The sequence below is a fragment of the Enterocloster bolteae genome (genome assembly GCF_002234575.2).
Taxonomy (GTDB): Bacteria; Bacillota; Clostridia; order Lachnospirales; family Lachnospiraceae; genus Enterocloster; species Enterocloster bolteae.
The window spans coordinates 2,191,517-2,652,889 of sequence record NZ_CP022464.2 but is presented as its reverse complement, the minus strand read 5'-3'; the positions used below and the strand labels follow the sequence as shown (position 1 = coordinate 2,652,889).

The following is a 461,373-nucleotide window of genomic DNA, read 5'->3' as shown; positions in this document are numbered from 1 at the left end:
AATTGCCGCCTGAATTTTATTTTTACTGCACCCCGGCTCAAAGAACACATCCAGATGTTCCTCTTCCATCCTTGGCGTACAGAGGGAGACCAGTACCATAAGCAGGAACGACACCGCCGTACCCGGGACAAAGGAATGCACCACGCTGGTAAGTCCTGCAAAATACCAGATAATAGAGACAGCAGACCCTCCGATAATACCCGCCATGCATCCCTGTCTTGTTGCCCTTTTCCAGTAGAGCCCCAAAACCAGCGGAGCCGTAAAGGCGGCTCCCATAACGCCTGCAGACATGGTTGACAGTGACCAGATAAAATCAGGCGGATAAATGGAGCCGATTACCACCACCACAAGAATGATGCCCGTGGCAATCCTGGATATTCTGACGGATTTACCGGAATCCTGCTTTGCATTGCTCCTGGCGCAGTAATAATCTTCGTAAATATCCTTGGTCACTGCGCCGGAAGATGTCAGTACCAGGGCCACTGTGGTGGAAAGACCGGCGGCCAGTATCCCGCAGAGAAATATCCCTGACACAACTGCATTGGTATGTTCTGCCACCAGGGTGGGAACAATGGCGTCCACATTGTCAAAGGGCACTGCCCTAAAAAGCTTAAATGCCGCGGCGCCAATCATGGCAATGGAAACCATGAATATAATTTCCCATACAACCGCAACCCTTATCACGGTTCCCACGGTTCTGGAATCCCTCAGCCCCATGAACTTTGTCACAAGCTGGGGCTGTCCAAACGCAATCAGCGCCCAAACTCCTGCCCAGCTGAACAGCTGCGCGAATGTCAGTCCTGAAGACGGCTGTATATGCGAGGGGGATACCGAACCCATGTACGTCACAGCCGCTGTCACCCCGCCGCTTTTTGTGATGACGATTACCGCCACCAGAAGGCAGGATACTGCAATGGTGATTCCCTGAATGATATCCGTGGTGGAAACACCCCAGTATCCGGCGGTTACCAGGTAGCAGAAGGATACCACGGCAATAACCACCACTCCCATGGCATAAGGAATCCCCACAATGGCATGCATGGCATCTGCAATGCCCTTCATGGCTGAGATTGCATACGGCACCATCATAACCGACACAAGGGTTCCGCACAGCAGCCTGAACTGGTTGGACTTATACCGGATAGCCAGGAAACCTGAGAGGGACACGACATTTAATCTCTCTGAAAGCGCCCGCATCTTCGGTGCAAACACAATAAAGATCAGGATACAGCAGAAAAAAACGCTTATCATAATCTCAAACGCAGCATATCCAAGGCCGTAGTTATAATACATGGGCGGGTCCCCGATGATTGCGACCGTGCTGACATAGGCAGCCCCGTAAGAAAGAGCTGTCGCCACAGGCCCTACCTGTCTTCCCCCAATCCAGAAATCATCTGATGATTTTACTTTCCGGCTCATATAAAGACCGACGCCAATTAATATCCCCATATATATGACGGCCATGATAATCTGAAGCCAACCTATTTTCATGAAATCCTCCTCTCCAAAAACAATGTCATGTTCTCTTTTTGGTCATTCCTCCTCATCATCTGTCTGGTTAAATGACCAGTAGTAATCCGATTTCTTCTTCCACCATTTAGAGCGGAGAATCAATTCAGTTATGAGAGGACATCCGATTACAGCAGATGCAAACATAAGAAACGTCCCCCAGGGCAGTCCCAACGGTCCCATAGTCAACCTCCTTTCCATGAAAAAAAATATCTATAGACAAATTGTGCTATCGAATTTATCTATAGATATTTTACAATTATTATGTTTTTGTATATATGGAAAAAAATACATTTAAAAAGCCCAAAAAAAGTCTTTTTTACATCCACTTCAGGAAGTCGTTTGAATCATATATGGGCATCTGTTCGAGGATGACCAGGGAGACGTATAATTTAACATAGGCATACAAATCGTTGACATCCACGTGGAAAAATTCCTTTAATTTTTCAATCTTCTGGTAAACCGTATTCTTATGCATAAAGAGCGCCTCTGCCGTTCTTTTCACACTTCCGCCGGAATAGATATAGATTCGCAGGAAGTTCATGTAATCACTCCCATACTTCTTATCATACTCAAAAATCTTATACACGCTGGGATGGCACAGGCTTTCCATGGTAAATTCTCCGCAGTTCACACTGGTTTTCACAAGATACGTCACAATGCTGTCCGCAAACGCGTAATAATGTACTCCGTTTAACGTGTTAAACAGCACCCTGATTGCCTCCACCGACTGCTTATATCCAATGGAAATATTCACAATATTAAAAAATCCGTAGCTCAACCCCGCATAAAAATTCCGTTCCACCAGGAAATCCTCTATTCCCAGCTGGGTCCTGGAATCATACTCCTCCGCACAAGTGCCTGTCAGCAGACACACGTAGTAATTTTCGTGGCTGAACACCCTGGCGTTCAGTCTCTTTGACAGTTCCCCCACGTCGTTGACCTTTGTCTTGCCCAGGCTCACATCAATCAGCAGCACATAATATTTTTCCTTTTCCACCCATCCTGCTTTTAACAGCTCATTGAGCATCAGTTCCGGCTGGGCGGGAATTCTTCGGATCATTCCCTCCAACAGCTCGTCCAGCCGTGAGATTGGCTGTACGATGCCATTGTTGGTAAATGTATAGCACTGCAGGATATTACAGATTTTCTTTAGAAAAATGGGATCCGTCACCCGGTCAAACCTGGTATTCCTTTCGGCCAGCACACAATACCGCTTTTTCCCTCTGGGATTGGTATAATGGACAATCATCAATGGATACGGGATTTCATCGGAACACTCCTGATAACATATATTCAAATGCTGTCCCTTTTTAGACACTGCCTTAAAATCAATGCTGGCAATCCACAAAAATTCATCTTCCCCATCAAACCCATTCCATACCAGCGGTTTATAATCCTCCCGCAGCAGGATACACGGATTATCCATGACCCCCGAAATCATGTCTGTCTCCGATGAGCGGAATGCGGTTAACTTGTCCTGCATCTTAATGAGCAGGGACTCCTTGCGGTTATAATTCAGAAGTATCTTCTGCAGCACCTCATAAAGATCTGTTTCCCCCGCAATGACACAGGTATTTTTAGGCGGGCGGGGATGGGTAAGGGACGGCTGAACATACAGCATCCCCTCCAAATAAGAATAAGAGCCGTTCTGTACCTGGACCCCGTATACCTGCCCTTCCATGGGGCCGGTATATTTGTACTGATTTTGTCTGGTATCCAACACTTCCAATAGAATTCTGATGTCCATAAATCCCCTCTCCTGTTCGTAACCCAATCGTTGTGCAGCTAAATAAGATTTATTTTCATTCCTATAATCCCTAATATAAAAGCCACAGAAAATGCGATTGAATGAATAACCAACGTTGAACTGTTTTTAGAAAATACTGGAATATTACTTAAGATGGCATAGCCTGCAATCCATTGCCCGTATGCTGTATTGAGGTTAAACCCAGGCAAATCTTTCCTCACCACTTGAAGAACTGCCATTAAAGCAATTAAACTAAAAACCACCGGTGAACCTCCTATACTCTGGCTATTTGGATAAAGCATTGAAAAAATCATATTTGTTAAGGAACCTGTCACCAATGAAAAAATCATTAATTTGATTTCATTTACTTCTGTGCTAAAGGCAGCCCAGGGCAGCGTCTAATTTACTCCATTATATAATATTTCAAAACAAAAATATAGCAATGCATATGAGAATAAATATGCATTGCTATATTATTAAATAACCGGTTCTTTTCCTTTCTTTTTCGCCGTGGCATAGGCAAAGGCCATGGTTCCCAATATCGGCACAAGCATGACAATAATACTTCCTCCGTCCGCCGGGATGGCGCTTAAAAAGCCTTTTTTATAAAGAAGCAGTACTCCAAGTGCTGTCAGGATGGAAAAGGCGCCGCTTTTTTCATTTCCAGACAAAAATTGGGCAAAGATACACCCGAACAGCGCCGGGAGCAGAAGGCTCAATCCATTGGATACAGACGCCGGAAGCCGGCTTAATGCAGCCTGCCCCGCAAAGACCGCTACAGCCAGTATACCAATGCTGACAAAGCATGTTATGGAGATGGCAATGGTGGAAATCAGCGAACCTTTTTGGGTCCCCGGGTCCACCCCGGCTGCTTTCTGGGCTGTTATGGCGCAGGGCATACGCATATTGGATGCATTTCCCGCCAGTGAGCAGAGAAGCATGCCTGTGACGCCCTGTACCGGGAAATAAGCCACCGGCTCCGATATCCACCACGGAAGGTTAATCAGCAGCCAGGCAAAAGTGCCCTTTACGATAGCCGGCCAATCCGGCATGACCCCCCATCCAATCCAGGTATATAAAAATGGAGCAAAGAAAAATAATGTGCTTGCCAATAATACAAACCGTCCAACCCTCACAATTGAGGGCAGATATTCTTTATTATATACATCCTCCATCTTTTGGTTTTCCGCCTTTTCGTTTTTCATCCTTCCATCCTCCGCTCTATACGAATAATCCCAAACACATACCGGCAGCCATGGAAATTAACAGTCCCCATTCCAGAAGCCATTTTTTCCTTGTCCTTTTCTGTATGGCCTGCAGCAGAAGCATTACCGCGAATCCCCCCGCCAGCGCCACTGTGGACGCATCCATTTTCAGTATGTAAGGGGCGTCCACATATGCGTAGCAGCCCAGAATCGCTGCCGTTGAAATAATAGTTGCCACGGTTGCGTCCTTACCGCTGATTTTCCGGATCACCTTATCCATCTTAGTACAGAGAAGGGCCGGGATAACAAGATATCCGATACAGCCGAATGCCATCAGGAATACGGTTGTCTGAAATATACCTGGCGTCAATGTGGCTGCGCTTGCAGTTGTCCCAAACGCATCTGCCGCAATTCCCACAGACTGCAGTTCATACCCCACATTTCCCACAACCGAAAGCCGCAGCAGGGCAGTGGGCGCCCCAACCATAACCAGCAGGGATATCATGCCCACTGCAATGACTACGGAAGGAGCCACCGCAGATATGCCTGCCGTCTTAACCGTTATGCTGATTTGTTCCTTTGTAACCCCAATACTTTTAGCCACCTTGATGCTTTTAACCAGAAAATAGGCAGCCATACCTAATACCAGTGCAATGGACATAAGTGTAATCATCCATAATATAGGGCTGTTGACAAGTTGCTGAATTTCCCTTGGCATGTGAAAACCCTCCTCCAGAAGTAATAAAAAATCTATAAATATAGGAATATTATAGTTTTTTTGAATGAATACAACAATGTAAAAAAGTCCATTATTTTCTCTTATATTTGTGAAACAGTTCACGTTGACATAATTTTTTTCACATGCAATACTTATTGTAGCAATTTAGTTCCATAGACCCTTTAAATCCATATGGCAACTTAAATCCATATAGCAATTGAAATACATATATCACGCAATATATTATAAGCAAAGAGAGGATAATCATATGAAAAACCAATTATTGTGGGAACAGCTTCGTGCGCCGGAGCTGAAAAAGCTTGCTGAAAAGAATGCTGTGGTGATGATACCAATGGGGGCTGTTGAACAGCACGGCCCCCATCTTCCCGTGGCTACAGACACCATACTGGCCCAGTGGATTGCTGAGCGCGCGGCAAAAGAGATGTGGGATAAAGGGATTCCTGTTGTGATTGCTCCTGCCTTTGTCATTGCCAATTCCATGCACCACATGCATTTTTCCGGAAGCCTCAGTCTTACACCGGGAACCTTTATACAGGTTCTAAAGGAGCAGTGCAGGGCAATCGCGGTCCAGGGGTTCCGGAAAATTGCCATTATAAACGGACACGGCGGAAATACCGCGCCTATTGATGTGGCATTAATTGATATTAACCAGGAGCTGGGATTCCCTGTATACAACGTTCCATATACGGCCGGGGTTGATGAATCGCCTTTCCTGGACAAACAGAACTATATGATTCATTCCGGAGAGGTTGAGACTTCCCTGATACTGGCCTATGATGAATCATTGGTGGATCCCAGCTACACTAACCTGAGCGGGAATCCTGGTGGATGCAGCGATTACGAGGACTGCGGCGCCCTCTCCACCTTCCATTACATGGAAAGCCACACTGAAAACGGAATTATGGGAGAAAGCTGTGCTGCCTCCAAAGAAAAGGGGATTGCCCTGGCGGACGCTTACTGCAAACGCCTTGTGGAAGTACTCTCCGACGAAAGACTGTGGAGTGTCCCTGTATAATGGGTTCTGATTTCAGATAAGCAGAAAATAAGAATATTTCGGCTCCTGGGCCGGGCAGCCTCCGGCTGCCGGCCTTTTCCGGTGACAGGAACCGGATTGGCCGTGATAAGGCACAGGCAGCCATTGACCAGGCAATGCTCTGCGGCATCAATAAAATCACCGGCAAAATTCAATATCCAGCACATCGTCAAAGCTGATTTTCGTATTTACCACCTGAAGGACCCGGCTGCTGATATTGAACCGGGCAACCATCCCGGTCACCTTCAGGTATTCGTCTTTATGAAAATAAACCACACCGATTATCATTCCCGGCTCAATCTGCTGCATTTTCCGGTTCAGTTCTTCAGACATGTCCTCTGTCAGAATGATTTTGGGCACCACTACCCGCTCTTTTTCCGCCAGTGCTTCCGGCAGTCCCTTAAGGGCTGCAAACGGAAGGAATTGTTTTGCCCTGTCCTGAACAGACATCTTTGCCCTTGGTCTACCTGCCATCTCTGTTCCCTCCGGCTTTGTGTTCTGCGCCTTCACGCTCTTTGCCGCGCTCTTTGCTTTTGTTCCCGCCATCCTTATAAATCCCGCTTTTATGGCCTCCAATCTGCTGGTTCCGTTCCTGCATGGTGGACGCCTCCTGCAGATTTATCCCTTTAAGGATTGCATTCTTCCCAAACTTCTTCTTTATATCCAGCATGGCTGTCTGCAGTTTACGGTTCCGTTCCAGCTCCTGCACATCGGTAAACATGCTGTATTGCCTGTACTCCTCCTCAATCACGTGGTTTACTGAAATGTTAAGCCGGTGTATGGCCAGATCAGGATTGGCAATACGCTCAAACAGGGCGGACACTGCGGGAACCAGGATGATATCTGCATTTGTCTCCGCGTCCAGGGACGCTGTTCCTCTGGAGGATTCAACTGCCAGCTGCCTGGAATAGCCCACCTGTAAGGTCACTGAATCCGACACCAGGTTCTTTTCCACCATCTCCAGACACAGCAAATCCATCATTTCCTTCACAATCAGCTTTGCATCTTCAAAGCTGTAATCGCATCCCAGGACCTGTCCGCTGGTGAGGCAGTTTGTTCTGGCCTTATAGGACTTGATAGCCGCAATGGTGGCGGTCTCCCTCCCCCATGCATGGTCGATCAGCAGCTCCGCATCCACGCCAAACAGTTTATACAAAAAGTCTTCATCAGTCCTGGCAATGTCCCCCGCCGTATGAATCCCATACTTTTCCAGCTTTGCGGCAATACCCCTTCCAATGCGCCAGAAATCTGTCAGCGGCTTGTGGTCCCAGAGAGTTCTTTGAAAGGTTTCCTCGTCCAGCTCTCCGATAAAATCCGGGGAATGCTTGGCCGTTATATCCAGGGCAATCTTGGCCAGGTAGAGGTTGGTGCCAACCCCGCAGGTGGCCCGAATACCATATTCCCGAAAAATATCAGCCATAATGGTCTGCCCCAGCTCCCTGGCCGTCATATGGTAAAGGGGCAGGTAATTGGTTACATCCATAAAACACTCATCAATGGAATACACATGAATATCTTCCTTTGAGATATATTTCAGATATATGCCGTAAATTCCGGCTGCATAATCAATATAAAGCTGCATACGGGGCTGTGCCATGATGTAATCCACACTCTTTGGAATCTCAAAGACGCGGCATCGGTTATGGATTCCCAGTCTCTTCATGGCAGGGGAAATAGACAGGCAGATGGTCTTTTCCGTCCGCTCCGGGTCCGCCACCACCAATCTGGCTGTCATGGAGTCCAGCCCCCGTTCCACACATTCCACAGAGGCGTAAAAGGACTTTAAATCTATGACGATATAGATCCGCTGTTCCACGATTATACTCCCTTTCCCCAGGATGTCCATTCCTGTTTTTTGTTTCTTTTCTTAAATTTGTTATTCTGTTTATTCTATTATTGCAATCCACTCTCCTTTATTATACTGCCTTCATCTGTAAACCGCAACATTTTATTCGAACATTTGTTCTTTTTGCTTTTGTCTTTTTTCTCTGATATTTTTTTTTGTATTATCTATATCTGCACCATGTATCTCCTTCCCCCTTCGAAAGGAGATTCTTCTTCCACACATCTGCGGATGTAAACTCAGTAAGTATCATCCGATAATCCTATTGCTTCATCCAGATTGCTGTGCATATAAAAAACGGGCTTCTGCTTATTGGCAGAAGCCCCGGCTATCCGTACCCTTTGCAGATCTCCCTGAAACACATCTCATCTGCTTTTCAAATATTTAATGCAGCATGCTATAATTAAAACCAGAGCAATAAACCTCAAAATATGAAATGTGCTGGCGAAAAAAGTAACTAAATACATCTTATACATATGTCCTCCCGGATAATCAATGAAAGCTTTCTTCTGTTTTCAGTTTCGACGACCTTACATCTATATTATACCGCTGAATGAACCATTCCCCCAGCAATGCCTCCACCAGGTGAAACCAGATATGACCGAACACGGATAGCACTGCAGGAACCAGTAAGAATGCTTCAATTTCTCCCCAAATTATCTCCCACCTCATTTCGTTGCAAAATGCGTCTTAAAGAATTCAGTAAAAGCAGCCAGTTCTTCATCCTGCGACACATACACATAGAGTTTTTCATCCTCCAGCCAATCGTAGGCATTGATGCCAATATAACTCTTTCTGTCGGGATAAATGATAAAGGCATCCGTGGGGTACTTATTCCGGTATGCTTTCAGGATTTCCGACCGGCGGTAATAGGTTGGATCACCACATCCGGAAAGATCAGGGACTGTTGGAACAACTACAATCGTCTGGTTTACCTCATTCCAGCCAACAAGAAGATTTCCTATTTTCGATTTGCTGCCATGAACAAACCCATAATTAAAACGGCTTACATCTTCGGTAAAGCCAAAGATCAATCGGTAATCGTCCCCATTTTCTACAGCCTGATTAAACAAAGCACGCATTTTTTTTGCATTTGCATTGCTTTTTACCATATCAATTTCAGGTCCTTTAAAAAGCTTACCAAAAATTCCCATTATTGTTTCCTCCTGTAATTAAATATTTATTATATTAAGCTGAAACCAATTATGGCCACAGCCATTTATTATGTGAATTCCCCTATTTATCCACGGGAAATAGCGGATGTGTCATACCAAATGCGAGGAAATAAGCAGATGCAGGTGCCTTATCTTTTTATAAGATTGGTTTACATTTTAGCTTTTCAAGGTAATCCACAAGCGCCTCCATTTGAAACTCCGCAGTCCCATCAGAAGCCTCGGAAACCAGTAATGGTAAATTTTCTGGGAGAGCCCGGCATGTAATCACGATTAATAACGTCAGATTGAGCACTAATTTAAGCTGTTCTGTGTCGGCTTCAATCTCAAAACTATTTAATATTGCATGTAAAAGGCTTAATTGCTTATCTCTGAACACCTTATAACTATCCCTGGATAAACGCTTGAAGATAAGGCGCTGCTCATCCATCGTCAAGACAGCGATCCCATATTTTTCACCATAACATAGAGAGTGGAGAAACGTTTTCACCTTATCCCTCCAGCTTATGGCTGGATCGTTCATCAGTTTCCGGGCATATTCAATGAGTTGGGGCTGCTGCAGATAAAGGGCCTCCACAATCAGCTCCTCTTTATTCGGAAAAAAAGAGTAAAAGAAAGTGCGTGATATACCCACCTTCTTATAGATCTGCTCCACCGTGGTGTGCTGTATCCCCTGCTTTGTCATCAAATCCAGCCCCACAGCAATTAATGCCTCTCTGATTTGTACCCGTTCTTTTTCAGAATAACCGACTTTAGGCATCGTTTCCCCTCTTTTAAATAAAAACATTTTTTATTTTTGTCTTTATTTTATCACAGGGAATCGGATCCTACAAGAGTGAATATATTAAAACAGCGTTCAAACCTGATACTGAAAATCTTCCGTCTTGTTATCACCGCTATCATCTTTTTCTGCATAAAAATATTGCCATAATAAAATATTTTTGCATTTGACAGATACATCCCCAAATATTAGAATTAGGTATATAAGTCACAGGCTCCATATAAAAGGTAAGACAATTCCATTACGGGAGACAGAACGACCGTAAAAATTCATCTAAGAAACTATGCACCAGCGCCGGCGATGACATATATGAAATGTTACAGGAATTTCCTGAAAAATAAAATGGATTCATCAATTCGGCTTTAGGAGTAAAAAAAATGAAATATTTTGGCCGCGGATTAAGTGAACAGCACAAAGAATTAAGCAGCATCATCCGAAAGACTTCGGAGACCGAACGCTCAAAAGACCTGTTTCTGCAAATACATGCAAAGCTGCATTCTTCTGTGGTATCCGGTACAGACAAAAACGAGGTGGATAATCTTTTATGTGATTTGAAACAGAACGAATATGCCATCATGCCGACAGGAAAAGATGAAACCATTGCGTGGGGTTTGTGGCATATCGCCAGAATCGAAGATTTGACCATGAACATCCTGGTCGCCCGGAAAGAACAGGTGTTCAACCAGGACTGGAAAGAACGGCTGAATGCCCGGATTACAGATACCGGAAATGCACTCTCTGACGATGAGATTATAGACTTTAGCAGAAATGTCAATACAGAGCAATTGATTTGTTACAGAAATGCCGTGGCGCAAACGACAAGGGACATAATCCGCAGCTTAAGTGCCGCTGATTTAAAGCGCCAGATCCGGCAGGATGATATAGAGAAAATCCTGTCCGTTGGCGGAGTTACACAACAGGAAACCTCCATATGGCTGCTTGATTTCTGGGAAAAAAAGGATGTGGCGGGCATACTGCTTATGCCGCCTACCCGCCATGTAATGCTCCACCTGAATGATTGTTGTAAATGGAAAGAAGCTATCCGGACTAAGAAAAAGTTTTTCAGAAGCTGACGGGTACGGCTCTGTACTGCTTCCTTAACGGTCATAGCTCATCACCGCCGTCTCCCCGGCAGTACCTGTCCATGTGCTCAATCACGATTTCCAGGATGCAGTCTTTCTGAGCGGCTGTGAGTACGGGACATTTCCCATTCCGGCGGTTACCCCTGCCCGGGCAATCTTCCCCGCTTCTGGCGTTCTCCCCGCTCCAGGTGTTCTCCCCACTCCTGGCAATCTGCCCGCTCCAGATATAAGCCAGCACTGTTTCCGGCCTGCACACCGGGACATCCGAGACTTCCCTTCTCAGTACCTCCAGCTTTGGATAATCTGAATCTTTCTGTCCTTCCAGGAAAATAATGTCTGCCTCCGGGAAGAAACCAAAGAAATCCTCTGCCTTCATGGAAGGCTGCTCCTTTGTCATGGAAAATTTGGTGCCGGAGTACACCACTGTGCCGTATGCCCCTGCTTCCTTTATCCTCCGGCTGTCGGTTCCCGGCACATCAGCCTCAAACTCATGGCCGTCATGCTTGATTACCGCAGACCGGATTCCCACCCTGTCCAGCGCTCCAACCAGCATTTCCAAAAGGGCTGTCTTACCGGTGTTCTTTCTGCCGCTTACAGCCAGGACAGGCGTGCGCAGCCCTTCCAGGCTCCTGTAGGCGGAGGGTGAATTCACATTGGCAAACCAGATATCCGGTATATGGGCCTCTGACGTATCCACCACAATACAGCGCACAGCGTTCAGGAACTTCATCAGCCGGTAATTTCCCTGACGGATCGTGTCTCCCAGCGCCTCCAGACAGGTGGCCGCGTAAAAGCCGCATAATGGCTGTATACGGCCGTCCCTGGTTCTCCACAGCACCGCATCCGCCCCCGGCTCCCAGCGCTCCATCAGAATAGCCGCCATCTCTTTCCTGAATAAAGGCATATCACAGGACACAAAGAACAGCCCATCAAGTCCTGTGCGCTGAAAGCAGGACCATATACCGCCCATGGGGCCAATCCACTCTCCTTCTGCCCCCTTTACAGTATCTTCAATCACTTCCAGTCCGCCTTCCCTGCCACCGCTGCCTGCATAACAGGCCCGGGACAGGTAGCACGGGATGTCCAGGGCCTGAAGCTGCTTCTGTATATGCCCGCAAAAAGACTCTCCCTTATAGTCCAGTCCTCCTTTGTCAATACCGCCCATACGGCGTCCCTGTCCGCCTGACAGAATTACACTTCCCCATCCGTGCTTCATGTCCTGTTCCTCCTGCTGTGTCATGATATTGTCCTGTCCTGTTTTTCCTCTCCTGCCTCCCTGCTTTCATTCCGGTTTTTGGACTGCTCCTTGTCCAGATACATAGCCTCGTCCGCAGCCTTAAATAAGGTCTCGTAATCCATCCCGTCCTCCGGGCACAGGGCGGCGCCAATACTGGCCCTGATTCCCCTGATTCCCCAGGTGGTTATCATGACTGTCCTGAGACTGTCCTGTATTTCCCCTATCTTGCGTTTTCCTGTCTGCCAGTCAAATGCCCCCGGAAGGAACATGACAAATTCATCCCCGCCAATGCGGGCCACTATATCATTTTCCCTGCAGGCTCCCTTAAGGACTCTTCCCATCTCAGTGAGTATGGCATCCCCTGCCGCATGGCCCATGGTATCGTTGATGCTCTTAAAATCATTTAAATCCAGCATCAGAAACAGTCCCTGTCCTTTTTCCTTAACCATGCGGTCAATCAGCTTTTCACCTGCCTTGTTGTAGATTCCCGTAAGCACGTCCCGCATAGCCTGTTCCCGAAGCTCCTGCTCCCTGCTTCTCTGCCGCGAAATGTCCGCCAGCTTGCCCACCACCTTGGCCACTGTCCCTGCATCAGAGGTAATGGCCTTATAATGACATCCGAACCAGTGATACTCGCCGGATATACTCTTAAGCCGCAGTTCTGCATACTGGATTTTGTCCTCCCCGCTGCCGGTTCTGCCTCTCAGCATATCCTCCATAACCTTCCTGTCCTCCTGGACAAACAAGTCTGTCCTGGTCTTTTTTCCCATGACATGGCTGATTTTAAGCTCATCCAGCATCAGGATGCGCCTGGCATTGTTGGTAAATTCCAGGGTGTCCTTTCTCCTGTCGTATTCAAAAAGGGCCGTATCAGAAAACTCCGCCAGAAGTCCGTACTTCTTAGTCTCAAAGTCCAGGCTTCTCCGGTAATGCAGGAACAAAACCACGATTCCGCCGCCCAGAGCAGCCGTAAGGCCAATCAGAAACAGGCTGGCATAGATAAGCTCCTTCAAAATATTGTCATAATGAATGGCCACATCAGGCGAGCGTACAAAATTTACGATATACCACTCATTATACCCCAGATAATCCCAGGAAAAATAGTAGGAATCCCCCTTCCCCTCAAACATGAAGCTGTCTGACCCGTCTCCATAGAAGCGCTCTTCCATCTGCTCCACTACTTCATCCGTAATGCCGGCTACCTTTACCGAATCAAACAGGTTCCCTGTGGATATATCACCACGGTTGTGATTCTCACTGGCAAGAATTGTTCCATCACGTCTCACAATGAGTGTGCTGCTGCGTGTAAATGCGCTTGCCTCAGGAACCTGTTCCGTGATGGCCAGGGGCTCCAGTCTGGTCTGCAGCACTCCAATCACCTCTCCATTCTTCCAGACCGGTTCCGCTACCGTGAAAACAGACTTGTTTCCCGCCTTCTTCCAGTCCCATATATCGGACACCACACCTGTTCCCTGCTCAATCTCACCAAACAGGCTCCAGTCACGTTCCGACGCCTGCTGAACCCTCAGCCTTCTCTCCAGCTCCTGCAGGGTCACATATTCTATCATATAGTCCCTGTTCTGCAAATTAAGCTGATCCAGATATCCGTTCAGGGAATCCTCCGTATATTCCGGTATAATCTGTTCCACCAGACCAGAAATCCCTTTCAGGGTATTCCAGGCATCCGTGATGGAGCTGTTCAGGTAACGCTTTTGGGCCTGGGTATAAGAAGTCAGGTTCGCTGCCACCATGTTTCCGAATTCCCCGGCCAGCTTCCCGCGCTGATTGTAAAAAACACCGCTGGCTGTCAGTGCGAACACAAAGCAGAACACCAAAAAAGCGGCAACATGCCATTTTCCAATTAACTTACGTTTCATAGATTCCTCTTGTCATAACTCAATGCCTCTGCATCCTTTTACCGGGATACATTTTCATCACATCTTTTTATATGATACCATTTATAACAGTCCTTGTAAACAGAAGGCCGTCCGCCAAATACACCCAATAAGCCCAATACCCAGCCCTATGTTTCCAGATCGCAAAAAGGCTCCGCAGCAATAGCGGAGCCTCCCTGTCTCAGGTTATGGATGCATCGTAAATCTCCTTAATGGACTGGGCCAGCATACGGTCAAACTCGCCCTGGGTCTGATTGGCATTAAGGCCTTCGGACAATGCCCTGGAAAAGCTGGCAATCAGTCCCGGACTGCGGCTTAAGCGCTCATTGGCCTCCTGGCGGGAATATCCGCCGGACAGCGCCACCACACGCACTACATGGGAATCTTCCATGAGGTCGCTGTAGAATCCGTGCTTATCCGGAATGGACAGTTTAAACATCAGCCTGGTATCCTCCGGAAGCGCTGCCAGATGTTTCTTGATTTCATCCTTCATGATTTGCTCAGATTCAGCCTTATCCGGACTGTAAATATCAATCTCCGGCTCCAGTATGGGAACCAGTCCCGCAGCCGCAATGCGAAGCCCGATTTCAAACTGCTGGTCCACAATCTTTTTGATGCCCACAGGGTTAGCCTGCTTAATCACGGAACGCATCTTAGTTCCGAAAATATGCCGCTCCACCGCACGTACAAGGAGTTCATCCAGCCCCGGAACAGGCTTCATCAGCCGGACTCCGTCCGCTTCCTCTGCCAGACCCTTATCCACCTTCAGGATAGGGATGATACCCTTCTCCTCCCACAGGTAATCCGCAGTCAGCTTATCCCCAATCTTCCGCTCCATGGTATTCTCAAAAAGGATGGCTGCCAGGATATGGTCTGAGGTAAAGGAGGGACTGGTTATAATCCTGGTACGCATCTCATGGACCAGATTGAACATCTCCTCATCATTGCTGTACTGGTCCTCTCTGATTCCGTAATTCTTAAGCGCCTTTGGCGTACTGCCGCCGCTCTGGTCTAACGCTGCGATAAACCCTTTTTTCCCGCTCATGATTCTTAGCTGTTCCTGGTTCATATAACTACCTCTCTTTCTTGATGGAATATATGGTATAAGACCGGAGGCACCTCAAGAAAACACGACACCTCCATACTATAAGTTCTGCTGAAACCGGACGCGGGGACAGATATCAAAGACTTGAAACATGTTTTATAACTTACCTTTATTATAGTAAAATCTGTTCCCCATTGTCAATAGAGGGTTCTGAGGATTTACAAATTGTGGGGCCAAAATAGGACAGAGAACCAAATAGCCGGGGACCAAATGGCCGGAAACCATCCAAAAGCAAAAGGCCGGAATCCTGTATAGAAACAAGATTCCGGCTCTGAACATTCTTCCTAAATCTTCAGCAGGCTGCAAGCCAGCTGAAAATATATAATCAGGCTCACCGCATCCACAATGGTGGTGATAAGCGGGGCAGCCATAATGGCCGGGTCCAGATGGAGAACCTGGGCCGCAATGGGCAGGACACATCCAATGGTTTTGGCCAGCATGACGGTGGCTAAAAGGCTCAGTACCACTGTAAGGCAGAGCATTTCCTGTCCTGGAAAACGGATTACCAGCTGTATATAATTGACCAGTCCCAGCAGGACGCCCACAATGACTCCCACCCGCAGTTCCTTCCAGAGTACCCGCAGGATATCACCGGCTTCAATCTCTCCCACTGCCATGCCGCGGATAATCATGGTGCTGCTCTGGCTGCCCGCGTTGCCGCCAGTATCTGTCAGCATGGGAATGAAGGTCACCAGCAGCGGTATCACCGCAAAGGCGGCCTCGTACTTTGCCAGGATGCTGCCTGTAATCATACTGCTGATCATGAGAATCAGAAGCCAGGCCAGACGGTTCTTTGCCAGGGCAAACACGCCTGTCTTAAGATAAGGCTTCTCGCTGGGGAGCATGGCTGCCATCTTCTCAAAGTCCTCTGTGGCCTCCTGCTCCATAACATCCACCACGTCGTCCACGGTAACGATGCCCACCAGACGGTTCTCATGGTCCACCACAGGAAGGCTCAGGAGGTCGTACTTACGGAAGCTCTCCGCCACCTCCTCCTGGTCGTCTGTGGTCACGGCCTTGATCACATGTGAATCCATGATGTTGCCGATGACTTCCTCATAGGGATGCATCAGCAGATCCTTGACCGTCACCACACCCTCCAGGGCCCTCTTTGCGTCCATGACATAACAGGTGTAAATGGTCTCCTTATCCACGCCGTGCCTGCGGATGTAGGCAAATGCCTCCTCCACGGTCATGCGCTTCTTCAGGCCCACATACTCTGCCGTCATTATGCTTCCGGCGCTGCCTTCCGGATATTTTAAAAACTGGTTGATCAGCTTCCTGGTGTCCGGCGTGGAGTTCTTAAGCACACGCTTGACCACATTGGCCGGCAGTTCTTCCAGCATATCCACGGCATCGTCCACAAACAGGTCGTTTACAATGGCGCTGAGCTCATAATCCGTGATGCTGTTGATAATATGCTCCTGCTTCTCCACAGGCAGGCAGGCGAACACATCGCTTGCCAGCTCCTTGGGAAGCATGCGGTAGACCACTACGGTCTTCTCGGAATCCAGCTCCTCGATGAACGCAGCAATATCCACCTCGTTCATCTCAATCAGCTTTTCCTTCAGTAACCTGAGCTGCATTGTGTCTAACAGCTCCATCAGCTCTTTTAAATCAAAATTCTCCTGCATCTTATTCCTTCCATGAATGGTGACATCATGAAAGCAGCACGCAAAATGCCGCAGTCCTGCCCTGGATGGCCGGACCGCAACAACAAAACAGCCATAATTACAGACTCCTCCTGTAATAATGGCTATCATCATAAACGCATATGAATCCTATAATTAACGGCAGTGAAAGCAAAGCGGGATCAAAGCCGCCGACGCAGCTCCCACTACCAAACGCTTATGATAATTGTCTGCTTCCAACTTATGACTTCGACCTTCCACTCCGGTTCACTTCCTTTCATTTTAAAATTTAATCCTTATCTAGCATACCAGCACCTGGCCATAAAATCAACCCCTAATTTCCTGATTTCCTTTTCACGGAGGAGAGCATTTCCCCATATCATAGATTATATTCCATAAATACAGGAGTGACTTATTATGATAGAATCCGCAGTAGTGCTGACTCCGCTCCACTACGCTTATCTCATAGGCGTCATTGTTATCCTGGCAGTGATGGTCCTCAAAAAGGATACGCCTGCCGTCTGCATCGCCTTCCTGTTTATCCTGGGCCTCATCGGCCTTAAATCTGTTACCGGCGGCATCATAACCGTATTTTCCGCTGTTCTCTACGCAGGCAGGGAATTCATGGAGGTGCTGGCAACCATTGCCCTGGTCACCTCCCTTTCCAAATGCCTGAAGGACCTGGGAAGCGACTATCTGATGATGGTTCCCATGGCCGGCATTATGAAAACACCTTCCCTGACCTGGTGGATCCTGGGGCTTACCATGTTCCTGTTTTCCCTGTTCCTGTGGCCCAGTCCCTCTGTTGCACTGGTGGGTGCCATCATGCTGCCCTTTGCTGTAAAGGCAGGCCTGAATCCCTTAGCCGCAGCCATGGCCATGAACCTGTTCGGACACGGCTTTGCGCTGAGCTACGATGTGGTAATTCAGGGCGCTCCCGCTATCTCAGCAGGCGCAGCAGGCCTTGACACATCCTCTATTCTCCGGCAGGCATGGCCTTTATTCTGGATGATGGGCATTGTCACCGTCCTCAGCGCATATGTGTTAAACAGGAGCCAGCTGGATGCCAGGGGCCCCAGGCTCTCCATACAGGCAGAACCCTCCAGGCCCCAGGGACATAAGAAGGCCGCCCTGTTCCTGGCTGTCTTTACCCCGATTGCCTTTGCAGGAGATATTATTCTCATGCTCCTGTGCGGCCTGAAGGGCGGGGATGCCACCAGCATGGTCTCCGGCACCGCTCTCCTTATCACCTGCCTGGGCGCTTTGCTGGGCTTTGGAAAACAGTCCCTGGAAAAGGTCACGGGCTATGTCACTGAAGGTTTTCTCTTTGCCATCCGCATCTTTGCTCCGGTTATTATAATCGGTGCCTTTTTCTTTTTAGGAGGGGATGGAATCACCTCCATCATGGGGGAACGGTTTAACCGTGGCATCATGAATGACTGGGCCCTGTGGCTGGCGCAGAATGCCCCCCTTAATAAATATATGGCGGCCTTTATACAGATGGTGGTCGGCGGACTGACAGGTCTGGACGGTTCCGGTTTTTCAGGCCTTCCCCTGACCGGCGCCCTGGCCAGAACCTTTGGAACCGCCACCGGCTCGTCTGTTCCGGTCATGGCGGCCCTGGGCCAGATTGCGGCTATCTTCGTGGGCGGCGGCACCATCGTGCCGTGGGGACTCATCCCGGTTGCCGCCATCTGCAATGTAAGCCCGCTGGAACTGGCCAGGAAAAACCTGATACCGGTCTGTATCGGCTTTGCCTGTACCTTTGCCCTGGCATGCTTTATGCTTTAACACCAAACACATTTCCACATCATGACAGGAGGAATAAATTATGTGCGGAATTGCCGGTTTTTATAACCCTCATGACCATTACCTGAAAGAGAAAGAACACTATGAATCTGTCCTGCAGGCCATGGCAGAACGCTTACGCCACCGTGGCCCCGATGACGCCGGACGGTGGCTCTCGGAACACGGCGGCCTGTCCCATGCCCGCCTGTCCATCATAGATCTGGCCGGAGGCCACCAGCCCATGGTGAAATCAGGCTCCGGACAGACCTTTGCCATTGTCTACAACGGGGAACTGTACAATACCGATGAACTGCGCCAGGAGCTTATGGCCGCGGGATATTCCTTCCAGACCTCCAGCGACACGGAGGTCATACTGGCAGGCTATATGGAATACGGCCCTGACTTTGTAAAACGCCTGAACGGTATCTTTGCCTTTGCCATCATGGACACGGCCTTAAACCGTCTGTGCCTGTTCCGGGACCGGGCCGGGGTAAAACCTCTGTTCTATACAATAAGAGGCGAGGAACTCATTTTTTCTTCCGAGCTCAAAGGAATCCTGGCCTATCCCGGCGTCAAGGCGCAGTTAGACCTCAGGGGACTGAATGAAGTGTTCTCCGTCGGGCCTGCCAGGACCTATGGCTGCGGCGTCCTAAAGGACATGGAGGAACTGCTTCCGGGCCATTACCTCATATGTACCCCTGATGGAATCCGCCAGCAGAGTTATTGGAAGCTGGTCAGCCGTCCCCATGAGGACAGCTATGAACGAACCATTGAGAAAACATCATTTCTGGTGGAGGATTCCGTGCGCAGGCAGATGGTTTCAGATGTGCCCATCTGTACCTTCCTCTCGGGGGGCGTGGATTCCAGCCTGGTGTCTGCCATCTGCGCAAAGGAACTGAAAAAGCAGGGAAAGCGCCTGACCACCTTCTCCTTTGACTTTGTGGACAACGATAAGTTCTTCCGGGCCAACTCCTTCCAGCCCTCCCAGGACCGCCCCTATGTGGACCAGATGGTAAAATTCCTGGATTCCGACCATCATTACCTGGAGTGCGGAAACCTGACCCAGGCTGACCGTCTGTTTGATTCTGTCCTGGCCCATGATCTGCCGGCCATGGGGGATATCGACTCCTCCATGCTCCAGTTCTGCTCCATGGTCAAGGAACACAACAAGGTGGCCCTGACCGGGGAATGCGCCGACGAAATATTCGGCGGCTACCCATGGTTCCATAAAAAGGAATGTTTTGAAGCCCATACCTTCCCGTGGACCATGGACCTGGCCCCCAGAAAGGCCCTGTTGGATGACAGCTTCTTAGAGTATCTGGACATGGACCGGTATGTGCTGGACACCTATGAGCGCTCCGTGGCAGAGACCCCTGTCCTGGAAGAGGATTCCCCGGAGGAAGCAAGGCGCCGGGAAATCGCCTGGTTAAACCTGCGCTGGTTCATGCAGACCCTTCTCAACCGCATGGACCGCACCAGCATGTACTCCGGGCTGGAGGCAAGGGTTCCCTTTGCGGACCACCGAATCATGGAATACGTCTGGAACGTGCCCTGGGACATGAAAACAAGGGACGGACTGGTAAAGAACCTGCTCCGCCAGTCAGGAAAAGGACTTCTCCCGGATGAAATACTGTTCCGGAAAAAGTCCCCCTATCCTAAAACCTATGATACCGCCTATGAAAAACTGCTTGTGGACCGTGTAAGGGAAATGATGGACGACAGCCACTCCCCGGTAATGGACTTCCTGGACCGGAAAAAACTGGCCCGCTTCCTCACCAGCCCCTCTGACTACGGAAAACCATGGTACGGCCAGCTCATGGCCGGCCCTCAGATGCTGGCCTATCTCCTCCAGGTCAACTTCTGGCTGAAAACCTATCACATTGAGGTGGTGGGCTAGACACGCCCGCACAGGTCAGGGCTCGGAATGAGGCCTCATTCCGGGCTCGTAAAAGGCGAACTGATTCTTTCCCCGGCGCTTGGCTTCATAGACAGCTATATCCGCTTTCATGAGAAGAGAATCGTAATCCCTTCCGTCCCTTGGGCACACAGCCCCTCCGATGCTGCAGGACAGCCCGCAGCCTTTCAGGTCTAAATCCGGTATGCGGCTCACCGCCTGGCACAGACGTCCGGCGCACTCCCTTGCCTCATCAAGTGATGTGACTCCTGAGAGAAAAGCCACGAACTCGTCGCCTCCCACCCTTCCGATTATGTCGGAAGTACGGAGGACCTGGCGGAAGCACTCTGCCACAGAGCACAGCACCTTATCCCCATACCGGTGGCCAAGAGTATCGTTCACTGTCTTAAAATTATCCAAATCAATAAAAAGCAGCACAGAAGGGGGCATCACTGCGGCCCCCCTAAGGATTCCATTGATCTTGGCATTTACTGCCTGGCGGTTATACAAACCTGTAAGGGAATCAATCCTTGCATGAAGGAGGGCGTCGCTGAGGCGCTTCTTCTGCCTGCGCTGCTCCAGGTACTCTGCCGTAATATCCTGGCGCATAAGGAGAATTTTTTGCTCCTGTCTGTCAAAGTATACATAGCGAAGCAATTTACGGGCATACCGGCCGTCCGTCCCCTTCTCACCATAGGATACCATCAGCTCGCCTTCACGCTCCAACACATCCAGGACATTGTTCATAGATGCCTTCTCCAGAAGCAGGTCCCTGTCCTCAGACACCACATACTTCCTGATACATTCCTCCAGCTCCTGCTCATAATTCCCCGAATGAGGCATCTGTCCCTGAATACGGCTGTCATTTTTCTGCAGGATTTCATAGTAACCCGTGTCTCCATCCAAACACAGGAAGAAATCGCATTTTTTATACACATATTGATCAATAATCTGCTCCTGTATATACCGCTTCTGTTCTTCCTTTCCCATATCGCGGACATAACACAGCATTGTACCTCCGCCGCCGGCTGTTATGGCCACCACCTCCACCCACACATAGCCTCCCTCTGCCGTCCTTTGGCGGTAAACCAGCTTCTCAGGATGTTTGCTCCCGTAAAGTTCTTTCATGTGCACGGCGCTGAAAAACGCCTGGAACTGCCTGCACTCCCGGGGATGTACATGGCTCCAGGCAAATGCCTGAAATTCCTGCTCTGTCCGGTTCTCCCGCAGACGGCTCCTGCCCTCTGTGTAAAATATAATGCGGCTGTCCCCTGATGCCAGGTCCCAGGCCAGCAGTTCGTCAAATAATGTCAGAAGCGGCTGTGCATACTCCATTTCAAGCCCCGGTTCCAGTACCACATGTTTTATGTACACCTGCATTCTGTCTTCTGTCCCTTCACCCATGCAAAACTTCCTTTCCCCCTCCCGGCATTCCATCCAGGAGTTTAGTGTATCTCAATTCATATTTTATATGTATTGCATAGTGATTCATAATATAAGAAGTGTAGTGTACACTAGTATTGAGGTGAATCACAATGCATGACTACGTTAAAACTTTAGGTACGGTCATCCGAAAAGCCCGCGAAGAACAGGGAATGTCCCAGGCTTCCCTGGCAGAGAAGCTGGGTATAGATGTCCGTACCATTATTAATATAGAAAATTTCCGCGGAAACCCCAAATTCGAGGTGCTTTATCCTCTGGTAACCACTTTGAGAATTCCCGCCGACCGTATCTTTTACCCTGAAACCGAGTCCATGGGCGACAGTAAACAGCAGCTGTTCTGGGAGCTCCACAGCCTGAGCGAAAAGGAAGCCCTGGAACTTCTCCCCGTCATACGCTGTCTGGCCGAGATGATGCGCAAGCATGGGTCTGAAAACCCATAATCAAATATTATTTTACTACAGTGATTTTAAAAATACAACATATTATTCATTATACTACAGTTTTTCCATGTATTAAAATACATGTTTCAGTCAAAAATACAGAGCTGTCTGCCAGAAACCAGATTCAAACAATCCTTCCAAAGCAGACAGCCCCGTCCAATGTCCCGGGCAAAATCTCTCCTCCGGCATCTCTTATGCCGGAACATTGATAATAAGGGCAATGATTTCCATGGTTTCATCCCCGTAACAGCCAATGCCGTGGCTGTCCCCGTCCTTGCACATGTGGTAATCTCCGGGATTCAGCACGGTTTCCACACCGTTATCTGTTACCAGGGCCTGCCCTTTCAGAATATAATACCCTTCAAACTCCCCATGATGCTCATGTATCCCAATGGATGTACCCGGCTCAAACACAACACGAGCAAAGGTCCTGCCCGAACCATAGGCCTCCTCCTTTGTCATGAAGGTGTGGAAGGTCACATCCCCCATCCCCTTCTGCAGCTCATGCCTGGTCACGGGCTCCATCTCGTCTTTTCTTCTAATCATGATTCCTGTCCTCCTGTCATTCCTTATAGCTATCCATATTGTACCATCCTGTCCCTGGTCCGTCAACGGCCGGCCCCCTTTGCAGGCGCGTCCCTGAAATGCGTCCTGCACCTCCTGGCAGGCATGCCGTACGGTTGCCGTCAGGAGTAATACAGATCCCGCTTCCTTCCTATAACAGGGCCGGGGCAGTCTGAAGCAAGGGAAACCGCCAGTATCTCCTGGTCCAGCTCCACCTGCGGCTTCACACTGCATTTCGCCTTTAAGAGCTGGCACAGGCTCTTGGCCCGCTTCATGCTGTCAGTTGCCTCCCGCATCAGATGTTCCAGCTCCTGCTCCACAAAGCTGTCCTTTGCATATTCACGGCAGATGACATCGTAGTTGCGCTGGCGGCCCGTATCTTTTCTGCATATATCCTCCAGAAAGCTTCTGGCCACTTCGCCGGATGGAAACTGTTCACTTAAATGAAGCATTATGAGACGGGCATACGCTTCCACAAACGGCCCTTCTCCTGTCCTGGAGCGGCGCCCGTCCATACGGCAGAACTGTTCCATGTCAAAAGCCCGGGCCGGCACATGGAGGTGGCCCCAGGCCCCGGTCATATAGCATACATATGCCTGCTCCCGTATCTCTCCTTCATCAAACTCCTCCCGCCCGTATTTTGCCGCACCTTCCTGTATCTTATATATCAGATTGTGAGTAATATACCGGTTCACCCTCAGGTTCACTTCCTGTTCAAGGACAGCCATATCATAGATATGTTCAGAGGACATGGGAAACAGTGCCTCCAGAAGACCCCCGGTAAAATCCAGAAACCGGTTGGTTCTGCTGTCGAAAAATAAAAAGGGACCATTACCCGGCCCGGTTCGGTCAGAGACTGCCTCCGGCCTGCATCTGACGCTAATTTCCCAAAAACCATCCGGACAGGCAGGGCCCGGTTTACCGGCAGAAAATAAATATTCCTGGTTTCCGGAAAACACACTGACTGCCTTCCCCGCCCTTATCCCCTCAATCAGTCTCATAATCCCCATGTCATCATATCCTCTCGCATCATTTGTATTTTCCTGAGCATCCCATATTTCAATGCTCTAAATTACGGGATGTATGTTCTATACTACTAAATTTCACAAAAAAATGCAATATTCACAACCAAAAATACACAAAAAGTACAATAAATCACAATAAAACACCGGATGGCTCAAACAAAGCCATCCGGCAAACCGTTATAAATCACGATTGTCCCTGATTGGGTACTGCTATTTCATGGAGTTTACAATGGCATCGGCCATGGCATCCAGTTCTTCCATCTGGGATTCCTTAAGGGAGGATTTTACAGTCACCATCTGTTCCAGAACCGTCATATTCTTCATGGTGCCGATGATTTCCTTCATCTGCTTGCCTGACAGCACGCCCCAGGATCCGTTTTCCATCAGGGCCACCGTCCTGTTCTGCAGGTTATGGGCCTTCAAATCCATAAGCACATGCTCCATGCTGCTAAAGATGCCTCCGTTATAGGTGGCAGATGCAAACACCAGGTGGCTGCAGCGGAATGCCTCCGAGATAATGGTGGAAGGATGGGTGGAGGAAGCGTCATACATCGCAATGTTCCTGATTCCCCTCTCCGCCAGCTTGCAGGCCAGGATATTGGCTGCATTCTCTGTATTTCCATAAATGGAGCCGTAGGCAATCATAACCGCCTTTTCCTCCGGTTCATAGCTGCTCCAGGTCAGATACTTGTCCACGTACCAGCTAATATCTTTACGCCATACCGGGCCGTGAAGCGGGCACAGGGTACGGATATCCAGGCCGGACGCCTTCTTTAACAGGGTCTGCACAGATGGTCCGTACTTGCCCACGATATTGGTATAATAACGTCTGGCATCATCCAGCCAGTCTCTCTCAAAGTTGACCTCATCCGCAAACAGGTTGCCGTTCATGGCCCCGAAGGTGCCGAAGGCATCTGCGGAGAACAGGGTCTTGTCCGTGGTATCATAGGTCACCATAACCTCCGGCCAGTGCACCATGGGTGCCATGAGGAAGGTAAATGTATGACGTCCGGTGCAAAGGGTATCATTTTCCTTGACCACAATGGCCCTGGAATCAATATCAAAATTATAAAACTGTTTGATAATCGGAATCGTTTTAGGGTTGCACACAACCTGTACTCCCGGATACCGCAGCACAATCTCCCCAAGGGTGGCGCAGTGGTCCGGCTCCATGTGGTTCACCACCACGTAATCTAAGGCACGTCCCTTTAACAGCGCGTCTATGTTCTCAAAAAACTGCTCCGTGATTGCCCTGTCCACCGTGTCAAACAACACAGTCTTCTCATCCAGCAGCAGGTAAGCATTATAGGAAACCCCCCGCGGAATAGGATAGGCGTTTTCGAATAAGGCCAGCCTCCGGTCTGTACCGCCAACCCAGAACAAATCATCATTGATGCGCTTTACACAGTACATATTCATTCTTCCTTTCGTCCATAATATGTTAAATATCCGTCAATTTATTTCGCTTAGAAGTATACTACATTTTCCCCAAAATGTCACTGTATAAATTAGTGTACACTAATAATTTCCGGCTGTCCGCATATTCTTCCGCGCTGTCTGTACTTACTTTGTATAGTATCCCTTTCTATCCCTAAAATATCACGGAGCCGCCAATCTTTGCGCAAAAACGGCAGAAAAACAGCAGGGCATGTATTCACACCCCCCGCTGTTTGAATTTCCTCGTTGCTGTTGATAATCCCAAATCCCCTATGCCTTCTTTTTCGCCGGTTCCTGGGGGCCTGCGTGCTTATGCTCAGACAGCGGCATCACATGCATGTTCCCCCGCTGCTCATTCTCGGCCCAGAATATATCATCCGCCATCTTTGCCTCAGGATTGAACTCCACCCCTTCAAAGATATGTTTTACGAATTCCTTATATCCCACACGGTCAATAAGGTGGCCGCCGTGGAGATACTCCGGCTTGTAATCCAGGGCCCAGGCGGAAAATTTCTGCCAGTTGGCAAACATACCCAGAATCACATCCTCCGTAACCCAGTTAAGGAACAGCTTGCCTGCCCTTGGATTCTGCTTGCCCGTACGCCCTCCCAGGGTTACGCGGTACAGCTTCTTATCGCCCCTGGTCCATGCTCCGGTGGGACAAATCAGGGAACACTCGCCGCAGCCGACGCAGCAGCAGGCGTCCTTGTCAATCTTGCCGTTCTGGTTCAGGCTCAGCACGCCTGTTGCATGGTGCTTGCAGGCGTCCACGCAGGAACCGCAGCCAATACAGCGGTCAATGTCATAAACCTGCTTGTTGATGCCCATGATGCCGAAGTCGTTGAAATTGGCCTTAACGCAGTCATTGGGACATCCGGCCACAGCCACTTTAATATGGTAATGGGATGGGAATATCAGGCGCTCAATCTTTCTGGCCAGCTCGTATGTATTGGCATTGCCCTTGATGCAGTGGGCGTTTCCGATACAGGACATGATATTCCTGGCGCCGATGGTAGGGTAGCCGTAATCCGTCACATCCATGTCCACGCCGCACATCTCCACATCCACATCATGGATATATGACTTGATGTACTTATTTACTTCCTCTATGTTCTCATACTTTACACCGGGTATGTCAAAGGTCTGCCTGGTGCCCAGATGGAAGGTGCCGTTTCCGAAGCGCTCGCAGAGGTCCTGCACCAGCTTTAAGTGTTTTGCCTCAATCATAGCTCCCGGCACACGCATCTGCAGCATGAATTCCCCTGCCACCTTGGACTGTCTGAAACAGTTGATTCTTACCTTTTTTATATCAATATCATGATTCATTCCTTCGCCACCCCTCTCTTAATCAACCAGATACTTGGCCTGGGTATAATTGAACACAGGCCCGTCCAGACAGACATACACCTCATCAATGCGGCAGTGTCCGCATTTTCCCACGGCACATGACATCTTGCGCTCAAAGGACATCCATATCTTTTCTTCCGGCACCCCCTGCTTAAGCACTTCCAGGCCGGTAAACTTCATCATAGGCGGCGGTCCAACCACCACGACGCTGTAGTCTTCTCCAAAATCCTTAAAAGGTATCCGTGACACGAACTCTGTGACAAAACCCGTCTCCCAGCCATCCTTGCGGTCTGTATCCAGGGCATAGATGGTGGTAAACTTCTCCTTCCAGCGGTCCAGGTCATGTTTGAAAATGATTCCGTCCTCATTCTTAAATCCGCTGATCAGGTGCACGCTCTTCACAAAATCCTCCTGCTCCCAGAACATGTTCAGCATGCTCTTCACCGGCGCAAGCCCGGTGCCTCCGGTAATGACCACCATGTGTTTGCCCTGAAACTGCTCCACCGGCCATCCCTTGCCGTAGGCTCCCCTTAAGAAAAGAATGTCACCCGGCTGCTTCTCAAATATCTCGTCCGTCACCTTTCCCACGGAACGGATGGTGAAATCCATCCAGCCATCCCCGAAGGAGCTGACGGATATGGGCGCTTCCCCTACCTTTGGAATGGAAAGCTGCAGGAACTGTCCGTGGGACGGACGGATGTCTGTCTCCACCCTGAATGTATATTCATGAAGGCTCTCCCGCCTTACCTCGCGTATCTTACATGCCACTGGCTTCACTATATTATTCATGACTGCATCCCCTCTCCTATGCCTGCTTACCGGCTTTTATTTCCTCGATAGCGTCTGCCATCTTGTTCACTGTAGCCACAATGGATATGTACTCAGGACACCGGTCCATGCAACGTCCGCAGCCCACACACATATGGTAGTCCTTAAACCTGGCTTTGTAATCGTGGAATTTGTGGAGCACCTTGTAGCGCATCCTGTCCCCGGCCCTGTTTCTGAAGCTCATGCCGCCTGCCATGTCGGTGAAGTCCTTTACCTGGCAGGAGGCGGAAGTCCTCTTGCGCTCTCCTACATTGCGGTTCTCATTGTATATGATATCCGTTGTGGTAAAACAGGTACAGGTGCTGCACGCCACGGTACAGGCGCCGCAGGAGATGCACCGGCCGTCAAACTGCCTCCACATGGGATGTTCTTTAAGCTTTGTCAGAACCTCCTTATCCGGAATCTCCGGCACGGTAAGGGTCAGCTCATTTTTTTCCACAAACTGCGGTTCAAAGGGACATTCCTCCATGCCCTCGAAATAGGAGGCAAATGCATGGTCCTTTACCTGGAACTCCAGCCCGTCTTCCCCGAAACGGACTGCCATGGAATAATCATCGGTTTTGTTGGTTCCCATGCTGGCACAGAAACAGGTATCCCAGCCCTCGCCGCACTCCATCATCACGATCTTTACCTTCTCGTTCATGCGTTTATAATATATATCCTCATAGCCGCCGTTGGTCAGGTAGATCTTTTCCTGGTGATGCTGTGCGTGGATATCGCAGGGCCGCATGAATATAAGCAGCTTCTTGGAACCGGCCTTGCTTTCAATGAATTCATCCTCTGTGAAATAGAACAGAGACTGGGTAATGGGACTTAATACCTCCTTGGCCGGAAAATCCGATTTTTCCCTGTACTCGATTTCCTCCGCCCGGTCCACCCTGGCGTACTTAATCAGGTCTGTGTCGGAATACCTGCCCTTACCCACAAAACGTTTTGGCGCCCATATCTCATACTCTTCCTGAAGCTTTGCAAACATCCTGTCGGCATCCTTCAAATCCATTCTGTATCCCATGAAATGCCTCCTCCTTTATTCTTTTATCCTTTATATATACTCTATATTAAAAGGCTTATGTTATTATTATAACAACCCCAAAAAATAAAGTATAATTATATATTGTGATGGTCTGATAATAAATTTTTATCATTAAGGATTGTCTGGGCCGGTGAAGGCGCGTACGGCCAGGGCAGCACACAAAAGGCAGCAGCCGCGGGAATATCCCGGATAGCTGCTGCCTTTATGGTCTGTTAATTCTATTATACCTAATTACAAATATACTTAACTACAAATATATTAATTACAAATCAAAAATCTCAAAATCATCATCCTGTCCGTCCGGTTTTGCAGGCACCTGCTCTGCTTCTCTTCTGGCAGACAGCTGTTCCTGCGTCACAGGAGGCTTCTGCCTGGATGCCGGGGCCTGGGCCGGTGTACGCTCCGGATTCTGAACCGGCGCATGAGCTGGTGTCCGGGCCGGCGCATGAGCCGGGGCCTGGACCGGCCTTGCAGGCTTCACCGGCTTCTTTACCGGAGTCTCCACCTGAGGCTCTTCCTCCTGCTCATAGACATCTTCTTCCTCATCATAGATGTCCCCGTCCTCTTCGCCCACCGGATAATCCTCCTCCGGAAGGTCTCTGTAGTCCTCATCGTCATCGTAGACAGAATCATCCTCATACTCCCGGGATTCATCGTATTCATCAGAGTCCTGGTATTCATCCTCACCGGCATATTCCTGATAATCCTCTGAATTCTCCAAAAGCTCAGGCTCCTCTGCCTTTTCCTTCCTGCTGTTTCTGCCCCGGCTGCCCCGCGGACCGTCCTTCTTGTCACCCAGTTCATCCCGGCTGCCGCCCTTTTTCCCGGATCCCCTGGTAAATACCACCACCAGAAGGATGACCAGCAGAATGATTGCAATGACAATGGTCACAATCAGCAGTATCTTAAGGAGACTGTAATCATCGTAAATCTTGTCGTATGTAAGGGCCAGCTCATCGTACACTTCCTTTGTCACGGAACCGCTGATGGCCGGATCCTCAAAGTAACGCTGGATGGTCCTCTCATCGTCCTTCATGTCATACCGGTAGAAGCCCTTTTCTCCGGCCTCATTCATACCGTACACAACACAGTACTGATGCTCTGCCTCAGAGCCCCATACCCAGCCCTGTACCTTGTGGCCGTCGATATTAATGGTGCTCTCCTTGAATCCCTCCGGAACTTTGACCTCAGGATCAGGCGGAAGAATGGTGATAACGCGCTCGGCAATCCGCATCCTTACCTGGGAAGAAGCATCGGCATCCGCCGCACTGGCGCCGCCCTCTGCCTTGGTCACCACGATAACATATTCCTTGATGGTCTCGCCATCCTGGGCTGTCACACGGCATGTCACACGGTTTTCGCCCATCTGGAGGCCTTCGTTTCCGCTGACCACCTTGGTGGCATTCTCATCCGTGCAATCCGCGCTGACAATCACCTTATCCACATCTGTACCAACCGTCACCGCATAGGTGTCCACATCCGGTGAAAAGGCCGGCGTCAGGCTTCCTGGTGAAATCTGGAGGGATTTAAGGGTCGCATCCTTGGAAGCTGACTGGAGGGCGCTGACCGTTACAGTGGAATTTCCCTGCTGGTTAACCGTCACAATCTGTGAGTTGGAATCATAAATCTCCTGGCTGGTGACCTCAATCTTGCTGGTCCCGGCTGCTATGGCATTGAAATTAAGGGTAAATACAAGGGTACCCGTATTGGGCGTGCCCGCATCCCCATGGACCCGGACAGCTCCTGCCCCTCCGTCCGCATTGGTACCGTCCACAAATTCCAATATGTTGGAATCATAGGACAGCATCACATCCGCGTTGGCCAGGTTATCGCTGCTGGTTATCTTCATATTCACCTTGATCTTGCCGCCCACAGTTGCCGATGGATCGGAAAAGGCGATTCTTGCATTTGCTGCAAAGGCTGTTATCATCTGAGCCGGCATCATGACTGTCATCATACACGCCATTGCCAGAACTGCAGCCGCATGTCTCATACGTCTAATCATTATCATTTCCCACTTTCTGATTATAATGTCTTCCCTTTATCAGGACTGCACCTCTACAATGGTCACATTGCTTCCGCCTGGTCCGCTGCCGCTTCCGGAAGGACTGCCCGGTCCGCCTGAACCGCCCGGACCGCTGCTGCCGGAACTGCCTCCCGAACTGCCACCGGAACTGCCGTCCGGACTGACTATACCGCCGGAACTGCTGCCGCCTCCGTATACAGGCGATCCTCCGCTGCCCTGGGTGGGTCCGCCGTCCTGCTTCACCACATGGATGGTATAGGTCCTGACGCTTCCGTTCTTGGCCGTCACAGCAATGGAGATATCATTTCCGCCGTTCTGCAGTGAGACATTGCCCGCGCCGTCCACACGCGCATTGGAATCCGATGCATATGCGCTGACTGTAATATTTGACACGGAAGAATCCACAATCAGATTATATTCCTGGGTATCCCTGTTAAAGCTTGGCGTCAGATTAAATCCGTCCACCCCGAGACCGGACAGCTTGTTGTTGGGGCTTCCGTCTCCGGTAGGCGCCACGCAGGGCTGCTCAGGCATGTTGTTAAATACAGGGATATGGAATTCCAGGGCTGTCTTTTTCAAATCAGCCGTGTAAGCCTGGGACAGCTTGGCCGCCTCTGAGGCAGCTCCCTGGATATTGCTCATATATTGGTGCTTGTAAAGGTTGGAACCCTGGACATTGAATTTCTTCAGATAAAATGTATTCTGCCCGGCTTTCACATAATTATCCCCATAATTCTGGGCTCCGCCACGGATTGCCTTCTCCACCGTGTTCCAGGGACGTCCGTAGGAACCGGACTGGGACGCAAACCTGAGCCCCATCTCAATGGCAGACATTGCGCCGGACTGGTATGCCTCCACGTTAAAGAAGTTATAGTATCCCTCATACCCGGAATAGGAACCGGAAATAAGAGGGCTTGTACCATTATTGCCCTGCTCCTGGAGAATCATGGCTGCCAGCACATAAGGGCTTACCCCTGACTGGCTGGCCGCGGCCATAATAATATCCGCATAAGGAGCAGCTGCACCTGTGGAGCCGCCTCCCGGCGACGTGCCGGTCTGGTCCACCACCTGATCCGATCCGGGTGAAGCCACCGGGCCCGAGGAACTGCCGCTCTGTCCCGAAGACACAGGGCCATTGCTGCTGCCGGATCCGTCCTGTCCCGGAGCCACCAGGCTTACACTGGTAGACACCACATTGCGCTCCCTGGGCTCAATGGATGCATGGGGGGACTCCAGGCTCACTTCCCCGCTGCCTGAAGGGCTGCTGCCCCCGGAGGACCCGCCGGAGGAACTGCCTCCCGGAGAGACCGCTGCTGCCCCGGAGCCGTTAGAACTGCCGGAAACCCCCGGTCCATGCTGTGTATCTTCATAGGTGCTGCTGCGCCCGGGCCCCCTGGAGGAACCGGAAGAAGAACCGGAGGAGCTGCCTGAGGAGCCGGGACCGCCTGAACCGGAACCTCCTGTCGAAGATCCTGGTCCGCTGGAGAAATCGCTTCCCCCTGTCCCTGTGGAATTCGTTGTCCCAGACAGGAAGGAGCCGGATATGAGGCTGTTTAATCCCTCCTTTGTCTGGGTATTCGCATCATATTCATGGTTGAGGAACTGGAACACATACGTCTCATCCAAAAAGTTTCTGGGGTCCATGTAATACCGTATAATATCCTCGGAAGCAGCCACCCAGTTACTGCCGTCGAATCCGGTCCATGTGCTGTTGTCCCAGTTGTAAGCCCCGTTGGCAACGGACTTCCAGGAGGAAACACTGCCTGTGGCCACAAGGTTGCGCCCCAGCACAGACTCATTTTCAATGACCGTATTCCAGTCCAGGCCTGTGTTCTTGGCTTTGAATACCCAATTCGGATATTGGGCATGAAGCTGCCTGAGCCCGTTCTTGTAGCTCTCCGGAAATCCCTGTGAGGTAAGATATGCTTCAAAATCAGAATCCTTGGTATAGGCCACCGGAAGCCTGATATAGACGGATGAGACATAGCCGGTATTCACGGCTCCGCCCGTTCCTGTGTATTGAATCTGATACCATGTATTGCCGTCTGTTCCGCGCTGTTCCCCGATAACGGTAACTGCCGCTCCCGCCGCCAGCCTGCCCACTGATGAATAGCCGGTTCCGGCTCCGCTTCGTACATTCAAAGAGGTGGCCTTAACCGTGGCCGCCCCTGTATATGCATAGGAATCAAACATTTGAAAAGGCGTTGCCACAGATGCCGGAACCTCAGCGGCCAGCATCAGTCCCAGCACAAGCGCCAGGCCCCTTTTTAACTTTTTTCCCTTCATTATGTAAAAATCTCCTGTATCTTCATTCATATCCATAATTCGTATGAATTTCTATTTTATGACATTAATCCTATTATAATGACAAAAGCGTTCATATGTCAACAAGAACGGCGGAAACTTCACATAATACAAAGATTTGTAAGAAAAGATTAAATAATGTGGCAAATCCTGGCATATTCCGGCCAAAGCCCTCTAAAATCCCCTTCCCGGCGCCCTAACCAAAGGGCCGGCTCCCCCTTCTCACCTCACCAGAAACAGATCCAGCACACGGTCCGCAGCCCGCCTCAGATTCATCTTCTCCACTCCCTGCATGGCATAAACAGGGAACCTTTTTACCAGCACCTCACCCAGGTAATAGTCCACGGTCCCCACCTGCTGTCCTTCCCTGACCGGAGCCATTAATATAGAAGGAACCTTCTTTACCACCCGCGCTTCCTCCCCCTCTCCCATCAGCAGTGTCAGGTGCATATCATCCGGATTCAGCATCATGGACAGCTCCACCTGGTCAATGGCTCCTTCCCCTTCCTTCCAGCACAGTCCCCCTGAAACAGGAACCCTGGCAAAGGTTTCCTCCTGAAATACATCCTTCATCTTAAAATGCTCCAGCCCATAGGTGTAGAGCTTTCTCGCATCCGACCATTTATACGTCTTGTGAGGCGGCCAGCCGCAGCCCAGAAGGGCAATCACATAGGTCCTTCCCTGATTCTCCATGGCTCCCACATAAGAATACCCGGCGCCCCCTGTAAATCCCGTTTTCCCGGACAGTACTCCTTCCATCATAGTCAAAAATGCATTGTGATTATAACAGTTAAAGGAGCGTTTCCCTGCCATATCCGTAAAGTAGTGGTTCTGTGTCTGTGTTATCTTTAAAAATTCATCCTTTGCAGGGGACTCTGTCACACAGTACCGCATAATCCTGGCCAAATCAGAGGCTGTGGTGGAATGGATATGTTCCTTTCCCTGTTCATCCGTCTTGACCCCATCCAGCCCATTGGGCGTAATAAAATAGGTATCCCCGCAGCCCAGTCCGGCAGCCTTTTCATTCATCATTGCCGCGAACCCTTCCACGCTGCCTCCTATATGCTCTGCTATCATCACAGCCGCGTCATTATAGGATTCCAGCATCAGGGCATACAGCAGGTCCTCCAGCCTGTACTCCTCTCCTTCCCGCACCCCCAGGTGCACCTTGGGCTGGGAAGCGGCATTGGAAGACGCCTTCACCGCATCCTCCCCCCTTCCGTTCTCCAAAGCCAGGATGCAGGTCATAATTTTCGTGGTACTGGCCATGGGCCGGATAATATCCTGTCCCTTCCCATACAATATTCTGCCTGTATCCCCATCCATAAGGACAGCAGACTGGGCATACAGCTTCAGGAAATCCCCATCTTCCCGTACCTCTTTTGTCGCAGGTACCGAAGTCCAACTGTCTGCCGCCGCATTCATCTGTGTGCAGACCAGTGATATTGTCAGTGTTATCAAAAAAATCCATTGCTTCATAAGCGACGCCGCCTGGTTGGCTTTATTTTAATAGTATTCCTGGAGGAAAATGATTATTACTGGGAATGTGGGATGGGGGATTTGTGCGAGGGGGGAGGGGTCGCGTCCGTGGGAGAGCGGGGGAGGGGAAGGGGAATACGGCTGCGGGGTTAAGAAGGTCTAAGACCCCGGCAATCTGCTAAATACAAGGGAAAAGCCGCCCAAACTCGCTGCGCTCAAACAACTGTGTGGCTTTCCCCTTAACGCAGATTCCCAGGGCCTAAGTCCTTCTAAACCCCTGTAGATGCATTCCCCTTCCCCTCCCCCGCTCTCCCACCCACTACGTATTTTTCTCCCACCTGCCCATATCCCCAACGCCGGGATAAGAAGTGCACGGTGAAATGCCAGATAAACATGACAGTTAGACATACCAGATAAACAAGCCAGTTAGAAATGTCAGATGAGAATGTCAGCTTGGAATATCAGGTGTATGGAATGGTAAAATCTGAGCAATGGGGCGGAAAAGTGAAGGGCAGCGTCCTCAATCTATCAGCTGGGGAAAGACAGCGGATGAGAAAACGCAGTGGGTGGGAGGAAGGGAGGAGGCAGGTGGGGATGCATCTACAGGGGCTTAGTCGGTCTTAGGGGGTGTGAATGGGCGTTAAGAGTAAGACTGCACAGCTGTTTGAGCGGAGCGAGTTTGGGCAGTCTTACTCTTGTATTTAGCCGATTCGCAGCCCCTTAGACCGGACTTGCCCCGCAGCCGTATCCCCACCTGCCTCCTCCCTTTCTCCCACGGACGCCAATACCTCCCCCATCCGCGTTCCTCTCCCCATATACCTCTTGCCCCCGAACACATATTCTGCTATGATATCTGTAAACAGACAACAACACAGAAAGGCCGGTGTTTTATCATGGGACATGGGGAGCGTCTTATTTTTCATATTGATGTTAATTCAGCATTTTTAAGCTGGGAATGTGTGTACCGGCTTTCTAAAGACCCGCAGGCCCTGGATTTGAGAATGGTTGCTTCTGCGGTTGGAGGGGACGCCAAGTCCCGCCACGGAATCGTGCTGGCCAAGTCTCCTTTGGCCAAGAAGTATGGAGTCACCACAGGTGAGCCCCTGGTTCAGGCCTTGCGTAAGTGCCCGGATCTGGTGGTTGTCCCGTCCCGGTTTGATTTTTACATTAAATGCTCCCGCCGCATGATGGATCTTTTGGAGGAATATACGCCGGACCATGAGAAATTCAGTATCGACGAGATTTTCCTGGACATGACCAGCACTATCCACCTCTTTGGCAGTCCCATGGAGGTGGCCAATGAAATCCGGGAACGAATCCGGAAGGAACTGGGATTTACTGTAAATATCGGAATCTCCACCAATAAACTTCTGGCGAAGATGGCCTCTGACTTTGAGAAACCGGATAAATGCCATACCCTGTTTCCTCAGGAGGTGCCCGATAAGATGTGGCCCCTGCCTATACGGGAGCTGTTTTTTGTGGGAGGCGCTGCCCAGAGGAAGATGGAAAACCTGGGGTTACATACCATCGGGCAGCTGGCATGCTGCAACCTGGAAGTGCTCAAATCCCACCTGGGCGAAAAGTATGCGGTCCTCATCCGCCAGTATGCCAACGGCATTGATGATGACCCTGTGGCTGAAAAGGAACCTGTAAATAAGGCATATGGCAACAGTATCACCCTTTCCAGGGATATATCTGACTACGAAAGCGCCTGTCAGGTCCTGCTCTCCCTCTGTGAAACCGTAGGCGCCAGGCTGAGGGCGGACCATGTGCTGTGCAATAATGTCTGTGTGGAGCTGCGTGACTGGGAGTTCAGGAACCAGTCTCACCAGATGGTCATACCCGAACCAACGGATTCCACCTCCGTGATTTATGAGTATTCCTGCCGCCTGCTGAGGGAATCCTGGAATATGACACCCCTGCGGCTCATGGGTGTGCGGGCCGGTAAGATATCTGATGACGGTTTCTCACAGATGAGCCTTTTTGACGACCCCGGACTTCAGAAGAAAAAGGATTTTGAAAAGGCAGTGGATGCCATCCGCAGCAAATACGGAATCGACAGCGTAAAACGGGCCAGCTTCCTGCGTAAGGACGCCATCGTGGACCACGCTGCCAGCAAGAAAAAACATTTGAATTAACACCTTATCCAGACAGTTAACAGGATTCTATACAGAAAACAGAGTTGAGGAACAGACATGAGACGGAGCGCTATATGTTATACCATTGGAGACATGGAGGACGGAATTGTCCTAGGTCAGTTTTTAAAGGCAAAGGGATTTTCACACCGGCTGGCAGTGCGCATTAAGGCCGCGCAGGGACTTGCAGTGGACGGAATTGCGGCATACGCAGGTTACCGGCTTAAGACCGGGCAGACAGTGGAGGTAACCCTGCCTGAGGAGGAGGATTCCGGGAATATTGTACCGGTAAAGCTTCCTCTTTCTATTGTATATGAGGACGAGGATATACTGGTAATCAATAAGGATGCAGGCGTGCCCATCCACCCCTCCCAGGGCCACTATGACAATACCCTGGCCAACGCCGTCTCCTGGTATTTCCATGAAAAGGGGGAGGCTTTTACTTACCGGGTCATTAACCGGTTGGACAGGGATACCACCGGTCTGCTGGTCCTGGCCAGGCATATGCTCAGCGCCTGTATCTTATCGGAACAAATGACCGGGCGCAGAATCAGGAGGGAATACAGGGCCATTGTACTTGGACATACACCTGAGGAAGGCACGGTTGACAGCCCCATTGCCAGGGCTGAGGGCTCCACCATCGAGCGCCGGGTGGACCATGAAACAGGAGAAAGGGCAGTCACCCATTTCCGTACTCTGCTCTACAATGAAGAAAAGGACCTGTCTCTGGTGAGTCTCAGCCTGGAAACAGGCAGGACACATCAGATACGGGTCCACATGAGGTCTATAGGGCATCCGCTTCCCGGAGACTTCTTATACTGTCCGGATTACCGGTATATCGACCGCCAGCCGCTCCACTCCTATCTTCTCAGGTTTGAGCATCCCATTACAGGAAAGGAGATGGAATTCACGGCCGGGCTGCCTGAAGATATGAAACAGCTTCTGCCGTCCGGCATCTGACTGTTTTTAATTCCACCGCAGACCCTTGGGATAATGGTTTTTGAGTATGCCCTTCGCATACTTGGCCCAGCCCAGGCTGAAACCGCCGGTACATACCAGCACCCAGCCTTTCAGGCATCCCTCAGGTGTTCCTGCGTCCTCGCTGAGAGCTTCTCCTTTCAGGTACCGGATTATGCTGTCTCCGGAGGGGGACAGTTCCCAGAAGCACTGCGCCTCCTCTTTCCTGAGCGCCAGTGCCAGGGCATGGGATGGCTCAAAACGGTTCTTTTTAAGGGTGCCCATATGAAGACCCGGCCGGAGAATCTTAAGCCCCTTCATATCCGGCATATCGGCCGGCATCAGATACAGCTGGTCCCCGAACAGCACGTATTCCTTCCTTTCCAGAAAGGTATCCGGTTCTGACAGGGTGTCCCGGATAAAGGGTTCATAATCCCTGAACACTTCTTTTCTCTTTCTGCCGTCCAGATACAGCTGGTCCCGGTTTCCGGCTTTTACCGCAGTTTCCGGCTCTCCTTCTTTTCTTAAGACAGCCATGAAATGGCCTTCTCCCTCCAGGATGTGGGGCATAATGCGAAAGGTCCGCTCCAGGCCCCAGCCTTCCGCCTCCGGCCCGGCCCACTGAGGCTTTCCTTTCGTAAAACCAGAATAGGCAGGCACCTGTTCCGTACAAAATTCCGGATGGCGTCTCAGGAAGGCCAGAACCGTACCCTCATTCTCCTCCGGGGCAAAGGTACAGGTGGAATATACCATTCTGCCTCCGGGCGCCAGCATAGACGCCGCGTGATCCAGTATCTCGCCCTGACGGGCGGCGCACATCTTCACATGCTCCTCACTCCACTGGCTTCTGGCGTCCTCATCCTTGCGGAACATCCCTTCTCCTGAACAGGGTGCGTCCACCACAATCTTATGAAAAAAATGGTCAAATGTCCCTGCCAGGCTTTGGGCATCCTCGTTGGACACCACTGCGTTTCGCACCCCCATCCGCTCCATGTTCTGGGAAAGGATTCTTGCCCTGGCCGGATGAATCTCATTGGACAGGAGAAAGCCGCTTCCCTTCATCCTGCTGGCGATGTGGCTGGATTTTCCTCCCGGCGCTGCGCACAAATCCAGCACACGCTCTCCCGGCCTGGGGTCTAATAATTCCACCACGGCCATGGCGCTTGGCTCCTGGATATAGTAAAGCCCCGCCTCATGATAGGGATGCTTACCTGGTCTGCTGCCGGAATAATAATACCCTTCCTTCACCCACGGAATCCGCTCAAGTGTAAATCCGGTCTCCTGCCCGATCTGTTTGGCTGCCTCGGCGGCACCGGCCTCTTCCCAGGTTACTTCGACCTCACAGTCTGCTTTTGCCTCACAGTCTGCCTTGGCCTCACAGACCGCCTTGGCCTCACAGATTTCTTTGCCCTCTCCGTTTTTCCCCGCTTCCCTGTTTTCCCCGCTTCCAACGGCATCCTGTATCCGTATCCTGTCCGGGAATTTGAGGCTGTTAAACCGTAATCCCTGGACCCTCTCCTTATCATAGCTGGCCGCAAAAGCCGGATATTCTTCTCCTAATAATGCTTTCATCCGCTCTTCAAATCGTACCGGTAAATCTGCCATACTGTCCTTTTTCCTATCCTTATTGATATTATATCTTTATTGATTTTATGTCCTTATTGACATGATGCCTGTCCGCTGCGCATAAAGTAAATGAGCTGCTGCATCCATGATACAGCAACCCACTTCATCCTTCAATCCTTTATTCTGAATTACAGTATTATCTTGTAATCATCTCCGCCTTCACCGTTCACCACATAGTAGGCTGCGCCTTCGTTTGCGACAATGTACAGATCAATGGTCTTAATCTCAACGCCTCTGTGTGATTTCTTAAATGCCTTCACAGCCCTGTCCAGCACATCCTTTGCCACAAGGTCCTTGCCGTCAAACTGGAAATGTACGGCTGCCTTTGGCTCTGCTGCCTTCTTGGCAGGTGCCTTCTTCGCGGTTTCTTTCTTAGCTGCTGCTTTGGTAGCTGCCTCTTTCTTCGCTTCCGCCTTTGGAGCTGCCTCCTTCTTAGCTGCTTCCTTTGGAGCTGTCTCCTTCTTGGATGTTGTCTTAGCCGCTGTTTTCCTGGCTGTTGTCTTTTTAGCCGGAGCTGCCTTTGCTTCCTTCTCAACAGGAGCTGCTTCTGCCTTCACCGGAACTGCCGCCTCTGCCTTTGCTTCTACTTTTTCCGGAGCTGCTGGTTTTGCTTCTGTCTTAGCCTCTGCAGGCTTAGCTGCCTCCGCTGCTGCCTTTACAGTTGCCTTAACATCTTTCTTTTCTACCATAGTCCATATCCTCCCTAGTTTTGAATAATGGCTTTACGAGTAATCCCTAGATGCATTAAAGGCATTATAAAATGGTTTTTTCCATTTGTCAATAAATTCACTTGAAAAATCCACAGCCTTCTGCAAAATTCCTTGTGGTTCAGCCCCTCCTGGGCAGGTTCCGTCAGCTGACGCCCGGCCCGGCTGCTGAGCCGGACTGGGGTGTCTGGAAGGCCGGACCATACCCTTCTTCGGTATTGGGGGACGGCTGTGTCTGGGCAGGCGCTGCCGTAGTCTGGTCCGCGGGCTGTATGATTACCTGGGGCTGTGACGGCTGCGGTGATGTTTCAGGCGGCGCTGCCTCTGACGGCAGTGTTTCTGACGGCACAGTCTCCGGCAAAACGGACGGTGGGACCGCCGGTGGGGCCTGTGTGGGTACAGGCGCCGGCTGCGCAGGTGCCGTTGTCTCCCGGGGCGCCCTGCCGGAGGACTGGCTGGATTTCTTGCTCTCTGTTCCCGGAAGGTCATAACAGATAACAGGCATGCCCGCATATACATTTTCAAATAGCTCTTTTGCCTTGTCATAGGGCATATTTACGCAGCCATGGGACCCTCCGTTTTTATAGATGGAACCGCCGAAGCTGGACCGCCAGCTGGCATCGTGAAAACCAATTCCTCCGTTAAAAGGCATCCAGAACTTCACCGGGCTGGCATATCCCTCCCCCTTCAGCACCGCGTCTCTCTGCTTGTATGTAATAGAAAAAATTCCCGGCGGCGTAGTATGCCCCCTGGAAACATTGCCGGACACAAAATCAGATTCCAGCACCTTCTGCCCGTCCTTGTAAAAAATCAGGTGCTGGGCCGTCAGATTAACCTCTGCATATGTACTGCCGTAATCCGGCCCGTCATGGCTTGCTGCTGTCTGCAAATATACAGGTTCCCTGGAGACACTCTCTCCTGCCTCCAGAATGCCCAGAAGCTCTCTTGTCTCCTCTGACTGATTGATCCTCCAGCCGTAAAAACCGGATACCTCCACATTCTGACCGTAGCTGGTGGCAAAAGAGCGCTTCCTGTATGCCGTATTATATTTGGAGGCCAGGCTCTTTACGTAGGCTGCGGCCTGGTCCGGGTCAATGGAAACCTGTTCCCCGTCAGACACAAGCCACTCATGTATCTCATCCCCGTCCAGCACCTCCGTCTTGCTGCCGAAGGTATAGGTCACAGTCATATTCACATAGCGGTTCCTGGCATCCCTGGCCGCTGCCAGAGAGGTATTGCCCCTGCGGATGGACGGAGACTTATAACATCCCAGGGCGTCCAGGTCCAATTCCGGGGCAAGGCTGGATATAGCCTCATCCACCTGGGCCCTGACCTTATCCATGTCAAGTGTGGTGCCCTCTGTCTCAGGCACAATGGAATATCCCTGGCCGCTCACATAGTCTGACAGGTAAGCGTCTGAGGGCAGGACGGCCCGGCTGCTGTCAAAGCAGGACAGACCGCCAAGGGTCTGAGCCAGAGCATCAGCATCATAGGCAATCATGGTCTTTATATCGTAAGATGGTCCCTTAAGCAGATATCTGGGCCAGCGGAAAGGATTCTGCTGGCGAATGATTTCCTCCAGGCTTCCGTCAAACACCGTATGAAGACCGATTTTTTCACCGGTGATTGTCTCCTGCTCCTCGTCCCGCAGCTTAAGTACAAGCCCGTACCCGTTTACGCCGGAAGCTATGAGTTCCTTTACCTCCCCTACGGTTTTCCCTGATACGTCCATCCCATTAATAACTGTATGGGGGAAATATGTATTCCGGTAACCCAGGGCTTTGTATGCATAGATTCCAGCCAGAACAGCGACGGCCAGAATCAGAACCAGAACAGCGGTTTTCCAGCTCAGGAATTTATCAAAAGGACCTTTTCCCTGTGTATTAAACGTTCCCTGGCCGTCATTTTCCGGCTGGCCTCCGTGCGTTTTGTCTTCGCCCGTCCCCGGGGTGTCCTGTACCCGATTCTCCTGTACCCGCTTCTCCTGTACCCGCTTCTCCTGTACCCGCTTCTCCTGCCCCCCATTCTCCTGTACCCGCTTCTCCTGCCCCCTGCTTTCTGCCAGCTCCTTCTGACGCTGTCTGAAAGCCTCCCTGCTGCGGCTTCGGCGGGGACGCCTTTCCTCGCTCCGGGCTGGTACGGATTCTGCCTTGTTTCTTTCTTCCCTCATGCACCTTTACCTTTCTATGTCTTCCAACAGTCTCCCCACCTGGCTCTCCCCATATACTCTAATCCCGTGTTCCTTCAGACATGCGGCACAGACACCGTCCCCTTTTGTAAGGGTGCCGGTAAATGTGCCGTCATAGACCTGCCCGCTTCCGCAGGAAGGGCTTCTCTCCTTTAGTATGGCTGCCTGGCAGCCGTAAAGCTGTGCCAGCTTAAGCACTTCCCCGGCTCCTTTTTCATACGCTGCCGTGACATCCTCGCCATCCCTTGTAACGACTCCCGAACCCGTTCGTTCCGCCGGTGTCCTGGGGGTGGCCAGACCGCCCATGATTTCCGGGCATACCGGAATCAGGTGATGTCTGCTTAGAAGTTCCTCTGCCTGGGACATAAGCACGCCGCGGCCGTCATATCTGCATTCCACACCCAGCAAACAGGCGCTTACCAGTATATTCATATTCCTCTTCCTTCCATTTATGTATGTTTCTGTCCGACTGTCCGCAAACCGCCCCATCAGAACAGCCTGCGATTGTCCTTCAGCACCTTTCCGCTCAACATAATAAATGTTGTGGACGCAGCCGCGCAGGCCATAATATCCGAAATAGGCTCGGCATAGAACACAGCCTCCACCCCGAAATAACGGGGCAGCAGAATCATTCCCAGGAAATAGACCGATTTTCTGAACATGGACAGGCTGATAGCCACCTTTGCGATACCCATGCCTGTAAATCCGTCCACCACCGTATATTCCACAGCCAGTGGGATAATACACAGGGTAAATATGCGGATTGCCCACTCCGTAACCCGTACATAGGACATTTCCCTTGTAAATATCCTGACAAAATACCCCGGTCCTGCCTGGGCAATTATGAACATGACAGTTGTAAAGGCAACTGATAAAAGCAGTATATGTTTTTCCGCCTTCCGTATCCTGTCAGGACGGCCCGCACCATAATTATACCCCATGACGGTCTGTGTTCCACCGGTAATTCCTCCCAGCGGCATAGTGATAATCAGCATAAAGCTCTGTACAATGGTATTGCAGGTAAGAAGCATATCGCTTCTCTCAGGTCCGCCATAGCTGCTTATAACCATGTTCATAACAATAATGAGCAGGCTGTCCGAGGCAATGATTAAAAAGGGGGACAAGCCCACCAAAAGCACCTGTTTCATGGTCTTCCACCTGTAACCGCCAAAGGTAATCCGCACCAGAGGACGTTTCCCGAACAGAAACAGCAGCACGTAGATGCAGGACGCCATCTGTGACAGCACGGTTGCAATGGCAGCACCCCTGACTCCCATATTCATAACAAAAATGAACACCGGATCCAGCACAATATTGCTGACAGCCCCCAGCACCACTGATTTCATGCCCACCGTGGCAAATCCCTGGCATATGATAAACTGGTTCATGCCGGCTGAAATCAAAGCAAAGGCAGTACCTGTCAGATACCAGCTCATATACTGGTTGGCATAGGGAAATATGGCCGGGCCCGCGCCAAAGAACACCAGGAGCTGATCCTTAAACAGATAGGACACTATCATGATAATAAGGGCCATTCCTGTCAGAAGGGCAAAGCAGTTGGCCACCATCTGGGCGGCGGCCCTCTCATTTTTCTGTCCCAGACGGATACTCATAAGAGGCGCCCCTCCCACTCCAATCCAGCTGGCAAACGATGATATAAGGGTGACCACGGGACCGCATATTCCCACGCCGGCCAGGGCCAGGGCGCCAATCTCCGGAATATTCCCAATGTACATACGGTCCACGATGCTGTACATCACATTCACAAATTGAGCCAGCATGGAAGGAAATGCCAGCCTCCACACCAGCCCTCTGACTTTATCTGTATCCAGATTATTCTCTACTTTCAACTCCGTCTTCTCCTGATTCGATTTTATTCCTTTTGCCTCAATGGCAGGGACCTTATTCCTCTTTACGGCGGAACCGGTCTATATCCCTCACAAGGACAGACAAACTGTCCGTAATGTCTTTAAACGCTCCGTAATGATACAGATTCACAAACAGCAGACCAATGGGTACGGCCAGAATCATTCCCGCAATCCCGTCCGCCTTAAATCCCAGATACAGCAAAAACAGCGTGAGAAGCGGCGGCAGGCCCATACTGTCTCCCACCAGCTTTGGCTGCACAATCTGCCTTGTCACCTGGGTCAGTACATAAATCAGCAGCAGGCCGGCCGCAAAAGCGTACTCGCCCCCCAAAAGCTTAATAAGCCCCCATGGAAGAAGGGCTGTACCCGTTCCAAAGACCGGCAGAAAATCCAGAAAGGCGATGAGAAACGCCCACAGCGGACCGTAACCCACGCCCAGCACGATAAACCCCACCGTAAGAATAAGCCACACCACTGCCATAATCTTAAACTGGGCCATGAAATAACCGCCTATGAGATGGCGCACCTCCCCCTTCAGATACAGCCCGTAACGGCCCGCCCATTGGGGCATATGGGCTTTTATGGCTGCCAGAATCCGGTCCCTGTCCACAATAAAGAAATAGGCGGACAGGATAGTGACCACGGTGTAGACCAGCATGGCCGGAAGGCTTTTGGCCACGGTTCCCGCCGCCTCCACAGTCGGAGATGCAATCTTCTCCACAACAGTTCCCATATAGCTTCCCAGATTGTTTCCAAACTGGGCCCAGCTCTGCTGTATGCTGTCGGGCATAAAATCAAACAAATGCTCCAGCTGCTCCATGCTGCGGGCCACATCTCCCTCAATGCCGGCATAGAGGCCGGGCAGGTCTATGATGAACTGGCGCAGCAGGACAAAGGTCCTTGACACCAGCAGATATAAGAGTCCGATAACAAGGGCCAGGGCTGCCGCCACAATGACAATGGAGCTGTGCCTGCGCACCAGCTTCACCCGCCGCTCCAGAAAGCGCACCAGGGGATTAGCAATCATTGCAATCACCCAGCCGATGACAAAGGGCATGAAAAATTTCAAAAGCTTAGGTCCCAGCAGGCAGATTAACAGCCAGCCCGTCAATGGGATTACAATATTAAGTATAAGGCGAAGATAATGCTTCCAGCCTGTTTCTTCCATCATATCCATCTCTCCTGACTGCTTTTTCCGTTCTCCGGAGCATTTTCCCTTTCCTTTACCCCGGATCCGTTCTCCTTTTCATTTCCCATACGTCTGATTCATTTCCCGCGCGTCTGATTCATTTCCCATACGTCTGATTCATTTCCCATACGTCTGACCGCGATTCATCTTACCGGCACCCGGCTGTCCGGCCCCTCCCTACTGTCCTTACTCAGAATCCCCGGCCGGCTTCCACTCTTTCAGATACTCTTCCAGGAACCGGAACAAAACATCCATCTCCTCATCCGTGCCAATGCTGACCCGAAGGCTGTTGTCAAGCCTGGGCGCATTGAAATAGCGCACATAAATCTGCTCTTTCTTCAGCGCGTCGAATATGGCCCTGGCCGGAACGCGCTCATGGGTCACCAGAATAAAATTCGTCATGGAATCCGGGAATGTAAACCCAAGTTCTGCAAACCGTTTCTTGGAGCGCTCCCTGGTGGTCATGATTTTCGCCCTGGTCTCCTCAAAATACGCCCTGTCCTTCACGGCCTGGGTGCCCGCGATCTGGGACGGCAGGTTCATTGTATAGGAATTATAAGAATATTTAACATCATTCAGGGCTTTAATCAGTGCAGGGCTTCCCAGCGCAAAGCCAATGCGCACACCTGCCATGGAACGGGACTTGCTGAAGGTCTGGACCACCAGCAGGTTGTCATACCCGGGCAGCAGCTCCCTGGCGGAGGGGCCTGCAAAGTCAATGTATGCCTCATCCACGATTACAATAACATCCTGGTTGGCCTTTACAATTTCCTCTACCTGGTCCAGGGGCATATAGAGGCCTGTGGGCGCATTGGGGTTTGGGAATATAATTCCCCCATTTTCCCTTTTATAATCCAGAGACCGGATAGCCATATTTCCGTCCAGTGCCGGCGTCTCATAGGGAATCCGGTACAGATCTGCCCAAACCTTGTAAAAGGAATAGGTGATGTCCGGAAACAGCACCGGCCTTTGGGAGTTAAAAAAGGTCAGGAAGGACATGGCTATAACATCGTCAGAACCAACGCCCACAAACACCTGGTCCTCCCCCACCCCGTAATATTCTGCCAGAGCCGTTACAAGCTCTGCGGAAGACGGGTCTGGATACTTGCGCAGACGGTCCGCGTCCATTTCCCTTAAGGCCCGTTCCACGCCCGGCGCAGGCGGATAGGGGTTTTCGTTGGTATTCAGTTTAATCAGCTTATCGCCTGCCGGCTGGTCCCCCGGTACATAGGGGACTACACGGCGTATATTCATTTCCCATGGTCTCATGTCTGCTCTCCTCCAGAATTTTTCCTTCTTACCTGCTGTATTCCGCCCGGCGCGGCTGCTTATTTTGTAAGGCCGTAGTCAGCCGCCACCTTTGCGAAGGCAGGAAGGGAACGTTCAATCTGCTCATAGGACACGCAGTAAGATATCCGCACATAGCCAGGGCATGCAAAGGAGGTTCCCGGAACCACCAGGATATTGTATTTCTTGCAGTTCTCACAGAATTTCTTTTCATCGGCCTCCGGTGACTTTACGAAAAGATAAAATGCTCCCTGGGGCTTGATACACTCAAAACCCAGATCCTTAAGGCCGTTGTAAAGCAGGTTCCTGTTTCTGTCATATGCCTCCAGATTTACCTTGGCATCCAGGCAGCGCAGGATGACTCTCTGCATCAGGGACGGAGCATTGACACAGCCCAGCACACGGTTCGCAATGGTCGCTGCATTGAACACTTCACCGCTGTCCTTTAATGCATCGGGAATCACAAGATAGCCAATCCGCTCTCCCGGCAGGGACAAAGACTTGCTGTAAGAGTAGCAGATAACGGTGTTGTCATAAACATTCGTCACATAGGGCACATCCACGCCGTCATAAGCCAGTTCCCTGTAAGGTTCGTCTGACAGCAGCACAATGGTTGTCCCCAGTTCCTTTTCTTTAGCCCTCATGATGTCAGCCATTTTTGTAAGGGTTTCCAGGGAGTATACCACTCCGGTAGGGTTATTGGGGGTATTGATGATAACCGCCTTGGTCTTTTCATTAATCTTCTGCTCAAACTCTGCCAGATTAGGCTCAAAATCCGTTGTGTCCGGTGAAATGACCACCAGATTTCCGTCGTAATTACGGACATAGTTGCCGTACTCCACAAAATAGGGAGCAAATGCAATTACCTCATCCCCCGGGTTCAGCAATGTCTTTAAAATCACATTCAGGCCGCTGGCAGCCCCCACTGTCATCAGAATGTTATTCTGGTGAAGCTGCGTGCCGAAGCGCTTATTTAAGGATTCAGCCACGGCCTGCCTTACATCCTCATAGCCTGCGTTGCTCATATAACCATGGACATAGGTGGACTCTTCTTCCTTCAGGATATCACAGACTGCCTGGTTCACCTCCGCCGGAGCCGGCACATTGGGGTTGCCCAGACTGAAATCATACACATTCTCCGCACCGTGGATGGCGGCCAGACGCTTACCCTCCTCAAACATGGCGCGGATGGCGGAATTGTTATTGACCAATGGTTTCATTTTCTCTGATATCATACTTATGTCCTCTCTTTCTCCCTGACGGCGTACCTTACTTTATTTTACATATACTAGTTGGTCCATCTGTTGATATGATTGTAGCTTTATGGGGAAAGATTGTCAATAGGGGGATTTGGTTGTTAAGGGGCGGACGCTTAGGGGGTCCTCCCCTTCCTCTCACCCGCTGCGTTTCTCTGCGTCTGCACCGTTTATAACCAATCCGGAAAAAAGAAAAATGGCATGCCGGGACTACTGGCATACCCATAAAAAGACGCATCCAAAGCAATACCGCGCCTTGCCTGAATGCTGTTATAAGTTAATTTTAGCAGGCCCTCCCTATCCCATTTTCCATATCTTCAGGCAGAGACTTTTTCTTACCTGTGCGGAGAAAGGACAGCGGACGCCCTGATATGCAGTGGGTGAGAGGCGGGAACGCGGACGCCTATCCACGTCCGCCTGCCTCTCTCCCAAAATACTCCTTGGTAGCCTTCCTCACCTGCGGGGCCAGCGCCACCATGGCGATTAGGTTTGGTATGGTGAGAAGTCCCAGGGCTACATCCTGGATGACCCACACCAGTTCGATCTCCGCCAATGCTCCGATGATGCAGAAGCATGGGAACACGTATTTGAATTTATCGGCCACCTTTGTGCCGAATATGTAGTTCAGACCCACAAACCCGAAGTACCACTGGCTCATCAGAGTGGTGGACGAGAACATCAGGAGACAGACAGCCACCACATAGCGCAGGGGTTCCCACACGCTGGCAAAGGCATTGATGGCCAGTACGTTTCCCGGTGCGCCTGAATCCAGCACTCCGGTGACTCCCAGCACAAGACCTGTGATGGTACAGATGACAAAGGTGTCTAAGAATACCTCAGCCACACCTGTTATGCCCTGTTCCACCGGATGGTTTACCTGGGCCGCAGAGTGGATAACCGGCGCGGATCCCTCGCCTGCTTCATTGGAGTACAGCCCTCTTGCAACACCCTTCTGCATGGCAATCAGCATGGATCCCATGGCGCCGCCAGCCATGGCCCTGAGGCCGAAGGCTCCGGCAAATATGTCCGCGAACACGCCTGGTACCTTGGTGATGTTGGCCAGGATGATGAGAAGCCCGCCCACCACATAGATAAGCGCCATGGTGGGAACCAGCCTCTGGGCCACATGGGCCAGACGTTTAAGCCCGCCCAGGGTAATCACAAAGATGATAAGTACAAGGGCGATTCCTGTTGTGAGATAGGGAACGCCAAAATTCTCCTTCATGACGCCGCTTATGGTGTTGGACTGGATGAAGTTGCCTCCGATAATCTGGGTTACCATGAAGAAGGCGCACAGCACAGCCAGCCAGGGCGCATGCAGTCCCTTTTTGATATAGTACATGGGACCGCCCACGTAATTTCCCTCTTCATTCTTTTCACGGTACAGCATACCCAGTATGATCTCGCCGTATTTGGTAGCCATTCCCACAAAGGCAGCCACCCACATCCAGAAGATAGCTCCCATACCGCCTGCCAGCACGGCTGTGGACACGCCCACAATATTGCCGCTTCCCACACAGGATGCCACTGCCGTACACAAGGCCTGGAAGGAAGAAATGGTTCCTGCTTCTTTGGATTCCTTGCTTTTTGAGAGAATGGGCTCCCAGATTGTCTTTCTTATGATGTATCCAAAACGCCGTATCTGTATGCCTCCTGTTATGATTGTATACAAAAGACCCACTCCAAGAAGCACAAACAACAGCCAGTTGCCCCACAGCCAGTCGTCAAAGGTCGTAAGAATCTGCTGAAGCTCTTTCATTCTTCCATTCCTCCTTTAGTACCTGATTACCATTCCAAATAAATGGGATTTGTCCATGCGGTGCGGCCGTATTTGTCCACTGCCTCCACACGTATATAGGTCTCATGGCCCTTCAAGGCATATTCCGCATGGTTCAGAGTATCCTTAAACCGCTCACCCAGAACCGTGGTCCCGTCATTGATGATATTTCCGCATACAAAGTTTACATGATTCACATTGGATGTGTCAATCCATACCTTGCCGTCCCGTACGCCCCAGTCATATATCTCAGGGCCGGATGATGAATAATAATTACCGTCAATAAAATTCTGTACAATGCCGTCATGGCTTAATTCAGGAGACTGCACGCAGATCCAGCCGCCGCAGGAATCCTCAAACAGCCCTTCATTGTGGTTGTCGTCGCTGGCAAATGCATTGATTTTCTTTCCCATGCGCAGCATCCTGTCCCAGTATGTCACATCGTAGCCGGTATTGGATTCCTGCACTGTATTGAAGTTAAATATCTCCAGGGAGCTGATGCCCTCTGTGTGGATAAACTCCTCTTCTGTCACGCGGCTCCAGATGGGATGATTATAGGTGGTCACACAGCCGTGGTCCCTCAGCATGTCAGCCACTTTCTGGGCAGCCTCAGGGCCGGTCCACTCCCCGAAAAATTTCATAGGGGGAATGAACTGCATGTGTCCGTAGGTCCCCAGAGGGGCCGCATCCTGCATGGCCTGCGTTCCCAGTATTCCGTGGAGGTGATGTATCTTATAGCGCTCGCTTGTGCCCTTTGCCCGGTACAGCACCACACTGCTCTCCACGGCCGGCACTATGATAAATTGTTCTGTGTTGAACTGCTCCCGATAGTCTGTAAATATGTCATGCTCCGAAAAACACAGGAAATGATATCCGTTGTCCTTGTAAAGCTTAACAGACTGCTCCGGGGTGAGCATGCCGTCCGACACCGTGGTATGACTGTGGATATTGCCCTTATACCAGTTTCCGCAATTTTTAAAACCATGATATTCCTTCATATATTCATACCGTCCTTCTGTCAAAATCAGTCCGCAGACCTACTCTGCCTTAGCTGCTGCCTGGCACTTCTTGATGCGGTGAATCAGGAATGTAGACACGCCCACGCCGATAACCGCCCATCCAATCATGACGCTGAATACAATCCTGAATCCTGCCATGCCCGGATACCTGTCAAGGAAACTTCCGTACATTACATATGCAAATGCATTGGGAAGGTAGATGACCAGGGATGCAAGGCTCATAGCTGCTCCCGTAATCTCCTTTGGAACCCTGACTTCATCCATTGGAGCAAAGAACACGGCTCTCATGGTAAATACAATGGCTCCGAAAGCCAGTGTGCACGCCGCGCCAATTATCCAGTTGCCGCCCTGTCCCAGGGACTCATGAGGCACCATCAGGAAAAGAGCCATGGCGATGATACATACCACAAAGCCTGCGCGGATATGCTTTGCAGAGGATTTGTGCACCTTATCGGACATAAAGCCGCCGATTGGTCCGCCTACCATCTTAAGGCCGTACTGGTTGATGATTCCGTACATACCTACGGCTGTTGCCGGAAGGAAGTAAATCTGGTTCAGGAAAGGAATAAAATATGTAAGTCCGCAATAAATACAGTATACCGTAAAACCATTCAAAGAAACAGCCCAAATATCAACACTCTTGATAGCCTGCATCATACCGCCAAAGGCTGCCTGTGCCTTATTGACTTCCTTGCCGGTTTCGTCCACGCGTTTTTCATCATTGGGAACAAAAATCAGACAGAGAACGCCGGCTGCTGCCGTAACTGCTGATAAGAATAAGAGACCGCCCCTCAGCGCCGCTGCACCTTCTCCCATGGCCTTGAAGATGGCCAGTGCAGAGGATGCGATGATGACGTCCACAACGCCGCGTCCCATTTCCAGGAACCCGAACATACGTCCCTGTGTTTTCTCATCTCCCAGAAGACGGATGGCCTTTAACAGTACGGGCCAGTATGTAACCTCACCCAAAATAGCCATTACGCCGAAGGCTGCCAAAAATCCCCAGTATCCGGGGAAGGTGGAAAGATATACACCCACGATTCCAAGTCCAATCAGGGAGCCGCCAATCATATATTTCTTACTGAACATATCGCAGATGTAAATACCTGCAATGAGGCCGATGGTCTGCACGATGCCGTAAGCACTTAGGGCGCCGCCGATTTGGGTATTGGTGAGTCCCATAAACTGCTGCATGGGTACATAGAACATGTCCTTCATGGACGAAAGCTTGAATGCAATACCTCCTGATAATGTGAGGATACAGAACACCAGCCAGCGGTTGGGTGCTGCTTTTACGATTTTCGCTCTTGTTTCATTATTCATATCTATTAAATCTCCTTTCGTTGTGTGTATCTGGTACCCACTCCATAAACGGTACCTCTCATTCCCTGCAAGACATTTCCATCTTGCTACAGACTTAGTATATCTGCTTTTGGTTGGGTTTTCAAGCTAATTCGCAATAATATCAAATTTTTTCGCAATTATACCAAATTATTTGTTGGCTTTTTGTGCATTTCGCATCTATAAAATTGCGAATATGTTGGTTATAATGAAATCGGTCGTATTAAACCCAAGTTTTTCGCAATCTTTTTTCTCCGCCGCAGTGAAGCGTTATTGGGATTAGCTTGGGAATTATTGCACTTTTCACTTTTCCATTTTGGGATTTTGGGATATAATAAATTGTGAATGACTTATGTTAAGAAAAGCATCAGAAGGGAGGGCTAAAACATATGCTGGCAAAACAGCGATATACAAAGATTCTGGAGCTTTTAGATAAAGACGGAATTGTACATACAGCCGAACTGGTAAAGCTGATGGGCGTTTCCTCAGAAACCATCCGCAAGGACCTGGAGTATCTGGACAGCCAGGGACGCCTGTCCAGGGTACACGGAGGGGCTGTCCCTGCGGATTCCGGAAAACCAGCGGATATTCCGGGGGGATACATTTCCCTTCAGATCCGCAACTCCCAGAACCTGGAGCAAAAAGCTGCCATCACATCAAAGGCAGCCGGCCTGGTAAGCGAAGGACAGGTGATTGCCCTGGATTACGGAAGCACCAGCCAGATGATGGCGCTTGTATTAAAGGAACGGTTCCGCAACCTTACCGTTGTGACCAACTCCATCCAGAACGCCCTGATGCTGGCTGAGAATCCCGGCATTACCATCATTCTCACAGGCGGTATTCTGAACCGGGATGAGTATACCCTGGTCAATGAATTCTCCTCCACGCTGGAAAGCATTCATATCGACATCATGTTCATGACCGTGACAGGCATTGACCCTGTCATCGGATGTACGGACCAGAGGCTGAGCGAGATACGGATACAGAACCAGATGCACCGTTCTGCCACCCGTACCATTGTCCTGGCTGACTCCACCAAGTTCGGAAAGGCCAGCCTGCTCAAAATTTGTCCCTTTGAGGAGGTAGATACCATCGTGACAGACTCCGGCATCTCCCCTCAGATGGAAAGCCGGATCCGGGGCGCCGGGGCAAAGCTTATCATAGCCTGACAAATAATACTGATAAAGAATAACAGAAAGGCGGAATATCATGAATGTATTTGATATCCTGGGGCCGGTGATGATAGGCCCTTCCAGTTCCCACACGGCAGGGGCTGCCAGAATCGGCAGGATAACCCTGGCTCTGTTGGGAGCGCCGGCCGTGAAGGCAGACATTTTCCTTCACGGCTCTTTTGCAAAGACCTATAAGGGCCACGGCACGGACAAGGCCCTGATTGCCGGTATCATGGGCATGGCCACAGACGACAGCCGTATACGCAGGGCGCCGGAGTTAGCACGGGAACAGGGTCTGGAAGTAAGCATTACCACAGGCGAAATCGACGGGGCCCATCCCAATACGGCCAGGGTCACCCTGACCGACGTTACAGGCAACACAGTCTCTCTTTTGGGAAGCAGCATCGGCGGCGGCAATATACTTGTCAAGGAAGTCAACGGCATGGAGGTATCCATCACCGGCCAGCACACAACCCTGATTGTGCTCCACCGCGACGCGCCCGGCACCATTGCGGCTGTCACGGAAGTCATGGCAGACGCCGGGGTAAATATCTGCAACTTCCGCCTGTCCAGGCAGAGCCGGGGCGGCGAAGCCGTGATGACCATTGAAATTGACGGCAGTTTCGGACCGGAACTGAACGAGAAAATCAAAGTGCTGCCCAACATTTTCTCCAGCACCATGCTTCAGCCCATATAGCTGATGAAACCCATAATTACAGGAGGAATTATATTTATGGAACCTGAATTCAATTACTCTTCCGTGGCATCCATCGTAGCTGCCGCCGAAAAAAGCGGTCTTCCCATCTCTGCCATCGTACTGAGGCAGCAGGCGGAACAGATGGAGCAGACAGAGGAATCAGTATATGAACATATGCGGAAAAATTACCAGGTCATGACAGAGTGCATTGATCCCGGCTGCAATAAAGACCTAAAAAGTACCAGCGGGCTGACCGGCGGCAGCGCCTATAAGATGCGCCGGATATCTGAAAACGGAAAGAGCCTGACCGGCTCCTTTCTCTCCGGTGCCCTGTACCGCGCCCTGGCTGTCTCGGAACTCAACGCTGCCATGGGACGGATTGTAGCTGCCCCCACAGCTGGAAGCTGCGGCATCCTGCCCGCCGCCCTGCTGACCATGCAGGCAGAAAAACAGATTCCGGAAAGAGACTGTGTCATGTCCCTGTTCACCGCGTCTGCCGTAGGCATGGTCATTGCCAACAATGCCTCCCTGGCAGGCGCCCAGGGCGGATGTCAGGCTGAATGCGGCTCTGCCGCCGCCATGGCTGCCGCTGCCATCGTGGAGCTGGCAGGCGGTACCCCGAAAATGGCGGAACATGCCATCGCCATTGCCATCAAGAATATACTGGGACTTGTATGCGATCCGGTAGCCGGGCTGGTGGAGATTCCCTGTATCAAGCGCAATGCTTCCGGCGTGGCAGGTGCTTTTGTGGCGGCGGAGCTGGCTCTGGCCGGCATCGAAAGCGCCATACCTGCGGATGAAGTCATCTGGACCATGAAGAAGGTGGGCGACGCCATGTCTTCCACCTTAAAGGAGACGGCCGAGGGCGGCCTGGCTGCCACCCCTACGGGAAGGCGTCTTCATGAACAGGTTTTCGGCACTGTTCGGGAACCAAAAAGCGGATGCAGCGGATGCGGGGGATGTTCCTCCTAAAGCGATGTGTTTAAACGGGATGCAGCGGTGCCGGACAGATAGTGCCGCAATAACAAAAACAGGGAACCAATCACCATAACGTGGTTGATTCCCTGTTTTTGTGTTCAGTCCTCTTCTGACCGTCTACTTCCCGTTATTCATGGGAATACCGGTAAAGAGTTCCGCTATCTCAGGAGTGATTCTGTTCTTTATAAGCAAGCCTCCCACTCCTGCTTCTTTCTCTGTCCTTATGGTACAGTGGGGGCCTCCCTCCACTGTCTCGCAAAGGTAATTCATGCCGCTGCTTTCATCTTCTGCAATGGCTTCCAGCAGCAGACCGATGGTATGGGAATCCTCAAATATCAGGGAACCGTCCTCCTGGTAGTTGGGATTGATTTTCTGAAGTTCTGCCAGGGTCTCTCCCTCCGGCAGTTCTCCCTGCTGTTCATAAAAATAATTCTGCACGTCAATGGCGATGCGCTCCACCTTCTCAGGCGCCAGACATGTGCCGGGTTCTATTCCCTGCTCCTTCAAAAGCGTAATGGTCCGCTCAAAGGATGGGTACACCGGCCAGTACTGGCTCACATCCTCCACCTGATACCGCGCTATACCGCCAAATGACGACCTGGCTGCCTGGCGCTGCTGCTGGAGATAGGTATTCTCCTGGTCTGTCATGAACATAAGGCTGCCCACAGGCATCTCCACCAGCCGCTCCTCCACGGTCAGCTCCCTCATATCCTGCTGATACGCCTTTAGCACGGCCTCCTGGACACGGCTGTCCTGGCTCACATCCGTGACCTGGTCCGCCTCCCTGTACATAATCTGTTTTACCTGTCCCGGTTCCTGGCTTAAAATCCTGTACATGCCTTCCTTATAAGCATCCTGTCTGTACAATGCCTCATAGGAATCCATCACGGCAGACAGAGGCAGGGAATAGGAACGTCTCACCTCACGGCCGTTTACCAGGCGGTAGCATACCGTCATATTGGTCTCAAATTTCTCCTGGTCCGAATCCTCCCCTCCGCCTGACTTCATTGCCAAAAAGATGGAGGTGGGGCCGTCCGCCCCGCCGATATAGCTGATGGAACTGGCTGCATTGGTATGATAGCCGTCAACCCGGGCCACTGCCTTGCGTATGCCCAGCCGCTCATCCCTTCTCTCGAGGGCGCGCTTCCTTCCCTCTTCCACCATGGACATAACAGCCTCTTTATCGGTGAGCACCATGTTTTCTTCTATATATTCATATGGGTCTGCATATCGTATCTGCAGCTTTCCGTCACTGCCTGTCTCAAAGGTCTTATCCGAGAGCCATCTGCTGTCCACACTGATATCCAGGCTGGCGGATACGACCTTTTCCTTGGACGGAATATAGGAATCGTAGCCGTACCAGTCATACCGGAAGCTTAAGAATACCAGGATTCCAGCTGCAAGGCACAGTCCCAGCTGCAGTCTGTGACTGAACATCTTCTTAAAATCAAAATGATAGATAATTTCCACGATGCAGTGGGTCAGCACCACTGATACTATGGTTCCGAACAGTCCCCAGCGCAGCCTGCTCTGCAGCGACCAGAAGAACATGCCTCCGGCCAGACCAATTCCCAGCACCAGCAGTATACGGATAGGCGGCATGGATTTCTTAAATGCCATAGCTTTCCCAGCTGCTTCTGACGGACGTTTGCGGTACAGCCCCAAATCCAGTGTGGTAACTGCCAAAAATGCCAGTACCGTACAGATGAGCTCCGGAACATGTTTTGACAGTTCGTTCATCTTCCAGCCAAAGGAATTGATGTATACGCTGAATGGAGACAGGTACCTGACCCCCCACATAAAAGGCGACTGATCCGAACTCCACAGATATCTGGCCGTAGTGACGAAAAAGGTTCCGCAATACCAACACAGAAGCAGCATAATCCCGGGCAGCAGGAAAAAGAAAACGCCTGTTCCCAAAACGCCTACCACAATATTTCCCGTCATCATCATGGCTGCCACAGCAGTTGAATACATGAGGGCGTAATACAGCATGTTAAGAGCCCAGCCACCGGCCATGGCGCCCAGTATCCTGCCCGCAGGCACGCCGTAGGACATGGCCACCCCGGTAAGCAGCAGCAGGTTCAGACCATAGGCAGCGCCGACAATAAATATGCCTCCTGAGAACTGGACCCCAAACAGTGCCTCCCGCCTCACCGGAATACTGTGGTAAAAATCCACTTTTTTCTTATTATGCAGATAGGCAAAGCTGGATACGCCGATGACCACTGCCGCGGTTATCATCAAAAAGGCAATCATGCCGTTCCCGTATTCCACACCATTTAATACCACCTCTGTCTTCAGTTCCAGAAGCCTTGTCTTGTACTGAAGGTCGGTCATGGCGGCGTCCTGGATAAAAGGTTCATAATCATTGTACCTGTAGTAATTGGTGTTGGCTGCGTTCTCCATGTTCAGGGCCAGCCCAATGGGAAGAGTGAAGAAAAATGCCAGAAAAACCAGGGCAATGGCCCACAGCCTTCTCCTGAAATCCTCCTTTAGCAGCTTAAAGTATAAGCTTCCTGATGTCATAACCAGCCACCTCCGTTTCACTGATGAATATTTCCTCCAGGGACAGTGGGATGCACTCAAAGAATACCGGCTCATAGGAAGCCATAACGGCCTCTACCTCGCTCCGGCTTCCCCGCACCGTAATGGTGCAGAGACTTCCCCTCTGTTCCACATTTACCTTATCAAGGGACGTCAGGTCCTCCGGCTTCATATCCGGTTTAAGGACGCACTGTATTTTGTGGATGTTAAGCTTCATGTCGTCCAGGTCCTTTGACAGGAGAATGCCGCCCTTGTGAAGCAGTCCCACATGATCGCATATGTCCTCCAGCTCCCTCAGGTTATGGGAAGCAATAATGGGAGTCAGGTTCCTGTCCTCCATATCCGCTGCAAATATGCTCTTTACCGCCTGGCGCATCACCGGATCCAGCCCGTCAAAGGTCTCATCGCAGAATAGGTAATCCGTACCCGCGCAAACACCGCAGATAACAGATACCTGTTTCTTCATTCCCTTTGAAAAGGTGTGTATCTTCCGCTTCTCGTCCAGGCCGAAATTTCCCATCAGCTTGTGGAAACGCGCCTCGTCAAATCCCTGGTACACCTTACTGTAATAACGCATCATCTCCACAGGAGTGGTATTATTAAAGAAGTACTGTTCATCCGATATATAGAAAAAGCGCTTCTTTGCCGGGATATTCTCAAAAACTTCATGCCCGTCAATGGTTATGCATCCCTGGTCAGGCTTCAGCACACCGCTGGCCAGCCTTAAAAATGTGGACTTTCCGGCTCCGTTGGTACCGATTAGCCCGAACACGCTGCCATCCCGAATGGTGGCGCTTATATGGTCCACTGCCACGATATCGTCAAACCGCTTTGTCAGGTTCACTGCTTCAATCATTACTCTCTCCCCTTTCCATGGCATGATTCCGGCAGGCCGTATCAATCATTTCCTTCATCTCTCCTGCTGTGACGCCTACCTTTATGCCTTCCTCCACAGCAGAGTTAAAATGCCCCTTCCACTCCTGAAGGATTCCCGCCTTCATCCGGCTGTTATCCGCGACAAAGCTGCCCTTGCCTTTGATGGAATAAATATATCCCTGGCGTTCCAGCTCCGTATACGCCCTCTGGATGGTATTGGGATTGATGGACAGCTCCGTGGCAAGGCTGCGCACAGACGGCAGCTGCGCATCCTGCGGTAGGGCACCCTTAAACATCAGCTCCCTAAGCCGCTCCGCCACCTGCTCATACAGCGGCCTGCTGTCCCTGTAATCCAGTACAATCATCCCGTCCTTCCCCCTCTCTGTTCTCGCTGCCGGGATGCCTGACAGCGGCCTCAGCAATGCCCCCGCCATGTCATGGACCAGGTATATCCCGATCCTCCCGGTGTCCCATCTGTATTAAGTATATTAATACAGTTATCTTCCCCATTAGATTACCATAGTCTTCCAAGATTTACAATTAAAGATTTTCTTAAGATTGATTTTTTGGTATACTGGTGTGAGAACGATTAAGGGAGGTCATCATGTCCAATACCATGTTTTTTAACCTGCTTTTAAATATTGGTCTTCTGGTACTCATTGCCACCATGCTCACCAAGCTCCCCATGGTTCGCTCCATGCTGCTGGAGGACAGCCATGCCATGGGAAGCAGGGCCGCCCTGGCAGTCATATTCGGACTGGTCAGCATTTTCTCCACCTACACAGGGGTGCGTGCCCAGGGCGCTATCGTGAACACCAGGGTTATCGGCGTGCTGGCAGCAGGTCTGTTAGGCGGCCCCTATGTGGGAATCGGAGCCGCCGTCATAGGAGGACTTCACCGGTATCTCTTTGATATCGGAGGATTTACCGCCGTAAGCTGCGCTGTCTCCACCTTTGTGGAGGGCCTGATCGGTTCCGCCTTTTCCAAGCGGTTTAAGGCCGGCAAGATTGACGGTGCCGGGGTATTTCTCATCACGGCTCTGGCTGAGATTGGGCAGATGGCCATTATCCTTCTCATCTCCCGGCCCTTCCCTGCTGCCCTGGACCTGGTACGCCTCATTGCCTTTCCCATGATAATCATGAATGCCCTGGGCATGGTTGTATTTCTGGGCACCTTTAATATGGTATTCATGGAGGAGGACAGCCAGTTCGCGGAGAAGATGCGTCTGGCCATGGGAATTGTGGACCAGAGTCTGCCTCACCTGAGAAAGGGACTCTACAGCACCGCGGATATGGAGGCCACCGCAGACATCATTTACCAGTCCACTTCCTGTGCGGCTGTGATGATCACGGATGCCCAGAAAATCCTGGCCATGAAGGGTGAGAACTGGTACGATGTCCTCCGGGATGAAGCTGTGCTGAAGCCCATTCTAAGCTCTATCCACGACAGGAAGCCCACCACCTTTTCCTATGCGGAAAAGACAGACCCCCTGTACCATATCCTGAAGAACCACATCATTGTTGCCGCCCCTCTCATCGAGATGGACAAACCAGTGGGGAGTCTGACCATGATGGTAAAGAAACACTGGCATACCTCCCAGTCAAATCTGGACTTTGCCTCGGAGCTGGCCCGTCTTTTCTCCACCCAGTTAGAGCTGTCCGACCTGGATTATCAGAAACAGCTCCGCCGCAAAGCGGAGTTCAAGGCCCTTCAGTCCCAGGTGAATCCCCACTTCCTTTACAATGCGCTGAACACCATTTCATGCGTTTGCCGGGAGAATCCGGACCGGGCCAGGGAACTGATTCTAACCCTCTCCTCCTACTACCGCCAGGCCCTGGAAAACGACCAGTACATGCTGAGCCTTCACACAGAACTGTACCATGTGGCCAGTTACCTGGAACTGGAGCAGGCGCGGTTTGAGGAAAAACTGGTTGTGGAGCTGGATGTGGAGGACGACCTCAACTGCAAGGTTCCCTCCTTCATCCTCCAGCCCCTGGTAGAAAACGCGGTCCGCCACGGCGGGGACAGGACCGGCGCCCGCCATGTTTCCATCAGCGTCCACAGTGTGGAAGGCATGGCGGAAATCTCAGTGGCTGACCGCGGTCAGGGTATCCCCAGGGAAGTGGTGCTGGGACTTTACACTGGCCAGGGAAAGGGAGTTGGCCTGTCCAATGTGCACAAACGCCTGAAAAGCATATATGGAGAAGATAACGGTCTGAAAATCGAGACTTCAGAAGCCGGTTCCAGAGTCTGGTTCCGAATCCCTTTGGAACCGGAAGAAATTCCTGTCCCATCCCATGAAATCAAACAGGAGGAATCATACAATGAAGATAGCTGTGATTGACGATGAACGTCCGGCCAGAAAGGAACTGGTCCACCAGATTATGGACGCCATGCCGGGCAGCCAGATTGAGGAGGCTGACAGCGGCGCCTCTGCCATTGAACTTATCAGCCGCCGGACCTTTGACCTGCTGTTCGTGGATATCAGCCTGGGGGATATGGATGGCACCACTCTGGCGGCAGCCGCCAGGCGGATTCTCCCCGATGCCCAGATTGTGTTTGCCACCGCCTACTCCCAGTATGGAGTCAAGGCCTTTGAGCTGGGCGTAAACAACTACATACTGAAACCCTTTGACCCGGACCGGGTGCGCCGTGTCCTGGAAAAATGTCAAAAGGACCTGCAGAAAAACCAGGCCCTTACCGCTTCTGCTGTCTGCTCCTGCGACGATCACCAGCCCTGGGGCGAGTCCTGCAGGCCGGCTTCATCCTCTTTATACGCCTCCCAGCAGGAGGCGGGAGATCCGGTCACAGCCGCCTTTCCAGCCAGCCGTATGCCCATCAATATGAACCGGACCATTATACTGGTGGATATACAGCAGATTGTATACATAGAAACTTCAGGGAGAAGCTGCATCATCCATACCCCCACCCGGGACTACACGGAAAACCTTCTTTTAGGGGAGTACGAGAAACGCCTGGCTCCCCATGGTTTCTGCCGCATACACAAAAGCTATCTGGTGAATCTCAGCTTCATCACCGAACTCTTTCCCTGGGCCAACAACAGTCTGGCTGTAAAAATGCAGGGATTTGAGAAGAATATCCTTCCTGTGAGCAGGGAAAAGTCAAAAATGCTGCGCCAGATCATCGGGGTATAATCCCCCCATACATGATTTATGGGCCATTTTGCCTTCCGTTTATGAACTTTATTTTACTGTTTGTTCACTCCTTCATACAGTTGATACAAAAAACATTCACTTTCACTCCTATTATTGTATAATTATTACAAATACAAGAAATACATAGGAGGTAGGTATATGATTAGTTTTTTTGTATGTCTGGCAATTTTGATTATCGGATTTATGCTCTACAGTAAGGTTGCCGAGAAAGTATTTGGCCCTGATGACAGAAAGCCGCCGGCACTGTCCATGACAGACGGAAGTGACTATGTGCCCATGGGCACTCCCCGTATATTCCTGATTCAGCTGTTAAACATTGCCGGTCTGGGACCTATTTTCGGAGCGCTGGCCGGTGCCTGCTGGGGCCCCAGCGTATTCCTGTGGATTACCTTCGGTACCTTGTTAGGCGGAGGTGTCCATGACTACATGGTGGGCATGATGTCCATGCGCCACAAGGGCGCCAGCGTATCCGAGCTCACAGGTACATATCTGGGCAATGCCATGAAACAGGTCATGCGTGTATTCTCCGTAGTCCTTCTGGTACTGGTAGGCGTAAGCTTCTCCACAGGACCGGCCAACCTGCTTGCCATGCTGACCCCTAATGTATTGGATGCCAAATTCTGGCTGGCAGTGGTCTTGATTTATTATTTCATCGCAACCTTTGTTCCCATCGACAAGGTAATCGGCAAGATTTATCCGATATTCGGTATCTGCCTCATCGTCATGGCCCTGGGCGTAGGAGGAGCCATTATCCTGGGCGGTTATCACATTCCTGAAATCACCCTGTCCAACCTGCATCCTTCAGGCACTCCTATATGGCCCACCATGTTTATCTCCGTTGCCTGCGGCGCCATCTCCGGCTTCCATGCAACACAGTCTCCTCTGATGGCACGGTGTCTTACCAATGAAAAGGACGGCCGCAAGGTATTCTACGGAGCCATGGTGGCAGAAGGCGTCATCGCCCTTATCTGGGCTGCCGCAGGCGTGGCGTTCTACAACGGCACAGGCGGTCTGTTAGAGGCCCTTGGCAACGGACAGTCCAGCGTTGTGTATGAAATCTGCTTCAAGCTTCTGGGACCGGTAGGTGCTGTCATCGCCATGATTGGTGTTATCGCCTGCCCCATTTCCTCAGCAGATACTGCTTACCGCAGTGCAAGACTGACCCTGGCAGACTGGTTCAAGATTGACCAGAAACCCATCAAAAACCGTCTTGCCTTAACTGTTCCGCTGCTGGCCGTGGGCGCTGTTCTGACCCAGGTGGATGTACAGGTGGTATGGAGATATTTCTCCTGGAGCAACCAGACACTGGCTATGATCGCCCTGTGGGCCGCAAGCGTATATCTGTTCCGCAGAAAACGCTTCTACTGGCTCACCGCCCTTCCGGCCACCTTCATGTCGGCTGTATCCTGTACCTATATCCTGATGGCAAAGGAAGGCTTCCAGCTCTCCACCGCCATCGCCTATCCTGCCGGCATCATCTTTGCAGCAGTGTGCCTGGGAACCTTTGTGTTCACCTGCGTGATGGGCAAGGGAAAGAACGCAGACAGTCCTGCGGTTGAAGAACCTTATGGGGTTTAAGGGAACGTTTGAATCGCTCTTCATATAAGAAAGCGATAAAAGGGCGCTGCCCCGGCCAGACTTATCCGGCCATGGGCAGCGCCCCTTTTTCTGTTATATCCTCTTTCTGTTATGTCCTTTTTACATCATACTCTTCTCTGCCTGCCTTTCATCCTCAGGTCTTTTCCTGCTGTCAAAATAGACAAACCGGTCAATGGCATCCAGTATATCCTTAAAATCCTCCTTGGGCGCCAGGTCGATGTAGGCCCTCAGAATCTCTTTTTCCCTGTCCCTGAACGGGCCGTAAAATATATCATATAAATTATGGCCTCTGAGAAAGGTGCGCACCTCTTCCATGTGCTCCTTCATATCTTCCGGGGATGAGAAATCCCGTCCCAGGACTTCCATCAGCTGCTGCCCGCTGCGAATCCGGTACAGATATTCCCTCCATTTGCCATAGAGGGTCCGGTAAAAAACATCCTCGCTTTCCACGATTCCCAGGCGGGCCATAACTGCCGGGTTAAAGAAATAGTTCTCAAACGAATAATACTTTAAAATAAGCACGTTCTTCCTTGTCACCTTCGGCAGGCGGTCCACGTCCTCCAGATTCCTCTCATCGTAATACCTGCACAGCTGCGATGCCAGCTCCTCCGGATCCTTGCCGTCTCCATCGCGTATCATAAGGAACTGATCCCGCAGATAGACCTGGTTCATATACTTTAAGTTGGCATATGTCTTGATGTTTGTGCAGCTGTTTGTGGTGATGATGGATATGCGGTACAGATTTCCTTCCTCATCATAAATCTCAGAATAATACTTTTCCAGAAGCAAAGGCAGGCGGCTCTTGTCCTGTTTCCCCTCCACAATAAACACGAAGCTGACATTCAGCAGATCATTGGCCCCATACCCCAGGTCATCCAATATTTCGCTCATGTTGGTCCGCGGGCGTACAACCGAGTACCGCTCATCATCCAACACCACCTGCCGTATCTGGCGTATGCTGAAATTAAACAAAAGGTCCGGGCTGTGAGTCTTGAAAATGACCTGATTTTTCTTGGACAGCCGGTACAGTATCTCACTGCATGTTTTCTGAAGCTGGGGATGGAGGAATATCTCCGGATCCTCCACCACAATAATGCTGGGAATCCGGCCCTGTTCGCTGATATAGGTCTCTAGCAGGGAAAGCATATAAATACTCCGCATGCCCTTTCCCATCAGCTCCACCGGCTTCACGGTACCTCTCTGGCGGTTATGGGCCGTTACCTCCACGTTAAAAAGCTGGTCCGCATCGCAGCTTAACGTGTACTGTATCTCCTCGTATCCTCCATTTTTAAAGAAATTTTCATTGACCTTTCCGGAAAATCCGCTCAGGTTCATCTGGTATATCTTAAACTCCAGGAGTCTGGCCGTCTCAAAGGCGGAAAGTTCTTCCGGTTTCTTCTTATTAATCAGGCCGATGCACTGGAAACAATGGTTGCATTTCTTAGCCCGCTCAAAAATACAGCTGCCGGATCGCAGCCTTCGAAGCTCCTCGTCCTCCTGGAACATCAGAAGGTCGTTCTGCAGCTGGTTCAGCTCCCGCTCCGCATTGATGCGGTAGATGCGGGGCATCACCATATGGATATAGGGGTTATTCTTCCTATAAAGATCCTCGTACCGCACCTTGCCGTCCTGGTTCACGTGAAAGGTAAAGGACAGCTCTCCGTTTTGGAACGACGGAAGCCGCTCAGAAAATACCCTGCGCCACACATCGTAACGTCTGTACTGGCTGACAATACCCATATGGTGAAACAGGTGCAGATCCTCCTCCTCTATGGAAAAGCAGGCATCAATCCGGATGGCCTGACGGTTCTCATTAAAATCCCTGTCCTGAATCTCATAACAGCCGCACACCGCGCAGATTGCATCCAGCACCGAGGTTTTTCCTGTATTATTTTTCCCAACTAAAATCAGCGCCCGCTCTATATCCCGGATTTCCATGCTTCGTATAGACTTAAAATTGTGGATGCGCAGATAGGTAAGCTGCATGAGGTTCTCCTTTCCCTGGGTATATATGGTGTTGACAGGCAACGGGAAATCTGCCGGATTTCCTGAATCCGGCGGGAACACGGTTTCAGGCATCCTCAGATTATTGCTGTGGATTATTACTATGAGTATACGCCATAAAAAGGCAGGACACAAGCCTGTTTTTGCCGGCTGTGTGTCCTGCCCTCCATATTGGTTTTTATCTTAATTCTGTTCTTTCTCCGCCTGTTCCCTCTCCGGCGGTTCTTTCTCCGGCGGTTCTTTCTCCGGCTGTCCTTTCTCCGCCTGCTCCTTCTGGTCCTTTGCGCCCTTCTTTCCTCCCATGGGCTTGCCGCGGAATGGAGAGAAACGCCTTGGGGATCGGTTCCCGCCCCGCAGCTTTCGGCTCAGTCTTCTGACAATAAGGACAACCGCCCCAATGATAACAGCCAGTACGAACAGGATGGGACTGTTGACGGCAAGCCATACAATCAGGTCAGTTACGGCCTCCCCAAGGTTATTCAGACTGCGGTTAAAGCCCTTCTGAATCCTGGTTCCAATGCTGTCCGGCGCAGTGGGGGTAAGGTCCTTTACCTCCCTCATATAGATGGATACAGTGCTGTAATGCACCTGATTGTCATAGAGGCGCAGCTGGGATGTGTAGGACTCCAGCTCATAGCGGATCTCTGAGAGCCGGGCCTCCAGAGCCACCACCGCATCCAGGGACTCCGCTTTTTCCAGCAAGGCCCAAAGCCGTTCCTGCTCTATCTCCAGCGATTTCTTGCGGCTCTCCGTATCCGAATACTGCAGGGTCACATCCGTCACCTGCTCCTGCTTGCTGGTCACATTTCCCGCGCTCTCCACCGTCTCTACAAAGCGGTCCAGCCGGTCGGCCGGAATCCTGGCCCTGATGTCCGCATGGCGCTGCTGGCTGCCGCCATAGGAATCGACGCTGACTCCCGACACATCAGAGGATTCCACATAACCGCCCAGCTCCCCTACCTGATCTGTAATCTGGGAGAGGACACCGTCAAAGTCCCTGGCCTCCACGTTCATACTCACATCCCGTATCAGCTTCCTGCCTGCTTCCCCCGGACTTCCGATGTCCGGCGAGGGTGACAGACCGCTTCCGCTCTCAGCCTTTAACCCATTCAGGTCTTCTCCCGCAGGGGCCATGGTTATCGCTGCTTCCCTCACATCCATAGCATATCCTGCAGCCATGGTCTCAGCCGTGGCTGCCGTATTGGACAGCTTGCTGCCGCAGGCAGACAGAGAGAGCAGTGCCAGAAGAACCAGCGTCATTGCCAGCGTCCATGTACGCTTCTTTTTCCATTTTTTCATAACCCATCCTCCTTTATGGTTTCATGGTATCATGAAAAAAACAGCCTTTCAATGGACGTAAATGAGACTTAAGAAACAGTATAAAATATTAAGAAATGTCAGCTCCAGGGAAAGTCATTGGGCACCTGGACTGTATGAAAAGGAGAACCGGACATCCGGTTCTCCCTCTATCATGCTGTCCTCCTGCCGCGGGGCAGAAAGATGATTTTTATGATTATAACTGAGGACCAGCGGAAACCAGTGCCTTTCCAGCCTCGTTGCCCTCATATTTTGCAAAGTTCTTGACAAAACGCTGTGCCAGATCTTTTGCCTTTTCCTCCCACTGTGATACCTCTGCGTATGTATCGCGGGGATCCAGAATCTTAGGATCTACGCCTGGAAGCTCGGTAGGAATCTCAAAGTTGAAGAATGGAAGCTGCTTGGTTGGAGCCTTTGCAATGGAGCCGTCAAGAATCGCATCAATGATACCGCGGGTATCGCGGATAGAGATACGCTTGCCTGTTCCATTCCAGCCGGTGTTAACCAGGTATGCCTTTGCGCCGCTCTTCTCCATTCTCTTAACAAGCTCCTCTGCATACTTGGTTGGATGCAGTTCCAGGAATGCCTGTCCGAAGCAGGCTGAGAATGTAGGTGTGGGCTCTGTGATGCCACGCTCTGTACCGGCAAGCTTTGCTGTAAATCCGGACAGGAAATAGTACTGTGTCTGCTCCGGAGTCAGAACGGATACTGGAGGCAGTACGCCGAACGCATCTGCTGACAGGAAAATAACATCCTTTGCAGCAGGAGCAGCTGATACCGGACGAACAATCTTCTCAATATGATCAATCGGATAAGATACACGTGTATTCTCAGTTACGCTCTTGTCATCAAAATCAATCTTGCCGTCAGCATCAAGTGTAACATTCTCCAAAAGAGCATTGCGTCTGATTGCATTGTAGATGTCCGGCTCAGAATCCTTATCCAGGTTAATGACCTTTGCATAGCATCCGCCCTCGAAGTTAAATACGCCGTTGTCATCCCAGCCGTGCTCGTCATCACCGATAAGAAGACGCTTGGGGTCTGTTGAAAGAGTGGTTTTTCCTGTTCCGGAAAGTCCGAAGAAGATTGCGGTGTTCTCACCGTTCATATCTGTGTTGGCAGAACAATGCATGGATGCAATGCCCTTCAGAGGCAGATAATAGTTCATCATTGAGAACATGCCTTTTTTCATCTCTCCGCCGTACCATGTGTTCACGATTACCTGCTCGCGGCTGGTAATATTGAACATAGCGGCTGTCTCGGAGTTCAGGCCTAACTCCTTGTAATTTTCCACCTTTGCCTTGGAAGCATTATATACAACGAAATCCGGCTTAAAGTTCTCCAGTTCCTCTGCGCTTGGCTGGATAAACATGTTTTTTACGAAATGAGCCTGCCACGCAACCTCAACAATGAAGCGGATTGCCATGCGGGTATCCTTGTTTGCTCCACAGAATGCGTCTACAACAAACAGTCTCTTGTTAGAAAGTTCTTCCAGGGCAATCTTCTTTACTGTATCCCATGCTTCCTGGCTGGCCGGATGATTGTCATTCTTGTACTCGTCCGTTGTCCACCATACAGTGTCCTTTGAGTTCTCATCCATGACAATGAACTTGTCCTTAGGGGAACGACCTGTGTAAATACCAGTCATGACATTCACTGCACCAAGTTCGCTTACCTGGCCTTTTTCATACCCCTCCAGAGTTGGTTTAGTCTCTTCTTCAAATAACATCTCATAGGAAGGATTATAAACAATTTCTGTGGTTCCGGTAATACCATACTGACTCAAATCTACATTTGCCATCATTCATTTACCTCTCTTTCATTTTATCGAAATCCTTTTCATTATCTCATTTTGTGAATTAAAAGTCAATATTTCAATTAACAAAATATTAGCAATGAAATATCAGCAAACATGAGGTAGTCTCCAGGGGCATAAAAAAGGACCGGCCCGCTGATACCGGATACAGCGGGCCGGCCTTTTTTCCTGCGCTTTCTTAAAATCACGCTTCAATCACGTTTTATTACGCATTTAATATATTTTTTAATCCTCTTTGATTTTTACAATCACCTTTTTAATCGGTGCCGGCTCTCCGTTGGCAGCCTTTGGCTTATGGGCATCCCATGGGTTAAAAATCAGATACTGTCCGGCTCCGGTCACAACCCTAAGTCCGGGGGTGGTGTTCTCAAAGAATACCACATCCTTATCCGGATTATATGGAACCTTTACAGTCATCTCATGTACCGGCGCGTAGCTCATAATCTCGCTGCCCTCAATCACGTACTGGATATCGGTGTAATGCTCATGTGCCTCATATTTAGCCTCCTCCCACGGGATGGTGGTGTAGGCTGTTACATTGGCATACACGTTTTTGCCGTCAATCTCATACTTTCCCGGCTCCAATGCCTCAAGGTCCGTATTCTGAAGGAAATCCACGGCCTTGGCATATCTGCCTTCAATCCCTAAATTCCTGTAAAAGTCCAGGTTCTTCTTCTCATCAAAAATCATATTCCATTCTCCTTTGTGGCATTTCGATTTTCCAATTCCTAGTATACACCTAAAGCCGCAGGAAACTCAATCCTTTTTTATCTGATTATCGGAAGAACTCATGTCCGTCATGGGCAAAAAGGTAGGTCAGCCGCCTGTCGAACCAGGAGGCAGCACTGCCGGATGCCCTTCTGTTCATAAAATACAGGGCTCCGTTGGAATAATCTTCACCGGCCAGGGCACGGTCCACGCATTCAATGGTTTCCGCTGTGACCTTTACCGTGTTGATGGTGCCGTTGGATACCGGCTGAAACTGGGATGGCTGGTATACAACTGCCTTTACGCTGTCCGGGAATTTTCCCGACAGGACACGGTTAATGATCACATCCGCAACCAGTATCTTTCCCTTGGGGTCGCAGATTCCCGCCTCCGCCTGGACAATGCGCAGGAGTACCTGGTAATCTTCATCCGTATATTTAATCCTTCTGGCTGCCCGGCGCTCTTCCTCCGCCTTTTTCCTGGCCTCCTCTTCCTGTCTCTCCTTTAATATCTGTTTCTGAAGTGTCTCAATCTGGGTCTGTGCAGCTGCCTGCTTTCTCTGTTTCTCTCGGACGTCCGCTTCCAGCAGCGCACCGGCCAGATGCTGGCCTTCACTGTCTGTGTTTAAATGTCCGAATTGTACTTTTGCTTCAGTAACCAGACCGCTTCCTTCGTTTTCCTCCTCCGCCATGTCAATGGCGTCACTTTCCTCCGTCATGGGCGCTGCCAGGGCGTTTCTTCCCCCGCCGCCAAACCCATTGGCTGAAAATGCTATGATGGCCACTACCATCATACCCGCCATCACCACCGATGAGGAACGGTACATCTGCTTTGTCACTTTCACAGTCAGTGACTTAACAAAGAGAACTACCGAACGAAGGAATGAATGTAATGTAAGCATACATACTCCTCTTTCCTGGCCCCGCACAACTCTGTACAGGTACCATTCTCAAAATTTTATGCAGTGGGTATCTCCCACTTTGTGCATGTTTTTCCGGGATGTATGGCTAATTATATGGGATTTGACTTTTCGCGTCAATGGAGATTTAATAATTTTGTTACATTTTTTCTTACTTTTGAAACATTTGTAATATTTTTTATATATTTACTATGGTTTTCCAGGTGTCTGCACCTTTATTTTGTGCATTTCGCCAGCCATATCTTTACATTTATGTTACAGTATTATTAATTTTTAAACATGTTACATGATTTCCTATTTTTGTAATTTATATTATGTAAATCTTTTTATACCTTAATTATTCATTTTTTACATTTTATATCCATCTTTGGATTTTACATTTATTGTCGAAATTTGACAGTCATCCCCCACTTTAACAAAAAAATGGCATTTTGCACCTCATTCTCTTTCACGAAGTTCCGTCAAAATAGCCAAAGTAGGCAAAAATAAGAAATACCCTTTGACAATCCCCTTGTACTTTGATACATTAAAGTTCAGAAGTTTTAATTATTAAAGTGTATGCGGAGGATATTCAAATGACTGTTAAACTGCTGATGCTGGTTATCTTTTTTGCCATCATGCTGGGAGTGGGATTCTATTCCCGTCGCCATGCCACCAATGTCAATGACTTTGTTCTGGGAGGAAGGGGCGTGGGGCCCTGGCTCACCGCCTTTGCCTATGGCACCTCCTACTTTTCCGCTGTGGTATTTATCGGTTATGCCGGTCAGTTCGGATGGAAATACGGCCTGGCCTCCACCTGGATTGGCATTGGCAATGCCCTGATCGGCAGCCTGCTGGCCTGGGTCATCCTGGGGCGGCGGACCAGGGTCATGAGCAAGCATCTCTCCTCGGCCACCATGCCGGAATTCTTCGGCAGCCGGTTCCACAGCCAGGGCATGAAGATTGTTGCCTCCCTGATTATATTTGTCTTTCTCATACCCTACACAGCCTCTGTCTACAATGGTCTGTCCCGGTTATTCGGCATGGCCTTTGATATTCCCTACAGTGTCTGTGTCATGGGCATGGCTATCCTGACAGCGGTCTATGTCATCCTGGGCGGTTATATGGCCACGGCCATCAATGATTTCATCCAGGGCATCATCATGCTGGCCGGCATCGCCGCCATCATCCTCAGCGTTTTAAGCGGCCAGGGAGGATTTACGGCTGCTGTGGGCAGACTGGCGCAGATTCCCAGCGAGGTCCCGGTTACCCTGGGCCAGCCCGGAGCCTACACCTCCTTCTTCGGACCGGATCCCCTGAACCTGCTGGGCGTGGTGATTCTCACCTCCCTTGGAACCTGGGGCCTGCCCCAGATGATTCACAAATTCTATACCATCCGAAGCGAAAAAGCCATTGCCACAGGCACCGTGATTTCCACCCTGTTTGCCATTGTCATCTCCGGGGGCAGCTATTTCCTGGGCGGCTTCGGCCGGCTCTTTGACAGCCCTGCCATTTATAATGGAAATGGATCCGTGGCTTATGATACCATCATACCGGCCATGCTGTCCGGACTTCCGGACCTGCTGATTGGAATTGTTGTCATGCTGGTGCTGTCCGCATCCATGTCCACCCTTTCCTCCCTGGTGCTCACCTCCAGCTCCACCCTGACCCTGGATTTTATCAAAGGCAGTCTTGTGAAGAACATGAAGGATAAAACCCAGCTGGTGCTGATGCAGTGCCTGATTGTGGCCTTTATCGTCATAAGCGTTGTCCTGGCCCTGGATCCGCCTGACTTCATTGCCCAGCTCATGGGTATCTCCTGGGGCGCGCTGGCCGGAGCCTTTCTGGCTCCCTTCCTCTACGGCCTGTACTGGAAAAGAACCACGCCCGCGGCTGTGTGGGCCAGCTTTGCCACCGGCATCGGTATCACGGTTTCAAATATGTTCCTGCACTATATTGCGTCCCCCATCAATGCAGGTGCTGTCTCCATGATTGTGGGACTCATTATCGTTCCTCTGGTATCCCTCCTGACGCCAAGGATGGACTCCAGGGACATAAACGCCATCTTTTCCTGCTACGATAATCTGGTGGAGGCCACCACTAAGAAGGTCCTGCCCGACGACCAGTCCTTTGATTCACCGGCTTTTAAAAAGAGAAAGAAAAAATAACATACAAATGCAGCAAAAAAGCTGTTCCTTCCGCGGTTCATCACCCGGAAGGGACAGCTTTTTATTTCATTCCGATATTTTTATCTCGCCTAAACAATAACCTTGACAGGACATTTTTCTGCGCACTTGCCGCAGTTGGTACACTTCTCGTAGTCAATGACAGCCAGATTGTTCTCCATATGGATGGCATCAAACTCACACTGCTTTGTACACAGGGTACATCCGATACAGCCGGCCGCACAGACAGCTTTTACATCTTTGCCTTTGTCGTGGGAGCTGCACTGTACCAGATGCTCTGCCTTATACGGCACCAGCTCAATCAGGTGGTTCGGACAGGATGCCACACACTTGCCGCAGGCAACACATTTTTCCTTATCTACCACTGCCACGCCGTCCACTACATGGATGGCGTCAAAGGCACATGCCCTGACACAGGAGCCGTAGCCCATACATCCGTATGCGCAGGCCTTCTCGCCGGCGCCCGGGACAACAGATACCTTCTTACAGTCATCCACACCGTAATAGTTGTACTGTACGGCGGTTTTGTCACATGAACCTTTACATTTCACGAAGGCCACCTTCTTCTCGGCAGCTCCGCCTGCAACGCCCATGATGGCTCCGATTTTCTCCGCGGTGGAAGCGCCGCCCACAGGACATGCGCCTACATCCGCCTGGCCGGCTGCGATTGCCTTTGCCAGTGCGTCACAGCCCGCATATCCGCAGCCGCCGCAGTTGTTGCCGGGCAGCTCGTTGCGGACCAGGATTTCCTTTTCATCTACTTCAACTTTAAACTTCTCGCTGGCTATGCCTAAGAAGACACCTATCAGAATACCAAGGATACCTACCACGGCTGCCGCTATTATAATACCTGTAACCATTTTCCTTCTCCTCCTTCTAAATTAATCCGGAAAATCCGAAAAATGCGATTGCCATAAGACCCGAGGTAATAAGGACTATCGGTGACCCCTGGAATGAATATGGGACGTCATTATGCTCAATCTTCTCGCGGACACCAGCTAACATGACAATAGCAATGGTAAAACCAACGGAGATACCGATACCGTTTACAACGCTCTGCACGAAGTTATAGGACTTCGTCACATTGGTAAGGGCAACGCCCAGAACCGCACAGTTGGTGGTAATCAGAGGCAGGTATACGCCCAGAGCCTCATACAGTGACGGCATGGATTTCTTTAAGAACATCTCCACGAACTGAACCAGGGCTGCGATAACCAGGATGAATACAATAGTCTGGAGATATTCCAGATGCAGATTCACAAGAATCCCTGTATACACCAGGCTGGTCACAGCGGACGCAATGGTAATAACGAAAATAACCGCTGCACCCATACCGGCTGAAGTCTCAACCTTTTTTGAAACACCGAGGAATGGACAAAGTCCTAAGAACTGGCTCAAAACAACGTTATTAACCAGAGCGGAACCAATGGCAATTAACAATAACTCTTTCATTTATCCACCCTCCTAATTTTCTTTCTTGGAAGTAGCTGCTTTTAACTCTGCTTCCTTCTTTGCTACGGCTTCCTTCTTTGCAGCAAGGGCCTTCTCTTCCGCCTGGCGCTTCCTGGTCTCCAGCACTTCATGGTTGGACATGCAGGAGGAACCCGTGCACTCCATACAGTTGCCGCCGCATGCCAGTCTGGACTGGGGAACGGAACCGTTGGTCGCTGACGGCGCCTTGAACTTGTTCTGAAGGGCGGTCAGCACTGCAAGGACAAAGAACGCGCCGGGAGCCAGAACAAAGATGGCGATGTGGTAATCCTCAGGAATCACTACATTGCCGAAGATTGCGCCGGAACCAAGGATCTCGCGGACAAGGCCGATACATGTAAGGGCAAGGGTAAAGCCCAGGCCCATGCCGATACCGTCAAAGGTGGATACAAGCGGGCCGTTCTTGGATGCGTAGGACTCTGCGCGGCCAAGAATGATACAGTTAACTACAATCAGCGGAATATAGATACCAAGGGCAGAATACAGGCTCGGCACATAGGCCTGAAGCAGCAGCTGCACAACGGTAACCAGGGAAGCCACGATAACGATGTATGCCGGGATACGCACGCGGTCCGGTATAATCTTACGGAGTGCTGATATAATCATATTGGAAAACAGTAAAACCACGGTTGTGGAAAGTCCCATACCAAGGCCGTTGACAGCTGATGTGGTTACGGCCAGGGTCGGACACATACCAAGCATCAGGACGAAGGTAGGGTTTTCTTTCACAATACCGTTATATAAACGTTCAGAACAGTTATTCATATTCCCACCTCCTAATTATTTGATGCAGTTATGCAGGTAATATAAAGCTGCATTCACTGCGTTGGTTGTTGCACTGGAAGTAATGGTGGCACCGCTGATTGCGTTAATCTGGGTGTCGTCCGCATTCCCCATCTTGGTTACACTTAAGGATTCGGCATTCTTGCCTATGAACTGGTCTTTGAATTTAGGCTCCTTGGCCTTAAGTCCCAGACCCGGCGTATCATTGATTTCCAGGAACTCGATTCCTGTAATGGTGCCGTCCTCCTTAATGCCCACGGATACCTTCACAGCGCCGCCATAACTGTCATTGGAAAGGGAAGTGATGACATAGCCCAGCTGGCTGCCGCTGCCGTCTACTGCCTTAAGCACATTCTCCACCTTGACGCCGCCAAAATCCATGCCGGCCAGGTCTGCGTTGCATCCCTCGACCGCGGCTGTAAGGGCATCATCCGGTTCAAATGACTCAGCCTCGTTAAATACTGCCTTGTAAGCCTTGTTGTTGGCAGCAATGGTAGCCTTCTCAATGGGTTCCTTAGTTACCTGGTACACACCGCCAAGCAGGCAGCCCGATACCAGTGTGATGACAAAAAGGATCAGCGCGTCTTTCATAAATCCTGCTTTATTCATAATTACTTGCCCTCCTTTCCAAATGCTTTGGGAAGGGTTACTTTCTCAATCAGCGGAACAAGGATGTTGCTGATGATAATTGCGTAGGACACGCCCTCTGCGGAGCCGCCGAAAATCCTGAACAGTCCTGTGAGCACGCCCAGCAGGATACCAAACACAATCTGGCCCTTTGGCGTGATGGGGCTGGTCACATAGTCGGTTGCCATAAAGAAGGCACCGAAAATCAGGCCGCCGCCGCACAGATGGGCTGCAATGTAATTTAAATCAAATCCATGGCCTCCGAACAGGATGGCAAATACCACAACCGTCAGTATGTAGGTGCCTGGAATCCGGATGGAGATTACCTTCTTTGCCAGAAGATAGGCTGCGCCGATTAAAAGGGCAATCACGGAAACCTCTCCGATGGTGCCCGGGATATTTCCCACAAACATGGCCGGAACATCCACGGTCCCGCCGCTTTTAAGCACTGCCAGGGGGGTCGCGCCGGACACGCCGTCAAACCCGCTGTAGCTGAAATTTGTCATTTTTCCCGCAAAGGAAATCAGCAGGAAGCATCTGGCTGCCAGAGCCGGGTTCATAAAGTTCTGTCCCAGGCCGCCGTAGAGCTGCTTCACCACGATAATGGCAAAGATTCCACCCAGAGCAGGAATCCACACCGGAATCTCCGGAGGCATGTTCAGTGCCAGAATCAGGCCCGTGACCAGGGCACTGCAGTCGCTGATGGTGCTTGGCTTCTTCATCAGCTTCTCATATACATACTCACTTAAAACACAGGCTGCAACCGTAACTATAAGCACCAGCAGCGCATGCATGCCGAAATGATACACACCGAAAGCAGTTGCAGGCAACATGGCAATGGCCACGTCCAGCATGATGCTGTGGGTGGTCTCATGGCTTCTCACATGCGGGGATGATGATACGTTTAATAATTTACTCATGACTTATGTCCCCTCCTACCCTTTCTTCCTGCGGTTAGCCGCAACTGTCTTGCGCATTTCCTTAAATGCCTGAGTCAGAGGCCTCTTGGCCGGACATATGTAGGTGCAGCTTCCGCACTCCATACATTCCATACCGTTCAGCTTCTCGAATGTCTCGCAGTCGTCCCTGAGAGCGGCCTGCATCATCATCACAGGGATGATGTGGCTTGGACATACACTGACGCATTTTCCGCACCGTATGCATGCGGAAGGCTCCATCTCAGCCACCTGGTCCTTTGTGAAGCAGGTCAGGGCGGACGAAGTCTTGCTTACCGGGATATTCAGGTCAAATATGGCCTGGCCCATCATGGGGCCGCCTGACAGAACCTTTTCCGGCTCCGTCTTAAAACCGCCGGCTGCGTCCAACAGCTCCTGGTAATTGGTTCCAAGCTTTACGCTGAAATTTCTGGGGTCTGCCACCGCGTCTCCGGTGACCGTGATGATCTTCCTCATCAGGGGCGTGCTCTTGCACACTGCCATGTAAATGGAAATCACGGTGTCAACATTGTCCACGATGCATCCTGCGTCCGCGGGAAGCATGGACGAGTTGACCTTCCTGCCTGTAACGGCATAAATCAGGGAACGCTCTCCTCCCTGCGGATACTTTGTCATAAGGGGACAGACCGTGATGCGCGGCTCGTCCTTTACCATCTCGGTAAGTTTCTTGATGGCCTCCGGCTTATTGTTCTCAATGCCGATAACACCCTTTGCATTGTCAAACAGCTGAAGGATGACCTTTAAGCCGCCTACAATTTTCTCCGGCTCTTCCAGCATCATCCGGTAGTCGCTGGTGAGGTACGGCTCACACTCTGCGCCGTTGACCAGTATGTACTCGATGGCGTTCTCATCCTTCGGAGTCAGCTTTACATGAGTGGGGAATCCTGCTCCGCCGAGACCCACGATACCGGCTTCCTTCACAATGTTGCGGATTTCCTCTTTAGACAGGCCTGATGGGTCCCTGTCCTCTCCTACGCCCTCAACCGTCTTATATTCTCCATCATTTTCAACCACAATGGAGGGCACCATTGCTCCGTTAGCCATACGCCTTGGTTCAATGGCCTTCACCGTTCCTGAAACAGAAGCAATTACATTTGCAGAGATGAAACCGCCTGCTTCTCCAATCTTCTGGCCTGCCAGTACATGATCGCCCTTTGCTACCAGAGGCTTCGCGGGTGCACCAATGTGCTGTGACATCGGATACACCAGGTCGCCCTTTGGCATCAGGACCTGTACCGGTTTGTTCTCTGACAGCTCTTTCCCCTCATATGGATGGATGCCGCCTATAAAAGTCGCCAAACCCATGGATTCTCTCCCTCTTTTCTTTGTTTTATTCCTTTGTGCGGCCGGACCAGTACCAGCGCCCGGTATGACCGGCAGGGCTGCCTGCCCCCGCCGGAATACACCAATTTAGTATAGCATAAATAAAGATTGTATACAATACAGATTATATATGTTATTTTTTTAATTATATGTTAAATACATGTTAATTTCATGGCAATCATTCCAGTTCTTTCATGCCTGTATACAGTTCGTAGTACCGTCCTTTCATCTCCAGAAGCTCCTCATGGGTTCCCCGCTCAATGATTTCCCCCTGCTCCAGAACCATAATGGCGTTGGCGCTCCGCACCGTAGACAGCCTGTGGGCAATGATGAAGGTGGTTCGGTCCGCCATCAGCCGGTCCATACCGTGCTCAATGTGTTTTTCAGTCCTGGTATCCACGGAGCTGGTGGCCTCGTCCAGTATCAGCACAGGAGCCTTGGATATGGATGCCCTGGCAATATTGAGAAGCTGTCTCTGGCCCTGGCTTAAATTGGCCCCGTCCCCCTCCAGCATGGTGTCATATCCGTGGGGAAGACGCATGATAAAGGAGTGGGCGGATGCTGTTTTTGCCGCCTGAATAACCTCGTCGTCCGTGGCGTCCAGCCTGCCGTAGCGGATATTCTCCCGCACCGTGCCTGTAAAAAGGTGGGTGTCCTGAAGGACCATGGCAATGTTGCTTCGCAGGGCATCCCTTGAAATAGTTCGTATATCCGCCCCGTCAATGGTGATGGAGCCTGACTGGATGTCATAAAACCGGTTCAGCAGATTTGTTATGGTGGTCTTTCCCGCGCCGGTAGATCCTACAAAGGCAATCTTCTGCCCCGGTTTGGCATAGAGGTTTATGTCCCTTAGAATGGTTTTATCCGGATCGTAGCCAAAGGTAACATGATGAAACACCACATGGCCAATCATAGGACTTGGCACTATGCAGTCCCTGGTGTTGGCCGGCTCCGGCTCCTCATCCATCACCGCAAATACACGCTCTGCTCCGGCCAGGGCTGAGAATACATTGCTGACCTGCATGGATATCTCGTTGATGGGACGGCTGAACTGTCTGGAAAAGTTTAAGAACACGGTCAGCCCGCCCACATCAAAGCCCCTGAGCACACAGAGCAGGCCGCCCACACAAGCTGTAAGGGAATAGTTGATCTGGCTCAGGCTGTTCATCACAGGCCCCATGATACCGCCGAAAAACTGGGCCCGAATCTGGTTGTGCCTCAGATCATGGTTTAGTATGCCGAATTCCTCTCTGGCCATATCCTCATGGCAGAATACCTTAACCACCTTCTGTCCGGTAATGGTCTCCTCTATATATCCGTTCACGGCTCCCAGGGATGTCTGCTGGGCGGTAAAGTATTTCTGGCTCCACCCGGCCACAGCTCCTCCCGCCTTCATCATAATGGGAATCATCACCAGGGTGACAAGAGTCAGAATCAGGTTGGTGTACACCATGAGGAACAGGGTGCCGATAATGCTTAATGCTCCGGAAAACAGCTGTACCAGCGTGGAGCTGAGCATCTGCCCGATGGTATCCACATCATTTGTAAAACGGCTCATCAAATCACCGTTGGAGTTGGTATCATAAAACCGGACCGGCAGCTTCTGCATTCTGCCAAACAGGTCATTGCGGATTTTCTGCAGGGCATTTTGGGCCACGGTCAGCATAACCTTTGCCTGGGCATAATTGGCAAGCACCCCCACGGCAAACACAGCCGCCAGCACAGCCAGGGCCCTTGCAAGTCCTGCCGGATCCCCGGGACCTCCTGTTAGCGGGGCAATGAATGTATTGATGATAGGCCGCAGCATATAGGAGCCTGCCAGCGTTGACGCTGTGTTGAGGACAACACAGAAAAATGCCAGCATCATCTTGGATTTATCCTCATTTAAATAATGCAGAAGACGCCTGATGGTGGTGCCTGCGTTCCTGGGCAGCCTTTTGGGGCCCATCGCCATATTCCGCCCCGGCCCATGTCTTCTCCCTCCCATGGGACCCCTGGCCTCAGGAGCACCATGTCTTCCATAGCGCCGTTTCAGGCTTTCCGCTTTCTGTTGTCTCGTCATGATACAGCCGTCTCCTTTCGGTCCCTCTGGGAATAATAAATCTCCTGGTATGCCTTACATTCCTCCATAAGCTGTTCATGGGTCCCCTGGCCGATGAGCCTGCCTTCATCCAGCACTAAAATCCGGTCAGCCTCCTCCACGGATCCGATGCGCTGCGCTATTATGATTTTGGTGGTGTCCTTAAGGCTGGTGTTAAAACACTGCCGTATCCTGGCCTCCGTGGCCGTATCCACAGCACTGGTGCTGTCATCCAGTATCAGGATTTTGGGCCTCTTAAGCAGGGCCCTGGCAATACAGAGTCTCTGCTTCTGGCCCCCCGATACATTGACCCCGCCCTGTCCCATGTCCGTATCATAGCCGTTGGTAAAGGATGTGACAAAGCTGTCTGCCTGGGCGCTCTGTGCCATTTCCCTGATTTCATCCATGGAGGCGTCCTCCTTGCCCCAGCGCAGGTTCTCCTCTATGGTGCCTGAGAAGAGCACATTTTTCTGGAGCACCATGCCCACGCCTTCCCGCAGGTTTTTGAGGGAATATTCCCTGACATCCACCCCGTCCACAAGCACCTGGCCCTTTGTGGCATCGTAGAGCCGCGGTATCATCTGCACCAGGGTGGTCTTGCCGCTTCCCGTGGAGCCGATAATGCCTATTATCTGACCTGGCTCTGCCGTAAAATTTATATCCTCCAGTACCATCTCATCCCGGTTGTCCGTATAGCTGAAGCTCACATGTTTAAACTCCACCTTTCCCTTCAATACAGCCAGGTCCTTCCTGGATGCATCCCGGTCTGTCAGGTCGATCTCCGTGTCCATGACCTCACCCACCCTGCGGATGGATGCCACTGCCCTGGAAAGCTGCAGGAACACCATGGAAAGCATCATAAGCGACATGAGTATCTGCACAATATAAGTGGTAAATGCAGTTAAATCCCCCACCGGCATATCCCCTGCAATTATGATATTGCCCCCGTACCACACCACTGCCAGTGTGGTTATGTTCATGGCAAGGGTCATCACCGGCATGGTGACAATCACGATTTTCATGGCGTCCAGACTGCTGTTCTTTAAATCCTGGTTCATATCCCTGAATTTTTCTTCCTCAAACTCTTCCCGCACAAAAGATTTGATAACCCGTACATTGGTCAGCGCCTCCTGAATGCCGGAGTTTAGCTGGTCCAGCTTTTTCTGCATGGCGGTAAATCTGGGGAATGCTGTCTTTAGTATGACGGCTATGGCGGCTGTCAGCAGGGGGATTACCACCAGGATGACCACGGCCAGTCTGGCATTCATCATGAAGGCCATAATCAGGGCTCCTATGAACATGCCCGGAGCGCGCATGGCCATCCGCAGTCCCATCATAAGCACATTCTGGATCTGCTGAATATCATTGGTCAGACGGGTGACCAGCGAACCTGTGCTGTATGAGTCTATGTTCTTAAATGAAAATTCCTGCACCTTGGAAAAAAGGTCGTCCCTCAGGTCGCTGGTAAAGCTGACTGCTGCTTTCACGGAAAAATAGGCACCACCGATTCCTCCTATAGCCATTATAAGGGTAGCCAGTATCATCAGCCCTCCCACGGACAGGATGTACTGCACGTTTCTCTGAACCACCCCGTTGTTGATAATCATGGACATCAGTTTGGGAAGCATGATTTCCCCCGCCACCTCTGTCAGCATCAGAAGAGGACCAAGGATAAAGGCTCCAAGATATGGTTTTATATACTTTCTGTATCGTTTCACCTATGATTCCTCCCTTTGTGCCCTGTCCGTAAACTCCCGGTCCAGGTTCCCGTATATCCGGTCCAGCAGTTGTCCCAGCACCTTCATATCATTCTCGGAAAATCCTTCAAACATGCGGCTCTCCATTTGCCTGAAAATCTTTACGCTGTCCTCCACCACTTTCCTTCCCTTATCCGTTATGCAAATCTGGTTGCACCGGTTGTCCTCCTGGTCCACCAGGCGCCTGATATAGCCCCCTCTTTCCAGTTTCTTAAGGGAAACAGCGATGGTAGCCCCGGACACGCCATACATCCTCGCCAGTTCTTTCTGGGATACGTTGGGGTTATCCGACACAAACATCAGTATCTGATGCTGGCTTCGGTACACCCCTGTGCCGTCCAGGCGGCGCTCCATCATACTCCGGTGCAGCCTGGCCACCCGGATGTACTTCTCTACGAGACAGTGCTCCGGGGATTGAACAAAACAGCTGCGTGATGCTTTGTCCATGTAGATTGCCTCCTTTCCGTATATCTGACTGATTAACCATTAGCCTGCATATAATTAGCTAGTTAATTATACCAAAGTATAACAGAATGGGGGATTTGTGACAAGCATTATTTTTTCTGAAAACCAGCGGGGAAATCCGGTGAAAATCATTACAAAAAATGCTAAAATCAGCCTGGATTTACATGTTCCGATCTGCTATACTTAATTACACCCTGTTTCCAGACGAAACACAAACCGCGATTCGGCACACTGACACAGCACACTGTTTTTAGGAGGTGACAGCTTGACTGATTCTGATAAACTTGATGTCATATTGACTGAAATAATTGATATGAAAACTGATATTCGGGATATGAAAACCGATATACAAGGCGTAAAGACCGAAATGCAGGGCATGAAATCCGACATCCTAGGCGTAAAAACCGAAATGCAGGGCATGAAATCCGACATCTTAGGCGTAAAAGCCGAAATGCAGGGCATGAAATCTGATATACAAAATATACAGTCTGACATAAAATCCCTGAACACCCGCATGGACAGTCTGGAATTCCAGATTAAATCCACTGAGCGTGTATTAAGAAACCAAATCACGAAGTCCGAAACCCTGATTCTCGGTGAAGTGGAACGGGTTCATTTAATACTGGACCAGCACATTCATAATCAGACCATGCATACCGCATTGGCATAGCCGTACATAAAGCCATACTCAAAAAGCCCGGCACACCATAGTGCCGGGCGGGCCCCAGTCTTAAGTCAGTCCATCCTGATTTCATGTATTAATTCCATGTATTGATTTCATGCACTAACCTTCACGTATCAGCCATTTTCCTACCGTATAAAATTCGTTCGTTTCTTTTCCTCTGTCTCAGGCAGCGTAATTCCGGCAGCTTTTCCGGCCTCAATGGATTTGAGCATCCAGGCCATGTTCCTGCCCAATACACGCATAATCTGCATGCCTTCTTCATCCTTTTTTACATCCTCTGGACATTGCCCGTGCACCATATTCCAGTACTGGGAGGACACTACCGGCATCTGCGTAATCATAAAATATTTGTTCAGCTGGTCCAGGGTGGCAGTTGTTCCGGCCCTTCTGGCAGAAGCAACGGCTGCTCCCGGCTTATGGGCAGCAGCACTGCTTCCGGAATAGAAGAAACGGTCCAGGAAGGAGGTGATAGCCCCGCCGGCCGAAGCATAGTGTACCGGTGAACCCACAATCAGCCCATCGCTCTGCCTCATCTTCTCCACTGCTTCGTTGACCTTGTCGTCACTGTAAATGCATTTTCCAAGCTTACCGCATGCGCCGCAGCCCATGCATCCATGGACAGTCCCGCCGCCCACATGCATAATCTCTGTTTCAATGCCGGCCTGGTTGAGCTCTCCTGCCACCTCTGCAAGGGCTGTGTAGGTACACCCCTTCTCATGGGGACTTCCGTTTAACATTAATACTTTCATTTCCTATTCCTCCTTTATGATATTCAGTATATCATCTCTTGTCAGGCTGCCAAAGGATATCGTGCCCTCAGGCACCACTGCATCCGCCAGATGGCTCTTGGCTTCCTGAAGCTTTAAGATGTTCTCTTCTATGGTATTTCTGGTAATCAGTTTATAGACCGTTACCTGCTTATCCTGGCCTATCCGGTGGGTTCTGTCCGTGGCCTGATTCTGGGCAGCCACGTTCCACCACGGGTCATAATGGATGACGATATCCGCCGCAGTCAGGTTGAGGCCGGTTCCCCCTGCTTTCAGGCTAATCAGGAATACAGGCACCTCATCCTTTCCAAAATCTCCCACCAGCCGGATTCGTTCTTCCTTGGAGGTGGCCCCTGTCAGCATGTGGCTCATGATTCCCTCCTTCTCGAACCTTGTATGAATAATATCCAGCATGGAGGTAAACTGGGAAAACAATAATATCTTATGTCCTCCCGCCACGCCCCTTCGCACCAGGTCCATACAGGTCTCCAGCTTGGCGGAGCTGCCCCTGTAATTGTCGTAACATAACCGCGGGTCGCAGCAAATCTGCCTCAGGCGCATGAGCTCCGCTAAAATCTGGAGCTTTCCTTCCCCAGCCTGGCCAAAACCGCCTGTGCTGAGCTTCTCCTTAAACTTGGCCGCATTGGCCGCATATAATTTTTTCTGCTCCGTTTCAAAGTTGGAATATACCACCTCCTCCATCTTATCCGGAAGCTCCTTTAATACATCCTTTTTTACCCGCCTCAGCACAAAGGGACCTATGAGCCGCTTCAGCCGTTTGAGGGCAGCCCCGTCACCCTCTCTTACGATAGGGATTTCATATTCCCTCTTAAAGAACTGGCTTCCAAAGAGAAAGCCCGGCATGAGATAATCGAAAATGCTCCACAGCTCCCCCAGCCGGTTTTCAACAGGCGTCCCTGTGAGGGCAAACCTGGTCTGCACATCCAGAGACTTCACTGCCCTTGCGCTCTGTGTGGATGCGTTTTTGATATACTGCGCCTCGTCTATGACCTGATACCGGAAGTGGATGGCTTCATATAAGCCTACATCTCTTCTCAGCAAATCGTAGGATGTCACAATAACCTGATAGTCCTGCGGATTTCTTCCCACCTCATTTAAAAGGACCTCCCGCTCCGAACTGCTTCCCACCACGGATAACACCTTAAGGTCCGGCGCAAAACGCCGGATCTCATGCTCCCAGTTGTAGACCAGGGAAGCCGGGCATATAATCAGGGACGGAGACTGTTCGCCTGAGCCATAGGCGTCCTCCAACAGGGCAATAATCTGTATGGTTTTCCCCAATCCCATGTCATCGGCCAGGATACCCCCGAATCCGTAACTGTCCAGGGTCCGCAGCCAGACATACCCGATTCGCTGATACTCCCGCAGAACGCCCCTGAGTCTTTCCGGCGCAGTAAAATCACTGTCCTCCACAGACTTGACCGACCTTACCATGGCCTTTAGCATCTGGTCCCTGTAATAGGTTACGCCGGTACTCTCCTTAAGCAGATAATCCAGATAGAAGGCACGGTAAGCCGGCAGACGGACCTTGCCGCTCTGAAGCTCCTTTCTGGTCACTCCCAATTCCGATGCCATACGGCTGATGACCGTGAGACCGCCTTCATCCAGTCCCAGAAATTGTCCGTTTTTCAGCCTGTAGTACTTCTTTTTCTGGCTGTAGGCCGCCAGTATCCGGTTCAGTTCCTGGCTATTCATGTCACCCATATCCACATCCAGTTCCAGCCAGCCGCCGGCAGCAGAAGCACCCACAGTAACCCTGGGAGGCGCCAGAACCTTCCACTGACGCAGGTTCTCAGACACATATACATCTCCCATGGAACGGAATTCGTCCATTCCCTCTGTCATAAGACGGTAAATCTCATCCTCGTCATTCCTTATGACCAGCCGTATTCCCTCCGGGTCCTTGTACTTGAAATATTTATGGATCAGCTGGCTTACCCTAAACTCCCCCGGCACATCGCGGCATATTGTCCTGGGAAGATTCTCGTCCTCCAGGGGATGGAATTCATAGCCGCCGTAGGCAAGGGTTGGTTCCATCACCAGAGCCCCATCCTCCCCTGTGTCGAACCGGAAGGATACCTTTAACGGCTCCGGCTCATAATCCTTAAAATCCACATCCTCCAGCATAAGACGGCAATACGGAAGAATATGCTTGATAACACGCTCATAGAACAGCGGAATATCTCTCTGCCCCACCATCACGCTTTCATCCCGCTCCATGCACATCTGCTCCATGAACAGCCCCATGACCTGGGTACATGACTCGCTGCACCGGTAAAGCCTCTGGCCGGACACCACATACAGAAACCGCTCCCCGCGAAAGCACCCCGCCACCTGCCTTGGCCCTTCGCTTCCTTTCATTGGCGCCACTCCCATAAGGCTGGCTTTCAGGCCGTCCCTTCCCGTCTTCTCCACTTTAAGCGAGACCACAGGATCAGAATCCTCCATATCCATCATGACCCGGTTCCCGCCGGGAAGCTGGACCTTTGCGGTCCGGCCAGACATTATTTCAAAAAACTGATCCCGGTTCATACGGTTAAGGGTCAGGCTGCGGACCGCTTTCTGGTTTTGAACCCCTCCCATAAGCAGGGCCAGCAATTCCCTGCTGCTGTCTGTAAAAGCCGATTTGTGGTGATGAAAGGACAGGTCCTTTCCATAGGCCACATGGGCACCATTTTCAACGGCCTCCTTAAAGGCCCTCAAATCGCGCACAGCATAAAAACGGGTAATTCCCACCTCAAACTCCAGACGCGTGTCCTTACCGTCCAGAATCAGCACCGGCTCCAGCCTTACCTGAGCGTCCACCTCCTCTGCCAGAATCAGGGCCACCTCCCGGTTGGTGTATTCCCGAATCATGGTGTGAACCTGGGAGGATGTATGAACCGTTGGTTTGGACGCTTCCTCCCTCTGCTGATTATAATACGCAAAAAGGGCCTCCCCATGGGCGCACATTCCCCTGTAAGAATTCCCTTTGCTGCAGGAACAGGAGTAATCCCTTACTCTTCCGCTTCCCAGATATATGTTTACCTCAAATGTTTCCCCCTGGTCTTCAACCAGGCCTTTCACACCAGCCTCCCCCTTCCAGAAGCTGCTGGTGTTCATCCTGACAATCTTCATCTGCTTCATGCATCCTTTCAGCGGGATTCCTGATACCCCTGCCCCAAGGCAGGACCTATCAGCATCCCAGGACATCCCCGCGGTTACATGCGCTCCGGAGCCTCGATTCCCAACAGTCCGATGCAGGCCTCCAGCACCCGTCTGGTAAGGGAAATCAGCCCGATATAGCTCTCTTTCCTGGCCTCATCCTCCTCTGCCAGAATCTTGGTGTCGTGATAAAAGCTGTTAAAAGCATTGGCCAGCTCATAAATATACTGGCATATCTTATGAGGCGCTGTCTCCGCAAAGCTGTTTTCCAGAACCTCATTATATCTGGCCAGCATAAGCATCAGGGCCTTCTCCGAACTTCCGGCGCAGGCAAGAATCTTCTTTTCAACGGCATCCTGGCTTACCTGGCCTCCATTCTCCCTGTATTTGGCGATAATGGACTTGATTCTCACAATGGTATAGAGGATATATGGACCTGTATTACCCTCAAAGGAGGTAAAACGTTCAATATCAAAGACATAATCCTTGGCAGCCTGGTTGGACAGATCACCGTACTTCAGGGCAGCCAGACCTACCACAGCTGCCGTACTCCTGGCCTCATCCTCTGATACGGTCCTGTTCTCCATAATTCTCTGGTATACCGCCTCATTGATCTCCTCAATCAGCTTTTCCAGACGCATGACTCCGCCCTCACGTGTCTTAAATGGCTTTCCGTCCTTTCCGTTCATGGTGCCGAAGCCCAGGAAAATCATGGGGGTATCTTCCTTCACAATACCTGCCTTCTTAGCCACCCTGAATACCTGCTCAAAGTGCATTCCCTGGCGTTTATCCACCACGTAAATATAGCGGTCCGGCTTAAAATCCTGTTCCCGTTCCACAATGGTTGCCAAATCGGATGTGGCATAAAGAGAAGCTCCGTCTGACTTACGGACCAGGCAGGGCGGAATCTCTTTGGTGTCCGTATCCTGAGCCACATCCACCACCAGAGCGCCCTGGCTCTCATGGGCCAGCCCCTTATCCACCAGCATCTGAATCATGTCCCCGATGTAGGGTTCCGCGTCGCTTTCGCCCTTCCACAAATCGAATTCCACGTTCAGATTTGCATAATTCTTCTTAAGATCAGCCACAGAGACAGCCATGATATGCTGCCAGATTGCCCGGTATGGGGCATATCCTCTCTGGAGCTTCAGGGTCGCCTGATGAGCCCTCTCCTTAAACACCTCATCTGCCTTGGACTTGGCGCTGGCCGCAGGATATATCTCCTCCAGTTCGCTGATGGTAAAGGGCGCCTCCTGTGGAAATGGTCCCTCAAAGGATTCGTCAAAATACACCAGCTCCGGCTTCCTGTCCCTGAGTTCCTCAATGATAAGGCCCATCTGCAGTCCCCAGTCCCCCAGGTGCACATCACCAATCATATGGTGGCCCAGGAAACGGCCCATACGCTTTATGCTCTCCCCGATAATAGCTGCCCGCAGATGGCCCACATGGAGAGGCTTTGCCACATTGGCCCCGCCGTAATCCACAATAACAGTCTCCGGCTTCTCAGGTGCTTCCAGCCCCAGCTTATCTGACTGAGCCATAAAACCCGTATACTCTGCCAAGAACGCCTCTGACAGCTTCAGGTTGATGAATCCCGGCATTACAGCCTCCGCCTCGGAAAAAACAGGGTGGGAGCCGCCTGAGACCAGATGTTCCACCACCTGGTTCGCTATATCAATGGGCTTCTTCTTATATACCTTAGCCGCTGCCATGGCACCGTTGCACTGGTACTCACACAGGTCGGGACGGTTTGACAAAACCACCTTTGCGAATGAATCCTCATATCCGCTGGCTGTAAATGCCTGCTTTAATTCCCGCTCCATCATATCCAGAATCTTATTCACAATGTATACTCTCCTTTACTGTGACAATAGGTCTTTCCTTTTCCCGGAAAGTTAAAAACTGCCCCGGCAAATACCGGAGCAATTCTTACAAACCGCCTCCCAGGGCGTATCTGACAGTTGTATTATACACGTGACAGATATTCGCCGGTTCTGGTGTCAATCTTAATCTTATCGCCGATTTCAACAAATAACGGTACGTATACGGTTGCACCTGTCTCTACGGTTGCCGGCTTGTTGGCACCGGTTGCGGTATCACCCTTGAAACCTGGCTCTGTCTCTGTAATCTCCAGCTCAACAAACAGCGGAGGCTCTACGGAGAATACATTGCCATTGTAAGAGCAGACCTTACATACTTCGTTCTCCTTCACAAACTTCAGGGCATCGCCGATGATGTCCTGGTTCAGGGCTACCTGATCATAGGTCTCCTGGTTCATAAAGTTATATAATTCGCCGTCAGCATACAGATACTGCATGTCCACTCTGTCAATCCTGGCCTGAGGGAACTTCTCTGTAGGACGGAAAGTGCGCTCTACCACGCCGCCGTTGATTACATTTTTTAATTTTGTACGCACGAAAGCTGCGCCCTTGCCTGGCTTAACATGCTGGAATTCCATAATCTGGACAACCTGTCCGTCAATCTCCAGTGTAATGCCATTCCTAAAATCACCTGCTGATATCATAAAGATATTCCTCCTTGAGTTCGTTCATGACGCTTGCCTAAGCGCCCCATAAGTCATTAATCTTTTATATTCTATACTATGTAGGGAGCATTTTCAAGTTCTTTTTTAACGGCAGTATAAATTTCTCCCTTTTTAGCAAGTTTTATCCGCTGCCCTGCGGTAAATCTCTTCCACGATATCATCCACGTCCCGTCCGTTCACATCCACAATGATATGAGAAGCTTCCAGGTAATGGGGTTTTCTCGACTCCAGAAGGCTGACGATACGTCCCATCACATCACCGCCGTGAAGCATGGGGCGGTCCGACACATCGGATCCGATTCGTTCCATGACGGTTTCCGGCAGGACATCCAGATATACCACGGTTCCCAGCTGTTTGAGAAGCGCCCTGTTTTCCTCCCTGAGAGGCAGTCCGCCGCCCACGGAAATCACTGATCTGCCTCCCTGCTCCAGCAGCTTCTCCAGTACGCCTGTCTCCAGGCGCCGGAAGGCTTCCTCTCCCTGGGTGGCAAATATGTCGGATATGGCCATACCGGCGGCCGCTTCAATCTCCTTGTCCGTATCAATTATGGGCATCTGGTAGCGTGCTGCGAAATGCTCTCCCACACGGGACTTTCCAGCACCCATGAAGCCAATGAGAATCAGGTTATCTCCCCTGCCCTCCCCTGCCTGTTTCTTTTGCAGGTAATTTTCAATCATCTGCTTTGCCAGCTCTATGGTCCCACTGTCCACCCTGACCTGTGGATTCCAAAGTTCATAGGCAATCACACCCTGATATAAAAGCATGTCCAGGCCGTTCACCGCCCTTCCCCCTGCTTCCTGCACCATTTTCATAAACCTGGTCCTGGCGGGAGTATAGACAATGTCCACACCCGTATGAATCATCTCATAAAACCGGGGATTATCAATAATAACATCCTCCACATGGGGATGCATGCCCACGCTGGTGGACTGTACAGCCAGATAACCGCCCTTTCTGGCAGGAAGATTCCTGTATCCCTCCAGGGGCAGGGCCTCCGCCAGACCTCTGCCGGTCAGTATGTTGATATAGCCGGCCAGCTCCCTGGCCCTGGCTTCATTCCGGTTGAGGATGTGGATTTTTGCAGCCCCGCCCTTTGCCAGCACATAGGCTGCTGCCTTGGCCGCGCCTCCGGCCCCAATGAGTAAACAGTGTTCTCCTTCTGTCCGGATACCGGCTTCCGCAAAAGCCCGCTTAAGGCCTGCGCCGTCCGTATTATAGCCCTTATACCCCGCTTCTGTCCTGACCAGTGTATTGACCGCCCCGATGGCCCTGGCATCCTCATCCAGTTCAGACAGAAATTCCATTACCCGCTGTTTATGGGGAACCGTTACGTTCATCCCCAGTATATTCAGGGCATAAGCCCCTTTTACTGCGTCCCCCACCCGGTCCTCCTCCACCTTAAAAGGAACGTAGGCTAAATTCACCCCTGTTCTCTGCGCAAAGAAATTATGCATCATGGGTGACATGGAATGTTCCACCGGATTTGCAATCAGCCCGCATACTCTTGTCTTTCCGTCCATTGTCTCACTTTACTCCCTGTATTGGTTTATATCTCTGGCGTGTTTTTTATAAAAATACAGCACCGGCTTTTCCAGGTAACGCTTCATCACAATCTGTATTTCCTCCCTGGGATTCATGGGCCTTACCAGGATACTGTAGAGGCCGGCCCTGTTGGCACCGTACACATCTGTAAACAGCTGGTCCCCCACAAAGAGAGTATGTTCCCTGTCAGTCCCCATAAGCTCCATGGCCTTCTCATATCCTTTGACTCCCGGCTTGCCTGCCTTATGGATATAGCAGGAACCCACAAAATCCGCAAAGGGCTTTACCCTGGGTTCCTTATTGTTGGATAAAAGGCATGTCTTCATTCCCATGGCGCGAAGCCGCTCAAAGAGTTCCACTGCCTGTCCGTCTGCCGGCGCGTCATGGGGCACCAGGGTATTATCAATGTCAAAAATCACGCCCTGCATTCCCTGTGCATGATAATAGTCAAAAGGTATCACATAAGTTGAAACCTCGTAACGGCGGGGATAAAACATTTCCAGCATGTTTATAAGTATTCCTTCCAATCTATTTTAGCAATTCTATTTTTTCAGTAATTTTCCAATCTCGTCTATAAACGTATTCATATCCTTAAATTCCCGGTAAACAGAAGCGAAACGCACATACGCCACCTCGTCCAGGTCCTTAAGCTTTCCCATCACCAGCTCTCCGATGGCGGAGGTGGGCACTTCCTTTTCCTCCATGTTAAAAATCTGGTTTTCAATCTCATCAATCATGGAATTAATCTGCTGGGGTGATACCGGCCGTTTATGGCAGGAGTGAATGATTCCTGCTTCAATCTTGGAACGGTCATATGTCTCCCGGGAATTATCCTTCTTTATTACCATTAACGGCATGGTTTCCAGCTTCTCGTAGGTGGTAAAGCGCTTACCGCAGCGCTCGCACTGGCGGCGCCTGCGTATGGAGCTGTTGTCATCTGCCGGGCGGGAATCTATGACCTTGGTGTCTGCTTCATTACAATAGGGGCATTTCATCTGGGTTACCCATCCTTTCTTTTTTCACGTATCGCCTTAAACGCTTCATATATTTTAACCGAAGAAAGTATGGATAGCAAGGACTTTGTTCTTTTTTCATTACAGTATGGACGAAATCCCCTCCCCGCTTTATAATGAATCCAGACAAATCCAAAAAGATTACAGGAAAGGTGCTCCTTATCATGAAAAATGTCATCATAAAACAAACAATACTTGGGCGGGGAATGCCGAAAATATGCGCCCCGCTGGTGGAAAAGGATTATGAATCCCTGATTCACCAGGCTGCCTCCTTCACGGAGCAGCCAGTGGATATAGCTGAATGGAGAGCGGACTGGTTTGATTCCATACTGGAGCCAGACACCCTGGACCAGGTCCTTCCCGGCCTGGAGTCTGCCCTGAAAGACATTCCCCTGCTCTTTACCTTCCGTACCCAACGGGAGGGCGGTCATCTGTCCGCTCCCCTGCCGGCGTACCGCTCCCTGGCAGAACACGCCATCTGCTCCGGCCATGTACATCTGGTGGATTTGGAGCTTTTCTCGGGGGACGATATGATACGTGAGACAATAGACCTGGCCCACAGACACCAGGTAAGCGTCATACTGTCCAACCATGATTTCGCAGCCACCCCCAAAGAGGAGGAGATTCTCCGCCGCCTGCATCATATGGAGGACCTGGGGGCAGACATAGCCAAGATTGCGGTGATGCCCCAGTCAGCCGGCGATGTGCTGACCCTCCTGTCCGCCACCCACAAGGCCAGCCAGTCCCTGTCCTGTCCGCTCATCACCATGTCCATGAAAGGCACCGGGCTCATAAGCCGTCTGTCAGGGGAGGTGTTCGGCTCCTGCCTGACCTTTGGCTCTGTAAAGGAAGCCTCTGCACCGGGCCAGATTGAAGTGGGGAAGCTGAAGGAGTTCCTGACAGCCATCCACCAAAACCTGTGACTATTTTATGGTACCCCTTCACAGATTTTTCACATTTCCACCATAAAACCTTCACAATTCGTTTGTATAGTTAGATTTGTAAAAAGCAAATGCTTTTCATACAACTTTTTCTCACAAACCGGCCGGCAGGGGAAGCCCTGGCGGCCACTCCTCTGCCCTGAGGGGCTGAAAAAAGCGCGAATCCCCCTGGAATCCGCGCTGCATGTTTCCTTTCGGCCGCTGTATGTTTCCATTCAGCATTTAATGCTTTCCGTCACATCTTTTTCTTTAATGTCCACCAATATGATATCATTTCCCACCTGGCAGATATCGCAGAATGGTATCACATATTCCTTCTCCCGGCCCAAAAAACCGCATATACAGCCCGGCCCAGGCACAATCAGGGCCAGCAGACAGCCCGTTTCCATGTCGAAATCCACATCTCCCACAAATCCAAGGCGCTTGCAGGTCTTTACATTAATCACTTCTTTTTGTTTCAGGTCGTAAATCCTCACGTCCACAGCCTCCCGGCCTCTCTTGCTACTTACTATATGCCGGATACTGTCCGATTAAAACCTGATTTTTGAAAATACCGGCTGTCCGCGGTTACGCGGATAGCAGCCATTCTGCAGGGCGGTACCCGGCAGATGTTACTGATAGCCGCTGTTTCAGTTCAGTTCCGGTATGACAGCCAACACCTCAATCACAACAAAAAAGATGATAATAAGCACAGTGACAGCAACACCGATAATAGAGAGTATCAGTCCGGCCTTTGCCTGGCTGTCCATTCTGTCTCCTCTTTTTGACATAATGGCAAATATGATGCCCAGCACGCCGAACACGACACCGAACAGCATGCAGCAGCAGATACTGCACAGGGAAAGAATTCCCATAACCAGAGAAGCCGTAGCCATATTGTTCTTTTCCTGATACGCAGGCTGGTAAGACTGGTATTGGGTCTGATACTGGGTCTGGTATTGGGGCTGACATTGGCCGTTTCCGCCCGGCTGACTGCCTCCTCTTTCCCGGCGGCTGTCATTTTGGCTGAAATCGCCGCCCTGGCCGGTCCCCGGCTGACCCTGATTTATTCCGGGCTGACCCTGATTTGCCCCCGGCTGGCCCTGACCATAAGAAGCCGGAGCTGGCTTATATACCGGCTGGCTGTCATTTCCGCTGACGCCATTTTCCTTTCCTGCGTCATACGATGCCCCGGATGGGGTTGGTTCCCAGGGACTTCCCAGATAGGGTTTATCCCCGGTTTCGCTCCACCTGTCCTCCTGTAAGGGTGCGTCCACAGGACTGCTCCATCCATCGGAACCGTCCTGTCCGGCAGATGTCTGTCCGGAGTCCTCCTCTGTCACCTCTCTGGCCGGCTGTTCCGCCACAATCACTGGTTCCCTGTTACCTGTATGATAATCCGTCCCCTGGCCTTCCCCGGTACCGTATCTGTTTCCGTTTTCATTTTCCATGGATTATCTCCTCTCTCAAGCCCATACGGCCGCGTTCATGTGCCCAGATACAGGGCACACGTTTGGAAAAGTATAACATATTTTGTAAAATAAAACAATCCGCCAGGGTATATCCCCGGCGGACAGCCTCTTACAATTTTATGAATAACTGCATTCTCTCCTTAGGAGTATGCTTGAAAACGCCTTAAAATATGCTTTAGAACAGCGGCACCACTGCGCCTTCATAAGTTTCCTCCATGAACTGCTTTACCTCAGGGCTGGTCAATGCTTCCACCAGGGCCTTGGTTGCATCGCTGGACTCCTCTCCCTCTCTCACTGCCACCACGTTGCCGTAGGTGGTTGCTGCCAGTGACTGGGAATCCTCAGTAGCCAGGGCATCGCTGACTTTAAGCCCTGCTTCAATTGCATAGTTGCCGTTGATAACCGCAATATCGCCGTCAGAAATGGAACGCGGAAGCTGAGCTGCCTCTAACTCTACGATATCCAGGTTCTTGGTATTCTCCACGATATCATTCTTAGTAGCCTCCAGGCCAACGCCGTCTTTCAGCTTAATCAGCCCCTGCGCTTCCAGCAGAAGAAGAGCTCTTGCCTCATTGCTCACATCGTTTGGCACCAGTACGGTTGCCTTGTCAGGAAGCTCTTCCAGGGATGCTGTCTTGCCTGCATAAATGCCGAATGGCTCATAGTGGATGGCGCCTGCGCTGACCAGCTTTGTTCCGTTCTGCGCATTAAAGGAATCCAGATATGGCTTGTGCTGAAAATAGTTTGCATCCAGATCTCCTGAATCCAGTGCATTGTTGGGCTGCACATAATCCGTATATTCCACAATCTTCAGCTCATAGCCCTTGGATGCCAGAACCTCTTTCGCTGCATTGAGGATTTCCGCATGCGGCGCCGGGCTTGCTCCTACCACGATTTCCTTCAGTTCTGCACTGGCCTGGGTGGTCTCCGCCTCTGCCGCCGTGGTCTCCTCTTCCTTGGAATCAGCAGCCTGAGTCCCGGCAGTTGCTGCCGTTGTATCTGCCGCCGCAGTCTCCTTTGGGCTGCCGGAGCATGCGCTGAGCGCTCCTGATACCAATACTGCAGCCAGTACGGCTGTGCCTAAGATGTTTTTCTTCATAATTGTGTCCTCCTCGCGTTGGGGCTCTGCCCCTGTTATTTTGCGCCATGATACGGCATTTATCATCAGCCCAGGCTGCACGTCCTTCCTCATATGCAGGTCATATACGTTATCCGTTCCTTGTCAGGAAACCGGACAGCCTCGGCAGATTCACATACAACTTTGTATCACGGGACTCTCTTCCTGGATTCTGTTACTGGATTCCCTGGATTCTGTTCCCGCACTCTCTTCCCGGATTGTGTTCCGGAATCTTTCTACCGGATTCTCTTATCACTCTTTCTGGACATGCGCATGGCGACCTCCTGGATCAGCTGCACAATAATGACCAGAAGCACTACGGTCACCATCATCATATCGGTCTGGTAACGGTGGTATCCGTAACGGATGGCGATATCTCCCAGTCCGCCTCCTCCTGTAAATCCTGCCATGGCAGAGTACCCGAGAATTGTGGTCACGGATATGGCCGCTCCCACCAACAGAGACGGCTTGGCCTCCGGCAGCAGTACCTTGACTATAATCTGCCAGGTGGATGCACCCATGGATTTGGCTGCTTCAATGACACCTGCGTCCACTTCCTTCAGGGAAGACTCCACCATACGCCCTATGTAAGGGGCTGCGGCAATAATCAGAGGCACCACCGTGGCATTGGATCCTATGGTCTTTCCCACAATGAACTTGGTAATGGGAAGAACCATGATTAACAGGATGATAAACGGCACGGAACGCAGCAGATTGATGATGAGACCCAGGACCTTGTTAAACAGAGGCACCGGGCTGATGCCCTCCCTGTCCGTCACCACCAGGGCGATTCCCAGGGGAATACCAATTACATAGGATAAGGCAGAGGAAAGGAATACCATGTATATCGTCTCCCAGATTCCTTTTACAAGCATATTTATGGTCGTAGCATCAAATTGCATATCACCGCACCTCCTCGAACTTTACATTGGCTGTTTTCAGATAGTTACAAATCCTGCCGGCATCCGTATCGTCCTCCGGAAGCTGTATGATCATCTGTCCCATGGCCTTGCCTTCAATATCCCTGGTGTCCGCATGCATGATATTCACCGGAACCTTACAGGCCAGCACCATGTTGGCGATTACGGGCTCAGAAGACTCTCTTCCGTCAAAAATAATGCGGATCTGGCGGGAATTGCCAAAGCTTAAGTTCTGCTCAGCCACATCCCCCAGAATCAGCTGACGGCCGATATCGGATTTGGGGCCGGAAAAGATATCGGACACATTTCCCACTTCTGCAATATGGCTGTGGTCTATGATAGCCACTCTGTCGCATATGGCCTCAATAACCGCCATCTCATGGGTAATGACAATGACAGTAATTCCCATCTCCCGGTTTATCTTCTTAAGCAGTTCCAAAATAGATTTGGTCGTGTTGGGGTCCAGCGCGCTGGTGGCCTCGTCACACAGAAGGACCTTTGGGTTCGTTGCCATGGCCCTGGCAATGGCTACCCTCTGTTTCTGTCCGCCTGAAAGCTGCGCCGGATATGCCTTCATCCGGACCTCCAGACCCACCAGTGTTAAAAGCTCCTCTGCCCGCTTTTTGGCCTCGGCCTTGGATACCCCTGCAATTTCCAGTGGAAAGCATACATTCTGAAGCACATTTCTCTGGGACAGCAGGTTAAACTGCTGGAAAATCATGCCCATGGACTGCCTGGCCAGACGCTTTTCCCTGTCCTTCATCACAGACAGGTTTTTTCCTTCAAATACGACCTTTCCCGAAGTGGGCACTTCCAGATAATTGATGCACCGCACCAGGGTACTCTTACCCGCACCGGACAGGCCGATGATACCGAACACCTCTCCATACCGGATTTCCAAATTGATATCCTCCAGGGCAGTAACCGGACCATTCATGGTCTGGAACTGTTTCCCCAGCCCCACCAGCTGAATGATGGGATTTTCGTTATTTGCTTCCATAGGTTTAATTCCTTTCTTTTGTTCCTGAAACACATATTCGGGGTCCCGCACATGCCCGCGCCCTGGCCACATCGTGGCAGCCTACAGCGTTCAGGCAAAATCACAGCAAAAAGGCCGCATGTCCTGCACGGACTTGCGGCCCTGAATCTTTCCCTGCTACCGGGATATCTCCTGATTAATCACAATCCATACAGATGAAACTTACATTCAGTTTTTTGCCCATGCGGATACACAGCACATCATCATGTACATGCTGTTCATCATATCCATATTCATCTGCATGGCTCTAAACTGATTCATACGTTCCTCCTGTATTGATTCCTATTAAATCGCTGGGATTTATCTTAGTTAAGAAAATACATCACATGAACCTATTTGTCAAGCACTTTTTCCTGAAACACCCTTCTAAAATGTTCGTTATGATTTAAAGGGTGTCTCCTGAGACAATCACATCAGCTGCCGTAAATCCGGCCTCCGCCGTGCCGGCCATTCCACTGCCTCCTGATGGAACGGCGTCAAAAAGGCCTGCCATGGTGCCCGCTGGCATCTGGTGCTCCCATTTATAAGCGGTTCCTGAAAACCGCCTGTACGCCTGAATATAAAAGTCATCTCCATGGCCTTCCTTCACAAGACCGGCATCTGATCCCAGTCTGGCCGAGCGCATGCGCCTTTTCTCCTGCTTAAGCCGGAAGGCCCGCTTGTCTTGGTGTTCCTTTTCCGCCTTTTTCTGTTCCTGCGCCTTAAGCCGCTCCCGCTCCAGCTTCCGCATCTTCCTGCCGCTGCGGCCCAGCAGCTTCTGGAGGGAACGCAGGGCTCTGGATGCCTTTACACGCTGTTGGTCATCACCACAGGCTGCCGCCCTCTTCAGATTGGAAATGGACCTGTATATGTCCCACACAGCCTCCTGCACCTGACCCTTGGTGCGGGCCCTGGCCACCCGGGAAAAATGGCTGGAGACATTAAGTGAAACAGAAACTCGCACCCTGGGGTCGCTGCCTGCAGAAGGTGTCTCTTTTGCGCCTGTGTGTGAGACCACAGGCACAGCCTCCTTTTCCGTTTTATCCTGCACAGACCAGTAGGAAGTCCCTTCCTCCCCTAAAAATGCTCCCACGGCCCTGGTCTGTCCCTGTTTTGCCAGCAGAGTTCCGGCCGCAGATACCAGCTCAGACCAGCACTGGCTAAAGTCCTCCCGGCTGCTGCCCATGCGCCCCACAAATTCCCGGGACAGATACAGATGTACGCCGGTCCCTGCCCGGACAGCCAGGGCAGCCAAATCACCGGCGTCCTTCTCCTGCGCCAAATGGAACACAATGCCCGGATACTGCTTTTTCAGCTGTTCCAGCATTCGGACAGCCTGCTCTCTCCAATCGTCCGCGCCCTCTGTCCAGCTCCACACAGCCTGATCCCGGCAGGCACTGTCATTGCTTTTGACGGCCGTTGTTTCGGGACCATTTTTACCCAAATCATCTGTTTGCTCCTGGCGCCCCGGCGGCGCCGTCCGGGCCGCCTTGGCATTTTCCATATAAGCGGATGGTCCGCCCTGTTCCGGTACACATCCCAGTCTCACCATTCCATCATCCCCTCATTCACAATCAGGTCACAGAAAAACAGGGTATATTTCCGCTATCAGCTGCACAGCTCCACAATGACCTGTGCAAATATTTTTGCGCTTAAGACAAGCTCATCCACCACAGCAAACTCATCGGCTCCATGCATACGGTTATCTGTTCCCGGCAGGGCCGCGCCATAGGCAACACCATTCTTCAGAGAATGGACATAGGTGCCCCCTCCTGTAGCCTGGCAGCTGCCCTCAAGGCCTGTGTAGTCCTCGTATACGGACAGCAGCGTCCTTACGAAATGAGAATTTCCGTCCACATGGTGAGGCGGTATCATGGAATCATTTTCCAGTGTAAGCCCCTGGTCCGCCATGGCCTGCTTTACCACTCCCAGCACAGATTCTTCTGTGGCACAGATTGGACACCGGCTGTCAAATACGCCTTCCAGTCCATCAGCGCCTACAGTCAGCATACTGAAAGCAAGGGTCAGAGCACCGGACAGCTCGTCTTCCATGCTGATTCCGGCTGCCTTTCCGCAGGTATCGCCGTGCGGGAAAAGCTTCAGCAGGTTCTTCACCATATCCATCTGGGGGCACTCTGCAAAAGGCAGGCGTGTCAGGTACACCAGCAGGCCTGTAAGGGCATTTTTTCCCTCCTGGGGTGTGGATGCATGGGCGCCCTCCCCCTGGGCAGTAACTGTCATAACCGGTAAATCACCCTCCAGTACAAAAGAAATTCCTGTCTCCTTCTCCACAGCCTCTGCCGCGGCCTCCAATGTCTTAAGGTCAATGCCTTCCACAACAGCCCTGGCCTTGCCCGGTACCACATTCGCCTTTATTCCGGCTTCCACCTTCACCAGTCTTGGCATTGCCTCAGAAGCCTGGAAGGATGCATGGAAATGACCTTCCAGACGCCCCTTTTCAATGTTGATGACCGGGAATTCCGCATCCGGAGAAAAGGTCATGGGCGCCTCATCCTCCTTGTCGTAATAATTTACAATATCAGAGCTTCCGCACTCTTCGTCCGTACCCAGAATCAGCCTGACGTTCTTATTTAACGGGATCCCCAGCTCCTTCACTGCCCTCATTGCATAAAGCGCAGCCACGGCCGGTCCCTTGTCATCCGCGGTACCGCGTCCAAAGAGCTTTCCGTCCTTTACCACCGGCTCAAAGGGCTTTGTCTCCGTCCATCCCTCACCGGCAGGAACCACGTCCAGATGGGCCAGGATGTCCAGCTGTCTCTCCTTGTCATTGAGGTCGGCTGTTCCCACATAATTGTCATAATTACGGATGGAAAAACCATAACCCTCTGCCATACCAAGAGCTGCCTGAAGGGCCTGGAACGGGCCTTCCCCGTAAGGCTTGCCCTCCACATAAGGCATCTTCTCACTGTTAATCCTGCACAGTGTACAGATATCCTCTATCATTTCTTCCCTGTGGGAATCAATAAAACCTTCAATTTCATTCCTATACATCGTAACCGTCTCCTTTTCCTGCGAAGCTTAAGCCCCGCATCCTTTTATTATGCTGCTCTGTCCGGCCTTCTGCTCTGTCCGGCCTGCTGCTCAGCGCACCAAGCCGGGGGGACCGGGACCTGCAAAAGCCCCGGGGCGTCCTTAACGGAACATGGAAGCCAGCGTCTCATTGACCAGCCTACCGTCTGCCTTTCCCTTGACCCTGGGCATCAGGACCTTCATAATGGCTCCCTTATCCTTAGCCGTAGGGTTTTCGATTCCCAGCTCAGACAGGACCGCACTTATAACTTCCCGAATCTGCTCCGCACTCATGTCTTCCGGCGCAAACTCCTTGTAAACAGCCATCCTGGCGGCTGCCTCTGAACGGATGTCCTCACGGTCCGCCGGCGCCATCTCGTACGTTTCCTGGGTCTGCTTGATTTCCTTCTTAACGACCGCGTTCTCCTCTTCTTCCGTCAAAGGCTCCCTCTTGTTGATTTCCGCATTTTTGAGGGCGGACAGCAGCATGGAAAGAGAATCCTTCCTGGCCTTGTCCTTAGCCTTCATGGCTTCCACCATGGCAGCCCTTACAGCATCAATCTTACTCATGAATTTTACCTCCTCGTTATGAGCACTTAGGGACCGTAGTTTGGTCCCTTACGTGCGATACATTCCGCTGGCACTTAGCGAGGTCCTCTCGAGCTTAGTGCAGCGGCTCGTTATGAGCACTCAGGGACCGTAGTCTGGTCCCTTACGTGCGATACATTCCGCTGGCACTTAGCGAGGTCCCTTCGAGCTTAGTGCAGCGGCTCGTTATGAGCACTCAGGGACCGCATTCCGGTCCCATGGTCCTGTTTCCTGCATGGGATCAGGCTCTTCCGAATTCTGAGAGCTTCAGCGCCGGATTGCGGTCCAATACCATGCCCACGCTCCAGCTGTTGATAAACAGCAGCAGCGGATTATCCTTTAAGTCCTTAATTCGTTTCATATCAGATGTACCCTGAATCCTGGCCACATCCACCTCGCCCGGATTCTCCACCCAGCGTATGTGCTCAAAGGGCAGCTTCTCCAGGATGACCTCCACATTATATTCGTTTCGCAGACGGTAGGTCAGCACTTCAAACTGCAGCACGCCCACCACTCCCACTATGATTTCCTCCATACCGGAATTAAACTCCTGGAATATCTGGATTGCACCTTCCTGGGCAATCTGGTTCACACCCTTTATAAACTGTTTGCGCTTCATGGTATCCACCTGGCGCACCCTGGCAAAATGCTCCGGCGCAAAGGTGGGTATGCCCTCAAACTGAAACTTCTCATTGGAAGCGCACAGGGTATCGCCTATGGCGAAAATTCCCGGGTCGAATACGCCGATAATATCGCCGGCATATGCCTCCTCCACGATTTTCCGGTCCTGGGCCATGAGCTGCTGGGGCTGGGTCAGACGGATCTTCTTTCCTCCCTGCACATGGTTTACCTCCATCCCTGCCTCGAACTTGCCGGAGCAGATGCGCATAAAAGCAATTCTGTCCCTGTGGGCTTTGTTCATGTTGGCCTGGATTTTAAATACAAAGGCGGAAAAGTCAGGGCGGAACGGGTCTATCACCCCGTCCAGGGTCTTCCTGGAAAGAGGCGGCGTAGTCATTTTAAGGAAATGCTCCAGAAAGGTCTCCACTCCAAAATTGGTCAGGGCCGATCCGAAGAACACAGGGGACAAATCCCCTATCCTGACCCGCTCCATATCTAACTCGTCGCTGGCCCCGTCAAGGAGCTCGATGTCGTCCCTCAGCTGCTGGTGATAGTCCTGCCCGATGATGGAATCCACATCCGCGCTGTCCACGGCAAATTCCTGGCTGTCCACTTCCCTGGCACCGCCCATGGCAGCCGTGAAGGTGGTTATCTTCTTTGAGAACCGGTCGTATACGCCCTTAAAGCTCTTGCCGCATCCAATGGGCCAGTTCACAGGGCATGTGCGGATTCCCAGCACTTCTTCAATCTCGTCCAGAAGCTCATAAGGGTCCCTGGCCTCCCGGTCAAACTTATTGATAAACGTAAAGATGGGGATATGACGCATGACACATACCTTAAACAGCTTGATGGTCTGCGCCTCCACGCCCTTTGAACCGTCGATGACCATGACCGCGGAGTCTGCCGCCATCAGGGTACGGTAAGTATCCTCTGAGAAATCCTGGTGTCCCGGTGTATCCAGGATATTGATGCAGAACCCGTCATAATTAAACTGCATGGCAGAGGAGGTCACTGAGATACCTCTCTCCTTCTCAATCTCCATCCAGTCGGACACAGCATGTTTGGCAGCCTTGCGCCCCTTGACGGTTCCTGCCAGATTAATGGCGCCGCCGTACAGCAGGAATTTCTCTGTCAGCGTGGTCTTTCCGGCATCGGGGTGGGATATGATTGCAAATGTCCTCCGCTTTTTTATCTCTTCTGTCATCTGGTTATCTATCTGTGACAAGTTATTCGTCCTCCGTTTTCCATTGAGTAAAAGATGGACGTACTTTGGAAGTACGCCCAAAATCATCCAATTTTTATTCTATTATGATTGGAAACATAAGTCAAGGCCTTTGGCTTTTGATTTTCCCTCTGTTTTTGGTTCTGTTTTTAGTTCTGCCCGTCAGCCTCCCTTCTATGGAAATCTCTGTAAATTGCCGTTGCCGGCAGGGATGATTCTATAGTATACTGTACTCATAAGATCCACCCCCCTTCTGTTACTATAAACGGACCCGTAAGGCCCACAAAGAGAGGAAAAAAGCATGAAATGCACAAAACCAAAGAAACTGGCCCTGTTATTCTGCCTCACGGCTGCCCTGGCATCCGCAGCCCTGCAGGGCTGCGGGGCCAAAACCCCGGAGGATATGCTGGCCCAGATGCAGGAATTCTCCACACCGGATGACACTGCGTCCATTTATCTGGACAAGTCCTGGAAAACCCAGGAGGCACCCATGGACGGATGGCTGATTGCCGCCAGCAGCAGAGAAGACAACGCCGTGTTCCTGCTCCAGTTCATCAAAAACGGCCCCTCCAGCCAGGCCGGCAGCATGGAGGATGTGAAGGATATTATTAAGACCAGCTACAATCTGTCCGGCGAGACCAAAGCCGAGGCACCGGAGGTACCGGGCATGACCAATGTAACCGCCATAACCGGAAGGATGTCCGTGGACAGCACCAAGGTGGATGCCTATATTGTATATGGGGAGACAGACTATGCCTACTACTCCATGGCCTATGCGGCGGACAAGATGAATGACAGCAAGATTGCATCCTTCAAGGTCTCCTGTTCTAAATTCCGCGAAAGTGCTCCTGAGGTGGAAGACAGAACCACCGCAAAGCTGACGGATACCATTCGCTGGTTCAATGCTTCCTACGCGGTCCTCACGGACTTAAACGGCTGGGACTACAACCGTTTTGCCGGCCTGGCAGCCAATGATGATGTCATGGCCATGGAGCAGAAATCCCTGGAAGAATGGTGGAGCGTTACAGACCGCGCCACAGCAGACAGCACCCTGGACTGGATTCTGACCGAGGGCCACCGCGATACCTTTGCTGAGGACATGGCATACCTGGAAGAAGCAGGCATCCGGGACATAGCCCCGAATGAGAGAAGCGCTTTCCTGCTGGACCAGTTTCAGATGACTGCGGATGAGGCCCAAAATTATGCGGATATGTTCGGCTTCTATGAGCAGTACGGCCCTGACGCCATTGCAGGCTGGGACTACTGCCGCGCCATGAACCTGATGAGCTTTTACTATCTGGCCGGCTACTACACAGAACAGGAGGCACTGGATAAATCCCTGGAAATCGCCCGGACCATGCAGCCCTTATTTGAATCCTGGGATGATTTGATGTCAAGCTATATGCGGGGCTATGAGTACTGGGCCGAGGAAAGCGCCGACGAGCGCAGGGCGCTCTATGAGGATTTAAAGACCAGGGAGGACAATCCTTACTCAGTAGACTTTAAGACGGAACTTGAAAAGACATGGTAAGCCCCGGAGCATGACAGGGATAAAAAACAGGCATTAAAAAAATAGTAATATACAGGCGAAAATGGACCCGTTCCAGCCCGGAAATTCCGGTTCTGAAGGGTCCATTTCTCATGTGTCAATCTGTTGAAACTATTTAATCAGCTCCACTTCCACGGGTATGGATTTCTCCACTGTCTCCCCTGCCATGATTTTGACAGCTGTCCCGATGGCTGTCTCGCCCATCTTATCTGGCTTCTGGGCTACCGTGGCCGCCATTTTGCCGTCCTTCACCGCCTTCTGGGCGTCGTCCGTGGCGTCAAATCCCACAATCTTTATGTCCTTTCCGGAGGCAGCAACTGCTTCCACTGCCCCAAGGGCCATCTCGTCATTGTGGGCAAACACACCTTTGATGGTTCCGTCGGACTGAAGTATGTTCTCCATAACCGTCATACCCTCGGCACGGTTGAAATTAGCGGTCTGGCTGGCAGCCACCTGGAGGGATTGGTCTGCCACCTGGTGGAAGCCCGCTCCCCTGTCAATGGTGGCCGAAGCCCCAGGCACTCCCTGTAATTCAGCTACCTTGGCGCCTTCTCCCACAAGATCCATGAGATACTCTGTTGCCATCCTGGCTCCTGCCACATTATCTGAGGCAATCTGGCAGTCCACATCTACCCCGTTGACCCCGCGGTCCACTGCAATCACCTTGATCCCCTGGGACATGGCGCTCTTTACCGCCGGTGCAACCGCATCTGAATCCACCGGGTTGACAATCAGCACGCCCACATTTCTGGACACCAAATCCTCGATGTCGCTGGTCTGTTTGGCAGCGTCGTCTCCGGCGTCCACAACCACCAGCTCCACGTTATTCTCTGTCGCGGCTTTTCTGGCTCCTTCTGTCAGGGTCACGAAAAACGGGTTGTTCAGGGTGGAGACAGAGAAACCAATCACGTTTCCGCTGCTTCCCTCCCTGACATTTTCTTCCCCGTCAATGGTGATGGCGTTGCAGCCTCCCATTGTCATAAGCATTGTGCCTGCTGCCATAAGTGCCAGTATTTTCTTAATCTTCACGGTCTTTCCCTCCCAAAATTCATATTCTTAATTTCATATCAGATTTCTGTGTGCTGTGTACTGTTTTCCTATCTCTTGCGGTCTGAGAGTACGGCAATCAGGATGACCAGACCCTTGATTACGTCCTGATAGTAGGAAGATACGCCAAGGATGTTAAGGCCGTTGTTCAGCACCGCGATAATCAGTACGCCAATCAGGGTTCCGTAGATTTTTCCCCTGCCGCCGCTCATGCTGGTGCCTCCCAGGGCCACTGCGGCAATGGCGTCCAGCTCATAGCCGTTTCCAAGGGTAGGCTGTGCGGAGCCCAGTCTGGATAGCAGAATCAGTCCGGATAATGCCGCCATGGTGCCGGATATGGCATAGGCGATGATCTTTGTCCTGTGTATGTTTACGCCAGCCAGCTTGGCGGATTTCCAGTTGCTTCCGGTGGCGTAAATCCTGCGTCCGAAGGTGGTCTTATTTAACAGGAAATAAAAGAGCAGGAACAGGAGTATCAAAAGGATGACCGGAATCGGAACGCCGTAGAACTTCCCCTTTCCAACCACCTTCAGGATGAAGCTGTCTCCCAGGTTGGAGATTGGCTTTCCGTTGGTGTATATCATGGTCAGGCCGCGGTATACCGTCATGGTAATGAGGGTTGCGATAAATGGCTGCAGACGTCCCTTGGTGACCATGACGCCGCTGATAACGCCCATGGCGCAGCCCAGGACCAGTGCCAGAATCATGGCCAGCCCAGCCGGAACCCCTGCCGAAATCATTCCGGCGCACAGAGCCGTGCTGAGGGCCAGCACCGAGCCCACGGACAAGTCAATGGCGTCCGTCAGTATGACAAAGGTCATGCCGAAGGCAATGAGTCCGTTAATGGAAGACTGGCGCAGCAGGGACAGGAAATTGGCCCCGGTGCGGAAACTTGGGCTGGCAATGCTGATGCCTGCCACCAGCAGGATAAGGGCGATGAGCGCTCCAAAATCCTGGGCGTAATTGATGACTTTATTCTTATTTTCATTCATGATAAGGTACCTCCCGTAGCCAATGTCATTATCTTCTCCTGGTCAGCCTCAGCCTGGCCGATGATTCCCCTGACCAAACCTTCCCGCACCACCATAATCCGGTCGCTCATTCCCAATACCTCCGGCAGTTCAGAGGACACCATGATGATAGCAACCCCCTTTTTTGCCAGCTGGTTTATAATGCTGTATATTTCCTTCTTGGCGCCTATGTCCACGCCTCTTGTGGGCTCATCCAGAATCAGTATTCTGGGTTCTGTGTAAATCCATTTTGCGAATACCACCTTCTGCTGGTTGCCGCCGCTTAAGTTCACACACTCATGTCCTGGCCCGAAGCACCTGATATGAAGCTCCTCTATGGCCTTTGTGACCAGCCCTTTTTCCTTCTCCCTGCTGATTACCACCTTGCTCTTGCCAGAGATACGCCCCAGATTGGTCAGGGATACATTTTTCTCAATGCTCTCCTCCAGCAGAAGTCCCTCTGTCTTGCGGTCCTCTGTTATGAAGCCGATTCCATGTTCAATGGCCTGCAGGGGATTCTTAATCACCTCCTGCTTTCCGTTGATAAAAATGCTGCCTCTGTCGTAGGGCAGGTTTCCGAAAATAGCCTGCATGATTTCCGTGCGCCCCGCTCCCATCAGCCCGGATACCCCCAGCACCTCGCCAGCCTTTACCGAGAAATCCACATCGCGGAACACCCCCTCCTTTGTGAGGCCCTCCACCCGGAATACCTCGTCTCCAATGGCGCAGTCACGTTTGGGATACCGCTCGCCGATTTCACGGCCAATCATCATTTTGACGATTTCATTCATATTGGTTTCCGGAATCTTCTTTGTGCCTATGTATGTGCCGTCCCTGAGAACGGAAATGCGGTCGCAAAGCTCAAAGATTTCCTCCATGCGGTGGGATATATAGACGATGGACACTCCCTTTTTTCGCAGGGACTGCATGACCTCAAACAGCACCTCTGTCTCGCTCTGGGTAAGGGCTGCCGTGGGTTCATCCATGATGATGACTTTTGCGTCCACCATCAGGGCCTTACAAATTTCTATCATCTGCTGCTGTCCCACGGAGAGCTCAGACATCACCTTGTCCGTGGGAATGCTGACTCCCAGACGTTTTAAGGTTTCCTCGGCCTTTGCCCTCATGGCCTTCCGGTCGCATATTCCAAATCCCTTTTTGATTTCCTTTCCCAGGAAAAGGTTTTCTTCCACCGTCAGGTCAAACAGCACGTTCAGCTCCTGCTGGATAAAGACAATACCTGCCCGTTCCGCTTCCTGGGGACTTTTGTAGGTCACTTCTTTTCCGTCCACTATGACGGTGCCCCTGTCGCGGGTGTAGACGCCGGTCAGAATTTTCATCAGCGTGGACTTGCCTGCGCCGTTTTCTCCCATCAGGGCGTGTACTTCCCCGTCGTCCAGCACAAAGCCGGCGTCCTTTAGGACCTGGTTCTGCCCAAAGGATTTGTTGATTCCTTTCATTTCAATTTTCATGTTGTTTCCCTCCAGATAAATTCTGCTTTAAAAGATACAGCCGGACTGCAGGATGATGTTGGCATAGGGCGTTGTCTCTCCTGTCCTGATAACGGCCCTGCATTCCTTTGTCATCTCCTTAAAGCGTGTATGCGGGACAAATTCCACCTTTTCCGGTTTGAAACCGGTTTCAAAGCTGGCAAAAAGCTCCTGGATTTCTTCCAGGATTTGTGGATTCTGTTCTTTGATTTCCTCTGCCAGAACCACTGCTTCTATTTTCATATCACTTGAAACCGCTTTCAAGACGTCCATAAACCGGGGATTTCCAAATGTCACAGCCAAATCAATGCGCTCTGTCCCCTCCGGTACAGGCAGTCCGCAGTCAGCGATTGCAATTCTGTCCGTATGCCCCATGGATGACAGTACCCTGGAAATATTGCTGTTGAGTATGCCGTGTCTCTTCATGTTTTTGTTCCTCCGTCTTCTTTACGCCGAAAGCGTATTTGTCAATGCTTTACATGTTCTCCTGATTCATGGCTTCCAGTACCTGGCTGCGCATAGGCATTCCGCCCTGGGCTCCGAACCGCTCAGTGGACAGGCTGGCTGCCGTGTTGGCAAACCGGAGCGCTTCCTCCATGGTGCTGCCCCCCGCAATCTCTACGGTAAATGCACCGTTTAGTGTATCCCCTGCTCCTGTGGTATCCACCACATTGGCTTTCCTGGCTGGTACGGTAAGTATTTCTCCCGTTGGAAGGCATGTGGATACGCCTCTGGAACCCTGGGTAATCACTAGCTTGCCGGGATGTGCCCTCAGCATCTCCTCCACGGGCATATCCCCGAACAGGATGGCTGCCTCATGTTCATTTGGCGTAAGGTAATCCACCTTTGCCAGGACTTCCGGCTTCACCGGTCTGGCCGGTCCTGGATTCAGCACTACCTTGACCCCATTTTCATGGCAGATATCAATTACATACTCGATGGTATCCTGGGGTATCTCATGCTGCAGCAATACGATATCACATGCCAGCAGAGCATCCCTTATGCTGTCCACATATTCCCGGTCCACCTTGTCATTGGCTCCTGCCACCACCACGATAGTGTTGTCATGATCCCCCACAGTGATGACCGCCAATCCTGTGTTCACTCCGGGAGCCACTTTGATGTGGGTGGTTCCCACTCCCATGTCTTCCATGTTCTTTATGAGGCTTCTTCCCGCCTCATCACCGCCCACACAGCCGAACATCTCCACATCTGCTCCCAGCTTTGCCATGGCAACGGCCTGGTTGGCGCCCTTTCCTCCGGGTATGTAGCGGATGTCCTCTCCCTTCAGTGTTTCCCCCTTTAAGGGAATCCTCTCTGCTGTCACTGTCATGTCCATGTTGATGCTGCCTACCACTGCTGTCTTCATAATTCCTCCTTTTCTGCTTTACATTTTATTTTATGGTTACAGTTTATCCCTTTGATGCCCGGAAATGGCCTGGTACTGCGCTGCGGCCATTCCCTAAAGAGTTGTGTCCCTTTTTATCAGCTTGACATCGAATACCTTATTCCGGCTAATCTGCGCTCCGGCAACATATTCGGTCAGCATTCGAACTGCCTCCTGCCCCATCCTTTTGATGGGCTGGGCAATGGTGGTAATCTCCGGCGTAAACAGGCTGCTGAGGGAAATGTTGTCAAACCCGATTAACTGCATATCCTCCGGCACCCTTATACCTTTCCTGTGAAGCTCCTTGTAAACCGATATGGCCACCATATCGTTGGCCGCAATGATTCCGTCCGTATCCGGGTACTGCTCCAGCAGCCGCGCCGCCATCTCGGTTCCCGACTCAAAGCTGTAATCTCCCTCTATCCAGGCAGGCTCGATTCCACGTTCCCTGCACACATCCAGGTACCCCTGGTGGCGCTTTCTGGCGCTGGAAAGATGAAGGGGACCGCTCATCTGTACGATGTGCCTGCACCCGCATTCCAGCAGATGCTCCACGGACATCCGCCCGCCCTGGTAATGGTTGGACTGGATACAGGCAATTTCCTTGCCCCCCTCAATCTGCCGGTCAATCATCACTACCGGAATCCGGCAGTTTCCCACTTCCTTATGTATCTCATCCATGTTGGTCATCAGGATAACTCCGTCTGCATTCATCCGTTCCAACAGACTCAGGTTCCGCTTCTCCTTTTCCAAATCATCATTGGAGTTGCAGAGCGTCAGGCGGTATCCCCTGCGGTCACATTCCTCCTCCACAGCTCCTGCCAGCTCATTAAAAAACGGATTGATGATGTTCGGCACCAGTATGCCGATGATTTTGGACGAACGCTTGTAAAGGGACCTGGCCACCTCATTTGGTTTGAAACCGGTTTCTAATATGGCCCGTTCCACCTTCTGTCTCTTCTCATCATCCACCCTGGCCGTACCGTTCATTACCCTGGATACGGTTGAGGGGGATACTCCCGCCAGTTTTGCCACATCGCGTATGCCCGTCATAAGCCCATCATCCTGCCTGTCTGCGGATTATATGCCTTCCGGCTCTTCCGCTCTTTGTATGTTTTATACTTGAAACCCGTTTCAAATATAATTTAATTATATATTCTGCTGGTTCCAAAGTCAATATTCAAATTTTTGTTTCGCCATTTTAGTCTAAACTCACAATATGAGCAGGTCATATGCCGTGAATTCCGCGTTTTTTTAGATACATTTCACAACAACTTTGTTAAGACATTATCAGTATGTTTTCCGGCATCGTATGGGGACAAACTGGAAACAGAAAAAGGACTGACCCCCGTGTCATACGGGATTCAATCCTCATTATCTGTCTGTACCGCCTATTCTGCTATTTGAATACTATGGTTTTTATAGATATCTGCCGGCCCGTCTGCGGCTTTATCCCTGAATTCCGTCCTGTTCTTTTGTCCTTTTTAAAATCTCAGTCAGCAGGCAGTCAGCTACCTCTTCCTTGGTCATGATGGGAAGTTCTGTCTCGCTGTCCCTTGTGATAAGCGTCACCACATTGGTATCCGTACCGAATCCAGCGCCTTCCACCTTCAGGTTGTTGGCTACAATCATGTCAATATGCTTTTTTGCCAGCTTGGCCCTGGAATTCTCCAGCATATTCTGGGTCTCCATGGAAAATCCGCAGAGGAACTGTCCGTCCCTCCGGTTCTGCCCCAGCCATCCCAGGATGTCGTTGGTCCGCTCCAGGGCAATGGATAAATCACCGTCGGATTTCTTGATTTTTTCTGTTCCCACCGTGGCAGGCCGGTAATCCGCCACCGCCGCTGCCTTGACAATGATGTCCTGCTCCCCGCTCCTTGCGGTAACCGCCTCGAACATCTCCCTGGCGCTCTCCACCGGAACAGTCTCCACGAACAGGGGACGTGGCAGGTCCACAGGGCCGCTTACCAGGGTAACATCAGCTCCCCTGTAGGCTGCCACCCTGGCAATGGCATACCCCATCTTGCCGGTGGAGTGGTTTGTGATGTAGCGCACCGGGTCAATGGACTCCCTGGTGGGGCCGGCTGTCACAAGAATCCGCCTGCCTGCCAGGTCTCCTGGATAACCAGCCTCCCGCAATATATATTCGTAGAGTACCTCCGGCTCCGGCATCTTTCCGGCTCCGGTGTCACCGCAGGCCAGATATCCCCAGGCCGGTGTAATAACTTCCATGCCATAACGCCTGCAGATATCAAGATTGTCCTGTAAAATCGGATTCTCGTACATATTGGTGTTCATAGCCGGGGCCAGTATTTTTTTACACCTGCACGCCATGACCGTGGTGGTCAGCATGTCATCTGCAATGCCGTGGGCAATCTTTCCGATGACATTTGCCGACGCGGGAGCAATCATCACCACGTCCGCCTGCTTTGCCAGGGCCACATGCTCCACGCTGAATTCAAAATTCCTGTCAAATGTATCCACCAGGCATTTGTTGCCTGTCAGGCTCTCAAAAGTTATGGGATTAATGAAGTGAGCGGCGTTCTTTGTCATCAGTACATGGACCTTCACGCCCTTTTTAACCAGCATGCTGGCCAGGCTGGCTGTCTTATAAGCTGCAATGCTTCCTGTCACTCCAAGAAGGACTGTCTTTCCTTTTAACATATGATTCCTCCGGTTGTCTTTCCTCTTTTTCTATGTTACAATCCATGTTAAAGTATAACATACATCCTATATGATTGAAAGGAGTTCCCCCAATGATTTTAGCAATCGACATGGGCAATACCAACACCGTCATCGGCGGCATAGACGAGACAAAAACATATTTCATAGAGCGGGTCACAACGGACCAGGGACGCACGGATACAGAGTACGCGGTGAGCTTTAAGAACATCCTGGAGATGCATCAGATTGATATAGCAAGCATAGAAGGAGCCATTCTCTCTTCCGTGGTTCCCCCTGTTAATTCCACCATCCTGAACGCAGTGGAAAAGGTGACCGGTATCCGTCCCCTGCTGGTGGGGTCCGGCATGAAAACCGGCATGAATATCATTATGGACAACCCCAAGACGGTCGGAAGCGACCAGATTGTGGACGCGGTGGCAGCCAGCCATGAACATCCCCTTCCCCTGGTGGTCATAGATATGGGCACGGCCACTACTCTGTGTACCGTGGACAAAAAAGGAAATTATATCGGCGGCGTCATCCTTCCCGGCCTCAAGGTCTCCCTTAACTCACTCAGCAGCAAGACGGCCCAGCTGCCCTACATCAGCCTGGAGGTTCCCAGCCATGTCATTGGAAAAAATACCATTGACTGTATGCGCTCCGGCATCATTTACGGCAACGTGGACATGATCGACGGGATTCTGGACCGCATGGAAAAGGAGCTGGGAGAGCCTCCCACCATCATCGCCACGGGCGGGCTGGCCAAGTTCATCACTCCCCTGTGCCGCCATAAGATAGTGGTGGACGATGCGCTGCTCCTGAAAGGACTGCTGATTTTATATCGGAAAAATACGGAAGTTCATTAGAACAGATTCCGGCACCCGTCAGCGCCCTCCCTTGGCGGGCGAACTGAACCAGGGCTGTCTAACGCGGACAGCCCTGGTTTTTATTTTATTTCCACATACTCATAATCGCAATACCCATCAGACTCCCGGTTTTCCCGTGAGCAGGACCACAGGCAGAGTTTTGCACCGGTCCATGTGGCACGTTTCAGGGGAAATGAATATTCTATCCGGGTAAAGTTCCTGCCGTCAAACGAATAGGAAAAACCATATGTCTTATCTTCCTCCAGCACCAGTCTGAACCAGGCCTGTTCTCTATCTGCTTCCTGTGAAAAGACCAGCTTCTCACCGGCTTCCCCCTCAAACATGGGTTGTGTGACCGTTCCCCGGTAACATCTTATCTGGATTCCCTTTCCCATGCGGTACAGGCCTGCATATCCGTAATCATGGCCCACCATGCCGATTCCTCCAAAATCACCGTCCTCCCTTCCGGAAAGAGACAGCTTCACGGTCATGGACAGCTTCTGTTTCTGCGGAATCTGGGTCAGCACATTGGGCGCATACCAGAGCAGGTTTTCCCTGCCCGGATTCCGGTAGCAATACAGCCGCAGGTGTCCCGGATTTTCCCTCAGGGAATAAAATCCCGCATCGGGATTGGCCTGCCACTGCCACTGTAGTCCCAGTGTCTTTTCCTCAAAATCATCAGACTGGCGGATGGCATATTCCGGCACATCTCCTGCGGGGTCTTCTCGCGCCGCACGTTCTCCCTCTGTATGATCTCCCGCAGTATGTTTTCCCGTAGTACGTTCTCCTGTAGTATGTTCTCCCGTAGCACGTTCTCCCGTAGCACGTTCTCCCGTAGTACGTTCTCCTGCCGGAACGGACCACTCCCTAACCGGCTCTCCAATACCGTCCCCATTCTGGTCCTGGCCAATGAACGGCCAGTCATCCAGAAAACACATGGGCTGCAGGTGGATGATTCTCCCCAGCTCCACCACATCCTGGAAATGGACGAACCAGTCCCTTCCATCGGGCGAAGTTACCCATCCTCCCTGGTGGGGGCCGTTTACCCGGGAATTCCCCTGGTGCATCACCACCCTATAGTCGTAGGGCCCATAGACAGACCTGGATCTGAGGCAGGACTGCCATCCGGTCTCCACGCCTCCTGAGGGCATCAGAATGTAGTAATACCCATTCCTTTTGTACATCTTGGGGCCTTCTGATGTGGGCGCAATCTGTTCACCGTCAAATATAAGCCTGGGCTCTGTCAGCAGGGAGCGGCACTGGGGATCTATTTCCACCAGCGACAGCCGGTGTTTTATACCGGAGCGGCTCTTTGCATAGGCAAAAACCATGTAAGCCCTGCCGTCATCATCCCAGAAAGGGCAGGGGTCAATCCATCCCTTTGATTCACACAGCATATTCCATTCAAATTCCCCGTAGGGATCCTTGGATCTGGCCACCAGGATTCCCTCGTCCACCAGAGGGATAAACACAAAGAACGTTCCCTCATGATAGCGGATGGATGGGGCCCATGTGCCGGAACCGTGGCATGGAAGGGCGTATTTCTCAAAGGGGAGCTTCTTCACGCAGTGGTTAATCAGCTCCCAGTGAACCAGATCTCTGGAATGTAAAAGCGGAACCCCCGGAATATAGGTAAAAGAGGAGGATACCATATAATAATCCTCCCCCACCCGCACCACATCCGGGTCGGAATAATCCGCATACAGAATCGGGTTTTTGTACGTTCTCATATTTTCAATTAACCTCCTTTTTTTCTGCCATATATCCGGCCAGCCTTTCTGCTATCATCCCATGCCCCAGGTCCGATGGATGTAGGCCGTCCGACGACAGCCCCTGGGGAGTATCCATGGCCTCAAGCCCGTTTATATAATGAAGCCTGCCCCCATACTGCCCGGAAAGAACTGCCGCGCAGCGCTGTATGGCGCCGCGAAACCGTGCCGCCCTTTTGTCCCCTTCAAAATCATAGCGGTTATAATACATGTCTGTCACAAATACCTGTTTATCCGGCCTGGCTTCCAGCACAGCGGCCAGGAATGCAAGGGCTTTGCCATAGAGCCGGTCCCCATCCCATGTTTCGATCACATTGATCCCCAGCTCAAAAAGCGCCATGTCCCAGTCGTCCCTGGACCCTATATATGAGGCCATGGCCTCATCCATTTGGCAGCTTCCCGCACACCCCAGATTAATCAAATCATATCCCAATTTCCGGGCCAGTCTGAACGCGTATGTACCGGAGGGCACCGACGCGTTCCCACCGTGGGTAATGGAAGAACCGTAAACCAGCAGGCGCTTTCCGGGCATCTCCTGTTTCTTTGGAGGACGGATATCCCCCTTTATGTTCCCGAGACAACATCCCCAGTCATAAGGAAGCAGAATTCTGGTCACTGAAGGATGAAAGGAATAACCGTTACCGGCAAACCTTTGGATGGCAGACCAGTCCTGCCTGCGGATTGTAATTTCAGTTCTGTCTGCCGTTACGGACCAGGGGCTTATTTCGTAGCTTCCCTGGTAATCCCCCTGAAACACCTCCAGAACCCCCTGGGAACGGATGTCGCCTTTAGCCGGCATACGCCTGAGTCCCAAGACGGCACTGTCTCCCTTCATCACGAACCGGATCTCACTGTTGCTGGCAAAAAGTATATTTTTCTGCGCTTTCATATTAAGCCCCAGCCTGGTGGGTTCCGGCACCCGGCAGAGCAGGTAATCTCCTGCCTCTTCATCCCGAATCAGGCTTTCCACATTGTGGAGTATGGTGCTGCCAAATTCCATGTTCCCCTCGTCTCCCCTCAATACATGTTATTACACCTTCACCCAATCATCCCTTCAGGCCGGAAGTTGCAATGCCCTCCACAAAATATTTCTGGGCTGCAAAGAACAGCAGAATCAGCGGAATCACGGACACCAGCGCCATGGACATAACCTGGTTCCACTGTATATTGGATGTCACGTCAATACTCACCCTGAGGGCCAGCGACAGCGGGAATTTTGAAACCGTGTTAATGTAAATGTTGGTGTTGAAAAAGTCATTCCAGGTCCATAAAAACTGGAACAGGCCCGCGGAAAACAGAGCCGGCTTAAGTAAGGGCAGCAGAATCTGTATAAAACACTGGAACGGGCCGCAGCCGTCAATGCAGGCTGATTCATCCAAATCCCTTGGAAGTCCCCTTAAGAACTGCACCATCATGAACACAAAGAAGGGGTAGCATCCCACGGCAGCCGGCGCGTAAAAGGTCATATAGGAGTCCAGCCAGCCCAGCTTGTTGAACAGCGCGTATCTGGGGATGATGATGATGGCATTGGGAAGCATCAGCGTGGCTATTAGCACCATAAAAAGAAACTGGTTGCCGGGGAAATCAAACCTGGCAAAACCGTAAGCCACGATGGAGCAGGACACCAGGGTAAGCAGCGTGGTGGGAACCACCAGCGCAAAGGTGTTTATGAAATACTGGGCATATGTGTAGGTTCCCGTGGTCTTCCATCCCTTGATGAATGCCTCAGGGCTCCATCCCTGGGGAAGAAGGCTCAGGCTGCCGAATATCTCGTTATTGGTTTTAAAGCAGGCAAAGAACATCCATATGACAGGAAACAGCATCACCACACCCACGATTCCGAGAATAACATAGGTAATACCGTTTTTAATCTTTTTCTCTTTCATGCCGTCCTCCTAATTATCGTAATAAACCCATTTCTTCGAGGTCACAAACAGGATAATGGTCATGACCAGGATAACCATGAACAGAATCCATGAGGTAGCGCAGGCATATCCCATCTTAAAGTATTTAAATGCATCCGTATACAGCTTCATACCCAGCACATAGGTAGCCTTATTGGGACCGCCGTTCGTTACCACAAATGCGGATGTAAAGTTTTGAAGGGCTGTGATAAGCTGCATAATGATGTTGAAAAACGCAATGGATGTAATCATGGGCAGTGTTATCTTGAAAAACATCCTGGGTTTTGATGCCCCGTCAATCCTGGCCGCTTCATACAGGGACTGGGGCACCTGCTTAAGGGCGGATAAAAACAGCACCATGGAGGAACCGAACTGCCATATTTCCAACATACAGATGGTGATTACTGCCATATCCGGGGTTCCCAGCCATTTGACCGGGCCGATGTGGACCAGACCCAGAAGACTGTTGATGAAACCATCATTCATAAACAGTACCTTCCACAGGATTGCCACTGCAACAGAGCCGCTGAGCAGGGACGGTATGTAGTATACGGTTCGTATAAAGTTGATTCCTTTCAGGTTCCGGTTCAGAATCACAGCAATAATAAGGGCCAGCACCACCTTGCCCGGCACTGTGATGAAGGTATACTTCAGTGTAACTGCCATTGAATTCCAAAATTCCCTGTCCTTTGTAAACAGCCTCACATAATTATCAAGGCCCACAAATTCCGGCGCATGGAATATATCATAGTTTGTAAATGAATACAGCAGCGAACTGATAAAGGGGTACAGCTGGAACACCAGAAAACCGAATATCCAGATACACACATACATGAATCCAATCCTGTTGCGTTTGGTCCAGCCGCCGTGCCTTGGCTTTGCCTTTTCCATCCTATTTCCTCCTATCCTCCAAGCGGCCCGGGAAAGGATGTCCGGGCCGCCTGCTAATCTCTTTTATGTTTGTTTTGGAGCCTGTTTGCTGAGAAGCCTTTTAGTTCAGGCCGCTCAGATAGTCATTAATCAGTTCAATGGCATTGTCGGCCGCCTCTTCAGGAGTGCTCTGTCCATAGGCAATACTCTCTATCATGTCTTCCTGAATTGCATAAACCTCTGCGCTGGTGGTATATCCCTTATCACTCTTGCCGTTAAGCCCTGCTGCCAAATCCACTGCATCCACCACGGTCTGGTTTAAGAGTCCCTTATCCGCACACAGCTGTCTTGCCGTGGATGTGGGAGGAATGGATCGTACGTCCTTAAGCGTCTCCTGGGCCTCTGCATTGTTGTAGAAATAGTTCAGGAAATCCACTGCTTCCTCCACATGTTCAGAGTTCTTATTTACTGTCATATACTGTGGGGTATCCGCAAAGAAACCGTCATTGACCCTGTCTTCTGCCATCGGCATCTGTACAACGGTACACTCTGCTTCCGGAACAGCGTCCATCAGCAGGTTGATGCTGGAGGAAGGGCCGTAGGCAAATACAAATTTTCCATCCATCCACTTTGGATTGGTGTGAATCTGTCCCTTAAAGGTGGCGCTGTCCTCCGCCGGTTCAAAGACGCCTCCGTCATAGCAGTCCTTGATATATGTAAGCACTTCTACCAGCTGTTCCCTGGTAAAGCTCATCTTCTTTTCACTGTCAATAATAAAGGATTCTCCTGTCATCTGACGCAGATACGGCCTGAGCACATACTCGCAGAGTATCTTGGTGTCAGTATTCAGGTAATAATAATCCGGATTCTCCGCGTGAAGCTTCTTTCCGTCCTCCAGCATGGAATCCCATGTGATCTGCTTTGTCAGGTCCACGCCGCAGGTTTCAGCCGCATTTCTATTGGCCACGGTTGCCAGACATGACATACCGGTAGGCAGGGCCAGAAGCTTTCCGTCAAAGGTGCCGAACTGGCTGATGAATGTCTCGTCAAAGCCGGAGGTGTCAAACGTATCCTTGTACTCGTAGAAATCTACAAAAAAGTCTCCTCTGGACACAAAGTCAGGCAGAGAGTCCACGTTCTGCTGAAGGATGTCCGGAGCCGTGCCGTTGGCCAGCATGGTGGATACCTTGTCAATATATCCCTGGTCAGAATTCATTTCCGCCTCAATCCGTACCTCAGGATGCAGCTTCTGATACTGGTCGATGACAGCCAGAGTTGCCTCATTTCTCTCATCTCCGCCCCACCACATAAAGCGGAGCGTAATCTGGTCGCCTGAGGCGGCCGGTGCGCCGCTGCCTGCTGCACTGTCCTTCCCGGCTTCAGCCTGGGATGTGGATGAAGGAGCCGGTTCATTGGTACATCCGGCCAATACGGCGGAAGCCATAATACCAGCCATCAAAAGGCCTGTTATTTGTCTTGCTTTTCTCATTACTAATTACCTCCCATTTTTCAACTGTCCCTATTGTACTGTACTTTTGCCGTCTTGTTAAGAAACCATACTTACGAAAATGGTATCTTTCCTTAATCAAATACCGGAGAAAGTATCATTTTTTACAATATTTATTCATTATTGGGAATCCTTTGTCCCGGATCCAGTTTTCAGATGATTTTTTTCTCTCTTTTATATATAATAAAGGCAGTATTTTTCAAGAAAGGGGCCCACCTATGTACCAAGTAATCATTGCAGACGACGAAGCCAAGATACGGAGCGGACTGGCCAATCTCTTTCCATGGAACCAGCTGGGTTTTGAGATTACCGGCTCATTTTCCAACGGCAGGGATGCCTATGACTTTGCCCTGTCAAGCCCGGTAGACCTGATTCTCTCCGACATCCGTATGCCTCTCATGGACGGACTGGAGCTGTCGGAACGCCTGCTGTCCCGTAAAAAAATAAAAATCATATTTTTCAGCGGTTACCAGGATTTTGATTATGTGCGGAAAGCCCTGCGCAACGGCGTCTTTGATTACCTGTTAAAACCAGTAAAATATGAGGACCTGGCAGACTGCCTGACCCGGGTAAAGGAACTGCTGGACAGTGAACAGGGCCAGGACATGCCGGAGGTCTGTGAAAGCCTGAGCTACTATGAAAAAATTATCAGTACGGTAAAAAACTATCTGGACACCAGCTACCAGGACGCTACCCTGGAACAGGCTGCCAGGCTGGTGTCCTTAAGCCCTAATTACCTGTCCAAAATCATGAAGGAGCACTCGGATACCAGCTTCTCCGATTATCTGTTAAAGACCCGGATGGAAAATGCGGCCCGCATGCTGAGGGATATCGGTTACAAGCAATATGAGATTGCCTACCGGGTAGGCTATGACAATCCCAAAAATTTTTCCCGGGCATTCCACCAGTATTTCAATATGACGCCAACCCAGTACCGCAATTGCGGCGGCCGTCCTGAACCGCAGCTATGATGTGGTCTGGCTTTCCCTACCCGGAACACCCCAAGAAGGAACTGAAAACCATGAGAAAACGCAATTTCATAAAAAGCTTTTTATATTATTCAGCCATCATAGCCATACCCATCCTCACCGTATTCCTGGTATTCCTGGCCTTTGTCTTTCAGGGTAAACAGCGTGAAATCCGTGAGGACGCCGAGACAGCAGCCCAGGCCGTAAGGGATAACTACTCCCTGGTCCTGGACAGCGCCGCCACCCAGTACGATATCCTGGCCAGGAATCCCAGGCTGTCCATCTCCCTGCGGGGATTTATCTCCCATAAGCAGATTGGCTATCTGGACGTGATTCTGACCAACACCATCCTTTCCAACTTTAATTCACTGACCAACAACGCCCCCTATATTGCCTCTGTGTACTATTACCTGGATGGGTATGATTCCATTCTCACCTCTGACACAGGAGGGACTACACGGCTGTCACAGTTTTCAGACCTGAGCTGGAAGGATTCCTATGACCACTCTGATGAGGACGAATGGCTGGAACGCAGGGAAATGCACCAGTACTCCTACACGCAGCCAGTCCCTGTCCTTACCTACTTTAAAAAGCTGAGCATGTTTAAGGGCGTGGTTATGGTAAACATATATGAGGAACAGTTAAAACAGCTTATCAATACCAGTTCCCAGCTGGACCGTTTCTTTATTCTGGATAAGGACGGGAATTTCCTGCTCCAGGGAGGCGCCCAAACCGCCCAGCTGTCCCCGGAGGATAAGGATTTATTGGTCAGCCGCTTGGAACAGTCACCGGACGACGCCTACCGCGGGTGGGTAGACTTAAGCCGTGGAAAATACTATGTGAGAATCATTCCGGCTGACTGCGGGACTTATATCGCAGCCTGCATCAGCCACTCCAACTACTATCAGGCCCTTTACACCCTGCTGCTGCAGTTTCTGATGGTCCTGGCAGCAGTGATTTCCACCTCCCTGTGGATTGCTTATACCATTACCAAAAAGAATTTTCAACAGATTGATTATTTCGTTGAAGTGTTCTCGGATGCGGAGCGTGGTGTATTTAACCCTAAAAAGCCCGCGTTCATCAAAGATGAATACGATATAATCCTTAACAACCTGGTTCAGCTCTTTCTGAACCAGACCTTCCTTCGCAGCCAGCTGGCTCTGAAGGAGCAGGAACAGAAGCTGGCAGAGATGACAGCCCTTCAGCTGCAGATTAATCCCCATTTTCTGTTCAACACCCTGCAGACCCTGGATTTCAAGGCAATGGAATATACACATAAGCCCACTGCGGTAAACCAGATGATTGAGGCACTGTCCGATATCCTTAAATATTCCCTCCAGAATCCTCATTCCATGGTGACCCTAAAGGATGAAATTGATTATCTGAAAAAATACGACAGTATTCAGCGGTACCGCTATGAGGATAAATACATCCTCTATTATGAATACGAAAAGGAGCTGGAGAGCATCCCCATCATGCGCCTGATTCTCCAGCCTCTGATTGAAAACAGCCTGTACCACGGCATCAAGCCCCTGGAAGGCTCAGGCTTTATCAAGCTGCGCATTGTGAGAAGGGGCGGACACCTGATTTTTTCTGTCATTGACTCCGGGGTGGGCATGGAAAAAGCAGATATCCAAAAACTGTATGAAAAGATAGCCAATCCGGGCAGCGAGAATATCGGCCTTACCAACGTAAACAGCCGCCTCATCATGCGCTATGGGGAATGCGCCGGACTTAAGATACTCAGCAAAAAGGGAATGGGCACATGTATTTCATTTCGTATATCAATAGAAGAAATAGCGTGTTCCGTCCCGCATAAAGACACCAAGACGCACCAGCCCTCCAAATCAGCAGTCATATTTCAGGACATGCCGAATAAAATATAATATCACCCTTGAAAGGAGCACTTACATAATATGACGATCTATCCAATCTGTACCACCATAATGAAATACAGGATTATCCAGACACTGGCGGAAGCCTATTACAGATACCGAGTAAATAAACCATGTTTCATCATGCGTCAGAATAACCGCTGGACCCTTGTGACCATGGATAGATGACATCATATGACCTGCACGGGAACTTCATATCCATAAACAGCAAAGGACGCTGTCCTATGATGTGTGATTCAGGCATGAAATCTGAGCCTGAAACTCCATCATAAGACAGCGTCCTTATATAATTTTCTCAATTTTCCGTTGCAATTTTAGGATTCCTTCTTTTTCTTTCCAAGGACCAAATATACGGCCATCAGCATCCCCGAAAGAATGAACGATAACTCATGGGCACTGCTTCCCCTGTCACCTGTCTTCGGTATGGCAGCTAACGGTATCTCCCCATCGTCTATGATGGCCATTGACTGGCTGAATGCTGCCGATGCATCCGCTGGAAGGGATGCAAGGGGAACCTGTGAGGATTCAATCACATTCTGCTGCGCGCCTGGACCGCTCTGGGCATCAGTCCCCTGATATCTGCCTGTGCCGCCGGACGTTGTGGTGGTTCCTCCGCCTGAACTGCCGGAACCCTCAGAGCCTTGGGACGTATTCGTTGTGCCGCCGGCGGATGAACCTGGGGTATCTGTATCCGCTGTGTCGTTCCCGGACACTCCGCCCGATTCATTTCCATTACCGTTGTTTGAATCGTTATCTGGTTTTTCTGAGGAATCATTTCCTGAGGAATCATTGTCTGTGGAACCAGTGTCTGTGGAGCCGTCACCTGCGGAAGTACTATTATAGTAATAATTTTTAAATGTATACTCTATTTGATATGCGGTGCCAAATTTGGAAATGACACCGTCCACAGCCGGCTGCATAATCGGATCTCCTATATCCGGTACTTCTCCCGGGCACATTGCATGCCAGTTGCCGCTGTCTTCTTCCATCAGCATATGCATGGTTTTAGGGGTATTCACATTCCCTCCTGCATGCAGACTGGAAATCATATAGGTTGTGCTAACTGGATATGCTTTTAAATACTGGTACCACATACCCTCCTGGCTGTCAAAGGCCGCGTACGCATTCCAGTCCTTCAAAGCGTCACTTCCCGTTAAATATGGTATGATTTCCATATTTTCTGTGCTGTCTACTGTTCTGAAGTATATATGCAGGTATAAATTCTTTGGCCGCTTGTTATTTGGGACATTGTCTTTTTCCAGTCTTTCACTTACGATGCCGGCCAAATCGCCAAATCCTTCTTCCGATGCCAAAGGCCACTTAGAAGTACCATAATGGTCTTCTAACAGCTTCGCTATAATGCTATCATTGGTTACGTTATTATTCGAAATTCCCAATAAAGCCCGCCGTTGCTCAAACCGGTCTTTTCTCCCCGGAGTCTCATCGTATTCCCTGCACTTTGTATATGCTCTCATTAATACGGCGGCCCGCTCCATCAGCGAACCATATTGATTGTTAGAACCATAACCATAGGGGAAGCTTTCTCCCTCTCCCTCCGTGCCGAGGTCAATGTCTGTTTCAATCCAATCAATTTTTGTTCTAGCTGTTTCCGTTACCCCTCTAAACTCGTTATAAGTATCCTCTATCGTCTGGACTACCCTGTATTCAGCTGACGGCCCTACATTCCCTATCTTCATCTTTCCGTTGGGTTTTAGATTGAAGGTATAGGTATTGGTGTCGCCTTCTGTTACAGCGGTTGTATTATATTCCTCAGCCCCACCATCTCCTGTCAGCAGATAGAGCTTCTCATTCTTATTCTTCCTGCTGTCTGTGATGCTGACTTTATAGGTGTATTCGACTTTTTCAGCACCTTCACTGCCTTCCTGCAATTCATTGGCAATCACCAGATAAGGTGAGGTCTTAAATATAGCCGTAAATGCCGAGAAATGGTCAGTCTGGAAATGAATCTGTCCAACGGACGCGCTTCCGCTCACATCCAGTTCCTGGCGTCCCTCGCTGTCAACCGCAATATCGTCTGCTGAAATGCCATCCAGCACAGGCACCTGGGCTACGGCTTCTGTTTCCCCGCTGCCTTCCAGCTCCGCCTTTGCAGATACGGCCTGGACCTCCTGGGTAGGCGTCTCCAGATGGAGAATTTCAATCTGGTCCGCCTCCATGCTGGCCTTCTCAATCCGCTCTCCGCTAAAGGATACCGTAACAAGATTGCTGCCGTCCTCGGCCCAGCTGTTATCTAATTTCACGCCGTCATACATAAGGTTGATGTCATATGCAATGATGGTGCTGACCACTGTTCCGTCATCAGACTCAGCATCCACTTTTTCCGTCAGCGCTGATTCCACCTGCTCTGTTATCTCCTCTGCCTGTATCTGCGTGTCGGCAGGCAGCACTCCTTCGGGAGCAGTTATCCTGATTGTAACCCCATTGACCTCCACTGACTTGTCAAAAGCAGGATGTTCCAATGTCTCCAGGGTGTATACCTGTATGTTCTGCTCCTCATAAACCTCGGATATGGTATACCATGCTGTCTGTGATCCGTCCAGCTCATCCGTAACCGAGTCTGCTTCCAAATCCTCATCATTGGCAGTCACATTGTCAATTGTATATCCCAACTGGGTCTTGACGCCAAAGGTCAGGCTTTCGCCTTCCTTCACGCCTCTTGTCCCCTCCATAATCCGGGCACTGGCCTCAGGGAAACTGGTGTATGTCACCTTATAACCGTCAAAATCCTCCAATGCCTTTAACTGGTTCAGGCTTGTGGTGTAAACCTTGGCTGTGGAACAATACCCCATGCCAGCCAAATCAGAGGTGCTGGCCTTCTTAGTATCATCCTCCGGCACAGGTTCCGGAGCGGTCTCCTGCTCTGACTCTGAAGGAAGTGAGGCATCTGCGGACGGTGCTGTTGATGTTTCCGCTGAATCGAAAGATGGCTCGCTGCTTCCGGCCGTGCTGTCCGCTGCCTGCGTACTCTCAGGTGCGCTTCCCTCATCATCCGCTTTTGTAGTCTGCACTTCGTCTGTATCCGGCACATTCACTTCCGTTGTTGGGGCAGCCGGTTCCCTGGTCTCTTCCGCAGAAGGCTTCTCTGTTTCTTTTACCGTCTCTGTCTCTTTTTCTTTCCCTGTCTCAGCTGCTTCTTCTGTCTCCTTTACTTCCTTATGCTCCTCTTTCTCCCTGGGCTCAGTCTCCTTCTCATTGGAGGCTTCTTCCTTCTCCGGCACGTTTTCCTTTACATCGGCGGAATCTGCCGGACTGCCCTCCTCTTTCTCAGATACAACCGGGGCATCATGACGGGAAATGGCAGCTGCCGGCACAGCGCCCTCTTCTTTCTTATCCTCATCCTTATTTGACTTTTCTTCCCTGTCCTCCTGCTTCTGGGTGTCCTTATCCTGGTCCGCAATATCCTTTTCCGGCTTCTCATCAGAACCAGACCCGCTGTTCTTTTCCGGTACCTCTGCCTTTGTATCGGCAGCATTGTCTTTCTCAGTATCTGTTCCCTGAGCATCGTCCGGCGGCACGGCTTCTGTATCAGCTGTACTGTGATCTGCATTGCCGTCTGAACCGTGGTCTGTATTGCCGGCCGAACCAAGAGACCCGTCCTCAGGCCGTGATATTTCTTCCTGGTTTTCGCCGCTGCTTTCACTGCTGTTTTCGCTGGCATCTTGGCCGCTGTTTCCACTGTTTTCGCCGCTTCCGCTGCCATCTGCGCTTTCCTCCGGCAGAGTTGACTCCCCGGTGCCGTCGGCGCCGCTTTCAACCGATGTCTCAGATTCGGAGGCTTCTGTCTCCTCCTGGGCTGGCTTTGATATGATATCTACTTCCTCATCGCCAAATGCATCCTCATAACTCCTGATGGTGACGCGCTTTGTCTTTTTGACCTTTTCTACACCGTCATCCATCCGTGTGATTTCCGTGGTGCAGCTGATGGTCTCCTCCCCGTTATTCACATAAAGCAGGATGATTTCCTCGTCCCCGGTTACCATATACATATCGCCGGCATCCTCCGGAAGGCGCACAAATACACGCAGCTCCGCTTCCATGCTGCTTCCTTCCATCTCCGGATATACCTCATACACGGCACCCTTCGTACCGAAAAATACCTTTTCAAATTCTGCCGTCCTGCCATTGGTAAAGCCTAAATCATCTGCCGTTATCTCATGGCCGCTTTCAATGGCCTCCTCCACGGCAGCTACCAAATCCGCGCCTTTCATCTGGAACGTAACCTGGTCCGCCGTACCGGCATAGGATACATTCAGACCGGTGCCCAAATTCGTGAAAACCATGGCTGCTGTCAGCAAAAATGCCAGAATCCTTTTCTGGCTGTAATACATGGATTTCGTTATTGTACCGGAACTTCTCCGTCTTTCCATAATAGTTCTCCTTTTTCATAAACTCCCCTGCCAATCAGGTGCAGCTGCTTCACGATTCATCTTAACAATATCATATCATAAATGATTACACTTTGGTTACATTTTCATGTTTTTTATAAATTATTTATGTATTTTGAATTGTAACCAGAAGCCATTTTCCTTCACTATAGTTACATAATAGCATACAAAGCGTTACGTAAAGCGTTATTTCAAGCTGTAATTGGTCACTTTTTTTATTTTTACGTTATTTTATTCATTTTTTTATAATATGTGTGTCCGCATTTCCCTGCATTCCACACAAACCAGAAAAAAATGGAAATCTTTTTCTCCCCCCAAACCGTATAAAACAGCTGGAATCCGTACATCATTTCGTTATAGCAGATTCATCCAGTACAGCCCTGAATTTTTTCATGTCAGGGCGTATGGCATTATAACGGAGGTAAGGATTATGTCGGGCTACAAAGTTGAGATATGCGGAGTCAATACCGCCAAACTGCCTTTACTGAGCAATGAAGAGAAAGAGGAACTGTTTCAAAGAATACTGGACGGTGACAAGGAGGCCAGGGAGCAGTATATCAAAGGGAACCTGCGCCTGGTACTCAGCGTAATCCAGCGCTTTTCAAACAGCCAGGAAAACATCGACGACCTGTTCCAGATTGGATGCATCGGCCTAATCAAGGCCATCGACAATTTTGACATCACTCAGAATGTCAAATTTTCCACTTATGCAGTGCCTATGATACTGGGAGAAGTGCGCAGATATCTGAGGGACAATAATTCCATCCGGGTCAGCCGTTCCCTGAGGGATACTGCCTATAAGGCCCTCTATGCCAGGGAGCAGCTTACCAGAACCAATTCCAAGGAACCCACTCTCATGGAAATCGCACAGGAAATAGGTGTTTCAAAGGAAGACATCACCTATGCACTGGATGCCATACAGACTCCTGTCAGCCTGTATGAGCCGGTTTATACGGATGGCGGGGACCCTCTTTTTGTGATGGACCAAATTAGTGACAAAAAGAACCTGGAGGAAAACTGGGTGGAGGATTTATCTCTGGTGGAGGCCATGAAGCGGCTGCCGGAGCGGGAGCGCCATATCATTGACATGCGTTTCTTTGAAGGAAAAACCCAGACCGAGGTTGCCCAGGAAATCCATATCAGCCAGGCCCAGGTGAGCCGCCTTGAAAAAAATGCGCTGAAAAGTATGAAGTCCTATTTAAGCTGACCCTTGAAGCCTTTCAGCAGATGTGTTAAACTATTCATGTTAGTGCTTGTTTGAAACATATGCCAACAGAAAGTGAACATATCTATGGAACAAAATGAACGCAGATTTGCAGTATTGATTGATGCAGACAATGTCTCCCCCAAGTATATCAAATACATTTTGGACGAAGTTTCGGATGTGGGAATCGCCACCTACAAACGCATTTACGGCGACTGGACAGATAACGAAAAGCGCAGCTGGAAGAATGTGCTTCTGGACTGGTCCGTAAATCCCATCCAGCAGTACAGCTACACCACCGGAAAGAACGCCACTGATTCAGCCATGATTATTGATGCAATGGACATCCTATATTCCGGAAATGTAGATGGTTTCTGCCTGGTTTCCAGCGATTCGGATTTTACCAAGCTGGCCCAGCGCCTGAGGGAGGCAGGGATGTTTGTCATGGGAATTGGGGAGCAGAAAACCCCCAAGCCCTTCCGTGCAGCCTGCGATACGTTTAAATTGCTGGAGATCATATCCTCTGACGATGCACCGGAGACATCGGTCATCGAAAACCAGAAGACCATTACCAACATAGATGAAATCCAGAAGGCCATCACCAAGCTCCTCATTGAAAATAACAGCCAGAACCAGCCCATTATCCTTGCAAAGGTGGGTAACTTCCTTACAAAGCGCTTTTCAGATTTTGATGTCAGGAACTACGGCTACTCCAAGCTCTCCACCTTTTTGGAAAGCCTGAACAACAACGACTTTCAGGTGGTCAAGCTCCACGGCGGTTATTTTGTCCAGGAAAAGAGCGCCAGCATCTCCAAGACTGAGATTGAAAAGGAAATCATCCGCATCATCAAGGGATATAACGGACATGTGGATAATCTGAGCATCATACACGATGAGCTGAAAAAGACATACCCTTCCTTTGACGTGAAGCAGTATGGTTTCAGCCGCATTTCCAGCTTTATCCGCAGCTTCGGTACATTCCGCATCAGGGATAACATGGTTCAGCTCAAATAACAACAACAGAAACGCCCGGAAAGGGACATCCAGCCTGTGGATGCGGCCTTTTCCGGGCATTCCTGTTTTACTCTCTTTTCTGCCTCTCCTGTTATCTGCGGATGATTTCAAAGCCATCCTTAAACTCTTTATAGTCCCTTATGCCGATGAATTCTTCCGGAACAGGCATCTTCGTCATATGGCTGGTGATTTCATACCATTTGTCCATTTGGAATACAGCGTCCGGGTCTGTCCATATGGCCTCCGCCTCTTCTCTGGTCAGGTCCGTATATTTAAGTATGTCCTCAGGAAACTCCTGCTCTTTTCCGTAACATCCAAACTCTGATTCCAGGATTTCCTTATTAAATGATGTCGCCCTCTGGTACACATGCTTTTGATGTTTGTCGCTGTAGGCAACCATCAGCAGATCTCCGTCAAATTCGTCATAGAGAATGACATCCGACTTGAATATTTTTGACACCTTCCTGGCATTCTCCATGGTGCAGTTTTCCTGGAGACTCTGGCTGTCTATGCCCAGCCAGGGGCTGTCCTTTGTCCGGGCCGCCAGCGCATCCCCGCTTTTTACCCCAAAAAAGCCTGTGTCAATCTTCTTCACCAACTCCAGGCAGTCACCGATTTCCTCCGGGCTTAAGTCCTCCTCCAGAAGGACCAGACAGTTTGTCATAACATAGTTTTTGCCGTAATAGCCGTGAAATACCTCGTCCTCCATCTTTTTGCAGATACCCGCAGACGTATCCAAAATCCGGAAGGAATCAAGAGCCCGCCTGGCTTCTCCTATGGATTCCGGCGTTTCTTCCCTGAGACGTACCGTTACCGTGTAAAAATACTCCGGTCCCAGCACACTGAGCTCTACGCTATATCGGTATGCCCCTTCCCCGTATTCACCCCCACCGTATATCTGTCCTGTATTCTCCTCGGCCTTATACCGTATCTCCTTTTGGACAATCTCGTCTCCCTTCACCCTTCTGTATGTATACTCCAGCACCTCCGGCATGGAATCGTCCTTAACAGCTGCTCCGCTCTCCATCCTTCGGATGTAATCCGCCTTTGTCCTGGGGGTATCTATTCCCGCTATTGCAAAAAACTGCGGCTGCTCCCTGTATCCCCGGACCAGAATACTCCCCCATTCCGAGACCAGGACGTCCCCGAAATCACGGTTTCCCTGCTGGGTCCACTCCTCCTGCGGAAGCCGGATTTTATAATAAAGGGAGGATGATACATAGGTTCCGTCTGACCCCACCTGGTCAAAAACCGTATCATCGGGAACAGTAATCATAATACCGTCCTGTATTTTGTCTGCTGCTTTATTTCCATGTTCCGCTGTCTGACTTGCGTTTTCCCCCGAATCCGCCGTTCCCTCTTCAGACACCTCTGCCATTGCCATCCGGGCCTGTACGCTGCCCTCCGCTGTCTCTGTGCTTCCCGTTGTTCCTGTGCCTCCCGTTGTTCCTGTACTTCCCGCTGTTCCTGTGCTTCCCGTTGTTCCTGTGCTTTCACCACTCCCTGCTCCCCACGCCGCCAGTCCCAATGCCGCCGCCGCTGCGGCCGCTGCCAGTAACCTTCTGCCTGTCCCCCATTTTCCTGCCGGCACATGTACCTTTTTTTGCTTCAGGCTCAGAGGCTTCCCGCTTCCTCTCTCATTGCATATCTGAAACAGCATCTTAATGCCGCCTATTTGTGCTAACGGCTCCACGGGAATCATGACCGCCCCGCCCCGTCCTTTCATCAGATAAACATATTCCGGCGTATAAACCGCCTTCTCAAAATCCCCATAGGCATGTCTGACCACGGACCGTTCTCCATATTCACAGATACCGTCCTCTTCCAGTGCCAGCAGCTGCAAACCCACATACCGGTACGGGAACAATGCCGCCTTCCTCAGCTTCTGCACATTTCTCCAAGGCAGGCCCAATGCCCTGCATGCATCTGCTATCTGGTCCACGCTCCTGGTGTAACAGCAGAATGGGACGGTTCTTCTGCGGCAGGCTTCCTCCACATCCCCCATGGGAATTCGGCCATCCCTGTTCTCCAAACATTTTGTGTTCAGGCATCTGAACCATTCCTGCGCCTCCAGATCCCCTCCCAGGACCCGCTCCGGTATGGCCCAGAATTCCTTCTGCCCGAAAAACAGAATCAGGCCTTCCTTCCTATGAACCTCTGTCAGCGCAGAATACAGCAGCCATATATCCGTATTCCCGGTCTGTATGCGGATCACCTCATTCTCCATGGTGATACAGCAGTCTTCCTTCAGATTCATAAAATCCGGCCGGACCCTTCCCAGGTCCTTTTCCTTCAGAAAGTCTTTCTTATACCATCTGAGGAATCCTTTATACTCCTGTTCACTCAGCCTGAAACAGAGCCTTTCTCCCACCTGTGCTGCGGACATGCCTCTCCTACCCCCTTGGCCGGCTCTCCCCATACGCATCTTTAAGATATGGAAAGCCTTGTATATCAAATCATATTCCTGATAACAATGTACCGCATTTTCCTCTGTTAGACAAGCCTTAAGACAGCAAAAAAGCCAGCTCTTTCTGCTGACTTTCCATGCCTATTCAAATCTGACAATTTCTTTTTTTAGCCGTTTCATGATTTTCTTTTCCAGTCTGGATATATAGGACTGGGAGATTCCCAGCAGGTCGGCCACTTCCTTCTGGGTCATTTCCTCCCCGTCCTCGTTTGTAAGGCCGTACCGCAGCTCCACGATTTTGCGTTCCCTGGGGTTTAGGCGGCTGATTGCGTTGTTGAGAAGGCTTTTTTCTATCTCATCCTCGATATCGTGATAAATCACATCCTCATCCGTTCCAAGAATATCCGACAGCAGAAGTTCATTTCCATCCCAATCCACATTCAGAGGTTCATCTATGGACACTTCCAGACGTGTCTTATTATTCCTTCTGAGATACATGAGAATCTCATTCTCAATGCATCTGGAAGCATAGGTGGCCAGCTTGATGTTCTTATCCGGCTTAAAGGTATTGATGGCTTTGATGAGTCCGATGGTTCCGATGGAAATTAAATCCTCCACCCCCACGCTGGTGTTGTCGAATTTCTTCGCTATGTAGACTACCAGCCTCAGGTTGTGCTCAATCAGGGCCGCCCTGGCCTCCTTGTCATCCTCGCTTCCCAAAAGACTTATCATCCGGCCCTCTTCCTCTGTTTCCAGAGGGGCAGGCAGTATATCGGCGCCTCCTATATAATGCACCTCCCCCTGCCTGGGCATCAGTACGGTCCTGAAGCTGGGGATGGTCTTTAACTGGAAACGGTTTGGTATGGATACTTTTATAATCATGGAAATGTCCTCCTGTACGTTGTGTGTTATTCAAGTTCCTTAGTCGCTTTTCTGTATCAGGATTTGATACTCCCCTGAGGGAGAAAGCTCCTGCTTCGTAATGGCAATGAGGGGCTTCTCAAGGCTGTACCTGCCGCCCTCCTGCTCTATCTCCATCCGGTCTATGTACACGGCCGGCAGAATTCCGCGGCTGGTTCCCACGGACTGGTACGGCACATAGACCACACCCTTTACCGACGGACACAGCTGCTTCATGATACCGGCCGCCGCCACATGGACCGGCTGGCTGCTCACAGGCTCCCTCAGCCTGTTGCCCGTGTCTATAAGCCCTGTAACTGTCTCTTTCTTTTCGCCGTAAATCATGGTAACCCTGCATAAATCCTTCCTGTGGGCCATGGTACGGATTAATTCCTTTATCCCCCCTGAAAATCCATAGCAGGCTGCGGCTGCCCCTGCAATCATTAAAATCCAGCCCATGACGGGAATCCTTCTTCCATGTCCGGACTCCACCAAAAGCCATGCGTAATACCCAGCCCTGGTGTGTTCATAGAGCACCAGCATCACACCTCCAAGAACAACCGATACAAGGTAGATACCTGCCACGGATTTAATTACCTCTCTAGGGCTTTTCAGGTGATAGGCAGCTACGGCCATCAGGCTGCTCACCGCTACATACGTTCCCAATATCTCCACTGCGGCCGGAAGACCGGGAACCAGGCTCACCACACAGGACCATATACCGCCGATGACAGCTCCGGCCAGAATACGCCGCTTTGTGGTCCTGTAGGATAAAACTCTGTTTAAGATGGTCAGAACCATCATGTCCATTATGGTATTGACCGCGAATACCACATCTATGTATACTGTATAAACCACTCAGTCCGGCCTCACCTCCCTGGCAAACTTTCTGAAAGCCATTATAGCGGTTTCAAAGCGCGGATGTTGTCGAAATAACCGATAACAGGTACAATATTTATCGACAAAATTCGAGTTTCATACTAAATATGGTGTTTTTACAAAAAGCCGGAACGCCGCCGCCACATCCATACACGGTGTGGCGGCAGCGTTCCGGCTGTACGCGTCTCTATTTGATTGTGCTGTTCTTATAATAGCCTGTGTTTACAACAGCCTCTATTCACATAACCTGTTTCATGGTTCATTCACCACATTCTGAGGCGTGCCTGACATAAACCGGCTCAGGTTTTCCACTGCTATATCCATGAGCCTTTGTCTGGATTCCCTGGGCGCCCAGGCGATATGAGGCGTAATCAGTATATTTTCCGCGCCCAAAAGAGGATTATCCTCCTGTATGGGTTCTGCGGAAACCACATCCACCGCAGCGCCTCCTATCTTACCGCTGTCAAGTCCCTCCCTCAGGTCGGCTTCCTCCACCAGCTGTCCTCTGGAGGTGTTGATAATCAGAACCCCATCCTTCATCTTTTCAATGGTGCGGCGGTTGATGATTTTCTCTGTTTCAGGAAACAGAGGGCAGTGCAGGCTGATTACATCAGAGCCGGACAGCAGCTCTTCCAGGTCTGCGTATCGGCAGCTGTCCGTCTCCAGACCTTTATCCTGATACCGGTCAAAGGCCAGCACCTTCATTCCCAGAGCCTGGGCAATGACAGCAGTGCGCCTTCCTATGCGCCCGAATCCGATGATTCCCATGGTCTTTCCCGCAAGCTCTGTCAGCGGGTACTTCCAGAAACACCAGTCCCTGGAGCGGGTCCATTCGCCTGCCCTTACACAGTCAGAATGGAAGCCCACATGGTGGCACAGCTCCAGAAGCAGGGCAATGGCATACTGGGCCACTGCATCTGTGCCGTAGGAAGGAATGTTGGAAACAATGATCCCTGCATCTCCGGCTGCGCGTATGTCCACAATATTATAGCCTGTGGCCAATACCCCGATAAACCGCAGGTTGGGGCAGCTCTCTATTGTCCGGGCACTTATGGGCGTCTTATTTGTATACACCGCCTCTGCCTGGCCAATGCGTTCCACCACCCGGTCCTTGGGCGTCCTGTCATAAACCGTCAGATCCCCCAGGTCCTCCAGGCCCTTCCAGCTCAGATCCCCCGGATTTTCCGTATATCCGTCTAATACCACAATCCTCATATATGATTCATCCTTTCCATTTTCCCAGCGTACCATTTGGCGCTAATCCTCTCCATCAGTCCTCCACCATCGCCCATGCCCGGTTAATCACACGCTTCGTGTCAGCCAGTATAATTTCCCCGTCCTCGTCCCCCCAGGGTTTGACCTCAAGAGATAACACATAAGGCTCTTTTTCATTGAAAAAGCCTTCCTCCTTCAGTACCCTGAAAAATTCTGTCAGCTGCTCCGTATCGTTGGCGCTCTCCGGGAATCCGAATCTGGGGTGCTGATCCCCGTACGCCTCGCAGCCCTCCTTAACCACTGCGTTTCCTATGTGGAAATGTGTGATATAAGGGCGCAGGGTCCTCACCACATAACGGGAGGTCTCATAGGTGGTGGGAAAATGGGACAAGTCCGCCAGCAGGCCAAAATTATGATGGGTCATGCCCATATCGGCTGCAAACCGGGCCGCCAGAGGCGCCGGACCAATCAGCGCCGCCTTATCCATATCATAGTCAAATACCTCTAACTCCACCATCATGCCCTTTTTTGCGGCATGGGTGCACACTGCCCTGGTTGTCTTTAAAAGCTGGGAATATGCCTGTTCCCTGGAATCAGGTTCCCACTTTCCTGCCAAAAATGCGATACCCCCGGCCCCCATATACGCCGCCTCGTCCACAGCCCGGGTCAGCTCTTCTTCCGCCGTCCTCCGCTCCGTCTCCTCCAGATGGTTGGGATTCAGCCCCTTCCCCAGCAGGTTCGGCTGGGCGCCGTAGCACACCCGCAGATGGGATTGGTCCAGCATTTTCTTCACCCTTTCCCTGGTCTCGCTGTCCGGGATATGGGTAATCTCCAAAGCCCCAAAATACGGATCGCAGCAGATGGTTCTGACTGAATCGCACACCGGATAACTGACCGGCGGGTGGGTCATCCACTGGATGGTGCCTACCTGGAAATATTTCTGGATTGGTTCTTTCATTCTCTTATTCCTCCTGTTCAAATGGGCCTCAGGGCATATCAAAGGGCCGCAGTGTCCTTTCAGGCAGCCTGCCCGTCCCATTATCCTGCTTACGCCGCATCACGGCCCTACATCTTTGCGCAATGGATTCCGGGCCATATCCGTACTTTTCCATGAGCTGGCCGTAATCCCCTGACTCGGCGAAATCCACTGCGCCGATCCGCTCCATGGGAACCGGACAGTGCTCTGCAAGCACCTCTGCCACTGCGCTGCCCAGGCCGCCGTATATGCTGTGTTCCTCCGCTGTCACGATGGCTCCTGTCTGTTCTGCACATTCCAGAATCAGATTTTGGTCAATGGGCTTTACCGTATGCATGTCCACCACCGCTGCCTGGATGCCCTCCTGCTCCAGGAGCAGGGCTGCCCGGATTGCGTTGTGCAGAAGCGTTCCCGTGGTGATAATGGACACGTCATTCCCCTCCCTGACGCGGATACCCTTTCCAATCTCAAACCTCATATTGTCCCCGTAAAACACCGGAGCCGGCGCACGGCTCAGGCGCAGATAAACCGGTCCCTGATGCTCTGCAATGGCAAACACAGCCTTTCTTGTCTCCGTCCCGTCTGCCGTGGCTATGACTGTCATGTTCGGTATGGATCTTACAAATGCCATATCCGTTATGGCCTGATGACTGGCTCCGTCATAGGAGTCAGACAGGCCGCAGTAAGCGCCGCACAGCTTTACATTCAGGCTGTCATAGGCAATGAGGCTCTGGACCGGGTCAGCACCTCTGGTGGTCAGGAACACGGCAAAGGTATTAACAAAGGGAATGAAACCGGTCCTGGCAAGTCCGGCCGCCATGGACACCATATTTAACTCGCTGATTCCCACATTAAAATACCGCTCAGGAAACGCACTTCCAAATATACCGCTTTTTGTGGAGGAAGCCACATCAGCCTCCAGTCCCACGATCCTTACATCCTGTTCCCCCAATTCTTTAAGCGCCGCTCCGTAGGCATCGCGGATTGCTGTCATCTCTCCCATTACCGGTCACCTCCCAGTTCTGCTTTTGCCTGTACGTATTCCTGGTCTCCAATGGCTTTTCCATGCCAGGTATTTTTGCCCTCCATGAAGGAAACGCCCTTTCCCTTCACTGTCTTTGCCAGTATCAGGGATGGCTTGTCTGCCGTCATTTTAGCCTCCTCCACGGCCCTGCATATGTCCTCCACATCATGGCCGTCGCAGGGAATCACATTCCATCCGAACGCCTCCCATTTGGCCTTTATATCACCCATGGGCATGATATCCTCCAGGGTGCCGTCCAACTGTACCCCGTTGTTGTCCAGAATACCTATCAGATGGTCCGCCTTGAATTTGGACGCTGACAAGGCTGCCTCCCATACGCATCCTTCCTGTATTTCCCCATCCCCCATGATTACATATGTGTAGGAATCATACCCTTTAAGCCTGGATCCCAGGGCCATTCCCAGTCCTGCGGATAATCCCAGTCCCAGCGGTCCGGTGGAAAGCTCCACCCCAGGCGTCTTATGTACGCAGGGATGGCCCTGGAGCATGCTTCCCGTCTGGCGCAGGTTCTTTAACTCCGCCAGGGGAAAGAATCCCTTGTGGGCCAGGACAAGATAAAGCATGGGCGCCCCGTGACCCTTTGACAGTATCAGATGGTCCCGGTCCTCCTTTTCCGGGTTCATGGGGTCCACATCCATCAGCTCATAGTAAAGTGCTGTCAATATCTCCGTGCAGGACAGCGATCCCCCGGGATGGCCTGTCTGGACACTGTGCAGCAGATCAATCAGCTTGTTGCGGAATACAAGGCACAGCTTTTGAAGTGTTTCCTTTCGTTCCTCTCTCATATCTGCATCCCCTCCTTACGGCTGCGTCCTCTGCCATCCTTGTTCCGGCCTGCTTCATTGCAGTGTGTGTTTCCGCCGTAAACCCGGTCGGCAATGGGCCTCAGATACCGGATGGATTCCCTGGCAGCTTCCTCCATGGACGGAAGCTGGAATATCTCGGTACAGTAATTGCCGTCATAACCGCACTCCCGAAAGACCGTCAGAATCTTCTCAAAATCCAGGCCGCATTGGCCCGGATAGCGCCGGTTATTGTCAGCCAGATGTACGTGAATGTTGTAACTGCTGTATGTACGGATGGCCTCATACAAATCCTTTTCCTCCAGATTCAGGTGAAAAATATCCATCATGAGCCGGAAATTAGGCCGTCCCACCCGGTCTGCCATGGCAGCTCCCTCCGCCAGGGTATTGATAAAGTTGGTCTGCATGATGGTCACTGTCTCCAGGGCAATGTCCACATTTTTAGGGGCTGCATAGTCAGCCAGCTCGGTAAACGCGTTCTGAGCCAGTTCAATGGTTTCCTCCCTGTCCAGTTCCCTGCAGTACTGCCCGCGTATCCTCCCTATATTGACATTGGCCCCCAGGTAACCGGCAAAATCAATGATTTCCTTTGTCCTCTCCACGGCCTCCCGGCGTAGGGACCGGTGGGGGTGTGTATAGCTCAATCCCAGCTGTCCGAAGATCTCGCCTGTGCACACCAGCACCACGGACAGATTGTTTTCCTCAGCAGTTTCCTTCACTTCCCTCCAGTCCAGCTTTCCCGGATTCAGGGTCATCAGCTCTACCCCGTCGTATCCCAGGGCGCCCAGGTCCCCAAAGGTTTTTGCCAGAGGCCCCTGGTACGCTGTCACTGAATCCGCTATGGCCACGTCGGGCGTGGCTGCCTGATAACATAATTTCATTGCTCTCCTCCTCCCGCGAATACAGGCTTTAACGCCTGGTACAGTTCCCGGTAAACCCGGTACTGTCTGTCATATACACAAGCCCGGACATCATCGGGCCAAAACACCTCGCCGTCCGCTGCCAGCACCTTTCCAAAGTCCGGCGCAATCTCATGGATTCCCATAGCCTGGGCAGCGATGATGATATCGCCCAGGGTCTCTGTCTCATTGGACCGGAGCCGGGCCACAGGAATTCCCAGCACATCGGCAAATATCCGGCACCACAGAGGGCTGTTGGCCGCGCCGCCGCCAAGGGGTATGATATCCGGTCTGGCAGCCCGGTCCAGGACCACTTCCAGACAGTGGCGCTGTGAAAATGCCACTCCCTCCAGGACAGCCCTTATAAAGGATGGGTAATCTGTCTCCAGCCCGGCCCCATAAAACACGCCCCTGGCCCGTGTATCCCAGACAGGGCTCTGCTCCCCGGCCAGATAAGGAAGCCATATAAGGCCTCCGGCCCCGGCCGGGGCAGTGTCCGCCAGACGGTCCAGATATGGGTATATACCGCACCCGGCTGCCTGGGCCTGCCTGGCTGCCTCCCTTCCGAATGTGTCCCTGAACCAGCGCAGGGACACACAGGCATTGTTGGTGGACTGGACAATGATGTACTGTCCGTCATAGGCCCCGTACAGGTTCAGCAGCCTTGGATCCTCCATAGGCTGTCCCGCAATGCTGCAAAGCCTTCCGCTGCTGCCTATGGTCAGGGCGAAATCCCCCTCATCCACAGCGCCTGCCCCTATGGTGGCCGCTACCGTGTCAATGGTGCCGCCTGTAACCGGCGTTCCCGCAGCCAGTCCTGTCATGGAGGCCGCCCATTGGGTCACAGTGCCCACGATTTCAGCGGAACCGCAGGGACTCGGCAGCAGCCGGGCCGGCAGGCCTGTCTGTTCTGCAATCTCTGTATCCCATTGGCCGGTGCGGATATCCGCCATAAGGGTCAGGCTCATGCGCGGCCGGTTCATGGTAAACTCCCCTGTGAACTTTTGAATCACATAACCGCAGGGCACCATCAGCTTATGTGCTCCCTTTATCAAATCCGGCCGGTTCTCAACCAGCCACCGCAGGGCCGGAAGGCTGAAGGAGCCGTTGGCAATGCGGTTTGCGGCCAGAGCGCGGATCCGCTCCTCTCCGATATTCTCCTTCAGCCATTCCACCTGGGGACCGCTTCTCTGGTCATGGAGGCTGATGGCATTGCACAAAGGCTGCCCCTGCCGGTCCGCCAGAAACACTGCGTTGGTGCTGCTGGTCCCCACCGCCGCAATCCTGTTTTTATCTATGTCCTGGCTTTGAAATATGGTCTGCAGGTTGCAGCACACTGCGTCCCACCACCGGGAAGGGTCCTGTTCGGTCCATCCGGGCCGGGGATGGAGCATAGGATATTCCCGGTAAGCAGAGGCCACCCGTTTTCCGTTAAAATCATATACCGAACATTTTGTTCCGGTGGTGCCTACGTCTATTCCCAATAACAGGTCCTTATGCATCATACAGTTCCTCCTGCCCGAAACAGCGCCTCTGTCTGTTCTTCATCAAGGGGAATTCCCCGGTCTCCCAAAAGTATGGTAAGATGCGCGTTCTCCTCAATCTCCTCCGCAGTGGCCAGCACTGCCTCCGGGCTTTTTCCCGCAGCCACCATGCCGTGATTTGCCAGCAGAAGGCTGTCCCGGCTGCAAATCACGTCAGACACAGCCTCGGCCAGTTCCCGGCTTCCGGGAAGGTAATAGGGAACCACAGGAATCCTTCCCACACGCATGGCATATCCCGGAGTGTAGGCAGGCATGCCCGTGGCCGGACTCCCGTTTCCCTGCCTGCGGCAGGCAGCTGCAATGGAATAGGGGGAATGCAGATGAAACAGGCACAGGATGTCCGGGCGGCTCCTGTAGCACGCCAGATGCATTCCGGCCTCCTTGGAGGGACGCCGCCTGCCGGGATCCGACATATCTGCGGGAGGCGCAACACCATCTGCCTCCAGCATTATCATGTCCTCCTGCGTCAAATCACCCAGGCAGATTCCGCTTGGAGATATATACACCTGCCCCTGAATCCGTATGCTCACATTGCCGCCGCTGCCCGCGGCAAATCCTTTCATATACGCTTTGCGGGCAGCTTTTACCACACGTTCCAGCATATTCTTTCTGTCCATATCCATATGGTTCTCCTTACTTTAAGATGGCCGGCAGAAACTCCGTGATTCCCGGCACCGCAAAGGTGAGCAGGGCGCAGGCCGTCACAGTCAGAATAACCCACAGGGTATCCGGAAACGCCTCGTCATACTTTACATTCAGCACCCTGCAGGATGTAAACAGGTTAACGGAAAGAGGCGGGGTCAGGGAGCCTACCATCAGCGCCATCAGCATGGAAACTCCATAGTGGACCACTCCCATTCCAAGAGTCTGGGCAATGGGCAGAAGGATAGGCGTCACCAGAATAATGATGCACATGGTCTCCATGAAGGTTCCCAGCAGCAAAAGAAGCAGGAATATGAATGCCATGATTAAAAACTTACTGGATGTAATGGACAGCAGCCAGCCCGCAAACAGGGTGGGCACATTCTGTATGGACATAATCCACCCGAAAGGCGTGGCAACCGAGATAATCAGCATGATAACGCCTGTGGTGACAACGCTTTCCGCCGCCACCTTATAAAACTCCCGCAGCGTCAGTTCCCGGTACACAAACACTGCCAGGATAAAGGAATAGATGACAGCCACCACCGATGCCTCTGTGGCGGTACAGATACCTGAAAACACACCGCCCAGCACGAAAATAGGCATTAAAAGCGGAAGCAGGGCATCTCCTGTAATCCTGAGCCTTTCCCTTGCCGTATAATCTGTTTTCTCAACATTCTCCTTGTTTCCCCTTTTTACGGCAAAAAAGGTATTGAGCCCGATAAGGGCAAGGATACAGATAAATCCCGGCACAAAGCCGGCCAGGAACATATCTCCCACCGACGCTCCGGAGGAGGATGCATAGACCACCATTACAATGCTTGGAGGAATGATGCATGCCATGGTTCCTCCGGCCGCAATCAGTCCCACGGTCAGTCCCCTTGGGTATTTCTGCTCCAGCATCTCAGGTCCTATGATCTTGCCGATAGCCGCAGCGCTTGCCACACCGGACCCTGAGACCGCGCCGAAGAATCCGCAGGCTGCAAGTGCCGTGGCCCCCAGTCCGCCCGGCATTTTCCGCAGCATCATGTTGGCAAACCGCATGAGGCGGGGCGTACTGCCGTATACCATCAGGGAACCGGCAAAAATAAACATAGGCATTGCCATCATATTAAAGGATTTGGCGCCGCTGGCCATGCGCTGGACAACGATATCCAGAGGCGGATAACCATTGACGGTCAGCAGGGCCATACAGCTGATGCCGATGGAAAAAGCCACAGGCAGTCCAATCAGCAGACAGATTCCCAACACAACAAACAAAACAATTAATCCAGTATTCATTATCGACTCAGCTCCTCCTCCACATAATCCATGTTTCTTCCCCTTAACTTCTCCACATCAATCCAGAGACGCAGCACATAAAAAATAATCATCAGTACACAGCCGCTCAGTACACCCACATAATTGACGGAAAGAGGTACCTTCATAGCTGCTGAAAGGGCATTGAGATTGGTGCCCACCAGCTTTGCCGCATAGCGGCAGATTACCAGGAGAAACGCAATACAGATACAGTCATCCAGAATCTCAAAACCGCGGTACACAGGTCCGGGGAGCTTGCGGATAAAAAAGTCTATCCGCGTGTTGCTGTTATTGATGGTGGCCATGGCTGCGCCGAAATATGTAATGTAAACCATGGCCATGCCTGCCAGCTCCTCCACCCATGTAAATGAAGTTCCAAACACATACCGGTTCACCACCTGTATTCCTATGATGATGGTCAGGGTACACACCGTGACGCAGCTTAAAATGCGCAGAAGGAATTTTACCTTGTCTATTAATTTCAGGACCATTTTTTACCTCCTTTTTCATATTGTTCTGTGGCAAATCCGGGGCACGGCCGGGCCGTCCCCCGGTACTTGCGGATACCTACTTATTAAAGGAAGTAGCAAGGTCTATCCAATACTGTCCGTCCTCGTACTGGGAAGCAAACTCTTCCCAGATGCCTGACATTGCCTCCTGGAACGCTTCCTTATCCACCTCATTGATTTCCATACCTGCCTCTTTTAATAATTCCAGGTATTTTGACTCATCATTTTCCTGCAGGTCCACTTCCCTTGCCTTGTCAGCCTCCTCAAACAGTATGGTCTGGTACTCTTCCGGAAGGGTTTCAAACCATGCGGTATTGACTGCCAGAGGAGCAGCGTCATACATATGGCCGGTCAGGGACAAATAAGTCTGTACATCCTGGAGGGATGAGGTGTAGATGTTTGCCAGAGGATTTTCCTGGCCGTCAATGGTCTTGTTCTGAAGGCCTGTATACACATCGGAAAATGCCATAATAACAGCCGATCCTCCAACCGCCTCATACATCTTGACCTTCATGCTGTTTTCATTGGTGCGGAACTTGATGCCCGCAATATCCGCAGGAGCCAGAATAGGCCTGGTGTTGTTGGTCATATGGCGGTAGCCGGACTCCCACACAGACAGAATGGTCACGCCTGTTGGCTCCAGAAGCTTTTCGCAGAACTGCTGGCCGAACTCACCGGCCCAGGCTTGCCTGGCATTGTCCAGGGATGTAAACAGGAACGGCAGAAGGGCCACGTTTACTTCCGAATTATAGGGCTCCCAGTTGGCTGCTCCCATCTGCATCATTCCCTCTACCGTACCGGATGTAACCTGTTCCAAAAGGTCAGCTTCACCGCCCAGGGCCGAATCCGTATATATGTTTACAGCCAGGTCCCCGCCGGTCCTCTCCTCCACCGCCTTTTTAAAGCTCTGCAGGGCAATGCTGGACGGGTTGGTGGAGCTCATGGCTGATCCGATATTCAGCGTATAGCTGGCCTTGGCATCCGTACCTGTGTTATCCGTCTTGGAACCCTCTACCTCCCCCTGGGCCGAAGCCGCATCGGCTGATGCTGCCGGGTCAGCGGCTGATGCCGGGGCTGCTGCTGATGCCGGGGCAGAAGAACCGCCTGCGCAGGCAGTAAGCCCCCATGTCATGGCCAATGCCAGAAACAGTGATACAAGTCTTTTTTTCATACGTTTATCTCTCCTTTTTCATTATATAGTTTTATGATTCATGCAGAATGCTCGTCCGGCGGCATACGCGGCTGGTCCGCAGCATTCTGCCGCATCATACAGTTACGCGTAAATACCATTCCCCTGGCAAGTATAAGCAGCAGGTTCTGGCTTTCCACCGGAAGTTCCTTTGCGTTGTCAATGATTTCCATTAATACCCTGTTCTGCCGTTCTTCTTCCTTTTGCATTGTCAATGTTATCCCTCCTTTCTTTTTGCTCTATTAATGAATTATAGCAGATAAGGAATTCACTGTCAATGAAACATACTATATTTTTCCTGCACTTAAGCGGCCAAAAAATCATTGACAATGAATTTTGCTCATTGTATACTGATTGCGGGGGTGATAAAAATGAATACATTGGGAGAACGACTCAACTATGCGCGGAAACAAAAGGGATATACCCAGGATTCTCTTGCCCAGACCATCGGCGTATCCAGAGGTGTCATCTTCAACCTGGAAAAAAACAAGACAGAACCGCAGGCCATTGTCATCAATGCAGTCTGCCAGATACTGAACATTAATAAAGAATGGCTCACCGACGGCACAGGAGACATGGAATCCGGAAACCAGGCCTTTCAAAGCGCAAAACTGCTGGAGGAACTCTATGATATTGCCAAGGAACTCTCAGAGGATGAACAGCTATTCCTTTTGGACACGGTCAAAGCGCTGAAACTGCGTCTGGGCAAGCGGCAGTAGACTGCCATCCTGTGGCGTATTGTTATATATTGGCGTATTGCCAATATATATATTTATAATATCAGCGAATTGCCAGTATGTCAATGTATTTTATCAACAAATTGACAATACGCCAACCAGAGGTTGGCCCGGAAATGAGGTGTGATAATGGGATTTTCCGAACAACTGAAAAAAGCCAGGGTTTCCATGGGGTATACGCAGCAGCAGGTAGCGGACGCCTTAGGCCTGACAGCCAGCACCTACTGCGGATACGAAACAGGCAAACGACAGCCGGATGTGGCTAAACTGAAGCAGCTGGCCCGGATTCTGAACACTACCGGCAGCTTCCTTCTGGAGACAGAGCCTGTTCAGAACACATGCCGGCCGGACCCTGGGTCTGGCAATGACCTCATGGTCTCCTATGGCAGGCTCAATGAACGGTCAAAAAAAGCAGTGGATGATTTGGTGGCCCTGCTGCTGGATTTGCAGGAAAAGAGCAAAGAATAACAAAGAAATAAATCTATGATGAATGTTGGAACGTACTTTAGCAGATACCGTCCCGGCATTCTTTTTTATTAGGGATAACTAAAAGCAAAAAACCGGCTGCCTCATGGCAGCCGGAACATATACAAATCTGGTTGAAACTTATCTCTTATTCTTCAGGAAATCCGGAATATTAATCTGCATCTCCTTATTGGTAGCCGGTCTGAAAGGCTGGCTTGGAGCAGGGGTAGGATTCTGGCCGGCATTCTGGCTGCCGCCTGCGGAATATCCCTGGTTCGGGTTATACTTGGGCGCTGTGTATCCCTGGCTACCTCCGGCCGGATTATAGCCGTGGGTCGAATATCCCTGGGATGCCGGTCTGCTGGTATAAGGTGCAGACGCTGTTGCTGCTGCCTCAGGTGCTGCCGCATGTGCCTGCTGTCCGGCGGGCGCTCCTGCTGCCGGTACCTTTGTCTTAAAACTGGTAAAACCAGTCATGGCCTTTGCCACGGAAGCATTGGCTCCATGCTCGTCCAAACCAGTGGCAATAACAGTGATGGTAGCCTCATCCTGAGCGTTCTCATCAAACATGGCGCCGAAGATAATGTTAGCTTCATCACCGGCCAGTTCCTGAACATAGCTGGCAGCCTCATTGGCCTCAATCAGGCTGATATCGCCGGAAATATTGATGATGACATGGCTGGCGCCTTCAATGGTAGTCTCTAACAGAGGACTGGATACAGCCTGCTTAACCGCCTCAATGGCCTTATCATCTCCCTTGGCCTTGCCGATACCGATATGCGCAATGCCCTTGTCAATCATGACGGTCTGGACATCAGCAAAATCCAGGTTAATGAGACCCGGAACATTAATCAGATCCGTAATGCCCTGAACAGCCTGCTGAAGCACCTCATCTGCTTTCTTAAGTGCATCCGGCATGGTGGTACGCCTGTCCACAATCTCAAGAAGCCTGTCATTGGGAATCACAATTAAGGTATCGACACTGTTCTTCAGCTGTTCGATACCTGACAGGGCATTGCTCATACGCGTCTTGGCCTCGAAACGGAAGGGCTTGGTCACCACACCTACGGTAAGAATCCCCATATCTTTTGCAATCTTGGCTACCACTGGAGCTGCTCCGGTTCCGGTTCCGCCGCCCATGCCGCAGGTGACAAACACCATATCAGCACCCTTTAAGGCCTGTGAAATCTCTTCTGAACTCTCCTCAGCAGCTTTCTCTCCCACCTCAGGCCTGGCACCTGCTCCCAGTCCCTTGGTCAGCTTCTCTCCAATCTGCATGGCAGTGGGGGCTTTACAAAACTGAAGGGCCTGTTTATCAGTGTTAATGCCAATAAACTCCACCCCTGCAATGTTTTCGTCAATCATGCGGTTAACTGCATTATTTCCTGCGCCGCCCACACCTACGACTATAATCCTGGCGGCATTCTCTGACTCATTTATCTTAATCTCTAACAAGATCCATATCCTCCTTTTATTCCCTTACTACCATTTCAAGCCATGCTTTCATTCTATCATCAATGTCAATTTCTCATCAATTTCTGGTCTAACTAATACTATATTTGATTTCACAAAAAATATCAACACCTTTTTTTACATTTCCTAATATTTTTAGAAACACTCATTGACATTGTACCAAATTCCAGCTTACTTTACAACACCTGATTCATGCCACTATTTTCTAAGATGCAGATAACCGCCCTAAAAAGGAAAAACCTGACTGGCGGAGGACTATTTTTTGACTTTCTTCCTTAATTAATAGCAGCCCTCTGTCTGCCAATATATGTTTCATGCGTAAAAAAGCAAATACAGGGGATGGACAGCTCCTAAACAGACAGCCGTCCATCCCCTGTTTTAAACTTAACATACGTTATCCTGTGAATTTAAACCTGAAGCCTTCAGCATATCCTCAACTCACCACATTGACTGGATTTCCTTCCATAAATGCCTTTAAATTGGAGACAGCAATATCCATAAGCCGCTGTCTGGACTCCCTGGGAGCCCATGCAATATGGGGAGTGATAATACTGTTTTTGGCTCCCAGCAGAGGATTATCCTCTCTGATGGGTTCCTCTGACACCACATCCACAGCTGCCCCGCTAACCTTTCCGCTGTCCAGGGCCTGCCGCAAATCCTGCTCCACAATCAAGGGACCTCTGGAGGTATTGATGATTTTCACTCCATCCTTCATTTTGGCAATGGTATCTTTATTGATAATGCCTTCTGTTGACGGAAACAGCGGACAGTGGAGGCTTATGACATCCGACATGGATAAAAGCTCATCCAGGGAAACGTATCTGAAATTTTCCCCTTCCAGCTCTTTCACAGGCCGTTCATCATAAGCTACTATCTTCATTCCTAATGCCTCTGCTATTTTTGCGGTCCTCTGACCGATACGTCCAAAGCCGATGACCCCAAATGTCTTGCCTGCAAGCTCCACCAGGGGATGCTTCCAAAAGCACCAGTCCCTGCTGCGGCTCCACCCGCCGGCCTTCACGCAATCCGAATGTTCTCCGATATGATGGCAAAGCTCCAGCAAAAGCGCCACAGCATACTGGGCAACTGCATCCGTTCCGTAGGAAGGTATATTGGAAACCACTACGTTTGCAGAACGGGCCGCCTTAATATCAATCACATTATAACCGGTTGCCAGCACTCCGATAAACTTCATGTTGGCGCACTTCTCAATGGTTTCACCGGTGATGGGCGTCTTATTGGTATATACGGCCTGTGCATCTGCGATCCTCTCTATCACCTTGTCGCCGGGAGTCCTGTCATACACAGTCAATGTTCCCAGCGCCTCAAGACCCTCCCAGCTTAAATCTCCCGGATTCTCTGTATAACCATCCAATACCACAATCTTCATCCTGTCTCCCCTGTCTTAAAAATCCTCATAGTTCTTATCATGCTCCAGCTGGGCCAGCAATTCCTTTGCCTGCTTTACCGTATACCCCTTATGAATCATATACCGCAGGGCAATAACCAGGGCTGTCACGTCTTCATATTCCCAGACAAATCTTCCCATTGTCACGCCTCCTACCCCGCAGTCCATGGCTTCCCTTGTCATGGTCAGGTAATCATCCAATGTCCTGCATTTGTCGCCTCCCTGAATCACAATCCGGAAAGAGGACGGAACACACGACACCACCCTGGCCATGGAATCCGGGTCACCTGTATACGTTGTTTTCACAATATCCATGCCCAGCTCGCAGGCACTTCTCACACAGTATGCTATATTCTCCCAGGAGGTCTGCTTGTCCGCCGGAACCGATTCTCCCTTGGGATACACATGACCGATAAGCGGCATTCCCTTTGCCATACACTCCTCGGAAAATCTACCGATGGCAGCAAACTGTTCTCCCTGGAAATCCCCCAGGGTCATGGCTCCCATGGAAACCGCATCCGCTCCCATCCGCACCGCCTCATCCACTGACCCGAATATAGTGTCCCTGGTAGGCGATACCGGGGAATAGTTTGATACCTTCATCAAAAGGGCCACCTTTCCGGCAAAGGGCCACATGCAGTGTTCCGCGATTCCCTTTGTCATGGTCATGGCATCCGGCCTTCCCATAACGATTTTTTCAATGGTTTCCTGAATGGGCTGTAAGCCCTTCATAGGCGCTATGCCTCTCGAAATTGCATGGTCAACAGTAATTGCCATCATCTTTTTGCTTTCAGGATTGACCAGCCGGCTCATCCTTACCTCTTTTCCTAACATTGCCATAATTATATACTCCTCTCAATTTCTATCATACTAAGATGTCATACCATCGGCAGTACGGTTGCTCCCACCAATGAAAGTATAAATGCCATGCCTGCAAGGGTTATGGTATTCCATGTATATGTTTTTAAGCCGCCTGTGACACTGGCCCCTGATAGGTTTGTCACCACCCAGAATCCGGAATCATTGACATGACCTATGAAGTTGCCTCCGGCCAGGGCCGCCAGGGCAATATATACCGGATGACAGCCTGCGGACGGAGCCACGGAAGCCATGATGGTCATCGCGGTTATGGAAGCAACGGTTCCTGACCCCTGCGCCACTCTGAACAAGACTCCGATTCCAAATGTCAGGCATAATATAAGCATTGTGGAGGACTGTCCTTCCGTCAGTCCTGCGATGAGAACCTCACCGATATTTGTTGCCTGTATCACGGCCCCAAAAGCCCCGCCTGCTCCTGTTATCAGCAGCACCACGCCTGCCTGCTTCAGGGACTTACTCACTGATTCATTGAGTCCGCTCCATCCCATTCTTTTCAGCAATATGATATAGGCAGCCAACAGGCCCAGAAGGATTGCTATGGTTTTCTGGGAAATAAACTGTATAACCACCGGTGCGTCGCTTCCGGTTACCACTGGCCAGAAGGATCCGATGAGAATCGCCAGTACCGGAAGGCAGATAGGTATGACTGCCGCCCATGGAGACGGCAGATCCACCCGGTGCACAACAGCCGCGTCCATATCCAAAAGACCGGTTTCATCCTTATTGGGATCCCAGAATCCCGGGCGGTCCAGCATCCTGAACCAGACAAACATGGAGAATACAGCTGCGGCCAGGCCCACAATGGTTCCTGCAATAATAATATAAGACAAATCAAAATCAAGTATGGTGGCAGCCGCCAGGGGATTTGGGGTGGGCGGCACAAATGTCTGGGAGCTGACTCCTCCTATGGCAATTGCCCCTGCAAAATATGCCAAAGGCCGTTTCGTTTCCTTCGCCACCGCAATGCCCAGGGGAATCAGAATAACAAACGTTACATCAAAAAAGACGGGGATGGATAACAGAAACGCCGTAAGCCCCAAAGCCCAGGGCGCCTTCTTACCGGGGAATGCCTTTAATATGGATTTTGCCAGGGATTCCGCAGCACCGGAATCCTCCAGTATCTGGCCCATCATGATTCCAAATCCTATGGGAAAGCCGATTCCCGTCATCAGAGATCCAAATCCGCTGTTGATTGATGTAATGGTGTCCATGAAGCCCAGGCTGCAGGATATCCCCATATACAGACTGGCCAGTATCATAGATATAACAGGGTTGATTTTAAACTTCAGGACTAAAAATAATATGATCGCAATTGATATGGCCAAATTCACAGCTAATGTAATCCCACTCATATGATAACCTCCTATTTTGGGCGTACTTTAATAGAAGTACCACCCGTTTCAACTGATACCTTAATTCTCACATTTCAAGTTATTTTAAGCGCTGTATTCGGAATACAAAAATGGAATTGACAAATCCAGGAAACAGAATTAGTATATAGATGTACGGCTGGATATCCTGTGACTGATATCCTTTAATCCCGGATATATTCTTTTATATTCCTCAAATCTTGTTTCATACTCCTTTACCATTGCAGGATTGGGGATATATGTTTCTTTCGGATGGACCATATGTTGGATGGCTTGTCCGAAATCTTCAAAATAACCGGTCCCTACAGCGCCTGTTATGGCTGCTCCCAGGGATGCTGCCTCCTGGGTTTCTAACACAGTGATGCTGCGGTTGAATATATCTGCCTTTATCTGTAACCATTTAGGCGACTTGGCACCGCCGCCAATCATGCGTATCTCTTCGATTGACTGTCCTGTGCTCTGTTCAATGGCTGAGAGGTTTAATTTCATCTCATAGCCCAGGGAATCTAAAACAGCACGGGTTATATCTTTTTTTGTATGAGTGACTCTTAAGCCGATTACGGCTCCAAGAGATAGCGGATCATTTACCGGTGTACCCGCGCCTTCCAAATGAGGTAATACATATATGTCTGCCGGAGTGTTGGCGCACTCTTTAATAATATATGTATAAATATCACAGTTCTGTTCACCGCATAACTGTGATTCCTCATGACAGAAGGTATTCTTGTACCATTTCAAAAATAATCCCCCGTTTGTATTGATTGCCATGGTAATATAATTGGTTCCGTCCACATGCCTGTAGCAGGGCAGTTTGTTATCCAGCATGGCCCTGTCTATGATAAAGCCAGGCAGAACCGAAACCATTGCGTCCACGGTGCCGCAGGCATCCATCACCATGCCCGGCGTAATCACGCCGCTTCCAACTGCGCCGCAGGCCTGATCGTGTCCTCCCAGGACCACCTGGCAGGTCCGGCTCAGGCCAAATCCGGCTCTTATGTCCTCCCTCACCCTTCCTATAGTGGCAGTGGAGCTGACTGGTTCCGACAATTTTTCCTTTGATATGCCCGCAATATCTAATACACCGCTGTCCCACTCCGGACGCTCTGAGGACAGCATCATGGTCCTTCCGGCCATGGAATAGTCTATAAACGGGCCTTCTCCTGTCAGCTTAAATACCACATAATCCTGGACGCAGCAGAATTTCCATGCCTTTTCATAGATATCCGGCCTGTTTTCAATAAACCACATGATCTTGTTTACCGTATAAATGGAAGCAAATCCATTGCCGGTGCGCTTGTATATCTCCCACTCATCATGGTGTTCCTTCCAGAATCTGTATTGCCGCAGCGTTCTGTTATCCATTGTAACGATGATGTTATACAGAGGGTTCCCCATACGGTCTATGGGTACCACTGCCTGTGCCTGGGATGAAACCGCGATTGATGCAATATTCCCATGGCATTGTGCCGACACATCCCGTAATGTCTCGTATACCTTTACCAGATAATTCTCTGGATCCAACTCCGCCAACCCTGTCTGTGGAAGTACCAGATCAATCTCTCTTCTGGAAAAGGCCAGCTGTCTCCCATGTTCGTCAAAAACAGAGGCCTTTACACTGGAAGTCCCCAAATCAATTCCACAAAACATACACTATCCTCCTTAATCTCAGATATTTAACTTTGGTTGTCTTATCACCTCTCTCCATACGTTGACTTCATGTTCCTTTTTTATTCACCTCCTTTATATTTTAGTGGAATCCAATGCCTTCCTCGTCTTAAGTATATTGGCATATGATTCATCGTATCTCTTATAAGATACTCCTATATACAGCATATCAATGATTGTCAGCTCCGCTATTCTGGATGACAATGCATCGCTGTTAAAGGCAGTCTCATTGGAAGATGTATACAGAACAACATCCGCCTTTTCCACAATGGGCGACTTCCCATAATTGGTAATAGCGATTGTCTTTGCCCCGGATTGTTTTGCAATGTCCATGGCCATGAGAATGTCCTTGGATGCCCCGGAATGGGAAACAGCCACCAAGACGTCCCGGGATGTAAGTACAGACGCAGCCATGGCCTGCAGATTACTGTCCGTAAATGCCATGGCCATATAACCAATCTTTAAAAACTTATGCTGCCCGTCCATGGCAACACAGCCGGAACCGCCCACTCCAAAAAACAAAAGGCGCCTGCATCCCAATATCAGATTAACCGCCTCATCTATATTCTCCCTGCTGAGCACGTCGCTTGTATCCCTTAATGACTGGATATTTGAATCAAATATCTTATCCACAATCGTAGGAATGGTATCTCCCTTTGACAATTGGCCGTAAATCTGCTGTCCCGGCTCAATTACGTCCTGGGCAATGCTGATTTTCATGGCCTGGTATCCCTTGTACCCTAATTTCTGTGCATATCTGACTATGGCTGCCTCACTGACCCCGCAAGCCTCCGCCGCATCCGCCACAGACATATGTATGATTTCCTTCCTGTTTATCTCTATGAATTCATAAATCTTCATTTCATTCTTTTTGTTGATGGAAGGCAATATTGATTGCACTCTCAGCTGATAACTCGTATTTGGATTGTCCATTTTCTACCTCCTGGATATTATTATATCGTATTTGAAATATAATTTCAATATATTATATTATTTTTTGAATTTTTATTTTATTTTCACCCCCTGCACCCCCTTGAACCTCTTATATTTTGTACCTTACAGAAAAAAGCACTATTCAGATTATGAATAATGCTTTTTTATAAGCGGATTGAACCGAAGCAAATCACTTCTTTATTACTTCTTTTTAAATGTAATCCCGGCCCCGCTGTTGGACTCCGAATAGTTGTCCAGCTTCATGGTCCCGCTAATTTCCGTAAGCTGGGGCTGGGCCTTAAGAATATCGTTGAGCGTGGAAATCTTTCCGTCAATATCCGTGTGATCTCCCATGGTAACCTCCATCTTTCCGATGAACAGGGTAGCCTGTCCGTGGGAATCATACTGGATGCGGTCCACGGCAATATCATAGACTGACAGCTGCTGTGTCAGGTTCAGTATCTCCTCAAAAATGTTCTTATCATCCACGGGAAGGGGGCGGTGCAGCACGATTCTGCCGAATTCCATGCCTGTAATCCACGGGACGCCGGGCAGCTGGCTTCCCGAACTCTCCACCACAATGCCGTCCTTGTCAAAATACATGAAGCTGCTCATGTAGGACACATATCCCACAATGCTCTTCTCATATATAATCACTTCTACGTCAAGCGGATTGTGGAAAACCACTTTATAATCCTCCACAAAGGGAATCTGGATGTGGGGACGGAACTTGTCCGAAAAATAAGCGTGGGCTGAATTCTTCCCCCATCTGCCGGTGAACAGAAGCTCTTCCACCTGTTTGGCGGAATACCTGTCACTTCCCGTCACCGTCACATGCTGAATCTGTACAGACAAAAGCAGGATTGCCAGCAGCAGTACCACTGCCACGGCAATACCTGCCCCTATATGATGTTTACTGCCATAATTTCTCATACTGTACCTCACCTGGTAAAATCATTCTTCCCTGCCATAAATCCGCTCCCGTCTGCGGGAACTTTTTCCGGCCGTCAGGAGTCCTTCCCCACCCAGCGGATATGGGCGCCCAAAGCTGCCATGTCCCTGCATATGTCCTCGTACCCCCGCTCAATGTGATGGCATTCCCCGATGAATGTATCCCCCTCCGCGGCCAGGGCCGCCACCATCAGGGCTGCCCCGCCTCTTAAGTCGCAGGCATTGACAGCAGCTCCCTTCAGGGGATAATGCCCCTCAATCACAGCTCTCTGGTCCTCCGTGCGTATGACGGCACCCATCTGCTCCAGGATCTTTGCCGTTGCAAATCTTCCCTCGAATACCTGTTCCTCGATATAACTGGTTCCCTGGGCAGTGGCCAGAAATGCCATGAAGGGCGACTGCAAATCCGTGGGAAAACCGGGATACGGCTCTGTTTTAATAAGAAGGGGAAGGGGACGTTTTCCCATGCATATCCGAATCTGGCGGTTTTTTTCATCGGCATCCACCGCCGCGCCGGCCTTTTGGAATTCCTCCAAAGGCACCTTAAGGTCAGACGGGCAAATGCCACGCAAAAGGGCCTCTCCTCCAGCCGCCACAACGGCAGCCCCGTAGGTACCGGCCACTATCCGGTCTCCCTCCACCCGGAAGCTGCTGTCATGAAGCCCGGCCACTCCCTGTACCATCAGATGGTCGGTTCCCATGCCGCAGATAACAGCCCCCATATTATTAAGGAAGCGGCACATCTGGCTGATTTCCGGTTCCCTGGCAGCCTGGTGGATGATGGTCACCCCGTCTGCCAGGACAGATGCCAGTATGGCCTGTTCCGTTGCCCCCACGCTTGGATAGGACAGATGGATTTCCGTGCCCTTAAGTCCGCCGTTCTTCCTGCAGCTGGCCTCTATGGTCCCATCCCGTTCCCTGATATCGGCTCCCAGGGCCCTCAGCGCCATCAGGTGCAGGTCAATGGGCCTGGCTCCTATGAGACATCCGCCCGGATAACAGCAGCTGCCCTCTCCCATGCGGCCCAGCAGGGCGCTTAACACCACGATGGAGGAACGCATGGCCGTGACATACTCCTCAGGGATGGATGTCCCTGTGACGCTGCGGGCATCCATCACAAGACAGTCCCCCTTGTGGCAGCACCGGCAGCCCAGGCTTTCCAGTATGTCCAGCATACAGGCCACGTCCCGTATGACCGGGACATTGGTCAGCACCGTAACCCCTCTGTGAAGTAAAGCCGCAGCCATCATGGGCAGTACGGCGTTTTTAGAACCTTGTATGGATATCTCTCCCTTTAAGGGAGTAAGACCACAAACCTGAATGACAGACAATGGGGCACCTCCTGGTATCTATGCCTTCCGTAGAAAACACCTTCTACTTAAAGCATATGCCGGGACGTGCCCGCTTGTGCGGTATTCCTGCTGTTACTTTTCAAGTTTTATCTGATTGGACACGCTTAGGACGATTCCCATTTCCATCAAGAGGAACAGCACCGACGTTCCCCCGTAACTGATAAAGGGAAGGGTGATTCCCGTGTTAGGAATGGTATTGGTCACAACCGCTATGTTCAGGATAACCTGAATGGCAATGTGTCCCATGACGCCCACCACCAGCAGGGCCCCGAACAAATCAGGGGCATTATTGGCTATAATCATGAACCTGTATATCATGAACAGAAATATGAGGATAATGGACACGGCCCCAAACAGCCCCAGCTCCTCACATATTATAGCAAATATCATATCGTTCTGGGACTCGGGCAAAAAGCCCAGCTTCTGTATGCTCTCTCCCAGCCCCTGGCCCACCAGTCCGCCGGAACCAATGGCGTAGAGTCCCTGGAGAACCTGGAATCCCTTGTCCGTAGGGTCGGACTCCGGATTCAGCCATGCCTCGATTCGCCGGTACTGATAAGGCTGGAGCAGTCCCACCGTTGTCAGGAACTTGCCTATGGGCCCGGCAAAGGCCAGGGTGGTAAGTCCCAGGGCCCCGATGGAGAAAAAGGGCCACTTCACCTTACATGACACGAACAGCATGACAAACGCGATTCCGCAGACAATGATGCCGGAGCTTAAGTTGTTCATGGCCACCAATCCCGCTATGGGAAGGGTCAGGGCCACAACATATCCCATATTTTTCCATTTATTAATTTTCATGCCCATGGTGGTTATCACCGCGGCCAGAAGCACAATCAGGGCTATCTTGACGAACTCCGTGGGCTGGAAGCTCAAAGGCCCCACTCCCAGCCAGCGCTTCTTGCCGTTGACCTCGCGGCCAACCAGGCTCACCGCAATCATAAGTATGTATGACATGAGATAGGCAAACACGGAGAACCGGGTAAATATGTGATAATCTATCTTGGAAATGATGAGCATGGCCACCAGTCCCACTGCCGCGATTCCCGCCTGCCTCTGCATAAAATATGCACCGTTTCCGTTATATGCCTTGCTCAGCTGCGCTGAATAGGAGCTGGCGCTGTAAATCATTACCAGCCCGAAAGCTGTCAGGAAAATGATGCAGAACAAAAGGCTGTAATCATAAAAACGCTTGGCCTTCTTCTTTTTCTTTGGCATCTGCTGCTCCATACGCTCCCCGCTCCCGGCCGGACGTCTCATCTGGCCGGAGGGTCCGGCTGCCGTCTGCACCTTTCCCGCCATACGCATTTACCTCCTACAAAGCCATGACGCACTCCTTAAAGACGCGTCCCCGCTCTTCATAATTTTTAAACATACCCCAGCTGGCACAGGCGGGGCTTAACAGCACATAATCTCCGATGTCCGCATATACGGCGCATACCTGCACTGCCTCCTGCATATCTTCTGCGTACATGATTTCAGTAAAACCATGCTTCTTTGCGCACTCCGCAATCTTATCCCTGGTCTGTCCTATGAGCACCAGATATCTCACCTTGCCCTCAAACTCGGATACCCACTCATCGTATTCGCTGTTTTTATCATAGCCGCCCGCAATGAGAAGGGTGGGGCCCGGCATGGCTCTGAGAGCCTGGATGGCTGCATCCGGATTAGTACCCTTGGAATCGTTATAATATCTGACTCCGGTGCGTTCCCTTACGAACTCGATTCTGTGCTCCACCGGATGGAACCCCTCAATGACCCTTGTAATATCAGACATGGGAACTCCCATCTCCAGGGCAATGGCTGCTGCCGCCATGGCGTTCTCATAATTATGCCGACCCAGAAGCTGCATGTCATGAACATTGACCACAACGGTCTGACGGCCGTTCTGGCAGTACACGATGTTATCCCCGTCCATGCAGAAACCGTCCTTTAACATTTCCCTGCTGGAGAACCAGATAACCCTGGGCTTAAGCTCCGGATTCTGGCCAAACTCCCTGAGGACAGGATCGTCGTAGTTGAGCACCACCGCATCCTCCTTTGTCTGGTTCAGGGTAACGCACTCCTTGATGCGGATATAGTTTTCCATGGTACCGTGGCGGTTCAGATGGTCCGGGGTTATGTTTAAAATAGCGCTGACATTGGGCCTGAAATCCATGATGGTCTCCAGCTGGAAGCTGGATACCTCTGCAACGGTCACGGAATCCTCAGTCATCTCCAGAACCTTGGAGGTATAGGGATCCCCAATATTTCCCACCACAAACGTCTCCTCATAGCGGGCCTTTAATATCTCCCCTGTGAGGGCTGTGGTAGTAGTCTTTCCATTGGTTCCCGTGATGGCGGCCAGCTTCCCCAGGCCGCACTGGTAGGCCAGCTCAATCTCTCCCAAAATAGGAATCTTGGCATCATCCACAACGGCCACAAAAGGACTGTCAAGGGGTATACCGGGACTGATAATGCACAGCTCCACTCCCAGCAGGTCGGAACGCTTGATTTCCCCCAGCACCACGGTCACCTTTGCATCCCTGTCAAATTTCTCTTTGATATCTTCTTCCTTTAAGGCGGCATTGCCGTCATAAAGCACCACATCTCCGCCCCGTTCCAGAACCAGCTTTGCAGCAGCAATACCGCTGATTCCCGTTCCAGCCACTAAAACTCTCTGACTTTGGTTCATTTGTCAACTAACCTCCTCGTTATGAGCATTTAGAGACCGTATTTTGGTCTCTTACGTGCGATACATTCCGCTGCACTTAGCGAGGTCTTTTCGAGCTTAGTGCAGCGGTTCGTTATGAGCACTTAGAGACCGTCCTTTGGTCTCTTACGTGCGATACTGATATCTACAGCCCCAGATAAGCCACCATGCAGAGGATGGCGGTCACGATGGCGAATACAGCCACCACCCTTGTCTCCGACCATCCGCACAGCTCAAAATGGTGGTGGATGGGCGCCATTTTAAAAATACGCTTGCCGCCGGTGCGCTTAAAATAGGTTACCTGGATAATGACGGACAGTACCTCAACTAAATAGATAAGCCCTATGACAGGAATAAACAGGGGCATGCGCATCATATAACAGGAGGCTGCCACAAAACCGCCCAGGGCCAGGGAGCCTGTATCCCCCATGAACACCTTGGCCGGATATACATTGAACAGCAAAAATCCCAGCAGGCTTCCCACCACTGCTCCGGTTATGGGGCTGATGCCCATGTCCTCACCGATGGCCACAATGGTAAGAAAGGTGGCAACCAGTATGGTAACGCTTGTACAGAGACCGTCCAAACCATCGGTAAAATTCACCCCGTTATCCGTTCCCAGCATAATGAAGAACAGCGCGGGTACAAAGAAGATTCCCAGGGACAGGAAACTGCCTCCGTCAAAACCTCCCGTAAAAGGAATCAGCATATCCGTTCCCACCTCCCCGCTGTTAAGCAGGTACCAGGCGAAGATGCCTGTGATGATGAACTGGCCCACTAACTTCTGCATGGGCTTCAGCCCCTCGGAACGCTTCATCACAATCTTGATATAATCATCCAAAAACCCAATAATGCCAAATCCTACCGTGACAAACAGCACGGGAATGATTTTAGGATAGCTGGGAATATAAAAGACAGATGTAATGATGATGCTGCTGAGTATAATCAGGCCGCCCATGGTAGGCGTTCCCTGCTTTTTCAGATGGCTCTCCGGTCCGTCGTCCCTGACCTGCTGCCCGAATTTAAGCTTGTGCAGGAAAGGGATGATAATGGGGCAAAGCAATGCGCTGATGGCAAATGCAATGATAATAGCTAGTATGGTTTCATGAATCATAAAGGCACCTCAATCTCATATGTATGTCTTATTTGGTAATTAGTATACGTCTTTTTCCGGGAATAATCAACTATGGATTGGAAAGGTGTACAGCAGTTTCTTCCTGTACTGCCTCAATTCCCAGATAAGGAAGTATATTCTTAAATAAATCTCCGACCACCGGGGCAGCTATGGTTCCGCCGTAATAAATCCCCTCCGGCTCATCAATGGTAATGAGGGCCATAACCTGCGGATTGTCAGCCGGTGCAAAGCCGATAAACGATGAAATATATTTTTTAAGGCTTCGCGGAAGCTTCTCCGACGTGGCTGTCTTGCCGCCGATGCGGTATCCCTCTAACTTTGCCTTTTTGCCGCTTCCCTCCGATACCACCTGCTCCAGCACGTACCGCATGGTGGCGCTGGTCTCCTCCGACAGAATTCTTCCCCCGGAAGGATAATCCAGCTTGTGGACCGATGTACCGTCGGCGCTGACGGTCTCCACGCCAAAATGAGGGGTCACCCGGTTTCCTCCGTTGACAATGGACGCTGCCGTGGTGATAAGCTGAACCGGTGTAATCTGGAAGGACTGGCCAAAGGAAACCGTGGCCAGCTCCACCAGTCCCATGTTCTCTTTTTTGTGCATGATGGTGGCTGCCTCGCCGGGCAGGTCGATCCCCGTCTTTCCCTTCAGTCCGAACTGGGTAAAATACTTGTAATAGCCATCCACGCCCAGGCGCTGCCCCACGTCAATGAACACCGGGTTGCAGGAATTCATGGCGCCCTGCAGAAAGGTTTCGGCCCCGTGTCCCCCCACTTTATGGCACCTTATCTTCCGGTCCTCCACCACCCTGAATCCGGGACAGGAAAACTGGTCTGTCAGCTTCACCACACCTGACTCCAGGCCGGCTGCCGCTGTGATGATTTTGAAGGTGGAACCAGGCTCATAGGTATCATTGATGCAGGTATTCCTCCACATCTGGTTTAACAGCTCCTGTTTGCCCGCCCCTGTGGCCCCCTGGTTGGCGGCAGCCATCTCCTGGAGACTCTGGCTTCGCAGGTTCTGGTTCAGGGTGAAAGGGTCGTTCAGATTAAATTCAGGAACATTGACCATGGCCATCAGCTCCCCGTTCTGGGGATTCATGACGATGATGGATACCTTCTTGGCATTTTTCTTCTCCAGCACCTGGTAAGCCAGCTGCTCCGCATATTTCTGTATATTCACATCCAGGCTGATGTGAAGATCATTGCCCGGTATGGGTTCAATCCTGTCCTCTGCGGCATTCTCTATCTCCACGCCCTTTGCATCGGACATGGTGAGTATCTTTCCGTTCATTCCTTTCAGATATTTCTCGTATTTTACTTCCAGGCCGATGATGCCCTGGTTGTCTCCCCCGGTAAATCCCAGGACCTTGGATGCCAGGCTGTCGTAGGGATAATACCGTTTGTAGTCCTCATCCACCTTGACCCCTGCCAGCCGGTAGGAACGTATCTGGTCCCCCAGCTCTTTGTCCACATTGGTCTTGATGATTTCCCTGGAACTGCGCTTCTCCACCCGTTTTCTCACCAGCTCCTCATCCAGATCCAGTTCATCGCACAGTACCCGTATGACCTGCTCCCGGTCCTTTACCTGATTGTATATGACGGAAATGGTACAAACTGTCCTGTTATCAGCGATGACGACCCCGTTGGCGTCAATGATACGCCCCCTGGCCGCCTTAATGGTACGCTCCCTCTGGTGCAGGTCCTCGGCCATGGCGCTGTAATGCTCTGAACAGAACAGCATGAGATAACCAAGCCGCCCTGACAGGCTCACCATGACGATGGCTATGAGCAGTGCCAGGACGGCTATATTCTTTCTGTGTTTCGTTAAATTAGAATACATGAGCAGCTCCGGTGTCCATCATTGTTAATAATATATTGGAGCCCGTCACATTTTATGAATCTTTCTCCTGATTACTCAGATGGCTTGGCCGTCTCCCCTGCTGAGGAGGGTTCTGTTGCCTGGGTGCTTTCCCCGGCAGGACCTGCCTGAGTGCTGCTTTCATTGGATTGGCGGGGCGGCGCCTTCACCGGAAGGGACGAGGGGCCTGTCCCTTCTCCGTTTCCGTCCCCAGCCACAGTGGGAACTGCGTCCGGCACACCGCTGCCCGCGCCTTCTCCTTCCTCTCCGCCCGGCATGTATTCATCTGTCTCATACTGCTTCTCTGTCTCAGCCGGAGTCTCCTCTGTTCCCTCTGCGCCCTCTGTCTCAGATACCGGCTCATTAATGCCCTCTGAGGATGGCAGGCTTTCCTGGATTGCCTCATTTTCAGGAAGGTCCTTGGTGGGGAATATATTCAGATAAGGAAGTATTTCTGTCATGATTTTGGAGAAAACAGCGCTTGCATAGGAGCTGTGGGCCTGCTGCTCTCCCGGCGGATAATTGGGCGTGTCAATGACCACGTACACAAATACCTGCGGATCCTCAATGGGCGCAAATCCGGCAAAGGACACCAGATAATTCTTGGCGCTTCGGGGCTGCTTCTCAGCCGTACCCGTCTTGCCGCCCACATCATAGCCAATGACCTGGGCTGCCTTTCCCGTACCTGTCTCAACGGTCTGGAACATGGCCTCCTTCAGGAAATCAGAGGTGGACTGGGATACAGTCTCCCGCACCAGCACAGGCTCCTTTTTCTCCACCACGGACCCCTGCTCATTGAGAATCTGCTTCACCACATGGGGTTCATAGTAGGAACCCCCATTCAGAACAGAGCAGAACGCCGCGGACAGCTGCACCATGGTACAGTTGTAGTTCTGTCCAAAGGCATTGGTGGCCAGGTCCGTAGGCCCGATGTCGTCCGCGCTGTAAACCAGACCGCTGGTGTCTGCCTCCCCGGGAAGGTCAATCCCCGTCTTGTCGCCAAACCCAAAGATGCCCTGATATTTGGTAAATCGCTCTCTTCCTATCATGGCTCCAATGCGCATCATGGCCACATTGCAGGACTGCATCAGTGATTCCTGGAGGTTCAGCCACCCGTGGCCGCCCCTGCGCCAGGCCGTACATTTGATGTTATAATCTCCCACATGGAGGTAACCGGTACACTCAAAGCTTTCATTTCCTTTAAGCACCCCTTCCTCCAGTCCGGTGGCCACGGTAAAAATCTTGGAAGGCGATCCCGGTTCATAGGTATCGCTGACGCAGAAATTCCTCCATATCTGGTTCCACGCCACCTGCTGTCCGTAGGAGATCACATCTTCCCTGGAAAAATGCTCCGTCACCTGGTCCTCGGTAATGACTGCACCGTCATTTTCCCGCCGGTACACAGCCGCTGCCTCCTTTTTCCCCAGGTCAAACAGCTCCTGCTCCGTATAGCCGGATACATCCCTGGGATTATTCAGGTCGAATTTATTGCTGGTTCCCATAGCCAGGATTTCCCCGTTGTTGGGATTCATGACAATGGCCGCCGTCACCTTGCTTCCCACATTGGTCTGCCACTCGTCAATATATTTCTGTACAATGTTCTGGATGTTCACATCAATGGTTGAAACCACCGTATTGCCGTTGGAAGCCGGTTTCACCACGCCCTCCAAATTGGAATCCTGGTCCAGGTATCCATATTCGCGTCCGTTGACCCCGATCAGGCTGCTGTTGTAATACTGCTCAATGCCGCCGGTGCCCACGCTTCCGTCACTGCTGGTAAAGCCTATGACATTGCAGGCCAGGGAATTGTAGGGATAAATACGCTTGTACTCATCCTCAAACCAGATGCCCTTAACCCGCTTCTTGGCCTCTGCGTCATTATCGCTCTTGCGGTAGGCTTCATTTGTCTCTTTGGCCATCTGTTCAAATGCCACCCTCTGGTCATAGGTGAGCTGGCGTCCCTTATTATATCTGAGATAGGCTGACTCCTTCCGCTCCTCAATCAGGGTCCGAAGCTCCCCGGCATCAAAACCAAAATTGGTCACCAGGGCCTGAATGGTTGGCTCCAGATAATTTTCCGGATCCGACATGATCTGTCCCGGATCAATAATCAGGTTATACACCTTCTCGCTGGTAGCCAGATAGGTGCCGTTCCTGTCCACAATATCTCCCCTCCGGTATGGGATGACACGGCTGTCATACTCCTGCTGGCGCTGGGAGAGCACGATTTTATTGTACTGCTCGTTGTTGTCCTTTATGATCCGGTACAAAATCATGACTAATGCAAATAAAGCCAGCGTAATCACCAGGACGGTGATTGCCAGCTTCTCTTGTATATACTTGGGATAATAATACTTTCCCCGTTGATTGTTCCGTTGTTCATTTCTGTATTGTTCCTGATCCCTGGGGCCGTTCCCGCTGCCGCTGCTGCCTTTCCCCATACGGCCCCCGGATTTAGTGTTCCGGGATGTCTTCATACTGTCTTACATACTCACTTTCTGTCTTGTCATATAACAGCACCTGGTCCTTTTTGGCATACACCATTCCCAACTCCTTGGTGGCAATCTCATATATCTTGTTGAGGTCGATGCTGGTATTGATGCTGGTCTCCAGAGCGTCGTTCTCCGCCCTGAGCTGTTCCAGCTCTGCCTCCATCTGCTCAATATGGTGCATCCTGGCCGTGATGGAGGACTGCACATGGAGGTAGTTGATACAGAGGTATAAGGTAAACACAGACGCAATGGTAAGCATGATGACATATGGAAGGTCCATATACATGGCACGCTCCTGATTGCGGCGGATCCGGTGATTACTCCGGACCGACTGGCTGCCTGATGGTTTCCCCGGCCTGGTCTCCTGCTTTGGAGCAGTCTGGGGCCTTAGCTTTGGTGCGGCAGAACCCTGTACATAATCATTGCCGTACACGGGTCTGGTATTTCTATGTGTATTCCTGCGTCCTGACGACGCCTGCGCCCTTGCAGCCATAACCTTATCCTCCCTTCTATCTGAATCCGGCAGCGGACACCGGCATGGGCCGGTCTTTTCTGCTGCCTGCTGTCTTTCGTATTTTCATAACCGGAAAAAGGTCTTGTCCTCTTACTAAGACTGTCCCCGCTCAAAGACGCGCAGCTTTGCGCTTTTAGAACGGCTGTTTTCCTCCAGTTCTTCTTCTGACGGCAATATGGGTTTTCTGGATACCACCTTCCCCTTGCTTTTCCGGCCGCACACGCAGACAGGAAAATCATGAGGACAGATGCAGGGATTCTCATTTAACCGGAAACGGCTCTTTACAATCCTGTCTTCCAGTGAATGGAAGGTAATGATACTGAGGCGGCCTCCCGGATTCAGAAGGTCTATCATGGTATCAATGGACTGTTCCAAAACCTCCAGCTCATGGTTGCATTCAATGCGGATAGCCTGAAAGGTCCGTTTGGCCGGATGGCCTCCCGTTGCCCTTACCCTGGCCGGAATGGCCCCCTTTATGATCTCCGCCAGCTCCCCGGTGGTCTCTATGGGGTGTTCCCCTCTTGCCCTTACAATGTGCTTTGCTATATTCTTTGCAAAATTATCCTCCCCGTAATCCCGGATAATCCTGTACAGCTCCATCTCGCTGTAGGTATTAATGATATGGGCGGCCGTGACATCGTTCCTCTGGTCCATTCTCATGTCAAGAGGCGCGTCCTCACGGTAGGTAAATCCTCTGGAAGCCGTATCCAGCTGATAGGAGGATACTCCCAGGTCCAGATAAATCCCGTCCACTCCCTCAATTTCCAACTCCTTCAGTACTTCCTTAATATTGGCATAATTGCTTCTGACAATGGTCACCTTGTCCTGAAACGGCAGAAGCCTTTTCCCGGCCGCCTCGATGGCGTCCGCATCCTGGTCTATGCCAATCAGTTTTCCGCTGCCCAAACGCTTACACACCTCATAGGCATGTCCGCCGCCGCCCAGGGTGCCGTCCACATACAAGCCTCCAGGCTTGATATTCAGACTTCCCACTGTCTCATATAAAAGTACGGACTTATGTACAAATGTTGATTCCTCCATTAAATTCCCAAACCTTCCATATGTTCTGCAATCTCTTCCATATCATCAAAGGTGTTTGCATCCAGCCATTTATCCTTACTCCATATTTCAATGCGGCTGCCCACACCTACCAGTACTGCATCCTTCTCGATTCCGGCAAACTCACGAAGCACGGCCGGAAGGAGAATCCTTCCCTGCTTGTCTACTTCACAGGTGGTAGCTCCTGCTAAGAGGAAACGTGAAAACTTACGTCCGGCCGCATTGGTCAGAGGCAGTGTGCGAAGCTTTTCTTCCAGGGCGGCCCATTCTGAATTCTCATACACAAAAAGGCAGTTATCAAGGCCCTTCGTAACAACGAATTCATCGCCTAACTGCTCTCTGAATTTGGAAGGTACGATAAGCCGTCCCTTCGCATCGACTGTATGATTGTACTCACCCATGAACATAACTTATCACCTGCCGTACACCGGAGCGGTAGTGGACTATTGTGGGAGACATCCGAAATCCCCCACTTCATCCACTTAACAACCATCTTCTACCACTTTGCACCACTTTCTACCACTTGTATGTCCATCATAGTACAGATTTTGGGAAATGGCAAGAAGTTTTTACGGAAATCTTATAAAAAAATTGCGAAAAAATAAGGCAGCTGCGGGCTTTTCCGCAACTGCCTCTATATGTGGGACGAGTCCCGCAACAGACACAAAATATTGATTTTTTCAGTCTTTAATGCCCCTGGTGGGGGACAATCCCATGATTTCTCCCACCACTTTCCTGCCGTTTACCCAAAAGTGGGGGCAGGCAGATGCCGGGAATGATTTTCAGGCACACTCTAGGCGGATTCCTCCACTTTGTCCCCCTTTTTCGGGTGACGATGGCGGTAAATAATCACTGCCGCCGACACGCCCACCAGCGCAGCCGATAAAAGCTGGGACACGGCGAACCCCGTTCCCGGAATCTTTAGCTGATCCGTCCTCAGTCCTTCAATCCAAACCCTTCCCAGTCCGTATCCAAGGAAATACACCCACAGCATCTCTCCTTCAAACTTCTTGCGCTTCCTGTACCACAGCATGAACACCAGCACGCCCAGGTTCCAAAGTGATTCATACAGGAAGGTGGGATGCACCTGGATATAGGCAATGCCATTTTCCACAATCTCATTGTCCACAAGCTGCTGGGATATCATGGCAGGATTCACCAGGCTTTTCCGGATTCGCATGGCAAACAGGTTGTCCGTATACCCGCCAAAGGCTTCGCAGTTGAAGAAATTCCCCCACCTGCCGATCATCTGTCCTGTAATCAGACCCAGGACACCGCTGTCAGCCATGGAGAAAAAGGACAGCTTTCTTTTCTTCGTAAATACGATGAGAGTCAGGGCCGCCGCAATGACACCCCCGTAAATAGCCAGTCCACCTGCCCTGAGGTTAAATATCTGCAGCAAATCATCCTTATAATTTGCCCAGTCGAAAATAACATAGTAGGCCCTGGCCCCCATAATGGAAAATATAATGGCGTAAAGCGCAAAATCCAAATAAATATCCGGGTCCTGCCCTCTTCTCTTAGCGTCTGAACACGCGATGGCCATGCCGGCCAGCATCCCAAGCCCTATAATGATACCGTAAAAGGCAATCCTGAATCCAAACACAGTGATGCTGTTAGGCAGATGCTCTATGGTAATACCCAGATTCACAAAACTCAAATCCGCTCCCGTAACTGCTTCCATAAAGAAAATCTCCTTCCTAAGTGATATACTTTCCCATTTTACCCCGAAGCAGTATAAAAAGCAAGAAGGTATTTACCAGCATTAATCCTACTCAGCCCCCAGCGCAGCCATGGTCACATAGTTATAGGGCTTGTTAAAATGAGGGAGGAAGAACAGATCAAACAGCTTCAGCTTATCTATGGTCACCTGTTCCTCCACTGCCATGGAGAACATGTGGATACCCATGGATACGTCATAATCCGAGCACATCTGGGCTCCCAGTATGATTCTGGATTTCCTGTCATATACAATACGTATCTTCACCTTATGGTTTCCGTTCTCCATAAACTCTGCCTTCTGCCAGTCCTCATAATCCGCTGCCGCAGCGTCGTATCCCATCCGCTTTGCCCTGGCCAGGCTGATTCCCGTGCTGAGCATGTGAAGTCCCCATATACTGATTCCGTTGGATCCCTGAACGCCCACGGATTCCAGAACCTTGCCGCACGCGTTATGGGCCGCGATGATTCCGGAGCGCACCGCGTTGGTAGCCAGGGCAATGTAATCCGCAGCCTGTATGGCATTGTTATAAACCGTAGCGCAGTCCCCCACCGCATACACCCCGGGCACGCTTGTCTCCTGCCTGCGGTCCACCAGAAAGGCCCCATTTCCAAAGGTCCTGAGTCTCCCCTGTCCAAGGGATGTGTTGGGCCTAAATCCAATGCCGAATACCACCATATCCGCCTCATAACATCCCTGGTCCGTCACCACACGTTCCACCCGTCTTTTGCCCTCCAGTCTCACCACCTTCTCCCCAAAAGCCAGCTTCACCCCGTGCTCCTGCAGATTGTGCGCCATCCTGTCAGAAAACTCCCTGTCATAATATCCGGACAGGCATGTATCCGCCAGGTCAATCAAAACCACCTCCCGGCCATTCCTCTTAAACGCCTCAGCCAGCTCCACCCCGATATATCCGGCGCCCACCACAGCCACCTTCTTAACAGAAGTATCCTTAAGCTTCTCAATCACATCCCTGGCATTCTGATACAGCTTCACAAACTGCACATTATCCAGCTCCATCCCCTCAATCTCAGGGCGCAGCGGAACAGACCCGGTGGCCAGAATCAGTTTATCATACTCCTGCACATAACTCTTTCCGTCCTTTCCCCTGGCATACACAGCCTTGCCGTCAAAATCAATTCTTTCAACCTCTGTCTCCATATGAATGACAGCGCCCTTTTCCTCAAAAGCCTCCTTACTGGAATAGAACAGCCCCTCTGGCCCGGAAATCTGTCCGCCAATCCAAAGCGCCATACCGCACCCCAGAAAGCTGATATCAGAGTTCCTGTCAAAAGCCACCACCCGATTTCCCGGAAACTGGTCCAAAATAGTATTCAAAACCGCCGTCCCCCCATGATTCGCCCCGATAACGACAATTGTTTCTTTCATATTCAATAACCTCCTGCTATCCTGAAATTTAAAATCCTGCCTGATTACTAACATACCCAAACACCATACGGTCAATATTACAGAATACACTCATAACTATTATTGCCAAAAAAGCCTATATTATCAATCCCCCCGCATCCCATCCCCCGCCAAACCCAAATGTGTTATATAAAATATATTATATAATAAGAAGGAATCCCACATAGGATTATTAAAACCCCGCAGCCAGCCATTATATCTATCCACATTCCACCTCATCCCCTATTGGCCGAGCAAAAATCTCACCTTCAAAGCTCTGCTCATCTCCAAACAACCCATAAGTCCGCCCTCATCCAAAAATGAGGAATTTTCTCCTCATCCTTTTTTACATCTCCGCCAAACGCCCTCGACGCTTCACGCGAGAAAATTCCTCACACCCGCAATTATCCTCACATCCATCGGCCATCACTCCTCTCCTTATGGGAGGATGAGACAGCGGACGAGCAAAAGAGCAGCCGGAAAATGAGCGGGCGGGGGCGGGGAGATTCGGCGATTTTTACCGAGGGGTGCTGTCACTTAGGCGGAACCGGGGGCAAAGCAGGGGGCGGCTGAGGGCCTACACGGCCCGAAGCCGGTGGCACATGGAGGAGAAATCATCCAGATTTCTCCGGAATTTGCCGCGGTCCCCCTGCTTTGTCCCCGGTTCCGGCTTAGAGACAGCCACCGAGGGAACCATGAGCCAAATCTCCCCGCCCCCGCCCGTTCATTTTCCCGATCCCCTTCCCCGTCCGCGTACCATCCCTCCCATCTCCCCCCACGCACATTTTCCCCTTTAATTTCCCCTCTTTTTATGATATGATAATAAAGCTTTAATTGAATCAGAACGCCCCCGCCAGGAGCCAGGGCGTATTTGAACCATCATATATCACATACAGATAGGAAGGTAATCATATGAAATTAGGTATCGTAGGACTCCCCAACGTCGGCAAGAGTACCCTCTTCAATTCTTTGACAAAGGCAGGCGCGGAATCAGCCAACTACCCGTTCTGTACCATTGACCCCAACGTAGGCGTGGTTCCGGTTCCCGATGTCCGCCTGGACAAACTTACCGCCATGTACAATTCAGAAAAAACCACCCCTGCCGTCATCGAGTTCGTGGACATTGCAGGTCTGGTAAAGGGAGCCTCCAAAGGTGAAGGTCTGGGCAACCAGTTCCTGTCCAACATCCGTGAAGTGGACGCCATTGTTCATGTAGTACGCTGTTTTGACGACCCCAATGTCATTCACGTGGACGGCAGCATTGACCCTATCCGCGACATTGAGACCATTAATCTGGAGCTGATTTTCTCCGACATTGAAATCTTGGAGCGCCGCATTGCCAAGCAGTCCAAGGGTGCGTTCAACAACAAGGAACTGGCAAAGGAAGTGGAGCTGTTAAAAGCCATCAAAGCCCACCTGGAAGACGGAAAGCTGGCCCGCAGCTTTGAGCCGGACGACGATGATGCCATGGAGTTCATCAATACCCTGAACCTTCTTACATGGAAACCCGTCATCTTTGCCGCCAATGTAGCTGAGGATGACCTTGCAAACGACGGTGCGGACAACCAGTATGTCCAGGCAGTCCGCGGCTTTGCCGGCGAGAACAACTGTGAGGTATTCGTTATCTGCGCTGAGATTGAACAGGAAATCGCTGAGCTGGATGACGACGAGAAAAAGATGTTCTTAGACGACCTTGGCCTTACAGAGTCCGGTCTGGAGAAACTGATTGCAGCCAGCTACCGCATCCTGGGCCTTATGAGCTACCTGACAGCAGGCCCCCAGGAGAGCCGTGCATGGACTATCAAGGTGGGCACCAAGGCACCCCAGGCAGCCGGAAAGATTCACAGCGACTTTGAACGTGGATTCATCCGCGCCGAAGTAGTCAACTACGACGACCTGATGGCCTGCGGCAGCATGAATGCAGCCAAGGAAAAAGGCCTGGTACGTTCCGAGGGCAAGGAATATGTCATGAGGGACGGGGATGTTGTGCTCTTCCGCTTTAATGTATAGGCGTGTATAAACAGCCGTTGCTTTGCAACTGTAATTAAAATCATTTACACAAGTTTTATATATCTTAAGCTTTCTATTCATATGACAATGAAAAACCGGCGTCGTCCGTCACACTGCAGCCATGGATGATGCCGGTTTCTTCTTTTTTCTTTTTTTCTTTTTCTCCTTATTCTTCCTCCTTATTCTTCCTCCTTCACCTTCTTTCGCCCTCATTTTCCTTCTTTCTCCCTCGTTCTCCTTCTCACCATCTTCCATCACCTCCTTTCCTTCAACCGGGCATTCCATCCTCCCCTCTTCAGTATCCCCGGCTCCGCTGCCTCCACGGACTCCACGGAGCGTTTGTTGTATTTATCCCCCATATGGGCTATGATAGACAAGGAGGTGAAGAAACATGGATTGCAGCAAAGTAGGAAATCTGATTTATACCCTGAGAACAGAAAAAGGAATGACCCAGAAGGCCCTGGCCAATGCCATGAACATCAGCGACAGGACTATTTCCAAATGGGAACGCGGCGCCGGATGCCCCGACGTATCCCTTCTGCGGGAGCTTTCTGATATTTTAGGAGTTAATATTGAAAAAATACTGTTGGGCGATTTGGAGCCCAATAAAAAAGATGGAGGAAATATGAAACGAATCAAATTCTATGTATGCCCTGTCTGCGGAAATGTAATATCCAGCACAGGCATGGCGGAAATCTCCTGCTGCGGCAGGAAATTGAATGCCCTGAAAGCCAGGCCCGCGGACCTTTCCCACAGCGTGTCTGCAAAAGCAGTGGAGGGCGATTATTACATCACTCTGGAACATGATATGGAAAAGCAGCACTATATCACATTCATGGCATATGCCGTCTATGACAGAGTGCTTTTGATGAAACTATATCCGGAACAGGCAGCCCAGGTACGTTTCCCCAGGTCTGGTCACGGAGTGCTGTATATCTGCTGTAACAGCCACGGGCTTTTCTCGGTCAGTCTGTAGATACACCAGACACCTCCCTGTTGCCGTTAATTTATTGAAGCAACCCAGCTGCCATTAAAATTCGTATGGGCAGCCGGTAACGGAGTAAATAAACAAGACGCCTTTCAACACAAGGTTTTCAGCCGTACTTCCAATTCCACATTTCTCCCGGAGCAGCTCTTTCTCTCAAATCCCATTGACATTGCCCTTCATATCATGTATGATATCTTATAGACCGACGGTCGGTCTATAAGATAGGAGGGCAAACCATGACACGTATTATTAAGGAAGCTGACGAACGGAGAAATGAAATTCTGGACGCCGCTGAGACGCTTATTACAGAAAAAGGGTACTCAAAAACCACCATTATTGATATCTTGAATCAGGTAGGTATTGCAAAGGGTACTTTTTATTATTATTTTAAATCCAAGGAAGAGGTGATGGATGCCATCATAGAACGTTTCATTGAACAGGACGTACAAAAGGCCCGGCTGATAGCCATGGATAAGAGTATATCACCGGTCCGGAAAATATGCCGGATCATAGCTGCCGGACAGCCCCGGACAGATGGCCCTAAAGACAGGATGATTGAGGAGTTCCATCTGCCGGCCAATGCCCTGATGCACGAAAAAAGCATTGTGCGCTCGATTCTGGCCCTCTCCCCCATCCTGGGCGAGATCGCTTCCCAGGGAGTGAAGGAGCGCCTGTTCTCCACAGAGCATCCACTGGAAGCCATGCAGATACTGTTGGTTTCCGGGCAGATATTGTTTGATTCCTCTATGTTTACATGGACACCTTGTGAGATGGAACAAAAGATAAACGGATTCATAGAAGCCATGGAAGCTGTACTGGGCGCTGAAAAAGGAACCTTTGAACCCATGAAACAGATTTTGGCCGCGGGAAGCGGATGTATTTTACAGGAATCAGAATCACGGAGGGATGAATGATGGCAAATAGTCCCATATCGGGAAACAGGGATTTCCGCCTCATGGTAATCGGGCAGATTATATCCATACTGGGATCTGCCCTGCTGCGGTTTGCCCTGTCCCTCTATGTACTGGACATTACGGGAAGGGCGGACATCTACGCCGCCCTGTATGCATTCTCCAATATTCCTCTTCTGATTTCCCCTGTAGGCGGAGCTGTTGCCGACCGTTTTAACAGGCGCAATCTGATGGTGCTCTTCGACTTTACCAGCGGTATAATCATATCTCTGTACTATGTAAGCCTCCGTCTGGGGGGGACTTCCATCTTTCTTACAGGCGCTGTCCTGATACTGCTCTCTGTCATCAGTTCCATGTATGGACCGGCGGTGACGGCCAGCATTCCCCTTTTGGTGAAGGAGGAACATCTGGAGGGAGCAAACGGCCTTGTAAACGGGGTCCAGGCCCTCTCCAATGTGGCGGCCCCGCTGATTGGCGGAATGTTCTACGGCATATTCGGGGTCAAAGCCCTGGTGTGCGTCAGCGGAACCGCATTTATCTGTTCCGCTGTACTGGAGCTGTTCATCCATATTCCTTTCCGCAAACGCGAATTCACCATGCCCGTTATTCCCACCATTGCGGCCGACTTAAAGGAAGGCTTTTCCTATGTCGGCCGAAATCCTCTCATACTGCGCTCCATGATTCTGGCTTCCCTGCTGAATCTGGTTCTGACCCCGTTTTTTGTGGTGGGAGGGCCTGTCATTTTAAGGACAGCCATGAAAAGCACGGACGCCATGTACGGAATCGGCATGGGAACCATCAATCTGGCTACTATATTAGGCGCCCTGTCCATGGGCGCTGCCGCTAAAAAGATGCGCATGGAAAACCTGCACCGCCTTCTGGCAGCCATCGCCCTTCTGTTCCTTCCCATGGCACTGTCCGTAACCCCTGCATGGATCAGCCGCGGTTTTTATCCGTCCTATCTGATGTTCCTGGCCTGCGCTGTCCCCATTGCCATGATTATGACCATCATTTCCATCTTCGTTATCACAAAGGTCCAGAAGGAGACTCCCAACGAAAATCTTGGAAAGGTGATGGCCATTATCACGGCAGTGTCACAGTGCGCGGCTCCCCTGGGCCAATTGGTCTGCGGATTTATCTTCCAGACCTTCCCGGCAAGGATTTACCTTCCTGCCCTTTTCACCTGCATTGCCATGGCGGTGATTTCCCTGGCCGCCAGGAAGTTGTGGTCAGAAACCGCCGTATCTTAATTTGAGCGTTCCCTTGATGCGAGCGTTCCCTTAATGTGAGTGTTCCCCTAATGCGAGCGTTCCCTTAATACATGGGTTCCAAATACACGGGTTCCCTCTTCCTGGCAGTCATCATATAGCGGTGGATGGTCCCCTCAATGGAGCCCCCGGACTCCAAAAGGCCCTGGGCGGCAGCCAGTCTGTCCAGACAGCCATCCACACAGAAGCCGGGGAATTCCCACTCAATGATTTTGGCAAACCATACAAGCGCCCCTACGTCAAAAAAGCGTATGGGACAGAAGGCTTCACCTTGCTCCAGAATATCAAACCCGGACTCCTTAAGCTTTTTGGACTGCTCCTTCAGATTCATTCCCGGGAAAGGTTTTGGCGTACCGGGCAAAAGCAGCTCCACCAATTCCCTGTCATTGTCCTCCCCCACCTGCTGGGTTATGAAAATGCCGCCCGGTTTCAGGATACGGTTCACTTCCCCCGCATCATAATTTCCATGACGATTTATTACCATGTCAAAACAGCTGTCCGCAAAGGGCAGCGTCTGATTCCCCGGCGCCTCCCTGAAATCAATTCCCAGGGGCGCCAGAAGCCTCCGGCACAGCTCTGCATTGGGAGGATATGCCTCTGTGGCGCTGGTTCTGGAGTATGGATGGCCCAGTGAGAGCAGGAATTCGCCTCCCCCTGTGTCCATGTCCAAAAGATAATCCCTGTCCCCAAGATGGGACAGGATAATTTTCCTGTAATCCCAGGGCAGGCTTCCTTCCTCCCTGTACCTGCTGTCAATGTGTGAAAAATCCCACCCGTGGATGTGTGCCAAAGCCTCCTCGGCTTTCCATATCTTTCTTAATTCCTCTGTCTTCATATCGGCTGCTCCTTCCATCTTCATCACTTGTTCCATGGATACGCTGCAGCCCTAAAAACGACAGCCGGTATTTCCAGTCCCGACACAATGGCTGTCTGCCTTAAGGCTGCGCCGGGTAGTTATCTGACATGCTTTTTCTCATATACCCTTGTATGATGTTGTTAGAAGCAAACACAACATACTTCCTTTCTTTTTCTGTTTCGTGGTTTAATACATTCAGATACTGTGACTTTTGATGTTTTTTTGTAGCCTCGACTACTCGACAGGAGTGTATTGCCATCTCTTTTATCTGAATTGTTTATTAGCTGGATGTTGCCGGAGCGTTTGCTCTGAGTACTTATTTCAATCAAGTCTACGATGATAACTGCTGGTGGATATCACGGTATCAGACTTTATGAAAGGGAGGTACAACCTCATGATTTACGTAGGCATTGATATTGCCAAACTCAACCATTTCGCCGCCGCGATTTCTTCCGACGGCGAAATACTCATCGAGCCGTTCAAATTTTCTAATAACTATGATGGCTTCTATCTACTGCTTTCTCATCTGGCACCACTTGACCAGAACAGTATCATCATAGGTCTTGAATCAACGGCACACTACGGTGACAACCTTGTTCGTTTTCTCATCAGCAAGGGCTTTAAAGTGTGTGTTCTCAACCCTATCCAGACTTCGTTCATGCGTAAAAATAATGTACGCAAAACGAAGACTGATAAAGTCGACACGTTTGTGATTGCTAAAACCCTTATGATGCAGGATTCCCTTCGGTTTATGGCCTTAGAGGATCTGGATTACATTGAGCTCAAAGAGCTCGGTAGATTCCGCCAGAAACTTGTGAAGCAGCGTACACGCTTAAAAATTCAGCTGACTTCCTATGTAGACCAGGCATTCCCGGAACTACAATACTTCTTTAAGTCTGGCTTGCATCAAAACTCTGTCTATGCCGTCCTTAAGGAGGCTCCGACACCCAACGCTATTGCTTCTATGCATTTGACCCATCTTGCTCACACCCTCGAAGTTGCTTCCCACGGCCATTTCGGTAAGGATAAAGCCAGAGAATTAAGAGTTCTCGCACAGAAGTCTGTCGGTGTCAATGACAGTTCTCTATCTATTCAAATAACTCATACCATTGAACAGATCGAGTTACTGGATAGCCAACTTTTTTCTACAGAGCTTGAAATGGCAAATCTTGTCACCTGCCTGCACTCTGTAATTATGACCATTCCCGGAATTGGTGTCGTGAATGGCGGAATGATTCTTGGTGAGATTGGTGATATACACCGATTCTCTAATCCAAAGAAACTGCTTGCATTTGCTGGACTGGATCCGACCGTTTATCAGTCTGGAAACTTCCAGGCTCACAGAACCAGGATGTCCAAAAGAGGATCTAAAGTGCTACGCTATGCCCTCATGAATGCAGCTCACAATGTCGTAAAAAACAATGCTACTTTCAAAGCTTATTATGATGCCAAGAGAGCGGAAGGCCGGACTCATTACAATGCCCTTGGGCACTGTGCTGGCAAACTTGTCAGAGTCATCTGGAAGATGCTCACTGACGAAGTAGCATTCAACCTCGAATAAGAGGTCTGTATACCATAATCGATAGATTTTGAAAAAGGGCTTTTAGGGAGCTTTGTTAAAGTTACCCTTCTTTCTGCGAAACACGGAATTGAAATTTCCACCTAATTTATACTTGACTTTTCATAGCTGGTCTCCTTGCCGGATATGTATGCAGGCATGTTTCCACTCTGAATTTTCGTACTGCATATTCCGAACCTGTCTGCACACATCAGTAATGTAATTATTATACTTCTTTTTTTCCACCGCAGTAAATGCGTACAGCCTGTTTATGATTTTTCAATATATTTTTTAGTGTTATCAATTAAAACCGTATTTTTTAGTATTTAATACCTATTTCAACACATAAAACCGTATTTTCTTTCTTTTTTCATTTTTTGTGGCAGATTAATTGATATTATTAACACAAAAGCCGTATCCCTAACAAAAAACTGCGGCTGCGGAGAAACGAGGTATCATTATACAATTGGTAAGCAGCATTGTGGAAGGCATCAACAACTGCATCTGGGGCCTTCCCATGATCGGCCCTCTCTTCGGAACCCATCTCTTTCTCACCTTCCGGACCGGATTCATCCAGCGCAGGACCTTCACAGGCATCCGTCTGTCCGTCACAGGGCCCCGGATTCCCCTAATTGGGGACCAGGAAGTTCTTCCACTACTAACAACTAAACAGGAAGGGGAGCACGCTTTACACCAGCCGTACTCCCCTTCCTGTTTATTCTCATCTCATGGACTCCTATTCTTTACCGTCCTTATGGTCCTTACGGTCCTTCGTAATACGGCCCAATATCATTACCGCAGCCATGATGATGATAATAGCCGCAAAGATTCCGCCCATACCTTTTCCCATAATTTCCAGGGCAATCCCTACGTGTTCCATATTCATACGCTTCCTCCTTTGCTGCTGACTCCAGAGCCTGTCTGAAACTTCGATTCTTCCGCCCTACAGATACTGGGACACGATGCTGATAACCAGTCCTCCGGCAATAACCGATGCCACCTGGCCCGATACATTGGTGCCGGCAGCCTGCATCAGTATGATATTACCCGGCTCCTCCCTGGCAGCCATCCTCTGCACCACCCTGGAGGACATGGGGAATGCGGATATGCCGCAGCCCCCAATCATGGGGTTCACCGGTTTCTTACCCGCCATCTTGAGGAATACATTAATCAGCTTGGCAAAAAGCACGCCGCCGATGGTGTCGAATACAAAGGCCACCAGTCCCAGAACCATAATCATCAATGTAGCCGGGTTCACAAACTGCTCTGCTCTCATGCTGAACGAGATGGTGATGCCCAGGAGCAGTGTGATTATATTGGCAAACTCGTTCTGGGCCGTCTGGCTCAGGCTTCCCAGGACGCCGCATTCCCGAAGCAGGTTTCCGAACATAAGAAAGCCCACCAGGGCCACGGACTGCGGTGATATCAGGCCCACTATGATGGTCACGGCAATGGGAAACGCGATTCGCAGCTGTTTATTCACACTCTTGGGATTGTACTCCATATGAATACAGCGCTCCTTTCTGGTGGTCACCAGACGTATGGCAAAGGGCTGGATAATGGGAACCAGGGCCATATAGGAATAGGCGGCCACCGCAATGGGGCCGATGTACCTGGACCCCAGAACCTGGGATACCAGGATGGAGGTAGGTCCGTCCGCAGCTCCAATGATGCCGATGGAGGCGGCATCCCTCAGATCAAAGCCCATAAGACACGCAATGAGGATAGCTGCAAAGATTCCAAACTGGGCCGCTGCCCCGAACAGGAACAGTACCGGCTGGCTCAGCAATGGTCCAAAATCAATCATAGCGCCAATTCCGATAAAAAGCAGGATTGGCATGGCCTCCGAAGCCTCGATTCCGGTTTTGAACAGCCATTCTATGATTCCGGCCGCAGGTACCTTTCCCTGTACCATCTGGTCCACCACACCGGAATACGGCAGGTTGACCAGTATGGCGCCAAAACCCAGGGGCAGAAGAAGGGATGGTTCATATTCCTTCTTAACCGCCAGCCAAATCAGGATAATTCCCACCACATACATGACTGCCTGCTGCCAGGTTACCGCCGTAATGCCTTCCAACAGAAAACTCATTTACTTTCCCTCCTTTGTACCATGCCCTGTACGTCATTCTTCCTGTTCTTTCTTTGTCTCCTTAAGGGTCAGCTTCACCCATTCTATCACTCTGTCTTCCACTTCCAATATCTCATAATCAGCTTCCGGTGTAACCACTGTCAGGGGCAGCTGTTCCCGGGACGGTATATACCCCAGCTGTTCCATTAAGTATCCGGACAGGGTATCACAGGAGCTGTCCATATGCAGGTGCATCTCCTCCTTCAAATCAAACAGGGTAATGCCGCCCGACACCCGGTAGACCTTATGGGGCTCCAGCTCTGTAAGCTCCGGCTCCTCCTCCTCGTATTCCTCATGAATATCACCAACGATTTCCTCGATAAGATCCTCCAGAGTCACCATACCGGACACGCCGCCGTATTCGTCGATCAGAATGGCCAGTTTGATTTTATTTGCCTGCATCTCCCGGAACAGGGCGTCGGTCCTGCGGTTCTCCGGCACAAAATAGGCCGGCTTTAAAAGGGTGCGGACATCCAGCTTGTCAAAGGAAGTCCTTCTGGCCTCAATGGTCAGTGCCTTTGTGGACAGAACGCCTATGATGTTGTCAATCTCCCCTTCGTATACAGGAATCTTGGAGTGCATGGATTCCAGAATCTCATCCAGAAATTCTTCCAGCGGCTCATTGATATCCAGCGCCACCATATCCTGTCTGGGCACCATCACTTCCTTGGCCTTCTTGTCGTCAAAGGAAAATATGGACGTTATCATCTCCTTCTCAATGTCATTAAACACACCTGCCTCGCTTCCGGTTTCCAGCATGGACTTGATTTCTTCCTCGGACACATCTGTCTCCAGGTTTTCATTGTGCATGCCGATCAGCTTCAGAAAGCCGCTGGTGGACAGAGAGAGCAGTTTTATAAAGGGATTCATGATACGTGATATATAATAAATGGGACGTACGCAGAACAGGCTGAAGGCCTCCGCTTTCTGCAGGGCAATCCGCTTGGGCACCAGCTCACCAAACACCAGGTTAAAATAAGCCAGGATGATGGTCACCACAACGCCTGCCAGGGTCTGGCTGTAGGGCAGGTTCCACTGCGCCATCCGTACCGCCAGCACCTGGGCGATACCGGTAGCCGCCGATGCACTGGAGAAAAAGCCTGCCAGAGTGATGGCCACCTGGATGGTGGACAGGAACACCGTTGAGTCCTTCATCAGGCGCTCTATGAGCGCTGCGTTTTTGTTTCCCTGCTCGGACAGGCGGTGTATCTTGTTCTTGTTAACAGATACCACTGCCATCTCGGAGCCTGCAAAGAATGCATTGATTAATGTCAGAATAACTAAGATTGTGATTTGGAATAAAATATTGGCCGCTTCAGGGTCAGATTCCATGGTAAATGATTCCTCCTTCATATTACATAGATTGATTTGTTTCAAAGACTATTATACATAAAGATTGGGGAAATGTCAGCTAAAGATTCCATTAAGATGCAGACCCGCCCAAAAGGGCGGATCACTCCAGGGGCTGTATGTAAAAATTCCCCACCACATCGCTGGAATTGATAACGTTTACAAATGTATCCGGGTACTGTTCCCGTATCCGCTTCTTCATTTTTCTCACATCACTGTCCGAGAGCACGGTATAAATCAGGTATTTTTTATTGGCTGAGTAGGAGCCGAAGCCCTTTAAAATCGTGCTGCTGTGGTTGGTCAGCTCCAGCAGGTCCGCGGACACGGCCGCCGGGTTATCTGTCACAATAAGAAGCGTCTTTTTCTTATATTTCTTATAAAAGGTATTGATAACCTGGGTATTGCAGAACTGGAAAATAATGGAGTACAGCGCCTTATCCATTCCGAAAATAGTTCCCGATATCAGTATGATGACCGCACTGAACAAAAGCATGTAGTTGAAGGTGGATACCTTGTATTTTGCCGACAGAGACATGGCGATAAAGTCCGTTCCGCCGCCGCAGGCCCTGCTGTTGAGAACCAGGCTCATCCCCAGGCCGTTTATGATGCCTCCGAAGACTGATATCAGCAGGATATCCCCGGTGATGGGAACCACAGGCAGCTCATCCACCAGGATTGACACGGTCAGCAGGCAGATACAGGACAGGATTGTAAATTTCTTACCCACCAGCCGGTATGCGAACACGGCCGGAACTGCATTAAAAAGTACATTCAGTAATGTAAATGATATCTGGACATCATAAAAACTGAGTCCGATTCTCTGGATCAGCTTGGCCAGTCCGGTAAAGCCTCCCGGCACCAGCTCTCCCTGCTCCACAAAGGTATTCATGTTGACAGCTACAATCAGGCTTCCCAGCAGGATGCAGAGAAAGGCCGCCACATCCTTCCTCCTCCTGTTTTTGTTCTGCCGCTTCATATTCTCCTGATACAATTCAGACATCATCTGTCCGTCTCCCATATGCCCGCCCCCTTCTCTTACATAATTACCTGCGTCCTATCCTCTGGCAAACTGCGCATTGTAAATATCCGCGTAAAAACCATGCATCCCCAGAAGCTCCTCATGCTTACCCTTTTCCACAATTTTACCGTCCCGCATGACCAGAATCACGTCTGCCTCCCGGATGGTGGACAATCTGTGGGCCACTATGAAGCTGGTTCTGCCCTCCATCATCTGCGCAAAGGCCTTCTGCACCTTAATCTCTGTCCTGGTGTCAATGGAAGATGTGGCCTCGTCCAGTATGAGCATGGGAGGAAGGCACAGCATAACCCTGGCAATACAGAGAAGCTGTTTCTGTCCCTGGGACAGGTTCCCTCCGTCCTCACTGATAACAGTGGCGTATCCATCCGGCATCCGCATGATAAATCCATGGGCATGGGCCTGTTTTGCTGCCTGGATAATCTCTTCCTCAGTGGCATTTGGATGGCCGTAGGCTATATTGTCCCGGATGGTGCCTGATTTAAGCCATGTGTCCTGCAGCACCATGCCGTAGCTGGTCCGCAGGCTCTCCCTGGTCACATCGCGGATGTCGGTTCCCTCCACCTTGATAGCTCCGGAATCCACGTCGTAAAAACGCATCAGCAGGTTGATGATGGTAGTCTTGCCGCAGCCGGTAGGTCCCACGATGGCAACCCTCTGTCCGGGCTGTACCGACAGGTTAAAATCCTCAATCAGCTTTTTCTCAGGCGTGTAGGAGAAGCAGACCTGCTCCAGATCCACACTGCCCTTTGCTCCGCGCAGTACCGTTGCGTCCTCCCTGTCCTCTATCATAGTTTTCTCATCAATCAGCTCAAACACCCGGGCAGCGGACGCCAGAGCATTCTGCAGCTCTGTCACCACCCCTGATATCTCATTAAAGGGCTTTGTGTACTGGTTGGCGTAGCTGAGGAAACTGGTCAGCTGTCCCACGGTGATGAGCCCCCGGATAGCCCCATAGGCTCCCGTGATGCCCACGGCAGCATAGACCAGGCTGTTAACAAAGCGGGTGGCCGGATTGGTAATGGATGAGAAAAAGGTCGCCCTCAGGCTGTATCCGGCCAGACGTTCATTAATCTCCTCAAACTGCTTCTGTGCCTCTTCCTGGTGTCCGAAGGCCTGGACCACCTTCATATTGCCCAGCATCTCATCGGTCAGGGAGGTCAGCTCTCCCCTGGTCTCTGACTGCTTCCGGAACATGACAAACGTCTTTTTAGCGATAAAGCTGGCCACAAACAGGGATATGGGCGTCAGCACCACCACCACAGCCGTGATGGCGGGCTGGATGGAAAGCATGAACAGCAGCGTTCCCGCTATGGTCAGAACGCCTGTAAACAGCTGGGTAAATCCCATGAGTAGGCCTTCTGAAAACTGGTCTATGTCCGCGATAATCCGGCTTATGATATCTCCGGATGGGTGCACATCTATATAGCTTAGGGGCATCACCTCCAGCTGGTTGAAGGCCCTGGTCCGGATATCCTTCACAACCCGGTAGGTGATGATATTGTTGATATGGTTCATAAGCCATTGGGATACGGACGTAACAGCCACTGCTCCCAATATTGTTATAAGGATTCCCTTTAACCCTGCAAAATCCACATGTCCGGCCGAGACAATGCGGTCCACGGCACGGCCTGTCAGAATCGGCACATACAGAGTAAGGGCCACTGTGATAAGGGCCAGAAACAGAGACAGGATGACGCTCCACTTGTATTGGCTGATATATTTAAGGATCCGTTTCAGGGTCTCCCTGCTCCTGTTCTTGTCCAATGCATTCTTCTTACTGCTCATCCCGTTCCACCTCCTCCTTTGAAAGCTGTGACAGACAAATCTCCCTGTATACCTGGCAGTCCTTAAGAAGCTCCTTATGGGTGCCCATGCCTGCCAGACGACCCTCGTCCAGCACCAGGATGGTGTCAGCGCTCTTAATGGTAGTGGCCCGCTGTGATACAATGAATACGGTCATATCCCCGGTGTTCTCCCGGATAGCCTTTCTCAGCCTGGCATCCGTGGCAAAGTCCAGGGCCGAAGCGCTGTCGTCCATAATCAGGATTTCCGGCCTCCTCACCAGGGCCCTGGCTATGGTCAGCCTTTGGCGCTGTCCTCCTGAGAGGTTATGGCCTCCCTGGTCAATGTATAGATCCAGTCCCTCTCCCTTGGAATCCACAAACTCCCGGGCCTGGGCCGTATCCAGAGCCCGGTAGATTTCCTCATCCGACGCGTCCTGTTTTCCCCAGCGCATATTGTCCCGCAGCGTTCCCTTAAACAGTACGGATTTCTGCGGCACCACTCCGGTTTTGTCCCGCAGCTCATCCAGAGAATATTCCTTTACATCTGTCCCGTCCACCAGGACCTGCCCTGAGGCGGCATCGTAAAATCGGGGAATCAGGTTCACCAGGGTGGATTTACCGGATCCGGTTCCGCCTATGACGCCTATGGTCTGTCCTGCCATGGCACAAAAGGAAATATCCTTTAAGGCCGGCTCCTTTGCCCCCGCATACACGAATTCCATATCTTTAAACTCTACCTTGGGAATCCGTAATGCGGGATTCTGCGGGCCGGAATTCTGCGGGCCGGGATTCTGAGAACCGGAATTCTGAGAACCGGAATTCTGAGAACCGGGTTTCCGGGAGCCGTGCCTCCCCTTGTCCTCAATGCTGCTCTCCACCTTAAATATGCTGTCCACCCGGTTCATGCAGGCAACTGCCTTGGATATAATGATAATCAGGTTTGCCATCTTTATGAGCTCTACCAGAATCTGGGACATGTAATTTACCAGGGCAATCACCTTTCCCTGGGTAATGATACCGCTGTCCGCCTGTTCCGCTCCCACCCATATGACGGCCACCACGGCTATGTTTATAATGACATAGGTCACAGGGTTTAACAGGGCGGATATCTTTCCCACAAACACCTGCATCCTGACCAGGTTTCCGTTTTCCCGGTCAAATTTCTCCGTCTCACTTTTCTGTCTGTTAAAGGCGCGGATGACACGGACCCCCAGCAGGTTTTCCCTGGTGGTTAACAGCACCTTGTCCAGCTGTCTCTGCACGGATTTATAGAGCGGCATGCTGACTGCCATGATGCCGAACACCACCACGCAGAGCACCGGTATGGTGACCACGAAAACAAAGGCCGAGCGCACATCCACGGTAAAGGCCATAACCATGGCGCCAAATACTACAAAGGGTGAGCGGAGCAGAAGGCGCAGCGTCATGTTGATGCCGCTCTGCACCTGGTTGATGTCGCTGGTCATCCTTGTTATCAGTGTGGACGTGCCCACTGTGTCTATCTCTGTGTAGGACAATCTTCCTATATGGGAAAACAAATCATTGCGCAGGGAGGTGGCTGCCCCCGTGGCTGCCTTGGCGGCAAAATACTGGGCTGTCAGGGAGCATGCCAGGCCAATCAGGGCCAGCAGCACCAGAACGCCTCCCATTTTAAGAATATATCCGCTGTCCCTGCCCCGTATGCCCACGTCCACCATACGGGCCACCACCAGGGGCACAAACAGCTCAAAGCTGGCCTCCAGCATCTTAAACAGCGGTCCCAGTATGCTTTCTAGCTTGTAATCCTTCATATAGCTGAACAATCGTTTCATAATTGTCTTTCACTCCTCTGCCGGAATCCATTGTATTTTTTCACACTGCCTGGTATTATAACATAGAATCAACCATATATAAAATATTGTTTTTATATATATGATATACGTTTAACGAATAGGAGGATTCCGATCTTGAATCTGAAACAGATGGAATATTTTACTGCCATTGTCAATGAGGGGAGCATATCGGCGGCAGCCAAGGCGCTCCACATTTCCCAGCCTCCCCTCAGCACCCAGATGAAGCTTTTGGAGGAGGAACTGGGGCTGACCCTGTTCCAGCGCGGCTCACGAAGCATCCTGCTGACAGATGCGGGCAAGGTCCTCTACGAACGGGCCCAGGGCATCCTGGACATGACAGGGGCTGTGCTGGAGGAACTGGAACAGATGGGGCAGGGACTTCTGGGCTCCCTGCGCCTGGGTATGATTTCTTCCGTGGAAACCGAACCCATCATAGGAAAGATTGCCGCCTTCCGCCAGGAGCATCCCGGGGTGAAATTCCGCATCTACGAGGGTAATACATATCAGCTCCTGGACAAGCTGAATACCGGAATCATCGAGGCTGCCATTGTGCGCAGCCCTTTTCCCGAGGAACCCTATGACTGCTTTTATCTGTCCGGGGACATCATGATAGCTGTGGGTGAACGCTGCTTCTTTCCCCGTCCCGGGGCGGATACTATTTCCCTTAAGGAACTGTGCTCCTGTCCCCTGGTTGTGTACCGCAGATGGGAAGGGGTGTTAAACCGCCTGTTTGCACCGGACTGCCCGGATTATCTGTGCATCAACGACGATGCCCGGACCAGCCTTACATGGGCGGAGACAGGCAGCGGCGTTGCGGTGGTGCCGGCCTCTATCGCCAGGTGCGTCCGGCCGGACATTCTCATGAAGCCTCTGGATACCCGTGACTTCACCAGCCGGATTACGCTGGTCTGCCGGAAAAACGGACCCCTGTCGGCTGTGATGAAGGAGTTTCTGGATTACTTTACAGGCCAGCCTCCCCTTTCCTGACAGAACCGCCTCACTGTTCCACCAAAAAAACAAAAACAGCCCGCCCCTTATCCAAGAGCAGGCATAATCCGGTTATTCCTTCGTTTCCCCGGGAAACAGTTCCTTCCAGAAATAGTTGATTTCCGCGCCGAAGAACAGGATGCACATGCAGAAATAAAGCCACAGAAGCAGCAGCACAATGGCGGTAAGGCTTCCGTACATATAGGAGTAATTCTTCCCCCCTATATGGCTGAAATACAGGGAAAAGGCAAAGGAGAAGGCCATCCATCCAACGGTGGAGAACACGGCTCCCGGAAGCTGGTCCCTGAGCTTCAGACTCTTATCCGGCACAAAGGTATAGATTCCCAGGAAAAATATAATCAGTATCATTAACGCCCACAGAGCCCTGAAATTGATGATGTGGGTGGTCACGTCTGCTATGATGGGAAACCGGCTCACCATAAACGCCTGAATCATATTGCCGAACACCAGCAGGCCCAGGGACAGAATGCACACCAGGATAAACACAATGGTGTATCCTGAACAAATCAGCCTGTTAATCACATACCAGCGCTTTTCCCCGTGGCCGTTCACACGGTTTAATCCCCTGGCCACGCTGAACATGCCGCGGCCCGCGGACCACAGGGCTGTGACGGCTGTGACGGAAATCATGGTTGCCGGGGATTTTAAGGACAGGTCATTGACCACCCGGAAGGCCAGGGACTTGTAATCCACCGGCACCAGGCCCACAATCAGTTCCATGAACCTGGCGTTGCTGATGCTGGGAATCATCTGGACCGCTGTCAGCAGCAGCATGATAAAGGGCACCACGGAGAGTATGATAAAAAATGAGACCTGGGCCGCGTAGACCGTCATCTCATCCTCAGCAAATTTATCATATACCCGTTTTCCTGCCACAATTATCCCAAACATAAAACCTCCACTGCTGTTAATATATTTCCCTGAAACTGCCCTCTTCAATCACCGGAATGTCTTCTGCTTCCATATGTTCAATGTGTATGAACCTTCCCTGCTCCAGATTCCTTAAGAATCGCCCAATCGCCAGCGGGTCTCCCTGGACCTCCATCTCCACATCGCCGTTCCACAGATTCTTCACCCACCCGGTAAGGCCCAGGGGGCGGGCCAGGTAACAGGAGGTGTACCTGAAGCCCACCCCCTGTACCCTGCCGGAAAATATAATATGTTTCCTGACTTTTTTCATACAAATATCACCCAATCACATTTCGGGGAGTTCCATCCAGATAGTTTACCACATTGTCAAACACAATAACAGCCCGTTTCACCAGGGCTTCCTTGGTGGCAAATGCCACATGTGGCGTCACAATGGTGTTGGGCGCCGAAAACAGCGGGTGGTCCTTTCTGACCGGAGGCTCGTTTTCAAACACATCAATGCAGGCGCCTGCAATCCTGCCCTCCTTCAGGGCCCCGGCCAGCGCATCGCTGTCCACCACAGGCCCTCTGGCCGTGTTGATGAGCACTGCGTTCTTCTTCATCAATCCGATGCGCTTCTCATTCATCAGTCCCCTGGTCTCTTCAGTAAGAGGGGTGTGGAGGGAAACCACGTCGCTTTCTGCCAGCAGTGTCTCCAGATCCACATAGCGCACGCCTGGCACATCCTTGGCTGTCCTGCTGTAAGCCAATACCCTGCATCCAAATGCCTGGGCTATGGCTGCCACACGAAGGCCGATGGCCCCGGTTCCCACCACGCCAAACGTCTTGCCTTCCAGTTCAAATCCTACCAGTCCGTCCTTGGTGCCCTCCTCCCGGCAGACCTTGTCGCAGGGAATCACGTTTCTGTACAGGCTGATTAACATGCCGAACACCAGATCCGCCACAGCGCAGGTGGAATATCCGGCGCAGTTGCATACCATGACACCGTTCTTTCTGCACACATCCATGGCGATGTGGTCCACGCCTGTAAATGCCACAGCCAGAAGCTTTAAGTTTCTGCATCCTTCTATGACCTGGGCATTCAGAGGCAGATTGGATACCACAATGATTTCAGCATCCTTTCCCCTCTCTATCAGCTCTGCGGTGTCCGTTGTCTTTGTGTTGTAATACACAATCTCCACCCTGTCCCCAAGGGACTCCTTTGCCATAGCTAAAAGCTTTCCTTCTTCCACTCCCAGCGGCTCGATGATTACCATTTTCATTGCATTTTCCTCCGTATCCTGTTGTCAGCTCCCCTTTTTGGGATGTCCTGACTTTTTATGCTATCCATTATATAGCAGGGGGCAGGCTTTTACAAGACATAAGGAATCAAAGAAATGGACAGAACCAAGAATAATTTAAAAACAGACAGAAAACGGACGGGTACGAATCCATATTTACGTCCGTCCCGTCCACTCTCTTGATTCCTGTTTATATGTTCCCGCTTCTATTTAAGCTCCACCAGAACCTCAATCTCACAAGCGATTCCCCCCGGAAGGGCGTTGGTTCCAATGGCAGAACGCGCCGGAAGTCCTGCTTCCTCACCGAACAGCCCGGCAATCAGATTGGAGCCCCCGTTAACCACCTGGGGCTGCATCCCAAAGTCATCCGCACTGTTCACAAAAGCCAGAACCTTCACGAATCTCTTGATTCGGTTCAAATCCCCGGTCTTTTCATTTAAGTTTGCCAGCAGGTTCAGCACGCAGTTATATGCCGCTTTCTGGCCATCCTCCACTGTCAGGTCCTTTCCCAGTTTGCCCACTACCGTATTGCCGTTTCCCAGATCCGGACCGCAGCCTGAGCAATAGAGAAATTTCTCCCCCAGCTCCTGTACCGGTGTATAAACGCCTCCCTTGGCAGGCGGCTGCGGCAAAGTGATTCCTTTTTCTTTTAAAACCTCGTATACGTCTCTCATCTTCATCTCTCCTTAATTTATATGTAATTTGTTTTATACAAAACCCTGTCTATGATTCTCTCATACAGGCTCACGGCATCCCGCACCTGCTTTTCCCAGGTAAATTCCCCCACTGTATGGGCCTGGGCAATATCTCCGGGACCGCAGATAACGGTCTGGATTCCCTCCCTTGCCAGGAAACACTGTTCACAGGATGCGTCAAAGGGCTGTGGATCTGATTTGATTCCAAACTGGCGTTCCCGTTCCTCAAGGCACAGCTTCACAAACCGGTCATCCTGTGGAATCTCCCCGCCGGGCATATAAAAATGCAGCGTCCTCTGGAAGCCGTCAATGCCGGCCTGTTCAAAGCCTTTGTCCAAAAACTGCCCCACCTGTTCATGGTCCATACCCGGGTGAATCCTGAAGTCCAGGAGAAGGCGTACATTTCCCGGCACCACATTGTCCTTCTCATATCCCTCCATCATGGTAACCGCAATACTGGGAGGCGGGAGGACCGGGTGTGTGATATGGCGCAGCGTTTCATTCATATCCTTTACCGCCCGGACTGCCCTGCATGCCTTCATCACAGCGTCCTCCTCCCCGGCCGGGAGGGCTGCATGCCTGGGGGCTCCCTTTACATCAATATAATCCCTGGATACTCCACGGTGGGCAACCGCCACCTCCAGCCGGGTGGGCTCTCCTATGATGGCATAATCGCTTCTCTCATGGGTCTTTAGATAACTCAGTGTACCCAGATTGGAGCACTCCTCATCCGCCACAAATAAAAGCTTCAGTTTCCCCTTCATGGGCTCTTTCCTGGCGGCGCAGCGCATGGCGGCTTCGCACATGGCAGCTATCCCGCCTTTCATGTCGCAGGTTCCCCTGCCGTAAAGCTTTCCATCCTTTTCTTCCATGGAAAAGGGACTGCTGTCCCACTCTCCCACGGCCGGCACCACATCCAGATGTCCGTTCAGCATAAGCTCCGGCCCGTCTCCCCCGTCCAGCACAGCAATCAGATTTGCCCGGCTGCCGCCTAAATCCTGCACTTCGCACTTAAACCCCATAGGCTCCAGGATTCCGGCCAGATACCGGGCTGCCGGCTTTTCATTTCCGGGAGGATTAACGGTGTCAAACCCTATCAGCTCTCTCAACAGTTCAATACAGTTCACAAAATACCTCCTTGTTCCGGTACAATCAGTATGTAATCCTGCGGTTTCTCGCAGTCACCTGCCATCTGTCCGCCACCTGCCCTTCCTTTGCCACCAGAATTTCCGGATACAATGCAGTGGTGGGACATATATGGGTTGGAATCACATAGAGGCAGCTTCCTATGGCCGGTATCCTGCTTTCATCCTCCAGCCGGAATGCCCAGTGTTCCTCGCTGTGTATAATGGGCACTGCATCCTCCAGACCTACGATATAGCCCCGCTGTCCCGCGGGGTCCGAAGCAATAGCCTTATAGCCCAGGTCCGTGGTAAACACGCCCTTGGCGGGATGGCTGATGACCCTGGTCATCACGGCAGCTCCAGGTATAAAATCCAAATCCGGCAGGTTCATGTAATACCCTGCATCTGTTATAAATGCAGTGCCCGGGGACAGATACCACCGTGTAGCGCCCGCATGGCAAGGAAAGGAAGGGGTACCGCCTGCCACTGCCAGCTCGCAGCAGATTCCATCCCCGTTCAGACGTTCCATGATGTCCGACACCTTTTTATCCGTGTCATCCACTTGGGCCTGTCTTACAGCTGCGTCCTTATTATTGTGGTTTCCGTCGTAGCAGTGCATTCCGCACAGACGAAGCCCCGGAAGAGAGGACGCAGAACGGTAGAGCTCCTCCAGCCGTTCAATGGGCACTCCGGTACGGTTCATTCCCATATTTACATCCACCAGCATGGGTAGCACAGCATTGTGTTCCACGCACACCCCGGACAGAGCCTCAAACTGGGCCAGGTCATCCTCCACACCGTAGAATACCGTATCCGGATACGCCTTTGCCAGTTTCACGAAACGTTCCATGTTGGGACCAATCAGCGGATAGGCCAGAATTACCTTTTCTGCCCCTGCCTCTGCGGCCATCTCCGCCTCTGCCACTGTGGCTGTTTTAAACTTTGTAATGCCGTACTCCATCTGCATCCGCACCATATCCTTGGATTTGTGGCTTTTTACATGGGGCCACAGCCGTTCGGGGCTTCCTGCTGTCCGTATTGCCTTCTTTATATTTTCCCTGATGATCTCCTCATAATATATGAGGCTGGGTGATATGATTGTATCTGTGTTCTTTAATTCATACATGTGTTCCATATCCATTCTCCCTACTCTATGATTTTTCCCCTGCACACAACATGTTTTATATGACGCAGCGCCTTTATATCCCGGAGAGGATTCTGTTCTGCAGCTATGAAATCCGCCTCATACCCGGGGGCCAGCCGCCCCAAGAAATCCCCCCAGCCCAATGCCCCGGCGCCCTCCAGGGTGGCGGCGTGAATCACCTTTTCCGGCGTAAGGGCGCACCTGCTGCATAACAGCTCCATCTCCAGCCAGGTTTCGTCAAAAAAGGTATATCCGCATCCTGCGTCTGTTCCCACCAGGGGACGCATCCCCAAATCCGCCAGGCGGCCGAATATTTCACATTCCCGCTTTTCCTGTTCCAGGAGGAATGCTTCTCTCTCATCCGGTTTTCTCACACCTTCCCTGACCTGGTCCAGTTGGTGGTAATTATTAGATATCCCAATCATAAAATACCGATGGTCCCCGCGGAAGGCTTCCATCACATCCGGCTCATAACACCGTTCCAAAAGTCCCAGGAAGGGGTTTCTCCTGAAACAGGCGCAGTGTTCCACGCTGTCCACCCCGGCCTCCATGGCGTTTACATAGGAACTGGTTGTCAGGCAGTGGGCTGCCGTGGGGAGTCCCAGCTCATGGGCCGCCTCCACCGCTGCACGTATTTCTTCCCTGCTGTAGGAGTCATGCTCAGGTACCGAGCCCGGGGTGAGCTGGCCTCCGCTGACAATCAGCTTGACGCAGCCGCAGCCCGCTGACTTCCGTTCTTTTACAGCCTGTATCAATCCCTCCGTACCGTTGGACGTTTTTCCCAGAAAGGCCAGATGGCCTCCGTCCGGGGTAAGGGGCATACCCGCTGCCTGAATCCTCGGCAGCTCTGTCCCCGGTTTTGCGCCTGCATCCCCGCCCCACAGAGCTCCTATCAGCTCCATGGAGCTTCCTGCGTCCCGGACCGTTGTCACACCTGAGCGCAGAAGGGTCCCGGCGTGCTCCACGGCCCTGGCCAGACGGGTTTTCCTGTCCTCCCTCCGGTAGATGCCATAGGTGTCCCGGCAGGGCGTAAACTCCAGATGTACGTGGGTATTGACCAGCCCCGGCAGGATATAGCAGTCTGAAAAATCCATGACCCTGGCCCCGGGATATGCCGGACCCAGTTCCTCAAAGGAACCCATCTCCTTAATCCGGCTTCCTTCCAGAATCATTCCCGTGTATTTCATCTTCATGTCATCGGAATCATAGATTCCCTTCCCATGGACCAGTACCGGTATCTCCACCTTTTCCTCCTCCGTCCTGTATTCTCACATAACCTGACCGTTGGCCTTAATCTATCCCTTCACTGCTCCGGCCGTCATACCCTGCACAATGTACTTCTGGAGTATCATGGTCAGAATGATGGTAGGAACAATAACCACAATGGTGGCAGCCAGCATACGTCCCCAGCGAATATCCGCGCCGGACACGAAATACTGCAATGAGACAGGAAGTGTCCTTGTCTTTTCACCGCTGAGTATAAGGGCAAACTGGAAGTTATTCCAGGAGCCCAGGAATGAAAGGGTGGAGCAGGTCACCAGCCCCGGCGCGCTGATGGGCAGCAGAACATCTTTAAAGCATTTCTGTCTGGTACAGCCGTCCACAATGGCCGCCTCCTCCAGTTCAAGAGGCAAATCGCTGAAAAAACCCACCATAATCCACACAATCAGCGGAAGTGACAGCACCATGTGGCTGAGAATCAGCACACCGTAGGTATCTATCATGCGCAGCTTGGAAAATATGAAATAGTATGGCAGCAGAATGGATATGTTGGGCAGAAGGCGTGCTGTCAGGATTGCCGTATTGGCCTTCCCCATTTTATATCTGGCTATGGCATAGGCTGCCGGCACTCCCAAAAGCAGGGACAGGGCCGTTGACGCCACTGCCACAATGGTGGAGTTCATCATATAGGTTCCATAGTGCTGTGTCTTAAATATGTAAATGTAATTATCCAGTATCGGTTTGAATCCAAAGAGCTTGGGAGGCATGATATATACCTGGGCCATATTCTTAAAGGATGAAATTAACACGAAATACAGCGGAAACAGAATCGGTATGACAATGACCAGCACCAGGATTCCGAATAATAACTTTGATATAATTTTCTTTGCCCTGTATTTTTTAACCGCCATAATACGCCACCAACTTTCTCTGTATCTTCATGACCAAAACGCTGAGCAGCAGCACAATCACAAACAATATCATAAGCATTGTAGAGGAAAGGCCGAATTTGTAATAGGAAAATGCCGTTTCATAGGCAAACAGGTTCAGTGTCCTGGAGGCATTGGCCGGTCCTCCCTTTGTCATGGCATAAATCAGGTCAAAGGACTTGAATACGTCTATGAACCGCAGCAGACCGATGGAGAACAGGGTCTGGGTGAGCAGAGGCAGGGTTACCTGGAAAAATGTCTGGATAGGTGTTGCCCCGTCCACCCTGGCGGCCTCCATGGGGTCTGTGGGCAGAGAGGACAGTCCTGCCAGACATACGATCACTACCATGGGCGTCATCTGCCACGTCTCCACTGCCGCAATAGCAGGGATAACAGTCTGTTTGGCCGACACAAAGGCAGACCTGGGAAGTCCCACGGTTGTGAAGATGTAATTGAGCAGGCCGGAGGATGGTTCGTAAAACAGCATCCACATAAGTCCCACTGCCACAGGCGCCATCATGTATGGCAGCAGCACCACTGCCTTTACCCCGTTCTTGCCCCAAAAATCCTTATTCAGCACAAGGGCGATGGCAAGGCCCAAAAGCATTTCCGCCACCGTGGCGATTGCCGTATAGTAAAATGTGATTCCTAAGGACTGCCAAAATTCCCTGCTGGCCAGCACATCCAGATAATTCTTTCCCCAGTTAAAGCGCATTCCGTTTCCCATCAGCAGGTTCCAGTCGTTCAGGCTGAACAGGAAGGTCATTGCAATGGGAACCGCGATCATGGCCATCATAAATATAAGGGCAGGAAGGGAAAAGACCCATTTAATATGTTTGTTGACAAAATTGTTCATATATACATCCCTCTCTGTTGTTAGAAAGGAGCCTTGTTACAGGCTCCTTCCGTTGCTTTCAGACATACTCTAATCCTCGTAGGGATAATCCGCGCCATACTCTCCCGCATCCTTAAGGAGCTGGTCCACCTTTTCTGCCGCTGCATTCATCTTGCTTTCCAGATCTGCTCCCTCTCCCTTTGTCTCGATGGAGTACACGATAGCCTCGCCCATGGCGTCCCTGGCCTCGGATACCGCGGTCATACGGGGAAGTCCGTACTGGTTGGTGGTATCAGCCTGAATCTCTTCATTGTAAGCCTGGATGTAATCTTCCGGCATGGCAGCTGTCACACGCTCATCTTCCCATACAGAGGCCCTGAAGGTAGGCATTCCCTTTGGAGTGATGTCGGCGGCAATATCTTTGCCTGCCGCATATTTGAGGAATTCCCATGCAGCTTCCTTGTTCTTTGAGCCTGAATAAATGGATGCGCCCCACACAACCTGCTTATAGGACTGGCGTCCTGCCGGACCTTCCGGAATAGGAGCAACTCCCACCTTGTCGTAGAAGGAAGACTCATTGGGATCAATCAGGGTCTGGTACAGGGCAATTGCATCCACACACATGCCTACCTGCCCCGCATTAAACAGCTGGGTCATCTGTGAATATCCTGCTGTCAGTATGCCTTCCGGAGCATAATCACCTAACAGCTTCCCATAGAACCTGGCTGCTTCCAGATTTTCCGGTGTGTTAAAGGCGCATGTTCCGTCCTTAAAATAAGCGCCGCCAAATCCGTAAAGGAACGGTGAGAACTGGGAGGTAAGGGCTATCTTCTCGCCGCGGCAGGCAATCGCGTAAAAGTTATTAGCCGGGTCGTTGATTTTGCCGCATACATCCAGCAGCTCATCGTAATTCGTGGGAACCTTCACTCCCTTTTCCTCAAATACATCCTTCCGGTAGAACATCAGCTGCACAGAGGAATACAGCGGCAGTGCTCCGATGGCGCCGTCAGACTTGATTTTAATCTGCTCCATAGGCGCCGACGAAAAATCATCCCAGTCAAAATCCGGATCCTTCAGATATTCATCCAGAGGTTCAATCCATCCGTTATTGCTGTAAGCCGCCATATCCTGCAGCGGGCTCATGAGGAATGCGTCAATGGTGGAGGAGCCTGCCAGAAATTCCGTGGTTATCTTCTCACGAAGCTGGGCTTCCCCGTACAGTTCCAGATTCACCTTGATGCCGGTTTCCTCCTCAAAATCATCCAGATACGCTTCAATTGCATCTGATATCTGTCCGGTCATGCTCAGGACACGGATTGTTGTCCCGGCATAGGGCTTTTCACCGGCCTCCCCTGCGGCCGATTCCCCTTTTGTTCCCTCTGCTTCCTTACCGGCCGGAGCCTCCGAAGCCTTGGACGTATCTCCCGGCAGTCCGCTGGTCCCCCCGGAACAGCCAGAAAGCGACCCCGCCAGCATTACCGCGCTTAAAGCCAGACATAACTTACGTTTCATAAATACCCTCCTTCTATACACGTTTTCATTTACTGTAAGCATAGTATAAATGTTCCGCCCCTGATTTGGAATTTAAAAAAATAGGGATTATTGGTATTATCGTCCGCCCAAAATAATCCCTATTTTTTATTTGAATTATTGTATGATTCTTTTTAACTATTGTATGATTTTCACAATTTCCTAACGTCGCTTGGACTCATATTGTAATATTTTTTAAAAAGACGGCTGAAATAGGAGATATCATGTATGCCTATACGGCTGGCTGCCTCCTGTACCTGGATATTGGAACTGCCCAAAAGAGTAAACGCCTTTTTCATCTTAAGCCCGTTAAAATAATTTACAAAGGTGTCGCCGGCAGCCTTCTTAAACAGGATGCAGAACTGGCTCTTTCCCAGGGCACACCATCCGGCCGCTTCCTCCAGGCTTATATTTTCATCCACATGGTCCTCCAGATACTGGAGGAATCTGGTAATCTCCGGATTGGCGTTCTTGTTGGCCATCAGATAATCCACCACTGACTGCACCGCGGCCTTAAAACATCCTTTTAAATCTGCCAGCGTCTCGGCTCCCCAAAAATCGCCTGTGGAGTATATTTCATCATATTCAGGCATATCCGCTCCCTCAGGAATGGAATATCCTGATATAAACACCCAGGTCTCCACCACGCCCCGGCGTATGGCCTGAATCTGGTCGTAGGACCGGAGCCCTGCCATCTCCTCAAACCAGCTGTCAATCAGCCGGAACGCCTCCCCGGCATCCTGCCTGAATATGGCCTCCTGCATATTGCGCTGGACGCTCCGTTTTGCGATGAAGGGGCGCCCTGCTGCTGCCTCCCTGCCACAGTGAAAGGCGGCCGGACCGTCAAAAAAGCGCAGTGCCGCCATCCTCCTGGCCTGTGCAAATCCTGCCGGAATATCCATCCTGCTTAAGCACTCCTGTCCCATCCCCATGGAAAGGGTCAGGTTCAAATGGGTCTTTAAGGCATGGTTGAGCAAATCCAGGGTGTCCGGGAAAAAGCAGGCCGGGCTCTCCCCCCCTTCTCTCCTGAACAGAACCACAATTTCATGTTCGCCGGTAAAGGCCAGATCTGATTTAGGCAGATTTTCAAGATACTCACGGACAATGTTCAAAAGTCCATACTTTCTGATATGGGAGTCCGTACCGCTGCCGGGCCGGTTCATTCTTTCGTCGTCCACCAGAAAACAGCCTGCCTGGTAGGTCTCAAAGGGATTGTAGGTATATCCCAGCCGGTCCAGGAGCATTTCATTGTCCCCAGGTCCCTGATTTCCCAGCAGCAGTGTCCTTAAGTCCTCCTCCCGGTTAAAGGACTGCACCCTCATATCCAGACTGCCTCTGCCCGCCTTCTTCCGCTCCTCCTCAATCATGGACTTTAATCTTGTAATGAGCTCCACCAGTGTATCCTGGGTAAAGGACAGCTTAAGTATATAATCCTCTGCCCCCAGCTTAATGGCCTTCTTCACATAATCGATCTCATCCACACAGCTCAATACCACCACCTTTGTATCCGGGTGGTTCTCACTTATATACTTCACCAGCTGGATTCCGTCCATGCCGGGCATCATGATGTCCGTGAACACGATATCAGGCACATCCCGGTTCATATACTCCACTGCGTCCCCTCCGGATTCGCAGGTGGACACCACCTGGCATCCGTAGGCCTCCCAGTTAATACAGGACTGAAAACCCACCCTCACTATGATTTCATCATCCACAATCATTACCTTCAGCATGTCTCACTACCTCTCCTATATGGAAATACCGCAAAAACCTTGGTTCCGTATCCTATCCTGGATTCAATATAGAGCCCGTAATCCGGCCCGTACCTGGCTTTCATCAGCTCATGAATGCTGGTCAGCCCGATGCCGGTTACATGGCGTTTTTTACTGTTTTCATCCATTTCCTTCAGTATCTCATCCAGTTTTCCCTGTTCCATTCCCACTCCGTTATCCTGCACCGTAACGCATACCCGCTCCCCATACGGTTCAGCCGTGACCCAAATGGTGCCGTGAGTTGCCTCCCCCATACCGTGCAGCACCGCATTTTCCACTAACGGCTGAAGGAAAAATTTAATCACCTTGAATTCCTCCAGCTCCTGTTGGATATCTGTAACCAGTTCAATCCGGTTCTTAAGTCCCCAGTTCTTGATTTCCACCCACGCCTTCACCACACGTATTTCTTCCTTTAGGGGCACTTCCTCCTCCCTCCGGTTCATGGTGCTCTCCAGAAGGATTCCAAGGGAGGTAATCATGTCCGCAATATTGCCTGCCCCGGATATCATGGAAGACCATTTGATTACATTTAATGTGTTAAAGAGAAAATGGGGATTTATCTGGGCCCGGAGCATCTCATAGCGGAGATTCTGCTCTATTTCCTTCTGCTTGATGGTCTGGGCAGAGAGCTTTTCTATATAATCCACCATCCTGCTGATCTCCAGCTCTGCCTCCACAATTCCGAATACAGGCATCTGTCTGCCCTTTGCATCCTCCATGTCAGCGATTTTAGTCCCTCCGATATTGACTTCGCTCACCTTATGGATCAGACGGTTAAGAGGCGCGTTGACATAGAAATACATGGCAAGGCAGACCATGCAGGCTCCCAGGGCCATAAGGACCGTCAGGGAGGTTACAGTGCTGTGAAGCTTGTCCACTGCCTGGGTGATATGGGACAGGGGTACCAGGTTCACCATACGCCATCCTGTACCGGCCATGGTCACATGGTTCACCAGGTACTCCCGGCCGTCCTTTGTATAATGAAAATAATCCTGGTCCTCCTGTAAATCCTCTGAAAGCCGTCCGGCAGATATATCATCCAGTATATCGCTTTGCTCCGTGGCGTAAATCAGATGGTTTCCCTTATCAAAGAGAGCCAGCACCGCCCCGTCATAGGGTATCAGCACCTGTGCCAGGTTTTCCGTGGGAAAGGATACAAAGGACACCCCAAGGAATTTAAGGGAATTATAATCCTTAATCCGCCGGATGAATAAGATGAAATCCTCATCCTTCCCAGACTCAATCCTCTCCTTAAACACCCCCTTGTCATTGTAAATACAGGGGGCAATCCACCCGGATACCTCCTTTCCCTCCAGAAACTCCCGGTACCACGGCTGCTGCCTGACGCTCTGGGCAAACTTCTCCCCAAAATAGCTGCTGTTGTCAATCCCGTCCGCCACGCTGTAAACCGTGCTGTCCGCTCCCAGGATGATATAGTGGAGACGGTAATCAAAAAATATATTCCGGTAAAAGGTCAGCGTCTCCTCCACTGCCCGGATACGGCTCACATTCTCCGAAGAATATATATTTCCATCACATGACTGGTTCAGATAGGACGCCACCTGCTTGTTGGTGCTGGATGCGGCCGACAGCTTACGGATGGAATCCGTCACCTCTGTAAGCGCCAGCTCGTTGCGGTTCATATATTGGGATATGATGCCCGCCTCCTGGGTGATGAGCAGATTCCTGCTGCGGTTGAAGGAATACTGCATGATAAGGAAAACACTGACAAATACAGCGATAATACATGTGTATATTATCTTAATCCGCAGATTTACCTTCATCTTCTTCATCAAACTGACACCCCCTGACCGGCCTGACGGCCATTTCATTTATTATAACATCCTTTTATTTTAGGGACAATCCCGGCGTCCTGCCATTCCCGTCTCCACCTGAAAGCCATGGGACAGCTGTATCAGCTCCTCCCGGATCCCCTCCCTGTACGCTCCCTGGTAATGCAAAACCGGGAGGAATAAAAGTTCCTCCCGGTCATATGATGGCCTCCAGGCCCTCCCGGTGCTACGCCGCAAAACTACCGGTAAGCCCGGTACCAGAGTGTGTCCCTAGTCTTCTGTCACCACCGCATTCTGGTACTCATGCGCGCCAATCTGGCTCAGCATCAGTCCCTGGAGCTTTGATGTGGCTGCAATCACCTTTGTCTCGCTGTAAAGGCCGATAATTGGGGTGTCCGTAACCATATCATCGTAAAGCTGCTTCAAAAGAGCTTCCCTTTCCTCGCCCTCGCCGGTGGATGCATACTTTACATATGTCTCGTCAAATTCCGGATTATAGTACCGGGAGAAGTTGTTGACCGAAGTGGACAGCAGCATTCCGTTGAATACATAGTCCGCGTGTCCTGTATTAGTCTGCCAGAAATCCAGCATCAGGTCAAAGTCCTCGCCCGCCTCAATCAGTGAGAAGGAGGTGTTGTCATCCTGGGTCACAATGTTAAGGTTGATTCCCACCTCAGCCAGCTGACTCTGAAGCACCTGGGCAATCTCTGTGTTGGTCTGGTTGGAGTTTGTCCACAGTGTCAGCTGGATGCCGTCGCTGTAACCAGCCTGGGCCAGAAGGGATTTAGCCTTTTCCGGGTCATATCCGTTGGTCTCGTATTCCCTGTAATCCTGGGCGGACTGAGGGATAATGTTGTCGGATACCGTTCCAAATCCGTAGAGCAGGGAATCCACGATGGTCTGCTTGTTGATGGCGCACTCCACTGCCTTGCGTACATCCGGGTTGCCCACAGGGCCGTCGGAACTGCAGTTCAGCTCCATAAGTATGATTTTCATGGATGGGCTGGTGAGAATCTGAAGGTCCTTGTTCTCCTGGATACGGGAGATATCATTGTTCGGAACCTCATAAGCCACATCCACCTCGCCTGTCTCTAACATCATGGTGCGCTGGGATGCCTCCGGTACGATTTTCATGGTCAGAAGCTTTGTCTTGGCCGGACCGCCCCAGTAATCATCAAACCGCTCCAGGGTATAATAATCGCCCTCCACAGCTTCTTTTAATTTGTAAGGGCCTGTGCCGATTGGATTGGCTCCGAAGGCCGCCTCGTCATACTCCGCCGGTACCACGGAAGCCTGGGGCAGGGTCAGTATGCTTAAGAAAGCAGGGTTAGGAGCTTTCAGCTTAACCGTCACATGATAATCGTCATCAATGGTACATCCGTCATAGTTTCCTACAAACAGCGCCCCTCTCTGGTCGATAAGGTCCAGGGTAAACTTTACGTCCTCCGCGTTCATATCGGATCCGTCATGGAATTTCACGCCTTCCCTGAGGGTAAGCTTCAGGGTGGTGTCGTCCGCCCACTCATATTCCGTGGCCAGGCATGGCTGCATCTTCATATCGGAATCATAGGTAAACAGCGGGTCAAAGATGTTGTTGGAGATGGAATAGGCCCTCTCCTGCTGTCCGATGGTGGCATCCAGTGTGGTCAGGTCATTGCCCTGGCAGAATATGATTTCATCCTTGATCTTCACGTTCTGTCCGTCACTGCCGGCCACTGTTTCCTGTGGTTCTCCTGCGCCGCCCTTACTGCCGCCGCAGCCTGTCATCACCATACAGGCAATGAGACACATGGCAATTGCTTTTTTCATACATATATCCTCCTGAAATTATTCATTATATTCAACTCCCTGCCTGGTTTTCTTTGCAGAGAAGATGACACGATACAAAATGTCCCGGCGAAGCCTCAACCTCACGGATGGGACGGGTGCATTCCGGGGTTGCCTTTGGACACCGCTTTGCAAACCTGCATCCATCCCCCATATTGATGGGCGAGCTAAGCTCCCCGTTTAATATCTCCCGCTCCATCTTAATGGTCGGATCCGGGATGGGAATGGCTGACAGGAGCGCCTGGGTATAGGGATGCAGCGGATGTTCAAACAGTTCATCCGGCTTGGCCCTCTCCACCAGCTGTCCCAGATACATAACCACAATGTCGTCGGAAAGATGCTTTACCACCGAAAGGTCATGTGTGATGAACAGATATGTAAGCCCCATCTGCTCCTGAAGATCCTGCATCAGATTCAGTACCTGGGCCTGTATGGACACATCCAGGGCCGAGACCGGCTCGTCGCAGACAACAAATTCCGGATTCAGAGCCAGGGCTCTGGCAATACCGATTCTCTGCCTGCGCCCGCCGTCCAGCTCATGGGGATAGGAGTTGGCAAAACGGTATGCCAGACCTACCAGATCCATCATCTCCCTGACCTTTTTCTGAAGGCCTTCCCTGTCATTTTTCTTATAAATGCCCTGAAGCACCAGGGGTGCCTCTATGGCCTGGCTCACCGTCATACGCGGATTCAGGGAAGAATAGGGGTCCTGGAAAATAATCTGCATCTTGGACCGCAGTGCCTTTACCTGCTTCTTGTCGTACTTGACAATATCCTCCCCATTAAACCAGATTTCCCCGGATGTGGGCTCCTGAAGCCTCAGTATGGTGCGGCCCAGGGTGGACTTGCCGCAGCCAGACTCCCCTACCACGCCCAGTGTTCTGCCCTTTTCAATGGAAAAGGATATGTTGTCCACAGCCTGAAGGGGTCCTCGGTTTGTATCAAAATACTTCTTAAGATTTCTTACTTCTAACAGTCCCTTGTGTTCCATCACTCCCCAGCCCCCTTCCTCAACTCATTCTCTACCTTGAAACAGCGCACTCTGTGGCCGTTCCCGGCATCTATGAACCGCGGATGCTCTACGCGGCACCGCTCAAATGCATATTTGCACCGGTCTGCAAAGGGACACCCCGTCCTCTGCGCCATGGGATCCGGCATCAGGCCGTCAATGGGACTGAGCCTGTGTACATGCAGGTGTACCTGGGGAATGGCTCCCAGCAGTCCCTCGGTGTAGGGATGCAGGGTATGCTTATAGATATCCAGGACAGCACCGCTCTCCACTACCTCCCCCGCGTATATGATGGCCACCTTCTCACACATCTGGGCAACCACCCCTAAATCGTGGGTGATCAGCAGCGTGGCCGTATGGTATTTATCCTTAAGGCGCCTCATCATCTCCAGCACCTGGGCCTGGATGGTCACGTCCAGCGCCGTTGTGGGCTCGTCCGCAATGAGCACCTTTGGGTTGCAGGCCAGGGCTATGGCTATGACCACCCTCTGCTTCATGCCGCCTGAAAACTGGTGTGGGAAATCCCCTGCCCTCTCAGCCGGGATGCCCACTGTCTCTAACATCTCCATGGCCTTTTCTTCGGCTTCCTTCTTGGTGCATTTTTCGTGGACACGGATTACCTCCGCTATCTGCTCCCCTACCCTGACCACAGGATTCAGGGATGACATGGGATCCTGGAAAATCATGGATATCTGGTTGCCCCTGACCGCGCGTATCTCAGCGCCGCTGGCCTTTAAAAGGTCCCTGCCCTCAAATTCAATGACCCCGCCCTCGATCTTGCCGGGAGGATCGGGAATCAGGCGCATGATGCTCTTGGCCAGCGTGGTTTTTCCCGCCCCTGTCTCGCCTACGAGACCCAGGGTCTCACCATCGTCCAGCTCCAGGTCAACGTGGTTAAGGGCGTACACGGTCCCATCCTCTGTATGGTATTGTACCTGTAAATCTTTGATTTCTAATATATGACTCAACGTTTTGCTCCCCCTTATCGTTTCAGCTTTGGATCAAGGGCATCCCGCAGGCCGTCCCCAAACAGGTTAAAGGCTATGACAGCCAGGATTAAGAACAGTCCCGGAAACACGGATATATGCCATGCATCCCTCATATAAGTCCTTGCAGTGGTGAGGATTGCCCCCCACTCAGGCTGGGGCGGCTGTACGCCCAGTCCCAGATAGGACAGGCCCGCAACTGCCAGAATGGAATCACCGATTCCCAGGGATACCTGCACCAGAATCGGGGCAAGGGCATTGGGCAGTATGTACTGGAACAAAATGGTGCCGTCCGACGCGCCCACGGCCCGGGCCGCCTCCACAAATTCACTGTCCTTTACCGTAAGCACTGCTGCCCTGGCGATTCTGGCGTATTTTGCAATACCGGACACGGCCAGAGCCAGAAGCAGGTTAAAGGTGCTGGTTCCCAGGGCCGCCACAATGGCCATGGCCAACAGCATGTAGGGCACTGCCAGCAGCACATCCATGACGCGCATGATGGCGTTGTCGGTCTTGCCCCCGTAAAACGCGGCTATCATGCCGAAGGGGGCTCCCATGATCACGGACAGTGCAATGGCCACCACGCCGATGGCAAATGAAAGCTTGGTTCCCCACAGAATGCGCAGAAGAAGATCCCTGCCAAACTCGTCGCATCCAAAGGGATGGGCCAGGCTGGGCTTTGCCAGACGCAGCGAAAGGTCCTGCTTTAGGATATACTCGTTATAAAAAGAATAGTTTGTAATCTGGTCAACAGCCAGCGTGGTAAGAATCGTAACGATGAATAAGACAATGATGACCAGGCCCACCACGGCCAGCCGGTTGTGCTTGAACTGAATCACCGACTGCTTCCACAGGGAACGGACCTTTTCATCCTGTCCCAAATTGTTCTCTGTTTTCTTTAATGTGCTCATTTTTTCTTTGCCCTCTTCCATGATGATTGATATTCAGATTTAATCCTTGGATCCAAAAACGCATACAGAAGATCAACAATCAGGTTCACAATTGTAAACAGGATTGCCAGTGTCACCACGCTTCCCAGCACCGCAGGCGTATCCTTGTAGGAAATGGAATCCACCACAAAACGTCCTACACCGGGCCAGGAAAAAATAGATTCCGTCAGCACAGAGCCGCCTAACAGGGTTCCGAAGTTCAGTCCCACCACAGTTACAATGGGAATCAGGGCATTTTTTAACATATGCTTCCAGATAACCGCGTTTTCCGTAAGCCCCTTTGCCCTGGCCATGTCAATGTAATCCTGACGCACCACCTCCAGAACCGAGGAACGGGTGGTGCGGGCAATCAGAGCCGCATATCCGCATCCCAGGGTCAGGGTAGGCAGAATCAGGCTGATAAGATTGTCCGGGAATCCGTGCTGCATGCCGGAAGACGGCAGCCAGCCCAGGTTCAGTGAAAAAATGATGACAAGGATCAGCGCAAACCAGAAGGTGGGCACTGCCATCAAAAACAGGGTGATAAACATGGTAATATTGTCCAGGACGGAATACTGCTTGATTGCAGATATAATTCCCACCGGAATGCCGATGATAACGGAAAATACGATTCCCGAGGTAGCCAGCACCACGGTGTTGCCCAGACGTCCCATAATCAGGGAGAACACTGCCTGTCCGTTGCGGTAGGATGTGCCTAAATCCCCGTGGAGAAGCCCAAGTATGAACCGCCCGTAGCGCACCAGAAACGGGTCATTAAGCCCCATGGAATCCCTCAGGGAGGCCAGGGCTGCTTCTGTGGCATTGCTGCCCAGGATAATACGTGCCGGGTCGCCCGGTGCAAGGTCCATGATGGTAAACACCAGGAAGGTTGCTCCGATTAACACCGGAATGGCAAATATAATACGTTTGATAATATAACGTAACATGATACGTGTCCTTTCTCAGTGATTATTGTATCTGCTATTGTACCTGCCAGCGGTACAGCTGTAATTCAATGGCCTCACATACCTCATGGAGCTGGCCTGTCATCCTGTTTCTCTGGCGGATGAAATCCGTCTGCGACATCAGATACCGGTCCTCAGGCGTATTGTCCCTGTGCACTCCTAACAGGGAGGAAAACACTGCATAGGGCTGGTGCTCCACTGCATAGTCATGTCCGTAGGGGCTGGAATACGTATATTTCAAGCGCACCAGTTCTCCCGCTGTCCGGATGAGTATGCTGTCCGCATCCTGCTTTGGATATGCCCGGATGGCATCGGAGAGCTTCTCAACGGATTTTCGGGTCAGGGCAATGGATGCCAGTACCGGAGCCACATCGAAGTCCGGGTCCAGTTCCTCTGCAAAGGCCTCAAAATAGGACTGCATCTCCCCCATGAAACCATTCATATCAATAGGAAGGGGCTTTTCCATGGCGTAGCGCAGCACCAGCCTTGCCGCTATCTCACAGTCCCGGGCCAGCACATCGTCCCCGATCTTATCCAGGGTATCCTCCCTGGTATGCCACCAGTAAAAGGGACCGCCCACCCCAAAGGCCGCCGGCATGGCCGCTGGCCTTAAGATATCGCTGCTCTTTGGGGGCTGGGGCGTCTGTCCGTCATCCATATAAAACTGGGGAGCAATGGATACAGGGGTCATGGTTCCCCAGAAGGTCTGGTCGCTGGAACGGTCCAGAGCCCTGTACGCAAGGGGTTTGCGGCTGTTATAGGATGCAAGGAATTCATCGTTAAACGCCTCTCCCTCCATACCGCTCATATCGAAACGGACTGCATTGCTTCCCTTGCATCCGCAGATATCCATGTTGATGTGGGCCACGCAGTGCTTTCTCAGATACTCATAGTGATGGTCGCAGAACCAGGTGGAGCCGGAGTAACGCCCGTCCGAATGACCGGACCACCAGGCAATCACCACGGTGCGGTTCAGCCTGTCCTTAAACTTTTCCAGCGCCCTGGCTGTCTCCAGCATCAGCACGTTAGCTGCCCCGTTGTCCGTCATCCCCTCATACCAGGAATCGTAGTGGCCGCTCAGGAGCACAAAGCTCTCACTTTTGCCCGGAATGGTGGCCACCGGCATACTGGACCTTACGATGCGGTTGTCCATGGCCACATCCATCTGAGCTGTCACAGCCATACCTTTGGCTGCTTCTGTTCCCACGGCTGCAGTGCCCGCCTTAACCATCTCAATCAGCTTCAGGCCGTCCTGCCCCAATATCTGCACATAGGGCAGATAAGGGTACAAATCCCTGTCCCTGCTTCCCGGCATTCCCCATACACCGCCCATGGTGTCGTGGTGATGAATGTCCTTGGGCCATATGGCCACAATGCCCAGTGCTCCTGCCCTCGCCGCTTCATAATAGAAAGGAAAACTGATATCATAGGTGAGGACAATCTTTCCCTTAAATGTCCGGAACCGTTCCTCCTGTTCCATGCCGTTCAATTGGCCCTTGGCACACATCTCATCCCAGGCCAGTTCTCCTGTAAGCCCATGGGCTTCACCGCTGTATACAGCAGCTATTGCCTCCACGGTGAAATCAGGCTCTCCTGATTTCTTTACAGTAACAGAAGCCTGTACAGGCAGGCTTCTCATAAGCTCATAATAATGCCGTTCATGTTCAATCCCCGCTGCTTCCAGCTCCTGAACCAGATAATCCACGGCTGCTTCCCCGGCCTCTGAACCGGAGTAACGCTCCAATCTGCTGAAAACCTCAGCATCATCCTTCATCCTGTGAAGATTCAGTTCTTTCAGGATCTGCTCTTCCATCTCTGCCCAACTGTCCATATCCATTCCTTAACTTTCCATGATTATAAAATTTTTGTAAAAAACCATATTTTTTTATTATAAATAGGCCCTTTTACATAGTCAACCTATTTCGACAAATTTCCCCTTATTTTAGCATTTTCCATTGTGCAATTTCACCCCCACCTGTACGGAGGTTGCAGGCAGAAAGGAAAACAAAAAGGCCGGCCGCCATTGCTGGCAGCAAGCCCTTAATACCCCTTAATATAACTCCATTTCCTCAGCCTCTTCTTATCTGACTGCAATGTACAGATAACAATGTGCCTTTCCGTCCTTTGTATACTCAGCCGGAACCGTGCTCTCATAATCCTCTGTAAAGCACCTGTGTATGATTCCTGCCTTCTGCTGGCTCCACACTGTCTCCCACGCCTTCCGGGTACAGGCGCCCAAGTCGCCGTTTTCATCCCACGCATCATATTTCCGGTACTGCCCCATTTTCACCTTTTCATCCATTTGAGTAAAAAAGTCACTTGTGACAGCCATGACAGTCAGGTCGTAGCTGCCTGTCTCATCACCGTCATAACCGCTGTACCTGGATACAGGGGATATTCCTGCCCGGAACTGATGCCCGCTGTCAAAGAGAATGGGCAGACGGCCGTCCATAATATGGCGCCAAAGCTCCCCGATATGCTCCATTCCCTCCTCTGAGTTATCCGTACGTATCGTTACTTCCTTTAAACTGTATGCCATGGCACCCATTCCTTTCCAAGCTCCGCTGATAGTATTCTGCTGCGGATCTTCTGTCATGTTACCATACAAAACATGACATCAGTATGTCATATATCCTTCCTTTATTTCGGACATTCCCTAATGCCACATCCATTTTCCCGGCCTTGGCCAACTATGCGGCAGCTTTGCCGGAGGCGCTCCATCTTTTCCAGGCTGCCGTCGTATTAACGCACCTGTTCTTCGGAAATAGCCATAACAGGCCTGTGGCGGTAAATCCATCTCCGGCCGGACCTGTCCCATCCTGCCAGTGCATCTATTTAGCAATACCATACCCACGGCTTTCCAAAAGTCCCAGGGCCCGTTCAAAATCATCTGCTTTTGTCAAAACATAATCTGTATTATACGTGGATACCACGAAAATCCCAATCCTATTTTCAGCTAATACAGCTGATATTCCGGCCAGTATGCCAATCAGAGAAAAATCCAGTTCTCCCTGAATCCGAAAGGCCCTCCATCCATCTTCCCTTGCAGCAGTGTCCTGGGGCACGCTTTCAGTCCTGCACACCAGGGATATCTCCTCATCTGTCCTGCCCAGAAAATACAGATCGTCCTCTATCACGGCCTGTCCCAACTCCTTAAGCCTGCAGACCGAAAATGCTCCCTCTATCACCTTTATCTCCATGCTATTTCGTCTCCCTTTTCTCTTACATTCCACTGTTCTGGATTTTCCGGATCCTGTTCCCAGCTTATATACAAATCCCCCATGGGTCAGAGCTCCACCCTGAGCCCCTCATCCCATATATGAATGTTATAATCCTCTGCCTCAGCCAATTCCTTCACACGGTCCATAAAGGTTTTCCTGTGCAGCACTTTTACAGTAAAATCAATACCGATGCTCATATTTCCTCCTGGTTCTATGTACATTCAGCCGCTGTTATTAAGTCACCTCCGCAGACTAAATCTTATCCTTTTCAAATCTTATCCTCTCAGCCAGCCGTTCTAACGGCCTGACTGCCAGGTGGTCCGTCACCATGGAACATGCCAGAGATAAACAGAAGGTCACAACGGTAGAAACCATGGTTCCCAATATATAATGGCGGGCCGCCATATCCTTTAGAAGTACCGGATTTACATAGTAGCTCAGAATAAGGAAATGAATCAGATAGATGGAAAAGCTGTACCTGCTGACAAATATTCCCAGCTTTCCCGCCCATACAGGCACCTTCCCGCCATAATATTCAAACAGAAGAAATACTCCGGCGCAAATAAACACCATGGCCGGCGACTTATGGGGAGTTTGGGGAACCCACCATGAAAGGCCGATATCCGCAGCCACATCCATGGCCAGGCCAAAAACTGCCAGGACCGCAAATATGGGAAACTGTTCCTTCCTGCATAAGCGCTTAAGTCCGTATCCCAAAAGAAAATAGTAGACCCACCCTGTATACAGCACAAACTGGGCCCATGGCTTCACGTCCAGTCCAAGAATTTCTCCGGCCACCTCCACCACATGGATGCCCAGCATCAGAAGCAGGAACACCTTCATTTCCCGGTCCGTCATATTTTTTACCATCCTGGACAGAAAGGGCGCACAGATATAAAAAGACACAATGGCATACATAAACCACATATGGCCTGCCCTGGGAAGCCCGGCCGTCAGCACCTGTGCCAGATACCGGCCGGCATGCTTCCAGACAGGCAGAACCACTCCGTCCGCATGGACATTATAACAATAGTAAATAAGGCCATAGACCAGAAACGGAATTCCCACCGTAATAAAACGCTTTCTGTAAAACTCCCCGATGCGCTCTGTTCCATGTTCCAGCAAAAACATACCGCTGAGCATAAAGTAAATTCCCACAAACGACAGCAGGAAGGGCGTCATAATGCTGTTAAACCACCATTGGCGGGCGCTGACTGTTTCCACGGGCATGGCATGCACCATGATGATTGCCATGACCGAGACAGCCCGCAGACAGTCATATCTGGGGTCCCTTGCTTTTGAATTGCCGTTCCTTGGATTCTTTCTGTTCTTTTCTGTCTGTCTCATACAAAAAACCTTTCTCCGCCGCAACACTCAGAATTTAATGTGCAGCCTGTCCGTCCAGGCAAAGCTCCATACCCACCCCCACTTCCTTCACGTTCAAGGCCTCCATCATTCTGGCTTTTGCCCTCAGTGATACACAGTGGCAGGGATAAATTTGTTCCGCACCGCAGCATTTCAGATAGTCAATTGTGCGCACCAGCCGTTCATCTGCCTCAAAGAGATGGAATCCCCCTATGATGCCGAGAACCCGCTGCTGTCCGCATACCGCTTGGGCGTATTGTACTATATTGCATATACCGCTGTGGGAACATCCTGTTATAATAAAAATGCCTTCCTCCCCCCGGTAAACCAGGGCGGAATCATCCCTTACATAGTCATCCTGCCATTTTCCTCTTATCCTAGTCCTGCCAATGGCTTTTCTCGTTTCAAAGTCCACTGCATCCGGTATCTCTCCCAGAAATACCAGCCGCTCCGAGATGTTACACGGCCCGCCACACGGCCTGTATCTGCAAATACCAGCCATGTCCGCAGCAGAATAGGGCGCACCGATGGATTCCTCACCAAACACCTTTTCATCAAAGCAGGACGGATGGGCAATGACCTCCATCCCCGACAGCTCCAGACGCTCCTTCATGAATTTAAGTCCCCTTGTGTGGTCATTATGGCCATGGGAGAACACCATGTGCGTAACCAGGCCAAGGTCGATTCCAAGAGCCTCTGCATTTTTAAGGAATACATCCGAATACCCGGCATCAAACAGCAGTCTGATACCGTCACATTCAATATAATAGCTGACCGCGGGTTCCCCCAGATAATACCTGTCTATGTACGTGTTGTTATCAACCAATACCCTTAATTTCATTCCGTCCGTACCTGCCTTCTTCAAAAAGTCTGATATCCTATTCTACCATAAACCCGCTTAATCGTCCATGTTTCCCTTTTAATCCTTATTTCCCTTTGCGTCCCCGTTTGCGTTCTGAGCCATAATGTCATTTTCATGCCATCTCACTCCTTGCAGCTCACACCTGATTTATCTGATTTCTCCTCCGGATATCCTGCCTGTCACGCTCTGACAGAAACCTTTCAACCAGAAAGGAAATCACGAATACCACTGCCAGATTGAGAACAAACCGGCAGGCCGCAAACCGGATACCCAGTGATGATATCTCAAAAAGCAGCAGCGGAATTCGGATACTCACACTGGAGCACAGGAAAATCAGTACATTGGAAATGCGCCCTCCCTTTTTTAACAGCAGGCCGGCGATGGGAAGCAGCGCATATACAGGCACTGCTGTCAGCATTCCCAGCAAAAGCGATATCCCCATCCCGGAGAGACCGGATCTGTCTCCCATCATTTTTATCATTTTGTCGCTTTCAATCCATACATCCATCAGACCCACACAGAGGAATACAGGAACCAGATTCCATATAAACTGCCCCAGACCCGTGCAGGCGCAGGCTCCTATCTCCCCGGACCTTTCCGGAATAAAAATAAATACCGCCAGATACGCCGCCGCTGCTGCCTTCCAGGGTCCCATCATCTCTGCTTTTATCACCTTATGCTTCATAATAACACCTCCAGCAGAGAGGATGTGGCAAATGCCAACAGAAAAAATAACAGATTTCTCAATACTGCTGCTTTGACTCCCATATATTTCACTTCCAGGGGAATGGTGACAATTCCTACCGTTGTCAATGTGGAAATAAAGACCGCCATCTGCGCTGTCCCGGCCCCATTTTTAAGAAGCTCCGAAACCACCGGGAATACAGCCAGAACCGGTACAAGAGCTGCCGCCCCGGTGACTGCGGCCAGGAGCATTCCCCTTATTCCCGACTCTGTCCCCATAAGAGTTTGAACCGTCTTGGGCGGCAGAATAAAAAAAGCGGTTCCTGTGACCAGCAAAATGATCAGAAAATAGGGCAATACCCCCAGCATCATGAATAGAGCCTTTCTGACCGCACGATTTGTCTTTTCTCTGTCCTTTCGGAAAGATAAGGACAACAGGATTGCGGAAAGGCCGTAAAAAAATAGGGTAAAACCAGTGTTCATCCCTGACTCCTCCTTTATCTGTGTTTTTTAATTGCATGTACACGTCAATTATAATACAATACAGTCAGGAGGTAAGTTGCGCAGGCAACCAAATCACAATGAACGAAAACATTCAGGATATCATGCAGGCCAAACTGTTCTCCGGCCTGTCGCAAAAAGATGTATGCCGCCTCCTGGCCTGTCTTAAGGCGCAGTCGGTGAATTATGCCGGGGAGACGGTTGTGGTTGAAGAGGGCTGCCCGGTCAAAAAATTCGGGATTCTCCTGGCAGGAAGAGGAAAATCATACAAAACAGATTCCCAGGGCCATACCCTTACAGTCACACTTTTAAAAGAGGGAAGTGAAATCGGTGTCATACTGGCCGCCAGTCCCGGCCGCAAGAGTCCGGTATCCGTAACCGTGGAACAGGGCAGCTCGGTCCTGTTCATCTCCTATAACCGGCTTATAAACAATTGTACCAGAAACTGCCCCTGCCACAGACAGCTTCTCAAAAACTTCATGTGGATTGTGGCAGAAAAAGGGCTGGTGCTTCATGAGCGGCTGGACTGCCTGCTCCGCCCAACTGCCCGTGATAAGATTCTGACCTATCTGAAGAATTTTTCCGGTTTGGAAAACGGCCTTCCCTTTACCATTCCTCTGGACAGAAACGCCATGGCTGAGTATCTGAACATGGATCGCAGCGCCCTATCCAGGGAGCTGTCCGGCATGAAAAAAGACGGAATCATAGATTATTACAAATCCACGTTCCGCCTGTTTCACTGACAAATATTCAATTGATAGGACAGCATGGGCTGCCGGAATAGGACCGGTATCAGGACACTATATCCATTCCGGTCATGTACAGAGGAATCACATTGATAACCGGCTCCTCATAGGGATGGACCTTCTTTATGGCGGCCAGGGTTTCCTCTAACCGCTCCGTCCTGCAGGTCACCTCTGCCTTCAGTTCCGGCTCCATGCTGATAGTGCCGCATTTACCGATAAACGGGCTGCTGCCTTCCAGCGGCCTCCAGCAGCCTGTCACCGGACTGTATGACATACAGCTGTCATATTTTCCTATATGCCCTGCGTCCACTTCCTGCAATGCCTTCTGCAGCGCCTTTAAATGGGTTTCCGGTATGAATATCTCCAATTTGCAATACGTAAATGGCTCCATGAGCTCCCGCCTTTCTCTGCCCGAAATTTCAGGTTTCACTCGTCAAAATCCTCCGTCCGGATTCAGCTCCCGGGGCTCTCCTTTCCGGAGTGCCTGCCAGACAGTTTCTGCCCGGAAATAAATCGTGTTTCTCTCCCGCTATACGTAAGCGTAAGCCTGTGCATGGCCCGTGTACAGGCAATATATAACAGACTGCGGTCAAAATCAGAGGCATACGTTCTTGAGTCAGCCTGGGGAATCAAAACCTCATCAAACTCCAGGCCTTTCGACATGCGGACCGATGTAATGGATATCCCGTTCTGGAAGCTGGCACTGTCCCGGGTAATCAAGTTTATACCCCTTTCTTTTGCTCCGCTTTCTCCTATTTTGCCCCTTTTCCCTTCATTTCCCTCTCTTTCATTTCCCTCTCTTTCACTTCCCTCTCTTTCACTTCCCTCCCATTTACTTCCTTCCCTTTTACTCCCTTCCTTTTCGCAGCCTTCCGATCCATTTCCTTTTGCCCCATCGTATCCTGCCAGCACCTCATACATATCCCTTGCCGCCGCATCCGTCTTTAAGATAATCCCCAGCGACACATTCCCTCCTGCCCTGAAACGGCGGATTACTTCTCTTATCTTCCTGATCTCATCCGCTGCGTCCAGGCACGGAACCAATTCCGGAGGTTCCCCATGGCGCTCCATCGGTTCCAGGGCAGATACATGGTTAATTTTCTTTGCAAAACACATAATTTCGTAGGTAGAACGGTAACTCTTATTCAATTCCACAAAACGGGCCTTGTCATAGATTGTCCGCAAATCCTCCAGGCAGTGCAGATGGTTAGGATTAATATACTGTCCGTAATCCCCCAAAATGGTTTTCTGGCATGGAAACATACGGTTTAAGGCGGCGTACTGGATAGGCGTGTAATCCTGCATCTCGTCAATCACAAGGTGCCTGGTGATATGGCTTTCCTTTAATCCCCGGAAGGCGGCATGAAGATATAAAAACGGGTACACATCCGCCCACTCCAATGTCCTCCTGGCAGCCATGACAAATTGTTCCGCAATTCCCATCCGCTTATAGAAATCCTTATAGACAGCCAGCGTATCCTTCATGGCAAGCATGGAATTCAGCTGTTTCAGTATCACCCGGGGCCGGGGCACCTCCTGTTCCATTATATTATCCGTCTCAAAGCGGTCATGGATATCATCTGCAACCATTGCCAGCCGCTTCTTTACCGGACAGGTCCCATAAGCTAAGAACCGATCCCTGATCCATTCACCAGTTACCCTAAACCCTTCGTACACATAATCGGTTGGAACAAAAATAAACTCCGGCATCTGCTCTATGTACTGGTCCATCATATAAACAAAGTCCAGTGTGGACTTAAACCGCACCCTCTCCTCCCAAGCCCTGTCCTGCATCTCAAAAGGATCCCTGTCCGGTTCAAAACCAATGACTCCCTCCAGCTGGATATCAGCAAGTTCCCCAAAGCTCATCTCATAAATGGGTTCTTCTCCCAGCTCAGGAATCACACCGGAGATATAATCTCCGAATACCTTGTTGGGCGAGAGAATCGTAACGTTCCTGGCGCTCAGCCTGTCCTTAAAACGGTACAGCAAAAATGCAATACGGTGAAGGGCAATGGAGGTCTTGCCGGATCCGGCCACCCCCTGGATAATCAATGTTCCCTCTTTCTCATTTCTGATAATCTGGTTCTGCTCTTTCTGAATGGTGGAAATAATGGACTTCATTTTTTCATCGGAAGTATGGCTCAGCTCTCTCTGCAAAACATCATCCTGTACATTGGCAGAGCTTTCAAGCGCGTATTCCATGATCCCGTTCCTGATTTTAAACTGGCGTTTTCTGGTAAGCTCTCCCGCTGTCCACCCGGCCGGCGCCAAAAATCCGGCCTCTCCAACCTCGCAGTCATAAAACATGCTGGATATGGGGGCGCGCCAGTCAAAAATCAACGGTTCATTTTCATATTGAAAGGCAAATCTCCCGATATAGTACGTCTGTCCTTCCTCCTCCTCTTCCTCCTTAAAATCAATTCTGGCAAAATAGGGGGAATCCTTTAATTTCACAATCCGATCCCGCATCTCCACAGCAAAGGCGCCTGTCCTGTCTGTCTGCTTTAACAGAAGTTCATTCTGGAACATCTCATGGGGGTCTATTTCTCCCCTGTGGTCCGCCATGTATTTCTTGGTATCCGTATATTCCCTGTCCGCCCTACTGACAGATGCCTCTGCCCTTTGCAGGGCTTTTGAGAGCCTGGCACTTACCTGTTCCAGATGGACTAATTCATCGGGAAACGGAATGGCTGGATAATCACTCATGCTCCCGTTCCTCCTGCTGTAAGATAAAACGCTGGGTGGGGTAGCCGTATTCTACCAGCAGCTCTGCCTCTGCAAAGCCCAGCCCCTTTATTTCCTTCCGATATCCGGTATCTGCCTTATCGCCTTCCCGGTAGGTTGTAATGCTGATCTCCTTACCCTTAAGCAGCTCCTTCATAACCTTGTCCAGCATGGCCTTCGGAACCCCATTTTTCCTGTAAAGCGGATGGCTTCCCATGAAATCAATGCTGCCGTTTTCATAGGAAAACAGCATGATGCCGATGGCAGAGCCTCTGTCCTTCATGATAAGTGCCTGCCCTGTGCTGATTTTCTGTCTTAAGACCCGGATATACTCCTCCTCATTCAGATGGGGAAAGCCGTCAATCACAAGCCTCACCAGTTCCATCCAGCTGGGAATATCCTCATCCGACGCAAACGAAATCTCCCATAAAGCCTTTTCTTTTCTGTCAAGCATTTCATAACTCCCTTCAAAATTGAATTTGAGCTGTAAGGGATAAAACCGTTCATTTTCCCTGTACATATTGGGAGGCATCTTATACATGGCTGTAAAAGCATTGGTAAATGCCTGCTGGCTCTGGTAGCCGGATAAAAATGCAATCTGCACAATGGGTTTGCCGGAAAAAACAAGCAGCTTGGCCGCCTCTGTCAGCTGCCTGCGCTGAATGTAATCATGAATGGTTAGACCCACTGTATCGGAAAACACGCGGTGAAGATGATATTTGGAATAATGGACTGCGCCGGAAATCATGTCCAAATCCATTTTTTTCGTCAGATTGGCTTCAATAAAATTAATTGCCAGGATTACCTCATCCATACTGCTCATTACACAATTGCCTCCTTGCCGACGGCACCTTTGGACCGTGTCCCGGTTCCCCAAGCGCCGTGTATTCCACAATAGTATAATCAAAACAAATGGGGTTGTCTTAAGAAATCTTGCGCATTTTCCGGTGAATCATACGCGGCAGCTGTTCCCAGACGAATTGCGGCATTCTATCTTATGGAGCCATACAACATTCTTCTTTGTAACACAAAAATCCGTAATCACAAATTCTACGGTCTGTAATTTTACCGTTCCCAATTCCACATCCCGCAGCCGTGAAACAGCCCTGTGAAGAGATGCCAAAACATGGGGAGCTGCGTCAACAATCCGTATTATATTCATATGAACAGGGGATTTATCTTCATATAATATAGGGAATTCACCGGAATTTACCAATTCTTCACCCAGTGATACTCTGAGCTCTTCCCAGTTCCTATTCTGAGGAAATCCCTGAATAAAAATTTGGTTTCCCACAATTCCGATGCCTCTCAGAATAATTTCCGCCGGCTCTTTCTTTTCTATTTCCTTTATACAGATATGTTTGATCTTATTAATCTGAGCATGTTCAAATACATTTGTATTTTTTCTTTGCGTACATCCAAGCAAAGATACATGAAGCGACTCATCCGGATAAATAAATTGAGTGTCAGCCGCTTCAAAGAGTTCTGATAATGCATTTCTGATACCACAGACTACTTCAGCACCATGTGGCTGCTGAATCAGCCGGGCAATGGCAGATATACAGTAATCTACGGGATAGATTTCTCCATCTTTAACTGCAGAAGGGATGATATTAGCCCTGAGCAGTTTATCACCTTCGATTTTCCACAATCTCTCAAAACGCGTGAGTGCCTGATTATCAAGTTTTTCCATGTATACCACCTATGCTTTCGTTTTTTTCTGTCTCCTGACCCTGTTGTGCTATCCATATTGCATATCCCGGCATGCCGTTCACCGCATTCATTTTATATGCAGTCTATCCTTTCCGGAGAATCTTGTCAAGAGCACTGGCACAACCTAACTTTTATCTCTGCCGGAACATGAACAGGGCAGGATTCTAACGAATCCCGCCCTAAGCATTGGCACAGCGCCCATTTTCAATCAGCTATTTGTATAATATGAATATAAACTTATTTGTCCCGATCCCCAAGTATCTTTGTAACCACCCCAGTCAAAGCAAACAGGGCAATGGCATTGGGAATAACCATCAACTGGTTAAACATATCAGAACATGCCCATACCAAATCACTTTCCCCAATTGTTCCAAGGAAGATAAATACTAAAGCAACCAGCATAAATGGTCTTTGTGCTTTCTTCCCAAATAAATAAGTTACATTAATTTTAGCAAATAAATTCCAGCCAAGAATTGTGGAGAATGCAAAGAAGAATAAACAAATGGCTACAAAAACAGCGCCGGCCTTGTCGCCGTATACAACACCAAAAGCTACTTGTGCAAGGTTTGTATTCTTTAATGTATTTGCTGCTTCTCCTACATAGCCGTTTGCCAGAGGGCCGTTTCCCGCATAAAGTGTTGAAATAATAACCAATGCATTCAGTGTAAGAACGATAAAGGTGTCAATGAATACGCCGACCATTGCAACACAGCCCTGCTCATGAGGATTTTTCACTAATGCAAGCGCATGTGCATGAGGCGTGGAACCCATACCAGCTTCATTGGAGAACAGGCCTCTTTTTGCTCCCTGGCTCACAGCCGTCTTAATAGCTATACCAAATCCGCCTCCGATAATTGCCTGGGGCTGGAATGCATATTTGAAAATCAGACCAAAGGTTTCCGGAATATACTGAAGCCTCATTGCGAGTACTCCCAAGCCGCCGATCAGAAAAAATGCTGCCATAACAGGAACTAATTTTTCAGTAACGGAAGCAAGACGATCTACACCTCCCATGAAGATAAATCCACAAATAATAACAAGGAAGATACCTACAATCCAGGACGGAATCCCGAATGCCATCTGAATTGTGGAGCCAATTGAGTTGGACTGTACCATGCATCCGAAGAATCCAAGAGCAAGAATAATTGCGATTGAGAAAAAGCCTGCCAGGAATGTTCCAAATTTGCCTTTAAAGGCTGTCTGGATATAATACACCGGACCACCCTGAATATTGCCCTCTGCATCTGTAACACGTGTCTTCTGCGCCAGTGTTGCTTCTGCATAAATGGTAGCCATGCCTAGAAATGCAATTATCCACATCCAGAAAATAGCTCCTGGCCCGCCCACAAGAATCGCTCCGGCTGAACCCACAATATTCCCTGTGCCAACCTGTGCCGCGATTGCTGTTGCAACCGCCTGGAATGAACTCATTCCGCCTCCCTGTGAACCGCCTCGCAGTGAAAAACCGCCAAACAGCTGTTTTAAACCTTTCCAAAGGTACCTCTGAACACACTTTGTTTTGACTGTATACCAAAGGCCTACAGCCACCAAAAGAAATACAAGTATGTAATCAGAAAGATATGAATTAATTGTGTTAACTATCTGCAGCATATAATGTCTCCTCCTAAATATAAAGTGTAGGGTTTTAGTCCCCAACAGCCCGTCAACCTATTATTTGCAGCCATTCGTTTTATATAGGCTGAACCGCTTGCCAACCGAAAGCTTATGCCATCTTTTTAGTTTCTCATCCTCCTTTTGCTGAGACGTCATATGATTGATGGCGCTGTGTATCTTTGAACTGAATGGATTGGAGTATTCCTTTGCCGGACAGGAACGCTCCCATGGCACGTCTTACTGCGTCTGCATACCTGATGGTGCAAATTGTCCGCATCTATTACGGTATAGTCAAAAATAATCTGTGTATCTTAGAGCAGGCTGTGCACACCTTTCTACACTTTATCTTCAAAGACAGGCTTTCAGGCGTTCATAAAGTTATACCCTAAAAACCTTATCAAGTTACTTAACCAGGAAACTTACTTATGCTTTTTTGTGAAAACTTACCAAAAAGTTTTACTTTAGTAACAGTATACTCCCTAAATTCTCTAAAATCAATCCCAAATCCCCACTTCAGCGTTAAGATTGTGTGAAAATTTAGCAATAAATATACAGTTTTTTAACACTTTATATATACCATGCCCTTAAAATACTTGTCAGGCGAAACTATCCTTTTAAAACATGCATCCTGCAATGTCCCTGTAATGTACCAGAATGGACAGGAACGGTCTTTCGCGGCAAGCTCCAACCCATTGAACATTTTATAGTCCCCTCCCCCGCCCGACGAAAAGCGTTCCGGTCCCTCGTCTGACATCCGGTTATCCGTCTGCCTTTCCAGTAGTAGTGAAAGTTCAAACCTATATGTTGTGAAATAACATCAAACGTTGTATAATCAGCCTATAAGCTGATTCGCTTTTACAACTATATGAAGCTCTTACTATTGCAATGGACATTACATTTGCCGGCAGATAGTTTTGTATAAAAATATATAAAAAGGGGGGACGCGGGATATAGATTGAACACATACCCGGATAAATTATGAAACAATGCCCATACTGCGGAAGCGATCTTCCGAATGACAAAGAAATATTCTGTGTCAAATGCAGCCATATAATCGACGATGATTTCCTCCTACGAAAAGAAATCAAAAAAGAACTGGAATCAATGAGTCCGACCAAAAAGAAAGCAAAGAGTAAAAAGAATCATACACAACCATCTGTATCCAACAAACGTAAAAATGACGGTTATGTTTCTGTAAAATATGATGAAAAAAAGTCATATGCCAATGTAGTTTTAATCGTCATTGTAGGGATTCTCCTTTTATATTTGTTTTTAAAATAATTATCTGAGATGCTTTGCTGTGGCGCTCAGTTGATTTTTGACACACTAAAATAAGCCCGTGAATATGCAATGCAGCTGCATATTCATGGACTTATTCAGATGTCCGAATATTTAGTTTTCTATCTTACACCCTTCCCATAATCGCCTACTCCTCTGCATCTAACAGATAAGGCGTCACCTGGTACACATAATAGTTCAGCCAGTTGGTATACAGCGTATTGGATGTATTCCGCCACGTCAGCGGCGGCGCTGAAAACGGATCGTTGTCCTCGTAATAATTATATGGGACCTCCGGATTCAATCCCTTATTCAAGTCCCTGTGGTACTCATTATTTAACGTCATCCTGTCATATTCGGGATGGCCCTGGACAAATATCTGCCTTCCGTCCCGGCTCATTACCAGGAACACCCCTGCCTCATCGGATTCCGCCAGAATGGCCAGCTCCGGATGCTTTAAGATATCCGCCTTTCTCACCTGCGTATATCTGGAGTGGGGAGCCAGGAAAAAGTCATTGAGGCTTCTCACCAGCGGAACCTTCCGGTCCAGGACCCTGTGGTTATAAATACCTGACAGTTTCTTCTCCATAGGGTATTTGGGGATACCGTAGTGGTAATAAAGCCCTGCCTGGGCCCCCCAGCATATATGTATGGTGGAGGTCACATGTGTCTTGCTCCACTCCATCATCATGGACAGCTCCGGCCAGTAATTCACTTCCTCGTACTCCAGATTCTCCACCGGAGCCCCGGTTATAATCATCCCGTCAAACTTTTTCTTCTTTATATCATCGAATGTAACATAAAATTTGTTGAGATGGCTGGCTGACGTGTTTTTTGACACATGGGTGGACAGCATCAGGAAGGTACAGTCCACCTGGAGGGGTGTATTGGACAATGCCCGCATAAGCTGGGTCTCTGTTTCTTCCTTGAGAGGCATCAGATTCAGAATCAGGATTTCCAACGGACGTATATCCTGGCTCATGGCCCTGTCCTCATCCATAATGAATATGTTTTCTTCCTCCAGAATCGCTTTTGCTGGCAGATCTCTCTGTACTTTTATAGGCATGTTCGCTCTCTCCTTTCAAATGTTGGCTGAATTCCACACGGAAACCGCACAGCGTCTGCCAAAGCCGGCAGATACTGTGCTACAACATTCGCAGGAACTCCTCCTCCGAGATTATGGGAACCCCTAATTCCTTTGCCTTTTTATTCTTGGACGAATTGGACGCTGCATCGTTATTAATCAGATACGCTGTCTTTGCTGTAACGGAGCCAGTGACCTTGCCGCCCTTGCTTTCAATCAGCTCCTGAAGTTCCTTTCGGTTTGCAAAATGCTCCACGGACCCGGTTATCACAAAGTTCATTCCCTCAAAGACTGCCTCCCCGGCTGTCTCCGGCTGTTCCTTTTCAATGTTCAGCTCCGCCAGCAGACGGTCCACCATCTGGTTGTTTCTCCCTAAAGCAAAGTAGTCCATCCAGGCCTGGGCCAGAACACCGCCGATACCATCCACTGCCACCAGTTCTTCCTCTCCGGCATGGCGCATTTTATCAAAATCATACTTGAACTCGCGGCACAGCATTTTTGCGTTAGCCAGTCCGATTCCCGCGATTCCCAGGCCGTACACCATCCTGGGAAGGGTGGTGTTGGACGCGGTCTTTATGGATGCAATGAGGTTATCGTAAGACTTCTGTCCCAGACCCTCCATCTCCACGATTGCATCCCTGTGTTCTTCCAAATGGAATATATCCGCATATTCGTGAATAAAACCTGCCTGGATGAATTTTTCCAGGGTGGCCTCAGACAAACCGTCAATGTTAAGTGCATCGCGGCTGACAAAGAGGGTAAAGCTCTTTATCTTTTTGGCCTGGCAGTCAGGATTGGTGCAGTACAGGCTCTTTACATCATTTACCTTGCGGATTTCCGTCCTGCCTCCACATACGGGACATTCCTCCGGTATATCCTTTACCCCGCTGCGTGTCAGGTTTTCCTCAATCTGAGGGATAATCATGTTGGCCTTATACACGGTTATGGTATCTCCCACTCCCAGCTCCAGCCCTTCCATGATGCTCAGATTGTGGACACTGGCCCTGCTGACCGTGGTTCCTTCTAACTCCACAGGCTCAAACACAGCCACGGGATTGATTAGTCCTGTCCTGGAAGCGCTCCACTCAATATAGGAAAGGGCGGTCTCCCTGATTTCATCCTTCCATTTAAACGCAATGGAATTGCGCGGAAACTTGGCTGTACGCCCAAGGGATTCTCCGTAAGCAATATCATCATAGGTCAGCACCAGGCCGTCAGAGGGAATGTCGTTTCCTTCCACTGCCTTTGCAAACCCTTCCACGGACGCAGGCAGGCTTGCTGCGTCCACCTCTTCATAGTGGACCACCTCAAATCCCTGGCCTTTCAGCCACTCAAACTGGGCCTTCCTGGAGTTATGGAAGTCCACCCCATCGGCCTTCACCAGGGCAAAGGCCTCAAAATGCACATTCCTCTCCGCTGTAATCTGGCTGTTAAGCTGACGGACAGAACCGCTGCACAGGTTTCTGGGATTCTTATATTTGGCATCCACATCCTCGATTCCGCTGTTAATCCGCTCAAAGTCCGAATAGGTAATGACAGCCTCTCCCCTGAGAATCAGCTGTCCCTGGTAGGAAATATTTAACGGGATATTGGCAAACACCCTGGCGTTGGGCGTAATGACCTCGCCAATCTCCCCGTTTCCCCTGGTAACCGCCTTTGCAAGAGTTCCCTCCTCATAGGTGAGCACAATGGTAAGACCATCCATCTTCCAGGACAGCAGTCCCTTCTGGTCTCCCAGCCATTCCTGCAAATCCTCCACACTCTTTGTCTTGTCCAAAGAAAGCATAGGGGAACCGTGGGTCTCCTTAGGCAGCTCGCTTAATATCTCATACCCCACCTGCTGCGATGGACTTCCTGACAAGGTGACCCCGGTCTCCTTTTCCAGGGATACCAGCTCGTCATACAGCTTGTCATATTCAAAATTGCTCATGATTTCCCGGCTTTCCTGATAATAAGCCTTTCCTGCTTCCCGCAGGATGGAAACCAGTTCCTTCATTCTCTGAATCCTGTCTTCCATTCTGTTCTCCTGATTATTGATTCTTTCTCTCCTTAAGGGACAGACTGGAGGAGTCCTTAAGAAGCCCTGTAAGCTCCTCATACTCCTCCTTGGTTATCTGGCGGTAAGCGCCCGTTCTCAAATTGCCCAGACGTATGTTCATGATGCGCACCCGCACCAGACGTTTGACCTGGCAGCCGCATGCTTCACACATCCGCCGTATCTGCCGGTTCAGGCCCTGGGTGAGGATGATGGAAAATGTATTCCGCTCCACCTTCTTCACCTTGCAGGGCCTGGTCACCTGGTCCAGCTCAGGAAGCCGGATCCCTCCCGCCATCTGTTCCAGAAAACGTTCCGTCACCGGCTTATCTATGGTGACAATATACTCTTTCTCATGAGCATTTCCGCTTCTCATGATTTTATTCACCAGATCCCCCTGGTTGGTCATGAGAAGCAGTCCCTCTGAATCCTTATCCAGCCTTCCCACAGGGTAAATCCGCTCCGGATACCCCAAAAAGTCCACAATATTCTCAGCTCTGTCCTTATCAGTGGTGGTACATACAATGCCTTTTGGCTTATTCACTGCCAAAAGCACCGGTCTGGGCCGTTGGCTCCGGTCCACCCGGACCATTTTTCCATTGCATACCACCTTCTGGCCCGGCGTTACTTTCTGCCCCATGGAGGCAGGGCGGTTGTCCACCAGCACCTTGCCGGCTTCAATGAGACGGTCCGCCTCCCGCCTGGAGCAGACTCCCATCTGGCTCAGCCATTTATTTAAACGTTCTTCCATCTTTTCCCGCTTTCTTCTGATATTTCCTCAATCCCTACCGCTTCTCAGCAGCCGGATGGGCTGCAATAAACATAGCGTCCCCAAAGGAAAAGAAACGGTAGCCTTCCTTCACAGCTTCCCGGTAGGCATCCAGTATGTGCTCCCGTCCTGCCAGCGCACTGACCAGCATCACCAGTGTGGACTGGGGCAGATGGAAATTCGTAATCAGGGCGTCCAATACCTTAAAGCGGTAGCCCGGATAAATGAATATCTCTGTCCAGCCGGTTCCGGCCTTAAGCACACCATCCTCTGTGGAAGCTGATTCAACGGTCCTGCAGCTGGTGGTGCCCACACAGATAACCCGTCCTCCGGCCGCTCTGGTGTCATTCACCTTCTTTGCCTCAGACTCCTCCACTATATAAAACTCGGAATGCATATGGTGGTCCTGGACATTCTCCACCTTTACAGGGCGGAATGTGCCGAGTCCCACATGGAGGGTCACGTGGGCAATCTTCACTCCCATTCCCTCAATCTCAGCCAAAAGCTCCTGGGTAAAATGCAGGCCCGCCGTAGGCGCCGCCGCAGACCCTTCATGCCTGGCATATACGGTCTGGTAACGGTTCTTGTCCTTCAGCTGGTGTGTAATATAAGGAGGCAGGGGCATCTGCCCCAGCTGGTCCAGGATCTCCTCAAAAATCCCCTTGTAATGGAACTGAATCAGGCGGTTCCCGTCATCCACGGTATCCACCACGGTTCCTGTCAGCAGGCCCTCACCGAATTCAATGACAGTTCCCGGCTTTGCCTTCTTTCCCGGGCGCACCAGAGTCTCCCATACATCATTTTCCCTGCGCTTCAGCAAAAGTATCTCTATTTTGGCCCCTGTATCCTTCTTCACCCCGAAGAGCCGGGCCGGTATGACCTTTGTATCGTTAATCACCAGGCAGTCCCCTGGCCGTAAGTATTCCGTGATATCTTTAAAAATTCTGTGCTGTATCTCCCCTGTTTCCCGATCCAAAACCATCAGCCTCGACGCGGAGCGGTCCTCCAGCGGGTCCTGGGCAATCAGTTCTTCCGGCAGTTCATAATCAAAGTCCTTTACATCCATGGTCAATCTTATCCTCCAAGCCTATTCTATCTTCACACTGGAACCGCCTGCCGTACCGGCACTTTCTTCTGTACCGGAACCGCCTGCTGTGCCGGAATCAGTCCCCTGGTTTTCCTGGGCGGCTGCCGGTGTTCCTTCGCTTTCCCGGGCATTTGTACCTTCCTGTCCGGCCGGGACATTCTGTATCCCTTCTCCCTGGGAATTCTGGCCCGCGTCAGCAGACGGGTCCTGGGACGGCTGAGGACCTCCGTTTTCCTGGGTCTCGCCGCCTTCCTCCTCCAGGATAACCGTGCTGTCTCCTGTCTCGGTCTCTTCCTCGGAGGAATGGACCACTGCTCCGTTCCTTAAATCCTTGTAAATTCCCGCAAGAACCGTATCGCTCTCAATGGCCTGTCTCAGCCTCTCATTGACCTGGTTGGACAGCAGCTTCACATCCTCAGACTGGTTCTGCTTCGCCACATAATCCGCCTCGTCACCCACTACATTCTCCCGGATAATGTAATTGCCGTTGTCATCCTTGACCACATAGCACCACATAAGGCCCGGCGCCAATGTCTCCACGCGTCTGAACTTCACCTCATAGGTGACATAAGCCACATAGGAATCCTCTGTAAGTCCCGGCTTGGTATAGCAGACGATATCCACATAATCCTCAATGTATACCGCCTCATTCTTCAGTTCTTCCTTTCGCGCATCCAGCCCTGTATCATCGCTCTTACCGAATATCCGGTACAGGGTCTGCGCATCCTGGTCCACCTTGGCCTGAAAATACTCGCTAATCAGCTGGTTTACCTGGGGTATCTCGTCCTTTTTCAGCTCATACTGGGAAAAATCCGTGGTGTACTGGTTGTTGTCCGGCTCCACCCCGCTATCATCCGGCGCTGCGGAGCTGTCGCTGCTTATATTGATATCCTCATCCGAGGAAAGTGACACGTCCGTTGGGGCGGATGCTTCCTTATCCGACGGTTTCCTGTCCATCACCAGTATAACTGCCACCAGCACCAGCACAATAACCAGCGGGATTGCCGCCATGCGCATATATTTTATCTTATCGTCCGCAGAACGTCTGCTGCCTGTCCTTCTTCTGTTTTGTCTCATGATTCAATCCTCCTGTCCCGACTGCGAAGCCCGGAGTATGTTAGTGTTCAAGTATCTCCGCTCTATTCTAGCAAAAAGCGGTTCAAATTGCAATCTGTACCAAAAAAATACCGCAGATAATCCAACACTGAAACAGATTATCTGCGGAATCCTCACAAGGGCATTCTGCCCCTTTTTAACCAATACAAAATGCGTCTGATAGGAATCGAACCTATTGTCCATGCACTGTTGTTGCCTGTAAATAAAGGCCGAAGCGGACCGTGAAGTCCACTCTGACCCATCTTTTGACCCATCCGGATGATATTCCGGTGGAATAATCCCCCTGAAAACCGGTATGCCAATTGACTTTATCCGTTGATTTCAGAAACTTTAAACCAGAATCCGAATACTGATGCATAAGCAATTTAGTAAAGCTCCTCACTGCCACTTATAAGGGCTGTTTGATAGAGAGCCAATACACGTATAAAATCCCTTCTTGATAAATCGCCGCGTTTATCACATAATAAATCATTGTTTACTGTCAGAATATGATTGCATCGTATGACGGAACCCTCTTTCAGTCCTGCCATCCCTGCGTCAAGCAAAACGTAATCATAGTCTGTCCTCGGTTCATGGGAAGTTACTTTAAGGAGAATGACCGTTGTATGCATATCATCAAAATCCGTTACAACCGCTGGCCTGCGCTTGGTTTTCTGAGAGTCTCCCTGAAACGGGAACTCTATATCAATAACAGTCCCCTGAATATACATGGAAACTGGAATACGCATATAGTACCCCCTATTCTACATAGTCGTCTTCATCTGCAGCCCGGTCGCCTATCAGTTTGCCGGAACTATCATAAATTCCCGTGTTCAGGCTTTTCCAGACCCTTCTTTTACTGCTAATTGGTATATCCCTCATATCGCCAAGCAGCTTTAATACCTCTGCATCAGACATTTGGCTGATTGTTTCTGCTGTCACCTGCTTCATTATCATACCTCCACCATCTATCTGGTATCTAAATAAAAATGTTGTTAACATACTGCTTCTGACTATATTATACATTAAAACCATCGGCTTTACAACGCTACTTTAAATACGCTCAACAGACTGGGCGGACTGCATCAGCTGTGTATGGAGGACATGGATGTATTTTCCATATGTAGTATTAATATCTGAATGTCCCAGCAGTTTGCTTACTACGCTGACATCCACGCCCCTTTTGAGTAGTCTTGAAGCGTATGTATGTCTTAGCGAATGGATTGTATAATCTTTCTCCGCTCCAATTATACCCATGACACTTTTAAATGTGCGAAGCAAATTCCTTTCGCTCACATACCCTCCGTCCTTTGTACATACTACATAGTTACTCTGGATACCCATCCGCTGGTTGTATTCCTTTATCTGTTTTAGGAGGGAAACTGCCATGTCATTAAGTGGGGTAAGCCGCTCTCCGGCCTTTGTCTTAGTGGGTTCTGGAAAGGTCGTTTTATGCCGGCTGATTGATTCCCCCGCGTCATTACGGGTTTTAGCCTTTGCCAGAGTTTTATTAATGCGGGCTGTCCTTTTCTTGAAATCAATGTCGGTCCATTCCAAAGCCAGAAGTTCCCCAACACGCCATCCTGTATTCAGCATCAGCAGAAGCGCCGGCATCTGTTTAAAGAATTGATTCCGGCTCTTTTTTATCTTCTCATTAAACGCATACATTGCCTCCGTCTCCTCCTCTAACAGAATTTCTGCCGGTTTCGTTTTTACAGTCATATTGCGTTCTATCGGCAGCGCCACGGCTTCACATGGATTAAAATCCAGTTCTCCAGTTTTATATGCGTGACTAAACACATTTTTCACAAATTCATGATGCTTTTTTACGGTTGAATATGCTTTCGTTCTGGCTAAATCATTAATCATTTCCTGAATGTCATCCGTACTAATGTTCCCCATCTGAATCCATCCTAAATATTCACATACTTTATTATATGTTTGCTCCAAACGGTCGTAGGACACAGGTTTCAATACTGGGTATTTATATAGCCGCATCCAATGCAAAGCATAATCCCTAAAATTTATATTGGCAGCTGGTGTTCGGTTCTTCTTCTGCTCTGTTGCAATCTCTTTCAGCTTCTCCTTTAATTCCTTTGATGTTCTTCCGTATATGGATTTATATGTTTTCTTACCATTTGAATCCGTGCCGGTATAGAGCCTTACTTCATACCGTCCATCGCTCCTCTGCCTTATTGTATAAGGTGAGCTCACTCTTCTGGTTGCTACCATATCTAATTCCTCCTGGATTAAATATTATTACAGCTTGATTTTTTTACCTGCATTCCGCTTCATCCACTTATCTAACTCTTCTGCCGAAATGACGTAATCATTGTTTATTTGGATGACCGGCAAAATACCGGATTCCAGTAGGCGCCGGGTTTTGTCCCGACCGTAGCCAAACATAACCCCTATTTCTTTCTTGTGCAGAAGCTTCTTACTGCTGTTTCTGTTCAACTCTTCCATGTTAATATCTCCCTTCTTTTATTCGCTTACACTTTTAAGAAGTACTTTTCGTTGACTAAAAGCCCTTCGCATGGACATAACTTCTGTATTCTCAACTCCAGATAACATACCCTCCTTTGCATCCTCTATCATGCAGTCTAAGACATGTGCAAAAGCCGAATGCCCTAAATTACACTGAACAACCATATCTCGTTTGTATTCAACCGTTCTTCTTCTCTGATTACGTGGAAGATTATGATTGCAATAATCAGAAAAATATTCTCCAATTTCCTCTTCATCCTTTGGAGCGATACATGGATAATATTTGGCATAGCGATATTGTTTTTCATCTCTAAGTGAGCAAGCAATCAAGCCACATCTAGCCATTGCCCCCAGGCTTACTTTATCTAAAAAATGCTCTGGTATTACTCCCTGTTTTATTTTGTTATCCACAACATACAACATCTTATCCAACAGCTTATCCCTGCCTATTACCAGAATTCCCCTTATATCTGCTGACTGTTCACAACTTTTTGTGGACCAAGAGCGTTCAATATCATCTATATATAAGAAATCATCCTCTTCCCATAAGCAAAACTCTTGCTGCTGCCATACACACCCATCACATACTAAAAGGCTTTCCCTTCTGTATTTCGCATGACGTATCCGGGAAGTTTGAACCACTTCTGTCATAGCTTGAACAAGCAATGCCTCAAGTCCTCCGAGCAGTAAAGATGTATCCTCTACTATTTTTTGTATGCTATACTCTCCTTTTCTTTGAAATTCCACCTTTAACCCTTCGTTATTAAAACCCGTATCAGTTATATATTTCATCCAAATATAATGCATGAATCTCATCATATTATCATTGGCTTTAAGCCTAGCTCCATTTGGAACATTCGCATATATGGATTCCTCATCCTGCCCTCTATGATAATGCTTTTTCCATTTATCAAGGACATCCTGGTCTTCCATTTCCATACAGAGCCAGCATATAAAGTCTCCTATTATTCCCGGCAACAGCCTGCTATTTCTCTGGAATTTTCGCAAAGACTCCGAATTCCCCTTATCTTCAAGGAAACCCGATACATCTTTATATAGTAACCTTGCATTTTGAGATTCTGTAGTCTCCATATATTCTCCGGTTATAACCGCACATGTATCCACGCTGGTATCCTTCTGCCCATAGTTTTCTGTAAGGCATCCCTGAAATACTCCTCTTAACACAGCGTCAACCGCTATCCTGCAATGGTCACGTTGCCCTTGGACCTTTTCCTGTTTCACATCATCCAGGATAACAGGCATTCCTTTTGAACATGACAAGGTTTCCAGAATGTAACGTTTACTGGTTGTCGCATACATCAATTCCTTATTTCCAAATTCATTGACCTCTGTAAAAACTGCTAATGCCTCTGCCAGTTCCGTCTTTCCAGAGCCAGAGTTTCCATACAGCCATACTGTAATTCCGAGTTCAATTCCCTGTTTTCTTAAGGGTAGCCGTACCACACTCATCAACGTTATTAGAAACAATGGATAGTATATTTCTATGTTTTGCTTTAATAGACATATGAATTCCTCTATTTGAGTTCCCCTTTCCTCCTGCTCCATAATCACTTTACCCAAGAAATTATAACGCTGTATTCCAGAGTGTTCTTTAAAGCCAAAACCCCTTTTGCTTATTGAACCATTTGACAGGAGAAATATCCATTCACAATTTCGCTCCACAAACCCTACCCTATCATAAATGACTTCGATTGGAGCAATTCCCTGTAACTGTGTCTTTATTGCAGTTATTAACATTCCTGTAAACTTCTTTTTGTTTTTACACCAAACTGCAAAGGGTATCTTATAAATCCACCTTACGCTATTCATATCTGCTGCTGATACATCCATTACTACCTTTTGTTTCGTTGTTGTAATAATCCGTATTTTATAGTAACTATTCGGGATACCGTTTTCCCAACGAACGAGATGTCCAAGAAATTCTACTGTAAAATCAGTAACTGGCTCTCCGTCACAATAATAAGTTTCATCGATAATCTCCAAGTTCTTAATTGATAGCACCATAATTAATGCCTCCTACTCCTACTGTTTTAAAATGTTAGGTTCCATCGAACTTACTACCGGCCAGTACTTCGTTCTAATTATTATTATAATCGAATTGCACACCAATTAAAAAGATAGTAAAATGATTCTCATTTGACGTTTTTAGGCTTATAAAATGACTATATCTACACAAATGAGACCTAAATTATATAAATTAAACTTTCTATTAACAATATCTTAATTAAAAATAACCGTTCCCACTATCGGAATCGGTTATTTTTAGTTACCTCTATCTTGATACCATTAACTTTTCGGAACTCTCCTTCTCACGGTAATACATTGCCTTTGTCTGCATGCACAGTGCTTTGGATGGTATGCATTTTTCCCATTGTCTATATTCTTCAAACAGTTCAGCATTAGCAATTTTATAAATTGACTCAAACTCAACTCTATCACACTCTTTTACTTGATATTGAAATTTAACCATATCACAGAACCTCAGATACCGTACCGTGTTAATGAGATAATCCGTCATATTTTCCCAATTTTGCAGTTCTGATAGAAAATCATATAAAAGACACTCCCTGTCACAAACCTCCAGTTCCCTTATTTTCTTAAAAATATTATCTAACTCCTTTTCTATCCTTCTCTGCGAAAGTCCCCTTTGGCCTGTTTTCCTTATCTCGTAACAGAATCTTGCATCCTCTAATAAATTCCTTGGAGTTAAACAAGTCCTGTCCTCATAGTCATCTATTTCTTCTAAATCTGACAAAATACAGCTTAATGGCAATTTAGGCTTGGATCTTTTGTATTTATATTCACAATGCATCATTATTTTATCTGCACAGCGCATAGATAGCATATTATCAACTATTTCCTGGTACTCAAAGATAATTTTCGTTATTTCTGGTTTAATAGCTTCTTTTATCTCATCTTTATCTATCACACATAGGTTTATGTCATTATAAATCCGTTGTATGCCTGGATCCAATTTTCCTTGCCAGAGTAAATCTTCTATATAATATACAGCAAGTTGATAAAGATCCTCTTTCAATTCCCTGTATTTCATCAGTGTTTCTAAACCCTTATCCATCTGTAACTGCTCACTAAAAATAACACCTCCAAGCCTTTGTACTAAATCATATATAATAAAAATATCTGGTTTTTTTGTAAACCTCTCACACAGCCAAAATAATCTACAAATATCTTTAAGTTCTGATTTGTAGTCAAAGAATATCTGAAAATCCAGAGTCTGCTCTAATTCTTCCAATTCTTTGTAAAAACAGTCTTTTCGCTTATTCCGATCCTTCATAAAATATTCTGCAGCCCTATTATTCTTTAAAATAAAGTCATATCGATATTTCCGAACTAAGTAATATCCTTTTCCTCTCGTTCCACCAAGTATTTCTGGCAACTTAGTCATGTCTTGACCCTCATTGTTATCTTTACCTTTACAGCTTTTCGATAATATCTTTACAGCTTTACTCAGATTTTTTGTAAGGGTAGCATACTTTTTTCCCTCCTTGGGAGAAATAGGCCCATATAAATTTTCGTATTCACTAACAATTTCTTCGGAATTCCATATCAAATTTTTTTTATCCGCGTTGTTTAGTTCCTCTATCATTTCGCTTATCTTCCTTTTATCTTTTTTTCTATATCAAAGTACCCTGGATTATAAAAATCCAAAAACACCATGATTTATAACTTTTATCCGCAAACATCCATCTCCCTATCACCTTCCATCCTAAAAACCTATTCTCCACCTGAAAGGGAAGGATTTCTGTTCTGTCCATGACACCCCTCCCTCTCTTTTTAGAATATCAAATTTTCATAGTCACACCTTGCATCCATCCGTATTAAGCATGTCCCATAATAACCGTGCCCCCCCCCCCTGTTGCTTTAATTAGAGCAAATATCTCAGGACATTTATTTCTTAATTTATAATTATAATGTAATTCCGATATGTATTCAAGCAATGATAGTTATCCTATTACAAATCCGCTCATACCTGTATATATTCTCAGAAAGAACGTCTTCCATCGGAACCTCTGTAGCATTAATACATTTCACAAGCTCCGTAAGTGCCTTGCAATCTATATCCCCAGTATCTTCCAATAGCAGCACCTCATGCACACTGGACGGCAAAATAATGATGTCCTTCCCTCTCTGCTCCGCAAACTTCTCTAGCACTCCTGAATAGAGCATGCAGGCGGCCCCATTGATACCTCTGGACGTTGTCAACACATAAAAGGGGGCATCTTCCTCACCCCTATCCTCGTCTGGTTCCTCCCCAAATGCACATTTCAGATCCTCTATGATTTGCGTTATACTATTAATTTGAGCCGGCATTACACGCTGCATATTCTGCAGCGCAATCCTGTATAGCATCTGCGTGTCAACTCCCCATAAGGCAAGATGTTCATTCTGAATCTGGGCCGTCATCATACTTCCACTGTCTTCATCCATATATAAATAAAATACAATGGAAAGGTCAAGATATGGTATATTTGGAACCTGGTTCAAACGTTGTTCATTGTTCTTCGTGTGAATCAGCTTCAACATGACCCTGTCCCTGGCCTTTCCGAAGTCATAAAGGTGCTCCGCCGATTTCAAGACTGTGTCAGACAGGTCCCCATTATAACGAAAACAGTTCACAATCTTCCTTGCAGTAAGTTCTACCTCTGTTTCTGTATCCGCTCTTTCAGCGTAATAGTCATCCAAATAGATGACCGGGCTCACCTTCTCCCCGGCCCTGCATATACTTATACCTGTCAGAATGATTCCATTGTTTTTCGGTACTCGCCTGAGCTCTATATCATATCCATCACCCAGAATCTCCTTGACACATTCTACAACCTCATCTGCAAATAGTTCCAATGATACATTTAACATAATTCCGTTCCTCCATTTTCGTAATCAATTAACATCCCTCTAATATCTTCAACAACAGGGTCCCGGCCAACCGGACCGCCTCCTCAACCTGTTCCGATTCCGCCTCTCCCGTACAGCACCAGTTTGCAAAATGTTCACAGTTGTTTGACACCAAATCATATCGGTCTTCTCCCAAACGGCTGAATGCCCTCTTCCTTATTTCTTCCCCTGTATAAGGCGAATCGAAATGGGGGACCTCCTCCATAATCTCTCCCCTCGCAAACTTCTCCACTGTATCCACTGTGATGCCATCAAATGCATAATGGATTACAAGACCTTCCCCTATATAAATGCCATGATGCTCATATAGCAGCCGGCCCGCCTTTAAATGGCATCCTACCTTAAATTTCTTATGCTCCATATTGCTTTAAACCTTTCCTGCCTGATTTCATTGGATAAAAAGAAAGCCACAATCCGTTTCCGAATCATGGCTTACCCTCCATCCTATCTCATTATACGCTTAATATTATCCTGGCAATCCTTACACCATCCTCTGTTCTCCACTTATCACCTGATATGCAGATGGTCCGTCATACATCACAGGCCATATCTAGTCCCGTTCCAATAACCATCCTGCATCACGCTTATCCCAGAGGATTCGGCGTACCTCCATAACATCATCTATAACCACATAATAGATAATGAAATTCCCCACATAAATTCTGTAATATGGGTGTTTTCTTGCCCCGGTGCCTTGATACGGCTCAAAGGATACCGGAAATTCCAGACGTTTCCAGATTGCCGCCTCCACACGCTCCAGAAAATGATATGCTGCATCCGGGTTCTGGAGTGTAATGTAATCTACAATCTCCTCCATATCAGAGACAAACAGCGGGAGATACCGCAGCTTATAGTGCTTCTGCTCCATGTATCCTCCCCTTCAATCCGCTAAAAACTTCCTCGTGGGTGAGACGGATATCCGTTTCTTCCGCCTGTTTGTCCGCTTCATCCAGCTTCATTCCCACATCACCGGTAATCCTGGAATATTCCTCCAGGCTCAGTACCACCATGGCCCCGTAACCGTTCTTCGTTAAGTATACTGGCTGGTTTTCCTTTACAAGAGTCTCTATTTCAGGAAACTTGTTTCTTAAATCTGATACAGGTCTGATTTGAATCATGATATCGCCCCTCTCTTAATTATATCATTATTTTATCACAATTTTATCTGACACTCAAGACAGACCTGTATATTTCTATTGATTTCCATTACTTCTCAAAAACCAATTTTCCTTACCTAAATGCCTTATGTCCCAGACGCAGCCCATCCAGAAACGCATCTTTGTAAACTGCCACACATTCCTCTGCGCTAATACAGAGCATATTGCTGGCAAACTCCTCAAACTTATCCTTTGTCTCCTGATCCAGACTTTTCATGATGGCCTCCTGTTCTTTATAAAATATCTTTGTCCCTTTCAGATCTCCGTGCAGGATCTGGTTAATCCTCTCCATTATCATTTCTTCTAAAAAGTCATATGCTGTTGGCTCCATCCCTTCCCCGCCCTTCCTTATGCTGCCTCAGATCCTGCTTCTTCCGGAAGGCATTCGTTCCTAATCTCACTCATATCCACAGCGATTCCGGTCTTAATCGTCTCGTCCATGGACAGCGCCTTTTGGAAATCGGAAGAAATAGGGGCATATTTCAATACCCTCTTAATCACGGTCTTTTTTGCCATAGATTCATAGTCCTCAGTCCATGGACTGTATTTACTTCCGAAAGATTTAGAGTACCGGGCAGCAAAGGTGTCCATTTCCGTCTTGTTGCTGACTTCAAACCCATAACCACCATTGGAAAGCTTGAAAAGACCATAAACATAGGTAATTTCTCCCCGCGCCCCCTCTCCCGGCTTATGTACTAGTTTGGAATCAAGGCCGTACTGGTATTCAAAAGAATCGAATTCCCGGACCACCTGTGCCTGAATAATTTGTACTTGCCCGGTCCGGTAGGCCAAATCAATCAGTCCTTTATAGCCTAGCTGAAACTGACACTCCAGCTTACCCTTATTTTTATAGGGAATCAGATATGCCTGGCCCAGGGGTGTATTGGGCTCAAGACCTAACTGGGCGGCATTTAAGAGCGCAGCAATAAAGCTCATAGGGGTACACTCCGCCAGTTCCGGCGTATTGTTAATAGATGACAGCGCCATCCTGGTAAAACGTTCTGGTGTCAGCACCGCTGGAAGTGCCCGGCGTATTTCTGGTTCCAAAGCCTTTACCATATCCACAATTGTCATGTTTTTTGTTAATCTGACAGAGGCTCCCTGGCCTGCTGCCCTTTGTTCTAATTCGTGCTTTACATTAACTCCCATACTGATAAATCTCCTTTTCTTACGCTGCCTTAACTGTAAAACGCCTGGAGCTGGTGGTCTGCATAAACTGCCTGTATACCTCTGGTTTTTCCTCCTTGACCCGTTTCGTATCCAGCCTGGCCGTATCCACATTGGTCCATGTGATTCTATATCTTTCATTAAATGCGGACTCATTGTCCTTCATATACAGCTTTATTTCCTGCTCAATCTGCTTCTGTTCCTGTTCCAGCTTCTTCATCAGCTGGACAATCTCCTGACGGCGGTTTAGTTTTTCATCAAACCCTATGAGAGGAACCGCCGTTCCCTTCCTTGCATGATGGAAATACTGTTCTAATACCTCGTCACAGGCATTTGAACCGTCCGGGTCCGGCATCACACGCTTCAACACATGGCTGTTCCAGAAATCATCCTCAATGGAAATCAGGTTCCGTATCATCTCTTCATCCCAGGACAGCTTTCTATACTGGAAACCCTGCCCTAAAACCACCACCGCTATGTACCAGTTCTTCCTTCCCGTCACCGCCATGTAATGGTAACACTGTATGACGTAGTGAGGCGGGATTTCCCCATCCTTCCATTTATCCGCATTGTAAGCGCTGGCAGTCTTGCATTCCAATCCCGCATCCTCTCCCACCACCAGCCGGTCAACATCCGCCAGCATAAAGGGATACCGGCTGTTGACATACATCATATTGCTTTTCCTGACTTTGAGTCCGATTGCCTCCGTAAAACGCCTGGCCACATATTCCTCCAGGTCCCTTCCCTGACGCATGGCCTCGTTATCTGATGCACTTATCTCCTGGCTTGTCTTATCCTGATAGACGCTCATAGGGCTTGCATACGGGTTCAGACCGCAGATTGCGCCGGCATCCGAACCGCCGATTCCTTCCTTACGCCTTTTGAGCCATTCTTCATGGGTCATACCCAATGTTGAAACCTTAGTAATCATTTTTCCGCCCTCCTGTCCTTGCTTAAAGTCTCTTAAAAATCCTGATAATTATTTCAATGATAATAAACGGCATTAAGCTACCTCCCCATCCGTATATGAAAGCATCCCCTGCTCTTTAAAGCTGTAGCAGCACGGGCCTTCCCCTACTATGATATGGTCAATCAGCGGTATCCCAAGTATCTTCCCACACTCTTCCAACCGTTTGGTGAGCTTGCGGTCCTCCATGCTGGGTTTGGGGTCACCGGACGGGTGGTTATGGAAGCATATGATAAACGCCGCGTTATTCAGAACTGCATGCTTGAAGATATCCCGGCAGTCAATGCTGCAGGCGTTCAGTCCCCCCACTGCGGCAATCTCCAGAGCCTGGGGCTCCAGCTTCGTGTTAAGGGACAGGACAAGCGCCATCTCCCGATCAGCCATCTCAAAGAGGGGCCATACCATCTCCGCCGCCATTCCCGGGTCCGTAAAGCGCGTCATACCATAAAGAGCCCGGCCCTCCCTTACCATTTGAAGATGGACAATCCCCACCTTCTTTTTAGGGATGGGGCGTCTCATCATGCCTTCTACTATCTCATCGTTTGATTTCCGATCCATATGTTTCCTCCACATAAAACCGGGAACGCCGCAGGCTGCCGCCTTACATTCCCGGGTTACGTATTTTTATATTCAATTGTCATTGTTTTCATCATACTGCCTGTCATGCAGCCTGCAGCATGGCAAATGCCCTGTCTATCAATGCATTTCCCTCTACGGTTTTTGCAAAGAGGTTCTCCTTGTGGTTTGCGCTTTCCCTCAGGGGCCTCGCGTGTGTGGCAAAATCCGATACCGCATTGATAAAACGATAACCGTTTTTTCCCACATGCTTTAAATCCGGCGCATCAAAATACCGCGTTTTCATATCTTCCTTCATTCGGTTCAAGTTCTTTTGCTGCTGCGGAGTCGGATTATCATATAGTGGGAAAAGGGCGTCAATATACTCCATGACCTGGCGTTCTGAAAGTCTGAGACGCTTCATATGATCTATTGCCTTTCCCAGCTCCGACATGTACCGGTCCGCATACAGAAGCGTGTAACGGGCGTCCTCCATCTTGCCCGCAATATCACCTGTATGGTTGGTGGACCAGGAGCGTTTTGCCGTAGACAGGGCCAAGTTCAGCGTGTTCATGCAGACCACACGTACCGGCGTCATGGCTACCCGTATTGCTCCCGTCCCGTCATGGGTATTCATAAAGACCATGTATGGCGTAATCTCATCCCCACTTATGATATACCGCTGGGGCAGTTTGGCAAGCAGCCATGTGCGCCGTCCGTTCTGCAGCGAGCCTGCCGTCTCATAAGTAACGCCCTCGCCTAACAGTTGGTCTGTAAAGGCGAAGGCGTCTTCATTCTGTACTACTTTATAACGGTCGGTGACCACTCCCAGAACCCGGCTGTCTGTGTTCCGGATATTGGCCTTGAAGCCAGATATGGCCTGTCCGTCTGTGGTCGCAATGGGTCTCTGGATGACCTGCCAGTCCAGCCCGGCCAGTTCCAAAGCCTCCCTCGAACCAGGCGCATCCTCCACTCTGGTCCCAAGTCCATGCCAGGGTTTCTCTCTGGTGTAAAACATAGTTTCAACTTCTGCTGACATATACATTACCTCCTTGAAATGTGATTGGTTATTGGTTCAAGGGGATAATATATATTTGAAATTGTGGGTAATACCATATTTCAATTTATGCAGTCATAACATAAAAAAGTAAAAGACCCTACTCTATTTCATATTTTTTTAACCAGTTAAAAAGCCAAAAGAGCAACAAACTGATTTTGTCACTCTCCTGGCAACCACAAGTTACTGCATATTTTCTAAATAATTATAGTATTCGGTTAGAATGTCTGTAAATGACCGAGTTGTAATTAATATATCAGCTCCACCAACATATAGCTCTTTGTTAAAACCACTGTCATAAGAAAACACTTTTCCAAACACAATAACCGTATCTCCTTCTTTTATTTCAGCATCCTTAGCAGCAGCCACATTGCTTTCTATCGGCCATCCTACAGTATCCGTATATGACGGGTCATATCCTGATACCCATATTTGATACCCACTATCCCCATAATCAGCTACTAGGTTGACTGTACCATAAAACCAACGGTATTCGGCTAAGTCAAAATTCTTTGTTTGATGCGCATCGGGTGAAGCGTAAGTACAATATGAAAAGTAATCTGAAAGATTCTTCCCTGCTTCATATCCTATATATGATGGATATTCAAATATAATAGCATTATCACTTTCCTCCTCATAGAAACTGTCCGCTTTAACATTGCCATAATATTCTTCTTCGGCAAAGACCGGTACTGCACTTCCTACTGCTATAATTGCTGCAAATAGCATCATAACAAAACTTTTCTTAAACATAATCATTCCCTCCACTTACTTTTCATAATTAATCATTTAGATTTTTCTGTATCAATTTAATGGGCTTACGCTTACAAGTGAAAATTTAGGCTCATAGTCCCAAGGGAATATGACAGTAGCATATTGTCCATATTCATCAAATCCAATGACAATGCCGCCTTCCTCTTCCGAAACATACGCCTCATCGTTGACATTATAAAAACCGCTATATTCTGTAATATTACCGCTGGCGGATTCTGTATCATACATTATCATGCTTACCCTGCTTCCTTCAACAGTCATCTTCATATACTCCACGCCTACAGACATCTCGTCAGGATCCATATTACGATATGTATAGATTCCATCTTTTTTGGGAATTTCAATTGAAGCATCGAATGCCGAATCTGCCTGTTCCTCAAAAGCTTTTATCTTTTCAATATTAGCTTTCTGGATTTTTGTAAGAACTGACTCACTAAACTGGTCCGATGGTACTATTCCCTGATACCATGGCTTACTGTTAAAGTAATCAATCAAGTCCTGAGATGTAAAAATTCTTCCATGGGCTGCATATATCTCATTTCTGGCAATCCGCAGCTCTTCCTTAGAAAAGCCAACAACATCTGAATCTGATAATTCGCTATCATATGATTTCCATAAGAGAATGGAGTCCCTATATGGGTTATCTGCTACCGTCTCAGAAAAATTTTCAGAAACATCATATTCTTCCGATAATACTTCCTGAAACGAATTAGCAATCATCTCATCAACGAATCCTGTATACTTAGCGTTTATCGTAAAAAATCCCATATAGTTTTCGTCTGTTGTCTCATACCCAATAACCCCCTTGTACTCTCCCCAGACAGTAATAATATCATCTAATTGTAAATTCGGATTCCCTTCTTCATACAAAGTTATATATATTTTGCCATTCATATCCATTCCTCTAAAGCCACCATTGAGTAATTGGACAATTTGCATCGTGACACATAAACGCTCTCCGACATGGTTATCAGGATACCTAAAATATTCATTATAATCAAAGCTTTCAATACAGCCACTCTTATATTCTTCTTCGGCGTTTTGGATTTCAGTGGTATCTGACACTCCTGTTACGTTCTCGCTTTCTACTGTAGTCCCAATGGTCGCTGCCTCTTTTTTATCTTCTCCTGTATTCACATCCCCGCAAGCTGTTACTGATGCTGCTAAACCAAACGCTAATAAAACTGCCAAGCCCATCCTCATCATTTGTTCCCAACCTTTCTTCCTGGAATAATAAAAGCTACCATATCACCTGGCAGCTCCATATAAATGCAACTGGCTGCCATCTTACAGGCCCTCTAGTTTTGCGTCACACGTTTTCACGTGCTTTGCCCCAATATTTACATTCAACAAATCAAACTATATCAACAAATGCCACCCACCATCCCCTTATCTACCCAACCGAAATCATCATTACGATTGAATTATCCTCCATCACCTGTTCTTCTTCAATTTCAAACCCCTCTTCCATAATTTTTTTTCTAATTCCTATATACGTTTTTTCCTGAAGTGCTGCATAATAATCTTCATTTAAACAATCAATACAATCATGCAGATGTCTCATATTCTTGCTGGAAGAATTGATTTCCAAATTAAAAGGCTCTTCCCCCTTTTGCCTGCTAAAAATCATATCATAGTTTTCGTACCGACATTTAATTTCATCCTCGGAATAGGTTAATATTTCTATCTGATATCGTTCAATAATGTCACACAGCAATTGCACATCCACATAGATGGTAGGATATTCTTCATAGTATAAATCTGTCACAGACTCAGCGGCTTGCTGTATCTCCTCTGCACTGATATTTACGGAATCCTTACCGTCCTCATAGAATATTTTTTTCTTTGCTCTTCCTTCTACTGCCTCAATAAATTCTTTAATCGCTGCTTTATCATCATATACTGACATTCTTGCTACAATTTTTCCATCAATATCTTTCCACACAAAATAGGACGACTTATTTTGTGTTAAATGAGTTTTTAAAGAGCCATACCATTCCGTCACATCATATCCAGACGCTTCAATATCTCTCCGCATCTCCTCCATGGAGTCAAACGTTGTATACAGCAAGTAGTCCTTTGATTCAATCCATTGTTCAAATTTCTCCTTTCCCATAATTCCACGCATTGCCAGCGCAAGGGGCAACCCCAACATCACTCCCATTAATGAAATAGACATAAAAACCTCCCTCCCGTTTTAAAAATCCACAGAACGTCCTCCTCTATTCTTCTTGACCTCGTCCTCCTGTTCTGTAATCTTAGGGTCCTGAATGTTTTCCTTCTCTTTTCGTTCATACTCATGTCTGTCTTCTCTTGCTGTCGCAGCTACGGCCCGCACATTGGCCCAATTTCGAATCTGCATAATCTGCTCTGATTGTGTGACCGATAAGGGAACCATATTAGAAATAACTTTAAATAAGTCTTTTATTTCTAGGGCCCTATCCTCAGAAAATGCTTCGAAAAGTGCAGCTACAACAATTTGCTCTATCTCTGCTCCGGCAAATCCCTCTGTCCTGCCAGATAACTCTGTTAGCAATCCATCATTAATATCTACATTTCCTGATATTTCTGAATTCGTAAGCCTCTTTTTTAAATGCAGTTGAAAAATATCCTTACGCTCTTTTTCTGTTGGTAAATCCACAAAGAAAATTTCATCAAACCTGCCCTTTCTCAGCATTTCCGAAGGAAGATTACTGATATTATTGGCAGTAGCAACCACAAATACTGCTTTTGTCTTATCCTGCATCCATGTGAGAAACGTACCAAAAATCCTTGAGGATATTCCACCATCTCCAGAAGAACCACTTACACCACTAAATCCCTTTTCAATTTCATCAATCCATAAGATAGATGGTGCGACTGCTTCTGCTGTCTGAATTGCTTTCCTCATGTTTTCCTCAGTACTTCCTACTATACCGCTAAATATCTTCCCCATGTCCAAACGCAATAACGGCAATTTCCAAACTGCGCTTATTGCTTTTGCCGTCAAGCTTTTTCCACATCCAGGCACGCCCGTTATAAGTACGCCTTTTGGCAAAGGAAGATTATATTTAGAAGCGGTATCCGACCACGATTTATTTCTTTTCAAAAGCCATCGCTTCAGGTTCTCCAAACCTCCTACATCATCAATACTTAAATCACTCTTTACAAATTCTAACATTCCGGTCTTTTTGATTACCTGGTTCTTTTCATCTAAAATAATACTTAATTCATCAATTGATAGCCGTCCCTTCTCTACCATAGCTCTCGCCAATGCATTTTCCACTTCCTGCAACGTTAATCCCAATGCTGCCTTGCACATCTGGATCTTTTCTCTTTCAGAAAGCAGGATATCAATTTTTTCCTGATTTGCCTCAATCATCTCACTCAGAGTTTCACTGACTTCCTCTAATGTGGGAAGGCCAAATTCAACAATAGTAACCTCCTTCTGCAAATCATTAGGAAGTACAATGTTCGGAGAAATGAATACCATATTTTTAGGATATCTGCTGTTTTTAAGTTCCTCAACCGAATCCCTTACTTTACGAATAACTCCATAATCTGCTTTCGAATTATCTGCTCCAAAATATACATGAAAATCCTTCAGACAGAAAATTGCCGCTTCACTGCAATCTGCTATATACTCTAACGCTTTTACCGGGGTCTTTGTATCAGCAATAGCCTTTCCAGTAGTATAACTGCACAATCCCTGTGTTTGACTCCATATGTACAAAGTCCTCTGTGTCTTGATAAGCTGAACATCATTTGCAATATCGCTCAATATTTCTATTGCCCGGCTTTCTTCCCATGTCGGTATATATATGATTGGAAAACGTGCCCTAAATAAGTTTGATAAATGTTTTTTTACGTTAATTCCTGACTGTCTGTCCATATTCAACCCTCTCAGCATTAAATATCAATTTTTCTCCCAGCCTTTCTAACAATATCTACAGTGTTACAGTTATTTTCTGCGGTACATATTAAATGGGATTTTATTGATGCTGCATTACTCTCCCTAATGCCAATACATTTAACAAAATCATCAACTGATTCAAAGTTCCCCTTTTCATTCCTGATCCTTATAGCTTTTTTTGCTAAAATGATACCGATTCCAGGAACCAGTGATAATTCTTGTTCATCACAGAAATTAATATCTACTGGCTGTTCTGATATCTTTCCTATCGAAACTGGTTTTATTTCTTTTTCCCTGTTGTCCTCCGTTTTTACACGCCTTACTTCTTTCCTATCTTTCTCTATCTCCTTTTTTTGGTTTTCGGCCTTTGCTTTTTCCGCCTCTGCTCTTATCCTCTCTGCTTCTGCTATTGCTCTTTCCGCTTCTGCCTTTGCTTTTTCTGCTTCCGCTTTTACCTTTTCTGTCTCTGCTTTTTTGGCTTCTGCCGCAGCCCTCGCAGCCTCTGCCCTCTGAGCCTCTGCTTTAGCACGTGCAGCCTCTGCTTTCTGTGCTTCTAAGCTGGCTCTTTCAGCTCGAGCCCTTTCAGCCTCGGCTCTTACTTTTTCTGCCTCGGCCTTCCGTGCCTCTGCTTTTGCCTTTTCTGCTTCGGCCTTTTGGGCCTCTGCTTTCGCAATCTCTGCTTCTGCCTGTAACTTTTTTTGCCGAATTCGGTCTTCCTTTTCTGCCAGAGCTTTATCAGCCTTTTCTTTCTCATTAAAAGCAATTACCCTTAAGACGGCTTCTCCTTTATCACCAAAAAGCATCTTACTTGTTTTCAATAATCTCTCATTCTCTGGTATCTCTATAAATAAGCACTCCTGCTCGCCTAGTTTCTGAACATTAATGTTGTTTTTTTTAACTAAAAGACGTAAATCCAGACATCTTTTTAATTTTCCTACATTAGCTAAAATTACAAAAGTAGGAAGAAATAATAGTATCATACAAATTGACATAAGGATGTCTGCACTCTCTGCGTCATAAACGCCGGCTAATACCATAAGCATAACCATTAAGCCACACAGTACCATACCAGCCAGTTTCATTTTTTTTAACCCCATTTTTCCTGCCATCCAGATCCACACGCCATAATTCACAAATCCTAAGAATGACAGTACAGCACACATAAACACTTGTAATCCAATCCCCAGCTTTTTCATATCCTTGCTTTCTCCATTTCGTTTACATAGGTTTCTTCTAGTGCCATCTCGTAAAACTCATCCGTATATGCTTGATCCACTACTCTGTTTTGTAGAATATTTTCTAACAAAGGCCGAAACTCCTCACACTTTTGCCCTTTTATCCCTACCGTTTCTGCTTGCACATATCCATTTGCATAGATTGTTACTTTTATCTGTTTCATACCATCCCACCATCAACTTTTAAAAATTTTCTTATTTTTTTCAAATCTCCCATACCATTGATTTTCACACTACCGTCAGGATAAATCCTGACTTCATACTGGCTTTTGGCTTTTATATCCACCAAATCCTTCTCAGAATATTTATCTGACAAAAATATATATTTTTGATTTTCCGATCCCATCCATGGCCTTGAAAAATCAAGCTTATTTTCAATAAAAGGGCCATCAATCATCAAATCTATATTTCGCAGAATTCTTTGTACGCAAATATCCCTGCTTTTTTTTAAATCATCATACAAATAACCTGTAAATAAAATAACTGACAGCCCCTGCCTTTTTACCGCTTCAACCAGCTGGGCCACAGCCTCTTTTTGGTCCAACGGCTCTCCTCCTAATAATGTAATACCTTCAATCGACCTAGTGTTTACAATGTCTGATACCAAACATTCTACTTGTACTTTTTCCCCCACATTAAAAGGCCACATATGCTGATTAGCGCACCCTGAGCAATGTATAGAACATCCCTGCATCCAAATGCAAAAGCGATTTCCAAATCCCTCCGTTTTTGTCTCCTTAAGAATGCGGTTCAACCATAACTCCATAACAAGTTTCACCTTCAATTCCTTTGTGCCTAAAGCTATACATTCCATATCATTTATAACTAAAATCACATTTATTTAGTTGATTTTAATATGGTCCTGACCCATCTTTCTGTAAAACCATATTTTAATGCCAATTCCTTTGCATTTTTCCCATTATACTCCTCCCTTATTTTTTGCGCTGTAAAGTTGGAAGAATATAATTTATTCGGGAATACCACCTGCTGTCCCCGAAAGTTTTTGTACAAAATCTTAGCCACATCTTCCCCAGCCACCTCGGCAATATCTTTATAAATGCCTGCCATGCCTTCCCCTCTATTTTTTATTTCTTCCAACATATCCCATCTCCTTTTTCTCAACTATATCACTCTCGTTTTGAAGTTTCATCTCGCATAATTCCACAATATTCTAACTATGAAAAATACATTATTTTTTGTCATTCGTGTCTTTGTGCTTTTGAACCAACCTATTAACATAATCCTTATATTCTTTAAGTCCTCCATTTCTATCTGAAAATTTCTTACCATCAACAAAGCTTACAGAATTAACACACACATGAATATGTACTCCCCTGCCTTTCTTGTGTGCGGCAAATACCGATTGATACCTGTTACCATAATAACCGCTAATATCATACGCAAATGCATTCAAATCATTGATTGTCTCTGTCTCCTCTGCACTCAGGTTTACAGAGAAATGCCTTAACTGACGCCCACCATTTTTTTCATAGACATCCTTAACCATCCTCATATCCTCAATTATGGTTTCCGTAGATTCCAGATTGACCCCATAGCCCCCTTTTATCTCCGGGATAATATCATCCCTATTTCCCTTTTCCCGGAACATATAGTTCAATACGCATTCCAGCGCATTATAATTTGTATAATTTTTTCCAGAATACTTATCATCATAGGACTTGCCGCCAAATACTTTGACTGTCGCCATTAGCGCAGCACCTCCTTAACTGTTTTCAATGCGTCCAGTATCCTTTCATTACCTTCACAAAAGTCTCCGTTGCAGTTTATATATGTTTGTATCGTGCATATGGCTTCCACAGCCCTCTGTTTGGCTGGCTTACTAAGTTCGTTCTTCGCCTGTTCTGCTTGAACCAAATCACGGATGTATGCTGAGATATTCTTATAGTTTTTCTCTCGCATCTTCTTTTCAATTTTGGTATACATTTTCTGAGACATTTTTATTGAAACTGTCTTCTCTTTTGCATCCTCTCTGCGCATAGTTCCTCCTTCTCAGAATATAATCCGCTCATAAAAAAGTAATACAAAAAGCGTATCTTGTTATAATACAGATATAATATATATAACTATCAGTTCTCATGATTCTATATAAGACTATTCTTTAACTGTCTATATACTGTTAATATTCATTTATCTATCCTCTTGCTTATTTCAGCATTATACATGTGTTACTATTCTTATAACTCATGACAACTCATTCGTACTACTGAACTGTTATATGTACTTTAAAATTCAAACATATTTGTAAATCAATCCTCACCCACAAAGCTGAAAAGGCAAAACAGAAACCGAACGCTTAGAATCTGTTTCAAACTTTTTATCAATTAACCTGCGAAGATATGACAACAAAAAAGCATTGCCTCATTCATGACAATGCTTGAATATATTTTCATTTTCACCAGAACAAATTATTAAAATATTACCGGAAGGAGTTTTTAACAGAATGGAAGATGCATACATATCACTAAAAGAATTTTGCGAACGGACATCCATCAGTCCATCCACCGCCTACCGTATGATCCAAGAGGGAAGGCTGCCGGCAGAAAAGCTGGCTGGCGGAAGGCGATATAAGATTCCTGTGGATTTTTTAAAGAGTTTGCGCCCCACGCACAGGCACTATTGAGAGGTGACCCATCTGCTGACCCATCCATTTGACCCATCTTTGACCCATACCAATCCCCTCCCATCAGCGGGATTGTGTCATGATGGAATTATATCAGCCAGACGTATAAAACAACAAATGCCGCAGAATCAAGGTTTCCCACGACTCTGCGGCATCCGCCAATCATAAAAACATGCAATCAAAAATGCGTCTGATAGGAATCGAACCTACGCACGCGGCTCCGGAGGCCACTGCTCTATCCACTGAGCTACAGACGCATCCCTATTATGATACTATATTTTTTCCAAAACTTCAAGTCCTAATTTTACACTTTTATCCTTTTCTTCTTTCCCACCAGCTTAAACACAGAATCCATCAGAAACACCGCCAGGGCTATGGCACCCGCAATCTGAAGAGTTTCCACCAGGTAATACATGGATTCCTCCCTGCTGTTGCGGATAACATAATATACACTGTTATAGATGGATGTACCGGGCACCAGGGGTAAAATTCCCGGCACCAGGAACACACTGACCGGCGCCCTGAAAATCCTGGCAAACAGATGTCCCATAAGAGCCACGGACAGACTGGAAAGAAATGCTCCCAGTATCATGGAGCCGGTGCCTGCCTTTACCACCAGATATACCAGCCAGCACACCCCGCCGGTCAGCCCTGACCAGCCCAGGTATTTTCTCGGCATCTCCAACACCAGCCCAAAGCTGAGCACTGCCATAAACGAACCTGCCACCTGAATCGCAACTACCATATTCCGCCTCCTCCTGTCAGCTGATGGAACAGTGCCATACCCGCACCCACTCCGGCCGCCACTGCGAGAGCAGTTACCACTGCCTCCAGCATTCTGGCTGCCCCCGAGGAATAATCCCCGTTCAGAGTATCCCGTACCGCCGTGGTAAAGATGACGCCGGGCAGCAAAGGCATGATGGCGCTGATGATAACCACGTCATTACTGGCCCCTGTCAGAATCCACCGGTTCATGGCCAGGGCAGCTATCCCGATGGTAAATGCCCCCAGACCATTGACGCAGAAATCATTGAATCCCAAACCTGATATGGCGTATACCACCAATCCCAGAATCCCGCCGATCACCGCAGCTCCCAGGCAATCCGCAGGTCTCCCGCCAAGGACCACGCCGAAGAATACGGCGATAAACGCATAACTGAGGGCCTTTAACTCCCTTTTATACTGACAGCTGTCTTTTATTTCCTCCAGCTCCCGGTAGGCCTCCTCAGGGCTCATAAGACCGCCGCACAGCCTTCTGGACACCTCATTCACACGGTATATCCGGTTCAGGTTGGTAGAGCGCGCCTCCACTCTCCGAACCAGGGTCAGCGCCTCTCCCTCAGGGCTGTCCAGACTCACAAAAATGCCTGTGCTGAATACCATGGTCTGTGCATTTCTGTCATGGCAGCACCCCAGTATATAATGTATGGTTCCCTCTATCCTGGCAATCTCGGCTCCGCTGATCAGCATGATTTCCCCGGCCAGGACAGCGGTACTGGCTATCAGATGGTCCTCGCTCCAATGATGTTCGTCCACTCGTCTCCATTCCTTTCTGAAACTATAATCGAGTATATCAGTACCATGACCATCCGTCAATTTCATTTCTTGCCATTTTCCCGTGATTTCCCCACCATTCCCGTCCATATAGTCGATAAAATGACAATATACCCCTGGAAATCCCGATAGAATACGGCTTTTTCCGCCCTGTGCCTGTCTCTGCCGGCCCGGCAGCAAAAAAATCCCTTTCCCGTCTATTGACAATCATGGCCTTATGGATTAAGCTGGTGTCAATTCATTTACTTTCTGATATTCATGTAATATCTGATATTCATTTATAGTTTGATATTCATTTTATCCATCTTAAATTTATCCAAGGCAATTTCACCGGAAGTTTCCCTTATTAGCCAGTTCAGAAAACCTTATTATTCAGTTCAGTAAAGATATGGAACTGTTATTCAGTTTACATAAATATCATCAAAAAGGGGGTATACATTTGGTATACGAACAATTTTTAGCTGCTGTAAAAAAACGTATGGAGGCAGAGCTGGGAAGCAGCTATGAGCTGGAGCTGCACAAGGTTCCCAAAAACAACGGACTCATTCTGGATGGACTATGCATCACCAGAGGGAATGCCCATATTGCTCCTGCCATCTACCTGAATCCCTGCTATGACCAGTACCGTAAGGGAATGTCTTTGGACCAGATTGTGGCAGAACTTCTGACCATGTACCGCCAGAACGATACGCCGCCTCCCCTGAATTATGAGATGCTGTCCGATTATGAAGGCATACGCTCTAATATTGCCTGCAAACTGATACATGCTGCCTCCAATGAAGCCATTCTGAAGGATGTCCCTTACATTCCCTGGATGGACCTGGCCATTGTATTCTATCTCTGCATACATGAGGATGACACCGGCCTCATGACCGCCATGATTCACAACAGTCATCTGCGCATCTGGAACATTTCCCTGGAAGATTTGAAAACATCTGCCCTGTCCAATTCTCCCCGTCTGTTTCCTCCTGTCATCTCCAGCATGGCTTGTATCATCGAGGAGATGAACCGCGGACTGAATCCCCATTTTCAAGAAACCCATCCAAAGCCGGAAACCCCTGCTCCGTTTTACGTTCTCAGCAACCGTTCCGGTATCAACGGCGCTGCCTGTATCCTGTATGAGGACGTATTAAAAAACTTCGCAGACGGGGTGGAAAAGAATTTAATCATCCTTCCATCCAGCATCCACGAAGTCCTGCTGCTGCCTGACGACGGCGATATATCCTATGAGGAGATGAGCCGGCTGGTGACTCACATTAACCGGTCCGAGGTCCCTGAGGAAGACCGCCTGTCCAATCAGGTATATCTCTATTCAAGGGAAACGGGGGAGGTCACCATGGCATCCTCCGGCCCCGCTTCCATTTGCTGACCTTAAAATTCCGGGCAGCCCAGGCTGTTCCCCGGTACGGTCCTTATCCAAATATAAGACTGCCCAGCTGAAATACCAGCATTGCCCCTGCCCAGGCCACGGCCAGCTGGAACAGCACCATTCCTATGGTCCATCTCCAGGATCCTGTCTCCCGTTTAATGGTTGCCACTGCCGCGATACAGGGTGAATACAGGAGACAGAATATCATCAGGGCATAGGCGTTCACACCTCCAAAACCAGCCATGGCGAGCTGAGTGGAAAGCGCTGTCATACCGGCAGCGGAGTTTACATTGCTGATTCCGTACAGAACGCTGAAACTGGAGACAACCACTTCCTTTGCAGAGAGGCCGGAAATAAGGGCCACTGCCACCTGCCACTGCCCCAGACCAGCCGGCCTCAGAACCGGCACCAGAACATGACCGATGATTGCGGCAAAGCTGTGGGACACGTCAGACACGAATCCCTCCGGACCAAGGTTCAGCACGAACCAGAGCACGATGGAGGCAATGAAAATTGTGGTTCCTGCCTTGCTGAGATAGTCCTTCACCTTATCCCATACATAGATGGATACCGTGCGGCCGTTAGGCGTCTTATACTCGGGCAGCTCAATCAGCAGGGCGTTCTGGGCGCTGTCATTCTTTCCATGGATATGTACGATAAACGCCACCAGGATTGCCATGCACAGGCCGATGATATAGAGGGAGTAGGCCACTATCAGAGCCCTGTCCGGAAAAAACATTTCCGCAAATAATACGTAAATCGGCAGCCTGGCGGAACAGGACATAAAGGGTGTGATTAAAATAGTCCTCCGCCTGTCCTTCACACTCTCCAGAGCCCTGGTAGCCATGACCGCAGGAACCGTACAGCCAAACCCTAAAAGCATGGGTAAAAACGCCTTACCGGACAGCCCTACCATACCCATGGTTTCATTCATCACATACGCTACCCTTGCCATATATCCGCTGTCCTCCAGGAAAGCCAGGGCAAGGAACAGGATGAAAATATTGGGCAGGAAAGTAAGTATACCTCCCACGCCTGCAATGATGCCGTCCACGATCAGGGAGGTGATCCACTGAGCCGCGTGGACACTGGTAAGAAGTGACAGGACTGCACCGGAAAACATATCCAGACCCATCTGGAAATACTCCTTTAAAAAATCACCCACTGTAAACGTCAGGAAAAATACCAGAGCCATGATCCCCAAGAACACAGGAATTCCCCATACAGGATGGGTCATAAGCCGGTCCACCTTATCCGTGGTAGCAGCCTTTTCATCCTTATTAAAAAGGCACTCCTTTATGACCTCTTCTATATAATCATACTTCTCATTGATAATCTGTTTTTCATAATTGCGTGGAAGAATCACGGCAATATCGTCCAGAGGATGATCGTCAATCACCACCTGGTCAAACTCCAGGAACTTAATAGCATGCCAGCGCATATTATCCATCTCGCCGTACTTTTTATACAGCGCTTCCTCAATCAGCCTGATTTTCTCCTCCACCTCCTGGCTGTAGCGTATAACCACCCCCTGAGGTCCCTCCTCATAGTGGTGGACCACTGCGTGCATCAGCACATCCAGTCCTGTCCGTTTCCTGGCTGATACAGGGACAACCGGTATCTCACCCAGCAGCTCCGGGAGACGGTGCATATCAATTTCCATGCCCCGCTCTTCCACAATATCCATCATATTCAGTGCCAGGATTACCGGCTTCTTAAGCTCAATGAGCTGCATGGTAAGATACAGGTTTCTCTCCAGGGAAGACGCATCCACCACATTGATGATGACATCCACACCACCGTCCTCAATACATTTGCGGGTGACCTTTTCCTCTATGGTATAGGAGGTAAGGCTGTAGATGCCCGGCAGGTCGATAACCTTGATGGGACGCCCTTTATAGCTGGTTTCACCTTCCACCCGCTCCACCGTAACACCGGGCCAGTTAGCCACCTTAAGTTTAGCGCCGGTAAAGGCGTTAAACAACGTGGTCTTGCCGCAGTTAGGATTGCCTACAAATCCAACTGTGATCGGCGTCCTGTCATCCTCATGCTGATCTTGGAAATCCATCTTCTTCGCCCCGCTGTCTCCCAGAATCACACTGCCGTACGTATCCGTCCCATCTGCTCTTGCGCGTCCGTTCATGATGCCTGTTCCTCCCTGACCGTAATACCTTCGGACAAGCGCTTTCCCAAGGCCAGACGCGTCCCGCGCACCTTGATGATAACGCTTCCGCTGCCTTTCTTATTCAATATATTTACAGGCGTCCCCTCATTGACCCCCAGGGCCTCAAGACGTCTGGTAATGCTCTCATCCACCTGCACGCCCGATACAACATACCGGCCGCCGATCTCACACTCATTCAGCTTTTTCTGCATTGATGCCTGTCTCCTTTTGTAGTTACATTTAAACCATATTCATTGTATGCTTAATGCGAAAAAATGTCAATAAAAAGAGTTTGTTATGACAAACTCAATTCAAAAAAAGATACAGCGAATCTCTCCGCTGCATCTTTTCCTGCTTTTTCTCTATATTTCTTTATGTTTCCGTTCTGTATATTCGTATTAAGATTTACTGCACCCAGGCTCCTGAACCATCCACATATTTTCCGTCCGGCGTCCATGTATTATAATACATGGCTCCATTGGTGCCCAGATAGTAATACTTGCCATTAATAGCCTGCCAGCCGGTCTGCATGGCGCCGCTGGGGTCTAAGTAATACCACTGTCCGCCCAGCCTCTGCCAGCCGGTCTGCATGGCGCCGCTGCCGTCCAGATAATACCATCTGCCATTAATGGCCTGCCAGCCGGTCTGCATCTCACCGCTGCCGTTCATATAATACCATTTGCCGTTGATAGCCTGCCAGCCGGTCATCATGATACCGTTGGAAGGGTTCAGATAGTACCAGGTCCCATCCAGCTTCTGCCAGCCGGTAACAATATACCCCTTGTTATTGAAATAATACCATGCGCCGTTAATCTGTTTCCAACAGGAGGCCGGATATCCGCCGGTATCATACGCATACCATACACCAGTACCATCCTGCTCCCAATGTCCGCTTCCGCCATAGCGGCCAAGCTCATCCTCATCAATATACAGGGAGTTGGAATCCTCGGACCATTCACCTGTCTTATTATTGTAACGGGAAATAGCCCTTACACGGAAGGTATAGTCTCCCTCCCGGTTAAAATAACCTGCAAAATTATATGAGGTTCCTGTAGTGCTGACCGTAGTGACTGTCTTGTCGTCGCGGAGCAGCTTTACATCATAGCTCTTAGCGCCTTCAATCTCCTCCCACTCAGCCGTGGTATCATTCCATTCCAGCTCCGACGCACCCTGAAGCTTGCCGCCGATACGTTTTAACTCAGCATACACTTCAATGTACTGGCCATCGTCATAAATCTTTGCTTTCTTGAAATCCGCATTACATCCAGAAAGAGAGAAGTGGCTTTTGGATGTATAGGAGAACTTGTATCCGTCCTTGGCTGACAGTTCCACCTTTACCTCCGGTATATCTCCAACCGTCCAGGTATCCTGGTCCTCTATATTGGTATACTCGGCAGAGTCCACTTCAAATCCGCTGCTGCCGGCCTTAACCGTAATGTCTCCTATTTCGTCCCCGCTCTCCGGCGCCTTTGAATAGGAAAAACTCAGCTTCACCGTGTCAATCTTTTTATCCGCTGCCAATACAGTGAAACTACTGCCCAATGCCATAGATGCTGCCAGCAGCAGACATAGCCCTCTTTTTCTCCTCATAAAACTTATCCTCCTCGTCTATATTTGCAATCAATTGTTATTTATTGCCTATCTTTATTATAAAGTAGTGACATCTATTGTACAATTTAATAATCCTTAAGAGAATATTACATTTTTAGGTACAATGTTCCATGAGTTACAGAAAATTACATGTCTTGCAGCATTTTCTTAATTTCTATCATTCTGTCACGCAGCCTTGCCGCTTCCTCGAAATTCAGCTCCGCAGCAGCCTGGTGCATCTTCTTTTCCAGTTCCTTTGACAGCTTCTTTAATTCCTTCTCGTCCATGGACTCGGGATCCTTCTTAAAGTGCTTGTCATCTGCATTCACTGCCTTGGATATGGCAATCAAATCTCTGACAGCCTTTTTGATGGTGGTGGGTGTGATTCCATGGTCCTCGTTGTACTTCTGCTGTATCTGGCGTCTTCGGTTGGTCTCCTCGATTGCCACAGCCATGGAGTCCGTCACCTTGTCCGCATACATAATGACATGACCTTCGCTGTTGCGGGCTGCACGGCCAATGGTCTGAATCAGGGATGTCTCTGAACGCAGGAATCCCTCTTTATCCGCGTCCAGGATAGCCACCAGTGTAATTTCAGGAATATCCAGTCCTTCCCGCAGCAGGTTGATGCCCACCAGGACATCGAACACATCCATTCGCATATCCCGGATGATTTCAGCCCGTTCCAACGTATCAATATCCGAATGAAGATACTTAACCCGGATACCTACCTCTCTCATGTAGTCGGTGAGGTCCTCTGCCATCCGTTTGGTCAGAGTGGTGATAAGTACTTTGTGATGGGCCGCCACCTCCTTGTTCACTTCAGAAACCAGGTCATCAATCTGGCCCTCCACAGGCCGCACCGATATCTCCGGATCCAGAAGTCCGGTGGGACGTATGATTTGTTCCACCCTCATAAGCTCATGTTCTGCCTCGTAGGCAGAGGGAGTTGCAGAAACAAACATCATCTGATTGATTTTAGACTCAAACTCAGGAAACGCCAGAGGCCTGTTATCCAGAGCAGATGGGAGGCGGAATCCAAAGTCCACCAGCGTGGTCTTTCTGGACCGGTCGCCGGCATACATTCCGCGCACCTGTGGAAGGGTTATGTGGGATTCATCCACAATAATCAGGAAATCTTCAGGGAAATAATCAATGAGTGTACAAGGAGGTTCCCCGGGCAGGCCTCCTGTCAGATGTCGGGAATAATTCTCAATGCCCGAACAAAATCCGGTCTCACGCATCATCTCCACATCAAAGTTTGTCCGTTCCGATATGCGCTGGGCCTCCAGAAGCTTATCCTCACTCTTAAAAAATGTGACACGCTCCTCCAGCTCTGTCAGAATGTTCTCTGTGGCTTCCATCATCTTCTCCTTCGGCACCACATAATGGGATGCGGGGAAAATAGCCACATGGCCCAGCTGGGCTTTGGTTTCATCGGTCAGCGTATCAATTTCTGATATCCGGTCCACCTCATCCCCAAAAAATTCCACCCGGTAGGCCACCCCATCGGAGTATGCCGGATATATATCCAGAACATCCCCCCTCACCCGGAAAGTTCCCCGCTTAAAGTCCATATCGTTCCTGTCATACTGGATGTCAATAAGCTTATGAATGACCTCATCCCGGTCCTTAATCATACCGGGTCTCAGCGAAATGACCATCTCCTTATAATCAATAGGGCTGCCCAGGCCGTAGATACAGGATACGGAAGCCACGATAATCACATCCTCCCGTTCTGACAGGGCGGCGGTGGCGGAATGGCGCAGCTTGTCTATCTCATCATTAATGGAAGAATCCTTTTCAATGTAGGTGTCCGTGGACGGAACGTAGGCTTCGGGTTGGTAGTAGTCGTAATAGCTCACAAAATACTCCACCGCATTCTTCGGAAAAAACTCTTTGAACTCGGAATAGAGCTGGGCGGCCAGGGTTTTGTTGTGGGCAATGATAAGGGTAGGCTTTTGTAATTGCTGGATTACGTTAGCCATAGTAAAGGTCTTTCCAGAGCCTGTAACCCCTAGTAAAGTCTCGAATTGGTTGCCTTCTTTGAAGCCTTTAACCAGCTGCTCAATGGCCTGCGGCTGGTCGCCGGTGGGCTGAAATTCTGATACTAATTCAAAATGATCCATAGTGAAGTCTCCTTTATAGTATACAAATACGTAAAATGTAACTATGTTTTCATAATTCTATCCCCTTGGCCCGGGTTCTCTCTCGGCCTTCTTTATCTTTTGATTGAAATTGACTTCCTTTCTTCTCGTTGATACTTCTTGATCCTGAGTCGTTGACCACCGATATATCTGCCCAATGTTTCCATAAACACGTTTAAAAAGAAATGACGTGCCCCACTGTGTTCTCCGGAAAAAGCTTTTTGAAATTACTTCGGAACCGGGCGGGCAGAGTATATTGTGGAATGTAATAACCCGGTAAAAAATACTTGTAGGAAAGGTCATTAAAAATTATAACATAGACAGCCTGAAAAGTATAGGCGGAGGCAGGAACATTTGTTCTTTTTTATCCAACTGTTCTTTCTTAACACGTTCTGAGCAGCTGATTGTCTGCTCCATCTTGTCATTACGGCAGCGGAAAGCAATTCCAGACAAAATATAGCAGAACAGAAAAAGCCCTGTGGATTGCTTTTCCACAGAGCTTTTCCACAGAGCCTTCCCACAGAGCTTTTTCATAAAACTTTTTGATAGGCAACGCGCCAAGCTGCACATAAACCTTCCGGATTCCCTTTTGATTCATAATCCTAGAACTATCTAATCCATCTCCGCAGTGTTTCCATAAAACGCTCCACTTCAATGGGTTTTGCCACATGGTCGTTCATGCCGGCGCAGTGTGCCTTTCCAATATCAGTGGCAAAGGCATTGGCTGTCAGAGCCAGAATGGGAACCGTTCTGGCATCCTCCCGCGTCAGCGCTCGGATTGCTTCAGAAGCCTGATAACCATCCATCACCGGCATTTGGATATCCATTAAAATACAGTCATATTCTTCCGGCCCGGAAGACGCAAACTTCTCCACTGCAAGCCGGCCGTTCTCAGCCTCGTCGATCAGAAAGCCATGCATCTTCAGCAGCTCCACAGCGATTTCACGGTTGAGTTGATTGTCCTCCACCAGCAGAATCCGCTTTCCTTCCATGATGGTGTAAACTTCCCCGCCGGGAAGCGATGAGGCATCGGTGCGCCCCTCCCGGCAGAACTGGTGGAAGGTATGGGCAATTTTGGATCTGAAAAGCGGTTTGGTGATAAATGCGTCTGCTCCCGCCATCCTAAACTCGTCCTCAATCTCAGAGTAGTCATAGGCGGATACCACAATGATGGGAACATCCATCCCCAGCTTCCTTCGAATCACCTTGAGCGTTTCCAGTCCGTCCATTCCAGGCATCTTCCAGTCCAAAATAAGGGAGAAGAAGTCATCCTCCGCCTCATGGGCTTCCACAACGCGGCGAATGGCTTCTTTGCCCGAGAGTACCCAGCTGCTCCGCATCCCCAGATCATCCAGAATCTCGGCGGCGCTTTCGCAGATAACCTGGTCATCGTCCACCACAAGTACCGGCAGGCCGGAGAGCTCTGCATTGTTATCCTCTGCCTCTTCGCACAGCTTAAAGGATACAGCCACAATAAACTGGCTTCCTTCTCCCAGGACGCTCTTAACCTCAATCGTGCCATTCATCATGCTGACAATATTCTGGGTAATAGCCATGCCAAGACCTGTCCCCTGTATCTGATTGGTCTTTGACTCCTCGGTCCGGGAGAAAGGTTCAAAAATATGAGGGATGAAATCTCCGGACATCCCAATTCCGTTGTCGGTGACGATAAATTCATACTGCCCCTTGCCCTTTGCAAAAGCCGGAATTTCACGGACCCTGAGACCCACACTGCCTCCCTCAGGGGTATATTTTATGGCATTGGAGAGCAGGTTCACCAGAACCTGCTGCAGGCGGTTCTGATCTGTTACCACTTTTTCATGCCGCACATGGTCAGCGTTAATCTGCAGCTCCAGGTGTTTTTCCGCGGCCAGGGGCCTGAATACATCCATAACGTCCTCAATCAGCTCTGGCAGCGAAACGTTCTCTGAAATAAGATCGATTTTCCCGCTTTCGATTCTGGACATATCCAATACCTCATTGATAAGGTTTAAAAGATGTCGGCTGGAAACATTGATTTTATTCAGGCAGTCTTGTATCTTTTCCGGAGATTGCAGGTTCGCCTGCGCAATAACCGCCATGCCGATGATAGCGTTCATTGGCGTGCGAATATCATGGGACATGGATGAAAGGAAGTTGGTCTTTGCATCGTTGGCGATTTGTGCTGCCTGGCAGGCATCTTCCAGGGCCTGCCTCTGCCGGGCCTGCTCCGTGCGCTCCGCCGTGACGTCGATACCAACCGTATAATAGGAGGGAATACCGTCCCAGTTCTCCTCCCCGCTGACATAGCTGCATGTCATCAGTAAAATCTTAACCTTACCGTCCTGAGTGAAAATGCGGCTCTCCACCATAGTGGGCCTGCCAGTCTCCCTGGACTGCAGCATAACAGCAGCAACGCGTTCCTTATCGTCCGGGTGTACATAACTGCACTGGGAATGCATCTCCTGCTCGAACTCTTCTTTCGTATATCCAATCAGGTCCAAAAAACTGCCGCTGTACCAGAGGACAGTCCGCATATCCCGTCCGTCCACCCGCGCCAGCCCGCCGGGGACGCTGCGAACCAACGCATCCCGCTCCTGGTCCTTCTTTGCCAGCTTATATTCCGTGCTGTACATATCATGGGAAAGCTCCAGCCGCGCCCGGTGTCCTTCCCAGTCGATAATCCTGTTCTTAATTCGGAATGTCCGCTCCAAAACCGGGTTCTGGAACTCCCACTCGTAAAATTCATTCTCGGTTATTTTGCTGTTGGTACAGAACGGGCAGGGACTCGTCCTTCCCTGGATTACTTCATAACACTTACGCCCCGCCGCTTTCACCGCCGGCATCCCCAGTACCTCGCAGGAATGCTGGTTCACATACAGCAGCTCATAGGTGTCCATATCGCTGATATATGCATTGCCCTCGTATGTATCCAGCATAAAATGGAAATACTGCAGCTTCTGCCGGTAGAGCCGTTCCAGTTCCTCTTTCCCGGCAGCCAGGGCATCCACTCCCGCAAGCTCTGCCTGCAATACCTTCCCGCCCGCTAAAGAATCCTCCCTGACGGTCCCATAAAGATGTTTCCAGGAATATCCGCCCTCCTTAAGGGGCAGACGGACAGTCAGTTCAATATCCTGCCTTTCATTCTCAACCGCCTGGGTCAGTTCCTGCCGGATACAGGAAAACACATCGGGCATCGCTGCATAATACTGCCGCAGTGTGGAAAAGAGGCCGCCAAAACGTTCAGCGGTATATCCAATACCACTGAAAAAGCTGGAATTCCCCCATAGAAAAGTCAGATCCTCGTCCAGCAGGCAACATATTATACCTGTTCTCAGAGCTTCCAGGACTGCCGGACACTTGATTACTGTATTTTCAGCTGCATGTGCGCTGTCCTGCTCTGTCATATCTCCCATAATTCAACCATCCATTCCAAATCTAATCTGTGAGAATCAATTTCCTTTATATTATATAATCGCGGCTTCTCAACATACCGCGGGCTTCTCAAATATATTATGTAAGTATAGCAAAAGCCGTAGTAAATAGCAATAGCCTGTCTGGAAATGCAGACAGTACAAAAGCCCCGGCCATAATAGCCATGACCGGGGCCCTGTTCCACACTTCTTATTTGTTTTCCTTCAACACCTGGACTGCCTTCTGAAGCTGGTTGTCTTCCTCCGGCTTCACCACTGCCTGGGTTTTAAGCTTCTCATCCAGTTCCACTTCCACATCCGGTTCTATTCCCTTTCCGTGCAGGTCAAAACCGCTGGGCGTGTAGTAATGGGCTGTGGTAATCTTGATGGCGGAACCGTCTCCCAGAGGTATCAGGTTCTGTACAATTCCCTTTCCGTAGCTGGTGGTTCCCACCACGGTGGCCCAGTCATAATCCTTCAGCGCGCCTGTAAACACCTCGGAAGCGCTGGCTGAGTCCCCATTAACCAGAATGACAATGGGCATTTTCAGCTCATGACCGTCTGAGGCGGTAAATACATCGCCCTTTTCATTCTTGTCGGCCGTGTAAACAATCAGGGTTTTTCCCTTGCCCTTTTCATACTGGTCCAAATCATCGGGGAGAATATAATCCACCATCTTAACAGCGCTGTCCAGGACTCCGCCCGGATTGCTCCGCAGGTCGATAATCAGCCCCTCCATACCGTCCTTCTGCAGCTCATCCACTGCCTGCTCAAACTGCTCCACTGTAATCACATCAAATTCTGAGACTGCAATCCGGCCGATTTTATCGTCCAGCATGCTGTATTCCACAGTGGGCACTTCGATTTTGCGCCGCGTAACGGACATATCCACATACTCGTCTTTGTCTGCCCTGTACACCGTGATAGCCACATCCGTGCCTTCTTCGCCCTTGATGTAATTGTTCACCAGCACATCCAGACTTTCGGAAGCCACCAGGGTATCGCCCACCTTATATATAATGTCTCCGGGCTGCATCCCTGCCTCCAGGGCCGGGGAACCCTCGAACACCTTCACGATGGTACATAACCCCGTGGTTCTGTTCTGGCTTAACATGGCTCCGATACCGGAGTAGGTTCCCTTTGTGCTGTCATTGATGGAACGGAAATCCTCCTCCGTATAATACGTGGAATAAGGGTCATCCAGGCCAGCCAGCATTCCTCTGTAAATAAAATCCTCCACATTTCCGGCGTCCTCGTCGTACAGGAAGTGAAGATCTATGATTTGCTGAATCATGGACATCTTGGCCGTAACCCGGTCAAAGTCCACGCCGCCTTCATGGCTGCTTCCGTCTGTGATTCCCGGTCCCTTGCCCTCGATGGCCACGCTGGGCTGACGGCTCATAACCCGTTTACCAAAGATATAGATGCCGGCCGACATGCCCACCACAATCAATCCCACAAAGGCGGTTACAAGGGCTCCCACCAGAGCCCCGGCCCAGAACCGGTTCTTTCCTGAGCCGTTCCGGTTCCCGTCCTGGGGTCCCGGTCCGTTGTCCCTGTAGGGACCATCCGGCTGTCCGCCCATATTATGTTCCTGTCTGTCAAATTCACGATTTTCCAATTTACGTCTCCTATCTGTCCGTTCCCTCTATCCTATGACAGGTCACGGGCTTACATAACTTCGGGGATTTACATAGGTGCCCCCTGAGCGGATTCCGAAATGCAGGTGGGGACCGGTGGAATAACCGGTGGAACCTACCTTTGCAATCACCTGGCCTTTTGTCACCTTTTCCCCCACGCCCACCAGCAGCTTGGAGCTGTGCATGTAGACCGTGCTCACCCCGCCTCCGTGGTCAATCATAATATAATTGCCCGCCGAATAGCTGTATGTAGATATCACCACCTCGCCATCAGCCGCAGCAATGATATCCGCCCCTGTGCTGGCACTGATATCAATTCCCTTATGGTTGCTGGATGCCCCTTCTGTGGGAGACTCCCTGTCTCCAAAATTAGAGGTAATCCTGCTGCTGGACGGACAGGGCCACTTAAAACTAATATTCCCCAAATTCGATACGGTATACGTCTTGCCGGCTGCTTCCGCCTTTTTTCTGGCTTCCTCTTCCCTCCGCTTCATCTCGGCCTCGATTCGCTTCATCTGATCTTCCTGGGCTTTGATGTCTGCATTGTACTGGTCCAGCTCATCCTGGGCCATGGCAATCTTGGAATTATAGGAATCCAGCTCCTTCTGCTTGGAATCCATCAGCTGCTGCATGGAAGCCTGTTTGGCCTGGGTGGACTCCTGAAGCACCAAAAGCTCCCCATGCTCCTTCTCCAGGTTCTGTTCTCTGGCAGCCACCTGCTCCTTTGCAGAAGCATAAGCTGTCAGCATCTTCCTGTCATATTCCGCAATCTGGCTCACGTATTCCGCGCGGTTTAACAGCTCCGATATGCTGCCGGACTCCATAACCATATCCAGCAGATTGTTCTGGCCGTTCTCATACATGTACTTGATGCGCAGCTTCATGCTGTCATACTGGTGCTCTTCCTCGCGTCTGGCCTCCTCTAACTGTATCTGGGCCTGGTCTATCTCCTCTTCCTTAAGGGTAATCCGGTTTCCCAGCTGTTCCAGCTCCTCTGCCAGGGAGGACAGACTGCCGTCCAGCTTCTTCACATAAGCTGCCGTATCTGCCTTTAATCCCTCCAGCTGGTTCAGGGTACTCTCCACCTTCTTCTTTTCCTCTTCCAAAGCAGATACCTGTTTCTTGGCATCCTCTATCTCCACACTGGTGGCGTAGGCCGAAAATGCCGCCATACCGCCCATCAAAAGACCGCCTGACAGCGCTGCCGCACAAATCCAATGTCTTATCCTCATTCACATCCTCCTTCCCTATACCTTCAAGTGACGGTGGATGGTAAAATAACTGACAAAAAAACCAATGCCCACACCCAGGCACCCGGCTGTTGCAGCCATATAGGGAAATATATTTCCCAGAGGTATGGGTTCAAACATGCCTGTCAGCATCTGATAATGCTCACTGATATAGATGACCGCCCTCTGGTAAAGCGCATACATGCCTGCCAGCGGCACCGCTGCTCCCAAAGCGCCAAGGAGCACGCCCTCCACCACAAAAGGCGCACGAATCATATAATTGGTGGCGCCGATTAAGCGCATGATTTCATTTTCCCTCCTGCGGAAGGCCGCGGCCACGGAAATGGTATTGCTAATCAGGAAAACCGCCACGGCCAGCAGTACGCAGATAATAACGGCCGACATGGCCCCAACCATCTTTCCCGCACTGGTCAGCCCGGCCACAGCCGTACTGGAATAGCGCACCTTTCTCACGCCCTCCATGCCTTCCAGACGCTCCACGATTTTATCCTGTTCCTCAATATTATTGAGAAATATCTCATAGGAGGCGGAACCGGACAGCGGATTGTCGTCTGCAAATCCCTCTGCCAGCTCCTCCATCCCCTCAAAATAATCTGTCTTAAAGTTCTCCCATGCCTGGGCAGCGGATATGTACTGCGCCTCCCGCACCTCTTCCCAGCCCCGGATACCATCGCCGGCAGCCAGAATCTGCTCCTCCGGCATATCCTCATCAAAAAATACAGTGATTCCCACTGTTGTCTCTGCTGTCTTTGCCACATTCTGCACATTGGCTATCAGGGCGAAAAAAAGACAGAATAAAAAAATACATGCAGAAATAGTCGCTATAGATGCCAGCGAAAACAAAATATTTCTGCATATATTAATGATGCCCTGTTTCAGGCAATACCAAAATGTACTGATTCTCATTGCTGTTCATTTGCCTTTCCGGCGGAATAAGCATACCCGTAAGCTCTCCAGAGCCGCTGCGGCAGCACCCTAATAATATCCGCCCACATCACTGATAACCGACCCCCGTTCCATGGTAATGATCCGCTTGTTCATCTCATCCACCATTTCCTGACTGTGTGTAATCACAATCACAGTAGTCCCCCTCTGGTTAATCTCCTCCAGAAGCCTCATGATTTCATGGGTATTAAAGCTGTCCAGGTTACCGGTGGGCTCGTCTGCAAGGAGCACCTCAGGGTCATTGATCAAAGCCCTGGCGATGGCCACTCTCTGCTGCTCGCCTCCGGACAGCTGTCTGGGGTAGGCCTTGTACTTGGACGACAGCCCGACCAGCCTGAGCATCTCCGGCACTGTTTCCCGGATTATCCTGGGCGGCACCCCGATTACCCTCTGGGCAAATGCAACATTCTCAAACACAGTGCGGTCCTTCAGGAGTCTGAAATCCTGAAAGACCACGCCTAATCTTCTGCGGTATTTGGGAACATACCTTCTCGGCATCCTTCCCAGGTCCATATCGTTCACCACAATACGTCCCTTTGTGGGTTCCAGCTCCTTGAGGAGCAGCTTCATCAGCGTACTCTTGCCGGAACCGCTTCTTCCTACGATGAACACGAACTCACCGTCATCAATGGTAAGGGATACATCCTTAATGGCCTTGTTCCCTGTCTCGTAGGTTTTGCTCACATTGCTTATCTCTATCATCCACCGACTCCGGCCTAATAATCCAGGCTTTCCATATACTTCATATACTTGGCAACCATCAGGGCAATCTTAAAGGTGATGGCGTCCTCAAAAATGCGCAGATCTAATCCGGTGCTCTTCTGAAGCTTATCCAGACGGTATACAAGGGTATTCCTGTGGATATAAAGCTGTCTGGAGGTCTCGGACACATTCAGGCTGTTCTCAAAGAACTTGTTGATAGTGGCCAGTGTCTCCTCATCAAACTCGTCCGGAGACTTGCCGTCAAATACCTCGCGGATAAACATTTTGCACAGCGGAATGGGCAGCTGATAAATCAGGCGTCCGATACCCAGATTGTTGTAAGCGATAACGTTCTTATTGGCATAGAAAATCTTGCCTACGTCTAACGCCATCTTGGCTTCCTTGTAGGAACGGGAAACTTCCTTGATGTCATTGATAATGGTGCCGTATGCCACCCGCACCTTTGTCATGGCCTCGGTGTTAAGCATATCAAGTACGGTGTTGGCTGTTTTGTCCAGCTCCCCGTAGGTTTCTCCCTGGCGTACTTCCTTCACCAGAATAATGTTCTTCTCATCCACAGCTGTGATGAAATCCTTTGTCTTGGACGCGAAGAGGCTTCTCACTGTCTCCAGCGCATTGACATCCTTCTCGTTGTGGGTCTCGATGATATAGACCACACGCTTTACATCCGTGTCAATGTGCAGCTTCTTTGCCCTGTTGTAGATGTCTACCAGCAGCAGGTTGTCCAGAAGCAGGTTCTTGATAAAGTTATCCTTATCAAAACGCTCCTTATAAGCTACCAGCAGGTTCTGAATCTGGAATGCGGCCAGTTTGCCAACCATGTATACATCATCGCTGGCCCCCTTTGCTAAGAGGATGTATTCCAGCTGGTGCTCATCAAACACCTTGAAGAACTGGTATCCCTGGATAACCTGGCTGTCCGCCGGTGAGTCCACGAAAACCAGAACCGAGCTCTCGGAGTCTTCCGCATCGGTAAATGTAGAAGCCAGCACTTTTCCCTCTGTATCACATATACCCAAATCAATTCTTGTAATTGCCTTTAATCCATCCAGTGTGGTTTGAAGTATCTGATTTGAAATCATTCTATACTCTCCTTTTCAAACGTATTCGGAGTAACTAATATCCCTATTTTCATATTTTAATGCAAAATTACAAAAAAAGCAAGAGAGTTGTATACTCTCCTGCTTCTTTTTACCTTAATTTTCACTTACGGTTTGTTTGTATTAGTTAAGAACAACCAGTTCCGTATCCTTGTCGAAAATGTGAATCTTCTCTAAATCCATGGCCAGCTTGATGGTATCGCCAGGCCTTGCGGTGGTACGTGGATTTACCTTGGCAACAAAGTTCGCGTCCTCGATATCAAAGTATAACAGAACCTCGGAGCCTAACATCTCGTATACGCGGACAGTGGCCTCAAATACGCTCTTTGGAGACATGGCCAGGTAGGATTCCTCGTCGTGAAGGTCCTCGGGACGGATACCCAGGGTAACTACCTTTCCTATGTATCCGGCGTCCTCTAACTTCTTGGACTTGGCCTCTGAAAGGGCTACGGTGTGTCCGCCGAAGCTTAAGGTTGTCAGAGCACCGTCCTTGCCGACGGTTGCATCTATCATGTTCATCTGGGGAGCTCCGATGAATCCTGCCACAAACTTGTTGCATGGCTTATCATACAGATTCTGTGGATTATCCACCTGCTGGATGATGCCGTCCTTCATAACGACGATTCTGGTACCCAGTGTCATGGCCTCTGTCTGGTCATGAGTAACGTAGATAATGGTGGTCTCCAGTCTCTGGTGAAGCTTGGAAATCTCAACACGCATCTGTCCTCTCAGCTTTGCATCCAGGTTGGACAGCGGCTCGTCCATCAGGAATACCTTGGGGCTGCGGACAATGGCGCGTCCCATGGCAACACGCTGTCTCTGGCCGCCGGAAAGAGCCTTTGGCTTACGGTCCAGCAGATGCTCCAGGTCGAGAATCTTGGCTGCGTCATGCACTTTCTTGTCAATTTCATCCTTCGGCGTCTTTCTCAGTTTCAGACCGAAAGCCATATTGTCATATACAGACATATGTGGATACAGAGCATAGTTCTGGAATACCATGGCGATATCTCTGTCCTTTGGTTCAACGTCATTAACCAGCTTATCGTCGATGTAGAGTTCACCGGATGAGATGTCTTCCAGACCGGCAATCATACGAAGGGTTGTGGACTTACCGCATCCTGAAGGACCTACGAAAATGATAAATTCCTTGTCGGCGATTTCAAGATTGAATTCCTTAACTGCTACAAATCCATTTGGATATTTCTTTGTTACGTTCTTCAGTGATAAACTAGCCATTCTGTTTTTTCCTCCTAATAATACGCTTAACACATATGTGTTTTACCCTCTTTTGTAACTGCTCTTATAATACATGAAACCCCCTGGGGAATCCATATCGCAAATCCACAAAATCAAAATTGGGGTTTTAGCTAATTTGTATACGGGGAAAAAAAAATGTCCTAAATCACAAAGTATTCCAATATTTGCCGCCAACTTTTTGTTAATTATGTTAATCAACTGCGTTTTTCCCGAAAATATCGGCAAAAGCCACAAAATTCAGGGCCTAATATTCGATAAATCCTTCACCAAATACCTCTCTGGCATCACTTACAATAACAAATGCGCTGCTGTCAAACTCCGCCACAATCTCCTTTAACCGCACAATTTCTTTCTTCGAAACCACACAAAACAGCATCTTCTTTTCCTGGTCCGAGTACATCCCCCTGGCCTCCAGGCTGGTCACTCCCCTTCCCATCTGTTCCATGATGGCCTCTGCAATCTCCCGGTAATGCTCGGAGATAATATAAGCCTGTTTGGAAAACTTAAGCCCCTCTATCAGGCCGTCCGTGACCTTAGCCACACAGAAAATGGCGATAAGGGCGTAAAGAGCGCTCCTGATGCCGAACACGGAGGCGCCCGCCACCACAATCAATCCGTCCAGCACCTGCATGATTTGGGCCAGGGTATAGTGCTTAAGGCGTTTCTGGATCAGGGCCGCCAGCAAATCCGTACCTCCGGTGGTGCAGCTGGTCAGAAACACCAGGCCGGTTCCCACACCGCTTATGATTCCCCCAAATAATGCTGACAGAAACAGGTCATTTCCCAGATAGGACGCCTCCGGCAGAACATACAGGGAAACAGAGAGCATGACCGTGGCGAACAGGGTGCGCTTGATAAACCGCCAGCCGCAGAAAAAGAATCCGGCTGCAAATAACGGGATGTTTAACACTGTATTGGTCAGCCACAGAGGAACAGACCACAGTTCCTTGGCAATAATGGCCACGCCCGACACACCGCCCGTAACCATGCTCACAGGGTCGTAAATATTCTTGATGGCAAAGCCAATCAGGAATGTCCCTGCCACAATCATGGCATAATCCGCCGCCGGATTCCTCTTTTTCATGTCTCCCCGTCCTTTCCCCAACCCATGCCCCATGTACCGGAGCCGGCCTGCACCGTCTGCAGGCACAGACAATCCGTTCCTCCGGCACATTTTATGCTGTACTAAAAAGTATGTGCCTTCCTTCCCCATTCCATACGCTTATACACGCTCAATCGTCTTGTCCGTAATACGAATCCTGCCTTCCTTTAAAAGCCTGCCCACGGCCCGCTTAAAGGCATTTTTGCTCATACTGAACTCGCGCATGATAACCTCCGGCTTTGCCTTGTCATTAAAGGGAAGCACGCCGTCGAATTCGTCCATGACCTTTAATACCTTCTCTGCGTCAGTCCCCATCTGCACATAGGATTTTTCCCTGACGCACAAATCCAGCTTTCCGTCCTCGCGCACCCTGGTAACCCTGGCCTGGACCGTATCCCCCTCCCTGAACCTGCCGTATAGCTCCTTTTTTGGAATAAGTCCGTAATATTTGTGGTCCACCGCCACAAAGGCGCCGATGGTTTCATTGATTTCATAGATAGTGCCCGTAACCCAGTCCTCTGCCTTATAGGGCGACTGGTTGCTCATATGGGAATAGACGCGCATGGTAGCTGCCAGACGTCTGCTCTTATCCACATACAGGGTGACAAGGCACTGCTCCCCTTTTCTTACCGGGTGGGTCTGCTCCTTAAACGGAAGAAGCAGATCCTTCTCCAGTCCCATATCCAGAAAAGCTCCGATTTTAGCCACATCCTTGACCTCCAGCTTCGCTGTCTCGCCCACCTGAAGTTTGGGCTTTCCCGTGGTGGCAATCAGGCGGTCCGATGAATCTTTGTAGATGAACACCTCTACCTTGTCCCCGATCCCGGCTCCCTCCGGCACCTGCTTCTTTGGGAGAAGAACAGCTGCCTCATCCCCTTCCTTCTCAGCCAGATATACTCCGAATTCTTTTGTTCTTATTATTACAAGCTCCTGCACTTTACCTAATTCAATCATCTCAATCTTCCTCCTGTCCTTTTGTCCTCAGCCATACCACAGCGCAGATTTCTCCTGTACTGCCCTCAAGGACCACTGTCCACTCCCTATCCCGGGCCACGCTTACCCGCGGAGTCAGGACATCTCCCAATACAGCCGCCTTTTTGTAATCAGCCCGTATCTCCTTTATCACAAGCCCCTCCGGTATGGCCTCCCTGGCCATTTCCACATACTGGGCATTATTCACATGGTGGTTTGTGTCAATGTGGTGTCTGGCAACCACAATAGGCTCACCCGCTTTGCAGTCTTCAGGCACCGGTATCTTCCTGGGGCAGGGGCTTAATACCAGCCTTGGCTCCGGCTCGCCGTAAGGAGCCGTATCCCCGGGCCGTACCCGGATCGGAATGTTCTTATCCGTATCGTAGAGGAACCACATGGATTCAGCCCTGACCACGTCCGTCCCCTCCCCGTCCCGCAGAACGAAGTTACGGTAGCCGTATATCCCCTTTGACGCACAATGCCATGTTCCAACCACCAGCTTCTCCCCCAGTCCGGGATACCGGTCTATCATAATCTGCCAGGATGACAAAAGCCATGCTTTATGGCTGGCTTCCAGATACCCCACTCCCACACCGCAGTCCTCTGACTGGAATGTGCTGCAGTCCTGCATGTAGTTGATAATGCCTGAAACCGACAGGCACCCTCCTTCATCCGTTTCGCTGTAACGGACCCTGCTGTTAAATGTATACATATTTACCTCATTCTCCCGGGACCAGGACGCAGCCTTTGCTGCCGGCGCTTCCATGCCCCGCCCCGGTATTACGCCCTTCATTGTATCATAAATTCCCTTGGGTATACAAGCAAAATCCCACAGACTTTCATCTGTGGGATTAGTAGCTGGGCTACAAGGATTCGAACCTTGAAATGACGGAGTCAGAGTCCGTTGCCTTACCATTTGGCGATAGCCCATTGTTAGTTTAATATTCTAACACAACTTTTACTATATTACAATATCTATTCTATCGTTTCCATAAATTTAATTTTCATATATTAAAAATATGCACATCCGTGAGAGCAGATTCCGAAGAACCTGCCCTGCCATAATCCTTCATTCCGCGGGAAAATCAACTGTATGGGGAACGAATTCCCCATACATTGTTCCCGGCCTTCCTAATAATGTCCGCCGTCTTTTCTGTTTTCATCCAGATCGAAGCGCACCTCATCAAAATATATCTTTGTCTGTCCCCAGTGTTCCTTTTCTGGCCAGGCAAAGGGGTGCAGATGTTTTGCCCGCTTTGCTGTTTCCAGAGCTTCCTCTTCTGCCTTCAGAAGGATCTCCCTCTCATTGATTCCCACGGCCTTGCCGTCCCTCAGCCGGATCTCACCATCCACCACCACAAGGTCCACATCGGAGGGGTGTCCGTTTCCAATCAGGGTTTCTATCAGGTTAATTCTCGGCATAAGGCGGGGATTCATCAGATCGATTGCTATAATATCCGCTCTTTTCCCTGTTTCAAGGGAACCAATCTCCTCATCCAGTCCCACACACCTTGCAGCGTCAATGGTGGTCATCTCCAGCACCTTCTCCGCCGGCAGATAATAATCATCATTCATGGCGCGGCGGAAGATCATCTGCGCCCGTTTCATGGCGTCGAACATGTCAAAACCGGATGTGAGCATGGAACCGTCCGTTGTCAGGGCCACTGTCACTCCTAATTCCAGCAGCTCAATCACCGGTGTCCTGTTTACCAACTGGCGCATTCCCGGCGCCACGCTGATATGGGTATCTGTCTTCTGTATGATGAGCGCTTCATCAAATGAGAGGCCCGTACAGTGCTGCAGATGGACATCCGGGCCCAGGAGGGCATTTTCTTTATCCTGGTAAGCCAGATGGACCATACCCCCAAAGGCATCTGTATGAATACGGGTATTGTATTTTTCCGCAATTCTCCTCATATCCCTGGCCTGTTGCAGGTCATGCTCTGTAAGCTTCACACAGCGGTCCGCAGAAGTGGGGGCAGAGGGATCCACGGAGGTGACTGCCCCAAAGGGAGCAACGTAAGCCCTGGTCCGGTCACTGTTGGCATGATTCAGCTCCGACACAACTGTCTCCAGGCTTTCTAACACAGTCTCATAGCTAACCTGGGACATATGCCTCTCTCCGTCCTCCGTATAGCGGCTGAATCGGTGAGGCCACGGCACATGGCAGGGTCCTGTGCAGACAATATCCTTAACCCCCACCTCTGCGTATGCCCTGGCGTTGTTAAAGGCGGGAACAGGGGAGTCACAGCGCGGCTGGGAGCCCAGCACGCATACGCCGGTGGTGACTCCGGCATGGAGGCGTTCCAGGGCTGAAAGCCGGCCTTCATTGTACCAGAAGTCGTCAGTAATATAGTTTTTATATGTGTGGGTCATCACAGGCATCCAGTAGCTTGTAAGATCCACAATGGACTTAAAGGCGCTGTGTCCCCCATGGCCATGGGCATCCACAAACCCCGGCATGACCACATGGTCTTTACAGTCCAGCACCTCCTTTGCCTCAAATTGCTCCGCTTCCATGCTATCCCCCACAAAAGCTATCCTTCCATCTTTTACTCCCACAGCCCCATTCTCAATCACACGCCGTTTCTCGTCCATTGTAATGACTACAGCATTGGTGAGCAGCAAATCGTACATATGTATCCTCCTTAATCCTGACCTTTCTTACGGAACAGTCCCTTCTTATTTATGAATGGGAAATGACGGTCTAAACAGCTCATCCTCAGACAGATGGCGGTAGTCCCTCTCCATATATCCCATCCTCATCTTGTCATAATACTTCTGCCCCTTTGCCTTTATCTCCTCCAGGTCCACACCTTCAATGGTCCTGTCCTTCATGACAGTCTTTCCGTTAATAATGGACAGCTTCACGTCACGGCCGCAGCCGCACATGAAAATCGTGCGGATGGGATCATCCACTGCTCCCATATGGAAATCCTCCAAATCCACAGCTATCATGTCAGCCTTTGCACCGGGAGCCAGACGGCCCAGGTCCTCCCTCCCCAAAAGGGCGGAGCCTCCAAGGGTTACTGCCCTGTACACATCAGCCATGGCAGAGCCTTCCACCTTGTTCTCCGCCATCTGTGAGAACCAGGAAGCAATGCGGATATTCTGGAAAAAATCAGGTGGAAACGTATCTGTTCCCACTGCCACATTGATATTCCTGGCGCGGTATTTTGCAAAGGAATCCTGGTAATGCCCGCTTCTCCCTATTATAACCGGGCAGAATATGGCAGTGGTACCTGTATTTGAAAGGATAGACAGATCGTCCCCTCCATCCTCCACCCACCTGGTACCTTTTACGATATAGCAGTGGGGAATTCCCACGTTCTTTCCGAGAAATCCAATGCTCTCCAGATATTCCACCGGGCTTTTGCCTGTCCGCTCCTTTATGAAGCGGTATTCAAACAGTCCCTGTGCCGCGTGGAGCTTAATGGGGCACTTTAATTCCTCTGCATACTGTTTTGTGCGGATCAGGTTCTCCTCTGTCTGTGTCTCAATCCGCTCAGGCAGCAGGGCCCCACGGATCAGGCCATCATAGGCCCCGTCATATTTGCGGATAAATCGGACCGCTCTCTCTAACCCTTCCTCTCCCTGCCCCTCCAGGTAACGGACTGTCATGGTACCGTCAGGACGGACTACGTTCAGACCGCACTGGTAGCTGGGAGAAGTGTACAGCCTCAGACCCAGTCTGCCTGCGTGATGGACACCCGCCTCTTCCTCTTCATAAGTATCCGCCCATTTTTTATAGTATGTGGATGTGATGGGCATGGCTGTGGTAATGCCGTGCATAATCAGCTGTGTGTACGCATAAAGGGATTTGAAGGCCTCCTCCTCTGCTGTCATCACCTCATGAGTGCCCTTCTCAAAATACTCCTCTGAAGGATTCAGGCTGCTCCTGATATTGCTGAAAGCCTCCGTGTGGAGAATATCATGGTCAATATCCCCAAGGGCATTTAAGTCAATAAATCCAGGCATGATGACGGCATTACCTGCATCCTCTGTCTTGCTGACTTCCCCCTCATAATGCTTTCCCACATAAATGATGGTATCATTCTCGTAAACCACCTCACCGTCCCGGATAATCTCATGATCCGCTCCGTTATAGCCGATCACATAGGACCCTTTGACTCTCGTAATCATATTATTCCTCCTCGCTATGAGCTCTTACACGCCGTAACCCACTAAGACACAAGGCGCTGCAGGGTGAGCCGCCCTGTATAATCCATACAGAAAGCCAACCTTTGCAGCGCCCTTTTTCTTATGCCTGAATCCCGGACTTATGGTTCAGTGCAGATTTATTGTTCAGCATTTTCAAAATGTACGTTCTGGAAGAAATGGCTTCCTGCCGGTGTGGGCACAAATCCCTTTACATTGCTTCTGATACCAAGAACCTGCTCTGTATTGGCAACCGGAATAACAGGAAGGTTGACGCGCAGATATTTCTGGATATCCTTGATGATCTGCTCCCTCTCCGGTCCGTCACTGGTATTTCTCTGCGCCTCAAGCATTTTATCCATCTCCGGGTCAGAGTAGAAGCCCATGTTGTTTGTAGGAATCTGCTTGCTGTTAAACGGTCCGTAAATGTTATTGTCCGGCTCAGGGAATCCTACGGCTCCAAAACCGATCAGGAATATCTCTGTCTCACCGGCATCCACCATGTCATAGAAGGTACCCGCCTCATAACTCTGGATCTCCACGGTTATTCCAACCTGAGCCAGCATGTCCTGGATGATGGTAGCCTCGTTCAGTCTGTTGGTGTTTTCTGCGCAGGTCAGTTTTAAGTGAAGATCAGATACCCCGGCCTCTGCCAGAAGCGCTTTTGCCTTCTCAACATCATACCTGCAGTCCGTATCAGAATCATCGAAATACTTCATGCTTGGCGCCACCGTGGTGGGAGAATACTGTGCACTTCCTCTCCAGACAGCTGTAAGGATGGCGTTTTCATCCAGGGCCCAGTCAATGGCCTGCCTTACTCTTACATCATCAAGAGGTTTCTTGGTCACATTCATAACCATGTATTCCACAATTGTGCTGGCACGTTTTACAATAGCAGTATCCTTGTTGTTCTCCAGCCTCTCAACATCATTTGCAGGAATGTCAAATGCAATATCAATATTTCCGGATTCCAGCTCAATTACGCGGCTGTTGGCCTCAACAATTGTGCGGATTACCAGGTTCTTATAAGCCGGCTTGTCGCCCCAGTACTCGTCATTTCTTTCATATACACAGCGGTCATTTTTTGCCCATGATACAAATTTAAAGGGTCCTGTTCCAACCGGGTTCTGTGCTGCCTTCTCCGGATCCTCCGTGAATTCCTTCTCGCTGACAACCACTGCTCCGATATACGGAAGATAGCCAACTAAAGGAGAAAATGGCTCATGGGTGGCAATGATGATGGTATTGTCATCCACCACCTTGCAGTTATCCGCATCAATGGCAGACATGATGTAAGAAACCTTTGCGCCGTCCGGTCCCGTGGCTCTCTTAAAGCTGTAAAGCACATCGTTTGCCGTCATCTTCTCCCCGTTGTGGAAATACACGTCGTCTCTCAGCTTAAACTCCCAGTTTAAGTCATCCAACCTTTTCCACTCTGTGGCAAGAAGAGGCTTTATTTCCCCGTCATCATCATATCTCACCAGGGTCTCGTAAACAGGATTTAAGTTGTTTACACTGCTTGAGGTGGATGACGCATGCGGGTCCAATGTTGGCGGATCTCCCGTAATAGCCACTGTCAGGGTATCCTTTTCCTCCTGAGCCTTGGAAGAACTGCCGCCGCAGCCTGTCACTAAGGATGCAGCCAGTGTGAGTGCCAGCAGGATGCCGGCCGCCTTTTTCACTTTTCTCATAATCTTTTTCTCCTTTTCTTTCATACATGCAGATAGTTCTGCTATTGCCATTACATTTCCCCCGCCAGATGACAGGCCACAAAGTGGTTGTCTCCTGCGTTTTTGAGCTCTGGATCCTCCTGTCTGCACCGCTCTGTCACATACGGACAGCGACCCGCAAAACGGCAGCCTCCCGGAAGATTGACAGGGCTGGGAACATCCCCCTTCAGTATAATCTGTTCCCTCTCAACCCCTACCTTTGGGATGGGAATAGCAGATAAGAGCGCTTTTGTATATGGATGGAGGGGGCCGCTGAAAATGGACCTGTAATCACTGAGCTCCACTATCTTTCCCAGATACATAACGCCGATCCGGTTGCTTATATGCTTTACAACGCTTAAGTCGTGAGAAATAAACAGGTATGTCAGCCCCAGATCCATCTGAAGCCGTTTTAACAGGTTGATGATCTGTGCCTGGATGCATACGTCAAGGGCTGATACGGGCTCGTCCAGTACAATGAATTCCGGTTTTACGGATAAGGCACGGGCAATTCCCACTCTCTGCCTTCTTCCCCCATCCAGCTCATGAGGATAGGCATTGATCAGCCTTCTGGAAAGCCCTACCACATCCATCAGCTCGCGGACCCTGGCATCCAGCTTTTTTTTGTCTCTGCGGTACTCTTCCATATTTGTAAGCGGTTCCGCAATCAGCTCAAACACGGAAAGCCTGGGATTCAGACAGGAATACGGATCCTGGAATACCATCTGTACATGTTCCCTGAATGTTTTCATCTGGCTTTTGTTAAATCCCAGTACATTTTCTCCGTGGAAATTCACCTCTCCGCTGTCTGCTTCCAGAAGACGGATGATGGTTCGCCCTGTGGTAGACTTTCCGCAGCCGGATTCTCCAACAAGTCCCAGTGTCTCGCCCTTGTTAATATAAAAGCTCACATCATCCACCGCATGGAGCAGTCCCTTATTTACATGGAAATATTTTTTCAGATGATTGATTTCAACTAATCTCTCTTCCGGATTACTCATCTTTATTTACCTCCTCCTGCTTCTCGTATAAAAAGCACCTGGTATAATGCTCACCGTTCACAACTGTAATTTCCGGCTTTTTATGCTTGCAGATTTCCATGCAGTTGGGACATCTGGGATTGAAGGAACAGCCGTCAATCCTCTCTGTAGGTTCCGGAGGCAGTCCGTGGATCTCCTCCAGCCAGTCCTCCTCCGTATCCAGTTTCGGAATGGAATTAAACAGGCCCTTTGTATATGGATGACAGGGATTATGGTAAATCTTGCTTACCTCCGCATACTCCACCACCTGGCCCGCATACATGATGGCCACCTTATCGCAGATCTCCGCAACGATACCCAGATCGTGGGTGATCAGGATCATGGAGGTTCCCAGCTTTTCTTTCAGCCCCTTGATCAGATTCATGACCTGGGCCTGGATTGTCACATCCAGGGCCGTGGTAGGTTCATCTGCAATGATCATCTTAGGACGGCAGGCCAATGCAATGGCGATCACCACCCTCTGTTTCATGCCGCCGGAAAACTGATGGGGATAATCATTGGCCCTCTCTCTTCTGATTCCTACCATCTCCAGCAGTCCGCAGGCCTCCTCAAACGCTTCCTTTTTGCCGATTACCTTGTGAAGTCGGATCATCTCCACGATCTGATCCCCCACCTTCATGGAAGGATTTAAGGAGGTCATGGGGTCCTGGAAAATCATGGAGATTTTTTCTCCCAGAATCCCTCTTCTCTCCTTGTCCCCGATTTTTAACATGTCTTTTCCGTCAAACATGATTTCTCCGGAAGTCACCTTTCCCGGCGGTGTGGGGAGAAGTCCCATGATGGTCATGGCCGTGGTTGTCTTACCCGCTCCTGTCTCCCCCACAAATCCCAGCGTTTCTTTGGGTTCCAGGGTTAAGTTCAGGTTATTTACAGCATATACAATTCCGTCTTCTGTTTTATATGTAACACTTAAATCCTTGATATCAAGCAATTTTTCCTTTTCCACGATCTGCTCCGCCTTTCATTAGTTTCTCAGTTTCGGATCAAGCGCATCTCTTAAGCCGTCTCCCAGAAGGTTCAGGGAGAGAACAGTGATAACGATGGCAAGACCTGGGAACATGGTCATGTACGCATATCCTCTGATATAATCACGGCCGGAGGAAAGCATGTTGCCCCACTCAGGATTGGGCGGCTGTATGCCCAGTCCGATAAAACTCATTCCTGCAGCTGTCAGAATCGCCCCGGCGATACCCAGCGTTACCTGGACAATAACGGGCGCCACACAGTTGGGAAGAATATGCTTTATAATGATTTTTGTATTGGATGTGCCGGACGCCCTGGCTGCTTCAATATACTCTTCCTCACGGATTGTCAGCACGGAAGCCCTTACGATACGTGCATATGTGGGAACCGAGGATATACCAACCGCTATCATCAGGTTCATGAGTCCTGTTCCCAGGGCAGCTACAATGGCAATTGCCAGCAGTGTCTGGGGCACAGCCAGAAGCACATCCATAAAACGCATGATCAGATTATCCACCCTTCTGCCGTAGTAACCTGCGATTGCCCCCAAAACGCCGCCTATAATTACAGCAATGCCAACAGAGACAAAGCCAACCAGAAGGGACATTCTGGCCCCGTACACAACACGGCTGAAGATGTCGCGGCCGAACTCATCTGTTCCGAAAATGTGGCTGGGACTGGGGTGCTGAAAGGCATCAGCCAGATTCTGCTTGGCAAAATCATAGGGCGCGATAACATGTGCGAATATACCTGTAAATAAAAGAATGATCAGGATGACCAGTCCCAAAACCGCCATACGGTTTCTGCTGAGCGCTTTCAGGATGGTCACAACCTGACTTCTGGATTTCTTCTCTTCCATCTCAATCAATACCTCCCGTTCTTTTATTCTTTTGAGACCTTCGGATCGACAACTGCGTACAACAGGTCCACCGCGAGATTAACCAACGAGAAACATGCCGCAACGAACAGAACGCTGCCCTGGACAATGGGGAAATCCCTCTGCTTGATGGCCTCAATCATCAGACGCCCTACCCCTGGAATGGAAAATACAACTTCTGTCAGCATAGCGCCTCCTAAAAGCGTTCCGAACTGAAGTCCCACCACGGTGATAACAGGAATCAAAGCATTTCTGAACACATGCTTCATGATGACCACGCTTTCCTTCTGTCCTTTTGCCCTGGCTGTCTTGACGAAATCCTGGCGTATCACCTCCAGCATGCTGGAACGTGTCATCCTGGCCACTACCGCCGTACTCTGCATCCCCAGCGCAAGGGCGGGCATAATCAACTGCTTAAAACTTCCGAAACCCGAAGGTGGCAGCCATCCCAGATTGACAGAGAACAGAATAATCATCAGGATGCCGATCCAGAAGATGGGGGCCGATGTTCCAATGAGCGCCAGCACCATAACGGCATTGTCCAGAAGGGAGTTCTGCTTTACCGCAGAGACAATTCCCAGGAAGGTTCCCAGGATGACGGCGATGATGATTGCCGCTGTGGCGAGCTTGACTGTGTTGGGAAACACTGTCATAATCTCGTCCAGTACAGGTCTTCTGGTGGAGTAGGACGTCCCCAGATCCTGATGTACTACGATATTTTTGATATAGCGCCCATACTGTACCAGAAAGGGATCGTCAAGTCCCAGCTCCAGCCGCAGTTCCGCCTGCGCTTCTGGGGTAGCTGATTCACCCAGCATCATCCGGACCGGGTCCCCTGGCGTCATGTAGAGCAGCAGGAATACCAGAAATGACACACCCACAAGCACCAGAACCAGATATACCAGCCTTTTCATTGTGAACTTCAGCATAGTTCATTCCTCCATTATACATTTTCATGTAGTATTTATGCATTTTATTATACTACGCTGTATTTTGGAAATATATTGGCACAATAGGATAATCCCGCCCCCCTATTTTCATCCTTCCAGTGCACCCCTCCTTTATTCATTTCCACCAAATTTATGATATACTTATAACAATGATTTTATTGTTATTGTTTATGAATATAAGATTTAGTTATCTGTATTATACATAAATGCGGCGGGGAGCATCCAAATGAAAAAACTGACAGTGGCTGACATCTTACAACTGGATATTCTGAAAAATGTAACAATATGTGCGGGAGCCGCAGGCCTGTCTCATTTTGTCACTGGTATCACCACAGCCGAAGACCCGGATCTGATCCAGTGGCTTACCGGCGGCGAAATTCTTCTTACTTCTCTGTACGGAGCCGTAACCGGCCCCCTTTCCTTCAAAGAATATATTGATGCCCTGGCCTCAAAACACATCAGCGCTTTGTTCATAAAGACTGGGGAGCGCATGCCGGAAATCCCGGCGGAAATCACTCAGTCCGGCAGCCAGTACGGAATTCCCATTGTACAGCTTCCCCCTGATGTGAGCTTCTTTGACGTGGTGTCTTCTGTCATGAAACAGATCCTGAATAACAAAGCGCAGTACTTTATAGAGCTTCAGAACAATATGTCACAGCTTCTGGCCTCCGGGGCCGGAGAACAGGATATCCTGGATTACCTGGCTGAATATGTGCCTGCTTCCATTCATCTGTGCGATTCTGATAAAAATATTATTTTTACTTCCCAATCAGAAGAATTCCACTCTGAAATGGCCATAGCAGACAGGATCTCGCTTCCCATTATGTGCATGGGAGAGGTGTGCGGCTATCTGGAAGCTGCGACCAACCGTTATCTCGATGAAAATCTGGAAGGACTTCTGAAAAATGCGGCAAATCTGTCTGCCGTTCTCTATCTCAAAAAGTATTACACTGTTGAAATAGAGCAGAGATACATATCCGGGTTTTTAAAAGAATTGTTTCGACAAAATATGGGAGTAAAACAGATTGTAGAGAAGGCTGAAGGGTATGGCTGGCACGAGAATGATTCCTATCTGGCAGTCTCCATTCAACTGGAGGCTGCCAGAAACATAACCAAGGTTCCTGAGGCGCTGGCAGAGATGACGCGCCTGATTCCCAAAAGCAACTATTACTTCTGCATCCAGGATGATCTGCTGAATATAATATACAGGACAGAAAAAAAGCTCTCTCCCCAAGAATTGTACGATCTGGTCACAGAAGTTATAACAAATTTAAACCAATACATTTCAAAAACATATGGCTCTTTTACCTTCTACGCAGGTATCAGCAGCATCGCATCTGAATTGTTCCAGCTTTCCCAGAAGATTCAGGAATCAGCAGATTCCCTGCAGTTCTGCCGCGTGTTTAACAACAGGCTGGTAAAGTATGAAGACATGGGGGCACTGCGCATGCTGGCCACCTATTCCCACCGCAGCAACCTGGAACAGGTGATTCCCCCTGCAGTGACCAGATTGGCGGAATACGACAAGCTCAATAATACCCAATATTTAGAAACCCTTGATTCCCTTCTTGGAAATAACCTGAACCTGAGCAAAACCGCCAAACAGCTGTTTATCCACTACAAGACAATGCTTCACCGCATGGACCGTATCTGCGAGATTGCAGAGATATCCCTGGATGACAGACAGACCCGGCTGGATGTAGAGCTGGGAGTAAAACTTTATATGATGCTGCCCAAATAAAAAACGCAGCATATAAAAAAGCTAGTAATCCGAGATTCATTCTCGAAATTACCAGCTTTTTTTAACTGGGCTACAAGGATTCGAACCTTGAAATGACGGAGTCAGAGTCCGTTGCCTTACCATTTGGCGATAGCCCATTATTCAGTTTATCCGCAGCGCCCTGCCCTGACTGTTTGTCCTGATTGGCGGCTGCGGAGTTTATTATACCCATATTGTGGCAATTAGTCAAGAACTTTTTTAAATTTTTTTAATTTAATATGAAACAGACTCAAAAATGCCGGATTTAGCCGATGCATTACGGGCAGGCGTCCCCTGCATCGGAGTAGTCGGGTATCCACCCTTCCAGCACGTTGGATACCTTCTCGATAAAGAAATGGGAAATGCTTCCTACGATGAGGGCGGCCAGCACGGTTCCTTCCCTGATTCCCAGCACATGGCCCGTAAAGAACAGTGAAACCCCCACAGCACTTGCCACAATGCTCATATCAAAACCCGTTTTTACCAATCCAAACCTCCAGCCGGTAAGCCCTGCAATTACACGCACCAGCCCCTCTCCAGGAAGGATAAGCACATTGGGAATCACCTCAAAGGCAATACCCAGCCCCAGGAACACGCAGCCCAGCAGCAGCATGAGCACCTGCCCCACATAGCTTCCCGTCTTCCAGAACCCCAGAATATACATCCATCCGTCTATGCAGGCGGAAAACAGCAGGGCGGCCGGAAGCTGAAGCAGCTGTACCTTTCCAAATGCCCTCCCCAGAAGGGCGGCCTGTATCAGGAACATGACCGTGTTCACCAGCATGGTAAACTCTCCCAGGCTGTGAGGGAATATAAACGTCAGGACAAAGGCAAGGCTGGTAATGGGCGATGTGCCCAGTCCGGCTTTTGTAATCAGGCTGATACCCAAGGCGCTGAATATGACACCTGCAATAAACATGCTGTAACGCTTCAACTTATCTGAATTTTTCACGTGTTTACACCTCTAAAAATTTTTGTATAACCTAAATTTTTTTATATATCTTATGATATCACGTAAACCCACGGCTCACAATGGGCATTCTAACTTAAGTTGACTCCATATTTTCGTCACAATGCACAATCATTTTTAGATAACCTAAAATTTTTTTAGATTTTTCTATGCTTTCTCACCAATGTAATATGGGCATACATGGTCACCGCAGCGCTGAATCCCAGCTGTACATAATACGCAATACCTCTGGACAATACCATGGCGGGCAAAAGCAGATCCCCGTAAAAAATAGGATCGAATATGGTCAGGAACAGATGCTCGCTGATTCCCATGCCCCCCGGAAGAGGCAGCATATCGGCTGACACAGAAATCGTTGACTGGAGAAGCACCAGGGTAATCATGGCCGTCCCCTTAAGCCCAAAGGCCCTGTACACAAAATATGTCACTGAAAACAATGCCAGCCGCTGGCAGAAGGTGAGAAACAGCACTCTGAGCAGCACATGCTTGTGCTGGCGCAGGAAGGCAGCCGTATCATTATAATGCTCCATGGTAAGGAGCAGGCGCTCTGTCCTGGAGGTTTTTTTCTTGAGGAAACGAAAATGCTCCAGAAGTCCCAGAACCCGCATTGCCATGTCCCTGGCAAGAGATGTGTGGAAAGCCAGAACCAGCATGGCGGCGCAGAATACCACATTAAGCCCCAGCCCCAGATAGTAGACAGGCATGACCTCGTACAGGTAACGATTTAAAAAGCCCTGGCCGAATACAGCCAGAAGACAGCCAATCACCACCAGAACGGATTTGTATGTAATGGTTACCACCATGAGCACCACTGTGGCCACAGGCACGGGGATCATGTTCTTCCTCATATAGTAAACCTGGGCCGGCTGTCCTCCCCCTGCCGAAGGCGTGATGCAGCTGAAGAAAAAACCCACAGAGGAATACAGAAAACAGGTCCTTCTCTTTGTCTTTATGCCCAGGGTGCCCAGCAGATAATGCAGGATAGCAGACTCCGCCCATATGAAAAAAATAACACAGCCAACCCCCATAAGCAGGTATACAGGAGACGCCTCGGATATGGTGTCCGCTATATCGCTTAAATCCTCACCCGAAAATACACTGTAAATGGTCAGAACAAATACAGTCAGAAGGAATATTCCGTTGATCAGATTCTTCTTTTTATCAGACATGTTTTCCCCCTCTCCCCGTCACGTCCGCCGGTATCCCTTTTACGCAGCTTCATATCCCCGCAGGATTCTGCCCCCATGGATTACCAGACTTGCAGGTTCCCTCCCCGCAGGGTTCCCGGTCCGAAAACAGAAATATAACAAAAAATCCCGTCAGGCATAACGCCTACGGGACCAAGATATAACAAACTGGGCTACAAGGATTCGAACCTTGAAATGACGGAGTCAGAGTCCGTTGCCTTACCGTTTGGCGATAGCCCATCAACACAACGAAATGTATTATATAATATAGTCGGCAATTCGTCAAGTGTTTTTTTCAATTTTATCCATTTTCTAGCACATTATTTTGTTTTTATTTTGTTTTTATTTTGTTTTATTCGTTTTCCATCCCCTGGCTTACTGTCTTACCCGGAACATCTGAGCAGCTCCTGAAGCTTTTTCATGGATCGGTTATACTTTGACAGTACCGTAGCTAATGGCATCTGGAGCGCCTCCGCCACTTCCCGGTGCTTCATGCCTGCGGCTGCGTGAAGAAGTACAATCTGCCGCTCCTCACGGCTGATTCGGCCCAGGGCGTCAAGCAGCACCTTACGGTCCGCAGCCTGTTCCAGGGGAGCGCAGTACTCCCCCTCCTCTTTCTCAGCCAGGTCCTCCAGAGCCACGTCTGCCTTCATCTTCTGCTCCCTGAAGCGCATATAGCAAAGATTCCTGGCTATGGTGAATACCCAGGCCAGAGGCTTGCCCTGGGGGACATAGGACCCTGCCTTGGTCCACACGGTCAGATAGGTGTCCTGCATCACATCCTCGGCCTCCTCCGGATTCCTGGTCAGGGACAGGATAAAGCTGTACACAGGCCTGGCCGTGTCCTGGTAAAAGAGGTGGAACGCCTCCATATCCCCATCTCCCAGGGCCTCTATCATCTCTTCCTGTGTCATCCAGCGTCCCCCTTCCAGGACCAGCCCGGCGCCCATATCAAGCTTACTCCCGGCTTTCCGAGATAAAGCTGTTTTCCATGGTTATGACGCAGCAGCAGCGCCTGTCTTTTTTCGCCACGTCCTCAGTGATCCTTGCTTTCAGTTTACCCAGAACCGATGGCTTATATTCCCTGGGAACCACTAAATCAAAGATCAGGTTGATGCGCTCCACGCCGTCCACCATCCTGAAGTCGTGGAACGTAAGCCTGCTGTCTATTCCGTCCAGAACAGACGTCACTAACTCCTTAAACTCTACTACCCTCTCGTCGTGGGTCTCCACCGGGTCCATATGGATAACCAGCAGAATTCCCATCCGCCTCATGGCCTCCCGCTCAATGCGGTCAATGATTTCATGTGTGCGCTCCACGTCGCAGTCATTGGGCACCTCTGCATGAATGGATGCCATGCTTCGCGAAGGGCCGTAATTATGTACAATCAAATCATGACTGCCCACAATTCCGTCAAAGCTCTCCACAAAGCTTGATATTTTGTCATAAATCTCAGGGTCAATGGCTTCCCCAATCAGGGGCGCCAGGGTATCCTTGGCTATGTTCACGCCTGCGATCATTACCACCACAGACACGATGAGTCCCACAATACCGTCCACATTGAATCCAAATGCCCCGTATATTCCGATGGAGCATATGGTAGCGGAAGTAGTGACCACATCGCCCAGCGCGTCTGCCGAGGTGGCCAGCATCACCTTGGAATTGATACGCTTTCCCAGCTTTTTATTAAAACAGGAAAGCCACAGCTTAATGGCCACAGACATAAAAAGTATCAGTATGGATATCCACCGAAAGCTCATATCCTCAGGATGCAGTACCTTGCCAAAGGAGGTCTTAAACAGGGAAAAGCCCACCTGTATGACCAGGAATGCCACGATAAAAGCTGCGATATATTCTATTCTGCCGTGACCAAAGGGATGGTCGTCATCCGCAGGTTTTTCCGCCATTTTGACTCCCACGAATCCAATAATGGAGGAAGCCGCATCCGACAGATTATTAAACGCATCCGCCATAACAGATATACTGTGCACCAGGATGCCGATACAAAGCTTGGATACAAAAAGAAGCAGGTTACAGCCGATTCCCACCATGCTGGTCAGTGTCCCATAAGCCGTCCTTACACGTACATCCTCCACATTGTCATGATCTTTAACAAATCGTTTCACTAAAAATCCAGTCATATCAAATCACCATACTCCACTTTTTCCAGGAATAACCCTTCAGGCGGGGCGGTAAAACCAGCCATAGAACGGTCCCCGGCCTCCAGAATAGCTGCCATTTCCTCCGGTTTTCGTTTACCCGTCCCCACCTCTATAAGGGTGCCTGATAAAATCCGTACCATCTGCTGCAAAAACCCATTGCCCGTAAAGGATATATGGATTCTGCTTCCCATCCGGTAAAAGCAGATGGATTCAATGGTGCGGATTGTTGATTTCTTCATTTTCTTATTGCCGCAGAAGCTTTTATAATCATGGGTTCCCGTGAGAATGGCCGCTGCCTGTTCCATCTTTCCCACATCCAGATCCTGCCCCAAGCCATAGTAATAATAACGCTCAAACACATTCTTTTTGGGAGCTGTCTCTATCTGGTAGCGGTATGTTTTCCTCAACGCATTCAAACGGCTGTGAAACCGTTCCGGCATCACGCAGGCCCTTGTAACGGCAATGTCCTCCGGCAGGTACCGGTTCATATACCTCATAATCTCGTCCGGGGTCATGTTCTTCGCCAAATGGAAATTAGCCACCTGACTTTCTGCGTGGACCCCCGCGTCTGTCCGTCCTGAACCGTGGACCTCCACCGGACTGCCTTCCAGCTTTTCCAGAACCGCCTCCAGCTTGCCCTGGATGGTCCTGTCTGTATTTCCCTGCTTCTGCCAGCCGTCGTATCTGGTGCCGTCATAGGACAGCCACACTCCTATATTCATTCTCTGCCTCCCTGCCTTGCCCTTTCTTTTTTCCTGCGCAGACAACACAGCGCCCCCACGGTAATCGCCATCCCCGCGGCTGCTCCGCTCATATCCAGCCATACATCGCTTATCTGGCCGGACCGCCCTGCCACAAAGAGCTGAATCGTCTCATCCACAAAGGGAACCATAAAAATCATCATCAGTACATCCCTGTTAAATATCCTGTATCTTCCATTTCCCCCGCAGGCCTTGACCATCAATCCTCCCAGCACCGCATACTCTGCAAAATGGGCTGTTTTTCTGACAATGTGCTCTGTCAGCCACAGATGCTCCCAGCCCAGGGATATCATGGCTCCCCGGAATTTATCCAAAAGAAAGCCGCTTTCCTGGGAAGAGATAGTGGCCGGTGTCAGGGAATTACCGTATATGAAGCATATATAGACCAGTATCACCACATGCCACCGGTTCAATGCGGGCCGGTTCATTACAGACCGCTTCAATGCAGGCCGCTTTAATACAGGCCGGTTCCTCTCATCTGGCATCTACCGTTTCCCTTCTGCGGTCAGGACGCCGCTTTCTCTGACAGCTTTTATAGCCTTATTAAGCATTTCCTCATCCTGGACCAGGGCCAGGCGCACATATCCCTCGCCGGACGGACCAAACGCGCTGCCTGGGGTAACCATTACTCCTGCCCGCTCTACCAGTTCCATGACAAATGCCTCTGAGCTGGTATAATGTTCCGGAATAGCGGCCCACACAAACATGGTGGCCTCCGGCCGTTCCATCTTCCATCCAATGGATGTAAACCCGTCGCACATAATATTTCTGCGCGTCTCATAGGCCTTCCTTGTAGCCTGTACACAGGACTGGTCCCCTGTAATCGCCGCAATGGCGGCAGCCTGGACCGGAAGGAACATGCCGTAGTCCATGTTGGATTTAAGCAGCTTCAGACGGGACACCACCTGGGAATTGCCAAGGCAGAATCCGATTCTGGCTCCGGCCAGACCGTATGTCTTTGACAGGGAATTAAATTCCACGCCGATCTCCTTTGCCCCCGGAAACCGCAGAAAGCTTCCGCATGCTTTTCCATCAAAAATCAAGTCGCTGTAGGCATTGTCGTGAAGCACAATGATGTCATATTTCCTGGCAAAGGCTATGAGTTCTTCATAAAATGAATCCGGCGCCATGGCCGTGGTTGGATTATTAGGATAGGACACCACCATAAGTTTGGCCTTCCTGGCCACGTCCTCGGGAATCTCGTCCAGACGGATAATATATCCATTTTCCTTCCTCTGAGGCATGTAGTGAAGCCTGGCACCGGCTATCTGCGGACCGTCACCAAATACAGGATAACAGGGGTCCGGCACAAGCACCACATCCCCCTCGTCCACGATGGACAGCGCAATATGGGCCAGTCCCTCCTGGGACCCCAGCAGGGAGCAAATCTCTGTCTCAGGGTCCAGCTCCACCCCATACCGGGTTTGATACCATCCGCCGGCCGCCTCCAGCATCTCCCTTCTGTCACTGATGGCATACACATAGTTGGACGGCTCTGCGGCGGCCCTGCACAATGCCTCCATAATATGAGGCGCGGGCGGTATGTTAGGCGCTCCTATGCTGAGATCGATAATCTCCTCTCCCTTTGCAGTCTTTTCCTTTTTAATTTCAGCCAGTTTTGAAAAAATCCCCTCTCCAAAACGGTCCATCCTTTTTGCAAATTTCATATGACTCATCCTTCCTCTCTGTATAGCTGCAGCTGCATCTGCCCGACATACCATGTCCCGCTCACTGCCGACTGCCGGATTCCTAAAAACCCAACAGGCAGGCAATGATTGGCAAAAAAACAGCCGGCAGCAGGTTTCCTATCTTTATCTTGCTTCCAAGGACCAGATTCAGGCCCAGACCGAAAATCAGTATGGAACCAATGCAGGATACCCTGGTTATCATGATATCCGTAAGAAATGGCCTCACCAGCCCTGCCAGCAGGGTAATACTCCCCTGATAGATGGCCACGGGGAAAACGGAAAATGCAGTTCCTATGCCAAGTGCTGCTGTAAACACCACAGACAAAACTCCATCCATCACCGCCTTGGTAAACAAAGTATTATAATTATGGCTTAAACCGTCCTCCAGGGAACCCACAATGGCCATGGCCCCCACACAAAACAGCAGGGAGCTGCTGACAAAGGCCTCCACAAAAGTCCCTGATACCTGTCCTGCGGGAATCCTGGATTTGCACCACTCCCCCAGCTGCTGCAGCTTGTACTCAATATTAATCCATTCACCCAGGGCAGCGCCCGCCACCATGCACACCACACTCACCAGCGTGTCCTGTGTCTCAAAGCTGCCTCCATTTATGGTCATCAGCCCTTTGAGAGCGCCCGTAATGCCAACAAACACCACGCACAGCCCCACCGCGCTGGAAATCGTATCCTGCAGCCGTTTGGGCAGCCCGCCTTTCAATAAAAGCCCCACACCGCATCCGGCCAGTATGCCGGCCACGTTAACAATCGTACCTAATCCCGCCATTTTACTTATTCCCGCCTGTTCCTTACCCATTTCCTAAAACACTTTTACCGGTTAATCTCGCTTACCCATTTGAATACTTTTACCCATTAACAGGCTAAATCAGCCCATTTCGCCTATTATAGTATAATTTTCCAGATATGACAAGAGTCCGTTACCATGAATGTTTTGCACCAGTACTATGAATGTTTTGCACCAGTACCATAAATGCCTGGCATCCTTTCACAGTCCAGATCCAGAGATTCTAAGCATTTGGACAAGTTTATAAAAACATATACCGCCGGAGCTTTCACAAAACGGCGGAAATCCCCACCAGAGGATTTCCGCCGTACGCAAAGAATTCATATAAAGCTACATAAGCATGACTTTCACCTGTTCCCCCGCCTTTAAACCGCTGCTTCCTGCCGGGATATCTACCAGGCAGTTACAACCGGCCATACTGGACAGCATGCCCGAAGAATGGCGCCCCTCAGGCAGCCATACCTTTCCGTCCTCTATCTTTCCTCTTACCAGGCGCCTGCAGGGAGATGCCTTGGGAAATGGACTTTTAAGTATTCCAAGCAGAATCTCCGGCTTCCACTGCGCTTTTCCGCGCATCCGTTCCAGCACCGGCCTCACCAGAACCTCAAACGTGGCCGCCGCCGCAAAGGGATTCCCGGACAGGCAGAATACAGGCTTGCCCTCCACTATCATTGCCAGCATGGGAGAACCCGGCTTAACATTGATTCCGTGAAACAGCACATCCGCTCCAAGGGCTTCTGCCACATAAGGCATGCAGTCCCGCACACCCACCGATACACCGCCGCTGGTAATCAGAGCATCGCATTCCGTCAATTGTTTTCTGATTTCTTCGGCCAGCTTCTCTGTGTCGTCTCCTCCACGTTGGAGAAGAAACGGCTTCATTCCCAGCTCCCTTATCCTGGCGGCAAGAAGGGGGCCATTGCTGTCATAAATCTTTCCCGGCTCCAGAGGGGTTCCCACAGGCACCAGTTCATCCCCCGTGGCCATAATGGCTACCACAGGCACGGAATATACCGGTATGGTCTCAATTCCCTGACTTGAAAGGATTCCTATGTGGGAAGAATGTATCGACCTTCCCTTTTCCATAAGCAGTGCTCCCCTGTATGTATCTTCGCCTTCTTTACAATAATTTCCATAAGATGCGACGGATTGGTATATCTCAACCGATTCGCTTCCCTCGTCAGTCCGCTCCTGCATGATAACACCGTCCGCTCCCTCCGGTATAGGGGCGCCTGTCATAATTCTGGCGGCCTCCCCCGGACCTATCTTTAATTTAGGATACATACCAGCGCAGATGTGCTCGATTACATTCAGTCTTACCGGATTCTCCTTTGACGCCCCTGTCGTGTCCTGGCTTCTGACTGCATAACCATCCAGCGGAGACCGCGGGAAGGGAGGCTGGTCCATGACTGCGTATATATTTTCAGCGCACACTCTTCCCAATGCCTCTGTCACCCGTACGGTTTCAGTCTCTTCCTTCATCTTAATCTTCATGAGGCGTTCCTGGGCCTCCTCCAACATGATTGGATTCCTTTTTCTCATCTGCTTCCTCTCCCATGGCAAATCATATGCAAAAAAGCCGGGAAACCCTGATGAATCAAGGCCCAGCCAATAAAACAAAAAAGCGCGAGACGGGATTCGAACCCGCGGCCCCCACCTTGGCAAGGTGGTGCTCCACCCCTGAGCCACTCGCGCATTTAGTACATATACAATTATAATACGTACCCTCAAAACCACATATTGAATTCCGATTGTTTCACAAACCTTTTTCCCTTAACCTTCTGGATAAGCCCTCGACCGATTAGTATTAGTCAGCTCCGTACATTACTGCACTTCCACCTCTAACCTATCTACCTCGTCGTCTTCAAGGGGTCTTACTCGCTTTCGCGATGGGATATCTCATCTTGAGGGGGGCTTCACGCTTAGATGCCTTCAGCGTTTATCCCGTCCAGACTTGGCTACCCTGCCATGGCCTTGGTAAGCCAACAGGTACACCAGCGGTCTGTCCATCCCGGTCCTCTCGTACTAAGGACAGCTCCTCTCAGATATCCTACGCCCGCGCCGGATAGGGACCGAACTGTCTCACGACGTTCTGAACCCAGCTCGCGTACCGCTTTAATGGGCGAACAGCCCAACCCTTGGGACCTGCTACAGCCCCAGGATGCGATGAGCCGACATCGAGGTGCCAAACCACTCCGTCGATGTGAACTCTTGGGAGTGATAAGCCTGTTATCCCCAGGGTAGCTTTTATCCGTTGAGCGATGGCAATCCCACTTTCATACCACCGGATCACTAAGTCCTACTTTCGTACCTGCTCCACCCGTCGGTGTCGCAGTCAAGCTCCCTTATGCCTTTGCACTCTTTGGATGGTTTCCAACCATCCTGAGGGAACCTTTGAGCGCCTCCGATACCCTTTCGGAGGCGACCGCCCCAGTCAAACTCCCCGCCTGACATTGTCCCCCGCCCGGGTCACGGGCGCAGGTTAGAAACCCAATATCGCAAGGGTGGTATCCCAACATTGGCTCCACACAGACTGGCGTCCATGTTTCAAAGCCTCCCACCTATCCTGTACATGCAATACCGAATCCCAGTATCAAACTGGAGTAAAGCTCCATGGGGTCTTTCCGTCCTGGCGCAGGTAACCAGCATCTTCACTGGTATTTCAATTTCACCGGGTGCATTGTTGAGACAGCGCTCAAATCATTACGCCTTTCGTGCGGGTCGGAACTTACCCGACAAGGAATTTCGCTACCTTAGGACCGTTATAGTTACGGCCGCCGTTTACTGGGGCTTAAATTCAAAGCTTCGCTTGCGCTAACCTCTCCTCTTAACCTTCCAGCACCGGGCAGGCGTCAGCCCATATACCTCACCTTACGGTTTTGCATAGACCTGTGTTTTTGCTAAACAGTTGCTTGAGCCTATTCTCTGCGGCCACATCTCTGTGGCACCCCTTCTCCCGAAGTTACGGGGTCATTTTGCCGAGTTCCTTAACAATGCTTCTCCCGCCGGCCTTAGGATTCTCTCCTCATCTACCTGTGTCGGTTTACGGTACGGGCATGTATCACACAATAGCGGCTTTTCTTGACAGCCGGAATCACACACTTCGCTACTTTAGTTCGCTGCGCGTCACGTCTTCGGATTGCACGGCGGATTTGCCAACCGTACTCCTACCTCGCTTGCCCCGGTATTCCCATTCCCGGGATGTGTTGTCCTTCTGTGTCCCCACAGTTCTGATGATACATGGTACAGGAATTTCAACCTGTTGTCCATCGACTACGCCTCTCAGCCTCGCCTTAGGCCCCGACTTACCCAGAGCAGATCAGCTTTACTCTGGAAACCTTGGATATTCGGCCTGGAGGATTCCCACCTCCATCTCGCTACTCATTCCGGCATTCTCTCTTCTTAACGCTCCACGGCTCCTTATCGGTACCGCTTCTCCGCACTAAGAATGCTCCTCTACCAATGTACTTACATACATTCCTAAGCTTCGGTGTTGTGTTTCAGCCCCGGACATTTTCGGCGCAGGACCTCTCGACTAGTGAGCTATTACGCACTCTTTGAATGTGTGGCTGCTTCTGAGCCAACATCCTAGTTGTCTTTGAAATCCCACATCCTTTTCCACTTAACACACACTTTGGGACCTTAGCTGTAGGTCTGGGCTCTTTCCCTTTTGACTACCCAACTTATCTCGTGCAGTCTGACTCCCATACATCATTTATGCGGCATTCGGAGTTTGATATCCCTTGGTAAGCTTTGACGCCCCCTTAGGAATTCAGTGCTCTACCTCCGCTAAACTAATATGAGGCTAGCCCTAAAGCTATTTCGAGGAGAACCAGCTATCTCCGGGTTCGATTGGAATTTCTCCCCTATCCACACCTCATTCCCACCCTTTTCAACGGATGTGGATCCGGTCCTCCACGGAATTTTACTTCCGCTTCAACCTGGACATGGATAGGTCACCCGGTTTCGGGTCTGCCTGTACTGACTTGACGCCCATTTGAGACTTGGTTTCCCTTCGGCTCCGAGCCTTAAGCTCTTAACCTTGCCAGTACCGGCAACTCGCCGGACCGTTCTACAAAAAGTACGCGGTCGCACCTTAACGTGCTTCCACAGCTTGTAAACACAGGGTTTCAGGTTCTTTTTCACTCCCCTCCCGGGGTCCTTTTCACCTTTCCTTCACAGTACTATGCGCTATCGGTCACTAAGGAGTATTTAGCCTTGGAGGGTGGTCCCTCCGACTTCCCACAAGGTTTCTCGTGTCTCGTGGTACTCTGGATCCTGCTGCTTCCTATTGTTTTCGTGTACGGGGCTTTCACCCTCTCTGGCCTGACTTCCCAGACAGTTCCACTAACAAATCGGTTCACGTTTGCAGTCCATAACCCCAGCATGCACGCACGCTGGTTTGGGCTCTTCCCATTTCGCTCGCCGCTACTTTGGGAATCGATGTTTCTTTCTCTTCCTCCGGCTACTTAGATGTTTCAGTTCACCGGGTTCCCTCTGCATGGCTATGGATTCACCATGCAGTGACTGAGGTTTGCTCAGCCGGGTTTCCCCATTCAGATATCTCCGGATCAAAGGATATTTGCTCCTCCCCGAAGCTTTTCGCAGCTTATCACGTCTTTCATCGGCTCTTAGTGCCAAGGCATCCACCCTGCGCTCTTTATAGCTTAACCAAATGATTTCCCGCCGCGGGTTGCTGCGGGTCCTCTAAACGTCCATAGCGTTGGACGCTTTGGTTCTAGGTTTTCATAAACGCTTTCGCATTTACAAGTTTGTTTTTCCATACAATCTCTTGTATGGCCTCGGATGTCTTGATATTCTGATTTAGAATATACAATTCATTTTTATTCAATATGCGGTTTTCAAGGTACATATGGTATGCTTCCGTTTCCTCTGAGGTTTTAAGCATAAGCTTCTTCCTTTTGGTTACTTCAGCAAATGGAGATGGAGAGATTCGAACTCTTGACCCCCTGCTTGCAAGGCAGGTGCTCTCCCAACTGAGCTACACCCCCATAGAAATCTGGCACCCACCTGCTCTCCCATGCCGTCTCCAGCATAGTACCATCGGCCGCTTAGGTCTTAACCATCGTGTTCGGGATGGGTACGGGTGTTTCCCCTAAGCGCATCGGCACCAGAAATTCTTTGTGTCCTTTTCATTGAACACTAGACAGTATATAAAACCCTTACTTCTTCTTCCTTAGAAAGGAGGTGATCCAGCCGCACCTTCCGATACGGCTACCTTGTTACGACTTCACCCCAGTTACCTGCCCCGCCTTCGGCAGCTCCCTCTCTTGCGAGTTGGGTCACTGACTTCGGGCGTTGCTGACTCCCATGGTGTGACGGGCGGTGTGTACAAGACCCGGGAACGTATTCACCGCGACATTCTGATTCGCGATTACTAGCGATTCCAGCTTCGTGTAGTCGGGTTGCAGACTACAGTCCGAACTGGGACGTTATTTTTGGGATTTGCTCCACATCACTGTCTTGCTTCCCTTTGTTTACGCCATTGTAGCACGTGTGTAGCCCAAATCATAAGGGGCATGATGATTTGACGTCATCCCCACCTTCCTCCAGGTTATCCCTGGCAGTCTCCCTAGAGTGCCCAGCTTTACCTGCTGGCTACTAAGGATAAGGGTTGCGCTCGTTGCGGGACTTAACCCAACATCTCACGACACGAGCTGACGACAACCATGCACCACCTGTCTCTCTTGCCCCGAAGGGAAGGCGCCGTTACACGCCGGTCAAGAGGATGTCAAGACTTGGTAAGGTTCTTCGCGTTGCTTCGAATTAAACCACATGCTCCACCGCTTGTGCGGGTCCCCGTCAATTCCTTTGAGTTTCATTCTTGCGAACGTACTCCCCAGGTGGAATGCTTACTGCGTTTGCGACGGCACCGAAGGGCTTTGCCCCCCAACACCTAGCATTCATCGTTTACGGCGTGGACTACCAGGGTATCTAATCCTGTTTGCTCCCCACGCTTTCGAGCCTCAACGTCAGTTATCGTCCAGTAAGCCGCCTTCGCCACTGGTGTTCCTCCTAATATCTACGCATTTCACCGCTACACTAGGAATTCCACTTACCTCTCCGACACTCTAGCAAAACAGTTTCCAAAGCAGTCCCAGGGTTGAGCCCTGGGTTTTCACTTCAGACTTGCTTCGCCGTCTACGCTCCCTTTACACCCAGTAAATCCGGATAACGCTTGCCCCCTACGTATTACCGCGGCTGCTGGCACGTAGTTAGCCGGGGCTTCTTAGTCAGGTACCGTCATTTTCTTCCCTGCTGATAGAGCTTTACATACCGAAATACTTCTTCACTCACGCGGCGTCGCTGCATCAGGCTTTCGCCCATTGTGCAATATTCCCCACTGCTGCCTCCCGTAGGAGTTTGGGCCGTGTCTCAGTCCCAATGTGGCCGGTCACCCTCTCAGGTCGGCTACTGATCGTCGCTTTGGTGGGCCGTTACCCCGCCAACTGGCTAATCAGACGCGGATCCATCTCACACCACCGGAGTTTTTCACACTGTACCATGCGGCACTGTGCGCTTATGCGGTATTAGCAGTCATTTCTAACTGTTATCCCCCAGTGTGAGGCAGGTTATCCACGCGTTACTCACCCGTCCGCCACTCAGTCAATTAAAAATCCATCCGAAAACTTCATTTTAATTGCTTCGTTCGACTTGCATGTGTTAGGCACGCCGCCAGCGTTCATCCTGAGCCAGGATCAAACTCTCATGTTTAAAAGTTGATTCCAGGTTTCAGACTACTTAGCTTGGCTAGTTATCTTTAACCTTCATTACTTGGTTTTGTTCTGAATTTTCTCAAATCCAAAGGTCTAAACCAGACCTTTTGTTTTTAGAATTTTCAGGGTTTTACATACTGTCTAATCTTCAATTATCAAGGTTCTTTGTTGTTGGCTTGTTCAGCAGCAACTTTTATATCTTATCACAGTCGCTTGTGTTTGTCAACAACTTTTTTCATTTTTTTATTTCTTATTCTCTTGCGCTTTTGGTACTCACCGCAGCGCAAGAGATATCTTACCAGATGTTTCGACAAATGTCAACAATAATTTACAACTTTTTTTACACACCTCTTTTACACACTTTTTTACACAATACAGCCCATGCATTCGCACGGGCTGTATCAATCAACTTCATGGTTTTATCGGCAGCGGTATAGCACTTACAGACTGTGCCTGTTACAGTTATATAACAGTTATATAACAGTTATATAACAGTTATATATCTGAAGGTATCCCTTCTGCCGGAATTCCGTCAACCGGAATTTCATCGGATGATGATTCGCTCTCCTCTTCAACCACCTCCGGCGCAACCTGGAACTCGGACAGGTATGCTTCCTCAGGAAGCCCGGCCATATACGCCGGCAGGTTGATGGCAATGCCGTCCATATGATGCGGCAGGGAAACGGTCACATCGACCATCTCTTCGCTTCCGCCTTTTTCCTGAGTAATTTCCAGAGTCATTTTAAAGGTCTGGCCAATACAGGTAGCCATGCCTCTCTCCTTATCCCGGAGTTTTGCTACCTGTTCACCGTCCACATACACCACTACCTTATAAGGTGTGGTATAGGTCTGACCATTATAATCAATGGACTTATTATCTATATACACCGTATGTCCGCGGCCAATGACCATCATAATACCTGCGATAATGAGCAGGAGTAGGATTGCTCCTATTCTGAATAGAATGGTACGTTTCGCTCTCAATTCTCCCCCTCCTCACTCTGTGCAAGCTGCAGCATCTGACCAGCCTTGCCCTTAGCTCTTCGTTTTTTCGTCTCATACATGATAAGAGCAACGGTGATAACACCATAGGAGATGAATACACGGAAATACTCACCAATCATGGAATCACCGGTAATGGTTGCGCCTGCTTTGGGCGCCACAATGAACATCAGGTGGAACAGGATGACTCCAAGGAATACGTTGCCAATGGACGCCCTGTCAACAGAGGCTCCGCCCACAAGCAGGGCTGCGATACAGAACATACCAATCTGTGTATGGGAACTGTAGGTGGAAATATTGCCCATATTCTGCAGGTAGATAACCATGCCAAGTCCGGCGAAAACCGTTGACATGATAATGGCGATAATACGGGTCCTCTCCACCTTGATGCCTGCGTCACCGGCTACATCCATATCCTGGCCAACGGCACGCATGTCCTGGCCCAGCTTTGTCTTGCGGAACCATATGATAAACAAACACAGCAGGGCAATGATAATAAGGGTCAGTACCGGAATCTTGACACCTCCGATATGGATGGCCAGAAGATTGTCCAGATACTGCCTCATATGAAGAAGGCTGACCGTGTTGCGGACACCATAACCTCTTGGCAGCTTAATGGAGGAATGGATAATCGGAATAATGGAACCCATCATGTACAGAACCACCAGCTGATACAGACCATTCATGAAGAAGCTGATGATATAGCTGGTAACCATCTCCCTGCCTTTGGCCATGTTGAGCATCTTACCGCAGAAAAGGCCCAGCAGAATGGAAATCGGTATGGAAATGATCATGGCAAGGATAATGCCGGGTATTCCCCATATCTGCCAGTCGGCCACAAAGATAAGGCCGATTTCACCTGCCATAGCGCCCAGAGTCATACCGAAGTTAAGTCCCATGCCGGCCATAATGGGAATCAGCAGGCTCAGGATCAGGAAGGCATTCCTGCCCAATCTGGTGACAATCTCATTGAGCAGATACCCCGGAGAAAAACCGGATATCGGAATGCAGACGGCGCAGATAATGATAAACATCAGCGGCACAGAGTTATTCCGAACTAGTTCGAGAATGCTATTACTGCCGTTATTTTTCTGTTTTTTACTCATTTTGATCCCTCCGTCTTTCTGGTCAGAGCATAAAGAATCATACCATTGGAAACAACGATACGGATAACCTCGCTCATATCCATATGAATCATGGAATTCATTACCGTTGGGGTCATGGTAACAATGCCCTGGAACAGGAACGTACCTATGATTACATTGGTAATGGATGCCTTATTGACTGAAGCGCCTCCAATCAGGATTGCAGACACTGCCGGAAGCGCCATATAGAAGGGCGCCATGTAAAGCTGGATAAAGCCGAAACCCTGCTCATACATCAGGATGCCCACCGCGGCAAGCCAGGTAGACATGATGACGGAAAGCATTCTCGTCTTATCAATATTGATGCCGGATGCCCTGGCAAAATTGGGATTGGAGCCCACTGCTGTCATGGCAGTACCGGTCTTGGTGTGAAGGAACGCCCACATAAGGAAGGCAAGAAAGGCAAAGAACAGGAGGCTGCCTGTAGGTATGGAAATCTTACCGATATTAATCTGCAGGAAATTGGCCAATGCCTTATCGTAAAAACCCTCCAGTGAGATTGTTGTACGAAGGCCTTTGCCTGACAATCCCCAAACCATGGTGGGACTGCTGTATGGCAGTAAAAGCCACATCATACACATAAAGGATACGGATGAAAAGCCCACATAAGTGGCAATCATCATCTCGCCGCCTTTAATCTTGTTGAGCAGCCAGCCGTAGCCGCCGCCAAAGATCAGCGCAAACGGAGTAGCTATCAGAATAGCCATGAAAAAGCTGACAGGTCCGGTAAAGCCAAACTGAATGGACATGGTCGCACCCAGAAGACCGGAGATAATGCCTAACGGAAGGCCGAAATTAAGCCCGCAGCCCGAATGCACCATGGGCACCATTGCCAGTACCAGGACGGCATTCCAGCTGAAACGGTTAATCGTGTTGGTTATCTGTGTGGGAAGATCCGCTCCGACGATTGGCGCCAGAATGAAGAGCGCCAAAAGAAATCCGGCAATGATCAGCCTCGGCAGACCGAAGTTGTCAATCAATTCCCTGATTTTCGTCTTCTTCCCAGGATTTATTGTACTATCTTGTATTTTTCCCATGCTGTCTCCCCCCTTATTTAACCTGGCTGACCATGAGCATACCGAATTCTTCTGAAGATTCGGTCGCCGGCAGGATTCCAGCAATCTTACCGCCCGAAACAATGGCAATACGGTCACACGTGGTCCTCAGTTCCTCCAGCTCAGAGGAAATCATGACAACGGTAACTCCATGCTCCTTGTTGAACTGCTTAAGAGCATCCAGTACCAATGATTTCGCGCCCACATCAATACCTCTCGTAGGCTCGGATACAAACAGGAATTTAGGTTCAAGTGCAAAGGCCTTTGCCAGACACACTTTCTGCTGGTTTCCACCGGAAAGCTCCTTTGCCTTTTGCTTGGAGCTGGTGCATTTTATCTTTAGCTCGTCTATGTATTTTTGGGTCACTTCGTGGATTGCCTTTTCATCTCTCCAGGTAATCATTCCTCCAAGGTATTTCTTGAGGAATTTATCATGAATCTGCATGGCTGAAAATGCAATATTCCACTCAAGGGTTTCATCGAGAAGGAGTCCCACGTCCCTTCTGTCCTCAGAAACAAAGGCCAGAGAGGCGTCCAGACATTTTCTTGGGTTGTTAAGAGGAATGGGCTTGCCGTCAAATTCCACTTTGCCGCCCGCCTCGCACAGCCCCATGATTCCGTTTGGAATGCCCAGCTTTCCCTGACCGGCCAGTCCGCCTATACCAAGAATCTCGCCTTCCTTGATATCAAGATCTACATTGCGCACTGTCTCACCTGACATATCCACCCAGAGATTGCGGATAGACATGATATTCTTTGCATCCGGATTAATCCGGATATCCGCCCTGGCCGTGGTCTGGATATTTCTTCCCACCATCCACTTTGTAATATCCGCAACATCCGTTTCCTTTGCAGGCACGTCCTTTACAACGTAGCCGTCCCGCATGATAACCACCTTGTCACAGACTGTCAGAATCTCATGAAGCCGGTGTGTAATGAAAATCACGGCAATGCCTTTGGCAGCCATGCCGCGGATGGAATCCAGCAGTGCCTCTGCCTCTTTTTCCGTCAGAACAGCCGTCGGCTCATCCAGTATCAGCAGTTTCAGATTATCCTTGCTGAGCTCTCTCGCGATCTCAGTAAACTGCTTATGACCCACGGGCATATCGCTGATAACCATTTTGGCGTCAATCTTAACGCCCATCTTATCAATAGCCTGCTCAGAACGTTCGGCCATCTCCTTATAATCAAGGGTATCTAATCTGTCACCGAAAATTTCCGAGATTATATTCTTTTTCTTTGGTTCACGGTTGAGCAGTATATTATCTGTTGCCGTGAATCCCGGTATTAATGAAAATTCCTGATGCACCATGCCGATTCCGGCCTCCAATGCATCAAAGGGTGTTGAGAAGCTGACCTTCTCGCCATTAATCAGGACGTCTCCGCCATATCCGCCGGTTTCCCTAATCACATCCATTCCAAAAAGGAGTTTCATCAATGTACTTTTACCGGCACCATTTTCACCGACAAGACCCAGTACCTCGCCGGCATTCAGTGTAAAGTTAATATCAGTCAAGACCTGATTGCCAAAAAAATCCTTCTTGATATTGCGCATCTCCAATAAGGGAGTGTTGTTATTCATCATATTATGCCCACCTAACACAACAGGGGGGAGAGAAACCCCTCCCCACTGTTCTCCGTACTTATTTTTATTAGTAAGTGTCTTACTTGATGGTGAAGTATTTCTCTGGAACCTCAATCTTAGTAGAACCCATGAAATGTCCTGGATCGCCCATGATATAGGTATCCTGATATACCAGGAACACATTGTCTAACTTAACGCCGGTTTCCACATTGGTGTAATTGGAACCATTCCACTCAGCCTTAGGAGAGAATACCTGGTATGCCTTTGCAATATCATCAATGTCATCAAGCTCACTCTCGCCATTGAGGACGTTCAGTGCATGCTGTGCAAGGCCGGCAGATGTGGTATATCCATAGGAATATGCCCATGTACCGAAGTGGTCAGCTCCGCCTTTTTCAACGATAGTGGACTCAACCTTTGCAAGAATCTTATCAAAATCACCAGCTTCAGCAGTCAGATCGATACCAAGAGCGCCTGGATAACCCATCAGCGGTGAAGGAAGATCTGCTTCGATGAAGTAGCCGCCGTATTCCATAAGCTGCTTTAACAGCGGCTCTGTATGGGCGTCATTTGTACAGAAGTAAGCGGCGTTCTCGCCGTACTTCTCAACCCACTCCGGAACCTTCTCAAGTATGTACGCCTGAGCACCGGCAACACCTACGTCAGAGGTTGGATCCGGAGCTGTCTCAAGTACGAATTCCATGCCGAATTCCTTGCAGGCTTCCTTCATAACAGCCACACGGCGGCTCATAGTCTCATAAGCCATGTGACGCGGGAAGGAAATATGTACAAACGTATCACAGCCCAGTTCATGAGCGGTACGGATGATCAGGTAGCCACGGGCAACGAAGTCGTTGTTGCAGACCAGGTCAGCTGCGCTGCCAATCTCAGGAAGATCCTCATGTCCCTCGCCGGCAATACAGAGAATGTCAGGGCGGGTCTCTTTGATCTTACGGAAAGCCTCGGTTGTGCCTGGAACAGACTGGTTCATGATGATTGCTTTCATCTTAGGATCATCAGAAAGGTTGACAATGGTCTGGATGGTGGTCTCTAACTCCTCCGTGAAGTTGTCCGGATAAATAGCCAGCTTAACCATGTCCTCGCCGTACATAGCCTGGAACGCCTCAGCGCCACGCCTGTCATCCTCGGACTGGGATACGGAACCGGTTACGATACCAATGTGGAAATCGCTGGCTCCCTCTGTGTCAGATGCCTCAGAATCCTCTTTTTCATCCTCTTTTTTGGCATCATCCTTTGCCTCTTCCTTCTGAGCCTCGGTAGCCTGGGTATCAGCTGCCGCTGCGCTCGTACCTGTGCCAGAAGAACTGCCACAGCCAGCAAGCCCTGTCACCATGGCTGCTGCAAGCATAACGCCTATTAACTTTTTTCTCATACTTACCTCCAAAATTTTTTTTACAAGGGGACAACAGTTACTTTTTAATTGTAGCATATGCTCATATTTTGTCAATAGTTATAAAATCCATTTTGGCGGCGGTCCAAATTTATGCACATTTCCAAATTGTCAAAAAGAACTGTAAAATACTGTATTTTAAGCCATTTTTATACCCCGCTGTCCACTGTAAACCAGAACTCCACCCCCCCGTCCACATTTTCAACACCGCAGGATTTGTTGTGTGAATCCATGATTGCCTTGACAATGGAAAGTCCGATGCCGCTGCCTCCGTATTCCCTGGTCCTTGCCTTATCCACTTTGTAGAACTTGGTCCAAAGATTATCCAGATCCTCCTCGGGTATATGCTGCCCTGTGTTAAATACCGTGATGCGTACCTGGTCCCCTTCCCTGAATATGCTGATAGTAATTTGCCGCTCCCCGTCCAGGTGATTCATGGCATTGTTCAGGTAGTTGGTGATGACCTCCTCTATCTTAAACTCATCCGCCCACACCCATACAGGCTCCTTCTGTTCAAATACAACCCGGGCCTCCTTTTGCTGCAGCAGAATGCCGGCTGATGCCAGGATGCCGCGGATCAGGGCTGTGATATCAAACCGTTCCATCACAGGCATGTCGTTGCCGAATTCCAGGGCGGTCAGGGTCAGGAGCTGCTTCACCATCTTATTCATCTTTCCGGCTTCGTCCATGATGACCTCACAGTAGTAATTCCGGCTGTCCTCATCCTCCGCCATGCCCTCAGTCAGCCCCTCTGCATATCCCTGTATCAGGGCAATGGGGGTCTTAAGCTCATGGGACACATTGGCAATAAACTCCTTGCGGGTTTCATCAATTTTTATCTTTTCCTCAATGTCCTTTTGCAGCTCGTTATTGGCTGTCTTAAGCTCACCAATGGTATCCTTAAGCCGTTCCGACAATGTATTCATGCTGTGGCCCAGAACTCCAATCTCATCCTCCGAATCCCCTGTGTAGCGCGCCTCAAAATCCAGCTCCGACATTCGGGCGGACAGCGCTGCAAGGGAACGTATGGGCGACACCACCTTTTTGGTTGCATAGTACATGAGGGCGCTTCCCAGCACAAGGGCAGCAAGTCCCACATAAGCCAGGAACTCATTGGATATGCTTACGCTGTCGTGAATGCTGGCCAGGGGCATGGACATGATAAACATGGTTCTGTTATCGTCAAAAAAACCCCAGCTCTGGAGGTAATATCCCTGTGACCGTCTGTCATATATCTTCTGCACCTGATGGTCGTCCTGGGATATCAGGGTCTCCGTCCTGGGGTCGATGATTCCTAATATATAGCGGTGGAGAGCATCTGCCAGGAATTTTCCGTCCTTTGCCAGCGGAATCAGCTCTCCGGTAATGCTGTCCTGAATCACGATGGTCGTATTATATTTGTCGTTCATGAGCCGCAAGAGACGGCTGGCTTCTGTCTGCTCCCCGTCGTTTGAGTACAGGCTCTGCAAATCTTCCGTGATATTCTCGCCCAGGAACTCCTTGTCCACAGCAATGGCATTCAGATTTTCATAGGCATTTTCCAAAAGCTGCAGCTTTTGTTTGGTATAGAAGCTCTCCAGAAAAAAGCTGTTCACCGCCCACATGCTGACCAGCACTGCTGCCATCAGACCAATGAATATCATGGTGAATTTTACTCTTATGGAATGCTTCATCCTTCGCTCACCTCAAATTTATAGCCCATGCCCCATATGGTCTTGATATATTCTCCTTTTTCCCCCATTTTGCTGCGCAGCTTCTTTACATGGGTGTCTATGGTACGGGCATCTCCAAAGTAGTCATAATTCCACACATTATTCAGAATCTTTTCCCTGGAAAGGGCGATTCCCTGATTTTCCACAAAGTAGGTGAGAAGCTCAAACTCCTTAAAGCTCAGATCAATCTCCTGTCCGTCAATGGTGACCTGATGGGCCGCCTTATCAATGCAGATTCCTCCCACATTCACGCTGTCCGTAGAGGCCACATTGGTCCTCCTAAGAATGGCCTCCACCCGTGCCACCAGAATCTTGGGGCTGAAGGGCTTTGATATATACTCGTCCACTCCCAGGGAAAAGCCCTGGAGCTCGTCACGCTCCTCGCTTCTGGCTGTCAGCATGATAACCGGTACCTGGGAATATTTGCGGATGGTCCTCAGAACTTCCCAGCCGTCCATTTTCGGCATCATTACATCCAGAAGAACCAGTGCAATGTCCTTTTGCGCAAAGAATACGTCCACTGCCTCCTCGCCGTCGCCTGCCTCTATGACTGCAAACCCTTTATTGGTGAGAAAATCCTTTACCAGCTTTCTCATTCTGGCTTCGTCGTCCACTACTAATATCTTAAGTGTATCCATGATACTGCCTCCTTACATATAATCTGGCCTTTTTTCATTCTTTTATAGAAATTATTTTAACAAAAATCAAGGAATATTTCCATCATTTCACACAAGTTTCACAACTAAGGGGCAGCTGTTCAGACGGCGGGAGAATTCTCGCAGAAACAGCACCGTCGAAACGTTTCACCGGAGAATAAAGGAAAAGCTCCGGGATTTCTCCCGGAGCCATTCACCTGTATCTTAATTATCCAGATTATTCTTCCTCGTCCTCACCAACCAGCTCGTCGTATTCCTGGGCATCCAGAAGTTCGTCAAATGCTTCAGCCACGATTTCGTACTCATCGTCATCCTCGATATTGTCCAGGTTAGGGGTTCCGTCCTCAGTCTCGCTATAGCGGTACAGATATACCTCGCCTTCCTCTGAGTCAGCGCCCTCCATAGGCAGAAGGGCAATGTATTCGTGCTCTCCCGCGTTAAAAACGGTCAGCACCACGCACTCCACTTCTGTATCATCATCCAGAGTAAGGGTCACTGTCATCTCCTGCTCTTCTTCATTCAGCTCTTTCTCATCTGCCATATCCTGATTCCTCTCTTATTTCCTTAAATTTAGGCTTGTTTCTTTTCTCTTACACTCTATCAGACTCACCCTGAAAATGCAAGAACATATTCTCTAATATTCGATTCCTTCCCTTGCTCCGATTCCCCTCTCGTAGGGATGGCGCCTCATAACCATCTCTGTGATATAGTCCGCCTGCTCCTGCAGGGCCTCTGAGGGACAGCGCCCTGTGAGGATGACCTCCAGGGAAGCCGGTTTTTCTTTAAGGGCCTTTATCAGCCCGGACTCGTCCACAAACCCCAGATTGCAGGCTCCAATGGCTTCATCCAGCACCAGCATGTCATATGGTTCCTCCCCGCCCGCCCCCAGGGCCATGTTCCAGGCCGTCAGTAGACAGTGGTCATAATACAGTGCAGCTGCCTTCCGCTGGGACTGGGTCATGTTCCAGGAAAAACCGAAGTTCTGGTCGCAGGGCAGCACTGTAATGCCGGGTATATGGACCAGGCCATTGACCTCCCCCGAATCATCCGTCTTAAGCAGCCTGGCCACCAGTACCCGGTATCCCCGTCCGGCAGCCCGCACAGCCGCACCTATAGCTGCCGTGGTCTTTCCCTTTCCATCTCCGCAATAGATCTGGACCAGCCCCGTTTCATTCATCCCTCTGCCTCCTCTGCAAACCTTGATATTGCCTGTTTCTTGCGGTACCGCTCCTTCACATGGTAAATATGGAGCCTCTCCTTTGCCCTTGTCATAGCCACATAGAACATTCTGCGTTCTTCCTCCACATCCGGATCCAGAACCGCCTTGTGATGGGGCGTGACGCCTTCATTGGCATCCAGGATATAGACCACCCGGAATTCCAGTCCCTTGGCGCTGTGCATGGTCATAAGGCTGACGCCCTGGCGCTGCGCATCCCTGTCTGCCGCCTGTTTCTTAAGCTGTTCCTTGTATTCCTCCATATGGATAAACCAGTGTTCATACGTCTTAAAGCCGGCTGCGCTCTCCTGAAGCTGGTCCAGTACCTCAAAGAGTTCCTCCGGCTTCATCCTTCTGGACTGGGCATATTCCCGGATATACTCATCGTACTCCACTGCCTTCCGGATATAATTGACAGCTGCAGCCGGAGCCATGTTCCTTAACATCGCCAAATCATATTCCAGCTGCTCAATCCGGTCCATCATCCAGTTCTTATCCTGGTAAAAGGATTTCACCGACTCCCAGCTGACCTGCTGGCCCTCCAGGGCATCCCGGCTGACGTAGCGCTTGGGACGGTTGATGATTTGAAGCACATTGGAACGGCTCAGATCTCCTAATGCGGCCCGGATATAGGAGATTACATTTCCGGCTATCCAGTGCTCATACAGATTTGGCACCGCATCCCTCATGTAAAAAGGTATGTTGTATTCCATGAGCTTGGAAATCAGCAGCCGCGGCCCCACGTTGGTCCGGTAGAGCACCGCCATGTCATTGTAGGAGATACCCATGGAGGCATAGTCACGTATTTCCGTGACGATTCCCAGAGTTTCGTCCATAGGTTCCTGCCATGCCTTTATGATGACCGGATGTCCGTTCCCTCTTGCCGCCTTGATCTCCTTTGGAAAACGGGTCCTGTTGTGTGAGATAACCCGCCCCGCAGCCTCCACAATCTGGCGGCTGCACCGGTAATTGGTGTCCAGGAGAATCTTTTTTGCATCGGGATAATCCCGCTCAAAGCCCAGCATCAGCTCCGGCTTTGCCCCGCGGAACCGGTAAATGGACTGGTCGTCATCCCCGACGATGAACAGGTTGTTTCCGGGAAGAGCCAGCATTTTCACAATCTCATACTGAATCCGGTTTATATCCTGGAACTCATCAATTAATATGTACCTGTATTTGTCCTGCCATGCAGACAGTATATCTTTTCTTTCCTTAAACAGCTCATAGCACATCACCAGCATGTCGTCAAAATCCAGCAGCCGGTTCTGTCTCAGCCGTGCTTCATAGCCCCGGTACAGCTGTCTGAACATATCCTCAGAACAGTTTTTTGCATAATAATGGTCCATGTCCATGAGTTCGCCCTTCACCATGCTGATTTCACTGAGCACAGAGGATATGAACTCCCCTTCATCCTCAACTTCCAAATCGCATTTTACCAGCATTTCCTTCATGTACTGAATGCGCTGTTCTTCCCTTACAATGTCTGCGGCCTTATACCGGTAAGCCAGTTTGAGAATCAGAAAAAAGACAGAATGAAAGGTCCCGAAGGAAACCCGGCTGCATCCTGCCTGTGCAATCTGTTCATAGCGCTCCTTCATTTCCCTGGCCGCTGCCCTGGTAAATGTGATTACCAGAATATGGGAGGGATCCACGCCTGCTTTTTCCGTAAGATAACGGACCCGGTTGGTGATGACTGTCGTCTTGCCGGAACCGGGTCCTGCCAAAACCAGCATAGGACCTTCCCTGTGCCGGATTGCCGTTTTTTGTGCGTCGTTAAATGCCATTTACTAGATTCCTATGCCTCAAGCATCTGTATCCCTTTGCGGATTCTGGCCAGGGACTCTTCTTTGCCCAGAACTTCCATGATTTCCGTGGCTCCGGCCGGCGTCATCTGCTTACCTGAAACAGCGGTGCGGATGGGCCACATCACAAAGCCGGTCTTAACCCCAGTGTCCTCCACATATTTTGAAAGGACACCGTAAAGGGCATCGTTGGTAAAATCATCCTGTGCTTCCAAAAGAGGCAGCACATCCGTTAAAACCTTAAGTGAAGTCTCTGCATTGGTTTTCATCTTCTTATGGGTGTACATGGCCGTATCGTATTCCGGAAGGGCCTCAAAGAAATCCACATGGTCCGCAATGTCGGGGAACACTTCAATCCTTGTCTTGACCATGGCAGCTATCTTCCTGAGATCCAAATCCCTGCTGACAGCTGCCTTCAGATATGGCTCAGCCATCCCGTAGAAGGTATCAAAATCCATTGCCTTCATATATTCGCCGTTCATCCACTTAAGCTTTGTCATATCAAACACAGCAGGGGATTTGCTCATGCGGTGGTAATCAAATTCCTTTACCATCTCCTCCAGGGAGAATATTTCCCGATTGTCCTCCGGTGACCAGCCCAAAAGAGCCACGTAGTTCACCACGGCCTGGGAGATAAAGCCCTGCTCCAAAAGGTCCTCAAAGGAGGAATGTCCGCTTCTCTTGCTCAGCTTATGATGGCTCTCATCTGTAATCAGCGGACAGTGTACATAGACCGGCACATCCCACCCGAAGGCGGCATAAAGCCTGTTGTACTTGGGTGATGAGGACAGATATTCATTTCCCCTTACCACATGGGTAATTCCCATCAGGTGGTCGTCCACCACATTTGCGAAATTATAGGTGGGGTATCCGTCTGACTTGATGAGGACCATATCATCCAGCTCGGAGTTGTCCACCGTGATATCCCCGTAAATCTCGTCCTGGAACGTGGTGGTTCCCGTGGCGGGATTGTTCTGGCGGATGACATAGGGCATACCTGCTGCCAGGTTGGCTTCCACCTCTTCTTTGGATAAATGGAGACAGTGCTTGTCATATGTCATGATTTCCTCTCCATTTACAGTTGTCTTAAGGGAAGCCAGACGCTCCGGTGTACAGAAGCAGTAATAAGCCTCTCCTTTTTCCACCAGCTTTTTTGCGTATTCCAGGTAAATGCCGGATGCCTGGCGCTCACTCTGGACATAGGGGCCGCATCCGCCGTCCTTGTCAGGTCCTTCGTCATGAATCAGGCCCGTGTCCTTCAGGGTCTGGTATATGATCTCCACTGCCCCTTCCACGAAACGTTCCTGGTCTGTATCTTCAATACGGAGAAGGAAATCCCCTCCCTCATGCTTTGCTATGAGATAGGCATACAATGCCGTCCTTAAATTTCCCACATGCATCCTGCCTGTGGGGCTGGGTGCATACCTTGTCCTTACTCTGCTCATGTTAAAGTCTCCTATATTCTTCTCAATCTGATAACTCAAAAACCATTATATACCGAAGGTTGAAAAAAGACAATGCCTGTTTTCACAGGCACTGTCCCTTTCTTCTTACCTATTTGAAGGTTGCGTTGTTTACCTCATCAGAGAACTTGCTTAAGTCCTGAGGCATCCAGGCAATCTTTTCCTTGCCGCTTACATCCACCTTGACTCTCTGGCACTTGATGGTCAGCTCAGTCATCTCTTCTGATGGCTCCATCTCGCCAATCTTTGTCATATACTGCTTTACAGCATCCTGCATCAGCTTCTGAAGGGCATCCTCATCACCGGCCATGATAGCTGCTGCTGTGTCTTCGTCGATGTTGTTCTGCATATCGGTCATAACGTCTACCATGATATTCTGCATATCGGTCATGGAATAGCTCTTAACCTTCAGAAGTACGGTGGTCTCGTCCTTGCTCTGGTCTGTGATCTCGGTGCTGTAATCCAGCTTGTCAATCAGTCCCTGAAGGGCATTGGACATTTCCTCTACCTCTTCGTCAGAGAACTCAATGCCTGCAGCCTCAAATTCTGACTTGAACATGGAAACCAGGTCTGTCTCAGCGGAATCATCCATCAGGGCGGTCTTTACATCTTCCTCAGAAGCAAATCCCAGCAAATCCTTCATAGGAGTCGCATTTTCCTTAACAGACAGCTCATACAGTGCTCCCACTACCTGGTCTGCCGGTTCCAGCTTCTGCTGGCATCCTGTCAGTGCAATGCTGCACACAGCCATAACGGTTGCGGCCAATACCGCAAAATTTCTCTTCATGTTTCTCATAAACTTATCTCCTCTTTAATTCTGCCCTCTACCGGGCAATTTATTTTTCCTCTGTCCTGGCAGCAGTCTTATTCTCTGCCAAGTCGCTTGGTCTCATGGTCAGGTTGATTCTGCCCATCTTATCGACCTCAGTTACCTTTACAGTAACCTCATCGCCGATATTCACAACATCCTCCACCTTGCCAACGCGCTTATCAGACAGCTTGGAAATATGAATCATACCATCCTTATTGGGGGCCAGCTCTACAAATGCGCCGAAGTTCATGATACGCACCACTTTGCCGTTAAATATCATGCCCGCCTCAATATCTGTAACGATTCCGGTAATAATCTGGATGGCCTTATCAATCATAGCCTCGTCCGTGCCGCATACATTTACAGCACCGTCGTCCGTAATGTCAATCTTAACACCGGTCTCCTCAATAATCTTGTTGATAACCTTGCCCTGCTTTCCTACCACATCGCCAATCTTCTGCGGATCGATGGTAATCTGCTTAATCTTCGGGGCATATGGGCTTAAATGCTTCCTTGGCTCTGAGATGACAGGCCTCATTACATTGTCCAGAATATACATTCTGGCTTCTCTGGTCCTGGCAATAGCTTCCTCGATAATAGGCCGTGTCAGTCCATGAATCTTAATATCCATCTGGATGGCAGTAATACCATTCTTGGTTCCGCCCACCTTAAAATCCATATCGCCAAAAAAATCTTCCAGGCCCTGGATGTCTGTAAGCACCAGATAATCGTCATCCGTATCCCCGGTCACAAGACCGCAGGAAATACCAGCCACCATTTCCTTAAGAGGCACACCGGCAGCCATCAGTGAAAGGGTGGACGCGCAGATGCTTGCCTGAGAGGTGGAACCGTTGGATTCCATGGTCTCAGATACGGTACGGATTGCATATGGGAATTCCTCCGCGCTTGGCAGAACCGGAATCAATGCCCTCTCCGCCAGGGCGCCATGGCCTATCTCGCGGCGGCCGGGTCCTCTGCTTGGCTTTGTCTCGCCTACAGAGAAGGATGGGAAGTTATAGTGATGCATATAACGCTTGCTGGTCTCATTCTCATCCAGGCCGTCTAATTTCTGAGCCTCGGACAGAGGAGCCAGGGTGCAGGCGTTGAGTATCTGTGTCTGTCCGCGGGTAAACATACCTGAACCATGAACTCTCGGAAGCAGGTCAACCTCTGCGGCCAGGTGGCGGATTTCTGTGATGGCGCGGCCGTCAGGACGCTTGTGATCCTTTAAGATCATCTTGCGGACCGTCTTCTTCTGGTACTGGTAAACAGCCTCGCCCAGGACGGCAAGCCATTCCTCGTTGCCGGCAAATGCCTCTTCCAGCTTTGCTGTGATCTCTGCTATATTCTTCTCGCGGGTCTGCTTGTCATCGGTAAACACAGCCTCTTCCATTTCCTGAGGAGTCACGATTTCCCTGATGGCGGCAAACAGCTCTTCCGGCACTGCGCAGCTCTCGTAAGTGTGCTTTTCCTTACCGCACTCAGCCACGATGGTGTCGATGAACTTGATAATTTCCTGGTTTACTTCATGAGCCCTAAAGATGGCGTCAATCATAATCTGCTCCGGCACCTCATTGGCTCCGGCCTCAATCATGATAACCTTTTCCCTGGTGGAAGCAACGGTCAGTGCCATGTCAGATACCTGCTTCTGGTCAGCAGTGGGGTTGATAATAAACTCACCGTCAATCAGACCCACCTGCGTGGTGGCACAGGGACCTGCAAACGGAATATCGGAAATGCTGGTTGCAATGGCAGAACCCAGCATGGCTGTCAGCTCAGGGCTGCAGTTGGGGTCCACACACATTACGATGTTGTCAAGGGTCACGTCGTTGCGGTAATCCTTAGGGAACAGCGGCCGCATGGGGCGGTCGATAACGCGGCAGGTCAGGACAGCGTTCTCAGAAGCCTTGCCTTCCCTCTTATTAAAACCGCCTGGTATCTTTCCTACTGAATATAATTTTTCCTCATATTCCACACTGAGCGGGAAGAAATCAATGCCTTCCCTTGGCTTGGATGACGCGGTTGCCGTGGAAAGCACCACCGTATCGCCATAGTGCATGAATGCAGCACCGCTTGCCTGGGCAGCCACACGGCCAACCTCAACAGTCAGCTTGCGTCCTGCCAAATCCATACTAAAACTTTTAAACATACTGGTATCTCCTTTACAATAAAAAAATAATAAATGTTACCGGTATGGTTGGGGCATGTCCGATTTCATTGGCATCCCCCGGGGCAGAAGACGCCGAAACTACTGATCTGCCTGCAGAATCCCCAATCCTGCAGGTACATCAGCGGTCTCGGAGTGATACCTCTGCCGCCCACACCGCTTCTTCCTCTCCATGATAAGCAAATATAGGGTGGAGTTCCCTCCACCCTAATCTTCAGAATTACTTTCTGATACCAAGCTTCTCGATTAATGCACGATATCCTTCCAGGTCTGTCTTCTTTAAGTAATCAAGAAGACCTCTTCTCTGTCCAACCATCATCAGAAGACCTCTTCTGGAGTGATGATCCTTTGGATTCTGCTTCAGATGTTCGGTCAGTTCTGTGATTCTCTCTGTCAGAATGGCAATCTGAACCTCAGGTGAACCTGTGTCCCCTGGCTTACGGCCATACTCTGCGATAATCTGTGCTTTCTTTTCCTTTGAAATCATGGTGTTTCCTCCTTAATATTATTCATCTCACCAAAAACCAGGCTGCCGGCTGGAGTCACCAGGTAACCGGGCATCGGCGTTATTTCATACCGACTTAGTATAGCATAAATGGGTGGGGTTGTAAAGTGCGAAAAAATAAATTTGGCGGGAGTAAATTTAGCATGAGGGCGTCTCCCGTCTCACCCCTGTGCAATCATCTCCGGATGGTTTTCATAATATGCATTGGCAAACTCTTTATCCTTCTCAATCCGCTCCTTCAGTTCCTCAAAGGAGGTGAATTTTTGTTCCGGGCGGTCGAAGGCCAGGAGCTGGACTTCTATATTTTTACCGTAGATGTCGCCTTCCAGGCCAAAGATATAGGTCTCCACGCCTGCGGGGTATTCTCCTCCTACCGTGGGCTTTTTGCCGATATTGGTGACGCCTTTATAGTAGACGCCGTCCACCAGCACCCGTGATACGTAAACGCCGTATCTGGGCAGGCGCTTAATGGGAGGCGGAAGGATATTGGCTGTGGGGAAGCCCAACAGGCTGCCTCCGATGTGGTTGCCGTGCACTACTTCCCCGTGGATGGCATAGGGCTGGCCCAGCAGCTGGTTGGCCTTTTCCACATTGCCTTTTTCCAGCTCTTCACGGATATAGGTGCTGCTGATGTCACGCCTGTGGTCCTTTTCCTTTTCTATGACATGGAGATGGTAACCCAGGTCACGGGCCATGGCAGAGAGCAGCTCTGCACTGCCCGCGCCCTTGTAGCCAAAGCTGCAGTCCGGGCCTACCACGATTTCCCTGGCATGCATGCGGCCTGCCAGAATGTCCTTTACAAAGGCTTCCGGCTCCATATGGCGTGTTTCCTCGGTAAAGGGGTATTCCACCAGATAATCAATCCCCACCTTCTCCATGTTGGCCCGGCGCTCCAGGTTGGTGGTGATGACGGTCTGGGGCTTTCCCGTGACTGCTGTTCCCGGAGCCGTGCCAAAGGTGAAAATGGCTGTGGGATACCCAGTTGCTTCCTTCAGCTCCATCATGGTTCTCAGTAACTTCTGGTGGCCTCTGTGCCTGCCGTCAAACTTACCCAAAGTCACGATGGTGGGCTCCTCTATCTGAAATTCTGTGGTGTCTGCAATATACCTCATCCTGTCACTTCCTCGTTTTTTCCTCTGTTCCAGATGTTCCGGCAGCGCTGCGCGGGCAGCTACATAAGGAACATCTTCCAGGGCTTCCACCAGTGCCTGTCCTTCTGGTACTGGTATACCCCTGTGAATCTATGATTACTGTCATACATACGGAACATCTGTCCGTCCTCAGCCCCGGCCTTCCACTGGTCTGACTGACTCCAGTCCAGATGTCTTGCAAAGCAGGGATTTCCGTTGTGTAAAAGGGAATCTGCTTCCGGCAGACATCCAAGAGGCGGATAGGACTGCAGGGCTTCCTCCACCGGGAGGATGCAGCTCTCCACAGCTGCCTGGTCACGGAGCTGTTCCAGCTGGTCCAGTGTAAGGCTGTCCTCAATGCTGAAACGGTCCACCCTGGTACGTGTGAGATGCTCCATACAGCCCCCGCATCCCAAAAGCCTTCCTATATCATGGCACAGGGTACGTATGTAGGTGCCTTTGGAACAGGTGACCTCCATCCAGACCCTGGGCAGTTCTATCCTGCTTACCTTTATGTCCAGAATCTGCACCGCCCTTGGCCGGCGTTCCACTTCCTTTCCCGCCCTTGCCAGCTCATACAGCTTCTTTCCGTCCACCTTAAGCGCGGAGTACATGGGAGGTATCTGGGCATAATCGCCCTTAAATCCCATAACAGCTTCATTTACCTGTTCCTCAGCAAGGGACAGCGCCCCTTCCCTGTCTTCTGCCAGAATGGTTCCCGTGGTGTCCTGGGTATCTGTCTCACAGCCCAGCAGCATGACAGCCTGGTACGTTTTGGACCGGTCCGTCAGCATATCGCACAGCCTGGTGCCTGCCCCCAGACAAACAGGAAGGACTCCTTCAGCTGCGGGGTCCAGGGTTCCTGTATGGCCTATTTTTTTCTGCTTTAAAATTCCTCGAAGCCGGGCTACCACATCGTGGGAAGTATAGCCCGGCTCTTTGTATACATTTATGATTCCGTGATACATGGTATGTTCCTTACTCCTGGCTGCCTGATGCAGCATCCAGCTGCCTGGCAATGTGTACGGACAGATTGTTGATTACGTCGTGTATGCTGCCGCTCATAGAGCATCCGGCAGCCCTTACATGGCCACCGCCGCCGAAGAACGCGGCAATCCTGCTTACGTCCACCAGATACTGGGAGCGCATGCTGACCTTAAATTCCTGAGGTCCTGTCTCATAGAGGAAAATGGCAACTTCCACGCCTTCCGTAAGGCGCAGCTGGTCAATGATGCCGTCCATATCCTTGCCGTCAACCCCGTAAAACTCCATCTCGCTCTGGCGGATGGCGCTGAAGATGCACCGTCCGTCAAAAAAGGTGATGCTCTCCAAAAGAGCTCTGCCCAGAATCTGGTTCTGGATGTATGTTTTTCTGTAAAAGCTGTTGTCTATGATGGCTCCGAAGTCAATTCCCTTTCCCATCAGCTTACCCGCTATCTCCATGGTGTGGGCTGAGGTACAGGAAAATTTGAACACGCCTGTGTCGTGGATGATGCCGGTATACAGGCATTCCGCCGTATAGCGGTCAAGTTTTCCTTCGTCCAGCTGGTCAAAAAGGACCTCGCAGGTGGAACTGGCCTCATCCGGAACCACGTTGGTGCCGCCGTAACGGGTATTGGTCACGTGATGGTCCAGGCACAGGCTTTTGTCAGCCTGGTCCAGGTAATGTTTAAAATCACCCAGACGCTGGATATCGCCGCTGTCCAGGCAGACGCAGAGCTCATAGCATTCACCGTCAACCTGGTGGCGGATTGTATCATATCCCTTCAGATAACTGAATTTAGGAGATGACTCCTCCAGATACACGGCTGCCCGTATATCTGGATAATTAAGCCGGAGATAGTTATAAAGTCCCAGTGTGGAGCCCAGGCAGTCGCCGTCCGGGCGTATATGGCCCAGGATAGCGACGGACTTGGTGTCCTCTAACATCTGTTCAAGAATCGTCATTAAAACTCCTCCTTTGCTCCTTCCTCATCCTGTGTTTCTTCCTGATGAAGGTCTTTTGTCACTTCATCAATGAGTCTGGACATGTTGACACCATATTCAATGGACTGGTCCAATATGAACTTCAGCTCCGGCGTGTTGCGCAGGTTTACCCTTCTGGCAAGCTCCCTGCGCACGTACCCTTCTGCGCTCTTTAACCCCTGGATGGTTGACTTTCCCGCCTCCTCGTCCCCAAGAACGCTGATATACGCCTTGCAGAACTTAAGGTCTGGTGTAACCTCCACGGAAACCACACTGGTCATGGGATGAATCCTTGGATCCTTGATTCCCCCGCGGATGATCTCACTGAGCTCCCGCTGGACCTCCATGTTGATTCTGGTATTCTTTATGCTGTTCTTACGCATGTAACTCCTCTCTTAGCCATGATGCCTATCTCGGTACTTCCACCATGATGTAAGCCTCGATCTCATCATCTTCCTGAAGATCATTAAACTTCTCAAATACAAGACCGCACTCGTATCCTGCCGCCACTTCCTTTACATCGTCCTTGAAACGCTTAAGAGAAGCCAGAGGTCCTTCAAAAATCTGCTCTCCCTCTCTCTTGACACGGCAGCTGCAGTTTCTCTGGAACTTGCCGTCCAATACATAGGAACCTGCAATGGTGCCTATGCCGGATGCCTTAAAGGTCTGGCGGATCACTGCATGGCCGATAACCTTTTCCTCGAATACAGGATCCAGCATGCCCTTCATGGCTGCTTCCACATCCTCGATGGCCTGATAGATAACCTTGTACAGACGGATATCCACCTTCTCGCGCTCCGCAATGGACTTGGCTGTTGCATCCGGACGGATGTTGAAGCCGATGATGATTGCGTTGGACGCGGATGCCAGGGAAACATCGGATTCGTTGATGGCGCCTACGCCGCCGTGAATCACCTTCACCATAACCTCCTCGTTGGAGAGCTTGGTAAGACTCTGCTTTACAGCCTCCACGGAGCCCTGCACGTCAGCCTTTACGATAATCGGCAGTTCCTTTACATTACCGGCCTGAATCTGGCTGAACAGGTCATCCAGAGACAGTTTTGCCTTTGTATCCTCTATCAGTTTGCTCTTTCCTTCTGAAATAAATGTCTCAGCAAAGTTTCTTGCTTCCTTCTCATTTTCAGTAGCCACAAATACCTCACCGGCATTCGGCACATCGTTGAGGCCCAGGATTTCCACTGGCGTGGATGGTCCTGCTTCCTTCACGCGGCGGCCCCTGTCGTCCATCATGGCACGAATCTTGCCGAAGCATGCGCCGGCCGCAATGGTCTCTCCCACTCTTAAGGTACCTTTCTGTACCAGAACCGTGGCAACAGGTCCCTTGCCCTTATCCAGCTCTGCCTCGATCACAAGGCCCCTGCCCTTACGGTTGGGGTTAGCCTTCAGTTCAAGGACGTCTGCGGTCAGAAGAACCATCTCCAGCAGATCCTTGATACCCTCTTTTGTATGGGCGGAAACAGGTACAAAGATGGTGCTGCCGCCCCAATCCTCGGGAATCAGCTCATACTCAGCCAGCTCCTGCTTTACCTTATCCACGTTGGCGCTTGGCTTATCAATCTTATTGATGGCCACAATGATTTCCACATTGGCTGCCTTTGCGTGGTTGATGGCCTCAACTGTCTGAGGCATTACACCGTCGTCCGCAGCCACTACCAGGATGGCAATGTCCGTGGACTGTGCTCCTCTCATACGCATGGCCGTGAATGCCTCATGTCCCGGCGTATCCAGGAACGTAATCTTGCGGTCGTTTATCTCAATGACAGACGCACCAATATGCTGGGTGATGCCGCCTGCCTCTCTTGCAGTCACGTTGGTCTCACGGATAGCGTCCAAAAGGGAGGTTTTACCGTGGTCAACATGGCCCATAACACATACAACCGGTGATCTGGGAACCATGTCCTCGGTGCTCTCTTCATCTTCCTTCAAAAGCTCCGCTATGACATCAACCTTTACTTCCCTTTCACACAGGACATCGAATTCCATGGCTATCTCTTCCGCCTGCTCATAGTCGATTTCCTGGTTCAGGGTTACTACCTGGCCCTTTAAAAACAGCTTCTTTACAATGACAGACGGCTGAAGCTTCATCTTCTCTGCCAGCTCCTTGATGGTGAGTACATCGGGAAGAGTAATGGTTTTCACCTCATCCGCCTTGGACTCCTCCTTCTTAGGCTGGGGCATGATAAATGCTCCCTTTCCTGTCTTCGGCACTTTCTTCTTGCCGTCCTCCAACCTGTCGCGCTTATCAAATCTGTCATTCTTATGAGAATTCTTGTTCTGGCGGTTGCTGGTTGGCTTTGTCTGGATTGGGGTGTCAAAGGAAGATTTTCCGTCTCTGGCTCCTGCCGGGCGGCGGCTGTCATTCCTGCCTCTGTTATCCCTTGCATCCTTGTCATCTCCCGGACGGCCCTGATAGCCACCCTGGGGTCTTGCGCCGTAGCCGCCCTGAGGCCTGTTGCCCTGGTAGCCGCCTCCCTGGGGCCTGTTGTTGTCGCGGTTACCCTGGTAGCCTCCCTGGCCTCCCTGATAGCCGCCCTGGGGCCTGTTGCCCTGATAGCCGCCTCCCTGAGGTCTGTTGTCGCGGTTACCCTGGTAACCTCCCTGCCCCTGATAGCCGCCCTGGGGTCTGTTTCCCTGGTAGCCGCCTCCCTGGGGTCTGTTGTTGTCACGGTTGCCCTGGTAGCCTCCCTGGCCTCCCTGATAGCCGCCCTGAGGTCTGTTGCCCTGATAGCCGCCTCCCTGGGGCCTGTTGTTGTCGCGGTTGCCCTGGTAGCCTCCCTGGCCTCCCTGGTAGCCGCCCTGAGGTCTGTTGCCCTGATAGCCGCCTCCCTGGGGTCTGTTGTTGTCGCGGTTGCCCTGGTAACCTCCCTGATAGCCGCCCTGGCTTCTGTTGTTGTCACGGTTGCCCTGGTAGCCTCCCTGGCCTCCCTGATAGCCGCCCTGGCCGCGGTTATTATCGCGGTTGCCCTGGTAACCTCCCTGGCTCCTGTTATTGTCGCGGTTGCCCTGGTAGCCTCCCTGGCCTCTGTTGTTGTCACGGTTTCCCTGGTAGCCTCCCTGGCTGCCCTGATAGCCTCCCTGACCGCGGTTGTTATCGCGGTTGCCCTGGTAACCTCCCTGACCGCGGTTGTTGTCGCGGCTGCCCTGGTAGCCTCCCTGGCTCCTGGCTGTATCGCGGCTGTCCTGGGCAGTTCCCTGGGTTCCTGTATGAGCACCTGCCTGGGGTGCTGCAGACGGCTGGGGTGCTGCGGCTTTCTCTGAAACCGTATCCGCGGACTGGGCCTGCACCTGAGGTTTGGCAGCCTCTGCCGGTACTGCCGATGCTGCTGCCTGCGCCGGCTGCGGCGCTGCCGCGGGAGCGGGTGCCGTATGGCCCTGGTTTGCTGTCTGGGATTTCGGAGGAACCGGACGCTTAATCTGCTGCTGGGCGTTCTGCGGGCGGAACACGGCTGTCAGCTTCTTCTTAGCCGGCTCTCCCTTGGACGCGCCGTCCTGGCTCCTGACAGCCTCTGCCTTAGGAGCCTCTGTTTTAGGCGCTTCTGTCCTTGGTGCCTCTGTTCTTGGAGCTTCTGCTCTGGGGGCCTCTGTTTTAGGAGCCTCCGACCTGTGCTCCGGTGCGGCAGGTTTTGCATCCCTCTTAGGATTTGCAAAAGAGCGCACAATATTCTCCTGATCCTTTGTCACATTCGATGCTGCATATAATACAGCTGCTTTATCTTTCGTCTTAATAATTTCCAATATCTCCTTACTGGTCTTGCCCAGTTCATTTGCCAGTTCACTTACTCTCATTCAAGCTACCTCCGTTTATATTCATTCGTTCTACCATTGACTTTGCGAAACCTGCATCCTCCACTGACAGTGACGCCCTGAACTCCTGCCCCATGGCATGCCCCAGTTCGTCCTTTGTTCCAAACAGATAGATTGGGACTTTATAGTAAGTACACATGTTGGTAAACTTTTTCTTCGTGTTGTCAGAAGCCTCTTCCGATACGATTACCAAATGGGACTTTCCGCTCTTTACTGATTTCTCCGTCGAAAATTCGCCGCTGACCACCTTCCTGGCCCTTGTTGCAAGGCCCACCAGGCTTAACAGCCTTTTGTTATCTGCCAAGTTCTTCCATCTCCTTTTCCAGAGTTTCATACACCTCTTTGGGAATGGCCATCTTGAAGGAACGTTCCAGTCCCTTTCCCTTCACTGCCTTCTTCAGGCATTCCATTGATGGACACAGGTAAGCGCCCCTGCCGTTCTTGCGGCCTGTGGCATCCAACATAATCTCATCCTCGGCGGTTTTTATGACTCTTATCATTTCTTTCTTGCTCTTCATCTCCTGGCAGCCGATACACTGCCTGAGCGGAACTTTTTTCATGCTCACTTACATCACTCCTAACCTTCTCAGAGTATCCCTTTTACTGTTCGCTTCCGTCTTCCTGATAGTTTTCTTCATATTCCTGGTAGCTTTCCGGTTCCTCCTGCTCTTCCTCATAATTCTCAGAGGACGTGTCGCCGTACTGGAGTCCCATCTGCTCGAAGAGCCCCATTTCCCTGGCCTGGGTTTCACTCTTAATATCAATCTTAAAGCCCGTAAGCCTTGCGGCCAGTCTCGCGTTCTGGCCCTCCTTGCCAATGGCAAGGGACAGCTGGTAATCCGGCACAATAACCTGTGCTTCCCGCTCTTCCTCATCCGCCACAACGCAGATAACCTTTGCAGGGCTCAAAGCGTTTTCAATCAGGTACGCAGGATTGTCGTCCCAGTTAATGATGTCAATTTTTTCACCCTTTAATTCACTTACAATGGAATTAACCCTGGAACCGTTGAGACCCACGCATGCGCCTACCGGGTCCACATTGGCGTCATTGGATTTCACCGCAATCTTTGTCCTGGAGCCTGCTTCCCTGGCAATGGCCTTGATTTCCACTGTGCCGTCGCGGACCTCGGCCACCTCGGATTCAAAGAGACGTTTCACCAGGTCCGGGTGTGTCCTGGACACAGAAACTCTTGGGCCCTTTGGCGTATCCTTTACCTCGATGACATATACCTTGACCCGCTCCGTGGGACGGAATGTCTCACCCTTTACCTGCTCGCTTTCATTGAGGATGGCGTCCACCCTGCCCAGGTTAATGCTCACGTTCCTTCCCAGATAGCGCTGTACCACGCCGGTCATGACATCCTTTTCCTTCATATAATACTCGTTGTACAGTGCCTTGCGTTCTTCCTCGCGTATTTTCTGCAGAATCACGTTCTTTGCGTTCTGTGTGGCAATACGTCCGAATTTCTTGGAATCCAGCGGAATCTGTACCGTATCCCCAATCTCATACTTGGGATTCAGCATCTTGGCATCCGCCAGACTCATCTCCAGACAATCGTCCTCCACGTTTTCCACAACCGCTTTTTCTGCATATACTGCAAAGTCACAGGTATTTGGGTTCACTGTGACCTTTACATTATCGGCTTTTCCGAAATGGTTCTTACAGGCAGTGAGTAAAGAGTTTTCAATCGCTTCAATGAGCGTATCTTTGGAGATGTTCTTCTCTTTCTCCAATACCTCCATTGCCTCTAACAGTTCCTTGTTCATGTTTATCCTCCTATCCATGTCTCAGCATGTGAATGATCTAACTAAAAATCCAGCGCAAGCCGTATCAGGGCAATGTCCGCTTTTTCAAATACCATCTGGCTTCCGTCTTCCATGGTCAGCGTCACAGTATTTTCATCATATGCACTGAGGGCGCCCGTAAATTCCTTTTGCTTGTTAAGCTGACGGTAAAGCCTTACATCCACATCCTTGCCCATGCTTCTTACGAAGTCCCTTTCCTTCTTAAGAGGACGGCCCAGTCCCGGGGAACTGACTTCCAGAATATAGCTGTCGTCAATAAAATCCTCTTTGTCCAGCCAGTCGCTTAAGGCCCTGCTGATGACCTCACAGTCATCCACGGCAATCCCGCCTTCTTTATCTATATAAGCTCTCAGGTACCAGGTACCTGCTTCTTTTACATATTCCACGTCTACCAGTTCAAAACCATGCTCTTCCATCAGTGGAAGGAGGTGTTTCTCCACCCGGCTCTCATAGCTCTCCTTTTTTCCCATCGTTCCACCACCTTTCCTGTCTTTCCAAAACGAAAGAGTGGACTGGTGTCCACTCTTTTATCAGTAATTTACATTAGTTATCGTATACACTATACCATCATGCCGCTGTAAATGCAAGCATTTTCAAGGATTTTATCGAAAATTTCGTAACAGTTCAAAGTCCCGTTACAACTTCCTGTCCGTCCTGAATCTGGAAATCAAATCAAAAAGTTTCTTAGCTTCCTCTGAAAGTTCGCCTCCTGTTGCAGCGTTCTCCTCCACCATAGCGGCATTTGTCTGAACCACTCCTGATATCTGTTCGATCCCGATGCGCACCTGATCCAGGGATTTGGCCTGTTCCGTGGAAGCCTTTGATATGTCCTCCACCGCCTCCGCGATCTGTTGTGCGCTGGTAACCACCTGCCCCAGTGACTGTGCCGTCTCATTGGCGATCTTCTGTCCGTTATCAATGGACCGGAGAGACTCTTCGATCAGAGATGTGGTATTCTTAGCCGCCTCGCCGCTTTTATTTGCCAAATTCCGCACCTCATCCGCCACAACGGCAAAACCTTTCCCTGCCTCACCGGCCCGCGCCGCCTCCACTGCCGCGTTTAAAGCCAGTATATTCGTCTGGAATGCTATGTCTTCGATGGTTTTGATGATCTTCCCTATCTCGCCCGACTTATTGCTGATATCCCTTACTGCTTTCACCAGCTCCTGCATCTGTGTGTTGCTGAGCGCAACCCGGTGGTCCATTTCCGCAGAGCGCCCGCTGACCTCTTCGGTGCGCCTGGCATTGGAATCTACATGAGTAAATATTTCATTGATGGTGGCGGCAAGCTCTTCCACGGAGCTGGCCTGCCTGGCATTTCCATCCGCAAGGCTGCTGGTACTGTCCGCTACCTGGCCCGAACTGGCCGTCACCTGTTCCGCTGTGCGAAGGATACTTCCCAGAGTATCATTCAGCGTAGTCCGGATCCGCATCAGAGCATCCCTGATTTTCGCAAAATCTCCTTCGTACTGTAGTTCCAGTTCAAACTGAAGATTGCCGTCAGCGATTTCATCCAGGACCCTGGTGGTCTCATTGATATATTCAATATAGTCCTTAAGCTTTGACACGGTGCGCTCCATGGCGGAGGCAACCTGCCCGATTTCATCCTTTGAGTGCACGCCCGTCTCCACATTCAGTTCCCCATCCGCAATCCGGTGTGCAGCATCAGCAAGTTTTTTCATAGGACGTGTAATGCCGTTGGAGATCAGCAGAACAGCCGCCGCCATAAGGACCATACTGCCTGCAAATGTGACCGCCGACATGCGCATGACCGTATAAAAGCCCTGAAGCGCTTCCGTCTCCGGCATGGCGGAGAGTACATACCACCCCGCGCTGTCTATTCTGGTAAGATTCCCGTAATACCGGGTTCCGTCTATTTCATATATATAATCCCCGGTCAATCCGTTCTGTACAGCCTGCTTTACTTCATCTGAGATATTGATTTCTGAAATGGATTTCCCCACCTGTTCTGTGTCCGGGTAGCAGAGAATATTTCCTGAGCCGCTCATGAGCACAAGAAATCCTGTCTGCCCTAACTTCACCTCATTGATCCGCTGCTGAAGGGTATCCAGGTTAATATCCGTGCCGGAAGCCCCGTATACTTCTCCGCTCTGACGGTCAATCACAGGTGCCGCCGCCGTCACAATAGGGAGTCCCGTATTAACATCAATGTACGGCTCCGTCATAACAGGCTTCTTTGTTTTTGTGCACTCAAACCATGGTCTTGACGTAACGTCCCAACCTGGATCACTGATAAAGCCGTCCGGCTGAAAAAGCTGGCTGGAATCGGTATCAGCCAGCCAGACCCCCAGTATGGTAGATGAATCCAGGGCCTGACGCACCGCCATGGCCGCCATCACCTCATCATAGCGGGGAGCTGCGCTGGCCCGTTGGCTGCCTCTCAGTTCATGCATGAAATCTATAACCAGAGCTTCCTGGGCGGACTGCTCAACCGCTTTTAAATGTCCGGTAAAGAAAGTATCCACTTCATGGGCAGCGGACTCAGAATCAGATGTCAGCTTTTCTCTGGCCTGCACCTTGGCATATTTCCCCACAGACACGCTGATCAGCACTCCCGACAGCAGAAATACCATCAATGCAGGTACCATGATACCTAAAAACATTTTAATCCGGATTCCAATTTTCATAATATTTAACCCTCCTTATGTTTCCGACATCTCCTGTTTTGGTTATATATGCATAAAAATCACACATTGCAGATGTTCTTTGTTATTATATCGACAATATAATGCAAATCATAACACCTGTTACACCAAAAAATGCCAGAATCGGAGAGGAATGTGAAGTATTATTAAAAAATGGTCAGACCCCTCATAAAGGAATCTAACCATAGATGTAAAAAAATTAGTGAAACGTCATTGAATGCCGGACTGTAACAAAAATTCCTTTAAACAGGACAGTCCGGATGCTTTCATCAAAGCATTGCGCGTCCTCTGCACCAAGTCTGGAGCACGCTGTAATCATCATCCAGAACCACCAAATCCCCGTCGCATCCGGCTGCAATCCTTCCCTTTCTGTGATCCACGCCCAGACATCTGGCCGGGTTGATGGTACATGAATTAAGGGCAGCGTCAAAGGGCACCAGAGCCTGCTCCACCAGAATCTTAAGTCCCCTGTTCATGTTGAGGGTGCTGCCCGCAATGGTTTCTGTTCCCTTGAGACGGGCCAGTCCGTCCTCGCCTATCTCAATGTCATGGCCGCCCAGCTGGTACTGTCCTCCCGGAGGGCAGTGCTTAGCCCTGAGGGAATCACTGATCATGATGGAATAATCACGTCCCTTGGCTGTAAAGAAGTTGTTCAGGGCCGCCAGGTGGGAATGGCATCCGTCACAGATTATTTCCCCGTAGATATCCCTTACCCTGAAGGCCGTGCCTACCAGCCCCGGTTTGCGGTGATGGTAAGGCGTCATGCCGTTATATACATGGGTCATGGATAAAGCGCCGTTGGCAATTCCCAGAAGAGCCTGCTCGTAAGTGGCTGCCGAATGCCCCATGCTGACCACCACTCCGTGGGTGGAACAGTATCTGGTAAGCGCATGGTCCGGATCCCGCTCCGGCGCCAGAGTGATATATTTGATAAGGCCTTCTGCCGCCTCCTGATATTTCTTAAACTGCTCCACAGATGCAGACGCAATGGCTTCCGGCGGCTGCGCCCCCTTGTACTCCATGTCCAGGAACGGTCCCTCAAAATGGATGCCCAGGATTTCAGCCCCTTCGTAGCCTTCCTTTACCACGGCCGCCACATTGGCCACGGCCCTGGTGAGCACATCCGGCATCTGGGTCACGGTGGTGGGCAGAATGGCTGTGACGCCCTCCTCAGGAATCCGCTTCATCCAGTTGCGGAGCCCTTCCGGCTGGCCGTCGTTTGTGTCAAAATCATATGCTCCGTGTGTGTGGATATCAATGAAACCCGGCACGATTCTCTTATCCCCGTAATCCTCGTCAGCCGGTCCCGCACCATACTCATGGATACGGCTGATGACTCCATCCTCAATCTCCATCTGGGCTGCCATGAACTGTCCTGCTATCCAGACTCTCTTACCCTGAATCCTCATAATTTCTTCTCCTTCCATATTATATGTGTTCTCTATATTAATTCCCCTTAGTTATAAGTATATCACGTTAGAAATATTTTTCAATATAATTTCTAAAATAAAAAATATTTTTATTTCTATGTAACAGGCATTTAGATATTCTGAAGGATAAATGAGCTGTAAAAAGCATAGAAAGGCAGGGTCCTGTATCACATAAAATATGATTCACAGGCCCTGCCTTATATCAGTTAATTCCTATATCACTTCATTCTTAGCATCATTTACCCTTATTTCCCAGCCTCTGGTTATGAACCGGCCTCCTGTTCAGGCGCCTTTGCCCTTTTCCCTCACCCTTCCCGGCTGCCGCAAAGCAGTGCCGCTATCTCAGGAAAGGGTTCCACGCTCCGCCTCAATATTCCCTGTACATACGCAATGGTTATACCGTAGTTGGTTATGGGTATCCCCTGGTCGTGGGCGCATTTCATCCTGTATTTCATCTCACGCTCATTCAGCATGCATCCGCCGCAGTGGACAATCAGACGGAAGCCTGCCAGGTCATCCGGAAACTCTGTGCCTGAGGTAAACACAAACTCCGGTTCTGTTCCAGTATATTCCCGTATCCATCCGGGCAGCTTTACGGTCCCGATATCCTCGCACTGCCGGTGATGGGTGCAGCCCTCACAAATCAGGATTCTGTCCCCCTTTCCGATGCGGTCCAGAGCCCTGACGCCCCGCACCATGGGCTCCAGGCTCCCTTTATAACGGGCAAAGAGAATGGAAAAGGAGGTCAGGAGAATATCCTCCGGCGTATCCGCACTGACCTTTGCAAATACCTGGCTGTCGGTGATGACCATTCTTGGCTTCTTACCCAGAGAGGCCAGCGTGTCCCTCAGTCCGTTTTCCCTGACCACCACGGACACTGCGTCCGCTTCCAGGATGTCACGTATGGTCTGCTGCTGGGGCAGAATCAGGCGTCCCTTGGGAGCCGCCTTGTCAATGGGCACCACCAGAACAGCCAGGTCAGACGGTGAAAGCAGGTCTCCCACGATTTTCCGGCTGGTTTCCTGGGTCTTGCCCAGATTTGCCAGACACTCCTTAAGCGCCGTAATACCCTGACCGGTATGGGCGCTGACAGACAGGACAGGAACCGATTCGGGAATCCCCTCCGGTCTCCCACCGGCAGCTCCGACCACATCCGCCTTGTTGCAGACTGCCACGCAGGGAATCTGCTTTTCTCCTATCTTCTTCAGGAGGGTGTAATCCTCCGGAGCCGGCCCGTGACAGGCATCCATCACCAGCACAGCCACATCCGTCTTGTTGAGTACCTGATAGCTCTTTCTCACCCTCAGGCTTCCCAGCTGGCCTTCGTCGTCAATGCCCGGCGTATCAATCATCATCACAGGACCCAGAGGCAGCAGCTCCATGGCCTTATATACAGGGTCCGTGGTAGTCCCCTTCACATCCGACACCACAGCCAGGTCCTGGCCTGTAACCGCGTTCAGTACGCTGGATTTGCCGGCATTTCTCCTCCCAAAAAATCCAATATGTATCCGGTCCGATGCCGGCGTATTGTTCATTCCCATGGTTATCCGCTCCTCTTTCCCTGGTTCCTTGCTGGTTTATTGCTGGTTCATTTCCGATTCATTACCAATTCAATACCGGTACATTACCTGTTTACTTCCGGTTCATTGCCTGTTCACTTCCGGTACATTACCTGTTTACTTCCGGTTCATTGCCTGTTCACTTCCGGTTTATTACCGGTTCACCGCCGGTCAGTTGCCGGACGGATCCTCTGCTTAAAACCTGAAATCCCTGATACCCTGTTCAATCTTTGCCAGGTTATCTCTGACAATCTGCTGCACCTTCTCCTTGGGTATGCTTCCAATTTCCTTCTCTATGAGCGCCTCACCGATGCGCCTTGTCTCCTCGGAGCTGTAATCCATCAGATATTCCTTCAGCGTCATAAGGGCATTGGGATGGCAGCAGTTTTGAATCTGTCCGCTCTTGCACAGGGACATAAAACGGTCGCCTGTGCGTCCTTCCCTGTAGCAGGCCGTGCAGAAGCTGGGAATATACCCCATTCCCATGAGCCAGTTCACCACCTGGTCCAGGGTGCGGTTGTCGCTCACATCGAACTGGGCTGAACATTCCTCCTCCGGCTCAGGTTCAAAGTAGCCGCCCACGCTTGTCTTGGAACCGCCGCTGATTTGGGAAATACCCAGGTGCAGCACCCGTTCCCTGGTTTTCTGGCTTTCTCTGGTGGATACAATCATGCCTGTGTAGGGAACTGCGATGCGGATACAGGCCACCAGCTTGGCAAAGGTGTCGTCGTCAATTCCATTGTCAAAGGAATCCGGATCAATGTCATCCGCCCTGCGTATCCTGGGCACGCTGATGGTATGGGGTCCCACCCCGAACACCGCCTCCAGGTGCTCCGCGTGCATCAGAAGTCCCGCAAATTCATACCGGTAAAGCTCCAGGCCAAACAGCACGCCGCATCCCACATCATCAATACCGCCCAGCTGTGCACGGTCCATTGCCTCTGTGTGGTAACAGTAATCATGCTTCGGCCCTGTGGGATGAAGCTTCTCATAGCTTTCCTTGTGATATGTCTCCTGGAACAGAATATAGGTACCGATTCCCGCGTCCTTAAGCTTCCTGTAATTCTCCACTGTGGTGGCCGCTATGTTCACGTTGACGCGGCGTATGGCTCCGTTTTTATGCTTTATACTGTAAATGGTGTCAATGGACTCCAGCATGTATTCAATGGGATTGTGCACCGGGTCCTCCCCTGTTTCCAGGGCCAGGCGCTTATGTCCCATATCCTGCAGCGCCATAACCTCCCTGCGGATTTCATCCTGTGTCAGCTTCTTCCTTGGGATATGCTTGTTCTTGGCGTGGTAGGGACAGTACACACACCCGTTGATGCAGTAATTGGACAGGTACAGAGGCGCAAACAGCACGATGCGGTTTCCGTAGAAATCCTTTTTAATCTGCTCCGCCAGCTCATAAATTTCCTGGTTCTTGTCCTCCAGTCCGCAGTCCAGAAGCACCATGGCCTCCCTGTGGGTCAGGCCCCTGCGCTCTCTGGCCTTTGCCAGAATCTCGTCGATCAGCTCCCTGTTGGTGCGGTTTGCCTCCCCGTAGGCAAGGGTCTCCTCAATTTCCCCGTGATGGATGAATTCCTCCGCATGGGATGATTTTGGGTCGTAGTTCATGTTCTTCCTCTCCTTTTCTTGCCGGGTCAGGGTCCGCGGCCGCTTCGGCCTCCGGCAACACTTCCCCGTCAGATGATTTATATAGTTTTATCAACTACCGATATTGGAGTACAGGGCCTTGGAGTTAATGCCCTGAAGCCTGCCCAGTTTGCCGGACAGGGCGCTTATGATGTCCTGGGGCGCATCCACCACAACGCTTATGATGTTCACCTTTTTCTTTGCGTAGGGAAGCCCCATCCTTCCAATGATGTACTGACTGTATTGGTGGAGCAGCTCGTTGACGCTTTCCACAGAATCCTTATTTTCCACGATTATGCCGATCACCGCGATTCTTGTCTCCATACGATACCTCCGATAATAAAAAAAGGATACGCCAAAAAGGCGTATCCTGAACATACTGTCACATCTGTGTCCCCGCCTTCCCCTTCAGCCCTGCTTCGGGTCAGTCAATCACATATCCTGCTATGGGATGCTGCCATTGCTGCCGTCTCTTTGCTGTAAGGCACTTGCCGCAAGACAAGCCTGTCAGCGCAGATACCGGTACCGTGTACCATGGCGCACATCCGTTTTTCTTATCTTACTACAGGCCCGGGGGACTGTCAATCATTATTCCGGGAAGAATATCCGCCTGAACCTTCAGGAGACTACCTGGCTCCCCTGATATACGGCTTGCCCAATGCCTCCGGCGCGCTGTTTTTGCCGATGGCGCCCAAAAGGGCAACCAGGGTTATGATGTAGGGCAGCATGGCCAGAGCCTGTGTGGGCAGGGGCACACCGATGGCCTGGAGACGGATCTGAAGGGCGTTGGCAGCGCCGAATATGAAGGCAGCACCCATCATTCCAAAGGGAACATACCGGCCCAGTATGACTGCAGCCAGGGCTATGTACCCTCTGCCTGATGTCATATTTTCAGAAAAATTGCCCACCTGCACCAGAACCAGATATGCTCCTCCCAGTCCTCCCAGCATACCGTTTAACAGCACGGCCGCCCACTGGTACCGGTGTACAGGGATACCGGCCGAATCCGCGGCCCTGGGATTTTCCCCGATGGCGGCAAAGGCCATTCCCTTTGATGTTCTGCTGTAAAACAGGGTGACCAGGATTACCAGCACGTAGACCCCGTATGTCAGCACATCCTGGTTGAACAGGGCGTTTCCTATGAGGGGTATGTCCCCCAGAAAGGGAATCTTAAGCTTTGCAAAGGGTTCTATCTGCTGATAAGACTGACCGCTTGACATCAGTTTATAGAGAAAACTGGTGACTCCGGCCATAAATATATTGATGGCGATTCCGCTGACGGACTGGTCCTGGGCCAGCCTGATGGACAGCAGCCCGTGAATGGCGCTGACCATGGCCCCGCCCGCCATGCCGCACAAAAGGCCCACGGCCAGGCTGCCGGAGTAAAAGGTTCCCGCAAAGGAGAAGAAAGCCCCGCCCAGCATGACGCCCTCCATGCCTATATTAAGGATTCCCGCCTTTTCAGATATGGTTTCCCCCAGTCCGGCGTAAATCAGGGGCACCGCCATTCTTACGGAAGCCGTCAGAAAGGCTGTCACGAAACCAACGGTCATGATTTGCTCTAACATGGTTTTTCCCCCTTTCTCTTCCTGTTAAACAGCTCCCTGCCCAGAATCAGCAGCACAATAAGACCCACCAGGATATTGACAATGGCTGACGGCACTCCCATCTGTCTCTGCATGGAATTGGCCCCCACCTCCAGGGCGGCAAACCCGATGGCGGCAAAGAGCACGCCCACCGGATGATTGGACGCCAGAAGGGCGATAAGCACCGCTGTGTATCCGCACTCCCCGGATATTCCCTCCAGAAGCTTTCTCTGCACACCCATAACCTCCACGGCTCCTGCGATTCCCGCCAGACCGCCGCTTAAAAATGCGGAAATGATGATGTTCCTGACAACCGAGATTCCATTACAGGCAGCAGCCCGCTTGTTGAATCCCACCACCTTGATTTCATATCCCACCGTTGTCTTTTCCAATATAAACCAGACAAGGAACACCATGAGCACGGCAATGATAAAGCCCGCGTGAAGCCTGGTGGGCTTTAAGAACCGGTAAAGAGTGACGGAAGGGTCCAGCTTGGGCGACTGGGGTATGCTTCCCGCCGGGTCCATGAGAAAGGTCCTGACTGCAATACCCAGGAAATTGATGGCAATATAATTCAGCATAATGGTTACAATGATTTCCGATATCCCCAGCTTTGCCTTAAACATGGCGGCTATGAGCGCCCAGAGACCGCCAAAGACAAATCCCATTAAAATGGCGCACAGGATGCGGAGTCCCCCGGGAACCCCGGTCCAGGTAAGGGCCGCCCATGCAGAGGCAAGGGCTCCTATGTAAAACTGCCCCTCGGCTCCTATGTTGAAAAAACCGGTCCTGAACGCCACCGCGCATCCCAGGCCCGTAAAAATCAGGGGAGTTGCCTTTACAAACACTTCCATAAACCCGTTCAGGTTTCCAAATATGCCTTTAAAGAACATGGCATAGGCCTCTGCCGGGCTTGCGTCCGACAGCATGATAAGAACCGTCCACACAGCCGCTGCAATGAGTCCGATACCCGCTATCTCAACTATCTTTGATTTCCTATTCATCTGCCGCCTCCTTAGCAATACCGCCCATCAGCAGGCCAATTTTATGTACATCCGCCTCATCCCGGTTCAGAATCCCTATGATACGGCCTTCATACATAACCGCAACCCGGTCGCTTACTCCCAGGATTTCATCCAGGTCGGCTGATATCAGCAGGACGCATCTGCCCGCATCCCTCTGCCTGAGAAGGGTTTCATGGACAAACCGGGTGGCACCGATATCCAGTCCCCTTGTGGGCTGGCTGGCCACAATCAGGCCGGCTTCCTCAGATATCTCCCTGGAAAGAATAACCTTCTGCTGGTTTCCGCCGCTCATCAGCTTTACCGGTGTTTTGCTGCCGCTTTTGCCCGAGGTCTTGATGCTGTATTCATCCAGGGCCTCCCTGGCTCTCTTCTCAGCCTGTCTGTAGTCCAGCACCATGTTCCGCGAAAATGGCTGCCGGTCAAAGTCCCTTAAAATCAGATTGTCTTCCACTGTCATGTCCATGACAAGGCTGTCGCCGTGGCGGTCGTCGGAAATATAGGAGATGCCGGCCCGAAACCGCTCTTTCACACTGTCCCTGCGTATATCCTTTCCCTGGTATTCCATCTGTCCGCTGTTTATCCTGCGGATTCCTGTTATTACCTCAGCCAGTTCCTTCTGTCCGTTGCCTTCCACACCTGCGATTCCCAGGATTTCTCCCCTGCGGATTGTAAGGCTTACGTGGTCCAGGGACATCTTGGTACTGTGCTTTTTGTGGAGGCACACATCCTTAAGGCTTAAGGCGGTGTCCCCGGCAGCGGATTCCCTTATCTCCCTCCCCGCCTTAAGCTCCCGCCCAATCATGCAGGCGGACAGTTCCTCCGGCGTTGTCTCCTCTGTCACCAGACTGCTGACCTTTCGGCCATCCCGAAGCACCGTCACCCGGTCGCTGATATCCATGATTTCCCCCAGACGGTGGGTGATGATAATGATTCCATACCCCTCATCCCGCAGCCGTTTCAAAACCCCGAAGAAATTCTCCGTTTCCTGGGGGGTGAGCACGCCGGTAGGTTCGTCCAGAATCAACAGGCTTACATCCCGGTACAGGGCCTTTAGAATCTCCACCCTCTGCTGCTCTCCCACGGAAAGGGTGTGGACAGGCGCTTCCGGGTTCACTAAAAGGCCGTAGGTCGCGGCAAGGCCTGTCAGTTTTTCCCTTGCCAACTTCCGGTCCGCCACGATTCCCTGCCCTTTCAGACCCAGCATCACATTGTCCAGCACCGTCATTTTCTTCACCAGTGAAAAATGCTGGTGCACCATGCCGATTCCCCTGGCAATCGCCTCCCCCGGCGACTTAAATTCCACATGTTCGCCTTTAAAACAGATTTCCCCTTTGTCCGCCTGGTAAATGCCAAACAAAATGTTCATGAGCGTGGTCTTGCCAGCTCCATTTTCCCCTAACAGCGCATGTATCTCCCCCTGCTCCACAGACAGGTCCACATCCTCGTTGGCATACACGCCTGCAAAGGATTTGGTTATATGCTTCATCTCAAGTAATGGCATCTGTTCCATCCTTTCTTTCCAAACAGGGCCCGCACCCCCGGACACGCTCAGCTGCGCTTGGTTTGATGCAGGCCCTTTTCAGGAAATATCTTATGCTCTGGGCTTGGTATCACATGGTACTTCAAACTCTCCAGATTCAATTGCCGCAATCTTATCGGAAATTTTCTGCTTCAGCTCATCAGGAACAGCGGAATCCAGATTGTGGTAAGGAGCAACGCTCACTGCCCCGTCTGCCATTCCCAGCTGGTAGATGCCGCCCTCAAAGGTTCCGTCCGCAACCGTCTTAAAGGCCACCTCAATCACATGGGGAATATGGTAAACAGAGGAGGAAAGGATGGTGTCTGGTGCCAGGTCGTTCTGGTCATAGGAATCGCCTGTGGCGTAGACCTTTGCTTCCTTTGCCGCGTTGATGGCTCCTGTTCCGGACTCGTTGGCACAGTGTCCGATTACATCCGCGCCGTTATCAATCATGGCCTGGGCTGCCTCCTTGCCAAGGGCCGTATCGGTAAAAGAACCGGTCCACGCGGTCTGTACCTGGATGTCAGGGTTTACTTCCTTTGCCCCGTCCTCAAATCCGTTCATGATTTTAACAAGGGATGCGCCCTGAATCGGTCCGATAAAGCCTACCTTTCCGCTCTCAGACATGCCGGCTGCCAGCATTCCCATGATGTATCCGCCTTCCTCGCACTTAGACACATAGGAGGCCACATTGTCGGCAGAAACCTCGCCTTCGGTCACAATGAACTTTGTATCCGGATATTGCTCCGCAACGTCCACTGCCGGATCCCCGAACTCATATCCATGGCCGATGACCACGTCATATCCGCTGGCCGCGTAATCCGCAAAGGCTGCCTCAATATCATCCGGTGTCAGATTCTCCGTATAGGTCACCTCACAGCCGTAATCCGCCTCCAGAAGCTTAAGCCCGTCATAGGCTGACTGGCACCAGCCCATATCATTGGCTGCGCCGGACAGGCACAGGGCCACCTTGTATGTCTTGCCGTCCGCTGTCTGTCCCTCTTTTGCCTGGCCGTCATCGGCCTGGTCCCCTTTTTCCTGGGTATCTCCGGTCTGGGCGGACCCTGCCTGCTTATCTGCCGCCTCTGTCTTTGCCTCTGTCTCCTTTGCCTGTCCGCTGCATCCGGTCAGGCCAAAGCCTGCCATGGATAATGCCAGGGCTGCTGCCGCTAAACGCATTCTGTTTTTCATGATTCTTACCCTTCCTTTTTCCTTAGATTTTTCATGTTTCCTCATATGTACTGCATCATCAGTTATATGTATCTATAACACCCGGATCTGCATGGCGGTGATAAAGTTTTCGTTATCACTCTCCACGAACTGATCCAGAATATTAAAATTGATGGCCTGAGCCCCCAGCTCAAGGTCCGGCCTGGCCTCTCGCAGGCGCCGGATGGTATCCGGCACGCCCTCGTATCCTCCCAGATGGTATCCGCAGAGAAAATCGCCTTCCGGGATAATCTGGATTCTGGACTGGGGTATGGTCTTTGGCAGCTCCTCATCATCCGGATACAGGTAGGCGCCAAAGTATTTCCGGTCCCCCTCATAAAAGGCTATGGTGGGATAAAAGTAAAAGGAATTCTCCCTGTACAGCAGCTCCTCGTCGCCAATGGAAATAAACTTCCGGTCCTCAAAATGCTTCACCGCAATCTCATCCAGGCAGATTCCATCCATCTCCTGTTCCATGAACCGGATTTTCCTCTGGATGGCCTCATCTATGTTGAGCAGCTCCTGCCACTGCCTGCGAAGCTCCTGGGAGCGCTGCTTCATGATATCCACAGCCCTGTTGGAGTTTAAGCTGGTTCTGGATTCCTTAATTTCCTCCAGGGAATAGCCCAGACGGCGCATATAGGACACCGTGGCCAGCTCGTATATCTGGTCAAACTCATACTTTCTGCGCCCGTTTTTCTCATTGCGCTCCCTGGGAGAAAAGATGCCGACGCTGTCATAGTAGTACAGTGTCTGTATGTTAAGCCCGAACAGCTCCGCCAATTCCCCGATAGAAAAATATTCCTTCACCTGCCAGCCTCCTTTCCTTTTTCCGCCAAATTCCCCGCTAAATAAAATCCCTGTAGGCACTGTGAGGTTCCCGGATGACCCTTGTGCATACAGCCTCTCCATCCATGGCCAGCTTTCTCTCATCCACACCTTTCAGAATGCCGTCTTTGTAAACAATGTTTCCGTTAATCATGGTCATCCACACCGGTCCGGTAAGTCCCACTCTTGCCAGCAGGTTCTTCGGGTCGTGAAGGGCCCCGGCCAGCTCCAGTGTCTCGGTGTCAATCATAAACAGGTCCGCTGCTTTTCCCGCTTCCAGGGTTCCCAGGTCAGTTCTTCCAAGGGTCTTTGCCCCGTTTACCGTGGCCACCTTTAGCATATCATAGGCGGAGGTGCATCCCCCTCTCTCCTTGGTGTGGTATGCCTGCATCAGATAAGCCATGCGCAGGGCATCCAGCAGATTGGAGCTGTCATTGGTGGCGGAACCGTCGCACCCCAGGCTCACCAGAATGCCTGCTTCCTGCATTTCCTTTATATTGAGAATCGGGAAGCCGCCCAGCACAGCCGGTGCCGGACAGTGGGAAACCCCTGTTCCTGTGGCTGCCAGGACCTTATATTCTTCCTTTGTCACTTCCCAGTCATGGGCATACCATACATCCTCACCGATAAAGTCCATCTCCTCACACCAATCCATGGTGCGCTTGCCCCAGCGGGCGATCATGCCTTCGTTCTCTCCCTCGCCCAGATGAGTGTGCATCCTGACTCCCTTTTCCCTGGCCATGGCCACGGTCTCGGCAAAGGTGTCCCTGCGGCAGTTAATGGGCTGGCAGGGCGCCATTACGATCTGCTTCATGGAAAAAGGCCTGGGATCGTGATACAATCCGATCAGCCGGTCGCAGTCCTTTAAGAACTCATCCGTTGTCTCCAGCATATTGTCGGGAATGGAGCTTCCCTCACTTCTTGGAAGGGTGTTGGTCCCCCTTCCGGCATGGTACCGGATGCCCAAAAGCTCTGCTGCCTCCATCTGGCGGTCCACCGGCGACTTGCCGGTCTTCCTGGTGTAGCAGTATTGGTGGTCAAAGGCGCAGGTACAGCCGTGTTTAATCAAATCCGCAAAGGATGTAAGGGTGGAGTAGTAAATCACATCGGAATCAATATTCTGGAATATGCGGTAAATTTTATCAATCCAGTCCATCACCATCATGTTGGGATAGTCAATGGTTATGAGATTGCGCACAAAAGTCTGGAAAAAATGATGGTGGGTGTTAATCAGGCCGGGATACACGAACTTTCCCTCTGCCTGTATTACCTGGACCTCCTCCTGCTTCCATTCTCTTCCTGACACCGGGTCTCTTTGGTTCATCAGGTCCCTGCCGATTGCCAGTATCCTTGGACCCTCAATGAGCATGTCCGCGTCCCTGTAAACCCGGTCTTCCCCGTCGCAGGACACGATTGCCCTGGCATTCTTAATAAGAATCTTTTTGTCCATTCCTTACCTCTCTTTCGGAAATATCATGCTGCAAAAAGGACCGGCTTTGCCAGCCGGTCCTTTCCGCTTGGCTCTTGAACCTATTATATATCCTATAGTTACTATAGGTTCAAGAGCAATTTTGTCTTTATTATAAATTGCTATATTCATATTAGTAAGGCTTATAAATATACAGACCTATCACAGCCCGCTTTCAATCTTCTGCCTCTTGATTCCATGTTTCTCGGCAAAGCCTGTAAGAATCATGGTCAGGGCACCGTCACCGGTCACGTTGCAGGCGGTTCCGAAGCTGTCCTGAAGAGCAAAGATGGTGAGCATCAGCGCTGTCCCTGTTTCGTCAAATCCCAGTACGCCTGTAATCAGACCCAGAGAAGCCATAACCGTGCCTCCGGGAACACCGGGCGCTCCGATGGCAAACACGCCTAAAAGTGCGCAGAACAAAATCATGGTACCCAGGGACGGTATGGTTCCGTAGAGAATCTTGGAAATGGTCATTACAAAGAATACCTCTGTCAGAACAGAACCGCACAGATGGATGTTGGCAAACAGCGGAATGCCGAAATCCACCATATCATCCCTCAGTGGCGGCTGTGATTTCTTGGCGCAGCGCAGGGCCACAGCCAGTGTGGCCGCGGACGACATGGTGCCTACCGCGGTAATATAGGCGGGTCCGTAATTCTTTATGACATCAAACGGATTCTTGCCTGAATAGACGCCGCCGATGGCATACAGCAGGGCCAGCCAGATATAATGGCCAATCATGACAATGATGACTACCTGAAGGAACACAGGAAGCTGTTTTGTAATAGTCCCCTCATAGGAAAGGGCGCAGAATGTAAATGCGATAAACACAGGAAGGATGGGAATTACCACCTTGGTAACAATGGACAGCACAATCTGCTGGAACTCCTCCAGCACCTGAGTAACCACCGCGGCCCTGGTCCATGTGGCGGCCAGGCCCAGAAGCAGTGAGAACACCAGGGCGCTCATCACAGGCATAATTTGAGGTATATCTAACTGGAACACGATTGCCGGCAAATCCTTTAATCCCTCCACCTCAGTGGCAATGGACAGGTGGGGAATCATAAGGAAACCTGCCGTCATAGAAAAAAGGGCTGCTCCGATCGATGAAACATAGGCAATAATAATTGCAACTCCCAGCATTTTGGATGCATTGTTGCCCAGCCTTGTGATGGAAGGGGCAATGAATCCGATAATGATAAGAGGCACACAGAAAACAATGACCTGATTCAGGATGTATTTGATTGTCACAACAACATGCATAAGGCCGCTTCCGGCCAGCTGGCCGACTATGATGCCCAGGATAACGCCCAGAAGCAACCGAAACGGTAAACTGCCTGTTATTTTTTTCATACTTATTCTCCAATCATGATTTTTATGATTTCCTCATTGGTCTCCTTCATCCCTTCTTTTCCAAGGCGACCAACGTTCTTAAGTGTGGCCTCGACACCCTTGGTGACGATGCCGTCTCCCCCGTAAAACTGCTGACCGCGTATATACATGTTGTAGCCCAGAATTCCCGCGTCCACTGCCGAGGCAATCTTGGCTGCACAGGAAGCCTTTGCCCCATCGCAGACAATGCCCGACACAATGGCAAGGGCGTTTACAACCGTATGTACGACTTCTTTAAAACCGCCGCCGCACAGGTAAGCAATCCCTGCTCCGGCGCCTGCCCCGGCGCTGACAGCTCCGCAGTAAGCGGAAAGCCTGCCGATGGGCGTTTTCTGATGGATGGCTGTCAGGTTGGACAGAGCCAGGGCCCTGTACTTCTTATCCTCATCCACCTTAAATTCCTCCGCATATACCAGCACGGGAACAGAGGCAGTGATACCCTGGTTGCCGCTTCCCGAATTGATGATGACCGGCAGTTCACAGCCATTCATCCTGGCGTCAGAACCTGCTGCTGCCATGGCCTTGGCCCTGGTGCGGACGTCATTTCCAGACATTTCCAGAAGAACAGAGCCGATATTGGCGCCGTAATCCCCTTTTAACCCCTCCTGGGCAATGGCCCAGTTGTACTTAATCTGACGGTCCAGCACTTCCCGGATATCCTCAATGTCCACTGTATTGATAAAATCCCAGATATCCTCCATGTTGAGCAGGCTTCTGTCGGTCAGACCTTCCTCCTCCTCACCGGCCACCTCTACCTGCTTAAGAATCTCCCCATTCTTTTCGATCAGCACGATATTGGTATGATAATTGGCGATGCGGACCTTGGCGTAGGAATCCCCCTTATACAGAGTTACGATGATATCAAAGGTAATGCCGTTATCCACATGCTCCACCCTGATTTCCGTGTCATCCAGGAATTCCTTCATCTGTCTGGTTTCATCTGGCGTAACTTCTGCAATCACCTCCAGTTCTTTGTCCGAATCTCCCGCAACGATTCCTGCTGCTGCTGCTGCCGGAATCCCCTTCAGATGATTCGTGTTAGGCACGATGACTGACTTCACATTCTTGATGATGCTTCCGCTGGCTCCCACCACAACACGGTCCGGCAGCTCTCCCAGCACTTTCCTGGCCGTGGCCGCCGCATAGGCAAGGGCAATGGGCTCCGTACATCCCATGGCCGGAAGCAGCTCCTCCTTCAGAATTTGAACATAAGCTCCGTACTTAACATTTGTTTTCTCCATGATGATTGTGATTCCTTTCTCATTTTAATTGATTATCCGGAAAATTACTATACATTTTGTATTGATTTCTGATTAGTATTAATGTAGCATAAAACCATATGGTTGTAAAATTTAATGTTTTTATGATATCGTTTAAAAATTTTTATACAAAATGAGCAAAGGAAGCACATAATATGGAGCTACGGGAGATTGCCGCCTTTATCCAGGTGGCGCAGTTAAAGAGCTTTTCCAAGGCAGCCAAGCAGCTGGGTTATTCCCAGGCAGCCGTCACCATCCAAATCAAGCAGCTGGAGCAGGAGCTGAACGTCCATCTCTTCGACCGCATCGGCAAACAGACCACCCTGACCCACCAGGGAGCCCTGTTCTATGAACACGCTGTCTCCGTCATGAAGGAGCTGGAACATGCCAGGGATGCGGTCACCCATGTATCGGAGCTAACCGGAAGCCTGTGCCTGGGGACCATTGAATCCATTTGCGCCACCATATTCCCGGAGCTTTTAAGGGAATACCACCGGCTCTACCCCAAGGTCAACGTAAGGCTCATCACCGACTCCCCCGAGACGCTGCTGGAGATGATGAACAGCAATGCCATTGATATAGTGTATTTCCTGGATAAGCGTATGTATGACAGCAAATGGATAAAAGTCCTGGAGGAGCCGGAGGACATTGTGTTCGTCACTGCCTCCGGCCATCCCTTTGTGGGCAGGGACAGCCTGGACCTGGACCTGGTCATAGACCAGCCCTTTATCCTCACCGAGCGAAACGCCAGCTACCGTTTCATCCTGGACCAGTATCTGGCGGCCCAGGGCAAGGAGATACACCCCTTTCTGGAGATTGGCAACACGGAATTCATCATCAGCCTGCTGAGAAAGAACCTGGGGGTTTCCTTTCTTCCGGAATTCACCATACACCAGGATATTATCAACGGGGAGCTGGCCGTCCTGGATGTCAGGGATTTTTACATGAGAACCTGGCGTCAGATTGTTTACCACAAGGATAAATGGGTCACCAGGGAGATGGACGCTTTTCTGCGTCTGGCAACGTAGCGGCCGCGGTCCCTCGCCGCGATCCCTCATGTCCCGGCCGCGGTCCCTCATGACCAGCCCCATAACCAAACCGCCATGAAAAATTCATGCTCAACGAGCAGCAAATCATGCTCAAAAAGCAGCAAAAAAGCAGCCCGGCGCGTCAGAATTTTTATTCTGAAAGGAGCATATCCTCCCTGCCGCACATGGGCTGCTTTCTTTTTTTCTATTGTCCGTTAATGTAATTCACCAGGCCGCCTGCCGATATGATTTTCTGCATGAAGGGCGGGAAGGACTGGCCCTTATACGTCTCTCCCTTTGTCTTGTTGGTGATGATTCCGCTGTCAAAATCGACCTCCACCTCATCCCCTGCCTCTATGGATCTGGCCGCCGACCCACACTCAATGATGGGAAGGCCGATGTTAATGGAATTCCGGTAGAAGATACGGGCAAATGTCTCCGCGATAACGCAGCTCACTCCCGCGCACTTGATGGCCAGAGGCGCATGTTCCCTGGAAGAACCGCAGCCAAAATTCTTGTTGGCCACAATGATGTCCCCCTTCTGGACCTGATTTACAAATTCCTTGTCAATATCCTCCATACAATGTTTAGCCAGCTCGTCGCCCTGGGTGGCGTTTAAATATCTGGCCGGGATAATGACATCCGTATCCACATTGTCGCCGTATTTAAAAACGTGTCCGCATGCTTTCATGTTCAGTCTCCTTTTCCTTTCACAATGATATTGCCTTTGTTCCGTTAATCCAGCTGGCAGGGGCAGATGATTTTACCCGCCACGGCACTTGCGGCAGCCACGGCCGGGCTGGCCAGATATACCTCTGAATCCACGTGTCCCATACGTCCCACAAAGTTACGGTTTGTTGTGGAGATACATCTCTCCCCGGCCGCAAGGATACCCATATAGCCGCCCAGACACGGACCGCAGGTAGGCGTGCTCACCACGGCTCCGGCCTCAATGAAAATCTCCAGAAGCCCTTCCTTCATGGCCTGAAGGTAGATGGACTGGGTGGCCGGAATCACGATGCAGCGCACACCCTTTGCAATCTTTCTGCCCTTTAATACCTCCGCCGCGATTCTCATATCCTCAATACGGCCGTTGGTACAGGAACCGATAACCGCCTGGTCCACCTTTACCTCTCCTACCTGGTCAATGGTCCTGGTATTGGAGGGAAGATGGGGGAAGGATACCGTGGGCTTTAATTCGGACAAATCAATCACATATGTCTCATCATACTCCGCGTCCTCATCCGCCTCGTATACGGTAAATTCACGTTTGGAATGCTCCTTCATATACTCCACAGCCAGCTCATCCACAGGGAAGATTCCGTTCTTTCCGCCGGCCTCAATTGCCATGTTGCAGATGGTAAAGCGGTCGTCCATGGAAAGATTCCTGATTCCCTCTCCCACAAACTCCATGGATTTATACAGGGCTCCGTCCACACCAATCATACCTATAATATGTAAGATTACATCCTTGCCGCTGACCCACTTCGCGGGCTTGCCCACCAGCTGGAATTTAATGGCGGAGGGCACCTTGAACCAGGCCTTGCCGGTCACCATGCCGGCTGCCATATCCGTGCTCCCCACGCCTGTGGAAAACGCTCCCAGGGCTCCGTATGTACATGTGTGGGAATCCGCGCCAATGACCGCGTCTCCGGCCACCACCAATCCCTTTTCAGGAAGAAGGGCATGCTCAATTCCCATGTCGCCCACATCGAAATAATTGGTTATCTCATGGCGGCAGGCAAACTCCCTGCAGCACTTGCAGTTCTCAGCCGACTTTATATCCTTGTTCGGGATAAAATGGTCCATAACCAGGGCAATCTTATCCTTATCAAATACGGTCTTTCTGTCCATCTTCTTCATCTCGTTAATGGCAACCGGAGAAGTGATGTCGTTTCCCAGCACTAAATCCAAATCCGCCTCTATAAGCTGTCCCGCCTTCACTTCCTCAAGTCCTGCGTGGGCAGCCAGGATTTTCTGGCTCATGGTCATTCCCATAACTTATTTCCTCCTTCAATATCCTTCTCTATTAATTCTTTGAAATTATTTCATCCATGCTTTACATTTTAGCATATGTATTGTTATAATAAAAATACATAATATGAATGGGATATATGAAAAAATGTTATATAGCAGGAGGGGATTCCATGGAACAGAACCTGTCCCAATACAAGATATTTTATGAAGTGGCCAAAGCCGGCAACATTTCCAAGGCAGCAAAGGAACTTTACATCAGCCAGCCAGCCATCAGCAAGGCCATCAGCAAGCTGGAGGACAGCCTTGGCCTGTCCCTGTTTACCCGAAGCTCCCGCGGAGTGCAGCTCACCTCTGAGGGTGAAATATTATTTGAACATACCAGGGAGGCATTTGACGCCCTGGACCGGGGCGAGCAGGAACTGAAGCGGATTCAGGAATTCGACATCGGCCACTTGCGGATCGGTGTGAGCAACACACTGTGCAAATATATTCTGCTTCCCTATCTTAAGACCTTCATTGACCAGTATCCCCACATGAAGGTCACCATAGAGAGCCAGGCCACGGCCCAGACCCTGGCCCGGCTGGAACAGCAGAAGATCGACCTGGGCCTGGTTGCCGAGCCTTCGGTGCGCCGTGACCTGGCCTTTATCCCGGTCATGGATATCCAGGACACCTTTGTCACCACCCCCAATTATCTGGAGAACCTGTACCTGAGGGAAGGGCAGGACACCAGCCTGTTTGAGACCGGAAATATCATGCTTCTTGACACCAGCAACATGACCCGCCACCATGTGGACGAATACATGGCGGAAAACAACATCTTTCCCCATCAGATTCTGGAAGTGACCACCATGGACCTGCTGATTGAGTTTGCCAAGATTGGCCTGGGTATTGCCTGCGTCATCAAGGAGTTGGTGCAGAAGGAGCTGGACAGCGGCATGCTGGTGGAGATTCCTCTGGATATCCCCATCCACCGCAGGACCATCGGCTTCGCCTATCACCCGGCCAACCAGGCCATGGCCCTAAAAACATTTCTGGAGTTTTTGTACTGATATTCAGGACGTACATATTCCCGTACATATTCCCGTACGTATCCTGCCCATTATTCTGCATATATAAAACAGGCGGATTCCCCGGATTTTTCCGGGGCATCCGCCTGTTCTTTATTCTTACCTGTATCCGCCAAGATCCGCGGACACAGTCTATGTAGCATTAGTTATTAATTAGTTGTTGATCAGTTTGTCCGTATCATTCCAGCTGTAAAGCTTTCTCAGCTCAGCTCCCACCTTCTCAAGAGGCTGCTCTGCCTCGTTCTTCCTCATGGCATTGAAATGCGGGCAGCCAACCTGGTTCTCAAGAAGCCACTCTTTTGCAAAGGAGCCGTCCTGGATATCGGACAGAATCTTCTTCATGGCCTTCTTTGTCTCGTCGGTTACAATCTTTGGTCCGGTGATATAATCGCCGTACTCAGCTGTATTGGAAATGGAATAACGCATGCCTGCAAAACCGCTCTCATAAATCAGATCCACAATCAGCTTCATCTCATGCACACACTCAAAGTATGCATTCTCAGGAGCATAGCCTGCTTCCACCAGGGTCTCAAATCCGGCCTTCATCAGGGCGCACACGCCGCCGCAGAGCACTGCCTGCTCACCAAACAGGTCGGTCTCGGTCTCTACTCTGAAGGTAGTCTCCAGGATACCTGCCCTTGCGCCGCCGATTCCCTGTCCATAAGCCAGCGCCATATCCATGGCCTTGCCTGTGGCATCCTGGTAAACAGCAACCAGACATGGGGTTCCTCTGCCCCTCTGATATTCGCTTCTCACGGTATGTCCCGGTGCCTTGGGAGCGATCATGGTAACGTCCACATCCTTAGGCGGAACAATCTGTCCGAAGTGGATGGCGAAGCCATGGGCAAACATCAGCATCATTCCAGGGCGCAGGTTTGGCGCGATGGACTCCTTATACATGGCTGCCTGCTTCTCATCGTTGATCAGAATCATGATGACATCTGCTTTCTTGGATGCCTCTGCTGCTGTATATACCTCGAATCCCTGCTCCTGTGCTTTCTTCCAGGAACGGCTGCCCTCATACAATCCTACGATTACATTGCATCCTGACTCCTTTAAGTTTAAAGCATGTGCATGTCCCTGGCTGCCGTAACCGATCACAGCAATGGTCTTGCCCTCCAGTAATGACAAATTACAATCTTCCTGATAATAAATCTTTGGCATTGCTTTTTTCCTCCTTCAATTCCTTTGAACTTAAATCTTAAATAATATATGTTTAAGGCAACAAAACCGACGACTCTCTGTCCGCCTTTGGCCGCCCCCTTAAGCCTCTGTTTTACGGAAGCATCCTGATATCCTCTGCGCCCCGCTCCAGGCCAGTAAGGCCGGTTCTGGCCAGCTCCAGGATTTCATAATCCTCCAGCAGGTTAATAAGCGCATCCAGCTTGGACTGGTCTCCTGTCAGCATAACGGTCAGTGAATCCTTTCCCACATCCACGATGGTGGCGCGGAAGATACTGGATATGGCGCTGACAGACTGGCGGTCGCTGGCATTGGCACGCACCTTCACCATCATCAGTTCCCTGTATACGGAACGGTCCGGCTGCAGCTCCTTGATATCCCTTACATCCTCCAGTTTATTGAGCTGGTTCTTTATCTGTTCCAGGACGGTCTGGTCTCCCAGGGAAACCACGGTCATCCTGGAGTACCGCGGGTCAGCGGTGACACCTACAGTCAGACTCTCAATATTGTATCCGCGGCGGCTGAACAGCCCTGCTACACGGGCCAGCACACCTGCAGTATTGTCCACAAGCAGCGATAACACGATTCTGTCGTCCATCTAATCCCACCCTCTCATTTGATGGCAAGCGCCAAAGCAGCTGCCTTCTTAATAGTAATTTCAATCATAGCAACCATTGTTCTATTTGTCAATTGCATAATAGGAATGGTTATTATGAGCTCAAGTTATAGTGACAGAAGCAAATCCCTTAAATCCTTCACCGTCTCTGCAATCCAGGCAGGCCTGCACGCATCCATCTCCTGGCGGTCCCCATATCCGTAGAGTACGCCCACGCATTCCATGCCGCACTCCCTGGCCCCCAGGACATCGTGCTCCCTGTCTCCCACCATTACACAGCGTCCGATTGTCTCATCGTCCGACTCCAGGCCGCACTGTTCCAGCACATACCGGATTACATCCGCCTTGCGCACCCGGGTTTCCCCCATATCGGCACCGCCGATGAAATCAAAATACTCTGCCATGTCAAAGTGATCCAGTATCTTCTTGGCAAACTCCTCCGGTTTGGAGGTTGCCACTAACAGCACTCTTCCTGCTTCCTTCAGGGCTTCCAGCATTTCCTTTATGCCGGGATACTCCTTGTTCTGGACCCAGCCCCGGACGCTGAAATACTCCCGGTATGCCTGCACCCCCTCCCATGCCTGCTCATCGGAAAAGCCGTAATACCTCTTGAAGCTGTCCCTCAGAGGCGGCCCGATGAAAGGTGTCAGGCTATCCAGATCATCTGTCTGTATGCCGAAATGCTCCAGTGCATGCTGCACCGATTTGGTGATTCCCTCCTTAGGGTCTGTCAGAGTTCCATCCAGGTCAAATAAAATATAATCCTTACGGTTCATAGTCACTTCTCCTTTTATATGCAGCTGTCTGCTATATCTTTCCATCCTTAAACGCCTTCATCATCTCATGTCCCACGCTGATATAAGGTCCGTATTCCACGATTTCATCCCGTGTAAACCAGCCGGCCTCGCACAGCTCCTCTTCCTCCAGACATATGGTGTCATCCCCGTCCAGCTCTGCCGTAAATCCCACCATCTCCGTATCGGAAAATGCCCAGGGCTGGCTTTTATAGTAGCGGATATTCTTCACCCTGAGGCCCACTTCCTCCATGACCTCCCTGCGCACGCAGTCCTCAAAGGTCTCTCCGATTTCCACAAATCCGGCAATCAGCGCATAGTTTCGGTAAGCGCCTCTGGCATAGCGGGACATGAGCAGCTTGTCCCCATTGGTAATGGCCACGATGACAGCCGGACTGATTTTAGGGTACTCCGTCTGTCCGCAGGAAGGACAGACCAGGGCGCGCTCCTTCAGGCTGGGTTCTGTCTTCGCTCCGCAGCCGCCGCAGAACCGTCTGCTCTGCATCCACCGGTAGAGCTGGCTGCCCGTTATCCCCGCAAATGCCTGGTGCAGAGGTTCAAAATTCCGGAACACAGTCAGAGGCTCCATATAGAATCCTCCGAATTCCGGCACTTTCATATCCGTCACACAGTAATAGGCCCTGTCATCAATGGAAAACAGGTACTCGGCCTGTGCCGAAAAATCTCCTTCCGCCCCCAGTTCCCCGAAGGTGGGAATCACACTCCCCCTTCCGCTTTTGATAAGCATTACCTTATTATATTCGTAGTGGAGCAGGTAATCCCTGTCTTCCGGCTTCTTCCTCCTGAATACAGGGTCATATGTATGCGGCGCAATATCCTGAATCATGCATTTAGCCTCCGTCCTTTACGGTCTGTTAATCCTAAACGTCCAGTCTGTAAAAATATATTTAGTGTCTATTGTATCACAGGAACGGTTCATTGTAAAACCTTCCTTTCAAATCGGCAATACAGCAGCAATGCAGTACCAACCGGCAGGCAAGCCCATTGAAAAAGGACGCCCTTAAATCCGGAACGTCCTTTTCACCTCTCAGTCATGAATCACAACATTCAATTTTTTATGAATCCCCAGGCTGAGAATTCCCAGTATGGACTTTCCGTCCACCATGCAGCTGCCGCAGCACACGTCGATATCTTCCGGCTGCTTCTCGCTCTGCTGGACAAACCGCTTTACATCCTCCACCGAATCAAACATAACTTCCTTAGTGGTCATATGGGCACCTCCTGTCATTTTATACAGAAAGTCTTCCCATCTCAGAATGGCTTATACACGCCGAAGCGTTTTTTAAGCGGCTTAAGCTTCCAGCGTCTGAGACTGCTGAAAAAGTAATAATAAATCACAAAGGCAACCGTGGTCAGGCTCCAGGTCAAAGGATAGCAGAAGGCAGCGCCGATGATGGTGTGGTAATGAGGCAGAACAAACATAATCCACAGCACCCGGACCGCGCACACGCCGATGCCCGTAATGATAAGGGGCATCCATGCGTCCCCCACCCCCCTCAGGGTACCGGATAGTATCTCAATGGCAATATAGGTAATAAAGGTAGGAACCATGAAATGCAGCAAATCCATACTGATGGCCTGGACCTGCTGGTCCGTGGTAAACAGCTCCACCAGCAGATGGCCGCCGTTATACAGGACCACTCCCACGGACGCTGTCAGCACCACACCGATCACCATGCAGGCACCGGCTCCCTTGCGCACGCGGTCCAGGCGGCCGGCTCCGAAGTTCTGTCCCACAAAGGTAGTGGCAGATATGCCAAGGGCATTGATCATCATCCAGTAGAGACCGTCCACCTTGCCGTAGGTGGCCCACGCAGTCACATTGTCGGTTCCCAGGGTATTGACGCCGGCCTGGATGATGACATTGGATATATTATACATGACGGACTGCATTCCCGCGGGGATACCGATACGCACAATTCTCTGGAGCATCCTCTGGTCAATGCGCACCTTCTTCCATTCCAGCTTATACATATCATCGGTTTTCATAAGGGCCAGGACCACCAGGACTGCGCTTAAAAGCTGGGAAGTGATGGTAGCCAGGGCAGCGCCCGCCACTCCCATCCCCAGCACTGCCACCAGCAGCACATCCAGAATGATGTTGGTAAAACAGCTGGCAATGAGGAAATACAGGGGCCGCCTGGAATCTCCGACAGCACGCAGGATTCCGGCGCCCATGTTGTAGACCAGGTTGACTATGATTCCCAGGAAATAGATCCGGATATACACCACCGCATGGCCCATGACATCCTCCGGCGTTTTCATGGCCTCCAGGGCCCAGGGCGATCCCACCAGTCCCACAATCATAAAGATAATGCCCCCAATAACGGAAAAAGCAATGGATGTATGTACGGCCCAGTGGACCTTATCCGCCTTCCTGGCACCGTAAAACTGAGATATGACCACCGTGGCACCGCTGGACAATCCCACAAAGAAACCCACCAGCAGGTTAATCAGGGTGCTGGTGCTTCCTCCTACTGCGGCCAGGGCCTGCTTTCCCACAAAGCGGCCCACCACCATGGCATCCGCCGTATTATAAAGCTGCTGGAAAAATGTCCCGAACAATATGGGAAAGAAAAACAGCAGCAGCTGTCCGAAAATGCTTCCTTCCGTAATACGGTTTCCCTTTACAACCTTTCCCTCCATACCTGCACCTCATGTCTGTACATTTTCGTAAAAAATCATAAAGAATAAAACAGCACCCACCAGTTAGGTCAGCTGATGGGTACTACCTTCAATTCCTATCTTATATCATGGACCGGCTTTTGTCCACTGGATTTTATTCTGCGGCCTTTTATTCCGCAGCCTCATCTTTTGAGGCTACCTCTGCTATGGACTTTACCAGGCCTGCAATTCCCTGGATATCCGAAGGAATGATAATCTTATTAGCCTTTCCGTTGGCAGCTGCCTGGAATGCTTCCAGACTCTTAAGCTGGAGAACTGCATTGTCAGCCCCAGCCTCCTTGATAAAGCGGATACCGTCTGCCGTAGCCTTCTGTACGGAACGGATGGCCTCTGCTTGGCCTTCCGCCTCTCTAATCTTCTTCTCCTTCTCTGCCTCGGCGGCAAGAATAGCTGCTTCTTTCTCACCCTCCGCATTCAGCACAGCTGACTCTTTGTGGCCTTCCGCCACCAGAACCATGGACTTCTTCTCGCCCTCTGCCCTCAGGATGGATTCACGGCGCTCGCGCTCTGCCTTCATCTGTTTTTCCATGGCCTCCTGGATGGCTGCCGGAGGAATAATGTTCTTAAGCTCTACCCTGGTCACTTTGATGCCCCATGGGTCCGTGGCAATATCCAGGGACTCCTGCATCTTGGCATTGATGGTCTCCCTGGAGGTCAGCGTTTCGTCCAGCTCCAGGTCACCGATGATATTACGCAGGGTGGTGGCTGTCAGGTTCTCAATGGCAAGTAACGGGCGCTCCACGCCATAGGCATACAGCTTCGGATCCGTAATGTAGAAAAATACCACCGTATCAATCTGCATGGTTACGTTATCCTTGGTGATAACCGGCTGGGGCGGAAAGTCCTCCACCTGCTCCTTCAGGTTTACCTTCTTGGCCACACGGTCGATGAAGGGAACCAGGAAATGAATGCCCACGCTGTATGTGCCCAGGTAGGCACCCAGCCTCTCCACCACCAGAGCCTGAGCCTGAGGCACAACTCTGATACAGGTGGACAGAACAAATAAAATAATGACTGCAATGATGATGAACGTGATGAATCCTCCGATTGCTCCAAACATATGAATCCTCCTTATGTTTCTTTATGCTTTTTCAACTTCATGTTCCTGCTTCGCCGCAGCTACCAGCAGCTTTGCCCCGCTGACAGCGGATATAACCACCACATCACCTGCTTCAAAGGTATCCCCCTCCTCTGCCGCCCTGGCAAGCCAGGTCTCACCGGCCAGAATGGCGGTCCCTGTACCTGCCACATTATCAATACGGTCCTTGACCACAGCCTTGCGGCCTGTAAGACTGTCAACATTGGTTTTTGTCCGCTTGCCGTACAGGTACTTGTAAGCAAAGGGACGGACCATAAGAAACAACATGAAGGACACTGCCACAAACACTGCCAGCTGGGGATACAGACCGCCTCCGCACACCTGCACCACCAGCGCGGCCAGGGAACCCCCTGCAAACCAGATGCTGGTCAGAGATGTGGTAACTCCTTCCACTACCAGAAAAACCACAAACGCGATAAGCCAAATAAGGGACATGTAAATCTCCTTTCATCTGCACAGAATATGGAGAAAATTGGTTACTTATTCTTATTGTATCATAGTCAGATTTAAAATCAATCAAGGGATTGTAAATTTATCATATTCTTAATATAATTGTAAGCAGTACGAAAGGTTATACGGCAGTAAAGACGCTGCTGCTGTTATTATATGTTTTTGCAAACAGGTTATACTTAACAGTAACTTAAACACACATGATTAAGGGGGCACAATATGAAACGCATACTCTTACTGGGAACAGGCGGCACCATTGCCTGCAAGCGCACGGATAAGGGGCTTAAGCCCGTCATTACATCGGATGAAATCCTGTCCTATGTGCCTGACAGCCAAAGCTACTGTGAAATCCACTCCATCCAGCTGATGAACATAGACAGCACCAACATACAGCCCTGCCACTGGCTGGCAGTAGAAAAGGCGATTGAGGAAAACTACAGCCAATACGACGGCTTTGTCATCACCCACGGCACGGACACCATGGCTTATACGGCCGCGGCCCTGTCCTACCTGATTCAGCATTCGCCAAAGCCCATCATCATCACCGGGGCCCAGAAGCCCATCGACATGGAGAATACGGACGCCAGAACCAACCTGGCCGACAGCCTTCTCTTTGCCTCCTGTCCCGGCGCCCACGGCGTAAACATTGTCTTTGACGGCAAGGTCATTGCGGGCACCAGAGGAAAGAAGGAGTGGACAAAAAGCTATCACGCCTTTTCCAGCATCAACTTTCCGTATGTTGCCATCATCCAGGACGGTCAGATTATATTTTACCTGGACGACAAGGACAGGGACAAAGAGCCGGTCTGCTTTTACCGTCAAATGGACGGGGATGTGGGGCTCATGAAGCTGATTCCCTCCATGGACGCTTCTCTGCTTGATTACATGGCGGAGCATTACGACGCCGTCATCATAGAATCCTTTGGGGTAGGCGGCCTGCCTTCCTACCAGGACGGGGATTACCACGGCGCCATCGCCCGGTGGACAGGCCTTGGAAAGACTGTCATCATGACCACCCAGGTCACCAATGAGGGCAGCGACATGTCCGTCTATGAGGTGGGCCGGAGCATCAAACAGGAATTCGGCCTGCTGGAAGCCTATGACATGACCCTGGAGGCCGTGGTCACCAAAATCATGTGGATACTTGGACAGACTAAGGACCCTGCCCGGATACGAAGGATGTTCTACGAGACCGTGAACCGGGACATACTCTGGAAATGGAGTGAAAATTAATACCCTGCCCCTTTGGAGACAGTATATTGACAGGAGATATCCGCGATGAAGATAGCAGTAATACTAACCCGTTTTTTGAAGGACTATGTGGAGTCCTATTTTAATTCCCTTTCCCTTGACTGTGAATTATCTTATTATATCTACAATGATTTTGCCCATGCAGGGGAATTATATCTGGAATTGGAGAAATCCTACGACGGTTTCCTGGTCAGCGGACCTGTCCCCAGGGCCGCCATCTGCCGCAGGGTGCCGGTACTCACCAAGCCCATTGTTTCCTTCGGCAGCAACGCCCTCTGCTACTACGAGACCTTTTTCCAGGTGCAGTTTAAAGAACAGGACTTTTATCTGGAGAGGGGGTATTTCGACCTGCTGGAATGGCTGCCGGAAACAGTTCCCCTGCACCAGTACCTGGAGCGGGGCCAGTTTAACCAGCTCATATACAAGGTGTACCAGAACACCTCCACCTATTCCCTGGAGCAGCTGTGCGAGATGGAAAAGAAAATCAAACTCAAACACATACGCCTTTGGAATGAGAAGAAAATCCAATACTCCGTGACCCGCTTCAGCAATATTATACAGGATTTACTGGACGCCGGGGTAAACACCTATTTCGTCTACCCCAAATATGAGATACTGCAGGAATCCGTCACCCTGCTGCTGCAGGAGATACATCTGAAAACCATTGTACAGAACCAGAACGCCATCACGGCCTTAAACCAGCAGTTTTCCGACGGCGCCTCTGTCATGGCTCCCCAGCTTTCCAAAGACCCTGACACCTCCGCACCGCTTACCTCCCGGAGCCGTCAGCTGTCCCAAAAAGCCGGCATCTCCGTATCCTATGCGGACCGCCTTCTCACAGCGCTGTCCGCCATGGACCGGGACTGCATCACTTCCCAGGCCCTGGCAGCAGCCCTGCACATTACCCCCCGCAGCGCCAACCGCCTCCTTGGCAGGCTTTCCGCCACCGGTATTTTCCTGGAGCTGGAACGGCAGCCGTCCTTTACAAGGGGAAGGCCGGAAAAGATTTACCAGTTTCATCCCGAACTTATTTCATGAACGGCAGGATATGGTTTGGAACCGCCGGAAATGGTTCAGGAGCAACGGGACATATTCCATAATGGACTACATACAGGAAAACAGCAGAATACAGCAGGAAGCCGTATCTGATAACGCTGATAACAGAGAGAACACAAAACAGCAAAAAGTGAGACGTCCCGGGGAACACCCCGTCCGTCTCACTTTTTTGTCAATCCGTCTTAACCCTTATTTCCGTCCCGTTCACTTTTAATGGGCATTCAGCCATCTGACCGCACAGTGGGCAAACGCAGCCACTGCATGCTTCATGCCGCTTTCATTGAATATGACCTTGGAGTTGTGGCTGATATAGGGATACCCCTCCTGCTTGTCCCCCAGGCTGACCCTGAACAGAACGCCGGGCGCCTCCTTCAGAACCTCCGCAAAATCTTCCCCTCCCATTATCTGGGGAAGCATCATGGTTCCTTCCTCTCCAACCAGCTCCTTTACATAGCCGAACATCTCATCGCCCACCTGGAGGTCATTGACCGTGGCCGGCAGTTCGCTTGGAAATTCCACCTCTGCCCGGCCCCCGTACATGGCTGCTGTCTGTTCTGAAATCTCCTTCAGACGCCTCTTGGCCAGGCTTCTCACATTCTCCTCATAAGCCCGGATACTTCCGCACATAAATCCCTGCTCCGGTATCACATTCCCTGCCCTGCCCGCGCTAATCTGTCCAATGGTCAGGGCCAGCGCGCTTCCCCTGGGCTTTTCCGAGCATTCGATGGACTGAAGGCCATTGTATATCTGGCACAGAATCTGCACCGGGTTGACCCCGGATTCAGGACTGGCCCCATGGGCGCTTTTGCCCCGGACCGTGATCCGGAACATATCGGCGGAGGCCATCATGGGTCCGCGGGTATATCCGATAATTCCCGTAGGCACATGATCCCTTGCCACCACCTGGTGGAAGGCCATGCATGCATCCACATCCGGCGAACGCAGCACCCCTGCTTCCACCATGGTGCGTGCGCCTCCTCCGCCCTCCTCCCCGGGCTGAAACATAAACTTGACTTTGCCCCTCAGAAGGTCCTTGTGCTTCATCAGGAGCTTTGCCGCTCCCAGAAGCATGGCTATATGGGTATCATGGCCGCAGGCATGGCTGATTCCGGGATGTTTGCTGGCATATTCAAGACCGCTTTCTTCCCCGATGGGCAGGGCATCCATATCCGCTCTGAGAAGCAGCGTCTTACCCGGCTTTTGGCTGTCCAGCACAGCAACGATTCCAGACTGGCATATGTACTCCGGCTCATACCCCATATTTTTAAGTTCCCGCTCCACAAATGCAGCTGTTTCCGGCAGGTCCATGAGAAGCTCCGGATATTGGTGGACATGACGTCTCCACCCAATCACTTCCTGCTCAATTCCTTCTGCTTCCTTTAAAAAATCCACCATGTCAATCCTCCTTACCAGGGCATCGTCATTCCATCCGGTATCGGGCACTTGTAGCTGCGGCCCTCCATCTGTCTGTCAAATTCCTCTTTAGCCTGTGCAATCAGTTCCGGCTTTTCAATGAGCTTAAGGCCGTATAACGCCATTACCTTAGCTGCGTAAATCATTCCCTTTTCACCGATGGAGCTTCCCGCGCAGGATGCAAACTGCCAGCTGTGGGCAGGCGCCCCCATGTTGGTGCAGGCCGTAAAGAAATAGGCGGTTGGAACCAGATGCATCACATCCCCCACATCGGTGGAGCCGTAGCTGTTAAAGCAGGTCACCTGGCCCGGTCCGGTGTACAAATGTGTATCCGCAGACAGGCCATATTTTTTCGTGGTTGCCCTGGCAGCGTCCGCAGTCTGTTCATCCAGGGCTGCCGCAAAGTCCAGTTCCTCCTGTGTCCATGGTTCCTGCGGAATCTCGTTCATGGCTTCTGCCACCACACCGGCCAGCACATGATTGTTCTGGGTGTTATAGCAGCCTCCAAGGAATTCTATTTCCAGCTCTGTCTCCGTCATCATGGCCGCGCCTTTTGCCACCTTCACAAGACGTTCATACACATTTTCCACCACTTCCCTGGAAAATGCTCTCATGTAATACCATACCACCGCCTTATCCGGCACTATGTTGGGCGCCACGCCTCCGTCCACAATGGTGTAGTGGATACGCACATCCGAAGGCACATGCTCCCTCAGGTAATTGGCACCGATATCAGTCAGCTCCACAGCGTCCAGAGCACTTCTTCCGTTTTCAGGCGCATTGGCCGCATGGGACGCCTTTCCGTAAAAGTGGAATTTGGCAGAGTTCACTGCCGTGGAAACGCCCACTGTTGCCTCGTTGATTTTGTTGGGATGGAAATTCACCGCCACATCTAACCCCTCAAAGGCTCCGCCCTTTGCCATCAAAGGTTTTCCTGTCAGCAGCTCTTCCCCGGGGCATGCATAGAATACAATGGTTCCTGGAAGATTTCTCTGAATCATCTCCTCCTTAAGGCCAATCACGCCGGCCACATGGGCGGAACACAGCAGGTTATGGCCGCAGCCGTGTCCATAGGGCTGTCCCTCCACTGGCTCCTTGTTGACCGACACCTTCTGGCTGAGTCCCGGCAGCGCGTCAAACTCACCCAAAAATCCCATGACAGGATGACCGCTTCCATAGACAGCCTTTATGGCCGTGGGAACACCTCCTGCCCCGGTTTCCACCTGAAATCCTTCCTCACGCAGCAAATCCGCCACCTTCTCCTGGGCCTTATATTCCTTGAATCCGGCCTCCGGGTGATTCCATATATATTGGCTCAGGCTGTCGATTTTCTGCCTTTTTCTCTCAATTTCTTCAATTGCAATCTGACCTGTCATATACTCAAACGTTCCTTCCTTTAGAAAATAATAGGACCAATAATACTTGCAAACGCAACGGATGCAATGGTCACTGTAACGAAACCGCCGATAATCATTTTAGGCAGTATATAATCCATGGCCTTCTGTCTCTCATCACCTTCCCACTCAAAGGAATCAACGCCTTCCGTGGTGATAATCTGGGTGGCCGGATAAGCCAGCATACAGGTTACACCAACCGCTGCCGATGTGTAGGGAGAGCATCCCAGCACCTTGCCCACAATACCGCAGATAACAATGATGCCGATGGAGCAGATTAAAAGGATACCGAATACCGGCACGATCATTGACAGCAGTCCGGAAGGTGAAAGGGTTGCAAGGCTTCCGGGCAGCATCAGAAGCAGACCGAAGGTGATGATACCTGAAGAATTTGCTTTTGCAAAGATATCCTTTTCCAAAAATCCGATTCTGGCAAAGATAAGTCCAAACAGCAGGTAGGCAATGTTCGGGTTAAGGATATAGTTGGCCGGAGAGGATCCCGGTATCAGTGTTGCCTTTCCCACAAAATCAGCGATACAGGCCACCAGGGCCACTTTACAGATATAGATGGTATTGCTTCTCAGGTTTTTAGGCGTCTCTTTAAAAATACGCATGCTGGGCAGCTTAAGGCTGGATTTTTCTTCCACCGTATTGCTCTTGAAGAAACCGCTGCCGCGCTTGATTCTTAACTCCTTGCGGATACAGAATGTGGAAATCGGGATACCGAAAAATTTCTGTACGGACAGTACCAGCACTGCAAATGCCGCCAGCTCCGGACGGTTGGCAGCTTCCGCCGCACTTGTAACTATGATGCCTGCAACCGTGGAACCTGCCACTGGAGGCGCTGCAATCAACGCATACTCTCTTCCGAACAGCAGGGAACCCACTGTAAAACAAATCAGTGCAATCGCCGCAATGGCAAACAGTGAAATAACCACGGTTTTCCATTCCCGAATCAGGTCTTCCAGATTAATCAGCGTACCGATATTGGTAATCATGAATGCCGTACCAAAATTCGCCATAACCGCCACCAGACCGGACTGGGTGGTAATGTCCTTGGGCAGCAGGCCGCTCCAGAACCCTATGAGGAACAATACACAGGCAAACAACAGTGATGAAACAGCCCCCTTGGTCTTTTTAGACAAAAATTCACCAACCGAATAAACCACCAGGCATCCCGTAATACAGGTCAACGGATTCCAAAAACTCATTCCCATTTCCTCCTAATCATCTTTTGCTTTTTCACTTTTTACCTGTGCGCACATGTTCCATACGCATATTTAAGGACGTTTTGTCTTTAAAATTCCTTTGAATTAAGGACGATTTTATGCGTATTTTTTATTGCTTCAATAATATTATTTACCATAATTATATCCATATGCCTATATTTTGTCAATTAATATTTTATTTTTTGGACATTTCCACTATTATTCGTCTTTTATTTTGTCTAATATAATGTCCTTAAATATGTCTTTATTTTGTGGGGCCGGATTTTCCAGTTGAAATCACTAAGGCCCCCATTCCTCTCACCCACTCCGTATCTTTGCTCCTGCACCGCTTATCTCCAATAAAAATGGCATGCCCGGACTGCCGGCATGCCAATAACATATATGGGCCCGCATCAATATGGCGTTATCTTAACAACAGATTGACACGGTATATTTTTTTCTTTCCCAGGCAGGGAAGAGACAGCGGACGCGTTGGAAATGCAGCGGGTGAATGGCGGGTGAGCGGCGGGAACAGCCGCCTCCCGCGGGTCCGGGTCCCCTCCCCCGGCACGCATCCTCACCTCATTCACCACCGTAAAACCAAGTATCATTCCTCCTCCCACCACCTGAAACACAGTGATGGTCTCATGCAGGAAGGTCACGGATACCAGGATGGCCACAAGGGGATCTATGTAGCTGAGGATAGAAGCCTCCTGGCCCTTCAGATAACGCAGGGATGAAAAATACATGCAATAGCATATGCCTGTGTGGAACACCCCCACCACCAGAAGATTTATCACCCCAAGGGCATCCATATCCAAAAGATGGGAACCCCCAGTCAGGCATACATAGGGCGTGAGAACCAGAATGGCTGCCAGGAACTGGAAAAATGTCCGGTTGATACCCGATACATGGCGTATGCTTTTATTGAGCAGTACCACCGACGCATAAAATACGGCAGCACCCAGGCCGAACAAAATCCCAATCAAATCACTGCTGCTCCCTCCCCTGCTGACGCCTATCACCAGCACCAGTCCCAGTGTGGACATGATAAAACAGAACACCTGGCGGGCGGTAAGCTTTTCCTTAAAGAGGAAGGGACTTGCCACGGTTACGATGACAGGGGCGAAATAATAGCTAAGGGTAGCCATTGCAACCGTGGTATACCGGTATGCCTCAAAAAACAGTATCCAGTTGATTCCAATGGCCGCCCCTGACAGAATCAGAAGGTGCAGCTCTGCCTTTGCATCCTTTATCCCTGTCCCCTGGCCGCTGCACAGCTGCCAGAGGAAAATGGCGCCGGCAGCAATCAGGGCCCGGTACAGGGCCAGCTCTCCTGACGGCAGGGGTATGTGTCTCACAAAGGCTCCTATGGTGCCAAAGGCTGCCATAGACCCTATGATCTCCAGTTTTGCTTTCATTTGTTCTCTCCTTCCGGGACTCGTCCATCCCTATATCAGGCCCAGGGTACGGATGAGGTCCAGCCACAGCGTCAGGGTGAAGGCACTGCCGCAGGTTGTGATTGCCACCACACTGGAGCTCAGCACGCCTTCATGTCCCATGTTCCGCGCCATCACAAAGCAGCTGACGGTTGCGGCAGACCCCAGCATCACAAGAATCGCCACCAGCTGCTGCTCCCGGAACCCCAGGTACACTGCGGCCGGAAGGAATACGGCGCAGAGAAGTACCAGCTTTATGGCGCTGGCGCCCGCAGCTGCCCCGACTCTTTGGGATGCCTGCCTGAAGTCAAAGGACGCACCCATGGCCATCAGGCCCAGGGGCGTGGCCACTCCTGCCAGGCTGGACACGGTTTTTTCCATGATTTGGGGCTGCTTCAGTCCCAGCAGTGACCAGGCCATGCCGGTCAGGATTCCCAGTATGATAGGATTCTTAAGTATGCACGCCGCGGTTTTCCCCAGCATCCGGCGGTCAAGGACCGCCCCTTCCGGATTTGTAAAGGACAGAATCACCACAGCCATCACATTGTACAGCGGGACGCTGCCTATTATCATGAGAGGCGCCATCCCCACATCCCCATATATGTTCTTAATGAAGGCAATCCCCAGCAGGGCCGCGCTGCTGCGGTAGGAAGCCTGTATGAATTCCCCTCTGAGCCTCCTGTCCTTAAGTGCCATGGACAGAAGAACCGCCAGCAGGATTCCTCCCAGGGTAGAGGCAAAGCAGAACATCACAAACCTGGTATCCCACACCTTCAAAAAATCAGAATTTGACAGGTCCTCAAACAGCAGGACCGGAAGAGCCACCTTAAACACGAACTGATTGGCCTTGTCCGCAAAGACACCTTCCATAATTCCTGCTTTTTTGAAACACGCTCCCAATACCATAAGAAAAAAGATGGGCATGGTCGCATTGAGACTGAATATGAGATGTTCCACCGCAGTCTGCCTCCTGTCTTTTTTGCACATTTTCCCTGTAACAATATACGCTGGCTGTTTCTTTGTCAAGTCTTTCAAGAGCCTTTAAGGATTTTCTTATTGACATTTTATCCGTCAAGTGATTAAATAGAATTGACTTATTAATATTATTTTAAAAAGTTTTTTAATAACAATGTAAAAGGAGAGAATTTTTCATGGCCCAGGAAGAACCGGTCACTGTAAAACAATTGAATAAAGAACATATACGAGCTTACATGGGTAAACATACATCTGCTTCCAAAAGCCAGATTGCCAGGGAGCTGGGATTAAGTTTCCCTACGGTGGGACGTCTGATTGACGAACTGTGTTCTGACGGGGAACTGACCGAGCAAGGGGCCGGCTCTTCCACCGGGGGCAGGTGCGCCTGCATTTATGAGCTGAATCCCCTTTTCAGCCTGTATCTCCTGGTACAGGTTGAGTCGGACCGGGTATGCTGGAACCTGAAGGATTTAAGGGAGAACACCGTGGAGCAAGGATGCCTGCCCTTTGAAATCCTGTCCCTGGAACAGCTGGATGCCCTGATTTTAGATATCCATCACCGCTATCCCCGCCTGAAGGCTGCCGCCGCAGGGATTGCTGCCCTGGTAAATCACGGAGTGGTGGAGGAGACCAATCAATATATCGGACTCAAAGGCCTGAACCTGGAAGAGCATTTCCGGCGCCTGGTTCCCATTCCCATGACAGTGGGTAATGATATGAATTTCCTGACCATGGGATGCTGGGCTCAGAAGCATCCCGATGCCGGCTCCCTGGTCACACTCTTTATGGGAGGAAACGGTATAGGAGGCGGAATGGTCATTAACGGCCAGCTGTGGACCGGCGCCTCAGGCTATTGCAGCGAGGTCGGCTTCCTGCCTGTCTATGAACGGTTAAACAAGGGCAGCCTGGGCCTTCCCCCTGCCGAGCACATAAGCGAGCTGTACGCCCGCCTGATACAAATTTATGCCGTGACGGTAAATCCCCACATGATGGTGCTCTACCGCCACCCCCTGCTGGAGGGAAGGTTAGACGAGATCCGCCGTCTCTGTGCTTCTTATCTGCCATCCAAAGCAATCCCGTCCATTGAGCTGTCCTATGATTACCAGCAGGATTATGAAAAAGGCCTGTTTACCGTGGCAAAGTCCATGGGGCAGGCTGTAAGCGAAGGAGGTTTATAATGCGCTACACCCATTTTGTGTTTGATATTGACAATACGCTGATTAATACCACAGGGGCCGTGCTCCACGGACTCCAGAGAGCCCTCAGGGATGTAACCGGGGAACACTGGGACTTAAGCCGGCTTACTCCGGTTCTGGGCATACCGGGGCTGGATGCATTTGAACGTCTGGGCATACATTCCCCTGAACAGATATTCCAGATTTATCCCCGTTGGGAACAGTATGAACAGGAGTATCAGTACACTGCCTATCTGTATGAGGGCATTGTCCCTCTGTTGGATTCCCTGAAAAAAAAGGGCTGCGTCCTGGGCATCATCACTTCCAAGACAATGCCCCAGTACACCAGCAGCTTCCTTCCTTTTCAGATATCCGAATATTTTCAGACCGTCATAACGGCCGATGACACGGTCCGCCACAAACCGGACCCCGAACCCATGCTTGCATATATGGAACGCACCGGAGTCTGCCCCCGGCAGATTCTCTACATCGGGGACAGTATCTACGACATGCAGTGCGCCGCCCAGGCCGGAGTTGACTCCTGCCTGGCTCTGTGGGGATGCCACTGTCCGGACGGCATCTTATCCACCCACCGTTTTGAGGAACCGGCTGGAATGATGCGCTGGCTGGAATGATGTACCGGCCCAAGTCGGATTTTTCCGTCAGCGGTGTCAATCTGGACTGGTTAAATATTATCTAACTGGATATTTCACTCAGTCCACCTTTCCGTTATAGTAGGTATCAACATTTAAGTACTTTAACTTTAGGAGGTATCCCTATGACGGAACGTTTCTCTACTAAAAAACTGGTGCTGTCCGCCCTCTTTGCAGCCCTGGCCTGTGTGGCCACTATGTCCATCCGCATCCCCACCCCCGGTACAGGCGGTTACATCCATCCCGGCGACGCCATCGTGATTCTCTGCGGCGTGTTTCTGGACCCGGTATCCGCATTCCTGGCAGCCGGCATCGGCTCCTGCATGGCGGATCTGCTGGGAGGTTATTTTATCTATGTCCCCATCACTTTTGTCATTAAGGGACTGGTGGCATTCTCCGCAAGCCATGTCTGCGGCAGGTTAAGGGCCAGAGGCATGAATCCGTATGCAGCCGTGGCCGGCTGCGGTGTGATTGACATCATTCTGGTGGCCGGAGGATACTGCCTGTGCGAAATATTCCTATATGGATTAGGAGCAGCCCTGGCCAGCGTTCCCAGCAACATTATCCAGGGAATCAGCGGCCTGATTATCTCCAGCGCCTTGTATCCGGTCCTGCAAAAGCCGCTTTCCATGGCTTTAAAGGCTTAGACCGCATCCTGCATCTGCACTGCGTCCTGCACCTGCACTGCATCCTGCATTTAGACCGTGTCCAGCATTTCAGCCACGGTCTCTCCGTAAATGGGATGGCGCTTATATGGCGCTATCTCGGCCAAAGGTTTCAGGACGAAATCACGCTTGTGCATCTGTGTGTGTGGAATGCTCAGCCGTTCCGATTCATACACCAGATCGTCATAAAAAATCACGTCCAGATCCAGGGTTCTGGGACCCCAGTGTATGATCCGCTCCCTTCCCGCCGCTGCTTCGATTTCATGAAGGGCATCCAACAGCTCCTCCGGTGTATAGAGTGTTTTTATTTCCATACAGCCGTTGAGGAAATCAGCCTGGTCCGTCACCCCGTAAGGAGGCGTTTCAATAAAGCCGGATACCCGGCCCACACGGCACTCCCGAAGCTTTCCAAGGGCCTCCACCGCCCCGGTAAGATACGCCAGCCTGTCTCCCATATTAGAGCCCAGGGCAATGTATGCCTGATGCCATCCCCTGGTGATCCTGACTGATACATATTGAAGGGGAAGGCCTATGGGGGCCCAGGGCTTTCTTATCTCTAATTCCACGGATTTCAGGCTGTCTGGATACATGAGCAGCAGTTCCTCCGCCAGTTTTTCCGCCGCGCTCTCTATGAGCTGGAAGGTATGCTCCCTCAGATAGCGTTCCATGAATTTGCTTGCCCTGCCGTAGCTGATGGTCTGGTCCAGCTGGTCATTCCTGCCCGCCTTTCTCGTATCTGTAAAGAGCACTGCCGATACCAGAAACTTCTGTCCCAGTACATTTTCCTCCGGTATGGCCCCGTGTTTTGCAAATACCTCCAATTGTTCAATCCTGATTTGGTCCATGTCCTGCCCGCTCCCTTTCTGTTTTCTGTATGATTTGATCCCATGTCTGCATTTCATATTCCGGTTCCTCATTTAAACTCCGGGGCGCCCATAATAGACCGGGCCATCCTGACAGCCCTTTTATTCCCCTCCACATCGTGTACGCGAACAAAGGAACAGCCAGAAAAGACGGCGGCCGCCGTCGTAACCAGGGTTCCCTCTTCCCGTTTGTCCACAGGAAGATCCAGAGCAAGGCCAATCACAGACTTCCTGGACGCCCCCAGAAGAACCGGATAGCCGAAACGCTTAAAAGCAGACAAATTCCTTATCACTTCCAGATTCATCTCATATGTCTTTCCAAATCCCACACCGGGGTCCAGCACGATTCTGTCATCCTTTATGCCGGCCTGTTTTGCAAGGAGAATGGTTTCATTCATCTCCTCCAGGGCGGTATTCATAAAATGGTGTCCGACAGGGTTTTGCCTGTTATGCATAAGGCAGCAGCACACCCCCAGCTCAGCAATGGTCCCCGCCATGTCCTTATCTTTTTTCAGCCCCCATATGTCATTGACCATGGCGGCGCCGGCCTCCACAGCCTGCCGGGCCACCCCGCTCTTATAGGTATCTACGGAGATGGGTATATCAAAATTTTCATGAATCAGCCGGATGACGGGAAGGACCCGCTCCAGTTCTTCCTCCTCCCCAACCGGCCTGCATCCCGGGCGTGTGGACTCCCCTCCCACGTCTATGATATCCGCACCGTCAAACACCAGTTTCTCCGCCTGTCTGAGAGCCATCTCCCGGTCACAGTACCTGCCTCCGTCGGAAAAGGAATCCGGCGTTGTATTCAGGATGCCCATGACATAGGTTCTGTTCCATACATCAAATTCTTTTTGTCCTATAATCATCTGATTACCCCCTTACCATTTGGAAAAACAGGTTTACCAGGTTCTCCCGCTGGCAGAAGCACCCCCTCTTTACCACCGTGACAGTCCGGCTGCCCGGCTTTTTGATTCCCCGCATGGTCATACACATATGCTCTGCCTCCATCATGACCATAACGCCCCGGGGCGCCAATCCGTCCATCAATGCGTCTGCTATCTGGGCGGTCAGCTGTTCCTGGATCTGAAGGCGTCTGGAAAATACCTCCACCGTCCTGGCCAGCTTGCTCAGTCCCGCCACCTTCTTATCCGGCACATAGGCAACATGCACTTTCCCGTAAAAAGGAAGAAGATGATGTTCACAGACAGAATAAAAGGTTATGTCCTTCTCCACAATCAGGTCATTATTTTCCGCCCGGAATGTCTTTTCCAGATACATCCCTGGGTGTTCATCCATGCCGCTGTACAGTTCCTCATACATCCTGGCTACACGCTCAGGCGTATCAATCAACCCTTCTCTGGACGGGTCCTCGCCCATTCCCTCCAGCAGAAGCCTGACAGCCTGCTCCACTTTATTCCTGTCTATCATCCCTGTTCCTCCTTTCTGTCTCCTTCATAATCTGCCCCAGATAAGACAGGGAGCCAAAGACCAGTACGGCTCCCTGCTCTCCGGCGTCTTTCAGTGCCATGTCCAAGGCTGTTTCCACCGAATCCACTGCCTGCGTTCCGGCACAGTATTTTCCGGCCTCCCTTGCAAGTATCTCCGGATTCAGGCTTCTGCCGCGGTCCGGCAGCCATACCGTATAGATTCTTTCTGCCAGGGGAGCCATGATTTGCGTCATCAGGCCGTATTCCTTGTCCCCAAACACTCCCATAATAAAAATCAGGCGCCTGCCGTTCAAACAGGTTTCCACACATTCCCTCAGCCTGAGGGCCGCGTCCCTGTTATGCGCTCCGTCCACAATCACCATGGGGGATTTCTTAAGCATCTGGAACCTTCCCGGCCAGGAAACATTGGAAAGTCCCTTTCTCATGGCAGATTCAGGTATGTGGATGCCTTTGCGGCTCAGGGCAGAGGCTGCCTCCAGCGCAAGAGCTCCATTCTCCAACTGATAGGTCCCCGGAAGGGATATTCTGATTCCTTCCATGGCCTTATAGGTAAACACATTTTCTGCATACTCCCCGCGATTCTCCTCCCTCTCCGGACAGGATAGGGCGCTCAGGCTGCTCATATCCACCTGGGTAAAGACGCATCCCTTTTCACCGGCGCGGTCCTTCAGTACGCTGAGCACTTCCAGAGGCTGATGCGCCGAGACAACTTCACAGCCCGGCTTAATGATTCCTGCCTTACAGGCAGCAATTTGGCCCAGGGTATTTCCCAGCACACCCATATGGTCCATGCTGATGGAAGTAAAAACAGCCGCCAGGGTATTCTCCACCACATTGGTGGCATCCTGTTCCCCTCCCAGCCCTGTTTCCAGCACCACCACCCGGCAGCCCTTCTCTTTAAAATACAGAAAGGCCATGGCTGTCTCTATCTCAAATACAGTGGGGATTCCTCTCCCCTTTTCTTCCATGCGCCCTGCCGCCGCCTTCACCCGGTCCGCCAATAAGGCAAATTCCCTTTCCGTAATCCAGGATCCGTCCACCTGATACCGTTCCCGCACCGAGATAACAGCCGGCGAGGTATAGGTGCCTGTACGGCAGCCCGCCTCCTTTAATATGGAAGAAAGACAGGCTGACACGGACCCCTTTCCATTGGTCCCGGCGATGTGAACAAATTCCAAATCCTTCTGCGGGTCCGACAGCTCTCTCAGCAGATTTCTTATGGAATCCAGTCCCATGACGCTTCCCAGCCCAGACCTCTGCTCCAGAAAATCCAACGCCCCGTCAAAGTCCATCCTCTCCCCAGAGTCTGCCGTCACCCCAAAATCCACCGCCTCATTAAAATCCATACCTGCCTCCTTCCTGCCATCCTTACATCTTACGCCTTCTGCACGCAGCATCCCATTCTGCAGCCTGAGGGGGTTGCGGCGCAGCCGCCCAGGGCTGTTTCCCTCAGCTCCAGGGGAAGCCCTCTGCCAACTGCATACATGGCTTCCAGCATTTCATCAAACGGAATCAGCTGCCGTATACCGCTGAGCGCTGTCTCCGCGCAGACCAGGGCGTTTGCAGCCCCTGCCCCATTCCGGTTCTGGCAGGGGCATTCCACCAGGCCGCCCACAGGGTCGCATACCAGTCCCAAAAGATTCATCAGGGCAGCGGACGCAGCGTCCAAGCTCTGGGCGGGAGTTCCTCCCATAAGCTCCACTGCGGCAGCCGCCGCCATGGCGCAGGCCACGCCCACCTCTGCCTGGCATCCCCCTACCGCCCCTGACACGGTGGCGTTGCGCATGGCCAGGTATCCGACGGCAGAGGCTGCAAACAGGCCGTCCGCCACCAAGTCGTCCTCCAGGCCGTATTCCTCCTGGAGGGCCAGCAGCAGTCCCGGCACAATGCCCGAAGACCCGGCTGTAGGTGCTGCCACAATCAGTCCCATGGAGGTATTAACCTCCAAAACAGCCATGGCATATATGACAGCCCTGCCCAGGACGCCGCTTAGGATGGAGGTGCCCTTTCTGCGCCGTTCCTCCATCCTGGCCGATTCTCCGCCAATCAGGCCGCCGATGGATGTGACCGGTTCTCTCAGCGGAAGGGTGGCTGAATCCCTCATGACCGCCAGTACATCCTTCATCCTGGCCTCCATGTCCTCCATGGATACGCCTGTTAAATCACATTCACGCTGTTTCATCACTTCCGATATAGTCATTCCCCGGACAGCGCACTGCTCCAGAAGCTCTGCCCCGCTCTTAAAATCCATGTCCATCCCTCCTTATACCTGAACCAGCATGGTATGGTATACATGCGGGTTGCTGTTAATCCAATCCGTAATCTCCAGAGGCAGGCGTTCATCAGACTCCACGATGCAGTAAGCCTGTGCTCCTTTTTCCTCCCTGAAAAGCTTCATGAAGGCGATGTTCACATTGCAGTCGCTGAGGCACTTGGAAATATGGGCCACCACCCCCGGTTTATCCTGATGTATGACAATCAGGGAACTGTACTCGCCTGTAAAGTCCACATCCACCTGGTTTATCTTTACAATGCGCACCTTTCCTCCCCCCAGGGATTCCCCCCGGACCGTCATCTCCTGGTTCCGGTCATTTACCATGCGGATATCCACTGTGTTGGGATGTACGTCCTTATCCTTCTCGTTTGTCAGGAAGGAATACCGCAGTCCCCGTTGCTGCGCGATGGAAAAGGAATCGCGGATCCGCCTGTCATCTGTCTTAAATCCCATGATTCCCCCCAGCAGCGCCCTGTCCGTGCCGTGTCCGCGGTAAGTCCTGGAAAAGGAACCGTACAAGGTAAACTCTGCCTCGATAATCTGTCCTGCTATCATTTTCTGGGCCAGGAGGGCTATGGCCACCGCTCCCGCCGTGTGTGAACTGGAAGGCCCTATCATATTGGGGCCTAATACGTCAAATGCACTGATGACTGCCATAAACTTATTCCTCCTGACATTCTGTTCTCCTGGTTACTGTCTGCTCTTAAGCTTGCCCGGAGCCTGTCTGGGAACCGTGTGGATGCTGCCGCCTTCAAGCTCCTCCAGCGCCTCTCCCACTGCCTCATTGTAGGTGGGATGGGCGCGCATTCCCAGAAGCAGCTGTGGTACGGTCAGCTTGTTTGCGGCTGCGGTTGCCATCTCCCCGATCATGTCCGTGGCCCTGGCGCACATCATCTGGGCTCCCAGCACCACCTTGGTGTCGGCTTCTGCGATGATTTTGATAAAGCCTCTTTCCTCCCTGGATATCTGTGATTTCCCGTTGGCAGACATCAGGAATTTCCCCACTGATACAGGTATTCCAGCCTGGGCCGCCTCGTCCTCCGTAAGTCCCACGGACGCAATCTCAGGGCTGGTGTACACACAGCTGGGAACTACCGATAAATCAATGGAGTGTCCGGTTCCCGCCAGGTGTTCCGCCACCCACACGCCCTGGGCACTGGCCACATGAGCCAGCTGGATTCCCTTAATCACATCTCCGATGGCGTACACGCCCTCCATGGATGTCTCAAAATTGGAGTCCACTGTGATTCTTCCCCGCTCCATGGCAAGCTCTGTCCCTGGTCCCAGCAGCTTTTCCGTTTCAGGCACCCTGCCGGCGGCCGACAGCACATAATCTGCTTCCTCCCGCTTCTCCTCACCCTTTTCCTCAAAGACACAGGCCAGACCATGTTCCGTCTTTTCAATTCTCTTTACCATGGCCCCTGTATAGATTTTGATTCCCCGCTTTTTGAGAATCATTTTCAGGTTCTGTGAAATGTCCTTATCCAGATTTGCCAGCAGTCTGGGAAGGGCTTCCACGATGGTTACACGGATGCCAAGGGATGAAAATACAGATGCAAATTCAGCTCCGATTACGCCTCCGCCGATAATCAGCAGGCTTTCCGGCGCATGCTGCAGCCCCAACAGCCCGTCGCTGGTCAGAACCCCCGGCAGTTCCAGTCCCTCAATGGGCAGGTTCATGGGTTTTGAGCCTGAGGCCAGCAGCACATGCGTTCCTTTCAGCACCCGGCTCTCCTCTTCCCCTTCGCACCCTGTCACCAGCACGGTTTTGTCCGCCTGCAGGGTGCCGGTTCCCTTAACCAGTGTCACGTTGTTTGCCTTAAAGAGCTGTTCCACTCCCTGTCTTAAGCTTCCTGACGTTCCCTCCTTATATTCCAGAATCTTATCATACTCATACCGGACATTCTCTGCAAAGATGCCGAACTGCCCGCCCTCCTTCATCTCCCTGTAAAGCCGGGACGCATGAATCATGGCTTTGGCCGGAATACAGCCACGGTTCAGGCAGGTTCCCCCTACCTCCCTGTTTTCCACCACTGCCACCGAAAGTCCCAGCTTGGCGCCCTTGATCGCCGCCACATAACCGCCGGGACCTGCTCCTATAATAACCAAATCAAATATATCTGCCATCTTTCCTCCTATTGCCGCCAAAGAGCGCTGGAGCGTGTCTGAAAATTTATTTCAACACGCTCCTGAGCACTGCCTGTATTTTTTCGTAAATCAGTTACTTACTCCCCGATATAGCGCAGCACCGGCTTTCTTGCCGCAGTTACCTCGTCCAGCCTGCGGACCGGTGTTTTGACTGGAGCCTGGTGAAGGCTCTGCGGATCTGCCTTTGCTTTTTCATATATGCTGCGGAACACCTCAATGGCTTCGTCCAGGGTTTCCTTTGACTCTGTCTCAGTGGGCTCCACCATCAGGGCCTCATGGACAATCAGCGGGAAATACATGGTGGGGGGATGAATGCCGTAATCCAGAAGTGCCTTGGCAATATCCATGGCCGACACATTGATATCGTGCTTCAAATCCTCCAGCGTCATCACAAACTCATGCATGCAGGTTTCATTGTAAGCCATCTGATACAGGTCTGACAGCTTATTCATCATATAATTGGCATTTAACACTGCATTGGATGACGCCTCGGGAATGCCTTCCCTGCCCAGGGTCATGATGTAGGCCAGCGCCTTTACCACCACCCCGAAGTTTCCATAGAACATCTTCACGCTTCCAATGGATTGCGGCCCCTTAACCATAAAGCCCGGAAGGAAGGGACGCAGGAATTCCTTGCAGCCGACAGGGCCGCTTCCCGGACCGCCCCCGCCGTGAGGCGTGGAAAATGTCTTGTGGAGGTTCAGGTGGATTACGTCAAATCCCATATCTCCCGGCCTCACAATGCCCATGACCGCGTTGAGGTTGGCTCCGTCGTAATAGCACAGCCCTCCCCCATCGTGGACAATGCGGGTAATCTCCAGGATATTCTTGTCAAAGAGCCCTACCGTGTTTGGATTGGTCAGCATCAGTCCTGCCGTGTCCTCCCCCACTGCCTCCTTAAGCTTATCCAGATCCACACATCCGTCCTCCCTGGAGGGGATGCTGACAACGCTGTAGCCGGCCATGGTGGCGCTGGCGGGATTGGTGCCGTGGGCAGAGTCCGGAACAATGATTTTCGTCCTCTTTTCATCCCCTCTGGAGTGATGGTAAGCCTTAATCAGCAGCAGACCCGTAAATTCCCCATGGGCGCCTGCCGCGGGCTGGAAGGTCATTGCATCCATACCGGTTATCTCGCACAGATACTGCTCCGCCAGATCGAATACCCTGAGGGCGCCCCGGACCGTATGTTCCGGCTGCAGCGGATGGATGCCCGCAAAGCCCTCCAGCGACGCCGCCTCCTCATTTACCTTTGGGTTATACTTCATGGTGCAGGAGCCAAGGGGGTAGAAACCGTTGTTGACGCCGTGGGCGCGCCCCGCAAGGCCGGTATAATGTCTGCTGATTTCATTTTCAGAGAGCTCCGGCAGATTCAGCTTCTCCTTCCTGCCAACTCCTATCTGATGGACCGGCACGTCGCAGTCCGGAAGCAGGTGGCAGTGCCTGCCGGGAGTTCCTTTTTCAAATATTAATTTCATGCTCCGCATACCTCCTTCACGATTTGAACCGCCTGGTCCATATCTTCCTTCCGGTTCTGCTCAGTGGCGCACCAGAGAATCTCCCTGTGGCTCAGAGGCAGTCCTCCCAGGATTCCCTTCTCCTCCAGAGCTTTTAAGATTAGGCCGCTGTCCGTATCGCTTTCAGTGACGAACTCATGGAAGAATTCCCTGTCATACCTGGCCGTGAGGCCGGCCTGTTCCAGTTGTTCCTTCAGGTAATGTGCTTTGGAGGTACAGAGAACAGCGGTCTTTCTTAATCCATCTGCTCCCATGGCCGCCATATATACGCTGGCAGTCAGGGCGCAGAGAGCCTGGTTGGAGCACACGTTGGAGCTGGCCTTTTCACGTCTGATATGCTGTTCTCTGGCCTGAAGGGTCAGCACATACGCCCTCCTGCCGTCCACATCCTTTGTCTCTCCCACGATTCTGCCCGGAAGCTTCCTTCCCATAGCTGATGTGGCTGTCATAAAGCCCAGGTACGGTCCTCCGAAGCTGAGAGGCATGCCCAGGGGCTGGCCGTCTCCCACCGCAATGTCCGCCCCGCATTCTGCCGGCGTAGGCAGGAGCGCCAGGGAGATGGGGTTGCAGCCCATGATATATTTGGCTCCCTTTTCATGGGTGATTTCTCCCAGAAGGCTGCAATCCTCCAGATTGCCATAGTAGTTAGGCTGCTGCACATAGAAGCAGGCTGCCGTGCCGTCCATTAATTCCCTTAAGGCGTCCGCGTCCGTGACTCCGTCCTTTTCAGGAACCATCACCACCTGGGCTCCGCTTCCGAAGCAGTAAGTCTTTACCACCTCCGTGACCAGCGGATGGGTGGTTTCGGACAGATATACCCTGCTTCTCTTCCTGTCCCTGCACATGGCCGCTGCCTCGGCTGCTGCCGTGGCCCCGTCATAGACAGAAGCATTGGACACATCCATGCCTGTAAGCTGGCAGAGCATGGTCTGATATTCAAATATGGACTGAAGAATGCCCTGGCTGATCTCGGCCTGGTAAGGGGTATAGGATGTAAGAAATTCCTCCTTGGATACCACGCTCTTTACAATGGAAGGTATGTAATGGCTGTATGCTCCCGCCCCTCTGAATATATGTTTAAACACCACATTCTGTTTTGCGATTTCCTTCATCTTCCCGATGACTTCCATTTCGCCAAGCCCCTCAGGAAGCTTTAAACCGCCTTTTACACGGACCTCCCGGGGGATATGGGAAAACAGCGCCTCAAAGCTGTCAAAGCCGATTTCCCTGAGCATTTCCTGCTGCTCTTCACTGGTATTGGGTACATAAGAACCCATGGGTCCACCTCCTTTTCAAGATGTCTACAGTGTTTCCAGATATGCCTCGTAGGCCTCCCCGTCCATCAGTTCCTCTTTGCCGCTTACGTCTTTTACTTTGATGAACCATGCATCATAGGGGCTCTGGTTTACAGATTCCGGACTGTCTAACAGTTCCTCGTTGATTTCCTCTACCTGGCCGGTAACAGGAGAAAGTACATCTGATACTGCCTTCACAGACTCCACATCTGAAAATGCCTCGCCTGCCGTCACATCGTCTCCCGGCTCCGGAAGGTTTACAAACACCAGGTCTCCCAGAGCATCCTGGGCATAATCCGTAAGTCCTACTGTCACGGTTGTGTCATCCACTGTTTTTACCCACTCATGGGATTTTGTATACATTAATTCCTTTGGCACGTTCATTTTTTATTTCCTCCTTGTTTTGAGCATTTCATAATCCCTGCTTATTTCTCTCTCTTATAAAATGGAAGCTTCACCACTTCCGCTCCAACCCTGCGGCCTCTCACATCCACCTCGACCTGGGTGCCCGGCTCCTTGTATGCAATATCCACCAATGCCATGGCTGCCGGATATCCCAGATACGGGCAATGGGTGCCGGACGTGGTGGTTCCAATCTGCTGTTCCCCGGCAAATACCGGCTCATGCTCTCGGATGATGCCCCTGCCCGTAACCTTAAGTCCCACGCGCTTCCTGGTAAGAGGTCCCTTTTCCTGCAATGCCTTTTTGCCGATAAAGTCCTCCTTATCCATCTTGACAAAGATACCAAGACCTGCCTCCTTCGGAGTGATGGTGTCATCCATCTCATGTCCGTAAAGGGGCATGGATGCCTCCAGACGCAGGGTATCCCTGGCTCCCAGGCCGCAGGGTATCAGCCCTTCCTCCCTGCCGGCCTCCAGCAAAAGCTCCCACAGCCTGGGAGCGTCGTTCCCGGCCATGTAGATTTCCACTCCATCCTCGCCTGTATACCCTGTTTTGGAGATGATGCAGGGAATACCGTCTATGCAGCAGTCCTTCTTAAAGGTATAATACTTATCCGGGATGGCATCCGGGTCCGCCACCTTCTTAAGTACATCCAGGGCTTTTGGTCCCTGAAGGGCAAGCTGGCCCACCTGGCCGGATATGTCCTTAAGCTCCACATCACCGGACACATGGTCCTTCATCCACTGGTAATCCTTATCCTTGTTGGATGCGTTGACAACGATGAAATAGCTGTTGTCCTTAATTTTATAGACAATCAGGTCGTCCACCACGCCTCCTGCCTCGTTGCACATGGGGCTGTATCTGGCTGTACCGTCCTCCATGACCGTATAATCATTGGTCAGAAGCATATTCACATTCTTCAGGGCATCCGGCCCGCTTAACAAAATCTCGCCCATATGGGACACATCGAAAAGGCCGCACTGCTCACGCACTGCCATGTGCTCCGCAATCACTCCCTTTTCGTACTGAACCGGAAGGAGGTAGCCTGCAAACGGCACAATCTTTCCCTTATACTTTACATGCATGTCATACAGCGGTGTCTTTAATTCCATATTCTCTGCTCCTTTTTTCCATATTCTATGGTTGTATCTCAACAGTTCCCCAACTGCTTCGTCTCATTTCCAGTTTCCCGGCAGCTTACTGGTACAGCGGATATTTACCGCAGATTTTGTCAACCTCGCCTCTGATATAATCAGCCTTAGCCTCAAAATCAGTGGCTGCCAGCCAGATGCACTCAGCAATCTTTTCCATATCTTCTTCCTTCAGTCCCCTGGAGGTGACTGCCGGTGTTCCGATGCGCACGCCCGAGGTGACAAAGGGGCTTCTGGGATCATTGGGAACCGTGTTCTTATTCAGAGTGATGTATACCTGGTCGCAGCGGTTTTGAAGTTCCTTGCCGGATACGTCCATTCCCCTCAGGTCCACCAGCATCAGGTGGTTATCTGTTCCTCCTGTGAGAATGTTAAAACCCTGCCTTTTAAGAGCTGCCGCCAGGGCTGCTGCGTTCTTAACCACCTGCTCCTGGTAAGCCTTGAACTCCGGCCGCAGCGCCTCACCGAAGCAGACTGCCTTGGCTGCAATGACATGCTCCAAAGGTCCGCCCTGGATTCCCGGGAAAATGGCCTTATTGAAATTGAATTTGTCTGCCACTGCCTGGTTGGCCAGAATCATGCCGCCCCTTGGACCCCTTAAGGTCTTGTGGGTCGTTGTGGTTACCACGTCCGCATATGGAATGGGACTGGGATGCACACCTGCCGCCACCAGCCCGGCGATGTGAGCCATATCCACCATCAGGTAAGCTCCCACCTTGTCGGCCACTTCTCTGAACCGCTTAAAATCAATGGTCCGGCAGTAGGCGCTGGCCCCTGCGATGATAAGTTTCGGCTTGGAGGCAACTGCTGTTTCCTCCAGTTTGTCATAATCAATGTACCCATCCTCATTGACGCCGTAGGGCACAATGTTGAAGTACAGTCCTGAGAAATTCACAGGGCTTCCGTGTGTCAGATGGCCGCCGTGGTCCAGGTTCATGCCCATAACCGTGTCGCCCGGCTTTAACATGGCTACGAACACAGCCATGTTGGCCTGGGCTCCGGAATGAGGCTGTACATTCACATAGTCGCATCCAAACAGCTTCTTTGCCCGTTCAATGGCAATGGTCTCCACCACGTCCACAAACTCACATCCGCCGTAATAGCGTTTTCCTGAATATCCTTCTGCGTATTTGTTGGTGAGAACCGTTCCCATGGCAGCCATCACGGGCTCCGACACAATGTTCTCGGAAGCAATCAGCTCCAGATTCCTTCTCTGGCGTCCGCACTCCGCCTTGATTGCCTCCCCTATCTCCTTGTCATATCCTTCAATAAAATCCATTACCTGTTCAACCATTGGTTCATATCCTCCTTTTTATTTTTCATCACGGACATATCCATATGCCCTTCATCACAAACACATCCATATGCCCTGTTTCCGCCTCCGAAACCATACCACCTCCCTGTTTGTACCGCGCGCTTTTTTTGAAGGAGGCCCGTATACACACATGCCCTGTATCCATGACCCGGATATCAAAAAAAGCGCACGAACAAATAATGTTCATGCGCTCTGTCTTTGTACCTGAAAGATTTGGCTTCGTCGGTGCTATCGCTTTCCAGAGTTTCGTCCAGTATCCGGTTCTTTTGCCTGAGAGTTCTTCGCTTCCCCTTCGGCGCTGCCTGTGCAGTCTCTCCCGAATCCATCATCCGATTATATAAAATTGTCAACAAAAGCATTTCTATATGATTCTGCTTTGTGCTAATGTCATAGTATCACACTTAATATTTTCAGTCAATAGGTAAAATGTGTTTAATTTTTAACGCATTTTGCCGTTATTGCATTGTGTTTTTTGCCCTATCAGCAGTTTTTTCCTGCTCCTTTATGCACACGCGGCTGACCCTGTAGGAGTACAAAAGAAATGCCGTCATGACGATGGACAGGGCTGCCACAATAATCCAGGCAATGTTGTATGAGCCTGTCAAATCATAGGCTGACGCAATCAGAGGGCCGCCCAGGGCGTATCCCACGCTGGGAAACAGACTCAGGAATCCATAGATTTCTGCGTAATGTTTTGTGCCGAAGATGCCGCTGGTGATAACCGGAGCGCTTACAGTTCCTATACAGGTCCCGAATCCAAACAAAATTGCCATCAGGTACAGGAAGGGCTGATGTTTAATAAATATCAAACAAATAACGGAAAGAAAAAACATGGTATTTCCAAATAGTATTCCTGCCTTCACACCATACCTGTCATAAATATGTCCCAGTACCAATTTTCCGGGAATGGCAATAAACAGGTACAAGGAGGCGATGGAGGCCGCTGTGGTGGTTGCATATCCGGCATCCATAACCGAGGCCGGTATCTGTGTAATGACGGCTGCAGTGGCTGAAATCAGCGTGCATCCCAATACAAAGCACCAGAACATGGGCTTTTTCTTTACTTCCTTCAGCGACACATTCCACTCCCGCTCTGTTTTCCTGGCCTTTCCTGTCTCTCCCTCCTCATCCGCGCCGTATGCCTTGGTCCCCATATCAGCGGGAGTCCGCCTGATGACAAGCAGCACCAGAGGAACCAGGATAACCAGCCTGGTTATGCCCACAGCCTTATATGTAAACCGCCATCCCTGGGATGCGATGAGGTTTCCGATTATGGGGCTTAATATGGTTCCGCCTATACTGGATCCCACCATGGCAATACTCATAACCAGTCCCCTCTTTTTCCTGAACCAGTTGGTAATCAGTACGCTGACCGGAATCATAGTGGAGCCGCATTCAAAAAATCCGATACAGGCTGCTGTCACGTAAAACTGGGGCAGGGTGCTGGCAAAGGAATAACAGTAGTACGCCAGACAGTTTCCAATCATACACACCACCAGGGCTTTGTGCATGTACGGCTTTGACATGATCTTTCCAATGAACGGCGACATAAATGCCATCATCAGGGCTGCAATGGTGCTGACCAGCGCATATCCGCTCCTGGTAAATCCCAGATCCTCTGTCACCGGTTTTGTGAACAGGCTTGCGCAGCTCACCAGAGGCGCATACCCCAGCCCCATAATCAGAATACAGGTCAGCAGTATGAGCCAACCGTAAAAAAAGCGTTTGTTTTCCGCCATATTGTCCTCTCTTTCCCCAGACATGTTCTACTGGTTTCCATGGAGGTCCAGCCATCTCATGGCTGTCCCGGCATAAATAGCAGCGCCTTTGACAAGGGCAGACTCATGAAAACGCACCTTGGGATTATGCTCCACATACCGTTTTGAAACATCCTCGATACCGGCTCCAATGCACATATAGCTGGCCGGTATTTTTTGGGAAATATAGGCGAAGTCCTCCGATCCCATCACATGATAAGCGCAGACCGCCTTCAGCTCCGGCTCCAGCTCCTTAAGCCCTTCCACAATCTCCTGGTTCAGCTCCTCATTGCACCTGACAATGGGAATATCGCTTATCACCTCAATCTCCGCCTTTGTGCGGTAGGCCCCTGCCACGGAAGGTACAATTTCATTCAGCCGTGCAATCAGATGAGACATTGTTTTTTCGTCAAAGCTCCTCATGGTTCCCTGCAGGACGGCAGTCTCAGGAATCACATTGGAGGCGCTGCCCGCGCAGAACTGTCCGATGGTCAGGGCTGTCTCTGAGATGGCCGGGCACTCCCTTGCAATAAGCTCCTGCAGCGCCAGATAGACATGTACGCCTGTATTGATGGGATCAATGCATTTTTCCGGCCTGGAACCATGTCCGCCCTGTCCTGTCAGGGTAATCCTGAATCCATAGACCCCCGCCATGGGAAGGCTTCCGTAGGCAACATATTCCGGGGACATCTGGGCTGCCACATGCATGGCGAAGGCGCTGTCCACCTTTGGATGGTCCAGCACGCCTTCCTCAACGGCTGCCCTGGCTCCCTGGAAGGTCTCCTCTCCCGGCTGGAACAGAAGCTTTACCTGGCCCTTAAGCTCAGACTCATGCTGCTTCAAAAGCCTTGCAGCTCCCAGCAGCACGGTAGCGTGAAGATCATGTCCGCAGGCATGCATCCTGCCGTTTCGGGACGCAAATTCCTCCCCTGATTCTTCCTGAAAAGGCAGGCCGTCCATATCGCTGCGCAGCATAAAGCATCTGCTCCCTTTTCCAAGAATTCCAACCACGCAGGAACCATTGACCTTAATCTCATAAGGAATCCCCATCTCCTCTAACTTTTCCCGAACAAACGTACTTGTATCAGGCAGCTCCAGCCCCAGTTCCGGCATGGTGTGAAGCTTGCGCCTCCAGGCAATCAGATCTGCCTCCATGGTTTTTGCCTCTTCCAGTAATTCTCTATACATTCTTTTACCCCTTTCCTTCAGACAGGCTCTTTGATTTTTATAACTACTTCTCCGGAGTTTCGTTAACTTTTATTTATTTCTGTGATATAATCTTACCATAGCTCCCGGGCATTCGGTTATTCCGAATATTTTATGGGTTATAACCATTTTATTATTAGGCAAATTGTACACAAAAGGGGTAACATCATGAATTTCAGCCATTTAGAATATGCAATGACCGTGGCAGAATGCCGGTCCATCAACAAAGCCGCCCAGAGGCTGCTGGTCTCCCAGCCCTATTTAAGCGGAGTCCTTAAGAATCTGGAGGAGGAACTGGGCTGCCAGCTATTCAAACGCAGCCACAACGGAATCCTTCTGACAGAAAAAGGAATAAAATTCATGGACAGTGCCCGCATCATACTGTATGAATATGAGAAATTAAAACAGCTGTCCTGGGATGAAGCAGAACAGCCTATGGTGATTTCTTCCTATTTCGTATCCAATATTATGAGGCTTTTTCTGGAATTTAAAAAACAGTCTGCCAAACAGTTTCCGGACCGTCTGACAGAAATGGGGAACCAGGAGGTCTTGGAGTCGGTTGCGGCAGGCCGTACGCGTCTTGGTTTCATTCTCTGCGCCGTAGAAAAAAAGGAAAAATACCTGAGGCTGGCCAGGGACTTCCACTGTTCCTGCGAAGAGCTTATGACTTCCATTCCGCTGTATGTAATGGTTTCCAGGGAGCATCCTCTCTATAAGAAACCTTCCGTATCCATAAAGGAATTGTTTGACTATCCCTACGTGCATTTCAATGATGTCTCCGCCATCTCCTACCTGAAGTTAGTCGGCCTGTCCGACCATCCCAACCGCCTGGAGGTAGATAACCGCGGGCAGTTCTTTGATGCCATCAGAGAGGGCCAATACATCTCCCTGTCAGTCAGAGGCAAAACCTCGGATGGACGCGGATTCTGTTTCGTGCCAATCAGCGACAAAAACCTGTATCTGAACCTCTATTTTGTGACCCAGACAGACTACAGGCCTAATAAAAGGGAACGGGAATTCATACGGTTTCTGCGGGATTTTGCAGCCTTAGACGGACAGACGCCCTGACAAAAAAGGACCGTAAAAGAGAGGACAGCCCACTGTTTCTGGCGCTGTCCCCAATGCTGTTTCTTCTATAATAATATATTTTTAGTTTCCAACGCTCTAGCTTCCAACTCTTTCCGCCAAACTCAGCTCTCTATCAGCTTCATCACATCCGCCGGCCTTACCGGAATCCGCTTCACCTGTTTTCCCACTGCATTGGATACCGCGTTTGCCACTGCCGCGGCCACAGGTACCACAGAACACTCGCCTATGCTCTTGGCCCCAAAAGGACCTGACTGCTCAATTTGTTCCACCAGCCCCACTTTAATGGGAGGCATCTCCTGTGCGTTCAGCATGTGGTACTGTTTTAAGGTGGTATTCTTTACCTTTCCCTTATCATCCAGTATAAAGCCCTCTGTCAGGGCATAGCCAATTCCCATCTGGACCGCGCCCTCAATCTGGCCTTCCACGCCCATGGGATTAAGCGCCTTGCCGATGTCGTGGACTGCCGTGTAATCCAGTACCTTTACACTGCCGTTTTCCATATCCACCTGGACCTTGGCAAAATGGGCTCCGTAGGATACGGCCATGGCGCAGGAGGCAAATGTGTCCGCGCAGCAGATATCCCTGCCATGGGCCTGCTTTGCATATTTGATCACCTCTGCCAGGGAGGCAGACGTATCAGGCCTGGAAATGCAGTAAACCCTCTGATCTTTTAAATCCAGCTCACTCTCATCCACTTCCAGCAGGCCGGAAGCCTCCTTAAGAAGCTCTGTTTTCACCTGACCGGCAACCTTTAACGCTGCGCTGCAGCTCACAAACGTACCTCTGCTGGAATAATTTCCCATATCCCAAAGCGTTGCATCGGTGTCGGCCTGGACACATTCGATGTGCGGCATGGGGATGCCCAGTATCTCGCTTACCACCTGGGTCTGGGTGGTTACGGAACCATTTCCCATATCACTGACACCGGTAAACATCACAGCCGTGCCATCCTCATTCATCTTGATGATGACTCCCGTTGTATCCGGTCTTACGCCGAATACACCGTTGCCGTGGGCTGCAACAGCCATGCCCACGCCGATTCGGTACCTGCTGTCCGCGGCATCCTCCTGTTCCCTGACAGCCTCCTCGTATCCTGACAATTCCATTCCCTTTAGTACACAGTCAATGGGCCTGGGATTTCCGTGGGGCAGGCCGTCCCTCTGGTCAAACCCATCCGGCTCCACCAGGTTCTTAAGCTGGAGCTGGATTATGTCCATGCCCAGATCCTTTGCAATCCTGTTCAGCTGACACTGCTGGGCAAAGAACTCCTGGGGAGAACCAAAGCCTCTCATGGCTCCTGCCACAGGAGTGTTTGTGTACACCGGCACAGCATGAAACCGCAGGTTTGGTGTCTTGTGGTTCTTAAAATATTTGCCGCTCATGGCCCAGACAATGCTCATGGTTCCGCCTGCATACGCTCCTGCATTCACAATGACATCCATTTCCTGTGCCACGATGGTGCCGTCCTTTTTCATGCCTGTTTTCAGATGGAGCTTCATGCTGTGGCGGTTCCTGGATGAGGGAATATCCTCTCTCCTGGTGTATACCAGGCGCACGGGACGTCCTGTCTTCATGGCCAGAAGGGCCGTGACAGGCTCTGTCACCATATCAATCTTCCCGCCAAATCCCCCTCCGATTCCGGGGTTCACCACCCTGATCCGGCTCATGGGGAGGCCGAAGATCCGCGACAGATTGGTTCTGTGCCCGAACACATCCTGGCTGGGCGTGTAGACGGTGAGCTTGCCGCTGCTCTCATAGACAGCCAGGGATGTGTGCGTCTCAATGGCCCCATGATGGATGGCAGGTGTTTCAAAGTCGTCCTCGTAGATATAATCCGCTTCCGCCATCCCCTTCTCTACATCCCCTGCCTCCTGGACTACTTCCTCGATCACATTGGAATCCTTGTGGATGGGATATGCCCCCTCCTTCAGGGCCTCCTCCGGCTCCAGGTAATACGGCAACTCCTCGTATTCCACACGAATCAGCTTCAGGGCCTGCTCCGCTATCTTTGCTGTCTCGGCTGCCACGGCTGCCACTTTGTCTCCCACATAGCGCACGGTGCTGTCAAATACCCGCTCCGTTTTCTCTCCGTCAATCTCCTCGCCGCAGCTGTTGAACAGGGCATCCGGCGCATTCTTCCAGCACACAACCGCCCGGACCCCTTCTAACTGCTCCGCCTGGCTGGTGTCTATGGATTTGATTCTGGCATGGGCCACAGGGCTGAACAGCACCTTTGCATGAAGCATATGGGGAAGAGTCATGTCTCCAACGTACTTAAACTGTCCGGTCACCTTCAGGGCAGCATCCCTCACAGGCATATCCGTGCCAATCACTCCGTTTTTGGGCGTCTGTAATTCCATCCTCTACTTCCCCTCCTTCTGCATCCGGCTGGCTGCCAGCTGAATGGCCCTGACGATTTTTACATATCCGGTGCATCTGCACAGGTTGTTGGAAATACCGGCTCTTATCTCCGCCTCTGTGGGATCGGGATTTTTGTCCAGCAGCGCCTTGGCCGACATGATCATTCCCGGTGTGCAGTAACCGCACTGGACCGCTCCCACGTCAATAAATGCCTGCTGGATTGGATGAAGATGGATTCCGTCCGATAAACCTTCCACGGTCTCAATGGTCTTACCCACCGCATTCCTGGCTAGGACAAGGCACGAATTCACTGCCTCCCCGTCAATAATTACCTTGCAGGCACCGCAGTCCCCTGTATTGCAGCCGCATTTCACGGCTGTGAGCTCCAGTTCCTCCCGCAGTACATAGAGCAGAGTCCAGTTTTTTTCAATTGCCACATTGTAGTTTTTTTTGTTAATATTTAAACATATCTGTTCCATCTAACCATCTCCCGTCTGTCCCGGTATCCTTTTCTGGATAAAAAAAACATAAGCATGTCGGCCTTTGGTAAAGAAAGGTCTCCAAACTTATGTTCCGCAGTATGATATAAAAAGCCCAAGCTTTGCATTTATCTATATATTTCCTGATTATACCAATTCAGCTATAAAAGTCAACATTCTCGAAAAAGATTGTCGCTTTATCACAACAGAGAACGACTTTTTTAAGCACTTTTTACAAAAATAAACTTTTTTTACTGGTTTTACCGCCTGATACTTCCCGCTGTTTCTCAAAAAAACCTTGCAAATTAAGGCACTTTGCCATTTTACTTATCATAATTATACGGTTTTTTATGCAAGTTGACAAACCAAAACAAATGACTTATACTCGCTTCGTGGAACTTTTAACATACTCCATGTGAAAATTCCTCACATTCCTGGTCCGGCAAGGCCGGTCAGCATCTGGAAAGGAGATTTATCCAACATGAATGCACGAAATCAAGAAGTAAGCCATTCCCTGTACGTCTTTGACAGCAAACCGCCTGTCCGCAAGGCCCTTCCCATCTCATTGCAGCACATCATGGCCATGTTTTTGGGCACAGTAACAGTACCCATAGTCATAGCCGGTGCAGCCGGTGCCGATGCTGCCACCAGGACCATCATGATTCAGTACTCTCTGATGATGTCTGCCCTGGCCACTATGATACAGGTATGTCCCCTGGGCCCCGTGGGTTCCAGACTCCCCGTCATATTCTGCGCGGGCTTTACCTGTGTTCCTGTATTTACTCCGATTGCAGCCCAATACGGCCTTCCCGGCGTGTTCGGCGCCCAGCTCCTGTGCTCTGTTATCACCATTGCGCTGGGCTTTTGCGTAGGCAGACTGCATAAATTCTTTCCCACTGTGGTCACCGGCACCATCATCCTGTCCATCGGCCTTTCCCTGTATCCCATCGCTTTAAAATACATGGCCGGCAATGCCAGTTCCCCCACCTATGGCCAGCTGAACAACTGGATTGTGGCCTTTGTAACCCTGGCCGCCGTCCTCTTCTTCAACCTGATGTGCAAGGGCGTGGTCAAGATGGCCTCCATCCTGCTGGGCGCCGTGGTGGGATACGTGCTGGCGCTGTGCATGGGCATGGTCCATTTTGACGGTGTGGTAAGCGCCAGCTGGCTGGCAGTGCCAAAACCCTTTTTCTACGGTATGCCGTCCTTTGACCTGTCCATGGTTCTGCCGATCCTCTTGATTACCATTGTCAATATCATGCAGTCCGTGGGAGATATCACAGGCACCACGGTAGGAGGTTTTGACCGGGAACCCCGCAGCGAGGAACTGACAGGAGGCGTGGCTGCATCCGGAATCGCCACCCTGGTAGGCACCATTTTCGGCGTGCCTGTGGTTTCTTCCTTCAGCCAGAACGTGGGCATTGTGTCCATGAACAAGGTAGTGAGCCGCCGTGTCATCACCATTGCCTGCGCAATTATGCTCGCCCTTGGCATCGTACCTAAATTCAGCGCGCTGGTATCCACCCTTCCGGCCCCGGTCATTGGCGGCGGAACCCTCATTGTATTTGGTATGATCACGCTGACCGGACTCAAATTAGTGTCCAGCGAGCCCTTAACCGCCCGCAACAGTACAATTGTAGGCGTATCCATTGCCCTGGCCATGGGACTGTCCACCCTGGAAGGCACTGCGGCCCTGGAGAATTTTCCTCCCCTGGCCCAGGCCCTTCTCTCTAAACCAGTGGTTGTGGCAGGCGTCATGTCCTTCCTTCTCAACCTGTTAGCCCCAGGAAAAACCGTTGACGAAGAAGCCCGGGAACGCGCTGCCCTGGACGCCGAATAACCGGACGCAGCCCTATCTACTTAACACACACATCCATTCCCGTCCACCTGCTCTCCGAGGGCTCATGGATTCCCATTTGGTCCAGAATCCGTGTCACAAAGAAATCCACCATCTCCTCAATTGTCCTTGGACGGGAGTAAAATCCAGGGGACGCAGGCATTATGACAGCCCCGTAACCTGACAGCTTTGTCATGTTTTCCAGATGAATCTGGTTGTAAGGCGCTTCCCTGGGTACAATGACCAGGGGGCGCCGTTCCTTCAGGCACACATCCGCCGCCCGCTCCAAAAGGTTATGGGATGAGCCATGGCAAATGGCGGACAGTGTACCCATGGAACAGGGGACCACTATCATGGCATCCATTCCGGAGGATCCGCTGGCTATGGGCGCGCCTATGGCATGGACATCGTAATGGTGAATCAGCTCCTTTGACCCAAAGATTTCCTGCAGATATTGTTCCACCTCCCCGGAAGGGGTATCCTGCCCAATCTGCCAGCCAAGCTCAGACTCCACCACCAGCTTTCCCGCCTGGGTCATGCAGATGCACACATGATGGCCTTTCTGAATCAGCCTTTCTATGACCCGCTTTGCGTAGATTGACCCGCTTGCCCCGGTGATTCCTACTATGTATTTTCCCATTTGCCATGCTCCTTATCTTACTATTTCCTTACTGGTAATCCTTTAAGTCCACCTTGGGATAGCGGACCCGCTCCAGGCATCTGCTCTCCTCGTTTAGTGTGGCGTCAATCCCCATCTTCGTCTGTACGCCCCGCTCGTCGGAACAGGGATCCAGCTCATGTCCCTGGGCATTGTGGATATAGAAAATATCCCTTTCAGGAATCACACGGTTGGATACCGCCCACATCACGTCTGCGGGATCATAGATATCCACGTCCTCATCCACCACAATCACATTCTTAATGTTTACATACGCTGTCATGGCTGCCAGAGCCACATTTTTCGGCTCTCCCGGATTCTTTTTCTTCATCTGGACAATGGCCAGGAAGCCGCTTCCATAGGGTGGAATATGTACATTGGTAACTCCCTTGCTCACATACTGGGTATGGGTCTTAAGGAGAGGCTCCCTGGGCAGCACATTTCCCAGATTGATATGCTCAAAGGAGGCGCCGTTTATGGTCTGGTAAATGGCTCCGTTCCTGTGGGTGATAGCCTTCACCTGCACCATAGGGCTGTTCCACGGCTCGCTGTAGTGGCCCGTGAACTCTCCCAGAGGACCTTCCTTCTCCCTGTAATCCGGAAGTATTTCACCTTCAATCACAAATTCGGCCGTGGCTGGTACATAGATGTCGGAAGTGATGCATTTCACCACCTCAATCGGACTTTTTCTGATAGCGCCCGCAATCTCTGTCTCATCCCCGTCATAGCGCAGTCCGGCTCCCACATAGATAACCGGATCTGCACCGATGACAACCGCGATGGGAAGGGCTCTCCCCTGGCTTTCCGCCTGGTCGTAGAAATCCTTCAGGTGGCGCCACTCATTGATCATGATGCTGAACTTATCCTTCCCCTTCACATGCATCCTCTGGAAGGACAGGTTCTGGCGGGTTCCGTCTATCTCCTTGCTGACAATCACCCCGCCTGTGATGATGGGGCCGCCGTCCTTTGGGGCGTGGATGGGAACCGGTATGCGTTCTAAATCAATCTCATCCCCCATCCGTATATTTTCATGACAAGGGGCGTCCGCCACTACCTGTGGCTTCACGGGATGTTCCAGGCAATCTGCCAGGAAATCCGTCATTTCATCCTTCCTGCAGCCCAGAGCCAGGGCAATGCCGTCCATGGATGCCAGCACATTTCCGCACACAGAGAATTCCTTATCCTTGATATTGTGAAATAAACCGGTTCTCTGGCCCTCTGCCTCCAGGGTGGCCAGCAGGGAGCCAATCTCATACTTCCAATCCACTGCCCGTTCTGTCTCAAAAAGCAGTTTGTTATCCTTTAAAACTGCCAGAAAATCTCTTAAATCCTTAATCCCGCTCATTCACTGCTGCCTCTCTTTCTTCCAACGCCTTCTTGCCATATTCCCGGATGAGTGCCATATCAGCCAGCTTGTTTGCCAGCTTCAAAAGTCCTCCCATGCCGATTTCGTCTGCGTCAACGCCTTCCTGTCCCTGGTCCTTGGACCAGATATAACCTCCGGCGTAGCCGTATACCTCGTTACAGACAATATTGATTCCTCTCGCCATCATCATGTTGTGCATGGCAGTAATGGTGGCCTCTTCTCCGCCGTTTCTGGTTCCGCCCACAGCAAAGGCACTGCCGATTTTATCCCTCATGAGTTCCGGATACACATGGAACAGAGGCCGCATCCTGCTGAAAAAAGCCGACAGCTGGGGAGTGGGTCCATAGGCATAAACCGGGGAACCGAACAGGTACGCATCCGCTTCCATAAACTCCTTCAAAAGAGGTTCAAAGTCATCCTTCAGACAGCACCATGTCTTATTTTTCTTGCAGTATCCGCACCCGTTGCAGGGCGCAATCTTTTTCCCCCTCAGCGTTATCATACTTGTCTCTATGCCGTCCCTTGACTCTATGCTTTTTAAGGCTTCTCCCAGAGCATATTCCGTGGACTTATTTCTCGGGCTTCCGCTGATACCTAAAATTTTTGCCATATTACTCTCCTCATTTCATCTGTATTCTGTGATTGTTTCTGCAGATATTGTCTCTGTTGATATTGTCCCTGCCGATGTTGTCCCTGCCTCTACTGATTCTCCTGTATGCACCTTACCAGATCCTCTGCCATGAGCTGGGCGGTGTTCAGTATCTCCTGTTCATCTGCCAGAAGGAACCTGCCTTCCTCCATAACCGTCTTGCCGTTAATAACCACTGTGTCTACCGCCTTATGGTCCCCTGAATAAATCAGCGTTGCCACAATGTCATGGACCGGACAGGACTTTACGCTCTTAGCCGGGTCAAACAGGAAGAAGTCAGCCTTTTTCCCCACTTCAATGGAACCAACCAGCTGGTCCAAGCCCAGCGCCCTGGCCCCTTCTATGGTGGCCATCCTGAGCATTCCCCCCGCCGTCATGGCCAAAGGGTCTTTGTGGAAGGTCTTTTGCAGCAGGGCGCCAAACTTCATGGCCTCTAACATGTCGTTGTCATTGTTGGAGCCTGCCCCGTCCGTGCCGATTGCCACTGTAATTCCGGCCTTCAGCATTTCTCCCACAGGGGCCACGCCCGATGCAAGATACATATTGGCTATGGGATTGTAGGAAACAGACACATGGTTTCTGGCATAGGTACTGATTTCTTCCTCTCCGATGGCAACCGAATGTACAGCCAGCAGGTCAGCTCCCAGAAGCCCTGATTCCTCATAATGGCGGATCGCGCTTTTTCCGTTCCTCTCCCAGCTGATTTTGTCATCCGTTCCCGTCTCAAACATGTGCATCATGATGGGTGTGGCATTCCGGTCCGCATATTCCCTGGTGGCCTTAAGGAGTTCCAGACTGGCCCCCCAGCCGGCTGCCGGAGCCAGCCACACGCGGTACATGCCGTCCCCCTCAAATTCTTCCTTCAGGGCAGTCACATCGGCAAAGACGTCCTCGGCCTTCTCCACCAGCTCCTTCTTTCCGATATCGCGGTAGCCCCGGCCGTACACCATTCTGACGCCCATGTCTTTGGCGATATCCAGCTCCAGTTTTCCCAGCCCCTTTACAGGCTGCAGCTGCATATAATCCGCCACCGTTGTCACGCCGCACCGGATGGCCTCTGCCAGTCCCAGCTTCACGCCCGCAGCCACATGCCTCTCCCGGAGCACGGCGCCTGCCGGGGCCATGGACTTGGGAAACCAGTCCTCCAGACTCAGGTCGCTTCCCATTCCCTTCATGATATCCTGATACAGGTGGGTGTGGGTGTTGATAAGTCCCGGGAACAGATACCTTCCCTTTCCGTCCTTAAGCTCGATTTTAAGTTCCCCCGCCTTCTCCTCTATGTAAGCTCTGTCCCCCACATGTGTAATCACTCCGTCCTCATAGAGGATACCTCCATCCTCGTATATGCGGTCCAGCCCATCCACGGTTACGATGTGCAGGTTGTTATATCCTTCTCTCACTGCAGTGCCACCTCCCTTACCAGTTTATTGGTATAACCTCTGAAAAATCTGGAGAAATTGCCGATTGTAAACGCCGCAATCAATGTGCCTTCCCTGACGCCGTAAATGGTATTCAGGAAAATGAGAGATACGATGACTGCCAGCACCACCAGCGAAACATCCACTGCGGTCTTTACATTGCCATATTCCTTCTGGTACTTTACGGAAATAATCTTAATCAGGGCCTCTCCCGGCATCAGGATGACATCAGCCGAAACCATAAATGCGATGCTAAGTCCAAAGAACATGCATCCGATGATGAGTACTGCCAGTTTCAGTATATAGGTCTCGGGATGGAGTCCCCTTACAAGGAACATATTGAAATCCACCGCAACGCTCAGGAAAAAGGTAGGAATCAGCTGAATAAACTTTGACGCTGAGAAGCTCTTAAAATCCACAATAAATTCCCCGATAAAGAACAATACATTTAACAAAAACGTGTACATACCCAATGTCAGCAGAGGACATATCTGGGTCATAACATTGGTAAGGCTGCTCATTGGAGATGTTCCTGTTCCTGATTTGATTATCAGGGAGATCCCCGTTCCCATGAAGAATATTCCAATAAGAAGCATGATATAACGCCGGGTCATCTGTGAATCCTTTGCATAATTAGTACCATTAGACATAATTGAGTAACCTCCGCTTTCTTTTCATTTGGTTTGCGTCCGACCCACTGCTCTTTCCGGAATTTCCGCGCGGTACACATATTATGTGTAATCCCGGAGTCTGGCCCTTGGCCACGCTTGGCAGTCTGGTCGTAAGTTGTCCATTTCCCGGCGGATTTCTAGAATAGTGCGACCGGCGGAAATATGGTGTGAGTGTACACTCCTGTCTTTTGGAAAAATAATAGTAATCCGCGCATGCACCCCGTCCGCTTTCCCCTCCCAATTTTATTTTAGGACAAAAAAAACAACACGAATCCGCCGACCTTTGAAAAAGAAAGGTCCACAAACTCATGTTGTACAAAATCAAGCCGAAGCTCTGCACGCAACTATTTACTCCCCGATTATATCAATCCAGGAGCAAAAGTCAATATTCTAGCAAAAGAATATCGTTATTTTACAATAAAACAGCGATTTTTTAAGCATATTGCACAAGTGTTTTTCATAAAACCGATACAAAATCCTCCCGCATGGGGTTAAAGATATCCAGAAGGATTCCAGCCTTCCTGCATACGCATCCATGCTCCACGCCGTCCAGCTTTAGCATGGTATCTCCTGCCCTCACTGTTTTTTTCTCACCGTCTATATTAAACTCAAATTCTCCGCTGACCACATACGTAATCTGGGTATGGGGATGATGATGAAGGCTGCCCACAGCTCCCTCCTCAAAGGTATTCTCCACACACATCAAATCCTTACTGTAAGCCAGAACCCTCCTGACAACCCCGGGACCCGCCTGAACCGGCTCCGCATTCTCATGAAACACCCATCTTTCATCCAGCATATCACTGTCTCCTTCCATCATTCACCGCAGCCGTCAACCGAATATCCTCCATTATACCAGGCCGGCGGTGCTGTATAGTCCCTGTTATTATACTACTCTGCGCGCCCCGTTACAACACCTCAAATTCACAATTGAGCACGGTCTGATATAGTTCCTCCTCCGACCGGCTCTCCTCCAGATCGTGAATCAGGGCCGTTGTCTTCACCATACGCATCAGCGTGACCACAGCCGGTATGTGCTCCTTTCCATCCCTGCTGGCCAGACAGAATATAACCCGCGCCTTTTTCTCCCCGAATACCACAGGCTCCCTGGTAACCAGAAGGCTCAGGCTTGTCTTACTAATTCCCTCCGCCCCCTTACCGTGCAAAAGGGCAAAGGAATCATCCGAAACAGCATAAAATCCCTGTTTCTCTATAAAGCCAAGCATATTGGACACATAGGATTCCTCCACAAATCCCCGTTTTACCAGAAGGCCCGCGCTCATACGGACCGCGTCTTTCCAGTCAGACACCAGGTCCGCCCTCATGATGCAGTCAAATTTCAGGAAACTGCTGAAGCTCTTCGGGCTGTGAAATACCTGGACGGTCTGATATCCCAGTTCCTTTTTCACCACGTCCATAACCCTGGCCCTAGTGTTCTCGTCCAGGAATCCCAGTTTCTCCTCAATGGAGTAATAGCTGGATAAAAGGGATTTCCTGGGTATGCCCAGCCGGTCCATGGCGGCTCTGTCCTCGCTCTGCAGTATCGGATTCACCGTGAGGCAGGGCTTTGGCAGGCTGTTGTTAATGCGGATGGTTGACAGCACATAATCAATGGCCGCCCAGTCCGGGTAGGATGAGAGCTTATAAATAGGGAGCGTGTCCACAATATGTATCTGGTACTCGCTCAGCAGTGATTCTTTCAGCATGGTGGTGGTTCCATACCCATGGCCGCACACCAGCAGCACCTTCTTATAGGGTGCTCCCTTCATCCTCCGGATGCTGGCCATGAAGCAGATGGTCAGATATACCAGCTCATCCTCATTTTCCAGCTTTTCAAGGGTGTCCGTCTCCTTGCAGCACTGCTTTACAATGCTTAGAAACTGCTGCTCCTCAGGCCGCATAAGGGAACTGACATTGTCGTGGATATCCACATGGTTATTGATTCTCTGAATCAGGGGAATCATGTGGTTCAGCAGTCCCTCCACCAGGTTTGTGTCCTTGTCAAAGGGCATGTTCATCCGCTTTGACATAGCGGAAATCAGGGAAAATGTCACCTCCTGGGTATGCACCGGGTCCACCTCCGCTGTACCGCCCGCCATTTTATTGGTAAAGTCAAACATCTTCGCCATCATTGCCATATGTTCTTCTGACACAGGCTTTCCGATGATGGCCCCCAGCTTTTCTCCGAAACGCTGATACACCTCCCGGTCATAGTCAGGCACCACCGTGATATCCAGAGGATAGTCCTTGTCATGGAGAATGAACCACACCAGAACCACCACATTCGACATATACCACAGGTAAGAGCTGCTGGTCAGGGTGCACTTAAGCTCCTCCAGCAGTCCGTCCACCGCCATCACCACGTTGGCAATGGAGATGCCCTCAAAGGCCTTATGGATGATGTGGATACAGTAAAATTCATAGGAATTGTACTCCGTAAAGGGGTTTATGAGGTATTCGATGTATTTCCTGAATTCCTGGTTCATCAGGGTGGTGCGCTTAAGCTTCGGGCCGGACAGATAAAAATGGCCGGAATACCCGATTCCCATTCCGTCCTTCTTAAGCCTTTCATCCAGTGCAGCCATATCGTTCTTTACCGTGGAGCGCGAAACCCTGAACTGCCCGCTGAGCTGGTTAATCTTTAAGTCCTCATTCCTCATAAGCAGGATCAGCAGCAGAATGGACATCCGCTCTTTGCCGGTATAGACCACCTCGTTTCCGTCTTCCAGGCCCTTAAGGTCCAGGGACTGGGGATATCGCAGCAGCCCCTTGGAGTGTTTTTCTATCTCCGGCAGGCGCTCCAGAGACAATATGTCGTTGATCCGGTCCACATCGTAGCGGATGCTCCGCTCCGATATCCCCAGAGCCTTGGCCATCTCCTTGTAGGTGGCCTCCCCGTGCTCCTTCAGATACCGGATAATGTTCAGCATTCTCCCATTAAACATCTCGTTCTTCTCCTGTCTGCATATGCAGACAAGAGGAGCGCTCCCCACTCCTCTTATCTGTTATCATATGGTATTTTTATATGCTCCCCTGAATTCCATTTTACCGGAACGAGCCGGAAATCCGACCGGAAATTTTACTGGAAAGAATCGTGAATCTTCTTCATCACCGCGTCAGACTTCTTAATCAGGTCTGACACGCCCATTTTCAGGACTTTCTTTCCCTTGAAGCGGTCCAGTCCCTCCAGGGCCACGTCATTGACCAAAACCACGCACACCGCCTCGTCAATGTCCTTCTGCTTTAACTGGTTCTCCACTCCTGCGCCGCCCTGAGTCTCAATCAGCACTTCCATTCCCAGCTTCTCGCCGGACAGCTTTAACGCCTCAGCTGCCATATATGTATGAGCTACTCCCGATGGACACGATGTAATACCAACTACCTTCATTGTAAAATCCTCCTTATCCTTTTCTAATCTCTATTTATTACCACTAGTCACTTATTATAATTCGTCAAATGTTATCTCGTCCAGGTCATCCAGGTCCGTGTCATTTCCCGCGGATTCTTCCACATAGTTCTTCTTAAGTAAGTTTACCATAAGTGCGGTCACAAATCCACCTGCCAGCACTGCAATAAAGTACCAGATACGGCCTTCCACCACCGGAAGCACAATGAGTCCGCCCCATGGAGCATGGTTTAAGACGCCTGCCAGGAATGGGATGATATTGCCTACCACGGCTCCCACAATCAGGGACGGGATTACCCTTAAGGGGTCGTTGGCCGCAAAAGGAATGGCTCCTTCTGTGATTCCCACACATCCCATCAGAATAGCTGCCTTTCCTGCTTCCTTTTCCTCCACATTGTACTTCTTGGGTGCCAGCAGGGTAGCGATGCCCATGCCGATGGGCGGTGTACAGATAGCCACGCCCACGCCGCCCATAAGGTAGGGAAGCGTATCCACCTGTGTCTGTGCAAAGAGGGTGGCAACCTTGTTGACAGGACCGCCCATATCAAAGGCAGTCATGGCTCCGAGTATGGAGGCCAGCGGCACCTTGCCCACATCCCCCAGGCTGGACAGCCAGTTGGTAAGTCCGTTCATAATAGCGGCAATGGGTCCGCCGATTCCCCACACAATGATACCGCCTGTTACCAGGGTGCCCACCAGAGGATAGATGAAAATGGAGCCTAATGTTTTCAGTGAAATCGGAAGCTTGATTCTCTTCAGTTCCTTTACCACAACGCCTGCAATTAAGCCGGCCGCCATGCCGCCAAGGAATCCGGCGCCCATCTCCTTTGCCAGATACGCCCCAATCATACCGGGTGCCAGACCTGGTTTGTCGGCAATGGAGTAAGCGATATAACCGCCCAGTACCGGGACAAACAGTGTCAGTCCGCCCAGGCCAATCTGCGCCAGACCTGCCAGCCAGCCGGTCTCAGGTGTGGCTGCGCCGGCCGGATTCAGCATGACTGCCAGAGAAAAAAGGATACCGCCGGCCACAATAAACGGAATCATGTGGGATGTACCTGTCAATATATGTTTCTTTAAAATCTTCAGCTGCTCTTTCATTTTCTTACCCCTCCAGAACTTCTTCTAATATGGTGTATACCTGTTCCCTGGTGCTGCTTCTCAAAGACTCCCTGAACTCCTCATGCATAAGCCTTCTGGAAAGATTGGCCAGTATCTTTAAGTGGGTGTCCCCTGCCTCGCTTAAGGGCACTGCGATGAGAATGATTAAATCTGCTGTCTCACCTGACTCCTCATTCCAAACCACCGGTTCCTTGGTACGTCCGAAACATACACTGGCCTCCAGCACATGGTCTGTTTTGCCATGGGGAAGTCCCATGTCAAATCCCACAAAGGTTGGGGTAATCGCTTCCCTTGCCAGTACATCCTGATAAAATTCCTCTGTGTCCGTGATTTTTTGCGCCCTGTACAGCTCCCCTGACAGGGTTCTTATGATATCATTTTTACTGCCTTCCATATCGAATACGATACAGTTCTCATTAATTAACTTACTCATCCCTTGCCTCCTTCCGGTTCTTCCGGAATTTGTCTTTTATTCTCTTACCTGTTTGCCGCTGCTGTTTGTTTCTTCTTAAGCGCTTAAGAAAATGTGTCCGGCACTGTTTTGTTTCTGTCTGTTCTGTGCCATCCCTTACATGCATTATCATAATCCCGGACCAGATTTTTGAACAGATAGAAGATTTGCAAAAATTTTTTACACAAATCAACACCGGTACAGAAATACATATGGGCGCGAACACAAACAAAATCACGAACGCAAATCGAACCGCACACGAAAACAGGGCCATGAAAGCGGACGCGGTTCCGCTGCATGACCCTGTAACTCATGATTATCAATTCTCACAGACCTGGAAATGTACCTTACCGCCAGGCTGATTATACCTCCTCAAATCCAACAGAATGGAGGAATCCGGCAAATGCCCTCCGTCCCCTCTCATCGCATTTATAGACGCCTGCATCCTCCAGGACCCGTGCAAACACCTTTCCCACTTCCTCCTGCAGAATAGACCACACATTATCCCTGGTCACCAGGATGCCCTTTTCCTGATATCCGGGCATGAATTCCTCCACCCAGTCAGCGTGTTTCAGAAGGACCTCATCCTTTCGTATATCCTTTCCATCCACCATGTACTCTCCCAGCATTGCCAGTTCCGTCTTAAGCCTGGAAGGCAGCACGGCCAGTCCCATGACCTCAATCAGGCCAATGTTCTCTTTCTTTATGTGGTGCAGCTCCTGATGGGGATGGTATACGCCCAGCGGGAACTCCTCAGTGGTAATATTATTGCGCAGCACCAAATCCAGTTCAAAGGTATCCCCAACCTTTCTGGCAATGGGCGTAATGGTGTTGTGAGGCTCTCCGTCTGTCTCGGCAAAGATAAATGCGTCCTCATCCGTATATCCTCTCCATGCTTTCAGAACAACATCCCCCAGCTCAATCAGCCTGTCCGGGTCTGCTGCCCGAAGTCTCAGCACGGACATAGGCCAGAATACGATTCCCGCTTCCACGTCCTCATACCCTTTTATGGAAAAATGCTTCTCTATGGGCGCTTTTGCCATGGCAAAGGTATAATGCCCCCCCTGGAAATGGTCATGGCTCAGGATGGATCCTCCCACAATGGGAAGGTCCGCATTGGAACCCAGGAAATAATGGGGGAACTGCTTGATAAAGTCAAACAGCTTTCTGAATGCCGCCTTATCAATTTTCATAGGCACGTGCTGTCCGTTAAATACAATGCAGTGCTCATTATAGTACACATATGGGGAATACTGGAATCCCCACTGACTGTCATTGATGGTAATGGGAATGATTCTGTGGTTATTCCGGGCCGGATGGTTGGTCCGCCCTGCATACCCCACGTTCTCCATGCACAGCTGGCATTTGGGATAGCCGCTCTGCCTGGCCAGCTTGGCCGCTGCAATGGCCTTTGGATCCTTTTCCGGTTTGGACAGGTTTACCGTAATGTCCAACGTACCGTAGCGGGTATCCGTGGTCCACTTCATATCTCTTGCAATGCGGTAACGGCGGATATAATCGGAATCCTGGCTGAAACCATAATACCAGTCCGTTGCTTTCTCAGGAGACTCCTCATAGCGTTTCCAGAATTCCTTCACCACCTCACCCGGCCTTGGCATCAGGCAGTTCATCAGCTTCGTGTCAAGAAGGTCCCGGTAAACCACGCTGTCCTCCTTAAGCACGCCCGTGCCGGCAGCGCAGTCCAGAAGCTCCTTTAAAATGGCCTCCAAATCCCCGCTCTCCACCGGACCCTGGGGTTCTTCATACTCATCCATTCCCATCACATCCAGGATTTGGTTCCTGGCATAAACCGCGTCCGCCTCAGATATGAGCCCCTTATCCAGGCCGTACTGTACCAATCCCTCAACCGCTTCATAAACCATAGAAATATCCTCCCTGTACACGCTTCCATCTAAGCACAGCCACATACCGCTGTTTTCTTCCATTATATCCCTCACGCCCCGCAACCACAATGCACTTTTTTACTTTTATATCCTGATTTTCTTAAATAGTGCGAAACAAACGGTTTACCCGCCCCACCAGAATTCCTCCCAAAAGGCCAATCAGGGCTCCTGCCGCGCAGCCTGCTGTCAGCAGCACCGGCAGATAGGAAAACACACCGAATGTATTCACCACAAAAGCCGCCATCAGAAACTGTCCGATATTATGGGCCACTCCTCCCAGTATGCTGACTCCCACCATCCCGAACAGCCTGAACCGTTTGCACAGAGCCATGACGGTAAGGCTCAGGGCAGTTCCTGCGAGGCCAAACAGGATGGCCGAAGGCGGCCCGAACAGGATGCCTGATAAGAGTACACGCACCACGCTGATAAGAGCAGTCTCCTTTGTTCCCATGCAGTAAAGCCCCACCATGGTTACCAGATTGGCCAGCCCCAGCTTCACCCCGGGCGCTCCCAGATATACCGGCACCAATGACTCCACGTATCCAAGCACCAGCGCCAGCGCTGTCAGAATTCCAAAAAGGGCCGCATTTTGGGCTGAAGTTCTGCGTGACTGTTTCGTACCCCGGCCTTTCCTCACCGCTGCAGCTGATTTTTTATATGATTCTGTAACCGTCTTTTTCTGATTCGGCATGTGATCCTCCAGTCTTCATCGCGGCATTTCATCCTTTTCCTGTGCTCTGTCCTCAGCACGCATATAGTATACCATGCATAACCCAAATCTTCCATAGCGCCTTAAAGCATGTACGGCGGCCATATGACCTGCTTCCGTGTGTAACCGTGGACAGGAATGAATTACCACCTGTGCCTGTGTGAAAACGTATTGTATGCAATGGCTTATTGTGATAAAATAAACAATATATCCCACCCCAGCGCCGTCCGCGTATATTCCGCTCCGGCGCATACTACTATATTTTTAAAGGAGTGTTTTCCATGAAGAGAAGTACCATCAGCTCCAACGCCAGAAGTTTGATTGGCATTGCAGTCATGGCAGTGTTGTCCTTAGCGGTAATTGCCGTATCAGACCCTTTGTATAAGGCCCTAAGAGGACCTGTGACCACGGCCAGCCCCGAGGCGCCCCTGGCCGACGGGATCTATACCCATGAAGCTTTGGAACCAGACGCAAACGGCTTTCGGGACAGAACTACCCTGACCGTATCCGACGGTATCATCGTATCCTGTGTCTGGGATTCCTTTAACAGTGACGGAGAAAGCAAACAGAAGCTTTCCATGGAAGGCCAATATATCATGACAGAGGACGGGCCTCTGTGGAAAGCCCAGTCCGACAGCGTATGCCGGTACCTGATAGAACACCAGCGCCTGGCCGGCGACGACGGATACACCACCGATGCCGTGGCCTCAGTCAGCATCAACGTATATCCATTTATGAACGGAGTGGAGGAATGCCTGCGTCAGGCTGAAATCAAATGAACATATTACAGAAACGGGACGTGATTCTGGCTGCTGCCATACTACTGCTGGCAGCGGCTGCCTTTGGCATCAGCCACTATATCCGCCGCACACCGGCTGCCATTGCCCAGGTGTCTGTGGACGGAACCGTAGTGGAAACACTGGATCTCAGCAAGGATACGGAGATAACAGTTACATCCTCCAACGGCGGCACCAACCACCTGATAGTAAAGGACGGTGAAATCTGGTGCAGCGAGGCCAGCTGCCCTGATAAGGTATGTGTCCACCAGGGGAAAAAACATTTAAACAGCGACACTATTGTGTGCCTTCCCAATCAGATGATTGTAACCATAACAGGCGGGGAATAAATCCCCCGCCTGTTCTATTTATTTCTTCCTTCTATGCCCTAAACTATGTCCTAAAACTTCTTAGCCCTGCCCACTCCGGCCAGGGCTGTCCTGATATCCTCAAAGCTCATTCCGCCCACGGAATCAATGGTGGCAACCACGGCGCCCTCCACCAGAGGACAATCCACCATCTCCACCTTCTTTCCCTCGAACATCTCAATGACCATCTCCGTGGTCATGACAGCGCTTCCCAAATCCACCAGGACAAGGACCCCGTCATCGGAATAGACAGACTCAATGGCTGCCTGTATCTTCTCAAAGCTGGTTCCAAAACCGCCGCCGTCCATGCCTCCGGCCGGCGCGATCCTGGCGTTGGGCGCCATGATGGAAGTCAGCTCCACCACACTTTTTGCCAGATTCTCACTGTGGGACACAATCACAAATCCTACCATATGTACTACTGCTCCTTTCAGCCGGACACCGATGCTCTATGCCGGATTTTGTATCCGGTACCGGTTTCCGATATCTGTCTCTATACCAGCCCCGCAATGACTTCCAGCATATAGGAATAAGAGGTGGCTCCCGGATCCTGATGCCCCAGTCCCCTCTCTCCCACATAACTGGCCCGGCCTTTGGTAGCTACCAGATCTTTGGTGTGCTCTGCGCCGGCCCAGGCTGCCCTGACTCCGGCCTCCAGCGCTTCCCGTACGCTCTTTCCCTCTGCCGCCGCGTCCTTCATGGTTTTCAGGGAAGGGACCATGGCATCCAGCATGGTGGCTTCCTCCACAGTGGCCTTTCCTCTCTGCTCCACTGCCTGTACAGCCGTATCCATCATAGACAGGAAATCATCCATATCCATCTCTTCCTTTCCTGCCAGGGCCATGCCTGCCTTCATATAGGCCGAACCATACAGGGGGCCGGAAGCGCCTCCCACAGTGGATACCAATGTCATGCCCACTGTTTTCAGAATGGTCCCTATATCCTTTCCCTCCAGGTCAGGAAGCTTTCCCTCCACCGCTGCAAATCCCCGCGCCATATTAATGCCATGGTCGCTGTCTCCAATCGGCTGGTCCAGCTCTGTGAGATACTCCTTCTCGGCCTCCATCTTCAGACCGATTGCCCTGATGATTTCCAATACTTTTTTACTGTCTGCCATGATGACCCACCTTTCATTTCAATTTATTTTTATGACCTCAGAAATGCCTGTTACTTCCAGGCCGGCGTATCCGCCGGGGCATCCAAAAGCTCCTTCAGCTGGTCATCCAGCCTCAGCAGCGAGATGGAGAAACCCTGCATCTCAATGGAAGTCATGTACTCTCCCACAAAGGTCTTATAAACCCTGATTCCCTTTTCAGCCAGAACATCCGAGACCCTGTTATTGATGATAAAGAGCTCCATGAGAGGTGTTGAGCCTGCTCCGTTGATCATCACAGCCACCTCGCGGCCCTCATAGTCAATGTCTCCCAGAATCTGTGCCAGAAGCATATCCGCCACCTGGTCCGCTGTCTTCATGGACTCCCTGTGGGTTCCCGGCTCTCCATGGATCCCGATTCCCACTTCCATCTCATCATCTGACAGCTCGAATCCCGGCTTTCCTGCCGCGGGAACCGTACACGGCGCAATGGCTGCACCCATGGTCCGCACGTTGTCGATTACCTTCTGCGCCACCGCATGGACCTCGTCCAGGGAAGCCCCTGTCTCCGCCATGGCGCCTGCGATTTTATGTACAAACACGGTTCCGGCCACACCTCTGCGTCCCACTGTATACAGACTGTCCTTTACCGCCACATCGTCATTGGTCACCACATACTTCACGGTGATGCCTTCCATCTCAGCCATCTCAGCGGCCATCTCAAAATTCATCACGTCGCCGGTGTAGTTCTTGACCACCATAAGCACGCCTGCATCCGTGGCAATGGCCTTGATTCCCTCATAAATCTGGTCCGGGGTAGGCGATGTAAACACTGCGCCGGCCACAGCCGCGTCCAGCATGCCGCATCCCACGTATCCGCCGTGAGCCGGTTCGTGCCCGCTTCCTCCTCCGCTGATCAGGGCCACCTTTCCTTCTTTCTTATTGGCTCTGACCACCACATTGCCGCAGTCCAGTTTTCTCAGATAACCCGGATAGGCCTTAACCATACCCTGTATCATCTGATCCTCTACCAGCGCCACATCGTTGATAAATTTCTTCATATCGCGTAAACCCCCTTTTATTTAATAGGCTGCACCAAATGCGGGCAGCGGTTTCCCCACTGGTTCCTAAACCACGTAAAGCAGGGGCCGCCATTTGGAGCGCCGGACGGATTCATACCCGTCTGCGCGCCCCTCCTGTAAGCCTCTGCTTTCCGTTCTTTCTGTTACTCGCCCAGACAGTTCATGTCGTTGAGGCCGCAGGTTTTGTCCTCTTCCTCCTCGACACAGTTCATGTCGTTAAGTCCGCAGGTCTTATCCTCTTCCCCTTCCAGACAGTTCATGTCATTGAGTCCGCAGGTCTTATCCTCTTCCTCGGTAATTCCGTTCATGTTATTGATGTCCAGTTTCTTCTCCATTTAGAGCCCTCCTTCTTCTTCGGACAGCGCCCCATTCTGCCGGTACGCCATCCATCAAACTACAGTAAGCCGGCGGCCGCCATATGGCAGCTGCCGACCGACCGGCGCGCCCCTGCTGATTCAAACGGAACCATATTCCTGTCCCGCCTCCGGCAGGAGCACACAACTATAGCACTTCCTTGGTAGCCACTATATCAACTCCCGTACCGGCCACGTCTGCCACGACCACATCTCCGATGCGGATGGGAGCCTTGACGGTTACGCCCTTTAAGGCCTTTACACACTGGAATATCTTATCCTTGGGTATATCTTCCCTGGTCTTGACAGATACCATGTCAGCCCGTCCGCCTTCCACCCTTACAGTGGAGGTGACGATTCGGGTCGGATTCGTTACTTCCTTGCGCGCATATGTCTCGCCCTTCTTGCATGTGTACCCTGTGATGGTCTTGATTTCCCCGTTTTCCAGTTCAACGGTCAGAGGACACCCCATAGGACAACCGATACAGATAAGTTCTCTCTTTTCCATGGTCTATGCCTCCTCTACCTTTATTGTAATCTTCTTAAGACCGGGATGCAACATCAATTTTTCCTTCTGGAGCTTTATCTCCTCCATCTCTCCGGGCGCCATAACCGGACGTTTCCTGTGCATAACCTGCTCATCATCAAAGTATACGCCGATATAGCAGTTTTTATAAACATTCCCCACACGGAAACGCACGATTTGGGTTTCCTCCATGCGGTCCGGATGGATGGTGCAGGGCACCGTATAGCGCACCCCGTCCACTGCGCTTAACTCTATCTCCTGTCCTGTTCCGGAGCACCTGCCGTCCTTCACATATCTGGCCGCGTTCTTACCTGCCGCCGCTGCCTCCTCTGACACAAAATCCACCAAATCATGGACGTGGAGCACGTTGCCGCAGGCAAATACGCCTTCGATATTGGTTTCCAGGCTTTCGTTCACCACCGGCCCTGATGTGACGCGGTTCATTTTCACGCCCATTCCGTTAGACAATTCATTCTCAGGTATCAGTCCCACGGAAAGAAGCAGGGTGTCACAGGTATAATCCTCCTCAGTTCCCGGTATCGGCTTACCCTTCTCATCCACGGCTGCCAGGGTGATTCCCTCCAGCCGCTCCTTTCCCCGTATGTCAACCACGGTATGGCTCAGCTTCAGCGGAATGCCGTAATCGTCCAGACACTGTACGATATTACGTTTCAGTCCTCCGGAATAAGGCATCAGCTCCGCCACCACCTTCACCCTGGCGCCCTCCAGGGTCATACGCCTGGCCATAATAAGGCCGATGTCTCCGGATCCCAGGATAACCACTTCCCGTCCGGGCATAAAGCCCTCCATATTCACCAGACGCTGGGCCGTGCCTGCGCAGTAAATGCCAGCGGGCCGGTAGCCCGGTATGTTCAGCGCCCCCCTGGAGCGCTCCCTGCATCCCATGGCCAGTATAACCGCCCTGGCCTGTATCTCAAACAGCCCCTCTTCCCTGTTCATGGCCGTGACCACCTTGTCATGGCTGATATCCATGACCATGGTGTTTAGCTTATATTCAATCTTCCTCTCATACACCTGTTCCTCAAACCTGGCAGCGTACTCCGGGCCTGTCAGCTCCTCCTTGAATGTATGGAGGCCGAATCCATTGTGGATGCACTGGTTTAATATGCCTCCCAGTTCCTTATCGCGTTCCAGGATCAGGATACTCTCTATCCCGTTATCCCTGGCCGCTACAGCTGCAGCGAGACCCGCAGGACCGCCGCCGATTATGACAATATCATATTCCCTCATCTTGCGCGCGCCCCTTTCTATATTCTGTCCTTGTTGGTTCCCACTACAAGCTTTGAATCCCCGCCGGCCTTTGTAATCTCCGTCATGGGAAGTCCCAGCTCGCGGTGAAGCAGTTCCATGGATCTGGGCGTGCAGAACCCTGCCTGGCAGCGGCCCATTCCCGCCCTGGTCCTGCGCTTGATGCCGTCCAGGGAACGCGCCCCCAGGGGCCTGTGGATGGCGTCCAGGATTTCTCCCTCTGTGACCATCTCGCAGCGGCAGATGATATTTCCGTAAGCAGGATTCTGTCTGATCAGCTCTGCCTGCTCCTCTTTTGTAAGTGTATCCGGGTCCAGAATTCCCTTGCGGCTGCCGTCAAACTGCGGATTTGGCTCCAGTCCCAGCTTTTCCTTAAGGATTCCGGCCACCATCCTTCCAATGGCAGGACAGCTGGTAAGGCCGGGCGACTCGATTCCCGCGCAGTCTACAAATCCGGGCGCGTCCTCCAGCTCTTTTATAATAAACTCATGATGATCCTCATGGGCCCTGAGTCCGGCAAAGGATGTGATAACCTGGCGCATGGGAAGGTCTTTTACGTTCATCCCTGCTTTTGCAATCAGTTCATCCAGACCTTCCCTGGTGGTGGCTGTGGCCTCTTTGTCCTCAATGTCAATGGCTGTGGGCCCCACAATCAGGTTGCCATGTACTGTAGGCGATACCAGGACGCCCTTTCCATACTTTCCCGGAAGGGCGAATATGGTATGGCTCACATGATTTCCTGCGCTCTTATCTAACAGACAGTAATCTCCCCTTCTGGGGGTTATGTGTATCTTTGTTCCGCTGACCATGTTGTGGAACTTATCGGCATGGACTCCTGCCGCGTTGACCACACAGCGGGTCTCATACACACCCTGGTTTGTTTCCAGAGCCCATCCGCCCTCTATCCTGCGGATATCTGTCACCTCAGTATTAAATTTAAAGTCCACGCCGTTGGTATAGGCATTTTCCGCCAGCGCAATGTTCAGATTAAAGGGACATACGATGCCTGCCGTAGGTGCATAGAGAACGCCTGCCGCCTCATCTGCCAGATTGGGCTCCATTTCCTTGATTCTCGCCTTATCCGTGATGATTTCCAAATCCTTTACACCGTTCTTAACTCCCCGCTCATACAGAGCTCTCAGATCCGGCAGAGACTCCTCGTCCAGACATACCACAAAGGATCCGCAGGGATTAAAGGGAAAATCCAGCTCCTTTGCCAGTTCAGGCATGATCTGGTTTCCTTCCACATTCAGCCTGGCCATCAGCGAGCCTTCGGCCGCGTCATATCCGGCATGGACAATGGCACTGTTGGCCTTGGACGTGCCGCAGCACACATCCTCCTCCCGTTCCAGGACACAGGCATTCACCTTATACCGCGACAGCTCCCTGGCAGATGCAGCGCCGGACACGCCGGCCCCGATTATTATTACGTCATACATATGTTTTGTTCCCTTCCTTCTTTTTTTATGAAAATGCCGGTTCCTCCCGGCATCTTCCTGCCGCCGCCCTCACCGGGCCGGCCATTTATCTTAAATCCGCCGGCCTGGTTTAAAACAGCCAGCCGGGCGGCCAACATTCAGCCCCGAAGGGTTAAAAAAGCGGAGCAAACAAGGCGTGTTTCCACACCCATTTGCTCCGCTCTGTTCTCACGCAATCAATATTCAGTTCATACTAAACATTACATCCACGGAATTGCCTGATACAGTAAAGCTGCCACTACTGCGCCCACAACCGGCCCGATGATGACAACCGGTGCATAGCCCCAGTTGGAATCGCCTTTGCCCTTAATCGGCAGGACAGCATGTGCAAGACGTGGTCCCAGGTCACGTGCCGGATTGATGGCATAACCTGTCAGACCGCCCAGAGACATACCAATGGATACGATAATTCCAAATACAAGCAGTTTATCCACGCCTGGTGCAATGCCGGATACCTGGCCGATGCCTTTGATTGCAAATACAAGCACGAATGTTCCCACTGCCTCGCTTAAAATGTTGCGTCCCATGTTAGGAACGGATGGTCCTGTACAGAAGGTCCCCAGCTTGGTTGCCGCTGACTCGGTTGCGTCATACTGGTCCTTAAACAGAAGGTATACAATGACAGCGCCCACAAAAGCACCGGCAAACTGTGCCACAATGTATCCGGGAACAAGTCCCCATGACATACTTCCATCCACTGCCAGGGCAATGGTCAGCGCCGGATTAAAATGCGCGCCGGATGCAGCGCCGAAGATGAACGCGGGCAGCATAACCGCAAGGCCCCATGCAAAGGTAATCTGGATGGAACCAGCCCCCTTCATGCCTGATTTGTTGAGCGTCACGTTTGCTACAACGCCGTCACCTAAGATGATCAGTATCATGGTCCCCAAAAACTCTGCAATATATGGTAACATATAATAACCCCCTTATCTGTATGGCATGGCTCCGGCCCCTGTGCCAAGGGGCGCCGGAGGCCGGGCAGCCATGCTGAATCACATTGTTTCATACCCATATCTGATTAATCTTCTTTTGCCCATCCGTAAGAGCATTTCACGGCCTTGTTCCAGCCGGTCACCATCTCTGTCCTCTTCTCCTCTGAAATCTCCGGAGTAAAGGTGCGGTCGATGGCCCAGTTCTTGATAACCTCTTCCTTGTTTGCCCAGTATCCAACTGCCAGACCTGCCAGATAGGCGGCGCCCATGGCAGTGGTCTCCACGCACTGCGGACGGTTCACCGGAGCATTGATAATGTCTGCCTGGGTCTGCATCAGATAGTTGTTTGCGCTTGCTCCGCCGTCCACCTTAAGGGCTGCCAGCTCAATGCCGGAATCCGCCTTCATGGCCTGGAGCACGTCGTTGGTCTGATAGCACAGGGAATCCAGCGTAGCCCGGATAATGTGATACTTGTTGACGCCGCGGGTGATGCCCACAATCGTGCCTCTGGCGTACTGGTCCCAGTGGGGGGCGCCCAGTCCTGTAAAGGCGGGAACCACATAACAGCCGTTGGTGTCCTTTACCTTCTTGGCCATATACTCGGAATCAGGCGAGGAATCTATAATCCTCATCTCGTCCCTCAGCCACTGGATGGCGGCGCCGGCAACGAAGATGGAACCTTCCAGAGCATAATTTACTTTGCCGTCCAGGCCCCAGGCAATGGTGGTAACCAGGCCGTTCTTGGAGAATACCGGCTTCTCACCTGTGTTCATCAGCATAAAGCAGCCGGTTCCGTATGTATTCTTTGCCTCGCCCGCATTGAAACAGGTCTGGCCGAAAAGCGCTGCCTGCTGGTCGCCTGCCGCCCCGCCGATGGGGATTGGGCCGCCAAAGAACTGCGGATCGGATTCACCGTATACGAAACTGGATGGTTTTGCTTCCGGAAGCATGCACTTCGGAATGTTTAACTCGGCCAGAATCTCATCATCCCACTCTAATGTATTGATGTTGAACAGCATGGTGCGTGATGCGTTGGAATAATCGGTTACATGTACTCTTCCCTTGGTCAGTTTCCAGATCAGCCATGTCTCCACGGTTCCGAACAGCAGCTCCCCTTTTTCTGCGCGTTCCCTGACTCCTTCCACATTCTCAAGTATCCATCTCAGCTTTGTTCCTGAGAAATAAGCGTCAATCACAAGTCCTGTCTTGGCACGGAAGGTATCGACCAATCCTTTCTCCTTCAGTGTATCGCAGTACTCGGAGGTCCTGCGGCATTGCCACACGATTGCATGGTATACGGGCTCCCCAGTCTCCTTATCCCATACAATGGTAGTCTCACGCTGGTTGGTGATGCCGATGGCCGCGATATCCTCTGCGGTTGCCCCGATTTTGGACATAGCCTCCACTGCAACGCCTAACTGTGTGGACCAGATTTCATTGGCATCATGCTCTACCCAACCTGGCTTCGGGAAGTACTGGGTAAATTCCTTCTGAGCAACACTGCACATTTCCCCCTTTTCATTGAACAGGATACACCTGTTGCTTGTCGTACCCGAATCCAGTGCCATTACATACTTTGCCATAAAAAACCCTCCTTCTTGTTGTTCTGATACATACCATATGTATCATTTATACATAAACCCATTCTCCTTCCCCAGGAGAGCGGACTTAAGTTTCTAATTTCACATCAGCCATACTTTCTGATTCGTTGTGGATACGGATATGGCCCCGGCTGACAGGGCGGCCATCACGTCCTCCTTGTCTGATATAAGTCCCCCCGCTATGACAGGCACCTTCACCAGTCTGCACACCCTGCGTATCACCTTGGGCATGAGTCCCGGCAGTATCTCTATGATGTCGGGCCTGGCCACGCTCATCTGTTTCTCGATGTTTTCAAAAGCCATGGAATCCAATACAAAGACCCGCAGCGTGGTATACAAGGACAGCTCTCTGGCCCGTTTTATCAGGGCCGGCTTTGTTGAGATGATTCCGTCCGCACTGGTATTATTCCTGATGAAATCTACAGCAACCTCCTTGCTGCTGAGTCCTGTTATCAGGTCAATATGTACCATGGCCACTTTGTCTGACGCTTTAATCTGTTCGACGATGGCGCTGATATTGCAGATATCCCCAAAAAGGATGAACACCACCTTAATCTCATCTCTCTGGCAGCAGGCGTCAAGACCCTCCATGTCCTTCACCGCTGCTATGACCGGATTGGCTTCAATCAGGTCATATAATTTCTGGTTCATCGGTATCCCCCCTCACATAATTTCACCACTAAAAAGAGCATAGTTCTAAATCAACATTTCTGTCGTTTCACTATGCTCTCATCATCTCAGCAACTTTATTCGTCTGTCTTTATCTGTTTTCAATATAGCACATTGCACATACAAATTCAATAGAGGATTTTCTTTTCTCACATAATGTACAATTTTTTATCAATTTGAGCACTTTTTTTATTAGTATTTAACAAGTTTTTAATGGAGTTTTACCATTTTTTAGTTATTATTTTAACAAGGTGACGATTTCGTCTATGGTCTTGCTTCCCATCACAATCCTGCTGTCATTTAGAATCATCATAGGCACCCGCTTAATATCATATTGGGCTACCAGGTCCTCATAAAGGGCCGCGTCAATCATTTCAGCCTCAATATTCGGATTCAGGAACGCAATCTGCTGGCAGGCTGTCACTACCAAAGGACAGTGATGGCAGGCAAGGGACACGCAGATCTTGATATTTGTCTTCTTGTCCAGCCGTTGGATTTTCTTTCTGGTACCCTTCGCCACCTCCTGTCCCGGCCCTGCCAGGTTATAGACAGCCAGCACAAAGGAGTTGATTTCCCTGCCTCCCGGCACCCCGTGAAACGCAGCCCGTCCGTAGGCCCCATCCTTATACAGTCCTGTTACGGGCAGCCACGCCGTATTCAGTTCCGGCACCTGGTCCGCCTCATCCGGTCCGTATAACTCCAGCTCAAGGTTAGGACTTACAGAGACGACTGCCCTGAGAAAGGAGGCCATCTCCCGGTCCTTTTCCCCGGACAGATCCACCACTGCCCTGATTGTCACTCTTTTCTCCATTCTGCCGAAGATACCGGCCAGCTGCGTCTTAAGCCCCTGGTCCACCAGACTGCTTTCTTCGGGAATCGTATTTAAATCAATCGTAACATCCACCTCCCTACAGCATTCCCACCAAATCCAGGCTGGGTGTCAGCGTCTCTTCTCCCGGTTTCCACTTTGCAGGACATACCTGATCTCCATGTTCCTCCACAAACCGGGCAGCCTGAACCTTGCGCAGTAGCTCCTGGGCGTTCCGGCCGATTCCCATGTCATGAATCTCATACGCCTTAATCTTACCTTCCGGATTCAGGATAAAGGTTCCCCGAAATGCCTGGCCGGCTTCCTCATCCAGCACGCCGAACTCCCTGGCCAGCTTCCCGGCCGGGTCTCCCAGCATGGGATACTGTATTTTTTTGATGGTATCCGAGGCATCCGCCCATGCCTTATGGACAAAATGGGTATCCTCCGACACCGAGTAAATTTCACACCCGGCTTCCTTGAATTCCTCATAAAAATCAGCCAGGTCCCCTAACTCCGTGGGACACACAAAGGTAAAATCAGCCGGGTAGAAAAAAAATACAGACCAGTGCCCCAGGGTGTCCTCCCTGGTCACATCCATGAACTTCCCCTGATAAAACGCCTGTACCTTAAATTCCCCGATGGTCCTGTTAATCAGATTCCCCATAAAAATGCTCCTTTCTCCAATTGTTGAGACAACAACTCCGGTTTATCCGTAAATATACTGACTTTTCTGAGTATCAGTTTGATTGTAGCACAAGTTTTTGGAGAGGACAAGGGGGTGTCAGCGCCCCCTTCGCATCTGCCGCACCAGCTTCTTTGTTTCTTTGTCCACGCGGAAGGACTCTGTGATTTTCTGGAGCGCTTTATTGTAGGTCCAGTCGTCCAGGCTGCTCTGCTTCAGATATTCCATTACCTGGTCCGGGAATTTGACGAAATAGACGGAGACAGCCCAGGCCACGGCCATTTTGGCATAGTAACCCGGATGACGGACGCGGTCCAGCAGTTTTAGGGCGCGGTCCAGATAGTCCTGGTCTGTGTAATGGGATAACAGCATGACGGTTCCGAAACGCAGGTCGTATTCCCTGCCGGATTGGAAATAAGGCTGGATGAACTGCCAGACCTCTTCCCTGTAACGGCCGGTGATTTTAAGGGAGCCGCAGAATATATCGCACACTGCCCAGTTATTGATGGCCGGGACAAAGGCGGTTACGTATTCCCCGGCCGTGTCCCAGTCACGGCAGCCTCCGCAGATACACAGCCCCCAGATTATCATTTCGTCGTAGAGAACGCCGTCTGCTCCCTGGCCCTTTTCCTTCCAGGCACACGATACCTCTTTTATGTACTCCTGCCATCCGCTTTTTTTCAGGTCTTTCGCGATACCACGGAGTTCCGGCGTGCGCACTCCCATGATGCCGGTGATTCCCGGCAGAAGCCGGCTGTGGAATTCCCGGTATTCCGGGTCTGACAGCTCTTCCAGTTTTTTTCTTACGGTTTCACGTATGGTTGGTTTATCTGGCATATTAATCTCCTGGTTTAAATGATAATGGTTTGCTGGCTCAGAGCGTGTCTGAGCAGTTCCTGCCGACACGCTTTAGAGAAGAAATTCACTGAGTACAAAGTTGCTTACATCCATTCCCCACTCGGTCAGGGATATCCAGACACCCTCGCGCTTTAAAAGTCCGTCCCCAATGAGACGCTCTATTACAGGCCCGTATACGCCTTCTATTTTGACCCCGAACATGGATACGAAGTCTATCTCTGATATGCCCTTTGTCATGCGAAGCCCCAGGAACATGAATTCCTCCATCTGGGCTTCCCTGGTCAGCTCCTCCACAGGGCCTCTGAGAAGGGCAAGGGCTGAGGATCCGCCTTCTTCGGAAAAATCCAGGTGCAGATAGGTGTCCAAATCCCGTTCATTGGAAAAACGTGTTCCGTTTATGCAGGAGGATGCTCCCAGACCCAGGCCCAGATAAGGTACTTCCCTCCAGTAACCGGTGTTGTGCAGGCACTCCCTGCCGGGCTTGGCGTAATTGGATATCTCGTAACGGCCATACCCCTGCTCAGCCAGAAAGGTCCTGGTAAAATGATAGATGCGGTTCTCTGTGTCCTCGTCCGGAAGGGCGGGATAAAGGGCCGCTCTTTTTCTGGGAAGAGGAGCCTGCTCTGTTTGGCCGCCGCCCCGCGGGTGCAGAAAACAGACATCATCTGTTTTAAGGCCGGTCTCCTCCCCTTCCCGCTTTCCGTAACGGTCCCAGAAGGGTGTTCCCTCCTCCACAATAAGGCTGTATGCGGATATGTGCTCCGGTTTCAGCATGGTCACCTTCTTAAGGGTATTCTTCCAGCTCTCCAGTGTCTGGCCCGGAATGCTGCTCATCAGGTCCACATTCACGTTGGTGAATCCGGCCATGCGGGCGCACTGGTAGCTTTTCAGGAATTCCTCAAAGGTATGGATTCTCCCCAGGTCCTTAAGTTCCTGGTTGTCCGCGGACTGAAGGCCGATGCTCAGCCGGTTGATTCCCGCCGCACGGTAGATGTGAAGCTTGTTCTGAAGCAGGGTGCCGGGATTGACCTCTATGGTAATCTCCGCATCTCCCGCTATGTCAAAATTCCGGTTTAAAGCCTGCATGATATCCCTGATAAGACATGGTTCCATAACAGAAGGAGTGCCTCCTCCTATGAACACGGTCTTAACCTGGTATTCACGGCAGCAGGCACCCTGGACTTCTATTTCCCGGATCAGTTGTTCGGTATAAGCCTCATGAACAGACGCCAGCGCCCTGAAGGACAGGAAATCGCAGTAAAGACATTTCCTGGCGCAAAAGGGCACATGGATGTACAGCTCCAGGGGCTTTCTCTGTAAGTTTGTCATCTTATGATTTATCCCACCTATTTATTCGTCATCCAGCTTCAGCACACTCATAAATGCCTTCTGCGGAATCTCTACATTTCCAATCTGGCGCATACGTTTCTTGCCCTCCTTCTGCTTCTCAAGGAGTTTTCTCTTACGGCTGATATCACCGCCGTAGCACTTGGCCAGCACGTCCTTGCGCACAGCCTTCACCGTTTCCCTGGCAATGATCTTGCCGCCGATAGCTGCCTGAATCGGTATCTCAAACAGATGTCTTGGAATCTCATCCTTCAGCTTCTCGCACATCTTTCTTCCCCGTTCATAGGCGGAATCCGCATGTACGATAAAGGACAGGGCATCCACCTCTTCACGGTTCACCAGGATGTCCAGCTTCACCAGGCTGGAACGCTCATACCCCTTTAACTCATAGTCAAAGGAAGCGTATCCCCTGGAACGGGACTTAAGGGCATCGAAGAAATCATAGATGATTTCATTTAAGGGAAGCTCATATTTCAGAAGGGCGCGGGTCGTTTCGATATATTCCATACCCAGGTAATTGCCCCTGCGCTCCTGGCAGAGCGTCATAATTGAACCTACAAATTCCGTGGTTACCATGATTTCCGCACTGACAATCGGCTCCTCCATGTACTCGATTTCCGTAGGATCAGGAAGGTTGGACGGATTGGTCAGCTCCATCATCTCGCCCGTGGTTTTATGCACCCGGTACACAACGCCCGGGGCCGTTGTCACCAGGTCCAGGTTGTATTCACGTTCCAGACGTTCTTCTATGATTTCCAGGTGCAGTAGTCCCAGAAAACCGCAGCGGAATCCAAAGCCCAGGGCAATGGATGTCTCCGGCTCGTAGAACAGGGAGGCATCGTTGAGCTGCAGCTTCTCCAGTGCGTCCCTTAAGTCATTGTACTTGGCGCCATCCGCCGGATAAAGACCGCAGTATACCATGGGAGTGACCTTTTTATAACCGGGAAGGGGAGATGCGCAGGGGTTGTCCCTGGAAGTCACCGTATCGCCCACACGGGTATCCCGCACATTCTTGATGCTGGCCGTGATATAGCCTACCATACCGGCTCGCAGCTCCTCGCAGGGAATGAACTGGCCTGCGCCGAAATACCCCACCTCCACCACATCCTCCTCGGATCCGGTGGCCATCATACGGATGGGGGTCCCTCTTTTTACGGTACCCTCCATGATACGGCAGAATATAATAACTCCCTTGTAGGAATCGTAGGTGGAATCAAAGATAAGGGCCTTTAAAGGCGCCTGCGGATCTCCCTTGGGAGCAGGTATCTTGTGGACTATGGCTTCCAGCACTTCTTCTATATTAACGCCTGTTTTTGCTGAAATATGTGGGGCGTCGCTGGCATCCAGGCCAATGACGTCCTCGATTTCCGCTGCCACCCGCTCCGGCTCCGCGCTGGGGAGGTCGATTTTATTGATAACCGGAAACACATCCAGGTCATGATCCAGGGCCAGGTATACGTTGGCCAGGGTCTGGGCCTCGATTCCCTGGGAGGCGTCCACCACCAGTATGGCGCCGTCGCAGGCAGCCAGGCTTCGTGATACCTCGTAGTTAAAATCCACATGTCCCGGCGTGTCTATCAGGTTGAAAATGTACTCGTTTCCATCCTGGGCCTTGTATACGGTACGGACTGCCTGAGACTTGATGGTGATTCCCCTCTCCCGTTCCAGGTCCATATTATCCAGTACCTGCTCCTGCATCTCACGGCTGGTGAGAAGTCCTGTTTTCTCAATAATACGGTCAGCCAGGGTGGACTTGCCGTGGTCAATGTGTGCTATAATGCAAAAATTGCGAATTTTACTCTGGTCAACTGTTGGCATGCTTTATCCTCTTTCTGTGGTATTTCTTCACCGGAAACTTGCGTACATCCATATGGAAAACGCTTCCGTTCGCTTACTGAATTATACTATCTTTTCTATTTCCTTGCAACACCATATCCAAAAGTTCTGACAGGGGCTCCATGGCGTTTAACGCCTCCTCATACGTGTTTGTCTGGGCCCCCACCTCGATCAGGCTGGACTTGGGGCGCAGGTGTTCATTATACCGGAGGCCCTTAAGGTATATCTTGCGGGTAAAGCCGGGATAATAGGCGGCGGCTCCCAGCTGCATCTGGAGGCTGAATGCCAGGTTATCCTCCCGGTACGGATTCTGCAGGTACTCAATGGGGCCCTCCGGTGTCTGGCTCAGCCCGTTAAAGAACATAATCTGCGCCGTATCCCTGCCGTCCACCTGGGTGACCAGATGCAGGTTCTCCCCCACCCCGTCCCTGTGGATATCTAACACCACCTCGATGGAAGGATTCTGCTGCAGTATGTTGGTGATTCCGTCCAGGGCATAATTATAAGCCTTGCTCCGGTCCAGCTGGCCGTTTTTCAAGTCATAAACCGATGTGTCGTGGTATACATTGTAACCCTTGGCTTCCAGAAGCCGGGTCAGGTAATCCCCCACGCCCACCACGGTCTGTCCCGGGCCGGAATCCTTATAGGCTTCCTGGGAATGGGTGTGGTAGATAAGTATCTGGGGCTTGGAATCATCCCCCTTCATGGTCATGTCACGGCTCAGCAGATCCTTGGCATTCATCAGGTCACGGCCCGCCGTGGTGGAGGTGTGGACACTGTAAAAATGTTTTATGAGGAAATCGTAATCCATCAGCTGTTCCAACACATATGTATTGCCGGTAATGGGGCGCTCCAGTGTCCCCGTTATGGTCTCCAGGGACTGGTTTGGCCCCTGGTATCCGGATGCCGTACCTCCCGCGCCGGCTGCCAGGTCCTGGCTGCTTTCTGTTTTGGCACCACCCGCACCGCCAGCTCCTCCGCCCCGGACAGTTTCCCCTCCCTGAGCAGTTCCTCCTGCGCCCGCAGCGGCTTCCCCTGAGGCCAGGACTCCCGGTTCCTCCAGTGTCTGCTGGCCGGATTCCTCATTGCCGTACCAGGCAAGATACTGGTGTTCTTCATAAAATGTTTTAACCGCGTTGTATTTACGGTAAGCAGGATCCGGGTCATTGATAGCCCCGGTGCTTCCCCAGGCATCCGGCCATGAGCCTGACATCCCGGCATTTTCTGCGGGATGGGCCTGGTTCCATATGGCTTCCACCAGCCATTGACCGCCTGCGCATATCATATCTTTGTAATCACTCTTTGTTATGCTTCCGGCGGCCCGGCTGATATACCGGCCGCACAGGAGCATAAGCAGTATAAGGACCGTGCCGGTCAGAAACCGGCGCATGAGCCGGTCCACGCCTCCACGTCTTATTCTCATCAATTCATTCACCTGTCATCATACTATTATTATGATATGCAGGAACGTGGAGGATATTGCTTGTTTCGTAACCTTACGGAAAAACAGCCTGATGGATGCCCTCGGATATGGTAAAGCTTAACTGCTTCACGGACTGGTCAATGTCCGGAGGAGTGACATAAAGAGGACCGAATTCCGGCTCCAGTAACTCCCGTATAAGCTGGTACTGTCCGTCCGGGTCCATTTCCTCGATCCAGCTCCCGGTTCCCCTGGTACCCTCATTTTCCGCCAGCACCCCCACAAGGGCGGAGACGGTATCGTGAACAATGGCCGCCGCCCCCACCACGGTGGGAACCCCAATGGCCATCACCGGCACTCCCAAGCTTTCCTTTGTCAGGCTGTGGCGGTGATTTCCAACCCCGGAGCCCGGGTGGATTCCCGTATCCGTAAGCTGGATTGTGGTTCCCAGACGCCGCACGCTCCTGGCTGCCAGGGCGTCAATGGCAATTATCAGGTCAGGATGGGTTTCATGTATGATTCCCTTTAAAATCTCTGCCGTCTCCATGCCGGTCTGCGCCATGACTCCGGGCGCTATGCCGCTGATAGCAGGAAGTTTCCTGTCTTTCAGGAAGGTGTTTCCGTACTGTCCGTCCAGATGCCTTGTTACCTGCAGGTTATCCAGTACCCGGGGACCCAGGGAATCCGGGGTGACGGAATCATTTCCCAGCCCTACCACCAGGACCGAGGGCAAATCCTCCTCCCTGTACCCAATCATCTCCGCCATAAGCCTGCGTATCTGATGCGCCAGTTCTTCCGATATCTCACTGTGGTAATCGTCATCCGCCTTGGACAGCCGGTCTGCCTCCAGAGTAAGGTAGGTACCTCTGGGCTTTCCCATTGATTTGGCTCCCTGTTCATTCAGTATTTTTACCTCTGTCAGTTTTAAGCCGCTCTTTTGGTGATGCCATTCCTTCAGCCGGACTCCGGATACGTCTCCTCCTTCGCCCATGGAACTCTCACGCTGCTCCAGCGCCAGGTCCGTTCTCACCTGGAAGGTACCGGCCGCAGCCTCATTGACAGCGTTTACAGCTGCATTTTCCTCCATATTCATCCACCTCACATATCATTCTCCCATCAGTTTCTGCGATTATGGCCGGAAATATGTATGATTGGATTTGAAAGAGTCTGTTTTCGATTGGGGATATGATTGCAGCAGAAAAATCCCATGTCAAATGTCATGTCAAATTTCTTCAAAAATTCGCCAAATATGACTTGACATTCCGGGTCAGATTAGCTAGAATACAATAGTATGTTTACATTGAACTGTCCGTGTCCAGGCTTTGATGGAAAACACAAAGATTATAATATGAAGAACGGAGGTGTATTTCATTGGCTAACATTAAATCTGCAAAGAAGAGAATCTTAGTAAACGAAACTAAGGCTGCAAGAAACAAGGCGATCAGATCCAAGGTTAAAACTGCAATCAAGAAGGTTGACGCTGCTGTTGCTGCTGGGGACAAGGCTGCTGCCCAGGCTGCACTGCTGGCTGCTACCACTGAGATTGACAAGGCTGCTACCAAGGGAGTATATCACAAGAATAATGCTTCCCGCAAGGTATCCCGCTTATCCAAGGCTGTTAATTCCATCGCTTAATTTATAGAGATATTCATTGTTAAGGAATTTCAGACACTCTTCCTTCCGGCCCAACCCACCGGGAGGATTTTTTTGCTTTAAATACAGCTCTGACTCCCCATTTTATACAGTGCATAAAATGAGGATTCCGGCCCATACTATCATCGAGGTGATAGATATGGCATCCTATGTTTCCCCGAAAATTCGGGACAAATTTGAAACCCTTTCCGTTGACTTAAAAAACTGCATTCTGGAGCGCAATGTACACCTGGAAACATTGCAGGACCTGATTAAGGTTCTGGATGAAATCGTGAAAGAGGGAAGCTGACAGCATCCAAAGGAGGCAGAATCATGAATCGTACCATGAATGAGGATACAGCGGAAAACAGGGACTGTTCCAACGATACGGACCATGTGAAGAAGGACAAGGGCGCTTATGCAGAGCCCCTGCCGGAATCTTTCAGGCCGCGCCGTGACGGCCCTGGCGGAGAGTAAGGCTTTAAGAGGGAAAAATCCCAGACAGATAAGCGGCTGCCTGCTTTGGCTGCCTGCGTTTCCTGCCTGGGATTTTTCACATTTTATTCCGGATACCGGTTTTACATATTGGCACAAACCTATTATTTCACATACTTAATATAGGTCAGAGCTGCTTCCAGACATCCTTCCACGCCTGCCAGTCCGCTGTTGAGGCAGATATCATATGCATCCATATCACCCCACTGGGTGGTGGAATAATATTCATGATATGCCTTGCGCCTCTTGTCCACTGCCAGGATGCTGGCCTTGGCCTCCTCTCTGGTGAGTCCGGGATTCAGGGACATGATACGGTTAATACGGTTTTCCATATCTGAGAATACAAAGATATTAACAGCGTCCGGAAGTATGGCATCTGCACAGCGCCCCACAATAACGCACGGCCCCTTGTCGTTCAGGTTGCGGATGACGGTTGCCTGGGCCGCATAAATGCGCTGGGTCATGGCAATCTGGTAGTCCGGCGGAACCTGCCGCGGTGAATAATTATCAAAATCCGGGTCCACCTCATCGTTGGCCTCTAATACGGAAGTCTCAATATTTCCTTCTTTCGCAATCATGGCTATCAATTCCTTATCATAAAAAGGAATTCCCAATCTCCGAGCCAGTTTTTCGCCAATCTCCCGTCCTCCGCTGCCGTACTCGCGGCTGATTGTAATTGCTCTGTTCATAACCATACCTCCTCATATCCCATTTTCATATTCTATGTCAGTAACCGGCTGCGGTCCTTACATATTCTCCTCGTCGTAGCGGGCTCTGATACCGCCGATAAACTTAGGTCTGGTCCTGGCGCATACCACATGGGCGCTTCCTATCTCTTTTGTCTTTATCCGCACAGGGACTGCCACGTCCTTCATATGCATGCCGATGAGGGTATCCCCGATATCAATTCCCGCATGGGCCTTGATGTGCTCCACTGCCACGGGGTGTTCCAGAGTGGCATACGCAGCCGTGGCAAAAGAACCTCCGGCCTTTAGCTGGGGAACCACATTCACCTGTTCATAGCCGTAAGCCTGAGCTGCCTCTGCCTCCAGAATCAGGGCACGGTTTAAATGTTCGCAGCACTGGGCAGCCAGATAGATTCCCTTTGGCTTTAGTTCCTGGTAAAGAGCCGTATACACAGCCATCCCTATCTCCGCGCTTGAGTGGGATCCAATCTTGAAGCTGTCTATCTCGCTGGATGAACAGCCCACCACCAGAATCTGTCCCGGCTTCAGACGGGCCGCCTCCATAAGCTCCTCCAGCACCTGCCTGGCCTGAGCCTTTAAATCTTCCAGTTCAATTGTCTCCATCATATCCATCGCCTTCATTCCTCTTTTTTTTATTCATATTTGTTTGCTATGAGCAGTTCCACCGCCAGCCGGTCCTGCAGCTTTCCGGTCTTAACGCCTTCCTCTGCATCCACACAGAGATTCACATAGGACAGGATCTGTTCCCTGGTAAATGTCTTGGCCTGCAGCATGATTTTTCCCACCACAAAGGGCTGAAGCTTAAGCCTGGACGCTATGGTGCTTTTATCCATCCCCTTTCCCATCAGGTCCTTGACCTGAAGGATTTGATTAAACTGCCTTGCTATCAGAAAAAGGATGCGCATGGGCGGTTCCTTCAGTGTCAGAAGATCCTCATAGAGGTCCATGGCCTTGCGGGTCTGGCGTGCCGCTATGGCTGTTATCATGTCAAATATTTTATTGGTTACCTGGGTGGTGCAGATGGTCTCCACGTCCTCATCCGTAATCACCTCGCGGCCCAGAGTATAGCTTATAAGCTTTTCCAGCTCCGAGCTGATGTTCTCCATGTCATCCCCAGCCTTGCTCAGAAAGAATTCCATGGTGCGGCCGGTAATCTTCCTGCCGTTTTTAGACAGGATGCCTGCCGCCCATCTGGCAAGCTGGGCCGGTTCCTGATGGCTCAGTTCCGCCGCATAGCCGTATTTCTTCACTGCCTTATATAGTCTGCTCCTCTTGTCCACTTCCGATTCCACAAAAACAAGACAGGTGGATTCAGGGATTCCTCCCATATACTCCGTCAGCTCGTCCGCTCCTGCCCCGCCTTTAAAGAATCCGCTGTCCTCCATCAGTATAAGGCGCTTCTCCGCAAAAAAAGGCATGGTGTCCGCAAGGCCGATAATTTCGTTTACATTCATCCCTTTGCCTTCAAAATAATTATAATTCATGGTATCCCCGTCGGTAAGGGCTTCTCTCAGACGGCTCTTATAACTTTTCTTTAAGAAGGCCTCTTCACCGAACAGAAGGTATACAGGCTTAAATGTACGGTCTTTTATGTCCTGATTCAATGTCTGCATGTAAAGGTCGTCCTTCCATATCCCGTCAATTGGCTGATGTTTTCCAATTTCAGTATAACACAGGGCAAGGTGATTTGTCACTAGAGCATGTTTGAAAAGTGCTGCTTAAGTGTCTGAAAAGCGCTGCCCAAGTGTTTGAAACGTCCTGATTAAGGTTCAAAGTTTCCTTGTTCATCTCCCGGATTTATAGTAGACTGTAATCATGGAACATATATATGGTGTAAGGAATCATGTTCATGCAAAAAACAGGAGGCAAGAGGAAACCATGGGGGAACAAAACTTACTACTGAAAAGGAAGCTTGTCATTCAGTCCTTCCTGCCGCTGTTCATTTTTATTTTTATCAGATACTTTGATTACAGGATGATATCATCCATATGCCATTTCATCCGTGAATTGATGCAGAGGAATTTCAGTGTCATGAACCGGATATGGGACCATCCATACCTTGGTCCATTTATCGCTGCATTCATTTCACTGGCATGCTCCCTTTACGGCATAACCGCCATGTGGCAGTTTAAGAGCATGCAGATGTCCGGATTTGTGGATGCAGGCGAAGAAATCGTGATTGAAGAAGAGATAACGGATTCCGGAATCACATTTTTCATGACCTTTGTGCTGCCTCTTTTGCTGGACGATGTGGAAACCTTAAGGGGCTTCATCATTTTTACCGGTATTTTAGGGCTGGTCATCCGTTTGATGTGGACCACCCATTTATATTATCAAAACCCCATATTGACTCTGTTGGGCTACAGGATATATAAATTCCGCTTCCTCAATCCTGTCATGGACGGCTGCCGGGATAAAACCATGATTGCAGTGTGCAGAACAGGCATTGCAGAGAAAAAAATAGTGAAATGGAAATATATATCGGATGATGTCTGCCTGATGTACAATAAAAACTGAAACAGCGGAGAAACATACAATGGAAAACAAAAGAGAACACAGCACGAACCATGCTACCCCAAAAACGCCAAAGGAAATAATTGTAAATTCATTAACAGAACTGTTTGCGGATGATGAATTTGGGTTTGATATGTTTATCATGATGAAAACCGGGGATCCCCCCATGAAGCATTTCGCTTTTTATGAGGGACCCACTGGCAGGGAACATGATTTTAAGCTCAAAGTCCAAAACTCCATCGTCAAGAGTATCAGAGATCTGTTTCTTGATGAGGAGGCTGAATATGCAATGGCGGAACAGGCAGGGGGCAATCAGAATATTTTTTACATCATAAAACAGAATGACGATTATAAGCCGTTTGAACTTCTGAATACCCCGGAAAAGCAAATGGGTCCTTTCTTCATGGATGACAGGGACAAGGCCGATGCAATACTCTTCCGCTTCAGAAGGGGCGTTCACAGCATCTGGGCTTACCAGTATATACTTCCCGCCACCATTCCCAATAAGAAAAACCAGCACTTTTTTGCCCGGATATTAGATACGGAACAGACTGATTGTTTTGTGGAAATGCCGGAACAGCTCTTTGTAATCACAAGAAAAGTAGATCTGCTCGTCATGGATGACAAAATCATCACCAAAGATATAGGCCTGATGCAAAGACATTTCGGGTTCAATGACTTCATCAAGGCATCAGCCAAAAAAGCGGTGTCTGATATTTCAGATATCCGTCTGGTGACTAATTGTGAAAAATTAACGGCATATATCGAGCGGAACCAGACTAAATATTCCCGCAAGATGATGCGGATTAAACACTACCATGTGGTGGAAAAGACAGCGGAGGAACTGATACAGATAATCAATACAGTCCCCCGCTGGCAGGGAGTATTTGATATCCGTGACGGACAGATTTATCTGAGGACCTTTAGGGATGTGGAAAACCTGATTGATTTATTCGATGAAAGATATACGGTTTCGCTGGTGACGGGGGATGAATTTGATACGGATGTAAAAAGGCTGGCTGCTCCGGGAGGAATGGGAGGGGAGGATTAAAACACATGAAAATATGCATGGAAACATTCCGGCAGCCTTTGAGATATGTGTTTTGGAAATAGCCTATGGGAGATACGAAAAAACACTGGAAAATCATGATTGACAGACGAACTGAAAATGGCTTATAATAAAGGTACAAAAAAGGCAGTTCACTCCAGTGAGTGGCTTCCAAAATATTTTATGTATCTATAAAAATAGTCACATTTGCTTTGGGAGGCGGGTGACTATTTTTTTGTACCTATAATCATAACGATAAGTACTCCAAACGCTATCATTAAAGAAAGTGCCTCATATGTACTCATGTTATACCACCTCCTTTCGGAGATGGAAGTCACCCAGCAGTAGGAACTGCCTGTACTAATTATACAAAAAAGCAATGTCACTGCATAGGGCATAATTAAAAAGAGGCGCTTGTATACCTTATAAAATTATAGTAAAACTCTATATACAAAATATAAGTGGAGATTTGACGAATGACTAACCGAAATCATACTACCTAACATCCTTTTCGTCAGCCACGGCAATATGCTCCGGGCATTCCAATAGGATTGAATGTATATGAAAAGAAAAATGCAAGAAAAACACTGAGAAATCATGATTGACAGATAAACCAAAATTGGTTTATAATAAAGATACAAAAAAGGCAGTTCACTCCAGTGAGTGGCTTCCAAGTTAATAGCTTAATTAAAAATAGTCACTAAGCTTGGTAGGCGGGTGACTATTTTTTTGTACCTATAATCATAACAACAAGTACCCCAAACGCAATCATTAACGAAAGTGTCTCATATGTACTCATGTTATACCACCCCCTTTCGGAGATGGAAGTCACCCAGCAGTAGGAACTGCCTGTATTAATTATACTAAAAACTTTCGTCACTGCATAGGGCATAATTGAAACGTGACGCTTGCATGCCCTATAAAATTATAGTAAACTTTATTTACAAAATATAAATGGAGATTTGACGAATGACTAACCAAAACCATACTACCATTAACATCCTTTTCGTCTGCCATGGCAGTATCTTGAAAAGTCCCGGAATAGCCAGTAGAATCAATGGTTTTACGGCAGATAGAGGCGTTTACTGCACCACTACTACACCATTTTTGAAAGAGCTTTGATGTGACAGGGAAGCACGTTAAAATATAATTATTATAGGAAATCGAGGTGACATGATGGAAAATCATTTGACGCCATACCAATCAGTTATTTCAGAAATTAAGAGTATTATTTCCTCTGGACAAGAAGCTGCCTATAGCGCCTCTAGCAAGGCAATGCTACTTACCTATTGGAATATCGGAAAACGAATTGTAGAGCAGGAACTGGGTGGCAGTGAACGTGCAGAGTACGGTAGAGGTTTGATTTCTGCATTGGCAGATGATTTGACAAAGGAGTTTGGAAAAAATTATTCCAAAAGAAATTTGCATTATTACATTAAATTTTATCAGTGCTTTCCCGATGAGCAGATTGTGAACGCGTGCGTTCACAATCTTAACTGGACGCATATTAGGAGTCTTCTCCGTGTTACGGATGAAAATGCACGTTATTGGTATATGAAGGAGGCGGTTGACGAGAGCTGGAGTTCAAGAACCTTAGATCGTAATATCAGTACGCAATATTATCATAGACTTCTTCAAACTCCGAAAAAAGATGCTGTAATTGAAGAAATGAAACGGAAAACCGCGGAATTTCAAAAAAATCAATTTGAATTAATCAAAAGTCCAGTGATTGCAGAATTCCTTGGATTCAAAAATGAGGATACTTACTTAGAGGGAGAGTTGGAATCTGCCATTCTTTCACATATTAGAGATTTTTTGATGGAATTGGGCAGAGGATTTGCGTTTGTGGCTCGTCAGCAACATATTGTAACGGAAGCTTCGGACTACTATTTAGATCTCGTTTTTTACAATATCGAACTGAAATGTTATGTCTTAATCGATTTGAAAATGGGCAGAATTACTCATCAGGATGTAGGACAGATTGATATGTATGTACGCATGTATGATGATTTAAAGCGAGGGCATGGAGATAATCCCACCATTGGGATTTTATTGTGTTCAGAAACTGATGAGGATATTGCCAGATATTCGGTACTTCATGATAATGACCGATTGTTTATGTCAAAATATCTGACTTATTTGCCTACAAAAGAGCAGTTGAAAGCAGAGATTGAGCGTCAGAAAGAAATTTTTTCTATGCAGCATTCAGATTTTTGAGAGAAATGGAGGTGGCAAGATTGAAAATGAGAAGTAGCGGTTATCCAATACCTTAAGGGACTGATTAAGCTGACCGAAAAGGTAACAATTCTGTGGTGGCTTGTATTTTGAAAGCGATTGAAATAGAGCCGACAATGTATCAAAAATGGATTTCAAATTCTATCGGAGAAAATTATAGTACAATAAAATATTATATGGAATCCATGAAAAATCATGAATTATAAGGAGAAGGTTCCAGCCAAAAAGGAAAGAGATTTATCTTATAGAAGATATTTTGATTTTAACACCACTTACTACACCATTTGCCCATGAATTTGCGTATATTTATATAGAATAGCGTAGGTTTGGGGAAAAACACGAAAAATGAAAAAGCGCCGGACAGCCCGTAATACCAAGGTTTGAAGGCTTATGAAGGGATATAAACAAGATGATTAAAATACTATTTATTTGCCACGGCAATATGTTCCGGGGCATTCCAATAGGTTTAAATGTGTATGAAAGGAAAATGTGGGAGAAAGAATGAAAAATCACAATTGACAGAAGATCCGAAAATGGCTTATAATAAAGGTACAAAAAAGGCAGTTCACTCCAGTGAGTGGCTTCCAAAGAATAACAACTAAAAAATAGTCACCACAGCTTTGGGAGGCGGGTGACTATTTTTTTGTACCTATAATCATAACAACAAGTACTCCAAACGCAATCATCAAAGATAGGGTCTCATATGTACTCATGTCATACCACCCCCTTTCGGAGATGGAAGTCACCCAGCAGTAGGAACCGCCTATACACATTATACGAAAGGATGAACTGCCTGTAAAGGATACAAATGGAAACCAGCTCTTGTTTATTGGACAAATTTATAGTAGACTTTAGCTATCAAAAAGTAACGGAGATTTCGCGTATGACCAAACAAGTTCAGAATAACATTAAAATCCTTTTCGTCTGTCACGGCAATACACTCCGAGGCGTTCCAATAGGTTTGAATGTGTATAGTAGGGAAAACGCAAGGGAAACTAGTTGGACAAATTTTTTGAAGATTAAGTGAAATAATAAAAGTATAGGGAAATTGAAAGGGTAAATGAAATATGAATATCTCTGTTATGATAAATGACTTTATAAGGCAAAATATTCAGTCTGAGGCTGAAGTGAGAAGCAAACTGATTGTTCCTTTATTAGAACTATTGGAGTATCCTAAGGATTTGAGAGCGGAGGAGTTCCCAGTATATGGTTATGAAGGAAGTAAAGCATTAAAAACAAAAGCAGCAGATTTTTTACAATTTACATCAAATCAATTTGATAAATATAGAGGGAAAACTGATTTAGAAGTAGACTGGGTATATAAACATAGTTTGCTTGTTTTTGAGGCAAAAAAGCCTACAGAAAAAGTATTGGTAAAAGGACAACCAGTATTTTATTCAGCATGGACGAAATCGGTTGCTTACATGATTTCAAACGGAATTAACATAGAAGGTTATATCGTGAATGCAAACTATTCTGATACATGTGTATTTTCATGCAGAGTTGAAGAGATTCCTGAAAAATGGGAAGAGATAAATCTTTTAAACTATGATAGAATTCTGGAATTAAAGAAATCATCAGATGAAAAGGATAAATGGACTAATAGAGATATTTATGAAAAATACAAAAATGCGATGCGGGTACATTGTACAGAAGAGTTATGCATATGCGTAGATAGAAGCTTAAAGGAATTTGCATATGATTTAAATATTTTAAAGAATGGAGAAAATAAAGATTTTGGCGACATATTAGATAATACATCAAAAATAATCACATCAGAACCTGGAGGTGGAAAATCGTATCTGATGTGGATGCTGATGCGTGAGTATCTGACAAAGTGTAATGGGGATGAGGATAAAATACCGGTAATTTTAGAAGGAAGGTATTATGGAAAAGTATTTAATTCCATAGTAGATGGAATTTATCAAGAAGTTAATTTGCTGTTGCCTTTTTTAACAAAAGAACTAATTGAAAAACGTCTGCGAGAAGGTGGTTTTGTAATTTTATTTGATGCTATAGACGAAGTAGAACAAGATTATGATGTTTTGGTATATAGTTTGCATCAACTAAGGAGAAATACAGACAATACAATAATCATTACATCAAGAATGCAAAATTATAAAGGAGATTTTTGTTCTGAGTTTGCACATTATTCTCTGGAACCGTTAGATGATCATAGGATTGTTGATTTGTTGAAGCAATACTCTCAAGGGGAGATGCAGATTCAAATTCATCAAATACCAAAAAGATTAATGGAAATTTTAAGAATACCATTGTTTTTAAAGATGTTTGTTTCTATATCAAAGAAGGAGGACAAATATAGAATTCCGTCTAATCATGCGGCATTATTTCAAGAGTATATTAATGAGAAAATGAATGTACTTTCATGTTCTCTGTATGATAAAACGATTATTAAATCAGTGCTAGGTAATTATGCAATGTATAGTTTTGAAAATGGGGACAGTACTGAACACTTTTTTGAAATTATGGATAATGCTTGCACCGATCTAAATAAAACAAAAATATACGAAAAAATATGGAAAACAGGGTTGATGTCTGAGGGCTTACAAGGAATTAAATATTATCATAAAGCAATTCAAGAGTTTTTTGCTGCAGTGGAATTATCTACGTGGGATAGAGATAAGCTTACCGCCTGGCTGGATAGCAATGCATTGAAAGAAAAATACAATGAGATACTTTGTTATTTGACTGGTATTATTTCAAATCAGCAAAAACAAAATTATGTATTGGATTACTTGGAAATACACAATTTAAAGTTATTTGTAAAGGCACTTAAATCCAGAAGAAATTTTGATGTTGTTGAGATGGATTTGAATTTTGAATACGCTCAGAGTTATTATGCACAAATTTTAAAAACTTATGACAGTATAGTTCAATCCTATTTTTATAAAATATGCCATGTTTTTGATGGGTACAGTATAAAAGGAACCGGAAAAATCTGTATCCGTGGCTGTATGAATTTTACGAAAAAATCTATTTCTATGATAATTTATAATGGAACATCGGATGCCAAAAGTTTGGATATTACAGTATCTGATGAAAACGGTGTATATATGGCAGTAGCAGATGGAACCGAGATACCAATAAATTCATCAGTATTTACGGCGGGACATTTGCATGAACGGTATTACAATTTAGAGTTGTTGTCTTATGGGTTTGATTCTTCCAGGGAAATTGCAATTGATATAATAAAAAGTCAAATCACAGAAATGTTAGAGCAAAAAAGCGTGTTTGATATTGAGATAGATGTATTGCTAGCGGAGCGCATAGAAAAAGAATTGAAAAAATTGCGAAATAGGAGAGAAAGTCAAAATAACAGACAGGATTTAAGCTTATATTCTAATGATATAAATTATGTTATTGATAAAGTAAATGAACTGGGGATATATAATCAAGATGTAGATATGATTACTACTTTTTGCAAAGTATTAGGACTTAGAATGGATAATGCGGAGAGTCTCCTAGATATTAAGGAGGATTTGACTTTGGCTCCAGGAAGACATTCATATTGGTTTGACGAATTATATTCAGATGAGCAGTTAGTAAAAAAAGTTGAAAGAATACTTTCCTTATCGAATGAAGCAATACAAACGATAACTACGAATATTATTCCGGTATTATCAACAGTAAAACCCATAACCAGAAAGATAGGAATTGTTCATCGAAAAGGTAAATTTTCTGGCGTTAGTTATATGAGAGTGGAAGTCAGGGAGAATGAAGATACGACTCCAATAATTGAATTTGGAGAAGATAATATTGATATATACCCTAAATTAGATCCGTATTATGTTAATAAATTAAAAGAAATTGGTAAAAGTGAAAGTAATGTTCTTGGGTCAAGTTCAGCTGTTTTAGATTTATATTTTAGGGAGGACGTATTTCATGATCAGATTTATGGAGAGATAAAAGATTTGTTTAAGGAGTTATTAGGAGACATATGAAGATGATAAAAATACTTTTCGTCTGCCACGGCAACATCTGCCGCAGCCCCATGGCCCTCTACTATTTCCGCAGCCTGCTAAAGGAAAGAGGCCTGTCCGGCATAATTCAGGCAGATTCCGCTGCTACCTCCACCGAGGAAATCGGTAATCCTGTACACCACGGAACCCGCGCCAAATTAAAGCAGGCCGGCATTCCCTGCGAGGGGCACCGGGCAAAACAGATGACGAAGGCAGATTATAAATCATTTGATTACCTGATTGGCATGGACAGCTGGAATATCCGCAACATGCAGCGTATTGCAGGCGGTGATCCGGACCACAAAATTTTTAAGCTTATGGAATTCACCGGTTCCGGAAGGGATGTGGCCGACCCTTGGTACACGGGTGACTTCGACACCACCTGGTCCGACGTCACGGAGGGCTGCGCCGCGCTGCTGGATTATATATCAGAGCGTCTTTAAACATTACTCTGCCTTCCTTTCTGACAGCTTATATGGTTGCCCCGTTTGTCTCTATGACACGGCGGTACCAGTGAAAGCTGTCTTTTTTTATGCGCTTAAGGCTGCCTGTCTCATGCTCGTTCCTGTCCACATACAGAAATCCGTACCGCTTTCTAAAGCCTTCATGGGAACTGAGCAAATCCATAAAGGACCAGGGCGAATACCCCATTAGCTCCACGCCGTCATCCAGCGCCTGTCTGCATGCCTGGATGTGCCTTCTCAGATAGTCAATTCTGTAACTGTCATGCACCTTTCCATTTTCAGTAAGGATATCGGCTGCCCCCAGACCATTTTCTGTTATGAGAAGGGGAAGCCGGTATTTCTGATAATAACGGTTCAACACAATCCGAAGGCCCATTGGATCAATCTGCGCCCCATACTCTGTCGAAACCAGATGAGGATTTTTCACATGGGAAAAGTATCCATACTGGTCAAAATCCACCTCATTGCCCGGAAAGCACCGTTCCCCCACAGGATGAATCTCATCTGCCGGAAGATATCTGACACAAAGTGTCCTGTAATAGTTGACAGCAATGTAATCAGAAGCGCCCCATTTGAGTATCTCCTCATCCCCATCCTCCGCGGACGGCATAATATTACGCTCTTTAAGATACCGCCTGTAGTATCCCGGATATCTGCCATATTGATGCATGTCCAGACAGTATTCCGCCTTAAACCAATCATTGTTCGCCGCAGCCCACACATCCTCCGGACGGGGTGTTTCCGGATAGGTACAGCAGGACGACACGGCCGGGCCTATCTTTCCTCCGGAAACCAGCTCATGGCATGCCTTTACGGCCAGGGCATGGGCCAGAAACATATGATAATCCATCTGGGCCCTGAGCCGGTCTGCCTCCCATTTATCCGCGGCATCAATATTCATCCTCTCATCCACCCGCACCATCAGGTTCTGTTCATTGTGGACCTGCCAGTATTTAACCCGGTCGCCAAAAGCCCTGAAGCATATCCTGGCATACCGTTCAAAGGCCAGGACACACCGGCGTGATTCCCAGCCATTGTATTTTTCCGCCAACGCGTAGGGCAGGTCAAAATGGTACAGGGTGACAAAGGGCTGGATTCCCCTTGACAGCAGGCAGTCAATGATTCTGTCATAGAATTTAATCCCCTCCTCATGAACAGCTCCATCGCCATCCGGTATGATTCTGGCCCACGCAATGGAGAACCTGTACATTTTGAGCCCAAGCTCTGCCATGTAATCAATGTCCTCCTTCCAGTGATGATAGAAGTCACTGGCCACCTTAGTATCTGCCTGTATATGGGATCGTTTAAAGGAATTGAAATCTGCCACTGTCATCCCTTTTCCTCCCAGATTCCATCCCCCCTCAATCTGAAATGCGGATGATGAAGCCCCCCACAAAAATCCTTCCGGAAATTCTGTCGTTTTCTGATGCATTGTTTCCCTCCTGCAGTTAATTCCTTTCCCATGAAGTTTCCTCTGGTTCCTGGTCCATATCCTCAAATCCCAGCAGCATTGTCAAAATGGCAGACCCGAAGAATGATATACCAATACCAGCCAGATAAAAGAGGAATTTTTTCATTCCAAAAGCAGCATAGGTTGCCAGTGTAAGGATACCGTTATTTGCAAAAGCATCCCCGTACACGCCTCCCGCCCCCATGACAGCCCCTCCTGCGGCTCCGCATATAACCGCGTAAATCATAGGACGTTTAAGCCGCAGGTTACACCCATAGATGGCAGGCTCTGTTATGCCGCAGACAGAGGCTGCCACTGATGCCGATGCCGCCACTGCTTTTAGCTCCCTGCTTCTGGTCCGCATCATAACCCCCAGGGCAGCCCCGCCCTGAGAAAAATTCGCAGCCCCTGCAAATGCAAGCAGGTTTTGCCGGCCGTTCAGTGCCACATCCTGGATTCCAATAGGTACCAAGGCTCTGTGGGATCCAAAAATAACAAACACACACCACATGCCTCCGATGAAACCGCCGCACAAAACAGGACTTATTCCCATAAGGCCTGTGTAGATAAAATGAATTATATTTCCCAGATAAATTCCCACCGGCCCAAACACCATAAATACCGCAGGCACCATTACCAGCAGGGAGAGCCCCGGTACCAGAATAATTTTCAGAACCTCCGGTATCACCCGCTCCAGAAACCGCTGTACATAAGCCAGGATAAACACACCTATTATAATAGGGATGACTGATGATGTGTAATTGGCCCTGGTCAATGCCACTCCCAGCATGCTGATGTGTTCTTCCCCTGTCATAAGACTGAGAACCGAAGGGTAACACATGGTTCCCCCCAGAGCCATGGCCACAAATTCATTGGCCCCAAACACCCTGGCGCTGGTATAGGCCAGGATGATTGGCATAAAATAGAAAATCGCATCCGTGGCAGCCAGCAGGATTACGTAGGTATGGTTTCCTGTAATGTCGATGCCTTGATTGGATGCCAGCATCCTGGCTATGGTCAGGAATCCTTTCAAAAGGCCAGATGCAGCAATGGCAGGTACCATAGGCGTAAACATGGAGGAAACCGACTGAATCATTCTGTTTCCCAAATGACTTCCCGGTGTGTTTTTCTCTCTGTCCTTACTGTCCCTATGATAAACCTTTTCTCTTTTTTCACCCGCTTTTCTTTCTGTACCGGTCATTTCCTTCAGCAGGTCATATATCCGGCCTACCTTTGTCCCCATGACAACCTGGAACTGGCCGCTGCTTTCCACAACCGCTATCACACCTTCTATCCGCTCTATCTTACCGCGCTCTGCCTTTTCCGGATCCCTTAATTCAAACCGAAGTCTGGTAAAACAGTGTGTCATCTCCCTGATATTCTCTGCCCCGCCTATGTGAGACAAAATCTCGTTAGCTGTTTCTTGATAATTCATCCCCTGCTCCTTCCAAGATTCCACAATCTCTTCCATATTTATAATATGGCTGTCAGAAGCGTATTTCATCCAGCTAATTCTGACGAGATTTTTCCTCCAGAAATGCATGGACCCGCAGCGATGTACCGTTTGTTTTAAGTGTTATGGCTCCCTTTTTTCCGGTTTCCAGAACCGCAATCCCCTGCCTCCTGAAACGCTCCATTGTCTCCGGCGACGGATGCCCATAAGAATTTTCCTTTCCATAGGAAACCACAGCTAATTGAATCCTCAATCGGTCCAGAAATACCTCCGATGAAGATGTCCTGGAACCATGATGGGCTGTTTTCAGTATCTGTACATGATTCAAATGTATATCCTGCAGGGCCCCCTCCTGTTCTGCCAGTCTGACCAGACTGCTCTCCTGTTCTTCCCCCATATCTCCTGTAAACAACATATGAAATCCCTTATAATCCCCGCACAAAACCAGAGAGTGGCTGTTACGGTCCTTCCTGCCAAAATCTTCACCGGCATACAGACAGGTAAGCGTCAGCTCCCCAGTTTCCACCCAGTCTCCGGTTTTCATATAAACCACAGCTGCCCCTTCTCTCCTGGCCAGTGCAGCCAGATTTTCATATACCTCCTCCCCCTTTCCCATCACTGGCAGCACCAGGGTACCTATTCTTATGTCCTCTGACTCCTCCAGCAGGTATATAAGACCGTTTATATGGTCGCTGTCTCCATGACTTACCACCGCATAATCAATCCACGATATTCCCTGGCTTTTTAAATAAGGCTCCAGCACAATATTCCCCAGTTTTTTCTGGCTGCTGCTGCCTCCATCTATGAGCACCGCCCTCTTACCAGACCTGAGCAACAGGCCGTCCCCTTGTCCCACATCCAGACAGACAACCTCCAGTCCTTTTACGGGACGCGGGACCAAAGCCGCAAAACTAAGGGCATAAATCCCCAAAAAATACATTAACATCATGGGTTTACAACTGATGGAAGATATGCGTGTTTGTAAATCCCTTTCTGCCAGATAAGCGTTACACCTTGCAGGAGATTTTGCCCGAATAAAGGCACTCCGGCCCCTGATACAAAACAGCACAACTGCTGTTCCCATTCCGTGTATGCCAAAATACATTACCAGACTGCCCGGCGACGGACGCCCCAGCACCAGACTGTATCCGGGCAGCCCTTCCGCAAATTTGCACAGCAGCTCATAAAACCTCAAAATATAATGTCCGGCCCCCACTGCTGCCACTCCTCCCTGGATCCAGAAGCTTCCCAGTACAATCCCCAGAATACCCGAATACATTAAGATAGAAACAAGAGGTATAACCAAAAGATTTAAAAAAATGCCGTAAAGCGGATGCTGAAAATAGTGGTACAGCACAATGGGCGTAAGTACGATTTGTACGCTCAAGCTGATAAGAAGCGTCTTTTCCCACGCCCGCTCCAATTCAAGGAATGACTGCACCCATCCTCCCAATCCGCTGATCGCCAGAACTGCCCCAAAGGACAATTCAAATCCGCTGTGGTACAGCAGATAGGGCTGTCTGTACAGAAGAATTAAGGCTGCCGCTCCCAACGCCGACAGGGTGTCGTAGCTTCTTCCTTTAACCGCCGCCAGCCACAGGCATACTATCATGATAACCGCCCTTATGGCGGAGCCGGAACTGCCTGTCATTATTCCATAGCTGATAACAAGAACAGCTGATATCATCCCGGCCTTGCCATATCCGGCTCCGGCCCGACGAATCATCAGATAGATCCCTCCGCCGATAATAGCCAGATGCTGTCCGCTGACAGCCAGAAGATGTGAAATTCCGTTGCGCTGGTACATATCCCGCATCTCCGGATTCATATCAGATGTATCTCCCAGAAGCACGGCTTTAAATACAGCCACATCCTCCGGCATGCATATCTTTTCAAGTACACCGGCACATTGCATCCGAAACTCTGCGATTCCCTTGTAATAAGGGATTGCCTCTCCTCCCGCCACTGCCAGGTTCTCCCCGTACAGCCTGCATGCAGTTCCCTTTGTTCGGTAATAGGTCCTGAAATCAAATTCTCCGGGATTTCCCGGCCCTTCCACCGGAGCCAGCTTGCCTCTCACCTGTACTTTTACCCCCACAGCCAGCTCTTCCCCTAAGTCAGAATCATCTTTCTCCGTTGTCCTGTTCTCCGCATACACCACCATCCTCCTGAACTTCACAGACCTTTTACCTGCCTCGGCCGTCACCTCCTCCAGCATAAGGGTAATCGTATTTTCCTTTTGTTCTGCCTTTTTAATTACTCCTCTTACCAATATCCGGGCGCCGGTCATGGTCCGGGCCACGGACTCCTCATGGTCCAGAATCCCTTTTTCCTGCTGTCCTCTTGTCATTCCCACAGACGAACCAGACAGTAGACATACCAAAAAGAGCAGAAGCACTCTATGTTTCCGGTTGCTCCTGCCCTGCATCTTCGCTCTTGGAGCAGAAGGGCGCAGTACTCCCCTCCCTGTATCCAAAAGCCATAGGATTCCTGCCGCAGCTGCACACAGCCACGCCAGAACACCTAAGTCCACCGCCGTCTTAACCTGCAGGGCCAGCACCTCTCCAAGTACGTAACCTGCTGCCAGTACAACCAGCGGTCTCTTCATATTCAGTTAAATTTCCTTTCGTCTATTCATTCTTTCCGTCAATATAATTCTGGCTTCTCTCAAAGGTGGTATTTAAGGACACCACATCCCGGAACATCACATCCTGGGAGCCGTTGATCATAATCTGCACCTTTGTCACCGTTGTCATCTCTGAAAGAGAATCCACAATGGAATAGATCGGGATATACTCATTCACTGCCAGAGTTGTATTGGCAAAGGCGGAATCAAAGTTGATATAGCATACATTATCTGTCACTGACAGGCTCAGTATCTTGCAGTCCGACGGAAGCGTGGGATTATGCCCCTCCTGTCCCGGTCCTGCAATGAGCTGCTCTACTACCAGCTGTTCCAGGGAGGTATTGATGTTGTGGACTACCTCCCGTTTCTCCGGCACCAGGCGGTTGCCTGTCTCATCGGCAAAATACAGGGTCAGCTCCGTCTTTTCGTAGGCATTTACATTGCTGGTATTCATGATAAAATCAGTGGCCGACAGCATTCCCACCGGATTTCCCTGCCGGTCCATCAGAGGCTGGTCACCGCAGTAAATATTGATATAGTCAATTCCCTCAATCTGCGTCAGGGTCCTGGTGAGGGCTGCCCGGCAGAGAATCTCCCGTTCCGCCTTCATGGCTGTGTAATTCATGTCGAAGTACAGATACAGCACCTGTTCCTCCTGGCGGCTCCCCTGGTAGGTCACCCGGTCCGTCAGGCCGGGCTGGCAGTCCAAATCCTTTGGCACATTCAGGAACTGGTCCATCAGTTCATTCACCAGCTCCCCCTTATCCTTTGTTTCCGTCTCGTACTCCTGGGGAACCAGCTTGGTGATGGACGCATTCAGATAATAAATCAGATATCTGCCCTCGGCAGGATTGGAGACAGGGCTTTCCCCCTCTCCGCAGCCCGACAGCAGGAATACAACCGCCATCAAAGGCAGTATCAGCCTTTTCACCGCATGTATTCCCATGGTATGTCTGCTCATGACATGTCTGCTCACGGTATTTCTGCTCACAGTATGTCTGCTCGCGGTATGTCTGCTCATGGCTTTGCCTCCTGTCTCGGTACATAGTTAAGGGGTATCCTCACGCTGAAGGTGGTTCCCTCTCCCACCGTACTCTCCACATCTATGATACCATGGTGCATCTGAATGACATTTTTCGCGATAGCCAGTCCCAGCCCGGTGCCGCCCACTTCCCTGGAGCGGGCCTTATCCACCCGGAAAAACCGCTCGAATATATGTTCCAGCGCGTCCTCCGGTATCCCGATACCGGTGTCAGCCACCTTGATGTAGAAATATTTGTGATCTGCATCCAGGGTCACGCGAACCATACCTGAATCCCGGTTGTATTTGATGGCATTTTCCACCAGATTGGTGATTGCCAGGGATATCTTTACCTTATCCACATCCGCTGTCACTTCCCGGATGCTCTCCAGGATCAGTTCCACATTTCCACGTTTGGCAATGGGACGCAGACGTTTTAAAATCAGCTCCAGTTCCCCGTTGATATTCACCTGCTCTATGTTCATCTGGTCCTCGGCTGTCTTATCCATTTTGACCAGCATCAGCAAATCCTCTATGATCTGGTTCTCCCGGTCAATCTCATCCGAAATATCCGTCATAAACTCCCGGTACAGCTCCACCGGCACGTCTTCCATCCCCATCAGGGAATCAGCCAGCACACGGATAGAGGTGATGGGCGTTTTCAGCTCATGGGACACATTAGAGACAAACTCCTGGCGCGACTGGTCTACAGCCTTGAGCTTGCTCAGGGACTTCTGGACTGACTGGGACAGGAGTCTGGTCTCCCTGTAAGTCTCCTCTGTGATGTCCGCATCCAAATCTCCCTGAGCCACCCTGTCAAAGGACATCTGAAGCTTCTTAAAAGGACGCAGCAGCAAATGGGCCGCCGCCACCCCCAAAACACTGATAAGAAGAACCATACACACCAGAAACAGATGGGACTTTCCCATAACCTTATCTGTCAGGGACAGAATGTTCTCCGTGGATGCGGTAACCACAATGACTCCGCTCACAGCTTTTGCGTCCGCCGTGTCATACACGGGAATGGTCTGGGCAAAATACTGCATATCCTTGTTGTAATGGCTGCTGTTCTCACCCTTGAAACACTTGATGACTTCTTCTGATAAATAATACTTTCCCGTGGCCAGATTAAAGGTATCTGTCACCACTCGGAAATTGCTTCCCACAATGACAATTCTTCCGTTATAGACATCAGACAGGGTCTGCATCTGGCTGTCCAGGCTGGCATTGTTCTTTTTCTCGGCCGTCATATAGCCGGACCGGGTCATCTTATTGCTGAGTATAACACACTGGTTCTGTATCTCTATAAACCTGGCGTCCAGCTGGCTCTGCCGGAATGTTCCCAGCATAATGCCGGCCTCCAGAAAGAGAGGAATCAGGGCAGCGCCTATGATGATGGCTGTCAGCGGTACCTTCATGCTCATGCCGAAGGTACGCAGCTTCTTAACAAATTTCTTTTCCGACACTTATTCCAGCTCCTTTAATTTCCTGGTACAGGCGACTGCCAGGGCGCCAGGGCCGATATGGCATCCAATGCTGAGGGACAGGGGAGCCCCAAACACGGGAACCCCGGGATACAACTCCCTTACAGTCTCTTCCAGCTCCTGGGCTGCCTGCTCACTGCATGTATGGGCAATCTGCAGATAGGTGTGTTCTGCCTTCGGATCTGCCAGACGATCCTCCAGGTCATGGGCCAGGGCAGTCAGCATGATGGTCTTGGCCTGCTTCATGGTCCTTGCCTTTGCAAACGCATCCAGCTTTTCTCCCTGGATGGTGAGCACCGGCTTTATTTTGAGCAATGTCCCCAGCGCTGCCGCAGCAGGTGTAATCCTGCCCCCCTTTTTCAGATATTTAAGGGTATCCACCGTGATATAAATGGAGCTGTCAAACCTGGTTGCCTCAAGCTTTTCCTTTATCTGCTCACCGCTCCATCCCCGCTCTGCCAAATCCCTGGCGTCCAGGGCAGACTGTCTCTGGGTAACAGAAATCCTCTGGTTGTTCACCACCTGAACGCGCCCCTCATAATCTTCCGCCAGCATAAGAGCCGTCTGGCAGGAACCGCTGAGTCCGCTGGACATGGGAATGTACACCACCTGATCATGGTCCTCCAGAAGCTGTTCCCACTGTTCCGTCACGTCTTTAGGCGATGGCTGGGATGTGGTGATTTCAGCCCCTTCCTCCATCCTTGCGTAAAAATCTTCATGGCTTAAATCAATTCCCTCATAAAAAACCTGCCCATCTATCATGAAAGGCATGGGAAGCACATATATGCCCAGCTCCTTTGCCTCATCCTGCGTTACTCCGCTGTTGCTGTCCGCAACAATAGCTATTTTCATATTAAATGTTCTCCTTTATGCAATCCCCTGGTTCAGCCTGTTTGCAGTTGTATATAACTGGTAATACATTCCCTTCTTCTCCAGCAGCTGTTCATGATTCCCCTCTTCCACAATCTTATTGCCTGCCAGCACAAGTATGCGGTCCGCACCCTGGATGGTGGTCAGGCGGTGGGCAATAGTAAGAGTGGTACGGCCCACTGCCAGCTTCTCCAATGACTGGGATACCAGGTATTCACTCTCATTGTCAAGAGCCGATGTAGCCTCATCCAGAATAAGAATGGCCGGGTTCTTCAGGAATACACGGGCAATGCTGATACGCTGCTTCTGTCCTCCTGACAGCTTGACCCCCCGCTCGCCCACATACGTATCATATCCGTCCTGCAGCTCAGTGATAAACTCATGGGCGCCTGCCAGTTTGGCAGCTTCCATAACTTCTTCCCTGGTGGCTCCCGGACGCCCGTAGCTGATATTCTCATAGACAGAACCTGAGAACAGGTAAACGTCCTGCTGTACCACGCCGATGTTGGAACGAAGGCTCTGCAGTGTAACGTTCTTTATATCCTGCCCGTCTATGGCAATGCTGCCTGAGGTGGTATCATAAAACCTGGGCAGAAGGTTGCACATGGTGGTCTTACCGCCGCCGGAGGGACCTACCAGGGCAATCCTCTCCCCTGGCCTTACGGTGATGTTAATGTCCTCCAGTACTGGCACATGGTCATCCGGATACTCAAAACTTACGTGGTCAAAGGTAATGGCGCCCTTTACATGCTCCATCTTCTTTGCATTTTTGCTGTCCTTGATATCCGGCACCACATCCATGATTTCCTGGAAACGTTCGATACCGGTGATTCCACGCTGGAACTGCTCCGCAAACTCTATGATTCTGCGTATAGTGGTAAGAAGGGTGGTTACATACATGGTATAGGCCACCAAATCTCCCGGCTCCACCTTGCCCTGAATCATGAAAATGCCTCCTGCCACAATCACCACCACATACATCAGTCCGTCAAAGGACCTGGTGGTAATCTGAAAAGCCGCCATGTAGCGGTAGGTATACTTCTTAATATCCATGAAATCCCGGTTGCCCTTGCCGAACTTGGCAATCTCCACCGGCTCATTGGCAAAGGCCCTGACCACACGGTTGCCCAGCAGGGTGTCCTCAATCTGGGCATTGAGCTCGCCTATCTGGTTTCTCTGCCTGCGGAATGCCTCCTTCACCTTCATGTTAAACCAGGTACAGGAAATAATCATAACCGGCACCAGCACAAATATGAGCAGGGTCAGTTCCAGATTGATGCCTGACAGGATGATGAAGGAGACCACGGTTTTTAGGGCTGCTATAAAGAACTCCTCCGGACAGTGGTGGGCAAATTCCGTCACGTCAAACAAATCACTGGTAATACGTGACATGATCTGTCCAACCTTTGTGTTGCTGTAATAACTGTCTGACAGCATCTGCAAATGCTCAAAGGCGTCCTGGCGCATATCTGTTTCAATGTATACACCCATCACATGCCCTGTATAGGCCATGTAATAGGCTGCCAGGGAGTCAATAATCCGCAGAAGCAGGTACAGACCGCCGATTCTGATTACAATTCCGGCTGTCATGGATGCCAGATTCTGCATCCCCTGGTTTGTGATATAGCGCAGCATCAGAGGAAGAATCAGTTCTCCCAATGTAGTCAGAGCCGCACAGAATAAATCAAATATCAGAATCTTCTTATATCTTCCATAATATGGAAGGAAGCTTTCCAAAAGCTTCTTCGTTTTCATACCTTTTTTTCCAGACACAATTCAAACTCCTATCATATGTTATATCAATTAAAATTATACAAAACAGGCCATCAGAGACTTCTACGGCCTTTGAGGGCACCAACTTCCATTTTATCCTATTTCCCATAAAAATGGAAGGGATATTTCATAACTTTAAAACCGTAACTTGAAAGCCGCAGCTTGAAAGCCGCAACCGCTCAGGCAGCCCATCTTCCCGGCCGGAAAAGCCCCTCACAGGAAATATTACTTTGCCTTCAGCTGTTCATAGATACCGCGAATATTCTGGATAAACTCCGGATGCAGGAAATCCTTCTGATATACCATGTCGATCTGGCGCACCATGGAGGAATTTTCAATGGGAATAATGGCCAGCCGGCCGCTGGCAAGTTCTTCGCGGCAGGCGCTTTTGGCAATGATGGTAATTCCCAAATCCATGGTTACCAACTCCTTGATCATGGACACGTTATCCAGTTCCATCATCACGTTAAACTCTTCCAGGCTCATGTCCCTGGCCCCCAGATGTTTCTCAAACAGCTGCCTTGTGCCTGCGCTGCGGCTGCGCAGAATCAGCTTTTCATGGCGTATCTCCTCCACGGACACTGTCTTGGCCCTGGCCAGACGGTGCATGGGCGAAACAGCCAGACACAGGTAATCCGTGTCCAGGGTGGTGGACACTAACGCCGCATCCGGCACCCCTCCCTCCACCACGGCAAAATCCAATTCATATGCCTTCAGGCGGCTATAAATTTTTTGAATGGTATTGACAGAAATATTTATATGTATATCCGGATTCTCATTACAGAGGGTGGCCAGCACCTGGGGAATAATGGTCTCCCCCGCCGTGGGGGTGATGCCTACATTCAGATGGCTGGTCTCCGTCTTGCTGTCCTCAATAGCCTGGCAGGCGTTGGAATAAACGGCAGCTGCCCTGCGGGCGTACTGCACCAGAATCTTTCCCTGGGGAGTCAGCTTCAGTTTGTTTTTGCTCCTATAAAATATTTTTATATCGAACTCATTTTCCAGCAAACGAATCTGATGACTCACCGCCGGCTGGGTCAGATTCAGCTTCTGAGCTGCCTTAGTATAGCTTCCGGACTCGATAACAGCCAGAAGAGTCTTTACTTTCATGTCAAACACAGGCCAGTCCCCCTCCATATATAAATATTTTTTATATCCCAATCAAATAATATCATTTGATTTTATCACCAAACACTACTATAATCAAGCAAAACAAAAAAACGCAGAAAGGAGTGTTGATTATGGCACTATTTTTATCAAACCTGGGAGCAGCAGGAATCATATTGACCATAGCAGTCATGCTGGCATCCGGCTTTCTGTTGACACGAATCACAAAGCGGCTTCACCTGCCTAATGTTACCGGTTATATTATTGCGGGAGTCATCATCGGGCCCTGGTGCCTGAATCTTGTCCCTTCACAATATATTGGACAGATGGATTTTATCACAGACCTTGCCCTGGCATTTATCGCATTTGGAGTAGGAAAATATTTCAAACTGTCATCCCTGAAAGCCAATGGAAAGAAAATGGTGATTCTGACCCTGTTTGAATCCCTGACCGCAGGCATCTTTATCACAATTGTCATGCTGATTATGGGGTTATCCCTGTCCTTCAGTCTGCTTTTGGGAGCCATCGGCTGCGCCACGGCCCCTGCCTCCACCATTATGACCATCCGGCAGTACAAGGCCAAAGGGCCCTTTGTGGACACCATCCTGCAGGTGGTTGCCCTGGACGATGCAGTGTCCCTGATAGCCTTCAGCGTGTGCGCGGCCTTTGTCCAGGCCAGCTCCTCAAACGGCTCTGTGACGGTTTCGCAGATTGCCTTTCCGGTGCTCTTTAACTTATTGGCCCTGGCGCTGGGAGGACTATCCGGTGTGGTGCTCAGCAGGCTGATACACAAGCGCCGCAGCAAGGACCACAGCCTGGTTCTGGCCTGTGTCACCATTATGGGCGTGGCCGGAATCTGTACTTCCCTTAATGTTTCTCCCCTGTTGGCATGTATGGCCTCCGGCGCAGCCTATATCAATGCCAGCGGCAACAAACACTTATTTAAGCAGTTAAACCAGTTCACGCCTCCCCTCCTGGTGATGTTCTTCGTGCTTTCCGGTATGAGGCTTTCCATTCCCAGCCTGGCAGCTGCCGGCGTGATCGGTATTGTTTACTTTCTGGTCCGCATTGCCGGGAAATACACCGGTTCCGCCCTGGGCGCCGCGGTTACCCACGCTTCACCGGAAATCCGCCGCTACTTTGGCCTGGCGCTGATTCCTCAGGCCGGCGTTTCCATCGGCCTGGCTGTGCTGGGGCAGCGCATGCTCCCTGCCGAAAGCGGCCAGCTGCTTTCAACCATCATCCTGTCCAGCGGGCTTTTGTATGAAATGGTAGGGCCTGCCTGCGCAAAAGCTTCCATCAAGTTATCCGGAAGCGTTCCGGGAAAGGCAGCTGTTGATAAGGCAGCTGCTGGAAAAGCCGCTGCTGGGAAGGCCGCTGCTGAAAAGGCCGCTGCTGGGAAGGCCGCTGCTGAAAAGGCCGCTGCTGAAAAGGCCGCTGCTGAGAAAGTGATTGCCGGCAGTTCTTCTGCAAGCGGACCAGATATCGCCAAAGCAGACGGAGTTGAACAGCCTGTGCATAAAGCGGGCGCCGCGGCTTTGGAAGAACAGACACGAAAAAAAGCCCCGGACACCGGCAATGATACAAATGATACGGTATCGGCCCAGCAAGTCCGCCCAAGGCATGCTGTCGTCTGACTGATTTTAGATTCATTTGCGCCTAATCCAGCACTCTTCGGCCAAAAAAGCCAGCCCCGGACATTCGGAGCTGGCTTTTACGCATATTTATTCTCACTTCATTCTTCTTACTTAACCAGCAATGATTTGCCGGTCATTTCCTTAGGCTGCTCCATTCCCATGAGCTCAATAAGGGTGGGAACGATATCGCACAGGGCGCCGCCTTCACGCAGCTTGCAGGATGGGTCTGCATTTACCAGGATGAATGGTACCGGATTAGTGGTATGAGCTGTAAATGGCTCCCCGGTCTCATAGTCCACCAGCTGCTCCGCATTTCCATGGTCCGCACAGATAAACATGACGCCGTCCACTTCCCTGATGGCCTCCACTGCACGGCCCACGCAGGCGTCCACTGTCTCGATGGCCTTGATGGCTGCGTCCTCTACCCCGGTATGGCCTACCATGTCAGGGTTTGCAAAGTTGATGATGATGACATCGTATTTGTCGGATTTGATGGCTTCCACCAGCTTATCGCACACGCCGTTGGCGCTCATCTCAGGCTTTAAATCATAGGTTGCAACTTCCTTTGGAGAAGGAACCAGAATGCGGTCCTCACCCTCGTTGGGTTCTTCCACACCGCCGTTAAAGAAGAAGGTCACATGCGCATATTTCTCAGTCTCCGCAATCCTTACCTGTGTCTTTTTGTGGGCTGCCAGGAATTCGCCAAAGGTATTGGTGATACTCTCCTTCTTAAAGGCAACCAGCTTGTTCTGGATGGTCTCATCATAATCCGTAAAGCATACATACACCAGGTCCAGCCTTTTCTCCCTTGGGAAGCCGTCAAAGCTGTCGTCGCAGAATGCACGGGTAATCTCCCTTGCACGGTCCGGACGGAAGTTGTAGAAAATCACGGAATCCTTATCCTGGATGGTGGCCGCAGGCTTGCCGTCCTTCATCACCACAAAGGGGATGACGAACTCATCTGCCTTGCCGCTGTCATAAGAAGCCTGGATGCCTGCAGCAGCGCTTTCAGCCTGATTTCCTTCGCCCTTTGTCAGAGCGTTGTAAGCCAACTCCACGCGGTCCCATCTCTTATCACGGTCCATGGCATAGTAACGTCCCATGACAGACGCTACCTCGCCTACGCCGATCTCCTTCATCTTTGCTTCCAGCTGCTCCACAAAGCCCTTTCCTGATTCAGGAGGCGTATCGCGGCCATCCAGGAAACAGTGTACATAAACCTTCTTTAAGCCGTTCTTCTTAGCCAGCTCCAGCAGGCCGTAGATATGGGTGTTGTGGCTGTGTACGCCGCCGTCAGACACCAGCCCGAACATATGAAGGGCAGAATCATGTTTTTTGCAGTTTTCAATTGCTGTGAGGAACTCCGGAATCTGGAAAAAGTCCCCATCCTGAATGGATTTTGTGATTCTGGTCAGTTCCTGGTATACGATACGACCTGCTCCCATGTTCAGATGACCTACCTCAGAGTTGCCCATCTGTCCCTCGGGAAGTCCCACTGCCATGCCGCTGGCCTCGCCCTTTACAAAGGGGCACTGGCTCATGAGCTGGTCCATAACCGGAGTCTTGCCCTCGCATACAGCGTTGTGCTGGCAGTTATCGTTCAGTCCGTAGCCGTCTAAAATCATTAATACGGTTGGTTTTTTACTCATTTTCAATCTCCTTCTGTTTTAAATGCCCTGCCGCCTTATGGCGCGTGAATCCCGCATTGGGTCACGCTCCGGTCAGGAGCAGGGCACACATTCCGTTATTACTTGTTGTAATTTACAATCTTGCCAAAGTCAGGCTTTAAGGAAGCGCCGCCTACCAGTCCTCCATCCATATCCGGCTGTGCGAAAAGCTCCGGAGCGGAAGATGCGGATACAGAGCCGCCGTACTGGATACGGATTGCCTCAGCTGTAGCCTCATCGTAAATCTCTCCAATGCATACACGGATAGCTGCGCAGACTTCCTCAGCCTGCTCTGTGGTAGCCACCTTGCCGGTTCCGATTGCCCAGATTGGCTCGTAAGCAATAACCGCAGTCTTAGCCTGGTCAGCTGTCACATTCAGGAATGCAATCTTAATCTGCTGGCGGATCCAGTCAATGGTGATTCCCTGCTCCCTCTGTGTGAGTGTCTCTCCGCAGCAGACAATCGGTGTGATGCCGTGTTCAAAGGCCTTTAACACCTTTTTGTTCACGGTCTCATCTGTCTCTGCGAAATACTCGCGTCTCTCTGAATGACCGATGATTACGTACTTAACGCCGGCGTCTACCAGCATGTTGGGAGAAATCTCGCCTGTATAAGCGCCCTTCTCCTCATAGTACATGTTCTCGGCTCCGATACAGATATTGGATCCCTTAGCTGCTTCCATAGCAGGAATAATGTCAATGGCAGGCACACAGAATACCACATCCACATCCTCATTCGCTACCAATGGCTTTAACTCGTTTACAAGGGCAACCGCCTCTGACGGAGTCATGTTCATCTTCCAGTTGCCTGCTATAATTTTCTTTCTTGACATTGTATTTTACCTCTCCCTTTCACACTGTAATCACTTATGGGAAAACCGAATTAAGCTTTGTTGTCAGCTGCAGCCACACCTGGCAGTTCCTTGCCCTCCAGGAATTCCAGGGAAGCGCCGCCGCCGGTGGAGATATGGGTCATCTTATCAGCAAAGCCCAGTCTCTTCACAGCATTGACAGAGTCGCCGCCGCCGATAACCGTGGTGGCATCTGCCAGTTCAGCAACCGCACGGCATACTTCCAGTGTGCCTTCTGCGAAGTTGGAGAACTCGAACACGCCCATAGGTCCATTCCACACAACCGTCTTGGCGCCCTGCAGTGCTTCCTTGTAAAGCGCGATGGTCTTAGGTCCGATGTCAAATCCTGACCAGCCTGCGTCAATTACATCCACTACTTTATGCTCGGTGTCGTTGGAGAATTCCTTTCCTTCCACATGATCAACAGGAAGCAGCAGCTTAACGCCCTTCTCTTCTGCCTTCTTAATCATCTCCAGTGCATAGTCCAGCTTATCTGCCTCACATAAGGAATTGCCGATTTCCTGGCCCTGTGCCTTTGCAAAGGTGTAAGCCATACCTCCGCCGATAATCAGGGTGTCAACCTTGTCTAACAGGTTGTTAATTACATTAATCTTATCGGAAACCTTGGCGCCGCCCAGAATGGCCACGAATGGACGAACCGGATTCTCAACCGCCTGTCCTAAGAACCTGATTTCCTTTTCCATCAGGTATCCCACCACGTTCTCCTTGGTAAATCTGGTAACGCCTACGTTGGAGCAGTGTGCCCTGTGGGCTGTGCCGAATGCGTCGTTTACGAAAATGCCGTCGCACAGGTCAGCCAGCTCTTTTGCATAAGCCTCGCTTGCAGCATCGCCGTCTTTGAATTTGGTCTCCTCAACTCTGTAACGGGTATTCTGAAGAAGCAGAACCTCTCCGTCCTTTAACTCAGCAGCTACCTTCTGTGTCTCAGGCCCTGTTACCTTTGGATCGTCCACAAACTTAACCTCTACGCCCAGTCTTTCGCTCAGAGCAGGAGCAACAGGAGCAAGGCTCATCTCCGGAACGGGCTCGCCCTTTGGCTTGCCTAAATGGGAGCACAGGATAACCTTGGCGCCCTGGTCAAGAAGCTTCTTTATGGTAGGGATGGCTCCGTCAATACGGTTATAGTTCTGGATAACGCCTTCCTTTAACGGAACGTTGAAATCACAGCGTACCAGTACTTTTTTTCCCTGTAAATCTTTTAAATCATCAACTGTTTTCTTGTTTAACATATTTCTTTCCCCTTTCAGAGTCATTGATACATTTGGCGAACAAAGGGCCCGGCCCAAACGACCGGACCCTTCATGAGTCTACTTAGAAATTACTGTCCTGTTGTCACAATTAGCCTAACTCAGCAAAGTACTTGATTGTCCTTACCATCTGGCTTGTGTAGGAGTTCTCATTGTCATACCATGAAACAACCTGTACTTCATACAGATCATCTGCAATCTGAGCTACCATGGTCTGTGTTGCATCGAACAGAGAACCATATCTCATGCCGATAACGTCGGAAGATACGATGGCATCCTCATTGTATCCAAAGGACTCGCTGGCAGCTGCCTTCATAGCTGCGTTGATGTCTTCCTTTGTAACACCAGCCTTCTTAACAACAGCTGTTAAGATTGTGGTGGAACCGGTTGGTACAGGTACACGCTGTGCGGAACCGATTAACTTGCCGTTCAGCTCTGGGATAACCAGGCCGATAGCCTTAGCTGCACCAGTGGAGTTAGGAACGATGTTAGCTGCGCCGGCTCTTGCTCTTCTTAAATCGCCTTTTCTGTGTGGTCCGTCCAGAATCATCTGATCGCCTGTGTAAGCGTGGATGGTGGACATGATACCGCTCTGGATAGGAGCATAATCATTCAGAGCCTTAGCCATAGGAGCTAAGCAGTTTGTTGTACAGGAAGCTGCGGAGATAATCTTATCATCAGCTGTCAGTACATTCTCATTAACGCTGTATACAATAGTAGGAAGGTCATTGCCTGCAGGAGCGGAGATAACAACTTTCTTAGCGCCTGCCTCGATGTGTGCCTGAGCTTTGTCCTTAGAGCAGTAGAATCCTGTACACTCCAGAACTACGTCTACGCCGATTTCGCCCCATGGAAGATCAGCAGCCTTTGGCTCCTTGTAGATGGTGATTTTCTTGCCGTCTACAGTGATGGAATCCTCTCCAGCCTCAACAGTGTGCAGACCCTGGCCATAAACGCCGGCATATCCACCCTGTGCTGTATCATACTTTAACAGATGAGCTAACATCTTAGGATCGGTTAAGTCATTGATAGCTACTACATCGTAACCTTCTGCTCCGAACATCTGACGGAAAGCCAGACGTCCAATACGTCCAAATCCATTAATCGCTACTTTTACTGCCATGATTCAATTCCTCCTAGTTTGTTAAAAAATATATTATTGTTAAATATTAATCAACTTCTCTCTATTGTAATCAATTTCTAAAGAAATGGCAAGTCCTTTTTTTATTTTTACGGATCTTTGACCTTTTTATACGAAGAAAAGACTGGAATCTTGCCATTCGGGTATTTTCTGCTATAATGTTGTTATGAAATGCGTATGAAAATGCCGGTATTAATAAAAATACTGCTGTTTTTTATTAAGAAGCTATTATTTATATAGAAGCAAAGGAGAAGCTCCGATGATATACGACTGCCATCTGCACACTGAATTTTCCGGTGACTCCAACACCCCCATCAGCCTGCAGATTGAGAAAGCCATAGAACTGGGCATGAAGGAGATGTGCATTACCGACCACCACGACTACGATTCCGGATTCTGCGACTGTGATTTTATCCTGGATATCCCCACCTATCTCACGTCCCTGCGCATGCTCCAGGCAGAGTACAGGGACCGCATCCGCATCAACATCGGAATCGAGCTGGGACTTCAGGATCATCTTAAGGAATATTTGGATCACTTTGTAAAGCGCTATGGGGATTCCTTTGATTTCATCATCGGATCCAGCCATTTTGTAAAGAGCATGGACCCATATGACCCGGAATACTGGAACAAGCGGGGCGAGGTGCCCGGCTTTGAGGATTTCTTTGAAGCCTCCCTGGTGCGTGTCAGAGACCTGTGCCGCACCTTTGATTCCTTTGGCCATCTGGATTATGCGGTGCGCTACGCTCCCCACCAGAATGACTTTTACGACTACCGGCATCTGAGCCAGTGGATTGACCCTCTCTTAAAGATTCTTATTGAAAACGGCAAATCCCTGGAGTGCAACACAGGCGGTTTCAAGTACGGCCTGGGCCAGCCCAATCCCTGCCGGAAGATTCTCATGCGCTACCGGGAGCTGGGAGGCGAGATGATAACCATTGGTTCCGACGCCCATACCCCGGAATATGTGGGTTATGCCTTTGACACCTGCCGCGAACTGCTGTCTGACTGCGGTTATAGATATTTTACCGTGTACCATGGCAGAAAGCCGGAATTCATTCCTCTTTAGCCGGAAGTTTCCGTCTGCGTCTGAAAACGCCGTACAATCTTTTACCTCAAGACTGTACGGCATTTATTATATTTATGTATTTAGTTTAATATGTCTATGCACCTCATCCCGCACTTTCCGTCTTCATGGCCGTCTTTACATCCTTAAGAAACTGCTCCCATGCGTCCTCATGCTCCACATAATACTTGGGGCAGAGTTTTTCATTCACATCATAATGGCGTATAACGTCCCCGGGCGTCAGTTTCAGCTGCCTGCAGAGGAAGGCTGTCAAATCCACCAGGGATTCATAGGTGGCATCATTGAACTTTCCGCTGTCGTCCGGATGGCACACCTCTATGGCGACTGTGGTGTTGTTTAAAGGGGCATTGGCATAGGCAATCTCATTTACAGGGATGCACTGGATAACTTCACCTTCCAGCCCCACCACAAAATGGCTGCTGGCAGACGAACCGCTTTTTTGCGGGTCCTGGTCAGCCAGGCTGTCAAAATAGTCCCTGTTATTCTTGGCCGTGGAGCCGGGATTGGCCACATAGTGTATGACAATCTTATCCACCTTCTGACGCCCCACGTCCGGTCTGGAAAATATATTCTTCCTTATAAAATCCTGCTCTACATAATCCGGCACCTCCACCGCCTTCAAATCCACGGTATAAGGCCGCTCCCATCCCCAGAGGTAATAGCCTCCGCCCAGACCGGCGCCGGCGCCCAATATGAGCACCAGCAAAAGTGCAAGGAAGGACACGCCTTTGCCCGAACGGTTCCGGTGTTCTCCTGAGCCTGAATTTCCTGCTTTTTTACTTCTTTGGGACCGGTCAGCCTTCTTTCCGGTGTTCTGGACCTCCTGCGCCGTTCTGTCAGCAGACTTTCTGGCTGCAGATGTTCTGGCTGCAGACGTTCTGGCCTCCGGCGCCCCATCTCCTATACCGGGCTTTCTCCTGGAAATCCGCTCTCGTCTGGGCCTGCCCCCTATGTAGGAATCCCCCACAGGAGGATTCTGCCGGCCTGACGCAGGCCTGTTGGGCTCCAGCGGTACCTGCCGGATATCTTCGTATTCTCTCATCCTGTCTATATCGTTGGTCCGTTCCTCTTTCATCCTTTCGTACACCTTTCATTGATTCATGTTCCGCTGATTCTGTCACATGAACAATATAACATTTTTCAGCTTAAAACACAATGGATGTTGCATTTTATAAACCAATCTGTAAAATCTTAAAATAGATGCAACTTTATCCCCGCCTCAGACGTCTAACAGTCAGAAGGATACGAAAGGAGGATGCAGATACATGGGCTTATACAACAATACGGCGGAAACAGAACGTCTCCTTACAGAAAATTATGAACGCTACTACCGCCTGGCATTTAAGCTGATGCGAAACCAGGATGATGCCCTGGATGTAGTCCAGGAAAGCGCCTATCGGGCAATTAAGGACTGCAAAGGGGTCAGAAATAAAGACTACCTGTCCACATGGATTTACCGGATCGTGGTCAACACAAGCCTGGATATGCTGCGCAGGAAAAAGAAAGAAACACCCACAGAAGAAATGCCGGAGACTCCCACAGAGGACCATTACCAGGACCTGGACTTAAAACAGATGATAAAACGGCTGGATGACAAAAGCAGGACCGTCATCATACTGCGGTATTTTGAGGATCTTAAATTAGAAGATATTGCTGATATAGTAGGTGAAAATCTCAATACAGTAAAGGCCAGGCTTTACCGTACCCTGAAAAAACTAAGGCTGGAACTGGAGCCAATGCCCTTGGGCGCAAACCAGAACCATTTTTCAGAAAGGAGCCATGCTCATGAAACAGGAAGAAAACAGACCGATGGATAAGCTGAAATCAGATTATGAAAGCATACCGGTTCCAACGGAAGCAAAGGAACGCATGCTTGCGGGCATTGCCCAGGCAAAAAAAGAACAGAAAGGTGTGATTATCATGAAATTCGCAAAAAAAACAGGCGGGGCCGCTGCCGCTGCCATGATTGCCATTACCGTGCTGGCCAACGCCACTCCGGCCCTTGCCAATGCCATGGAACAGATTCCGGTCATTGGATCCATTGCAAAGGTGGTAACCTTCCGCACCTATGAAGATAAAAAAGATAATTTTGAGGCAGATATCAAGGTTCCCCAGGTGACGATTGAAGGGACCGAGGGCGCCCAGGTACCGGCCAACAAATCCATAGAGGATTACGGCAATGAGCTTATCGCCATGTACGAGGAAGAATTGTCCAGGGACAACGGAGAGGGGCACTATGGCCTGGATTCACAGTATAAAGTGGTGACAGACAACAGCAAATACCTGTCCATCCGCATTGATACCACCCTTACCATGGCCAGCGGCACTCAGTTTGTCAAGGTATTTACCATAGATAAGGCTACCGGCAGCATCATCTCCTTAAAAGACCTGTTCCATGACCGTCCGGAAATGCTGGAGGCCGTCAGCGATAATATAAAAAGCCAGATGGCTCAACAGATGGCAAAGGATGACTCTGTGGTGTACTTCTACCAATCCGATATGCCGGATGAGGATTTCAAGGGACTAACAGGCGATGAAAGTTATTACTTCAATGAAAACGGCGAACTTGTGATTACCTTTAATGAATATGATGTGGCGCCGGGATACATGGGTGCCGTACAATTCACCATTCCCGGTTCCGTTACAGGTACATTTTAAATACCGAATCCTGCTAAATACCCAATCCTGCCATGCATATTTTCCATCCCCGCCTTCCATACTAATCCTGAGGTGATGAATATGATAGAGCGAGATGAACTTCCCATTGGATTTACCATGGAGCTGGCCATGAATCCCGAAGCCATGAGCCGTTTCTCCGGTCTTACGGAGCCGGAGCAGAAACAGGTGGTAAACAGGGCCAGAAACATAATGAGCCATGAGGAAATGCGCAACTACGTGGAAAATATGTTTACGGAAGGATGATGGCACATGGACAGAATACAGACACCCGGAAAGCAGGATCCCGGCAGACAGGAACCCCTGGAACTTCCAGGAAGAAACAGCAGCACCTATGGGGATGGAGACATTCCTGAAATAGATTTACCCGGTGCTGATAACGCCACCCATGATTTTCCTCAGGAATTTCCTGAAAACCGCATGCAGTCCTGATGAATCAGGGCTGCATTTTTCCGCGCACTTTTACCCCCTTCCTTCCCGGGCCGGTGCAGATGCCTGCAATCGTCACAGCACAAAACAGCACAATGCCCGGAGGACCGCAGATACGGCCCGCTCCGGGCATTGTGCTGGTATGTGTTCTGTTTCAGGTACAGTCCTTACGGACTGTCCTCATTGCATAAACGGAGGAGGAGGGATTTGAACCCTCGCGCCGGTGCTACCGACCTACTGGTGTTCGAAGCCAGACCCTTCAGCCACTTGGGTACTCCTCCAAAAAAATGCCAACTACTGCATTATACACTAAAATCCGTGTTTTGTGTAGTAGTTGGCGTTAATTTTTTAGACATTTTCGCAAATTCTAAAACTGCCTTTCATACAGCCTCAAATTTCCTCTAACTGGCTGCTGCCTGCATCTCGGTATATTCCGCAGGATTTGGAACAGGCACATCCACGGGCTGGCCGGGATCCGCTATTCCCACATCGCCGTCCAGATTCACACTGAAGGTCTCACCCTGCATGGTCATATCCATATCCATCTTAAGGCGCATCTTAATGCAGTCGCCGGCCGGATTAACCACATATTCTCCGCGGATATTGTGAAGCTTCATATCAAGGCCGTCCAGCATGCCTGTAAGTCCGGTGGAACCCAGTACCATCTGCATGTACTCGTTCATCTTGGCATCATTGATGGTATAGCCGATGACCTTGTTCTCTCCCTCATCCCACAGGCTAAAGTCTCCAACCAAATCTTCCGGCACATCGAATGCCTTGGATGACGCCAGGGCCTGGTTCATCATGTCTCCCATGGCCACAGGGTACTTAACCTTCTGGCCCAGCATATCCATGTAGATATAACCGTCCAGATAATACATGGAATAGGTGATAGGCTCACTTTCCGGAACCGTCATACGGCAATAGGCCATGTAGCGCATCTGGCTGGGATCCTGTATATGATTCATCTTCATATTCATCTCCAGCCGCATATCAACGGGATCAATACCTTCATTCTCAAACAGGCTGCCTGACATCTTCATCTTGAAATCGTAAAAGGCGTTCATATCCGTCATGTTCTGGTTTCTGGCTTCCACTGCCTTGTACAGCTCCAATGCTTCCTGTGACTGGGCCGCATAGGCGGTCATGGGACATAAAAGGGCAACTCCCAGAACCACTGCCGCCAGACGTTTCATCAATTTCATGTAATCCCTCCTTGTCTTAAACAAACCTTTGGTGTTATGTCCATTGTAACGCATCAGGTATTATTTGTAAATGTGGAAGGATTTACGTTTTCCTTACATTTACAATTGTTCTTTATTGTCCAAAATACTGGTTCACCCCGGCCACCAGTCCGTCTGCCAGCGTGGCCAGCGTGGCCGAAGAGTGGTCGGATGCCTTATCTCCCAGCTCTATATCCACAGAAGGCACCGTGGAAAAGGAAGTCTGGGTCAGATCCATGGCCATGGAGCCGCCGGAAAATATCTTGACTCCCGCCCCCTTAAGGCCAGCCACCAGGCTTTCACCAAGGGCGTTGTGCTGCTGCCAGTGGGACTTTACAGGTTCCATGCTGCGGTATGATTCCACATTGGGAACACTCATGTAAAATGCCCCTTTGTTATTGGTGGTGGAATCCCAGTGAAGGGCAATATGGCAGTCGCTTGCATTGTTGGCAATGACGGTTCTGGCTATGTTGTCCAGCTGGACATCGTCGCTCTCCCGGATCATCAGCACATCATATCCTGCCGCCAGCAGCTTATCCTTAAGTATTTTTGCCATGGACAGCGTCACCTTACTCTCAGGAGTTCCGTCAGAAAAGGTCATGCCGCCTGACACGGCTGCCGCAGAGGTGGCCCCTGCGCCGGTAGTGCCTCCGGTTACCTTGGGAGTGCCGTCGGGATGACACTGCGTCTTGACAGAAGCTCCCCCCTTTGTTCCATGACCCGCGTTGACACAAACCGTAATGCCTTTGGGACTGGCTGCCTCGGAACGGTACAGGACTGCCGCACCCGAATTAATCTTGGAAAACTCCGCGTATTTCCACGAAGGATTCAGGGTTACCTCCCCGCTGTCCACACATGCCTGAGGCGGCAAAGCTGCGGTCTCCGGAACCTGGGTGGTTATATATCCCGATGATATGTAGCCCGCTGTCCCATTATAATCAATTCTGGTCCATTGCTCTCCCTTCCCGGTGCGCTTTAGCGCTGTCCCGGGACTGGCGTATGTAAGAATGTTGGAATCATCCCCGGTATCGCAGGCAGAGCGTATACGCACACTGCCGCCGTCTGATGATTTCACATAAACCGTGTCCGACACATCCTCAAATTGGGGCATGGGGGCTGTGGTCCGCTCTGTGTCCAGTTTGATGGTCTCAGCCTTATTGCCATTATCCGCACTGCCTTCTCCCTGTACAGCTGAGGCCCCGACGGCTGCCGGGCTCTCCCGGCTCCAGGACGCCTCCCCGCCTTCGGACTGGATTCTGGCCTTCATCTCGCTGCTGGACTCATAGTTTTGGCAACCGGTCAGTCCCATGCCGGCGGCCAGGATGCCTGCCAGACCAATGGCGGCCAGACCATTTGCCCGCCGTTTGCTGCGTGCCGTTCCGTTATGTTCTATTCTGTCTGTGGGCGCCCCGCTGCTTTTACATCCGGCGCTTCTTTCTCTTATCTTCCGCTTCATCTTATTATGGTACCTCCGCCTGCCACATAATCCCCGTCGTAGAATACCACGGCCTGCCCGGGAGTCACAGCCCGGACCGGCTCATGGAAACAGCATTCCACCATATCATCCCCGATTTCGCGGATGGTACAGGGGCTTCCTCTGTGGCTGTATCTGATTTTGGCCATGACGTCCATGGGCTTTCCGTGAAGTCCGTCAACTGCCATCCAGTTCAGTTTATCGCAGCGGAGCACATTTGTAAATACATCCTCATTGTTACCGATGACAACTTCATTCGTTTCAGGGCGTATTTCCACCACGAAAACAGGGCGTCCCATGGAAAGGTTCAGCCCCTTTCTCTGGCCCACCGTATAGTGTGTAATGCCCCGATGGCGCCCCAGAACACGGCCGTCCAGGTCCACGAAGTTTCCCGGCGGCAGCTCCCTTCCAGTGTACTCCTCAATAAACGACGCGTAGTCGTGGTCAGGGATAAAGCAAATCTCCTGGCTGTCCGGTTTATGCGCCACCGGCAGCCCCAGGCGCTTTGCCATATCCCGTATCTCCTCCTTGTGGTAGCTTCCCACAGGCATCAGGGTATGGGACAGCTGTTCCTGGGTCAGGTTATAGAGAGCGTATGTCTGGTCTTTTGCGGCTGTAACCGAGGTTTTCAGGGAATAACGCCCTCCCGGCAGCCTGTCTATCTGCGCATAATGGCCGGTGGCGATGTAATCAGCCCCAATGGCCATGCTCCGCCTGAGCAGCGACTCCCACTTCACATGGCGGTTGCAGGCAATACACGGGTTGGGCGTCCTTCCCTCCACGTACTCACCCACAAAATAATCCATCACGTTTTTACGGAACTCTTCCTTAAAATTCATGACATAATAAGGGATACCCAGGTCCATGGCAACCCTTCTGGCGTCATCCACCGCGCTTAAACCGCAGCAGCCGCCCTCTGCCTCCTGGACCTCAGTATCCTCATCCTGCCAAATCTGCATGGTCACGCCAATCACATCGTAACCCTGTTCCTTTAACAGCCAGGCTGCCACGGAGGAGTCAACTCCTCCTGACATGCCTACTACTACCTTCCTGCTCAATAGTTCTCCTCTTCTTCCTCTTCCTCAATATTATCCTTGGGCTTTTCTAAGCCCTCAATGGTAATACCGTTTTTCTGTGCATAATCCCAGAGGGCCGCATGGATTGCTTCCTCTGCCAACAGAGAACAGTGTACCTTAACAGGCGGCAGTCCGTCAAGTGCTTCCATGACTGCTTTATTGGTAACAGCCATGGCCTCCCGGACTGTCTTTCCCTTTACCAGCTCCGTGGCCATGCTGCTGGTTGCCACGGCAGCCCCGCAGCCAAAGGTTTTGAACTTCACGTCACGGATAACCTGATTCTCATCAATATCCAGGTAAATCCGCATGATATCGCCGCATTTGGGATTTCCCACTGTCCCCATTCCGCTGGGGTTCTCTATCTCACCCACATTTCTGGGGTGCTCAAAATGGTCCATTACTTTTTCTGTGTACATCTATATTCCTCCTGAATCGTTCCAAGTTTATCTTTCATACAGGATTCTCCCTGTATATTATTTTTTCTCACTGCCATTGTGCTTCATATAATCCTCATACAAAGGCGACATGCTGCGCAGGTATCCCACGATATCCTTAATCTGCTCCACCACATAATCCATCTCTTCCTCTGTGTTCTCCTCGCTTAAGGTAAGACGGAGGGAGCCGTGGGCAATCTCATGGGGCAGCCCGATGGCCAAAAGCACATGGGAGGGGTCCAGTGACCCAGAGGTACAGGCGGAACCGCTGGATCCGCAGATTCCCGCCATATCCAGTTTGATGAGAAGGGATTCACCTTCAATAAACTGGAAAGCAAAATTCACATTGTTGGGAAGGCGGCTGGTGCGTGATCCGTTGATTCTGGTAAAGGGCACCTCATCCATAACCCGCTTCATCAGATAATCCCGCAGCTGCGTTTCCCTGGCAGCCCGTTCCTCCATGGTGGCCATGGCCAGCTCCACTGCCTTGCCGTATCCCACTATGCCGGGCACATTCTCTGTTCCCGCACGGCGCTTGCGCTCCTGGGCGCCTCCGTGGATAAAGGAACGAATCTTTACGCCTGTGCGGATATAGAGGAATCCGATTCCCTTGGGCCCGTTCAGCTTGTGTCCGCTGGAGCTGAGCATGTCAATATTGTACTCATCCACATGGATGGGCACATGGGCAAATGCCTGTACCGCATCGGTGTGGAACAGAATCCCGTTTTCCCTGGCGATGGCCCCGATTTCCTTGATAGGCTCAATGGTGCCGATCTCATTATTGGCAAACATCACTGATATGAGGATGGTATCCGGCCTGATAGCCTTCTTAAGCTCATCCAGCTTGACCACTCCATTTTCATCCACATCCAGATATGTGACCTCGTATCCCCTTTTCTCCAGGTACTGGCAGGTGTGAAGGATGGCGTGGTGTTCAATCTTGGTGGTTATGATGTGTTTTCCTTTATTTCCATAGGCCTCCGCCGTGGCCACCAGGGCCCAGTTATCGGCCTCGCTGCCTCCGGCCGTGAAATATATCTCATTGGTCTTTGCCCCCAGTGACTGGGCAATGGTCTCCCTTGCATGGTTTACAGCCTTTTTACTCTCAGTGGAAAAATCGTAGACCGAGGAGGGATTACCGTAATATTCTGTAAAGTATGGAAGCATGGCCTCCACCACCTCCGGCCTGGTCTTTGTGGTGGCTGCGTTATCCAGATAAATCAATTGCTTCATAATAAAAATCCGCCTTTCTGTAGTCCTAAAGTTAAAAGCTTCATCTACGCTTTTTACTATACCATAGTATTCCTACAATTTCAATAGGAATACTTGTTTTATATGGTACTACTGTTATTATATGAAGCACGTGTGCACTTAAACAATCATAGGCCGGATTATTCAGGCCCAAAGGAACCGCAAAAGGGCAGTCGAATCATATAAAAATTCGTTCTGCCCTCTCATCATTTAACAGGATATTCTATTATATATTCTATTACGTATTCTGTTAATACCAGTACGGCTCCCAATCCCCCGCAAGTCTTGTAAGCGCCTCCATATAGAAATAATCGCCCCAGGTATTGCACTCATCCACGCCCCGGTTGGCGCAGGGATTGCCTGCGCTGGCCCTGGCATAGGTACCGTGGAGAAGAAGGCCGTTGGACTCCTCATGACACCTCACTGCGCACCGGTCACTGAGCGCCTTCACCAGACGCCTGGCCATATCCCCATAATATGCCGCCTCCCCGCCTTCCATATACTTAACCATCTCCAGCATACCGCAGGCCGCAATTGCCGCGGAGGAGGAATCCCTAGGCTCTGAGCTGCCGTCGTCAAAATCAAAATCCCAATAAGGGATTAAATCTGACGGCAGATGCTTTAGAAAATAATCCGTCACCTTCCGGAACACATCCGCATACTCCGGTTTTCTCTCAATCCGGTAGCTCAGGGCGCTTCCGTATATCCCCCAGGCCTGGCCCCTGCTCCAGGCAGAGCCGTCCCGGTTGCCCTGGTGGGTGACGCCTTTTACAGGAGCTCCTGTCTCCGGGTCAAAGAAATAGGTGTGGTACGTACTGTGGTCCGGCCGAATCACACAGTCCATGGCTGTCCTTATATGGGCTTCTGCCTTTTTCCGGTACGTCTGGTCTCCCGTTGTCTCACTGGCCCAGAACAGTAACGGCATGTTGAGGAGGCAGTCGATAATCAGACGGTAATTGTCCTTTGCCCCCAGCTCTCCCCAAGCCTGGAAAAACTGTCCCTTTTCCTGGAATCTTCCTATCAGGTTATCCGCAGCCATGAGCGCGGCCTTCCTGGCTGTCTCATTGCCTGTAAGACGGTACGCGGCCACGCAGGAAGGGGTATAGAGAAATCCCATGTCATGGTTGTCCACGTCCACCCGCTCCTTTATGCGCTCCAGGAAGGATTCTGCCTGTATGGTTCCTGCCTCCTTAAATACCTCCTCCCCGGTCCGCTCATATGCCAGCCATATTTCCCCGGTCCAGAAGCCGGTGGTCCATTCCCGGTTGCTGCTTTGGGGATAGAATTGGTTCCGGCTGTTGGAATCCGGAAAACAGCGGGTAAAGGTCTTCAGGTTTTCCCGCACCAGGCTTACCGCCAGGTCCAGGCAGGCTTCGGCTTCACTCTTTTCCATGATTGTATAGGTTTGTAAACTGTCCTTTGTCTGCATTGTCTGCTCCTTTGTCTGCTCCTTTGTCTGCTCCTTTATATGATTCTGGTGCCGCCGGGCGGCATTGGTACTGGTCCTGTTTACCACTGGAGCACGGTCATCCGGCCTTCCCTGTCCGCTTCGTCGCAGACCATGACCCGCCCCAGGCCGTATCTACCTTCCGCGCCGATGTATTCGCCGTCCGCCCCAGTTTCCAGATGATTCAGGACTACCAGCCAGGAATGTTTTCCATCCTGTATCCGCACCGCTTCCGCCTCCTCGTCCTTTAAGCATCTGCCGGTAACAGGGGAGGTGACAGATACGCGGCTGACCGTATAGGGGTTGCCGCTGCCTGTTTCGTATCCGGCTGCCACTGTCAGCATGGAGCAGGGCAGAGCGGATTCCCGCCACAGACTGACGCAGGGTGCGTATTCCAGCTGGTTATAGTGAAAGGACACCGGAGTCTCTTCCAGCTCCATTTTGCCGCCGCCCCCACCAGACCACGGGGCCACCCTGTAAAACGCTGCCTCTGCCCTAATTCCATGGTACAGAAAGACATCCTCCCGCATTTCCACGCTTCCGGCGGGATTCAGATGGAATACCTGGCTCAGCACATGGGTTCCCGTTCCATAAAATTCATCGGCGATCATATGAATCCTGGTTCCTATGGATATAATTCTGCGGTTTACCAGAACCCCGGCAGGCAGATATCCCAGATGGGTTCCCTGTAAAAATGTATACGGCCCCTTTTGGCTCCAGTCCTGTCCCGCGGGCGCGGTCCTTCCTTTCACGTCCCAGGAACCGGTGCACTGGGTATATTCCTGCCAGTCCACCACAGGCACATTGTGGGCACAGGAGGACTTAAGCTGCCTGCGCAGGCTGCCGTCCACATAGGTATATCTTCCGGAATCAATAAGCACATCTTCCCCGGCTATGGACAAATCCACATGCAGTTTGTCAAAATGTCCATGGCCGCCTCCCAGGGAACCGCACTTAAAGTGGAGGTAATCCGCATTTCTGTCCCATCCGGACCGGAGGCACCAGTTTCCGCTTTGCTCCAGGGCATGAAAAAGGCATTCCGGCGTCTCGGATCTCATGCTCTCGTATTCCAGGGCAGCATCCGCCCCAAGATCCCAGACGCTCTCAAAATCCAGGCGGTCGTATCCGGCATACCTGAGCCGGTTATCCTTTAAAATCCAGGCCGCAGGGGTGAACACATCCCGCAGGTCCGTCCTGTCGCTGTCACCATTTAAGGGCTGGGTCCTGTCAGGCTTCATCCAGGCCAGGTCCGCCAAGGCCATTGCCCTGGCTTTTTCAGGAAGGGACCGGGGCAGGCTGATTCCCTGTTGCCCTGCCACGCGCAGCACCTCCAGCAGACAGCGCAGCACCTCGTTGTGGTACATGGGAGACTGCTCCCACTGGACTCCGTCATCCATAATCTGGATATCCAGTTCCCGCACCAGGCGCAGGACGGCCTCTGCCACATAGGCTTCCCCCCGGCGTGCAAGGCCCGCGGCTGCGTCCGTGGCAGCTGTATCATGGGCAGCTGTATCATGAGCAGCTGCGCCCGCGACATCTTCTCCCGAGGCATTTCCTCTACATTTCATAAGATATGCGCCAATGGCAAACAGTCCGTGGCTTTCCAGCACTCCCCAGTTGCTCTTATCACTGAACGGCACCCGGCAGTCCATCAGATATTCCCCGTGGACCCGGAGCCCTTCCAGAAACCGTTCCCTTACCGCCCGGGTCACCACAGGACAGTCCTCAAAATATTCCATGGCCTTTACCCAGTTTTCTCCCCGGATACCTGCCTCTATGGTCCTCCAGGTAGTGTTCTTTGTCTCCTGGTTTATGGGATTGTCCTCCAGCCAGGAATACAGCTGGTTCACAAAACACCTGGCATATTTCCCGTCCCCGGTCAGGGCATATGCCTGGCCCATACAGATCCAGTACCGGTGGCGGTTAAACTGGTATATGAATTCCGGGTCGCCTTCGGGCATATGCCGCCAGTCGATTTTTCCCTCAAATGTCACGGCCTTTACGGTCTGTTCCATGTCCCAGGGAAGGTCAAACAGGAATCTTTGTGCCACTGCGTCATCTGCAATCCGCAGAATATGGGCACATTCCTCCGGCCAGTACTGCCTGCAGTATCCGCTGCACCATTTCATGTCAATCTTCTTATTCTCCATCTTTGTCCTCCCCGGTTTTACATCTGCGCATCAGTTATATCTGCGCGTCAGTTGTATCTGCACATCAGTTGTCTCTGCGCGTCACTTACATTCCCCTGTCAGGCCGTCATCCATCAGCCCTTTACACCGCCGGCCGTAATGCCCTCCACAAACCACTTCTGGCATACCATGAACACAATCAGCACCGGAACCAGGGAGCACACAGACGCCGCCATAATCAACGCATAGTCGGCCCCGTACTGGGAAATGAACATGCGGATACCTAACTGGATGGTCTTTAACTTGGTGCTGTTTAAATAAATCAATGGTCCCATAAAATCATTCCAGATATTTACAAATGTAAAGATCACCAGGGTTGCGATGCCTGGCTTCACAAGGGGCAGGGCAATCTTTGCGAAAATCCCATACTCGGAAAGACCGTCTATCCTGGCCGCCTCCAAAAGCTCATTGGGCACCCCTATCATAAACTGACGGATTAGGAACACGCCAAAGCCGGAAAAAGCCTGCATCAGAATCAGCCCCAGATGGGAATCCGTAAGGCCCATCCTGGAAATAAGGGCAAACTGAGGCACCATATATGCCTGCCAGGGCACTGCAAAGGTGGTGACCGATACCAGGAACAGGAAATCCCTTCCCTTAAACTCCACCTTGGAAAAACCGTAAGCGGCAAAACAGCTGGTCAGCACCTGGAGCAGGGTGGTGCACACCGCTATCTTAAAGGTATTCTTAAAGAAAACCAGAAGGGGTATCTTATCCCAGATGGTCTGGTAGTTCACCCACTGGAATTCCTTTGGAAACAGCTTCATGGGAATGCTGAACACCTCATTGCTGGTTTTTACGGACGCCAGGAGCATCCACCCAAAGGGAATGACCACCAGCACTGCCAGCACGCTCAGCAGCATATAGATACCTATTTTACTTTTTAACGTTCTCGTTTCCATCCTCTGCCCCTCCTATACGTAATCCGTGAACTTCTTTTCGCCCTGGAACTGGACCAGGGTCACCACCAGCACAATGGCAAAGAGCACAAGGGCGCTGGCGCTGGCATAGCCGAACTTAAAGTCCACAAAGGCCGCGTTGTAGATATGGTTCACCAGTACATTGGTGGATCTTCCGGGCCCGCCGCCGGTCATGACATAGATCAGGTCGAATACCTTAAAGCACTGAATGGTCATCATGATGATAACGAAAAACGTGGTTGGCTTTAACATGGGAATGGTGATATAGCGGAATTTCTTGAAGCCCGTGGCGCCGTCGATGCTGGCAGCCTCGTACAAATCCTGGGAAATACCCTGGAGAGCCGCCAGATACACCACCATGTAATACCCCATATACTTCCACACGCTGACAATGATAATAACGGTCATGGCCCAGTCCGTGGATGCGCACCACTTGGGCGGATTGGCAATGCCGATGAATTTGAGGAATTCATTGACAGGGCCGAATTCCGGCTGGAACAGCATGTTCCACACTGCGCCCACCGCTACCAGGGAGGCCACATAGGGGAAGAAAAACGCAGTCCTGTACACCACAATGCCCTTTATCTTGGAATTTAACAGCACAGCGATGAGAAGGGCCGCCACCATGGTAAGAGGCACGGTAAACACCGCGTAATACAGGGTGTTTGTGACAGAAATCCGAAAGCCGCTGTCATGAAACAGCTTCACGAAATTTTTAAGCCCCACAAACTCCATAGGTGTGCTGGATCCGTCCCATTTCATCACACATAAGACAAATGTCAATATTACCGGAACAAAGATAAATATAAAATATCCGATAAAATTAGGAAGGATAAAAGAGTAACCGATGGCGTTCCTCTTCCATTTTTTTTTCTGTTTTCCTGTCATTTTAATCACCATTTTCCTTATTTTAAGGCGCAAAAAGAGCGCCCAACCCTCGCTGTTACGTTAATCAGACGCTCTTTGCTTGTTATCCTAATACTCTTACTGCATCACAATCCTGTTTCTGCCATTAGTCTTCTCTGGCTTCCTGTGCCCTCTGGTTCATATTGGCGATGCCTGTGTCCACATCCTCCTCGCCAATCATAATCAGGTCATGCTCTTCCTCCAGCACCTTTCTCACAGCTGCCATCTTGGCATCCAAAGGACGGTCCAGTACCCAGCTGGTGGTCTTAAGCGCGTCCTGTCCATCCTCAGGGAATCCGGGGATTGCTGCCAGCTTGTCGCTGATGGCCTGGGACTCTGCTGCCGGGAAGATTCCGTTGTCAGCCAGTACCTGGGCGCCCTCTTCGCCGGTTACGAACTTCACATACTCCCATGCCAGATCCGGCACATCGGACTTTGCATTGATGGCAACCGGTGTGGTGGAGCCAACCGTAGCGCCTGCCTTTGTATCAGCCGGGTGAGGAATGGCGGTCACGCCCCAGTTAAAGTCAAACTTGCCCGCGTCCTTATCCTGTGTCAGGGTTCCGATGAACCATGAACCCATGGGAATCATGGCGCACTGCTGCTGCTCAAATACGCTGATATAATGGATGCTGCCTGTCTTTAAGTTGGCATAGCTCTGTACCACGCCCTCGTCCTGCATCCTTAATGCCTGCTCATAATATGGCTTTAAGAAGCTGTAATCCTCGCTCATAAGGGTGTTCTTGCCATCCTGTACGGCCCAGTTGGACACCAGCGCCTGCCAGGTATGGTTGTGTGTTCCGTATACCTTTGCGCTGCCCTCGCCGCTTGTCATCTTCTTAGCCAGCTCCTCATACTCATCCCATGTCATGTCTGCGGAAGGATAAGGAACCCCTGCCTTGTCAAATAAATCCTTGTTAAAGTAGAGCATATACCAGTCCTTACGGAAAGGAAGGGTGTAGCTGCTGCCATCCATCTTTAACTGGTCGGCAACACCGTTGTACATGGTCAGGTCGATTCCGTCCTTTGCAATATACTCATCCAGGTTCAGAATCTGTCCCTTGTCCTTCATGGTAACCTGGTTCTCTGTATCCTTTATGAAAATCACGTCCGGGTCAGCATCGCCGCCTGCCAGCATGACAGTCACCTTGTTTGCGTACTCATCAGAAGGGGCGTCAATATACTCCACTTCCACATCCGGATATTTTTCCATGAATGCCTTTGTCACGGAAGTAAACTGAGGTGTAGCGTCGTTGTCCCACACAGATACGGTCAGTTTCTGCTTTTCCCCTGAGGCAGCCCCTTTCTCTGTCTCCTTGCTGTCAGCCTCGCCGCCTGCTGCTTCGCTGCCTGCCGCCGTGCTCTCAGGTGCCGCTGAACCCTTGTCTGAGGATGAACTGCCGCAGCCCGCTGCCATGGTTGCCGCCATGGCGGTCACCAGAGCCAATGCCACTGTTTTCTTTAATCTCATAATAAAACCCTCCTTAAAATTTGCATTTCAAATTCTGATATAACTATACCAGAACCGATTCCCAAACCGAATCGACCCAAATCATACTTTTTGTAAAATTTTCAGATGGGTTTTATTGTTTTATATAAAATTTTCATGTTTTTATAATTTTTTCTGCTTCAGGCACTGGGCCTCATATTCTTTCGGCGACATGCCCGTAACCTTCTTAAACACCTTGCTGAAATAAAAAGGCGTATCAAAGCCCAGCAAATCCGATACCTCGTACATCATATACTGATGGCTGGCTATCAGCTCCTTTGCCTTCTCAATCTTGATGGCGGACACATAGTTTGTAAAGGATTCACCGGACTGCTTCTTAAAGGCAGTGCTCAGATAACCCTGGCTTATATTCAGCGCCTCGGCTGCCTGTCCCAGGGTAATGCGCTCCTTATAATGCTCCATCACATACTCCCTGACCATCTCCGCAATCTTATCCACCCTGGTATCCCTGCGCCGCTCCAGAATCCGCGAAACCGCCTCCTTAAACCAGTTAATCCACTGTATGATCTGCCCCAGGGTCCCCAGCCGTCCCAGCTTTTCCATAATATTGACCTCATAGGGAAAATCCGGCTCCTCCCCGTCCTCAAAGAAGGAGGACAGGAAAAAATACAGATTGGCGCAGGCATTGACCGCCTGCTGCCTGGAAGGATTATGCTCCCTTAGCAGACATGCCACCTGGTTCAGTATCTCCTCCAGGCGTCCGCTGTCATTTAAAGCCACTGCCTGGGACAGATCCTTTTTCAGGAATCCGATGTGGAAGCTTCCCGTATGCCTGGCGCTGGTCTCGCATTCCTCGGAATAGAATACCACCGGGTCCAGGGAGTGATAAAAATAATGGTTGGTGGCGCTCATGGCCTCGTACAGAAGGGCTCCGAACTCTCCCAGGCTCTCCTTCCTGCTGCTGACAGCCACGGACACAGACACTTCAAAATAATCCTTAACCACGGATATGATTTTCTCCCCAAGGCTGCGTATCTGTTCCCTGTAGTCCTCTATTCCATCTGTGGACATCACTAACACCAGACTGTTCAGTTCCCGGCGCACCAGGCAGCTGTGGTCAAAATACCCCTTCACCATCTGTTCGATGATATTTTCCGCAAAGGAAATGACCTTTTTCTGATCCTCCCTTGTAAAATCAGAGGAGAATCCTTCATATCCGTAGTTAAAGCTGATAATGGCCAGCACCGGCCGCCTCAGACACGAATCGTACCCCTCCCCCTGATTTTGTGCGCTGGCTTCACCTGCATTACCGGAGCTGGCTCCTCCGCTAAATGTTCCTCCATCTGTCAGAAGCTTTTCGATGTATCCCCTGACAGCCTCTTCCCTGGAAACAGTCACAGCCGTACCCGCCGCCTCTGCCTTGCGCTTCATCTCCCGCCGTTCCATGGCAAGCTTTAAGCTGTCCGCCAGCTTTTCCTCTGTCAGCTCCATCTTTACCAGATACTCCACGGCACCCAGGGACAATGCCTGTCTGGCCAGGCTGAATTCCTCCAGATTGGTCAGCAGGATAAAAATCACATCATCCCATCCCCGTTCCTTCACAGCCTTCATAAACCCGATTCCGTCCATTCCAGGCATCTTGATATCCGTTATCACAATATCAGGCTTCTGTTCCTCCATAAGCTTTAGAGCCTGCTGGCCGTTTGCGGCCTTCCCGGAAATCTCACATCCATACTCTTTCCAATCAAGAAGGGATGCGATACCCGCCAGAATCAACGGCTCATCATCCACTATCATCACACGATACATCTGTCTCTTCCCCTTACCTGTTTTATCTGGATTCACCTTCGCATTCATATTCAAGCGGCATTTTTATGGTGATTTCTGTAAATTCCCCTTCCTGGCTCTCAATCGTAAGGCCGTATTCCTCTCCATAGTTAAGCTTGATACGCCGGTCCACATTGGGAAGGCCGATTCCGCTCATGGAGCTGCCCTTTACCTTTTCCGTATGGTTCAGAATCGAGGCCATCTTTTCCCGCGCAATTCCCACGCCGTTATCCCTCACCTTGATGATGAACACATCCCCTTCCCTGTAAGCATGGATTAAGATGGTGCCGTGCTTTCCTCCCGGTTCAATTCCATTGAAAATAGCATTCTCCACCAGGGGCTGAAGGGTAAGCTTGATGACCAGGGCCTCATAAAGCTCCGGCTCATCCACCCGGACCTCCAGGTCGAAGAGCTCCACATACTTCACCTTTTCGATGGTGACATAATCCCCCAGGAAATCCAGTTCCTTCTGCAGGGTCACCTTTTCATTGAATCCCTTGGCCATATTCTTAAGCAGGCCGGACAGGGCCGTAACCATCTTGACAATCCCGCTGTTCTTCTGTATGACGGCAATCCACCGTATGGAATCCAGGGTATTGTAGAGAAAATGGGGATTGATTTGGGCCTGAAGCATTTTCAGCTCCAAATCCCCCTTCTCCTTCTCATGTTCCAGCCGTTCCGCCATCAGGGTATCAATCCGCTCCGACATGTCATTTACAACCTTGCCCACGGTGCCGATTTCATCCTCCCCCTCTATGTCCGGGTCCCTGGTGAAATTTCCCGCAGCCACATGGCCGATGTGCCTGACCAGCCGGTCAATGGGCTTTTTAATCTGATTGGTAATCAGCACCGACAGAATAAATCCGAAAATCAGGCAGGCCGCAAACATGATGATGACGGTCTGGATAATCATGAGCCTGTCATTGCTGAGACTGTCCAGGGTAATGGTCTCATAGACCATGACGCCGCTGCGGTCATATTGTTCAAAGGCCACCAGGCTGTTCCTGCCGTGAATCTTCATCTCCAGCAGCCCCTTGTCCTGCCCCGACTGCTGCAGCTGCCTGATTACCCTGTCATTTTCCTCCCGATGGTCCTCCGGTTCATAGAGGGAGGCAATGAGTTTTCCCTCACTGGTCACCACCACGGCCTCCTGGCCTCCCGAGGTATCCTTAAGCACATCCTGAAACAGATCCGTGGACAGGCAGAGCACCACCCATCCTCCCGGAACCGACCTGCTTCCGGTCAGTGTCCTGGCAATGGGCAGGACCTGTCCTTCATGCTGGAAAAAGGGAGAGTCCACCAAATCCAGCTCATAGCTGTCCATGGTCTTATCCAGCTCCCGGTCCAGCCATCCCCCATCCAGAATCCCCTTCGCATCATCCGTGCTTCCAAAGGAAGAACCGGTCTGCACCATCCCTCCCCGGTCATCAAACACGGACAGCTTCACAATATAATCCCCATACTCCGAAATAGCGCAGTAATCCTTGATAAGCTCCGCGTAATCCAGCCCCTTCTTCCTGGCCCCGGGCGTAAGTCCCCGCCCGATTTCCCCCAGGTTAAAGGTCTTTCTCTCCGTGCAGTTGAGGACAATGTTAATCATTTCCTCGTAGGCCAGCTGATACCGGTAGGATATACTCTCCACATGATGCTGCAGCGAGTTCTTGGCCACCTCCAGCGTTTTCCTGCTGGCCGTAATATAGGTACAAACACTGACAAATATGGCTATAACCCAGATAATAAAAAAGTTATACCGGATCAGCCGGGACCGCAGCGTCTTCCCCCAAATCAGCTCTCTCATAATACCTCCCATAAAATCACCCAATGACTCTATTATAAACCATCCGGCTGCCGGGCACAATCCGCTGCGGCTATATTTCGCCTCAAAGCCGTCTGGACAGCTTCGGATTCCCCCATCCCGCCCCCGCCTGATAACCAGGCCAGATACAGTAAAACTCCTGCAGACAAAAAACAGCCTGCTGCGTCAAAGGCTCCGGACAGAGCCAATCTGACGCATCAGGCTGTTTGGTTTTAAGAACATTTGGTTTTCAGAAATCACTTATCTTGCCATGATTTATACATCCTGTCCCCTGCGAATCACAAATCCATACTCAATATCCTCATCTGCCGGCACATGGTAAGCCGGTTCCACATCCGATCCCCAGCTGTCAATACCGCCCACGCCACGCATGGCGCCCAGGATGGATACCACGGTCCGGCGCGGAGCGGGAAGCTCTTCCCGGTGAAGGGCGCTCTCCAGTTCCTGGGGCGTATATGGGATGGCTGAAAAATAAAATGGCTTTTCTTCCATGGAAATCTCCAGACAGCGGCTTCTTTGGCCTGCCGCGCCGGATTCACCTGCAAACGCCGTGCCTGCTCCGTCCGCCGGCCCATACAATTTAACCCAGTGTGTATCCGCATGGCAGCCATACTCCTGAGGCACCAGATAATCAAAAAGAGTGCTGGAAAAGGAAAAAAGCAATAAACAGGCCGTAAGGGCACTTTAAAGTACCCTGGTGAAAAAAATGTGCCTTCTTGTGCTTTTCAGGCAATCCTCTTATACTTGCAGTGTAAAGAAAACACAAACAGCATCTATTCACACAGCACTCATTAAAGAAGGGAAGAAGAAAATGCACAATTTTCAGTATTACACACCTACAAAAGTGGTTTTTGGAAAGGACACGGAAAAACAGACCGGATCTCTTGTAAAGGAGCAGGGAGGCAAAAAGGTCCTGATCCACTACGGAGGCGGAAGCGTGATACGTTCCGGTCTTCTTGACAGGGTTAAGGCTTCACTGGCGGCCGAACACATGGATTTTGTGGAATTGGGAGGCGCTGTGCCCAATCCCAGGCTGGGTCTGGTCTATGAAGGCATTGAATTATGTAAAAAAGAGGGCGTTGATTTCATCCTGGCCGTTGGAGGCGGAAGCGCCATCGACTCCGCAAAGGCAATCGGTTATGGAGCGGTGAATGAGGGCGATGTATGGGATTTTTATGACTATAAGCGCCAGCCGTCCCACTGCCTCCCCATCGGCGTTGTCCTGACCATTGCCGCCACCGGCAGCGAGATGAGCGATTCCTCTGTCATCACCAAGGAAGACGGATGGATCAAACGCGGCTACAGCAATGACCTCAGCCGCCCCAGATTTGCAGTCATGAACCCGGATCTCACAAAAACACTTCCTGATTACCAGACAGCCTGCGGGTGTACGGATATCCTCATGCACACCATGGAGCGGTACTTCACAAACGGCGGCAACATGGAAATAACGGACAGTATGGCGGAAGCACTGATGCGCACCGTCATTAAAAATGCAAAAATCCTTGCGGAGGATCCCCTGAACTACGATGCCCGCGCAGAAATTTTATGGGCCGGCAGCCTTTCCCACAATGGACTTACCGGCTGCGGAAATGCCGGGGGTGACTTTGCCTCCCATGCATTGGAGCATGAAATCGGCGGACTGTTTGATGTTGCCCATGGAGCCGGACTGGCTGCAATCTGGGGAAGCTGGGCAAGATATGTCTATAAAAACTGCCTGCCCCGGTTCCACCGCTTTGCCGTCAATGTAATGGGAATTGAGGACCTCGGCGCACCTGATGATACAGCCCTTAAGGGCATCTGCGCAATGGAGGACTTTTACCGCGCCATCCATATGCCCACCTCCTTGCAGGAGCTGGGAATCGCGCCCACGGACGGGGATTTAAAGACAATGGCCCGCAAATGCGCGGTGGCGTCCGGCGGGCAGAAAGGCTCTGCCATGGTTCTTCATGAAGATGATATGCTGGCAATATACAGAATGGCGGACCATGGACCTGAAAAGACTGCCGCACATTAGGACAGGAAGGAGTATCCTATGCACTATGTACAATTGAACCAGGGGAATAAAATTCCCCAGTTAGGCCTGGGTGTCTATCAAACCGCAGACGGACAGCAGACCATGGACGCTGTTTGCTGGGCGCTGGAGGCCGGATACAGGCACATCGACACTGCAAAGATATATGGAAATGAAAAAAGCGTGGGAGACGCAATTCGTGAAAGCAAAATTCCCCGCCAGCAGATTTTCCTTACCACAAAGCTGTGGAATGATGATATACGGGCCGGACGGACAGAGGAAGCATTTAATGAAAGCCTGGCCGCCCTTCAGACAGATTACATCGACCTTTACCTGATTCATTGGCCTGCAGAGGGTTTCACCGAGGCCTGGACTGCCATGGAGAAGCTCTATAAACAAGGCAGAATAAGGGCCATCGGGGTCAGCAATTTCCACAAATGCCATTTGGATGAACTGGAGAAGAGGGCAGACGTCATGCCTGCCGTCAATCAGGTGGAATCCCATCCCTACTTTAATAATAATGAACTGATTGATTATTGTTTCAGCCGCGATATTGCCGTGGAAGTATGGAGTCCCCTGGGGGGGACCGGCGGAAATTTGCTTCAGGATGAAACGCTGGTCCGGTTGGCACAAAAATACGGCAGGACACCGGCCCAGATTGTCCTGCGCTGGGATATCCAGAGAAATGTGGTAGTCATTCCCAAATCCACACACCGGGAGCGGATTGTCTCCAACCAGTCTATTTTCGATTTTGAATTATCCGACCAGGACATGGAAGCAGTCACCCGCTTAAACCGCGCAGCCAGGGTTGGGGCGGATCCGGAGCATTTTAATTTCTAGTACCATCAAAAACAGGCCCCTGGCCTAACAAATCACAAGCAAAAAAGGGGGGCAACCCGTCCGCAGGTTTCTCCCCCTATTGCTGCTTATCACGTTCCCTCTCGCCCTTTCCTCTCCTTTCCTCCCCGTTCTTCCCCCTTTCTTCCATTTCTTACCCATGCTCTCCCTTCCGCTTTCTGCCAACCTTCATTTCAGGCGCATTCATCTTACAGACAAGTATAGTGCAGACAGGCAAAAAATCTGATATAATAAACACAGTTCCTTAAAACACTTAAAGGAGGCGTCACGAATGCCAGACATAAAAATTGTTTCCAGCGAAATAGAGGTGACTCTCAAGGTCATCGGCGGGAAATGGAAGCCGCTGATTCTGCACTACCTGCAGTACGGGGGTGTAAAACGTTATAATGAAATCCTGCGTTATCTGGGAACCGCCCCCAAAAAGACGCTGACCGCGCAGCTGAGAGAATTAGAGGAGGATGGAATTATTGACCGGACAGTCATTCCCACGCTTCCTGTCCAGGTTGAATATTCCATAACAGAACACGGAAAGACACTTTTTCCGATTCTCAGCCTCATGTGTGACTGGGGATATAAAAATATGGGGGACCGCTACCAGCTGACGCATCCCACCTGCGGTTGTGAGGATGAGGAATAATAGCAGTAACGCATGTTTACACACTCAGCCGGGCTTTTGCGCAATTAGGTTATAAGGGCAAGGAGGATATATTTCCTTTTCACATCATGGAAAAAGGCGCCTGGGGACATTGATGTGATACCATTATGTCCTTAAGCGCCGTTGCTTTCTTTTTCCAATGGGATTTGTTATATACAGATATCCTTTTATAAAATGGTGAAAATAAGGAATCTTCCCACATCATACCAGTCATCTGACTGGAAGGTTATGGTATAAGGATCTTTCTGGGTTGCGCCGGGATAATAGCTTCCTGATTTCGCCAGTGTATGGTCCTTAAAACACAGCTCTACATCGAAATGTCCAGGCAGTACAATTCTGGCTTCTGCCAAATCCTGTTCCAAGGCATGCTTTGCAGCCTTCTCA

The 461,373-nt window shown here is 50.2% G+C and carries 405 protein-coding genes, 7 tRNA genes, 3 rRNA genes, 1 pseudogene and 2 riboswitches (2 of these 418 only partly in view); of the genes and pseudogenes, 64 read left to right on the top strand and 352 right to left on the bottom strand.

The annotated features are described in order from the left end of the window. From CGC65_RS12380 to CGC65_RS12360, 6 genes are all read right to left on the bottom strand, one after another. Positions 1 to 1,491, bottom strand: partial view of a sodium/proline symporter gene (locus tag CGC65_RS12380; protein WP_002567193.1) — the 5' portion only. It extends 18 nt beyond the left edge of the window; only the first 1,491 of its 1,509 coding nucleotides appear in the window; its start codon is at positions 1,489 to 1,491; its stop codon lies off the left edge, out of view. 42 nt (positions 1,492 to 1,533) lie between these two features. Then, positions 1,534 to 1,692: a hypothetical protein gene (locus CGC65_RS31305; RefSeq protein ID WP_002567192.1), complete on the bottom strand. Its 159-nt coding sequence runs from the start codon at positions 1,690 to 1,692 to the stop codon at positions 1,534 to 1,536. A 136-nt stretch (positions 1,693 to 1,828) separates the two neighbouring features. Then, positions 1,829 to 3,259, bottom strand: a complete 1,431-nt coding sequence (locus CGC65_RS12375) for a PucR family transcriptional regulator (RefSeq protein ID WP_002567191.1) — start codon at positions 3,257 to 3,259, stop codon at positions 1,829 to 1,831. A 38-nt stretch (positions 3,260 to 3,297) separates the two neighbouring features. Beyond that, a complete protein-coding gene (locus CGC65_RS12370; RefSeq protein ID WP_235622148.1) occupies positions 3,298 to 3,522 on the bottom strand; it encodes a hypothetical protein in 225 nt (74 codons plus the stop codon). Positions 3,523 to 3,735: 213 nt separating this feature from the next. Then, a complete protein-coding gene (locus tag CGC65_RS12365) occupies positions 3,736 to 4,464 on the bottom strand; it encodes a hypothetical protein (protein WP_002567190.1) in 729 nt (242 codons plus the stop codon). 16 nt (positions 4,465 to 4,480) lie between these two features. Next, entirely contained in the window at positions 4,481 to 5,182 is a 702-nt protein-coding gene (locus CGC65_RS12360; RefSeq protein ID WP_002567189.1) for a DUF5058 family protein, read from the bottom strand. 268 nt (positions 5,183 to 5,450) lie between these two features. Between CGC65_RS12360 and CGC65_RS12355 the strand changes: the two genes are divergently transcribed. Continuing rightward, a complete protein-coding gene (locus CGC65_RS12355; protein WP_002567188.1) occupies positions 5,451 to 6,218 on the top strand; it encodes a creatininase family protein in 768 nt (255 codons plus the stop codon). A 156-nt stretch (positions 6,219 to 6,374) separates the two neighbouring features. Here CGC65_RS12355 and CGC65_RS12350 read toward each other — a convergent pair whose 3' ends face one another. The 4 genes from CGC65_RS12350 to CGC65_RS12330 form a co-directional block, all read right to left on the bottom strand. After that, complete coding sequence (locus CGC65_RS12350) at positions 6,375 to 6,710, bottom strand: YolD-like family protein (RefSeq protein WP_002567187.1); 336 nt, start codon at positions 6,708 to 6,710, stop codon at positions 6,375 to 6,377. Then, positions 6,700 to 8,082 (bottom strand): Y-family DNA polymerase, encoded by a 1,383-nt coding sequence (locus tag CGC65_RS12345; protein WP_002567186.1) that lies wholly within the window; start codon positions 8,080 to 8,082, stop codon positions 6,700 to 6,702. The genes CGC65_RS12350 and CGC65_RS12345 overlap by 11 nt, the downstream gene beginning before the upstream one ends. 665 nt (positions 8,083 to 8,747) lie before the next feature. Further along, positions 8,748 to 9,233, bottom strand: coding sequence for a hypothetical protein (locus tag CGC65_RS12335; RefSeq protein WP_002567183.1), 486 nt, complete (start codon positions 9,231 to 9,233; stop codon positions 8,748 to 8,750). A 157-nt stretch (positions 9,234 to 9,390) separates the two neighbouring features. Next, the gene (locus CGC65_RS12330) at positions 9,391 to 10,011 is read right to left on the bottom strand and encodes a TetR/AcrR family transcriptional regulator (protein ID WP_002567182.1); all 621 of its coding nucleotides are present in this window, start codon (positions 10,009 to 10,011) and stop codon (positions 9,391 to 9,393) included. A 398-nt stretch (positions 10,012 to 10,409) separates the two neighbouring features. Here CGC65_RS12330 and CGC65_RS12325 point away from each other — a divergent pair, with 398 nt between their 5' ends. Further along, a complete protein-coding gene (locus tag CGC65_RS12325; RefSeq protein WP_002567181.1) occupies positions 10,410 to 11,105 on the top strand; it encodes a DinB family protein in 696 nt (231 codons plus the stop codon). 31 nt (positions 11,106 to 11,136) lie between these two features. Here CGC65_RS12325 and mobB read toward each other — a convergent pair whose 3' ends face one another. The 4 genes from mobB to mgtE all read right to left on the bottom strand — a co-directional run bounded on the left by mobB (position 11,137) and on the right by mgtE (position 16,985). Beyond that, on the bottom strand, positions 11,137 to 12,354 hold the full coding sequence (gene mobB / locus CGC65_RS12320; protein WP_002567180.1) for a molybdopterin-guanine dinucleotide biosynthesis protein B: 1,218 nt from the start codon (positions 12,352 to 12,354) through the stop codon (positions 11,137 to 11,139). Next, the gene (locus tag CGC65_RS12315) at positions 12,351 to 14,228 is read right to left on the bottom strand and encodes a sensor domain-containing diguanylate cyclase (RefSeq protein ID WP_002567179.1); all 1,878 of its coding nucleotides are present in this window, start codon (positions 14,226 to 14,228) and stop codon (positions 12,351 to 12,353) included. The genes mobB and CGC65_RS12315 overlap by 4 nt, the downstream gene beginning before the upstream one ends. 199 nt (positions 14,229 to 14,427) lie before the next feature. Continuing rightward, the gene (locus CGC65_RS12310) at positions 14,428 to 15,315 is read right to left on the bottom strand and encodes a fructose bisphosphate aldolase (protein WP_002567178.1); all 888 of its coding nucleotides are present in this window, start codon (positions 15,313 to 15,315) and stop codon (positions 14,428 to 14,430) included. A gap of 320 nt (positions 15,316 to 15,635) precedes the next feature. Further along, positions 15,636 to 16,985: a magnesium transporter gene (gene mgtE / locus CGC65_RS12305; RefSeq protein ID WP_007035852.1), complete on the bottom strand. Its 1,350-nt coding sequence runs from the start codon at positions 16,983 to 16,985 to the stop codon at positions 15,636 to 15,638. 414 nt (positions 16,986 to 17,399) lie between these two features. Here mgtE and CGC65_RS12300 point away from each other — a divergent pair, with 414 nt between their 5' ends. Then, on the top strand, positions 17,400 to 18,773 hold the full coding sequence (locus tag CGC65_RS12300; protein ID WP_002567176.1) for a hypothetical protein: 1,374 nt from the start codon (positions 17,400 to 17,402) through the stop codon (positions 18,771 to 18,773). Between the two features lie 40 nt (positions 18,774 to 18,813). Next, entirely contained in the window at positions 18,814 to 20,667 is a 1,854-nt protein-coding gene (gene asnB, locus CGC65_RS12295) for an asparagine synthase (glutamine-hydrolyzing) (RefSeq protein WP_002567175.1), read from the top strand. Between the two features lie 15 nt (positions 20,668 to 20,682). Here asnB and CGC65_RS12290 read toward each other — a convergent pair whose 3' ends face one another. Next, the gene (locus CGC65_RS12290) at positions 20,683 to 22,068 is read right to left on the bottom strand and encodes a GGDEF domain-containing protein (protein ID WP_002567174.1); all 1,386 of its coding nucleotides are present in this window, start codon (positions 22,066 to 22,068) and stop codon (positions 20,683 to 20,685) included. A gap of 131 nt (positions 22,069 to 22,199) precedes the next feature. On the opposite strand from CGC65_RS12290, the gene CGC65_RS12285 reads away from it, so the two are divergent. Beyond that, a complete protein-coding gene (locus CGC65_RS12285) occupies positions 22,200 to 22,547 on the top strand; it encodes a helix-turn-helix transcriptional regulator (protein ID WP_002567173.1) in 348 nt (115 codons plus the stop codon). A gap of 192 nt (positions 22,548 to 22,739) precedes the next feature. Here the strand turns inward: CGC65_RS12285 and CGC65_RS12280 are convergent, their stop codons facing one another. From CGC65_RS12280 to CGC65_RS12240, 9 genes are all read right to left on the bottom strand, one after another. After that, the gene (locus CGC65_RS12280) at positions 22,740 to 23,093 is read right to left on the bottom strand and encodes a cupin domain-containing protein (protein ID WP_002567172.1); all 354 of its coding nucleotides are present in this window, start codon (positions 23,091 to 23,093) and stop codon (positions 22,740 to 22,742) included. Positions 23,094 to 23,233: 140 nt separating this feature from the next. Beyond that, positions 23,234 to 24,121 (bottom strand): hypothetical protein, encoded by an 888-nt coding sequence (locus CGC65_RS12275; RefSeq protein ID WP_002567171.1) that lies wholly within the window; start codon positions 24,119 to 24,121, stop codon positions 23,234 to 23,236. A gap of 225 nt (positions 24,122 to 24,346) precedes the next feature. Beyond that, entirely contained in the window at positions 24,347 to 25,549 is a 1,203-nt protein-coding gene (locus CGC65_RS12270) for an FprA family A-type flavoprotein (protein ID WP_002567170.1), read from the bottom strand. A 294-nt stretch (positions 25,550 to 25,843) separates the two neighbouring features. Beyond that, entirely contained in the window at positions 25,844 to 26,899 is a 1,056-nt protein-coding gene (asrC, locus tag CGC65_RS12265) for a sulfite reductase subunit C (protein WP_002567169.1), read from the bottom strand. Between the two features lie 18 nt (positions 26,900 to 26,917). Then, positions 26,918 to 27,709 (bottom strand): anaerobic sulfite reductase subunit AsrB, encoded by a 792-nt coding sequence (asrB, locus tag CGC65_RS12260; RefSeq protein WP_002567168.1) that lies wholly within the window; start codon positions 27,707 to 27,709, stop codon positions 26,918 to 26,920. Between the two features lie 16 nt (positions 27,710 to 27,725). Then, a complete protein-coding gene (asrA, locus tag CGC65_RS12255; protein ID WP_002567167.1) occupies positions 27,726 to 28,760 on the bottom strand; it encodes an anaerobic sulfite reductase subunit AsrA in 1,035 nt (344 codons plus the stop codon). A 283-nt stretch (positions 28,761 to 29,043) separates the two neighbouring features. Next, positions 29,044 to 30,786 (bottom strand): cadherin-like beta sandwich domain-containing protein, encoded by a 1,743-nt coding sequence (locus tag CGC65_RS12250; RefSeq protein WP_002567166.1) that lies wholly within the window; start codon positions 30,784 to 30,786, stop codon positions 29,044 to 29,046. A gap of 39 nt (positions 30,787 to 30,825) precedes the next feature. Further along, complete coding sequence (locus tag CGC65_RS12245) at positions 30,826 to 33,093, bottom strand: SH3 domain-containing protein (RefSeq protein ID WP_002567165.1); 2,268 nt, start codon at positions 33,091 to 33,093, stop codon at positions 30,826 to 30,828. A gap of 240 nt (positions 33,094 to 33,333) precedes the next feature. After that, complete coding sequence (locus CGC65_RS12240; protein WP_002567164.1) at positions 33,334 to 34,590, bottom strand: D-alanyl-D-alanine carboxypeptidase family protein; 1,257 nt, start codon at positions 34,588 to 34,590, stop codon at positions 33,334 to 33,336. A gap of 890 nt (positions 34,591 to 35,480) precedes the next feature. Here CGC65_RS12240 and CGC65_RS12235 point away from each other — a divergent pair. Together CGC65_RS12235 and CGC65_RS12230 are read left to right on the top strand one after the other, a co-directional pair. After that, a complete protein-coding gene (locus CGC65_RS12235; protein ID WP_038282013.1) occupies positions 35,481 to 36,728 on the top strand; it encodes a DNA polymerase Y family protein in 1,248 nt (415 codons plus the stop codon). A gap of 57 nt (positions 36,729 to 36,785) precedes the next feature. After that, on the top strand, positions 36,786 to 37,685 hold the full coding sequence (locus tag CGC65_RS12230) for an RluA family pseudouridine synthase (RefSeq protein WP_002567162.1): 900 nt from the start codon (positions 36,786 to 36,788) through the stop codon (positions 37,683 to 37,685). 6 nt (positions 37,686 to 37,691) lie between these two features. Here the strand turns inward: CGC65_RS12230 and CGC65_RS12225 are convergent, their stop codons facing one another. The 11 genes from CGC65_RS12225 to CGC65_RS12175 form a co-directional block, all read right to left on the bottom strand. After that, entirely contained in the window at positions 37,692 to 39,287 is a 1,596-nt protein-coding gene (locus CGC65_RS12225) for an RsmF rRNA methyltransferase first C-terminal domain-containing protein (RefSeq protein WP_002567161.1), read from the bottom strand. A gap of 149 nt (positions 39,288 to 39,436) precedes the next feature. Beyond that, positions 39,437 to 39,997, bottom strand: a complete 561-nt coding sequence (locus CGC65_RS12220; RefSeq protein WP_002567160.1) for a DUF6465 family protein — start codon at positions 39,995 to 39,997, stop codon at positions 39,437 to 39,439. A gap of 163 nt (positions 39,998 to 40,160) precedes the next feature. Continuing rightward, on the bottom strand, positions 40,161 to 42,185 hold the full coding sequence (locus tag CGC65_RS12215; protein WP_002567159.1) for a L,D-transpeptidase family protein: 2,025 nt from the start codon (positions 42,183 to 42,185) through the stop codon (positions 40,161 to 40,163). Between the two features lie 6 nt (positions 42,186 to 42,191). Then, positions 42,192 to 42,635 carry a 2-thiouracil desulfurase family protein gene (locus CGC65_RS12210; RefSeq protein ID WP_002567158.1) on the bottom strand — a complete coding sequence of 148 codons (444 nt, stop codon included), beginning with the start codon at positions 42,633 to 42,635 and terminating at the stop codon, positions 42,192 to 42,194. 56 nt (positions 42,636 to 42,691) lie between these two features. Next, complete coding sequence (locus tag CGC65_RS12205) at positions 42,692 to 44,053, bottom strand: MATE family efflux transporter (protein ID WP_002567157.1); 1,362 nt, start codon at positions 44,051 to 44,053, stop codon at positions 42,692 to 42,694. 52 nt (positions 44,054 to 44,105) lie between these two features. Continuing rightward, a complete protein-coding gene (gene ytvI, locus CGC65_RS12200; RefSeq protein ID WP_002567156.1) occupies positions 44,106 to 45,242 on the bottom strand; it encodes a sporulation integral membrane protein YtvI in 1,137 nt (378 codons plus the stop codon). Positions 45,243 to 45,446: 204 nt separating this feature from the next. Then, positions 45,447 to 46,529, bottom strand: a complete 1,083-nt coding sequence (hisC, locus tag CGC65_RS12195) for a histidinol-phosphate transaminase (RefSeq protein ID WP_002567155.1) — start codon at positions 46,527 to 46,529, stop codon at positions 45,447 to 45,449. A 59-nt stretch (positions 46,530 to 46,588) separates the two neighbouring features. After that, the gene (locus CGC65_RS12190; RefSeq protein WP_002567154.1) at positions 46,589 to 47,782 is read right to left on the bottom strand and encodes a pyridoxal phosphate-dependent aminotransferase; all 1,194 of its coding nucleotides are present in this window, start codon (positions 47,780 to 47,782) and stop codon (positions 46,589 to 46,591) included. A gap of 424 nt (positions 47,783 to 48,206) precedes the next feature. Beyond that, positions 48,207 to 49,562, bottom strand: a complete 1,356-nt coding sequence (locus tag CGC65_RS12185) for an alanine/glycine:cation symporter family protein (RefSeq protein ID WP_002567153.1) — start codon at positions 49,560 to 49,562, stop codon at positions 48,207 to 48,209. A gap of 26 nt (positions 49,563 to 49,588) precedes the next feature. After that, a complete protein-coding gene (locus tag CGC65_RS12180; protein ID WP_002567152.1) occupies positions 49,589 to 50,578 on the bottom strand; it encodes a CehA/McbA family metallohydrolase in 990 nt (329 codons plus the stop codon). Positions 50,579 to 50,617: 39 nt separating this feature from the next. Continuing rightward, positions 50,618 to 51,922: an MFS transporter gene (locus CGC65_RS12175; protein ID WP_002567151.1), complete on the bottom strand. Its 1,305-nt coding sequence runs from the start codon at positions 51,920 to 51,922 to the stop codon at positions 50,618 to 50,620. A 407-nt stretch (positions 51,923 to 52,329) separates the two neighbouring features. Here CGC65_RS12175 and CGC65_RS12170 point away from each other — a divergent pair, with 407 nt between their 5' ends. The 3 genes from CGC65_RS12170 to sdaAA (CGC65_RS12160) are packed head-to-tail and all read left to right on the top strand — an operon-like array spanning position 52,330 to position 54,781. After that, entirely contained in the window at positions 52,330 to 53,109 is a 780-nt protein-coding gene (locus CGC65_RS12170; protein ID WP_002567150.1) for a DeoR/GlpR family DNA-binding transcription regulator, read from the top strand. 40 nt (positions 53,110 to 53,149) lie between these two features. After that, positions 53,150 to 53,809, top strand: a complete 660-nt coding sequence (gene sdaAB / locus CGC65_RS12165) for an L-serine ammonia-lyase, iron-sulfur-dependent subunit beta (protein ID WP_002567149.1) — start codon at positions 53,150 to 53,152, stop codon at positions 53,807 to 53,809. A 36-nt stretch (positions 53,810 to 53,845) separates the two neighbouring features. Further along, the gene (sdaAA, locus tag CGC65_RS12160; protein ID WP_002567148.1) at positions 53,846 to 54,781 is read left to right on the top strand and encodes an L-serine ammonia-lyase, iron-sulfur-dependent, subunit alpha; all 936 of its coding nucleotides are present in this window, start codon (positions 53,846 to 53,848) and stop codon (positions 54,779 to 54,781) included. A gap of 123 nt (positions 54,782 to 54,904) precedes the next feature. On the opposite strand, the gene CGC65_RS12155 is transcribed toward sdaAA (CGC65_RS12160), so the two are convergent. Genes CGC65_RS12155 through CGC65_RS12145 form a run of 3 tightly spaced genes read right to left on the bottom strand, consistent with a single transcriptional unit; the run spans position 54,905 to position 58,575 of the window. Continuing rightward, entirely contained in the window at positions 54,905 to 57,316 is a 2,412-nt protein-coding gene (locus CGC65_RS12155) for a DUF6449 domain-containing protein (RefSeq protein ID WP_002567147.1), read from the bottom strand. Beyond that, positions 57,291 to 58,190, bottom strand: a complete 900-nt coding sequence (locus CGC65_RS12150) for an ABC transporter ATP-binding protein (RefSeq protein ID WP_002567146.1) — start codon at positions 58,188 to 58,190, stop codon at positions 57,291 to 57,293. Before CGC65_RS12150 ends, CGC65_RS12155 begins: the two co-directional genes overlap by 26 nt. Next, positions 58,183 to 58,575: a GntR family transcriptional regulator gene (locus CGC65_RS12145; protein ID WP_002567145.1), complete on the bottom strand. Its 393-nt coding sequence runs from the start codon at positions 58,573 to 58,575 to the stop codon at positions 58,183 to 58,185. The genes CGC65_RS12150 and CGC65_RS12145 overlap by 8 nt, the downstream gene beginning before the upstream one ends. Positions 58,576 to 58,814: 239 nt before the next feature. Between CGC65_RS12145 and CGC65_RS12140 the strand changes: the two genes are divergently transcribed. From CGC65_RS12140 to CGC65_RS12130, 3 genes are all read left to right on the top strand, one after another. Next, on the top strand, positions 58,815 to 60,554 hold the full coding sequence (locus tag CGC65_RS12140; protein ID WP_002567144.1) for a LytS/YhcK type 5TM receptor domain-containing protein: 1,740 nt from the start codon (positions 58,815 to 58,817) through the stop codon (positions 60,552 to 60,554). Next, on the top strand, positions 60,535 to 61,365 hold the full coding sequence (locus CGC65_RS12135) for a LytR/AlgR family response regulator transcription factor (RefSeq protein ID WP_002567143.1): 831 nt from the start codon (positions 60,535 to 60,537) through the stop codon (positions 61,363 to 61,365). Before CGC65_RS12140 ends, CGC65_RS12135 begins: the two co-directional genes overlap by 20 nt. Positions 61,366 to 61,524: 159 nt before the next feature. After that, the gene (locus CGC65_RS12130) at positions 61,525 to 62,964 is read left to right on the top strand and encodes a carbon starvation CstA family protein (RefSeq protein ID WP_002567142.1); all 1,440 of its coding nucleotides are present in this window, start codon (positions 61,525 to 61,527) and stop codon (positions 62,962 to 62,964) included. A gap of 120 nt (positions 62,965 to 63,084) precedes the next feature. Here the strand turns inward: CGC65_RS12130 and CGC65_RS12125 are convergent, their stop codons facing one another. The 5 genes from CGC65_RS12125 to CGC65_RS12100 all read right to left on the bottom strand — a co-directional run bounded on the left by CGC65_RS12125 (position 63,085) and on the right by CGC65_RS12100 (position 69,731). Further along, entirely contained in the window at positions 63,085 to 64,971 is a 1,887-nt protein-coding gene (locus CGC65_RS12125) for an ATP-dependent nuclease (RefSeq protein ID WP_002567141.1), read from the bottom strand. 201 nt (positions 64,972 to 65,172) lie between these two features. Then, entirely contained in the window at positions 65,173 to 66,288 is a 1,116-nt protein-coding gene (locus CGC65_RS12115; protein ID WP_002567140.1) for a DUF4349 domain-containing protein, read from the bottom strand. 214 nt (positions 66,289 to 66,502) lie between these two features. Further along, on the bottom strand, positions 66,503 to 68,107 hold the full coding sequence (gene pckA / locus CGC65_RS12110; protein ID WP_038282016.1) for a phosphoenolpyruvate carboxykinase (ATP): 1,605 nt from the start codon (positions 68,105 to 68,107) through the stop codon (positions 66,503 to 66,505). A gap of 240 nt (positions 68,108 to 68,347) precedes the next feature. Beyond that, a complete protein-coding gene (locus CGC65_RS12105) occupies positions 68,348 to 68,812 on the bottom strand; it encodes a NanQ anomerase/TabA/YiaL family protein (RefSeq protein ID WP_002567138.1) in 465 nt (154 codons plus the stop codon). A gap of 85 nt (positions 68,813 to 68,897) precedes the next feature. Beyond that, positions 68,898 to 69,731, bottom strand: coding sequence for a cell wall hydrolase (locus CGC65_RS12100; RefSeq protein ID WP_002567137.1), 834 nt, complete (start codon positions 69,729 to 69,731; stop codon positions 68,898 to 68,900). 593 nt (positions 69,732 to 70,324) lie between these two features. On the opposite strand from CGC65_RS12100, the gene CGC65_RS12095 reads away from it, so the two are divergent. Next, positions 70,325 to 71,896, top strand: a complete 1,572-nt coding sequence (locus tag CGC65_RS12095; protein ID WP_002567136.1) for a sodium:solute symporter family transporter — start codon at positions 70,325 to 70,327, stop codon at positions 71,894 to 71,896. An 89-nt stretch (positions 71,897 to 71,985) separates the two neighbouring features. Here the strand turns inward: CGC65_RS12095 and CGC65_RS12090 are convergent, their stop codons facing one another. The 9 genes from CGC65_RS12090 to CGC65_RS12050 form a co-directional block, all read right to left on the bottom strand. Beyond that, positions 71,986 to 72,774: an RnfABCDGE type electron transport complex subunit B gene (locus CGC65_RS12090; RefSeq protein WP_002567135.1), complete on the bottom strand. Its 789-nt coding sequence runs from the start codon at positions 72,772 to 72,774 to the stop codon at positions 71,986 to 71,988. Between the two features lie 16 nt (positions 72,775 to 72,790). Continuing rightward, positions 72,791 to 73,366, bottom strand: coding sequence for an electron transport complex subunit RsxA (rsxA, locus tag CGC65_RS12085; RefSeq protein ID WP_002567134.1), 576 nt, complete (start codon positions 73,364 to 73,366; stop codon positions 72,791 to 72,793). Positions 73,367 to 73,378: 12 nt separating this feature from the next. After that, the gene (gene rsxE / locus CGC65_RS12080; RefSeq protein ID WP_002567133.1) at positions 73,379 to 74,170 is read right to left on the bottom strand and encodes an electron transport complex subunit RsxE; all 792 of its coding nucleotides are present in this window, start codon (positions 74,168 to 74,170) and stop codon (positions 73,379 to 73,381) included. A 15-nt stretch (positions 74,171 to 74,185) separates the two neighbouring features. Beyond that, entirely contained in the window at positions 74,186 to 74,797 is a 612-nt protein-coding gene (locus CGC65_RS12075) for an RnfABCDGE type electron transport complex subunit G (RefSeq protein WP_002567132.1), read from the bottom strand. A 2-nt stretch (positions 74,798 to 74,799) separates the two neighbouring features. Then, positions 74,800 to 75,735 (bottom strand): RnfABCDGE type electron transport complex subunit D, encoded by a 936-nt coding sequence (locus CGC65_RS12070; RefSeq protein ID WP_002567131.1) that lies wholly within the window; start codon positions 75,733 to 75,735, stop codon positions 74,800 to 74,802. Between the two features lie 15 nt (positions 75,736 to 75,750). Then, entirely contained in the window at positions 75,751 to 77,076 is a 1,326-nt protein-coding gene (rsxC, locus tag CGC65_RS12065; protein ID WP_002567130.1) for an electron transport complex subunit RsxC, read from the bottom strand. Positions 77,077 to 77,272: 196 nt separating this feature from the next. Next, positions 77,273 to 79,156 (bottom strand): ABC transporter ATP-binding protein, encoded by a 1,884-nt coding sequence (locus CGC65_RS12060; RefSeq protein ID WP_002567129.1) that lies wholly within the window; start codon positions 79,154 to 79,156, stop codon positions 77,273 to 77,275. Beyond that, positions 79,153 to 80,892 (bottom strand): ABC transporter ATP-binding protein, encoded by a 1,740-nt coding sequence (locus CGC65_RS12055; RefSeq protein ID WP_002567128.1) that lies wholly within the window; start codon positions 80,890 to 80,892, stop codon positions 79,153 to 79,155. The genes CGC65_RS12060 and CGC65_RS12055 overlap by 4 nt, the downstream gene beginning before the upstream one ends. Beyond that, on the bottom strand, positions 80,893 to 81,378 hold the full coding sequence (locus CGC65_RS12050) for a MarR family winged helix-turn-helix transcriptional regulator (protein ID WP_002567127.1): 486 nt from the start codon (positions 81,376 to 81,378) through the stop codon (positions 80,893 to 80,895). It abuts the gene before it with no gap. A gap of 283 nt (positions 81,379 to 81,661) precedes the next feature. On the opposite strand from CGC65_RS12050, the gene CGC65_RS12045 reads away from it, so the two are divergent. Beyond that, positions 81,662 to 82,066 carry a hypothetical protein gene (locus CGC65_RS12045; RefSeq protein ID WP_002567126.1) on the top strand — a complete coding sequence of 135 codons (405 nt, stop codon included), beginning with the start codon at positions 81,662 to 81,664 and terminating at the stop codon, positions 82,064 to 82,066. Positions 82,067 to 82,206: 140 nt separating this feature from the next. Here CGC65_RS12045 and CGC65_RS12040 read toward each other — a convergent pair whose 3' ends face one another. The 7 genes from CGC65_RS12040 to nrdR all read right to left on the bottom strand — a co-directional run bounded on the left by CGC65_RS12040 (position 82,207) and on the right by nrdR (position 91,096). Further along, positions 82,207 to 82,830: a flavodoxin family protein gene (locus CGC65_RS12040; RefSeq protein ID WP_002567125.1), complete on the bottom strand. Its 624-nt coding sequence runs from the start codon at positions 82,828 to 82,830 to the stop codon at positions 82,207 to 82,209. Between the two features lie 3 nt (positions 82,831 to 82,833). After that, positions 82,834 to 85,986 carry a DEAD/DEAH box helicase gene (locus tag CGC65_RS12035; RefSeq protein WP_002567124.1) on the bottom strand — a complete coding sequence of 1,051 codons (3,153 nt, stop codon included), beginning with the start codon at positions 85,984 to 85,986 and terminating at the stop codon, positions 82,834 to 82,836. Positions 85,987 to 86,069: 83 nt separating this feature from the next. Next, entirely contained in the window at positions 86,070 to 87,857 is a 1,788-nt protein-coding gene (gene argS, locus CGC65_RS12030; RefSeq protein WP_002567123.1) for an arginine--tRNA ligase, read from the bottom strand. A 122-nt stretch (positions 87,858 to 87,979) separates the two neighbouring features. Beyond that, a complete protein-coding gene (gene efp / locus CGC65_RS12025; RefSeq protein WP_002567122.1) occupies positions 87,980 to 88,537 on the bottom strand; it encodes an elongation factor P in 558 nt (185 codons plus the stop codon). Between the two features lie 132 nt (positions 88,538 to 88,669). Then, the gene (gene aroE, locus CGC65_RS12020) at positions 88,670 to 90,079 is read right to left on the bottom strand and encodes a shikimate dehydrogenase (RefSeq protein ID WP_002567121.1); all 1,410 of its coding nucleotides are present in this window, start codon (positions 90,077 to 90,079) and stop codon (positions 88,670 to 88,672) included. A gap of 9 nt (positions 90,080 to 90,088) precedes the next feature. Beyond that, on the bottom strand, positions 90,089 to 90,607 hold the full coding sequence (locus tag CGC65_RS12015; protein WP_002567120.1) for a YqeG family HAD IIIA-type phosphatase: 519 nt from the start codon (positions 90,605 to 90,607) through the stop codon (positions 90,089 to 90,091). A gap of 36 nt (positions 90,608 to 90,643) precedes the next feature. Beyond that, the gene (nrdR, locus tag CGC65_RS12010; protein ID WP_002567119.1) at positions 90,644 to 91,096 is read right to left on the bottom strand and encodes a transcriptional regulator NrdR; all 453 of its coding nucleotides are present in this window, start codon (positions 91,094 to 91,096) and stop codon (positions 90,644 to 90,646) included. Positions 91,097 to 91,278: 182 nt separating this feature from the next. Here nrdR and aroD point away from each other — a divergent pair, with 182 nt between their 5' ends. Further along, positions 91,279 to 92,037, top strand: coding sequence for a type I 3-dehydroquinate dehydratase (gene aroD, locus CGC65_RS12005; protein ID WP_002567118.1), 759 nt, complete (start codon positions 91,279 to 91,281; stop codon positions 92,035 to 92,037). A 233-nt stretch (positions 92,038 to 92,270) separates the two neighbouring features. On the opposite strand, the gene CGC65_RS12000 is transcribed toward aroD, so the two are convergent. From CGC65_RS12000 to CGC65_RS11960, 9 genes are all read right to left on the bottom strand, one after another. Next, complete coding sequence (locus tag CGC65_RS12000) at positions 92,271 to 92,531, bottom strand: YlmC/YmxH family sporulation protein (protein WP_002567117.1); 261 nt, start codon at positions 92,529 to 92,531, stop codon at positions 92,271 to 92,273. A gap of 153 nt (positions 92,532 to 92,684) precedes the next feature. Next, positions 92,685 to 93,485 carry a DUF4190 domain-containing protein gene (locus tag CGC65_RS11995; RefSeq protein ID WP_002567116.1) on the bottom strand — a complete coding sequence of 267 codons (801 nt, stop codon included), beginning with the start codon at positions 93,483 to 93,485 and terminating at the stop codon, positions 92,685 to 92,687. Between the two features lie 196 nt (positions 93,486 to 93,681). Beyond that, positions 93,682 to 94,605: a MetQ/NlpA family ABC transporter substrate-binding protein gene (locus CGC65_RS11990; RefSeq protein ID WP_002567115.1), complete on the bottom strand. Its 924-nt coding sequence runs from the start codon at positions 94,603 to 94,605 to the stop codon at positions 93,682 to 93,684. Between the two features lie 254 nt (positions 94,606 to 94,859). Further along, positions 94,860 to 95,525 (bottom strand): methionine ABC transporter permease, encoded by a 666-nt coding sequence (locus CGC65_RS11985; RefSeq protein WP_002567114.1) that lies wholly within the window; start codon positions 95,523 to 95,525, stop codon positions 94,860 to 94,862. A gap of 1 nt (position 95,526) precedes the next feature. Continuing rightward, complete coding sequence (locus tag CGC65_RS11980) at positions 95,527 to 96,543, bottom strand: methionine ABC transporter ATP-binding protein (protein WP_002567113.1); 1,017 nt, start codon at positions 96,541 to 96,543, stop codon at positions 95,527 to 95,529. A gap of 424 nt (positions 96,544 to 96,967) precedes the next feature. Further along, positions 96,968 to 98,113 (bottom strand): hypothetical protein, encoded by a 1,146-nt coding sequence (locus CGC65_RS11975; RefSeq protein ID WP_002567111.1) that lies wholly within the window; start codon positions 98,111 to 98,113, stop codon positions 96,968 to 96,970. 56 nt (positions 98,114 to 98,169) lie between these two features. After that, positions 98,170 to 99,573 (bottom strand): Sapep family Mn(2+)-dependent dipeptidase, encoded by a 1,404-nt coding sequence (locus CGC65_RS11970; protein WP_002567110.1) that lies wholly within the window; start codon positions 99,571 to 99,573, stop codon positions 98,170 to 98,172. A 141-nt stretch (positions 99,574 to 99,714) separates the two neighbouring features. Further along, positions 99,715 to 100,161: a GatB/YqeY domain-containing protein gene (locus CGC65_RS11965; protein ID WP_002567109.1), complete on the bottom strand. Its 447-nt coding sequence runs from the start codon at positions 100,159 to 100,161 to the stop codon at positions 99,715 to 99,717. A 259-nt stretch (positions 100,162 to 100,420) separates the two neighbouring features. Beyond that, positions 100,421 to 102,025 carry a peptide chain release factor 3 gene (locus tag CGC65_RS11960; RefSeq protein WP_002567108.1) on the bottom strand — a complete coding sequence of 535 codons (1,605 nt, stop codon included), beginning with the start codon at positions 102,023 to 102,025 and terminating at the stop codon, positions 100,421 to 100,423. Positions 102,026 to 102,323: 298 nt separating this feature from the next. Here CGC65_RS11960 and CGC65_RS11955 point away from each other — a divergent pair, with 298 nt between their 5' ends. Beyond that, positions 102,324 to 103,553, top strand: coding sequence for a DUF1266 domain-containing protein (locus CGC65_RS11955; protein ID WP_002567107.1), 1,230 nt, complete (start codon positions 102,324 to 102,326; stop codon positions 103,551 to 103,553). A 129-nt stretch (positions 103,554 to 103,682) separates the two neighbouring features. Here the strand turns inward: CGC65_RS11955 and CGC65_RS11950 are convergent, their stop codons facing one another. The 7 genes from CGC65_RS11950 to coaBC form a co-directional block, all read right to left on the bottom strand. Beyond that, positions 103,683 to 104,600 carry a D-ribose ABC transporter substrate-binding protein gene (locus CGC65_RS11950; protein ID WP_002567106.1) on the bottom strand — a complete coding sequence of 306 codons (918 nt, stop codon included), beginning with the start codon at positions 104,598 to 104,600 and terminating at the stop codon, positions 103,683 to 103,685. Positions 104,601 to 104,668: 68 nt separating this feature from the next. Continuing rightward, positions 104,669 to 105,610, bottom strand: coding sequence for an ABC transporter permease (locus CGC65_RS11945; protein WP_002567105.1), 942 nt, complete (start codon positions 105,608 to 105,610; stop codon positions 104,669 to 104,671). After that, positions 105,607 to 107,100 (bottom strand): sugar ABC transporter ATP-binding protein, encoded by a 1,494-nt coding sequence (locus CGC65_RS11940; protein WP_002567104.1) that lies wholly within the window; start codon positions 107,098 to 107,100, stop codon positions 105,607 to 105,609. Before CGC65_RS11940 ends, CGC65_RS11945 begins: the two co-directional genes overlap by 4 nt. A gap of 27 nt (positions 107,101 to 107,127) precedes the next feature. Continuing rightward, positions 107,128 to 107,544 (bottom strand): D-ribose pyranase, encoded by a 417-nt coding sequence (rbsD, locus tag CGC65_RS11935; protein ID WP_002567103.1) that lies wholly within the window; start codon positions 107,542 to 107,544, stop codon positions 107,128 to 107,130. A gap of 49 nt (positions 107,545 to 107,593) precedes the next feature. After that, positions 107,594 to 108,487 (bottom strand): ribokinase, encoded by an 894-nt coding sequence (gene rbsK, locus CGC65_RS11930; protein ID WP_002567102.1) that lies wholly within the window; start codon positions 108,485 to 108,487, stop codon positions 107,594 to 107,596. 93 nt (positions 108,488 to 108,580) lie between these two features. Next, positions 108,581 to 109,558, bottom strand: coding sequence for a LacI family DNA-binding transcriptional regulator (locus tag CGC65_RS11925; protein WP_002567101.1), 978 nt, complete (start codon positions 109,556 to 109,558; stop codon positions 108,581 to 108,583). 396 nt (positions 109,559 to 109,954) lie between these two features. Then, positions 109,955 to 111,169 carry a bifunctional phosphopantothenoylcysteine decarboxylase/phosphopantothenate--cysteine ligase CoaBC gene (coaBC, locus tag CGC65_RS11920; protein ID WP_002567100.1) on the bottom strand — a complete coding sequence of 405 codons (1,215 nt, stop codon included), beginning with the start codon at positions 111,167 to 111,169 and terminating at the stop codon, positions 109,955 to 109,957. Positions 111,170 to 111,261: 92 nt separating this feature from the next. On the opposite strand from coaBC, the gene CGC65_RS11915 reads away from it, so the two are divergent. After that, positions 111,262 to 112,035 (top strand): type III pantothenate kinase, encoded by a 774-nt coding sequence (locus tag CGC65_RS11915; protein WP_002567099.1) that lies wholly within the window; start codon positions 111,262 to 111,264, stop codon positions 112,033 to 112,035. A gap of 80 nt (positions 112,036 to 112,115) precedes the next feature. Here CGC65_RS11915 and CGC65_RS11910 read toward each other — a convergent pair whose 3' ends face one another. The 5 genes from CGC65_RS11910 to CGC65_RS11890 form a co-directional block, all read right to left on the bottom strand. Next, positions 112,116 to 113,765 (bottom strand): glycoside hydrolase family 43 protein, encoded by a 1,650-nt coding sequence (locus CGC65_RS11910; protein WP_002567098.1) that lies wholly within the window; start codon positions 113,763 to 113,765, stop codon positions 112,116 to 112,118. A gap of 4 nt (positions 113,766 to 113,769) precedes the next feature. After that, entirely contained in the window at positions 113,770 to 114,804 is a 1,035-nt protein-coding gene (locus tag CGC65_RS11905; protein WP_002567097.1) for an SGNH/GDSL hydrolase family protein, read from the bottom strand. Between the two features lie 46 nt (positions 114,805 to 114,850). After that, positions 114,851 to 115,690: a carbohydrate ABC transporter permease gene (locus CGC65_RS11900; protein WP_002567096.1), complete on the bottom strand. Its 840-nt coding sequence runs from the start codon at positions 115,688 to 115,690 to the stop codon at positions 114,851 to 114,853. Between the two features lie 9 nt (positions 115,691 to 115,699). Continuing rightward, positions 115,700 to 116,599: a carbohydrate ABC transporter permease gene (locus tag CGC65_RS11895; protein ID WP_002567095.1), complete on the bottom strand. Its 900-nt coding sequence runs from the start codon at positions 116,597 to 116,599 to the stop codon at positions 115,700 to 115,702. A gap of 100 nt (positions 116,600 to 116,699) precedes the next feature. Beyond that, a complete protein-coding gene (locus tag CGC65_RS11890) occupies positions 116,700 to 118,067 on the bottom strand; it encodes an ABC transporter substrate-binding protein (RefSeq protein ID WP_002567094.1) in 1,368 nt (455 codons plus the stop codon). Positions 118,068 to 118,303: 236 nt separating this feature from the next. Here CGC65_RS11890 and CGC65_RS11885 point away from each other — a divergent pair, with 236 nt between their 5' ends. The 3 genes from CGC65_RS11885 to CGC65_RS31300 are packed head-to-tail and all read left to right on the top strand — an operon-like array spanning position 118,304 to position 121,116. After that, positions 118,304 to 119,056: a response regulator transcription factor gene (locus CGC65_RS11885; RefSeq protein WP_002567093.1), complete on the top strand. Its 753-nt coding sequence runs from the start codon at positions 118,304 to 118,306 to the stop codon at positions 119,054 to 119,056. 50 nt (positions 119,057 to 119,106) lie between these two features. Continuing rightward, positions 119,107 to 120,939, top strand: a complete 1,833-nt coding sequence (locus tag CGC65_RS11880) for a sensor histidine kinase (RefSeq protein WP_038282019.1) — start codon at positions 119,107 to 119,109, stop codon at positions 120,937 to 120,939. Positions 120,940 to 120,969: 30 nt separating this feature from the next. Further along, positions 120,970 to 121,116, top strand: a complete 147-nt coding sequence (locus CGC65_RS31300) for a hypothetical protein (protein WP_002567091.1) — start codon at positions 120,970 to 120,972, stop codon at positions 121,114 to 121,116. Between the two features lie 146 nt (positions 121,117 to 121,262). Here the strand turns inward: CGC65_RS31300 and CGC65_RS11875 are convergent, their stop codons facing one another. Beyond that, positions 121,263 to 125,336 carry a doubled motif LPXTG anchor domain-containing protein gene (locus tag CGC65_RS11875; protein ID WP_039896839.1) on the bottom strand — a complete coding sequence of 1,358 codons (4,074 nt, stop codon included), beginning with the start codon at positions 125,334 to 125,336 and terminating at the stop codon, positions 121,263 to 121,265. Between the two features lie 448 nt (positions 125,337 to 125,784). Here CGC65_RS11875 and sigG point away from each other — a divergent pair, with 448 nt between their 5' ends. Together sigG and CGC65_RS11865 are read left to right on the top strand one after the other, a co-directional pair. After that, positions 125,785 to 126,561, top strand: a complete 777-nt coding sequence (gene sigG, locus CGC65_RS11870) for an RNA polymerase sporulation sigma factor SigG (protein ID WP_002567089.1) — start codon at positions 125,785 to 125,787, stop codon at positions 126,559 to 126,561. A gap of 84 nt (positions 126,562 to 126,645) precedes the next feature. After that, positions 126,646 to 127,572, top strand: coding sequence for an NYN domain-containing protein (locus tag CGC65_RS11865; RefSeq protein ID WP_002567088.1), 927 nt, complete (start codon positions 126,646 to 126,648; stop codon positions 127,570 to 127,572). 91 nt (positions 127,573 to 127,663) lie between these two features. On the opposite strand, the gene CGC65_RS11860 is transcribed toward CGC65_RS11865, so the two are convergent. From CGC65_RS11860 to CGC65_RS11795, 14 genes are all read right to left on the bottom strand, one after another. Next, positions 127,664 to 129,958: a YcxB family protein gene (locus CGC65_RS11860; protein ID WP_002567087.1), complete on the bottom strand. Its 2,295-nt coding sequence runs from the start codon at positions 129,956 to 129,958 to the stop codon at positions 127,664 to 127,666. A 162-nt stretch (positions 129,959 to 130,120) separates the two neighbouring features. After that, entirely contained in the window at positions 130,121 to 130,861 is a 741-nt protein-coding gene (gene sigE, locus CGC65_RS11855) for an RNA polymerase sporulation sigma factor SigE (RefSeq protein WP_002567086.1), read from the bottom strand. Positions 130,862 to 130,900: 39 nt separating this feature from the next. After that, positions 130,901 to 131,737, bottom strand: coding sequence for a sigma-E processing peptidase SpoIIGA (locus tag CGC65_RS11850; RefSeq protein WP_002567085.1), 837 nt, complete (start codon positions 131,735 to 131,737; stop codon positions 130,901 to 130,903). A gap of 273 nt (positions 131,738 to 132,010) precedes the next feature. Then, positions 132,011 to 132,973 (bottom strand): D-2-hydroxyacid dehydrogenase, encoded by a 963-nt coding sequence (locus CGC65_RS11845; RefSeq protein ID WP_038282022.1) that lies wholly within the window; start codon positions 132,971 to 132,973, stop codon positions 132,011 to 132,013. Positions 132,974 to 133,028: 55 nt separating this feature from the next. After that, on the bottom strand, positions 133,029 to 133,931 hold the full coding sequence (locus CGC65_RS11840) for a sugar phosphate isomerase/epimerase family protein (protein ID WP_002567083.1): 903 nt from the start codon (positions 133,929 to 133,931) through the stop codon (positions 133,029 to 133,031). Positions 133,932 to 133,959: 28 nt separating this feature from the next. After that, the gene (locus CGC65_RS11835) at positions 133,960 to 134,952 is read right to left on the bottom strand and encodes a transketolase family protein (protein ID WP_002567082.1); all 993 of its coding nucleotides are present in this window, start codon (positions 134,950 to 134,952) and stop codon (positions 133,960 to 133,962) included. After that, the gene (locus CGC65_RS11830) at positions 134,952 to 135,779 is read right to left on the bottom strand and encodes a transketolase (protein ID WP_002567081.1); all 828 of its coding nucleotides are present in this window, start codon (positions 135,777 to 135,779) and stop codon (positions 134,952 to 134,954) included. Before CGC65_RS11830 ends, CGC65_RS11835 begins: the two co-directional genes overlap by 1 nt. Continuing rightward, positions 135,776 to 136,678, bottom strand: a complete 903-nt coding sequence (locus CGC65_RS11825; RefSeq protein WP_002567080.1) for a sugar phosphate isomerase/epimerase family protein — start codon at positions 136,676 to 136,678, stop codon at positions 135,776 to 135,778. Before CGC65_RS11825 ends, CGC65_RS11830 begins: the two co-directional genes overlap by 4 nt. After that, the gene (locus CGC65_RS11820; RefSeq protein ID WP_002567079.1) at positions 136,675 to 138,201 is read right to left on the bottom strand and encodes a xylulokinase; all 1,527 of its coding nucleotides are present in this window, start codon (positions 138,199 to 138,201) and stop codon (positions 136,675 to 136,677) included. Before CGC65_RS11820 ends, CGC65_RS11825 begins: the two co-directional genes overlap by 4 nt. Then, positions 138,198 to 138,863, bottom strand: coding sequence for a class II aldolase/adducin family protein (locus CGC65_RS11815; RefSeq protein ID WP_002567078.1), 666 nt, complete (start codon positions 138,861 to 138,863; stop codon positions 138,198 to 138,200). Before CGC65_RS11815 ends, CGC65_RS11820 begins: the two co-directional genes overlap by 4 nt. A gap of 10 nt (positions 138,864 to 138,873) precedes the next feature. After that, positions 138,874 to 140,163 carry a TRAP transporter large permease gene (locus tag CGC65_RS11810; RefSeq protein ID WP_002567077.1) on the bottom strand — a complete coding sequence of 430 codons (1,290 nt, stop codon included), beginning with the start codon at positions 140,161 to 140,163 and terminating at the stop codon, positions 138,874 to 138,876. Next, positions 140,163 to 140,672 (bottom strand): TRAP transporter small permease, encoded by a 510-nt coding sequence (locus CGC65_RS11805; protein ID WP_002567076.1) that lies wholly within the window; start codon positions 140,670 to 140,672, stop codon positions 140,163 to 140,165. The genes CGC65_RS11810 and CGC65_RS11805 overlap by 1 nt, the downstream gene beginning before the upstream one ends. A 76-nt stretch (positions 140,673 to 140,748) precedes the next feature. Then, the gene (locus CGC65_RS11800; RefSeq protein ID WP_002567075.1) at positions 140,749 to 141,861 is read right to left on the bottom strand and encodes a DctP family TRAP transporter solute-binding subunit; all 1,113 of its coding nucleotides are present in this window, start codon (positions 141,859 to 141,861) and stop codon (positions 140,749 to 140,751) included. Between the two features lie 38 nt (positions 141,862 to 141,899). After that, complete coding sequence (locus CGC65_RS11795; protein WP_002567074.1) at positions 141,900 to 142,094, bottom strand: hypothetical protein; 195 nt, start codon at positions 142,092 to 142,094, stop codon at positions 141,900 to 141,902. A 156-nt stretch (positions 142,095 to 142,250) separates the two neighbouring features. Between CGC65_RS11795 and CGC65_RS11790 the strand changes: the two genes are divergently transcribed. Together CGC65_RS11790 and CGC65_RS11785 are read left to right on the top strand one after the other, a co-directional pair. Further along, positions 142,251 to 142,598, top strand: coding sequence for a helix-turn-helix domain-containing protein (locus CGC65_RS11790; protein WP_002567073.1), 348 nt, complete (start codon positions 142,251 to 142,253; stop codon positions 142,596 to 142,598). Between the two features lie 147 nt (positions 142,599 to 142,745). Beyond that, the gene (locus CGC65_RS11785) at positions 142,746 to 143,084 is read left to right on the top strand and encodes a helix-turn-helix domain-containing protein (RefSeq protein ID WP_002567072.1); all 339 of its coding nucleotides are present in this window, start codon (positions 142,746 to 142,748) and stop codon (positions 143,082 to 143,084) included. A gap of 138 nt (positions 143,085 to 143,222) precedes the next feature. Here the strand turns inward: CGC65_RS11785 and ftsZ are convergent, their stop codons facing one another. The 18 genes from ftsZ to nox all read right to left on the bottom strand — a co-directional run bounded on the left by ftsZ (position 143,223) and on the right by nox (position 165,971). Further along, complete coding sequence (gene ftsZ, locus CGC65_RS11780; protein WP_002567071.1) at positions 143,223 to 144,536, bottom strand: cell division protein FtsZ; 1,314 nt, start codon at positions 144,534 to 144,536, stop codon at positions 143,223 to 143,225. Positions 144,537 to 144,987: 451 nt separating this feature from the next. Next, positions 144,988 to 145,944: a D-2-hydroxyacid dehydrogenase gene (locus CGC65_RS11775; RefSeq protein WP_002567070.1), complete on the bottom strand. Its 957-nt coding sequence runs from the start codon at positions 145,942 to 145,944 to the stop codon at positions 144,988 to 144,990. A 15-nt stretch (positions 145,945 to 145,959) separates the two neighbouring features. Then, positions 145,960 to 146,802 (bottom strand): class I fructose-bisphosphate aldolase, encoded by an 843-nt coding sequence (locus CGC65_RS11770; RefSeq protein WP_002567069.1) that lies wholly within the window; start codon positions 146,800 to 146,802, stop codon positions 145,960 to 145,962. Positions 146,803 to 146,840: 38 nt separating this feature from the next. Next, positions 146,841 to 148,193: a GntP family permease gene (locus CGC65_RS11765; protein ID WP_002567068.1), complete on the bottom strand. Its 1,353-nt coding sequence runs from the start codon at positions 148,191 to 148,193 to the stop codon at positions 146,841 to 146,843. A gap of 138 nt (positions 148,194 to 148,331) precedes the next feature. Then, positions 148,332 to 149,858, bottom strand: coding sequence for an FGGY-family carbohydrate kinase (locus CGC65_RS11760; protein ID WP_002567067.1), 1,527 nt, complete (start codon positions 149,856 to 149,858; stop codon positions 148,332 to 148,334). 93 nt (positions 149,859 to 149,951) lie between these two features. After that, positions 149,952 to 150,809: a MurR/RpiR family transcriptional regulator gene (locus tag CGC65_RS11755; protein ID WP_002567066.1), complete on the bottom strand. Its 858-nt coding sequence runs from the start codon at positions 150,807 to 150,809 to the stop codon at positions 149,952 to 149,954. A 201-nt stretch (positions 150,810 to 151,010) separates the two neighbouring features. After that, positions 151,011 to 151,742 (bottom strand): cell division protein FtsQ/DivIB, encoded by a 732-nt coding sequence (locus CGC65_RS11750; RefSeq protein ID WP_002567065.1) that lies wholly within the window; start codon positions 151,740 to 151,742, stop codon positions 151,011 to 151,013. Between the two features lie 74 nt (positions 151,743 to 151,816). Then, the gene (murA, locus tag CGC65_RS11745) at positions 151,817 to 153,091 is read right to left on the bottom strand and encodes a UDP-N-acetylglucosamine 1-carboxyvinyltransferase (RefSeq protein WP_002567064.1); all 1,275 of its coding nucleotides are present in this window, start codon (positions 153,089 to 153,091) and stop codon (positions 151,817 to 151,819) included. 93 nt (positions 153,092 to 153,184) lie between these two features. After that, entirely contained in the window at positions 153,185 to 154,414 is a 1,230-nt protein-coding gene (locus tag CGC65_RS11740) for an FtsW/RodA/SpoVE family cell cycle protein (RefSeq protein WP_039896845.1), read from the bottom strand. A gap of 13 nt (positions 154,415 to 154,427) precedes the next feature. After that, positions 154,428 to 155,786: a UDP-N-acetylmuramoyl-L-alanine--D-glutamate ligase gene (gene murD, locus CGC65_RS11735; RefSeq protein WP_002567062.1), complete on the bottom strand. Its 1,359-nt coding sequence runs from the start codon at positions 155,784 to 155,786 to the stop codon at positions 154,428 to 154,430. A gap of 163 nt (positions 155,787 to 155,949) precedes the next feature. Beyond that, a complete protein-coding gene (gene mraY / locus CGC65_RS11730) occupies positions 155,950 to 156,918 on the bottom strand; it encodes a phospho-N-acetylmuramoyl-pentapeptide-transferase (protein ID WP_002567061.1) in 969 nt (322 codons plus the stop codon). A gap of 70 nt (positions 156,919 to 156,988) precedes the next feature. Beyond that, positions 156,989 to 158,779, bottom strand: a complete 1,791-nt coding sequence (locus CGC65_RS11725) for a peptidoglycan D,D-transpeptidase FtsI family protein (protein WP_002567060.1) — start codon at positions 158,777 to 158,779, stop codon at positions 156,989 to 156,991. A gap of 71 nt (positions 158,780 to 158,850) precedes the next feature. Next, positions 158,851 to 161,238, bottom strand: a complete 2,388-nt coding sequence (locus CGC65_RS11720) for a peptidoglycan D,D-transpeptidase FtsI family protein (protein WP_002567059.1) — start codon at positions 161,236 to 161,238, stop codon at positions 158,851 to 158,853. Positions 161,239 to 161,251: 13 nt separating this feature from the next. Continuing rightward, a complete protein-coding gene (locus CGC65_RS11715) occupies positions 161,252 to 161,782 on the bottom strand; it encodes a septum formation initiator family protein (protein WP_002567058.1) in 531 nt (176 codons plus the stop codon). A gap of 114 nt (positions 161,783 to 161,896) precedes the next feature. After that, on the bottom strand, positions 161,897 to 162,844 hold the full coding sequence (gene rsmH, locus CGC65_RS11710) for a 16S rRNA (cytosine(1402)-N(4))-methyltransferase RsmH (protein ID WP_002567057.1): 948 nt from the start codon (positions 162,842 to 162,844) through the stop codon (positions 161,897 to 161,899). Then, entirely contained in the window at positions 162,844 to 163,269 is a 426-nt protein-coding gene (mraZ, locus tag CGC65_RS11705) for a division/cell wall cluster transcriptional repressor MraZ (protein ID WP_002567056.1), read from the bottom strand. Before mraZ ends, rsmH begins: the two co-directional genes overlap by 1 nt. Positions 163,270 to 163,655: 386 nt before the next feature. Further along, positions 163,656 to 164,546, bottom strand: a complete 891-nt coding sequence (lgt, locus tag CGC65_RS11700; RefSeq protein ID WP_002567055.1) for a prolipoprotein diacylglyceryl transferase — start codon at positions 164,544 to 164,546, stop codon at positions 163,656 to 163,658. Between the two features lie 87 nt (positions 164,547 to 164,633). After that, the gene (gene nox / locus CGC65_RS11695; protein ID WP_002567054.1) at positions 164,634 to 165,971 is read right to left on the bottom strand and encodes a H2O-forming NADH oxidase; all 1,338 of its coding nucleotides are present in this window, start codon (positions 165,969 to 165,971) and stop codon (positions 164,634 to 164,636) included. 930 nt (positions 165,972 to 166,901) lie between these two features. Between nox and ychF the strand changes: the two genes are divergently transcribed. Beyond that, complete coding sequence (ychF, locus tag CGC65_RS11685; RefSeq protein WP_002567053.1) at positions 166,902 to 167,999, top strand: redox-regulated ATPase YchF; 1,098 nt, start codon at positions 166,902 to 166,904, stop codon at positions 167,997 to 167,999. 108 nt (positions 168,000 to 168,107) lie between these two features. On the opposite strand, the gene CGC65_RS31295 is transcribed toward ychF, so the two are convergent. Beyond that, positions 168,108 to 168,284, bottom strand: a complete 177-nt coding sequence (locus tag CGC65_RS31295) for a hypothetical protein (RefSeq protein ID WP_002567052.1) — start codon at positions 168,282 to 168,284, stop codon at positions 168,108 to 168,110. Positions 168,285 to 168,390: 106 nt separating this feature from the next. Here CGC65_RS31295 and CGC65_RS11680 point away from each other — a divergent pair, with 106 nt between their 5' ends. The 3 genes from CGC65_RS11680 (at position 168,391) to CGC65_RS11670 (ending at position 171,148) form a co-directional block, all read left to right on the top strand. Then, entirely contained in the window at positions 168,391 to 168,975 is a 585-nt protein-coding gene (locus tag CGC65_RS11680; protein WP_002567051.1) for a helix-turn-helix domain-containing protein, read from the top strand. Positions 168,976 to 169,223: 248 nt separating this feature from the next. Further along, entirely contained in the window at positions 169,224 to 169,901 is a 678-nt protein-coding gene (locus tag CGC65_RS11675) for a TetR/AcrR family transcriptional regulator (RefSeq protein ID WP_002567050.1), read from the top strand. After that, entirely contained in the window at positions 169,898 to 171,148 is a 1,251-nt protein-coding gene (locus tag CGC65_RS11670) for an MFS transporter (RefSeq protein WP_002567049.1), read from the top strand. The genes CGC65_RS11675 and CGC65_RS11670 overlap by 4 nt, the downstream gene beginning before the upstream one ends. Positions 171,149 to 171,212: 64 nt before the next feature. Here CGC65_RS11670 and CGC65_RS11665 read toward each other — a convergent pair whose 3' ends face one another. Then, on the bottom strand, positions 171,213 to 172,001 hold the full coding sequence (locus CGC65_RS11665) for a class I SAM-dependent methyltransferase (protein ID WP_002567048.1): 789 nt from the start codon (positions 171,999 to 172,001) through the stop codon (positions 171,213 to 171,215). Positions 172,002 to 172,416: 415 nt separating this feature from the next. Between CGC65_RS11665 and CGC65_RS11655 the strand changes: the two genes are divergently transcribed. Next, on the top strand, positions 172,417 to 173,583 hold the full coding sequence (locus CGC65_RS11655; RefSeq protein WP_039896941.1) for an IS110 family RNA-guided transposase: 1,167 nt from the start codon (positions 172,417 to 172,419) through the stop codon (positions 173,581 to 173,583). A gap of 457 nt (positions 173,584 to 174,040) precedes the next feature. After that, positions 174,041 to 174,193, top strand: a pseudogene (locus CGC65_RS32510) (sodium:alanine symporter family protein); the annotation flags it as partial. Between the two features lie 123 nt (positions 174,194 to 174,316). On the opposite strand, the gene CGC65_RS31290 reads toward CGC65_RS32510, so the two are convergent. The 6 genes from CGC65_RS31290 to CGC65_RS11625 form a co-directional block, all read right to left on the bottom strand. Further along, positions 174,317 to 174,466: a hypothetical protein gene (locus CGC65_RS31290; protein ID WP_002567047.1), complete on the bottom strand. Its 150-nt coding sequence runs from the start codon at positions 174,464 to 174,466 to the stop codon at positions 174,317 to 174,319. A 57-nt stretch (positions 174,467 to 174,523) separates the two neighbouring features. Continuing rightward, positions 174,524 to 175,672, bottom strand: coding sequence for a sodium ion-translocating decarboxylase subunit beta (locus CGC65_RS11645; protein ID WP_002567046.1), 1,149 nt, complete (start codon positions 175,670 to 175,672; stop codon positions 174,524 to 174,526). A gap of 33 nt (positions 175,673 to 175,705) precedes the next feature. Continuing rightward, positions 175,706 to 177,043, bottom strand: a complete 1,338-nt coding sequence (locus CGC65_RS11640) for a hemolysin family protein (protein WP_002567045.1) — start codon at positions 177,041 to 177,043, stop codon at positions 175,706 to 175,708. A 121-nt stretch (positions 177,044 to 177,164) separates the two neighbouring features. After that, the gene (locus tag CGC65_RS11635) at positions 177,165 to 178,079 is read right to left on the bottom strand and encodes a YitT family protein (RefSeq protein ID WP_002567044.1); all 915 of its coding nucleotides are present in this window, start codon (positions 178,077 to 178,079) and stop codon (positions 177,165 to 177,167) included. 36 nt (positions 178,080 to 178,115) lie between these two features. After that, complete coding sequence (locus tag CGC65_RS11630) at positions 178,116 to 179,885, bottom strand: ABC transporter ATP-binding protein (protein ID WP_002567043.1); 1,770 nt, start codon at positions 179,883 to 179,885, stop codon at positions 178,116 to 178,118. Then, a complete protein-coding gene (locus CGC65_RS11625) occupies positions 179,875 to 181,695 on the bottom strand; it encodes an ABC transporter ATP-binding protein (RefSeq protein ID WP_002567042.1) in 1,821 nt (606 codons plus the stop codon). The genes CGC65_RS11630 and CGC65_RS11625 overlap by 11 nt, the downstream gene beginning before the upstream one ends. 135 nt (positions 181,696 to 181,830) lie before the next feature. Here CGC65_RS11625 and CGC65_RS11620 point away from each other — a divergent pair, with 135 nt between their 5' ends. Next, complete coding sequence (locus CGC65_RS11620; RefSeq protein WP_002567041.1) at positions 181,831 to 182,703, top strand: LysR family transcriptional regulator; 873 nt, start codon at positions 181,831 to 181,833, stop codon at positions 182,701 to 182,703. Between the two features lie 72 nt (positions 182,704 to 182,775). Here CGC65_RS11620 and CGC65_RS11615 read toward each other — a convergent pair whose 3' ends face one another. The 25 genes from CGC65_RS11615 to CGC65_RS11500 form a co-directional block, all read right to left on the bottom strand. Next, the gene (locus tag CGC65_RS11615) at positions 182,776 to 183,615 is read right to left on the bottom strand and encodes a YihY/virulence factor BrkB family protein (RefSeq protein ID WP_002567040.1); all 840 of its coding nucleotides are present in this window, start codon (positions 183,613 to 183,615) and stop codon (positions 182,776 to 182,778) included. A 16-nt stretch (positions 183,616 to 183,631) separates the two neighbouring features. After that, entirely contained in the window at positions 183,632 to 183,904 is a 273-nt protein-coding gene (locus CGC65_RS11610) for an acylphosphatase (protein ID WP_002567039.1), read from the bottom strand. Between the two features lie 7 nt (positions 183,905 to 183,911). Then, entirely contained in the window at positions 183,912 to 184,856 is a 945-nt protein-coding gene (locus CGC65_RS11605) for a 2-hydroxyacid dehydrogenase (protein ID WP_002567038.1), read from the bottom strand. A gap of 224 nt (positions 184,857 to 185,080) precedes the next feature. Continuing rightward, positions 185,081 to 185,554 (bottom strand): RidA family protein, encoded by a 474-nt coding sequence (locus CGC65_RS11600; protein ID WP_007035928.1) that lies wholly within the window; start codon positions 185,552 to 185,554, stop codon positions 185,081 to 185,083. A gap of 11 nt (positions 185,555 to 185,565) precedes the next feature. Further along, the gene (locus tag CGC65_RS11595; protein WP_002567036.1) at positions 185,566 to 186,696 is read right to left on the bottom strand and encodes a M20 family metallopeptidase; all 1,131 of its coding nucleotides are present in this window, start codon (positions 186,694 to 186,696) and stop codon (positions 185,566 to 185,568) included. Positions 186,697 to 186,721: 25 nt separating this feature from the next. Next, on the bottom strand, positions 186,722 to 187,828 hold the full coding sequence (locus tag CGC65_RS11590) for a D-TA family PLP-dependent enzyme (RefSeq protein ID WP_002567035.1): 1,107 nt from the start codon (positions 187,826 to 187,828) through the stop codon (positions 186,722 to 186,724). A gap of 11 nt (positions 187,829 to 187,839) precedes the next feature. Beyond that, complete coding sequence (locus CGC65_RS11585; protein ID WP_002567034.1) at positions 187,840 to 189,081, bottom strand: amidohydrolase family protein; 1,242 nt, start codon at positions 189,079 to 189,081, stop codon at positions 187,840 to 187,842. Between the two features lie 51 nt (positions 189,082 to 189,132). Beyond that, on the bottom strand, positions 189,133 to 189,969 hold the full coding sequence (locus CGC65_RS11580) for a carbohydrate ABC transporter permease (protein WP_002567033.1): 837 nt from the start codon (positions 189,967 to 189,969) through the stop codon (positions 189,133 to 189,135). After that, entirely contained in the window at positions 189,959 to 190,843 is an 885-nt protein-coding gene (locus CGC65_RS11575) for a carbohydrate ABC transporter permease (RefSeq protein ID WP_002567032.1), read from the bottom strand. The genes CGC65_RS11580 and CGC65_RS11575 overlap by 11 nt, the downstream gene beginning before the upstream one ends. A gap of 69 nt (positions 190,844 to 190,912) precedes the next feature. Beyond that, the gene (locus CGC65_RS11570) at positions 190,913 to 192,334 is read right to left on the bottom strand and encodes an ABC transporter substrate-binding protein (protein ID WP_002567031.1); all 1,422 of its coding nucleotides are present in this window, start codon (positions 192,332 to 192,334) and stop codon (positions 190,913 to 190,915) included. A gap of 170 nt (positions 192,335 to 192,504) precedes the next feature. Then, positions 192,505 to 194,085, bottom strand: a complete 1,581-nt coding sequence (locus CGC65_RS11565; protein ID WP_002567030.1) for a response regulator — start codon at positions 194,083 to 194,085, stop codon at positions 192,505 to 192,507. Next, positions 194,079 to 195,917 (bottom strand): sensor histidine kinase, encoded by a 1,839-nt coding sequence (locus CGC65_RS11560; protein WP_002567029.1) that lies wholly within the window; start codon positions 195,915 to 195,917, stop codon positions 194,079 to 194,081. The genes CGC65_RS11565 and CGC65_RS11560 overlap by 7 nt, the downstream gene beginning before the upstream one ends. A gap of 270 nt (positions 195,918 to 196,187) precedes the next feature. Further along, positions 196,188 to 197,726: an ABC transporter substrate-binding protein gene (locus CGC65_RS11555; protein WP_002567028.1), complete on the bottom strand. Its 1,539-nt coding sequence runs from the start codon at positions 197,724 to 197,726 to the stop codon at positions 196,188 to 196,190. 31 nt (positions 197,727 to 197,757) lie between these two features. Then, the gene (locus CGC65_RS11550) at positions 197,758 to 198,735 is read right to left on the bottom strand and encodes an ABC transporter ATP-binding protein (RefSeq protein ID WP_002567027.1); all 978 of its coding nucleotides are present in this window, start codon (positions 198,733 to 198,735) and stop codon (positions 197,758 to 197,760) included. Further along, positions 198,735 to 199,721 carry an ABC transporter ATP-binding protein gene (locus CGC65_RS11545; protein WP_002567026.1) on the bottom strand — a complete coding sequence of 329 codons (987 nt, stop codon included), beginning with the start codon at positions 199,719 to 199,721 and terminating at the stop codon, positions 198,735 to 198,737. Before CGC65_RS11545 ends, CGC65_RS11550 begins: the two co-directional genes overlap by 1 nt. Before the next feature lie 14 nt (positions 199,722 to 199,735). After that, positions 199,736 to 200,650 carry an ABC transporter permease gene (locus CGC65_RS11540; RefSeq protein WP_002567025.1) on the bottom strand — a complete coding sequence of 305 codons (915 nt, stop codon included), beginning with the start codon at positions 200,648 to 200,650 and terminating at the stop codon, positions 199,736 to 199,738. Next, positions 200,647 to 201,615 carry an ABC transporter permease gene (locus tag CGC65_RS11535; RefSeq protein WP_002567024.1) on the bottom strand — a complete coding sequence of 323 codons (969 nt, stop codon included), beginning with the start codon at positions 201,613 to 201,615 and terminating at the stop codon, positions 200,647 to 200,649. Before CGC65_RS11535 ends, CGC65_RS11540 begins: the two co-directional genes overlap by 4 nt. Positions 201,616 to 201,649: 34 nt before the next feature. Continuing rightward, positions 201,650 to 203,470, bottom strand: a complete 1,821-nt coding sequence (locus CGC65_RS11530; protein ID WP_007035933.1) for a M28 family peptidase — start codon at positions 203,468 to 203,470, stop codon at positions 201,650 to 201,652. A 243-nt stretch (positions 203,471 to 203,713) separates the two neighbouring features. After that, positions 203,714 to 204,172 carry a hypothetical protein gene (locus CGC65_RS11525; protein WP_002567022.1) on the bottom strand — a complete coding sequence of 153 codons (459 nt, stop codon included), beginning with the start codon at positions 204,170 to 204,172 and terminating at the stop codon, positions 203,714 to 203,716. Positions 204,173 to 204,464: 292 nt separating this feature from the next. Next, on the bottom strand, positions 204,465 to 204,833 hold the full coding sequence (locus tag CGC65_RS11520) for an ACT domain-containing protein (protein ID WP_002567021.1): 369 nt from the start codon (positions 204,831 to 204,833) through the stop codon (positions 204,465 to 204,467). A gap of 86 nt (positions 204,834 to 204,919) precedes the next feature. Further along, a complete protein-coding gene (locus tag CGC65_RS32070; RefSeq protein ID WP_002567020.1) occupies positions 204,920 to 205,051 on the bottom strand; it encodes a hypothetical protein in 132 nt (43 codons plus the stop codon). A gap of 55 nt (positions 205,052 to 205,106) precedes the next feature. Then, a complete protein-coding gene (locus tag CGC65_RS11515) occupies positions 205,107 to 206,201 on the bottom strand; it encodes an acyltransferase (RefSeq protein WP_002567019.1) in 1,095 nt (364 codons plus the stop codon). A 34-nt stretch (positions 206,202 to 206,235) separates the two neighbouring features. Then, complete coding sequence (locus CGC65_RS11510) at positions 206,236 to 207,060, bottom strand: MBL fold metallo-hydrolase (protein ID WP_038282026.1); 825 nt, start codon at positions 207,058 to 207,060, stop codon at positions 206,236 to 206,238. 157 nt (positions 207,061 to 207,217) lie between these two features. Next, the gene (locus CGC65_RS11505; RefSeq protein WP_002567017.1) at positions 207,218 to 207,766 is read right to left on the bottom strand and encodes a permease; all 549 of its coding nucleotides are present in this window, start codon (positions 207,764 to 207,766) and stop codon (positions 207,218 to 207,220) included. After that, positions 207,763 to 208,248, bottom strand: coding sequence for a hypothetical protein (locus CGC65_RS11500; RefSeq protein WP_002567016.1), 486 nt, complete (start codon positions 208,246 to 208,248; stop codon positions 207,763 to 207,765). The genes CGC65_RS11505 and CGC65_RS11500 overlap by 4 nt, the downstream gene beginning before the upstream one ends. Before the next feature lie 98 nt (positions 208,249 to 208,346). On the opposite strand from CGC65_RS11500, the gene CGC65_RS11495 reads away from it, so the two are divergent. After that, the gene (locus tag CGC65_RS11495; RefSeq protein WP_235622157.1) at positions 208,347 to 209,009 is read left to right on the top strand and encodes a Crp/Fnr family transcriptional regulator; all 663 of its coding nucleotides are present in this window, start codon (positions 208,347 to 208,349) and stop codon (positions 209,007 to 209,009) included. A 49-nt stretch (positions 209,010 to 209,058) separates the two neighbouring features. On the opposite strand, the gene CGC65_RS11490 is transcribed toward CGC65_RS11495, so the two are convergent. The 35 genes from CGC65_RS11490 to CGC65_RS11300 all read right to left on the bottom strand — a co-directional run bounded on the left by CGC65_RS11490 (position 209,059) and on the right by CGC65_RS11300 (position 242,638). Then, positions 209,059 to 209,403: a YqfO family protein gene (locus CGC65_RS11490; RefSeq protein WP_002567014.1), complete on the bottom strand. Its 345-nt coding sequence runs from the start codon at positions 209,401 to 209,403 to the stop codon at positions 209,059 to 209,061. 62 nt (positions 209,404 to 209,465) lie between these two features. After that, positions 209,466 to 211,721 carry a HelD family protein gene (locus tag CGC65_RS11485; RefSeq protein WP_002567013.1) on the bottom strand — a complete coding sequence of 752 codons (2,256 nt, stop codon included), beginning with the start codon at positions 211,719 to 211,721 and terminating at the stop codon, positions 209,466 to 209,468. Next, complete coding sequence (locus tag CGC65_RS11480) at positions 211,714 to 212,562, bottom strand: helix-turn-helix domain-containing protein (RefSeq protein ID WP_002567012.1); 849 nt, start codon at positions 212,560 to 212,562, stop codon at positions 211,714 to 211,716. The genes CGC65_RS11485 and CGC65_RS11480 overlap by 8 nt, the downstream gene beginning before the upstream one ends. Before the next feature lie 129 nt (positions 212,563 to 212,691). Beyond that, a complete protein-coding gene (locus tag CGC65_RS11475) occupies positions 212,692 to 213,432 on the bottom strand; it encodes a hypothetical protein (protein ID WP_002567011.1) in 741 nt (246 codons plus the stop codon). Positions 213,433 to 213,689: 257 nt separating this feature from the next. Beyond that, the gene (locus CGC65_RS11470) at positions 213,690 to 215,063 is read right to left on the bottom strand and encodes an alanine/glycine:cation symporter family protein (RefSeq protein ID WP_002567010.1); all 1,374 of its coding nucleotides are present in this window, start codon (positions 215,061 to 215,063) and stop codon (positions 213,690 to 213,692) included. A 1,429-nt stretch (positions 215,064 to 216,492) separates the two neighbouring features. Then, complete coding sequence (metA, locus tag CGC65_RS11455; protein WP_002567008.1) at positions 216,493 to 217,410, bottom strand: homoserine O-acetyltransferase MetA; 918 nt, start codon at positions 217,408 to 217,410, stop codon at positions 216,493 to 216,495. Positions 217,411 to 217,489: 79 nt separating this feature from the next. Next, positions 217,490 to 219,445, bottom strand: a complete 1,956-nt coding sequence (ligA, locus tag CGC65_RS11450) for an NAD-dependent DNA ligase LigA (RefSeq protein ID WP_002567007.1) — start codon at positions 219,443 to 219,445, stop codon at positions 217,490 to 217,492. Between the two features lie 13 nt (positions 219,446 to 219,458). Next, a complete protein-coding gene (locus CGC65_RS11445) occupies positions 219,459 to 220,214 on the bottom strand; it encodes a pseudouridine synthase (RefSeq protein WP_002567006.1) in 756 nt (251 codons plus the stop codon). 34 nt (positions 220,215 to 220,248) lie between these two features. Continuing rightward, positions 220,249 to 221,298: a tRNA preQ1(34) S-adenosylmethionine ribosyltransferase-isomerase QueA gene (gene queA, locus CGC65_RS11440; protein ID WP_002567005.1), complete on the bottom strand. Its 1,050-nt coding sequence runs from the start codon at positions 221,296 to 221,298 to the stop codon at positions 220,249 to 220,251. A 21-nt stretch (positions 221,299 to 221,319) separates the two neighbouring features. Further along, positions 221,320 to 222,396 (bottom strand): hypothetical protein, encoded by a 1,077-nt coding sequence (locus CGC65_RS11435; protein WP_007035944.1) that lies wholly within the window; start codon positions 222,394 to 222,396, stop codon positions 221,320 to 221,322. 404 nt (positions 222,397 to 222,800) lie between these two features. Then, positions 222,801 to 223,163, bottom strand: coding sequence for a type II toxin-antitoxin system PemK/MazF family toxin (locus CGC65_RS11420; protein WP_002567003.1), 363 nt, complete (start codon positions 223,161 to 223,163; stop codon positions 222,801 to 222,803). Positions 223,164 to 223,173: 10 nt separating this feature from the next. Continuing rightward, positions 223,174 to 223,365, bottom strand: coding sequence for a hypothetical protein (locus tag CGC65_RS11415; RefSeq protein ID WP_002567002.1), 192 nt, complete (start codon positions 223,363 to 223,365; stop codon positions 223,174 to 223,176). A gap of 102 nt (positions 223,366 to 223,467) precedes the next feature. Continuing rightward, the gene (locus CGC65_RS11410) at positions 223,468 to 224,646 is read right to left on the bottom strand and encodes a tyrosine-type recombinase/integrase (protein WP_002567001.1); all 1,179 of its coding nucleotides are present in this window, start codon (positions 224,644 to 224,646) and stop codon (positions 223,468 to 223,470) included. Positions 224,647 to 224,673: 27 nt separating this feature from the next. Then, positions 224,674 to 224,880 carry a helix-turn-helix domain-containing protein gene (locus CGC65_RS11405; protein WP_002567000.1) on the bottom strand — a complete coding sequence of 69 codons (207 nt, stop codon included), beginning with the start codon at positions 224,878 to 224,880 and terminating at the stop codon, positions 224,674 to 224,676. Positions 224,881 to 224,898: 18 nt separating this feature from the next. After that, positions 224,899 to 226,926, bottom strand: a complete 2,028-nt coding sequence (locus CGC65_RS11400; protein ID WP_002566999.1) for a hypothetical protein — start codon at positions 226,924 to 226,926, stop codon at positions 224,899 to 224,901. A gap of 268 nt (positions 226,927 to 227,194) precedes the next feature. Continuing rightward, on the bottom strand, positions 227,195 to 228,529 hold the full coding sequence (locus CGC65_RS11395) for a hypothetical protein (RefSeq protein ID WP_002566998.1): 1,335 nt from the start codon (positions 228,527 to 228,529) through the stop codon (positions 227,195 to 227,197). A 344-nt stretch (positions 228,530 to 228,873) separates the two neighbouring features. Further along, positions 228,874 to 229,797 carry a DUF5688 family protein gene (locus CGC65_RS11390; RefSeq protein ID WP_002566996.1) on the bottom strand — a complete coding sequence of 308 codons (924 nt, stop codon included), beginning with the start codon at positions 229,795 to 229,797 and terminating at the stop codon, positions 228,874 to 228,876. Positions 229,798 to 229,825: 28 nt separating this feature from the next. Next, positions 229,826 to 230,197 (bottom strand): lecithin retinol acyltransferase family protein, encoded by a 372-nt coding sequence (locus tag CGC65_RS11385; RefSeq protein ID WP_002566995.1) that lies wholly within the window; start codon positions 230,195 to 230,197, stop codon positions 229,826 to 229,828. Between the two features lie 189 nt (positions 230,198 to 230,386). After that, the gene (locus CGC65_RS11380; protein WP_002566994.1) at positions 230,387 to 230,704 is read right to left on the bottom strand and encodes a type II toxin-antitoxin system RelE/ParE family toxin; all 318 of its coding nucleotides are present in this window, start codon (positions 230,702 to 230,704) and stop codon (positions 230,387 to 230,389) included. Beyond that, complete coding sequence (locus CGC65_RS11375; RefSeq protein WP_002566993.1) at positions 230,685 to 230,954, bottom strand: type II toxin-antitoxin system Phd/YefM family antitoxin; 270 nt, start codon at positions 230,952 to 230,954, stop codon at positions 230,685 to 230,687. Before CGC65_RS11375 ends, CGC65_RS11380 begins: the two co-directional genes overlap by 20 nt. A gap of 112 nt (positions 230,955 to 231,066) precedes the next feature. Beyond that, positions 231,067 to 231,324 (bottom strand): hypothetical protein, encoded by a 258-nt coding sequence (locus CGC65_RS11370; protein WP_002566992.1) that lies wholly within the window; start codon positions 231,322 to 231,324, stop codon positions 231,067 to 231,069. Between the two features lie 17 nt (positions 231,325 to 231,341). After that, complete coding sequence (locus CGC65_RS11365; protein ID WP_002566991.1) at positions 231,342 to 232,142, bottom strand: recombinase RecT; 801 nt, start codon at positions 232,140 to 232,142, stop codon at positions 231,342 to 231,344. A gap of 19 nt (positions 232,143 to 232,161) precedes the next feature. Then, a complete protein-coding gene (locus CGC65_RS11360; RefSeq protein WP_002566990.1) occupies positions 232,162 to 233,091 on the bottom strand; it encodes a YqaJ viral recombinase family nuclease in 930 nt (309 codons plus the stop codon). A 72-nt stretch (positions 233,092 to 233,163) separates the two neighbouring features. After that, positions 233,164 to 233,685 carry a JAB domain-containing protein gene (locus CGC65_RS11355; RefSeq protein ID WP_002566989.1) on the bottom strand — a complete coding sequence of 174 codons (522 nt, stop codon included), beginning with the start codon at positions 233,683 to 233,685 and terminating at the stop codon, positions 233,164 to 233,166. A gap of 103 nt (positions 233,686 to 233,788) precedes the next feature. Next, positions 233,789 to 234,721, bottom strand: coding sequence for a DUF932 domain-containing protein (locus CGC65_RS11350; protein ID WP_002566988.1), 933 nt, complete (start codon positions 234,719 to 234,721; stop codon positions 233,789 to 233,791). 201 nt (positions 234,722 to 234,922) lie between these two features. Next, complete coding sequence (locus CGC65_RS11345; protein WP_002566987.1) at positions 234,923 to 235,492, bottom strand: hypothetical protein; 570 nt, start codon at positions 235,490 to 235,492, stop codon at positions 234,923 to 234,925. Positions 235,493 to 235,543: 51 nt separating this feature from the next. Beyond that, positions 235,544 to 236,710 (bottom strand): YARHG domain-containing protein, encoded by a 1,167-nt coding sequence (locus tag CGC65_RS11340; RefSeq protein ID WP_235622171.1) that lies wholly within the window; start codon positions 236,708 to 236,710, stop codon positions 235,544 to 235,546. Between the two features lie 70 nt (positions 236,711 to 236,780). Beyond that, a riboswitch (cyclic di-GMP riboswitch) is annotated at positions 236,781 to 236,856 on the bottom strand. Positions 236,857 to 236,906: 50 nt separating this feature from the next. Then, positions 236,907 to 237,692 carry a hypothetical protein gene (locus CGC65_RS11335; protein WP_002566985.1) on the bottom strand — a complete coding sequence of 262 codons (786 nt, stop codon included), beginning with the start codon at positions 237,690 to 237,692 and terminating at the stop codon, positions 236,907 to 236,909. Positions 237,693 to 237,710: 18 nt separating this feature from the next. After that, complete coding sequence (locus CGC65_RS11330; RefSeq protein WP_002566984.1) at positions 237,711 to 239,384, bottom strand: AAA family ATPase; 1,674 nt, start codon at positions 239,382 to 239,384, stop codon at positions 237,711 to 237,713. A gap of 17 nt (positions 239,385 to 239,401) precedes the next feature. After that, the gene (locus CGC65_RS11325) at positions 239,402 to 240,601 is read right to left on the bottom strand and encodes a ComEA family DNA-binding protein (RefSeq protein ID WP_002566983.1); all 1,200 of its coding nucleotides are present in this window, start codon (positions 240,599 to 240,601) and stop codon (positions 239,402 to 239,404) included. After that, a complete protein-coding gene (locus CGC65_RS11320; RefSeq protein WP_002566982.1) occupies positions 240,598 to 240,804 on the bottom strand; it encodes a DUF2997 domain-containing protein in 207 nt (68 codons plus the stop codon). The genes CGC65_RS11325 and CGC65_RS11320 overlap by 4 nt, the downstream gene beginning before the upstream one ends. Continuing rightward, on the bottom strand, positions 240,801 to 241,406 hold the full coding sequence (locus tag CGC65_RS11315) for a 4Fe-4S single cluster domain-containing protein (protein ID WP_038281807.1): 606 nt from the start codon (positions 241,404 to 241,406) through the stop codon (positions 240,801 to 240,803). Before CGC65_RS11315 ends, CGC65_RS11320 begins: the two co-directional genes overlap by 4 nt. Positions 241,407 to 241,477: 71 nt before the next feature. After that, positions 241,478 to 241,741 (bottom strand): Mor transcription activator family protein, encoded by a 264-nt coding sequence (locus tag CGC65_RS11310; RefSeq protein WP_002566980.1) that lies wholly within the window; start codon positions 241,739 to 241,741, stop codon positions 241,478 to 241,480. 88 nt (positions 241,742 to 241,829) lie between these two features. After that, complete coding sequence (locus CGC65_RS11305) at positions 241,830 to 242,348, bottom strand: relaxase/mobilization nuclease domain-containing protein (protein WP_002566979.1); 519 nt, start codon at positions 242,346 to 242,348, stop codon at positions 241,830 to 241,832. Then, entirely contained in the window at positions 242,348 to 242,638 is a 291-nt protein-coding gene (locus CGC65_RS11300) for a ribbon-helix-helix domain-containing protein (protein WP_002566978.1), read from the bottom strand. The genes CGC65_RS11305 and CGC65_RS11300 overlap by 1 nt, the downstream gene beginning before the upstream one ends. Positions 242,639 to 243,101: 463 nt before the next feature. Here CGC65_RS11300 and CGC65_RS32505 point away from each other — a divergent pair, with 463 nt between their 5' ends. After that, on the top strand, positions 243,102 to 243,281 hold the full coding sequence (locus CGC65_RS32505; protein WP_002566977.1) for a helix-turn-helix domain-containing protein: 180 nt from the start codon (positions 243,102 to 243,104) through the stop codon (positions 243,279 to 243,281). Between the two features lie 185 nt (positions 243,282 to 243,466). Here CGC65_RS32505 and CGC65_RS11290 read toward each other — a convergent pair. From CGC65_RS11290 to CGC65_RS11280, 3 genes are all read right to left on the bottom strand, one after another. Further along, positions 243,467 to 243,538 (bottom strand) — tRNA-Arg (locus CGC65_RS11290). A gap of 47 nt (positions 243,539 to 243,585) precedes the next feature. Continuing rightward, a complete protein-coding gene (locus CGC65_RS11285) occupies positions 243,586 to 244,026 on the bottom strand; it encodes a threonine/serine exporter family protein (protein WP_002566976.1) in 441 nt (146 codons plus the stop codon). Next, positions 244,020 to 244,817, bottom strand: coding sequence for a threonine/serine exporter family protein (locus CGC65_RS11280; protein ID WP_002566975.1), 798 nt, complete (start codon positions 244,815 to 244,817; stop codon positions 244,020 to 244,022). The genes CGC65_RS11285 and CGC65_RS11280 overlap by 7 nt, the downstream gene beginning before the upstream one ends. A gap of 457 nt (positions 244,818 to 245,274) precedes the next feature. Between CGC65_RS11280 and CGC65_RS11275 the strand changes: the two genes are divergently transcribed. After that, on the top strand, positions 245,275 to 246,204 hold the full coding sequence (locus CGC65_RS11275) for a DUF5688 family protein (RefSeq protein ID WP_002566974.1): 930 nt from the start codon (positions 245,275 to 245,277) through the stop codon (positions 246,202 to 246,204). A 43-nt stretch (positions 246,205 to 246,247) separates the two neighbouring features. Here the strand turns inward: CGC65_RS11275 and feoB are convergent, their stop codons facing one another. The 22 genes from feoB to nikB form a co-directional block, all read right to left on the bottom strand. Next, positions 246,248 to 248,347 carry a ferrous iron transport protein B gene (gene feoB, locus CGC65_RS11270; protein WP_002566973.1) on the bottom strand — a complete coding sequence of 700 codons (2,100 nt, stop codon included), beginning with the start codon at positions 248,345 to 248,347 and terminating at the stop codon, positions 246,248 to 246,250. Then, positions 248,344 to 248,580 carry a FeoA family protein gene (locus CGC65_RS11265; RefSeq protein WP_002566972.1) on the bottom strand — a complete coding sequence of 79 codons (237 nt, stop codon included), beginning with the start codon at positions 248,578 to 248,580 and terminating at the stop codon, positions 248,344 to 248,346. Before CGC65_RS11265 ends, feoB begins: the two co-directional genes overlap by 4 nt. A 193-nt stretch (positions 248,581 to 248,773) precedes the next feature. After that, the gene (locus CGC65_RS11260) at positions 248,774 to 249,958 is read right to left on the bottom strand and encodes a PspC-like choline-binding domain-containing protein (protein ID WP_002566971.1); all 1,185 of its coding nucleotides are present in this window, start codon (positions 249,956 to 249,958) and stop codon (positions 248,774 to 248,776) included. A 146-nt stretch (positions 249,959 to 250,104) separates the two neighbouring features. Next, positions 250,105 to 252,087, bottom strand: coding sequence for an excinuclease ABC subunit UvrB (gene uvrB / locus CGC65_RS11255; RefSeq protein WP_002566970.1), 1,983 nt, complete (start codon positions 252,085 to 252,087; stop codon positions 250,105 to 250,107). 626 nt (positions 252,088 to 252,713) lie between these two features. Beyond that, positions 252,714 to 255,500, bottom strand: coding sequence for a hybrid sensor histidine kinase/response regulator (locus CGC65_RS11245; protein WP_002566968.1), 2,787 nt, complete (start codon positions 255,498 to 255,500; stop codon positions 252,714 to 252,716). Positions 255,501 to 255,708: 208 nt separating this feature from the next. Continuing rightward, positions 255,709 to 257,118, bottom strand: a complete 1,410-nt coding sequence (locus tag CGC65_RS11240) for a S41 family peptidase (protein WP_002566967.1) — start codon at positions 257,116 to 257,118, stop codon at positions 255,709 to 255,711. Between the two features lie 42 nt (positions 257,119 to 257,160). Further along, positions 257,161 to 258,369: a murein hydrolase activator EnvC family protein gene (locus CGC65_RS11235; protein ID WP_002566966.1), complete on the bottom strand. Its 1,209-nt coding sequence runs from the start codon at positions 258,367 to 258,369 to the stop codon at positions 257,161 to 257,163. A gap of 15 nt (positions 258,370 to 258,384) precedes the next feature. Further along, on the bottom strand, positions 258,385 to 259,293 hold the full coding sequence (locus tag CGC65_RS11230; RefSeq protein ID WP_002566965.1) for a cell division protein FtsX: 909 nt from the start codon (positions 259,291 to 259,293) through the stop codon (positions 258,385 to 258,387). Positions 259,294 to 259,362: 69 nt separating this feature from the next. Beyond that, positions 259,363 to 260,034, bottom strand: coding sequence for a cell division ATP-binding protein FtsE (ftsE, locus tag CGC65_RS11225; protein WP_002566964.1), 672 nt, complete (start codon positions 260,032 to 260,034; stop codon positions 259,363 to 259,365). Between the two features lie 14 nt (positions 260,035 to 260,048). Continuing rightward, complete coding sequence (locus CGC65_RS11220; protein ID WP_002566963.1) at positions 260,049 to 261,137, bottom strand: PucR family transcriptional regulator; 1,089 nt, start codon at positions 261,135 to 261,137, stop codon at positions 260,049 to 260,051. 141 nt (positions 261,138 to 261,278) lie between these two features. Further along, positions 261,279 to 262,391 carry an ABC transporter ATP-binding protein gene (locus CGC65_RS11215; protein WP_002566962.1) on the bottom strand — a complete coding sequence of 371 codons (1,113 nt, stop codon included), beginning with the start codon at positions 262,389 to 262,391 and terminating at the stop codon, positions 261,279 to 261,281. 265 nt (positions 262,392 to 262,656) lie between these two features. Beyond that, positions 262,657 to 263,568, bottom strand: coding sequence for a YitT family protein (locus tag CGC65_RS11210; RefSeq protein WP_002566961.1), 912 nt, complete (start codon positions 263,566 to 263,568; stop codon positions 262,657 to 262,659). 66 nt (positions 263,569 to 263,634) lie between these two features. Next, entirely contained in the window at positions 263,635 to 264,468 is an 834-nt protein-coding gene (locus CGC65_RS11205) for a CvfB family protein (protein WP_002566960.1), read from the bottom strand. 1 nt (position 264,469) lies between these two features. Further along, positions 264,470 to 265,198 carry an acyl-[acyl-carrier-protein] thioesterase gene (locus CGC65_RS11200; protein WP_038282031.1) on the bottom strand — a complete coding sequence of 243 codons (729 nt, stop codon included), beginning with the start codon at positions 265,196 to 265,198 and terminating at the stop codon, positions 264,470 to 264,472. Positions 265,199 to 265,344: 146 nt separating this feature from the next. Next, a tRNA-Gln gene (locus CGC65_RS11195) sits at positions 265,345 to 265,416 on the bottom strand. Between the two features lie 201 nt (positions 265,417 to 265,617). Continuing rightward, positions 265,618 to 267,123, bottom strand: coding sequence for an amidohydrolase family protein (locus tag CGC65_RS11190; RefSeq protein WP_002566958.1), 1,506 nt, complete (start codon positions 267,121 to 267,123; stop codon positions 265,618 to 265,620). Positions 267,124 to 267,168: 45 nt separating this feature from the next. Beyond that, on the bottom strand, positions 267,169 to 268,629 hold the full coding sequence (locus CGC65_RS11185) for a chlorohydrolase family protein (RefSeq protein WP_002566957.1): 1,461 nt from the start codon (positions 268,627 to 268,629) through the stop codon (positions 267,169 to 267,171). Positions 268,630 to 268,784: 155 nt separating this feature from the next. Beyond that, positions 268,785 to 270,335 (bottom strand): ABC transporter substrate-binding protein, encoded by a 1,551-nt coding sequence (locus CGC65_RS11180; RefSeq protein WP_002566956.1) that lies wholly within the window; start codon positions 270,333 to 270,335, stop codon positions 268,785 to 268,787. A 50-nt stretch (positions 270,336 to 270,385) separates the two neighbouring features. Continuing rightward, positions 270,386 to 271,354, bottom strand: a complete 969-nt coding sequence (locus CGC65_RS11175) for an ABC transporter ATP-binding protein (RefSeq protein ID WP_002566955.1) — start codon at positions 271,352 to 271,354, stop codon at positions 270,386 to 270,388. Beyond that, positions 271,347 to 272,339 carry an ABC transporter ATP-binding protein gene (locus tag CGC65_RS11170; RefSeq protein WP_002566954.1) on the bottom strand — a complete coding sequence of 331 codons (993 nt, stop codon included), beginning with the start codon at positions 272,337 to 272,339 and terminating at the stop codon, positions 271,347 to 271,349. Before CGC65_RS11170 ends, CGC65_RS11175 begins: the two co-directional genes overlap by 8 nt. 18 nt (positions 272,340 to 272,357) lie before the next feature. Continuing rightward, the gene (locus CGC65_RS11165; protein WP_002566953.1) at positions 272,358 to 273,215 is read right to left on the bottom strand and encodes an ABC transporter permease; all 858 of its coding nucleotides are present in this window, start codon (positions 273,213 to 273,215) and stop codon (positions 272,358 to 272,360) included. A gap of 23 nt (positions 273,216 to 273,238) precedes the next feature. After that, positions 273,239 to 274,162 (bottom strand): nickel ABC transporter permease, encoded by a 924-nt coding sequence (gene nikB / locus CGC65_RS11160; RefSeq protein ID WP_002566952.1) that lies wholly within the window; start codon positions 274,160 to 274,162, stop codon positions 273,239 to 273,241. A gap of 247 nt (positions 274,163 to 274,409) precedes the next feature. Between nikB and CGC65_RS11155 the strand changes: the two genes are divergently transcribed. Beyond that, on the top strand, positions 274,410 to 275,924 hold the full coding sequence (locus CGC65_RS11155; RefSeq protein ID WP_002566951.1) for a PucR family transcriptional regulator: 1,515 nt from the start codon (positions 274,410 to 274,412) through the stop codon (positions 275,922 to 275,924). A gap of 65 nt (positions 275,925 to 275,989) precedes the next feature. On the opposite strand, the gene CGC65_RS11150 is transcribed toward CGC65_RS11155, so the two are convergent. From CGC65_RS11150 to CGC65_RS10895, 52 genes are all read right to left on the bottom strand, one after another. Then, positions 275,990 to 276,061: transfer RNA gene (locus CGC65_RS11150), tRNA-Gln, on the bottom strand. Between the two features lie 158 nt (positions 276,062 to 276,219). Continuing rightward, entirely contained in the window at positions 276,220 to 276,894 is a 675-nt protein-coding gene (locus CGC65_RS11145) for a YczE/YyaS/YitT family protein (RefSeq protein WP_002566950.1), read from the bottom strand. Positions 276,895 to 277,049: 155 nt separating this feature from the next. Continuing rightward, entirely contained in the window at positions 277,050 to 278,081 is a 1,032-nt protein-coding gene (locus CGC65_RS11140) for a lysylphosphatidylglycerol synthase transmembrane domain-containing protein (protein WP_002566949.1), read from the bottom strand. Between the two features lie 186 nt (positions 278,082 to 278,267). Beyond that, positions 278,268 to 278,339: transfer RNA gene (locus CGC65_RS11135), tRNA-Gln, on the bottom strand. Positions 278,340 to 278,482: 143 nt separating this feature from the next. Continuing rightward, the gene (locus tag CGC65_RS11130) at positions 278,483 to 279,049 is read right to left on the bottom strand and encodes an RNA polymerase sigma factor (RefSeq protein ID WP_002566948.1); all 567 of its coding nucleotides are present in this window, start codon (positions 279,047 to 279,049) and stop codon (positions 278,483 to 278,485) included. Positions 279,050 to 279,056: 7 nt separating this feature from the next. Then, positions 279,057 to 280,241 carry a cation diffusion facilitator family transporter gene (locus tag CGC65_RS11125; RefSeq protein ID WP_002566947.1) on the bottom strand — a complete coding sequence of 395 codons (1,185 nt, stop codon included), beginning with the start codon at positions 280,239 to 280,241 and terminating at the stop codon, positions 279,057 to 279,059. Then, positions 280,238 to 280,984 (bottom strand): tRNA pseudouridine(38-40) synthase TruA, encoded by a 747-nt coding sequence (truA, locus tag CGC65_RS11120; protein WP_002566946.1) that lies wholly within the window; start codon positions 280,982 to 280,984, stop codon positions 280,238 to 280,240. Before truA ends, CGC65_RS11125 begins: the two co-directional genes overlap by 4 nt. Next, entirely contained in the window at positions 280,981 to 281,508 is a 528-nt protein-coding gene (locus CGC65_RS11115; RefSeq protein WP_002566945.1) for a VanZ family protein, read from the bottom strand. Before CGC65_RS11115 ends, truA begins: the two co-directional genes overlap by 4 nt. Next, a complete protein-coding gene (locus tag CGC65_RS11110) occupies positions 281,509 to 282,690 on the bottom strand; it encodes an aminotransferase class I/II-fold pyridoxal phosphate-dependent enzyme (RefSeq protein ID WP_002566944.1) in 1,182 nt (393 codons plus the stop codon). An 82-nt stretch (positions 282,691 to 282,772) separates the two neighbouring features. Beyond that, positions 282,773 to 283,495, bottom strand: coding sequence for a DUF554 domain-containing protein (locus CGC65_RS11105; RefSeq protein WP_002566943.1), 723 nt, complete (start codon positions 283,493 to 283,495; stop codon positions 282,773 to 282,775). Between the two features lie 348 nt (positions 283,496 to 283,843). Continuing rightward, complete coding sequence (locus tag CGC65_RS11100) at positions 283,844 to 285,034, bottom strand: molybdopterin molybdotransferase MoeA (protein WP_002566942.1); 1,191 nt, start codon at positions 285,032 to 285,034, stop codon at positions 283,844 to 283,846. Positions 285,035 to 285,136: 102 nt separating this feature from the next. Next, positions 285,137 to 285,208, bottom strand: a tRNA-Gly gene (locus tag CGC65_RS11095). An 86-nt stretch (positions 285,209 to 285,294) separates the two neighbouring features. Next, a 23S ribosomal RNA gene (locus tag CGC65_RS11090) occupies positions 285,295 to 288,186 on the bottom strand. A gap of 266 nt (positions 288,187 to 288,452) precedes the next feature. Then, positions 288,453 to 288,525, bottom strand: a tRNA-Ala gene (locus CGC65_RS11085). 6 nt (positions 288,526 to 288,531) lie between these two features. After that, positions 288,532 to 288,649 (bottom strand): 5S ribosomal RNA (rrf, locus tag CGC65_RS11080). 65 nt (positions 288,650 to 288,714) lie between these two features. Next, positions 288,715 to 290,248: ribosomal RNA gene (locus tag CGC65_RS11075) — 16S ribosomal RNA — on the bottom strand. The 16S, 23S and 5S rRNA genes sit together here with 2 tRNA genes alongside, the layout of an rRNA operon. Positions 290,249 to 290,745: 497 nt before the next feature. Further along, positions 290,746 to 291,234: a DUF6672 family protein gene (locus CGC65_RS11070; RefSeq protein ID WP_002569316.1), complete on the bottom strand. Its 489-nt coding sequence runs from the start codon at positions 291,232 to 291,234 to the stop codon at positions 290,746 to 290,748. Then, on the bottom strand, positions 291,231 to 292,358 hold the full coding sequence (locus CGC65_RS11065) for an ABC transporter permease (protein ID WP_002569317.1): 1,128 nt from the start codon (positions 292,356 to 292,358) through the stop codon (positions 291,231 to 291,233). The genes CGC65_RS11070 and CGC65_RS11065 overlap by 4 nt, the downstream gene beginning before the upstream one ends. Then, positions 292,355 to 293,434: an ABC transporter permease subunit gene (locus CGC65_RS11060; RefSeq protein ID WP_002569318.1), complete on the bottom strand. Its 1,080-nt coding sequence runs from the start codon at positions 293,432 to 293,434 to the stop codon at positions 292,355 to 292,357. The genes CGC65_RS11065 and CGC65_RS11060 overlap by 4 nt, the downstream gene beginning before the upstream one ends. A gap of 13 nt (positions 293,435 to 293,447) precedes the next feature. Beyond that, positions 293,448 to 295,037, bottom strand: coding sequence for a sugar ABC transporter ATP-binding protein (locus CGC65_RS11055; protein ID WP_002569319.1), 1,590 nt, complete (start codon positions 295,035 to 295,037; stop codon positions 293,448 to 293,450). A gap of 79 nt (positions 295,038 to 295,116) precedes the next feature. Continuing rightward, positions 295,117 to 296,430 carry a DUF3798 domain-containing protein gene (locus tag CGC65_RS11050; RefSeq protein ID WP_002569320.1) on the bottom strand — a complete coding sequence of 438 codons (1,314 nt, stop codon included), beginning with the start codon at positions 296,428 to 296,430 and terminating at the stop codon, positions 295,117 to 295,119. Between the two features lie 167 nt (positions 296,431 to 296,597). Further along, on the bottom strand, positions 296,598 to 298,121 hold the full coding sequence (locus CGC65_RS11045; protein ID WP_002569321.1) for a sensor histidine kinase: 1,524 nt from the start codon (positions 298,119 to 298,121) through the stop codon (positions 296,598 to 296,600). Further along, the gene (locus CGC65_RS11040; RefSeq protein WP_002569322.1) at positions 298,118 to 298,798 is read right to left on the bottom strand and encodes a response regulator transcription factor; all 681 of its coding nucleotides are present in this window, start codon (positions 298,796 to 298,798) and stop codon (positions 298,118 to 298,120) included. The genes CGC65_RS11045 and CGC65_RS11040 overlap by 4 nt, the downstream gene beginning before the upstream one ends. Before the next feature lie 235 nt (positions 298,799 to 299,033). Continuing rightward, entirely contained in the window at positions 299,034 to 299,357 is a 324-nt protein-coding gene (locus CGC65_RS11035; protein WP_002569323.1) for a DUF1292 domain-containing protein, read from the bottom strand. Between the two features lie 93 nt (positions 299,358 to 299,450). Further along, positions 299,451 to 299,993 carry a cob(I)yrinic acid a,c-diamide adenosyltransferase gene (locus CGC65_RS11030; protein ID WP_002569324.1) on the bottom strand — a complete coding sequence of 181 codons (543 nt, stop codon included), beginning with the start codon at positions 299,991 to 299,993 and terminating at the stop codon, positions 299,451 to 299,453. After that, positions 299,990 to 301,816 carry an ATP-dependent helicase gene (locus tag CGC65_RS11025; RefSeq protein WP_002569325.1) on the bottom strand — a complete coding sequence of 609 codons (1,827 nt, stop codon included), beginning with the start codon at positions 301,814 to 301,816 and terminating at the stop codon, positions 299,990 to 299,992. The genes CGC65_RS11030 and CGC65_RS11025 overlap by 4 nt, the downstream gene beginning before the upstream one ends. A gap of 11 nt (positions 301,817 to 301,827) precedes the next feature. Next, the gene (gene gltX / locus CGC65_RS11020) at positions 301,828 to 303,279 is read right to left on the bottom strand and encodes a glutamate--tRNA ligase (protein WP_002569326.1); all 1,452 of its coding nucleotides are present in this window, start codon (positions 303,277 to 303,279) and stop codon (positions 301,828 to 301,830) included. 109 nt (positions 303,280 to 303,388) lie between these two features. Then, the gene (locus CGC65_RS11015; RefSeq protein ID WP_002569327.1) at positions 303,389 to 304,093 is read right to left on the bottom strand and encodes a hypothetical protein; all 705 of its coding nucleotides are present in this window, start codon (positions 304,091 to 304,093) and stop codon (positions 303,389 to 303,391) included. A gap of 40 nt (positions 304,094 to 304,133) precedes the next feature. After that, positions 304,134 to 306,257 carry a polyribonucleotide nucleotidyltransferase gene (locus CGC65_RS11010; RefSeq protein ID WP_002569328.1) on the bottom strand — a complete coding sequence of 708 codons (2,124 nt, stop codon included), beginning with the start codon at positions 306,255 to 306,257 and terminating at the stop codon, positions 304,134 to 304,136. A 238-nt stretch (positions 306,258 to 306,495) separates the two neighbouring features. Then, complete coding sequence (gene rpsO / locus CGC65_RS11005; RefSeq protein WP_002569329.1) at positions 306,496 to 306,762, bottom strand: 30S ribosomal protein S15; 267 nt, start codon at positions 306,760 to 306,762, stop codon at positions 306,496 to 306,498. 179 nt (positions 306,763 to 306,941) lie between these two features. Further along, on the bottom strand, positions 306,942 to 307,892 hold the full coding sequence (locus CGC65_RS11000) for a bifunctional riboflavin kinase/FAD synthetase (protein WP_038282740.1): 951 nt from the start codon (positions 307,890 to 307,892) through the stop codon (positions 306,942 to 306,944). Positions 307,893 to 307,951: 59 nt separating this feature from the next. Continuing rightward, entirely contained in the window at positions 307,952 to 308,878 is a 927-nt protein-coding gene (truB, locus tag CGC65_RS10995) for a tRNA pseudouridine(55) synthase TruB (protein ID WP_002569331.1), read from the bottom strand. A gap of 10 nt (positions 308,879 to 308,888) precedes the next feature. Beyond that, positions 308,889 to 309,857 (bottom strand): DHH family phosphoesterase, encoded by a 969-nt coding sequence (locus tag CGC65_RS10990; RefSeq protein ID WP_002569332.1) that lies wholly within the window; start codon positions 309,855 to 309,857, stop codon positions 308,889 to 308,891. After that, positions 309,857 to 310,258 (bottom strand): 30S ribosome-binding factor RbfA, encoded by a 402-nt coding sequence (rbfA, locus tag CGC65_RS10985; protein ID WP_002569333.1) that lies wholly within the window; start codon positions 310,256 to 310,258, stop codon positions 309,857 to 309,859. Before rbfA ends, CGC65_RS10990 begins: the two co-directional genes overlap by 1 nt. Before the next feature lie 25 nt (positions 310,259 to 310,283). After that, complete coding sequence (gene infB, locus CGC65_RS10980) at positions 310,284 to 313,682, bottom strand: translation initiation factor IF-2 (protein ID WP_002578478.1); 3,399 nt, start codon at positions 313,680 to 313,682, stop codon at positions 310,284 to 310,286. Then, entirely contained in the window at positions 313,669 to 314,004 is a 336-nt protein-coding gene (locus CGC65_RS10975; RefSeq protein ID WP_002569336.1) for a L7Ae/L30e/S12e/Gadd45 family ribosomal protein, read from the bottom strand. The genes infB and CGC65_RS10975 overlap by 14 nt, the downstream gene beginning before the upstream one ends. Then, a complete protein-coding gene (gene rnpM, locus CGC65_RS10970) occupies positions 313,994 to 314,266 on the bottom strand; it encodes an RNase P modulator RnpM (RefSeq protein ID WP_002569337.1) in 273 nt (90 codons plus the stop codon). Before rnpM ends, CGC65_RS10975 begins: the two co-directional genes overlap by 11 nt. Before the next feature lie 34 nt (positions 314,267 to 314,300). Continuing rightward, positions 314,301 to 315,467: a transcription termination factor NusA gene (gene nusA, locus CGC65_RS10965; protein WP_002569338.1), complete on the bottom strand. Its 1,167-nt coding sequence runs from the start codon at positions 315,465 to 315,467 to the stop codon at positions 314,301 to 314,303. A gap of 41 nt (positions 315,468 to 315,508) precedes the next feature. Further along, positions 315,509 to 315,976 (bottom strand): ribosome maturation factor RimP, encoded by a 468-nt coding sequence (locus CGC65_RS10960; protein ID WP_002569339.1) that lies wholly within the window; start codon positions 315,974 to 315,976, stop codon positions 315,509 to 315,511. Positions 315,977 to 316,141: 165 nt separating this feature from the next. Further along, a complete protein-coding gene (locus CGC65_RS10955) occupies positions 316,142 to 318,154 on the bottom strand; it encodes a methyl-accepting chemotaxis protein (RefSeq protein WP_002569340.1) in 2,013 nt (670 codons plus the stop codon). A gap of 287 nt (positions 318,155 to 318,441) precedes the next feature. Then, positions 318,442 to 319,581: an N-acetylglucosamine-6-phosphate deacetylase gene (gene nagA, locus CGC65_RS10950; protein WP_002569341.1), complete on the bottom strand. Its 1,140-nt coding sequence runs from the start codon at positions 319,579 to 319,581 to the stop codon at positions 318,442 to 318,444. A 326-nt stretch (positions 319,582 to 319,907) separates the two neighbouring features. Further along, positions 319,908 to 321,143, bottom strand: a complete 1,236-nt coding sequence (hydF, locus tag CGC65_RS10945; protein WP_002569342.1) for a [FeFe] hydrogenase H-cluster maturation GTPase HydF — start codon at positions 321,141 to 321,143, stop codon at positions 319,908 to 319,910. Between the two features lie 213 nt (positions 321,144 to 321,356). Continuing rightward, positions 321,357 to 322,778, bottom strand: a complete 1,422-nt coding sequence (gene hydG, locus CGC65_RS10940; protein ID WP_002569343.1) for a [FeFe] hydrogenase H-cluster radical SAM maturase HydG — start codon at positions 322,776 to 322,778, stop codon at positions 321,357 to 321,359. A 90-nt stretch (positions 322,779 to 322,868) separates the two neighbouring features. Beyond that, positions 322,869 to 323,120: a TM1266 family iron-only hydrogenase system putative regulator gene (locus tag CGC65_RS10935; RefSeq protein WP_002569344.1), complete on the bottom strand. Its 252-nt coding sequence runs from the start codon at positions 323,118 to 323,120 to the stop codon at positions 322,869 to 322,871. Between the two features lie 302 nt (positions 323,121 to 323,422). After that, positions 323,423 to 324,364, bottom strand: coding sequence for an ABC transporter permease (locus tag CGC65_RS10930; RefSeq protein WP_002571164.1), 942 nt, complete (start codon positions 324,362 to 324,364; stop codon positions 323,423 to 323,425). Next, entirely contained in the window at positions 324,358 to 325,386 is a 1,029-nt protein-coding gene (locus tag CGC65_RS10925) for an ABC transporter permease (protein WP_002569346.1), read from the bottom strand. The genes CGC65_RS10930 and CGC65_RS10925 overlap by 7 nt, the downstream gene beginning before the upstream one ends. Continuing rightward, positions 325,379 to 326,908, bottom strand: a complete 1,530-nt coding sequence (locus tag CGC65_RS10920) for an ABC transporter ATP-binding protein (protein WP_002569347.1) — start codon at positions 326,906 to 326,908, stop codon at positions 325,379 to 325,381. The genes CGC65_RS10925 and CGC65_RS10920 overlap by 8 nt, the downstream gene beginning before the upstream one ends. 90 nt (positions 326,909 to 326,998) lie before the next feature. After that, positions 326,999 to 328,117 (bottom strand): BMP family protein, encoded by a 1,119-nt coding sequence (locus tag CGC65_RS10915; protein ID WP_002569348.1) that lies wholly within the window; start codon positions 328,115 to 328,117, stop codon positions 326,999 to 327,001. Between the two features lie 72 nt (positions 328,118 to 328,189). Further along, entirely contained in the window at positions 328,190 to 328,945 is a 756-nt protein-coding gene (locus CGC65_RS10910) for a MerR family transcriptional regulator (protein WP_002569349.1), read from the bottom strand. A 37-nt stretch (positions 328,946 to 328,982) separates the two neighbouring features. Then, positions 328,983 to 330,413, bottom strand: coding sequence for an amidohydrolase (locus CGC65_RS10905; RefSeq protein WP_002569350.1), 1,431 nt, complete (start codon positions 330,411 to 330,413; stop codon positions 328,983 to 328,985). A gap of 180 nt (positions 330,414 to 330,593) precedes the next feature. Next, positions 330,594 to 331,787, bottom strand: coding sequence for a dicarboxylate/amino acid:cation symporter (locus CGC65_RS10900; RefSeq protein ID WP_002569351.1), 1,194 nt, complete (start codon positions 331,785 to 331,787; stop codon positions 330,594 to 330,596). 2 nt (positions 331,788 to 331,789) lie between these two features. Continuing rightward, complete coding sequence (locus tag CGC65_RS10895; RefSeq protein ID WP_002569352.1) at positions 331,790 to 333,067, bottom strand: L-cysteine desulfidase family protein; 1,278 nt, start codon at positions 333,065 to 333,067, stop codon at positions 331,790 to 331,792. A gap of 173 nt (positions 333,068 to 333,240) precedes the next feature. On the opposite strand from CGC65_RS10895, the gene CGC65_RS10890 reads away from it, so the two are divergent. After that, entirely contained in the window at positions 333,241 to 334,113 is an 873-nt protein-coding gene (locus CGC65_RS10890; protein WP_002569353.1) for a LysR family transcriptional regulator, read from the top strand. Positions 334,114 to 334,318: 205 nt separating this feature from the next. Here the strand turns inward: CGC65_RS10890 and leuD are convergent, their stop codons facing one another. Both leuD and leuC read right to left on the bottom strand, forming a co-directional pair. Beyond that, complete coding sequence (leuD, locus tag CGC65_RS10885; RefSeq protein ID WP_002569354.1) at positions 334,319 to 334,804, bottom strand: 3-isopropylmalate dehydratase small subunit; 486 nt, start codon at positions 334,802 to 334,804, stop codon at positions 334,319 to 334,321. Positions 334,805 to 334,848: 44 nt separating this feature from the next. Next, complete coding sequence (gene leuC, locus CGC65_RS10880) at positions 334,849 to 336,111, bottom strand: 3-isopropylmalate dehydratase large subunit (protein WP_002569355.1); 1,263 nt, start codon at positions 336,109 to 336,111, stop codon at positions 334,849 to 334,851. A 149-nt stretch (positions 336,112 to 336,260) separates the two neighbouring features. Between leuC and CGC65_RS10875 the strand changes: the two genes are divergently transcribed. Further along, entirely contained in the window at positions 336,261 to 337,142 is an 882-nt protein-coding gene (locus tag CGC65_RS10875; protein ID WP_002569356.1) for a LysR family transcriptional regulator, read from the top strand. Between the two features lie 171 nt (positions 337,143 to 337,313). Here CGC65_RS10875 and ilvC read toward each other — a convergent pair whose 3' ends face one another. From ilvC to CGC65_RS10835, 8 genes are all read right to left on the bottom strand, one after another. After that, positions 337,314 to 338,324 (bottom strand): ketol-acid reductoisomerase, encoded by a 1,011-nt coding sequence (ilvC, locus tag CGC65_RS10870; protein WP_002569357.1) that lies wholly within the window; start codon positions 338,322 to 338,324, stop codon positions 337,314 to 337,316. 112 nt (positions 338,325 to 338,436) lie between these two features. Beyond that, complete coding sequence (gene ilvN, locus CGC65_RS10865) at positions 338,437 to 338,940, bottom strand: acetolactate synthase small subunit (RefSeq protein WP_002569358.1); 504 nt, start codon at positions 338,938 to 338,940, stop codon at positions 338,437 to 338,439. Between the two features lie 125 nt (positions 338,941 to 339,065). Further along, positions 339,066 to 339,734 (bottom strand): HAD family hydrolase, encoded by a 669-nt coding sequence (locus CGC65_RS10860; protein WP_002569359.1) that lies wholly within the window; start codon positions 339,732 to 339,734, stop codon positions 339,066 to 339,068. A gap of 31 nt (positions 339,735 to 339,765) precedes the next feature. Then, positions 339,766 to 340,599: an NAD(+) diphosphatase gene (nudC, locus tag CGC65_RS10855; RefSeq protein WP_002569360.1), complete on the bottom strand. Its 834-nt coding sequence runs from the start codon at positions 340,597 to 340,599 to the stop codon at positions 339,766 to 339,768. 201 nt (positions 340,600 to 340,800) lie between these two features. Continuing rightward, complete coding sequence (locus CGC65_RS10850; RefSeq protein ID WP_002569361.1) at positions 340,801 to 340,983, bottom strand: HPr family phosphocarrier protein; 183 nt, start codon at positions 340,981 to 340,983, stop codon at positions 340,801 to 340,803. A gap of 41 nt (positions 340,984 to 341,024) precedes the next feature. Continuing rightward, the gene (locus tag CGC65_RS10845; protein ID WP_002569362.1) at positions 341,025 to 342,419 is read right to left on the bottom strand and encodes an MATE family efflux transporter; all 1,395 of its coding nucleotides are present in this window, start codon (positions 342,417 to 342,419) and stop codon (positions 341,025 to 341,027) included. Positions 342,420 to 342,567: 148 nt separating this feature from the next. Next, positions 342,568 to 343,518, bottom strand: a complete 951-nt coding sequence (locus tag CGC65_RS10840; RefSeq protein WP_002569363.1) for an SPFH domain-containing protein — start codon at positions 343,516 to 343,518, stop codon at positions 342,568 to 342,570. Between the two features lie 21 nt (positions 343,519 to 343,539). Continuing rightward, complete coding sequence (locus CGC65_RS10835; RefSeq protein ID WP_002569364.1) at positions 343,540 to 343,992, bottom strand: NfeD family protein; 453 nt, start codon at positions 343,990 to 343,992, stop codon at positions 343,540 to 343,542. 234 nt (positions 343,993 to 344,226) lie between these two features. Between CGC65_RS10835 and CGC65_RS10830 the strand changes: the two genes are divergently transcribed. Together CGC65_RS10830 and CGC65_RS10825 are read left to right on the top strand one after the other, a co-directional pair. Next, complete coding sequence (locus tag CGC65_RS10830; protein ID WP_002569365.1) at positions 344,227 to 345,240, top strand: asparaginase; 1,014 nt, start codon at positions 344,227 to 344,229, stop codon at positions 345,238 to 345,240. A gap of 45 nt (positions 345,241 to 345,285) precedes the next feature. Further along, positions 345,286 to 346,296 (top strand): helix-turn-helix domain-containing protein, encoded by a 1,011-nt coding sequence (locus CGC65_RS10825; RefSeq protein ID WP_002569366.1) that lies wholly within the window; start codon positions 345,286 to 345,288, stop codon positions 346,294 to 346,296. Positions 346,297 to 346,524: 228 nt separating this feature from the next. Here the strand turns inward: CGC65_RS10825 and CGC65_RS10820 are convergent, their stop codons facing one another. The 5 genes from CGC65_RS10820 to CGC65_RS10800 form a co-directional block, all read right to left on the bottom strand. Then, entirely contained in the window at positions 346,525 to 347,709 is a 1,185-nt protein-coding gene (locus tag CGC65_RS10820; RefSeq protein WP_002569367.1) for a M20 metallopeptidase family protein, read from the bottom strand. An 11-nt stretch (positions 347,710 to 347,720) separates the two neighbouring features. Continuing rightward, entirely contained in the window at positions 347,721 to 349,103 is a 1,383-nt protein-coding gene (locus CGC65_RS10815) for an amidohydrolase (protein ID WP_002569368.1), read from the bottom strand. Between the two features lie 20 nt (positions 349,104 to 349,123). Further along, positions 349,124 to 350,332: a hypothetical protein gene (locus CGC65_RS10810; RefSeq protein WP_002569369.1), complete on the bottom strand. Its 1,209-nt coding sequence runs from the start codon at positions 350,330 to 350,332 to the stop codon at positions 349,124 to 349,126. Between the two features lie 410 nt (positions 350,333 to 350,742). Then, the gene (locus CGC65_RS10805) at positions 350,743 to 351,750 is read right to left on the bottom strand and encodes a DMT family transporter (protein ID WP_002569370.1); all 1,008 of its coding nucleotides are present in this window, start codon (positions 351,748 to 351,750) and stop codon (positions 350,743 to 350,745) included. 30 nt (positions 351,751 to 351,780) lie between these two features. Further along, positions 351,781 to 352,725, bottom strand: a complete 945-nt coding sequence (locus CGC65_RS10800) for an AEC family transporter (RefSeq protein ID WP_002569371.1) — start codon at positions 352,723 to 352,725, stop codon at positions 351,781 to 351,783. Between the two features lie 194 nt (positions 352,726 to 352,919). Between CGC65_RS10800 and CGC65_RS10795 the strand changes: the two genes are divergently transcribed. The 3 genes from CGC65_RS10795 to CGC65_RS10785 all read left to right on the top strand — a co-directional run bounded on the left by CGC65_RS10795 (position 352,920) and on the right by CGC65_RS10785 (position 355,218). Further along, positions 352,920 to 353,921: an ROK family protein gene (locus CGC65_RS10795; RefSeq protein ID WP_002569372.1), complete on the top strand. Its 1,002-nt coding sequence runs from the start codon at positions 352,920 to 352,922 to the stop codon at positions 353,919 to 353,921. Then, positions 353,921 to 354,553: an HAD family hydrolase gene (locus CGC65_RS10790; RefSeq protein WP_002569373.1), complete on the top strand. Its 633-nt coding sequence runs from the start codon at positions 353,921 to 353,923 to the stop codon at positions 354,551 to 354,553. Before CGC65_RS10795 ends, CGC65_RS10790 begins: the two co-directional genes overlap by 1 nt. A 143-nt stretch (positions 354,554 to 354,696) precedes the next feature. Continuing rightward, positions 354,697 to 355,218, top strand: a complete 522-nt coding sequence (locus CGC65_RS10785; RefSeq protein WP_002569374.1) for an ECF transporter S component — start codon at positions 354,697 to 354,699, stop codon at positions 355,216 to 355,218. 50 nt (positions 355,219 to 355,268) lie between these two features. Here CGC65_RS10785 and folK read toward each other — a convergent pair whose 3' ends face one another. The 14 genes from folK to CGC65_RS10710 all read right to left on the bottom strand — a co-directional run bounded on the left by folK (position 355,269) and on the right by CGC65_RS10710 (position 370,595). Further along, the gene (folK, locus tag CGC65_RS10780; RefSeq protein WP_002569375.1) at positions 355,269 to 356,081 is read right to left on the bottom strand and encodes a 2-amino-4-hydroxy-6-hydroxymethyldihydropteridine diphosphokinase; all 813 of its coding nucleotides are present in this window, start codon (positions 356,079 to 356,081) and stop codon (positions 355,269 to 355,271) included. Between the two features lie 68 nt (positions 356,082 to 356,149). Next, complete coding sequence (gene folP / locus CGC65_RS10775; RefSeq protein ID WP_002569376.1) at positions 356,150 to 356,968, bottom strand: dihydropteroate synthase; 819 nt, start codon at positions 356,966 to 356,968, stop codon at positions 356,150 to 356,152. Between the two features lie 4 nt (positions 356,969 to 356,972). After that, positions 356,973 to 357,530 carry a GTP cyclohydrolase I FolE gene (gene folE, locus CGC65_RS10770; RefSeq protein ID WP_002569377.1) on the bottom strand — a complete coding sequence of 186 codons (558 nt, stop codon included), beginning with the start codon at positions 357,528 to 357,530 and terminating at the stop codon, positions 356,973 to 356,975. Then, positions 357,514 to 358,896 (bottom strand): bifunctional folylpolyglutamate synthase/dihydrofolate synthase, encoded by a 1,383-nt coding sequence (locus CGC65_RS10765; RefSeq protein ID WP_002569378.1) that lies wholly within the window; start codon positions 358,894 to 358,896, stop codon positions 357,514 to 357,516. Before CGC65_RS10765 ends, folE begins: the two co-directional genes overlap by 17 nt. A 29-nt stretch (positions 358,897 to 358,925) precedes the next feature. After that, on the bottom strand, positions 358,926 to 359,801 hold the full coding sequence (sdaAA, locus tag CGC65_RS10760; RefSeq protein ID WP_002569379.1) for an L-serine ammonia-lyase, iron-sulfur-dependent, subunit alpha: 876 nt from the start codon (positions 359,799 to 359,801) through the stop codon (positions 358,926 to 358,928). Positions 359,802 to 359,813: 12 nt separating this feature from the next. Then, the gene (gene sdaAB, locus CGC65_RS10755) at positions 359,814 to 360,482 is read right to left on the bottom strand and encodes an L-serine ammonia-lyase, iron-sulfur-dependent subunit beta (protein WP_002569380.1); all 669 of its coding nucleotides are present in this window, start codon (positions 360,480 to 360,482) and stop codon (positions 359,814 to 359,816) included. Between the two features lie 33 nt (positions 360,483 to 360,515). Next, on the bottom strand, positions 360,516 to 361,952 hold the full coding sequence (gene lpdA, locus CGC65_RS10750) for a dihydrolipoyl dehydrogenase (RefSeq protein ID WP_002569381.1): 1,437 nt from the start codon (positions 361,950 to 361,952) through the stop codon (positions 360,516 to 360,518). Positions 361,953 to 362,050: 98 nt separating this feature from the next. Continuing rightward, positions 362,051 to 363,448, bottom strand: coding sequence for an aminomethyl-transferring glycine dehydrogenase subunit GcvPB (gene gcvPB, locus CGC65_RS10745; protein ID WP_002569382.1), 1,398 nt, complete (start codon positions 363,446 to 363,448; stop codon positions 362,051 to 362,053). Beyond that, a complete protein-coding gene (gcvPA, locus tag CGC65_RS10740; protein WP_002569383.1) occupies positions 363,445 to 364,764 on the bottom strand; it encodes an aminomethyl-transferring glycine dehydrogenase subunit GcvPA in 1,320 nt (439 codons plus the stop codon). The genes gcvPB and gcvPA overlap by 4 nt, the downstream gene beginning before the upstream one ends. Positions 364,765 to 364,788: 24 nt before the next feature. Further along, positions 364,789 to 365,166 carry a glycine cleavage system protein GcvH gene (gcvH, locus tag CGC65_RS10735; protein ID WP_002569384.1) on the bottom strand — a complete coding sequence of 126 codons (378 nt, stop codon included), beginning with the start codon at positions 365,164 to 365,166 and terminating at the stop codon, positions 364,789 to 364,791. Between the two features lie 41 nt (positions 365,167 to 365,207). Beyond that, positions 365,208 to 366,296 carry a glycine cleavage system aminomethyltransferase GcvT gene (gene gcvT, locus CGC65_RS10730; RefSeq protein ID WP_002569385.1) on the bottom strand — a complete coding sequence of 363 codons (1,089 nt, stop codon included), beginning with the start codon at positions 366,294 to 366,296 and terminating at the stop codon, positions 365,208 to 365,210. An 85-nt stretch (positions 366,297 to 366,381) separates the two neighbouring features. Next, the gene (gene glyA / locus CGC65_RS10725; protein WP_002569386.1) at positions 366,382 to 367,629 is read right to left on the bottom strand and encodes a serine hydroxymethyltransferase; all 1,248 of its coding nucleotides are present in this window, start codon (positions 367,627 to 367,629) and stop codon (positions 366,382 to 366,384) included. Between the two features lie 269 nt (positions 367,630 to 367,898). After that, positions 367,899 to 367,979: riboswitch (glycine riboswitch) on the bottom strand. Between the two features lie 126 nt (positions 367,980 to 368,105). Then, positions 368,106 to 369,389, bottom strand: a complete 1,284-nt coding sequence (locus CGC65_RS10715) for an MFS transporter (RefSeq protein ID WP_002569387.1) — start codon at positions 369,387 to 369,389, stop codon at positions 368,106 to 368,108. Positions 369,390 to 369,416: 27 nt separating this feature from the next. Continuing rightward, positions 369,417 to 370,595, bottom strand: coding sequence for a M20 metallopeptidase family protein (locus CGC65_RS10710; RefSeq protein WP_007037761.1), 1,179 nt, complete (start codon positions 370,593 to 370,595; stop codon positions 369,417 to 369,419). 186 nt (positions 370,596 to 370,781) lie between these two features. Here CGC65_RS10710 and CGC65_RS10705 point away from each other — a divergent pair, with 186 nt between their 5' ends. After that, positions 370,782 to 371,681: a LysR family transcriptional regulator gene (locus CGC65_RS10705; protein WP_002569389.1), complete on the top strand. Its 900-nt coding sequence runs from the start codon at positions 370,782 to 370,784 to the stop codon at positions 371,679 to 371,681. A gap of 122 nt (positions 371,682 to 371,803) precedes the next feature. Here the strand turns inward: CGC65_RS10705 and CGC65_RS10700 are convergent, their stop codons facing one another. Together CGC65_RS10700 and CGC65_RS10695 are read right to left on the bottom strand one after the other, a co-directional pair. Then, positions 371,804 to 374,062, bottom strand: a complete 2,259-nt coding sequence (locus CGC65_RS10700) for a xanthine dehydrogenase family protein molybdopterin-binding subunit (protein WP_002569390.1) — start codon at positions 374,060 to 374,062, stop codon at positions 371,804 to 371,806. A gap of 3 nt (positions 374,063 to 374,065) precedes the next feature. After that, the gene (locus CGC65_RS10695) at positions 374,066 to 374,542 is read right to left on the bottom strand and encodes a (2Fe-2S)-binding protein (protein ID WP_002571186.1); all 477 of its coding nucleotides are present in this window, start codon (positions 374,540 to 374,542) and stop codon (positions 374,066 to 374,068) included. A 481-nt stretch (positions 374,543 to 375,023) separates the two neighbouring features. Between CGC65_RS10695 and CGC65_RS10690 the strand changes: the two genes are divergently transcribed. Continuing rightward, the gene (locus CGC65_RS10690; protein ID WP_002569392.1) at positions 375,024 to 376,382 is read left to right on the top strand and encodes a uracil-xanthine permease family protein; all 1,359 of its coding nucleotides are present in this window, start codon (positions 375,024 to 375,026) and stop codon (positions 376,380 to 376,382) included. Between the two features lie 16 nt (positions 376,383 to 376,398). On the opposite strand, the gene CGC65_RS10685 is transcribed toward CGC65_RS10690, so the two are convergent. From CGC65_RS10685 to CGC65_RS10630, 12 genes are all read right to left on the bottom strand, one after another. Beyond that, the gene (locus CGC65_RS10685; protein WP_002571188.1) at positions 376,399 to 377,019 is read right to left on the bottom strand and encodes a UbiX family flavin prenyltransferase; all 621 of its coding nucleotides are present in this window, start codon (positions 377,017 to 377,019) and stop codon (positions 376,399 to 376,401) included. A 28-nt stretch (positions 377,020 to 377,047) separates the two neighbouring features. Beyond that, positions 377,048 to 378,382: a UbiD family decarboxylase gene (locus CGC65_RS10680; RefSeq protein ID WP_002569394.1), complete on the bottom strand. Its 1,335-nt coding sequence runs from the start codon at positions 378,380 to 378,382 to the stop codon at positions 377,048 to 377,050. After that, on the bottom strand, positions 378,369 to 379,013 hold the full coding sequence (locus CGC65_RS10675) for a flavodoxin family protein (RefSeq protein ID WP_002569395.1): 645 nt from the start codon (positions 379,011 to 379,013) through the stop codon (positions 378,369 to 378,371). The genes CGC65_RS10680 and CGC65_RS10675 overlap by 14 nt, the downstream gene beginning before the upstream one ends. 89 nt (positions 379,014 to 379,102) lie before the next feature. After that, positions 379,103 to 380,452: an amidohydrolase family protein gene (locus tag CGC65_RS10670; protein ID WP_002569396.1), complete on the bottom strand. Its 1,350-nt coding sequence runs from the start codon at positions 380,450 to 380,452 to the stop codon at positions 379,103 to 379,105. Beyond that, on the bottom strand, positions 380,449 to 381,120 hold the full coding sequence (locus CGC65_RS10665; protein WP_002569397.1) for a YczE/YyaS/YitT family protein: 672 nt from the start codon (positions 381,118 to 381,120) through the stop codon (positions 380,449 to 380,451). The genes CGC65_RS10670 and CGC65_RS10665 overlap by 4 nt, the downstream gene beginning before the upstream one ends. A gap of 478 nt (positions 381,121 to 381,598) precedes the next feature. Next, entirely contained in the window at positions 381,599 to 381,940 is a 342-nt protein-coding gene (locus CGC65_RS10660) for a cupin domain-containing protein (protein WP_002569398.1), read from the bottom strand. Positions 381,941 to 382,049: 109 nt separating this feature from the next. Further along, a complete protein-coding gene (locus CGC65_RS10655; RefSeq protein WP_002569399.1) occupies positions 382,050 to 384,086 on the bottom strand; it encodes a PTS sugar transporter subunit IIA in 2,037 nt (678 codons plus the stop codon). Between the two features lie 134 nt (positions 384,087 to 384,220). Further along, positions 384,221 to 384,529 (bottom strand): PTS fructose-like transporter subunit IIB, encoded by a 309-nt coding sequence (locus CGC65_RS10650; RefSeq protein ID WP_002569400.1) that lies wholly within the window; start codon positions 384,527 to 384,529, stop codon positions 384,221 to 384,223. 54 nt (positions 384,530 to 384,583) lie between these two features. Beyond that, positions 384,584 to 385,648, bottom strand: a complete 1,065-nt coding sequence (locus CGC65_RS10645) for a PTS fructose transporter subunit EIIC (protein WP_002569401.1) — start codon at positions 385,646 to 385,648, stop codon at positions 384,584 to 384,586. Positions 385,649 to 385,652: 4 nt separating this feature from the next. After that, a complete protein-coding gene (locus CGC65_RS10640; protein ID WP_002569402.1) occupies positions 385,653 to 386,102 on the bottom strand; it encodes a PTS sugar transporter subunit IIA in 450 nt (149 codons plus the stop codon). A gap of 380 nt (positions 386,103 to 386,482) precedes the next feature. After that, the gene (gene galT, locus CGC65_RS10635) at positions 386,483 to 388,066 is read right to left on the bottom strand and encodes a UDP-glucose--hexose-1-phosphate uridylyltransferase (RefSeq protein WP_002569403.1); all 1,584 of its coding nucleotides are present in this window, start codon (positions 388,064 to 388,066) and stop codon (positions 386,483 to 386,485) included. Positions 388,067 to 388,124: 58 nt separating this feature from the next. Then, entirely contained in the window at positions 388,125 to 388,715 is a 591-nt protein-coding gene (locus CGC65_RS10630) for a Gx transporter family protein (protein ID WP_002569404.1), read from the bottom strand. 299 nt (positions 388,716 to 389,014) lie between these two features. On the opposite strand from CGC65_RS10630, the gene CGC65_RS10620 reads away from it, so the two are divergent. Together CGC65_RS10620 and CGC65_RS10615 are read left to right on the top strand one after the other, a co-directional pair. After that, entirely contained in the window at positions 389,015 to 389,512 is a 498-nt protein-coding gene (locus CGC65_RS10620) for a hypothetical protein (protein WP_002569405.1), read from the top strand. After that, positions 389,509 to 389,859 carry a NusG domain II-containing protein gene (locus CGC65_RS10615; RefSeq protein ID WP_002569406.1) on the top strand — a complete coding sequence of 117 codons (351 nt, stop codon included), beginning with the start codon at positions 389,509 to 389,511 and terminating at the stop codon, positions 389,857 to 389,859. The genes CGC65_RS10620 and CGC65_RS10615 overlap by 4 nt, the downstream gene beginning before the upstream one ends. Before the next feature lie 50 nt (positions 389,860 to 389,909). On the opposite strand, the gene dhaM is transcribed toward CGC65_RS10615, so the two are convergent. From dhaM to gpr, 17 genes are all read right to left on the bottom strand, one after another. Next, complete coding sequence (gene dhaM / locus CGC65_RS10610; protein ID WP_002569407.1) at positions 389,910 to 390,290, bottom strand: dihydroxyacetone kinase phosphoryl donor subunit DhaM; 381 nt, start codon at positions 390,288 to 390,290, stop codon at positions 389,910 to 389,912. A gap of 80 nt (positions 390,291 to 390,370) precedes the next feature. Beyond that, positions 390,371 to 390,994, bottom strand: coding sequence for a dihydroxyacetone kinase subunit DhaL (dhaL, locus tag CGC65_RS10605; protein WP_002569408.1), 624 nt, complete (start codon positions 390,992 to 390,994; stop codon positions 390,371 to 390,373). A gap of 50 nt (positions 390,995 to 391,044) precedes the next feature. After that, the gene (gene dhaK / locus CGC65_RS10600; protein WP_002569409.1) at positions 391,045 to 392,031 is read right to left on the bottom strand and encodes a dihydroxyacetone kinase subunit DhaK; all 987 of its coding nucleotides are present in this window, start codon (positions 392,029 to 392,031) and stop codon (positions 391,045 to 391,047) included. Positions 392,032 to 392,195: 164 nt separating this feature from the next. Continuing rightward, positions 392,196 to 392,387: a hypothetical protein gene (locus CGC65_RS10595; protein ID WP_002569410.1), complete on the bottom strand. Its 192-nt coding sequence runs from the start codon at positions 392,385 to 392,387 to the stop codon at positions 392,196 to 392,198. A 166-nt stretch (positions 392,388 to 392,553) separates the two neighbouring features. Beyond that, positions 392,554 to 392,913: a DUF1667 domain-containing protein gene (locus CGC65_RS10590; RefSeq protein WP_002569411.1), complete on the bottom strand. Its 360-nt coding sequence runs from the start codon at positions 392,911 to 392,913 to the stop codon at positions 392,554 to 392,556. Between the two features lie 3 nt (positions 392,914 to 392,916). Beyond that, positions 392,917 to 394,182, bottom strand: a complete 1,266-nt coding sequence (locus tag CGC65_RS10585) for an NAD(P)/FAD-dependent oxidoreductase (protein WP_002569412.1) — start codon at positions 394,180 to 394,182, stop codon at positions 392,917 to 392,919. Between the two features lie 17 nt (positions 394,183 to 394,199). Next, on the bottom strand, positions 394,200 to 395,639 hold the full coding sequence (locus CGC65_RS10580) for an NAD(P)/FAD-dependent oxidoreductase (RefSeq protein WP_002569413.1): 1,440 nt from the start codon (positions 395,637 to 395,639) through the stop codon (positions 394,200 to 394,202). A gap of 239 nt (positions 395,640 to 395,878) precedes the next feature. Further along, positions 395,879 to 396,592: an MIP/aquaporin family protein gene (locus tag CGC65_RS10575; protein WP_002569414.1), complete on the bottom strand. Its 714-nt coding sequence runs from the start codon at positions 396,590 to 396,592 to the stop codon at positions 395,879 to 395,881. A gap of 104 nt (positions 396,593 to 396,696) precedes the next feature. Further along, a complete protein-coding gene (glpK, locus tag CGC65_RS10570) occupies positions 396,697 to 398,193 on the bottom strand; it encodes a glycerol kinase GlpK (RefSeq protein ID WP_002569415.1) in 1,497 nt (498 codons plus the stop codon). Between the two features lie 99 nt (positions 398,194 to 398,292). Beyond that, positions 398,293 to 398,862 (bottom strand): glycerol-3-phosphate responsive antiterminator, encoded by a 570-nt coding sequence (locus CGC65_RS10565; protein WP_002569416.1) that lies wholly within the window; start codon positions 398,860 to 398,862, stop codon positions 398,293 to 398,295. Positions 398,863 to 399,118: 256 nt separating this feature from the next. Next, positions 399,119 to 399,784: a thioredoxin family protein gene (locus CGC65_RS10560; RefSeq protein ID WP_002569417.1), complete on the bottom strand. Its 666-nt coding sequence runs from the start codon at positions 399,782 to 399,784 to the stop codon at positions 399,119 to 399,121. A gap of 4 nt (positions 399,785 to 399,788) precedes the next feature. Continuing rightward, positions 399,789 to 400,355 (bottom strand): alkyl hydroperoxide reductase subunit C, encoded by a 567-nt coding sequence (gene ahpC, locus CGC65_RS10555; RefSeq protein ID WP_002569418.1) that lies wholly within the window; start codon positions 400,353 to 400,355, stop codon positions 399,789 to 399,791. Between the two features lie 117 nt (positions 400,356 to 400,472). Beyond that, a complete protein-coding gene (locus CGC65_RS10550) occupies positions 400,473 to 401,210 on the bottom strand; it encodes a DNA alkylation repair protein (RefSeq protein ID WP_002569419.1) in 738 nt (245 codons plus the stop codon). Positions 401,211 to 401,282: 72 nt separating this feature from the next. After that, positions 401,283 to 402,560 (bottom strand): coproporphyrinogen-III oxidase family protein, encoded by a 1,278-nt coding sequence (locus CGC65_RS10545; protein ID WP_002569420.1) that lies wholly within the window; start codon positions 402,558 to 402,560, stop codon positions 401,283 to 401,285. A 21-nt stretch (positions 402,561 to 402,581) separates the two neighbouring features. Further along, positions 402,582 to 404,396, bottom strand: a complete 1,815-nt coding sequence (lepA, locus tag CGC65_RS10540; RefSeq protein WP_002569421.1) for a translation elongation factor 4 — start codon at positions 404,394 to 404,396, stop codon at positions 402,582 to 402,584. Between the two features lie 73 nt (positions 404,397 to 404,469). Further along, complete coding sequence (locus CGC65_RS10535) at positions 404,470 to 405,837, bottom strand: stage II sporulation protein P (RefSeq protein ID WP_007037749.1); 1,368 nt, start codon at positions 405,835 to 405,837, stop codon at positions 404,470 to 404,472. 73 nt (positions 405,838 to 405,910) lie between these two features. After that, positions 405,911 to 406,921 (bottom strand): GPR endopeptidase, encoded by a 1,011-nt coding sequence (gene gpr, locus CGC65_RS10530; RefSeq protein ID WP_002569423.1) that lies wholly within the window; start codon positions 406,919 to 406,921, stop codon positions 405,911 to 405,913. A gap of 284 nt (positions 406,922 to 407,205) precedes the next feature. Between gpr and rpsT the strand changes: the two genes are divergently transcribed. From rpsT to CGC65_RS31285, 3 genes are all read left to right on the top strand, one after another. Then, the gene (gene rpsT, locus CGC65_RS10525; RefSeq protein WP_002569424.1) at positions 407,206 to 407,469 is read left to right on the top strand and encodes a 30S ribosomal protein S20; all 264 of its coding nucleotides are present in this window, start codon (positions 407,206 to 407,208) and stop codon (positions 407,467 to 407,469) included. A 157-nt stretch (positions 407,470 to 407,626) separates the two neighbouring features. After that, on the top strand, positions 407,627 to 407,776 hold the full coding sequence (locus tag CGC65_RS10520; protein WP_002569425.1) for a hypothetical protein: 150 nt from the start codon (positions 407,627 to 407,629) through the stop codon (positions 407,774 to 407,776). 23 nt (positions 407,777 to 407,799) lie between these two features. Then, positions 407,800 to 407,943, top strand: a complete 144-nt coding sequence (locus CGC65_RS31285) for a hypothetical protein (RefSeq protein WP_002569426.1) — start codon at positions 407,800 to 407,802, stop codon at positions 407,941 to 407,943. 122 nt (positions 407,944 to 408,065) lie between these two features. On the opposite strand, the gene CGC65_RS10515 is transcribed toward CGC65_RS31285, so the two are convergent. Genes CGC65_RS10515 through holA form a run of 3 tightly spaced genes read right to left on the bottom strand, consistent with a single transcriptional unit; the run spans position 408,066 to position 410,281 of the window. After that, positions 408,066 to 408,650, bottom strand: coding sequence for a cytidylate kinase-like family protein (locus CGC65_RS10515; protein ID WP_002569427.1), 585 nt, complete (start codon positions 408,648 to 408,650; stop codon positions 408,066 to 408,068). Between the two features lie 57 nt (positions 408,651 to 408,707). Continuing rightward, on the bottom strand, positions 408,708 to 409,280 hold the full coding sequence (locus CGC65_RS10510; protein ID WP_002569428.1) for a TIGR01440 family protein: 573 nt from the start codon (positions 409,278 to 409,280) through the stop codon (positions 408,708 to 408,710). 20 nt (positions 409,281 to 409,300) lie between these two features. Continuing rightward, positions 409,301 to 410,281: a DNA polymerase III subunit delta gene (gene holA / locus CGC65_RS10505; RefSeq protein WP_002569429.1), complete on the bottom strand. Its 981-nt coding sequence runs from the start codon at positions 410,279 to 410,281 to the stop codon at positions 409,301 to 409,303. A gap of 265 nt (positions 410,282 to 410,546) precedes the next feature. On the opposite strand from holA, the gene CGC65_RS31550 reads away from it, so the two are divergent. Beyond that, complete coding sequence (locus CGC65_RS31550) at positions 410,547 to 411,185, top strand: hypothetical protein (protein ID WP_002569430.1); 639 nt, start codon at positions 410,547 to 410,549, stop codon at positions 411,183 to 411,185. A gap of 19 nt (positions 411,186 to 411,204) precedes the next feature. Beyond that, complete coding sequence (locus tag CGC65_RS10495) at positions 411,205 to 412,233, top strand: DUF4868 domain-containing protein (protein ID WP_002569431.1); 1,029 nt, start codon at positions 411,205 to 411,207, stop codon at positions 412,231 to 412,233. Positions 412,234 to 412,457: 224 nt separating this feature from the next. Here the strand turns inward: CGC65_RS10495 and CGC65_RS32500 are convergent, their stop codons facing one another. Both CGC65_RS32500 and CGC65_RS32495 read right to left on the bottom strand, forming a co-directional pair. Continuing rightward, positions 412,458 to 412,535, bottom strand: a complete 78-nt coding sequence (locus CGC65_RS32500) for a putative holin-like toxin (protein ID WP_227126364.1) — start codon at positions 412,533 to 412,535, stop codon at positions 412,458 to 412,460. Between the two features lie 416 nt (positions 412,536 to 412,951). Beyond that, a complete protein-coding gene (locus CGC65_RS32495; RefSeq protein WP_227030990.1) occupies positions 412,952 to 413,029 on the bottom strand; it encodes a putative holin-like toxin in 78 nt (25 codons plus the stop codon). Between the two features lie 374 nt (positions 413,030 to 413,403). On the opposite strand from CGC65_RS32495, the gene CGC65_RS10490 reads away from it, so the two are divergent. Beyond that, a complete protein-coding gene (locus tag CGC65_RS10490) occupies positions 413,404 to 414,447 on the top strand; it encodes a PDDEXK nuclease domain-containing protein (protein WP_007037737.1) in 1,044 nt (347 codons plus the stop codon). Positions 414,448 to 415,100: 653 nt separating this feature from the next. Here the strand turns inward: CGC65_RS10490 and CGC65_RS32490 are convergent. Next, complete coding sequence (locus CGC65_RS32490) at positions 415,101 to 415,178, bottom strand: putative holin-like toxin (RefSeq protein ID WP_227030990.1); 78 nt, start codon at positions 415,176 to 415,178, stop codon at positions 415,101 to 415,103. Positions 415,179 to 415,532: 354 nt separating this feature from the next. Between CGC65_RS32490 and CGC65_RS10480 the strand changes: the two genes are divergently transcribed. Continuing rightward, the gene (locus tag CGC65_RS10480) at positions 415,533 to 418,427 is read left to right on the top strand and encodes an NACHT domain-containing protein (RefSeq protein WP_002569435.1); all 2,895 of its coding nucleotides are present in this window, start codon (positions 415,533 to 415,535) and stop codon (positions 418,425 to 418,427) included. Between the two features lie 2 nt (positions 418,428 to 418,429). Beyond that, positions 418,430 to 418,888, top strand: coding sequence for a low molecular weight protein-tyrosine-phosphatase (locus CGC65_RS10475; protein WP_002569436.1), 459 nt, complete (start codon positions 418,430 to 418,432; stop codon positions 418,886 to 418,888). Positions 418,889 to 418,916: 28 nt separating this feature from the next. Here CGC65_RS10475 and CGC65_RS10470 read toward each other — a convergent pair whose 3' ends face one another. The 8 genes from CGC65_RS10470 to CGC65_RS10435 form a co-directional block, all read right to left on the bottom strand. Then, the gene (locus CGC65_RS10470; protein WP_002569437.1) at positions 418,917 to 420,341 is read right to left on the bottom strand and encodes a glycoside hydrolase family 1 protein; all 1,425 of its coding nucleotides are present in this window, start codon (positions 420,339 to 420,341) and stop codon (positions 418,917 to 418,919) included. A 16-nt stretch (positions 420,342 to 420,357) separates the two neighbouring features. Further along, on the bottom strand, positions 420,358 to 421,794 hold the full coding sequence (locus tag CGC65_RS10465) for a PTS transporter subunit EIIC (RefSeq protein ID WP_002569438.1): 1,437 nt from the start codon (positions 421,792 to 421,794) through the stop codon (positions 420,358 to 420,360). A 73-nt stretch (positions 421,795 to 421,867) separates the two neighbouring features. Next, the gene (locus CGC65_RS10460; protein ID WP_002569439.1) at positions 421,868 to 424,420 is read right to left on the bottom strand and encodes a DNA internalization-related competence protein ComEC/Rec2; all 2,553 of its coding nucleotides are present in this window, start codon (positions 424,418 to 424,420) and stop codon (positions 421,868 to 421,870) included. A gap of 22 nt (positions 424,421 to 424,442) precedes the next feature. After that, entirely contained in the window at positions 424,443 to 425,459 is a 1,017-nt protein-coding gene (locus tag CGC65_RS10455) for a GerMN domain-containing protein (RefSeq protein WP_002569440.1), read from the bottom strand. Beyond that, entirely contained in the window at positions 425,456 to 426,925 is a 1,470-nt protein-coding gene (locus CGC65_RS10450; protein ID WP_002569441.1) for a sensor histidine kinase, read from the bottom strand. Before CGC65_RS10450 ends, CGC65_RS10455 begins: the two co-directional genes overlap by 4 nt. Next, the gene (locus CGC65_RS10445; protein WP_002569442.1) at positions 426,926 to 427,795 is read right to left on the bottom strand and encodes a DegV family protein; all 870 of its coding nucleotides are present in this window, start codon (positions 427,793 to 427,795) and stop codon (positions 426,926 to 426,928) included. Positions 427,796 to 427,810: 15 nt separating this feature from the next. After that, a complete protein-coding gene (locus CGC65_RS10440; RefSeq protein WP_002569443.1) occupies positions 427,811 to 429,586 on the bottom strand; it encodes an ABC transporter ATP-binding protein in 1,776 nt (591 codons plus the stop codon). Between the two features lie 225 nt (positions 429,587 to 429,811). Further along, the gene (locus CGC65_RS10435; RefSeq protein WP_002569444.1) at positions 429,812 to 430,705 is read right to left on the bottom strand and encodes a LysR family transcriptional regulator; all 894 of its coding nucleotides are present in this window, start codon (positions 430,703 to 430,705) and stop codon (positions 429,812 to 429,814) included. Between the two features lie 122 nt (positions 430,706 to 430,827). On the opposite strand from CGC65_RS10435, the gene CGC65_RS10430 reads away from it, so the two are divergent. Beyond that, positions 430,828 to 432,330, top strand: coding sequence for a cation:proton antiporter (locus CGC65_RS10430; protein WP_002569445.1), 1,503 nt, complete (start codon positions 430,828 to 430,830; stop codon positions 432,328 to 432,330). Between the two features lie 107 nt (positions 432,331 to 432,437). On the opposite strand, the gene gpmI is transcribed toward CGC65_RS10430, so the two are convergent. The 4 genes from gpmI to gap form a co-directional block, all read right to left on the bottom strand. Further along, positions 432,438 to 433,979 carry a 2,3-bisphosphoglycerate-independent phosphoglycerate mutase gene (gene gpmI / locus CGC65_RS10425; RefSeq protein ID WP_002569446.1) on the bottom strand — a complete coding sequence of 514 codons (1,542 nt, stop codon included), beginning with the start codon at positions 433,977 to 433,979 and terminating at the stop codon, positions 432,438 to 432,440. 98 nt (positions 433,980 to 434,077) lie between these two features. Further along, entirely contained in the window at positions 434,078 to 434,830 is a 753-nt protein-coding gene (gene tpiA / locus CGC65_RS10420; protein ID WP_007037727.1) for a triose-phosphate isomerase, read from the bottom strand. Between the two features lie 50 nt (positions 434,831 to 434,880). Then, positions 434,881 to 436,098: a phosphoglycerate kinase gene (locus tag CGC65_RS10415; RefSeq protein WP_002569448.1), complete on the bottom strand. Its 1,218-nt coding sequence runs from the start codon at positions 436,096 to 436,098 to the stop codon at positions 434,881 to 434,883. A 109-nt stretch (positions 436,099 to 436,207) separates the two neighbouring features. Continuing rightward, complete coding sequence (gene gap / locus CGC65_RS10410) at positions 436,208 to 437,239, bottom strand: type I glyceraldehyde-3-phosphate dehydrogenase (protein ID WP_002569449.1); 1,032 nt, start codon at positions 437,237 to 437,239, stop codon at positions 436,208 to 436,210. Positions 437,240 to 437,516: 277 nt separating this feature from the next. On the opposite strand from gap, the gene CGC65_RS10405 reads away from it, so the two are divergent. Further along, positions 437,517 to 438,326 (top strand): histidinol-phosphatase HisJ family protein, encoded by an 810-nt coding sequence (locus CGC65_RS10405; protein ID WP_002569450.1) that lies wholly within the window; start codon positions 437,517 to 437,519, stop codon positions 438,324 to 438,326. A 103-nt stretch (positions 438,327 to 438,429) separates the two neighbouring features. On the opposite strand, the gene CGC65_RS10400 is transcribed toward CGC65_RS10405, so the two are convergent. Continuing rightward, positions 438,430 to 439,419, bottom strand: coding sequence for a peptidoglycan recognition protein family protein (locus tag CGC65_RS10400; protein WP_002569451.1), 990 nt, complete (start codon positions 439,417 to 439,419; stop codon positions 438,430 to 438,432). Positions 439,420 to 439,609: 190 nt separating this feature from the next. Between CGC65_RS10400 and CGC65_RS10395 the strand changes: the two genes are divergently transcribed. From CGC65_RS10395 to CGC65_RS10380, 4 genes are all read left to right on the top strand, one after another. Next, positions 439,610 to 440,161, top strand: coding sequence for a sigma-70 family RNA polymerase sigma factor (locus CGC65_RS10395; protein WP_002569452.1), 552 nt, complete (start codon positions 439,610 to 439,612; stop codon positions 440,159 to 440,161). Next, positions 440,130 to 441,002 carry an anti-sigma-V factor RsiV gene (gene rsiV, locus CGC65_RS10390; RefSeq protein ID WP_002569453.1) on the top strand — a complete coding sequence of 291 codons (873 nt, stop codon included), beginning with the start codon at positions 440,130 to 440,132 and terminating at the stop codon, positions 441,000 to 441,002. The genes CGC65_RS10395 and rsiV overlap by 32 nt, the downstream gene beginning before the upstream one ends. 81 nt (positions 441,003 to 441,083) lie before the next feature. Continuing rightward, positions 441,084 to 441,266, top strand: coding sequence for a hypothetical protein (locus CGC65_RS10385; protein WP_002569454.1), 183 nt, complete (start codon positions 441,084 to 441,086; stop codon positions 441,264 to 441,266). Positions 441,267 to 441,272: 6 nt separating this feature from the next. After that, entirely contained in the window at positions 441,273 to 441,452 is a 180-nt protein-coding gene (locus tag CGC65_RS10380; RefSeq protein WP_002569455.1) for a hypothetical protein, read from the top strand. A 189-nt stretch (positions 441,453 to 441,641) separates the two neighbouring features. On the opposite strand, the gene CGC65_RS10370 is transcribed toward CGC65_RS10380, so the two are convergent. From CGC65_RS10370 to CGC65_RS10305, 14 genes are all read right to left on the bottom strand, one after another. After that, positions 441,642 to 441,730: transfer RNA gene (locus CGC65_RS10370), tRNA-Ser, on the bottom strand. Positions 441,731 to 441,850: 120 nt separating this feature from the next. After that, the gene (locus tag CGC65_RS10365; RefSeq protein ID WP_002569456.1) at positions 441,851 to 442,654 is read right to left on the bottom strand and encodes a DUF6612 family protein; all 804 of its coding nucleotides are present in this window, start codon (positions 442,652 to 442,654) and stop codon (positions 441,851 to 441,853) included. A gap of 112 nt (positions 442,655 to 442,766) precedes the next feature. Beyond that, positions 442,767 to 444,128 (bottom strand): N-acetylmuramoyl-L-alanine amidase, encoded by a 1,362-nt coding sequence (locus CGC65_RS10360; RefSeq protein ID WP_002569457.1) that lies wholly within the window; start codon positions 444,126 to 444,128, stop codon positions 442,767 to 442,769. Further along, on the bottom strand, positions 444,125 to 445,204 hold the full coding sequence (gene mnmA / locus CGC65_RS10355) for a tRNA 2-thiouridine(34) synthase MnmA (RefSeq protein ID WP_002569458.1): 1,080 nt from the start codon (positions 445,202 to 445,204) through the stop codon (positions 444,125 to 444,127). The genes CGC65_RS10360 and mnmA overlap by 4 nt, the downstream gene beginning before the upstream one ends. Further along, on the bottom strand, positions 445,201 to 445,638 hold the full coding sequence (gene nifU, locus CGC65_RS10350; RefSeq protein ID WP_002569459.1) for a Fe-S cluster assembly scaffold protein NifU: 438 nt from the start codon (positions 445,636 to 445,638) through the stop codon (positions 445,201 to 445,203). Before nifU ends, mnmA begins: the two co-directional genes overlap by 4 nt. A gap of 57 nt (positions 445,639 to 445,695) precedes the next feature. Beyond that, positions 445,696 to 446,889, bottom strand: coding sequence for a cysteine desulfurase NifS (nifS, locus tag CGC65_RS10345; RefSeq protein WP_002569460.1), 1,194 nt, complete (start codon positions 446,887 to 446,889; stop codon positions 445,696 to 445,698). Between the two features lie 268 nt (positions 446,890 to 447,157). Then, the gene (locus CGC65_RS10340) at positions 447,158 to 448,336 is read right to left on the bottom strand and encodes a glycoside hydrolase family 88 protein (RefSeq protein ID WP_002569461.1); all 1,179 of its coding nucleotides are present in this window, start codon (positions 448,334 to 448,336) and stop codon (positions 447,158 to 447,160) included. 80 nt (positions 448,337 to 448,416) lie between these two features. Beyond that, a complete protein-coding gene (locus CGC65_RS10335) occupies positions 448,417 to 450,504 on the bottom strand; it encodes an alginate lyase family protein (RefSeq protein ID WP_002569462.1) in 2,088 nt (695 codons plus the stop codon). Positions 450,505 to 450,617: 113 nt separating this feature from the next. After that, on the bottom strand, positions 450,618 to 451,445 hold the full coding sequence (locus CGC65_RS10330) for a carbohydrate ABC transporter permease (protein WP_002569463.1): 828 nt from the start codon (positions 451,443 to 451,445) through the stop codon (positions 450,618 to 450,620). A gap of 12 nt (positions 451,446 to 451,457) precedes the next feature. Then, a complete protein-coding gene (locus CGC65_RS10325) occupies positions 451,458 to 452,351 on the bottom strand; it encodes a carbohydrate ABC transporter permease (RefSeq protein ID WP_002569464.1) in 894 nt (297 codons plus the stop codon). Between the two features lie 124 nt (positions 452,352 to 452,475). Further along, positions 452,476 to 453,840 (bottom strand): ABC transporter substrate-binding protein, encoded by a 1,365-nt coding sequence (locus tag CGC65_RS10320; protein WP_002569465.1) that lies wholly within the window; start codon positions 453,838 to 453,840, stop codon positions 452,476 to 452,478. Between the two features lie 141 nt (positions 453,841 to 453,981). Then, a complete protein-coding gene (locus CGC65_RS10315) occupies positions 453,982 to 455,628 on the bottom strand; it encodes a response regulator transcription factor (protein WP_002569466.1) in 1,647 nt (548 codons plus the stop codon). A 22-nt stretch (positions 455,629 to 455,650) separates the two neighbouring features. After that, positions 455,651 to 457,444, bottom strand: a complete 1,794-nt coding sequence (locus tag CGC65_RS10310) for a sensor histidine kinase (RefSeq protein WP_002569467.1) — start codon at positions 457,442 to 457,444, stop codon at positions 455,651 to 455,653. A 273-nt stretch (positions 457,445 to 457,717) separates the two neighbouring features. Then, a complete protein-coding gene (locus CGC65_RS10305) occupies positions 457,718 to 458,125 on the bottom strand; it encodes a beta-galactosidase small subunit-related protein (RefSeq protein ID WP_048928909.1) in 408 nt (135 codons plus the stop codon). Positions 458,126 to 458,273: 148 nt separating this feature from the next. On the opposite strand from CGC65_RS10305, the gene CGC65_RS10300 reads away from it, so the two are divergent. The 3 genes from CGC65_RS10300 to CGC65_RS10290 all read left to right on the top strand — a co-directional run bounded on the left by CGC65_RS10300 (position 458,274) and on the right by CGC65_RS10290 (position 460,971). After that, positions 458,274 to 459,479: an iron-containing alcohol dehydrogenase gene (locus CGC65_RS10300; protein WP_002569469.1), complete on the top strand. Its 1,206-nt coding sequence runs from the start codon at positions 458,274 to 458,276 to the stop codon at positions 459,477 to 459,479. An 18-nt stretch (positions 459,480 to 459,497) separates the two neighbouring features. Beyond that, the gene (locus tag CGC65_RS10295; protein WP_002569470.1) at positions 459,498 to 460,316 is read left to right on the top strand and encodes an aldo/keto reductase; all 819 of its coding nucleotides are present in this window, start codon (positions 459,498 to 459,500) and stop codon (positions 460,314 to 460,316) included. A gap of 289 nt (positions 460,317 to 460,605) precedes the next feature. Next, positions 460,606 to 460,971, top strand: a complete 366-nt coding sequence (locus CGC65_RS10290; protein ID WP_002569471.1) for a winged helix-turn-helix transcriptional regulator — start codon at positions 460,606 to 460,608, stop codon at positions 460,969 to 460,971. Positions 460,972 to 461,156: 185 nt separating this feature from the next. On the opposite strand, the gene CGC65_RS10285 is transcribed toward CGC65_RS10290, so the two are convergent. Continuing rightward, positions 461,157 to 461,373, bottom strand: the 3' end of a protein-coding gene (locus CGC65_RS10285) for a M55 family metallopeptidase (protein ID WP_002569472.1). Its footprint extends 587 nt past the window's final position; 217 of the gene's 804 nt are visible here — the last part of the coding sequence; its start codon lies off the right edge, out of view; it ends in the stop codon at positions 461,157 to 461,159.

Excerpts from the sequence above, each read along its gene's own strand:
- CGC65_RS31305 (WP_002567192.1), bottom strand. The coding sequence starts at position 1,692 with ATGGGACCGTTGGGACTGCCCTGGGGGACGTTTCTTATGTTTGCATCT.
- CGC65_RS12375 (WP_002567191.1), bottom strand. The coding sequence starts at position 3,259 with ATGGACATCAGAATTCTATTGGAAGTGTTGGATACCAGACAAAATCAG.
- CGC65_RS12365 (WP_002567190.1), bottom strand. The coding sequence starts at position 4,464 with ATGAAAAACGAAAAGGCGGAAAACCAAAAGATGGAGGATGTATATAAT.
- CGC65_RS12360 (WP_002567189.1), bottom strand. The coding sequence starts at position 5,182 with ATGCCAAGGGAAATTCAGCAACTTGTCAACAGCCCTATATTATGGATG.
- CGC65_RS12355 (WP_002567188.1), top strand. The coding sequence starts at position 5,451 with ATGAAAAACCAATTATTGTGGGAACAGCTTCGTGCGCCGGAGCTGAAA.
- CGC65_RS12350 (WP_002567187.1), bottom strand. The coding sequence starts at position 6,710 with ATGGCAGGTAGACCAAGGGCAAAGATGTCTGTTCAGGACAGGGCAAAA.
- CGC65_RS12345 (WP_002567186.1), bottom strand. The coding sequence starts at position 8,082 with ATGGACATCCTGGGGAAAGGGAGTATAATCGTGGAACAGCGGATCTAT.
- CGC65_RS12335 (WP_002567183.1), bottom strand. The coding sequence starts at position 9,233 with ATGGGAATTTTTGGTAAGCTTTTTAAAGGACCTGAAATTGATATGGTA.
- CGC65_RS12330 (WP_002567182.1), bottom strand. The coding sequence starts at position 10,011 with ATGCCTAAAGTCGGTTATTCTGAAAAAGAACGGGTACAAATCAGAGAG.
- CGC65_RS12325 (WP_002567181.1), top strand. The coding sequence starts at position 10,410 with ATGAAATATTTTGGCCGCGGATTAAGTGAACAGCACAAAGAATTAAGC.
- mobB (WP_002567180.1), bottom strand. The coding sequence starts at position 12,354 with ATGACACAGCAGGAGGAACAGGACATGAAGCACGGATGGGGAAGTGTA.
- CGC65_RS12315 (WP_002567179.1), bottom strand. The coding sequence starts at position 14,228 with ATGAAACGTAAGTTAATTGGAAAATGGCATGTTGCCGCTTTTTTGGTG.
- CGC65_RS12310 (WP_002567178.1), bottom strand. The coding sequence starts at position 15,315 with ATGAACCAGGAACAGCTAAGAATCATGAGCGGGAAAAAAGGGTTTATC.
- mgtE (WP_007035852.1), bottom strand. The coding sequence starts at position 16,985 with ATGCAGGAGAATTTTGATTTAAAAGAGCTGATGGAGCTGTTAGACACA.
- CGC65_RS12300 (WP_002567176.1), top strand. The coding sequence starts at position 17,400 with ATGATAGAATCCGCAGTAGTGCTGACTCCGCTCCACTACGCTTATCTC.
- asnB (WP_002567175.1), top strand. The coding sequence starts at position 18,814 with ATGTGCGGAATTGCCGGTTTTTATAACCCTCATGACCATTACCTGAAA.
- CGC65_RS12290 (WP_002567174.1), bottom strand. The coding sequence starts at position 22,068 with ATGGGTGAAGGGACAGAAGACAGAATGCAGGTGTACATAAAACATGTG.
- CGC65_RS12285 (WP_002567173.1), top strand. The coding sequence starts at position 22,200 with ATGCATGACTACGTTAAAACTTTAGGTACGGTCATCCGAAAAGCCCGC.
- CGC65_RS12280 (WP_002567172.1), bottom strand. The coding sequence starts at position 23,093 with ATGATTAGAAGAAAAGACGAGATGGAGCCCGTGACCAGGCATGAGCTG.
- CGC65_RS12275 (WP_002567171.1), bottom strand. The coding sequence starts at position 24,121 with ATGGGGATTATGAGACTGATTGAGGGGATAAGGGCGGGGAAGGCAGTC.
- CGC65_RS12270 (WP_002567170.1), bottom strand. The coding sequence starts at position 25,549 with ATGTACTGTGTAAAGCGCATCAATGATGATTTGTTCTGGGTTGGCGGT.
- asrC (WP_002567169.1), bottom strand. The coding sequence starts at position 26,899 with ATGAATCATGATATTGATATAAAAAAGGTAAGAATCAACTGTTTCAGA.
- asrB (WP_002567168.1), bottom strand. The coding sequence starts at position 27,709 with ATGAATAATATAGTGAAGCCAGTGGCATGTAAGATACGCGAGGTAAGG.
- asrA (WP_002567167.1), bottom strand. The coding sequence starts at position 28,760 with ATGGGATACAGAATGGATTTGAAGGATGCCGACAGGATGTTTGCAAAG.
- CGC65_RS12250 (WP_002567166.1), bottom strand. The coding sequence starts at position 30,786 with ATGATTAGACGTATGAGACATGCGGCTGCAGTTCTGGCAATGGCGTGT.
- CGC65_RS12245 (WP_002567165.1), bottom strand. The coding sequence starts at position 33,093 with ATGAAGGGAAAAAAGTTAAAAAGGGGCCTGGCGCTTGTGCTGGGACTG.
- CGC65_RS12240 (WP_002567164.1), bottom strand. The coding sequence starts at position 34,590 with ATGAAGCAATGGATTTTTTTGATAACACTGACAATATCACTGGTCTGC.
- CGC65_RS12230 (WP_002567162.1), top strand. The coding sequence starts at position 36,786 with ATGAGACGGAGCGCTATATGTTATACCATTGGAGACATGGAGGACGGA.
- CGC65_RS12225 (WP_002567161.1), bottom strand. The coding sequence starts at position 39,287 with ATGGCAGATTTACCGGTACGATTTGAAGAGCGGATGAAAGCATTATTA.
- CGC65_RS12220 (WP_002567160.1), bottom strand. The coding sequence starts at position 39,997 with ATGGTAGAAAAGAAAGATGTTAAGGCAACTGTAAAGGCAGCAGCGGAG.
- CGC65_RS12215 (WP_002567159.1), bottom strand. The coding sequence starts at position 42,185 with ATGAGGGAAGAAAGAAACAAGGCAGAATCCGTACCAGCCCGGAGCGAG.
- CGC65_RS12210 (WP_002567158.1), bottom strand. The coding sequence starts at position 42,635 with ATGAATATACTGGTAAGCGCCTGTTTGCTGGGTGTGGAATGCAGATAT.
- ytvI (WP_002567156.1), bottom strand. The coding sequence starts at position 45,242 with ATGATGGAAGAAACAGGCTGGAAGCATTATCTTCGCCTTATACTTAAT.
- hisC (WP_002567155.1), bottom strand. The coding sequence starts at position 46,529 with ATGAGACCATGGGAAATGAATATACGCCGTGTAGTCCCCTATGTACCG.
- CGC65_RS12190 (WP_002567154.1), bottom strand. The coding sequence starts at position 47,782 with ATGATATCAGAGAAAATGAAACCATTGGTCAATAACAATTCCGCCATC.
- CGC65_RS12185 (WP_002567153.1), bottom strand. The coding sequence starts at position 49,562 with ATGAAAGAGCTTCAGCAGATTCTTACGACCTTTGACGACTGGCTGTGG.
- CGC65_RS12180 (WP_002567152.1), bottom strand. The coding sequence starts at position 50,578 with ATGAAGGAATATCATGGTTTTAAAAATTGCGGAAACTGGTATAAGGGC.
- CGC65_RS12175 (WP_002567151.1), bottom strand. The coding sequence starts at position 51,922 with ATGAATAATGAAACAAGAGCGAAAATCGTAAAAGCAGCACCCAACCGC.
- CGC65_RS12170 (WP_002567150.1), top strand. The coding sequence starts at position 52,330 with ATGCTGGCAAAACAGCGATATACAAAGATTCTGGAGCTTTTAGATAAA.
- sdaAB (WP_002567149.1), top strand. The coding sequence starts at position 53,150 with ATGAATGTATTTGATATCCTGGGGCCGGTGATGATAGGCCCTTCCAGT.
- sdaAA (WP_002567148.1), top strand. The coding sequence starts at position 53,846 with ATGGAACCTGAATTCAATTACTCTTCCGTGGCATCCATCGTAGCTGCC.
- CGC65_RS12155 (WP_002567147.1), bottom strand. The coding sequence starts at position 57,316 with ATGACATCAGGAAGCTTATACTTTAAGCTGCTAAAGGAGGATTTCAGG.
- CGC65_RS12150 (WP_002567146.1), bottom strand. The coding sequence starts at position 58,190 with ATGATTGAAGCAGTGAACCTGACAAAGCGGTTTGACGATATCGTGGCA.
- CGC65_RS12145 (WP_002567145.1), bottom strand. The coding sequence starts at position 58,575 with ATGATTGTACTGGATTACAGGGACAGCAGGCCGCTGTATGAGCAGGTG.
- CGC65_RS12140 (WP_002567144.1), top strand. The coding sequence starts at position 58,815 with ATGTCCAATACCATGTTTTTTAACCTGCTTTTAAATATTGGTCTTCTG.
- CGC65_RS12135 (WP_002567143.1), top strand. The coding sequence starts at position 60,535 with ATGAAGATAGCTGTGATTGACGATGAACGTCCGGCCAGAAAGGAACTG.
- CGC65_RS12130 (WP_002567142.1), top strand. The coding sequence starts at position 61,525 with ATGATTAGTTTTTTTGTATGTCTGGCAATTTTGATTATCGGATTTATG.
- CGC65_RS12125 (WP_002567141.1), bottom strand. The coding sequence starts at position 64,971 with ATGCAGCTTACCTATCTGCGCATCCACAATTTTAAGTCTATACGAAGC.
- CGC65_RS12115 (WP_002567140.1), bottom strand. The coding sequence starts at position 66,288 with ATGAAAAAATGGAAAAAGAAGCGTACATGGACGCTGGCAATGACGCTG.
- pckA (WP_038282016.1), bottom strand. The coding sequence starts at position 68,107 with ATGGCAAATGTAGATTTGAGTCAGTATGGTATTACCGGAACCACAGAA.
- CGC65_RS12105 (WP_002567138.1), bottom strand. The coding sequence starts at position 68,812 with ATGATTTTTGATGAGAAGAAGAACCTGGACTTTTACAGGAATTTAGGG.
- CGC65_RS12100 (WP_002567137.1), bottom strand. The coding sequence starts at position 69,731 with ATGCTTACATTACATTCATTCCTTCGTTCGGTAGTTCTCTTTGTTAAG.
- CGC65_RS12095 (WP_002567136.1), top strand. The coding sequence starts at position 70,325 with ATGACTGTTAAACTGCTGATGCTGGTTATCTTTTTTGCCATCATGCTG.
- CGC65_RS12090 (WP_002567135.1), bottom strand. The coding sequence starts at position 72,774 with ATGGTTACAGGTATTATAATAGCGGCAGCCGTGGTAGGTATCCTTGGT.
- rsxA (WP_002567134.1), bottom strand. The coding sequence starts at position 73,366 with ATGAAAGAGTTATTGTTAATTGCCATTGGTTCCGCTCTGGTTAATAAC.
- rsxE (WP_002567133.1), bottom strand. The coding sequence starts at position 74,170 with ATGAATAACTGTTCTGAACGTTTATATAACGGTATTGTGAAAGAAAAC.
- CGC65_RS12075 (WP_002567132.1), bottom strand. The coding sequence starts at position 74,797 with ATGAATAAAGCAGGATTTATGAAAGACGCGCTGATCCTTTTTGTCATC.
- CGC65_RS12070 (WP_002567131.1), bottom strand. The coding sequence starts at position 75,735 with ATGAGTAAATTATTAAACGTATCATCATCCCCGCATGTGAGAAGCCAT.
- rsxC (WP_002567130.1), bottom strand. The coding sequence starts at position 77,076 with ATGGGTTTGGCGACTTTTATAGGCGGCATCCATCCATATGAGGGGAAA.
- CGC65_RS12060 (WP_002567129.1), bottom strand. The coding sequence starts at position 79,156 with ATGACGAGACAACAGAAAGCGGAAAGCCTGAAACGGCGCTATGGAAGA.
- CGC65_RS12050 (WP_002567127.1), bottom strand. The coding sequence starts at position 81,378 with ATGGACAAAGCATCACGCAGCTGTTTTGTTCAATCCCCGGAGCACTGT.
- CGC65_RS12040 (WP_002567125.1), bottom strand. The coding sequence starts at position 82,830 with ATGAAAGTATTAATGTTAAACGGAAGTCCCCATGAGAAGGGGTGTACC.
- CGC65_RS12035 (WP_002567124.1), bottom strand. The coding sequence starts at position 85,986 with ATGAAGATTGTCAGGATGAACACCAGCAGCTTCTGGAAGGGGGAGGCT.
- efp (WP_002567122.1), bottom strand. The coding sequence starts at position 88,537 with ATGATATCAGCAGGTGATTTTAGGAATGGCATTACACTGGAGATTGAC.
- aroE (WP_002567121.1), bottom strand. The coding sequence starts at position 90,079 with ATGGACGGAAAGACAAGAGTATGCGGGCTGATTGCAAATCCGGTGGAA.
- CGC65_RS12015 (WP_002567120.1), bottom strand. The coding sequence starts at position 90,607 with ATGCTGGAAATGTTTTATCCCCGCCGTTACGAGGTTTCAACTTATGTG.
- nrdR (WP_002567119.1), bottom strand. The coding sequence starts at position 91,096 with ATGAAATGCCCCTATTGTAATGAAGCAGACACCAAGGTCATAGATTCC.
- aroD (WP_002567118.1), top strand. The coding sequence starts at position 91,279 with ATGAAAAATGTCATCATAAAACAAACAATACTTGGGCGGGGAATGCCG.
- CGC65_RS11995 (WP_002567116.1), bottom strand. The coding sequence starts at position 93,485 with ATGGAAAATGAAAACGGAAACAGATACGGTACCGGGGAAGGCCAGGGG.
- CGC65_RS11990 (WP_002567115.1), bottom strand. The coding sequence starts at position 94,605 with ATGAAGAAAAACATCTTAGGCACAGCCGTACTGGCTGCAGTATTGGTA.
- CGC65_RS11985 (WP_002567114.1), bottom strand. The coding sequence starts at position 95,525 with ATGCAATTTGATGCTACGACCATAAATATGCTTGTAAAAGGAATCTGG.
- CGC65_RS11980 (WP_002567113.1), bottom strand. The coding sequence starts at position 96,543 with ATGGAAGCAAATAACGAAAATCCCATCATTCAGCTGGTGGGGCTGGGG.
- CGC65_RS11975 (WP_002567111.1), bottom strand. The coding sequence starts at position 98,113 with ATGGTGAGACTGGGATGTGTACCGGAACAGGGCGGACCATCCGCTTAT.
- CGC65_RS11970 (WP_002567110.1), bottom strand. The coding sequence starts at position 99,573 with ATGTATAGGAATGAAATTGAAGGTTTTATTGATTCCCACAGGGAAGAA.
- CGC65_RS11965 (WP_002567109.1), bottom strand. The coding sequence starts at position 100,161 with ATGAGTAAGATTGATGCTGTAAGGGCTGCCATGGTGGAAGCCATGAAG.
- CGC65_RS11955 (WP_002567107.1), top strand. The coding sequence starts at position 102,324 with ATGAAATGCACAAAACCAAAGAAACTGGCCCTGTTATTCTGCCTCACG.
- CGC65_RS11945 (WP_002567105.1), bottom strand. The coding sequence starts at position 105,610 with ATGAATGAAAATAAGAATAAAGTCATCAATTACGCCCAGGATTTTGGA.
- CGC65_RS11940 (WP_002567104.1), bottom strand. The coding sequence starts at position 107,100 with ATGAAAATTGAAATGAAAGGAATCAACAAATCCTTTGGGCAGAACCAG.
- rbsD (WP_002567103.1), bottom strand. The coding sequence starts at position 107,544 with ATGAAGAGACACGGCATACTCAACAGCAATATTTCCAGGGTACTGTCA.
- rbsK (WP_002567102.1), bottom strand. The coding sequence starts at position 108,487 with ATGAAGACAGCAGTGGTAGGCAGCATCAACATGGACATGACAGTGACA.
- CGC65_RS11925 (WP_002567101.1), bottom strand. The coding sequence starts at position 109,558 with ATGACGGGCATACGCGATGTGGCAAAACTGGCGGGAGTATCCCCCTCA.
- coaBC (WP_002567100.1), bottom strand. The coding sequence starts at position 111,169 with ATGTTAAAAGGAAAGACAGTCCTTCTTGGAGTGACAGGAAGCATTGCA.
- CGC65_RS11915 (WP_002567099.1), top strand. The coding sequence starts at position 111,262 with ATGATTTTAGCAATCGACATGGGCAATACCAACACCGTCATCGGCGGC.
- CGC65_RS11910 (WP_002567098.1), bottom strand. The coding sequence starts at position 113,765 with ATGAGAACGTACAAAAACCCGATTCTGTATGCGGATTATTCCGACCCG.
- CGC65_RS11905 (WP_002567097.1), bottom strand. The coding sequence starts at position 114,804 with ATGGAATTTGGCAGCACCATACTCCACAATGTGGAAAGCCTGATTCGG.
- CGC65_RS11900 (WP_002567096.1), bottom strand. The coding sequence starts at position 115,690 with ATGAAAGAGAAAAAGATTAAAAACGGTATTACCTATGTTATTCTCGGA.
- CGC65_RS11895 (WP_002567095.1), bottom strand. The coding sequence starts at position 116,599 with ATGGAAAAGGCAAAGCCAAGGCACGGCGGCTGGACCAAACGCAACAGG.
- CGC65_RS11890 (WP_002567094.1), bottom strand. The coding sequence starts at position 118,067 with ATGAGAAAAGCAAGACAAATAACAGGCCTTTTGATGGCTGGTATTATG.
- CGC65_RS11885 (WP_002567093.1), top strand. The coding sequence starts at position 118,304 with ATGTACCAAGTAATCATTGCAGACGACGAAGCCAAGATACGGAGCGGA.
- CGC65_RS11880 (WP_038282019.1), top strand. The coding sequence starts at position 119,107 with ATGAGAAAACGCAATTTCATAAAAAGCTTTTTATATTATTCAGCCATC.
- CGC65_RS31300 (WP_002567091.1), top strand. The coding sequence starts at position 120,970 with ATGACGATCTATCCAATCTGTACCACCATAATGAAATACAGGATTATC.
- CGC65_RS11875 (WP_039896839.1), bottom strand. The coding sequence starts at position 125,336 with ATGGAAAGACGGAGAAGTTCCGGTACAATAACGAAATCCATGTATTAC.
- sigG (WP_002567089.1), top strand. The coding sequence starts at position 125,785 with ATGTCGGGCTACAAAGTTGAGATATGCGGAGTCAATACCGCCAAACTG.
- CGC65_RS11865 (WP_002567088.1), top strand. The coding sequence starts at position 126,646 with ATGGAACAAAATGAACGCAGATTTGCAGTATTGATTGATGCAGACAAT.
- CGC65_RS11860 (WP_002567087.1), bottom strand. The coding sequence starts at position 129,958 with ATGTCCGCAGCACAGGTGGGAGAAAGGCTCTGTTTCAGGCTGAGTGAA.
- sigE (WP_002567086.1), bottom strand. The coding sequence starts at position 130,861 with ATGATTATAAAAGTATCCATACCAAACCGTTTCCAGTTAAAGACCATC.
- CGC65_RS11845 (WP_038282022.1), bottom strand. The coding sequence starts at position 132,973 with ATGAGGATTGTGGTATTAGACGGATATACGGAAAATCCGGGGGATCTG.
- CGC65_RS11840 (WP_002567083.1), bottom strand. The coding sequence starts at position 133,931 with ATGAAAGAACCAATCCAGAAATATTTCCAGGTAGGCACCATCCAGTGG.
- CGC65_RS11835 (WP_002567082.1), bottom strand. The coding sequence starts at position 134,952 with ATGGGAGAGATGACAGCAATCCGCGATGCCTACGGAGCGGCGCTTAAA.
- CGC65_RS11830 (WP_002567081.1), bottom strand. The coding sequence starts at position 135,779 with ATGAGAGAGGAACGAAAGGAAACACTTCAAAAGCTGTGCCTTGTATTC.
- CGC65_RS11825 (WP_002567080.1), bottom strand. The coding sequence starts at position 136,678 with ATGAAATTATGTTATCAGGCAGCCACGCCCGACGTGGCCATAGCGGAT.
- CGC65_RS11820 (WP_002567079.1), bottom strand. The coding sequence starts at position 138,201 with ATGATGCATAAGGACCTGTTATTGGGAATAGACGTAGGCACCACCGGA.
- CGC65_RS11815 (WP_002567078.1), bottom strand. The coding sequence starts at position 138,863 with ATGGATATGGACAGAAAGAATATGCTGGAACGTGTGGTAAAAGCTGCC.
- CGC65_RS11810 (WP_002567077.1), bottom strand. The coding sequence starts at position 140,163 with ATGAATACTGGATTAATTGTTTTGTTTGTTGTGTTGGGAATCTGTCTG.
- CGC65_RS11805 (WP_002567076.1), bottom strand. The coding sequence starts at position 140,672 with ATGGTCCTGAAATTAATAGACAAGGTAAAATTCCTTCTGCGCATTTTA.
- CGC65_RS11800 (WP_002567075.1), bottom strand. The coding sequence starts at position 141,861 with ATGAAAAAAAGACTTGTATCACTGTTTCTGGCATTGGCCATGACATGG.
- CGC65_RS11790 (WP_002567073.1), top strand. The coding sequence starts at position 142,251 with ATGAATACATTGGGAGAACGACTCAACTATGCGCGGAAACAAAAGGGA.
- CGC65_RS11785 (WP_002567072.1), top strand. The coding sequence starts at position 142,746 with ATGGGATTTTCCGAACAACTGAAAAAAGCCAGGGTTTCCATGGGGTAT.
- CGC65_RS11775 (WP_002567070.1), bottom strand. The coding sequence starts at position 145,944 with ATGAAGATTGTGGTATTGGATGGTTATACAGAGAATCCGGGAGATTTA.
- CGC65_RS11770 (WP_002567069.1), bottom strand. The coding sequence starts at position 146,802 with ATGGCAATGTTAGGAAAAGAGGTAAGGATGAGCCGGCTGGTCAATCCT.
- CGC65_RS11765 (WP_002567068.1), bottom strand. The coding sequence starts at position 148,193 with ATGAGTGGGATTACATTAGCTGTGAATTTGGCCATATCAATTGCGATC.
- CGC65_RS11760 (WP_002567067.1), bottom strand. The coding sequence starts at position 149,858 with ATGTTTTGTGGAATTGATTTGGGGACTTCCAGTGTAAAGGCCTCTGTT.
- CGC65_RS11755 (WP_002567066.1), bottom strand. The coding sequence starts at position 150,809 with ATGGACAATCCAAATACGAGTTATCAGCTGAGAGTGCAATCAATATTG.
- CGC65_RS11750 (WP_002567065.1), bottom strand. The coding sequence starts at position 151,742 with ATGAGAAATTATGGCAGTAAACATCATATAGGGGCAGGTATTGCCGTG.
- CGC65_RS11740 (WP_039896845.1), bottom strand. The coding sequence starts at position 154,414 with ATGGCGGGAAAGGTGCAGACGGCAGCCGGACCCTCCGGCCAGATGAGA.
- murD (WP_002567062.1), bottom strand. The coding sequence starts at position 155,786 with ATGAACCAAAGTCAGAGAGTTTTAGTGGCTGGAACGGGAATCAGCGGT.
- mraY (WP_002567061.1), bottom strand. The coding sequence starts at position 156,918 with ATGATTCATGAAACCATACTAGCTATTATCATTGCATTTGCCATCAGC.
- CGC65_RS11725 (WP_002567060.1), bottom strand. The coding sequence starts at position 158,779 with ATGTATTCTAATTTAACGAAACACAGAAAGAATATAGCCGTCCTGGCA.
- CGC65_RS11720 (WP_002567059.1), bottom strand. The coding sequence starts at position 161,238 with ATGGGGAAAGGCAGCAGCGGCAGCGGGAACGGCCCCAGGGATCAGGAA.
- CGC65_RS11715 (WP_002567058.1), bottom strand. The coding sequence starts at position 161,782 with ATGGCTGCAAGGGCGCAGGCGTCGTCAGGACGCAGGAATACACATAGA.
- rsmH (WP_002567057.1), bottom strand. The coding sequence starts at position 162,844 with ATGGAGGAATCAACATTTGTACATAAGTCCGTACTTTTATATGAGACA.
- mraZ (WP_002567056.1), bottom strand. The coding sequence starts at position 163,269 with ATGTTCATGGGTGAGTACAATCATACAGTCGATGCGAAGGGACGGCTT.
- lgt (WP_002567055.1), bottom strand. The coding sequence starts at position 164,546 with ATGGAAGCAGTTACGGGAGCGGATTTGAGTTTTGTGAATCTGGGTATT.
- nox (WP_002567054.1), bottom strand. The coding sequence starts at position 165,971 with ATGAAAGAAACAATTGTCGTTATCGGGGCGAATCATGGGGGGACGGCG.
- ychF (WP_002567053.1), top strand. The coding sequence starts at position 166,902 with ATGAAATTAGGTATCGTAGGACTCCCCAACGTCGGCAAGAGTACCCTC.
- CGC65_RS31295 (WP_002567052.1), bottom strand. The coding sequence starts at position 168,284 with ATGGAATGCCCGGTTGAAGGAAAGGAGGTGATGGAAGATGGTGAGAAG.
- CGC65_RS11680 (WP_002567051.1), top strand. The coding sequence starts at position 168,391 with ATGGATTGCAGCAAAGTAGGAAATCTGATTTATACCCTGAGAACAGAA.
- CGC65_RS11675 (WP_002567050.1), top strand. The coding sequence starts at position 169,224 with ATGACACGTATTATTAAGGAAGCTGACGAACGGAGAAATGAAATTCTG.
- CGC65_RS11670 (WP_002567049.1), top strand. The coding sequence starts at position 169,898 with ATGATGGCAAATAGTCCCATATCGGGAAACAGGGATTTCCGCCTCATG.
- CGC65_RS11665 (WP_002567048.1), bottom strand. The coding sequence starts at position 172,001 with ATGAAGACAGAGGAATTAAGAAAGATATGGAAAGCCGAGGAGGCTTTG.
- CGC65_RS11655 (WP_039896941.1), top strand. The coding sequence starts at position 172,417 with ATGATTTACGTAGGCATTGATATTGCCAAACTCAACCATTTCGCCGCC.
- CGC65_RS31290 (WP_002567047.1), bottom strand. The coding sequence starts at position 174,466 with ATGAATATGGAACACGTAGGGATTGCCCTGGAAATTATGGGAAAAGGT.
- CGC65_RS11645 (WP_002567046.1), bottom strand. The coding sequence starts at position 175,672 with ATGAGTTTTCTGTTGGAAGGCATTACGGCGGTAACCTGGCAGCAGGCA.
- CGC65_RS11640 (WP_002567045.1), bottom strand. The coding sequence starts at position 177,043 with ATGGAATCTGACCCTGAAGCGGCCAATATTTTATTCCAAATCACAATC.
- CGC65_RS11635 (WP_002567044.1), bottom strand. The coding sequence starts at position 178,079 with ATGGGAGACGGACAGATGATGTCTGAATTGTATCAGGAGAATATGAAG.
- CGC65_RS11630 (WP_002567043.1), bottom strand. The coding sequence starts at position 179,885 with ATGAGCAGTAAGAAGAATGCATTGGACAAGAACAGGAGCAGGGAGACC.
- CGC65_RS11625 (WP_002567042.1), bottom strand. The coding sequence starts at position 181,695 with ATGAAACGATTGTTCAGCTATATGAAGGATTACAAGCTAGAAAGCATA.
- CGC65_RS11615 (WP_002567040.1), bottom strand. The coding sequence starts at position 183,615 with ATGTTTGGGATAATTGTGGCAGGAAAACGGGTATATGATAAATTTGCT.
- CGC65_RS11610 (WP_002567039.1), bottom strand. The coding sequence starts at position 183,904 with ATGAAAAAAGTCAGGAAACATATTATATTTTCCGGCAGGGTACAGGGG.
- CGC65_RS11605 (WP_002567038.1), bottom strand. The coding sequence starts at position 184,856 with ATGAAAATGGTAATCATCGAGCCGCTGGGAGTGGAAGAAGGAAAGCTT.
- CGC65_RS11600 (WP_007035928.1), bottom strand. The coding sequence starts at position 185,554 with ATGAAGATGAGAGACGTATACGAGGTTTTAAAAGAAAAAGGAATCACT.
- CGC65_RS11590 (WP_002567035.1), bottom strand. The coding sequence starts at position 187,828 with ATGGAACACATGTATGAATTAAAGAACACAGATACAATCATATCACCC.
- CGC65_RS11580 (WP_002567033.1), bottom strand. The coding sequence starts at position 189,969 with ATGGCGGTTAAAAAATACAGGGCAAAGAAAATTATATCAAAGTTATTA.
- CGC65_RS11575 (WP_002567032.1), bottom strand. The coding sequence starts at position 190,843 with ATGAACAATTTTGTCAACAAACATATTAAATGGGTCTTTTCCCTTCCT.
- CGC65_RS11570 (WP_002567031.1), bottom strand. The coding sequence starts at position 192,334 with ATGAAACGTAAGTTATGTCTGGCTTTAAGCGCGGTAATGCTGGCGGGG.
- CGC65_RS11565 (WP_002567030.1), bottom strand. The coding sequence starts at position 194,085 with ATGCTGAAGGTAATGATTGTGGATGATGAAATCATAGTGAGGGTGGGT.
- CGC65_RS11560 (WP_002567029.1), bottom strand. The coding sequence starts at position 195,917 with ATGAAGAAGATGAAGGTAAATCTGCGGATTAAGATAATATACACATGT.
- CGC65_RS11555 (WP_002567028.1), bottom strand. The coding sequence starts at position 197,726 with ATGAAAAAAGCAATTGCCATGTGTCTCATTGCCTGTATGGTGATGACA.
- CGC65_RS11550 (WP_002567027.1), bottom strand. The coding sequence starts at position 198,735 with ATGGAACACAAGGGACTGTTAGAAGTAAGAAATCTTAAGAAGTATTTT.
- CGC65_RS11540 (WP_002567025.1), bottom strand. The coding sequence starts at position 200,650 with ATGAGCACATTAAAGAAAACAGAGAACAATTTGGGACAGGATGAAAAG.
- CGC65_RS11535 (WP_002567024.1), bottom strand. The coding sequence starts at position 201,615 with ATGTTACGTTATATTATCAAACGTATTATATTTGCCATTCCGGTGTTA.
- CGC65_RS11530 (WP_007035933.1), bottom strand. The coding sequence starts at position 203,470 with ATGGATATGGACAGTTGGGCAGAGATGGAAGAGCAGATCCTGAAAGAA.
- CGC65_RS11525 (WP_002567022.1), bottom strand. The coding sequence starts at position 204,172 with ATGGCATACAGTTTAAAGGAAGTAACGATACGTACGGATAACTCAGAG.
- CGC65_RS11520 (WP_002567021.1), bottom strand. The coding sequence starts at position 204,833 with ATGGAGATAAAGGTGATAGAGGGAGCATTTTCGGTCTGCAGGCTTAAG.
- CGC65_RS32070 (WP_002567020.1), bottom strand. The coding sequence starts at position 205,051 with ATGAGCATCGGTATTGATTTTACTGTAAAAGTGCTGCACAGGAAAACC.
- CGC65_RS11515 (WP_002567019.1), bottom strand. The coding sequence starts at position 206,201 with ATGAGACAGACAGAAAAGAACAGAAAGAATCCAAGGAACGGCAATTCA.
- CGC65_RS11510 (WP_038282026.1), bottom strand. The coding sequence starts at position 207,060 with ATGAAATTAAGGGTATTGGTTGATAACAACACGTACATAGACAGGTAT.
- CGC65_RS11505 (WP_002567017.1), bottom strand. The coding sequence starts at position 207,766 with ATGAAGCATAAGGTGATAAAAGCAGAGATGATGGGACCCTGGAAGGCA.
- CGC65_RS11500 (WP_002567016.1), bottom strand. The coding sequence starts at position 208,248 with ATGAACACTGGTTTTACCCTATTTTTTTACGGCCTTTCCGCAATCCTG.
- CGC65_RS11495 (WP_235622157.1), top strand. The coding sequence starts at position 208,347 with ATGAACGAAAACATTCAGGATATCATGCAGGCCAAACTGTTCTCCGGC.
- CGC65_RS11490 (WP_002567014.1), bottom strand. The coding sequence starts at position 209,403 with ATGGAGCCATTTACGTATTGCAAATTGGAGATATTCATACCGGAAACC.
- CGC65_RS11485 (WP_002567013.1), bottom strand. The coding sequence starts at position 211,721 with ATGAGTGATTATCCAGCCATTCCGTTTCCCGATGAATTAGTCCATCTG.
- CGC65_RS11480 (WP_002567012.1), bottom strand. The coding sequence starts at position 212,562 with ATGAGCAGTATGGATGAGGTAATCCTGGCAATTAATTTTATTGAAGCC.
- CGC65_RS11475 (WP_002567011.1), bottom strand. The coding sequence starts at position 213,432 with ATGGAAAAACTTGATAATCAGGCACTCACGCGTTTTGAGAGATTGTGG.
- CGC65_RS11470 (WP_002567010.1), bottom strand. The coding sequence starts at position 215,063 with ATGCTGCAGATAGTTAACACAATTAATTCATATCTTTCTGATTACATA.
- metA (WP_002567008.1), bottom strand. The coding sequence starts at position 217,410 with ATGCCTATAAAAGTACAGAGAGATCTGCCAGCAAAAGCGATTCTGGAG.
- ligA (WP_002567007.1), bottom strand. The coding sequence starts at position 219,445 with ATGGAAGACAGGATTCAGAGAATGAAGGAACTGGTTTCCATCCTGCGG.
- CGC65_RS11445 (WP_002567006.1), bottom strand. The coding sequence starts at position 220,214 with ATGGAAGAACGTTTAAATAAATGGCTGAGCCAGATGGGAGTCTGCTCC.
- queA (WP_002567005.1), bottom strand. The coding sequence starts at position 221,298 with ATGGATGTAAAGGACTTTGATTATGAACTGCCGGAAGAACTGATTGCC.
- CGC65_RS11435 (WP_007035944.1), bottom strand. The coding sequence starts at position 222,396 with ATGAGACAAAACAGAAGAAGGACAGGCAGCAGACGTTCTGCGGACGAT.
- CGC65_RS11420 (WP_002567003.1), bottom strand. The coding sequence starts at position 223,163 with ATGCGTATTCCAGTTTCCATGTATATTCAGGGGACTGTTATTGATATA.
- CGC65_RS11415 (WP_002567002.1), bottom strand. The coding sequence starts at position 223,365 with ATGAAGCAGGTGACAGCAGAAACAATCAGCCAAATGTCTGATGCAGAG.
- CGC65_RS11410 (WP_002567001.1), bottom strand. The coding sequence starts at position 224,646 with ATGGTAGCAACCAGAAGAGTGAGCTCACCTTATACAATAAGGCAGAGG.
- CGC65_RS11405 (WP_002567000.1), bottom strand. The coding sequence starts at position 224,880 with ATGGAAGAGTTGAACAGAAACAGCAGTAAGAAGCTTCTGCACAAGAAA.
- CGC65_RS11400 (WP_002566999.1), bottom strand. The coding sequence starts at position 226,926 with ATGGTGCTATCAATTAAGAACTTGGAGATTATCGATGAAACTTATTAT.
- CGC65_RS11395 (WP_002566998.1), bottom strand. The coding sequence starts at position 228,529 with ATGATAGAGGAACTAAACAACGCGGATAAAAAAAATTTGATATGGAAT.
- CGC65_RS11390 (WP_002566996.1), bottom strand. The coding sequence starts at position 229,797 with ATGTTAAATGTATCATTGGAACTATTTGCAGATGAGGTTGTAGAATGT.
- CGC65_RS11385 (WP_002566995.1), bottom strand. The coding sequence starts at position 230,197 with ATGGAGCATAAGAAATTTAAGGTAGGATGCCATTTAAAGGCGGGCCGG.
- CGC65_RS11380 (WP_002566994.1), bottom strand. The coding sequence starts at position 230,704 with ATGGAGCAGAAGCACTATAAGCTGCGGTATCTCCCGCTGTTTGTCTCT.
- CGC65_RS11375 (WP_002566993.1), bottom strand. The coding sequence starts at position 230,954 with ATGATTCAAATCAGACCTGTATCAGATTTAAGAAACAAGTTTCCTGAA.
- CGC65_RS11370 (WP_002566992.1), bottom strand. The coding sequence starts at position 231,324 with ATGGAGCCAACAGCATATGACTTTTTAGAAGAAATGATAATGGAGAGG.
- CGC65_RS11365 (WP_002566991.1), bottom strand. The coding sequence starts at position 232,142 with ATGGGAGTTAATGTAAAGCACGAATTAGAACAAAGGGCAGCAGGCCAG.
- CGC65_RS11360 (WP_002566990.1), bottom strand. The coding sequence starts at position 233,091 with ATGATTACTAAGGTTTCAACATTGGGTATGACCCATGAAGAATGGCTC.
- CGC65_RS11355 (WP_002566989.1), bottom strand. The coding sequence starts at position 233,685 with ATGGATCGGAAATCAAACGATGAGATAGTAGAAGGCATGATGAGACGC.
- CGC65_RS11350 (WP_002566988.1), bottom strand. The coding sequence starts at position 234,721 with ATGTCAGCAGAAGTTGAAACTATGTTTTACACCAGAGAGAAACCCTGG.
- CGC65_RS11345 (WP_002566987.1), bottom strand. The coding sequence starts at position 235,492 with ATGTTTAAGAAAAGTTTTGTTATGATGCTATTTGCAGCAATTATAGCA.
- CGC65_RS11340 (WP_235622171.1), bottom strand. The coding sequence starts at position 236,710 with ATGGGCTTGGCAGTTTTATTAGCGTTTGGTTTAGCAGCATCAGTAACA.
- CGC65_RS11335 (WP_002566985.1), bottom strand. The coding sequence starts at position 237,692 with ATGTCTATTTCATTAATGGGAGTGATGTTGGGGTTGCCCCTTGCGCTG.
- CGC65_RS11330 (WP_002566984.1), bottom strand. The coding sequence starts at position 239,384 with ATGGACAGACAGTCAGGAATTAACGTAAAAAAACATTTATCAAACTTA.
- CGC65_RS11325 (WP_002566983.1), bottom strand. The coding sequence starts at position 240,601 with ATGAAAAAGCTGGGGATTGGATTACAAGTGTTTATGTGTGCTGTACTG.
- CGC65_RS11320 (WP_002566982.1), bottom strand. The coding sequence starts at position 240,804 with ATGAAACAGATAAAAGTAACAATCTATGCAAATGGATATGTGCAAGCA.
- CGC65_RS11315 (WP_038281807.1), bottom strand. The coding sequence starts at position 241,406 with ATGGAGTTATGGTTGAACCGCATTCTTAAGGAGACAAAAACGGAGGGA.
- CGC65_RS11310 (WP_002566980.1), bottom strand. The coding sequence starts at position 241,741 with ATGTTGGAAGAAATAAAAAATAGAGGGGAAGGCATGGCAGGCATTTAT.
- CGC65_RS11305 (WP_002566979.1), bottom strand. The coding sequence starts at position 242,348 with ATGGCGACAGTCAAAGTATTTGGCGGCAAGTCCTATGATGATAAGTAT.
- CGC65_RS11300 (WP_002566978.1), bottom strand. The coding sequence starts at position 242,638 with ATGCGCAGAGAGGATGCAAAAGAGAAGACAGTTTCAATAAAAATGTCT.
- CGC65_RS32505 (WP_002566977.1), top strand. The coding sequence starts at position 243,102 with ATGGAAGATGCATACATATCACTAAAAGAATTTTGCGAACGGACATCC.
- CGC65_RS11285 (WP_002566976.1), bottom strand. The coding sequence starts at position 244,026 with ATGGTAGTTGCGATTCAGGTGGCAGGTTCGTTTATGGCAGTGCTCAGC.
- feoB (WP_002566973.1), bottom strand. The coding sequence starts at position 248,347 with ATGAACGGACGCGCAAGAGCAGATGGGACGGATACGTACGGCAGTGTG.
- CGC65_RS11265 (WP_002566972.1), bottom strand. The coding sequence starts at position 248,580 with ATGCAGAAAAAGCTGAATGAGTGTGAGATCGGCGGCCGGTATGTTGTA.
- CGC65_RS11260 (WP_002566971.1), bottom strand. The coding sequence starts at position 249,958 with ATGAGGAGAAAAAGAGGGCTATGTCTGCTGCTGGCAGCATCTATGGCA.
- uvrB (WP_002566970.1), bottom strand. The coding sequence starts at position 252,087 with ATGGATCATTTTGAATTAGTATCAGAATTTCAGCCCACCGGCGACCAG.
- CGC65_RS11245 (WP_002566968.1), bottom strand. The coding sequence starts at position 255,500 with ATGGGAGATATGACAGAGCAGGACAGCGCACATGCAGCTGAAAATACA.
- CGC65_RS11235 (WP_002566966.1), bottom strand. The coding sequence starts at position 258,369 with ATGAGGATAAGACATTGGATTTGTGCGGCAGCGCTGTCAGGCGGTCTT.
- CGC65_RS11230 (WP_002566965.1), bottom strand. The coding sequence starts at position 259,293 with ATGAGAATCAGTACATTTTGGTATTGCCTGAAACAGGGCATCATTAAT.
- ftsE (WP_002566964.1), bottom strand. The coding sequence starts at position 260,034 with ATGATAGAGATAAGCAATGTGAGCAAAACCTACGAGACAGGGAACAAG.
- CGC65_RS11220 (WP_002566963.1), bottom strand. The coding sequence starts at position 261,137 with ATGATTTCAAATCAGATACTTCAAACCACACTGGATGGATTAAAGGCA.
- CGC65_RS11215 (WP_002566962.1), bottom strand. The coding sequence starts at position 262,391 with ATGGCTAGTTTATCACTGAAGAACGTAACAAAGAAATATCCAAATGGA.
- CGC65_RS11205 (WP_002566960.1), bottom strand. The coding sequence starts at position 264,468 with ATGATTGAATTAGGTAAAGTGCAGGAGCTTGTAATAATAAGAACAAAA.
- CGC65_RS11200 (WP_038282031.1), bottom strand. The coding sequence starts at position 265,198 with ATGTATACATTTAACAGCAGGGTCCGTTACAGCGAAACGGATGAAGGA.
- CGC65_RS11190 (WP_002566958.1), bottom strand. The coding sequence starts at position 267,123 with ATGTACGATTTGCTGCTCACCAATGCTGTAGTCATTACAATGGACGAG.
- CGC65_RS11185 (WP_002566957.1), bottom strand. The coding sequence starts at position 268,629 with ATGATTACGAGAGTCAAAGGGTCCTATGTGATCGGCTATAACGGAGCG.
- CGC65_RS11180 (WP_002566956.1), bottom strand. The coding sequence starts at position 270,335 with ATGAGAAAAGTGAAAAAGGCGGCCGGCATCCTGCTGGCACTCACACTG.
- CGC65_RS11175 (WP_002566955.1), bottom strand. The coding sequence starts at position 271,354 with ATGAGTAATCCGGAAGAGAGATTAGTTGAAATCAATCATCTGAAAAAA.
- CGC65_RS11165 (WP_002566953.1), bottom strand. The coding sequence starts at position 273,215 with ATGGAAGAGAAGAAATCCAGAAGTCAGGTTGTGACCATCCTGAAAGCG.
- nikB (WP_002566952.1), bottom strand. The coding sequence starts at position 274,162 with ATGCTGAAGTTCACAATGAAAAGGCTGGTATATCTGGTTCTGGTGCTT.
- CGC65_RS11155 (WP_002566951.1), top strand. The coding sequence starts at position 274,410 with ATGAAAAAACTGACAGTGGCTGACATCTTACAACTGGATATTCTGAAA.
- CGC65_RS11140 (WP_002566949.1), bottom strand. The coding sequence starts at position 278,081 with ATGTCTGATAAAAAGAAGAATCTGATCAACGGAATATTCCTTCTGACT.
- CGC65_RS11130 (WP_002566948.1), bottom strand. The coding sequence starts at position 279,049 with ATGGGCGCCGGGCTGGTCCTGGAAGGGGGACGCTGGATGACACAGGAA.
- CGC65_RS11125 (WP_002566947.1), bottom strand. The coding sequence starts at position 280,241 with ATGACTGGATTTTTAGTGAAACGATTTGTTAAAGATCATGACAATGTG.
- truA (WP_002566946.1), bottom strand. The coding sequence starts at position 280,984 with ATGAATATAGGAGTGTGGCTGTCCTATGACGGCACCAGATACGACGGC.
- CGC65_RS11115 (WP_002566945.1), bottom strand. The coding sequence starts at position 281,508 with ATGCCAGATGAGAGGAACCGGCCTGTATTAAAGCGGCCTGCATTGAAG.
- CGC65_RS11110 (WP_002566944.1), bottom strand. The coding sequence starts at position 282,690 with ATGAAATTTGCAAAAAGGATGGACCGTTTTGGAGAGGGGATTTTTTCA.
- CGC65_RS11105 (WP_002566943.1), bottom strand. The coding sequence starts at position 283,495 with ATGGCGGGATTAGGTACGATTGTTAACGTGGCCGGCATACTGGCCGGA.
- CGC65_RS11100 (WP_002566942.1), bottom strand. The coding sequence starts at position 285,034 with ATGTTGGAGGAGGCCCAGGAACGCCTCATGAAGATTAAGATGAAGGAA.
- CGC65_RS11065 (WP_002569317.1), bottom strand. The coding sequence starts at position 292,358 with ATGAGTAAAAAACAGAAAAATAACGGCAGTAATAGCATTCTCGAACTA.
- CGC65_RS11060 (WP_002569318.1), bottom strand. The coding sequence starts at position 293,434 with ATGGGAAAAATACAAGATAGTACAATAAATCCTGGGAAGAAGACGAAA.
- CGC65_RS11055 (WP_002569319.1), bottom strand. The coding sequence starts at position 295,037 with ATGATGAATAACAACACTCCCTTATTGGAGATGCGCAATATCAAGAAG.
- CGC65_RS11050 (WP_002569320.1), bottom strand. The coding sequence starts at position 296,430 with ATGAGAAAAAAGTTAATAGGCGTTATGCTTGCAGCAGCCATGGTGACA.
- CGC65_RS11045 (WP_002569321.1), bottom strand. The coding sequence starts at position 298,121 with ATGAAGCATTCCATAAGAGTAAAATTCACCATGATATTCATTGGTCTG.
- CGC65_RS11040 (WP_002569322.1), bottom strand. The coding sequence starts at position 298,798 with ATGGATACACTTAAGATATTAGTAGTGGACGACGAAGCCAGAATGAGA.
- CGC65_RS11035 (WP_002569323.1), bottom strand. The coding sequence starts at position 299,357 with ATGGCAGATGAGAAAGAGCTGAATGAAGAAGAGCAGGAGATGACAGTG.
- CGC65_RS11030 (WP_002569324.1), bottom strand. The coding sequence starts at position 299,993 with ATGAATGAAACGGGGCTGGTCCAGATCTATTGCGGAGATGGAAAGGGA.
- CGC65_RS11025 (WP_002569325.1), bottom strand. The coding sequence starts at position 301,816 with ATGGCATTTAACGACGCACAAAAAACGGCAATCCGGCACAGGGAAGGT.
- gltX (WP_002569326.1), bottom strand. The coding sequence starts at position 303,279 with ATGAGCAGAGTAAGGACAAGGTATGCACCCAGCCCCACAGGCAGGATG.
- CGC65_RS11015 (WP_002569327.1), bottom strand. The coding sequence starts at position 304,093 with ATGAGAAACATGAAGAGAAATTTTGCGGTATTGGCCGCAACCGTTATG.
- CGC65_RS11010 (WP_002569328.1), bottom strand. The coding sequence starts at position 306,257 with ATGTTTAAAAGTTTTAGTATGGATTTGGCAGGACGCAAGCTGACTGTT.
- rpsO (WP_002569329.1), bottom strand. The coding sequence starts at position 306,762 with ATGATTTCAAAGGAAAAGAAAGCACAGATTATCGCAGAGTATGGCCGT.
- CGC65_RS11000 (WP_038282740.1), bottom strand. The coding sequence starts at position 307,892 with ATGAGGTATATTGCAGACACCACAGAATTTCAGATAGAGGAGCCCACC.
- truB (WP_002569331.1), bottom strand. The coding sequence starts at position 308,878 with ATGTATCACGGAATCATAAATGTATACAAAGAGCCGGGCTATACTTCC.
- CGC65_RS10990 (WP_002569332.1), bottom strand. The coding sequence starts at position 309,857 with ATGACGATTCTTGAACAGATGTTAGAGGACACCAAGTCCGTCGCTATC.
- rbfA (WP_002569333.1), bottom strand. The coding sequence starts at position 310,258 with ATGCGTAAGAACAGCATAAAGAATACCAGAATCAACATGGAGGTCCAG.
- infB (WP_002578478.1), bottom strand. The coding sequence starts at position 313,682 with ATGAGAGTAAGTGAACTGGCAAATGAACTGGGCAAGACCAGTAAGGAG.
- nusA (WP_002569338.1), bottom strand. The coding sequence starts at position 315,467 with ATGAACAAGGAACTGTTAGAGGCAATGGAGGTATTGGAGAAAGAGAAG.
- CGC65_RS10960 (WP_002569339.1), bottom strand. The coding sequence starts at position 315,976 with ATGGGAAAAAAGGAGAGCTATGAGAGCCGGGTGGAGAAACACCTCCTT.
- CGC65_RS10955 (WP_002569340.1), bottom strand. The coding sequence starts at position 318,154 with ATGAAAATTGGAATCCGGATTAAAATGTTTTTAGGTATCATGGTACCT.
- nagA (WP_002569341.1), bottom strand. The coding sequence starts at position 319,581 with ATGAGGATTCAGGGTAAGAGAGTCTGGATAGCAGGACAGTTCATGGCA.
- hydF (WP_002569342.1), bottom strand. The coding sequence starts at position 321,143 with ATGGGAATGAACAATACGCCGGCATCGGACCGGATACATATTGGATTT.
- hydG (WP_002569343.1), bottom strand. The coding sequence starts at position 322,778 with ATGAACTACGACCCAAAATCATCCCATGCGGAGGAATTCATCCATCAC.
- CGC65_RS10935 (WP_002569344.1), bottom strand. The coding sequence starts at position 323,120 with ATGGAGACAAGAATCGCGGTGATCGGCATAATCGTGGAAAATAAGGAT.
- CGC65_RS10930 (WP_002571164.1), bottom strand. The coding sequence starts at position 324,364 with ATGTTAGAGCAAATCATGACCGTTGGTTTCGTGACAGCCTTTCTGACG.
- CGC65_RS10925 (WP_002569346.1), bottom strand. The coding sequence starts at position 325,386 with ATGAATAGGAAATCAAAGATAGTTGAGATAGCGGGTATCGGACTCATT.
- CGC65_RS10920 (WP_002569347.1), bottom strand. The coding sequence starts at position 326,908 with ATGCCATTACTTGAGATGAAGCATATAACCAAATCCTTTGCAGGCGTG.
- CGC65_RS10915 (WP_002569348.1), bottom strand. The coding sequence starts at position 328,117 with ATGAAAAACAGAATGCGTTTAGCGGCAGCAGCCCTGGCATTATCCATG.
- CGC65_RS10905 (WP_002569350.1), bottom strand. The coding sequence starts at position 330,413 with ATGGACAAAAAGATTCTTATTAAGAATGCCAGGGCAATCGTGTCCTGC.
- CGC65_RS10900 (WP_002569351.1), bottom strand. The coding sequence starts at position 331,787 with ATGAAAAAAATAACAGGCAGTTTACCGTTTCGGTTGCTTCTGGGCGTT.
- CGC65_RS10895 (WP_002569352.1), bottom strand. The coding sequence starts at position 333,067 with ATGGAGAAAACAAATGTTAAGTACGGAGCTTATGTTCAAATTCTGAAG.
- CGC65_RS10890 (WP_002569353.1), top strand. The coding sequence starts at position 333,241 with ATGGAGCTACGGGAGATTGCCGCCTTTATCCAGGTGGCGCAGTTAAAG.
- leuD (WP_002569354.1), bottom strand. The coding sequence starts at position 334,804 with ATGAAAGCATGCGGACACGTTTTTAAATACGGCGACAATGTGGATACG.
- leuC (WP_002569355.1), bottom strand. The coding sequence starts at position 336,111 with ATGGGAATGACCATGAGCCAGAAAATCCTGGCTGCCCACGCAGGACTT.
- CGC65_RS10875 (WP_002569356.1), top strand. The coding sequence starts at position 336,261 with ATGGAACAGAACCTGTCCCAATACAAGATATTTTATGAAGTGGCCAAA.
- ilvC (WP_002569357.1), bottom strand. The coding sequence starts at position 338,324 with ATGCCAAAGATTTATTATCAGGAAGATTGTAATTTGTCATTACTGGAG.
- ilvN (WP_002569358.1), bottom strand. The coding sequence starts at position 338,940 with ATGGACGACAGAATCGTGTTATCGCTGCTTGTGGACAATACTGCAGGT.
- CGC65_RS10860 (WP_002569359.1), bottom strand. The coding sequence starts at position 339,734 with ATGAACCGTAAGGATTATATTTTATTTGACCTGGATGGAACTCTGACA.
- nudC (WP_002569360.1), bottom strand. The coding sequence starts at position 340,599 with ATGATTCAGGATATTGCGCCGCATACATATGACCCTGTATTCAGGAGG.
- CGC65_RS10850 (WP_002569361.1), bottom strand. The coding sequence starts at position 340,983 with ATGACCACTAAGGAAGTTATGTTTGATTCGGTGGAGGATGTAAAGCGG.
- CGC65_RS10845 (WP_002569362.1), bottom strand. The coding sequence starts at position 342,419 with ATGGAGGGAAAGGTTGTAAAGGGAAACCGTATTACGGAAGGAAGCATT.
- CGC65_RS10840 (WP_002569363.1), bottom strand. The coding sequence starts at position 343,518 with ATGTTTGGAGCAATCGGAGGATTCATCACGTTCATCATCATTGCAGTC.
- CGC65_RS10835 (WP_002569364.1), bottom strand. The coding sequence starts at position 343,992 with ATGTCCCTTATTTGGCTTATCGCGTTTGTGGTTTTTCTGGTAGTGGAA.
- CGC65_RS10830 (WP_002569365.1), top strand. The coding sequence starts at position 344,227 with ATGAAACGCATACTCTTACTGGGAACAGGCGGCACCATTGCCTGCAAG.
- CGC65_RS10825 (WP_002569366.1), top strand. The coding sequence starts at position 345,286 with ATGAAGATAGCAGTAATACTAACCCGTTTTTTGAAGGACTATGTGGAG.
- CGC65_RS10820 (WP_002569367.1), bottom strand. The coding sequence starts at position 347,709 with ATGGTGGATTTTTTAAAGGAAGCAGAAGGAATTGAGCAGGAAGTGATT.
- CGC65_RS10815 (WP_002569368.1), bottom strand. The coding sequence starts at position 349,103 with ATGACAGGTCAGATTGCAATTGAAGAAATTGAGAGAAAAAGGCAGAAA.
- CGC65_RS10810 (WP_002569369.1), bottom strand. The coding sequence starts at position 350,332 with ATGAGTTTTTGGAATCCGTTGACCTGTATTACGGGATGCCTGGTGGTT.
- CGC65_RS10805 (WP_002569370.1), bottom strand. The coding sequence starts at position 351,750 with ATGAAAGCAAAACTGGAGATCATAGGGTCTATGGCAGCCTTTGGCACC.
- CGC65_RS10795 (WP_002569372.1), top strand. The coding sequence starts at position 352,920 with ATGGCCCAGGAAGAACCGGTCACTGTAAAACAATTGAATAAAGAACAT.
- CGC65_RS10790 (WP_002569373.1), top strand. The coding sequence starts at position 353,921 with ATGCGCTACACCCATTTTGTGTTTGATATTGACAATACGCTGATTAAT.
- CGC65_RS10785 (WP_002569374.1), top strand. The coding sequence starts at position 354,697 with ATGACGGAACGTTTCTCTACTAAAAAACTGGTGCTGTCCGCCCTCTTT.
- folK (WP_002569375.1), bottom strand. The coding sequence starts at position 356,081 with ATGGACCAAATCAGGATTGAACAATTGGAGGTATTTGCAAAACACGGG.
- folP (WP_002569376.1), bottom strand. The coding sequence starts at position 356,968 with ATGATTATAGGACAAAAAGAATTTGATGTATGGAACAGAACCTATGTC.
- folE (WP_002569377.1), bottom strand. The coding sequence starts at position 357,530 with ATGATAGACAGGAATAAAGTGGAGCAGGCTGTCAGGCTTCTGCTGGAG.
- CGC65_RS10765 (WP_002569378.1), bottom strand. The coding sequence starts at position 358,896 with ATGGATTTTAATGAGGCGGTGGATTTTGGGGTGACGGCAGACTCTGGG.
- sdaAA (WP_002569379.1), bottom strand. The coding sequence starts at position 359,801 with ATGGATTTTAAGAGCGGGGCAGAGCTTCTGGAGCAGTGCGCTGTCCGG.
- sdaAB (WP_002569380.1), bottom strand. The coding sequence starts at position 360,482 with ATGGCAGTCATCAGTGCATTTGACGTATTAGGCCCCAATATGATAGGG.
- lpdA (WP_002569381.1), bottom strand. The coding sequence starts at position 361,952 with ATGGCAGATATATTTGATTTGGTTATTATAGGAGCAGGTCCCGGCGGT.
- gcvPB (WP_002569382.1), bottom strand. The coding sequence starts at position 363,448 with ATGAAATTAATATTTGAAAAAGGAACTCCCGGCAGGCACTGCCACCTG.
- gcvPA (WP_002569383.1), bottom strand. The coding sequence starts at position 364,764 with ATGGGTTCTTATGTACCCAATACCAGTGAAGAGCAGCAGGAAATGCTC.
- gcvH (WP_002569384.1), bottom strand. The coding sequence starts at position 365,166 with ATGAACGTGCCAAAGGAATTAATGTATACAAAATCCCATGAGTGGGTA.
- gcvT (WP_002569385.1), bottom strand. The coding sequence starts at position 366,296 with ATGGAATTAAAGACACCGCTGTATGACATGCATGTAAAGTATAAGGGA.
- glyA (WP_002569386.1), bottom strand. The coding sequence starts at position 367,629 with ATGGTTGAACAGGTAATGGATTTTATTGAAGGATATGACAAGGAGATA.
- CGC65_RS10715 (WP_002569387.1), bottom strand. The coding sequence starts at position 369,389 with ATGGCGGAAAACAAACGCTTTTTTTACGGTTGGCTCATACTGCTGACC.
- CGC65_RS10710 (WP_007037761.1), bottom strand. The coding sequence starts at position 370,595 with ATGTATAGAGAATTACTGGAAGAGGCAAAAACCATGGAGGCAGATCTG.
- CGC65_RS10705 (WP_002569389.1), top strand. The coding sequence starts at position 370,782 with ATGAATTTCAGCCATTTAGAATATGCAATGACCGTGGCAGAATGCCGG.
- CGC65_RS10700 (WP_002569390.1), bottom strand. The coding sequence starts at position 374,062 with ATGGAATTACAGACGCCCAAAAACGGAGTGATTGGCACGGATATGCCT.
- CGC65_RS10695 (WP_002571186.1), bottom strand. The coding sequence starts at position 374,542 with ATGGAACAGATATGTTTAAATATTAACAAAAAAAACTACAATGTGGCA.
- CGC65_RS10690 (WP_002569392.1), top strand. The coding sequence starts at position 375,024 with ATGAATGCACGAAATCAAGAAGTAAGCCATTCCCTGTACGTCTTTGAC.
- CGC65_RS10685 (WP_002571188.1), bottom strand. The coding sequence starts at position 377,019 with ATGGGAAAATACATAGTAGGAATCACCGGGGCAAGCGGGTCAATCTAC.
- CGC65_RS10680 (WP_002569394.1), bottom strand. The coding sequence starts at position 378,382 with ATGAGCGGGATTAAGGATTTAAGAGATTTTCTGGCAGTTTTAAAGGAT.
- CGC65_RS10675 (WP_002569395.1), bottom strand. The coding sequence starts at position 379,013 with ATGGCAAAAATTTTAGGTATCAGCGGAAGCCCGAGAAATAAGTCCACG.
- CGC65_RS10665 (WP_002569397.1), bottom strand. The coding sequence starts at position 381,120 with ATGTCTAATGGTACTAATTATGCAAAGGATTCACAGATGACCCGGCGT.
- CGC65_RS10660 (WP_002569398.1), bottom strand. The coding sequence starts at position 381,940 with ATGCTGGATGAAAGATGGGTGTTTCATGAGAATGCGGAGCCGGTTCAG.
- CGC65_RS10655 (WP_002569399.1), bottom strand. The coding sequence starts at position 384,086 with ATGTTTAATGGGAGAATGCTGAACATTATCCGGTATCTGAAGGAGCAC.
- CGC65_RS10650 (WP_002569400.1), bottom strand. The coding sequence starts at position 384,529 with ATGAAGGTAGTTGGTATTACATCGTGTCCATCGGGAGTAGCTCATACA.
- CGC65_RS10645 (WP_002569401.1), bottom strand. The coding sequence starts at position 385,648 with ATGAAAGAGCAGCTGAAGATTTTAAAGAAACATATATTGACAGGTACA.
- CGC65_RS10640 (WP_002569402.1), bottom strand. The coding sequence starts at position 386,102 with ATGAGTAAGTTAATTAATGAGAACTGTATCGTATTCGATATGGAAGGC.
- galT (WP_002569403.1), bottom strand. The coding sequence starts at position 388,066 with ATGGAAGAAAACAGCGGTATGTGGCTGTGCTTAGATGGAAGCGTGTAC.
- CGC65_RS10630 (WP_002569404.1), bottom strand. The coding sequence starts at position 388,715 with ATGCCGAATCAGAAAAAGACGGTTACAGAATCATATAAAAAATCAGCT.
- CGC65_RS10620 (WP_002569405.1), top strand. The coding sequence starts at position 389,015 with ATGAAGAGAAGTACCATCAGCTCCAACGCCAGAAGTTTGATTGGCATT.
- CGC65_RS10615 (WP_002569406.1), top strand. The coding sequence starts at position 389,509 with ATGAACATATTACAGAAACGGGACGTGATTCTGGCTGCTGCCATACTA.
- dhaM (WP_002569407.1), bottom strand. The coding sequence starts at position 390,290 with ATGGTAGGATTTGTGATTGTGTCCCACAGTGAGAATCTGGCAAAAAGT.
- dhaL (WP_002569408.1), bottom strand. The coding sequence starts at position 390,994 with ATGGCAGACAGTAAAAAAGTATTGGAAATCATCAGGGCAATCGGTCTG.
- dhaK (WP_002569409.1), bottom strand. The coding sequence starts at position 392,031 with ATGAAGAAATTTATCAACGATGTGGCGCTGGTAGAGGATCAGATGATA.
- CGC65_RS10595 (WP_002569410.1), bottom strand. The coding sequence starts at position 392,387 with ATGGAGAAGAAACTGGACATCAATAACATGAACGGAATTACCGAGGAA.
- CGC65_RS10590 (WP_002569411.1), bottom strand. The coding sequence starts at position 392,913 with ATGGAAAAGAGAGAACTTATCTGTATCGGTTGTCCTATGGGGTGTCCT.
- CGC65_RS10585 (WP_002569412.1), bottom strand. The coding sequence starts at position 394,182 with ATGAGGGAATATGATATTGTCATAATCGGCGGCGGTCCTGCGGGTCTC.
- CGC65_RS10580 (WP_002569413.1), bottom strand. The coding sequence starts at position 395,639 with ATGTATGACGTAATAATAATCGGGGCCGGCGTGTCCGGCGCTGCATCT.
- CGC65_RS10575 (WP_002569414.1), bottom strand. The coding sequence starts at position 396,592 with ATGTTACCATATATTGCAGAGTTTTTGGGGACCATGATACTGATCATC.
- glpK (WP_002569415.1), bottom strand. The coding sequence starts at position 398,193 with ATGGCAAAGTATGTAATGGCACTGGATTCGGGTACGACAAGCAACAGG.
- CGC65_RS10565 (WP_002569416.1), bottom strand. The coding sequence starts at position 398,862 with ATGAACCAGAAATTATATGACCTGATTGAAGCCAATCCGGTCATAGCA.
- ahpC (WP_002569418.1), bottom strand. The coding sequence starts at position 400,355 with ATGGGGAATCTGATTAACAGGACCATCGGGGAATTTAAGGTACAGGCG.
- CGC65_RS10550 (WP_002569419.1), bottom strand. The coding sequence starts at position 401,210 with ATGCCAGATAAACCAACCATACGTGAAACCGTAAGAAAAAAACTGGAA.
- CGC65_RS10545 (WP_002569420.1), bottom strand. The coding sequence starts at position 402,560 with ATGACAAACTTACAGAGAAAGCCCCTGGAGCTGTACATCCATGTGCCC.
- lepA (WP_002569421.1), bottom strand. The coding sequence starts at position 404,396 with ATGCCAACAGTTGACCAGAGTAAAATTCGCAATTTTTGCATTATAGCA.
- CGC65_RS10535 (WP_007037749.1), bottom strand. The coding sequence starts at position 405,837 with ATGAGAATAAGACGTGGAGGCGTGGACCGGCTCATGCGCCGGTTTCTG.
- gpr (WP_002569423.1), bottom strand. The coding sequence starts at position 406,921 with ATGGAGGAAAATGCAGCTGTAAACGCTGTCAATGAGGCTGCGGCCGGT.
- CGC65_RS10520 (WP_002569425.1), top strand. The coding sequence starts at position 407,627 with ATGGCATCCTATGTTTCCCCGAAAATTCGGGACAAATTTGAAACCCTT.
- CGC65_RS31285 (WP_002569426.1), top strand. The coding sequence starts at position 407,800 with ATGAATCGTACCATGAATGAGGATACAGCGGAAAACAGGGACTGTTCC.
- CGC65_RS10515 (WP_002569427.1), bottom strand. The coding sequence starts at position 408,650 with ATGAACAGAGCAATTACAATCAGCCGCGAGTACGGCAGCGGAGGACGG.
- CGC65_RS10510 (WP_002569428.1), bottom strand. The coding sequence starts at position 409,280 with ATGGATATGATGGAGACAATTGAACTGGAAGATTTAAAGGCTCAGGCC.
- holA (WP_002569429.1), bottom strand. The coding sequence starts at position 410,281 with ATGCAGACATTGAATCAGGACATAAAAGACCGTACATTTAAGCCTGTA.
- CGC65_RS31550 (WP_002569430.1), top strand. The coding sequence starts at position 410,547 with ATGGGGGAACAAAACTTACTACTGAAAAGGAAGCTTGTCATTCAGTCC.
- CGC65_RS10495 (WP_002569431.1), top strand. The coding sequence starts at position 411,205 with ATGGAAAACAAAAGAGAACACAGCACGAACCATGCTACCCCAAAAACG.
- CGC65_RS32500 (WP_227126364.1), bottom strand. The coding sequence starts at position 412,535 with ATGAGTACATATGAGGCACTTTCTTTAATGATAGCGTTTGGAGTACTT.
- CGC65_RS32495 (WP_227030990.1), bottom strand. The coding sequence starts at position 413,029 with ATGAGTACATATGAGACACTTTCGTTAATGATTGCGTTTGGGGTACTT.
- CGC65_RS10490 (WP_007037737.1), top strand. The coding sequence starts at position 413,404 with ATGATGGAAAATCATTTGACGCCATACCAATCAGTTATTTCAGAAATT.
- CGC65_RS32490 (WP_227030990.1), bottom strand. The coding sequence starts at position 415,178 with ATGAGTACATATGAGACCCTATCTTTGATGATTGCGTTTGGAGTACTT.
- CGC65_RS10480 (WP_002569435.1), top strand. The coding sequence starts at position 415,533 with ATGAATATCTCTGTTATGATAAATGACTTTATAAGGCAAAATATTCAG.
- CGC65_RS10475 (WP_002569436.1), top strand. The coding sequence starts at position 418,430 with ATGATAAAAATACTTTTCGTCTGCCACGGCAACATCTGCCGCAGCCCC.
- CGC65_RS10470 (WP_002569437.1), bottom strand. The coding sequence starts at position 420,341 with ATGCATCAGAAAACGACAGAATTTCCGGAAGGATTTTTGTGGGGGGCT.
- CGC65_RS10465 (WP_002569438.1), bottom strand. The coding sequence starts at position 421,794 with ATGAATTATCAAGAAACAGCTAACGAGATTTTGTCTCACATAGGCGGG.
- CGC65_RS10460 (WP_002569439.1), bottom strand. The coding sequence starts at position 424,420 with ATGAAGAGACCGCTGGTTGTACTGGCAGCAGGTTACGTACTTGGAGAG.
- CGC65_RS10455 (WP_002569440.1), bottom strand. The coding sequence starts at position 425,459 with ATGAGCAGACATACCGCGAGCAGACATACTGTGAGCAGAAATACCGTG.
- CGC65_RS10445 (WP_002569442.1), bottom strand. The coding sequence starts at position 427,795 with ATGAAAATAGCTATTGTTGCGGACAGCAACAGCGGAGTAACGCAGGAT.
- CGC65_RS10430 (WP_002569445.1), top strand. The coding sequence starts at position 430,828 with ATGGCACTATTTTTATCAAACCTGGGAGCAGCAGGAATCATATTGACC.
- gpmI (WP_002569446.1), bottom strand. The coding sequence starts at position 433,979 with ATGAGTAAAAAACCAACCGTATTAATGATTTTAGACGGCTACGGACTG.
- tpiA (WP_007037727.1), bottom strand. The coding sequence starts at position 434,830 with ATGTCAAGAAAGAAAATTATAGCAGGCAACTGGAAGATGAACATGACT.
- CGC65_RS10415 (WP_002569448.1), bottom strand. The coding sequence starts at position 436,098 with ATGTTAAACAAGAAAACAGTTGATGATTTAAAAGATTTACAGGGAAAA.
- gap (WP_002569449.1), bottom strand. The coding sequence starts at position 437,239 with ATGGCAGTAAAAGTAGCGATTAATGGATTTGGACGTATTGGACGTCTG.
- CGC65_RS10405 (WP_002569450.1), top strand. The coding sequence starts at position 437,517 with ATGATATACGACTGCCATCTGCACACTGAATTTTCCGGTGACTCCAAC.
- CGC65_RS10400 (WP_002569451.1), bottom strand. The coding sequence starts at position 439,419 with ATGAAAGAGGAACGGACCAACGATATAGACAGGATGAGAGAATACGAA.
- CGC65_RS10395 (WP_002569452.1), top strand. The coding sequence starts at position 439,610 with ATGGGCTTATACAACAATACGGCGGAAACAGAACGTCTCCTTACAGAA.
- rsiV (WP_002569453.1), top strand. The coding sequence starts at position 440,130 with ATGAAACAGGAAGAAAACAGACCGATGGATAAGCTGAAATCAGATTAT.
- CGC65_RS10385 (WP_002569454.1), top strand. The coding sequence starts at position 441,084 with ATGATAGAGCGAGATGAACTTCCCATTGGATTTACCATGGAGCTGGCC.
- CGC65_RS10380 (WP_002569455.1), top strand. The coding sequence starts at position 441,273 with ATGGACAGAATACAGACACCCGGAAAGCAGGATCCCGGCAGACAGGAA.
- CGC65_RS10365 (WP_002569456.1), bottom strand. The coding sequence starts at position 442,654 with ATGAAATTGATGAAACGTCTGGCGGCAGTGGTTCTGGGAGTTGCCCTT.
- CGC65_RS10360 (WP_002569457.1), bottom strand. The coding sequence starts at position 444,128 with ATGAAGCGGAAGATAAGAGAAAGAAGCGCCGGATGTAAAAGCAGCGGG.
- nifU (WP_002569459.1), bottom strand. The coding sequence starts at position 445,638 with ATGTACACAGAAAAAGTAATGGACCATTTTGAGCACCCCAGAAATGTG.
- nifS (WP_002569460.1), bottom strand. The coding sequence starts at position 446,889 with ATGAAGCAATTGATTTATCTGGATAACGCAGCCACCACAAAGACCAGG.
- CGC65_RS10340 (WP_002569461.1), bottom strand. The coding sequence starts at position 448,336 with ATGCAGACAAAGGACAGTTTACAAACCTATACAATCATGGAAAAGAGT.
- CGC65_RS10335 (WP_002569462.1), bottom strand. The coding sequence starts at position 450,504 with ATGGAGAATAAGAAGATTGACATGAAATGGTGCAGCGGATACTGCAGG.
- CGC65_RS10330 (WP_002569463.1), bottom strand. The coding sequence starts at position 451,445 with ATGGAAACGAGAACGTTAAAAAGTAAAATAGGTATCTATATGCTGCTG.
- CGC65_RS10325 (WP_002569464.1), bottom strand. The coding sequence starts at position 452,351 with ATGACAGGAAAACAGAAAAAAAAATGGAAGAGGAACGCCATCGGTTAC.
- CGC65_RS10320 (WP_002569465.1), bottom strand. The coding sequence starts at position 453,840 with ATGAGATTAAAGAAAACAGTGGCATTGGCTCTGGTGACCGCCATGGCG.
- CGC65_RS10315 (WP_002569466.1), bottom strand. The coding sequence starts at position 455,628 with ATGTATCGTGTGATGATAGTGGATGATGAGCCGTTGATTCTGGCGGGT.
- CGC65_RS10310 (WP_002569467.1), bottom strand. The coding sequence starts at position 457,444 with ATGAGAGAGCTGATTTGGGGGAAGACGCTGCGGTCCCGGCTGATCCGG.
- CGC65_RS10300 (WP_002569469.1), top strand. The coding sequence starts at position 458,274 with ATGCACAATTTTCAGTATTACACACCTACAAAAGTGGTTTTTGGAAAG.
- CGC65_RS10295 (WP_002569470.1), top strand. The coding sequence starts at position 459,498 with ATGCACTATGTACAATTGAACCAGGGGAATAAAATTCCCCAGTTAGGC.
- CGC65_RS10290 (WP_002569471.1), top strand. The coding sequence starts at position 460,606 with ATGCCAGACATAAAAATTGTTTCCAGCGAAATAGAGGTGACTCTCAAG.